Source organism: Rhodovastum atsumiense (genome assembly GCF_937425535.1).
Classification (GTDB): Bacteria; Pseudomonadota; Alphaproteobacteria; order Acetobacterales; family Acetobacteraceae; genus Rhodovastum; species Rhodovastum atsumiense.
The window spans coordinates 3,209,975-3,669,343 of sequence record NZ_OW485601.1 but is presented as its reverse complement, the minus strand read 5'-3'; the positions used below and the strand labels follow the sequence as shown (position 1 = coordinate 3,669,343).

At 69.0% G+C, this 459,369-nt stretch carries 403 protein-coding genes, 2 tRNA genes, 2 pseudogenes and 2 riboswitches (2 of these 409 only partly in view); of the genes and pseudogenes, 236 read left to right on the top strand and 171 right to left on the bottom strand.

The genetic code is table 11. The features are described from left to right. Both NBY65_RS16665 and NBY65_RS16660 read left to right on the top strand, forming a co-directional pair. A protein-coding gene (locus NBY65_RS16665) for a sulfite exporter TauE/SafE family protein (protein WP_150044363.1) crosses the window boundary here: on the top strand, positions 1-444 show its 3' portion. Its footprint begins 330 nt before the window's first position; the window shows 444 of its 774 coding nt (coding positions 331-774); its start codon lies beyond the left edge, outside the window; it ends in the stop codon at positions 442-444. An 80-nt stretch (positions 445-524) separates the two neighbouring features. After that, a complete protein-coding gene (locus NBY65_RS16660) occupies positions 525-1,571 on the top strand; it encodes a LacI family DNA-binding transcriptional regulator (RefSeq protein ID WP_150044365.1) in 1,047 nt (348 codons plus the stop codon). 40 nt (positions 1,572-1,611) lie between these two features. On the opposite strand, the gene NBY65_RS16655 is transcribed toward NBY65_RS16660, so the two are convergent. Further along, positions 1,612-2,184 (bottom strand): hypothetical protein, encoded by a 573-nt coding sequence (locus NBY65_RS16655; RefSeq protein ID WP_150044366.1) that lies wholly within the window; start codon positions 2,182-2,184, stop codon positions 1,612-1,614. 285 nt (positions 2,185-2,469) lie between these two features. On the opposite strand from NBY65_RS16655, the gene NBY65_RS16650 reads away from it, so the two are divergent. The 11 genes from NBY65_RS16650 (at position 2,470) to NBY65_RS16600 (ending at position 13,316) form a co-directional block, all read left to right on the top strand. Further along, positions 2,470-4,602, top strand: a complete 2,133-nt coding sequence (locus tag NBY65_RS16650) for a TonB-dependent siderophore receptor (protein WP_150044368.1) — start codon at positions 2,470-2,472, stop codon at positions 4,600-4,602. Then, the gene (locus NBY65_RS16645; RefSeq protein ID WP_150044370.1) at positions 4,602-4,871 is read left to right on the top strand and encodes a DUF3649 domain-containing protein; all 270 of its coding nucleotides are present in this window, start codon (positions 4,602-4,604) and stop codon (positions 4,869-4,871) included. The genes NBY65_RS16650 and NBY65_RS16645 overlap by 1 nt, the downstream gene beginning before the upstream one ends. Further along, a complete protein-coding gene (locus tag NBY65_RS16640) occupies positions 4,868-6,388 on the top strand; it encodes a PepSY-associated TM helix domain-containing protein (protein ID WP_150044372.1) in 1,521 nt (506 codons plus the stop codon). The genes NBY65_RS16645 and NBY65_RS16640 overlap by 4 nt, the downstream gene beginning before the upstream one ends. After that, a complete protein-coding gene (locus NBY65_RS16635; RefSeq protein WP_150044374.1) occupies positions 6,388-6,714 on the top strand; it encodes a DUF3325 family protein in 327 nt (108 codons plus the stop codon). The genes NBY65_RS16640 and NBY65_RS16635 overlap by 1 nt, the downstream gene beginning before the upstream one ends. Before the next feature lie 89 nt (positions 6,715-6,803). Then, the gene (locus NBY65_RS16630) at positions 6,804-7,832 is read left to right on the top strand and encodes a LacI family DNA-binding transcriptional regulator (protein ID WP_150044376.1); all 1,029 of its coding nucleotides are present in this window, start codon (positions 6,804-6,806) and stop codon (positions 7,830-7,832) included. A 5-nt stretch (positions 7,833-7,837) separates the two neighbouring features. Continuing rightward, positions 7,838-8,842, top strand: a complete 1,005-nt coding sequence (locus NBY65_RS16625) for an ABC transporter substrate-binding protein (RefSeq protein WP_150044378.1) — start codon at positions 7,838-7,840, stop codon at positions 8,840-8,842. A gap of 149 nt (positions 8,843-8,991) precedes the next feature. Beyond that, entirely contained in the window at positions 8,992-9,777 is a 786-nt protein-coding gene (locus NBY65_RS16620; RefSeq protein WP_239002872.1) for an ABC transporter permease, read from the top strand. Continuing rightward, positions 9,774-10,565, top strand: coding sequence for an ABC transporter permease (locus NBY65_RS16615; RefSeq protein WP_150042073.1), 792 nt, complete (start codon positions 9,774-9,776; stop codon positions 10,563-10,565). The genes NBY65_RS16620 and NBY65_RS16615 overlap by 4 nt, the downstream gene beginning before the upstream one ends. Before the next feature lie 26 nt (positions 10,566-10,591). Continuing rightward, on the top strand, positions 10,592-11,623 hold the full coding sequence (locus NBY65_RS16610; protein WP_150042075.1) for an ABC transporter ATP-binding protein: 1,032 nt from the start codon (positions 10,592-10,594) through the stop codon (positions 11,621-11,623). Continuing rightward, positions 11,620-12,444, top strand: a complete 825-nt coding sequence (locus NBY65_RS16605; protein WP_239002865.1) for a phosphodiesterase — start codon at positions 11,620-11,622, stop codon at positions 12,442-12,444. Before NBY65_RS16610 ends, NBY65_RS16605 begins: the two co-directional genes overlap by 4 nt. Beyond that, a complete protein-coding gene (locus tag NBY65_RS16600; protein ID WP_150042077.1) occupies positions 12,444-13,316 on the top strand; it encodes an alpha/beta hydrolase family esterase in 873 nt (290 codons plus the stop codon). Before NBY65_RS16605 ends, NBY65_RS16600 begins: the two co-directional genes overlap by 1 nt. Here NBY65_RS16600 and NBY65_RS16595 read toward each other — a convergent pair. Then, complete coding sequence (locus NBY65_RS16595; RefSeq protein WP_162530643.1) at positions 13,313-13,969, bottom strand: DsbA family protein; 657 nt, start codon at positions 13,967-13,969, stop codon at positions 13,313-13,315. The two genes, NBY65_RS16600 and NBY65_RS16595, sit on opposite strands and share 4 nt — an antisense overlap. Positions 13,970-14,096: 127 nt before the next feature. Here NBY65_RS16595 and NBY65_RS16590 point away from each other — a divergent pair, with 127 nt between their 5' ends. Further along, positions 14,097-15,497 (top strand): ELWxxDGT repeat protein, encoded by a 1,401-nt coding sequence (locus NBY65_RS16590; RefSeq protein WP_162530644.1) that lies wholly within the window; start codon positions 14,097-14,099, stop codon positions 15,495-15,497. 289 nt (positions 15,498-15,786) lie between these two features. Further along, positions 15,787-16,488 (top strand): hypothetical protein, encoded by a 702-nt coding sequence (locus NBY65_RS16585; protein ID WP_150042082.1) that lies wholly within the window; start codon positions 15,787-15,789, stop codon positions 16,486-16,488. A gap of 10 nt (positions 16,489-16,498) precedes the next feature. On the opposite strand, the gene NBY65_RS16580 is transcribed toward NBY65_RS16585, so the two are convergent. Beyond that, positions 16,499-17,305: a methyltransferase domain-containing protein gene (locus tag NBY65_RS16580; protein WP_150042084.1), complete on the bottom strand. Its 807-nt coding sequence runs from the start codon at positions 17,303-17,305 to the stop codon at positions 16,499-16,501. Between the two features lie 170 nt (positions 17,306-17,475). Then, positions 17,476-18,291, bottom strand: a complete 816-nt coding sequence (locus tag NBY65_RS16575) for an AraC family transcriptional regulator (RefSeq protein ID WP_150042086.1) — start codon at positions 18,289-18,291, stop codon at positions 17,476-17,478. Between the two features lie 86 nt (positions 18,292-18,377). Then, positions 18,378-18,628, top strand: a riboswitch (cobalamin riboswitch). Positions 18,629-18,761: 133 nt separating this feature from the next. On the opposite strand from NBY65_RS16575, the gene metE reads away from it, so the two are divergent. After that, entirely contained in the window at positions 18,762-21,032 is a 2,271-nt protein-coding gene (gene metE, locus NBY65_RS16570; protein ID WP_150042088.1) for a 5-methyltetrahydropteroyltriglutamate--homocysteine S-methyltransferase, read from the top strand. Positions 21,033-21,078: 46 nt separating this feature from the next. Here metE and NBY65_RS16565 read toward each other — a convergent pair whose 3' ends face one another. Both NBY65_RS16565 and NBY65_RS16560 read right to left on the bottom strand, forming a co-directional pair. Further along, entirely contained in the window at positions 21,079-22,149 is a 1,071-nt protein-coding gene (locus NBY65_RS16565) for a ribonucleotide-diphosphate reductase subunit beta (RefSeq protein WP_250265686.1), read from the bottom strand. Further along, on the bottom strand, positions 22,146-24,554 hold the full coding sequence (locus NBY65_RS16560; RefSeq protein WP_239002866.1) for a ribonucleoside-diphosphate reductase subunit alpha: 2,409 nt from the start codon (positions 24,552-24,554) through the stop codon (positions 22,146-22,148). The genes NBY65_RS16565 and NBY65_RS16560 overlap by 4 nt, the downstream gene beginning before the upstream one ends. Before the next feature lie 107 nt (positions 24,555-24,661). Further along, positions 24,662-24,859: riboswitch (cobalamin riboswitch) on the bottom strand. A gap of 130 nt (positions 24,860-24,989) precedes the next feature. Between NBY65_RS16560 and NBY65_RS16555 the strand changes: the two genes are divergently transcribed. Beyond that, positions 24,990-25,898, top strand: a complete 909-nt coding sequence (locus tag NBY65_RS16555) for a hypothetical protein (RefSeq protein WP_150042092.1) — start codon at positions 24,990-24,992, stop codon at positions 25,896-25,898. Between the two features lie 2 nt (positions 25,899-25,900). On the opposite strand, the gene cybH is transcribed toward NBY65_RS16555, so the two are convergent. The 3 genes from cybH to NBY65_RS16540 form a co-directional block, all read right to left on the bottom strand. Then, entirely contained in the window at positions 25,901-26,638 is a 738-nt protein-coding gene (gene cybH, locus NBY65_RS16550; protein WP_150042093.1) for a Ni/Fe-hydrogenase, b-type cytochrome subunit, read from the bottom strand. Between the two features lie 40 nt (positions 26,639-26,678). Further along, the gene (locus NBY65_RS16545; protein WP_150042095.1) at positions 26,679-27,749 is read right to left on the bottom strand and encodes a hydrogenase small subunit; all 1,071 of its coding nucleotides are present in this window, start codon (positions 27,747-27,749) and stop codon (positions 26,679-26,681) included. 479 nt (positions 27,750-28,228) lie between these two features. Next, positions 28,229-29,203: a quinone oxidoreductase family protein gene (locus tag NBY65_RS16540; RefSeq protein WP_150042097.1), complete on the bottom strand. Its 975-nt coding sequence runs from the start codon at positions 29,201-29,203 to the stop codon at positions 28,229-28,231. A 99-nt stretch (positions 29,204-29,302) separates the two neighbouring features. Between NBY65_RS16540 and NBY65_RS16535 the strand changes: the two genes are divergently transcribed. Next, positions 29,303-30,178, top strand: a complete 876-nt coding sequence (locus NBY65_RS16535; protein WP_150042099.1) for a LysR family transcriptional regulator — start codon at positions 29,303-29,305, stop codon at positions 30,176-30,178. Positions 30,179-30,182: 4 nt separating this feature from the next. On the opposite strand, the gene NBY65_RS16530 is transcribed toward NBY65_RS16535, so the two are convergent. Further along, positions 30,183-33,080 (bottom strand): ATP-binding protein, encoded by a 2,898-nt coding sequence (locus tag NBY65_RS16530; RefSeq protein ID WP_150042100.1) that lies wholly within the window; start codon positions 33,078-33,080, stop codon positions 30,183-30,185. Positions 33,081-33,111: 31 nt separating this feature from the next. Continuing rightward, a complete protein-coding gene (locus NBY65_RS16525; RefSeq protein ID WP_150042102.1) occupies positions 33,112-34,329 on the bottom strand; it encodes an EAL domain-containing response regulator in 1,218 nt (405 codons plus the stop codon). Between the two features lie 238 nt (positions 34,330-34,567). Here NBY65_RS16525 and NBY65_RS16520 point away from each other — a divergent pair. After that, a protein-coding gene (locus NBY65_RS16520; RefSeq protein ID WP_150042104.1) for an IS630 family transposase occupies positions 34,568-35,631 on the top strand; the annotation gives its coding sequence in 2 pieces (ribosomal slippage) (positions 34,568-35,060 and positions 35,060-35,631; 1,065 coding nt in all). Positions 35,632-35,647: 16 nt separating this feature from the next. Here the strand turns inward: NBY65_RS16520 and NBY65_RS16515 are convergent. The 3 genes from NBY65_RS16515 to NBY65_RS16505 are packed head-to-tail and all read right to left on the bottom strand — an operon-like array spanning position 35,648 to position 37,913. After that, a complete protein-coding gene (locus NBY65_RS16515) occupies positions 35,648-36,058 on the bottom strand; it encodes a DUF2000 domain-containing protein (protein ID WP_150042105.1) in 411 nt (136 codons plus the stop codon). Positions 36,059-36,096: 38 nt separating this feature from the next. Next, positions 36,097-36,945, bottom strand: coding sequence for an AraC family transcriptional regulator (locus NBY65_RS16510; protein ID WP_150042107.1), 849 nt, complete (start codon positions 36,943-36,945; stop codon positions 36,097-36,099). Beyond that, positions 36,942-37,913: a nitrilase-related carbon-nitrogen hydrolase gene (locus tag NBY65_RS16505; protein WP_150042109.1), complete on the bottom strand. Its 972-nt coding sequence runs from the start codon at positions 37,911-37,913 to the stop codon at positions 36,942-36,944. Before NBY65_RS16505 ends, NBY65_RS16510 begins: the two co-directional genes overlap by 4 nt. Positions 37,914-38,433: 520 nt before the next feature. Here NBY65_RS16505 and NBY65_RS16500 point away from each other — a divergent pair. Further along, positions 38,434-38,802, top strand: coding sequence for a carboxymuconolactone decarboxylase family protein (locus NBY65_RS16500; RefSeq protein WP_150042111.1), 369 nt, complete (start codon positions 38,434-38,436; stop codon positions 38,800-38,802). Between the two features lie 159 nt (positions 38,803-38,961). On the opposite strand, the gene NBY65_RS16495 is transcribed toward NBY65_RS16500, so the two are convergent. Further along, on the bottom strand, positions 38,962-39,885 hold the full coding sequence (locus NBY65_RS16495; protein WP_150042112.1) for a LysR family transcriptional regulator: 924 nt from the start codon (positions 39,883-39,885) through the stop codon (positions 38,962-38,964). Between the two features lie 95 nt (positions 39,886-39,980). On the opposite strand from NBY65_RS16495, the gene NBY65_RS16490 reads away from it, so the two are divergent. The 5 genes from NBY65_RS16490 (at position 39,981) to NBY65_RS16470 (ending at position 44,119) form a co-directional block, all read left to right on the top strand. Then, the gene (locus NBY65_RS16490) at positions 39,981-40,793 is read left to right on the top strand and encodes an NAD(P)H-dependent oxidoreductase (protein WP_150042113.1); all 813 of its coding nucleotides are present in this window, start codon (positions 39,981-39,983) and stop codon (positions 40,791-40,793) included. Between the two features lie 90 nt (positions 40,794-40,883). Next, entirely contained in the window at positions 40,884-41,303 is a 420-nt protein-coding gene (locus tag NBY65_RS16485; protein WP_150042114.1) for a YciI family protein, read from the top strand. Between the two features lie 51 nt (positions 41,304-41,354). Then, a complete protein-coding gene (locus tag NBY65_RS16480; protein WP_203330554.1) occupies positions 41,355-42,107 on the top strand; it encodes a methylenetetrahydrofolate reductase in 753 nt (250 codons plus the stop codon). 240 nt (positions 42,108-42,347) lie between these two features. Next, positions 42,348-42,629 (top strand): hypothetical protein, encoded by a 282-nt coding sequence (locus tag NBY65_RS16475; protein ID WP_150042116.1) that lies wholly within the window; start codon positions 42,348-42,350, stop codon positions 42,627-42,629. A 323-nt stretch (positions 42,630-42,952) separates the two neighbouring features. Continuing rightward, positions 42,953-44,119 carry an acyl-CoA desaturase gene (locus NBY65_RS16470; protein ID WP_150042117.1) on the top strand — a complete coding sequence of 389 codons (1,167 nt, stop codon included), beginning with the start codon at positions 42,953-42,955 and terminating at the stop codon, positions 44,117-44,119. 99 nt (positions 44,120-44,218) lie between these two features. Here the strand turns inward: NBY65_RS16470 and NBY65_RS16465 are convergent, their stop codons facing one another. The 8 genes and pseudogenes from NBY65_RS16465 to NBY65_RS16430 form a co-directional block, all read right to left on the bottom strand. Continuing rightward, positions 44,219-45,103 carry a DMT family transporter gene (locus NBY65_RS16465; protein WP_150042118.1) on the bottom strand — a complete coding sequence of 295 codons (885 nt, stop codon included), beginning with the start codon at positions 45,101-45,103 and terminating at the stop codon, positions 44,219-44,221. Between the two features lie 118 nt (positions 45,104-45,221). Beyond that, positions 45,222-45,755, bottom strand: a complete 534-nt coding sequence (locus tag NBY65_RS16460; protein ID WP_150042119.1) for an isochorismatase family protein — start codon at positions 45,753-45,755, stop codon at positions 45,222-45,224. A 63-nt stretch (positions 45,756-45,818) separates the two neighbouring features. Next, on the bottom strand, positions 45,819-46,715 hold the full coding sequence (locus tag NBY65_RS16455; RefSeq protein WP_162530645.1) for a YihY/virulence factor BrkB family protein: 897 nt from the start codon (positions 46,713-46,715) through the stop codon (positions 45,819-45,821). Between the two features lie 87 nt (positions 46,716-46,802). After that, entirely contained in the window at positions 46,803-47,003 is a 201-nt protein-coding gene (locus NBY65_RS16450) for a hypothetical protein (RefSeq protein ID WP_150042121.1), read from the bottom strand. A 64-nt stretch (positions 47,004-47,067) separates the two neighbouring features. Beyond that, complete coding sequence (locus tag NBY65_RS16445; RefSeq protein ID WP_162530646.1) at positions 47,068-47,961, bottom strand: methyltransferase domain-containing protein; 894 nt, start codon at positions 47,959-47,961, stop codon at positions 47,068-47,070. Positions 47,962-48,824: 863 nt separating this feature from the next. Next, positions 48,825-49,931: an acyltransferase family protein gene (locus tag NBY65_RS16440; protein ID WP_203330552.1), complete on the bottom strand. Its 1,107-nt coding sequence runs from the start codon at positions 49,929-49,931 to the stop codon at positions 48,825-48,827. 317 nt (positions 49,932-50,248) lie between these two features. Next, complete coding sequence (locus NBY65_RS16435; protein WP_162530647.1) at positions 50,249-52,054, bottom strand: O-antigen ligase family protein; 1,806 nt, start codon at positions 52,052-52,054, stop codon at positions 50,249-50,251. A 143-nt stretch (positions 52,055-52,197) separates the two neighbouring features. Next, a pseudogene (locus NBY65_RS16430) lies at positions 52,198-52,527 on the bottom strand (transposase); the annotation flags it as partial. A 963-nt stretch (positions 52,528-53,490) separates the two neighbouring features. On the opposite strand from NBY65_RS16430, the gene NBY65_RS16420 reads away from it, so the two are divergent. Then, the gene (locus NBY65_RS16420) at positions 53,491-53,577 is read left to right on the top strand and encodes a hypothetical protein (RefSeq protein WP_203330555.1); all 87 of its coding nucleotides are present in this window, start codon (positions 53,491-53,493) and stop codon (positions 53,575-53,577) included. 437 nt (positions 53,578-54,014) lie between these two features. Here the strand turns inward: NBY65_RS16420 and modC are convergent, their stop codons facing one another. The 4 genes from modC to NBY65_RS16400 are packed head-to-tail and all read right to left on the bottom strand — an operon-like array spanning position 54,015 to position 57,371. Next, on the bottom strand, positions 54,015-55,106 hold the full coding sequence (gene modC / locus NBY65_RS16415; protein WP_150042125.1) for a molybdenum ABC transporter ATP-binding protein: 1,092 nt from the start codon (positions 55,104-55,106) through the stop codon (positions 54,015-54,017). Then, complete coding sequence (gene modB, locus NBY65_RS16410) at positions 55,103-55,771, bottom strand: molybdate ABC transporter permease subunit (RefSeq protein ID WP_150042126.1); 669 nt, start codon at positions 55,769-55,771, stop codon at positions 55,103-55,105. The genes modC and modB overlap by 4 nt, the downstream gene beginning before the upstream one ends. A gap of 30 nt (positions 55,772-55,801) precedes the next feature. Then, the gene (gene modA / locus NBY65_RS16405) at positions 55,802-56,542 is read right to left on the bottom strand and encodes a molybdate ABC transporter substrate-binding protein (protein ID WP_150042127.1); all 741 of its coding nucleotides are present in this window, start codon (positions 56,540-56,542) and stop codon (positions 55,802-55,804) included. A 16-nt stretch (positions 56,543-56,558) separates the two neighbouring features. Beyond that, complete coding sequence (locus NBY65_RS16400) at positions 56,559-57,371, bottom strand: TOBE domain-containing protein (protein WP_150042128.1); 813 nt, start codon at positions 57,369-57,371, stop codon at positions 56,559-56,561. A gap of 363 nt (positions 57,372-57,734) precedes the next feature. On the opposite strand from NBY65_RS16400, the gene NBY65_RS16395 reads away from it, so the two are divergent. From NBY65_RS16395 to NBY65_RS16385, 3 genes are all read left to right on the top strand, one after another. After that, positions 57,735-59,726 (top strand): methyl-accepting chemotaxis protein, encoded by a 1,992-nt coding sequence (locus NBY65_RS16395; protein ID WP_162530648.1) that lies wholly within the window; start codon positions 57,735-57,737, stop codon positions 59,724-59,726. Between the two features lie 108 nt (positions 59,727-59,834). Next, complete coding sequence (locus tag NBY65_RS16390; RefSeq protein WP_239002867.1) at positions 59,835-61,874, top strand: protein-disulfide reductase DsbD family protein; 2,040 nt, start codon at positions 59,835-59,837, stop codon at positions 61,872-61,874. Between the two features lie 11 nt (positions 61,875-61,885). Next, a complete protein-coding gene (locus NBY65_RS16385; RefSeq protein ID WP_239002868.1) occupies positions 61,886-62,509 on the top strand; it encodes a redoxin domain-containing protein in 624 nt (207 codons plus the stop codon). Positions 62,510-62,703: 194 nt separating this feature from the next. Here NBY65_RS16385 and NBY65_RS16380 read toward each other — a convergent pair whose 3' ends face one another. The 3 genes from NBY65_RS16380 to NBY65_RS16370 form a co-directional block, all read right to left on the bottom strand. Then, a complete protein-coding gene (locus NBY65_RS16380) occupies positions 62,704-63,429 on the bottom strand; it encodes a class I SAM-dependent methyltransferase (RefSeq protein WP_150042131.1) in 726 nt (241 codons plus the stop codon). Positions 63,430-63,780: 351 nt separating this feature from the next. Continuing rightward, positions 63,781-64,188 (bottom strand): B12-binding domain-containing radical SAM protein, encoded by a 408-nt coding sequence (locus NBY65_RS16375; RefSeq protein ID WP_250265685.1) that lies wholly within the window; start codon positions 64,186-64,188, stop codon positions 63,781-63,783. Beyond that, positions 64,121-64,510, bottom strand: coding sequence for a cobalamin-dependent protein (locus NBY65_RS16370; RefSeq protein ID WP_239002870.1), 390 nt, complete (start codon positions 64,508-64,510; stop codon positions 64,121-64,123). Before NBY65_RS16370 ends, NBY65_RS16375 begins: the two co-directional genes overlap by 68 nt. Here NBY65_RS16370 and NBY65_RS16365 point away from each other — a divergent pair. Further along, the gene (locus NBY65_RS16365; RefSeq protein WP_239002871.1) at positions 64,509-65,456 is read left to right on the top strand and encodes a MarR family winged helix-turn-helix transcriptional regulator; all 948 of its coding nucleotides are present in this window, start codon (positions 64,509-64,511) and stop codon (positions 65,454-65,456) included. The two genes, NBY65_RS16370 and NBY65_RS16365, sit on opposite strands and share 2 nt — an antisense overlap. Positions 65,457-65,474: 18 nt before the next feature. Here the strand turns inward: NBY65_RS16365 and NBY65_RS16360 are convergent, their stop codons facing one another. After that, complete coding sequence (locus tag NBY65_RS16360; protein WP_150042133.1) at positions 65,475-65,879, bottom strand: VOC family protein; 405 nt, start codon at positions 65,877-65,879, stop codon at positions 65,475-65,477. 18 nt (positions 65,880-65,897) lie between these two features. Then, positions 65,898-66,257, bottom strand: a complete 360-nt coding sequence (locus NBY65_RS16355) for a winged helix-turn-helix transcriptional regulator (protein ID WP_150042134.1) — start codon at positions 66,255-66,257, stop codon at positions 65,898-65,900. Positions 66,258-66,344: 87 nt separating this feature from the next. Here NBY65_RS16355 and NBY65_RS16350 point away from each other — a divergent pair, with 87 nt between their 5' ends. The 4 genes from NBY65_RS16350 (at position 66,345) to NBY65_RS16335 (ending at position 72,957) form a co-directional block, all read left to right on the top strand. Then, the gene (locus tag NBY65_RS16350; protein ID WP_338110423.1) at positions 66,345-67,208 is read left to right on the top strand and encodes an SDR family oxidoreductase; all 864 of its coding nucleotides are present in this window, start codon (positions 66,345-66,347) and stop codon (positions 67,206-67,208) included. Between the two features lie 384 nt (positions 67,209-67,592). Continuing rightward, on the top strand, positions 67,593-70,682 hold the full coding sequence (locus NBY65_RS16345) for a PAS domain-containing protein (RefSeq protein ID WP_150042135.1): 3,090 nt from the start codon (positions 67,593-67,595) through the stop codon (positions 70,680-70,682). Between the two features lie 172 nt (positions 70,683-70,854). Continuing rightward, a complete protein-coding gene (locus NBY65_RS16340) occupies positions 70,855-72,189 on the top strand; it encodes an NAD(P)/FAD-dependent oxidoreductase (protein WP_150042136.1) in 1,335 nt (444 codons plus the stop codon). A gap of 126 nt (positions 72,190-72,315) precedes the next feature. Continuing rightward, positions 72,316-72,957 (top strand): glutathione S-transferase family protein, encoded by a 642-nt coding sequence (locus tag NBY65_RS16335; RefSeq protein WP_150042137.1) that lies wholly within the window; start codon positions 72,316-72,318, stop codon positions 72,955-72,957. Positions 72,958-73,050: 93 nt separating this feature from the next. Here NBY65_RS16335 and NBY65_RS16330 read toward each other — a convergent pair whose 3' ends face one another. Continuing rightward, positions 73,051-73,308, bottom strand: a complete 258-nt coding sequence (locus NBY65_RS16330; RefSeq protein ID WP_150042138.1) for an acyl carrier protein — start codon at positions 73,306-73,308, stop codon at positions 73,051-73,053. Positions 73,309-73,460: 152 nt separating this feature from the next. Here NBY65_RS16330 and NBY65_RS16325 point away from each other — a divergent pair, with 152 nt between their 5' ends. Continuing rightward, the gene (locus NBY65_RS16325; RefSeq protein WP_150042139.1) at positions 73,461-74,540 is read left to right on the top strand and encodes a YheC/YheD family protein; all 1,080 of its coding nucleotides are present in this window, start codon (positions 73,461-73,463) and stop codon (positions 74,538-74,540) included. Further along, on the top strand, positions 74,540-76,633 hold the full coding sequence (locus tag NBY65_RS16320) for a tetratricopeptide repeat protein (RefSeq protein ID WP_150042140.1): 2,094 nt from the start codon (positions 74,540-74,542) through the stop codon (positions 76,631-76,633). Before NBY65_RS16325 ends, NBY65_RS16320 begins: the two co-directional genes overlap by 1 nt. A 9-nt stretch (positions 76,634-76,642) precedes the next feature. Here NBY65_RS16320 and NBY65_RS16315 read toward each other — a convergent pair whose 3' ends face one another. Further along, on the bottom strand, positions 76,643-77,425 hold the full coding sequence (locus tag NBY65_RS16315; protein ID WP_203330553.1) for an SDR family NAD(P)-dependent oxidoreductase: 783 nt from the start codon (positions 77,423-77,425) through the stop codon (positions 76,643-76,645). Positions 77,426-77,487: 62 nt separating this feature from the next. Here NBY65_RS16315 and NBY65_RS16310 point away from each other — a divergent pair, with 62 nt between their 5' ends. Continuing rightward, entirely contained in the window at positions 77,488-77,784 is a 297-nt protein-coding gene (locus tag NBY65_RS16310; RefSeq protein WP_150042141.1) for a hypothetical protein, read from the top strand. Between the two features lie 194 nt (positions 77,785-77,978). Here the strand turns inward: NBY65_RS16310 and NBY65_RS16305 are convergent, their stop codons facing one another. Then, a complete protein-coding gene (locus NBY65_RS16305; protein WP_150042142.1) occupies positions 77,979-78,803 on the bottom strand; it encodes an SDR family NAD(P)-dependent oxidoreductase in 825 nt (274 codons plus the stop codon). Positions 78,804-78,909: 106 nt separating this feature from the next. On the opposite strand from NBY65_RS16305, the gene NBY65_RS16300 reads away from it, so the two are divergent. The 11 genes from NBY65_RS16300 (at position 78,910) to NBY65_RS16250 (ending at position 95,205) form a co-directional block, all read left to right on the top strand. Then, a complete protein-coding gene (locus tag NBY65_RS16300) occupies positions 78,910-79,839 on the top strand; it encodes a LysR family transcriptional regulator (protein ID WP_150042143.1) in 930 nt (309 codons plus the stop codon). Positions 79,840-80,421: 582 nt separating this feature from the next. Beyond that, a complete protein-coding gene (gene kaiC, locus NBY65_RS16295; RefSeq protein ID WP_150042144.1) occupies positions 80,422-82,131 on the top strand; it encodes a circadian clock protein KaiC in 1,710 nt (569 codons plus the stop codon). Continuing rightward, a complete protein-coding gene (locus tag NBY65_RS16290; RefSeq protein ID WP_250265684.1) occupies positions 82,128-82,487 on the top strand; it encodes a circadian clock KaiB family protein in 360 nt (119 codons plus the stop codon). The genes kaiC (NBY65_RS16295) and NBY65_RS16290 overlap by 4 nt, the downstream gene beginning before the upstream one ends. 1 nt (position 82,488) lies before the next feature. Continuing rightward, positions 82,489-82,809: a circadian clock KaiB family protein gene (locus NBY65_RS16285; RefSeq protein WP_150042146.1), complete on the top strand. Its 321-nt coding sequence runs from the start codon at positions 82,489-82,491 to the stop codon at positions 82,807-82,809. Next, the gene (locus NBY65_RS16280) at positions 82,809-84,548 is read left to right on the top strand and encodes a hybrid sensor histidine kinase/response regulator (protein WP_150042147.1); all 1,740 of its coding nucleotides are present in this window, start codon (positions 82,809-82,811) and stop codon (positions 84,546-84,548) included. Before NBY65_RS16285 ends, NBY65_RS16280 begins: the two co-directional genes overlap by 1 nt. Positions 84,549-84,980: 432 nt before the next feature. Beyond that, positions 84,981-87,146, top strand: coding sequence for a hybrid sensor histidine kinase/response regulator (locus tag NBY65_RS16275; protein ID WP_150042148.1), 2,166 nt, complete (start codon positions 84,981-84,983; stop codon positions 87,144-87,146). A 147-nt stretch (positions 87,147-87,293) separates the two neighbouring features. Beyond that, positions 87,294-88,994 carry a methyl-accepting chemotaxis protein gene (locus NBY65_RS16270; RefSeq protein ID WP_150042149.1) on the top strand — a complete coding sequence of 567 codons (1,701 nt, stop codon included), beginning with the start codon at positions 87,294-87,296 and terminating at the stop codon, positions 88,992-88,994. Between the two features lie 141 nt (positions 88,995-89,135). Then, positions 89,136-91,223: a hypothetical protein gene (locus tag NBY65_RS16265; protein ID WP_150042150.1), complete on the top strand. Its 2,088-nt coding sequence runs from the start codon at positions 89,136-89,138 to the stop codon at positions 91,221-91,223. Positions 91,224-91,446: 223 nt separating this feature from the next. Then, entirely contained in the window at positions 91,447-93,393 is a 1,947-nt protein-coding gene (locus tag NBY65_RS16260) for a hypothetical protein (protein ID WP_150042151.1), read from the top strand. Then, positions 93,390-94,343: an OmpA/MotB family protein gene (locus NBY65_RS16255; RefSeq protein ID WP_150042152.1), complete on the top strand. Its 954-nt coding sequence runs from the start codon at positions 93,390-93,392 to the stop codon at positions 94,341-94,343. Before NBY65_RS16260 ends, NBY65_RS16255 begins: the two co-directional genes overlap by 4 nt. Continuing rightward, positions 94,324-95,205 carry a hypothetical protein gene (locus NBY65_RS16250; RefSeq protein ID WP_150042153.1) on the top strand — a complete coding sequence of 294 codons (882 nt, stop codon included), beginning with the start codon at positions 94,324-94,326 and terminating at the stop codon, positions 95,203-95,205. Before NBY65_RS16255 ends, NBY65_RS16250 begins: the two co-directional genes overlap by 20 nt. A 4-nt stretch (positions 95,206-95,209) precedes the next feature. Here the strand turns inward: NBY65_RS16250 and NBY65_RS16245 are convergent, their stop codons facing one another. Both NBY65_RS16245 and NBY65_RS16240 read right to left on the bottom strand, forming a co-directional pair. Then, a complete protein-coding gene (locus tag NBY65_RS16245; RefSeq protein WP_150042154.1) occupies positions 95,210-96,832 on the bottom strand; it encodes an ABC-F family ATP-binding cassette domain-containing protein in 1,623 nt (540 codons plus the stop codon). 117 nt (positions 96,833-96,949) lie between these two features. Next, positions 96,950-97,810 (bottom strand): polysaccharide deacetylase family protein, encoded by an 861-nt coding sequence (locus NBY65_RS16240; protein ID WP_150042155.1) that lies wholly within the window; start codon positions 97,808-97,810, stop codon positions 96,950-96,952. Between the two features lie 471 nt (positions 97,811-98,281). On the opposite strand from NBY65_RS16240, the gene NBY65_RS16235 reads away from it, so the two are divergent. Next, positions 98,282-101,161 (top strand): PAS domain-containing hybrid sensor histidine kinase/response regulator, encoded by a 2,880-nt coding sequence (locus NBY65_RS16235; protein WP_150042156.1) that lies wholly within the window; start codon positions 98,282-98,284, stop codon positions 101,159-101,161. A 69-nt stretch (positions 101,162-101,230) separates the two neighbouring features. Further along, positions 101,231-101,914 carry a nucleotide-binding protein gene (locus tag NBY65_RS16230; RefSeq protein WP_162530649.1) on the top strand — a complete coding sequence of 228 codons (684 nt, stop codon included), beginning with the start codon at positions 101,231-101,233 and terminating at the stop codon, positions 101,912-101,914. Positions 101,915-101,922: 8 nt separating this feature from the next. On the opposite strand, the pseudogene NBY65_RS16225 reads toward NBY65_RS16230, so the two are convergent. Then, positions 101,923-102,189 (bottom strand): annotated as a pseudogene (locus NBY65_RS16225) (EAL domain-containing protein); the annotation flags it as partial. A 105-nt stretch (positions 102,190-102,294) separates the two neighbouring features. Between NBY65_RS16225 and NBY65_RS16220 the strand changes: the two are divergent. Continuing rightward, positions 102,295-103,278 carry an IS1595 family transposase gene (locus NBY65_RS16220; protein WP_250265683.1) on the top strand — a complete coding sequence of 328 codons (984 nt, stop codon included), beginning with the start codon at positions 102,295-102,297 and terminating at the stop codon, positions 103,276-103,278. Here the strand turns inward: NBY65_RS16220 and NBY65_RS16215 are convergent. The 3 genes from NBY65_RS16215 to NBY65_RS16205 all read right to left on the bottom strand — a co-directional run bounded on the left by NBY65_RS16215 (position 103,251) and on the right by NBY65_RS16205 (position 109,359). Further along, positions 103,251-103,700 (bottom strand): hypothetical protein, encoded by a 450-nt coding sequence (locus NBY65_RS16215; protein WP_150045886.1) that lies wholly within the window; start codon positions 103,698-103,700, stop codon positions 103,251-103,253. The two genes, NBY65_RS16220 and NBY65_RS16215, sit on opposite strands and share 28 nt — an antisense overlap. Beyond that, positions 103,666-106,173 carry a bifunctional diguanylate cyclase/phosphodiesterase gene (locus NBY65_RS16210; RefSeq protein WP_250265682.1) on the bottom strand — a complete coding sequence of 836 codons (2,508 nt, stop codon included), beginning with the start codon at positions 106,171-106,173 and terminating at the stop codon, positions 103,666-103,668. Before NBY65_RS16210 ends, NBY65_RS16215 begins: the two co-directional genes overlap by 35 nt. Positions 106,174-106,587: 414 nt before the next feature. After that, on the bottom strand, positions 106,588-109,359 hold the full coding sequence (locus NBY65_RS16205) for a bifunctional diguanylate cyclase/phosphodiesterase (RefSeq protein WP_162530419.1): 2,772 nt from the start codon (positions 109,357-109,359) through the stop codon (positions 106,588-106,590). Positions 109,360-109,947: 588 nt separating this feature from the next. On the opposite strand from NBY65_RS16205, the gene NBY65_RS16200 reads away from it, so the two are divergent. Then, positions 109,948-110,190, top strand: coding sequence for a hypothetical protein (locus tag NBY65_RS16200; protein WP_150039313.1), 243 nt, complete (start codon positions 109,948-109,950; stop codon positions 110,188-110,190). A gap of 83 nt (positions 110,191-110,273) precedes the next feature. On the opposite strand, the gene NBY65_RS16195 is transcribed toward NBY65_RS16200, so the two are convergent. The 5 genes from NBY65_RS16195 to NBY65_RS33820 form a co-directional block, all read right to left on the bottom strand. Beyond that, a complete protein-coding gene (locus tag NBY65_RS16195; RefSeq protein WP_239002669.1) occupies positions 110,274-111,095 on the bottom strand; it encodes a GntR family transcriptional regulator in 822 nt (273 codons plus the stop codon). 356 nt (positions 111,096-111,451) lie between these two features. Continuing rightward, positions 111,452-112,579, bottom strand: coding sequence for an iron-containing alcohol dehydrogenase family protein (locus tag NBY65_RS16190; RefSeq protein ID WP_162530418.1), 1,128 nt, complete (start codon positions 112,577-112,579; stop codon positions 111,452-111,454). Positions 112,580-112,673: 94 nt separating this feature from the next. Further along, positions 112,674-113,063, bottom strand: a complete 390-nt coding sequence (locus NBY65_RS16185; protein WP_150039310.1) for an AraC family ligand binding domain-containing protein — start codon at positions 113,061-113,063, stop codon at positions 112,674-112,676. Positions 113,064-113,164: 101 nt separating this feature from the next. After that, on the bottom strand, positions 113,165-114,808 hold the full coding sequence (locus NBY65_RS16180) for an L-lactate permease (protein ID WP_239002668.1): 1,644 nt from the start codon (positions 114,806-114,808) through the stop codon (positions 113,165-113,167). Between the two features lie 413 nt (positions 114,809-115,221). Continuing rightward, on the bottom strand, positions 115,222-117,792 hold the full coding sequence (locus tag NBY65_RS33820; protein WP_150039309.1) for a putative bifunctional diguanylate cyclase/phosphodiesterase: 2,571 nt from the start codon (positions 117,790-117,792) through the stop codon (positions 115,222-115,224). A 649-nt stretch (positions 117,793-118,441) separates the two neighbouring features. On the opposite strand from NBY65_RS33820, the gene NBY65_RS16165 reads away from it, so the two are divergent. The 16 genes from NBY65_RS16165 to kaiC (NBY65_RS16090) all read left to right on the top strand — a co-directional run bounded on the left by NBY65_RS16165 (position 118,442) and on the right by kaiC (NBY65_RS16090) (position 137,706). Next, on the top strand, positions 118,442-119,251 hold the full coding sequence (locus NBY65_RS16165) for a calcium-binding protein (RefSeq protein WP_162530417.1): 810 nt from the start codon (positions 118,442-118,444) through the stop codon (positions 119,249-119,251). A 291-nt stretch (positions 119,252-119,542) separates the two neighbouring features. Further along, on the top strand, positions 119,543-120,697 hold the full coding sequence (locus tag NBY65_RS16160) for a methyl-accepting chemotaxis protein (protein WP_150039307.1): 1,155 nt from the start codon (positions 119,543-119,545) through the stop codon (positions 120,695-120,697). 1 nt (position 120,698) lies between these two features. Continuing rightward, positions 120,699-122,252 (top strand): two-component system sensor histidine kinase NtrB, encoded by a 1,554-nt coding sequence (locus tag NBY65_RS16155; RefSeq protein ID WP_150039306.1) that lies wholly within the window; start codon positions 120,699-120,701, stop codon positions 122,250-122,252. Then, a complete protein-coding gene (locus NBY65_RS16150; protein ID WP_150039305.1) occupies positions 122,230-122,619 on the top strand; it encodes a response regulator in 390 nt (129 codons plus the stop codon). The genes NBY65_RS16155 and NBY65_RS16150 overlap by 23 nt, the downstream gene beginning before the upstream one ends. Next, complete coding sequence (locus NBY65_RS16145; protein WP_203330377.1) at positions 122,616-123,500, top strand: STAS domain-containing protein; 885 nt, start codon at positions 122,616-122,618, stop codon at positions 123,498-123,500. Before NBY65_RS16150 ends, NBY65_RS16145 begins: the two co-directional genes overlap by 4 nt. 4 nt (positions 123,501-123,504) lie before the next feature. Continuing rightward, positions 123,505-123,870 carry an STAS domain-containing protein gene (locus NBY65_RS16140; protein WP_150039304.1) on the top strand — a complete coding sequence of 122 codons (366 nt, stop codon included), beginning with the start codon at positions 123,505-123,507 and terminating at the stop codon, positions 123,868-123,870. Between the two features lie 2 nt (positions 123,871-123,872). Further along, the gene (locus NBY65_RS16135) at positions 123,873-124,277 is read left to right on the top strand and encodes an anti-sigma regulatory factor (protein ID WP_150039320.1); all 405 of its coding nucleotides are present in this window, start codon (positions 123,873-123,875) and stop codon (positions 124,275-124,277) included. Beyond that, a complete protein-coding gene (locus NBY65_RS16130; RefSeq protein ID WP_150039303.1) occupies positions 124,277-125,266 on the top strand; it encodes an ATP-binding protein in 990 nt (329 codons plus the stop codon). The genes NBY65_RS16135 and NBY65_RS16130 overlap by 1 nt, the downstream gene beginning before the upstream one ends. 315 nt (positions 125,267-125,581) lie before the next feature. Further along, a complete protein-coding gene (locus tag NBY65_RS16125; RefSeq protein WP_150039302.1) occupies positions 125,582-128,560 on the top strand; it encodes a PAS domain-containing hybrid sensor histidine kinase/response regulator in 2,979 nt (992 codons plus the stop codon). Positions 128,561-128,971: 411 nt separating this feature from the next. After that, the gene (locus NBY65_RS16120; protein ID WP_150039301.1) at positions 128,972-129,682 is read left to right on the top strand and encodes a cobalamin B12-binding domain-containing protein; all 711 of its coding nucleotides are present in this window, start codon (positions 128,972-128,974) and stop codon (positions 129,680-129,682) included. Next, entirely contained in the window at positions 129,679-130,899 is a 1,221-nt protein-coding gene (locus tag NBY65_RS16115) for a sensor histidine kinase (RefSeq protein ID WP_150039300.1), read from the top strand. Before NBY65_RS16120 ends, NBY65_RS16115 begins: the two co-directional genes overlap by 4 nt. Positions 130,900-131,140: 241 nt before the next feature. Then, entirely contained in the window at positions 131,141-134,047 is a 2,907-nt protein-coding gene (locus NBY65_RS16110; protein ID WP_150039299.1) for a hybrid sensor histidine kinase/response regulator, read from the top strand. Positions 134,048-134,259: 212 nt separating this feature from the next. After that, on the top strand, positions 134,260-134,907 hold the full coding sequence (locus tag NBY65_RS16105; RefSeq protein WP_150039298.1) for a hypothetical protein: 648 nt from the start codon (positions 134,260-134,262) through the stop codon (positions 134,905-134,907). A 28-nt stretch (positions 134,908-134,935) separates the two neighbouring features. After that, positions 134,936-135,859 (top strand): response regulator transcription factor, encoded by a 924-nt coding sequence (locus tag NBY65_RS16100; RefSeq protein ID WP_162530416.1) that lies wholly within the window; start codon positions 134,936-134,938, stop codon positions 135,857-135,859. Further along, positions 135,856-136,143, top strand: a complete 288-nt coding sequence (kaiB, locus tag NBY65_RS16095; RefSeq protein WP_150039296.1) for a circadian clock protein KaiB — start codon at positions 135,856-135,858, stop codon at positions 136,141-136,143. Before NBY65_RS16100 ends, kaiB begins: the two co-directional genes overlap by 4 nt. A 66-nt stretch (positions 136,144-136,209) precedes the next feature. Beyond that, positions 136,210-137,706 (top strand): circadian clock protein KaiC, encoded by a 1,497-nt coding sequence (gene kaiC / locus NBY65_RS16090; RefSeq protein WP_150039295.1) that lies wholly within the window; start codon positions 136,210-136,212, stop codon positions 137,704-137,706. Positions 137,707-137,727: 21 nt separating this feature from the next. Here kaiC (NBY65_RS16090) and NBY65_RS16085 read toward each other — a convergent pair whose 3' ends face one another. Continuing rightward, entirely contained in the window at positions 137,728-137,955 is a 228-nt protein-coding gene (locus NBY65_RS16085) for a hypothetical protein (protein ID WP_150039294.1), read from the bottom strand. Between the two features lie 207 nt (positions 137,956-138,162). Here NBY65_RS16085 and NBY65_RS16080 point away from each other — a divergent pair, with 207 nt between their 5' ends. The 3 genes from NBY65_RS16080 (at position 138,163) to NBY65_RS16070 (ending at position 140,628) form a co-directional block, all read left to right on the top strand. Continuing rightward, entirely contained in the window at positions 138,163-138,363 is a 201-nt protein-coding gene (locus NBY65_RS16080) for a hypothetical protein (RefSeq protein WP_150039293.1), read from the top strand. Positions 138,364-138,590: 227 nt separating this feature from the next. After that, positions 138,591-139,163, top strand: a complete 573-nt coding sequence (locus NBY65_RS16075) for a hypothetical protein (protein ID WP_150039292.1) — start codon at positions 138,591-138,593, stop codon at positions 139,161-139,163. A 148-nt stretch (positions 139,164-139,311) separates the two neighbouring features. Continuing rightward, entirely contained in the window at positions 139,312-140,628 is a 1,317-nt protein-coding gene (locus NBY65_RS16070; protein WP_150039291.1) for an Nramp family divalent metal transporter, read from the top strand. Positions 140,629-140,793: 165 nt separating this feature from the next. Here NBY65_RS16070 and NBY65_RS16065 read toward each other — a convergent pair whose 3' ends face one another. The 3 genes from NBY65_RS16065 to NBY65_RS16055 form a co-directional block, all read right to left on the bottom strand. Further along, the gene (locus NBY65_RS16065; protein ID WP_150039290.1) at positions 140,794-141,060 is read right to left on the bottom strand and encodes a hypothetical protein; all 267 of its coding nucleotides are present in this window, start codon (positions 141,058-141,060) and stop codon (positions 140,794-140,796) included. A 109-nt stretch (positions 141,061-141,169) separates the two neighbouring features. Beyond that, positions 141,170-142,243, bottom strand: a complete 1,074-nt coding sequence (locus tag NBY65_RS16060) for a glycosyltransferase family 2 protein (RefSeq protein WP_150039289.1) — start codon at positions 142,241-142,243, stop codon at positions 141,170-141,172. 80 nt (positions 142,244-142,323) lie between these two features. Next, on the bottom strand, positions 142,324-143,637 hold the full coding sequence (locus tag NBY65_RS16055; RefSeq protein WP_150039288.1) for a hypothetical protein: 1,314 nt from the start codon (positions 143,635-143,637) through the stop codon (positions 142,324-142,326). A 490-nt stretch (positions 143,638-144,127) separates the two neighbouring features. On the opposite strand from NBY65_RS16055, the gene NBY65_RS33815 reads away from it, so the two are divergent. Together NBY65_RS33815 and NBY65_RS16040 are read left to right on the top strand one after the other, a co-directional pair. Continuing rightward, the gene (locus NBY65_RS33815; protein ID WP_150039287.1) at positions 144,128-146,086 is read left to right on the top strand and encodes a methyl-accepting chemotaxis protein; all 1,959 of its coding nucleotides are present in this window, start codon (positions 144,128-144,130) and stop codon (positions 146,084-146,086) included. A 323-nt stretch (positions 146,087-146,409) separates the two neighbouring features. After that, positions 146,410-148,119, top strand: a complete 1,710-nt coding sequence (locus tag NBY65_RS16040) for a TadE/TadG family type IV pilus assembly protein (protein ID WP_150039286.1) — start codon at positions 146,410-146,412, stop codon at positions 148,117-148,119. Positions 148,120-148,141: 22 nt separating this feature from the next. Here NBY65_RS16040 and NBY65_RS16035 read toward each other — a convergent pair whose 3' ends face one another. After that, the gene (locus NBY65_RS16035) at positions 148,142-150,676 is read right to left on the bottom strand and encodes an ATP-binding protein (protein ID WP_150039285.1); all 2,535 of its coding nucleotides are present in this window, start codon (positions 150,674-150,676) and stop codon (positions 148,142-148,144) included. Between the two features lie 145 nt (positions 150,677-150,821). On the opposite strand from NBY65_RS16035, the gene NBY65_RS16030 reads away from it, so the two are divergent. From NBY65_RS16030 to NBY65_RS15970, 13 genes are all read left to right on the top strand, one after another. Next, positions 150,822-151,037, top strand: a complete 216-nt coding sequence (locus tag NBY65_RS16030; RefSeq protein ID WP_150039284.1) for a hypothetical protein — start codon at positions 150,822-150,824, stop codon at positions 151,035-151,037. Between the two features lie 663 nt (positions 151,038-151,700). After that, entirely contained in the window at positions 151,701-151,892 is a 192-nt protein-coding gene (locus NBY65_RS16025; RefSeq protein ID WP_150039283.1) for a Flp family type IVb pilin, read from the top strand. Between the two features lie 100 nt (positions 151,893-151,992). Beyond that, positions 151,993-152,502, top strand: a complete 510-nt coding sequence (locus NBY65_RS16020) for an A24 family peptidase (protein WP_162530415.1) — start codon at positions 151,993-151,995, stop codon at positions 152,500-152,502. A 6-nt stretch (positions 152,503-152,508) separates the two neighbouring features. Continuing rightward, positions 152,509-153,378: a Flp pilus assembly protein CpaB gene (cpaB, locus tag NBY65_RS16015; protein ID WP_150039281.1), complete on the top strand. Its 870-nt coding sequence runs from the start codon at positions 152,509-152,511 to the stop codon at positions 153,376-153,378. Continuing rightward, positions 153,378-154,835 carry a type II and III secretion system protein family protein gene (locus NBY65_RS16010; RefSeq protein WP_150039280.1) on the top strand — a complete coding sequence of 486 codons (1,458 nt, stop codon included), beginning with the start codon at positions 153,378-153,380 and terminating at the stop codon, positions 154,833-154,835. Before cpaB ends, NBY65_RS16010 begins: the two co-directional genes overlap by 1 nt. A gap of 17 nt (positions 154,836-154,852) precedes the next feature. Continuing rightward, positions 154,853-155,191: a hypothetical protein gene (locus tag NBY65_RS16005; protein WP_150039279.1), complete on the top strand. Its 339-nt coding sequence runs from the start codon at positions 154,853-154,855 to the stop codon at positions 155,189-155,191. After that, complete coding sequence (locus NBY65_RS16000; protein ID WP_150039278.1) at positions 155,191-156,414, top strand: AAA family ATPase; 1,224 nt, start codon at positions 155,191-155,193, stop codon at positions 156,412-156,414. Before NBY65_RS16005 ends, NBY65_RS16000 begins: the two co-directional genes overlap by 1 nt. Then, on the top strand, positions 156,411-157,808 hold the full coding sequence (locus NBY65_RS15995; protein ID WP_150039277.1) for a CpaF family protein: 1,398 nt from the start codon (positions 156,411-156,413) through the stop codon (positions 157,806-157,808). Before NBY65_RS16000 ends, NBY65_RS15995 begins: the two co-directional genes overlap by 4 nt. Further along, positions 157,805-158,767, top strand: coding sequence for a type II secretion system F family protein (locus NBY65_RS15990; protein ID WP_150039276.1), 963 nt, complete (start codon positions 157,805-157,807; stop codon positions 158,765-158,767). Before NBY65_RS15995 ends, NBY65_RS15990 begins: the two co-directional genes overlap by 4 nt. After that, on the top strand, positions 158,764-159,702 hold the full coding sequence (locus NBY65_RS15985; protein WP_150039275.1) for a type II secretion system F family protein: 939 nt from the start codon (positions 158,764-158,766) through the stop codon (positions 159,700-159,702). Before NBY65_RS15990 ends, NBY65_RS15985 begins: the two co-directional genes overlap by 4 nt. Further along, entirely contained in the window at positions 159,699-160,163 is a 465-nt protein-coding gene (locus NBY65_RS15980) for a TadE/TadG family type IV pilus assembly protein (RefSeq protein ID WP_150039274.1), read from the top strand. Before NBY65_RS15985 ends, NBY65_RS15980 begins: the two co-directional genes overlap by 4 nt. 8 nt (positions 160,164-160,171) lie before the next feature. Continuing rightward, positions 160,172-160,924 carry a TadE family protein gene (locus NBY65_RS15975; protein WP_150039273.1) on the top strand — a complete coding sequence of 251 codons (753 nt, stop codon included), beginning with the start codon at positions 160,172-160,174 and terminating at the stop codon, positions 160,922-160,924. After that, entirely contained in the window at positions 160,921-161,610 is a 690-nt protein-coding gene (locus NBY65_RS15970; RefSeq protein ID WP_150039272.1) for a transglycosylase SLT domain-containing protein, read from the top strand. The genes NBY65_RS15975 and NBY65_RS15970 overlap by 4 nt, the downstream gene beginning before the upstream one ends. A gap of 23 nt (positions 161,611-161,633) precedes the next feature. Here NBY65_RS15970 and NBY65_RS15965 read toward each other — a convergent pair whose 3' ends face one another. Next, positions 161,634-162,131, bottom strand: a complete 498-nt coding sequence (locus tag NBY65_RS15965) for a tetratricopeptide repeat protein (protein WP_162530414.1) — start codon at positions 162,129-162,131, stop codon at positions 161,634-161,636. A gap of 277 nt (positions 162,132-162,408) precedes the next feature. On the opposite strand from NBY65_RS15965, the gene NBY65_RS15960 reads away from it, so the two are divergent. From NBY65_RS15960 to NBY65_RS15945, 4 genes are all read left to right on the top strand, one after another. Then, positions 162,409-163,329 carry an alpha/beta fold hydrolase gene (locus tag NBY65_RS15960; protein ID WP_150039270.1) on the top strand — a complete coding sequence of 307 codons (921 nt, stop codon included), beginning with the start codon at positions 162,409-162,411 and terminating at the stop codon, positions 163,327-163,329. A 452-nt stretch (positions 163,330-163,781) separates the two neighbouring features. Further along, on the top strand, positions 163,782-164,753 hold the full coding sequence (locus NBY65_RS15955; RefSeq protein WP_150039269.1) for a hypothetical protein: 972 nt from the start codon (positions 163,782-163,784) through the stop codon (positions 164,751-164,753). A 210-nt stretch (positions 164,754-164,963) separates the two neighbouring features. Then, complete coding sequence (locus NBY65_RS15950) at positions 164,964-165,113, top strand: DUF3096 domain-containing protein (protein WP_150039268.1); 150 nt, start codon at positions 164,964-164,966, stop codon at positions 165,111-165,113. A gap of 72 nt (positions 165,114-165,185) precedes the next feature. After that, a complete protein-coding gene (locus NBY65_RS15945) occupies positions 165,186-165,374 on the top strand; it encodes a DUF3309 family protein (RefSeq protein ID WP_150039267.1) in 189 nt (62 codons plus the stop codon). A gap of 205 nt (positions 165,375-165,579) precedes the next feature. On the opposite strand, the gene NBY65_RS15940 is transcribed toward NBY65_RS15945, so the two are convergent. The 3 genes from NBY65_RS15940 to NBY65_RS15930 form a co-directional block, all read right to left on the bottom strand. Continuing rightward, on the bottom strand, positions 165,580-169,656 hold the full coding sequence (locus NBY65_RS15940) for an autotransporter outer membrane beta-barrel domain-containing protein (RefSeq protein ID WP_150039266.1): 4,077 nt from the start codon (positions 169,654-169,656) through the stop codon (positions 165,580-165,582). A gap of 963 nt (positions 169,657-170,619) precedes the next feature. Next, the gene (locus NBY65_RS15935; protein ID WP_162530413.1) at positions 170,620-172,845 is read right to left on the bottom strand and encodes a glycoside hydrolase family protein; all 2,226 of its coding nucleotides are present in this window, start codon (positions 172,843-172,845) and stop codon (positions 170,620-170,622) included. 380 nt (positions 172,846-173,225) lie between these two features. After that, positions 173,226-174,722 carry a family 16 glycosylhydrolase gene (locus NBY65_RS15930; RefSeq protein ID WP_162530412.1) on the bottom strand — a complete coding sequence of 499 codons (1,497 nt, stop codon included), beginning with the start codon at positions 174,720-174,722 and terminating at the stop codon, positions 173,226-173,228. A 590-nt stretch (positions 174,723-175,312) separates the two neighbouring features. Between NBY65_RS15930 and NBY65_RS15925 the strand changes: the two genes are divergently transcribed. Both NBY65_RS15925 and NBY65_RS15920 read left to right on the top strand, forming a co-directional pair. Continuing rightward, positions 175,313-176,827, top strand: coding sequence for a lipopolysaccharide biosynthesis protein (locus tag NBY65_RS15925; RefSeq protein ID WP_150039264.1), 1,515 nt, complete (start codon positions 175,313-175,315; stop codon positions 176,825-176,827). A 56-nt stretch (positions 176,828-176,883) separates the two neighbouring features. Further along, positions 176,884-177,780, top strand: a complete 897-nt coding sequence (locus NBY65_RS15920) for a hypothetical protein (protein WP_150039263.1) — start codon at positions 176,884-176,886, stop codon at positions 177,778-177,780. 27 nt (positions 177,781-177,807) lie between these two features. On the opposite strand, the gene NBY65_RS15915 is transcribed toward NBY65_RS15920, so the two are convergent. The 4 genes from NBY65_RS15915 to NBY65_RS15900 form a co-directional block, all read right to left on the bottom strand. Further along, positions 177,808-179,235, bottom strand: coding sequence for a family 16 glycosylhydrolase (locus NBY65_RS15915; RefSeq protein WP_150039262.1), 1,428 nt, complete (start codon positions 179,233-179,235; stop codon positions 177,808-177,810). Positions 179,236-179,597: 362 nt separating this feature from the next. Beyond that, positions 179,598-181,001 carry a carbohydrate-binding domain-containing protein gene (locus NBY65_RS15910; RefSeq protein ID WP_162530411.1) on the bottom strand — a complete coding sequence of 468 codons (1,404 nt, stop codon included), beginning with the start codon at positions 180,999-181,001 and terminating at the stop codon, positions 179,598-179,600. 793 nt (positions 181,002-181,794) lie between these two features. Then, positions 181,795-182,163: a copper resistance CopC family protein gene (locus tag NBY65_RS15905; RefSeq protein WP_250265681.1), complete on the bottom strand. Its 369-nt coding sequence runs from the start codon at positions 182,161-182,163 to the stop codon at positions 181,795-181,797. Positions 182,164-182,195: 32 nt separating this feature from the next. After that, positions 182,196-182,684, bottom strand: a complete 489-nt coding sequence (locus NBY65_RS15900; RefSeq protein WP_150039259.1) for a hypothetical protein — start codon at positions 182,682-182,684, stop codon at positions 182,196-182,198. Between the two features lie 272 nt (positions 182,685-182,956). On the opposite strand from NBY65_RS15900, the gene NBY65_RS15895 reads away from it, so the two are divergent. Continuing rightward, positions 182,957-184,207 (top strand): Rossmann-like domain-containing protein, encoded by a 1,251-nt coding sequence (locus tag NBY65_RS15895; protein WP_150039258.1) that lies wholly within the window; start codon positions 182,957-182,959, stop codon positions 184,205-184,207. A gap of 30 nt (positions 184,208-184,237) precedes the next feature. On the opposite strand, the gene NBY65_RS15890 is transcribed toward NBY65_RS15895, so the two are convergent. After that, entirely contained in the window at positions 184,238-184,888 is a 651-nt protein-coding gene (locus tag NBY65_RS15890; protein ID WP_150039257.1) for a TetR family transcriptional regulator, read from the bottom strand. A 91-nt stretch (positions 184,889-184,979) separates the two neighbouring features. On the opposite strand from NBY65_RS15890, the gene NBY65_RS15885 reads away from it, so the two are divergent. Continuing rightward, a complete protein-coding gene (locus NBY65_RS15885) occupies positions 184,980-185,645 on the top strand; it encodes an O-methyltransferase (RefSeq protein ID WP_150039256.1) in 666 nt (221 codons plus the stop codon). A gap of 24 nt (positions 185,646-185,669) precedes the next feature. On the opposite strand, the gene NBY65_RS15880 is transcribed toward NBY65_RS15885, so the two are convergent. Together NBY65_RS15880 and NBY65_RS15875 are read right to left on the bottom strand one after the other, a co-directional pair. Continuing rightward, positions 185,670-187,961, bottom strand: a complete 2,292-nt coding sequence (locus NBY65_RS15880; RefSeq protein WP_150039255.1) for a putative bifunctional diguanylate cyclase/phosphodiesterase — start codon at positions 187,959-187,961, stop codon at positions 185,670-185,672. Positions 187,962-188,201: 240 nt separating this feature from the next. Next, positions 188,202-188,966 (bottom strand): class I SAM-dependent methyltransferase, encoded by a 765-nt coding sequence (locus tag NBY65_RS15875; protein WP_150039254.1) that lies wholly within the window; start codon positions 188,964-188,966, stop codon positions 188,202-188,204. A 90-nt stretch (positions 188,967-189,056) separates the two neighbouring features. Here NBY65_RS15875 and NBY65_RS15870 point away from each other — a divergent pair, with 90 nt between their 5' ends. Beyond that, positions 189,057-189,845, top strand: coding sequence for a helix-turn-helix transcriptional regulator (locus NBY65_RS15870; protein WP_150039253.1), 789 nt, complete (start codon positions 189,057-189,059; stop codon positions 189,843-189,845). Here NBY65_RS15870 and NBY65_RS15865 read toward each other — a convergent pair whose 3' ends face one another. Then, complete coding sequence (locus NBY65_RS15865; RefSeq protein WP_150039252.1) at positions 189,846-190,754, bottom strand: calcium-binding protein; 909 nt, start codon at positions 190,752-190,754, stop codon at positions 189,846-189,848. It lies immediately after the preceding gene. A 164-nt stretch (positions 190,755-190,918) separates the two neighbouring features. Here NBY65_RS15865 and NBY65_RS15860 point away from each other — a divergent pair, with 164 nt between their 5' ends. Continuing rightward, complete coding sequence (locus tag NBY65_RS15860) at positions 190,919-191,254, top strand: protease inhibitor I42 family protein (RefSeq protein WP_150039251.1); 336 nt, start codon at positions 190,919-190,921, stop codon at positions 191,252-191,254. A 121-nt stretch (positions 191,255-191,375) separates the two neighbouring features. On the opposite strand, the gene NBY65_RS15855 is transcribed toward NBY65_RS15860, so the two are convergent. After that, a complete protein-coding gene (locus tag NBY65_RS15855; protein WP_150039250.1) occupies positions 191,376-193,466 on the bottom strand; it encodes an FAD-dependent oxidoreductase in 2,091 nt (696 codons plus the stop codon). Positions 193,467-193,605: 139 nt separating this feature from the next. Beyond that, on the bottom strand, positions 193,606-195,417 hold the full coding sequence (locus NBY65_RS15850; RefSeq protein ID WP_162530409.1) for a putative bifunctional diguanylate cyclase/phosphodiesterase: 1,812 nt from the start codon (positions 195,415-195,417) through the stop codon (positions 193,606-193,608). 493 nt (positions 195,418-195,910) lie between these two features. Here NBY65_RS15850 and NBY65_RS15845 point away from each other — a divergent pair, with 493 nt between their 5' ends. Further along, positions 195,911-197,890 (top strand): methyl-accepting chemotaxis protein, encoded by a 1,980-nt coding sequence (locus tag NBY65_RS15845; protein WP_162530408.1) that lies wholly within the window; start codon positions 195,911-195,913, stop codon positions 197,888-197,890. A 17-nt stretch (positions 197,891-197,907) separates the two neighbouring features. Here the strand turns inward: NBY65_RS15845 and NBY65_RS15840 are convergent, their stop codons facing one another. The 7 genes from NBY65_RS15840 to NBY65_RS15810 form a co-directional block, all read right to left on the bottom strand. Next, positions 197,908-198,102 carry a hypothetical protein gene (locus NBY65_RS15840; RefSeq protein ID WP_150039248.1) on the bottom strand — a complete coding sequence of 65 codons (195 nt, stop codon included), beginning with the start codon at positions 198,100-198,102 and terminating at the stop codon, positions 197,908-197,910. A gap of 34 nt (positions 198,103-198,136) precedes the next feature. Further along, complete coding sequence (locus tag NBY65_RS15835; protein WP_150039247.1) at positions 198,137-198,691, bottom strand: rhodanese family protein; 555 nt, start codon at positions 198,689-198,691, stop codon at positions 198,137-198,139. 29 nt (positions 198,692-198,720) lie between these two features. After that, positions 198,721-199,023, bottom strand: a complete 303-nt coding sequence (locus NBY65_RS15830) for an ArsR/SmtB family transcription factor (protein WP_150039246.1) — start codon at positions 199,021-199,023, stop codon at positions 198,721-198,723. A gap of 642 nt (positions 199,024-199,665) precedes the next feature. Next, entirely contained in the window at positions 199,666-201,351 is a 1,686-nt protein-coding gene (locus tag NBY65_RS15825; RefSeq protein ID WP_239002670.1) for a Na+/H+ antiporter, read from the bottom strand. A gap of 223 nt (positions 201,352-201,574) precedes the next feature. After that, complete coding sequence (locus NBY65_RS15820; RefSeq protein WP_150039244.1) at positions 201,575-202,711, bottom strand: L-talarate/galactarate dehydratase; 1,137 nt, start codon at positions 202,709-202,711, stop codon at positions 201,575-201,577. A 33-nt stretch (positions 202,712-202,744) separates the two neighbouring features. Next, positions 202,745-204,070 (bottom strand): MFS transporter, encoded by a 1,326-nt coding sequence (locus NBY65_RS15815; RefSeq protein ID WP_150039243.1) that lies wholly within the window; start codon positions 204,068-204,070, stop codon positions 202,745-202,747. Between the two features lie 226 nt (positions 204,071-204,296). After that, on the bottom strand, positions 204,297-204,482 hold the full coding sequence (locus NBY65_RS15810) for a hypothetical protein (protein ID WP_150039242.1): 186 nt from the start codon (positions 204,480-204,482) through the stop codon (positions 204,297-204,299). Between NBY65_RS15810 and NBY65_RS15805 the strand changes: the two genes are divergently transcribed. Beyond that, positions 204,481-205,533, top strand: coding sequence for a LacI family DNA-binding transcriptional regulator (locus tag NBY65_RS15805; RefSeq protein ID WP_150039241.1), 1,053 nt, complete (start codon positions 204,481-204,483; stop codon positions 205,531-205,533). The genes NBY65_RS15810 and NBY65_RS15805 overlap by 2 nt on opposite strands. 42 nt (positions 205,534-205,575) lie before the next feature. On the opposite strand, the gene NBY65_RS15800 is transcribed toward NBY65_RS15805, so the two are convergent. Genes NBY65_RS15800 through NBY65_RS15785 form a run of 4 tightly spaced genes read right to left on the bottom strand, consistent with a single transcriptional unit; the run spans position 205,576 to position 208,067 of the window. After that, a complete protein-coding gene (locus tag NBY65_RS15800; protein ID WP_150039240.1) occupies positions 205,576-206,424 on the bottom strand; it encodes a MipA/OmpV family protein in 849 nt (282 codons plus the stop codon). Positions 206,425-206,453: 29 nt separating this feature from the next. Then, positions 206,454-206,984, bottom strand: coding sequence for a periplasmic heavy metal sensor (locus NBY65_RS15795; RefSeq protein WP_162530407.1), 531 nt, complete (start codon positions 206,982-206,984; stop codon positions 206,454-206,456). A gap of 10 nt (positions 206,985-206,994) precedes the next feature. Then, on the bottom strand, positions 206,995-207,492 hold the full coding sequence (locus tag NBY65_RS15790; protein WP_162530406.1) for a hypothetical protein: 498 nt from the start codon (positions 207,490-207,492) through the stop codon (positions 206,995-206,997). 14 nt (positions 207,493-207,506) lie between these two features. Next, positions 207,507-208,067, bottom strand: a complete 561-nt coding sequence (locus NBY65_RS15785) for a sigma-70 family RNA polymerase sigma factor (protein ID WP_239002667.1) — start codon at positions 208,065-208,067, stop codon at positions 207,507-207,509. A gap of 239 nt (positions 208,068-208,306) precedes the next feature. Between NBY65_RS15785 and NBY65_RS15780 the strand changes: the two genes are divergently transcribed. Then, complete coding sequence (locus tag NBY65_RS15780) at positions 208,307-208,612, top strand: cysteine rich repeat-containing protein (protein WP_162530405.1); 306 nt, start codon at positions 208,307-208,309, stop codon at positions 208,610-208,612. An 18-nt stretch (positions 208,613-208,630) separates the two neighbouring features. Here the strand turns inward: NBY65_RS15780 and NBY65_RS15775 are convergent, their stop codons facing one another. From NBY65_RS15775 to NBY65_RS33810, 6 genes are all read right to left on the bottom strand, one after another. Further along, a complete protein-coding gene (locus tag NBY65_RS15775; protein ID WP_150039236.1) occupies positions 208,631-208,930 on the bottom strand; it encodes a hypothetical protein in 300 nt (99 codons plus the stop codon). 261 nt (positions 208,931-209,191) lie between these two features. Further along, on the bottom strand, positions 209,192-210,985 hold the full coding sequence (locus tag NBY65_RS15770; protein ID WP_150039235.1) for a hybrid sensor histidine kinase/response regulator: 1,794 nt from the start codon (positions 210,983-210,985) through the stop codon (positions 209,192-209,194). Between the two features lie 202 nt (positions 210,986-211,187). Next, entirely contained in the window at positions 211,188-211,778 is a 591-nt protein-coding gene (locus NBY65_RS15765) for a hypothetical protein (RefSeq protein ID WP_162530404.1), read from the bottom strand. A gap of 143 nt (positions 211,779-211,921) precedes the next feature. Further along, positions 211,922-212,098, bottom strand: a complete 177-nt coding sequence (locus NBY65_RS15760) for a hypothetical protein (RefSeq protein WP_162530403.1) — start codon at positions 212,096-212,098, stop codon at positions 211,922-211,924. Between the two features lie 219 nt (positions 212,099-212,317). Beyond that, positions 212,318-212,503, bottom strand: coding sequence for a CsbD family protein (locus NBY65_RS15755; RefSeq protein WP_150039234.1), 186 nt, complete (start codon positions 212,501-212,503; stop codon positions 212,318-212,320). A 141-nt stretch (positions 212,504-212,644) separates the two neighbouring features. After that, positions 212,645-212,776, bottom strand: coding sequence for a hypothetical protein (locus tag NBY65_RS33810; RefSeq protein ID WP_275266218.1), 132 nt, complete (start codon positions 212,774-212,776; stop codon positions 212,645-212,647). A gap of 312 nt (positions 212,777-213,088) precedes the next feature. Between NBY65_RS33810 and NBY65_RS15750 the strand changes: the two genes are divergently transcribed. The 3 genes from NBY65_RS15750 to NBY65_RS15745 all read left to right on the top strand — a co-directional run bounded on the left by NBY65_RS15750 (position 213,089) and on the right by NBY65_RS15745 (position 215,605). Beyond that, positions 213,089-213,568: a CreA family protein gene (locus NBY65_RS15750; protein ID WP_150039233.1), complete on the top strand. Its 480-nt coding sequence runs from the start codon at positions 213,089-213,091 to the stop codon at positions 213,566-213,568. Next, positions 213,565-213,693 carry a hypothetical protein gene (locus NBY65_RS33805; RefSeq protein ID WP_275266217.1) on the top strand — a complete coding sequence of 43 codons (129 nt, stop codon included), beginning with the start codon at positions 213,565-213,567 and terminating at the stop codon, positions 213,691-213,693. Before NBY65_RS15750 ends, NBY65_RS33805 begins: the two co-directional genes overlap by 4 nt. A gap of 217 nt (positions 213,694-213,910) precedes the next feature. Beyond that, on the top strand, positions 213,911-215,605 hold the full coding sequence (locus NBY65_RS15745; protein ID WP_162530402.1) for a methyl-accepting chemotaxis protein: 1,695 nt from the start codon (positions 213,911-213,913) through the stop codon (positions 215,603-215,605). 35 nt (positions 215,606-215,640) lie between these two features. On the opposite strand, the gene NBY65_RS15740 is transcribed toward NBY65_RS15745, so the two are convergent. Next, positions 215,641-217,404, bottom strand: a complete 1,764-nt coding sequence (locus NBY65_RS15740) for a hybrid sensor histidine kinase/response regulator (RefSeq protein WP_150039231.1) — start codon at positions 217,402-217,404, stop codon at positions 215,641-215,643. A gap of 369 nt (positions 217,405-217,773) precedes the next feature. Here NBY65_RS15740 and NBY65_RS15735 point away from each other — a divergent pair, with 369 nt between their 5' ends. After that, positions 217,774-219,255: a DegQ family serine endoprotease gene (locus tag NBY65_RS15735; protein ID WP_150039230.1), complete on the top strand. Its 1,482-nt coding sequence runs from the start codon at positions 217,774-217,776 to the stop codon at positions 219,253-219,255. A 585-nt stretch (positions 219,256-219,840) separates the two neighbouring features. Beyond that, positions 219,841-223,089, top strand: a complete 3,249-nt coding sequence (locus tag NBY65_RS15730; RefSeq protein ID WP_150039229.1) for a bifunctional diguanylate cyclase/phosphodiesterase — start codon at positions 219,841-219,843, stop codon at positions 223,087-223,089. A gap of 198 nt (positions 223,090-223,287) precedes the next feature. Here NBY65_RS15730 and NBY65_RS15725 read toward each other — a convergent pair whose 3' ends face one another. From NBY65_RS15725 to NBY65_RS15715, 3 genes are all read right to left on the bottom strand, one after another. Further along, entirely contained in the window at positions 223,288-223,488 is a 201-nt protein-coding gene (locus NBY65_RS15725) for a hypothetical protein (RefSeq protein ID WP_150039228.1), read from the bottom strand. A 275-nt stretch (positions 223,489-223,763) separates the two neighbouring features. After that, positions 223,764-224,090: a hypothetical protein gene (locus NBY65_RS15720; protein ID WP_150039227.1), complete on the bottom strand. Its 327-nt coding sequence runs from the start codon at positions 224,088-224,090 to the stop codon at positions 223,764-223,766. A 126-nt stretch (positions 224,091-224,216) separates the two neighbouring features. Further along, positions 224,217-226,211, bottom strand: a complete 1,995-nt coding sequence (locus tag NBY65_RS15715) for a methyl-accepting chemotaxis protein (RefSeq protein WP_162530400.1) — start codon at positions 226,209-226,211, stop codon at positions 224,217-224,219. An 849-nt stretch (positions 226,212-227,060) separates the two neighbouring features. Here NBY65_RS15715 and NBY65_RS15710 point away from each other — a divergent pair. Next, positions 227,061-227,261 carry a hypothetical protein gene (locus tag NBY65_RS15710; protein ID WP_150039225.1) on the top strand — a complete coding sequence of 67 codons (201 nt, stop codon included), beginning with the start codon at positions 227,061-227,063 and terminating at the stop codon, positions 227,259-227,261. A gap of 222 nt (positions 227,262-227,483) precedes the next feature. Continuing rightward, a complete protein-coding gene (locus NBY65_RS15705; protein ID WP_150039224.1) occupies positions 227,484-227,999 on the top strand; it encodes a hypothetical protein in 516 nt (171 codons plus the stop codon). Between the two features lie 6 nt (positions 228,000-228,005). Here the strand turns inward: NBY65_RS15705 and NBY65_RS15700 are convergent, their stop codons facing one another. Both NBY65_RS15700 and NBY65_RS15695 read right to left on the bottom strand, forming a co-directional pair. Further along, positions 228,006-229,460, bottom strand: a complete 1,455-nt coding sequence (locus tag NBY65_RS15700) for a short-chain fatty acid transporter (RefSeq protein ID WP_150039223.1) — start codon at positions 229,458-229,460, stop codon at positions 228,006-228,008. A gap of 197 nt (positions 229,461-229,657) precedes the next feature. Continuing rightward, positions 229,658-229,873: a hypothetical protein gene (locus NBY65_RS15695; RefSeq protein WP_150039222.1), complete on the bottom strand. Its 216-nt coding sequence runs from the start codon at positions 229,871-229,873 to the stop codon at positions 229,658-229,660. A gap of 245 nt (positions 229,874-230,118) precedes the next feature. On the opposite strand from NBY65_RS15695, the gene NBY65_RS15690 reads away from it, so the two are divergent. Further along, the gene (locus NBY65_RS15690; protein ID WP_150039221.1) at positions 230,119-231,258 is read left to right on the top strand and encodes an LLM class flavin-dependent oxidoreductase; all 1,140 of its coding nucleotides are present in this window, start codon (positions 230,119-230,121) and stop codon (positions 231,256-231,258) included. Between the two features lie 57 nt (positions 231,259-231,315). Here the strand turns inward: NBY65_RS15690 and NBY65_RS15685 are convergent, their stop codons facing one another. Then, positions 231,316-232,743, bottom strand: coding sequence for an NAD(P)-binding domain-containing protein (locus NBY65_RS15685; protein ID WP_150039220.1), 1,428 nt, complete (start codon positions 232,741-232,743; stop codon positions 231,316-231,318). A gap of 117 nt (positions 232,744-232,860) precedes the next feature. On the opposite strand from NBY65_RS15685, the gene NBY65_RS15680 reads away from it, so the two are divergent. Beyond that, positions 232,861-234,456 (top strand): ABC transporter substrate-binding protein, encoded by a 1,596-nt coding sequence (locus NBY65_RS15680; protein ID WP_203330375.1) that lies wholly within the window; start codon positions 232,861-232,863, stop codon positions 234,454-234,456. Positions 234,457-234,463: 7 nt separating this feature from the next. Here NBY65_RS15680 and NBY65_RS15675 read toward each other — a convergent pair whose 3' ends face one another. Next, a complete protein-coding gene (locus NBY65_RS15675) occupies positions 234,464-235,606 on the bottom strand; it encodes an acyl-CoA dehydrogenase family protein (RefSeq protein ID WP_150039219.1) in 1,143 nt (380 codons plus the stop codon). Positions 235,607-235,768: 162 nt separating this feature from the next. Here NBY65_RS15675 and NBY65_RS15670 point away from each other — a divergent pair, with 162 nt between their 5' ends. Both NBY65_RS15670 and NBY65_RS15665 read left to right on the top strand, forming a co-directional pair. Then, positions 235,769-236,755, top strand: coding sequence for an ABC transporter permease (locus NBY65_RS15670; protein WP_150039218.1), 987 nt, complete (start codon positions 235,769-235,771; stop codon positions 236,753-236,755). Next, the gene (locus tag NBY65_RS15665; RefSeq protein ID WP_150039217.1) at positions 236,755-237,657 is read left to right on the top strand and encodes an ABC transporter permease; all 903 of its coding nucleotides are present in this window, start codon (positions 236,755-236,757) and stop codon (positions 237,655-237,657) included. The genes NBY65_RS15670 and NBY65_RS15665 overlap by 1 nt, the downstream gene beginning before the upstream one ends. Here NBY65_RS15665 and NBY65_RS15660 read toward each other — a convergent pair whose 3' ends face one another. The 3 genes from NBY65_RS15660 to NBY65_RS15650 form a co-directional block, all read right to left on the bottom strand. Then, positions 237,658-238,113, bottom strand: a complete 456-nt coding sequence (locus NBY65_RS15660) for an RrF2 family transcriptional regulator (RefSeq protein WP_150039216.1) — start codon at positions 238,111-238,113, stop codon at positions 237,658-237,660. It lies immediately after the preceding gene. A gap of 263 nt (positions 238,114-238,376) precedes the next feature. Beyond that, complete coding sequence (locus tag NBY65_RS15655; RefSeq protein ID WP_150039215.1) at positions 238,377-239,606, bottom strand: acyl-CoA dehydrogenase family protein; 1,230 nt, start codon at positions 239,604-239,606, stop codon at positions 238,377-238,379. 39 nt (positions 239,607-239,645) lie between these two features. After that, positions 239,646-240,989, bottom strand: coding sequence for an LLM class flavin-dependent oxidoreductase (locus tag NBY65_RS15650; protein WP_162530398.1), 1,344 nt, complete (start codon positions 240,987-240,989; stop codon positions 239,646-239,648). A 406-nt stretch (positions 240,990-241,395) separates the two neighbouring features. On the opposite strand from NBY65_RS15650, the gene NBY65_RS15645 reads away from it, so the two are divergent. Then, positions 241,396-242,454 carry a GNAT family N-acetyltransferase gene (locus NBY65_RS15645; protein ID WP_162530397.1) on the top strand — a complete coding sequence of 353 codons (1,059 nt, stop codon included), beginning with the start codon at positions 241,396-241,398 and terminating at the stop codon, positions 242,452-242,454. 3 nt (positions 242,455-242,457) lie between these two features. Here the strand turns inward: NBY65_RS15645 and cutA are convergent, their stop codons facing one another. Continuing rightward, the gene (gene cutA, locus NBY65_RS15640) at positions 242,458-242,790 is read right to left on the bottom strand and encodes a divalent-cation tolerance protein CutA (RefSeq protein WP_150039213.1); all 333 of its coding nucleotides are present in this window, start codon (positions 242,788-242,790) and stop codon (positions 242,458-242,460) included. Positions 242,791-242,823: 33 nt separating this feature from the next. Beyond that, positions 242,824-243,924 carry an ABC transporter substrate-binding protein gene (locus NBY65_RS15635; protein ID WP_162530396.1) on the bottom strand — a complete coding sequence of 367 codons (1,101 nt, stop codon included), beginning with the start codon at positions 243,922-243,924 and terminating at the stop codon, positions 242,824-242,826. 188 nt (positions 243,925-244,112) lie between these two features. On the opposite strand from NBY65_RS15635, the gene NBY65_RS15630 reads away from it, so the two are divergent. Further along, a complete protein-coding gene (locus tag NBY65_RS15630) occupies positions 244,113-245,036 on the top strand; it encodes a formylglycine-generating enzyme family protein (RefSeq protein ID WP_162530395.1) in 924 nt (307 codons plus the stop codon). Between the two features lie 21 nt (positions 245,037-245,057). On the opposite strand, the gene NBY65_RS15625 is transcribed toward NBY65_RS15630, so the two are convergent. Next, entirely contained in the window at positions 245,058-245,555 is a 498-nt protein-coding gene (locus NBY65_RS15625; RefSeq protein WP_150039210.1) for a response regulator, read from the bottom strand. 729 nt (positions 245,556-246,284) lie between these two features. On the opposite strand from NBY65_RS15625, the gene NBY65_RS15620 reads away from it, so the two are divergent. Next, positions 246,285-247,382, top strand: coding sequence for an ABC transporter substrate-binding protein (locus NBY65_RS15620; RefSeq protein WP_162530393.1), 1,098 nt, complete (start codon positions 246,285-246,287; stop codon positions 247,380-247,382). Positions 247,383-247,439: 57 nt separating this feature from the next. On the opposite strand, the gene NBY65_RS15615 is transcribed toward NBY65_RS15620, so the two are convergent. Continuing rightward, positions 247,440-248,492, bottom strand: a complete 1,053-nt coding sequence (locus tag NBY65_RS15615) for an aldo/keto reductase (RefSeq protein ID WP_150039316.1) — start codon at positions 248,490-248,492, stop codon at positions 247,440-247,442. A gap of 78 nt (positions 248,493-248,570) precedes the next feature. After that, positions 248,571-250,094, bottom strand: a complete 1,524-nt coding sequence (locus NBY65_RS15610) for a nitrogenase component 1 (protein WP_150039208.1) — start codon at positions 250,092-250,094, stop codon at positions 248,571-248,573. 662 nt (positions 250,095-250,756) lie between these two features. Here NBY65_RS15610 and NBY65_RS15605 point away from each other — a divergent pair. After that, a complete protein-coding gene (locus NBY65_RS15605; protein ID WP_150039207.1) occupies positions 250,757-251,608 on the top strand; it encodes an EAL domain-containing protein in 852 nt (283 codons plus the stop codon). Between the two features lie 159 nt (positions 251,609-251,767). On the opposite strand, the gene NBY65_RS15600 is transcribed toward NBY65_RS15605, so the two are convergent. Further along, positions 251,768-251,974: a helix-turn-helix domain-containing protein gene (locus NBY65_RS15600; RefSeq protein ID WP_150039206.1), complete on the bottom strand. Its 207-nt coding sequence runs from the start codon at positions 251,972-251,974 to the stop codon at positions 251,768-251,770. A gap of 257 nt (positions 251,975-252,231) precedes the next feature. On the opposite strand from NBY65_RS15600, the gene NBY65_RS15595 reads away from it, so the two are divergent. The 6 genes from NBY65_RS15595 to NBY65_RS15570 all read left to right on the top strand — a co-directional run bounded on the left by NBY65_RS15595 (position 252,232) and on the right by NBY65_RS15570 (position 255,251). After that, positions 252,232-252,882: a hypothetical protein gene (locus NBY65_RS15595; protein ID WP_150039205.1), complete on the top strand. Its 651-nt coding sequence runs from the start codon at positions 252,232-252,234 to the stop codon at positions 252,880-252,882. 471 nt (positions 252,883-253,353) lie between these two features. Beyond that, positions 253,354-253,578, top strand: a complete 225-nt coding sequence (locus NBY65_RS15590; RefSeq protein WP_150039204.1) for a hypothetical protein — start codon at positions 253,354-253,356, stop codon at positions 253,576-253,578. Further along, entirely contained in the window at positions 253,575-253,784 is a 210-nt protein-coding gene (locus NBY65_RS15585; protein WP_150039203.1) for a hypothetical protein, read from the top strand. The genes NBY65_RS15590 and NBY65_RS15585 overlap by 4 nt, the downstream gene beginning before the upstream one ends. Then, the gene (locus NBY65_RS15580; protein WP_150039202.1) at positions 253,781-254,029 is read left to right on the top strand and encodes a hypothetical protein; all 249 of its coding nucleotides are present in this window, start codon (positions 253,781-253,783) and stop codon (positions 254,027-254,029) included. The genes NBY65_RS15585 and NBY65_RS15580 overlap by 4 nt, the downstream gene beginning before the upstream one ends. A gap of 317 nt (positions 254,030-254,346) precedes the next feature. Next, a complete protein-coding gene (locus NBY65_RS15575) occupies positions 254,347-254,538 on the top strand; it encodes a hypothetical protein (RefSeq protein WP_150039201.1) in 192 nt (63 codons plus the stop codon). 227 nt (positions 254,539-254,765) lie between these two features. Beyond that, entirely contained in the window at positions 254,766-255,251 is a 486-nt protein-coding gene (locus NBY65_RS15570) for a helix-turn-helix transcriptional regulator (RefSeq protein WP_150039200.1), read from the top strand. 60 nt (positions 255,252-255,311) lie between these two features. Here NBY65_RS15570 and NBY65_RS15565 read toward each other — a convergent pair. From NBY65_RS15565 to NBY65_RS15555, 3 genes are all read right to left on the bottom strand, one after another. Beyond that, positions 255,312-255,388: transfer RNA gene (locus NBY65_RS15565), tRNA-Arg, on the bottom strand. 18 nt (positions 255,389-255,406) lie between these two features. Beyond that, positions 255,407-255,718 (bottom strand): ETC complex I subunit, encoded by a 312-nt coding sequence (locus tag NBY65_RS15560; RefSeq protein WP_150039199.1) that lies wholly within the window; start codon positions 255,716-255,718, stop codon positions 255,407-255,409. Further along, on the bottom strand, positions 255,715-256,743 hold the full coding sequence (locus NBY65_RS15555) for a LysR family transcriptional regulator (protein WP_150039198.1): 1,029 nt from the start codon (positions 256,741-256,743) through the stop codon (positions 255,715-255,717). Before NBY65_RS15555 ends, NBY65_RS15560 begins: the two co-directional genes overlap by 4 nt. A 144-nt stretch (positions 256,744-256,887) precedes the next feature. Here NBY65_RS15555 and NBY65_RS15550 point away from each other — a divergent pair, with 144 nt between their 5' ends. The 9 genes from NBY65_RS15550 (at position 256,888) to NBY65_RS15510 (ending at position 266,677) form a co-directional block, all read left to right on the top strand. Continuing rightward, positions 256,888-257,901: a fructose-1,6-bisphosphatase gene (locus NBY65_RS15550; RefSeq protein WP_150039197.1), complete on the top strand. Its 1,014-nt coding sequence runs from the start codon at positions 256,888-256,890 to the stop codon at positions 257,899-257,901. A gap of 8 nt (positions 257,902-257,909) precedes the next feature. Next, entirely contained in the window at positions 257,910-258,785 is an 876-nt protein-coding gene (locus NBY65_RS15545; RefSeq protein WP_150039196.1) for a phosphoribulokinase, read from the top strand. A gap of 21 nt (positions 258,786-258,806) precedes the next feature. After that, a complete protein-coding gene (gene tkt, locus NBY65_RS15540; RefSeq protein WP_150039195.1) occupies positions 258,807-260,798 on the top strand; it encodes a transketolase in 1,992 nt (663 codons plus the stop codon). 18 nt (positions 260,799-260,816) lie between these two features. Then, the gene (gene fba / locus NBY65_RS15535; RefSeq protein ID WP_150039194.1) at positions 260,817-261,896 is read left to right on the top strand and encodes a class II fructose-bisphosphate aldolase; all 1,080 of its coding nucleotides are present in this window, start codon (positions 260,817-260,819) and stop codon (positions 261,894-261,896) included. 25 nt (positions 261,897-261,921) lie between these two features. Further along, entirely contained in the window at positions 261,922-263,379 is a 1,458-nt protein-coding gene (locus NBY65_RS15530) for a form I ribulose bisphosphate carboxylase large subunit (protein ID WP_150039193.1), read from the top strand. 16 nt (positions 263,380-263,395) lie between these two features. After that, the gene (locus NBY65_RS15525) at positions 263,396-263,815 is read left to right on the top strand and encodes a ribulose bisphosphate carboxylase small subunit (protein ID WP_150039192.1); all 420 of its coding nucleotides are present in this window, start codon (positions 263,396-263,398) and stop codon (positions 263,813-263,815) included. Further along, entirely contained in the window at positions 263,815-264,723 is a 909-nt protein-coding gene (gene cbbX, locus NBY65_RS15520; RefSeq protein WP_150039191.1) for a CbbX protein, read from the top strand. The genes NBY65_RS15525 and cbbX overlap by 1 nt, the downstream gene beginning before the upstream one ends. Positions 264,724-264,725: 2 nt before the next feature. Continuing rightward, complete coding sequence (gene rpe, locus NBY65_RS15515; RefSeq protein ID WP_150039190.1) at positions 264,726-265,400, top strand: ribulose-phosphate 3-epimerase; 675 nt, start codon at positions 264,726-264,728, stop codon at positions 265,398-265,400. A gap of 92 nt (positions 265,401-265,492) precedes the next feature. Then, positions 265,493-266,677, top strand: coding sequence for an MFS transporter (locus NBY65_RS15510; RefSeq protein WP_239002665.1), 1,185 nt, complete (start codon positions 265,493-265,495; stop codon positions 266,675-266,677). Here the strand turns inward: NBY65_RS15510 and NBY65_RS15505 are convergent. Then, a complete protein-coding gene (locus NBY65_RS15505; protein ID WP_150039188.1) occupies positions 266,674-267,120 on the bottom strand; it encodes a cupin domain-containing protein in 447 nt (148 codons plus the stop codon). The genes NBY65_RS15510 and NBY65_RS15505 overlap by 4 nt on opposite strands. Positions 267,121-267,314: 194 nt before the next feature. Here NBY65_RS15505 and NBY65_RS15500 point away from each other — a divergent pair, with 194 nt between their 5' ends. Next, positions 267,315-267,527: a hypothetical protein gene (locus NBY65_RS15500; RefSeq protein WP_150039187.1), complete on the top strand. Its 213-nt coding sequence runs from the start codon at positions 267,315-267,317 to the stop codon at positions 267,525-267,527. A gap of 93 nt (positions 267,528-267,620) precedes the next feature. Here the strand turns inward: NBY65_RS15500 and petA are convergent, their stop codons facing one another. Both petA and NBY65_RS15490 read right to left on the bottom strand, forming a co-directional pair. Beyond that, the gene (gene petA / locus NBY65_RS15495; RefSeq protein WP_150039186.1) at positions 267,621-268,181 is read right to left on the bottom strand and encodes a ubiquinol-cytochrome c reductase iron-sulfur subunit; all 561 of its coding nucleotides are present in this window, start codon (positions 268,179-268,181) and stop codon (positions 267,621-267,623) included. Between the two features lie 143 nt (positions 268,182-268,324). Then, the gene (locus tag NBY65_RS15490) at positions 268,325-268,855 is read right to left on the bottom strand and encodes a Spy/CpxP family protein refolding chaperone (RefSeq protein ID WP_162530392.1); all 531 of its coding nucleotides are present in this window, start codon (positions 268,853-268,855) and stop codon (positions 268,325-268,327) included. Positions 268,856-269,520: 665 nt separating this feature from the next. Between NBY65_RS15490 and NBY65_RS15485 the strand changes: the two genes are divergently transcribed. Further along, on the top strand, positions 269,521-273,195 hold the full coding sequence (locus tag NBY65_RS15485) for a glycosyltransferase (RefSeq protein WP_150039184.1): 3,675 nt from the start codon (positions 269,521-269,523) through the stop codon (positions 273,193-273,195). 123 nt (positions 273,196-273,318) lie between these two features. Here the strand turns inward: NBY65_RS15485 and NBY65_RS15480 are convergent, their stop codons facing one another. Continuing rightward, positions 273,319-273,774: a hypothetical protein gene (locus NBY65_RS15480; RefSeq protein WP_150039183.1), complete on the bottom strand. Its 456-nt coding sequence runs from the start codon at positions 273,772-273,774 to the stop codon at positions 273,319-273,321. Between the two features lie 487 nt (positions 273,775-274,261). Between NBY65_RS15480 and NBY65_RS15475 the strand changes: the two genes are divergently transcribed. The 3 genes from NBY65_RS15475 to NBY65_RS15465 are packed head-to-tail and all read left to right on the top strand — an operon-like array spanning position 274,262 to position 280,159. Next, positions 274,262-276,502 (top strand): HAD family hydrolase, encoded by a 2,241-nt coding sequence (locus NBY65_RS15475; RefSeq protein WP_162530391.1) that lies wholly within the window; start codon positions 274,262-274,264, stop codon positions 276,500-276,502. Then, a complete protein-coding gene (locus NBY65_RS15470) occupies positions 276,499-277,713 on the top strand; it encodes a glycosyltransferase (RefSeq protein ID WP_162530390.1) in 1,215 nt (404 codons plus the stop codon). The genes NBY65_RS15475 and NBY65_RS15470 overlap by 4 nt, the downstream gene beginning before the upstream one ends. Positions 277,714-277,729: 16 nt before the next feature. Continuing rightward, on the top strand, positions 277,730-280,159 hold the full coding sequence (locus tag NBY65_RS15465; RefSeq protein ID WP_150039181.1) for an FkbM family methyltransferase: 2,430 nt from the start codon (positions 277,730-277,732) through the stop codon (positions 280,157-280,159). Positions 280,160-280,355: 196 nt separating this feature from the next. On the opposite strand, the gene NBY65_RS15460 is transcribed toward NBY65_RS15465, so the two are convergent. The 11 genes from NBY65_RS15460 to NBY65_RS15410 all read right to left on the bottom strand — a co-directional run bounded on the left by NBY65_RS15460 (position 280,356) and on the right by NBY65_RS15410 (position 294,823). After that, positions 280,356-282,110, bottom strand: coding sequence for a hypothetical protein (locus NBY65_RS15460; protein ID WP_150039180.1), 1,755 nt, complete (start codon positions 282,108-282,110; stop codon positions 280,356-280,358). Between the two features lie 38 nt (positions 282,111-282,148). After that, positions 282,149-283,237, bottom strand: coding sequence for a protein-glutamate methylesterase/protein-glutamine glutaminase (locus NBY65_RS15455; protein ID WP_150039179.1), 1,089 nt, complete (start codon positions 283,235-283,237; stop codon positions 282,149-282,151). Further along, positions 283,234-284,136 (bottom strand): CheR family methyltransferase, encoded by a 903-nt coding sequence (locus tag NBY65_RS15450; RefSeq protein ID WP_150039178.1) that lies wholly within the window; start codon positions 284,134-284,136, stop codon positions 283,234-283,236. Before NBY65_RS15450 ends, NBY65_RS15455 begins: the two co-directional genes overlap by 4 nt. A gap of 104 nt (positions 284,137-284,240) precedes the next feature. Beyond that, a complete protein-coding gene (locus tag NBY65_RS15445) occupies positions 284,241-286,358 on the bottom strand; it encodes a HAMP domain-containing methyl-accepting chemotaxis protein (RefSeq protein WP_150039177.1) in 2,118 nt (705 codons plus the stop codon). A 9-nt stretch (positions 286,359-286,367) separates the two neighbouring features. Further along, positions 286,368-286,880, bottom strand: a complete 513-nt coding sequence (locus NBY65_RS15440; RefSeq protein WP_150039176.1) for a chemotaxis protein CheW — start codon at positions 286,878-286,880, stop codon at positions 286,368-286,370. 13 nt (positions 286,881-286,893) lie between these two features. Next, positions 286,894-289,110, bottom strand: a complete 2,217-nt coding sequence (locus NBY65_RS15435) for a HAMP domain-containing methyl-accepting chemotaxis protein (RefSeq protein ID WP_150039175.1) — start codon at positions 289,108-289,110, stop codon at positions 286,894-286,896. Between the two features lie 118 nt (positions 289,111-289,228). Further along, the gene (locus NBY65_RS15430) at positions 289,229-291,547 is read right to left on the bottom strand and encodes a HAMP domain-containing methyl-accepting chemotaxis protein (protein ID WP_150039174.1); all 2,319 of its coding nucleotides are present in this window, start codon (positions 291,545-291,547) and stop codon (positions 289,229-289,231) included. A 72-nt stretch (positions 291,548-291,619) separates the two neighbouring features. After that, the gene (locus tag NBY65_RS15425; RefSeq protein ID WP_150039173.1) at positions 291,620-292,075 is read right to left on the bottom strand and encodes a chemotaxis protein CheW; all 456 of its coding nucleotides are present in this window, start codon (positions 292,073-292,075) and stop codon (positions 291,620-291,622) included. Beyond that, entirely contained in the window at positions 292,072-294,144 is a 2,073-nt protein-coding gene (locus NBY65_RS15420) for a chemotaxis protein CheA (RefSeq protein ID WP_150039172.1), read from the bottom strand. Before NBY65_RS15420 ends, NBY65_RS15425 begins: the two co-directional genes overlap by 4 nt. Continuing rightward, positions 294,141-294,509 carry a response regulator gene (locus NBY65_RS15415; RefSeq protein ID WP_150039171.1) on the bottom strand — a complete coding sequence of 123 codons (369 nt, stop codon included), beginning with the start codon at positions 294,507-294,509 and terminating at the stop codon, positions 294,141-294,143. The genes NBY65_RS15420 and NBY65_RS15415 overlap by 4 nt, the downstream gene beginning before the upstream one ends. Continuing rightward, positions 294,506-294,823, bottom strand: coding sequence for an STAS domain-containing protein (locus NBY65_RS15410; protein ID WP_162530388.1), 318 nt, complete (start codon positions 294,821-294,823; stop codon positions 294,506-294,508). Before NBY65_RS15410 ends, NBY65_RS15415 begins: the two co-directional genes overlap by 4 nt. Positions 294,824-295,161: 338 nt before the next feature. Here NBY65_RS15410 and NBY65_RS15405 point away from each other — a divergent pair, with 338 nt between their 5' ends. From NBY65_RS15405 to NBY65_RS15365, 9 genes are all read left to right on the top strand, one after another. Then, complete coding sequence (locus tag NBY65_RS15405) at positions 295,162-295,446, top strand: FeoA family protein (RefSeq protein WP_150039169.1); 285 nt, start codon at positions 295,162-295,164, stop codon at positions 295,444-295,446. A gap of 34 nt (positions 295,447-295,480) precedes the next feature. After that, complete coding sequence (gene feoB, locus NBY65_RS15400; RefSeq protein ID WP_150039168.1) at positions 295,481-297,370, top strand: ferrous iron transport protein B; 1,890 nt, start codon at positions 295,481-295,483, stop codon at positions 297,368-297,370. A 4-nt stretch (positions 297,371-297,374) separates the two neighbouring features. Then, a complete protein-coding gene (locus tag NBY65_RS15395; RefSeq protein WP_150039167.1) occupies positions 297,375-297,563 on the top strand; it encodes a hypothetical protein in 189 nt (62 codons plus the stop codon). Further along, positions 297,560-297,895: a cation transporter gene (locus tag NBY65_RS15390; RefSeq protein WP_150039166.1), complete on the top strand. Its 336-nt coding sequence runs from the start codon at positions 297,560-297,562 to the stop codon at positions 297,893-297,895. The genes NBY65_RS15395 and NBY65_RS15390 overlap by 4 nt, the downstream gene beginning before the upstream one ends. A gap of 29 nt (positions 297,896-297,924) precedes the next feature. Beyond that, positions 297,925-298,155 (top strand): hypothetical protein, encoded by a 231-nt coding sequence (locus tag NBY65_RS15385; protein ID WP_150039165.1) that lies wholly within the window; start codon positions 297,925-297,927, stop codon positions 298,153-298,155. 189 nt (positions 298,156-298,344) lie between these two features. Then, positions 298,345-298,839: a hypothetical protein gene (locus tag NBY65_RS15380; protein ID WP_150039164.1), complete on the top strand. Its 495-nt coding sequence runs from the start codon at positions 298,345-298,347 to the stop codon at positions 298,837-298,839. After that, a complete protein-coding gene (locus NBY65_RS15375; RefSeq protein WP_150039163.1) occupies positions 298,836-300,959 on the top strand; it encodes a heavy metal translocating P-type ATPase in 2,124 nt (707 codons plus the stop codon). Before NBY65_RS15380 ends, NBY65_RS15375 begins: the two co-directional genes overlap by 4 nt. Beyond that, a complete protein-coding gene (locus NBY65_RS15370; RefSeq protein WP_239002663.1) occupies positions 300,956-301,234 on the top strand; it encodes a hypothetical protein in 279 nt (92 codons plus the stop codon). Before NBY65_RS15375 ends, NBY65_RS15370 begins: the two co-directional genes overlap by 4 nt. Before the next feature lie 136 nt (positions 301,235-301,370). Further along, the gene (locus NBY65_RS15365; RefSeq protein ID WP_150039162.1) at positions 301,371-301,601 is read left to right on the top strand and encodes a hypothetical protein; all 231 of its coding nucleotides are present in this window, start codon (positions 301,371-301,373) and stop codon (positions 301,599-301,601) included. A 95-nt stretch (positions 301,602-301,696) separates the two neighbouring features. Here the strand turns inward: NBY65_RS15365 and NBY65_RS15360 are convergent, their stop codons facing one another. From NBY65_RS15360 to NBY65_RS15350, 3 genes are all read right to left on the bottom strand, one after another. Further along, a complete protein-coding gene (locus NBY65_RS15360) occupies positions 301,697-301,927 on the bottom strand; it encodes a hypothetical protein (RefSeq protein ID WP_150039161.1) in 231 nt (76 codons plus the stop codon). Positions 301,928-302,029: 102 nt separating this feature from the next. After that, positions 302,030-302,815 (bottom strand): SGNH/GDSL hydrolase family protein, encoded by a 786-nt coding sequence (locus NBY65_RS15355; RefSeq protein ID WP_150039160.1) that lies wholly within the window; start codon positions 302,813-302,815, stop codon positions 302,030-302,032. After that, entirely contained in the window at positions 302,812-304,065 is a 1,254-nt protein-coding gene (locus tag NBY65_RS15350; RefSeq protein ID WP_162530387.1) for an OpgC family protein, read from the bottom strand. Before NBY65_RS15350 ends, NBY65_RS15355 begins: the two co-directional genes overlap by 4 nt. Before the next feature lie 240 nt (positions 304,066-304,305). Between NBY65_RS15350 and NBY65_RS15345 the strand changes: the two genes are divergently transcribed. Beyond that, positions 304,306-305,184, top strand: a complete 879-nt coding sequence (locus NBY65_RS15345; RefSeq protein WP_162530386.1) for an alpha/beta hydrolase — start codon at positions 304,306-304,308, stop codon at positions 305,182-305,184. A gap of 478 nt (positions 305,185-305,662) precedes the next feature. Beyond that, complete coding sequence (locus NBY65_RS15340; protein ID WP_250265680.1) at positions 305,663-306,475, top strand: IS5 family transposase; 813 nt, start codon at positions 305,663-305,665, stop codon at positions 306,473-306,475. Positions 306,476-306,491: 16 nt separating this feature from the next. Here the strand turns inward: NBY65_RS15340 and NBY65_RS15335 are convergent, their stop codons facing one another. Both NBY65_RS15335 and NBY65_RS15330 read right to left on the bottom strand, forming a co-directional pair. Next, complete coding sequence (locus NBY65_RS15335) at positions 306,492-314,057, bottom strand: Ig-like domain-containing protein (protein ID WP_250265679.1); 7,566 nt, start codon at positions 314,055-314,057, stop codon at positions 306,492-306,494. Between the two features lie 164 nt (positions 314,058-314,221). Then, positions 314,222-315,460: an autotransporter strand-loop-strand O-heptosyltransferase gene (locus tag NBY65_RS15330; protein ID WP_239003030.1), complete on the bottom strand. Its 1,239-nt coding sequence runs from the start codon at positions 315,458-315,460 to the stop codon at positions 314,222-314,224. Positions 315,461-315,889: 429 nt separating this feature from the next. On the opposite strand from NBY65_RS15330, the gene NBY65_RS15325 reads away from it, so the two are divergent. After that, on the top strand, positions 315,890-316,267 hold the full coding sequence (locus tag NBY65_RS15325) for a hypothetical protein (RefSeq protein WP_150043688.1): 378 nt from the start codon (positions 315,890-315,892) through the stop codon (positions 316,265-316,267). Between the two features lie 20 nt (positions 316,268-316,287). Here NBY65_RS15325 and NBY65_RS15320 read toward each other — a convergent pair whose 3' ends face one another. The 3 genes from NBY65_RS15320 to NBY65_RS15310 all read right to left on the bottom strand — a co-directional run bounded on the left by NBY65_RS15320 (position 316,288) and on the right by NBY65_RS15310 (position 321,538). Continuing rightward, entirely contained in the window at positions 316,288-318,834 is a 2,547-nt protein-coding gene (locus NBY65_RS15320) for a spermine/spermidine synthase domain-containing protein (protein ID WP_162530783.1), read from the bottom strand. Positions 318,835-318,883: 49 nt separating this feature from the next. After that, a complete protein-coding gene (locus NBY65_RS15315; protein ID WP_150043692.1) occupies positions 318,884-319,243 on the bottom strand; it encodes a hypothetical protein in 360 nt (119 codons plus the stop codon). 102 nt (positions 319,244-319,345) lie between these two features. Further along, positions 319,346-321,538 carry a CehA/McbA family metallohydrolase domain-containing protein gene (locus tag NBY65_RS15310; RefSeq protein ID WP_150043694.1) on the bottom strand — a complete coding sequence of 731 codons (2,193 nt, stop codon included), beginning with the start codon at positions 321,536-321,538 and terminating at the stop codon, positions 319,346-319,348. Between the two features lie 152 nt (positions 321,539-321,690). Between NBY65_RS15310 and NBY65_RS15305 the strand changes: the two genes are divergently transcribed. The 21 genes from NBY65_RS15305 (at position 321,691) to NBY65_RS15205 (ending at position 340,935) form a co-directional block, all read left to right on the top strand. After that, a complete protein-coding gene (locus tag NBY65_RS15305; RefSeq protein ID WP_203330648.1) occupies positions 321,691-322,455 on the top strand; it encodes a peptidyl-prolyl cis-trans isomerase in 765 nt (254 codons plus the stop codon). Continuing rightward, entirely contained in the window at positions 322,452-323,435 is a 984-nt protein-coding gene (locus NBY65_RS15300) for a HupE/UreJ family protein (RefSeq protein WP_150043696.1), read from the top strand. Before NBY65_RS15305 ends, NBY65_RS15300 begins: the two co-directional genes overlap by 4 nt. A gap of 21 nt (positions 323,436-323,456) precedes the next feature. Beyond that, positions 323,457-324,065 carry a HupE/UreJ family protein gene (locus tag NBY65_RS15295; protein ID WP_150043698.1) on the top strand — a complete coding sequence of 203 codons (609 nt, stop codon included), beginning with the start codon at positions 323,457-323,459 and terminating at the stop codon, positions 324,063-324,065. Continuing rightward, positions 324,062-324,676 (top strand): HupE/UreJ family protein, encoded by a 615-nt coding sequence (locus NBY65_RS15290; protein WP_150043700.1) that lies wholly within the window; start codon positions 324,062-324,064, stop codon positions 324,674-324,676. The genes NBY65_RS15295 and NBY65_RS15290 overlap by 4 nt, the downstream gene beginning before the upstream one ends. Beyond that, positions 324,677-326,371: a GspE/PulE family protein gene (locus NBY65_RS15285; RefSeq protein ID WP_150043702.1), complete on the top strand. Its 1,695-nt coding sequence runs from the start codon at positions 324,677-324,679 to the stop codon at positions 326,369-326,371. Continuing rightward, positions 326,371-327,582, top strand: coding sequence for a type II secretion system F family protein (locus NBY65_RS15280; RefSeq protein WP_150043764.1), 1,212 nt, complete (start codon positions 326,371-326,373; stop codon positions 327,580-327,582). The genes NBY65_RS15285 and NBY65_RS15280 overlap by 1 nt, the downstream gene beginning before the upstream one ends. A gap of 1 nt (position 327,583) precedes the next feature. Further along, a complete protein-coding gene (locus tag NBY65_RS15275; RefSeq protein WP_150043704.1) occupies positions 327,584-328,000 on the top strand; it encodes a GspH/FimT family pseudopilin in 417 nt (138 codons plus the stop codon). Beyond that, on the top strand, positions 327,990-328,499 hold the full coding sequence (locus tag NBY65_RS15270) for a prepilin-type N-terminal cleavage/methylation domain-containing protein (RefSeq protein ID WP_150043706.1): 510 nt from the start codon (positions 327,990-327,992) through the stop codon (positions 328,497-328,499). Before NBY65_RS15275 ends, NBY65_RS15270 begins: the two co-directional genes overlap by 11 nt. Beyond that, positions 328,499-329,170 carry a prepilin-type N-terminal cleavage/methylation domain-containing protein gene (locus tag NBY65_RS15265; RefSeq protein ID WP_150043708.1) on the top strand — a complete coding sequence of 224 codons (672 nt, stop codon included), beginning with the start codon at positions 328,499-328,501 and terminating at the stop codon, positions 329,168-329,170. The genes NBY65_RS15270 and NBY65_RS15265 overlap by 1 nt, the downstream gene beginning before the upstream one ends. Next, a complete protein-coding gene (locus tag NBY65_RS15260) occupies positions 329,160-330,215 on the top strand; it encodes a PilN domain-containing protein (protein ID WP_250265678.1) in 1,056 nt (351 codons plus the stop codon). Before NBY65_RS15265 ends, NBY65_RS15260 begins: the two co-directional genes overlap by 11 nt. Next, a complete protein-coding gene (gene gspM / locus NBY65_RS15255) occupies positions 330,212-330,814 on the top strand; it encodes a type II secretion system protein GspM (RefSeq protein WP_162530787.1) in 603 nt (200 codons plus the stop codon). Before NBY65_RS15260 ends, gspM begins: the two co-directional genes overlap by 4 nt. Next, positions 330,811-331,278 carry a hypothetical protein gene (locus NBY65_RS15250; RefSeq protein ID WP_150043712.1) on the top strand — a complete coding sequence of 156 codons (468 nt, stop codon included), beginning with the start codon at positions 330,811-330,813 and terminating at the stop codon, positions 331,276-331,278. Before gspM ends, NBY65_RS15250 begins: the two co-directional genes overlap by 4 nt. Continuing rightward, complete coding sequence (gspD, locus tag NBY65_RS15245) at positions 331,278-333,545, top strand: type II secretion system secretin GspD (RefSeq protein ID WP_150043714.1); 2,268 nt, start codon at positions 331,278-331,280, stop codon at positions 333,543-333,545. The genes NBY65_RS15250 and gspD overlap by 1 nt, the downstream gene beginning before the upstream one ends. A 3-nt stretch (positions 333,546-333,548) precedes the next feature. Next, positions 333,549-334,367, top strand: a complete 819-nt coding sequence (locus NBY65_RS15240) for a type II secretion system minor pseudopilin (RefSeq protein ID WP_150043716.1) — start codon at positions 333,549-333,551, stop codon at positions 334,365-334,367. A 7-nt stretch (positions 334,368-334,374) separates the two neighbouring features. Further along, positions 334,375-335,133 (top strand): prepilin peptidase, encoded by a 759-nt coding sequence (locus tag NBY65_RS15235; RefSeq protein WP_162530788.1) that lies wholly within the window; start codon positions 334,375-334,377, stop codon positions 335,131-335,133. 21 nt (positions 335,134-335,154) lie between these two features. Continuing rightward, complete coding sequence (locus NBY65_RS15230) at positions 335,155-335,574, top strand: lytic transglycosylase domain-containing protein (protein WP_150043720.1); 420 nt, start codon at positions 335,155-335,157, stop codon at positions 335,572-335,574. A gap of 59 nt (positions 335,575-335,633) precedes the next feature. Continuing rightward, complete coding sequence (gene gspG, locus NBY65_RS15225) at positions 335,634-336,074, top strand: type II secretion system major pseudopilin GspG (RefSeq protein WP_150043722.1); 441 nt, start codon at positions 335,634-335,636, stop codon at positions 336,072-336,074. A gap of 133 nt (positions 336,075-336,207) precedes the next feature. Further along, positions 336,208-337,740, top strand: a complete 1,533-nt coding sequence (locus tag NBY65_RS15220; RefSeq protein WP_203330649.1) for an ABC transporter substrate-binding protein — start codon at positions 336,208-336,210, stop codon at positions 337,738-337,740. After that, positions 337,737-338,765: an ABC transporter permease gene (locus NBY65_RS15215; protein WP_203330650.1), complete on the top strand. Its 1,029-nt coding sequence runs from the start codon at positions 337,737-337,739 to the stop codon at positions 338,763-338,765. Before NBY65_RS15220 ends, NBY65_RS15215 begins: the two co-directional genes overlap by 4 nt. Continuing rightward, positions 338,762-339,541 (top strand): ABC transporter permease, encoded by a 780-nt coding sequence (locus tag NBY65_RS15210; protein WP_150043724.1) that lies wholly within the window; start codon positions 338,762-338,764, stop codon positions 339,539-339,541. The genes NBY65_RS15215 and NBY65_RS15210 overlap by 4 nt, the downstream gene beginning before the upstream one ends. Then, positions 339,538-340,935 (top strand): ABC transporter ATP-binding protein, encoded by a 1,398-nt coding sequence (locus tag NBY65_RS15205; RefSeq protein WP_150043725.1) that lies wholly within the window; start codon positions 339,538-339,540, stop codon positions 340,933-340,935. The genes NBY65_RS15210 and NBY65_RS15205 overlap by 4 nt, the downstream gene beginning before the upstream one ends. Before the next feature lie 3 nt (positions 340,936-340,938). Here the strand turns inward: NBY65_RS15205 and NBY65_RS15200 are convergent, their stop codons facing one another. Then, a complete protein-coding gene (locus NBY65_RS15200) occupies positions 340,939-341,535 on the bottom strand; it encodes a TetR/AcrR family transcriptional regulator (protein ID WP_150043727.1) in 597 nt (198 codons plus the stop codon). Positions 341,536-341,714: 179 nt separating this feature from the next. Between NBY65_RS15200 and NBY65_RS15195 the strand changes: the two genes are divergently transcribed. Together NBY65_RS15195 and NBY65_RS15190 are read left to right on the top strand one after the other, a co-directional pair. Next, complete coding sequence (locus NBY65_RS15195) at positions 341,715-342,821, top strand: HlyD family secretion protein (RefSeq protein ID WP_239003020.1); 1,107 nt, start codon at positions 341,715-341,717, stop codon at positions 342,819-342,821. Next, complete coding sequence (locus tag NBY65_RS15190) at positions 342,818-344,377, top strand: DHA2 family efflux MFS transporter permease subunit (RefSeq protein ID WP_150043731.1); 1,560 nt, start codon at positions 342,818-342,820, stop codon at positions 344,375-344,377. Before NBY65_RS15195 ends, NBY65_RS15190 begins: the two co-directional genes overlap by 4 nt. 23 nt (positions 344,378-344,400) lie before the next feature. Here the strand turns inward: NBY65_RS15190 and NBY65_RS15185 are convergent, their stop codons facing one another. Next, positions 344,401-345,048, bottom strand: a complete 648-nt coding sequence (locus NBY65_RS15185; RefSeq protein WP_150043733.1) for a TetR/AcrR family transcriptional regulator — start codon at positions 345,046-345,048, stop codon at positions 344,401-344,403. 80 nt (positions 345,049-345,128) lie between these two features. On the opposite strand from NBY65_RS15185, the gene NBY65_RS15180 reads away from it, so the two are divergent. Continuing rightward, positions 345,129-346,100 carry an alpha/beta fold hydrolase gene (locus NBY65_RS15180; RefSeq protein ID WP_150043735.1) on the top strand — a complete coding sequence of 324 codons (972 nt, stop codon included), beginning with the start codon at positions 345,129-345,131 and terminating at the stop codon, positions 346,098-346,100. 37 nt (positions 346,101-346,137) lie between these two features. Here NBY65_RS15180 and NBY65_RS15175 read toward each other — a convergent pair whose 3' ends face one another. The 3 genes from NBY65_RS15175 to exbB are packed head-to-tail and all read right to left on the bottom strand — an operon-like array spanning position 346,138 to position 348,062. Next, positions 346,138-346,914: an energy transducer TonB gene (locus NBY65_RS15175; RefSeq protein WP_150043737.1), complete on the bottom strand. Its 777-nt coding sequence runs from the start codon at positions 346,912-346,914 to the stop codon at positions 346,138-346,140. Then, complete coding sequence (gene exbD, locus NBY65_RS15170; RefSeq protein ID WP_150043739.1) at positions 346,911-347,333, bottom strand: TonB system transport protein ExbD; 423 nt, start codon at positions 347,331-347,333, stop codon at positions 346,911-346,913. Before exbD ends, NBY65_RS15175 begins: the two co-directional genes overlap by 4 nt. A gap of 3 nt (positions 347,334-347,336) precedes the next feature. Next, a complete protein-coding gene (gene exbB, locus NBY65_RS15165; protein WP_275266333.1) occupies positions 347,337-348,062 on the bottom strand; it encodes a tonB-system energizer ExbB in 726 nt (241 codons plus the stop codon). Between the two features lie 197 nt (positions 348,063-348,259). Between exbB and NBY65_RS15160 the strand changes: the two genes are divergently transcribed. The 12 genes from NBY65_RS15160 (at position 348,260) to NBY65_RS15105 (ending at position 358,538) form a co-directional block, all read left to right on the top strand. Further along, the gene (locus NBY65_RS15160) at positions 348,260-350,449 is read left to right on the top strand and encodes a TonB-dependent siderophore receptor (RefSeq protein ID WP_203330651.1); all 2,190 of its coding nucleotides are present in this window, start codon (positions 348,260-348,262) and stop codon (positions 350,447-350,449) included. 19 nt (positions 350,450-350,468) lie between these two features. Continuing rightward, the gene (locus NBY65_RS15155; protein WP_150043743.1) at positions 350,469-351,650 is read left to right on the top strand and encodes a PepSY-associated TM helix domain-containing protein; all 1,182 of its coding nucleotides are present in this window, start codon (positions 350,469-350,471) and stop codon (positions 351,648-351,650) included. A gap of 125 nt (positions 351,651-351,775) precedes the next feature. Next, a complete protein-coding gene (locus NBY65_RS15150) occupies positions 351,776-352,819 on the top strand; it encodes a methyltransferase domain-containing protein (RefSeq protein ID WP_150043745.1) in 1,044 nt (347 codons plus the stop codon). Beyond that, entirely contained in the window at positions 352,810-352,962 is a 153-nt protein-coding gene (locus tag NBY65_RS15145) for a hypothetical protein (protein WP_203330652.1), read from the top strand. The genes NBY65_RS15150 and NBY65_RS15145 overlap by 10 nt, the downstream gene beginning before the upstream one ends. Then, a complete protein-coding gene (locus NBY65_RS15140) occupies positions 352,959-353,288 on the top strand; it encodes an aquaporin (protein WP_203330653.1) in 330 nt (109 codons plus the stop codon). Before NBY65_RS15145 ends, NBY65_RS15140 begins: the two co-directional genes overlap by 4 nt. Positions 353,289-353,447: 159 nt before the next feature. Beyond that, on the top strand, positions 353,448-353,726 hold the full coding sequence (locus NBY65_RS15135; RefSeq protein WP_150043747.1) for a hypothetical protein: 279 nt from the start codon (positions 353,448-353,450) through the stop codon (positions 353,724-353,726). A gap of 293 nt (positions 353,727-354,019) precedes the next feature. Beyond that, positions 354,020-354,667: an SH3 domain-containing protein gene (locus NBY65_RS15130; RefSeq protein ID WP_150043749.1), complete on the top strand. Its 648-nt coding sequence runs from the start codon at positions 354,020-354,022 to the stop codon at positions 354,665-354,667. 170 nt (positions 354,668-354,837) lie between these two features. Further along, positions 354,838-354,969: a periplasmic nitrate reductase, NapE protein gene (locus tag NBY65_RS15125; RefSeq protein ID WP_239003022.1), complete on the top strand. Its 132-nt coding sequence runs from the start codon at positions 354,838-354,840 to the stop codon at positions 354,967-354,969. A 10-nt stretch (positions 354,970-354,979) separates the two neighbouring features. Further along, on the top strand, positions 354,980-355,285 hold the full coding sequence (locus tag NBY65_RS15120) for a 4Fe-4S binding protein (RefSeq protein WP_150043753.1): 306 nt from the start codon (positions 354,980-354,982) through the stop codon (positions 355,283-355,285). Further along, a complete protein-coding gene (locus NBY65_RS15115) occupies positions 355,275-355,556 on the top strand; it encodes a chaperone NapD (RefSeq protein WP_162530789.1) in 282 nt (93 codons plus the stop codon). Before NBY65_RS15120 ends, NBY65_RS15115 begins: the two co-directional genes overlap by 11 nt. Next, on the top strand, positions 355,537-358,065 hold the full coding sequence (gene napA, locus NBY65_RS15110) for a periplasmic nitrate reductase subunit alpha (protein WP_150043757.1): 2,529 nt from the start codon (positions 355,537-355,539) through the stop codon (positions 358,063-358,065). Before NBY65_RS15115 ends, napA begins: the two co-directional genes overlap by 20 nt. Continuing rightward, entirely contained in the window at positions 358,065-358,538 is a 474-nt protein-coding gene (locus NBY65_RS15105) for a nitrate reductase cytochrome c-type subunit (protein WP_150043758.1), read from the top strand. Before napA ends, NBY65_RS15105 begins: the two co-directional genes overlap by 1 nt. A gap of 200 nt (positions 358,539-358,738) precedes the next feature. Here the strand turns inward: NBY65_RS15105 and NBY65_RS15100 are convergent, their stop codons facing one another. Next, the gene (locus NBY65_RS15100) at positions 358,739-359,404 is read right to left on the bottom strand and encodes a hypothetical protein (protein ID WP_150045835.1); all 666 of its coding nucleotides are present in this window, start codon (positions 359,402-359,404) and stop codon (positions 358,739-358,741) included. Between the two features lie 154 nt (positions 359,405-359,558). Here NBY65_RS15100 and NBY65_RS15095 point away from each other — a divergent pair, with 154 nt between their 5' ends. The 8 genes from NBY65_RS15095 to NBY65_RS15060 are packed head-to-tail and all read left to right on the top strand — an operon-like array spanning position 359,559 to position 367,224. Continuing rightward, the gene (locus NBY65_RS15095; RefSeq protein ID WP_150045834.1) at positions 359,559-360,962 is read left to right on the top strand and encodes an IS701 family transposase; all 1,404 of its coding nucleotides are present in this window, start codon (positions 359,559-359,561) and stop codon (positions 360,960-360,962) included. Further along, on the top strand, positions 360,962-361,492 hold the full coding sequence (locus tag NBY65_RS15090) for a NapC/NirT family cytochrome c (RefSeq protein ID WP_150041709.1): 531 nt from the start codon (positions 360,962-360,964) through the stop codon (positions 361,490-361,492). Before NBY65_RS15095 ends, NBY65_RS15090 begins: the two co-directional genes overlap by 1 nt. Positions 361,493-361,496: 4 nt before the next feature. Further along, positions 361,497-362,027: a DUF4142 domain-containing protein gene (locus tag NBY65_RS15085; RefSeq protein ID WP_162530620.1), complete on the top strand. Its 531-nt coding sequence runs from the start codon at positions 361,497-361,499 to the stop codon at positions 362,025-362,027. Positions 362,028-362,068: 41 nt separating this feature from the next. Next, positions 362,069-362,521: a c-type cytochrome gene (locus NBY65_RS15080; RefSeq protein WP_150041707.1), complete on the top strand. Its 453-nt coding sequence runs from the start codon at positions 362,069-362,071 to the stop codon at positions 362,519-362,521. 13 nt (positions 362,522-362,534) lie between these two features. Continuing rightward, positions 362,535-363,887, top strand: a complete 1,353-nt coding sequence (locus tag NBY65_RS15075) for a cbb3-type cytochrome c oxidase subunit I (RefSeq protein WP_150041706.1) — start codon at positions 362,535-362,537, stop codon at positions 363,885-363,887. Beyond that, positions 363,884-364,675, top strand: coding sequence for a CbbQ/NirQ/NorQ/GpvN family protein (locus NBY65_RS15070; RefSeq protein WP_150041705.1), 792 nt, complete (start codon positions 363,884-363,886; stop codon positions 364,673-364,675). Before NBY65_RS15075 ends, NBY65_RS15070 begins: the two co-directional genes overlap by 4 nt. A 3-nt stretch (positions 364,676-364,678) precedes the next feature. Further along, on the top strand, positions 364,679-366,607 hold the full coding sequence (locus NBY65_RS15065; RefSeq protein WP_150041704.1) for a nitric oxide reductase activation protein NorD: 1,929 nt from the start codon (positions 364,679-364,681) through the stop codon (positions 366,605-366,607). Positions 366,608-366,633: 26 nt separating this feature from the next. Continuing rightward, positions 366,634-367,224, top strand: a complete 591-nt coding sequence (locus tag NBY65_RS15060; protein WP_150041703.1) for a DUF4142 domain-containing protein — start codon at positions 366,634-366,636, stop codon at positions 367,222-367,224. Positions 367,225-367,262: 38 nt separating this feature from the next. Here the strand turns inward: NBY65_RS15060 and NBY65_RS15055 are convergent, their stop codons facing one another. After that, complete coding sequence (locus NBY65_RS15055; RefSeq protein ID WP_150041702.1) at positions 367,263-367,565, bottom strand: hypothetical protein; 303 nt, start codon at positions 367,563-367,565, stop codon at positions 367,263-367,265. A 244-nt stretch (positions 367,566-367,809) separates the two neighbouring features. Between NBY65_RS15055 and bluB the strand changes: the two genes are divergently transcribed. Further along, positions 367,810-368,580, top strand: a complete 771-nt coding sequence (gene bluB / locus NBY65_RS15050) for a 5,6-dimethylbenzimidazole synthase (protein WP_150041701.1) — start codon at positions 367,810-367,812, stop codon at positions 368,578-368,580. A gap of 21 nt (positions 368,581-368,601) precedes the next feature. Here bluB and NBY65_RS15045 read toward each other — a convergent pair whose 3' ends face one another. Continuing rightward, a complete protein-coding gene (locus tag NBY65_RS15045; RefSeq protein WP_150041700.1) occupies positions 368,602-370,404 on the bottom strand; it encodes a GMC oxidoreductase in 1,803 nt (600 codons plus the stop codon). 660 nt (positions 370,405-371,064) lie between these two features. Between NBY65_RS15045 and NBY65_RS15040 the strand changes: the two genes are divergently transcribed. Continuing rightward, positions 371,065-371,544: a hypothetical protein gene (locus tag NBY65_RS15040; RefSeq protein ID WP_150041699.1), complete on the top strand. Its 480-nt coding sequence runs from the start codon at positions 371,065-371,067 to the stop codon at positions 371,542-371,544. A gap of 67 nt (positions 371,545-371,611) precedes the next feature. Beyond that, on the top strand, positions 371,612-372,001 hold the full coding sequence (locus NBY65_RS15035) for a hypothetical protein (RefSeq protein WP_150041698.1): 390 nt from the start codon (positions 371,612-371,614) through the stop codon (positions 371,999-372,001). A gap of 18 nt (positions 372,002-372,019) precedes the next feature. Here the strand turns inward: NBY65_RS15035 and NBY65_RS15030 are convergent, their stop codons facing one another. The 7 genes from NBY65_RS15030 to NBY65_RS15000 form a co-directional block, all read right to left on the bottom strand. Next, positions 372,020-372,463, bottom strand: coding sequence for a PTS sugar transporter subunit IIA (locus NBY65_RS15030; RefSeq protein WP_203330527.1), 444 nt, complete (start codon positions 372,461-372,463; stop codon positions 372,020-372,022). Then, entirely contained in the window at positions 372,460-373,152 is a 693-nt protein-coding gene (locus tag NBY65_RS15025; RefSeq protein WP_150041697.1) for a response regulator, read from the bottom strand. Before NBY65_RS15025 ends, NBY65_RS15030 begins: the two co-directional genes overlap by 4 nt. Next, positions 373,149-375,821: a sensor histidine kinase gene (locus NBY65_RS15020; RefSeq protein WP_150041696.1), complete on the bottom strand. Its 2,673-nt coding sequence runs from the start codon at positions 375,819-375,821 to the stop codon at positions 373,149-373,151. Before NBY65_RS15020 ends, NBY65_RS15025 begins: the two co-directional genes overlap by 4 nt. 88 nt (positions 375,822-375,909) lie before the next feature. Then, positions 375,910-376,503, bottom strand: a complete 594-nt coding sequence (locus tag NBY65_RS15015) for a K(+)-transporting ATPase subunit C (protein ID WP_150041695.1) — start codon at positions 376,501-376,503, stop codon at positions 375,910-375,912. Positions 376,504-376,514: 11 nt separating this feature from the next. After that, positions 376,515-378,632: a potassium-transporting ATPase subunit KdpB gene (gene kdpB / locus NBY65_RS15010; protein ID WP_150041694.1), complete on the bottom strand. Its 2,118-nt coding sequence runs from the start codon at positions 378,630-378,632 to the stop codon at positions 376,515-376,517. Between the two features lie 19 nt (positions 378,633-378,651). Continuing rightward, positions 378,652-380,361, bottom strand: a complete 1,710-nt coding sequence (gene kdpA, locus NBY65_RS15005) for a potassium-transporting ATPase subunit KdpA (protein WP_150041693.1) — start codon at positions 380,359-380,361, stop codon at positions 378,652-378,654. A 7-nt stretch (positions 380,362-380,368) separates the two neighbouring features. Beyond that, the gene (locus tag NBY65_RS15000) at positions 380,369-380,458 is read right to left on the bottom strand and encodes a K(+)-transporting ATPase subunit F (RefSeq protein ID WP_150041692.1); all 90 of its coding nucleotides are present in this window, start codon (positions 380,456-380,458) and stop codon (positions 380,369-380,371) included. Between the two features lie 343 nt (positions 380,459-380,801). Here NBY65_RS15000 and NBY65_RS14995 point away from each other — a divergent pair, with 343 nt between their 5' ends. Further along, on the top strand, positions 380,802-382,331 hold the full coding sequence (locus NBY65_RS14995) for a CYTH and CHAD domain-containing protein (RefSeq protein ID WP_150041691.1): 1,530 nt from the start codon (positions 380,802-380,804) through the stop codon (positions 382,329-382,331). Between the two features lie 56 nt (positions 382,332-382,387). On the opposite strand, the gene NBY65_RS14990 is transcribed toward NBY65_RS14995, so the two are convergent. From NBY65_RS14990 to NBY65_RS14940, 11 genes are all read right to left on the bottom strand, one after another. Beyond that, positions 382,388-383,026: a hypothetical protein gene (locus NBY65_RS14990; protein ID WP_150041690.1), complete on the bottom strand. Its 639-nt coding sequence runs from the start codon at positions 383,024-383,026 to the stop codon at positions 382,388-382,390. A gap of 230 nt (positions 383,027-383,256) precedes the next feature. Next, entirely contained in the window at positions 383,257-384,696 is a 1,440-nt protein-coding gene (locus NBY65_RS14985; protein WP_150041689.1) for a diguanylate cyclase, read from the bottom strand. 263 nt (positions 384,697-384,959) lie between these two features. Beyond that, complete coding sequence (locus NBY65_RS14980; protein WP_150041688.1) at positions 384,960-385,628, bottom strand: amino acid ABC transporter permease; 669 nt, start codon at positions 385,626-385,628, stop codon at positions 384,960-384,962. 21 nt (positions 385,629-385,649) lie between these two features. Then, a complete protein-coding gene (locus tag NBY65_RS14975; protein WP_150041687.1) occupies positions 385,650-386,495 on the bottom strand; it encodes a transporter substrate-binding domain-containing protein in 846 nt (281 codons plus the stop codon). Positions 386,496-386,508: 13 nt separating this feature from the next. Beyond that, entirely contained in the window at positions 386,509-387,210 is a 702-nt protein-coding gene (locus NBY65_RS14970; RefSeq protein WP_250265677.1) for an ABC transporter ATP-binding protein, read from the bottom strand. Then, positions 387,194-387,925: an ABC transporter ATP-binding protein gene (locus tag NBY65_RS14965; RefSeq protein ID WP_150041685.1), complete on the bottom strand. Its 732-nt coding sequence runs from the start codon at positions 387,923-387,925 to the stop codon at positions 387,194-387,196. The genes NBY65_RS14970 and NBY65_RS14965 overlap by 17 nt, the downstream gene beginning before the upstream one ends. Continuing rightward, entirely contained in the window at positions 387,909-388,898 is a 990-nt protein-coding gene (locus NBY65_RS14960; protein ID WP_150041684.1) for a branched-chain amino acid ABC transporter permease, read from the bottom strand. Before NBY65_RS14960 ends, NBY65_RS14965 begins: the two co-directional genes overlap by 17 nt. Next, entirely contained in the window at positions 388,898-389,773 is an 876-nt protein-coding gene (locus NBY65_RS14955) for a branched-chain amino acid ABC transporter permease (protein ID WP_203330526.1), read from the bottom strand. Before NBY65_RS14955 ends, NBY65_RS14960 begins: the two co-directional genes overlap by 1 nt. A 6-nt stretch (positions 389,774-389,779) precedes the next feature. Beyond that, the gene (locus NBY65_RS14950) at positions 389,780-391,030 is read right to left on the bottom strand and encodes an ABC transporter substrate-binding protein (protein WP_150041683.1); all 1,251 of its coding nucleotides are present in this window, start codon (positions 391,028-391,030) and stop codon (positions 389,780-389,782) included. Between the two features lie 188 nt (positions 391,031-391,218). Next, positions 391,219-391,294 (bottom strand) — tRNA-His (locus tag NBY65_RS14945). Positions 391,295-391,315: 21 nt separating this feature from the next. After that, positions 391,316-392,524, bottom strand: coding sequence for an aminotransferase (locus NBY65_RS14940; RefSeq protein ID WP_150041682.1), 1,209 nt, complete (start codon positions 392,522-392,524; stop codon positions 391,316-391,318). Between the two features lie 364 nt (positions 392,525-392,888). On the opposite strand from NBY65_RS14940, the gene NBY65_RS14935 reads away from it, so the two are divergent. The 3 genes from NBY65_RS14935 to NBY65_RS14925 all read left to right on the top strand — a co-directional run bounded on the left by NBY65_RS14935 (position 392,889) and on the right by NBY65_RS14925 (position 395,833). Beyond that, entirely contained in the window at positions 392,889-393,227 is a 339-nt protein-coding gene (locus tag NBY65_RS14935; RefSeq protein WP_150041681.1) for a P-II family nitrogen regulator, read from the top strand. A 192-nt stretch (positions 393,228-393,419) separates the two neighbouring features. After that, a complete protein-coding gene (gene glnA / locus NBY65_RS14930; protein WP_150041680.1) occupies positions 393,420-394,847 on the top strand; it encodes a type I glutamate--ammonia ligase in 1,428 nt (475 codons plus the stop codon). A gap of 284 nt (positions 394,848-395,131) precedes the next feature. Further along, complete coding sequence (locus NBY65_RS14925; protein WP_150041679.1) at positions 395,132-395,833, top strand: outer membrane protein; 702 nt, start codon at positions 395,132-395,134, stop codon at positions 395,831-395,833. 22 nt (positions 395,834-395,855) lie between these two features. Here NBY65_RS14925 and NBY65_RS14920 read toward each other — a convergent pair whose 3' ends face one another. Together NBY65_RS14920 and NBY65_RS14915 are read right to left on the bottom strand one after the other, a co-directional pair. Beyond that, a complete protein-coding gene (locus tag NBY65_RS14920) occupies positions 395,856-396,251 on the bottom strand; it encodes a response regulator (RefSeq protein ID WP_150041678.1) in 396 nt (131 codons plus the stop codon). A 13-nt stretch (positions 396,252-396,264) separates the two neighbouring features. Further along, positions 396,265-399,564 carry an ATP-binding protein gene (locus tag NBY65_RS14915; RefSeq protein ID WP_162530619.1) on the bottom strand — a complete coding sequence of 1,100 codons (3,300 nt, stop codon included), beginning with the start codon at positions 399,562-399,564 and terminating at the stop codon, positions 396,265-396,267. Positions 399,565-400,025: 461 nt separating this feature from the next. On the opposite strand from NBY65_RS14915, the gene NBY65_RS14910 reads away from it, so the two are divergent. Beyond that, complete coding sequence (locus NBY65_RS14910; protein WP_150041677.1) at positions 400,026-400,571, top strand: cytochrome b; 546 nt, start codon at positions 400,026-400,028, stop codon at positions 400,569-400,571. On the opposite strand, the gene NBY65_RS14905 is transcribed toward NBY65_RS14910, so the two are convergent. Next, positions 400,568-400,894 carry an ArsR/SmtB family transcription factor gene (locus NBY65_RS14905; protein WP_203330525.1) on the bottom strand — a complete coding sequence of 109 codons (327 nt, stop codon included), beginning with the start codon at positions 400,892-400,894 and terminating at the stop codon, positions 400,568-400,570. The genes NBY65_RS14910 and NBY65_RS14905 overlap by 4 nt on opposite strands. 256 nt (positions 400,895-401,150) lie before the next feature. Between NBY65_RS14905 and NBY65_RS14900 the strand changes: the two genes are divergently transcribed. Next, on the top strand, positions 401,151-401,513 hold the full coding sequence (locus NBY65_RS14900; protein WP_150041676.1) for a carboxymuconolactone decarboxylase family protein: 363 nt from the start codon (positions 401,151-401,153) through the stop codon (positions 401,511-401,513). Between the two features lie 19 nt (positions 401,514-401,532). Next, entirely contained in the window at positions 401,533-401,715 is a 183-nt protein-coding gene (locus tag NBY65_RS14895) for a YgaP family membrane protein (protein WP_150041675.1), read from the top strand. A 158-nt stretch (positions 401,716-401,873) separates the two neighbouring features. On the opposite strand, the gene NBY65_RS14890 is transcribed toward NBY65_RS14895, so the two are convergent. From NBY65_RS14890 to NBY65_RS14875, 4 genes are all read right to left on the bottom strand, one after another. After that, a complete protein-coding gene (locus tag NBY65_RS14890; RefSeq protein WP_150041674.1) occupies positions 401,874-402,620 on the bottom strand; it encodes an ABC transporter ATP-binding protein in 747 nt (248 codons plus the stop codon). Then, a complete protein-coding gene (locus NBY65_RS14885) occupies positions 402,617-403,705 on the bottom strand; it encodes a FecCD family ABC transporter permease (protein WP_239002843.1) in 1,089 nt (362 codons plus the stop codon). Before NBY65_RS14885 ends, NBY65_RS14890 begins: the two co-directional genes overlap by 4 nt. Beyond that, positions 403,702-404,841, bottom strand: coding sequence for an ABC transporter substrate-binding protein (locus tag NBY65_RS14880; protein ID WP_150041673.1), 1,140 nt, complete (start codon positions 404,839-404,841; stop codon positions 403,702-403,704). Before NBY65_RS14880 ends, NBY65_RS14885 begins: the two co-directional genes overlap by 4 nt. Positions 404,842-404,910: 69 nt before the next feature. Continuing rightward, positions 404,911-405,291: a hypothetical protein gene (locus tag NBY65_RS14875; RefSeq protein WP_162530618.1), complete on the bottom strand. Its 381-nt coding sequence runs from the start codon at positions 405,289-405,291 to the stop codon at positions 404,911-404,913. Between the two features lie 102 nt (positions 405,292-405,393). Between NBY65_RS14875 and NBY65_RS14870 the strand changes: the two genes are divergently transcribed. Further along, positions 405,394-406,029, top strand: coding sequence for a DUF4328 domain-containing protein (locus NBY65_RS14870; protein WP_162530617.1), 636 nt, complete (start codon positions 405,394-405,396; stop codon positions 406,027-406,029). A gap of 38 nt (positions 406,030-406,067) precedes the next feature. Here NBY65_RS14870 and NBY65_RS14865 read toward each other — a convergent pair whose 3' ends face one another. Together NBY65_RS14865 and NBY65_RS14860 are read right to left on the bottom strand one after the other, a co-directional pair. Further along, positions 406,068-406,313 carry a hypothetical protein gene (locus NBY65_RS14865; RefSeq protein WP_150041671.1) on the bottom strand — a complete coding sequence of 82 codons (246 nt, stop codon included), beginning with the start codon at positions 406,311-406,313 and terminating at the stop codon, positions 406,068-406,070. Positions 406,314-406,552: 239 nt separating this feature from the next. Next, positions 406,553-407,497, bottom strand: a complete 945-nt coding sequence (locus tag NBY65_RS14860) for a calcium-binding protein (protein WP_150041670.1) — start codon at positions 407,495-407,497, stop codon at positions 406,553-406,555. A 402-nt stretch (positions 407,498-407,899) separates the two neighbouring features. Here NBY65_RS14860 and NBY65_RS14855 point away from each other — a divergent pair, with 402 nt between their 5' ends. Then, positions 407,900-409,930 (top strand): methyl-accepting chemotaxis protein, encoded by a 2,031-nt coding sequence (locus NBY65_RS14855; RefSeq protein ID WP_150041669.1) that lies wholly within the window; start codon positions 407,900-407,902, stop codon positions 409,928-409,930. Between the two features lie 73 nt (positions 409,931-410,003). Here the strand turns inward: NBY65_RS14855 and menD are convergent, their stop codons facing one another. Next, complete coding sequence (menD, locus tag NBY65_RS14850; RefSeq protein WP_150041668.1) at positions 410,004-411,743, bottom strand: 2-succinyl-5-enolpyruvyl-6-hydroxy-3-cyclohexene-1-carboxylic-acid synthase; 1,740 nt, start codon at positions 411,741-411,743, stop codon at positions 410,004-410,006. A 490-nt stretch (positions 411,744-412,233) separates the two neighbouring features. Between menD and NBY65_RS14845 the strand changes: the two genes are divergently transcribed. Next, the gene (locus NBY65_RS14845) at positions 412,234-413,118 is read left to right on the top strand and encodes a hypothetical protein (protein WP_150041667.1); all 885 of its coding nucleotides are present in this window, start codon (positions 412,234-412,236) and stop codon (positions 413,116-413,118) included. Between the two features lie 16 nt (positions 413,119-413,134). Here the strand turns inward: NBY65_RS14845 and NBY65_RS14840 are convergent, their stop codons facing one another. Continuing rightward, on the bottom strand, positions 413,135-413,767 hold the full coding sequence (locus tag NBY65_RS14840) for an SOUL family heme-binding protein (protein WP_239002842.1): 633 nt from the start codon (positions 413,765-413,767) through the stop codon (positions 413,135-413,137). A 152-nt stretch (positions 413,768-413,919) separates the two neighbouring features. Here NBY65_RS14840 and NBY65_RS14835 point away from each other — a divergent pair, with 152 nt between their 5' ends. The 3 genes from NBY65_RS14835 to NBY65_RS14825 all read left to right on the top strand — a co-directional run bounded on the left by NBY65_RS14835 (position 413,920) and on the right by NBY65_RS14825 (position 418,235). Next, the gene (locus NBY65_RS14835; RefSeq protein ID WP_150041666.1) at positions 413,920-414,633 is read left to right on the top strand and encodes an SDR family oxidoreductase; all 714 of its coding nucleotides are present in this window, start codon (positions 413,920-413,922) and stop codon (positions 414,631-414,633) included. Between the two features lie 380 nt (positions 414,634-415,013). Beyond that, entirely contained in the window at positions 415,014-417,305 is a 2,292-nt protein-coding gene (locus tag NBY65_RS14830) for a glycosyltransferase family 2 protein (protein WP_150041665.1), read from the top strand. A 6-nt stretch (positions 417,306-417,311) separates the two neighbouring features. Next, the gene (locus NBY65_RS14825) at positions 417,312-418,235 is read left to right on the top strand and encodes a glycosyltransferase family protein (RefSeq protein ID WP_150041664.1); all 924 of its coding nucleotides are present in this window, start codon (positions 417,312-417,314) and stop codon (positions 418,233-418,235) included. A gap of 40 nt (positions 418,236-418,275) precedes the next feature. Here the strand turns inward: NBY65_RS14825 and NBY65_RS14820 are convergent, their stop codons facing one another. Continuing rightward, positions 418,276-418,827 (bottom strand): lecithin retinol acyltransferase family protein, encoded by a 552-nt coding sequence (locus NBY65_RS14820; RefSeq protein ID WP_150041663.1) that lies wholly within the window; start codon positions 418,825-418,827, stop codon positions 418,276-418,278. A 209-nt stretch (positions 418,828-419,036) separates the two neighbouring features. On the opposite strand from NBY65_RS14820, the gene NBY65_RS14815 reads away from it, so the two are divergent. Then, on the top strand, positions 419,037-419,762 hold the full coding sequence (locus NBY65_RS14815; RefSeq protein ID WP_162530615.1) for a DUF2066 domain-containing protein: 726 nt from the start codon (positions 419,037-419,039) through the stop codon (positions 419,760-419,762). Between the two features lie 3 nt (positions 419,763-419,765). Here the strand turns inward: NBY65_RS14815 and NBY65_RS14810 are convergent, their stop codons facing one another. Beyond that, complete coding sequence (locus tag NBY65_RS14810; RefSeq protein ID WP_150041661.1) at positions 419,766-420,437, bottom strand: HAD family hydrolase; 672 nt, start codon at positions 420,435-420,437, stop codon at positions 419,766-419,768. Between the two features lie 305 nt (positions 420,438-420,742). On the opposite strand from NBY65_RS14810, the gene NBY65_RS14805 reads away from it, so the two are divergent. From NBY65_RS14805 to NBY65_RS14780, 6 genes are read left to right on the top strand one after another with little or no spacing between them, the layout of a single operon-like run. Continuing rightward, positions 420,743-422,590, top strand: a complete 1,848-nt coding sequence (locus NBY65_RS14805) for an ABC transporter ATP-binding protein (RefSeq protein ID WP_150041660.1) — start codon at positions 420,743-420,745, stop codon at positions 422,588-422,590. A gap of 16 nt (positions 422,591-422,606) precedes the next feature. Then, the gene (locus NBY65_RS14800) at positions 422,607-424,181 is read left to right on the top strand and encodes a glutathione ABC transporter substrate-binding protein (RefSeq protein ID WP_150041659.1); all 1,575 of its coding nucleotides are present in this window, start codon (positions 422,607-422,609) and stop codon (positions 424,179-424,181) included. Positions 424,182-424,185: 4 nt separating this feature from the next. Then, a complete protein-coding gene (gene gsiC / locus NBY65_RS14795; RefSeq protein ID WP_150041658.1) occupies positions 424,186-425,106 on the top strand; it encodes a glutathione ABC transporter permease GsiC in 921 nt (306 codons plus the stop codon). Next, positions 425,103-425,981 carry an ABC transporter permease subunit gene (locus tag NBY65_RS14790; protein WP_150041657.1) on the top strand — a complete coding sequence of 293 codons (879 nt, stop codon included), beginning with the start codon at positions 425,103-425,105 and terminating at the stop codon, positions 425,979-425,981. The genes gsiC and NBY65_RS14790 overlap by 4 nt, the downstream gene beginning before the upstream one ends. 22 nt (positions 425,982-426,003) lie before the next feature. Then, a complete protein-coding gene (locus tag NBY65_RS14785; RefSeq protein ID WP_150041656.1) occupies positions 426,004-426,822 on the top strand; it encodes a M55 family metallopeptidase in 819 nt (272 codons plus the stop codon). A gap of 28 nt (positions 426,823-426,850) precedes the next feature. Next, the gene (locus NBY65_RS14780) at positions 426,851-427,789 is read left to right on the top strand and encodes an isoaspartyl peptidase/L-asparaginase family protein (RefSeq protein ID WP_150041655.1); all 939 of its coding nucleotides are present in this window, start codon (positions 426,851-426,853) and stop codon (positions 427,787-427,789) included. 252 nt (positions 427,790-428,041) lie between these two features. Here NBY65_RS14780 and NBY65_RS14775 read toward each other — a convergent pair whose 3' ends face one another. Then, positions 428,042-429,745, bottom strand: coding sequence for an AMP-binding protein (locus NBY65_RS14775; RefSeq protein ID WP_150041654.1), 1,704 nt, complete (start codon positions 429,743-429,745; stop codon positions 428,042-428,044). Positions 429,746-429,865: 120 nt separating this feature from the next. After that, positions 429,866-432,682, bottom strand: a complete 2,817-nt coding sequence (locus NBY65_RS14770) for an ATP-binding protein (RefSeq protein ID WP_150041653.1) — start codon at positions 432,680-432,682, stop codon at positions 429,866-429,868. Between the two features lie 358 nt (positions 432,683-433,040). Here NBY65_RS14770 and NBY65_RS14765 point away from each other — a divergent pair, with 358 nt between their 5' ends. The 4 genes from NBY65_RS14765 to NBY65_RS14750 all read left to right on the top strand — a co-directional run bounded on the left by NBY65_RS14765 (position 433,041) and on the right by NBY65_RS14750 (position 435,997). Then, positions 433,041-433,793 (top strand): response regulator transcription factor, encoded by a 753-nt coding sequence (locus tag NBY65_RS14765; RefSeq protein WP_162530614.1) that lies wholly within the window; start codon positions 433,041-433,043, stop codon positions 433,791-433,793. 255 nt (positions 433,794-434,048) lie between these two features. After that, entirely contained in the window at positions 434,049-435,023 is a 975-nt protein-coding gene (locus NBY65_RS14760) for a M14 family metallopeptidase (protein WP_150041651.1), read from the top strand. 104 nt (positions 435,024-435,127) lie between these two features. Beyond that, entirely contained in the window at positions 435,128-435,355 is a 228-nt protein-coding gene (gene rpmE / locus NBY65_RS14755; protein WP_150041714.1) for a 50S ribosomal protein L31, read from the top strand. 171 nt (positions 435,356-435,526) lie between these two features. Beyond that, the gene (locus NBY65_RS14750; protein ID WP_150041650.1) at positions 435,527-435,997 is read left to right on the top strand and encodes an Hsp20 family protein; all 471 of its coding nucleotides are present in this window, start codon (positions 435,527-435,529) and stop codon (positions 435,995-435,997) included. Between the two features lie 80 nt (positions 435,998-436,077). Here NBY65_RS14750 and NBY65_RS14745 read toward each other — a convergent pair whose 3' ends face one another. Then, the gene (locus NBY65_RS14745; protein ID WP_150041649.1) at positions 436,078-436,278 is read right to left on the bottom strand and encodes a DUF1192 domain-containing protein; all 201 of its coding nucleotides are present in this window, start codon (positions 436,276-436,278) and stop codon (positions 436,078-436,080) included. 195 nt (positions 436,279-436,473) lie between these two features. Between NBY65_RS14745 and NBY65_RS14740 the strand changes: the two genes are divergently transcribed. Then, positions 436,474-437,037 (top strand): DUF1013 domain-containing protein, encoded by a 564-nt coding sequence (locus NBY65_RS14740; RefSeq protein ID WP_150041713.1) that lies wholly within the window; start codon positions 436,474-436,476, stop codon positions 437,035-437,037. Between the two features lie 174 nt (positions 437,038-437,211). On the opposite strand, the gene NBY65_RS14735 is transcribed toward NBY65_RS14740, so the two are convergent. Continuing rightward, complete coding sequence (locus NBY65_RS14735) at positions 437,212-437,382, bottom strand: YdcH family protein (protein WP_150041648.1); 171 nt, start codon at positions 437,380-437,382, stop codon at positions 437,212-437,214. Between the two features lie 204 nt (positions 437,383-437,586). Here NBY65_RS14735 and NBY65_RS14730 point away from each other — a divergent pair, with 204 nt between their 5' ends. The 3 genes from NBY65_RS14730 to NBY65_RS14720 all read left to right on the top strand — a co-directional run bounded on the left by NBY65_RS14730 (position 437,587) and on the right by NBY65_RS14720 (position 439,554). Continuing rightward, positions 437,587-437,790, top strand: coding sequence for a YdcH family protein (locus tag NBY65_RS14730; protein ID WP_150041712.1), 204 nt, complete (start codon positions 437,587-437,589; stop codon positions 437,788-437,790). A gap of 136 nt (positions 437,791-437,926) precedes the next feature. Next, on the top strand, positions 437,927-438,397 hold the full coding sequence (gene purE, locus NBY65_RS14725) for a 5-(carboxyamino)imidazole ribonucleotide mutase (RefSeq protein WP_150041711.1): 471 nt from the start codon (positions 437,927-437,929) through the stop codon (positions 438,395-438,397). Continuing rightward, positions 438,394-439,554 (top strand): 5-(carboxyamino)imidazole ribonucleotide synthase, encoded by a 1,161-nt coding sequence (locus tag NBY65_RS14720; RefSeq protein WP_150041647.1) that lies wholly within the window; start codon positions 438,394-438,396, stop codon positions 439,552-439,554. Before purE ends, NBY65_RS14720 begins: the two co-directional genes overlap by 4 nt. A gap of 112 nt (positions 439,555-439,666) precedes the next feature. Here the strand turns inward: NBY65_RS14720 and NBY65_RS14715 are convergent, their stop codons facing one another. Further along, on the bottom strand, positions 439,667-440,242 hold the full coding sequence (locus tag NBY65_RS14715; protein ID WP_150041646.1) for a nucleoside 2-deoxyribosyltransferase: 576 nt from the start codon (positions 440,240-440,242) through the stop codon (positions 439,667-439,669). A gap of 149 nt (positions 440,243-440,391) precedes the next feature. Here NBY65_RS14715 and NBY65_RS14710 point away from each other — a divergent pair, with 149 nt between their 5' ends. From NBY65_RS14710 to NBY65_RS14680, 7 genes are all read left to right on the top strand, one after another. Then, positions 440,392-441,606: an NADP-dependent isocitrate dehydrogenase gene (locus tag NBY65_RS14710; protein ID WP_150041645.1), complete on the top strand. Its 1,215-nt coding sequence runs from the start codon at positions 440,392-440,394 to the stop codon at positions 441,604-441,606. Positions 441,607-441,827: 221 nt separating this feature from the next. Next, positions 441,828-443,282, top strand: a complete 1,455-nt coding sequence (gene rfaE1, locus NBY65_RS14705) for a D-glycero-beta-D-manno-heptose-7-phosphate kinase (RefSeq protein WP_275266334.1) — start codon at positions 441,828-441,830, stop codon at positions 443,280-443,282. A 146-nt stretch (positions 443,283-443,428) separates the two neighbouring features. Next, positions 443,429-445,603: a TonB-dependent receptor gene (locus tag NBY65_RS14700; RefSeq protein ID WP_150044047.1), complete on the top strand. Its 2,175-nt coding sequence runs from the start codon at positions 443,429-443,431 to the stop codon at positions 445,601-445,603. A 15-nt stretch (positions 445,604-445,618) separates the two neighbouring features. Continuing rightward, entirely contained in the window at positions 445,619-446,662 is a 1,044-nt protein-coding gene (locus NBY65_RS14695) for an ABC transporter substrate-binding protein (protein ID WP_150044045.1), read from the top strand. Then, a complete protein-coding gene (locus NBY65_RS14690; protein ID WP_162530809.1) occupies positions 446,659-447,672 on the top strand; it encodes an ABC transporter substrate-binding protein in 1,014 nt (337 codons plus the stop codon). Before NBY65_RS14695 ends, NBY65_RS14690 begins: the two co-directional genes overlap by 4 nt. Beyond that, positions 447,669-448,367, top strand: a complete 699-nt coding sequence (locus NBY65_RS14685; protein ID WP_150044042.1) for a GTP-binding protein — start codon at positions 447,669-447,671, stop codon at positions 448,365-448,367. The genes NBY65_RS14690 and NBY65_RS14685 overlap by 4 nt, the downstream gene beginning before the upstream one ends. Beyond that, a complete protein-coding gene (locus NBY65_RS14680) occupies positions 448,364-449,335 on the top strand; it encodes an ATP-binding cassette domain-containing protein (RefSeq protein WP_150044040.1) in 972 nt (323 codons plus the stop codon). The genes NBY65_RS14685 and NBY65_RS14680 overlap by 4 nt, the downstream gene beginning before the upstream one ends. Positions 449,336-449,375: 40 nt before the next feature. Here NBY65_RS14680 and rfaD read toward each other — a convergent pair whose 3' ends face one another. Then, positions 449,376-450,350, bottom strand: coding sequence for an ADP-glyceromanno-heptose 6-epimerase (gene rfaD, locus NBY65_RS14675; protein ID WP_150044038.1), 975 nt, complete (start codon positions 450,348-450,350; stop codon positions 449,376-449,378). 137 nt (positions 450,351-450,487) lie between these two features. Here rfaD and NBY65_RS14670 point away from each other — a divergent pair, with 137 nt between their 5' ends. From NBY65_RS14670 to NBY65_RS14635, 8 genes are all read left to right on the top strand, one after another. Continuing rightward, complete coding sequence (locus NBY65_RS14670; protein WP_150044036.1) at positions 450,488-451,795, top strand: NAD(P)/FAD-dependent oxidoreductase; 1,308 nt, start codon at positions 450,488-450,490, stop codon at positions 451,793-451,795. Between the two features lie 17 nt (positions 451,796-451,812). Next, on the top strand, positions 451,813-452,316 hold the full coding sequence (locus tag NBY65_RS14665) for an L-2-amino-thiazoline-4-carboxylic acid hydrolase (RefSeq protein WP_239003059.1): 504 nt from the start codon (positions 451,813-451,815) through the stop codon (positions 452,314-452,316). 92 nt (positions 452,317-452,408) lie between these two features. Continuing rightward, the gene (locus tag NBY65_RS14660; protein WP_150044034.1) at positions 452,409-453,521 is read left to right on the top strand and encodes an ABC transporter substrate-binding protein; all 1,113 of its coding nucleotides are present in this window, start codon (positions 452,409-452,411) and stop codon (positions 453,519-453,521) included. Positions 453,522-453,524: 3 nt separating this feature from the next. Beyond that, positions 453,525-454,433 (top strand): branched-chain amino acid ABC transporter permease, encoded by a 909-nt coding sequence (locus NBY65_RS14655; protein WP_150044032.1) that lies wholly within the window; start codon positions 453,525-453,527, stop codon positions 454,431-454,433. Next, positions 454,420-455,445, top strand: coding sequence for a branched-chain amino acid ABC transporter permease (locus NBY65_RS14650; RefSeq protein WP_203330665.1), 1,026 nt, complete (start codon positions 454,420-454,422; stop codon positions 455,443-455,445). Before NBY65_RS14655 ends, NBY65_RS14650 begins: the two co-directional genes overlap by 14 nt. Beyond that, a complete protein-coding gene (locus tag NBY65_RS14645; RefSeq protein ID WP_150044030.1) occupies positions 455,442-456,197 on the top strand; it encodes an ABC transporter ATP-binding protein in 756 nt (251 codons plus the stop codon). The genes NBY65_RS14650 and NBY65_RS14645 overlap by 4 nt, the downstream gene beginning before the upstream one ends. Further along, positions 456,194-456,898: an ABC transporter ATP-binding protein gene (locus NBY65_RS14640; RefSeq protein WP_150044028.1), complete on the top strand. Its 705-nt coding sequence runs from the start codon at positions 456,194-456,196 to the stop codon at positions 456,896-456,898. Before NBY65_RS14645 ends, NBY65_RS14640 begins: the two co-directional genes overlap by 4 nt. A gap of 333 nt (positions 456,899-457,231) precedes the next feature. After that, the gene (locus tag NBY65_RS14635; protein ID WP_150044026.1) at positions 457,232-458,977 is read left to right on the top strand and encodes a DEAD/DEAH box helicase; all 1,746 of its coding nucleotides are present in this window, start codon (positions 457,232-457,234) and stop codon (positions 458,975-458,977) included. A gap of 13 nt (positions 458,978-458,990) precedes the next feature. On the opposite strand, the gene NBY65_RS14630 is transcribed toward NBY65_RS14635, so the two are convergent. Continuing rightward, positions 458,991-459,369: the end of an ABC transporter substrate-binding protein gene (locus tag NBY65_RS14630; protein WP_150044024.1), read on the bottom strand. Its footprint extends 662 nt past the window's final position; 379 of the gene's 1,041 nt are visible here — the last part of the coding sequence; its start codon lies beyond the right edge, outside the window; its stop codon occupies positions 458,991-458,993.

Below are 459,369 nucleotides of genomic sequence, written 5' to 3'. Positions count from 1 at the left end.
ATGAAGGGCGGGCTCGGTGCCTTCCTGGTGATCTATGCGCTGTACGGCCTGCTGGCGCCGAAGCTGCCGAAATTCGACCGCGCCTGGCTGCCCTACCCGATGGGCTTCCTCGCCGGCGGGCTCGGCGCCGCCTTCTCCACCAACGGGCCGCCGGTGGTGATCTACGGCGTGCTGCGCGACCTGGCTCCCTCGGCCTTCCGCGGCACGCTGAACGCCTTCTTCGCCGCCAACAACGTCGCCATCGTCTTCGGCATGGTGACCGGCGGCATCATGACCACGAACGTCCTCAAGATCGTCATCCTGGCGGTGCCGGTCATGGTGGTGGGCTGGCTGGTGGGCAACTTCATCCACAAGCGCATCCCCAAGGAACGGTTCCAGAAGCTGGTCTACGCATTGCTGGTGCTTTCGGGCATCATGCTGCTGAAGGGCGCGCTGGGGCTCTGAGCGGCGGCAGGCGGGATCACGCGATCCCGCCCCCCTGCCACCCCGGCCTCCCGGCCAGGACGACCACCACGGGGCGAGAGATGGACGAGAGGAGCAACGGGACGCGGCGGCGCCGCAAGATGCAGCGGGTGACGATGACGGAAGTCGCCGCCAGCGCCGGCGTCTCTCCCTCCACCGTGTCGCTTTATCTGCGCAAGCCGACGCTGGTCTCGCCCAGCGTCGGCGAGACCATCGGGCGGGCGATCGAACGGCTCGGCTACGTGCCGAACCTGGTCGCGGGCGGACTGGCCGCCGCCGGCTCGCGCGTGGTCAGCGTGATCGTTCCCTCGGTGCGCAACGCCTTCTTCGCCGATACCGTGGCGGCGTTGCAGGAAACGCTGGCCCCCTCGGGGCTGCAGGTCATGCTCGGCCACACCGATTACGGCTTCGACCGCGAGGAGACGCTGGTTCGCACCGCCCTGTCCTGGGCCCCGGCAGCCATCGTCATCGTCGGGCTGGAGCATGGGCGCGGCACCCGCGGCCTGCTGATGGGCGCCGCCGCGCCGGTGTTCGAGATCTGGGAATGCGGCCAGCACCCGATCGACACCGCCGTCGGTTTCCAGCACCGCGAGGTAGGCCGCGCCGCCGCCACCCACCTGCTCGCGCGCGGGCGGCGCCATCTGGCCTTCCTTGGTGCCCGGATGGCCGACGACTACCGCGCCCAGTACCGCGCCGACGGCTTCGCGCGCCGGGTGACGGAGCAGGGAGCGCCGGCCCCGCTGGTGCTCGATGCCCCGGACGGCGCCAGCGTGGCGCTCGGCGCCCGGCTGCTGGGCCAGGCCCTGGCAGAGCGGCGGCGGATCGACGGCATCGCCTGCTCCAACGACCTGATCGCGCTCGGCGCCCTGTTCGAATGCCAGCGCCGCGGCATCGCCGTGCCGCAGGCGATCGGCATCGTCGGCTTCGGCGCCCTGGAGTTCACCGGCTCCTGCGTGCCGCCGCTGACGACGATCGACCCGTTCGGCAGCCGCATCGGCACCATGGTCGGGCAACGCATCCTCGCCCGGCTGCAGGAACGCTCCCCCTCCCCACCGCAGCCCGAAACGATCGATACCGGCTTCGAGCTGGTGGTGCGCGACAGCACCTGATCCGATACCGGCCGCATGCGTGAACGGCGGCGGCGCCCCCTCAGCGACGCCTGGCGGTATCCAGGCAGGGTTTGACGGCGGCCAGCAGGCGCTGCGCGTCCTCTGGCGAGATCCGCGCCTCGGCAGTCAGTCTCGGGCCGTTCGGCTTCGTGCTGGCCTGGTCCCACACCAGCGACGAGGGTACCAAACCCAACGAGGCGACCACATCGGCCAGCGCCTTCAGCTTCGGCGCATCGTTGCGCAGTGCGCCGTTCACGGCGAGGTGGAACATCCGCTCATCCCACCATCCGGAAGGCATGAACGCCGCCTCCCGGCCCGCCAAACTCCGCAGCGTGACCGATTTCGTCGTCGGCGCGGACGGTCCTTCGAAGTCGTCGAGCGGGAAAACCCGGCCGAGCGCAGCGGCGTCCGCAAGCTGGAGCTCCACCGAGAGCACCCCCGTGGACATCGCACCGCCGTTCTGCGTGCAACTGAACAGGACGCGGGCCGGGCGCGAGACCGCGCCAGCCCGGACCTGCGCGTCGACGGAGAGCCCCGCGGCGGAGGCCGGGGTGGAGGCGGCCGCGGCAACCGCGAGGACAGCGGCCGCGAGCGGAAGTCGGATGCGGTTCATGGGCTTTCTCCCCGAGGGCGGCTTCGGCGAAGGCACCGCGAGGCCATCCTACATCGTTGCCAAATCGCTGAGAACCGCGCCGTGGGTGTGGGGGATCTTCGCGCCACTTCGCCGAAGCGGCGTTTCCCTGGTTTCGTTGCAAATATCCCGAAGCATCCGGCCGGCCCCATGGGGTCGCGCAGCAATCCGGTGCGAATGCACGACGAATCGCGATGACGCGACTCCGGTATTGCAAATGATTCCTACTTGCATTAGCCGCTGCGGCGAACGCACGGAGGACCCCACATGCGCCTGGCGGCCCAGAGACGCCGTTTGGTTTCAGGACTGGCCGGCTGCGCCGCCGCGCTCGTCGCCCCACCCGCCTTTGCCGATCCGCTGGTCTTCGACCCCGTCAGTGTCGAGGGCACGCGCGAGACCGGCCGCGGCCCGGTCAGCGGCTACCAGGCCAACGTCGCCGCGACCGGCACCAAGACGGACACGCCGCTGCTGGAAACGCCACAGGCCATCAGCGTGATCACGCGCGACCGCATGGACGCGCAGAATGTCCGCAGCGTCACCGACGCGCTGCGCTACTCGGCCGGTGTCGGCGCCGACAATTACGGTGCCGACGTGCGTGGCTTCTACGGCTCGATCCGTGGCTTCACCCCCGACACCTATCTCGATGGCATGCGCCTGCCGCTGACGGTGACGGCGCAGAGCTACCAGCTCGAACCCTGGGGTCTGGAACGCATCGACGTGATCCGCGGCGCCAGCTCGGCGCTGTACGGCTCGGGCAATCTCGGTGGCCTCATCAACGGCGTCAGCAAGGTGCCGCGGCTGGATCAGGTCAACCAGGTGCAGATCCAGGGCGGGTCCTTCGATCGCATCCAGGGCGCCATCGATGTCGGCGGCAAGGTCAACGAAAGCGGCACGCTGCTGTGGCGGCTGAACGCGCTGGCCCGCGATTCCGGCACCGGCTACGACAACATCAAGAACAACCGCATCTTCGTTGCCCCCTCGCTGAGCTGGCAGCCGGACGCCGATACCACGGTGACGCTGCTGGCCAGCTACCAGCAGGACGACGGCGGCTCCTCCGCGCAGTTCCTGCCCGCCTCCGGCACCGTGCTGTACAACCCGGCCGTGCGGATCCCGCGCGACTTCCTCAACGGCGACAAGAATTACGACGTCTATTCCAAGCGGCAGATCGGCCTCGGCTATCTCGTCGAGCACCGCATGAGCGATGCCTGGACGCTGCGCCAGTCGATGCGCTTCACCCATATCGACCTCAATTACCGCAGCATCTACGGCGCCGGCCTGGCCAGCGGCAGTTCTGTGATGCTGAACCGCGTGGCGGCGCGCCAGCAGCCCACCATCAACACGGTGACGCTGGACACCCAGTCGGAAACGAAATTCGTCACCGGGCCGCTCGGGCACGACCTGCTGCTGGGCATCGACTACCGCCGCAACGTCCTGGTGACGCGCACCTCCAACGCCACCGGGCCGCAGCTTAATCTGCTGAACCCCGTCTACCTGCCGGTGACCTGGCCCTCGCTCGGGGCGAGCAGCGCCGTCGGCTCCACCCAGGTGCTGAGCCAGGTCGGGATCTACGCCCAGGACCAGCTCAGCCTGGGCAACTGGCGGCTGATCCTTACCGGGCGGCAGGACTTCGCCCAGAACGACACGCTGAACACCAAGACCGGCGTGCGCACCATCATCGACGACCAGGACTTCACCGGCCGCGTCGCGCTGCTCTACGCGGCGCCGTTCGGGGTCTCGCCCTATGTTTCCTACGCCACCTCGTTCCTGCCGCTGAGCGGCACGAATTTCTACGGCCAGACCTACAAGCCGCAGACCGGCGATCAGGTGGAGGTCGGGGTGAAATACCAGCCGCCCGGCACCAGCCTGCTGCTGACCGCGGCGCTGTACGACCTGCGCCAGCGCAACGTGCAGACGGTCGATCCGGCCAACGCGCTGAACACGGTGCAGACCGGCGAGATCCGCTCGCGCGGCATCGAGCTGGAAGCGGTGGGCGAGGTGCTGCCGCGGCTGAACGCCATCGCCTCCTTCACCTACCAGGAACCCGAAGTCACCAAAACCAATGTCGCCGCCCAGCTCAACAAGCGCCCGGCGGCGGTGCCGGAGCACATGGCCTCGCTCTGGCTGGACCGCAGCTTCGCGATCACCGAGGACATCAGCCTCGGCCTGGGCGGCGGCGTGCGCTACACCGGCAACACCGCGGGCGATGCCACCAACAGCTTCACCGTCCCCAGCTTCGTGCTGTTCGACATGCAGGTGCGGCTCGACCGCGGCAACTGGCGCCTGCAGGTGAACGGCACCAACCTTGCCGACAAGACCTATGTCGCGGCCTGCAGCGGCATCACCTCCTGCTCCTACGGAGTGGGACGCGCCGTGTTCGCAAGCCTCGGCTACCGGTGGTGATGACACTGCCACGCCGGGCGGAGATCCTGTCGCGCTGCGTGGCGGCGATCCTCGGCGGCTATGCGCTGGCCGCCACCCTCGCCGCCGCCTGCGCCGCCTTCCTGCCGCTGCCACGGGCCGAGGCGACGCTGGCGGGCATGCTGGCGAGCTTCGCCGTGCATGCCGGCGCGGTGATCTGGGTGTTCGCCGCCGCGTCTTCCTGGCAGGGCTGGGCGGGGCTGCTCGGCCTGACCGCGCCGCTGCTGCTGTTGCTGCTGGTCCTGCGATGAGGAACGGCTTCCGCCAGAGCATGGCCTGGCTGCATTCCTGGGGCGGCCTGTTCGCCGGCTGGATCCTGTTCGCCGTCTTCCTCACCGGCACCGTCAGCTATTACCGGCAGGAGATCTCCGCCTGGATGCGGCCGGAACTGCACCAGGGCGTGCCGCGCGCGGAGGCGGCGGAGCGGGCGGTCGAGTACCTGCAGCGCGTGGCCCCGCAGGCGCGCACATGGCTGATCGAACTGCCGGACGCCCGCACCCGGGCGCTGCGCGCGGGCTGGAGCCTGCGCGACGGCCCCGGCGGCTTCACCCTGGTCACGCTGGATGCCGCCGGGGACACGGTGCCGGTGCGCGAAACCCCGGGCGGCGACCTGTTCTACTACTTCCATTTCGACCTGCTGGTGGTGCCGTTCCGGCTGGGGCGCTGGCTGGTCAGCCTGTGCGCCCTGTTCATGCTGGTGGCGATCATCAGCGGCGTGATCGTGCATCGCCGCATCTTCGCCGATTTCTTCACCCTGCGCGCCAGCAAGGCCGGCCCGCGCGCCTGGCTGGACGGGCATAACCTCTCGGGCGTGCTGGCGCTGCCCTACCACCTGATGATCACCTATACCGGACTGGTCACCTTCGCGCTGATGCTGATGCCCTGGGGCGCCGATCTCGCCTATGGCGGCAACCGCGCCGCGTTCCAGGCCGAGATGTTCGGACAGATGCTTCCCGGCCCGAAGACCGGGCAGGATGCCACGTTGGCGGCGTTGCCGCCGCTGCTGGAACAGGCGGGCCGGCACTGGGGCGGCGGGCTGCCCGGCCGGATCACCGTGTTCAATCCCAACGACGCGGCCTCCCGCGTGCTGGTGGCGCGCGGCGACACCGACCGCATCGCCACCACGCGGCAGGCGATGCTGTTCGACGGCCATACCGGGGCGCTGCTCGCCGCCCGCGATGCCGAGGGCGCGGTGGAACGGGTCTGGGGCACGATGTACGGGCTGCATCTCGGCCGCTTCGCCTCGCCATCGTTGCGGGCGCTGTTCTTCCTCTCCGGGCTGGCCGGCACCGCCATGGTGGCGACCGGGCTGGTGCTGTGGACGGCCAAGCGCCGCGGCCGCGCGCCGGACCGGCTGGCGCGGGTGGCGGAGGTCCTGAACATCGCCAGCATCGCCGGGCTGCCGGTGGCCATGCTGGCGCTGCTCTGGGCCAACCGGCTGCTGCCGGTCGGGCTGCCGCAGCGGGCGCTCTGGGAATTCCGCAGCTTCTTCGGGGCCTGGGTGCTCTGCCTGCTGCTCGCCGCGCTGCTGCCGCGCCGCCTGGGCTGGCGCAGCCTGTTCGCCGCCGCCGGGCTGCTCGCCGCCGGGCTGCCGGTGCTGAACGCGCTGACCACCGACGCGCATCTCGCCGTGACGCTGCGGCAGGGCGACTGGGCGCTGGCCGGGATCGACCTGACGGTGCTCGCCTGTGCGCCGGCCTTCGCCGCGCTGGCCTGGGCCGCCGGACGCCGCAGGCCGGCTCCCGCCGTCGCCGCGAGGGCCGGCTGATGGTGATGCTGGCCCTGGCCTTGGCCCATGCCGGCTTCATCGGGCTGGCGCTGGCGATGGACCGTCATGCCGCCCGGATCCCGCTCATTCCGCCCATGCCGGGATCGGCGCGGTGGCCGTTGCGGCTGACGGGGCTGGCGCTGCTGTTGGCATCGGGCTGGCTCAGCCTGCTGGGCTGGGGAACCGGCCCCGGCAGCGCCGGCTGGTTCGGCCTGTTGACCCTGGCCGGGCTGCTGCTGGCGCTCGGACTGGCGCTGTGGCCGCGGCAGGTCGCGGTCATCGCCCTGCTGCTGCTCACGCTCGGCCTGATGCTGGTGGACGATTGAAGATCGGCGCGGGGAATGCCCCCGCAATGATCATGTAAACGTTTTCGCACTGTCCCGGAACTGTAACACTCCGCCTGTAGACGGGGCGCATGGATCGCCCGCCGCCCCGTCCCACCCTGCACGACGTCGCCGCCCGCGCCGGCGTCTCGATCGCGACGGTCTCGCGCGTGCTCAACGGCAGCAGCCCGACCCGCCCGGAAACCGAGGCGCGGGTGCGCGCGGCGATCCGTGGGCTCGGCTTCCGCCCCAACCGCACCGGACGGGAACTGCGGGTCGGCCAGAGCCACACCGTCGGCGTGCTGCTGCCCAGCCTCTCCAACCCGATCTTCGCCGACAGCGTCAGCGGCATCCAGGACGCCGCCCGCGCCGAAGGCTGGTCGGTGCTGATCGCCTCCAGCCGCTACGACGCCGGGCGCGAGCACGAGGCGGTGGAGGGCCTGCTCTCCCACCGCGTCGGCGGGCTGATCCTGACCGTGGCCGAGGCCGATGCCAGCCCCACCCTGGACGCGCTGGACGCCGAGGGGCTGCGCTACGTCCTGCTCTACAACCAGCCCACCCGGCCCGACCGCGCCTTCGTCAGCATCGACAACGTCGCCGCCGGCCGTGACGCCGCGCGGGCGCTGGTCGCACAGGGCCATCGCCGCCTTGGCATGGTGGCCGGACGCTTCGACGCCTCCGACCGGTCCCGGCTGCGCCATGCCGGCTTCGCCGCCGCGCTGGCCGAAGCCGGACTGCCCCCGGGGCAGGTGCTGGAAATCGGCTTCGACGACAGCGCGGCCACCGACGCGCTGCGTGCCGCGCTCGCCCGCCCCGACCGGCCCACCGGCCTGTTCTGTTCCACCGACCTGCTGGCGCTGCGCAGCATCGCCGTGCTGCGCGATCTCGGGCTGCGGGTCCCGTGCGACGTCTCGGTGATCGGCCTGGACGGCATCGCGGTCGGCGCGCTGACCGCGCCGAGCCTCGCCAGCATCGCCCAGCCCGCCCACGAGATGGGCCGGCGCGCCTTCCACCACCTGCTGCGCTGCGTCGGCGCCGACGCCCCGGCGGAGCACATCCTGCTGCCGCATCGCCTGCGGCCCGGGTCCTCGCTCGGTGCCGCGCCCCCTTCCCAGGAGTGACCCCCATGCTGAGACGAACCCTGCTGGCGCTCGCCGCCACGGCCGCGCTGGCCAGCGGCCCGGCCTACGCCGAGGAAACCGCGATCTGCTACAACTGCCCACCGGAATGGGCGGACTGGGCCGGGCAACTGAAGGCTTTCAAGCAGGCCACCGGCATCACCGTGCCCTTCGACAACAAGAACAGCGGCCAGGCGGTCGCGGCGGCGCTGGCCGAGCGCGCCAGGCCGGTCGCCGACGTGCTGTATCTCGGCGGGCAGGTCGGCATCCAGGCCAAGGAAGCCGGGCTCACCCAGCCCTTCAAGCCGGTTGGCTTCGACGCCATCCCGGCCGGGCTCAAGGATCCGGACGGGTCCTGGTTCGCCATCCACAGCGGCACGCTCGGCTTCTTCGTCAACACGGCGGCGCTGGGCGGCAAGCCGGCCCCGCAATCCTGGGCCGACCTGCTGAAGCCGGATTACCGGGGCATGGTCGGATACCTCGACCCCTCATCCGCCGCCGTCGGCTTCGTCGGCGCCACCGCGGTGAATCTCGCGCTGGGCGGCAGCTATGCCGACTACACGCCGGCCATCGAATACTTCAGGAAGCTGGCGAAGAACGATCCGATCGTGCCGAAGCAGACGTCCTACGCGCGGGTGCTGTCGGGCGAGATCCCCATCCTGCTCGACTACGACTTCAACGCCTACCGCGCCAAATACACCGACAAGGCGCCGGTGGCCTTCATCATCCCGCGCGAAGGCAGCGTCACCTTTCCCTACGTGATGGCGCTGGTGGCGAACGCGCCGCACGCGGCCAACGGCAAGAAGCTGCTGGACTTCGTGCTGTCCGACAAGGGACAGGCGCTGTGGGCCGCGGCCTACCTGCGGCCGGTGCGGGCATCGGCGTTGTCGCCGGAACTGGCGGCCCGGTTCCTGCCGGCCAGCGACTATGCGCGGGCAAGGCCGCTGGATCTGGCGGCGTTGACGGCGGCGCAGAAGGGGTTCTCCGAACGCTACCTGCGCGAGGTGCGCTGATGCCGGGGCGCTGCCCCGGACCCTGCCAGGAGGCTTCGCCTCCTGGACCTCCACCAAGGGCTTCGCCCTTGGAACCCGCCGCGCAGCGCACCTGGGGTGCAGGGGCCTTGTGGCCCCTGCCGGGTCCAGGGCAGAGCCCTGGCCTTCTCTTGCTTCTGCTGCTTCCTGCCCTGCTGATCTTCGCAGCGTTCTTCATCTGGCCGATGCTCTGCCTGGTCGCTGCCAGCGGAGAAGGCGTGGCCGGCTACTGGCAGGCGCTGACGGATGCGCGGCACCTGGCAAGTCTCGGCGCGACGGTGCTGCTCTCCGCCGTCGTGACCGTGGTGACGCTGGCCATCGGCGGGATCTGCGGATTTTTCCTGGCGCGCAACCGCTTCCCGTTCCGGTCGCTGCTGGTGTCCCTGCTGACGCTGCCGCTGGCGTTTCCCGGCGTGGTGGTCGGCTTCATGGTGATCATGCTGGCCGGGCGGCAAGGCCTGATCGGCCAGCTCAGCACGGCGCTCGGCGGCGGGAGGGTGGTGTTCGCCTATTCGATGGCCGGGCTGTTCCTCGGCTATGTGTATTTCTCCATCCCGCGCGTGGTGCTGACGGTGATGGCGGCGGCCGAGGTGCTGGATGCGCAGCTGGAAGAAGCCGCGCGCAGCCTGGGCGCCGCGCCGGCGCAGGTGGTCCGTGACGTGGTGCTGCCGGGATTGCGCCCGGCGCTGATCTCCGCCGGCGCGATCACCTTCGCCACCGCCATGGGGGCCTTCGGCACCGCCTTCGCGCTGGCCACCCGCATCGATGTGCTGCCCATGGTGATCTATACTGAATTCACGCTGAACAGCGATCTCGCCGCCGCGGCGGCACTGAGCCTGTTGCTGGGGCTGGTGACCTGGGGGGTGCTGGCGCTCGCGCGCAGTGCCGGCGGCCCAAGCGTGGCGGCCGGCGGATGAGCACGCCCCGTTTTCCCCGTAGCACCGGGTTCTGGCTGCAACTCGTGCTGACGCTGCTGGTGTCGGCCTTCCTGATCGCGCCGATGCTGGTCTCGGTGCTGGCCGGGCTGACGCGCAACGCCTTCCAGGGGCTCGGCAGCGGGCTGACGCTGCGCTGGGTGGCGCAGGTGCTGGACAGCTACCTGCCGGCGATCCTGCTGTCGGTGCAACTGGCGCTGCTGTGCCTGGCGGTAACGCTGCTGGTGGGCGTGCCGGCCGCCTATGCGCTGGCGCGCCTGAAGGGCCGCGCCGCGCGGCTGATCGAGGAAGCGCTGGTACTGCCGGTGGCGGTGCCGGGGCTCGCCACCGGGCTGGCGCTGGTGATCGCCTATAACGGCTGGGGCGGCTTCCGGCAGAGCATCTGGTTCATCCTGGCCGGGCATGTGCTGTTCACCCTGCCCTTCATGCTGCGCCCGGTGCTCGCGGTGATGGCCGCGTCCGATCTGCGCACGCTGGAGGAAGGCGCGGCCAGCCTGGGCGCCGGCTTCTTCCGCCGCTTCTTCGACGTGGTGCTGCCGAATTGCCGCCCCGGCATCCTCGCCGGGTCGCTGGCGGTGGTAACGCTGTCGATGGGCGAGTTCAACCTGACCTGGCTGCTGCACACGCCGACCACACAGACGCTGCCGGTGGGTCTGGCGGATGCGTACGCCTCGCTGCGTCTGGAGGTCGGCAGCGCCTATACGCTGGTGTTCTTCGTGCTGATCGTGCCCCTGCTGGTGGCGCTGCAACGGCCGGGGCTGCGGTCTTGATCCCCTTATTTGTTCAGTGAAATCGGATGACGGTTCCCATTCACCTCTCTGGCTGCGCCAAGAGCTTCGCCGCGCACCGCGTGCTCGATCCGGTCGACCTGGAGATCCGGGCCGGCGAAACGCTGGTGTTGCTCGGCCCCTCCGGCTGCGGCAAGACCACGTTGCTGCGCCTGATCGCCGGGCTGGAGCATCCCGATCCGGGCGGGCGCGTGGTGTTCGGCAAGCGCGACGTGACGGCATTGCCGGTGGAACGCCGCAACGTCGGCATGGTGTTCCAGAGCTACGCCCTGTTCCCGAACATGACGGTGGCCGGCAATGTCGGCTATGGCCTGAAGATCCGGAAGCTGCCCGCGCGCGAGCGGGAAGCCCGGGTCTGGGAGATGCTGACGCTGATGCGCATCGGCGAGCTGGCCAACCGCCCGGTGAGCGCGCTGTCGGGCGGGCAGCGGCAGCGCGTGGCGCTGGCGCGGGCGATCGCGGTGGCGCCGGACGTGCTGCTGCTGGACGAGCCGCTGACCGCGCTCGATGCCAAGCTGCGCGATGCGCTGCGCGTGGAGATCGACACGCTGCTGCGCTCGCTCGGCATTACCACGGTCTATGTCACGCATGACCAGGCCGAGGCGATGGCGCTGGCCGACCGGCTGGTGGTGATGGACCGGGGCCGCATCGCCCAGGTGGGCACGCCGCGCGAAATCTGGTTCCATCCCGCCGACCGGTTCGTCGCCGGGTTCATCGGCGCCACCACGGCGCTGGCGGGCCAGGTGGCGCAGGGACGGCTGTCGGTCGCGGGGTTGGACCTGCCCTGGGAGGGGCCGGACGGTGCGGTGCAGGTGATGCTGCGCCCGCATGCGACGCGGCTGACCAGCGGCCCGGATGGCGTGGTCGCGACGGTGCGGGCGGCGCAGTTCCTGGGCGACCGCACCCGGCTGACACTGGCCTTGTCCGATGCCACGCTGCTCTCGGTCGACGCGGACGCCACGCAGGCCGCCGCGCCGGGCGGCCGCGTGCGGCTGACCTTCGATCCCGCTGCCCTGATTGTCCTGCCCGGAGGCGAATGACGATGATCCTCGTGCAACTGACCGATCTGCACATCAAGCCGCCGGGGCGCCGCGCCTATCGGGAGGTGGATACCGCCGCCTGCCTCGACGCGGTGATCGACGACCTGCAGGCGCTGCCGTTCCGTCCGGACGTGGTGCTGCTGACCGGCGACCTGACCGATGCGGGGCTGGAAGAGGAATACGCGCTGCTGCGGCAGAAGCTGGCGCGGATCGACCTGCCGCTGTTCCTGATGCCCGGCAACCACGACCTGCGCGCCAACCTGCGCGCGGCCTTCCCGGAGCATGCGTATCTCGGCGTGGGGGACGGGCCGGTCCACTACACGGTGGAAACTTTTCCGTTGCGGCTGATCGCGCTGGACAGCGTGGTGCCCGGCGAGGGCGGCGGCGCACTGGGGGCGGAGCAACTCGCCTGGCTCGACGCGAGGCTGTCGGAGCAGCCACAGCGGCCGACGCTGGTGGCGCTGCATCATGCGCCCTTCGTCACCGGCATCGGGCACATGGACGAGATCGGGCTTGCCGATGCCGCCGCGCTGGCGGAGGTGATCGGCCGGCATCCGCAGGTGGAGCGCGTGGTGGCGGGGCACCTGCACCGGCCGATCCAGGCGCGCTGGGCCGGCACGCTGGCCTCCACCGCGCCATCGACGGCGCATCAGGTGACGCTGGACCTGCGCGCCGAGGCGCCCTCGACGTTCTTCCTGGAGCCGCCGGGCTATCAGTTGCACTGGTTCACCCCGGCGACCGGCGTGATCAGCCACACCGCGACGGTGGGGCGCTGGCCGGGTCCCTTCCCCTTCTTCGACGGCGACACGCTGATCGACTGATGCGCGCCGGTGCCGTCCTTCTGGCGCTGCTGGCGCTGGCCGGCTGCGCCACGGGGGGCGGCCGGGTCGGCGTGGTTTCCGGTGGCACGACGCGGTCCTACATGCTGGTAGCCCCGCCCGCCGCGGATGATGCGCCACGTCCGCTGGTGATCGCGCTGCATGGCTGGCTCGGCTCGCCGGAGCAGATGGCGCGGATGTCCGGCCTGTCCGCCGCCGCCGCGCGGTACGGCTTCGTCGTGGCCTATCCGCGGGGCGAATGGCATGCCTGGGCGATGGAGCCGGCCAGCCGCCGCGGTGCCGCCGACGCTGCCTTCCTGGCGCAGGTGGTGGCGGAGGTCTCCGCCGTGGTGCCGATCGCGCCATCGCGCATCTATGCCGTCGGCTTTTCCAGTGGCGGCTTCATGGCGCAGGCGCTTGCCTGTTCCGGGCGGGTGCGGCTGGCTGGGCTGGCCGTGGTGGCTTCCGGGCTTCCCGTGCCGGCCGCGACGGGATGCGTCCCGGGTACGGGGGTGCCGTTCCTGCTGATCCAGGGCAGCGCCGACCCGATCGTGCCGATGCGCGGCATCGACACGCAGGACAGGCGCATCCTGCCGACATGGGACACGCTGGGCTTCTGGGCGGCGCGGAACCAATGCCAGGGCCTCGACCACGCGGCAGGCGCGGGCATTCGGCGCACGATCGGCCGAGCCTGCCGGGACGGCGACACCGAAGCCTGGATCATCGACGGCGCCGGGCATGGCTGGCCCGGCAGCAGCTTCGCCTATCCGGCATTCCTGGCCGGCCCCAGGGCCACCACACCCGATGCGACATCGATCCTGCTCGACTTCCTGCTGCGGCAGAGGGCCGGGCCAAACCCCGTCCGGGTTCGTTAACTTTCCGCAGCGTCACGTGCGTGCCGTTGCACCGCCTCGATGACCCAATCGACGCGGTCCTTGCCGAAGAAGCGCTCGCCCGCCACCAGCACGGTCGGCACGCCGGGACAGGCATGGGCGTCGAAGTCGCGCAGCGCCGCGCTGGCTTCCTCCCCCGCGGTGTCCTCCGCCGCCGCGGCCAGCAGGGCGTCGCCGTCCAGCCCGGCCTGACATGCGGCCCGGCGAATGGTCTCGGGCTCGTTCACGTCGAGCCCCTCCACCCAGGCCGCCGCGAACAGCGCCGCGTCGATCGCCTCGCGCCGGTCCGGTGGCGTGGCGTAATAGGCGCGGGCCGGCAATTCCTCGCGCTGGAACGGGAATCGCAGCCAGCGCGCCGCACGTTCGGCGAACAGCTCCGGCGGCGGATAGTGGAACGGGATGGCGTGGCGATCCGCCCAGCGGCGGCAGTCCTCGCGGTTGTAGGAGCCGGCATTGCGGTTCTCCCGGCCGCCGAGCATCTCCGCAACCAGCACGCCCCGACTGCGCGGAACGAAAATCGGGTGACGCACGAGCACGGCGCCCGTCACCCCCGCCAGGGCGCGCCGTAGCAGCACCGTGCCGAGATAGGCATTGGGCGAGTGATAGATGGTGTAGCTGTGCACGGCGATCATCATGGCGGACAGCTTATGCCGTTCCGGCCCGCCTGTCCCGCGACACGACCGGCGCGCGCGCATGTGAATGGCATACCAACGCACTCGCTCGACGCATCGGCTATGCAGGGGCACCAGCGGAGGACAAGCCATGAGCGACCGCGCACCTCGACACGATTCGAACGTGCTGGGACTGGGAAAGGGACGGAAGCTGCTCTTTTACGCCTACGACACGGTTCATGGTGAGGAGCCGTGGGTTTCCGACGGCACCAGCGCCGGCACGCATCTTCTGCAGGATGCCAACATCCCCAACCCGCCCCGGCTGCAGGCCCCCAGAGGGTTTTTCCCGTTCGACGGGCATGCGCTCTTCCTGGCGGAAGACGGCCTGCATGGCATCGAGCCCTGGATCACCGACGGCACCAGCGCCGGGACGCACCTGCTCAAGGATATCTGGCCCGGCCCGCGCATTCCCCTTTACATGGGGGATGGACCGGGCGGCAGCAGCCCCGGGGCATTTTTCGCTCTCCGGGACGGGCGCGTGTTGTTCAATGCCGATGACGGCACGCACGGCCGCGAGCTCTGGGTGACCGATGGCACCGGGCGAGGCACCACCCTGCTGAAGGACCTCAACCCGGGGGCCGGAAGCGGCACGCCCTCCGGCTTCGTCGCAATTGGCCACGGGAAGGTGCTGTTCGGCGCCAAGGACGGCACGCATGGCCGCGAGCTGTGGGTCACCGACGGCACCGGCCGCGGCACGCGACTTCTCAAGGACATCAACGGAGGAGCTGCTGCAAGCGATCCGGACGGATTCTTCCGGCTGGACCGTGACCACGTGCTGTTCGCCGCGACGGACGGCACGCACGGGCGCGAACTATGGGGTTCGGACGGCACCGCGCACGGCACCCATCTGGTACGTGACATCAATCCGAGCAACCCTGGATCTTCCAGTCCCGAGGGCTTCTGTTTCCTCGGCTGCGGCAAGGCAGTCTTCCGCGCGGATGACGGCCGGCATGGCGCCGAACTCTGGATCACCGACGGCACTGCGGCAGGAACCCGCCTGCTGAAGGACATCAACCCCGGAGGGGCCGGCAGCACTCCCTCGGGCCTCGTGCAACTGGGGCAAGGGCGCGTGCTGTTCACCGCCGATGACGGCGTGCATGGCCGCGAATTCTGGCTCACCGATGGAACGGCAACCGGCACCAGATTGCTGAAGGATACGCAACCCGGCCCCGGCGGCGTCTACAACTCCGCCATCACGGCTCTCGGGACGGGCCGCGCGCTGTTCGTGGCCAATAATGGCGAGCATCCCAGCGTTCCCTGGGTCACCGATGGCACGACCGCGGGCACGCATGCCCTGGGCGACGTCATCATCGATTTCGGCACGTTCTTGCCGGTCGGGCACGGGCGGGCGTTGTTCACCGGCTACGAGGCGGCCACCGGAGTGCAGCCATGGATCACCGACGGCACCCAGGCGGGAACGCATATGGCGAACGACCTCATCCCGCTTTCCGGTCAGGCCAGCGGCGCCAACACCTTCGCATGGCTTTCATGATGCATGCACCATCGATGATGGCAGGATTGATTTCAATATTCATCCTTCAACCAAAGAGCTTTTTGCATATAATTCTAATATAATGATGATACGGAATCACCAGTTTATCAAATGCTGAAAATACAACCGCCTGGACGCACTACTTCGTGACCAACTTTCAATGGCAGCATTTCCATGCATCCTGTAATGTACTTCCCATGGATCAGCCCAGTGACGGCCAGCGCGGCTCCGGATTCCCGTAGCGGCCCGGAGGCTTGCGCGCTCCGTTCCATGGAAGGAGACGGCAGCCATGCGTGCCAGACTGCTCCCCGGCTTCGCCGTTCTCGTCCTGGCGGCGGGCAGTGCCCTGCCCGGACAGGCCGCCGAGCAATGCCTGCAGGCCGCCGAGAAGACCGCGTTCGAGGTGCGGGCGTTGCAGAGCCAGTTGATGGTTGCTGCCCTCACCTGCGGGCAGCAGGACGACTACAATGCCTTCGTCCAGCGCTCCCAGCCGGTGCTGATGGGCGCCTACCAGCAGATCGCGGCGCATTTCGAGCGCCTCTATGGCGGGGCCGGCGAAGAGCAGCGCGATGCGTATCTCTCCGAACTGGCCAATGTCCAGTCGCAGGACATGGCGCGGCGCGGCAACCTGTTCTGCCGCAGCATGACGGGCTTTTTCCAGCAGGCGCTGATGCTGCGCAGCCCTGAGGAGATGGCACGCTTCGTCAACATGCAGCACGTGGCCAACCCCTACGCGTTGCCGGGCTGTGGCAGCACCGGCTACGCAACGCGCAACAGCGGCTACGGGCGTGACCGCGAGGTCGCCGTCGCGTCGGGCAGCACGGCCGCCTATGCCTGGGCCGCCCCGGCCACGGATGCTGCCCCCGCCGGGCGGGATGCGGACACCTATCGCCTGGAGGCCCGGCTCAGCGAAGTCACCCGCGCCAACGAGCAGTTGCAGCGCCGCATCGACGCCCTGGAAAGCGCGTTGTACGGGCGGCAGTCACGATAACTGCCGCGCGTCACGTCCTGCGGCCCACCGCCTTGAAGAACGTATAGCAGAACACGCCATCGGTGGCGGTGGTGCGGTGCAACGCCCGGATGCCCGCGTCGAAGGTCGGCGCGTCGGTGAGTCCCGCCATGATCGCTGCCGTCTTCACACCTGCGATCATGGCGATGAAGGTCCGCCGGATGAAGCCCTCCACCAGGGCCGGCCGACTGGCATCCACGTAGACCAGACGCGGGGAAACCGAGACATCCCGCAGGTCGGCTTCGCGCAGCAATGGGTACAGCCGCCGGCCGATGCAGGCATCGCCGCCGGTCGCGCGCTGCAGGTCCATCAGGCAGCGGATCGCCGCCCGCGCCGCGTCATCGTCAGGATGGAACAGGGCGGATTCGTGATCGCCCTCGATCACCGTGAGGCTGCCGCCCGGCCGCAGCACGCGCCGCAACTCCGCGAGCGCCAGGTCCGGCCGGGGCAGGTGCTCGAGGACGAAGCAGACGAAGGCGTGGTCGAAGCTGGCCTCGGCGAAGGGCAGCGCGCACAGGTCGGCCCGGTGGAAGCGCACCCCGTCCAGCCCGGCCGCGAGGGCGCGCGCTTCGGCTTCGCGCAGGGATGACGCCGCGATGTCGACGCAGGTGATGCGTGCGTCCGGGCTGCGGCGCGCGAGGGCCACGGTCTGCGCGCCGACCCCGCACCCGGCTTCCAGCACCTCGCTGCCGGCGGGAAAGCAGGTATCGCCGTGCAGCAGGTCTTCCAGCGTGCCGGCCTGATCCCGCAGGCGGGTGCTTTCGGACGCGTCGTAGCGATGGACGTAGGTATCGTGCATGGCCGGTTCCTTGCCGCTGTCGCGTCCAGGCTGGCGCCGCGAGGCAATGGCGTCTTGAACAGGATTGCAGGTGGGGGTGTAGGGCGGACGCAGGTCCGCCAACGCAAGCCAGCCACCTCGCGGAGCGTTGCGATGGCGGATTGCGCTGCGCTTATCCGCCCTACGCGTGCTTACCGCATCACGGCGGCCCGATAGCGTGCCGGAGTCACGCCGAACTGGCGCACGAAGGCGCGGGTCATATGGCTCTGGTCGGCAAAGCCGGCAGCGGCAGCGGCCTCCGCGGGGGCCAACCCGGTCTTCAGCAACTGCCGCGCCAGCCCGACGCGACGCTGCAGCAGATAGGCGTAGGGTGTGATGCCAACGTCCCGCACGAAGCCGCGCAGCAACTGGAAGCGGCTCACGCCGGCAAGCGCGGCCAGCTCCGCCAGCGATGCCGGCTGGTCCGGTGCAGCATCCAGCCGGCGCAGGGCCAGGCGGATGCAGGGCGGCGGCTCGCGGCGTGGCGGACGGCGCGCACCGTGCCGCCGCAGCAGCAGCGCCAGGGTCCGCAGCATTTCTTCCTCGACGGCGAGGCGATCCGGCGCCGGCGCGGTGATCGCCGCGAACAGGCGCGCGAACCGCCCGGCCAGTCGCGTGTCGCGCAGCACCGGCCGAGTGATCTCGACGGGATGGAGGATTTCGTCGTGCAGGGCGCGGGCGAGCACCGGCGGATCGAAGTACAGCATCCGCCAGTGCCGCCCCCGTGCGTCCATTGGCACGCCGTCGTGCATCTCGCCGGGATTGACGGTGATGATGTCGCCGGGACCGGCCTCGACCGGGCCGATGCCGCTCCAGGAGCGCTGCGCGCCGGTGCTCAGCACGCCGAGGCCGAACTGGTCATGGGCGTGGCGCGGGAAGGCCCGGTCGGACGCCAGCGTCACCGCCTCGACGCCCGGGTACGCCGAACCGTGAGGCTGCACATGATGCGTGCCACGCTCGCGGGGCATAAGCTGCGTCCTCGGCTGCGGTCCGCTTCTACGGCCGCCGGGGCCGGGGCGGCAAGCGCCTGACTTGCCCATCCTTCCCGTCGGGGATATCAGGGAGATGCGATGGTCCCGCGCGAGCGGGTGAAAAGGGAACGCCGTGCGCCCCGGCCGGACCGTTGGTCCGGGGGCAAGTCGGCGGCTGCCCCCGCAACTGTCAGCGGCGTAGCGCTGGCCCGTCCGCCCCGGCAGCGGGGCGGGTCACTGAGCCCGGAAGGGCTCGGGAAGACGGGGCCGGTGGCACCGGGGAATGCCCCCGACCGTCGCGAGCCAGGAGACCTGCCATCGCGGCACCAACCATGCCGCCGGGCGGGGTGCACCGGAGGCAGGAGAAGACCATTGTCCACCGCCTCCGGCGCCGCGTGGCGCCAGACCCGCGCGCCTGCGTGCCATCTCCCCGTGTCCCCGGCCAGCTTCCCGGCATGGAGGCAGGCATGACCATCGCGAGCAATCTCGGCTTCCCCCGGATCGGCCACCGCCGCGAGCTGAAGGCCGCGCTGGAACGCCACTGGGCAGGCGAACTGGACGCGCCCGGCCTCGCCGCGATCGGCCGCGACCTGCGCGCACGCCACTGGAAGCTGCAGGGCGGCCACGGCATCAGCCATGTGCCTTCCGGCGAATTCTCCTTCTACGACCATGTGCTCGACACCGCCTGCATGCTGGGCGCGATCCCGCCCGGCTATGGCTGGTCGGACGGGCCGGTGTCGCCGGCCACGTATTTCGCGCTCGCCCGCGGCGCGCAGGGCCTGCCGGCGCTGGAAATGACCAAGTGGTTCGACACCAACTACCACTACCTGGTGCCGCGCCTGCACGGCGGGCAGCGCTTCGCCCTGACCGAAAACCGGCCGCTCGCGCAGTTCCGCGAGGCGGCGTCCTTGCCGTTGCGCACGCGCCCGGTGCTGCTCGGGCCGGTGAGCTTCCTGATGCTCGGCAAGACCACCGACGGCAGCGATCCGCTCGACCTGCTGGACGGGGTGCTGCCGGTCTATGCGCGGATCCTGCGCGAACTGGCCGAGGCGAACGTCGCCTGGGTGCAGATCGACGAACCGGTGCTGGCGCTCGACCTGCCGCAGCGGGCGAAGGCCGCGCTCGGACATGCCTACGCCGTGCTGCACCAGGGGCCGGCGCCGGAAATCCTGCTCGCCAGCTATTTCGGCCCGCTCGGCGACACCCTCGCCACCGCCGCGGCGCTGCCGGTCGCGGCGCTGCATCTCGACCTCGTGCGCGGCGCGACGGATCTCGACGCGGCGCTCGCGGCCCTGCCGGCCGAACGCTGGCTCTCGCTCGGCGTGGTGGACGGGCGCAACGTGTGGCGCAACGACCTGCGCGCCACGCTCGGCCTGCTGCGACGGGTCGCGGACCGGCGCGGCACGAGGCGGCTGATGGTGGCGCCTTCCTGCAGCCTGCTGCACGTGCCGCTCGACCTGCGCCAGGAAACCCGCCTCGATCCCGAGGTGAAGGGCTGGCTTGCCTTCGCCGAACAGAAGCTCGACGAAGTCGCCGCGCTGGCGCGTGGCCTCGACGAAGGCGACGCGGCGATCGCGGCGCAGCTCGCGGCCAGCGATGCCGCTGTCCGTGCCCGCCGCGCCAGCACGGCCGCCCATCGGGCGGAGGTGCGGGAGCGGCTCGCCGCGGCGGTGCCGGAGATGGAGACGCGCGCCAGCCCCTTCCCGCAGCGCCAGGCGGCGCAACGCCACCGGCTCGGCCTGCCGCCCTTCCCGACGACCACCATCGGCTCCTTCCCGCAGACGGCGGAGGTGCGGCGGGCGCGAGCCGCGCTCGGCCGCGGCGAACTCACCGCCGATGCCTATGAGCGGCGGGTGGAAGGCTGGATCGCCGAGGCGGTGCGCTGGCAGGAGGACACCGGCCTCGACGTGCTGGTGCATGGCGAGTTCGAGCGCAACGACATGGTGAAGTACTTCGCCGAGCAGCTCGACGGCTATGCCTTCACGCAGCATGGCTGGGTGCAGTCCTATGGCAGCCGCTGCGTGGCCCCGCCGATCCTGTGGGGGGATGTGTCGCGGCCGCGCCCGATGACGCTGCGCTGGTCGGCCTACGCGCAGTCGCTGACGCGGCGGCCGATGAAGGGCATGCTCACCGGGCCGGTGACGATGCTGCAATGGTCCTTCGTCCGCGACGACCTGCCGCGCGAGACGGTGTGCCGGCAGATCGCGCTGGCGCTGCGCGACGAGGTGCTCGACCTGGAGACGGCCGGCATCCCGGTCATCCAGATCGACGAGCCGGCGTTCCGCGAGGGCCTGCCGTTGCGCCGCGCAGAGCGGGCGGCGTATCTGCGCTGGGCGATCGCCTGCTTCCGCCTGGCTGCCGGCGGCGTGCGCGACGAGACGCAGATCCACACCCACATGTGCTACAGCGAGTTCAACGACATCATCGACGCCATCGCGGCGATGGATGCCGACGTGATCTCGATCGAGACCACGCGCAGCGACATGGAGCTGCTGCGCGTGTTCGCCGATTTCGCCTACCCGAACGAGATCGGGCCGGGGGTGTGGGACATCCACAGCCCCCGGGTGCCGTCGCCCGAGGAGATGGCGACGCTGCTCCAGCACGCCACGGCGGCGATTCCGCCTGACCGGCTGTGGGTCAATCCCGATTGCGGGCTGAAGACGCGCGGCTGGACGGAAGTGCGGGCGGCGCTGGCCAACCTGGTCGCGGCGGCCCGGACGCTGCGCGCGGCGACATAGGCGCGGGGCGCGCTGGCCGGAAACGGCCAGCGCGTCCTTGCCCGCATCAATCCCAGGCGAGCGCGCCGCCGTTCTGGTATTCGGTCACGCGGGTCTCGAAGAAGTTCTTCTCCTTCATCAGGTCCATGGTCTCGCTCATCCAGGGGAAGGGATTGGCGGCCTCGGCGAAGACCGGGGCAAGGCCGAGCTGGGCGCAGCGGCGATTGGCGATGAAATGCATGTACTGGGCGCATAGCTCCGCATTGAGCCCGAGCAGGCCATGGGGCATGGTGTCCCGCCCATAGGCCGCCTCCAGCGCCGCCGCCTCCGCCAGCATGCCCCGCACCTCGTCCTGGAACGCCCTGGTCCAGAGATGCGGGTTCTCGTGCCGGATCTGGTTGATGACGTCGATGCCGAAATTGAGATGGATGCTCTCGTCGCGCAGGATGTACTGGTACTGCCCGGCGATGCCCACCATCCTGTTGCGCCGGCCGAGCGAGAGGATCTGCGCGAAGCCGGTGTAGAACCACATGCCCTCGAACACCACGTAGAAGGCCACGAGATCGCGCAGGAAATCCTGGTCGGCCGCCGGCGTCCCGGTCCGGAAGGCGGGATCGGACAGGGCGCGGGTGTGCCGCAGCGCCCAGGCCGCCTTGTCGGTGATCGAGGGCACTTCCCGGTACATGTTGAACAGCTCGCCGCCGTCGAGGCCGAGGCTCTCGACGATGTACTGGAAGCAATGGGTGTGCACCGCTTCCTCGAAGGCCTGGCGCAGCAGGTATTGCCGGCATTCCGGATTGGCAAGCTGGCGGTAGACGGCGAGCACGATGTTGTTCGCCACCAGGCTCTCCGAGGCGGCGAAGAACCCCAGGTTCCGCCGCACCATGCGCCGTTCTTCCGCGGTCAGGCCGTCACGCGACTTCCACAGGGCGATGTCGGCCTGCATGGAGACCTCGGTCGGCATCCAGTGGTTGTTGCAGGCGGCGAGGTATTTCTCCCAGGCCCATCGATACTTCATGGGCAGGAGCTGGTTGACGTCGGCGCGGGCGTTGAGCAGGCGCTTCTCGTCCACCCGCACCCGGCCGCCGGAGCGGTCGATCTCGCCAAGCCCGGTGGCATCGTGGGCGGGCGCGTTCATTGGCATACCTCGCAGGCCGCATCGGCGATGCTGCAGGCGGGCACGGCGTTGAGCCGGCCATCGGTGCCGGCCAGCGTCGATTTCTCCACCTGCGTGGCGGCACGGGCGCGCAGGTAGTAGGTGGTCTTGAGCCCCATCCGCCAGGCGAGCCGGTACAGCGCGTCGAGCTGCCGGCCGGATGGCCGCGCCATGTAGAGGTTCAGCGATTGCGCCTGGTCGATCCATTTCTGCCGCCGCGCCGCGGCGCGGACCAGCCAGTCCGGCGCGATCTCGAAGGCGGTGGCATAGAGCGCCCGCAGATCCTCCGGGATGCGGTCGATCGCCCCCACCATGCCGTCATGCCGCTTGAGGTCGGCGATCATCGCCGCGTCCCACAGCCCGCGCGCCTTGAGGTCGCGGACGAGACGGGCGTTCACCACGGTGAAGTCGCCGGACATGTTGGCCTTCACATGAAGCTGGCTGAAGGCGGGCTCGATCGAGGGCGAGACGCCGACGATATTGGCGATGGTGGCGGTGGGGGCGATGGCCAGGACGTTGGAATGACGCATGCCCACGGCCTGCACCCGCGCGCGCAGCGCATCCCAGTCCAGGGTCGTGCCGTGGTCGAGCCGCACGTCGCCGTCACGCGCCGCCGCCAGCAGATGCAGGCTGTCGATGGGCAGGATGCCGCGCGACCACAGCGAGCCTTCGAACGAGGCGTAGCGTCCGCGCTCGGCGGCCAGCTCCACCGAGGCGTCGATGGCGAAATAGCTGATGGCTTCCATGGAGGTGTCGGCGAAGTCCACCGCCGCCTCGGAGGCGGTGGGCAGGCGCAGCGTCTCCAGCGCGTCCTGGAAGCCCATCAGGCCGAGGCCGACCGGGCGATGGCGCAGATTGGACCGGCGTGCCTCGGGGATGGAATAAAGGTTGATGTCGATGACGTTGTCCAGCATGCGCATGGCGGTCCGCACCGTGCGGGCGAGCCGGTCGCGGTCGAGCCCGTCGGCGGTGACGTGGGCGGCGAGGTTGACGGAGCCGAGATTGCACACCGCCACCTCGCCGGCACTCGTGTTGAGGGTGATCTCGGTGCACAGATTGGAGGAATGCACGACGCCCGCATGCTGCTGCGGCGATCGCAGGTTGCAGGCATCCTTGAAGGTGATCCAGGGATGGCCGGTCTCGTACAGCATGGTCAGCATGCGCCGCCACAGATCCACCGCCTTCACGGTCCGGAACACCCTGATCCCGCCGCGCGCCGCCTTCGCCTCGTACGTCTCGTAGGCGATCCTGAAGTCGTGGCCGCAGAGATCGTGCAGGTCCGGCACCTCGTCGGGGGAGAACAGCGTCCAGTCGGCCCCGGCCTCCACCCGCTGCATGAACAGGTCGGGGATCCAGTTGGCCGTGTTCATGTCGTGGGTACGGCGGCGGTCGTCGCCGGTGTTCTTGCGCAGGTCGAGGAATTCCTCGATGTCGATGTGCCAGGTCTCCAGGTAGGCGCAGACCGCGCCCTTGCGCTTGCCGCCCTGGTTCACCGCGATGGCGGTGTCGTTCGCCACCTTCAGGAACGGCACCACCCCCTGGCTCTGGCCGTTGGTGCCCCGGATATGCGCGCCCAGCCCGCGCACCTGGGTCCAGTCATTGCCGAGCCCGCCGGAATACTTCGCGAGCAGCGCGTTGTCGCGGATCGCCTTGAAGATGCCGTCGAGGTCGTCCGCCACCGTGGTGAGGAAGCAGGAGGAAAGCTGCGGCCGCCGCGTGCCGGCATTGAAGAGGGTCGGGGTCGAGACCATGAAATCGAAGGAGGACAGCAGCTCGTAGAAGGCGATGGCCCGTGCGTCCCGGTCCTCCTCCCGCAGCGCGAGCCCCATGGCGACGCGCATGAAGAAGGCCTGTGGCAATTCGATGCGGGTGCCGCGGACATGCAGGACATAGCGGTCGTACAGCGTCTGCAGGCCCAGGTAATCGAAATTCAGGTCCCGTTCCGGCCGCAGCGCCGCGCCCAGGCGACCAAGATCGAAGCGCCCGAGTTCGGGATCGAGCAACCCGGCGGCGATGCCGGCCTGCACAAAGGCCGGGAAATACGTGGGATAGCGGGCCGCCATCTCGTCCTGGCCGGGCCGGTCCGGCCGGCCGGACAGGAAACTCAGCGCCTCGCACCGCAGCCGGTCGGCGAGCAGCCGCGCCGCCACCTGGGCATAGGCCGGCTCGGTCTCGACGAGCGTGCGGGCGGCGAGGATCGGCGCCAGCGCCGCTTCGTCCGGCGTGATCCCGTCATGCAGGTCGCGCCATGTCCCGGCCAGCACGGCCTCGGCGGAGACACCCTCAAGCCCGGCGCAGGCATCCCGCACCAGGGCGACGAGCCGGGCGGCATCGGCGGGCGGCAGGCGCGGTGGCGCCGATCGGTCGTGCTGGGTGGAGACGAACATGCGGCGTGAACCCCTTGTGATCTGGGGGCAGGGACCGGGCGGCCGCATGGGACGGCGACGCCGCGCAGGCGTGCCGGGGATGCGGTCCACCGGGGCACCCCGCCCGAGGACGTACGGCTGTCGCGGCAGGTCTCCTGGCTCGCGGGTCCCGGCTTCGGCCCGTCTTCCCAAGGCCGTGCGGCCCCAGTGACATGGATGGGCGGAAGCTCGCCGCTGACAGTTGCGGGGGCAGCGCCGGCCTCGCACCGGCTTCCCTCTTAGCCCTCGATCTTGCGATGCGAGGGACCGTGACACCTATATATAGGGGAATGCCGGCGATTCGTGTCAATATATAGGGCTGCCCGCGCGTCACGGCGGCGCCGCGCGCCGGCGGGGCGAGCCATCCCGCCGGCCCGGGCGTATGACTCCGTCACCGATGTCCAGGGAGCCACGCCGATGCTGCGTGCACGTCTGTCAGGTCTTGCCGGCCGGATGCGGCCGCGGCTGCTGGTGATGATCCCGCTGCTGGCGCTGCTGCTGGCGGCGGCGTCGGGCGGGATTGACCGCACCGTCGACCGGTTCGTGACCCCGCTCGCACCCGAGCAGGCGCGGCAGATCCTGCAACGCACCCAGCTCGCGGCGGGACTGGCCTACGTGACCGTGCGCGCGCTCGGGCGGGTGGTGGGGGTGGCGTCCTCGACCACGGTCAACGCCAATGTCGGGGCACTGGTCAATGGCGGCGCCAGCATCGAGATCGGCAACATCCTGCGCCCCTTCGAGCAATTGCTCGACAGCTTCGCCGACGTGCTGATGGCCAGCCTGGTCTGCGTCACCATCCAGCTGGTGCTGGTGGACGTGCTGGACAGCTTCGCCCTGCCCTGGGTGCTGTCGATCGGGCTCGGCGTGCTGGCGGCCGCCATCCTGACCGGCGCGACGCGGGGGAGCGGGCTGCGGCGACTCGCGCAGGTGCTGATCGCCAGCGCGTTGCTCGGCAAGCTGCTGTTGCCGGTCAGCCTGCAGGCGACCGAGGCGCTGTCGCAGCGGTTCCTGCGTGACCGCGCCGCCCAGGCCGAGCTGACCCTGAACGCCACCCAGGCCGAGCTGACCGCGGCGATGCCGCGCCTCGCCGAGGGGGCGGCCCGACCATGGTACGACCCGCGCCGCCTCACCGACGGGCTGGGCGCGCTCTCGCCGGACCGCCTGGCCGACTCCTTCAGCCGCCTTGCCGCCAGCGTCGAACATGCGGTGGAGGCGAGCCTGACCTGGATGGCGGTGTTCGTTCTGCAGACCGTGGTGTTTCCGCTCACGGTCGCGGGGGCTTCGGTGTGGCTGGTCCGCGCGGCGCTGCGGCGGCGCAGGCCATAGGTTCAATCGTTGCGGTCGTCGCGGAACTGGCGCTCCCCCGAGATCATGGTGGCGATCATCGTCTGGCGGGACATGATTTCCTCGCGCACCGACGCATAGACATGGATGATCGTGAAAATCACGATCATCCACAGACCCAGATGATGCAGCGTGTGCACGTCCTGGCTCGGCAGAACGTCAAGCAGCGTCCCGAAGACGACGTATTCCCAGCTGTCGCGCCCGGTGCCCTCGGAATACAGCGCGAACCCGGTCACGATCATGCCGATCGTGCCGAGCGTCATCGCGAAGAACATCGTGATCTGCGCCAGCGGATTGTGGCCGAGGTATTTCTTCGGCTCGTCCACGAGAAACAGATACCACTTCGCCTCCCACACCACGCCGCGCCACCACGCGCGCTCCCAGACCGGGAGATGGAAGATCTGCCGTGAATGGCGGTTGCCGACGAAGCCCCAGTAGATCCGAAATAGGAATGAAATCGCCAGCACGTAGCCGGACACGAAATGGGTGAAGCGGATATAGCCGAACAGGAAGTTGGCGCTGGCCTCGCCCGGCAGCGTGGGCGGCGGCGAGGCGATCAGGTAGCCGGTCGCGACCAGCACCATCATCGCCAGGGCATGCACCCAGTGCCAGGCCCGCACCGCCGCCTCGTAGACGTAGATGGTCGAGCGTCCGTTCGAACGATCCGTCGGGTCAAGGTCGACCACCCCGCGGAAGCGGGTGGTGCGCGAAAACTCGTCCATGGTTCCCCCCTTGGATGATGCGCCGCGTCGGAAGGCACCGTCAGCGCCCCGCGAACACCCGTTTCACCGTGGTGGCGCCGGCATGGGCGGCCACCGCCGCGGCGACCGCGCCGGCGGCGACGCCGCCGATGCGGTCGGCATTTGCCTCGATGCCGAACTGACGAAGCGGCGACAGGCGTTCGTAGAAGGGGCCGTTGTCCCAGAACGCGTCCTCCGCGCAGCCGATGCAGCCGTGGCCGGACTGGATGGGAAACGACACGCCGCCATTCCAGCGCACCGTGGAGCACGCGTTGTACGTGGTCGGCCCGCGGCAGCCCATCCTGTACAGGCAGTAGCCCTTGCGGGCGAAATCATCGTCCCAGTCCTGCACGAACTGGCCGGCGTCGAAATGCGGGCGGCGATAGCATTTGTCGTGGATGCGCTGCGAGTAGAACATCTTCGGCCGTCCCCGGCCGTCCAGTTCGGGCAGGCGGCCGAAGGTGGCCACGTAGCTGAGCACGCCGGTCATCACCTCGGCGATCGGCGGGCAGCCCGGCACCTTGATGACCGGCCTGTCGCGGATGATCCGGTCGACCGGCGTCGCCTGCGTCGGATTGGGCCGGGCGGCCTGCACGCAGCCCCACGAGGCACAGGACCCCCAGGCGATCACCGCCATCGCCTCCTGCGCCATCCATCGCAGCCGTTCGACGAAGGGCCGGCCGCCATCGATGCAGAACATGCCGTCCTCGGCGAGCGGCGCATTGCCCTCGACGGCGAGCAGGTAGCGCCCCCTGTAGGTGTCACGGATGCCTTCGAGGATCTCTTCGGCCTGATGGCCGGCGGCGGCCATGAGAGTGTCGTCATAGTCGAGCGAGATCATCGACAGCACCACGTCCTTTGCCAGCGGGTGCGCCGAGCGGATGAAGCTCTCTGAACAACACGTGCATTCCAGGCCGTGCATCCAGATGACCGGGATGCGCGGCGTGGTCTGCAGCGCGGCGGCGATGCGCGGCGCGGCGACCGGCGCGAGTCCCAATGCGGATGCGGTCAGCGTGCAGAAGCGGATGAAGCTGCGACGCGTGATCCCCTGCCGGCGCATCGCGTCGTAGAACGTTTCCGTTCCCTGGGGCATGAGCTGGGTTCCTGGCAGTGGATCATCCACGACCGCCGGGGCGCGGCACGCGCATCCCCGGCGGAGCGCGGCCGCCCGGCGACCACGCCCTGTCCGCGTGGACAGGGGATGCGTGTTTCATCCCTGGGCCTCCCACATTGAGTCTTGTCGTTGTCGGCGATCGGCGCGTCATGCCGCTTCCAGGTTACGCGCGCATCGGGAGAGATATCGTGGCACTGGCATGCAATGCGTCACCTGTTCGGTCACTGCATGACATGGCGGCGTCCACAGTATGCGATGACGGCAGCGAAACGTGAAAGCAAAATCGTATCATGCAGTATGAGACAAGGATGTTCGGGCACTGGCATCAACAACGACGCGACCAGTGACCGCCATCGGGCGGTGCCTGCGCGAGGCCGGCCCGTCATGGCAATGGCTGTATACCGCGGCGCAACATGCCAGGCAGGCCGTGGAACTCCTCGAAATCCACCACGCACGGCTCATGGAATCAGCAGGATGCTCCCGGTGGTGCGTCCGGCCTCCAGAGCGGCCTGTGCCTCCGCCGCCGCCGCAAGTGGGAATTCCGCGCCGACCCTTACGCAGAGCCCGGCCGCGATCACGTCGAACACCGCCGCGGCCGCCAGCGGATAGGCGTCCGCTTCGTTGGCATAGGCCATGACGCTGGGGCGGCTGAACGAGATCGACCGGCGCGGCCCTAGGTCCTCCACCGCGACCGGCGGAATCGGGCCGGCCACCTGGCCGAGGCTCGCCACCACGCCGAACGGCCGCACGCAGCCCAGGGTCCGGCGCAGCATCGTCCCGCCGATACCGTCATAGGCGACATCGACCCCGACGCCGCCGGCCAGTTGCTTCACCGCCGCCTCGAGCCCCGGATCGCCGTGCAGCAGCACGTGATCCGCGCCGGCCTGCCGCGCCACCTCGATTTTCGCCTCCGACCCGACGGTGGCGATCACCACCGCGCCCAGGCGTTTCGCCCAGCCGCTCAGCATCTGCCCGAGCCCGCCCGCCCCGGCATGCACCAGCACGATCGTGCCCGGCCGCACCGGGAAGACGCGATGCAGCAGCATGTGCGCGGTCAGGCCGCGCGCCATGGCGGCGGCGGCGGTGCGCGTGTCGATGCCGTCCGGCAGCCGCACCACGCGGGCGGCGGGCAGCAGGCGCTCGGAGGCATAGCCGCCGACCGGCGCGCCGACATAGGCAACGCGGTCACCGGGGACGACGGAGGTGACGCCCTCCCCGACCGCCTCCACCACTCCGGCGCCCTCGACGCCCGGCACGGCGGGCAGGTGCGGCAACGGGTAGAGCCCGATGCGGTGGTAGATATCGATGAAGTTCACGCCGATGGCGTCCTGCCGCAGCCGCACCTCGCCCGCCCCGGGCGGGCCGATCTCCCGCTCGGCCAACCGGAGTTGTTCGACGCCGCCCGGCGCGATCAGATGGATCTCCTGGGCCATGGTCCTGTCTCCGCTTCCGTGTTGCCACGGCAGATGACGCCTGGACGGAGGGTGGGAAAATCCCGGATTGTTCCACAGGCCTTGTGAGAAATTGCACCGATGTTCGACTGGGAGGACCTGCGCCACTTCGTCGCCCTGGCGGAGGCCGGCACGCTCTCCGGCGCAGCGCGGGCGCTGCGCGTGGACCACGCCACCGTCGGCCGGCGGGTGGCGGCGCTGGAACAGGCGCTCGGCAGCGTGCTGGTGGAGCGGCAGGCGCGGCGCTGCGTGCTGACCGAGGCGGGACAGCGGATCGCCGGGCTGGCCATGACGATGCAGGCCCAGGCGCATGCGCTGGACCGCGCCGCCCGCGCCCTGCACACGCCGCTGGCCGGCACGGTGACAGTCAGCGCCCCGCCGGTCTTCGCCAGCCACGTCCTGGCGCCACGGCTGGGGGAACTGCGGCGGCTCTATCCGGACCTGCACCTGTCCTTGCTGGGCGACCCCGCGACCGCCTCGCTCGGCCGGCAGGAAGCGGACATCGCCATCCGGCTGAGCCGCCCGCGCGAGGCGCGCAACGTGGCGCGGCGGCTGGGCTGCATGGCGTTCGGGCTCTACGCCGCGCCGGGCTACCTGCAGGACCGGCCCCCGGCCGCCTGGGACTTCATCGCCTACGACGGTTCGCTGGAGCACGTGCCGCAGCAGGCCTGGCTGCGGCAGGTCGCCGCTGACCGGCCGGTGGTGTTCCGCAGCAACGACCTCGCCAGCCAGATCGCGGCGGCCCGCGCCGGCGTCGGCATCGCCGCCCTGCCCTGCTTCCTGGCCGACGAGGATGCGGGGCTGGCGAAGCTGCCGGTGCGGCTGCCCGCCTGCGCCCGCGACATCTGGCTGGTGGTGCATGCCGACCTGCGCCGCATGCCGGCGGTGCGGGCGGTGATGGAATTCCTGGCGCGGCAGGTCGCGGCGGCCGGGCTGGGCCGGCCCGACGCCCCCTGACGCCTCATCCGGCCGCCACGATCCCCGCGTCGCCGCACGCCATGCGCCCCGGCACCGGCGCCAACGCGGTGACGGCCTGCTCGGCCAGCGCCCCGATCTCGGCAACGCGCCCGAGCGCGTCGGGGTGATCGCTCGTCTTCAACGCCCGTTCCAGTTCCCGCGCCGTCGCTTCCAGGGCCCGCAACCCGAGCGTGCCGGCGCTGCCGGCCAGGGCATGCGCCTCCCGCGCCAGCGCCTCCGTCGTCCCCGCCTCGGCCAGGTCCCGCAGCCGCGCGAGCCGGTCCGGCACGTCGGCGAGGAAGACCGTGACGACCTCGGCCACCGTGTCCTCGCCCAGCGTGGCCGCGAGCGCGTCCAGCACCGCCACATCGATCGCCCCGGTGGCCGCCGGCGCCGGCGCGGCGGGCGGGTCCGTGCCGGCGGCGATGGCGGCCCCGCAGACACGGTCGAGCTCACGCGCCAGCCGCTCGCGCGTGATCGGCTTGGGCGCGAAGCCGTCCATCCCGGCGGCCCGGCAATTCGCCTCGTCCTCGCGGAACGCATTCGCGGTCAGGCCGATCACCGGGATCCGTCCCGCCGGCCCCTCCAGCGCGCGGATGGCCCGCGTGGCGGTCAGCCCGTCCATGACCGGCATCATCACGTCCATGAACACCAGGTCGACGCCGCCACGCCGCACCGCCGCGACCGCCGCCGCCCCATCCTCCACCGCCTCCACCCGATGGCCCAGCTTTTCCAGCAGGCCGGTGGCGATCATCCGGTTGACCGGATTGTCCTCGGCCAGCAGCACGCGCAGACAGCCGGGCGAACGGAGCGCCGCCGGCGGCCCGGCGGCCGCACCAGCCGTCGCCACGATGACATGGAAACGGAATTCCGATCCCTCGCCATCGCGGCTGAACACGACGATGTCGCCGCCCATGGCCTGCACCAGCCGGCGGGAAATCGCCAGCCCCAGCCCGGTGCCGCCGAAGCGGCGCGTGATCGAGCCGTCGGCCTGCGCGAATTCCTGGAACAGATTCTCCTGCGCCTCGGCGGGAATGCCGATCCCGGTGTCGCGCACCCGCCAGTCGAGCCGCCATCCGGTCGCGGCGGGGGCCGCGTCCAGCCGCACCGTGATCCCGCCCGCGCCGGTGAACTTCACCGCGTTGCCCACCAGGTTCAGCAGCACCTGGCGCAGCCGGTGCGCATCGCCGCACACCTGGGCGGGCACCGCCGCGTCCGCCTCCACGCGCAGCCACAGCCCCTTCTCCGCGGCCAGCGGCGCCATCATCATCTGCATGGCCGCCAGCACCCCGGCCGGCGCGAACGGCGCCGTCTCCAGTTCGATCGCATTCTGGTCGATCTTGGAAAAATCGAGGATGTCGCTGACCAGGCCCAGCAGATGCCGCCCGCAATGGCGGACGGTCTGCACGCAGTGCTGCTGGCGCGGGGTCAGCTCGGTGTCCTGCAGCAACTCGGCCGCGCCCAGGATGCCGTTCAGCGGCGTGCGGATCTCGTGGCTCATCACCGCGAGGAACCGCGTGCGCGCCTCTATCCCCGCCTCCGCCGCCGTGCGCGCCGCCCGCAGCGCGTCCTGGGCCTGCTCCCAGGCGGTCACGTCGCTGAAGCTGCGCACCGCCGCGCCGTCGGGCAGCAGCTTCGTGCGCACTTCCAGCACCGTGCCGGTGGGCCGGGTGCGCTTGTAGAGCGCCGGCCCATCGGTGAAGCTGGCCATTCGCCCGAGCGTGGCCGCCGCTTCCGGCGGCTCGACCTTGGTGGTGTATTCCCCGGCCGCGCGCTGCCGGTCCATCATCTCCTCGACCGGCATGCCCGGCTGGATCTCCGGCGGCAGGCCGAGCAATTCCACCAGCCGACGGTTCATCACCGCGATCCGCCCGTCCGGATTGACCATCAGCAGCCCCTGGCTGATGTTTTCCATCGCCAGGTTCAGAACGCGCTGCGCTTCCTCCCGCCGCCGCCGATGCCGCGCCGCCACGGCCGCGATCGCCAGCACCACCAGCGTCACCACGGCGCAGACCGGCAGCATGCGCCACAGGTCGGCCCGGTACTCGGCCAGCACATCCATCTCGTCCAGCCCGACCGAGACCAGCAGCGGCAGGCCGGGCAGCCGGCGGAAGCTTTCGATCCGCCGCACGCCGTCCTGCGGGTCGGTCCAGGTGAAATGGCCCGCCTCGCGCGCCACCGCTTCCTGCACCGCCGGGCTGGCGCTCGGCTGGCCGGTGATCACGCCCTCGGCCCCGGCGGCGATGCGCGCCCGGATCACGCCGTCCAGGCCGATCAGCGACATGGTGCCGCGCACGCCGATGTCCTCCGCCGAGACGAAGCGCACCAGCGCCGCGGGCTCGGCCGAGACCACCACGATGCCGTTGAAGGATCCCTCCGGCCCGCGCAGCATCCGCACGAACTGAATGGTCCACAGCTTCGAGAGCCGCCCGAACACGGGCGGGCTGACATGCAGCACGTCTTCCGGCCGGTCGGCGAAGCGGCGGAAATGCGGACGGTCCGAAAGATCGACGCGCTGCGTCGTCTTCTGCAGGTTGCTCAGCCGCACCATCCCGTCGCGAGCGACCAGGGTGATCTGCACCGGCACGCGCTGGACCGGATCGACCGCGGCCAGCCAGCCCGCCAGATCCGGCTCGGGGCCGCCACGTTCGTCCAGCGCGCGGATCAGCAGCGCCGTCTGGTCCAGTTCGCGGACCGTGCGCAGCAGCGCCTCGGCATAGGCGTGCGCCCGGCTGGCGCTGTCCATCTCCGCCCCGCGCAGGGTGTCGGCGCGTTCCTCGACCAGGTGCACCGCCGCGACGCCCCAGACCAGCGCGATCGCCGCCGCCGCCCACAGCCATTGCAGGCCGATCCACGCCGCGAGGCGCCGCGGCGCGGCCAGGACGCGGCCTATGCCCGACATGACGGCCCCCATGTTCCCAAGGAAAGCGGGATCATCCTCTGGCCTCGTCCACCCAGGTACAATCCTTCAGCCGCATCTCGATATCCGCGCCACTAAGCGGTGCCGCGAACAGGAAGCCCTGCCCGACCACGCATCCCAGATGCTGCATCAGCGCGGCGATGTCGGCGGTCTCGATGCCCTCGGCGACCAGTTGCAGATCCAGCTCACGCGCGATCGAGACGATGGCGCGGATCATCTTCGGTGCTTCCGGATCGGTCAGGCTGGTGCGCACGAAGGACTGGTCGATCTTCAGTTCGCTGAACGGCAGCCGCATCAGTGACAGCAGCGAGGAATGCCCGGTGCCGAAATCGTCGATCGACAGCTTCACCCCGCGGATGCGCAGCCGCGTCAGGATATCGGCCGCCATCACGAAGTCGCCCATCATCGCGCCCTCGGTGACTTCCAGCACCAGCGACGCGGCCGGCACCCCGGCTTCGGCCAGCGCCTCGGACACCTGCTCGGGCAGGGACAGGCCGGTCAGGCTCAGCGGCGAGAGATTCACCGCGAGCGTCATGTCCGGGCAGGCGGCCCGCCAGCGCCGGAAGCTGCCAAGCGCCTGCCGCAGCACGCACCAGGTGAGCCGGTCGATCAGCCCGGCCCGCTCGGCCAGGGGAATGAACAGGTTCGGCGGCACAACGCCGAATTCCGGGCTGCGCCAGCGCGCCAGCGCCTCCACGCCGATCATCCGCCGCCCGGTCAGGCTCACCTTCGGCTGGAACAGGCAATGCACCTCGCCCTGCTCGATCGCCTGCGCGAGCCGGCCCGGATCGATGGCCCCCGTTCCCGTCACCTGCCGCCGGCCGGATGTCTCCGGAACGCGGCGCAGCAAGGCGACCAACTGCTCCACCCACAGCGGCTTGCCGAGCGTGCCCGCGACCCGCAGGCCCAGCGCCGAGGCGAGGCGCGCGGCCGCCTGGCGCACCCGCTCGTCGAACCCGGAGACGAACACCACCATCGGATCGGTGCCGCTCTCGCGCAAGTGGCGCAGCAACTCGATGCCGTCGTTCTCGCGCAGGCCGAGATCGAGCACCACGACATCGTAGGCAGTCCTGCCCAGCCGCGCGACCGCCTCTTCCAGGGTGGTCGCATCATCGGCGAGGAAGCCCATGCGGCTGGCCGCGCGCCCGACGAGCAGACGTTGCACCGCTTCGTCGTCCACCACCAGCAATCGCCGCGCCGCAATCATGGCTTCGGTCGTATTCACGCTCACCCCGGTTTCATAACCTCATCAGGCTACAATAGCTCCATTTTATAATACAATCGAAATCATGCTGAAAAATAACGCATGTAACAGCAAATATTATGTATCCAAACTAATTTCGCATCAGGATTTCATGCCGCCCCGGGGCGCACCCGCGCCTCATACCAAATCCTGGTGAATCCGACTCATGGGGGATTCCCTGAGACGGGGCTATGTGATTCAAGCTGGCGAGCAACGGAGCTTCGCCATGGGTCAGCCGCTTCCTCTCCGCCCTGATTACGATGCGGCCTCACTGCGGGGGCTGGCGCGGCGCTCGAAGGAAGCGGGGCAGTCACGGCGGCTGCTGGCGCTGGCGGCTATTTACGACGGCGCATCCCGGACGGAGGCAGCGCGGGTCGGCGGCGTGACCTTGCAGATCGTGCGGGACTGGGTGCTGCGGTTCAACGCGGAGGGGCCGGAGGGATTGATCGACCGCAAGGCGCCGGGCCAGCCGCCGCGCCTGACTGAAACGCACCGGACGGCACTGGCGGCGGCGATCGCGGCCGGACCGAAGCCTGCGGTCCACGGCGTGGTGCGCTGGCGGTTGGTCGATCTCGGCCAATGGCTGTGGGAGGAGTTCCGCGTCCCGGTGTCGAAACAGACGCTGAGCCGGGAGTTGCGTGCCATGGGCTATCGCAAGCTGTCGGCCCGACCTCGGCACCATGCGCAGGCGGCGGGGGCGGTTGAGGATTTTAAAAAACATTCCCGCCCCAGCTGGAGGCGATCGCGGCCGGGAAAAGCATCCCGCTCGACCGGATAGAGATCTGGTTTGCCGACGAAGCCCGCGTCGGCCAGAAGAACAAGATCACCCGTCGCTGGGCCCGGCGCGGCAGTCGCCCCTCGGCACCGCAGGACCAGCGCACCGCCTCCACCTACATCTTCGGCGCCATCTGCCCGAAGGAGGGAAAGGGAGCGGCGCTGGTGCTGCCTCATTGCAACATCGCGGCGATGAACCTGCATCTTGCCGAAATCGCCACCGCGGTGGCGCCGGGGGCGCACGCCGCGCTGCTGCTCGACCAGGCCGGGTGGCACACCTCGGAGCGTCTCGTGGTGCCGCCCAACATCACCCTGGTGCCGCTGCCGCCGAAATGCCCCGAACTCAACCCCACCGAAAACGTCTGGCAGTTCATGCGCGACAACTGGTTGTCGAACCTCGTGTTTCGCTCCTATGACGCCATTGTCGGTCAGTGCTGCGACGCCTGGAACAAGCTCATCGCCCAGCCTTGGCGCATCATGTCCATCGGCCTGCGCGACTGGGCTCATGGGTTCTGATCAGTGGGATTTGGTATCAGGGATGCAGCGAAGCCCCCTTCGCGGCCTTGTCCACCTCCTTGCGCGGCCCGCGCAGGGCGAGCCCGACGAGGTCCGGCGCGTCGGCGGGTTCCTCGCGGAAGACGGCCCGGTTCGCGGCGTCGTGGCCGGTGGCGAACATCGCCCGGACATAGACGGCGCGGGTCAGGTCGCGCGCGATCGCCTGCCGGAAGGCCCGCTGCAGGACCTCCGGCCCGGCGGCGAAGATCAGGATCGGCTGGCCGAGCAGCGGCGCGTGCCTTCGACCGGCCGCGTCCTCGTAGGGCGCGCCCATCGCCTCCGGCGCGGCGGCGGCGATGCCGGTGGCCAGGAAGGCGGTGACGTTCAGCTTCTGCCAGACCGCGAGATCCTCGCGCACCAGGATCGCCACCTTCGTCTCGAACACCATGCCGCCCCCGCTTCATGCCGCGCTTCGGAACCGCCATCTCAGGCGATCGCGCGGCGCCTGTCTGGAACATCCGTGCAGAGGGCGCGGTAGGCGGCGGGGGTCACGCCATAGGCCCGGCGAAAGCGGCGGCCGAGATGGCTCTGGTCGGCGAAGCCGCACGCGGCGGCGACGTCGGCCGGCGCCAGGCCGCAGGACAGCAAATGCCGCGCCCGCAGCAGCCGGATCTGCACCAGATAGGCGTGCGGCGAGGTGCCATAGGCGGCGCGAAAGGCGCGGGCGAGCTGGAAGCGATCCGCCGCCCCCGCCGCCCGCGCCAGGGCGTCGGCGCCCGGATCCCCGGCAAGGTCGTCATGCAACCGCTCCCGCGCCCGCCGCGCCACCCGGTCGTCGCGACCGGGCGGCAGGCGACGCGGCTTGCGGCCGAGATGCGGGCGCAGGCGGTCCAGCACGCCGTCCAGCGCCGCATCGCGCGCGAGGCGTTCGCCCGAGCGCGACAGGACCCGGCAGGCAGCGCGGATGGCCTGGCCGAGCGGCGGATCGTCGCAGAGGCTGGCGATGAAGCCCGGCTCGCCGCCGGGAGCGTCCGCGAGCCCGGCGGCGAGCCAGGGCCTCGGCAGGTAGAGCATGCGGTAGACGAAGCCCCCGGCCGCGCCCGCCTGCCCGTCATGCGCCTCCTGCGGCTCGATCAGGATGACGCAGCCCGGCGTGCTGCGCCGGCGGGCGCCGCGGCAGAGGAAGTCCTGCACGCCCTGGTCCGTGACGCCGACCAGCCAGTCGTCATGGCGGTGCAGGTCATAGGCATGGGCGGAGAAGCGGGCGTGGATGGCCTCCACGCCGCTGGCGTCATGCACCAGTTGCACGCGGTCGGGCAGGAACAGACGCTTCATGCCTCCGGTGCGCTCTCCGTCTCGTCCGCCGCCCCGGTCCGCGTGGCGAAGCTGACCGCGGCGCGAGGGGTTTCGTCGACGCTCAGGCGGAACACCTCCGGCCGGGCGTAATGCCCGACGACATCGAGGTCGTACTTGCCGCGGATGGCGTCGTCGGGGTCGATATCGGCGGTGATGATGGCCTCGCGGCCGTACACCGGCCCGGCCAGCACCTCCCCGAGCGGGCCGACGATCACGCTGCCGCCGCGGATCAGCTCGGTCTTCGGGTCGTTGCCCTGGATGGCGTCATAGGCGTCCGGCGCGTCGCCGCGGGTCATGAACTGGCAGGCGCTGAGCACGAAGCAGCGCCCCTCATAGGCGATGTGGCGCATCGAGGCCTGCCAGATGTCGCGCTCGTCCACCGTCGGCGCGCACCACAGGCTGATGCCCTTGGCATACATCGCCTGGCGCAGCGCCGGCATGTAGTTCTCCCAGCAGATCGCCGCCCCGATCCGGCCGAGCGGCGTCTCCAGCACGGGGATGGTGGAGCCGTCGCCCTGCCCCCAGATCAGCCGCTCACTGGCGGTGGGCATCAGCTTGCGGTGCCGGCCGAGCAGCGCCCCGTCCGGGCCGAAGAACAGCGCGGTGCAATAGAGCGTGCCGCCCTCGCGCTCGATCACGCCGGTGACGAGATGCGCCCGCATCCGCGCGGCGAAGCCGCCGATGGTGGTGCATTCCGGGCCGGGCACCTCGATCGCCGCCTTCCAGTAGCGCAGGTAGTCCTCCCGCCCGGCGGCCGAGCGGGTGCCGACGCGCGCGCCGAAATCCAGACCCTTCGGATAGCCGCCGACATAGGCTTCGGGGAACACCGCGAGTTCCACCCCCTGCCCGGCGGCGGCGAGACAATGCGCCTCCATCCGCGCGAGCGTGCGCGGCGTGTCGAACAGGGTGGTTCCGGCCTGGATCACGGCGACACGGTGCTGGCTCATAGGCTTGCTCTCCCAAGGCGTGTTCACGACCGGTCCGTGCCTGGCCACCACGTGGCAGGTCCGGCGGCCTCGCCCATGGTGATGCCAGCGCAATCGCCGCCGCAATCAGGAATGAGGATCCGGGGATGGCCCGGACGGGTGGGCCTCGCGCATCCGCGAGGGGGTTCTGCAAAGGCCGCACACAGCGGGCGGCTTCTCCTGCCCTGTCCCCCAGGATCGGTGCCAGGGAATTCCCCTGGCGTAAGGCTCAGAGGCCGAGATGGGCGAGCGTGGCGAGAATTTCCTGTATCGCAAGATTCACCTGTCTCTCTTTTTATTTCTTAGTCAGGAAATAAATATTGATATCAAAACAATATGCCAAAGACTCAGAATATATTTTTTTGTTTCGGAAAATTATAGACCCTGAACGGGCACACCCGTTTCCGCCGGTTCATCGTGCCCATGCCATCGACCTCGCGCCACGGGTCGAACCGTGCTATCCTGCGTTGCCCCGGCGGATCGAATTCCGGGAGAGCAGGCCATGAACAAGCTTGAAGACCTCAGGACACGCCGCGAGGCGGCGCACCGGCGGTTGCTGGCCCTGAAGTCGCGGACCTACCGGTCCTTTCTCGACATGGAGCGCGCCACCTACGCCGACGGCGCGCTGACGAAGAAACACAAGGAACTCGTCGCCATCGGTATTTCCGTGGTGATCGACTGCGAGTCCTGCATGCAGTGGCACATCGAGCAGGCCGCCACCGCGGGGGCGAGCTTCCAGGAGGTGCTGGAAGCGGTGGAAGTCGGGATCGAAATGGGCGGCGGACCCGCCACCGTCTCCGCACGGTTTGCGCTGGAGGTGATGGATTCCATCTTCACCGGCCAGCCGCCGGCAACCACGCCCGACAATTGAGCCGCGGCGGGGCCTTGCCCCGCACCCCACCAGGAGGCTTCGCCTCCTGGACCTCCACCAAGGGCAAAGCCCTTGGATCCCATTCCTTGCCGCGCAGCGCACCCAGGGTGCAGGGGCCTCCTGGCCCCTGCCGGGTCCAGGGCAGCGCCCTGGCCTTCCTTACCGCCCCGCCTCGATCCCCGGAATCTCGCCGACCCGCGCCAGCAGGAACTCCACCAGCAGCCGCACCCGGGCGATGCCGGCACGTTCCGGAACGATCAGCAGGCTCAGCGGCACCATCGGCAGCGTGTAATCGGGCAGGATCGCCTCCAGCCGCCCGGCCGCCAGCAGGTCATCCACCAGCCAGCGATGCGCCGGCGCGATGCCACGCCCGGCGAGCAGGGCCTCGCGCACCGCCAGCCCGTGATCGACGCGGAAACGTCCCCCGAACGGCACCGCGTGCAGCGTCTCGTCCGGCCCCTGCAGCACCAGCGTCTCACTGCCGGCCACGTTGCACATGCGGATGCCTTCGTGGCCCGCCAGGTCCTGCGGCCCGGCCGGGCGCCCTCGCGCCGCCAGGTAGCCGGGCGCGGCCACCAGCAGCCGCCGGCTCCGCCCCAGCGCCCGCAGCTTCAGGGAGCTGTCGCCGAGCGGCCCCAGCCGCAGCGCCACATCCACCCCCTCGCGTACCAGGTCGATGCGCTCGTCGGTCAGGCTGAACTCGACATCGATCTCCGGGAAGCGGTCCTGGAAGGCGAAGATCAGCCGGCCGACATGCAACACCCCGATCGCCGCCGAACAGGAGATCCGCACCGCCCCCGCCGGCGCGCCGCGCCGGCCGCGCACCTCGTCGCCAGCCTGTTCGACCAGGCGCAGGATCTGCACGGCACGGACGTAATAGCGGCCGCCTTCCTCGGTCAGCGTCACCCGCCGCGTGGTCCGGCTGAGCAGGGCGACGCCGACCGTCGCCTCCAGCTCGTGCAGGTGCCGCGTGATCGTCGACTGGCCCGTCCCCAGCTCGCGCGCCACCGCCGACAGGTTCCCCCGCTCGGCCACGCGCACGAAGGTGCGCAGGCGCTCCAGCGTGACATCGGATTTATCCATTTTCCGGCAGGATCCTATCCATTCCCTGCATATGGCGGGTCATTGCGGCCTTGGCTACCACCGGGGGCGAAGCGTCACCAGCGGATCCCCCAGCCATGAACATCCTGCATGTCTTCGCCCACCCCGAACCGCGCTCGCTCAACGGCGCGCTGCGCGACGTCGCCCTCGCGGAACTCGCGGCCCAGGGCCATGCGGTGCGGGTCTCCGACCTGCATGCCGCCGGCTGGAAAGCCGTGGTCGACCGCGCCGACTTCCCCCTGGCGTCGGAGGACGAGCGGTTCCGGCCGGTCGGGGCCTCCCGCCAGGGCTTCGCCGCCGGCGCGCTGACCGCGGACGTGCTGGCCGAGCAGGAAAAGCTGCTCTGGGCCGATGTGCTGATCCTGCAATTCCCGCTCTGGTGGTTCACCATGCCGGCGATCCTGAAGGGCTGGGTCGACCGGGTCTTCGCCTACGGCTTCGCCTATGGCGTGGGCGAGCACAGCGACCGGCGCTGGGGCGACCGCTATGGCGAGGGCACCTTCGCCGGCCGGCGCGCCATGCTGATGGTGACCACCGGCGGCTGGGCCCCGCATTACAGCCCCCGCGGGATCAACGGGCCGATCGACGACCTGCTGTTCCCGATCCATCACGGCATCCTCTGGTATCCGGGCTACGCCGTCCTGCCGCCCTTCGTGGTGCATGACGCGGATCGCCTCGACGCGGAGGGGTTCGCGCGCGCGACGGCGGAGCTGCGCGCGCGGATGCGCGGGCTCGCGACCACCCCGCCCTTGCCCTTCCGCCGGCAGAACGGCGGCGACTACACGATCCCGGACCTGCAGCTGCGGCCCGGGCTGGGCGATACGGGGGCCGGCGGCTTCGCCCTGCACAGCGACGCCGGCGCCCCGCCGCCGCCGGACACGCATAAATGATCCCCAGGCGGATTGGCCCCGCATCGCCGCGTTCATCCTTTTCTCCGACAGGGGCCGCTGCCGGCCCCGATCGGTGGAGGAGAGCGACCGATGCGCGTGATCGTTCTGGTGAAGGCGACCGCCGAGAGCGAGGCGGGGGCCCCGCCCTCGCCCGGGTTGCTGGCGGCCATGGCCCGGTTCAACGAGGAACTGGTCGAGGCCGGCGTGCTGCTGGCGGGTGATGGCCTGCATCCCTCGGCCCGGGGCAGGCGGGTGATCCTCGACGGGGCGGAGCGCCGCGTCGTCGATGGCCCCTTCCCCCCGCGGGAGCTGATCGCCGGCTTCTGGCTATGGCAGGTCCGGGACATGGACGAGGCGGTGGCGTGGGTGAAGCACTGCCCCAACCCCATGTCCGGCCCCTGCGAGATCGAAATCCGCCCGTTGTTCGAACCAGCCGATTTCGACGCGGCCCTCGCCCCGGAGGTGGTGGCGCTGCCGCTCGGGGCCGGGGGGCGGCAACCGGCCGGCTGAACCGGCCGGCATCAGGCGGGGCATTGCCGCCGGGCCGGCCGGGCAGCAATGCTGCGGGCCATGAGAATTTCGGTTGAACTGGTTCCCCGCAGCGAGGCCGCGTTGCTGGCCGACGCGGCCACCGTCCGGGACGCCCTGCCGCAGGCAAGCGCCCTCAACATCCCCGACCTGCTGCGCTTCCCGCTGCGCAGCTGGGAGGCCTGCGCGCTCACGCACGGCGTCATGCCGGCGTCGATCCCGCATATCCGGGCCATCGACATCCCCCCGGGCGAGGACCTGCCCATGGCAGAGGCGATCCTCGCGGCCGGGTTGACCGAAATCCTGGTCATCAAGGGCGATCCCCCGCATGACATGAGCCGGCGGACCTGGCCGAACAGCAGCGAGGACATCATCCGCCGCTGCAAGCGCCGCCATCCCGGCCTGCGCGTCTACGCCGCCTTCGATCCGTACCGGCAGGGGTTCCGCGACGAGCTGGACGCGGTCGCCCGCAAGCGCGATGCCGGGGCGGACGGGTTCTTCACCCAGCCCTTGTTCGACCTGCGGCTGCTGGAGATCTGCGCGGAGATGCTGCGCGGGCAATGCGTGTTCTGGGGCATCGCCCCGGTGCTCGGGGAGCGCTCGCGCGCCTATTGGGAAACCACCAACCGGGTGATCTTCCCGGCCGACTTCGCCGCGACCCTGGAGTGGAACCGCGACTTCGCCCGCCGCGCGCTGGCGACGATCGACGAGCTGGGCGGCAACGCCTACCTGATGCCGGTGCGGGTCAATCTCGATGCCTATCTGCGCGGGCTGCTGCCAGGGTAGCGATATGGGTCGTTGAGCCTCGTGTGGATGTCCATCCGATGCGGGCATCCTTGTCCGCGGCCTTCCAGGCAGCGATGGGTGGAAACTGGATCTCCCCGGAGGCGCTATTAGCAGCCAGCAACCGAAAGCCTCCCAATGCCGCATCCGAGAGCCACGCGTCACGATGCCCCCTTGCAACGGCTGCTCGCCAGTCTGCCCGACCCGGCGCACCGCGCCTATGATCGCCTGACCGAGCCCCGGATGATCTGGCTGCGCGTCCCACTTGCGCTGCTGCTGATCGTGGGTGGCTTCCTGAGCTTTCTTCCGATCCTGGGCTTTTGGATGATGCCGCTGGGCCTGCTGCTTCTGGCAGAGGACGTGCCGTTCCTGCGCCGGCCGACAATGAAGGCACTGGCCATGGTGCAGCGCTGGTGGGACCGGTATTCCCAGCGGCGGAAGGCTGCCGCCGGCGGGGCGGTCAAACCGGCGGTCACCGGCAAGCCGGATGATGCGCAGGATGCCGGCAGCCGCCTGCGGCCATGAGGCTTCGAGGCGCCTCGCGCTGCCGGCGATGCCTGCCGGCATGACATTCACGAGACCCGTCGCGTGCGGCGTTTGCGTTCGCGCGTCGCATCCCCACTTCAGTAGCTGACCTGGCGTGGCAGGGCGCCTTTTGCGCCATGATGCCGTCAGGGTCCTTGCAGCTCCGGCGCGTTGCCTTCGGGGCCAACCACATGGCGTGCCTTGCCGATCGCTCAGTGCCGGATCAGGCCCCCGGCCGGCAAGCAGGCGAACGATCCGGCCCGGGGGCGACACCGCCGCGGGCTGACGTTGCGGCACCATGCCCCTTCCAGGAAGGAATATCCATGAACCGCCGTACCGGCGACCCGTCGGACGACATCGCCTACCCCTCCGCCATTGCCTTCCTGCTGGTGCATCTTGCCTGCCTCGCCGCTTTCTGGACCGGCGTGACCGGCGTGGCGCTGCTGCTCGGCGGCGCGCTGTACCTGCTGCGGATGTTCGCGATCACCGCGGGGTATCATCGCTACTTTTCGCACCGCGCCTTCCGCACGAGCCGCGCCTTCCAGTTCGTGCTGGCGTTCCTGGCGCAGACCTCGGCCCAGAAGGGGCCTCTCTGGTGGGCGGCCCACCATCGCCGGCACCACCAATATTCCGACACCGAGCTCGACGTGCACTCGCCGGCGCAGCGTGGCTTCTTCTACGCGCATGTCGGCTGGATCTTCGTGCCCCGCAACAACCCCACCGATCATGCCGCCGTCCAGGACCTGGGGAAGTTCAAGGAACTGCTCTGGCTCGACCGGCATCCCTACCTGCCCGCCGCGCTGCTCGCGGCAACGACGTGGCTGATCGCGGGCTGGCCAGGGCTGGTGGTCGGGTTTTGCTGGAGCACGGTGGCGGTCTGGCATGCGACCTTCAGCATCAACTCGCTCGCCCACGTGTTCGGCCGTCGGCGCTATGTCACCGGCGACGATTCCCGCAACAACTGGTGGCTTGCGCTGCTGACCCTGGGCGAGGGCTGGCACAACAACCACCATGCCTGCCAGGTATCCGCCCGGCAGGGTTTCCGCTGGTGGGAATACGATCCGACCTATTATGCACTGCGGGTCCTGTCGTGGCTGCGCATCGTCTGGGACCTGCGTGCACCGCCACAGGCCCTCATGCTTGGCGAGCAGAAGCTTGGGCGGCACGTCATCGACAAGGTGGCCGGCCAGCTTGCCGCCTCGTTCCCTGTCAACCAGATCGCGTCCCAGGCATTGGAAACGTTGGCACGCGCGCCCGGCTGGACCGAGGCGAAGCTGCGGCTCGCTTCCGCCGGCATGCGGGCGGAACTCTTCTGGAACAACATCGACCTGCCCGATATTCCCACGCTCGAGGAGGTTCGCCGCTTCGCCCGCGAACGCCTCTCCCAGACACCGTCGCTCGACGAGATCGCCGTGCGCGCCCGCGAACGGCTGCTGGAACTTGTGTATTCGCGCCTGCGTGAAGCCGTCACGGTGCCGGCGGCCGGATAGGCTTGATTCCTTCGAGCAATGCGGCGGAGGCAAAGTGCAACCGGCCAGGCAAGCTGCCTCGCCCGCCGCCTGAAAAAGCCGATCCAAGAGTAAAACCGGTCAGACTCGCCGTGGTCGGGCAACGTAGATGCCGGCCATGATCAGCAAGCCGCCCATCCCCTGCACCAGCGAAATCGGCTCGCCAAGCAGGAGGAAGGCAAACAGGGCGGCGGCGACTGCCTCCAGAAAGATGACAAGCGAGGAGAAGGTCGCTGGCAGTCGTCCGAGCGCGACTGCCAGCAGGCCCTGCCCGCCGACATGGCTGAGCCAGGATATGACGAGCAGCGCCCCCAGGCCGAACAGGCTGGAGGGCAACAGGTGCCGTTCGGTCATGGCGGCGACGAACAGAACCGCCGCCGTGATCACCGAGGATTCGAATGTGACTCGCGCAGCGCCCGCGTCGCGTCGCGCGGCCTGGACGGCAAGAAAATACAGCCCGAAGAATATGCCCGTCACCACGCCGAACGCATCGCCGATCGCCCCTTCCGGGCGGAAGCGCAGGCTCTGCGCCAGCAACCCCGCCCCGCCCGCCAGACACAGCGCGAGGCCGATCAGCGTCTCCCTGCCAACTCTTGCACGGAAGAATATCCACCCGAAGACGACGACCCAGATCGGCGCCGTGGTGGCAAAGAATGTCGCATTGGCAACATTGGTGTGCAGGATGGAGGAGTGCCAGAACAGCAGGTCGCCCGCGAAAGCAAGGCCGGCCAGCACGACCGGCAAGGTGAAGCGGCGCTGGTTCGACGTTCCACGTTCCGCAATCCGCATCCACACATAAAGCGCCGGCAATGCGAGGGTGACGCGCCAGAATGCGCTCGTAAATGGTCCGACGTCGGCCCAGCGGACGAAAACGGGCGAGATTGCCATTGCCAAGGCGCCGACGACGAGCGCGACAAAAGGGGCTGCCGCGCCGCGACCGACAGCAAGCGACGCAGTCTTCGACATTTCCAGGCTCCAGAGAAATTGCTTTTTCTACGCACCCTGCCCTGGACCAGCCCGTTTTCAACGGCTGACGCTGGGCCAGATGCCGGTGCCCACATCCGCGAAGGATCGGGAGCCTGCGCTACTTGATCAGCGCCACCACCGGCCGGAAGCGCGGATGCGCGGCGCTGCGCAGCCATTCGAACGCCACCATCTCGGTGGTCACGATCTCCGCGCCGTGCGCCGCCATGCGCCGCAGCGCCGCTGCCTTGTTCGCCGGGGCGCGCGAGCCGATCGCGTCCTCCACCACGAACACTCCGCGCCCGGCGGCGCGCAGCCCCAGCACGGTCTGCAGCACGCAGACATGCGCCTCGCAGCCCGTCACCACCACGTCATGCGCCGGCGGCAGGGCGGCGAGGAAATCGGGCGCGTCACAGGCATCGAAGCTCAGCTTGGCGATGGGCGTGGCCCGATCGGTCGCCAGCTCCGCGACCGTGCCGCCCAGTTTCTCCGGGTTCTGCTCGGTGACCAGCACCGGCACGTCCAGCAGCGCCGCCGCATCGAGCAGGCGCTTCGCGTTGGCGATCGCCTCCGCGCCAAGATGGATGGCCGCCATCAACCGTGGCTGGAAATCGATGACCAGCAGCGTCGCGGCCCCGGCCCGCATGATCGGCATGAACGCTCTCCCGGTTCGTCCCTGAAGCGACGTCGCGTCTCGTTGCGCCGTCGCGCCATCCCCTCATATCCCCGGGCCGGCGCCGCCGCCACTCCCCTGCCGGCGCTCCAGCGCCGCGTTCAGTTCGGCGCCGAGCAGCGTCACCCAGGCGGAGACGTAGAACCACAGCATCAACCCGATGGTGGCGCCAAGCGGGCCATAGCGCGTCTCCAGCCCGGCCAGCCGGACCACCCAGGCGCTGAAGGCGGTGGAGGCGCCGAGCCAGGTGGTGGTCGCCAGCACGGTGCCGGGCCAGACCACCCGCCGCTCCCCGCGCCGCCGCGGCGGACCGAAGCGATACAGCACCGCGAAGGACACCGCCACGAAGGCCAGCAGCATCGCCACCGAGATCCGGTGCAGTGGCACCCCGATGCTGTGCGACAGCCCGGTTTCCTCCAGCCAGCCCGGCAGCAGCACCAGCAGGGCCAGTCCGGCCGCCCCGACCACCACCGCCACCAGCGTGATCAGCAGCCCGAGCCAATGCGGCCGCAGCCCCGGATCGGCCTCGCCGTCATAGGCCAGGGTCAGCGCCCCGAGCATGGCGCGCGTGCCGTTGGTCGCCGCCCAGGTCGTCACCAGCGCGCCCAGGCCCAGCATGTGATGCTGCGCCCACAGCAATGCGCGCGCCTCGTGCAGCACCAGCGACGCCGCCCCGGTGGGGAGGAAGTCGTGCAGCACGATCAGCAGCGGCAGCACCTGTGTCGGCCGGAACACCAGCCCCGCCAGCGCGAACAGCAGCGTCAGCGCCGGGAACAGCGAAAGCATGCCGAAGAAGGCGCAGCCTGCCGCCGCCAGCGAGCTGCGATGCGTGCGCAACCGCCGCAGCGCCTCGCCAAGCGCCGCGGTGCCCGCACGCAGGGTGCCGGGGAGCGGCCGTCGCAGCCGCGCGAAATCAACGAGCTTGCTCAGGGGGATGCGCACTCCGCAGCCGGACATCCGTGGGCGGAGTTTTCGGTTCTGTTGCAAACCCCGGAGACGGGTTGAGCATTCCCGCGCAAGAAGCCGGGTTCAGGCGGTGATCTGGAACAGCCCGGCGATGCAGGCAGCCTGGGCCTTCATGTCCCGGCTACCGATTCCGCAAACCTGTCCCTTTCTCACCATCGCCATTGCTTCGTGGCCAGCCAAGGTCCGTCGTGCCGTGCGGAAGCTCGCCATCATCGCCGTCTCCGCCCCTTCATCCTGGGCGATCACCTCGCGGCCGGATTCCACCAGAAAGATTGCAACAGAACCAGATCATCCAGGCCTTGTCAATCAAAACCGAGTGGCACACATGTCAAATTGGCTTCTGTGCAATCCAGTCGATTGCCCCAGCAACACGAGCCGAATCCGTAATGGTTTCCGTGGACCAGCGCGGCCGCTGTCGGGCCAGATTCCTAAGCTTATTGGCATTTCGGTAAAGCATATGGACACCATCTCCAACAAATGTAATGAATTTTGTTGCTTTATTGCCCATTGCAAGGACGGCACGGAATCCGGTGTAATCGCGCCCAGGCCAGATATTCCGCGACTCGAACCCTGCTTGCGTAAGATTTTCCCATACGCCGAGAGGTGTCATATGGAAATAACTGTTGTCGTGCCAGGGTTCGAGAAATGAAACGTTTCCGAGATAGTAGCCTCCTGGATTGAGCACGCGCACGACCTCCTGTGCGACCAAATATGGGCAGGCGAGGTGTTCCGTGACGGCCGAGGAATATACTAAATCAAATACTCCATCTCGAAACGGCAAGAAATGAGCATCACACAAAACGTCCGGACCACCATGAATTTTGAGGGAGTCCTGCACTCGCGACGTAGAAATATCTGTCCCGATATATTCGTATCCCTTATCTCTGATCCATTGCCGCATCTGGCCGCCTCCGCAGCCAATTTCGAGAATACGAGCCCCTGAAGGAAGTTGATCAATGATATCGATATGAGCTAAATCAAGATGGTAAGGTGATTCCGCTCCAGCGGCACCGCATCGAGATGGATACTTGAATACCTTCAAAAAATGATCGCCGGATACCGACCGGTTTGGCGTAAACTGAAAGCTAACTGTCCGATTGGCCTTTTGCGGAAATAATGAAATTGGCGTTGCCTGCTCGAACGAAATTCCGCAGGAATGGCACCTCAAAATAGATGTAAGCGGCGAGCGGCAATCGGGACATGCGAGCAGATTGAGCAACATGGATTCCATCATAGTGTCCAAGGGTTTAGTAGAATTCAGCGAAAGCGGGTTGTTGCTGCCAGGAAGATTGTCTCTGGTGAGTATGCTGGTGAGAGGCCTGCCGCCGAGGGCGGCGTGGGGCTGCGGCTGTTGTCATCGCAGAGAGGTGGGCATGGCGGCGGTGCGATCGGGTGATTTCACCCCGACCACCGACCAGCCGCTCGCACGGCGTTGCACCATCAGCATTCCACTGCGGCATTTGCGTGCATCCTCATGGATGCCCGTTCGGGACGCCAGCAGGACGGTTTGAGATCTGCCAACCACAGCCTCTCAACTCATCCCTGAACGGGCATGTTGTGGACGGTCTCCCGGCCGCAAGGCGAAAAAGCGTTCCGACGAATGGTCCAAATCACCTCGACGCACTCGCAGCGCTTGGTCCCCGTGAATTTGTCCGGTTCCCGGTCTGACCAGTTTGTCATCACGTCTCATCACCTTGCCTGGCGCCTTGCCGGACACGTTCCCGCCAAACTGCCGGAGTTTGCCACCACTCCGGGTGGAAGGCCGTCCACCACATCACCCCATAAAGCTGAGCCGCCTGAAGAACAATCAAGGAGTAATCCGATAGGCCAGAGTATTGAACGCATAAGTTCATCTACACTTGCATATCTTCCAGGGGTCTGTTGCAAGCTTTCTGGTGGAATCCAGCCGCGAGATGATCGCCCGGGATGAAGGGCGGAGACGGCGATGATGGCGAGCTTCCGCACGGCACGACGGACCTTGGCTGGCGATGAAGCAATGGCGATGGCGAGAAAGGGACAGGTTCGCGGATATCGGTAGCCGGGACATGAAAGCCCGGGCGGCCTGCATTGCCGGGCTGTTCCAGATCACCGCCTGAACCTGGCTTCTTGCGCGGGGATGCTCAACCCGTCTCCCGGGTTTGCAACAGAACCATAATCAGTTGCCCCCGGCTTTCGGGGGCGAGGCTCCATGTTCTCGGAAATTCGCTTTCCCAATCTGATACACGATCTTTCAAACCAGAAAGTCGAAAGATGCGCGAGCCCCCAGACCACCGCCACCAGCAGCGGCCGCTTTGCATAACGGACGAATGTATCGCCGGCCCCCAGCCAGGTGGCACTCAATGCACCATGAAATATATAAACTGCATATGAAATGGCGGCTATATATGAACTGATTTTATTATCAAGTATTTTGTATCGCGTTGCATGTGGACTGCACAGTGTTGAACTAATGGTGACAGCGGCCAAGTATGGCCTTAGATACTGGAAATCACCGGAAACAGGATGGCTTGAAAGCAGCAAAAGGGGAAAGGCGCATAGTGGATTTATATGCCCCAGAAGCCGCTTGATGCGTGATCCGAACGTCCCGGAAAATGCCAGCGCAACACATCCACCAGCCAGAATCTCGTCAATTCTGAACCAGGTCACGATATCAACATGGTGTCCCGTAGCAATTCGCAGACCGGTCACCACCAGGCAGAAAACAGGAATTGCATACAACGAACGTCGGCCCAGCGCCCCGATGAGCAATGCCATCCCCACATAAAACTGCATTTCGACGCACAGGCTCCACAGATGCGCGCCACCTTCGAGGAGATGTTGGGGGGGCAAATTCGCAAAGAACAACACGTTCGCAAGCCACGTCGTCAGTGGGGGCCAATGCGCGATGAGCAGCAGGACCATTACAGACCATGCAAGTGGAACAACCCGAAAAAAGCGACGCAAAAGAAAAACGCGAACTTCCATTCCTTGAAGCAGGAACCGAGTAATCAGAAAGCCAGACAGGATAAAAAACAGCGCCATTCCGGCCGTGGCGGTCATCAGATTGAGATCCCACCCACGCGGACCAAGCGGGAAGAGATGCCCTGCCACGACCATCAGAATGCTGACCGCCCGCCAGCCATCAAGCGTCGGGTAACGCTTCTCCCGATGTCCATCAGCAACTTCACTATCTGCGCGGATAGCCTGCCCCACTTTCGCCTACCCCTTACTCTGTTTTACTTAACAATGACCGAGCCGAGAGAAGGCAAATGATCGTTTTAAATCCGTCTCAAGCGTCGGCAGGTTCTCTGAAGAACGCTGCCAGCCAACGACGCGCGGGGGCGCATTCGTTCCACGCTCAGTTCGCGTGACATCGAAAGGAGCCGTAGCGCCGACTGCCCTCGTGGTCCGGTCGGAGGCCCGAGTGAAGCCCAGGAAGGTCGGGCGTCTGATGGCGGACACCGATCGGGCGCTGCAGAGGCGCCGGATGTATCCCCACACGTTTCATCGCGGGGACCAGGGGAGCCGAATCATTGTGAATCCGGCCAGTTGGCCGAGGCCGGATGGCGCGCCGCACCAGCAATGCGCGGTTGGCTCAGTCGTGCCTGATGGCGACGGCGCGCAGGAACCGCAACCTGTGCGCCTTCGCCAAAGACCCTGACGTAGCCCACGCAGAGGCCCACTGCCAGAAAATATATCCTTGGTATTATGAAAATATTGCTAACGGTTCCGATTGTAATTAAAATAGCAATGATGGCGGCGCAGAGTCCTCTTCCCAGCCGCTCGACCTGCGGGTCGTCGGCATTTCGGAATGTCCGCAGCACGCCATAGATGGATGTGGCAAAAACACCAACGAAAATTATCAGTCCTATAGCCCCATAAGGAAGAGCGACCTGAAGGTATGTATTGACCATATCTATAATCCCCTCTCCCTGCCTCATCTGCTGCAGCAGAGGGTCGTCAAGATATTTGAAATTTCCCATGAACGGGCTCTGCATGAATACTTCGAGAGAAACATCTAAAAGCTTTTCTCTGTAATCAATATTGCCAGTTTCGACGTTTCCGAGAAAAGGCAGGTAGGATATCACTGTTTCCGACCACGGGGTCAGCAGGAAGATGCCAACGACGAGACCACCCCAACCGACGAACTGGACAATCCTTTTGCCACCTCCTTTGCCGAGGAACAGCATTGCAATCACCCCCACGCCAGCACCCATCCAGGGGCCTCTCGAAAGACTCGCGGCCATCCCGGCACAAAGAACGACATAAGCGAGGGCCCGTATGCCAACTGACCGGATCGAGGGAGCGATGACGGTGAACATGCACAGCGAAAAAGCGAGTACATACCCCAGCACAATGGCATGCCCCAGAGACCCTTTTGCCCTAAGAACAGACCCCGCCTCACCTGTTCTGACCAAATATACACTGGTTTCTATCGGAATATCCCAGGGGATAATCAAGGAATTGTAGAGAAGCCATGACATTCTATTTTCAAAAATAGCGATACATGCGACGATTATCGCAGCAACTGAGATCGCGCCAGCGACCTGTTGGAACTGCCGTAGAGAAGCAATCGCGCGACTGGCAACATAATATGGAAGCCAGTAGTCAAGTAACATATATACGGCTGCACGCAGGTCGCCCGTCACCGTATCGTTGACAATTTGCACCCCCATCATCCAAAGCAGAAATGCCATCATGAGGTAATCGGTAACACTCAGAGCGGATGGCTTTCGATCTGGATTGGATGAATGCTCGGATTTGAGGGGGTCTTCGCGATAGGGCAGTCCATGACGTGCGATCCGTGGAGGGTGTTGAGCGGCCATGGATTGGACCCGGCCCACACCGAGGCCGGTGCGCGAGGGGCGGCGCAATCTCGCCGATGCAGCCGAAGGCACAAGCTGCATCGGTGCGCGCGAGTCCTTGTTTCCTTCGGCAGTCAAGGGAGACGGCGCGCCCGCGCGTCTGACGATGCACGGCAAGAGCACCACGAGAGACAACAATCTGTAATGGTCGAGAGCAATGACATGCTCGACCACCCCAAATCCCGGAACATATTTTATGAATGGCGGAACCGCGAATAATAAAAAACAATATATTACAAATATTTTTTCGCTTCGTTGTGACATTAACGCAAGACCAGCGCCAACAACGATCGCATAAATCCAAAAATTACCCGAAACAAAAGCAACAAAAGTAGTGGAAAGCCACATCAGGCACAAATTTATATATTGTCTATTTTCAAAAATTTGCTCGCATAATTGGAATTTAGCAATATAAAATACACCGATAGCAAAGAATAGAATAACCACGAGTGCTCTGTAATGTTCCGGCATCATCAACTCCGTCTGCGCCGGTGTGGCAATGCCCGATCACGTCGGGCGGGTGGAAGATTGAAATTGGCCGTACGCCGGTTCGTAAGCTGCGCCCATGCGCGAGCGGAGCTATGCTGGAATCCGGGTGACGGCTTGATCAGGCGGCGGGCGGCCATCATCACCAGTTTGCAAACCATGAGATGGGCAGTTTCCTGCGAGAGAGCGCCCTTGGTCCGCACCGTGCGCAGGCGAACGGTGGCGAACACGCTTTCAATCGGAGTGGACGTGCGCAGGTCATCCCAGTGCTCAGCCGGAAAGTCGTAGAAGGTCAGCTGCGCATCAGGGGCCTTGAGCAGGCAAGCGACGGCCTTCGCGCATTTTGCCGCATCGTTCTTGGCAAACGCATCCACGGCGTCCTCGGCTGTGGCGCGGTCGGGGGCCTGCCAGATTTCACGCAGGTCATGCTTCACCACGAGCCGAACCGATTTGGGCAGCACCGCTGTCAGCGGGTCATCCGCATCATCGGGCTGACGGAGGGCAACAAATCTGGCATCGATCGTCATGGCGTATCGCTTCTTCGGGAGGTTCTGGCAGGCTCGTCACCCGCCCCGATACGCCGCCTTACTCAGGCCGTTGTCACCCGGTTTCCCCCACAGCTCTGCGCGAGCGCGCAGATGACGCAGCCATCCTGATGAGCCAATTCTTTTATGCAGGCGTGTTTCAACGGTCTGCTGCTGCCCAGTTGCGCCGCAGGGAAGGTTTTGAAGGCGAGGCAGGCGCTGAAGATCCGCGCCAATGTGCATACGATAGATCTCACGCGACGCATGACACATCAGGATGCAGCGTGGCCGGTCGGACCGAATAGAAAGCTGTTGCGCGGTCCCATGATCCGCCATGGCGCTACGTGCCTGGTGGGACTGATCGCTGCAAGCCAATTGGGGCAGCGGCACTTCACGTAACCCCCGTTATCGGGCGCCCCAAGGATCTGGGGCGGTCGTAAAAAAGATTCCAAGGCGCCGTCATGATCCGGCCAACGAGCATTCGGCCCAACCCCATCATTCCGGGATGTTGCGCCTAAGCGTCGCATTACCTTTTCATGTCGCTGCGGAAAACGCAAAAAGCATAGGGCGTAACCCTATCGGGTTATCCCATTTCTGAAGCTTGCAGTTGGCGTTTCTCCTTCGGGTTCTGTTGCAAGCTTTCCGGTGGAATCCGTCCGCGAAATGATCGCCCAGGATGAAGGGCGGAGACGGCGATGATGGCGAGCTTCAAGGGACGGCCCTTCACGGCCGAGGTGATCCTCCGGGCGGTGCGCTGGTACCTGATGTTCCCGATCAGCGACCGCGACCTCGAACCGATGCTGGCGGATCGTGGCGTGAAGGTCGACCACACCACCACCATCGTCTGCTGGATCCAGGCTACGCGGCCGGGTTGGAGAAGTTGCCAGCCTCTACGTCGTGGATGCCTCGTTCATGCCGACGAACGGAGGTGTCAATCCAGGCCTCACGATCGCGGCGAATGCGCTGCGGGTGGTGGCGATCTGAAACAGCCCGGCGATGAAGGCAGCCTGGGCCTTCATGTCCCGGCTACGGGTTCCGTGAACCTGTCCCTTTCTCACCGTCGCCATTGCTTCGTAGCCCGCCCAGGTCCCTGGTGCCGTGCGGAAGATACAGGTAGGTGCAGTGGTGTCGTCGACCTCCACGCCGTGATCCGCCAGCGTCGGTTCGAGGTCGCGGTCGCTGATCGGGAACATCAGGACCAGCGCACCACCCGGAGGATCACCTCGGCCGTGAAGGGCCGTCCCTTGAAGCGCGCCATCATCGCCGCCTCCGCCCCTTCATCCTGGACGATCATCTCGCGGCCGGATTCCACCAGAAAGCTTGCAACAGAACCTGTCTTATCTGCCCTGGCCCCGGCGGGCTCCCCCGCCCCCCGCCGGGGCCAGGACATCGCCCGGGCCTTCCCTGGCCGGGCAAGCCGTCTACATCAGCGCCACGCCCTTCACCCGCGCGTACACCAGTTCCCCCGGCGCAAGGCCCAGCAGGTCCCAGGATTTCCGGGTCACGCGGGCCAGCACGCGATCCCCCTCCCCGGCCTCGCCCAGGGCCATCACGGCCATGATCTGCGCATGGTTCAGCTTCTCGGCGGCGACGATGCGCGCCGGCAAAACGTTCAGGATGGTGCTGCCGTCGTCGGGGTGCCGCGCCAGGCTGACATCGGAGGCGGTGATACGGATGCGCTGCGTCGTCCCCGCTTCGCCGAAGACCCCCGGCACCTGCAGCCGCCCGCCCGGCAGCGCCAGCATCGTCAGGTCGTACTCGGCGTCGAAGCCTTCGACCTGGGCCTTCAGCGTCACCCCCGCCTCCGGCAACCGCGCCACCGGCAGCTTCGGATCCGCCTGCAGCTCGGCCAGTTTCCCGGAGGCCTCGACGCGGCCGGCACGCAGCAGCACCAAGTGGTCGGCCAGCCGCTCCACCTCGGTGATGTCGTGGCTGACCAGCAGCACCGGCACCGACAAGGTATCGTGCAGCCGTTCCAGGTAGGGCAGGATCTCTTCCTTGCTGAAACGGTCAAGCGCGGCCAGGGGCTCGTCCATCAGCAGCAGGCGTGGCTGCGACAGCAACGCCCGGCCGACCGCGACACGCTGCCGCTCTCCGCCCGAGAGATGCCGCGGCGAGCGATCGAGCATCCGCCCGAGCCCCAGCAGTTCCACCACCTCGTCCAGGCGGATCGTTTCCGTCACGCCACGGCCGACGGTGCGGCGATGGCCGTACAGCAGGTTGGCCCGCACCGACAGATGCGGGAACAGGCTGGCTTCCTGGAACACGTAGCCGATCGGGCGCCGGTGCGGCGGGCGGAATTGCCGCTCGTCCTGCCAGACCTCGCCGGCCAGCGCGAACCGCCCGTCCAGCCGCTGCAGCCCGGCCACGCAGCGCAGCACGCTGGTCTTGCCGCACCCCGAGGGGCCGAACAGCGCGGTGATGCCATGCGCCGGCGCGGTGAACGCCACGTCCAGCGCGAACCGGCCAAGCATGCCGTGGAAATGCACCTGCATCGGCACGGTGGAGGTCATCGCTGCGCCGCCCCGATGCGGCGTTCCAGCAGCATCATCGCCAGGATCACGGTGAAGGAGAAGGCCAGCAGCCCGCCGGCCAGCAGGTGCGCCTCGTGCCATTGCAGCGTCTCGACATAGTCGTAGATCGCCACCGAGATCACCTTGGTGCGGCCGGGAATGTTGCCGCCGATCATCAGCACCACGCCGAACTCGCCCATGGTGTGGGCGAAGCTCAGCACCGCGCCGCTGAGGAAGCCACGTCGCGCCAGCGGCACCACCACGGTGAAGAAGGTGTCCAGCGGCGAGGCCCGCAGCGTCGCCGCCGCCTCCATCGGCCGGTCGCCGAGCGCCTCGAAGGCGGTGCGCAGCGGCTGCACCATGAAGGGCAGCGAATACAGCACTGAGCCGAACACCAGCGCCTCGAAGGTGAAGGCGAGCGTATTGGCGCCCCACAGCCGCGCCAGCGCCCCGCCCGGCCCGTCCGGGCCGAGCATGAGCAGCAAGTAGAAGCCCAGCACCGTCGGCGGCAGCACCAATGGCAGCGCCACTACACTGGCCACGGCCTCCTTCCAGGCCGCGCCGGAGCGGGCGAGCCACCAGGCGACCGGCGTGCCGACGACCAGCAGGATCGCCGTGGTCAGCGTCGCCAGTTCGATCGTCAGCAGCACCGGTTGCCAGAGCATCGCCGTGGTGCCTTCCGCGTCTGCGTGGACTTACTTCGCGGTACCGTAGCCGTAGCGGTCGATCACCTTGGCGGCTTCCGGCCCCTTGAGGAAGGCGAGAAAGGCGCGCGCCGCCTCGTTGGTGGCGCCCTTCTTCAGCAGCACCGCGTCCTGGCGGATCGGGTCGTGCAGGTTTTCCGGCACCACCCAGCGCGAGCCCTGGTCGCGGGCGATGACCTGCGAGAGCGCGACAAAGCCCAACGCGGCATTGCCGGTCTCGACGAACTGGAAGGTCTGGGAGATGTTGTTGCCCTGCACGATCTTCGGCTGCAGCGCGTCATAGACGCCCAGCTTCTGCATCGTCTGCACCGCGGCGAGGCCGTACGGCGCGAGCTTCGGGCTGGCGATGGACAGCTTGTCGAAGGCGCCGGCCTTCAGCGTCTCCTGCCCCTTCACCACGCCGGCGTCGCGGCTCCAGAGCACCAGCTTGCCGATCGCGTAGGTGAAGCGGGACTCGGGAACGGCGAAGCCTTCCTCCACCGCCTTCTTCGGCGTCTCGTCGTCGGCGGCGAGGAAGACGGTGAACGGTGCGTCCTGACGGATCTGCGTGTAGAACTGGCCGGTCGAGCCGAAGCTCAGCACCGCCTTGTGGCCGGTCTTCGCCTCGAACGCCTTGGCGATCTCCTTGGCGGGCTCGGTGAAGTTGGCGGCGACGGCGACATTGGTCTCGGCCGCCCGCGCCTGGGCGAAGGCGGCCAGCAGCAGGGCCGCGACGAGAAGGGCACGCTTCATTCCGGATTTTCCTTGGTCAGTCGACAACAAGAATGACGTGGCCGGCATCGAACAGGGCGGAGACGGGCTCGCCCGCGCGCAGCCCGAGCGCATCGGCGCTATGGCGGGTGATCACTGCGGTCAGCGTCTTGCCGCCGCCGATATCGACCTCGATCTCGGTGTTGACGCCGCCGTCCACGCGTTCCAGCACGGTGCCGTCCAGGCGGTTGCGCACCGACAGCCGCGTCGCTTCTTCCAGCCGCGCCAGCAGCACGAAGGACGACTTCACCATCGCGATCACGCTGCGCCCGGGCATCAGCCGCAGCTCATCCACGCTGTGGCGGGTGATGACGGCGGTGATGCGGCTGGAATCGGTGACCTGCAGCTCCACCTCGGCGTTCACCGGGGCACGCTGGATGCCCACCACCTTGCAGTGGAAGGCGTTGCGGGCGCTGGTCTTCATGGCGAAACTCCAGAGCGGCGGATCTTCCAGCGCCCCGGTGCCCTCGCGCGCGAGGCCGGCGGAGATTTCCGACAGGCGTTCCTCCAGGCGGTGGAACGCCGCGATCAGGCGGTGGCCCTCTTCGGTCAGCACCGCCCCGCCGCCGCCGCGCCCGCCGGATTGTGCCTGCAGCGCCGGACGCGGTAATAGGTTATTGACCGCGTTGAGCCCATCCCATACGGCTTTGTAACTATAACCCAACGCCTTCGCCGCCGCGGTGATGCTGCCATGCGCGGCGACGGCTTCCAGCATGGCGATGCGCTCGCGCCCAACCGGGAGCTGGCCTTCGCCGCGCAGATACAGGATCGCCTCGGCCCGCGGGGGCGAGGAAGAATCAGAGGCCGTCATATAGTCATCCTATATGACGCTTCGCGGCCCTGGCAACGCCGTGATCTTCCGGAATGAATCACCCGCGGACGGCGCCCTGCCGCCATGTGCAAGAAACGAGACAGGCAATGTCGGCCCGGCCTGAAACAGGCGGGCTTGCTACATTCATGCCAGGCGGTAGCGAAAAATCAGGCCATGCAGCCAAATAAAAATTTCATGGCAAACCAATTTAAAATACATCAGGCACCGGAATTTAATTAATTACCTTATCGCACATGACTTCAATGGAAGAACTTCCAGTTGCATAATGTGATGCACTTTCCATATGAACTACAAAGCGCCCCTTCTTCATTCGCTGCCCAGGCTCGGTTCCGGAAGTCCAGAATGTCGTCACTGTTTGTCAACCTGAGGATTGTCTCGCGGCTGATGATTGGCTTCGGGGTACTGATTGTCTTCGTCGCCGGCACGAGCGGCGTTGCCATCAGATCCTCTTCCCAAAGCCACTTTCTGGTCGGTGAAGTGGAACGCTTCAACGAGCAGGTGATCCTGAACCAGAACGCGCGGATCGCGATGCTGGAAGGCCGGCTGGCGGTCTGGAAGGGGCTTGCCACCAACGACCCGGACGACTGGATCGCCGCCGAGAAGAATTTCAGGCAGGCACAGGACAAATACCGGGCGCTCGCGGACTCGACCAGGGATCCGGGGCGCCGCTCCGACGTACAGGCGCTGAATGCGCAGGTCGCCCGATACGTCGATGAATTGCGCCTGCTGCGAAATATCGGCGGGCGGAACGAGATGCTGGAAACGCCGGGCGGCCAGAAGGACATCGAGGCGGCCAACGCGATCGGCAGAACCATCACCGAATTGTCCGACCCGCTCTCCGAACGCTATCATAAGGCGGCGGAGCAGGCCGAGATCCAGGCTGCCGACACGCTCGACTCCGCCATGACCATCGCCCTGGTGATCGGCGTCGCCGCCGTTGTCATTGGCATCGCGCTCGCGATCTTCGTGGCGCGTGGCATCACCCGTCCGATCACCGGCCTGACCGCGGCCATGAAGGCGCTCGCGGGGAAGGATCTGACCACCCGCATCCCCGCCACCGGCCAGCGCGACGAAGTGGGCGAGATGGCGCGCGCCGTGCAGGTGTTCAAGGAAAGCATGATCCGCACCGCCGAACTGGTCGCCGCCCAGGAAGCGGAACGTGGCACCAAGGAACGCCGGCAGGCGGCGATCGACCGCCACACCCAGGAATTCGGCACCGCGATCTCGGGCGTGATGGCGGCATTGGCCGGCTCGGGCGAGAACATGCGCAAGGCTGCCGTGAAAATGACCGAGGCCAGCCGCAGCGTGAACGAAGAGGCCTGCAGTACCGCCGAAGGGGCCCGGCAAACCGCGCAGCAACTGACCTCCGTGGCCGCCGCGATCGAGGAACTGACCAGCAGCGTCGCCGAGATCTCGCGCCAAGTCACCAGCGCGTCCCAGGTGGCGCGCGAGGCGGTGAAGCGGGCGGATGCCAGCCAGGCGACGATGCGCGGGCTGTCGGAGGCCACGACCCGGATCGGCGACGTGGTGCGGCTGATCAGCGACATCGCCGGACAGACCAACCTGCTGGCGCTGAACGCGACGATCGAGGCGGCGCGTGCCGGCGAGGCCGGGCGCGGCTTCGCCGTGGTCGCCGGCGAGGTGAAGAAGCTCGCGGCCCAGACCTCCCGCGCCACGGCCGAGATCGGCAGCCAGATCGAGGCCGTCAGCAACGCCGCCGGCAACTCGGTGACGGCGATGACGGACATCACCCAGGTGATCGGCCGGCTGGACGAGATCTCGTCGCATATCGCCGCCGCGGTGGAAGAGCAGAGCGCCACGACGCGCGAGATCGCCGGCAACCTGCAGATCGTCTCGGCCGCGGGGGTCCAGGCATCGGCGGCGATGCAGACGATGGTGGAGGTGTCGCAGGAGGCCGGGGCGATCAGCCGGCAGGTGCTGGACGCCGCCGGGGAGATCGGCACCGAAGCCGCCCGGCTGGGCACCGAGGTCGACCAGTTCCTGGCCGCGGTGCGCGACGACACCGGCGAGCGCCGGCGCTATGAGCGCATCCCCGGCAACGGCGCCACGGGCACACTGATGGTGAACGGACGCTCCGCCGCGCTGCCGGTGATCGACATCTCACGCGGCGGCGTCGCCTTGCAGTGCGACTGGCAGTTCCCGGCCGGCACCGAGGCCAGCGTCACCTTCCCCGCCGCGGGCGGGCCGGTCGGCGGGCGCGTGGTGCGGGGCGACGGCAGGAAACTTGCCTTGGTGTTCCGTCCGGACAACGAGACGCAGGCACGGATCGACCAGATCCTGGCCGCGATCGGCCGGACGCGGCAGGCCGCCTGAAGCGCCGCCCCGGGCGGGCCCGGGGCACCCGCCTTCCTGACGCATCGGTAAGTTGGCGCCGTGCAGCCGTCCCGTGCACGGTGGCCCGGTCGCGCGGGAGATCCTGTGGTGCATCGCTCCGTCTGGCTGGCACTTGTCCTGTTGCTGCTGCCCGTCGTGGCCCGGGCCGTCGAAAGCGCGCCGGCCACGAGCCCGCATGCGATCGTCACGCTGTCTGCGGAAACCGACAGCTATCGCCCGGGCGAGCCGTTCCGCCTCGGCCTGCGCTTCCGCCTCGCGCCGGGCTGGCATGTCTACTGGCGCAACCCGGGCGATGCCGGCAGCCCGCCGGAGATCGCCTGGACCCTGCCGCAGGGCGCCACCGCCGGAGAGATCGCCTGGCCCGCGCCGGGGCGTGAAACCTTCGGTCAGGTCACCAGCTACGTCTACAGCCAGGAGGTGGTGCTGCCGGTCCGCATCACCCCGCCCCCCGGCGACGCGCCGCTGGAGATCGCCGCCGCAGCGAACTGGCTGGTGTGCGAGAAGATCTGCGTGCCGGAGGAAGGGCAGTTCCGCCTGACCCTGCCGCCCGGCCCGGCCGAACCGACGCCCGAGGCGGCCCTGTTCGCCGCCGCCGACCGCCGCCTGCCGCAGCCCAGCCCCTTCCCGGCCAGCCTCGCGCCGGACGGGCAGTTGCACGTCTCCGGCCAGGGCCTCTCGGCGACCACCGTGCAGGATGCCTGGTTCTTCCCCGATGCCTGGGGCGGCATCGACCAGAATGCGCCGCAGACGCTGCAGATCGGGACCGAGGGGCTGACCCTGCGCCTGATGCCGGGCCCGCAATTCGGCCCAGACCGGCCGCTCAGCGGCGTGCTGGCGCTGCGGGATCCGCAGGGCAACGAAAGCTTCCTGACCCTGAGCGCCACCCCCCTGGCCGCCTCTCCCCCCGGCGTGGGCGCCGTCGAGGCGCTGCTGCTGGCATTGGCGGGCGGGCTGGTGCTCAATCTGATGCCCTGCGTCTTCCCCGTGCTGGCGATGAAGGCGCTGGCGATCGCCCGGCTCTCCGGCCATGCCCGCCGCACGGTGCGCGCGCAGGCGCTCGGCTATACGGCCGGGGCGGTGCTCGCCTTCCTCGCTTTGGGCGCCGCACTGCTCGGGCTGCGCGCGGCCGGCACGGCGATCGGCTGGGGATTCCAGTTCCAGTCGCCGCTGTTCGTGGCGGTGCTGGCCTGGCTGCTGTTCGCGATGGGGCTCAATCTCTCCGGCGTCTACGCCATCGGCGGCCGCTTCGCCGGCGCCGGCCAGGATCTTGCCGGACGCGGCGACCTGCTCGGCAGCGTCGCCACCGGCGCCCTCGCCGTGGTGGTCGCGACCCCCTGCACCGCGCCGTTCATGGGCAGCGCCATGGCTGCGGCCACGGTGGCACCGGCCCCGCTCGCCCTCGGCGTTTTCGCGGCCCTGGGGCTGGGCCTCGCGCTGCCATACGCGCTGCTCGCCGCGGTGCCGCGCCTCGCCGGCCTGCTGCCCCGGCCGGGCGCCTGGATGGAGGTGCTGCGCCAGGCACTCGCCTTCCCGCTCTACGGCGCCGCCATCTGGTTGCTCTGGGTGGCGAGCCGGCAGAGCGGGCCGGACGGCGTGGTGCTGGTGGCGGGCGGCATGGGGCTGCTCGGCCTCGCCGCCTGGGCGCTCGGGCTGGCGCAGCGCACCGCCGGCCGGGGCCGGCGCGCCGCCCAGGGAATCGCGCTGGCCGCCGCCCTCGCCGCCTGCGCCCTGCTGCCGTCCCTGACCGCCAGCGCCGGCCCCGCCCCGGGCTCCGCCGACGGCAGCGAGCCCTTCTCCCCGGCCAGGCTTGCCGAATTGCGGGCGGCGGGGCGGCCGGTCTTCGTCGACATGACCGCCGCGTGGTGCGTGACCTGCCTGGTGAACGAAAAAGTCGCGCTGGCGCCACGCGAGGTCCGCGACGCCTTCGCCGCGCACGACGTCGCCTATCTCAAGGGCGACTGGACGCGCCAGGATCCGGAGATCACCGCCTTCCTGCGCGCTGCCGGCCGCGACGGCGTGCCGCTCTATGTCTATTATCCGCCGCGGGGCGAGCCGGTCGTGCTGCCGCAGATCCTCACGCCGGCGCTCGTGCTCGCCCAGGTGCAGTCGCAGTCATCGCAAAACTGACGGAGGCTTCCATGATGCTGACCCGCCGGTCCGGCCTCGCTTTTCTCCCCGCACTGGCCCTGCCATTGCTGGCCCGGCCCGCGCTTGCGGCACCACGGATCGGCGCGGCCGCACCGGATTTCACCGCAACCGACAGCAACGGGCGAACCGTGAGCCTCGCCGCGCTGCGCGGGAAAGTGGTCGTGCTGGAATGGACCAATGACGGCTGCCCCTTCGTCGCGAAATGGTACCGCGCCGGCGCCATGCAGCAATTGCAACGGGACGCCACCGCGCGCGGGGCAGTGTGGCTGTCGGTGATCTCCTCCGCCCCCGGCGAACAAGGCTATGCCGACGGCACCCGCGCCAACGACCTCACCCGCAGCCGCAACGCCGCGCCCACCCACGTGCTGCTCGATCCCACCGGCACGCTCGGACATCTCTACGGCGCCGAAACCACGCCGCACGTCTTCGTCATCACCCCGACCGGCACGCTTGCCTACATGGGCGGCGCCGATAGCATCGCATCCACACGGGTCGAGGATCTGACCCGCGCCGAGCCCTACGCCCGCGAGGCCATCACGGCCGTACTGGACAACCGGCCGGTGGCGCGGACGGTGACGCGGCCTTATGGCTGCACGGTGAAATACGCGAGCTGAGGCAGGAAGAAAGGCAAGGGCTCCGCCCTTGACCCGGCAGGGGCCACAAGGCCCCTGCACCCCGCGACGCGCTGCGCGGCACAGAAAATCGGGTTCCAAGGGCGCAGCCCTTGGTGGAGGTCCAGGAGGCGAAGCCTCCTGGTGGGATCGGGCCGCGAAGCGGACCGATGGGCAACGCCCCGTCAACCTTGCCGTCAGGCTAACGGCTTTTCCCATTCCATGATGTGGAAGTAAGGCACCCGCCGATAACGCTCGGCATGTTGCGGATCACCACCATGCGGCTCGGGCTCGGCGAAGTACCGCAACAGCATTCCGGCTTCCAGCAACAGCCCCATATAGGTGCCGAGCGGACGATGCCAGTTGCGGATGCTGATGCCGCGCCAGCTCAGCCAGACGGCACGCTCCTGCAGGTAATGATCGATGCAGAAACGGGCTTCATCATTGCCGTCACGGATCCAGCCACCCGGCATGCCGGCGGTGTTGAAGCTGGTGAGATTGGCGATCAGCAACGTGCCGCCCGGCCGCAGCACCGCGACCATCCGCCTCAGCGCCGTGGCGAGATCGGGAATGTCGATCAACGTCAGGTAGCTGACGACAAGATCAAATTCCCCATCCGCCACGTCGAGCGTCTCCGCCCGGCCGAGCCGGTAATCGCCCCCGGCATCGAGCTGCCGGGCCCGCCACAACAGCGGCTCGGTCGGATCGATGCCGACGGTACGCAGACCCTCGCTTTGCATCATGCGGCAGAAACGGCCTTCGCCGCAGCCGACATCCAGCGCGGTGACGAAGCCACGGCCGCGGATCCGTGCGAGCATCGGCGCATCGAGCACGTAGCGGCGGCCGTAATCCCCGCCGGGGCTTTGCTCCTCGATCCAGGCCGCGGCGGATTCGTTCCATCCATCGGAGGCATCTTGTCTCATGCAGCGGGGCTCCTGCACAGGTTACCGTCCCATCGTGCCCCGAACGCGACGGACGCGTCCACTCCGCTTCAGCGCGTCGGTCCGGCCGGAACATTCTCCTGCATCTGCTGGTCGCCCCCGCCACACAACCGGATTTCGGCCGCCGCGGCCTTGCCGCGACGCGTCGAAGTCGAAATGCACCTTCTTCCTCGATTGCGGCCCCCAGTAGCTGACGCGGCCGAGATCGTAGAACTTGCCGCCTGGCGCGGTCGCGGATCCAGAGATAGTCCAGCAGCGACTTGCGCAGGTAGAAACGACGGTAGTTGTGCATCACCCGATCGGGCAGCTCGGCGCGATCCATCGCGTCCGGCTTCATGGGTAGGTCTGTTCCAGCGTCTCGGGGGTTTCGTTCTCCAGCCCGACGATGAACTGCGCCTCGGCGACGATGCCGTTCTTGCGCAGCAGCCCGGTCGCCTTCCTGTTCTGCGCGATGGTGGTTTCCTTGTTGAACAGGTCGAGCTTGAGCTGCGCCGCCGCCTCGGTGCCGAGCGAGACATGGATCAACCCGGCGCGGCGGTAGAACGGCAGCAGCGCCTCATCGCGCAGGATGTCGGTGACGCGGGTATTGATCCCCCACAACACGGGCAGGTTGCGCTTTTCCATCTCCTCGCAGAATTCGATGAACTTCTTACGGTGGATGGTAGGCTCCTCGTCAGTAAGGATGAAGAACCCGACGCCGTGATCGCGCACCACCGCATCGATCCAGGGGGCCTCGGTCAAGACCTGCTGGTACATGAAGGTGCCAGTGGATGCCGCCGAGCACCGCCACGCAGTCCGGATCAAGCTCCTTGGCAAGCCTGAGCACCCCCTCGGCCTTGTAGATCACCGGCGTGATCGCGGTGGCGCCGACGATGTCGGGCTTCAGCGCGATCAGTCGGGCCCGCACCTGCTCGTCGCTGAGATGGTTGGTCATGGCGTCGATGAACACGACGTCGGTGTAGCCGGCGTTCTTCAGGTAGCCGGTCAGGTACGCCGCCCAGGCCTGCTTTACAGCGGCGCCGCCAGTTGGTTGTATGTTGCAACTGATTCGTGAGGCCACCATGGCGACGGACGTTTCCCCGGCTGTGATCGACCCGATCCGGGCGGCCTCGCGCCGGCTGGTGCGCGAGCTGGGCTTCATGCGCGGCACGCTGGCCGGCACGGAGCTGCCACCCTCGGCGGTGCATGCGCTGCTGGAGATCGAGGCGCGCGCGACGATGACGGCCGGTGATCTCGCGCAAAGCCTGGCGCTGGAGAAATCCAGCGTCAGCCGCATGCTGCGCAAGCTGGTCCTCGCGGGCCTTGTCCGCGAGGCGCCCGGCGTGCCGGACGGGCGGACCAAGGCGCTGACCCTGACCCACAAGGGCCAGGCCGTGGCGGCGGGGATCCATGACTTCGCCCGCCGGCAGGTGGCGACGGCGCTGCGGCGGCTGTCCGTCCCGCAGCAACGCAGCGTGCTGGATGGGCTGCGGCTCTATGCGGACGCGCTCGGGGACGGCAACGGCACCTGCGACATGCCGCCGGTCCGGATCGAGACGGGATATTCCCCGGGCGCGCTGGCGCGCTGCGTGGAGCTGCATGCCCTGACCTACGCGCGGATCGCCGGGTTCGGCCGCGCCTTCGAGGCGACGGTGGCCGGTGGGCTGGCGGCATTCGCCGGGCGGCTGGACCGGCCCTGCAACCAGCTATGGCGGGCGATGCAGGCCGGGCGGGTGCTCGGCACCATCGCCATCGACGGTGAGGACCTGGGACCCGGCATCGCGCATCTGCGCTGGTTCATTGTCGAGGACGGGATCCGCGGCGGCGGGCTCGGCCGCCGGCTGCTGGCCGAAGCGCTGGCATTCTGCGACCAGCAGGATTTTCCCGAGACACAGCTGTGGACGTTCCGCGGCCTGGACGCGGCCCGGCATCTCTACGAAAGCCACGGCTTCGTGCTGGCCGAGGAGCGTCCGGGCCGGCAATGGGGCGAGGAGGTGCTGGAACAGCGCTTCGTGCGCCAGCGGGCCTGAACTGCCCCCGGCGCCGTCTCAGGCCGACGGGTGTTGCCAGCTCTTGTAGACGAATTCGAGACTGTAGCCGTCCGGGTCGAGCACGTTGGCGGCATAGTAGCGGGGATCGTAATGCAGCCGCGGCCCCGGCGAGCCGTTGTCGGTCGCGCCGGCGGCGATCGCCGCGGCGTAGGCGGCATCGACCTCGGCGCGGGATCCGGCAACGAAGCCGACATGCGCGGCCCGGCCGTCGGCCTGTCCCTGGCGCAGCCAGAAGACCATGCGGCCCTTGCAGCCGAAGCCCTTGAGATCCGGGTGCCCCGGCGGGCCGTTGCGGCCATCGTAGTCGAGGCGGTCGGTGATCCCGAGAGGTGTCAGCGCCTGCCGGTAGAAGGCGACCGACCGGTCGATGTCGCTGACCGAGAGGAAGACGTGATCGAGCATGCCGGATTCCGTTTCGGCTCAGGTGGCGGGGTGTTCGCGCGCTTCCGCCCATTTGAGCAGCGCATCCAGGGCCGGGCACAGGGCCTGGCCCCAGTCGGTCAGGCAATACTCGACCTTCGGCGGCACCTGGTGATGGACGATGCGGCGCACGATGCCGTCGGCTTCCATCTGCCGCAACTGCTGGATCAGCATCTTCTGCGACACCGCCGGAATCGCTTTCTCCAGTTCGGAGAATCGCAGCACCTTGCCGCCGAACAGCCGGAACAAGATCACCAGCTTCCAGCGTCCTTCCAGGAATTTCAGCGCCTGTTCGACACGATCCGCCGCCGAGGGCTTACTTTCAGGTAAGTATCCAACTTTTTCGTGCGTTCTTGTCATTTCACCAGCCTATTTCCACTCTCCGTGGCATCGCAACCGGAGAGCGCCGCCCGCGCGGGCCGCCTTCTTCCAAACATCGGAAACATCATGTCGCTCCCGCTTCCAGCCCCCGCGGCAGACCATCCGCCGCGTGACCGGGTGATGCCGGTCCTTGGCCCCTTCCGCTGCGATCCGCAGGAATTCGCCGGACGGCGCGCGCTCGTCACCGGCGGCACCCAGGGCATCGGCGCGGCGATCCGGCGCCGCCTGCAGGCCGGCGGCGCGCGTGTGGCAACAGCCGCCCGCAGCCCGGTGCCGGACTGGCAGGGCGAAGCGCCGGAGCTGTTCATCCAGGCCGATCTCAGCACGGCCGAGGGCGCGGCCGCCGTCGCCGCCGCGGTGCGGGAACGGCTCGGCGGCCTGGACCTGCTGGTGCACGTGGTCGGCGGCTCCGCGGCGCCGGCCGGCGGCTTTGCCCGGCTCGACGACGAGATCTGGGGGCAGGAGCTGGCGCGGAACCTGTTTCCCGCCCTGCGCCTCGACCGCGCCTTCGTGCCGGGCATGATCGCGCAGGGAGCGGGCGTGGTGCTGCATGTCTCCTCCATCCAGCGCAGCCTGCCTTTGCACGACGCCACGCTGGCCTACGCCGCCGCCAAGGCGGCGCTGACGACGTACAGCAAGGGGCTGGCTCAGGAGGTCGGGCGGCACGGCGTGCGGGTCAACGCGATCGCGCCCGGCTTCATCGAGACGGCGGCGGCGGCGCGGCTGATCGGGCGGCTGGCGGGACAACAGGGCGTGACCGAAGACGCGGCACGGCAAGGATTGATGCAATCGCTTGGAGGCATTCCGATCGGCCGCCCCGGCACGCCGGAGGAGGTCGCGGAACTCGCCGCCTTCCTGGCGTCGGATCGGGCGGCCTCGATCCACGGCGCCGAATTCCGCATCGACGGCGGCACCGTGCCGACGGTCTGACGAGGCCGGCAGCGGTTTAGAAACCCATGCGGACACATAATCCCGTCTGAATTGAATACCTTACCTGGATACCACCACGCAAACGAGGTCACGCGCCTATGATGTTGTGATCAATAGATCTTGCGACGGTCTTCCCCCGGGGCGGCGCTCGTTTTTGACGGAGCTGTCACGCTCGCCGCCCCGGCGCGCACGGATGCTCCCCAGGTCGCTGGTGACGCCCGGAGTACCCAGGAGATGCCCGTCGCGCCGTCCGATCCGTCAGAGCAAGCCATCTGCCCTCCCGCCGCCTGCACGCCCTGGTGGCGGCCCGGGTCCGGTGCCGTCCGGCGCCCGGGCCGGGGGAGATGGGCTGTCCGGCTGCGCCGGCTTGCCCGGACCGGTATCGTGCTGCCCGGGGCCGCCGCGCTGCTGCTGGGCCTCGGCACGCTGCTCGCCCTGCGCCTGCAGCTCCACGCGGGCAGCGAGGCGCTGGCGACGATCGGCGAGGCCGGGGACCCGGCCCTGGCGCAGGTGCTCCGCGACGCGACACGGGCCCATGGCCAGGCAACGCAGCTGGCGGGCCTGGCGGGGCTGGGCAGCCTTGGCCTGATGCTGCTGGCCCTGCTGGCGACGGATCGGTCGGCACGGGCGCATCGCCGGGCCATGGCGGCCCTGGCCGGCAACGAGAGCCGCCTGCGGCTGGCGACCGAGGCCGCGGAGCTCGGCACCTGGGAGCTGGATCTCATCGCCGGGCACGGCACCCGCTCGCCCGCCTCGGTGGCACTGCTCGGCGGCGCCCCGGCGCGGTTCACCGCGGCGGGCTGGGCCGAAGCCATCGATCCGCGCGACCGCCCGGACGCCGCCGCGACCTGGGCGCGCGCCCTCGCCGACGGCCTGCCCTTCGAGATGACGTTCCGTCCCGCCGCCCATGCCGCCGGCACGGAGGAACGCTGGCTGGTCGCCCGCGGCCGGATCGTGCAAGACGCCGCCGGGCAGCCGGTCCGGGCCGCGGGCATCCTGCTCGACGCAACGGCGCGCGGGCGGGCCGAGGCGGCGTTGCGCGACAGCGAGGCGACGCTGACCGCCGTGCTGGAATCGCTGCCGATCGGCGTCAACATCGCCGACGCGCGCGGACGGATCATCCGCAACAACGCCGCCGAGCGCGAGCTGTGGGGCTCTCCGCCGGAAACGCCGGGCTGGGAACATTACGCGGAGTGGGTGGGCTTCTGGCCGGAGACGGGCGCGCGCATCCAGGCGCATGAATGGGCGATGGCGCGGGCGCTGCTGCACGGCGAGGTGGTGCGCGGCGAACTGGTGGAATGCCGGCGCTTCGGCACCGGGGAGCCCCGCATCTTCCTCAACAACGCCGCGCCGATCCGCGACGCGGCGGGCGCCATCGTCGGCGCGGTGACCGCCGAGTTCGATATCACCGACCGCCGCCGTGCCGCGGCGGCGCTGGCCGCGAGCGAGGCGCAGCTGCGCACCATCGTCGAGACGGTGCCGGTCGGGCTGGTGATGGCCGAGTTCCCCTCCGGCCGCATCGTCGGCGGCAACGCCTATGTCGAGACGCTGCTGCGCCATCCGGTGCGGCGCTCCCCCGACATCGACGGCTATGACGAGTGGGTCGCCTTCCACGCCGATGGCAGCCGGGTGGACGGGCACGAATACCCGCTCGCCCGCATGGCGCTGCACGGCGAGGAAAATCCGTCGATCGAGGTGCAGTACCAGCGCGGCGACGGCACCCGCGCCTGGACGCGCATCATGGGCCGGCCGGTGCGCGACGAGACCGGCCGGATCACCGGCGGCGTGGTGGCGCTGGTGGACGTGGACGGGGAACGGCGCGCCCGCGAAGCGTTGACCGAGAGCGAGGCGCAGCTGCGCCTGGCGCTGGAGGCGGGGCGCATGGGGCTGTGGACCTGGGACCTCGCCGAGGACCGCCTGCAATGGGACGCGCGGCAATTCGAGCTGTTCGGGATCGACCCGAAGGACGGCGAGCCCACCGGCACGGCGGCGCTGGCGCGGGTGCATCCCGAAGACCGGCCTGGGCTACGGGCGGCGATCGAGGCCACCCTCGCGCCCGGAGCCACGGTGTCGAACCACGAATTCCGCATCGTCCTGCCGGGCGGCGGGGTGCGCTGGCTGGCCTCGCACTGGCACGTCACCGCCGCCCCGGATGGACGCGGCGTCCGCCTGGTCGGGCTCAATTTCGATGTCACCGAGCGGCGCGAGGCGGCGGAGGTGCTGGCGCGCGAGGCGGCGCAACTGGAACAGCTCGCCGAGCAGCGCGCACAGGCGCTGGCCGAGAGCGAGCTGCGCCTGGCCGAGGCGGCGCGGATGGAGGCGCTGGGGCGGCTGGCCGGCGGCATCGCGCACGACTTCAACAACGTCCTGCAGGCGGTGCAGGGACGGTTGCTGCTGGCGGAGCGGCGGCTCGGCCGCGACATCGACGCGGTCCGCCAGCATCTCGACCGCGCGGTCGAGGCGACGGCGCGCGGCACCGCGGTGACCGGACGCCTGCTCGCCTTCGCCCGCCGCGACGTGCTGCGCGCCGAGGCGATCGCGCCGGCGCCGCTGCTGGAGGGCCTGGCCGAGATGCTCCGCCCGACCCTGGGCGCCGACATCACGCTGCGCGTCGAGGCGGAGCCGGCGCTGCCGACGCTGCTGGCCGATCGCGGGCAACTGGAGGCGGTGCTGGTCAACCTGGCCAACAATGCCCGTGACGCCATGGCGAACGGCGGCACGCTGGTGCTGCGCGCCGAGGCGCTGCCTGCCCCCGGCCCGGACGCCCCGCCGGAGCTGGCGCCGGAGGCCTATCTGCGGCTTGCGGTCGCGGACGATGGCGAAGGCATGCCGCCGGACGTGCTGGCGCGGGTGGCCGAACCGTTCTTCACCACCAAGCCGAAAGGCAAGGGCACCGGGTTGGGCCTGGCCATGGCGCGTGGCTTCGCCGGGCAGTCCGGCGGGGCGCTGGTGATCGCCAGCGCCCCCGGGGTGGGCACCACCGTGTCACTGTGGCTGCCGCAATTCGCGGTGGCAGGCATGGCCGTCCCCCCGACCAGCGCGCCGGCGGAGGCCGGCGGCGCCACGGCGGAGACCCAGGCGACCGTGCTGGTGGTGGAGGACAACGCGGATATCCGCGAGATCCTGATGGCGGAACTGACCGAGCGGGGCTTCGTGGTGACGGAGACCGAGCACGCGGCCGCCGCGCTCGCGTTGCTTGACGGGGGGCTGCGGCCGGATGCGGTGGTGACCGACCTGACCATGCCGGGCGAGCTGGACGGGCTGGGGCTGGTGGAAGAGGCGCGCAGCCGCCTGCCGCGCCTGCCGGCGGTGCTGGTCACCGGACACGCGGGATCGGCGGCATCGCAACGGCTGGCGGCGGCCGAGCGCGGTGGCCCTTTCGCCATGGTGCGCAAGCCCGCTTCCCCCACCGTGCTGGCCGAGCGCCTGGATCGGGTGCTCGGCCAGGGCCGGCGCGGCCTGGTCGCGTCCTGACCCCTGCGCGCGCGGAATAAACCCCGCTTAATATTTCAATCATCGTAACAATATTTCTTTATCAATCTCGCGCAGGCGAGAAAACACCCTCAGAATTATTCGACTTATAGTTGTTTCTGGTGTATCTGCTTACGCGTAATGAGCCATCGGCGGGACAGGAGTTTTTAAGCGCATGACCGATTCCAGGTCTTCGGCCAGCGCGCCGCATCGCATCGTCGTCGTCGGGGGTGGCGCGGCCGGGCTCGAACTTGTCACGCGCCTCGGCGACACGCTCGGCCGCGACGGTCGTGCCGAGATCACGCTGGTCGATCGCTCGCGCACCCATCTCTGGAAGCCGCTGCTCCACTCGGTGGCCGCGGGCAGCCTGCGCCGGTCCCAGCATGAACTGAACTACCTCGCGCAGGCGCACTGGCACCGCTTCATCTATCGCTATGGCTGCGTGGCCGGCATCGACCGTGGCGCAAAGCTGCTGCAACTCGGCGCCATGCACGATGACGAGGGCCGCGAGATCACGCCGGCCACCGTGATTCCCTATGACACGCTGGTCATGGCGATCGGCAGCGTCACCAACGATTTCGGCATTCCCGGGGCGCGGCAATACGCCGTGCCGCTGGAAAGTCCCGAGCAGGCGACGCGTTTCAACCGCCGCCTGGTCAATGCCTGCCTGCGTGCCCACGCGCAGACGGACGCGATCTGGCCGGGGCAGTTGCACGTCGCCATCATCGGCGCCGGCGCCACCGGGACGGAACTCGCGGCCGAGCTGCACCGCACCGTGCGCGCGGTCATCGGCTATGGCCTCCATCGCATCAACCCGGCCCGCGACCTGCACATCGTCCTGATCGAAGCCGCCGACAGGATCCTGCCGGCACTCCCCGAGCGGATTTCCAGGGCGACCTCGGTCCTGCTCGCCGCGCTCGGCATCGAGGTGCGCACCAGCGCGCGGGTCGCCGAGGTGCGCGAGGACGGCGTGGCGCTGGCCACCGGCGAGTTCATCCCCTCCGAGCTGGTGGTCTGGTCGGCCGGGGTGAAGGCCCCCGAAGTGCTGGCCGATTTCGGCGGGCTCGAAGCCAATCGGCTGAATCAGTTGCTGGTGCTGCCGACTTTGCAGACCACGCGCGATCCCGACATCTTCGCGATCGGCGATTGCGCGTCGGTCGCGCGCGGCGAAGGCCGGGGCACGGTGCCGCCGCGCGCCCAGGCGGCCCACCAGATGGCCGCGCACATGCACCCGCAGATCCTGCGTCGCCTCGCCGGCCAGCCCTTGCGCCCGTTCCGCTACCATGACTATGGCTCGCTGGTCGCCCTCGGGCCGTACCGGACACTTGGCACGCTGATGAGCCGCGTGATCGGCCGCAGCCTGTTCGTCGAAGGCGTGTTCGCGCGGCTCATGCACATGTCGCTCTACAAACGCCACGAGGCCGCCCTGCACGGCAGTGCCGCGGTGTTCTGGCGGGCGGTGGTGTCGGCGATCCTGCAGAAGCTGACGCCTGGCGTGAAACTTCATTAGGCGCCCCCGGCAAGATCACCACCCCGCGCGAGGCATTCGGGCAATTCCGCTGGACAGGCCGGCCGGCGCATCGACGCCACCGCCGGGACGTGCGATGCTGACCTGTATAAACAGCGAAATGTTACAATGTCAGAGCATTATCAAAGCCAGGGTTCCACCGGTCTGATCCTCTACGGCATTCCCAAAAGCCGCACCTATCGCTGCATCTGGGCGGCGGAAGAAGCCGGCCTGCCTTACACGGTCGAGCCTGTGAGCTACGGCGCTGAGAGCAAGACGCCCGCCTTCCGCGCCATCAACCCGAACGGCAAGATTCCGGCCATGCGCGACGGCGCGCTGGTGCTGTTTGAATCGCTCGCCATCACCCTGCACATCGCCCGCCGCGCCGGGCCGCCCTTGATGCCCGAAGGCGACGACGCCGCACGGGTGCTGCAATGGACGCTCTGGGTGGCGACGGAAGTCGAGCACCATATCATCCGCTGGGCCGCCAACACCTTCTATCGCCCGCCAGCCGAGCGCGTGCCGGAGGAAGCCGCCGCCGCATCCGCCACGGTGCTCACGGCCCTGTCGGTGCTGGAAGGCCATCTCGCCGGGCGCGACTGGGTGGTCGGGGACGGCTTCTCGATCGCCGACCTGAACATCGCCAGTGTGCTCTATCCCTCCTACGCGCAGGGCTTCGGGCTGGGCAGCCTGTCGGTGACGGAAGCCTGGCTGCGGCGCTGCCTCGCGCGCCCCGCCGCGGTGCGGACCCTCGCCCTCCGCGAGGGCTGATCGCCGCGCCGCATCACGCGCGCCGCATCACGAAAGCAGATGCCGTGCGGGTCCGGATCCGTCGTCATGGCACCGACCCGCCGGCAGAAGCGTTCACTGCCCGCGTTCACCCCTGAACCGGAAAGACCTCAGCATGTCGAGAAGGCTGCCGAGACTCTGTCCATGACCGAGGAAGACTTCCGGATCGATCTCGATGGCGTGGGCTTTCTCGATGGCAAGGGACAGTTCCACGGCATCGAAGGAATCGAGGTCGAAGGCCGCCATCGGCATGTCGAGGTCGAGCGCTTCCACCGGCTCGCCGCAGAGCGTCGCCAGGTGCAGCAGCACCAGTCGGTCGATATCCGGTTGCATGTGGTCAGCCCCCGCTGCCTTTCAGCATCATCCCCCAGGCCGCCGGTGCCGGCGGCAGCCCTCGTTGCGAAGGCATTGGCATACTGATAACAAAGCAGAATGGCAGCTTCAATCACCAGCTCCGGGGGACACATCCGATCCGGGCCCGACGCGTGATCCCGGCGATCGGCTTTCTCGCCTACGGCCCGCCCGCCCAGGATCTCATGCCGGCCGGGCGCCTGCGCGCGCTGCTCGCCGAGGCGGCGCTGCAATCGGCGCAGCTTCGTTTTTTCGCTGCCACCGACTGCGATTCGCCGGGCCGGCGCATCAACGCCGCGATTTGGACCGCCGCCGGCTTCATCCGCGCGACCTGCCCCGTGCCGGATGTCGTCGTCGTGCTGAACAGGCCGCGCCGCCCGCGGGACCAGGGCATCGCCGGGTGGCTGGCGCGGCACTGCGGGATCATCGACGATCGCGGCCCCGACAAGCTTGAACTCGCCACCCTGCTCTCAGCCGGGTCCCTGGCGCGCCACGTCATCCCCTTCGCGCCGCTGCCGGCGGCGGACATGCGAGCGACGCTCGCGACCTGGATGGCACGCCGCGAGCCCTGCGTGGTCAAGCCGGCGAACGGCCAGCGCGGCAACAGCGTGTTCTTCCCGCAGCCGGGCAGCAATGGCGAGTGGACCCTGCACAAGGACAACGAGGCGCTGCGCCTGCCCGCGGCGGTGGACCTGATCCGCCGCCGCATCGCCGGACGCATCGCGCGGCGCCCCTTCCTGGTGCAACGCTACGTCACCTCCCGCGCCGCGGACGGGCGGGCCGCCGATCTGCGCGCGCATGTGCAACGCGGGGCCAATGGCGCCTGGGGCCTCACCCGCCTCTACGTGCGTCTTGGCGAGGCCGGGTTCCTGGTCAGCAACATCAGCCGTGGCGGCTACCAGGGCCAGGCGGAGCCGTTCCTGCGGCAGCGGCGCGTCCGTCCGGCGGCGGCGTTGCTGGCCGAGGCGGAAACCCTGGCGCTCGGCGTCGCCGAAGCGATCGAACGCCACCAGGGCGCGCCGCTTTCCGAACTCGGCGTCGACCTCGCCATCGACGAGGCCGACGCGCTATGGCTGATCGAGGCCAATGTGCATCCGCAGAGCAGCCTGCACGAGCATGACCGCGCCGTGCGGACCATCGCCTATGCGCGCCATCTCGCCGCGACGCCGGCCCGGCCCATGGCGGACACGGGCTGCCCCGTGATGGCGGGCTGATGCCGGCGCAGCAGGCCCGGGCGGCCGAACAACGCCAGGACTGGCTCCAGGCGTTGCACCACTGGACGGCGGCGCGCGAGTACGATCCGGCGGACCCGCAGCCCTGGCGTGGGGCGGCGATGGCGCTGCGCATGCTCGGCCGGCACGACGCGGCCGCGCACCTGCTCGAGCAGGGCCTCAGCCGGTTTCCCGACGAGGCCGGGCTGTGGCTGGAACGGGCCTGGCTCACCCAGGCCGGCGGCGACCGGGACAGGGCGGGACAGCTCTGGCAGGAGATCCGGCAGCGCTTCCCCGACCTGCCCGAAGGTCATGTCGGCAGCGCCACCGTGCTGCGCGTGCAGGGACAGGCGGACGCGGCGGAGCAGGTGCTCGCGGCGGCCGCCGGGCGTTTCCCCGGGGTTGCCGCCATCGCGATCGAAGCCGCCCGGGTGGCGCAGGCACGCACCGACTGGTCCCTGGCCGCCACCCGCTGGGCCGCGGTGCGGGCGGCATGGCCGGGGATCGGCGAAGCCTACCTGCAGGAAGCGCTGGCCCTGCAACAACTCGCCCGACCGCACGAGGCCGAACAGATCCTCGCCGTCGGCCGCCTGCATGCCGGCGGTGATTGCCGCCTTGCCGTCGCCCAGGCCCGGCTGCTGCTCGACCTGCATCGCTGGGAAGAGGCGCTGGGGATCGCCGCGGTGATCCGCCGGCACTGGCCGGAGCTGCCCGACGGCCACACCATCGCCGCCGCGGCGCTTGCCGGCTGCAACCGGATCGACGCGGCGGATGCCCTGCTGCGCCAGGGCGCCGCCCACCTGCCGGAGCAACCCGTCATCGCCCTGGCGCTGGCGCAGTTGCCGGTCGCCGACGTGCTGCACGACCGCAAAGACTGGCACGAGGCGGCATCCCGCCTGCGGGAGGTCACGCGCCGCTTCCCCCGCTTCCTGCCCGCGCGCCAGGCCCTGATCGGGGCGCTGCACCGGAGCGCCCGCCTCGACGAGGCGGAGGCAGCCGCCGCGCGGGCCATGGCGGCGTTTCCCGACGACACCGCCCTCGCCGCCCGCTGGGCCACACTGGCGCAGGAGCGCGGTGACAGCGGCGAGGCCATTCGCCGCTTCCAGGCGGCGCTGGCGCGTTTCCCCTCCGCGCTGGCCCTGGTCATCGGCCTGGCCGATGCGCTGTCGTGCCACGGGCGCCACGCCGAGGCCGAGACCGTGCTCGCCACCGCCCCGGCCGCCGACGGGCTTTCCGCGCGCCACGCGCTGACCTGGGCGATGCTGGCCACGCGGCGCGCCGACTGGACGGAAGCGGCCGCGCGCTGGGCCGCGGCCAGACGGCGCTTTCCGCAGGATTCGTGCATCACCGCCGGGCTGTTCCAGGCCCGGCTGGCCGCCGCCGAGGTCGGCACCACCCTGCCCGACCCGCCGGCGGAGGCCCGGCCCGCACGCGCCGCCGGCCCCGACACTGCCTCGCCGCAGGAGGTGCTGGCCCGGTTCGAAAGCCTCGGCGGCACGCCCTATGGCTGCGAGTTCGGGCTGGTGCAGCGCGCCGTGGGGCTAGAGCCGCTCGGCCTGCTGCGCTGGAGCGGATGCGCGCCGGAGCACCTCGCCGCCGCCCTGGAAGCGCGCTTCGAGGGCATCGGCGAGCCGGAGCAGACCGAGCTGATCCACCCTGCCTCGGACCATGAGGAATACCAGTTGCGGGACCGCCGCTTCGGGCTGCGCACGCACACCTTCATCACCCCCGCCGAGATCGAGGCCGGGCGGATGCTGGCCCGCGCCTGCCTGCGCCAGCAATTCCTGCGCCGCCGCCTGCTGCAGCAACTCGACGAGGGCAACCGGATCTTCGTCTACCGGCACGCCCGGCGCGCGCTGACCGCGGAGGAATTGCAGCGCCTGCACCGCGCCATCCGCGCCCATGGGGCGGGGACGCTGCTGGTCGTGCGCGCGGGCGGCGGGGAGCAGGTGGAGCAGCTTGCGCCGGGGCTGCTGGCCGGCACCATCAGCCGCTTCGCGATCTCCGCCGCCGGCGCGCATCTCGGGCCGGCGACCCCGCACTGGCTGGCGCTGTGCCGCAAGGCGCTGCGGAGGCTCCCCGGCGACGCGGCCTGATCCCTCGCCTCAGCCGATGCGCCAGCCGCCATTGATCGGGATGACCGCGCCGGTGACGAAGCCCGCCGCCTCCGAGGCGAGCCATAGCACCGCCGCGGCGATATCGTCCGGCGCGCCCGCCCGGCCCAGCGGCGTCTGCGCGAGGATGGCGGCGATGCGCTCCTCCGGCCAGGCACCGGTGAAGCCGGTCGCCGCGACGAAGCCCGGGGCGATGACATTGGCGGTGATGCCGCGTGGCGCCAGCTCGCGCGCCAGCGCATAGGTCAGCCCGTGCAGGCCGGATTTCGCCGCGGCATAGGCGAGCGAGCCGGGCCGGCTGCCGCCGGTCTGCGCCGCGATCGAACTGATGCTGATGATCCGCCCGCCCGGCGCGGCCAGCAGCGGTGCCACCGCATGCGCCATCAGGAAACTGCCGGTGAGATTGCCCGCGATCACCGCGTCCCACGCCGCATCCGCCTCCCCGGCCGGCGTGGCGAGACTGACGCCACGGACGAAACCGGCCGCATTGACCAGCAGGTCCACGCGGTCGAGCCCGTCCAGGGCGGCCTCCACCTCCGCGCGCCGCCCGACATCGGCCCGGCGCCAGGATGCCGCCGCGCCGAGCGACGCCGCTGCCTCGATCAATCGCGCCTCGGTCCGCCCGATCAGCACCACCCGGTAGCCGGCCCCGACCAGCGCCCGGGCGATGCCGAGCCCGATGCCGCTGGAACCGCCGGTGACGATGGCCTGCTTCCACTCGCCCGCCATTGCGAACACCTCCCGCACCACACCGCCGCGCGGAGTTGACGTCACGCCACCGCGCAGACTGCCACTGCATCCTCTATCATGACGGCGCCCCGGACCAGGAGGTGCAGATGACGAGACGCCGGATCCGGCCGACCGCACTGGCCGCGATCGTCATGGCGCTGGGCTGCCTCGGCGGGATGGCAGCCCAGGCCCAGACACCGCTGACCGCCTCGGCGACACCCGGGACGCTGACCGTTCGGCCCGGCGAACCCGCAGGCGCACCGATCTTCCACCTGTTCGGCCTGCCGGTGCGCGTGACGGCACCGGTTGAGCCGGCCTATGTCGGGTCCGCCTACCGCACCTTCGCCGGCCAGGCGGCCCGCAGCGGTGAGGCCTTGCTGGCGCAAGGCATCGAGGAAAGGTGAAGGCAAGGGCTTCGCCCTTGACCCACGTCGTGCGCAGGCACGCCTTCGCGTGACGGGCCACAAGGCCCTTGGATCCCATTCGCGCTGCGCGGCGGGTTCCAAGGGCTTTGCCCTTGGTGGAGGTCCAGGAGGCGAAGCCTCGTCGTGCGCAGCGCGCTTTCGCGCGACGTGGGGTTTGGGGCAACGCCCCAAGATCAGGCCGGGTAGTCCGTCCCGAGGGTCACCTCCCGCCACGCCTCGATCTCCGCCGCCATCGTCTCCTGCTTCACGCGGAAGCGACGCAGCGCGTCGCTGCCCAGCAGCAGGTGCAGCGGCGGATCCTCGGCCCGCGCCAGGGCCAGGATCGCCTGCGCCGCCTGATCCGGATCACCGGCCTGGCGCCCGGCCATCGCCGTGAAATGCGCGTCGCTGCGCCCGACGCTGTCGGCATAGGCCGCGTCCGCCGCGCTGTGCCGGATCGAGTGCGCCGAGAGGAAATCGGTGCGGAACGCCCCCGGCGCCACCGCCGTCACCTTGATGCCGAGCGGCCCCACTTCCAGCGCGAGGCTCGCCGACAGCCCCTCCAGCGCGTATTTCGCCGCGGCGTACAGCCCGGAGCCGACGCCCGGCGCCCGTCCCGCGATCGAGGTGATGTTGATGATATGCCCCGAGCCCTGCGCCCGCAGCCGCGGCAGGGCGGCGCGGATGATGCGGAACGGGGCGAAGACATCGACCTCGAACAGTCGCGCCAGTTCCGCGTCGGTGGCCGGCTCGATGGCGCCAAGCAGGCCGTAGCCGGCGTTGTTGACGATGACGTCGATCCGCCCGCCCGCCAGCGCGAAGGCGCGCTCCACCGCCGCCGGCACCGCCGGCGCGTCCAGCATGTCGAGGGTGAGGACCTGCAGCCGCTCCGCGCCGGTTGTTATCTCGGGCCGGCCCGCGCGGACCGTGCCGATCACGCTGTCGCCCTGCGCCAGCACCGCCCGCGCCAAAGCGAGCCCCAGCCCGCGCGAGATCCCGGTGATGAACCATGTCGTCATGTGCGGTCTCCTTTCGTGCCGGAGATGCGCCTGTTACCCCTGCTTCATTAGGGCGGCATTTCTCACAGGGCTTGTAAGCCAGACTGAAAAGTGCTGAGGGCGCGGCATGGACCCGTTATTGCCCGCGAGCGACTACAACCAGTTGCGCGCCTTCGTGGCGGTGGCCGAGCTGCGCAGCTTCAGCCGCGCGGCGGAGTTGCTCGGCGTTTCTCCGTCCGCGCTGAGCCAGACCGTGCGCGGCTTCGAGGAACGGGTGGGGGTGCAGTTGCTGCACCGGACCACGCGCAACGTCGCGCTGACGCAAGCGGGGGAGACGCTGCTGCGGCGGGTACGGCCGGCGGTGTCGGAGCTCGGCGAGGCGATCGGGCAACTGCGCCACAGCCGCGAGCGTCCGGCCGGGACGGTGCGCGTGCACGCCTTCCGCTCGGCGGCCGAGCGGTACATCCTGCCGATCCTGCCCGGCTTCACTGCCGCCTGCCCGGATGTGGTGCTCGACATCACCCTCGACGACACCGTGGTCGACGTGGTGGCCGGCGGCTTCGACGCCGCCATCCGCATCGGCGAGGTGATCGAGCGCGACATGATCGCGGTGCGGCTCGGCCCGGAGCTGCGCCATGTCGCGGTTGCCACCCCCGGCTATCTTGCGGCGCACGGATGTCCCGCGCATCCGCGCGAGCTGGTGCAGCACCGCTGCATCCGCTGGCGCTGGCCCGGCCATGCGGCCCCCTATGCCTGGGAATTCCATGAGGACGGCACCTGGTTCGAAGTCGCCGTGGACGGCCCGCTGATCGTCAACGACAAGGACCTCGCGTTGCGGGCGACGCGGCAGGGCATCGGCATCGGCTTCCCGGTCGAGGAGACGGTGCGCGCCGACATCGCCGCCGGCCGGCTGGTGCCGTTGCTGGAACGCTGGTCCGCCCCCTTCCCCGGCCTGTTCCTCTGCTATCCGCGGCAGCGCCAGATGGCGCCGGCGTTGCGGGCCTTCATCGATGCGGTGCGGCGCCCCGAGGCGCTGCCCGGGCCTTCGCCCGTCTGATCGACACGCCGCAAGGGGCGCAGCCGGACGTAGGCATGCCCTGGCCAGGACAGCGGGCAGAACATTGCCGGCCCGCAGGCACAGGGGCCAATTGCGCCCCTACCCAATCTGTTATTTGGTTATTATAAAAATATCCAAATTCGTACCTAATATCTTTGGCACCCACTGAGCCGCACATTGGCAATTAATAAATTGATTTGTAAATATTTAGGCCATCAAGTAATCTTCTTAAAGAACTAATCTAGCTTTTAATTTATTAACATATCATCAACCTGTTGCCTGCACTCCCCATGGCGTCCAGGTTTTATAATGCACACCCCTTGATATTTTAGATTGGCACAACAGGATGGAAACAGCGATCACCACAGGACTGGCTTCGCGCCTTCTTGTCACGCTCCGCCCGCAGGCCTGTCAGAGCGGACGGACCATGACCACCAGGCCGGCCCGGATCCTGCGCGCGGGCAGCCGCGGCCTCAGCGACAGGGCGGTCCCTTCCGGCAACCGGCCCGGACCAGCCACCGGGGCCAGGCGCGGGTGGGGGAAGCCGTGACGATGGTCATGACCGAGGCAGGGACCGGTCCCATGAACGAGCGTAACCTGGAACAATTCATCCCGGCCGTCACGAAGGCCGGCCTTGCCAAGACGCCGACCGGCATCAGGGGCTTCGATGAACTCACCTTCGGCGGCCTGCCGACGGGCCGGCCGTCGCTGGTATGCGGACGCGCGGGATCGGGCAAGACCCTGTTCGCCATGACCTTCCTGGTCAACGGCGTGACCATGTTCAACGAACCCGGCGTGTTCATGAGCTTCGAGGAAACCAGCGCGGACCTCGCCAAGAACGTGACCTCGCTCGGCGTCGATATCCCCGCCCTCATCAGCAGCGGCAAGCTGGTCATGGATCACGTTGTGCTGGAGCGCAGCGAGATCGAGGAAAACGGCGATTACGACCTGGAAGGCCTGTTCGTCCGGCTTGGCTACGCCATCCGCTCCGTCGACGCGCGCCGGGTGGTCCTGGACACGATCGAGACGCTGTTCGCCGGGCTGGGAAACACCGCCATCCTGCGATCGGAACTGCGGCGCCTGTTCGCCTGGCTGAAGGAGCAGGGCGTCACCGCGGTGATCACCGCCGAGCAGGGAAAGGGCGAGCTGACCCGCCACGGGCTCGAGGAATATGTCTCGGACTGCGTCATCCTGCTCGACAACCGGGTCAGCAACCAGGTCACCACCCGCCGCCTGCGCGTCGTGAAATACCGCGGCTCGGCGCACGGCGCGGACGAGTATCCGTTCCTGATCGACGCCAACGGCATCCAGGTGCTGCCGGTCACCTCGGCGATGCTGGATCACCCGGCATCGGAGCAGAAGGTGCCAAGTGGGGTGGCGGGCCTGGACGCGATGCTCGGCGGAGGCTTCTTCCGCGGCTCGAGCGTGCTGGTGTCCGGCGCGGCCGGAACCGGCAAGACCAGCCTGGCGGCCCACTTCGTCGATGCGGCGTGTCGCCGCGGCGAGCACTGCATCTATTTCGCCTACGAGGAAGCGCCCCGGCAGATCCTGCGCAACATGCGCGCGATCGGTATCGACCTCGTCCCATGGCTGGAGAACGGCCTGCTGCTCCTGGAAGCGGCGCGCCCCACCCTGTACGGCCTGGAGATGCACCTCGTGCGCATCCAGTGCGATATCGAGCGCATCCGGCCGGATGTGGTGGTGCTCGACCCGACCTCCAGCCTGCGCGGCGACCCGGCCGACCTGCACGCGATGCTGCTGCGGCTGATCGACATGCTGAAGGCGCAAGGAATCACGACCCTGATGACCAACCTGGTGACCGACGAGACCGAGGCGAACAACACCAGGCAGTGCATCTCCTCGTTGATCGACACCTGGCTGTCGCTGAGCAACATTCCCAACAACGGCGAACGCAACCGCGCCCTCTATGTGCTGAAGGCGCGGGGCATGAAGAACTCCAACCAGATCCGCGAGTTCCTGCTGACCGACCAGGGCATCCATCTGGTGGCCCCCTATCTCGGCCCGGCCGGCGTGCTGACCGGATCGGCCCGGCTGGCGCAGGAGGCGGTGGAGCGGAACGCGGCACGTCAGCATGACCAGGAGCTGGACCGCCGGCGCCGCGGAATCGCCCGACGCCGCACCGCCCTCGAACGCCAGATCGCCGATCTGCAACTGGAAATTGAAGAATTAAAAGAAAATCTTGTCCGCATGGATAAACAGGAAGTCACACGCGGGCAGGACCTGGCGACCGACCGGGTGGCGATGGCCAACCAGCGAGGGGACAGACCATGAGCGACACCGGACCGCATCGCCCTCCGGCGCCTGGGACTGACAACGCTCAAACGGCCGGGATGGCTGGCGATGACGACACGATCACCATCCTGCGGCTCTATGTCGCCGGCCAGACCAGGCGCTCGGTCATGGCGCTGGCCAACCTGAAGGCGGTGTGCGAGCAGCATCTGGGCAGCCACTATCGCATCGAGGTGATCGACCTGCTGGAGCACCCCCAACTCGCCGCCGGCGACCAGATCGTCGCCGTGCCGACACTGGTGCGTCGCCTGCCGCCGCCGATCAAGCAACTGATCGGCAACCTTGCCAACACCGAACGCCTTCTCGTCGGCCTGGACCTGCGTCCGGGGACGATGTGAGATGGCAAGCGCCATCCCACCCGATCCGGCCTCGTCACGCTATGTCCTGCGCCTCTATGTGAGCGGGCGGGCCGCACGCTCGGCCCGCGCCATCGTCAACATACGGCACATCTGCGAGACCCACCTGAAGAACCAGTACGAGCTGGAGGTCATCGACATCTACCAGGACCCGCAGGGACTCAGGGAAAATCAGGTCGTGGCGGTGCCGACGCTGATCAGGCTGTTGCCCGAGCCGCTGCGCCGGATGATCGGCGACCTTTCGGACAGCGATCGCGTGCTGGCCGGGCTGGAGATCATCCCGAATCCGGAATCACCCGATTGATGGACCGGACAGGAGAGTTCATGGCGGAGCGCGGCAACGGTGCCACCGGCGATCCCCCCGACGCCGTCGCCACCCTGCAGCGGCGGCTCGACGAGGTCGAGGCGGAGCTTGGCAAGGCGCGGGAAACCATCGCGGCAATCCGCTCGGGCGACGTGGACGCCATCATCGTCGAGGCGACGGGCGCCCCCAGGATCTACACGCTGGAGACCGAGGACCGCCCCTATCGCCAGCTGATCGAGCAGATCGGCGAGGGCACGGTGACGCTGACGCAAGAAGGCATCGTTCTCTATGCCAACACCCGCATGGCCGCGCTGCTGCGGCTGCCGCTGGAGAAGGTCATCGGCAGCAACCTGCATGCCATGATCGCCACCGATGACCAGGACAGGCTCGCGCAACTGCTGCAACAGGACGGCGGGCGCGTGGAACTGCGATTGCAGCCGGCCGAGGGAAGCACCGTTCCCGTCCACCTCTCCCTCACCGGGTTCAGTGACGGCGGCACGCACATGCTGTGCGGGATCCTGACCGACCTGACGGAGCAAAAGCGCACCGAAGCCGCCCTGCGCGAGGCCGATGCGCGCCTCCTCAACGAGATCGTCGAGCGCGAACGCGCCGAGGCGCTGTTCCACCAGGCCCAGAAGGTCCAGGCGCTCGGGCAACTGGCCGCCGGCATCGCGCATGACTTCAACAACATCCTGCAGGCCGTCTCCGGGGCCGCGACCCTGATCGAGTCGAATCCGGACAATCACAACCGGACCCTCCGCTTCGCCCGCATGGCCCTCGACGCCGCCACGCGGGGCAGTTCGATCACCCAGCGCCTGTTGTCCTTCGCCCGCCGCGGCGAATTGCACGCCGAAGCGATCGCCACCGCCGAGCTGCTCCACAGCATGCGCGAAATCCTCGGGCACACGCTTGGCAGCCATATCCTGGTCCGCACCAGGGTGTCGCCCGACGTGCCCCCCCTGCTGGCGGACCGTGGCCAGCTCGAGACGGCGCTGGTCAACCTTGGCACCAATGCCCGCGACGCCATGGAGACCGGCGGCACGCTGACCCTCTCGGCGGCGGTGGAACAGGTCAGCGAGGGCAGCGCCCATCCCAACGGGCTTGCACCGGGGGCCTATGTGCGGATCAGCGTCACCGACACGGGCACCGGCATGGACGCGGCCACGCTCTCGCACGTGGCCGAGCCGTTCTTCACCACCAAGCCGGTCGACCGGGGCACTGGCCTGGGGCTGCCCATGGTGAAGGGATTCGCCGAGCAATCCGGCGGCGGCATGGCGATCACCAGCACGCCCGGCACCGGGACCACGGTGACCCTGTGGCTCCGCCAGGCCGACCGCGGGCCATCCGATGCCGCCCCCCCGCAGCCGGTCGCGTCCCGGACCCGGATCCTGCTGGTGGACGACGACGATCTGGTCCGCGAAACCCTGGCCGCGCAGCTCGAGGATTTGGGCTTCATGACCCTGGTCGCGGGCAACGGCATGGAGGCACTGGCGCTGCTGCGGGGAGAGAAGGCCGTGGACGCGATGGTCTGCGACCTGTCGATGCCGGACATGAACGGTGTCGCGACCATCCAGCAGGCACGCGCGCTGCGGCCCACCCTGCCCTGCTTCCTGCTGACCGGCTATCCCGGCGAACGCGCCACGCTTGCCGCCGCGGACAATTTCACCCTCGTTCGCAAGCCCGTGCCGATCCAGGCACTGGCCGCGCAGGTCGCGGCCGCCACCGCGCCGCGGCATTAGAGCGGACAGACGGCGGGCGGCATTTCCTTTCCTGGCGTACCGTCACGCCACCAGAGCACCTTCAGGTTGCTGCCAGTCGCTGGCACGCTCCGGATCTCTGGTGTCGCGGGCCCCTTTTCCAATCACCTCCATCGCCTTTCCCCGGCGCGATGATCATGACTTCGTTTCTTACCGGAATGTGAAGCTCATCGGAGCCGCGTGCCGCTTGCCGCACCCCGGGGCAAACGAAAGTACTTGCGCATCCGGCCAGTCACACGGCGCGTGCTGGGACCGTCCGGCAAACGTGACACGTTCCCGCCATGGGTCAAAGGGGCGTTTCAGTTCGGTAGCAGCCTCTCCCGTCGTGTCCTGACCGACCATTCCGGCGGGATTTCACGTATCGGCAGGCATCGGCCACGCACACGTCGCGCGCACCGGGATGATGCAGATCGTATGCCGATGAAAAGCCATGTCTCCCTGTATCGGTGGTTCCGGGACATCCCGATCGCCCGCAAGCTCTATTTCACCGTGGGCATCATGGCCCTGCTGATCGGCATCGAGCTGTTCGTGCTGCTGTTCTCGCTGAGCACGCTGTCGTCCCTGCGCGCCTATGTCGGCGGCGAGGGCCTGTGGTCCAAGGCGCAGAAGGATGCCGTCTTCCACCTGCACAAATACGGCACCTCGCGCACCGAGGAGGATTACCGGCTGTTCGAGCGGTTCATGCGGGTGCCACTGGGCGATGCCGCGGCCCGCCAGGAACTGCTCTCGTCCAGGCCGGACATGGCGGCGGCGCGGGCGGGCTTCCTGGAGGGGCGGAACCATCCCGACGACATCGACGGGATGATCGACCTGTTCACCAGGTTCAGCAACGTGTCCTACATCGAGCAGGCGATCCGGGTCTGGGGGGACGCCCAGAGCATCGCCCTGCAACTGCCGCCGCTGGCGCGGGAGCTGCACCAGGAGATCAATTCCGTCCACCCGTCCCAGGACCGGATCAACGCCACCCTCGCCGCCATCTACGACATCAATCGGAACCTCACGCAGTTCGAGGACGCGTTCTCCTTCACCCTCGGCGAAGGTTCCCTCTGGCTGGAGCGGCTGCTGCGCCGCCTGCTGCTGCTGACCGCGCTGACCGTCGAGGCCACCGGCCTGTTGCTGGCCGTCTCCGTCAGCCGCGGCATCCAGCGGGGCCTCGGCGACATCCTCACCGCCGCGCGGCAAGTCTCCGCCGGCGAGCTGAACGCCCGCGCCACCGTGCGCTCCCACGACGAGATCGGCACGCTGGCCCGCTCGTTCAACGCCATGGCGCAGCACCTGCAGGCGCGCGTGAAGGATCTCGCCCGGCTGAACCAGGAGCTGGAACGCGAGGTCGGCGACCGGCAGCGCGCCGAGGCGGAACTGCAGGAGGCCTTCGCGCAGCTCGAGACCACGATCGGGGAGCTGAAGCGCCAGATCGCCGAGCGCCTGCGCACCGAGGAGATGCTGCGCCAGTCGGAAAAGATGAAGGCGCTGGGCCAGCTTTCCGGTGGCATCGCGCACGACTTCAACAACCTGCTCGGCGTCATCGTCGGCTGCGCGGAAATGCTGGCGGACACGATGCAGGACCAGCCCGAACAGGAGGGGCTGGCGCGGGAGATCATCGGCACCGCGCTGCGCGGATCGGTGCTGACGCGCCGCCTGCTCGCGGTGTCGCGCAACCAGCCGCTGCGGCCGCAGCGCGTCGACCTGGGCGCCCTGCTGCAGGACCATGTGGAGCTGTTGCGCCGGACGCTCGGCGAGGCGATCCGCATCGAGGCGCGCCAGGCAGGCGATCTGTGGTTCACCAGTGCCGATCCCTCGCAGATCGGCGACGCCCTGCTCAACCTCGCGCTCAATGCCCGCGACGCGATGCCGCAGGGCGGCCGGCTGGGCATCGAGGTCGTCAACGCGCATCTGGACGCCAGGCGGGCGGCGGCCTTCGAAGTCACCGAAGGCGACTACGTGATGCTGGCGCTGGCCGATACCGGCACCGGCATGCCGAAGGAGGTGATGCGGCGCGCCATCGAGCCGTTCTTCACCACCAAGCCGCCCTCGGCCGGGTCCGGGCTCGGCCTCAGCATGGTCTACGGCTTCGCCAAGCAGTCGGGCGGGCATCTCGACCTCGACAGCGTCGTCGGCGCCGGCACCACGGTCCGGCTGTACTTGCCGCGCGCCCCGGAAGAGGCGGTGGCGCAGGCCGCGGCGCCCCCCGTGGCGGCCCCCGATCCCCGCGGCAGCGAGACCATCCTGCTGGTCGACGACAACCAGACCCTGATGGAGGTGGTGCGCCGCCAGCTCGCCGCCCTGGGCTACCGCGTGCTCACCGCGGCGAGCGGGCCGGCGGCGCTGGCCATCCTGCGCGCCGGCGAGGCGGTCGACCTGTTGTTCACCGACATCGTCCTGCCCGATGGCATGAGCGGCACCAGGCTGGCACGCACGGCACGGCGGCTGCGGCCCGGGTTGAAGATCCTGTTCACCACCGGCCATGCCTCGGGCCTGCCACGGCAGGAGCGGCAGAACCTGCTGCGCAAGCCCTATGACCGGCGCGACCTGGCCCGGGCGGTGCGGGCCGCCCTGGACGAGGTGACGCTCACCCGGTGAGCCGCTCAAACAAAGTCACATATTTCATGACAAAAGATAAAGTTGAAGTCATGTCATGCAAATTAATCAACGGGATATTTTGGCCACGACCGCAGGGATGATGAGCCGCGGTTATCAGTTAACATATGGCATACATCGGACGGATTTATGTTCAATATTGTTCGGAATCGCCGCATCAGAACCAAGTTTCTCCTGCTGATTGGCCTTTTCCTGCTGATCCTCACGGTCTGCCTGGTGGGCGCGGCCCAGAAAACCTATGATCGCATGATCATGGACCGGGTCGGCAAGCTGCGCGCCCTGGTCTCGGTCACGCTCGGCATGGCCGGGCAGCTGGAAGCCGAGGTCTCGGCCGGGCGGCTCAGCCGCGACGCGGCGCTGGAGCAGTTCCGCAAGCAAATTTATACGCTCCGCTACGATGGCGACGACTATCTGTTCGCCTATACGACGGAGGGCGTGATCGTGGCCCTCGGCAACGACCCGCGCGTGCAGGGCCAGAACCGCTGGGCCCTGCGCGACGTCAACGGCACGCCCCTGATCCAGAACCTGGCCGCCGCCGCCGCGCAGCCGGGCGGCGGCGTCACGGAATACTGGTTCCCCCGCAAGCCCGGCGCCCCCCCCGCCGCGAAGCTCGGCTTCGCCCAGGGCTTCGCGCCCTGGGGCATCTTCGTCGGCAGCGGCGTCTACATCGACGACCTCAGCGCCGCCTTCCACGCCTATCTCTGGAGCGTCGCGACCGTGATCCTGGGGGCCCTGGTGATTGCCGGCGGCGTCGCCTGGTGGCTCGGCGCCGATGTCGCCGGCTCGATGCGGGCGCTGCGCGACCGGCTGGCGGCACTGGCCGCCGGCGATCACGCCAGCGCGGTCGCCATGACCGGGCGCGGCGACGAAGTGGGGGAGATGGCGCGCGCGCTCGGCGTGGTGCGCGAGACCCTGGCCGCGGCCGACCACCTCCGCGCGGAGCAGGCCACGCTCAAGGCGACCGCCGAGCGCGAGCGCGCCGCCACCCTCACCCGGCTCGCCGACGCCCTGCAGCAATCGGTCGGCACGGTCGTCGACGACGTGTCCCGCCAGGCGGTCAGCCTGCACGGCGCCGCCGGGGACCTTACCGGCGCGGCCGGCGCCGCGCGCACCCAGGCCGAGACGGTGGGCAGCGGCGCCGGCCAGGCCGCGTCCTCGGTGCAGACCGTGGCCGCCGCCACCGAGCAGCTTTCCGCCTCGATCCAGGAAATCGCCCGCCGCGTCACCGAGGCCGCCGGTTCGGCCCGCGGCGCCTCCTCCCAGGTGACGGCCACCTCCGCCCTGATGCACGAGCTGGCCGGCGCGGCGGGGCAGATCGGCGAGGTGGTCGGCCTGATCACCACCATCGCCGGCCAGACCAACCTGCTGGCGCTGAACGCCACCATCGAGGCCGCCCGCGCCGGCGAAGCCGGCCGCGGCTTCGCCGTGGTGGCCGGCGAGGTGAAGACCCTCGCCGCCCAGACCACCCGTGCCACCGAGCAGATCCGCGCCGAGATCGAGCGCATCCAGGCCGCGACCGGACGGGCGGTGACGGCGGTCGAGGCGATCTCCGCCACCGTGCGGCAGGTGGACGGCATCTCCTCCTCGATCGCCGCGGCAGTCGAGCAGCAGGGGGCGGCGACCCGCGAGATCGCCGGCAACATCACCAGCGCCGCCAGCGCCACCGACATCGTCTCGACCGGCGCCGGGCAGTTGCGCGAGGTGTCCGGGAAGGTCGAGCAGGCCTCGTCCTCGGTGCTCGACACCTCGAACCAGCTCTCGGAGTCGGCGCGGAACCTGCGCGAGGAAGTCGCGCGCTTCCTCGGCGAGGTGCGCCGGCAGGCCACCTGAGGCCGCCCGTGAGACCGCCTTTGGGGGATCGCAGGCGCCCAGGGTCACAATCCCGCCATGGAATTTTCAGTTAAAGAAAATACCAAAAATGATTCTTAATATGGATTTCATCGCAAACATAGATGATGCGGTGAAATCACCATGCCGACCCCAGTCACGAAACAACAATTTCAGTTTGTCTATTCATACAGGACCAGCGGCGACAGCTATTTCGGGTCGGTGATCGACGACGGCAGCCAAGGGTTGCGGACTGGCCGGACCATCGCCGGCAAGGATGGCACCTACACCATCGGGGCCAGCACGCCCGCCGATGCCGGCGCCGCCGTCGGCACGGTGCAGGTAACATCCTATTTCAGAGCCGCCGCCGCCAGGACCTTGGAGACCATTGGCGGGCAGAGCGGGCAAAGCCCATCGGGCACCGCCGGACTCGGGTCTGAACGGGACCGCCCCCTGTTCCTGCCGGATGTCAGCTTCGGCCCATCCACGCCGCTGTCGGCCCACTCACGGGTCTATGGCTTCATTTTCACCTACCCGGACGGCAATTCCTATGAGGGAGAGGTCGGCGATGACGGGCGCTACGGCTACCAGCCAGGCAAGGTCATCCCCACCGGCCAGGGCAGCTACCTGATCACGGATGTCGTCGCCTTTGACCGGATCGCCCCCGGCCAGGTGCGCGTGCACAGCTACAGCGACGCCCGTACGGGGACAACCTACACCCTGCCCCAGACCGGCGGCACGACGGCGAATGCCGCAGGACTGGGCAGCGAACGCGCCCGGTTGCCGCAATCCGCCGGTGGCGGTGCCCTGGGCCTCGGAGGCAGGCTGGAGCCGCACCTGCCCCTCACCAATTCCTCCGGCGCCATCTATGTCTGGACCGGCGGCACCCATGGGGCCTTCAACGACCCGGCCAATTGGCAGGACATCCGCACCCATGGGATGGCGAGGCAGGCACCGGGCGCCAACGACATCGCCTGGTTCGCCGGCGGCACGGCCGAGGTCACGGGTGCCGTCAACCGCGCCTCGCTGCTCGTGGACAAGGGCGCACGGGTGACGCTGCGCGGCACCCCCCAGGACAGCCACGTCGTGGGCAGAATGGCCGTCATCGACGGCGGCCGCCTGACCATCCGCGGAGCGAAACTGGGCAGGGGCGGCGACATAGTGATCGGCCCCGGCAGCGTGCTGGACATCTCCCGACGCACCGCCCTGCCGCCCCGGGGGAACGACGATACCGCGGGGCGCTTCGAGAGCCTGACCCTGCAGGGACCGGCCGGCAGCCGGCCTGGCGGACGGCTGGACCTGGGCGAGCCCGACCTGGCCTTGAACTCGATCTGGGGGCCGGTCAACCGCAATGCGGGCAGCGGCAACAGCTTCGATGCCGCCGCCGGGATCAGCGGCAGCGGCGACTTCCTGCCGCCCTTCACGGACCAGCCGGAACCCATCGTGACCCCCCTGACCGGCCCCCTGCCCTGGCCGGATGTCATGACCACGATCGATTTCGGCACCGTCCATGTCGGGGAGACGGTGCTCAAGGGCTTCGGGATCGAGAACGGGTCCGGCAACGCCGGCCCCGAACTGTACGGGGCGGTCCAGAGCGCGGCACATGGCGGTTCCGTCACCGACCCGCGGCTGAGCGGCGCCGGGACCATCGCGCAGGACTTCACCATCAACGGACGCGGCGGCCTCGCGCGCTACCCGATCATCCTGCATGCCACCACCGCAGGCCCGCTGCGGGGACAGGCGGTCCACATCGCCTACGGGGCCGGCGTGAAAATCGACGGTGGACGCTACTTCGACGGCGGCCAGACGCTGCCGATCACCGGCAAGGTGCTGAACCATGCCGCCCCCGCCTTCATCGCGCAGTCCGGTCCGGGCCGGCTGAGCCACAGCGGGAACGCCTGGACGCTCGATCTTGGCACGCTGCATGTGGGCGATACCGACAAGCTGGTCTCGCTGGCAGTGGCCAATGCCGCGGCCGGGCCGTCGGACCTGCTGTCGGGCAATTTCTCGGTGGCGGAAAATCCTGGCATCCGGGTGAACGGGGCCAATTCCTTCGCCGGCCTCGAGGCGGAAGAGTTGCGGGGAGGCCTCAGGATCATGGCCAGCGCCGCGGCGCCGCCGGGCGCGCACAGCGCCACCCTGGTGCTGCATCCGACGGGCAGCAACGCCAGCGGATATGCGGCGGCGCTGCCCGACCAGACCCTGACGGTTCGCGACGTCGTGGTGGCGTAGTCCGCCAGGGATACCGGCACCATCCGCAGGAATTCGCCTTTAAATTGATAAACCGGCCAGTAAATTACTTCTGCATCGAGAATCACTTTAGTATCGCGAGTCACCTCGCCATTTGCTACGAACAACACGGAGGTAAATTCCACGTGTTGTCGTAAATAGTAAACCATACCCAAAAGGATCTTCTGGGATCTGCTGGGCATGAACAGCCATATCGGAGATGACGTTGATCCATTGGATTGCGGAATTACTGACAGACATCATTGGCTGGTTCGACAGCAAGGACAAGGCGACCGTCATCGTCCTGGGAATGATCCTGCTGTGCGGTGCCGCCGGCGGCTGGATCCTGTGGCGGCACCTTGTGTTCCGAAAAGCGGTCGAGTCCGCCGGGCGGGTGGTGCGGCTGGCCCTGGTAGCGGCGGGCGACAGTGACCTCAAGCGCCTGAACGTCATCTCCCGCGATCTCGCCGAAAACGCCACGGTCAGTCCAGCCTGGCGCCAGTACCGCGCGGCACTGCGGCCGAACCCGCTCGACGACGGCACCTTCGTCAATTCCATCGACCCGCGGGCCTGGTTCGTCCCCGAGCGGCTGGGCGGACACGGCTACGAAAAATGGATCACCACCTGGGCCACCGTGTTCCTGTGCCTGGGGCTGCTGTTCACCTTCGTCGGGCTCTCGGCCGCGTTGATGAAGGTGGGAAACGTCGACGACGCGGTCATGCTGCGGGCCGGCATCAACCAGATCCTGAGCGTCTCCTCCGCCAAGTTCATCACCTCCATCTTCGGCATCCTGCTGTTCGTCGGCTGGACGTTCTTCGGCCGGTGGGTGGCGGCGGACCAGCATGCGGCGGTCACCGACTTCGCCGCCGACGTCCAGGAGCTGACCACCCTGGTGACGCCGGAGGTCCTGCTGATGGACCAGCTGCTCGCATCCCATGCGCAGGGCACGCGCATGCAGACCCTGGCCGACGACGTCGCGACCGCCTTCGAGGCCCGGCTGAACGCCGTGGTCGGCGGCCGGCTCGACGCCCTGCCGGCGCGGCTCGACGCGGCCCTGGTGCCGGTGGTCGACGCGATCGAGGCCATGAGCGGCGGGATGTGGACCTCCGGCGACGGCGCGCTCGCCCGCATGGCCGAGCGGCTGGAACAGGCGGCCGAGGCCATCCGCGCCACCCAGGCCGGCTTCGGCCAGAGCGGCGAGGCGTTCGGCCAGGGCCTCGCCCAGGCCACGGCCGCCATGACCGGGACCGCCACCCGCATGGCCGAGACCATCGATGACCGGCTGGCGGGGCTGCTGGACCGGATCGGCGAGGTCACGGAGGCCCTGGACAGGAGCGGCCGGACCATCGCCGCGATGCAGGGCGGGCTCGAGGCGACCACCACGACGGCGCTGCGGCAGGCGCGCGAGCAGTCCGAGGCCGCCCTGCGGCCGCTGTTCGAAAGCCTGCAGCTCCTGGCCGGGCAGATCCGCGACCACGCGAGCAAGGGCAGCGACCAGTTGGTGCATGGCAGCCGGGCCGCGGCCGGGCAACTGGCCACCGCGGCCCAGGCCATGGGCGAGGTCCTGGCCAGCTCCACGCGCGAAGCAAGCGGCAGCCTGCAGAAGGCGGCGGGCAGCATGGCCGGGCGCATGGAAGCCGCGGCGACCCAGTTCCAGCAGCTCGAACGGATGCTGGCCGGCCATGTCGGCCAGTTGCAGAAGACCGGGGAAACCATCAACACGGCGGGGACCACCTTCGCCGCCGCCGCCACCCAGGTGCAGAAGGCCACCGAGCCGGTGCGGTCGATCATGGCCAATGTCGAGGCCTCCGCCCGCCAGGTCGCCGAGGGGCTGAAAAGCGCCGGGCAGGTGCATGACGGCATCCGCGCCACGGCGGAGATCATGGGCGAGACCTCGCGCACGGCCGGGCACGCCTTCGACTCCTACCGCGGCCGCTTCGAGGCCACCGACCAGGCGCTGGAGCGGACCTTCGAGAAGCTCGTGAGCGGCATCCGCGAGATCAGCACCGAGGGCAACAGGATGGTGGCGGAGGTGCAGGGACAGCTTGCCACCGCGGTCGGCCAGTTGCGCTGTGGCATCGAGGAAACCACCGAAGTGGCCGGCAACGTGCAGGCCGCGGCGGATCGGTTCGAAGCGGCGCTGGCCCGGCGCGCCGGAGCCTTCGCCCGATGATGTTCGCAACCCTCCCCCGCCGCGCCGACGACGACGAGAAGAAGGACATCTTCGCGCCGGTGGCCGACCTGATGGTCGGCGTCGTCTTCATCTTCATCATCCTGATGCTGGCCCTGGCGCTCAACCTGCAGAACGAGGACACGGTCCCGAGGTCGGAATACGAGCAGAATCTCGCCCGGCTGCATGCGCTGGAGGCCGAGAACGCCAGCCTGACCGCCAGGGTCGAGGGGCTCGCGCAGGACAATGCGCGCCTGGCCACCTTCGCGCAGTTCGTGCGCGACAACAACGTGACGAAGCTGCTCTCGCAGCTTGCCAGTGCCGACCGGACGCGGACCGGGCTGCTCGACCGGATCCGTGACAGGCTGCAGGCCGGGGGTGTCGACGTGACGGTCAACTCGGCGCTCGGGACCCTGATGCTGCCCGCGCGCCGGCTGTTCGATGTCGGGCGCGCCGATCCGACGCCGGAGGGCCGCCGGACGATCATGCAGCTCGGCGCCGCCATGGCCGAGGTGCTGCCCTGCTACACGACCGCCGCGCCGCAGGAAAACCACCGCTGCGGATCAGCGGGCGAGGCAAGCCAGTTGAACGCCGTCTATATCGAGGGCCACACCGACATCACGCCCTTCACGGCGGGGGGCGGGCACTTCACCGACAACTGGGACCTCTCGGCGGGCCGCGCCATCGAGGCGTTCAAGCTGGTCGGCGCGCAGTACGACACCCTGCGCGCGCTGCGCAACCAGGAGGGCGATGCCTTGCTGGGTGTCAGCGGCTATGCCGATACCCGCCCGGCCGTGCGGGACGCGCCGGACCGGCGCCTGCCGGACGTGGCCGAGCTGGACCGGCGCATCGAGGTCCGGGTGATCATGACCACCAACGCGGACCTCGTGGGATCCATCCTTGGCGCGCTGAACACCCGTCTGAAGGCCCTCGATGACCTTATCCCCCGCTGACGGCGGCAAGGCGGCAAGGCGGCTTGCCGCGGATGCCTTCACCCAGGTCGCAACGGCGTTGTCGCGTGGGGCGGAGGGGGTGGCGATGCTGCCCTGTGCCCTGCTGCGCCATGTCCCCATCGCGCTACTGCATCACCGGATCGGCCGCCACGACGCGGCGGTGGTCGAGGCCTGGCTCGCGCGCCTGCCGGAGGCCGGCGCCTCGGCGCCGGAGCGGCTCTGGGCGCACTACCTGTTCAGCCTGGAGGCCGACGACCCGGCAAGCCAGGCGGTCGCCCACTGGCTGTCACGGCACCGGGACAGGCTGCCGGCGCGCCTGCAGGAGTTCAGCCGCACCTACGCCGTGCTGGATCCGGGCCGCGCGCCGGTCCGCATGGCGGCCGCGCTGCTGGAAGGGGACCGCTTCATCCGCGACCTGGAAGGCCTCGGCTTCACCCTGGGGCGGCTGCAGGGTTCGGCGCTGATGGTCTCGATCCTCGGGGGCATCGGCGCGCTGCTGCGCAACGGCGCCCCTGCCTCCCACCCGGTCAGGGCGGTGCACGCCGTGCTGGCCCCGCATCCCCGGGATGCGTTCCACCGGGCGCAGGTCGGCGAGGAGCTGCGCCGGCACGCCCTGGCGGCCTTCATCGAAGGCTTCGTGGCCTGGCAGCGGCGGGCGGATCCGGGCGACATCAGCCCGGTCCAGGTCGCCGACCTGCTGGTGACGGTCAACCGGGACCCGCGCATCTCCCCCGGCCGCTGGCAGGGCGTCGTCCCGGAGGCGACCATCGACCTGCTGGAACGATGGCCGCGGAAATTCAGCCCTCCCCGGCTGGCGGAACTCGGCGGGCGCCACGAAGCTGGCATGGCGGGGAGGAATTGACCGCTCAGGCGTGCAGACCGGGGGCCTCCTGCCCGGTCCGCGCCACGTACTCGGTGTAGCCGCCGTCGTACTGATGGATGCCCTCGGGCGTCAGCTCCAGCACCCGGTTGGACAGCGCGGCCAGGAAATGCCGGTCATGCGAGACGAACAGCATGGTGCCCTCGTACTGCGCGAGCGCCCCGATCAGCATTTCCTTCGTGGCGATGTCGAGATGGTTGGTCGGTTCGTCCAGCACCAGGAAATTCGGCGGATCGTACAGCATCAGCGCCATCACCAGCCGCGCCTTCTCGCCGCCCGAGAGCACGCGGCAGCGCTTTTCGATCTCGTCACCGGAAAAGCCGAAGGCGCCCGCCAGGGTGCGTAACGAGCCCTGGCCGGCATGCGGAAAGGCGGCGTCCAGCGTCTCGAACACGGTGCTGTCGCCATCCAGCAGGTCCATGGCGTGCTGGGCGAAATAGCCCATCTTCACACTGCCCCCGAGGGTAACGGTGCCGGTGTCCGGCTCGGTCGCTCCGGCCACCAGCTTCAGCAGCGTCGATTTCCCGGCGCCGTTGACGCCAAGCACGCAGCAGCGTTCCCGCCGCCGCACCAGCAGGTCCAGCCCCTGGTAGATCACCCGGTTGCCATAGCGCTTGTGCACGCCGCGCAGCCGGGCCACGTCCTCGCCGGAACGCGGCGCGGGGGGAAAGTCGAAGGCCACCGACTGGCGCCGCATCGGCGGCTCGACCCGGTCGATCTTTTCCAGCTTCTTCACCCGGCTCTGCACCTGCGCGGCGTGCGAGGCGCGCGCCTTGAAGCGTTCGATGAAGTTGATCTCCTTCGCCAGCATCGCCTGCTGCCGCTCGAACTGGGCCTGCTGGTGCTTCTCGTTCAGCGCCCGCTGCTGGTCGTAGAAATCGTAGTCGCCGGAAAAGACGGTCAGGCTGCCGCCGTCGATCTCGATCACCTTGTTGATGACCCGGTTCATGAACGCGCGGTCGTGCGAGGTCATGAGCAGGGCGCCGTCAAAGCCGGCCAGGAATTGCTCGAGCCAGATCAGGCTTTCCAGGTCGAGGTGGTTGCTCGGCTCGTCCAGCAGCATGACGTCGGGACGCATCAGCAGGATGCGGCCGAGCGCCACGCGCATCTTCCAGCCGCCGGACAGCCGGCCGACATCGCCGTCCATCATCTCCTGGCTGAACCCCAGCCCGTCCAGCACCTCGCGGGCCTTGCCTTCCAGCGCATAGCCGCCGAGTTCCTCGAAGCGGGCCTGCACCTCGCCGAAGCGTTCCAGGATGGCATCGAGCCGGTCGGCCTGGTCCGGGTCGGCCAGCGCCGCTTCCAGTTCCGCCAGCTCGGCGGCCACCTCGCTGACCGCGCCGGCGCCGTCCATGACTTCGGCGACCGCGCTGCGGCCGGCCATCTCGCCCACGTCCTGGCTGAAGAAGCCGATGCTGACGCCGCGATCGACCAGGATCTTGCCCTCGTCCGGCTCCTCCTGCCCGGTGATCATGCGGAACAGCGTGGTCTTGCCCGCGCCGTTGGGGCCGACCAGGCCAATCTTCTCGCCCTTCTGCAGGGCCGCCGAGGCTTCGACGAAGACCAGTCGCTTGCCGTTCTGCTTGCTGATGTTGTCCAGGCGAATCATGGGTCCTCGGCGGCCGGGGGAATTGAGGCGCGCTTATACCAACTCGCCGGGATCGTGAACCGCTCCGGGCCGATCCGCCGCCCTCGCCCTCGATGGGGTCGGTTCCAGGGAGACGCCTTACTGACGCCGCTCCGGCAGGTGCAGCCGCGCGATGATCGCCTCGGTGGTGGAAGTCCAGCCGGGCGGCGCCTCCACCACCGGCGTCGGCCCGGCCCCGGGCACCATGTGCACGACCCCGTAGCCCCGCGCCTTGAGCGCGCGCAGGAAGGCCGGGAGCATCTGCGCGGTCGCAGCCTTGCTGTCGTGGAACAGGATGATCCCCTTGCGGGCCTTCTCCAGCCGCGACATCACCAGGGCCAGCTCGGCCTCCGGCGTCATCACCCGCCAGTCGGAGGCCCACAGGTCCGAGCCGAACACGGTCATCCCGCGCGCGCCGAGGAAGGCCCGCAGCGCCGGCGTGTCGGCGAAGCCGGGAAAGCGGAAGAACGGCGTGTGCGGCACGGCGGCGGCGGTGCCGTAGCCCGCGCGCTCGTCCGCGGCGATGCCGCGGGTGATGTCGGCCTCCGCCGCGGCCTCGGTCATCCCGCGCAGCGTCGCGTCCGGATGGCTGTAGGAATGATGGCCGATGCCGTGGCCCTCGGCGACCTCGCGCCGGACCAGGTCGGGCAGCGCCTCGGCGTTGCGGCCGATCAGGAAGAAGGTCGCCCGCACGCATTCCCGCGCCAGCGCGTCGAGCACCTGCGGCGTCGTCGCCGCCGGCCCGTCGTCGAAGGTCAGCACCACCTCGTGGTCGTGCAGGTCGAGCGTGCGCGGGTAGCTCTGCAACCCGAGCGCCAGCCGCTCCCCGCCCCCGATGGCGATGACGCGCGCGACCCCGAGGGCATCGGGGCCGCAGCCGGCGCGGGGCGCGGCGAGGCAGGGCCCGGCCAGCAGCACCAGCAGGGCGCCGAGGACGGGGCGGATGAGAAATGGATGCATGACCGTTCGCAGCCTTGGCCGGGCGGAATGCGCCGCCGCGGCCCTGGTAACCGCGTCGCGCCGGCGCCGCAACTCCCGTGACCGGCCGGGACGAGATCGGTGGAAACCGCGAGGTCGCGCCAGCGCATCGCTGCCGAGCGGCAGGCGCAACGGCGGATCATCGGCCGCGACCAGCCTGAGCATCGCCTGGAGGAGGCGGGCGGGATCGCCCGGCCGGGCATGGTTCAGACCGGCCGCCCGGCACTTATCCGGGCCGCTTCTCGTCGTGCAGAAATAACAAGGCTCATATTGCCCGCCGTCATTCCATCAGGCGGCGATCGCTCACGGGATTTTGACTGTTATGATTATTCCCCTCGCGCGACGGTAGCAATTACGGTAATAATTCTTGCCTTTCCTGCAATGAACAAGCTCCCGACGCTCACGAGGTGTTGATCGGCACAGCCAACAGATTCGGATACGAAATGAAATACGATGCAACCCAGCAACCTCGACATGGCCGATCTGGTGGAACAACCATCCTTCCCCAGGGGCCCGGCGGAGGCGGCGGCAGACCAGGCCGGCGAAACCACCCGCCCTGCGGCGGGGTCCCCGGCGCCGTCGGCGACGACGCTCCCCCATCCCCGCTGCATCCATGACCCCGCCGGGATCGGCATCTGGGAATTCGACCTCGTCAACCGGACCATCACCTGGTCCCCCGGACAGTATCGCCTGCACGGCCTCGATCCCGCCTCCGCCGTGCCGAGCTTCGAGCAATGGCTTGCCTGCATCGAGCCGGAAGACCGGCCGCTGATCCTGGCCGCCGAGGCCACCCTGCAGGAAAGCGGCGCGAGCCCGCCTCTGGAATTCCGCATCCGGCGCGCCGATGACGGCGCCTGCCGCCGGCTCGCCAGCCTGAGCCACCTGGTCACCGACCCGGCCGGGCGGCCGTTGCGCATCATCGGCATCAACCTCGACATCACCGACCGGCACCGCACGACGGAAACGCTGCACCAGACCGAGGCATTGCTGCGCGCCATCGGCCATTGCTCGCCCGACCTGATCTATGCCAAGGACATCGCCGGCCGCTACCTGTTCGCCAACCCCGCCGCGCTGGCCGTGTACGACCTGCCCGCGGACGCGGTGCTGGGACGGACCGACCTGGAATGGCACCACGCCCCCGACCAGGCCGCGGCGCTGATGGCCAACGACCGGCGCATCATCGAGACCGGCCGGGCCGAGGTGATCGAGGAGCTGTTCAACACCCCCGGCCAGCCGGTCCGCATCTACCGCTCGGCCAAGGCGCCGCTGCGCATGGAAGACGGGCGGGTGGCCGGCACCGTCGGCGTGTCGAGCGACATCACCCAGGTCAAGGCCACCGAGGCAGCACTGCGGGGCAGCGAGGAACGCTTCCGCATGCTGTTCGAGCAGGCCGCGGTCGGCATCGCCGAGGTCGGCCTCGACGGGCGCTGGATCGGCGCCAATGACCGCCTCTGCGGCATGCTCGGCTACCGCCGCGACGAACTCCTTGCCAAAACGGTGGCGGAGACGACGCATCCGGACGACCTCGCGGCGGATCTCGCCGGCCGCCGCCGCCTGCTCGCCGGCGAGCTGGCCTCGGTCATCTGGGAGAAGCGCTATCTCTGCAAGGACGGCAGCATCCTGTGGACCAACCTGGCGACCTCGCTGATGCGCGACCAGGCCGGGACGCCGCAGCACTTCATCGGCGTGGTCCAGGACATCTCCGCGCGCAAGCGCATCGAGGCCGGGCTGCGCGAGGGCGAGGAACGCTTCCGCCGGCTGTTCGACACCGCGCCGCTGCCCAGCTACGTGGTGGACCCGGCGACCTTCGCCATCATCGACTGCAACGAGGCCGCGGCCCGGATGCTCGGCCACGACCGCGCCGTGCTGCGGCACATGCACATCGCCGACATCGACGCGCTGATGGACGAAGTGACCATGCACGTGAGCCGCGACGCCGCGCTGCGGGGATTGCCCTACCAGTTCGAGACCCGGCACCGCACGCGCGCGGGCGAGCTGCGCGACGTGCTGGTGGCGCTGGTCCCCTTCGACCTCGCCGGCCGGCGGCTGAGCCACTGCACCGTGATCGACATCACCGAGCGCAAGCGCGCCGAGGCCGAGCTGCGCGCGCTGACCACCGATCTCGCGGCGCGGGTGCGCGCGGAGGTGGCAGCGCGCGAGGCCGCCCAGGCACGCGCCGCCCATGCCGAGCGGCTGCAGGCGCTCGGCCGGCTCGCCGGCGGCATCGCGCATGACTTCAACAACATCCTGCAGGCGGTGCAGGCCGGCACCGGGCTGATCGAGCACCGCGCCGGCGACCCGGCCAGCGTGCGGCGCTTCGCCCGCACCCTGCTGAACGCGGCGCAGCGCGGCGCCGCCATCACCCGCCGCCTGCTCGCCTTCGCCCGCCGCGACGAGCTGCAGGCCGAGCCGATCGATCCGGCCGCCCTGCTCAGCGGGCTGCGCGACGTGCTCGCGCACACGCTCGGCAGCTCCGTGACGGTGGGCGTCGCCATCAACCACGCGCTGCCGGCGCTGCTGGCCGACAAGGGCCAGTTGGAAACCGTGCTGGTCAACCTCGCCACCAATGCGCGCGACGCCATGCCCGAGGGCGGCACCCTCACCCTCGCCGCCGCGACCGAGACGGTCGGGCCGGAGGCGACGCACCCGGCCGGCCTCGGCGCCGGCACTTATGTGCGCTTCGCCGTCATCGACACCGGCAGCGGCATGGAGGGGACGACGCTGGCGCGCGCCTGCGAGCCCTTCTTCACCACCAAGCCGCCGGAGCAAGGCACCGGGCTCGGCCTGTCGATGGCGCAGGGCTTCGCCGGGCAATCGGGCGGCGCTCTGGCGATCGACAGCACCCCCGGACAGGGCACCACCGTCATGCTCTGGCTGCCGGCGGCCGAACGCGAGCCGGCCTGGCCCGAGGCCGAGCCCGGCCCCGCCCCCCGGGAGCGGCCGGAACGCCGCGTGCTGATCGTCGACGACGAGGACATGCTGCGCGAGACCCTGGCGGCCGGGCTCGAGGATGCCGGCTTCGGGGTGATGACCGCGCCGGGCGGCGCCGCGGCGCTGCGCCTGCTCGACACCGGGGCGAAGGTGGACGTGCTGATCTCCGACCTCTCGATGCCCGGGATGGGTGGGCTGGCGCTGATCGAGGAAGCCCGGCGGCGCCGCCCCGGCCTGCCCGCCCTGCTGTTCACCGGCTACGCCGACGAGGCCACGCACCGCGCCCTCACCGCAGGCCCGGCCGGCGCCTTCGTCCTGCTCGGCAAGCCGGCGACCATCGCCCAGATCACCGGCCGCGTCGAGGCGCTGCTCGCGGCGGGGGCGCAGGTGGCCACCGGCTGACGTACCGGGGCAACAGACGGGCCGGCATTGCTCTATATAACCCGTCAGGGCCACGGCGGAGTGAGCGCCTTGAAAACATTGACGGTCATCAGCCAAAAGGGCGGGGTCGGCAAATCCACCCTGACCGCCAACCTGGCCGGCTGCGCGGCCCGGCACGGCCTGGGCGTGGTCCTGATCGACCTCGACCCGCAGGGCAGCGTGCATGGCTGGAACGAGAGCCGGGCCGGCGGGCAGCGATTCTCCTCGGTCAGGACCACCGGTGCCGGCCTGCCCGCCGCCCTGGCGCTGGCCGAGCGGGCCGGCATCGGGCTGGCACTGATCGACACCGCCCCCCGCTCGGACGCGGAAACCCTGGTGGCGGCGCGGCGCTCCGACCTCGCGCTGATCGTGACCCAGCCGCAGCGCTTCGACCTGGAGGCGGCCGCCACCACCATCAACCTGATGCTGGCGGCGAAAGTGGCGTTCGCGGTGGTGCTCAACCTGGTGCCGCAGGGCTTCCGCCTCGCCGAGCGGGCGCGCGCCCTGCTGCAGCAGCAGGACGGCATCATCGTCCTGCCGCACATGATCCGCCGCCGCGCCACCATCTCGAACGCCCTGACCGACGGGCGCACCGCCCAGGAGGCCGAGCCGGACGGCCCCGCCGCCGCCGAGATCGAGGCGGTGTTCGCCGCCCTCGCCCGGCGGCTCGACCTGCCCCTGCGAGCGGGCGCGCCGGTCGCGGCCGCCGCCGCGTCGCCCGAACCGGGACACTGACCGGCGGATCAGGCAGGCTGGGGGCTTTCTTCCAGCCGGCGCCACAGCGCGGGCAGCTCCGCCGCCGGCACCGGCGGGCTGAACAGGTAGCCCTGCAGATGCGTGCAGCCGGTGGCACGCAGCTCCTCCAACTGCTCCGGCGTCTCCACCCCCTCGGCGGTGGCGGTGATGCCGAGCGTCCGGCACAGCCCGGTCACCGCCCGGATGATAGCGATCGCATCCTCGCGCAGGCTGACATCGGCGATGAAGGACTTGTCGATCTTGACCCGGTCGAAGGGAAATTTCCGGCATTATGGAGCTGCCGCCACGAGCGAAATCAGCCTTGTACTCCTGCCGGGCTTCTGGCAGGAAAGGGTTGGGATCATTGCAGGTGGCTGGCCATGGCGCAACATTTCCTGCTTTCCGCGGCGGCACGCTCGCTCAGTACGGCGAAGGTCATGCGCATGTCGGATAGCGGCGTGGTGAACGTGTTCGTGCGCCTCCGCTGGCCTGAAACCGACGGCAAGCCGGTCTGCCCTGGCTGCGGCTGCATGATCTGCTACGCCTGCCCGAGATCACCGGACCGGCCGCGCTGGCGTTGCAAAGCGTGCCGCGGCGATTTCTCCATTACTTCGGGGACGCTGTTTGCGCACCACAAGCTGCCGTTGCGCACCTATCTGCTGGCCGTCGTCGCGTTCTGCAACGAGGTCAAGGGCCACAGCATGCTCGCGCTCTCCCGTGAGCTCGATGTCCAGTACAAGACGGCATTCGTCCTGGCGCACAAAATGCGCGAGGCAATGGCGTCCAGCACGAAGGCGTTGCGCATCGGCGGTGCAGGACGTGAGGTCGAGCTCGACGGCGCCTATTTCGGCGGCCATGTCCGGCCAGCCAATCTAGCGGCGAACCGGGTCGACCGGCGACTCGCCGAGAACCAGTCGGGCAAGCGCCAGGTCGTCGTGGTGATGCGCGAACGCCGCGGCCCCACGCTGGTGCAGGTGGTGCCGGCCGAGGAAGCTGTGCTGCCGATCATTTCCCAGCGGATCGCCCAAGCCACCGAGCTGCATGCCGACGAGAGCCCGGCCTGGAACAGGCTGCATGCCCACTTTCCGATGCGGCGTGTCAACCACCAGGAGGGCTATAGCATCGGGGGCGCCTGCACCAACGGCGCGGAGTCCTATTTTTCCCGTCTGCGCCGCAGCGAGCTGGGGCACCACCACCACATCGCCGGGCCGTATCTCCTCCGCTATGCCCAGGAAGCCGCCTGGCGGGAAGACGCGCGGCGCGTCAGCAACGGCGAGCAGGTGCATGGGGTGGTCCGCCTGGCTTTGCGGGGCCGGCCATCGATCGACTTCTGCGGCTATTGGCAGCGTTCCCGGGCGGCCTGACGTACCCGCCATCTGACCACGCCGGCGGTCTCGACCCGCTCGATCGTGTCCTTGGCGCGGTTGAGCGATGCCAGAACGGTCTTCTGGATCAAGGCGTGCTGGCAATCGTCGCTGAGCGAAATGCTCTTCAGCTCCGTCATCCGCTCGACCACCTCGCGCGTCGTCATCGGCTGCGGCGCATCGCGCAGCACGTCGTAGATCAGCCGAAGGCATTCACCAGGGCGGAACCAGGCATTGCATCGCCGCCGCTGTCGAGGGCCGATCTCCTCGGGCCGGGTTTCCGGATCGAACAGCCGCATGGTGACATCGAGATGCATCAGGGCAGCGCGGTGCTCGCCCAGCTCCCGCTCCAGGCCTTTCACCAGCCCCGCCAACTCGGAGCGCTTGTCACGCAATACACGGATGACATGCTGCTCGGCCACCGCCACTCTCCTTCCGCATACCAGTGGGACGAGAGTAGATAGCCGATCTCAGAACGCGAACCGGCCAGCGGTGGCTTGTGCTACATGATACCGGAAATTTCCGCAGGTAGCTCAGCGAGGAATAGCCGGTGCCGAAATCATCGAGCGCGATGCCGATGCCCAGGCCCTTGAGCTCGTCGAGCAGCCCGAGCGTCGCCACGGCATCCTCGATCAGCACCGTCTCGGTGATCTCGAGTTCCAGCCGGTGCGCGGGCAGCCCCGAGGCGGCGAGCGCGTTGCGCACCTGCTGCACGAGGTCGCCGCTGACGAACTGCACGGAAGACAGGTTGACCGCGACCTTGATGTGCTCCGGCCAGCGCATGGCCTCGGCACAGGCCTGGCCCAGCGCCCAGGCGCCAAGGCGCCGGATCAGGCCGGTCTCCTCGGCAAAGGGGATGAAATCGGCAGGCGGGATCAGGCCGCGCCGCGGATGCCGCCAGCGCAGCAGCGCCTCGAAATCGTGGATGCGCGGGGCCAGCACGTCCATGACCGGCTGGTAGAACAGCTCGAACTGCCCTGCTTCCAGGGCATGGCGCAAATCCAGCTCCAGCGCCCGGCGGTGCTGCATGGCGGCATCCATGCCCGGCTCGAACAGCCGGAACCCCGATCCTCCCCGGGCCTTGGCGTGGTCCATCGCGAGATCGGCCTGCTTGAGCACCGTATCGGCATCCTCGTCCGCACACGACAGCACGGTGATGCCGATGCTGACCCCGACCAGCGCCTGGTGGCCGTCGAGGTCGAACGGCTCGTCCAGCAGCGCGACCAGCCGCCCGGCCAGGGCGATGGCCCCGTCCGGCTGCACCGGCCCGGCCTGGATGATGGCGAATTCGTCGCCGCCGAGCCGTGCGAGGATGTCGTGCTCGCGCATCTCCCGGTGCAGCCGCGCGGTCGCCGCCCGCAGCAGCGCGTCGCCGGCCGGATGGCCGAGCGTGTCGTTGACCAGCTTGAAGCCGTCGAGCCCGAGGCAGAGCAGGGCCAGGCTGCCGCCGCGGCCGGCCTGCCCCAGCGCTTCCTGCAGCAGGCGGTGGAACAGCACGCGGTTGGGCAGGCCGGTCAGGCTGTCATGCTGCGCCAGGTGCAGGATCCGCGCCTCGGCGCGGCGACGCTCGGTGATGTCCTCGCAGGTGGCCAGCCAGCCGCCCTTCTCCAGCGGCGTCAGGCGGACCACGATGCTGGTCCCGTCCAGCAGGTCACGTTCATAGGCAACCGGCTGGCGCGTGGCGACATACGCCAGGATCTGCGCCTTCTCCTGCGCGCCGGTCGCAACGGAGATCTTGCCTTGCGCCGCCGCCATGTCGACCAGGTCGGTGATGTGCAGGCCGACGCTGTCGCCGGGCGGAGCGCCGAGGGACATCCACATCTGGTCGTTGGCCATCACCACCCGGTTGTCGGCGTCGAAGATGCACAGCGCCTGCGACATGCTGCGCAGCGCCGCCCCCAGCCGGGCATCGGCCTCGGCCTGCCGCCAGGCCGCCTGCGCCTCGGCCTCGCTGCGCTGCCGCCGCAGGTGCCGCGTCGCCAGCAGGCCGGTGCCGAGCATCAGGACTTCCAGCAGCAGCACCGCCACCCCCAGCGTGGCCGCCTGACGGCGCCATTCCAGCAGGGCGGCGGCGACGGTCACGGTGGTTCCCACCACCAGCGGATAGTCCTGTACCAGGTGGAAGGCGACCAGCCGGTCCTGCCCGTCCAGCGGGCTGATGCCACGTCCCTGCCAACTGTGCCGCCCGGCGATCCGCATCGCCCCGAACCGGCCGGTGCAATAGGACTCCACGGGCCCGGGGGGATCGATGGGCGGAAAACGCGCCAGGGAACTGCCATCGTCACGCATCAGCAGGATGGTGCTGTCCGGATCGAAGGACAGGGCCGCGTACAGCCGCTCGAAATAGGCCAGCTCCACCACCCCGAAGATCAGGCCGAGCAGGTGCCCGTCCGGCCCGGCCATCTTGCGGGCGAGGCAGAGGCTCGGCGCATGGTCATTGCAATCGGCCGCCACCGGCTCGGCGAAAAAACGCGCGGGCTCCACCGCCGCCATGAAATCCTGGAAATCGCCCACCCCGGCGACGGCGCCCGCGGGGACCGGCCAGGCACGCGTCAGGTTGAGCAACTGCCCGTCGCTGTCAAAGGCGACGAGGGCGCTGATCTGCGGCAGGCCACGGATGCGGCTCTGCAGGTCATGATGCGCGGCCTCGCCGGTCATGGCCTGGCGGAATTGCCCGGGGGTTTCCACGCCGGTGGTGCGCAGCCGCTCGATCAGGCCCGTCTGCACCAGCTCGACCCCCTGGAACGCCCGCTCCGCCTGGTCGGCCAGCACCAGGGCCAGGCGCTGCAACTCCTGGCTGCGCAATTGCAGCGTGCGCTGGCGCAGATGCATCACCAGCGCCCCGGTGCCGACGGCGATCACCAGGCCGAACCCCATGGCCATGACCAGCGGCATGCGCGCCGGGTCGCGGCGGGCAATTTTCCGCCGCGACCCGGCAACATTTGGCCTGCGCCACCGCAACGTCGCGGCGAACGCGGCAAAACGTCTGCAGACCCCCGCCAGGTAACGGAATGCGTGCTGCGACACCACACCCCATCTCGTTGTTGCGTGCCAAGCGATGGCGCGCCTCGGTCGGATCGCCCCATTCACGCGAGGTTACCACAGGACGTTTCACCTCTGATATATGCCACAGAGGCATTGCGCTACCATGGGGATGCAGAGGTCAGCGGCACCGCCGCCCCCAGCACGCACGCAGGCGGTCATGCCGGCGATGTCCTTGTGCCGACACAATTCTGTCTTCGTGCCTCACCGCCGTTGACGGCCAGCGGGATTTTCAATCGAATTCGCAACAAATGGACGCGGGCGCGATCAGGCGATGTTGCGTGCCTGTTCCAGCTTCCGGCACAGGCCGGGCAGCTCCACCGCCGGAACCGGGCGGCTGAACAGGTAGCCTTGCACGTTGGTGCAGCCGCTGGCCTGCAGTTCCTGCAACTGCCGCGGTGTCTCCACCCCTTCGGCGGTGGTGGCCATGCCGAGGGTCCGGCACAGGCTGGTCACCGCCTGGATGATGGCGACCGCCTCGCTGCCCGGCCCCACGTCGTCGACGAAGGATTTGTCGATCTTCACCCGGTCGAAGGGAAATTTCCGCAGGTAGCTGAGCGAGGAATAGCCGGTGCCGAAATCATCCAGCGCGATGCTGATGCCCAGCCCCTTCAACTGTTCCAGCAGCGCGAGCGTCGCCACCGTGTCATGGAGCAGCACGGTCTCGGTGATCTCGAGCTCGAGACGATGCGGCGGCAGGCCCGAGGCGGCGAGCGCCTCGCGGACATGGCCCACCAGGTCGCCCTTGACGAACTGCACCGAGGAGAGGTTGACGGCCACCCGGATATGGCCGGGCCACTGCATCGCATCGATGCAGGCCTGCCGCAGCACCCAGGCCCCGAGCGGGCTGATCAGGCCGATCTCCTCGGCCAGCGGAACGAAATGCACGGGCGACACCAGGCCACGGCCCGGGTGCCGCCAGCGGAGCAGCGCCTCGAAGCTGTGGATCTGCGCGACCCGCGCCTCCATGATCGGCTGGTAGAACAGCTCGAACTGTTGCTCCGCCAGGGCCTGCCGCAGGTCCATCTCCAGGGTGCGGCGGTATTGCATGGCGGCATCCATCGCCGGCTCGAACAGGCGGAAGGTGCCGCGTCCGTCGCCCTTGGCGCGATAGAGCGCGAGGTCGGCATTCTTCAGCGCCGTATCGGCATCCTCGCCGTCGCGCGGCAACAGGGCGATGCCGATGCTGGTGCCGACCACCGCGTGCTGGCCGTCGAGGTCGAAGGGCTCGGCCAGCAGCGCGATCAGCCGTTCCGCCAGCGCCACGGCCGCCTCCGGCTGGGCCGCGCCGGTCTGGATGATGGCGAACTCGTCGCCGCCGAGCCGCGCCAGCGTGTCGGTCTCGCGGATTTCCCGGCGCATCCGCCCGGTGACCTCGCGCAGCAGCATGTCGCCGGCCGGATGGCCGAGCGTGTCGTTGACCGTCTTGAAGCCATCGAGGTCGAGGCACAGCACGGCGAAGCTCTCGCCGCGGCGGGCGCGCGCCAGGGCCTCCTGCAAGCGGCTCTGGAACAGCACGCGGTTGGGCAGGCCGGTCAGCGCGTCGTGATGCGCCATGTGGGTGATCTGCGCCTCGGCGCGGCGGCGCTCGGTGATGTCCTCGTAGGTGACCAGCCAGCCCCCGTCCTCCAGCGGCGAGAGGCAGACCGCGATGCTGCGCCCGTCCAACTGGTCACGCACATAGGACACCGGCCTGCGGGCGGCGACGCTGGCCCGGGTCTGCGCCTTGACCTGCTCGCCCATGGGGGGGCTGATCCGGCCCTGGGCCACCGCGGCATCGACCAGGTCGTCGAAATGCATGCCGATGCCCCCGCCGGGCAGCTCGCCGAAGACCATGCGCAGCCGTTCATTGGTGACCACCACCCGGCTGTCGGCGTCGAACATGCCCAGGCCCTGGGACATGCTGCGCAGCGCCGCCCCCAGCCGGGCATCGGCCTCGGCCCGCTGCCGGGCCGCCTGCTCCCTGGCCAGGACCCGTTCGCTCTGCAGATGGTGCGCCATCAGCAGGCCGATGCCGAGCACCACCCCTTCCAGCAGCAGCGTGGCCACGAGCAGGTAGCCCGCCTGCTTGCGCCATTCCGCCAGCGCGCCGCGGACCGTCACGGTGGTGCCCACCGCCAGCGGGTAGCGTTGCAGCAAATGATAGGCAGCCAATCTTTCCCGGCCATCCACCGGGCTGATGACGCGGATCAGGCGGCTGCGCTGCCCCGTGGCCCGCATCGCCCGGAACAGATCGGCCGAGGCATATTGCGGGCCGAGGCCGGCATCGACCGGCGGGAAGCGGGCCAGCAACCGGCCGTCGTCGCGGCGCATCAGGATGGTGCTGTCAGGGCCGAAGGCGAGCGTCGCGTACAGCCGCTCGAAATAGGCGAGTTCCACCGCGCCCAGGATCAGGCCGAGGAACTGCCCCTCCGGCCCGGTCACCTTGCGCGCAACGTAGAGCGTCAGGGTGCCGCTGCCACGATTGGACACCGGTTCGCCGAAGAACGTCATGAGCGAGGGATCGGCCGCAAGCACCTTGAAATAGTCGCGGTCCGAAATGTTGACCTTCGGGATCGGCCAGTGGCGGCTGAAGTTGATCAGGTTGCCGTCGATGTCGATCGCGGTGACGGCGTCGATCTGCGGCAGGCCGCGGATGCGGTACTGCAGGTCGTGATGCACCGCCTCCCCGGTCATGGCCTCGCGGAATTGCCTGGGGGTTGCCACCCCGGCCGTCCGCAGCCGCTCGACCAGGCCCGACTGCATCAGCTCGACCGACTGGAAGGCGCGCTCCGCCTGGTCGGCGAGCACCAGGGACAGGCGCTGCAGCTCCTGGCTGCTGGTCTCGAAGGCACGATGGCGCAGGTGGGCCACCAGCAATCCGGCGCCAAGGGCGATGATCAGGCCGAAGCCGACGGCAACCAGCAACGGCGCGCGCAGTACATGGCGGCCCGTGGCCCTGGTGCCGGCATCGCCCTCATGCTGCTCCGCCGCCGCCCCGAACCGCGGCGGCGCGCCCCGGACAGAGGCCGCCAGAGCCGAAGATGAACTCTCTGCCATCGCACCCCGTTTCAGCGACCGAAGGGAATGATCGATCATTTCCCGACAGTGAGATCCGTTGCGCGGGCATCTACCACATGAAATACTACTTCTGATACAGGTATTCGTCGAAAATATTAACTATTGGTTGCGAATTCGGACGCACCACACCTGAATGGACCTTCCTGCGCGCCATCAGGCGCAGGCCGCCCGGTGCCGTCGGGCAACTCACGTTAACGAGACGATTCCGACCCAATATTGTTAAAAGTATTTATCGAAATTAAGGCGAAAATCTAATATTACCCCATGCAATGATCGCCATCGTCACGTTGCTTTGGTGAATAGCACCTTGGATTGATTGATATCAAATGGCTTTCTGCCATTTGAATCTCGAATTGTGCCAATATGTGCCGGCATGTGCCCCGCAATGGTACCATTTGGGCCGGTAGTTCCGAGCGCTCCACTTTGCAATATTCCGCTTGCCCGGCAGCTCCGGGTGACGGCGCCGAACCAGTTCGGAGCTGTGGCATGCGCAGCATGCCACGGGATCCGGGCGGAGCGACGGACCCGCCGACTGCCCCTCGTGGCACTCAGGAAAGGAAACCACCGATGCAGCAAGAGTTGATTGAACTCCACGACAGCGACCTCGACCTCGTGGCAGCCGCCGGCGGCGAATGTGGCGGCGGTGGCGGCGGCGGCGCCTGGGGGTGGGGTTGGGGTTGGTTCCGCCCGTGGCATCGTCACCATCATCGGCCGACTCCGCCGTCGCCCAGCCCGAGCCCCTCTCCCGCACCCAGCACCAATACCGCGACCATCACCATCACGAACAACGTCAACGTCAGCCAAAGCTGACGCGGCGCCATCGCTACTCCAGGGGGATTGCCGGTGCCGGTGCCGGTGCCGGCAATCCCCCTGGCCGCGCCGGACGTCAGCTCTCAGGCCGGAGTGGCCGCCCTACGCCTGCCCGTTCCCCTGCCTGCGCCGACTGCCGCGCGCGCGGCCGGCCCGACCGCGGATGGATCGCCGATGAAATAACCACGGTCGAAATCCGGCGCCAGCACCAGCCCCGCGAGCAGGTTGTTCAGATGCGCATCCAGCGCCGCCACCGCTTGAAGCGGGTCATGCGCGCGGATGGCATTGACGATCGCCGTGTGCTCCTTCAGCAGCCGCGCCATGCGGCCGGGCTGGGGCAGGCTCAGATGGCAATAGCGGTCCACCTGCACCTTCACCTGCTGCACCAGCTTCCAGGTGGTGGGATAGCCCGCCGCCGCGGCGATGGCGGCATGGAACGCCTCGTCGGCAGCGTAGAACCCGACCGGGTCATCGGCCGCCGCATGCTCGCGCTGGCGCGCCAGACTGGCCTGCAGGCCGGCGACCTGGCTCTCGGTCGCGTGCTCGGCGGCCGCCCGCACCGTCAGTTCCTCGAGCGCCCGGCGGATCACGATCGCCTCGGGCAGCGTCGCGAGCGGGATGCGGGCAACGAAGGTGCCCGATTGCGGCAGCACCTCCACCAGGTTCTCCCCGGCCAGGCGCAGGATGGCCTCGCGGATCGGGGTGCGGCTGACGCCCAGCGCCGCCTCGATCTCGCGGTCGTTGATCGGCTCGCCCGGCTTGCGGGCCATCGACATGATCTCACCGCGCAGCACGCGATAGACCTCGGTAGCGGCGGTGCGGCCACGGATCGGCTCCGCCCCCTCCGCCCCGGCCGCCAGCGCCGACCGCGGACCACGCCGCTTCGGCGGAGGCGCCTCGCTCACGCTGCCAGTTCTCACGCGCACCACACCCGTCAAGCCCCCTGAAGCCGGCATGTCACCACCTCTGGGACAATCGCGATTCCAACAGTGGCGATAGGTGGCGCATCGGACCTGAAATCACGCGTAAACTAGGAATAAGGGACCCGAAGTCAAGCGCGCGTCCGGATCGCCGGGGCGCTGCCCCGGACCCTGCGTCGTGCGAATGCGCGCCTGCGCGCGACGAGGCTTTGCCTCCTGGACCTCCACCAAGGGCGTTGCCCTTGGAACCCGATCCTTTGCCGCGCAGCGCTTATGGGGTGCAGGGGCCTTGTGGCCCCTGCCGGGTCGAGGGCAGAGCCCTCGCCTTCCTTTCCGCGGCGTTACAGGATCCCCCGGCAGATCGTCACGATCTCCGCCGCCTCGACCGGCCGGGGATTGGCCGGGGTCGAACGCCCGATGCCGCGGGCGGCAATGGCCGGCAGCATGGCCTCCGTGACCCCCACGGCGCCGAGCCGTGTCGGCGCCCCGAGCCGCTGCATCAGCGCTTCCAACGCATCGGCAAAGGCTTCCGCCCGGCTGAACCCCAGCACCCCGAGCAGGTCGGCAAAGGCACTGTCGAGCACGGGGGCGTTGAAGCGCAGGAAGGCCGGCAGGAACAGGGCGCAGGCGAAGCCGTGCCGCACGCCGTGGTCGAGGGTGATCGGGTAGGACAGCGGATGGATCGCGGTATTGCCCACCATCGCCATCTGCACGCCGCCGATGCAGCTTGCCGAGGCCATGGCGGCGACGGCGTCGTGATCCTTGTCCTGGCAGGCGCGCTCGAGGTTGCGCCAGATGGTGACGATGGCGCGGAAGGCCAGGGCGCGGGAGATGTCGGTGGCGCGGGTCGACCAGAAGCCCTCGATCACCTGGGTCAGTGCGTCGAGCCCGGTGGAGGCCGCGACCGGCTGCGGCATGGTCAGCGTCAGTTCCGGATCGACGATGGCGAGGTCGGGGAAGTTTTCCGGGCAGGCGATGGCGGGCTTGGACTGCTTCTCGGGGTTGGTGATGACGGAGAACGGCGTCACTTCACTGCCCGTGCCCGAGGTGGTCGGCACCGCGACGGTGAACAATCCCTTCGCCGTGATCTTGCGCACGCCGTCGAGATAGTCGCGCACCGACCCTTCGTTCTTCTGCAGCAACGCGACCACCTTGGCCGCGTCCAGCACGCTGCCGCCGCCGATCGCCAGCACCGCCTGCGCCCCCGATTGGGCGCAGAGCCGGGCCGCGGTGTCGACAGTGGCGATCGAGGGGTTTTCCTCGGTCTCGGCGAACAGCGTCACGGCGGCCGGGGCGAGCCGGGCCGCCAGTGCCTCGGCGCCGCCCTGGTGCTTCAGGTAGCTCCTGCCCGCCATGACGAAGACGCGCGTGGCGCCCTGCGCCCTGAGCGCCTCGGCTGCCTCGGCGGCACGCCCCCAGCCGAAGCGGACACGGGTTGGCAGGTGGAAATCCCAGTTCGATGCAGGCACTTTGCTTATCCCTCGGCAACGTCGTCAGCAGGAAACCGGGGCCGCCGCATGCCTGCGCCGGCCCCGGCCCGTCTTCAGCAGGACGGCGGCACGGTCATTGCGGACCGACGATCGGCAGTCCGTGCTTGGCCATCAACTGCAGGTAATCCTCGCGCGGCGGCACGAAGATGTCGATGCCGCGGAAGCCCGTGGTGGTGCGCCCGCCATGCATGACATTGGAGGGATGCACGCAGACGTCGCCGGCCTGCATCAGGAACGTATCGTCGCCGCAGACATGTTCCTCGGTGCCTTCCAGGATGATCAGGATCTGCACCGCCTCGTGCTTGTGCATCGGGAAGACGCAGCCGGCGGGGTTGGTGATGAAGCTGAGCAGCGCCGGGCCGGCGGCGACGAAGCGGGTGCTGGATTCCTTGGTCAGCGGCACCAGCGGGATGTCCTCGATGGTGTAGCAGTACTTGGACTTGTTGGTGGCCATGTAAGCCATGACGGGGCCCCTTTCGTGGGTCGGTGAGGAAGCGGGAATGGTGGGGGTGGAAGGTTCGGGCCGGCCCGTTGCAAAGGTGGCCCGCCTTCTTCTTGTTGTTGTTACGGGAGCATCCAGGACAGCACCGGGGTGGCCTGGAGCCAGACCAGCAGGCAGAGCGCCAGCGTCAGCACCACGCTCCAGAACAGGCTGGCGCGGAAGATGTCGCCCTCGCGGCCGATGATGCCGACCGCCGCCGCGCCGATGGCGAGGCTCTGCGGCGAGATCATCTTGCCGAGCACGCCGCCCGCGCTGTTGGCCGCGGCGAGCAGGGCGGGCGACAGCCCGGTCTCCTTCGCCGCCGCCACCTGCATGGCGCCGAACAGCGCGTTGGAGGAATTGTCCGATCCGGTGATGGCGACGCCGATCCAGCCGATCGCGCCGGAGAGGAAGGCGAAGGCGTGGCCGGTATTGGCGAGCCAGCGGCCGAGCGTGATGGTCTGGCCGGAGAGGTTCATCACGAAGGCGACCGCGAGCACGAAGAACACCGTCGGCACCATCCAGCGCATCTGCCACAGCGTCTCGCGATAGGCGCGCCAGGTCTCGCCGGCGGAAAGCCCGAGGAAGGGAGCGGTGAGCAGGCCAGCGAGCAGCAGCAGCGGCGCGGTGCCGGAGAGCAGCGGCAGGGCGAGCATGGTGCCCACCGGCTTGCCGGCGCCGTTGAGGATATGCAGATCAGGCCAGGGGAATTTCACCAGGCCCACGCTCAGCAGCCGGTCGACCGCGCCGATCTGGGCGAGGGTGAAGATGACGATGATGGCGACATAGGGCAGGAAGGCGAGCAGCCGGTCGCCGGTGCTGTCGGCGCGGGCGAGCTCGGCGTCGCTGGCCACCGCCGCCCCCACCGGCTGCGCGCGGCGGAGAGGGATCTGCGCTTCCACCGTCTCATCGGGCTGCCAGACCTGCAGGAAGCCGACCAGCATGCCGGCGCCGACCAGGGCGGCGAGCACGTCGGAGAGCTGGACGGAGATGTAGTTGGAGCAGACGAACTGGGCGATCCCGAAGGACAGGCCGCTGACCAGGGCGGCCGGCCAGACCTGGCGGATGCCGCGCCGGCCGTCGACGATCCACACCAGCACCAGCGGCACGAACACGGAGATCACCGGGGTCTGCCGGCCGACGATGGCGCCGAGCAGCTCGAAGGGCTCGCCGGTGACGGCGGCCAGCGTGGTGATGGGCACCGCCAGCGCGCCGAAGGCGACCGGGGCGGTGTCGGCGGCGAGCGCGCAGACCGCGGCCTTGAGCGGATCCATGCCGAGCGCCACCAGCATCACCGCGGCGATGGCGATCGGCGTGCCGGCGCCGGCCAGCGCTTCCAGCAGGGCGCCGAAGCAGAAGGCGATGATGATCGCCTGCACCCGCAGGTCGTTCGAGAGCACGCCGAAGGTCCGGCGCAGCACCTCGAACTTTCCTGATCGCACCATCATGTTCTGGATCCAGATCGCGTTGATCACGATCAGGATGATGGGCAGGATGGAGAAGGCGGCGCCGTAGGCGGCGGTGTTGAGGGTGACGTCGAGCGGCATGCCGTAGGCCAGGACGGCGACCGCGCCCGCGACCAGCAGCGAGCACAGCCCGGCCACATGGGGCGACCAGCGCAGGCCGCCGAGCAACACGAACATCGTCACCAGAGGCAAGGCCGCGAACGCCGAGCTGAGCCCGAGCGATCCCGCAATCGGGGCGTAGACCTGTTGATACATGTTCATTCCTGCCAGTTTCCGGCCGGGGCCGGGGAACGGCACGGACGGATGCGGCGATGGGGGAGCGCGCGGCCGGCGAAGCCCGGAAGCACGCGACGGCATGGCGCGCGGTCCACGCCACCCCCGGTCGGGGAAGCCAGCAGGACATCACACGCAACACCCATCCGCGCGACCCTTCCGCCGTCGGCAGACCACCCGATCGGCGGCCTGCCCTGTCCAACGCAGGATCGCTTCTACACTAATATATTAATGCGTCAATGCCAGCGCGACGGAACGGGCACGGCCATGCCGCGGTCGGCGTGCGCCTCGATAATTTTCAATAAATTAAGATTTCAACAGGGGCTTTGATGATTCCTTTGCCCGGACACCCGGGCCGGAACAGCCCCGCCGCACGCTCTCAGGCGATGCGGCAGCCGCGCTCAGGCGGCCGGCAGCGCCGCCGCATCGGTGTCGGCAAGGTACGCCTTGCTGAAGGCCTCCGGCGCCAGCGGCCGGCCATAGAGATAGCCCTGCACTTCCTCGCAGCCCACGGCCCGCAGCAGCTTCGCCTGCGCCGCGGTCTCGACGCCCTCGGCATTGACCCCGATGCGCAGCGAATGGCTCATGCCGATGACGGCATTGACGATGGCGGCGGCTTCCGGGTCGCTGCCGAGGCCACGCACGAAGGATCGGTCGATCTTGATCCGGTCGAAGGGGAAGCGACGCAGATAGCCGAGGCTCGAATAACCGGTCCCGAAATCATCCATGGCGATCGAGACCCCGCGCCCGCGCAGCCGCGTCAGCGTGGCGAAGGTCACCTCGGTGTCGACCAGCAGCAGACTCTCGGTGACCTCGAGCTCCAGTCGCCGCGGCGCGAGCCCGGTCTCCGCCAGGATGGCCTCCACCACCTCCAGGAAGCCCGCCTGGCGGAACTGGGTGGGCGAGACGTTCACCGACATGCGCGCCAGCCCCGGCCAGGCCACCGCCTGCGCACAGGCGGTGCGCAGCACCCATTCGCCGATCTGGCAGATCTGCCCCGTCTGCTCCGCGATCGGGATGAACTCGTCGGGCCGCACCTCGCCGCGTGTCGGGTGCTGCCAGCGGATCAACGCCTCGGCGCCGACCAGGGCCCCGGAGCACAGGTCGATCTGCGGCTGGTAGGCAAGGTGGAACTGCCCCTCGGACAGCGCCGTGCGCAGGTCCGCCTCCAGCGTCTTGCGTTGGCGCAGCCGGCGGTTCATGTCCGCCTCGAAGAAATGGAAGGCGCCGCGCCCGGATTCCTTGCTCTGGTAAAGCGCGACATCCGCTTCCTGCAGCAACACCGCCGCATCGGCGGGCGCATCCTGGCCGGAGCGGACCGAGATGCCGAGGCTGGCCCCGGCCACCACCGCCTGCCCCCCCAGGTCGAACGGCTCGGCCATGGCCGCGAGGATGCGGCGGGCCAGGATCTCGCCGTGCGCGGGCTGGCGCGAATCGCATTGCACGATCGCGAACTCGTCGCCGCCGAGCCGCGCCAGCCGGTCGGTTTCGCGGATGCAGCCGGCCAGCCGCGCCGCCACCTGCACGAGCAGCGCATCGCCCGCGGCATGACCGAGCGTGTCGTTGACCTCCTTGAAATGGTCGATGTCGAGGCAATGCACCGCGACCGCCTCGCCGCCGCGCCGGACCCGGGCCAGGGCCTGCTCCAGATGCTCGCGGAACAAGGCCCGGTTGGGCAGGCCGGTCAGGCTGTCATGGGTCGCCAGGTGCGCCACCCGCTCCAGCACCGCCGCCGCCATGCTGTCGAGCTCGTCGAGCCCCCGCCCCTCCGTCCCGACGCCGGGCTGCAGCCGCCCCGCGGCCAGGCCCCGCACCGCCTCGTCCAGGCGGGAAAGCGGTTGCAGCATCCGGCGGGCGAAGTCCATCCCGAGCATCACCGCAAGCAGGCTGCCGCCGAGTACGGTCACGGCCAGGCCGATCAGCGCATGCCGCGCGTCGCGGTCCGTCCGGGCGCGCGCCTCGGCTTCCAGCGCCTCGGCCGCGGTCGAGATGCGCGCCAGCGCCGCGCCGTAGCGGGTGGTGGCCGCCGAGAGCGGCGGCTGCGCCTGCAACCGGGCGAGGCGCAGGGCCAGCGTCTCGCGCCAGCGCGCGAGCACGCCGTCCCCGTCCAGCAGCGCCCCCCTGAGCGTCGCCATCTGGGTGGTGATGGCGGCCACCCGTGCCGGATCGTCTTCCGGGCGCAACTGCGCGGCCAGATGCTGCACCAGCACGTCCATGGTCCACAGCGCCCGCCGGATCTCCGCCTCGACCGCATCCAGCCCGTCGGGGAAGCGGAAGCCGAGGAACCGCTCGGCGCGCCCGCTCAGCCCGGCCAGTTCGCGCAGCAGCCGGTCGGCCGCCCGCTCGACCGGAAATGTTCCGGCAAGGGTGACGGACATCAGCGTCCCCAGTCCATCCACCGTCGCCGTCCCGCTGCGCACGCCGCGCCGGGCCTGCGCCTCGGCCTCCATGATGGCGATCTCGGCCGAGGTGGCGATCTGCACCAGGCTCTGCTCCAGTGCATGCCCGGCGTCGCGGAACTGCTGCAGGCGCTGGCGCGCCGCCTGCTCCGCGACCCGGCCGGCCCGGTTCGCCTCGAGCATCTGCCGCATCAGCCGCACCACCTCCTGCTGCGTGGCGGCGGGTTCCTCGGTCTGCAGGGTGATGCCGGCCCGCGCGGCCAGCCGGCGCAGCGCCGCCAGCTTCTCCTCGCCGTGCTGTTCCAGCCCGGGCAGGTCGATGCCGTACTGGTCCACGAGCGGCGTGTCGCGGCCGCGATCGGCGAGGGTCGCCAGCAGGGTGACGTTGAGCCGCTGCGCGGTCAGTTGCAGCTCCATGGCCTCGATGCGCAGCGGCGTGATCGTTTCGGTGAGCGTGGCGATGCTCGCCTGGCCGCGCAGGACCAGCACCGCCGACACCATGCCGCACAACGCGACGAAGGCGGCGACGGAGAGAAAGCCGAGGGTCAGGCGGGTGCGCAGGCGCAGCGGCATCGCCGGCAGCGGCGCGAACCGGCGGCGCGCCGGGTTCCTGCCGATCCACCCCCCGATCCGCCCCCACCTCACCGCCAGGCGCCGGATGACGGCCGCCAGGGCAGGAACAATTCCAGAGGACGTCCCAGGCAAATGCACACCCACAATCCACGGTCGAAACCAACCCGATGAATCTAGCGGCATTCCATCGGCGGGGCATCATAAAACAAATTTCCGTTGCGTATGATTCAATAAGAATCAAACAAATATCGATCTCATTTCGTGAACAATATTATTCCGAATAACAACCGATCCCGGGCGAGGCATCGGCCGGCGCCGCCGGCCTGGCGCACCCGCGCACACATCCGGTCAAACACAATGATTTGTAACAAAATGTTAAAATATATATCAAGCATCTCCAGAGCAGATATTCATTTGACACTATCCAACCCCATTGGCGGGACGAATCACATAAATATACAACCAAGTAAATTTCACGATTATTCGTACATGATCTCTCAAGCACTCAACTTGACTTCATATTGTTTGCATCCATGATTTGCGCGGCTTCACTTAAAACCTGAAGCAACACGGGCCTGGCCTGGGCCGACCCCGCCGCTGTCGTCCCGACCCGCCGGGCCCGCCAATGTCCACAGGAGAGGGAAAGCCCATGTCCGGAAGCATCACCATCGTGAACGGCAACGACCGGCCCAACGTCATCGCCGCCCGCCCGGGCGAGCGGTTGTTCGCCAACGGGTTCGGCGGCAACGACACCATCACCGGCGGACGGTTCAATGACACCCTGAACGGCGGCAACGGCAACGATTCCCTGGCCGGACAGGCCGGGAACGACCTGCTCGACGGCGGCAACGGCAATGACAGCGTCGACACCGGGGCCGGAAACGACGTGGTCCAGGGCGGCAACGGCGACGACACCATCGGCGGCATGGCCGGCCGTGACACCATCTTCGCCGGCGACGGCAACGACCGGGTGGTCTGGAACGACCCGACCGGGGACCTGGTTGAAGGCGGCAACGGCGCCGATTTCCTGCGCGGCGGCGACACCGCGGCGGACACGATCAGGGGCGGCAACGGCAACGACACGATCCAGGCCGTCGCCAACGCGCAAGGCCGCGACCACGCCGCGGACATCCTCGAGGGCGGCAACGGCAATGACAGCATCGTGGGCGGCAATGCCGCCGACACCATCACCGGCGGACGCGGCAACGATACCCTGACCGGCTCCGGCGGCGCCGACCGCTTCGTCTTCCGCCGCGGCGACGGCGTCGACATCATCACCGATTTCAATCCCCGCCAGGACGTGATCGTGATCAGCGGCTTCGGCGGTGGCTTCGCACCGACCAGCCGGCTGAGCCAGGCAGGCGGCAACGCCGTGGTCGATCTCGGCGGCGGCGACCGCATCCTGCTGGCCGGACAGCCGGAAACCGGGATCGGCGCCTCCGCCTTCACCACCACCTGACCACCGCCCGCCTTCCGCGCGCCCGGCATGCGGCACGGGTGCGCGGAAGGCGGGGACCTGTTCCGCCACGGGCCGCACCGAATGCATTTTCATAACGTTTTCAGAACGTAAAACACACGCATGTGTCCGCGGCGCCTCCCTCTTCGCGGCATGTGATGCGTTATCGTGGAACCCGACTGACAGGCCGGCGGTGCTTGCCGGTTGCGATGGGGCGCGAGCCGCATCGACTGGGGCCGCCAGCCCTGCCGCGCCACCGAAGGTCGCGGCGCGCCGGGACCGGAAGAGGCGGTCATGATCTGGCAACGAATGACGGCAATCCGCCGCGCGATGGCACTGGCCGCCGCCGGCTGCGCCGCACAGGGGGGCGCGCTCGTTGCCTTTCCCACGCTGGCCCGCCCCTTGGGCGCCGTCGTGCTGGCCACCGGCATGCTGATCCTGGCACTGTGGTGGCACGAGGCACGGACGCGCACGGCAGACCCCTGCCGCCCCGCCCCGCCCGCCCCCTCCGGCGCATTGCCGCCCGCGCTGCGGCCCGACCCAATGCCTGCCCCCCTGGCCGCCCCCTCGCCCGGCACGGAGCGCGACTTCGCCACGGCGCTCGGCCTGCTCGGCTCGGTCATCACCGAGGAAGTGGAGACCTCGATCGGCTCGGTGCTCGCGGAGAACCGGCAGATGTGCGAGATGGCCGGCGAGATGGCGCGGGCCTCGACGGCCGCGAACGCGCAGTTCGAGCAGTCGATCAGCCGCGCCACCGAGGCCGAGTCCGATATCGGGCAGCTCGAGACCCGCACCGAGGACCTCGCCGGATCGATCGACAGCATGGGCACCGAGGTGCGCCGCTCGATCGACATCATCCGCCGCGCCACCGACCAGGCCGCGGTAACGCGCCATTCGGTGGAGACCATGGCCGGGCTGTCGCGCAACATGGCGGAGGTCCTGCACATGATCAGGGACATCGCCCGGCAGACCCACCTGCTGGCGCTGAACGCCACCATCGAGGCGGCGCGGGCCGGCGAGGCCGGCCGCGGCTTCGCCGTGGTCGCGACCGAGGTCAGGCATCTCGCCGACCAGACCGCGGAGGCGACCACGGTGATCGACGGCAAGCTCGGGGAGCTGAGCGGCACGGTCACGGCCAGCATCGCCTCGCTGCAGACCCTGATCGAGACCATGGCCTCGGTGGCGGGCTCGAGCGAGGCGATCGGCGCGGGCCTCACGCGCCAGGACGCGCTGACCAGCCAGGTCAGGGCCAGCCTGCAGACCATGCACGGCGCGGTGTTCCAACTGAGCCGCGAGGTGCGCGAAGCGGCCCAGATCGCCGCCAACAGCGGCATGCTGTCGGACATGGTGCTGCAGACCGCCACTTCGGTCGACGGGCTGATGAGCGGCCTGCGCGACCGGCTGCAGGCGGTGGGCAGCGGCATGGTGCCGAGCGGGACGGAACCCTGAGATGGCCGGCCCGACGCTGACGACGGCGCTCGCGCCGGCAAGCTGGCGGCGGCTGACCCGTTCGCTCAAGCGGGCCCGCATCGCCTATTTCGAGTACCGGCCCGGCCGGGGGCGCGGCCCGGCGGCCAATGGCGGCACGCTGCGCTGGTCGGGCGCGCGCTTCGGCATCGACGGGCTCGGCGCCGGGGCGGACCTGCCGGCGCTGCTCGCGGCGGTGGTGCCGGCCGACCGACAGACGCTGCTGCACGTGCTGGCGCTGGACCGCCCCGGCAGCGCGCGCAGCGGCGAGTTCCGCATCGAGCGGCCCGGTGGCGGGCTGGTCGACCTGTTCTGCGATGCCTATGCCGAGCCCCTCCGCGCCGCCGACCCCGATCTGCAGGCGGAGCTGGTGTTCGGCATCGTGCAGGATGTCACCGTCCAGCATCGTTTCGAGAACGAGCTGTCGGCGGTGGTGCGGCGCAACCAGATGCTGCTCGCCGTCATCGACGCCTGCCCGATCGGGGTGATCGCACACGAGGTGACGCCCTCCGCCATGCCGCTGGTCTACGCCAACCGGCGCTTCACCGAGCTGACCGGCCACGAACTCGCCGACGTGGTGGGGCGGGACCTGTCCTTCCTGCAGGGCCCGGGGACCGAGCCGGAGGCCGTGGCGGCGATCGCGCACGCGATCGGCCAGGGCGAGACCATCGAGACCCGCCTCACCGGACAGCGCCCGGACGGCACGCCGTTCATGACCCGGCTGATGCTGGTGCCGGTGCACGAGGCCGGGCGGCTCTGCGGCTTCATCGGCCTGCTGCACGACCTGACGCAGGAAGCGCAGCGCCAGGAGGCCGAGCGGCACCGGCAGAAGATGGAGGCGCTGGGCCGCATGACCGGCGGCGTCGCGCACGAGATCAACAACCTGCTGCAGCCGGTGGCCCTGCTCGGGCAGGACCTGCTGGACCGCCGGCTGGTCGAGGGCACCGGCGCGGGGCACCTGGAGATCATGCTGGATTGCTGCCTGAAGGCACGCCAGATCATCGGCGACATGCTCGCCTTCTCCCGCCCGGCGCGCCAGCGGGCGCGGGCGTGGAAGGCGGCGGCGCTGCTGGAGGAAAGCCTGCGCCTGGTGCGCCAGGCGCTGCCGCAGGATGTCACCGTCACGGTGCAGGCCACGGGCGAGCCGGCGGACATCTCGGTGGAACGCACCGCCTTCACCCAGATGCTGCTCAACCTCGCCGGCAACGCCGCCGCCGCGATGGAGGGGCGCGGCGAGATCACCATCGTGCTGGACGACGTCACCTGGCCCGACGGACGGCGCTGGACGCGGCTGCGCCTGTCCGACAGCGGCTGCGGCATGGACCCGGCCACGCTGGAACGGGCCTTCGAGCCGTTCTTCACCACCAAGCCGGTCGGCCAGGGCACCGGGCTCGGCCTGCCGGTCGTCTACGGCCTGGTCAGCGAGATGGGCGGCAGCATCACGCTCGACAGCGCACCGGGCCAGGGCACCACCGCGACGGTGCTGCTGCCCGCCGATAAAGGAGAACCCACGGATGGCGTCGATACTGGTGGTTGAGGACGTTCCCTCCGTCCTGATCAGCCTGCGCATCGTGCTGGAGGGCGGCGGCCACCAGGTGACCGCGGTGGCCAACGGCGAACGGGGCCTGGCGCTGCTGCGGGGCGGCCCCGGCTTCGATCTCGTCATCACCGACATCTGGATGCCGGGCACCAGCGGCACCACGGTGATCCGCGAGGGCCGCGCCGCCGCGCCGCGGACACGCTTCCTCGCCATCACCGGCGGCGACCCCAACAAGCCGGCCGACCTGGCGCGGCTGGAGCAGGCGGATTTCGGCGCCGATGCCGTGCTGCTCAAACCTTTCGAGAAGCAGGACCTGCTGGAGATGGTGGCGCGGCTGTCCGGCCACGCGGGAGGCGCCCCATGACCACCCCTGTCCACCGGATCGTGGCGATGGCTGCCCAGGACGGCCACGCCGCCGGCGCTTCCTCCGCCACACCGCCGGGACACAGCGTGCGCGATGTGGTCGAGCTGCACCGCGCCGAGCTGCAGGCGAACTGGCTCGACCAGTTGCGGCGGGAAGCCGCCGCCGCGCGCATCCCGGCGCGGATGGTCGAGGAGCTGTCCGGCCGGCTGCTCGAGGAAGTGGCCACCGCCCTCGCCGCCCCCCCTAGCACCGCCCTGCCCGCCTCGCTGCGCGACCTGCTGGCCGCGATCAGCGCCACCTTCGCCGAGCGCGGCACCACCCCGGCGCAGACCGCCACCTTCGTCTTCAGCCTCAAGCACGTGCTGGGCGAGCTGGCGCCGGAGGACGCCGCCGGCATGCTGGTGGCGCACCGGCTGATCGACGCGATGGGGCTGTTCAGCATGGATGCCTTCATCGCCCGCCGCGAGCAGATCATCCTGGCACAGAGCCGCGAGCTGCTGGAGCTGTCGGTACCGGTGGTGCCACTGTGGGAGGGCATCCTGTCGCTGCCGGTCATCGGCACGCTGGATTCCGGCCGCGCCCAGGCGATCACCGAGAAGCTGCTGACCGAGATCGCCCGCACCAGCTCGCGCTTCGCCGTGATCGACATCAGTGGCGTGCCCGATGTCGACACGCAGACGGCGCAGCACCTGGCCAAGACAGTGGCGGCAGCGCGGCTGATGGGGGCGGAATGCGTGATCACCGGCATCCGCCCGACGATCGCCCAGGTGATGGTGACGCTGGGCATCGACCTGTCGGCGGTCGAGACCCGCTTCTCGCTGGCCGAGGGATTGCGCCACTGCTTCGGCCGGCTCGGCCTCACGGTGCAGCGGCAGCGGTAACGTCATGGCCCCCCCTTCGATCGTGTCCATCGAGCGCTTCCTGCTGGTGACCTTCCACCAGGAGCTGGACGATGCCGACACCGAGGCGCTGCAGGTCGAGGTCGGCACGCGGGTGGTGGCGCATGCCGCGCGCGGGGTGGTGCTCGACCTCTCGGGGCTCTCCGTGATCGACAGCTACACCGGCCGCGTCATCGCCGGGCTGGTGCAGGCGACCGGCCTGCTCGGCGCCCCGGCCATCGTGGTCAACATGCGCCCCGAGGTCGCGATCACGCTGGTGGAGCTGGGCATGGCGCTGCCGGGCGTGCCGACGGCGCGCAACGTGGACCTCGCCCTGGCCCTGTTGCGCGAGCGTTCCGGACGCACGTCTTGACCATGCCCTTCGCCGCCGAGCCCGTCCCCATCCTCGCCGCCAGCGACCTCGTGGAGGTGCGGCGGCGGGTAATCGCGGCGGCGCGGGCGCTCGATCTCGGGCTGCTGGAACAGACCAAGCTGGTCACCGCCGCGAGCGAGCTGACACGCAACATGCTGCAATACGCCAAATGCGGGCGGATGCTGCTGGAAGCGGTCGACGAACCGGCGCGGCGCGGGGTGCGGCTGGTGTTCGAGGACGAAGGGCCCGGCATTGCCGATCTCGAGCGGGCCATGCAGGACGGCTATTCCACCGGCAAGGGCATGGGGCTCGGGCTGCCGGGCACGCGGCGGCTCGCGCATGAATTCACCATCGAGACCGCGCCGGGCCATGGCACCCGGGTGATCATCGTCATGTGGAAGCGCTGATGCTGCCCGCGCATTGCCATTTGCCGATCGCGGTGGCGCAGGCGGGTGACCTGGCGGTGGCGCGCGCGACGGCGGCGGAACTGGCCGCCGACATCCCGCTCGGCGCCGAGGGCCGCCACCGCTTCGACCTGATCGTCGCCGAGCTGGGCAGCAACCTGGTTCGCCACGCCGCGCAGGGCGGCATGCTGCTGTTCCGCCGCCTCGATGACCCGGCCGGGGTGGAATGCCTCTGCCTCGACCGCGGCCCCGGCATCGCCGATCCCGCGACGGCGCTGCGCGACGGCGAAAGCGGCGATCACGGCCTCGGGCTCGGGCTCGGCGCGGTGCGGCGGCTGAGCGATGGCTTCGCGCTGCACTCCACCCCGGATACGGGCACCGCGATCCTGGCGCGGGTGCAACCGGCGCCGCGGCGGCCGGCGGACTTCGCCGCCGGCGCCGTCATGGTGCCGATGGCGGGGCAGGCGGATTGCGGCGATGGCTGGCTGGTCACGGCCAACGGGATGGCGGCGGTGATCGACGGGCTCGGGCATGGCGAACCGGCCTCCCTCGCCGCCCGGGCCGCCGAGGCGGCCATCGCCGGGGGCCACGACAATCCCGCTGCGGCACTGGGCGCGATGCATCTCGCCCTGCGCGGCACCCGCGGCGCCGTGGCGGCGGCGGCGCTGCTGACAGAAGGGCAGATCCGCTTCGCCGGCATCGGCAATATCGGCGCCGTGCTGATCCGTGCCGGGGTGCCGACCCATCTCACCAGCGCCTGGGGCGTGCTGGGCTACAATGCCCGCCGCGCCCCGGTGCAGGTGGCGCCGTGGTCGCCCGGCGACGTGCTCTTGCTGCACAGCGACGGGCTCGGGCACGTGGCCGAGGCGTTCACCGGCGGCCGGCTGCACGGGCTCGATCCCGCCCTGGCCGCCGCGATCATCCTGCGCGACGCGGCCAGTCGCCTCGATGACCGCACGGTGCTGGTGCTGGCCCACGCAGCCGGGCCATGACAGCCGCAGAAGGCACCGCACCTTGCAGGCCAGGCAGAGATCCCCGAGCGGGCCGGGCGTCCAGACAAAACCAATGCTCTCGACAGCATCGTACATAACATTACCAATTTCCGTACAAATGAACTTACTGTTTGAAACTTCTATTTCACAATAAATATGGCAGATACCCTCGACTCGAACTTATGCTCTCCTATATAAAACCAGAATCATCCACATTTAATTCAGTTTATGATGATATTTTTTGGCGCAATTTGCCAATAAATATGAAATCACCGCCGCAATTTTTGTGATATTCCATTTCGGGAGGGGATCGCCGTGCCTGATCGCCAGAAGCCCCGTGACACAGTGTTGCCGGCGCCGTCCCGTGCGACCGGCCTGCTGCGTCATTCCCAGGCCCGTCGGGCGGTGGCTCCGATCCTTGCCGCGACCTGCCTGGTGGCTGTGGCCGCGGCCGGCACGCCGGCCTGGGTGATGCCGGCCGCAGCCGGCGCCGTCGCGCTGGCCGGCATCGCCGTTGCCCGTTCCCTCGCCCTGGCCGCGGCCACGCGCGAGGCAGGGGTGGCGGCGGAGCGCCAGTGCCTGCTCGACATGATGGACATGGCCGCGATCCTGGTGCGCGACACCGACGGCACCATCCGCTTCTGGTCGGAAGGCTGCCGCCGCCTGTACGGCTGGACCGCCGGGCAGGCGATCGGCCAGTCCTCCCACACCCTGCTGCAGACGATCTTTTCGGCGCCGCTGGCGGATATCGAAACCGCCCTGCTGCGCGACGGCACATGGGCCGGCGACCTGCGCCAGCGCACGCAGGCCGGCACGGAGGTGATCGTGTCGGCCCGCAAGGTGCTGCGTCACTGCACCGGCGGCCGCGTCGCGGTGATGGAGAACCTGACTGACGTGACCGGATTGCGCCAGGCGGAAGCGGACCTGAAAAGAAGCGAAGCGCAGTTGCATTCGATCGTCGACAGCGCGGCGGAAGGCATCATCGTCGCCGGAACCGACGGCCACATCGCCTCGGTCAACCCCGCGGCACTGTGCATGTTCGGATACGACCGGGCCGAGGAGCTGATCGGCCGCGACATCGGCGCCCTGATGCCCACGGCGGACGCGGCGAACCATCGCCGTCGCCTCGCCGAGTACCAGGGCTCCGGCCCGCGTGTCGTCAGCACGCCCGGTCGCGAGCTGGCGGCCATCCGCCGCGACGGCTCGGCATTCCCGATCGACCTGTCGGTCAGCACCTTCACCAACGGGCGCCGCTACGTCACCGGCATCATCCGTGACGCCACCGCCCGCAAGCAGGCCGAGACGGAGCTGCGCAACGCCGAGGCGCGGCTGCGGCTGGTGCAGCAGGTCGGCGGCATCGCCTATACCGACCGGACGCTTCCCGACGACGCGGCGATGGTGTCCGATGATTACGCGCATCTCTACGGCCTGCCGCCCGACCGGACACACATCACCATCGATGCCTGGCGCGAGCTGGTGCACCCCGCCGACCGCGACGCGGCTTTCGCCAGGATCGACGACGTCATGCGGCAGGGCGGCCCGCTCGCCCTGGAGTTCCGCATCCGCCGGCCGGACGGCACGGTGCACTGGATCGCCATGCGCCTGGAAGTGTTCCTCGGGGCGGACGGACGGCCGCAACGGGTCATCAGCGCGCACCAGGACATCACCGAGATCATGCAGTCCCGCGAGGCCGAGGCCAGCCGGGCCGCCGAGCTGGAGCGCCGCGTCGCCGAGCGCACGGCGGCGCTGGGCGCGGCGGAGGCGCGGTTCCGCGGCATCTTCGACTCGCAGTTCCAGTACATCGGCCTGCTCGCCCCCGACGGGACGACCCTGGAGGTCAACCACACCGCCCTGCAGGCAACCGGCCGGACCCGCGAGCAGATCCTCGGCCGCCCCTTCGCCGAAACCGAATGGTGGCCCGCGGACGAGCGCGAGCGCCTGCGGACGGACATCGCCGAGGCGGCGCAGGGCCTGCTGATCCGCCGCGAGGTCCGCAACCACGTCGCCGGCGGACGCGACATCTGGATCGACTTCTCGCTCACGCCCGTGCAGGCGCCGGGGACGCAGGACGTGACCTGGATCATCGCCGAGGGCCGCGACCTGACCGAGAAGCGCGCACTGGCCGACCGGCTCGCCCAGGCGCAGAAGGTGCAGGCGCTCGGCCAGCTCGCCAGCGGCATCGCCCACGACTTCAACAACATCCTGCAGGCCGTGACCGGCGCGGCCACGCTGATCGAACGCCGGCCGGACCAGCCGGACAAGACGCGCCACCTCGCCCGCACCGCAATCGAGGCGGCCGGGCGCGGCGCCTCGATCACCCAGCGCCTGCTGTCCTTCGCGCGCCAGAGCGAGCCGCGGACCGAGGTGCTGGCCACCGCCGGGGTGCTCGAGAACATCCGCGAGGTGCTCGCCCACACGCTCGGCAGCACGATCCAGGTCCGCGACATCGTGGCCACGGACACACCCCCCGTGCTGGCCGACCGGGGGCAACTGGAAACAGCGCTGGTCAATCTCGGCACCAACGCGCGCGATGCCATGCCCGAGGGCGGCACGCTCACGCTCGCGGCCGTCGCCGAGCAGGTGGGCGGGGACGGGCCGCACCCTTCCGGGCTGGCAGCGGGCGAGTATGTGCGCCTCGATGTCTCCGACACCGGCACGGGCATGGACAGGGCGATCCTGGCACAGGCGAGCGAGCCGTTCTTCACCACCAAGCCCCCCGGCCAGGGCACGGGGCTGGGGCTGCCGATGGTGAGGGCATTCGCCGAACAATCCGGCGGGGCCATGGCCATTGCCAGCCTCCCCGAGGCGGGCACCACGGTGACGCTGTGGCTGCCGCGGGCGAGCACCGTCGTCCCGACGCCGGAAGACAGCGAGGACGGCCACATGCTGACCGGGGCGCCGGCCCGCCTGCTGCTGGTCGACGACGACGACCTGGTCCGCGAGATGCTGGCGGCCCAGCTCGAGGATCTTGGATTCGCCACGCTGGTGGCCGGCAGCGGCGCCGAGGCGGTCGCCCTGCTCGAGGCCGGCGAGGAGGTGGATGCGATGGTGAGCGACCTGTCGATGCCGGCCATGAACGGCGTGACGCTGATCCGGCAGGCGCATGCGCTGCGCCCCCAACTGCCCTGCTTCCTGCTGACCGGCTATGTCGGCGAACGTGCCGCGCTTGGTGCTGCGGACAGCTTCACCCTGGTGCGCAAGCCGGTCCGGGTGCAGACGCTCGCCGCGCGCATCGAGGCCGGGCTGGAAGCGGCCAGGATATCCAGGACACCCGGTCCGGGCGACGGCGCCTGAGGTCGGCCGACGCGGGCAATCTCACGATCATGTGCGGCAGATATAATTGAGAATACCAGCCGGCTCATCTAGGAAATTCCTAAATACAGATAATGTTTTCAATGTCATCTCGCATCTTTATCTTCTTCTCTCACAACAGATGGAGATCAGGGAAGTCAACGACCCGTCTCTCACGGCCCCTCTGGCACGACGGAACGAGCTGCGCGGGCGGAACGTGTTCGCGGCGTTTCCCGACAATCGTCAGCGCGGAGTCCGTCGCATATGACCGCTCGCGGCTGGTCGGGAAACCCGGCGCCCCCATGCCGGGTCGCCTGATCCGGATCGGCGTGCCGGCATCGCTCTGAGCGGGCGGGCACCGCCCCTGGTGCCGGGACGGCGCCAAAGGCTGCCGAGCACAGGCTGGAGATCTGGATGGAACAGGCAAGGATGGACCGGCTGAAGGACGACGGCGCGGCGGAGCCGTCGCTGGCGTCGCTGGCGTCGCTGTATCTGGGAGCGCTGCTGCGCGGCGACCGCCAGTTCGCCAGCCGCCTGGTGCTGCAGGCGGTGGACGCGGGCACGTCGGTACGTGATGTCTATCTGCACGTGTTCCAGCCCGCGCAATACGAGGTCGGCCGGCTCTGGCAGCTCAATCAGGTCAGCGTCGCCGAGGAACACTATGCCACCGCGGCCACGCAGTTGATCATGTCGCAGCTTTATCCGCAGGTGTTCGCGGCCGGGCGGATCGGCCGCACGGTGGTGACGGCCTGCGTGCGCGGCGACCTGCACGAGCTGGGCGTGCGCATGGTCGCCGATTTCTTCGAGATGGAAGGCTGGGATTCCTATTACACAGGGGCCAGCACGCCGGTGCGCGACGTGGTGCGCACGGTGAAGGAGCGCCACGCCGACCTGCTGGCGGTCTCGGCCACCATCACCCAGAACGTGCCGGAAGTCGAGCGCCTGATCGACCTGGTGCGCGCCGAACCGGCCTGCGCGGGGGTGAAGATCCTGGTCGGCGGCTTCCCCTTCAATCGCAATCCGGAGCTGTGGCGCCGCGTGGGCGCGGACGGCAGCGGCAGCGATGCCGAGGCGGCAGTGGCCACCGGCCGCGCCCTGGTGAGTGGCGCGCCGCCGCCGTCATGAGCGCCCCCCCCGAAGCGGGAATCGCCCTTCTTTGCCGCGACGACGCCACCGTGCTGCGGGTGCTGCGCGACGAGCTCGGCCTGGCGGCCCGCGTGCCCGCGGGGGCCGGGCTGGAGCGGCTGGTCGACGCCGATGCGCGGGAAAAGCTCGCCGCCTTCCTCGCCACGGTGCGGACGCAGAGCGCGTCGTTCGACTGGGAGATCACCGTGCCGATGGCAGCGGGGCTGCAGCCGCTGCACTTCGCCGGCGCGCGCACCGGCGACGAGCTGCTGGTGGTCGCCGCGCGCACACGCAGCGCGATGCTGCGCCTCAATGAAGAGCTGCTGCGCATCAACAACGAACAATCCAACATCCTGCGGGCCGTCGCCAAGGAACTGGCCATGGTCTCCGCCCGCAACAGCGACCGCGACGACGCCATGTTCGAAGAGCTGACGCGGGTCAACAACGAGCTGGCCAACCTGCAGCGCGAGATGGCACGCAAGAACGCCGAGCTGTCGCAGTTGAACGAAGAGAAGAACCGGCTGCTGGGCATCGCCGCACACGATCTGCGCAGCCCGCTCGGGATCATCCAGAGCTACGCCGAGTTCCTCGAAAGCGAGGCGTCGGAGGCGCTGGACGCCGGGCAGCGGGAGCTGGTGAGCACGATCCGCACGGCCAGCCGGTTCATGCTGCGGCTGATCGACGACCTGCTCGACGTCTCGCGCATCGAGTCCGGGCGGCTGGAGCTCGACCTGCAGCCGGTCGAGCTGGTGGCGCTGGTGCGGCACAATGTCAGGCTGAACCAGGTGCTGGCGGCGCGCAAGCGGATCGGGCTGCGCTTCGCCACGACGCTGCGCGCGCTGCCGATGGTGGCGGACGCGGCCAAGCTGGAACAGGTGCTCAACAACCTGCTCGGCAATGCCATCAGCTTCTCGCCCGCGGACACGACGGTGGAGGTGGGGCTGGAGGCCACGCCGGACCACGTGACCATCGCCGTCGCCGACCAGGGCCCCGGCATCCCGCCAGCGGAACTGGCAAAGCTGTTCCAGCCGTTCGGCCGGACCAGCGTGCGCCCGACCGGCGGGGAGAAGAGCACGGGGCTCGGCCTGGCGATCGTGCGGCGGATCGTGGAGGGCCATGGCGGCACGGTGCGCGTGGACAGCGAGGTCGGCCGAGGCTCCTGCTTCATGGTCAGTCTGCCGGCCGGGACGGAGGCGCATGCATCAATGCATTTATAGAATAAATAAAAATATCGTTAAAACTTCAGACACACTTTATAGTGTGTCCTAAAAATATAACTTCTCATGAATGAAATCAATTTTCGCTTGGTCTTCTTCGTATTTCCTCATAATTTGAGCCAATATCACCACCGCTTGAAAAGTTCGGACATTTCGGGAGGCCACACCAGTGCCGCGGGATATCGATTCCGCTTCTCCACCCGCCGGCGCGAGGACACCGGATGTCGCCGCTCATTCGCCCATGCCGCATCGCCGGCACGGCACGGCCTGTCTTCTTCAGGGCCTGGCCGCGATCGCGCTCTCCGGCCTCGCCCTCCTCGCCTCCCTCGCGCCGAGTTCCGCCGGCATGGCGGCCTGGATCGATCCCGCGTGGGCGGGATGGCACGGACACGCCCTTGCCGGCGTCCTCATCGGCCTGTCGATCGCCTTCACCCTCGGCGCGTTGCTGTGCGGCCTGGGCTTCGCCCGGGCCTCCCGCCACGATGGCGCGGCGGCGCCGGCACCGACCGGCCCGGAGGAAGACCATCGGTCCGAAGCGCGGCTGCGCGACCTGCTCGTCGGGCTGGACCAGGTCGCGATCATCGGGCGTGACCTTCAGGGCGTCACCCGCTTCTGGTCCAGGGGCTGCGAAAGACTCTACGGCTGGAGCGAGGCGGAGGCCATCGGCCGGTCGGCGCACGAATTGCTGCGCACGGCCTTCCCGGTACCGCGCTCGGAGATCGACGCGACACTGCTCGCGGCGGGCGAATGGACCGGCCATCTGCACCAGCGCAGCCGGCAGGGCGAGGAGATCAGCGTGTTCGCCCGCGCGACGCTGCGCAGCGATGGCGTCATCATCGAGACCATGACCGACGTGACCGGGCTGCGCCGGACGGAGACGGAACTGCGCCGCGGCCAGGCCCGGCTGCAGGCGGTGCTCGACACCGCCGCGGAAAGCATCGTCGTCGTCCAGGCCGACGGGCGGATCCTGTCGGTCAACCACGCGGCGCTGCTGATGTTCGGCTACAACAGCCCGCAGGAACTGATCGGCCGCGACCTCGGTGTGCTGATGCCCCAGGCGGTGGCGGCGTGGCAGGATGTCTGCGCGGCGCGCCGCACCGGCGCGCCCGGCCACGAGCTGGTGGCCCTGCGCCGCAACGGGCCGGAATTCCCGGTGGACCTGTCGGTGAGCGCGTTCGAGGCCAACAGCCAGCGCTTTCTCTGCGGCATCATCCGCGACGCCACCGCCCGCAGGCAGGCCGAGGCCGCGCTGTGCGACACCGTGGCCCGGCTGCGGCTGGTGCAGCAGGTCGGCGGCATCGCCTATACCGACTGGACACTGCGCGAGCCGGCGGCGCTGATCTCCGACGGCTATCCCAACCTCTACGGCCTGCGCCCCGGCAAGACCCACATGCCGCTGGCGGAATGGTGCGCCCTTATCCATCCCGATGACCGCGACTGGCTGCTCGCCGCCATGGGCGAGGTCCGCCAGCGCGGCACCCCGCTCGCCGCGCAGTTCCGCATCTGCCGCCCGGGCGGAGCGGTGCGCTGGATCGACCTGCGGGCGGAGGCCTTCCTCGACCAGGACGGCCAGCCGGTCCGCATGATCACGGCGCAACGCGACATCACCGAGATCGTCACCGCGCACGAGGCGGAGGCCGCGGCGGAAGCCCGCTTCCGCGCCATCTTCGACTCGCAGTTCCAGTTCATCACCCTGCTTGCCCCCGACGGCACGGTGCTGGAAGTGAACCACACCATGCTCGAGGCAGGCGGCTTCGCCCGCGACGCGGTGGTCGGCCACGACCTCGGCGAGGCCGGCTGGTGGCCGCAGGCCGAACGCGAGCGCCTGCGGGGCGACATCGCCGAGGCGGCACGAGGCACGCTGGTCCGCCACGACGCCGAAATCCTCGGCACCGACGGGCGCAGCATCTGGATCGACTTCTCGCTCAAGCCGGTGCGTGATCCCGCCACGCAGGCGGTGCAGTGGATCATCGCCGAGGGCCGCGACATCACCGAGCAGCGCAACCTGTCCGACCAGTTGGCGCAGGCGCAGAAGGTGCAGGCGCTCGGCCAGCTCGCCGGCGGCATCGCGCACGACTTCAACAACATCCTTCAGGCCGTCTCCGGGGCGGCGACGCTGATCGCGCGACGGCCGGAGGATCTGGAAAAGACCCGGCGCCTCGCGCGTACGGCGATCGACGCCGCCGCCCGCGGTGCCTCGATCACCCAGCGCCTGCTCGCCTTCGCCCATCGCGGCGAACTGCGCACCGAGATGCTGCCCACGGCCGAGTTGCTCACCTGCGTGCGCGAGGTGCTCGCCCATACGCTCGGCAGCGCGATCACGGTGCGCGACACCGCCGCCGCCGTCCCTCCCCTGATCGCCGACCGCGGCCAGCTGGAGACGGCGCTGGTCAATCTCGGCACCAACGCGCGCGACGCCATGCCCGAGGGCGGCACGCTCACCCTTGCGGCCGCGGCTGAACAGGTCCCCGAGGGAGGCGACCATCCGGCCGGGCTCGCCCCCGGCGCCTATGTGCGGCTCTCCGTCACCGATACCGGCACCGGCATGGAGGCGGCGACGCTGGCGCGGGCGACCGACCCGTTCTTCACCACCAAGCCGCCCGGCCAGGGCACCGGCCTCGGCCTGGCGATGGTCAAGGGCTTCGTCGAGCAGTCGGGCGGCGCCATGGCGATCGACAGCGCGCCCGGCGCGGGGACCACGGTCACGCTGTGGCTGCGCCAGGCCAGCGAGGACATCCCCTGTGCCGCGACCGAAGACAACGAGCCGATACCGTCCCACGATGCCTCGGCCCGCCTGCTCCTCGTCGACGACGACGACCTGGTCCGCGAGACGCTGGCGGCCCAGCTTGAGGATCTCGGCTTCGACACGCTGCTGGCCGCGAGCGGCGCGGAGGCAATCTCCCTGCTCGAGGCCGGCGAGGCCGTGGACGCGATGGTGAGCGACCTGTCGATGCCCGACATGAACGGGGTCACGACCATCCAGCGGGCACGGGCCCTGCGCCCGCGCCTGCCCTGTTTCCTGCTGACCGGCTACATGGGCGAGCGTGCCGCGCTGCCGGACGGGGACAGCTTCACCCTGGTCCGCAAGCCGGTCTCGGCCAGGGCGCTGGCCGGGCGGATCGAGGCCGGGCTGGAGGCACGGCAATGACCCCGGCGGCACGCTGCCGAGATGAGAAAAGATTGGTAAATTAAAAATAATAAATACCAAGACACAAATAAATATCAGCTAAAATCGAATTAATTAAATCAAATTCTGGCGCTATATTTACATTTCTGCTGAAACCCGTATTCCCGCGAGCCGCAGCGGCGGATAGACTATAGAGATGGTCAGGTGCCCCCGAACTTCGCCCGAGGCCCCGAATGTTTTCCGCCACCATGCTCAATGCCGAAGCAGGTTCCCATGCCGTGGTGTCGGACCCGCGGGAACTGGCGGCGTCACAGCACGCCGTCGATGGCTGCTGGCTGCGCTTCCCATACCTGGCCGCGCGCTTCGGCGAGCGTGGCCTGCGCTTCAGCCACAGCGACAGCGCCTGGCTGGCCACCTTGATCCGGCTCGACCAGGCGCGCGTGCACGAACAGGTCGCGTGGCTGCGCGACGTGCTGGCGACGCGCGGGATCCCCTCGGTCATCCTGCAGGCGCACCTGGACATCCTCGCCGACGAGCTCGATGCGGCGGTGCCGACGGAGCGCGACCTGCACGCCCGGCTGCGTCAGGCCGCCGCGGCGCTGCAGGAGGCGCGGCAGCGACGCATCCCGCCGGCGCGGGAGGCAGCGATGGAGGAACAGTTCGCGCGCGAGGCCGACCCGGCCTGGCGCGCGCGGCTGCCGGACACGCCGTCGCTGCTGGTGGCGGCGATGGCCGACGAATGCGACGGCCGCATCGGGGCGGTGGCCAGTCTGGAGGGCTGGCTGACCGATCCGGCGCGCTTTCCACCCGGCTGGACCGCCGCGGTGGCGGCGGCGCTGACGCAGGCGCGCGCGGCGATGGTGCAACCCGGCCCGGCATGAGCCGGGCCGGCGTGGCAGGACGATGAAAGTGGGCGATCCCGCGGCTCCGGCCGATCGGGCACAATCGGTGCGCATCCTCGCCGTCGACGACGATGCCGCCATCACCGCCGCCACGGTGCGGCTGTTGTCGCGTCACGGCTGCACGGTCGATGTGGCCCATGACGGGGAGACCGCATTGCAACTGGCACGGCAGCATCCGCCGGACCTGGTGTTGCTCGACGTGATGCTGCCGGATATCGACGGGACGGAAGTGTGTCGCCGGCTGAAGGCCGATCCCGCCACCGAGGCAAGTTTCGTCGTGCTGTGCTCGGCGCTGCGCACCGACGCCGGCGCGGTGGTGCAGGGACTCAGCTGCGGCGCCGACGGCTATCTCACCCGGCCGCTTGAGAACCGCGAGATGCTGGCCCGGGTGGAAGCCTATCTGCGGCACAAGTCCACCATCGACGCGTTGCGCGACAGCGAGCGCCAACGGCGCGAGCAGTTCGAGCGCGAGCGCCAGGCAAGCTACGAGGCGGAGATCCGGGCACTCGGTGCACAGGCGGTCGAGGGATTGCCGGTCAGCGCGTGGCTGTACGGGGCCGAACTGTTGCGCGAAGCCGCGCCCTCGGTCTTCGCCGAGTTGCAGGCGGCCTATGCGGACCTGATCAACGACACGTTCGAACAACAGGTGTTCCGTGAAGACAACGACGCGGCAAAGAACCTGCGCGCACTGGCCGAGCGGCTGTTCCAAGTGCGCGCCAGCGCCCGTGACGTCACCGAACTGCACTACCACGCCCTGTGCGCACGCACCATCGGCGAACCTTCGGCCCGGGCACGGGCGCTGATGGAGTGCGGACGGCTCACCTTGCTCGAACTGATGGGCCGCGTGCTGAACGCCTATCGCAGCCGTTATCCCGAGATCCGCGGCGGCACCGAGGCTGTTTCACCTGCCAGTAGGCGAGCATCGTCATGAAAGAGTATCAACTCCGGCTATTCGTCACGGGCAGCACGCCGCGCAGCGAGCGCGCCATCGCCAACCTGCGGCGGATCTGTGAACAGGAGTTGCATGACCGCTACGAGGTCGAAGTGATCGACGTGCTGGAGCATCCCCAGTTGGCCGAGCAGGAAAAGATCCTGGCCACGCCGACGCTGATCAAGCTGCTCCCCCCACCCCTGCGCCGCATCGTCGGCGACCTGTCCGATGAGGAAAAGGCTTTGCTGGGGCTGGAACTCTGGCCTCTCCCTGGCAGCGGTTGATGGCTGCGCCAGATATCCGGAAAGATGCGGCATGTCACTTGGCACCGGCAGCACGGTCAGCAAAACATGATCATCAAGGTCCCCAGCCATATTCCAGGCTTCGACCACATCGCCGATGGCGGCCTGCCGCTGGGGCGCACGACGATGGTGTCGGGCACCGCCGGAAGCGCCAAGACGATCCTGGCGGCGCAGTTCCTGGCCGAGGGCATCCGCAAGGCCCACGAACCCGGCGTCTTCGTCACCTTCGAGGAGACCGCCGAGGACCTGCGGCGCAACATGCTCGGCTTCGGCTGGGATATCGCCGCGTGGGAAGAAGCGGGGCTCTGGGCTTTCGTCGATGCTTCGCCTGAACCCACGTGGGAGCCGGTGGTGGCGGGCGACTATGATCTCGGTGCCCTGCTCGCCCGCATCGAGCACGCGACGCAGCGCGTCCGGGCGCAGCGACTGGCGATGGATTCGCTCGGCGCCGCCCTCACCCGCTTCGGCGAGGCCAGCATGCTGCGCCGCGAGATGCTGCGCATCATCACCGCGTTCAAGCGGCTCGGCCTGACGACGTTGCTCACAACCGAGCGTCGCAACGAGTACGGCCGGATCGCCCGCTGCGGGGTCGAGGAGTTCGTCGCCGACAACGTGATCATCCTGCGCAACGTGCTGGAGGGAGAGAAACGGCGGCGGACGCTGGAGATCCTGAAATTCCGCGGCACGCCCCACCATAAGGGCGAATATCCGCTCACGATCATCAATGGGGAAGGCATCGTGGTGATCCCGCTCTCGGCGATCGAGCTGAAGCAGCGTTCCTCGGACGTACGGATCACCTCGGGCAACGCCGATATGGACGCGATGTGCGGCGGCGGCTTCTTCCGCGATTCCATCCTCCTGGTCTCGGGCGCGACCGGCACAGGCAAGACGCTGATGGCGACCGAGTTCATGGCTGGAGGCATCGGTCTTGGGGAACGCTGCCTGCTGTTTGCCTTCGAGGAAAGCCGCGAACAGTTGTTCCGCAATGCCCGCGGCTGGGGCATTGATTTCGAGGGCATGGAACGCGAAGGCCGGCTCAGGGTGATTTGCGCCTATCCCGAGAACGAAGCCCTGGAGGACCACCTGCTTCGCATGAAGCGGACCATCGAGGAATTCGGCCCGCAGCGCGTGGCGGTGGACAGCTTCTCGGCACTGGAGCGCGTCTCCGGGCCACGCGGCTTTCGCGAATTCGTAATCGGGCTGACCTCCTTCATCAAGCAGCAGGAGATCGCCGGCCTGTTCACCGCCGCCACCTCGCACCTGATGGGCGGGGAATCGGTGACCCAGTCCCATATCTCCACCATCACCGACCTGATCATCCTGCTGCGCTACGTCGAGATCTACGGGGAGATGCGGCGTGGCCTGACCGTGCTGAAGATGCGCGGCTCGCGCCACGACAAGGACATCCGTGAATTCACCATCGACGGCAACGGCATGCATATCGGCAAGGCGTTCCGGGAAGTGACCGGTATCCTGACCGGCAGTCCCCGCCATGCCAGCAGCGGCGAGATCGAGATCATCCGCAACCTGTTCGGCCGCGAATAGCCCCTCCGCGGGGCGGGGAGCTCAGTGGCCGCGCCGGGCCGTGCCCTGGGACGCGGGGGCCAGGTACAGGCCGTCGAAATGCCGGCGCCAGAAGGCGACCTCCTGCTCGGCTTCCTCGCGGCTTTGCCGCCAGCCGCGCACCTGCCGGTTCAGCCAGGCGCACTGCACGCTGTAGTGCCAACCGCAGGGCTCGCCGGGCTCAAGCGCCACGAGAAGGTCATCGGTCACCTGGGACGGGGCATGTGTCATCGCGGTGAAACGCTAAATTAGGTATTTCACCCTAGTCCAGTCACATCTGAGGGCTTCACCCGACATCGGCGCCCCCATCTCACCGTTAATTGATCTCCACTGGGGCGATATAAATTTATAGTTGAGTTTAGCTCCACCCACCAAGGCCCTGAAATGTCTGATGTAAGCCGCCTGATCGAACAAATCCGCCGTTGCGAGCGGCTAACGATGGCCACAGGGGATCCCATCACCTTGCGGTCCCTGGCTGCTTACAAGGCCGAGCTGGAAGCGGACCTCGCCCTGCACCAGGGCGCGCGGCCGGACAATGCGGCCCGCCGAGACACCGGCCCCGCCGCGCCCCCGGCCCTCCCGCGCCACAAGGCGAACGCCCTGCCCCAGCACGGCCTGCGCGAACCGGTCGACGCCTGATCGCGGCCGCGGCGGCCGGAGGAAGGCTGCCCGGCCTGCCCCCGCCCCGTCCCCGCCACACGTTTTCGTTGAACTTCCGCCGCATCATTCGGGTTCTGAATTTTGATTCGCTGATTGTCGCCCGATCCCCCGACAGCATTGCGCCGGCGGCCCCAACTGGTTGCTGCTGGAACGGATGTCCGGCAATATGAATGCGCCGTGCGCCCGCCCTGTCAGGAGATTGTTCCATGACGACCCTTCCCGGCGACCAGAACGTTCCCGTTGCGATCGACATCAACATCCTGGCGCGAAGGACCCGCGAGCACCATCCCCGCTCGGGCGACGTCATCAACGCGGCGTCCGCCACCATCGACATCAGCGTGTCCTCCGGCGTGACGGTGCTGGCCCACAGCCTGCCGGTGCTGGCCTGCCAGGACATCGTCGTGCTGCGTGATGCCGCCCGGGTGTTCATCGCCGGCTGGCTGCACGAGCTGCGCCAGGGCATCGCCAATGGCGCCGCAGCCGTCACCTGCACCGAGATCAAGGCAGATCTCCAGGCCAGCGACGCGGTGGTGATCGTGCACATCGCCACCGCCGCCTATCGCCACGACGTCACGGTCGCGTTGCCGGCCACCACGCCGGACGAGGCCGAGGCCAGGGCGCTGATCCAGCTCGACCAGAAGCTGGCCGAGGCGGCCCGCGTGGTCGAGGCCGATGCGAAGGCACTGGCCAGCGGGCTGGCCGCGCGGCTCGGCGGCCGCGGCATTCCGGACTGGCTGCTGCAGGCCACCGCGGCGCTCGGCCTGCCGCAGGCGGCCTGAGCCGGCGCCCGGAGCGGGCGCGCACCACCGGCGATCCGGTCATCCCGGCCGATCGGCATGACCGGATCCGAAGGTTCTCTGTCTGGACCGCGCGGCGGTTGGCAGCCTATTGAGGCTGGCACCGATCCGTGCAGGCGTGACAGACGACATGTTCTCCCTTCCGAAGACCGCAACCGGCCCCTTCTGCCCATCGGAGGTGCGCGGATCGGTCCCGGTCGACGCGGCCGCGCCGCTCTGGCGGAAGGTCCTGCGCTTCTCCGGCCCCGGTCTGCTGGTGTCGGTGGGCTACATGGACCCCGGCAACTGGGCCACCGGGATCGAGGGCGGTTCCCGCTTCGGCTACGACCTGTTGTTCGTGGTGCTGCTGTCGAGCCTGGCCGCGATCGTCCTGCAATGCCTGAGCGCGCGCCTGGGCATCGCCACCGGGCGCGACCTCGCCCGCCTTTCCAACGAGCAATACGGCCCCTTCGCCCGCCGCGCCCTCTGGCTGCTGGCCGAGCTGTCCATCATCGCCTGCGACCTGGCGGAGGTGCTCGGCAGCGCGCTCGCCTTCCACCTGCTGCTCGGCGTGCCGATCCTGGCCGGGGTCGGGCTGACCGCGCTGGACACGCTGATCGTGCTGGGCCTGCAGGGCCGGAAGTTCCGCAGCCTGGAGGCCATCGTGCTGGGCCTCATCCTCACCATCGGGGTCTGCTTCCTGGTGGAGCTGGTGCTGCTGCGGCCGGACCTCTCGGCGGTGGCCGGCGGCTTCGTGCCGTCGCTGCGCACGCTCGGCGACCTCGATGCCATCGGCATCGCCGTCGGCGTCATCGGCGCGACGGTGATGCCCCACAACCTCTATTTGCATTCGGCGATCGTGCAGACCCGCGTGGTGGCCGAGGACGAGCGGAGCATCCGCCAGGCGATCCGGCTGTCCAACATCGACACCATCGCCTCGCTGCTGCTGGCGCTGGCGATCAACGCCGCGATCATGATCCTCGCCGCCAGCGCCTTCCACGCCAACGGCCAGCAGGTCGGCGGCATCGAGGACGCCTACCATCTGCTCGACCCGATCGTCGGCACCTCGCTCGCGGGGGTGCTGTTCGCCGTGGCCCTGCTCGCCTCCGGGCAAAGCTCCACCTTCACCGGCACCATTGCCGGCCAGATCCTGATGGAGGGGTTCCTCGACCTGAAGATTCCCTGCTGGCAGCGCCGGCTGATCACCCGCGGCCTGGCCCTGGTGCCGGCCTTCGCCGGGCTGTGGTGGCTGGGCGATGGCGGGGTCGGGTTCCTGCTGGTGGCAAGCCAGGTCGCGCTGAGCCTGCAACTGCCCTTCGCCGTCTACCCGCTGGTGCGTTTCTCCGCCGACCGCCGGCTGATGGGGGACGCGGTCACGCCGCGCTGGATGCAGCGCCTGGCCTGGCTGATCTTCGCGGCCGTGGTCGCCGCGAATGCCTGGCTGGTGGTCCAGGCGGTGCGGGGATAACGCCGCCCCCGGCCGGAGACGCGGCCCCCAAACCGTCCCAGGAAAATTCGCAGCACTGGCGCGGAAAGTTGCGGATTGCCACCTTCTATCCCAAAGCCATCCACGGAGATGTCCACACTTCTATCCACGGTTTTGTGGACATTCCTTTAAAGGAATGATCTGCTGTCATGCCTCCTGCAGCCCGGTGCGGCTGCCGGAGTAGAACAGGTCCAGCGACGCCGCCACGGCGGCATCGAGGTGATCCTCGGCGCTGACCAGCAAGGTGGCACGGATTGTCAGTCCGCCCCCGGAACTGACCGGTGCCACGCTGCGGCGGCAGACCGCGAAACGCTTGCCGAACCGTTCCTTGAGTTCATTCGCAGCCGCCTCCACCGCGGCGTGGTCGGGACCACGCAGACTGATGCTGACGCCCTGGGGGATGTCACTGGCCAACGGCATTCTCCGGAATTGGTCAGCCCATCATGCGCAAAGCCCGTGGCGAAGCCAGGGCCGCACCCTGTGGATAACCGAGGTACACGGGGGTAACATCCGGATTGGTGAGTCAATGAATGGGGTCAAGGGGCCGCATGGCCCGTCGTGCGGAGCACGCCTGCGCATGATGCGGGTCCAGGGCGGCGCCCTGGTGGGGTGCGGGGCAACGCCCCGCCGATGGAGCGGGCACCGGCGGGATGGCCAGGTAATGGAAGCGCCGGTTTTCCTTGCGCCCCCGCGCCACCGAATCCAGGATCAGGCCGCAGGTGAGCGAGAGGAACGACAGCAGCACCAGCCCCGTCGCCAGCACCGCGGTGGGCAGCCGGGGCACCAGGCCGGTGTGGATGAAATCCACCACCACCGGCATGCCGAGCCCGATGCCGCCAACCAGCAGCGCGGCCCCGCTGGCGGCAAAGAATTCCAGCGGCCGTTCCTCCTTCAGCAAGATGATGATGGTGTGCAGGATCCGCCATCCGTCCGGCCAGGTGCGCAGCTTGGAGATGCTGCCGGCCGGGCGTTCCCGGTAGGGCGTCGGCATTTCGTCGATCGGCATCAGCAACTGCAGCGCATGCACGCTGAACTCGGTCTCGGTCTCGAAGCCGGTGGCGATGGCGGGGAAGGATTTCACGAAGCGGCGGCTGAACACCCGGTAGCCGGAGAGCATGTCGCTGATGCGGGGACCGAAGAGATGGCCGACCAGTGCGGTCAGGACCCGGTTGCCCAGGCGGTGGCCGCGGCGATAGGCCCCCGGCGTGTCGTCCACGCGCACCCCCGTCACCATGTCGAGCTGGTGTTCCAGCAGCATCCACACCATGGCGGGTGCGGCGGTGGCGGCATAGGTGTCGTCGCCGTCGACCAGGACATAGACATCCGCCTCCACGTTGGCGAAGGCCCGGCGGACGACGTTGCCCTTGCCCTGCAGGGCCTCCCGCGCCACCACCGCCCCCGCCTCCCGTGCCAGCCGCGCGCTCTGGTCGGAGGAGTTGTTGTCGTAGACATGCACCGTGGCCCCCGGCAGGGCGGCACGGAAATCGGTGACCACCTTGGCGATGGTCCGGGCCTCGTTGAGACAGGGAATGATCACCGCCACCTGCGGGCCCGGCCCGGTCCGGGCATCCTGCGGCGGACCTTCCTGATCGCGCATCTCCTTCCTCCCCTGGTTCCGGATGCGGACGGCACGCTGAGCGTCGTGACTTCAATCCGCTGGCGGTTCGGGCCGTGGCATCAGGACGGGCCCACCCGGGTTGGCGCCTCGGATGCGGCCTGCAGGAACAAAGGGGCAAGGCCGGTGCCGGAGCGGCGCCACAGCAGGGCCAGGCCGAGCATGGGGGCGAACAAAGTGAGCCATGCCATGCGGCTTTCGTACCGGTCATGCGGGGCGGAGAGCGCCCCGGTGACGGCGGCGTTGACCAGCACGCCGACCAGCACGGCCAGGCACAGCCCGGCCGCCGGATGGCCGCGCCGCGCCGCGAGGATCCCGCCCAGCAGCGTGGCGGCGATCCCGAGCAGGGCGGCGGCCTGGTGCAACACCCCCAGCGCCTCGGGCACCACGAGCCGCCCCTGCGTCTGCTGGGAATTCAGGTAGGCCGTGCGCTCGAAGCGGGGGAAGTTGCGCAGCACCACCGGCGTGACCGTCGCGGGCCATGGTTCGAGCCCGTCGCCGGTGCGGAAGCTGGCCAGTTGCCGCACGGTGTTGCCGGCGGCAGCGGCGATGACCGCCCCCGGCTCGGCGCGCAGGCTGCGCAGGATGATCGCGTCGGCCTCCGCCGAAACCGCGACCGCCCCGCCGGCGCGCGCGAGCGGGCTGTCGGCGGCCCAGAGGAAATCGTCGGACAGCAGCGGCATCGGCCGGTCGAGCGTCGCACAGAGCCGCCAGCCGGCATCGGGGCAGTCGCGCTGCAGGGTGCGCAGGCCCGGCCCGTCATAGATCACCCGCGCCAGCAGGAAGACATTGCCGTAGGGGGAGAGCGACAGCCTGCCATGCCCCGCGAGGTTCATCGCCAGCAGCGCCGCCACCGCGAGCGCGGGCACCAAGCCGATGCGCAGGCGCTCGCCCGGCCCGAGCGGCCCCGTCGCGCCGAGGCGCCGCCGCAGCGGCAGCAGCACGCCCAACAGGGCGAGGCAGAGGGGCAGGTTCGACTGGTGCACGGCAACGACGAAGGCCCCGAACAGCGTCACCCACCATCGCCCCGCCGGGCCCAGGCGCTCCGGCACCAGCACCAGCATGGCCAGCAGCAGCGGCAGCAGGCCGGTGAAGACGTCCGGCATGATCTGGGCGGCACACCAGGGCAGGCCGGTGGCGATGGCCAGCACCAGCAGGATGGCCAGGAAGCCACGGCCGTCGTGGGCACCGCCGATGGTCCGCCGCGCCAGATCCAGCGTCGAGACGACAAGGACGCCCTGGACGAAAATCGAAATCCACGTTGTCAGCGTCCAGTGCGACGCAAGCAGGAACATGCTGTAGAAGACAGGCCGATCCCAGCCGAGATGATACTCGAGCATCTGGGAAATATAGGTTCCGGTATCGGAAAACACCAACGGGTAGCCGTTCCAAAGCGCCGGCCATAAAAGAAATATTGAAAGAAATACAGTCAGCGATCCCCGCTTGTGATCCAGCCCTGCCAACGCCGCGGATTCCGGATGACGCCCATTGGCCATGGCACGTTATCGAAATTCCATTTGTGAAAAATTCCTTAAGGACAATGAATAATACTCGGCAAATTTGTCGGTTCAACATCAACAGATTGAGAGCAACCCGGCATGACGACAGCTTGAATAAGCCGGTTTATGCGACCACCCCGCATCACCACTTGCATAATACTGTCACGATATTGTTCCAAATCGCAAAAATAGTTGCGATTTTGATATCATACAATCCACGATCACACTGGATAAACCATACCTGTATCGTGACAATATTTAATTTCGAATTTTCACTTTATTTGAAGTCGAAAGTAAATTTCCGTTTACAGTTTTATGTAATTATGCCAAATAATAATTAAATCCATTCGATCGAAGACACAGGACCATGGCGCTCCATCGCCTCAGGCTTCCGGTGAAACTGGCCCTGCTGGTGGGCCTCGCGATCACGGCGGCCATTGCCATCGCCGCCATGAGCGCCGCCACGCTGTACCAACGTATGTATGACGGCCGCGTCGACAAGCTGCGGGCGACGGTGCATGCCACCGTCGCCATCGCCCGCGCCCTCGACGCCCGGGTGGCGGCACAGGAACTCACCCGCGCGCAGGCCTACGAGCTGCTGCACCGCGACATCCGCGCCATCCGCTTCGACGACGGGGAAGGCTATATCTCGATCATCGAGGACCGCACCGGCAATGTCGTCATGCACGGCGTCAACCCGGCACTGGAAGGCAAGCCAACCTCGGCGAAGGTGATCATCGAGGCAGTGCGCTCCACCGAGGAAGGCGTGGCCGACTACATGTTCCCCCGCCCAGGCCAGACCACCCCAATCCGCAAGGTGGTGGCGATCGCCAGGTTCCCGGCCTGGGACATGATCATCTCCGCCGGCGCCTACACCGATGACCTGGACGCCGATTTCCGGGCGGCACTGCTCGGCATGGGGGCGGTCGGCGGCACCATCCTGCTGCTGGCCCTGCTCGCCGCCTGGCTGGTCAGCCGCGACATCACCCGATCCCTGCTCGGGCTGAAGCAGGCGATGCGCCGGCTGGCCGGCAACGACCTCGCCGTCACCGTCCCCGGCACCGAACGCCGCGACGAGGTCGGCGAAATGGCCGCCGCCCTGCTGGTCTTCCAGCAGGGCCTGCAACGCGCCGAACGCCTCGCCGCCGAGCAGGACCAGCAACGCCAGGCCGCCACCGCCGAAAAAACCGCCGCCCTCACCCGCATGGCCGACACCATTGAGGCCGAAACCTCCACCGCGCTCACTGAAATCGGCCGCCGCGTCACCGTCATGACCGACACCGCCGGCGAGATGCAGGCCTCCGCCGCCCGCACCGGCGCCGCCGCCGACAGCGCCGCCGCCTCCGCCAGCGAAACCCTCAGCATCACCCAGACCGTCGCCGCCGCCGCCGAACAGCTCTCCGCCTCGATCCACGAAATCAGCCAGCAGGTAGCCCAGTCCACCTCCGTGGTGGCCCGCGCCGTCAAGGCCGGCGACACCACCCGCGGCACCATGGAAACCCTCAACGGCACCGTCGAACGCATCGGCGCCATCGCCGGCCTCATCACCGACATCGCCGGCAAGACCAACCTGCTGGCCCTGAACGCCACCATCGAAGCCGCCCGCGCCGGCGAGGCAGGGCGGGGCTTCGCCGTGGTGGCCAGCGAAGTCAAGCAACTGGCCCTGCAGACCGCCCGCGCCACCGGCGAGATCACCGGCCAGATCACCGCCGTCCGCACCGCCAGCGACGCCGCCATGGCCGCCGTGCGCAGCATCGAACAGACCATCCGCGAGGTCGAGGGCATCGCCGGCTCGATCGCCGCCGCCGTCGAGCAACAGGGCGCCGCCACCACCGAGATCGCCCGCAACGTCACCAACGCCGCCAGCGCCACCAACGCCATGTCCAGCCGCGCCGCCGAGGTCTCCGCCGAAGCCACCCAAACCGACCGCAGCGCCAGCGCCGTGCAGGAGAACGCCGGCGCGCTGGCAGCGGCGATGCAGGACCTCCGCCACTCCGTCATCCGCGCGGTGCGCACCGCCACCGCCGAAGTCGACCGCCGCCACACCCCGCGCCAGCCAACCAACATGCCGGCCCGCCTCAGCCTGCCCGGGGAAACGGCACAGACGGTCCGCCTCGCCGATCTTTCGCTCGGCGGCGCCCGCCTGCTGCATCCCGCCCGCATCACCCCCGGCACACGCGCCAGCTTCCAGATGGATGCACTCGGCGCCCCCCTGCCCGCCATCGTCCTCGCCGCCGACGGCACCACCGTCCGGCTGCGCTTCGAACCCGACGCCACTGCCCTCGCAGCGCTGCAGCGCATGCTGGCATCCCCCCAGGCCGCCTGACGACACAGAAAGTAAGGAAGCAAGGCCAGGGCTCCGCCCTGGACCTGCCAAGGGCCACAAGGCCCTTGGATCCCATTCCCGCTGCGCGGCACAACGTGACGATCACGCCGCTCACGGTGAGGTGTCCGCCTGACCGGCAGCGCGGGGGCATCGTCCGAACTCTTCCTGAAACCCAGCCATTTTGCTGCATCCTGGCCGCCGGCATGATCTCGGCGACTGCCAGCGCATCCGTTACTGAACAGCAATTGAATTGAAGCTGCAGCATTCGCGGTGCGTAGCTCTGCCCGGCGGATCCGATAGCGCGGGCGGAGTGAAAGACACGGATGATGGACAGATTTGCAACGATCGGACGCCTTGGCCGGGACAGGAAAGGAGCCGTTGCCATCATCTTCGGCCTGGCCGTCGTCACGATCCTGCTGTTCGTCGCCCTCGCCATCAGCTTTTCCGGCGTCATCTACGCCAGGGCACGGCTCGACACGGCAGCCGACGCCGCGGTCCTGACCACGGTGATGTCCGCCAAGGAAACCTACGAGAAGAACCCGTTCGTCAGCGACTTCCCGACCGCCAGGCAGGACGGCACGAACCGGTTCCTGGCACAGTCGGGCAGCATTCCCTATGTCAGCAACATCGTGCCACAGGTCAGCGTCTCGCAAACCGACGGCAAATTCACCGCCACGGTCACCTACAGCGCCGACTACACCCTGCCACTCGGCGGCATCCTGGGCATCCCGAAGCAATGGTCGATCGGCAATACGGTCGGCTCCGGCCTCGACCTTTCCGATGCCTACCTGAACGTGATGATCCTGCTCGACAACACCGGCTCCATGGAAATCGGCGCCTCTCCCGACGACATCAAGACGCTGATGCAGGCCACCGCCTGCTCCCTTGCCAATGCCTGGTACCCGACCCGCAGCGATTCGGGCAGCGTGTCCAGCATCTCGCAGAACGGCACCACGTACTGGCAGAACGCCAAGAATGCCGGCAAGGTCAGGTATCTCGATGCCCATGACTACAGCGAATACGCCTGCCGCACCTCGGCGAACACCTACAACCCGTCGAACGCCGGCGGGCTGAACTGCCCGATCACCAATCCTCTGACCACGCCCTCGAGCCTGTTCGCGACCGGCGGCAATCTCGGCCCCGCCTGCCCCAACCTGCCCCTGGAAACCGTCACGACCTGCACCAAGCAGTGGAACGATGGAACGTGCAGGACGTTGGAAACCAAGCAGATACGGCCCAGGGCGGGGGCCCCCTGCGCCTTTGCCTGCCATTTCGACGAAGGCAGCAACGCTTCAAGCAAGGCGCAGGACCATCTCGGCATCGCGCGTGCCAACAACGTCACGCTGCGCTTCGACCTGGTCAAGTCGGCGGTCAGGAGCCTGCTGCAGACCATGCACGACAACGAACTGCCCGTGCATAACCTGCGTGTCAACATCTCCGCCTTTGCCAACGACGTGCTGAAACCGCATGTCTACCCGGCGGATCCCGACAACAAGGCCTTCACCTTCGGCTATGACTGGAGCGCCGCGATGCAGGCCGTCGGCGCGCCCCCCACCGCGGTGGGCCAGCCCGAGACCGGCATCCAGCCCTATATCGGCCCGAACGGCGGCGACACCGACTTCACCACGACCCTGAACACGCTCGCCACGGCCCTGCCGTCCTGCACGACGACAACCCCGTGCAACGGCGCCTCCGCGGCAACGCCGAACCGCGTGCTGTTCCTGATCACCGATGGGCTGCACGATCCCGCCAGCCGCGCCATGGGCGGCATCAGTGTCAGCGCCTGCCAGAAACTCAAGGACAAGGGCTACACGATCTTCGTGCTCTATACGCCCTACTACGCGCTGATGAACCCCTACTACCTCGACAACGACATGAAGTTCGTCGAAACCGGCGTGGTTTCCGGCAACCTGCAAAGCTGCGCCTCGTCGAAGAGCCACTACATCGTCGCTTCCGACTCCATCGGCATCACCGCCGCCCTGCAGACCTTCTTCCGCCAGGCCCAGGCGACGCCGGCCCGCATGACGCGATAGCGCCCCGGCGGCGGGCGGCCCTTCAGGCCGGAGGGCTGCCGCGCCGTGCCAGCACCGCCTCGATCCGCCCGACCAGTTGCGGGATCTTGACCGGCTTGCGCAGCAGCGAAAAGCTGCCGCTCAGGGCGCCATTCATGGCCAGTTCGACGTCGTTATCGACATAGCCGGTCAGCAGGATCGCCGGCAGGCCGGGCCGGCGGGCCCGGGTTTCCTCGATCAGCGTGAGACCGCTCATGCCGGGCATGAACAGGTCGGACACCAACAGGTCAACCGCCTCGCCCGCGTCCAGCAGCGCCAGGGCCGCGGCACCGCCCTCGGTTGCCAGCACCTCGAAACCGGCCGAGCGCAGGCCGAAGGTCAGCGCCTTCACCACCGCGACCTCGTCATCCACCAGCAGCACGCGCCCGCTGCCGCCATCCAGCGACGCCGCCTGGCCCTCGTGCGGCACACGCGCCGGCGTGGCTTCCCGCTCCGCCGCCGGCAGCCAGAGCGTCACCGTGGTGCCCTGCCCCGGCGCGCTCTCGATCGCCAGCGCGCCGCCCGATTGCTCGGCGAAGCCACGGGCCATGGCCAGGCCAAGGCCGGTGCCGCGCTCGACCGGCTTGGTGGTGAAGAAGGGCTCGCAGGCCTGCGCCAGCGTCGCGCTGTCCATGCCGCTGCCGGTGTCGCTGACGGTGAGCCGCACATAGGCCCCTGCTTCCAGCTTGACGGGGCGGATGGCGCCTTCCGTCACCGTCTCCATCGCCGCGCCGAGCGTCAGCATGCCACCGTCCGGCATCGCATCCCGGGCATTCACGGCCAGGTTGATCAGCACGGTCTCCAACTGGTTGCGGTCGGCCAACAGCGCGGGCAGGCCCGCCGGCACCGCGATGTGGATGGTCAGGGACCCGGCGAGCGTGTGCGCCAGGATGTCGCGCAGCCCGTCGAGCAGGGTGGCGGGATCGATCCATTCGCTGGAAAGCTGGCCGCGCCGGGCGAAGGTGAGCAGGCGGCGGACGATGGCGACGCCGCGCTCGGACGAGGTGGCGATGAGGCCCGCGCATTCCCGCACCATGGTGGTGTCGGTGGTGTGGCGCTCGATCAGCATGGTGCTGGTCTGCACCGCCTGCAGGATATTGTTGAAGTCATGCGCGATGCCACCGGCGAGCCGGCCGAGCGCCTGCATCTTCTGCGCCTCGGCGAGCTGGTGTTCGAGGTCGCGGTGATCGGTAATGTCGCGCATGCTGCACAGCACGCGGGTGACCCGCCCGTCGCCGCCGTCGCACAGCGGCACCATGAAGGTGTCGGTGACGCGCGTGCCGATCACCGTCGCCCAGGTTTCCTCGTAGCGCAGCAGGCCCTCGGCGACGCAGCGCCGTAGCGCCGCCTCGATGCGCCCGCCCGCCTTGGGGCCGAGGATCTGCGGGGCCGTCTTGCCACGGACGGCGGCGGCGCTGAAGCCCATGATCTTCTCGGCATGGGGGTTGATGTTGCGGCAGAGGAAACGCCCGTCGGGGATCACCTCGACCTCGACCAGGCTGTCCTCGGCGTGCTCGAAGAAGGCGCGGTAGCCGGCCTCGCTGGCGGTGAGCTCGGTCAGCCGGCGCTGCACCGGATCCTCGGCCGCGTCGCGTCCCCAGCGCGGGCGGATCCAGCCGGGCAGCACGGGACGCGACGACCGCCCGCCGCCCAGCACCAGCCCCCCGAGCGCGACCCCGGCGCCGGCAAGCAGCATCAGCGCCATGCCGAGGCGGTTGGTTCCGTCGAGCACGGCAAGGACCCCGCTCCGCTCCAGCGCGATCTCCACCAGCACTCCCTGCGGATCGGCCCCGGGCGGCGAATAGGCCGCCAGCACCGGGCGGCCGTCCGGATTGCGGGTGGTGGCCAGCCGGACGTCCTTGCCTTCGAGCAGGAAACGCTCTCCGGCGGGAAGCGCGGTGCCGCCGGGGCGGGCGCCCTGGGGGTGGCGCGCCAGGATCGTGCCATTGCGGTCGGCGATCAGCGTGGCCGCGCGCGGCGGCAAGGGCAGTTTTTCCAGTTGCTGACGCAACCATTCGGGATCGAGCGCCAGTTCCATGACACCGGTGACGGTGCCGTTGCGATCCCGCAGCCCCATGGCCGCGTGCAGGCCCGCCCCGCCGGAGACCCGGTCGGTCATGCCTTCGCCAACGACGAAGCCGCCGGTCTGCAGGGCATGGCGCACATGGGAACGCCCGGACAGGTCACGGCCGGGTTCGTCCACGGGGGCGGCGCAGCGCACGCGCCCGTCCAGGCCCATGACGGCAACATGGGTGTAGCGCGGGGCCTGGCGCAGCAGGTTCGCCAGCGCGCGCTGGCACGGGCCGGAAGCCGCTTCCTGCACGGCCGCCGTGCCGCCGAGCACTGCGAGGACCTGCTCCATGCCATCGAGGATGCGCTGTTGCTCGAAGCTGGCCAGTTGCAGCAGATGCAGCGCCTCGTCCCGGGTCAGTTGCCGGCGGACCTGCTGCATCTGGATTTCGGTGAAGACATGGAACAAGATCAGCGGCAGCGCGGCGACGGCGGCAACCAGCAGCAGGCGCACCCAGGGGCCGTTCATCGCAGTCGCGTCCGTTCGATTATTCCGCCACCGGCGTACCGGCCTTCCATACAGAGCGGGCATTGCAGGCGCAATGAGCGGCCGTTCCGCCTCCGGCAGCCGGCATCTGGACTACGTAGAACAACGTAGTTAATCTGGTGTTGTCATGTCCGAAAACCGCTTCTCCTGCTCGAGCGTCTTCGTCGAACCCGACCCCTATGGCGGATGGCGCTACCACGTGCACTGTCCCGTAGTGGGAAAGCAGTTCCATGGCTGGCGACCGAGCCAGCAAGAAGCCGTGGCCGAGGCCGATTTCTGGTACGGGCGGATCGGCTGTCCGCTGAGCGACTGCACGCACGCCGTCGCCGTGTCGCCCGGCTGATCCCCCCCCACCGCCGCCGCATGGCTGCCTGTCGATGGCGGCAGCGGCGGACACGTCCTGATGGCAAGTTGCAAGGATGCAACCCGTGGTTTGAGCACGGGGCATGCGAGGCCGGGCCTGGCCCTGTCCGATCCACCGACAAGCGAGGCACGGTCGCGCCCCGTGTCGGCGCCGCCTTCCGCGCCGTTGCGGCCGGTGCATCGTGCGGCCATCAATTCAGCTCAGGATCACGGAATGGACGAGGGCATTTATTGTATTTAATTCCGAATTCTTAAATAAAGCTTTAATATTATTAAAAGCGTTTGTGCAGAATTTCATGAAAATTACATTTTGTTACATTTTTGAATAATTCATTTCACCGGCATGGCGCCGCAGAAATGGTGGAAAGCATTTGCCACTCACGCCCTTGTTATAAAATCAAAATACAAGGGCAACGCATGCGATCGCGCACAATATCAATCGTAAGGGGATTTTCTCGAAGATGTGTTCGTTTTGCGGTTAAGGGTTTCTTGACCGAAGCGTAACGAGACATCATTAATTTCGACATCGACAGGGCTACCCGCAACCAGCAAAAGGCACTTTTGTATTTTCATTTTGAAAATATAACTGCGTCGTTTCTTGGTAGATCCAATGTCGATCCACTCTTTGCAGGAGATACACCCAATGTCGAACGCCCTTATCGCGAAGCTGCGCAACTTCCGCATCGACCGTCGCGGCGTCACCGCCCTCGAATACGGCCTGATCGCCTCGCTGATCGCAGTTGCCATTATTACCGCCGTAACATTGCTCGGCACCGATTTGGCTGCGATGTTCACCAAGATTGCCGGCATTATCAAAACAAACACCCCGCAATAAATAGCTCACCACCACAACAGCATGATGGAACGCATAGTTTTGCAATTAATAATCTTATGCATTCCATCATGCCTGAATTGCGTGGACCGGTTCATTGAACGTGCAAGAAACGTTTTTTCTCGGCGTCACGTGCACCAGCGTCGGCCTGCTGCTTGCCGCCGCCCTGCACGATACCGCTACCCGGACCATTCCGAACTGGATCCCAGCGGCCCTGGCCATTGCCGGCCTGCTCCTGCGTGCGCAGGATGGTAACTTGGCCATGAACCTCGGCATCGCTGTCTTGCTCCTGGCCCTGTTCGGCTGCCTCTGGCTGCGCGGCTATGTCGGCGGCGGCGACATGAAGCTCATTCCTGCCGCTGCCCTGGCGTTGCCGCCGCACGACATCCCCACCTTCCTGCTGTCCATGGCACTGGCCGGCGGTGTGGTGGCACTGGTCTATCTGGCGCTCTCAGCGGTGGTGCGACGGCCACCTCCCGGTCGGCGCCACGGCCTGCCCTCCCGCCTGCTTAAGGCCGAAGCGTGGCGGATCTATCAACGCGGCGCCATCCCGTACGGCGTCGCCATCGCCGCGGGCAGCCTGCCACTCCTTGTTCACACCTTATCGGGGTAGACCGCCATGCTCTTGCGCATTCTCGCCGGCTTGCTGGCGGCCCTCGGGCTCGGCGGCGCCGGCCTGCTGTTCTTCACCGGGCAGAAGCCGCCGCCCGCTCCGCCGGCCACCGTCGCCGCGCCCGCCTCACCGGCGCCGCCGGCCTCGGCGCGCATCCTCACCGCCGCCCGCCCGTTGCACGCCGGCAGCCTGCTGGCGCCGGACGACATCGGCGCCACCGACATCGTCGTCGGCCAGGAACCGGCGGGCAGCTTCACCGACAGCGTCGCCAGCAGGGCCGTGCTGCGCGGCGCCATGGTGCGCCGCAGCTTCGCCGCCGGCGAGCCGGTCATCGCCGGCGACGTGCTGAACCCCGGCGACCGCGGCTTCCTCGCCGCGGTGCTCGGCGCCGGCATGCGTGCGGTCACCGTGGGTGTCGACATGGTCAGCGGCACCGCCGGCCTGATCTGGCCGGGCGACCGCGTCGACCTGGTGCTGACCCAGGCGCTGGACGACAAGGACCAGCCGCTCGACCGCCGCGTCGCTGGTGAGACCGTGCTGACCAATGTACGGGTGATCGCCGTCGACCAGCAACTGGTCCAGGGCGCAACCGCCGCCGCGGCCAATGCCAACGCCAGCACCCGCACCGTCACGCTGGAAGCCGCGCCCTTCGACGCCGAGCGCATCGCTGTCGCCACCCGGCTGGGCAAGCTCTCGCTGGTGGTGCGCTCCGCCGCCGACGACGCGCCGGCTGACAACCTCGCCGCCACTTCGTCGCATCCGATCGCCTGGAGCGGGGACGTCTCCCCGGCGCTACGCGACCGTGGGCCGGGGCGCGCCGGCGGGACCATCCGCGTGCACCACGGCACCAAGGAAACCGAGGAGGTGAAGTTCTGATGCGCCCCCCGCGCTACGCCCTGCTCGCCACCGTGCTGCTGGCCTGCACGCCGGGCATTCACCCCGCCTCGGCCCAGGCCCCCGCCGCCCATGCCGCCGCCGCCAGCACCGTCGCCATCGAGGTCGGCGGCGGCCGCGTGCTGCGCACCGGCGGCGCCATCGCCAACCTGTTCGCCTCCGACCCGAAGGTCGCCGAGGTCCGGCCAGCCAGCAACAACAGCATCTTCATCTTCGGCGTCGGCGTCGGCCGCACCACCATCGCCGCCCTCGACGCCGGCGGCAACGTGCTGGGCCAGTACGACGTCGTTGTCGGCCCCTCCTCCTACGGCGCCAGTGCCGCCGGCGGCGCGGCACGCACCGCCATGCCCGGCAACCAGCTACGCTTCGCCCCCACCCCGGACGGCATCACCGTCAGCGGCGCCGCCGCCACCCCGGCCCAGGCCGAGCAGGCCGCCGCCATCGCCCGCCGCTATGTCGGCGAGAAGCAAACCGTCGACAACCGCACCAGCGTCACGTCCTCGGTGCAGGTGATGCTGCGCGTGCGCATCGCCGAAATCTCGCGCAGCATCACACGCCAGCTCGGCTTCAACTGGACCTATCTCTCTAACGGCATCACCGGCAGCCGCTATTTCGCCGCGGCGGCCAGCGTCGTCGGCGGTCTCAGCCAGACCAGCAACGCGCCGAACGGCATCGGCATCGGCTACAACGACGGCACCACTTCGCTCGATACCATCCTCGACCTGCTCGCCCAGGACCAGCTCATCACCATGCTGGCCGAGCCCAACCTGACGGCGCGCAGCGGCGAAAGCGCGAGCTTCCTCGCTGGCGGCGAATTTCCGATCCCGGTTTCCAGCCAGAACAACAGCATCTCCGTGCAGTTCAAGCAGTACGGCGTGTCACTGGCCTTCGTGCCCACGGTGCTCTCGGACGGCCGCATCAGCCTGCACGTGCGTCCGGAGGTCAGCGAGCTGACCGATGTCGGCGCGGTGTCGCTGCCGATCGGCGTCAGCCTGCTCGGCTCCTCCACTGTCACCATCCCGGCACTGACCGTGCGCCGCGCCGACACCACGGTGGAGCTGGGCTCGGGCGAGAGCTTCGCCGTCGCCGGGCTGCTCAGCAACAACACCAACATGAACGGTCGTGGCCTGCCTTATCTGGGCGAGATCCCGGTAGTCGGCGCGCTGTTCAAGTCCGACCTGTTCAAGCGTGGCCAGTCGGAACTGGTGATCGTAGTGACGCCGTACCTGGTCTCGCCGGTGGGATCGCCCGACCGGATCCGCGTTCCCACCGACGGCTTCGTACCCGCCGGCGATGTCGATCGCCTGCTGCTGATGCGCCAGCGCGCCAGCGGCACCGGCCCCGCCACCGTGATCCCGCCCAGCCTCGCCGCGATGGGTCCGGCCGCGCGCCTGCGCAGCGGCGCCATGCCCGCCGGCACCGGCTTCATCCTGCACTGAGGGAAGGACCAGACGCCATGCCGTATCTCCGTCCCCGCTGGTTCGGATCCGCCGCCGGCCTCGCTTTGCTGCTCGGCTGCACCGGCTGCGCCGGGCTCGACGACCCGTTCCGTCGCGCCGGCACCTGGCAGGCCGAATACGTCAACGACACCAACCTCGCCGCCATGGCCACCAACCCCGCGCATCTGCAGCAGGGCGTCGGCGATCCCGCGAGCCCCGGCGAACTCTCGGCGGCGGCGGTGCACCGGCTGCTGACCGACCGGGTCAAGAAGCTGCCCGTCACGGATATCAGCCCCGTCGCCGCCGGCGCGGGCCAGTCGCAAGGCAGCAGCTCCGCCGGCACGGGGGCGCGCTGATGCCGGACGACCTGCTGGCCCGGATGGCCCCCGATCCCGAAGAAACCCTCAGCACGGCACGGCAGCCCTTGCTTGCCTACGCCACCGACCGCGCCACGCTCGCGGTACTCAGCGATGCGCTGGCATCGGCGCTCGGCGCCGGGGCGGAGTTCCGCCTGGGCGACATGGCCGAGGCGCGGGCCGGGCTGCAACGCCTGCATGCCCCGCTCGCCGCGCTGATCGTCGACGTCTCCGGCGCGGCCGATCCGTTCGCGGCGCTGGAGGAACTGGCCACCTATGTCGATCCCGCCGTGCGCGTCTGCGTCATCGGTGATGTCGCCGACATGGATTTCTACCGTCAGGTTACCCGCCGCCTGGGCGCGAGCGAATATCTGTGCAAGCCGCTCAGTCGCGACCAGGTGGCGCGCGGCTTCCTGCCGGCGATCACCGGCGGCGGCGACGTGCCGGCCCGCAGTGGCCGCGTCGTCACCGTCACCGGGGTGCGCGGCGGCGCCGGCGCCAGCACCATCGCGGTGAACCTCGCGGTGCAGTTGTCCGAGCGCGCGCGCCACCACGTGCTGCTGTTCGACGCCGACCTGCATGCCGGCACCACGGGGCTGATGCTCTCGGCGCCCGATGGCGGCGGCCTGCGCGCGGCGCTGGAACATCCCGACCGCGTCGACAACATCTTCGCCGAACGCTCGGCGCCGGCGCTGGGCGACCGGCTGCGCCTGCTGGCCGCCGAGGAGGCGTTGGATTCACCGGTCAGCATTCCGCCCGGTTCGGCGCGGCACCTGACCACGCTGCTGTGCAACCGCTACAACCTCGTCGTCATCGACCTGCCGGGCCGCACCGACCCGCTCACCCAGGAACTGCGCGGCACCGCGCATCTGCGGGTGCTGGTGATGGACCCGACGCTCGCGGCGCTGCGCGACATGCTGCGCCACCTCGCTTTGCCGGCGGCGCCGCTGCAGGCCAGCCGCCCGGTGGTGGTGCTCAACCGCGCCGGCATGCCCGGCGCGTTGACGCGGCGGCAGGTGGAGGACGGGCTCGGCATCGCCATCGACGTGGCCATTCCCTGGCTGCCCCGCCAACTGCACGGCGCGGCCACGCTGGGCGAGCCGATGGCGCGCCGGCGCGGCCCCTTCCAGGCTGCGGTAGCAACGCTCGCCGACCAGATCGTGCCGCGGCCGCGGCTGCCGGCGCGCTCCTGGTTCGGCCTGCGCCGGGGAGGGCGCGCATGAGCGGCACGGCGGCCCGCTTCGGCCGGGCAGCGTTCGGCCGCCGCGGCGCCGATCCACTCCCACCCGCCGCCATGGCCGCGCCCGCCGCCGCCCCGCCCGATCCCGCGCCCGCCGCGCCGCTCACCGGGCCGGCGGCGGCAGCGGCAGGCCTGCGCGCCGCCTGCCTCGCGCGGCTCGACCCGGCGGCCTTTGCCGACAGCACGCCGGAGCGCCTGCAGGCCGACGTGGAGCGCCTGGTCGCCGAGATCGCCGACGAGAACCGCATCCAGCTCAACGGGCGCGAACAGCGCCTGCTGGCCATCGAGCTGGTCGACGACATGGTCGGGCTCGGCCCGCTGGAGCCGCTGCTCGACGACGAGAGCATCACCGACATCATGGTCAACGGTCCCGACCGCGTCTTCGTCGAACGCGGCGGCAAGCTGGTGCTGTCGGCGGCGCGGTTCCGCGACACCTCGCATGTCAACAACGTGGCGCAGCGCATCGCCTCGGCGGTGGGGCGGCGCGTCGATGAAAGCAGCCCGATGGTGGATGCGCGCCTGGCCGACGGGTCGCGCGTCAACATCATCTTCCCCCCGCTCGCGCTGAACGGCGCCTGCATCTCGATCCGCAAGTTCTCGCGCCGGCGCATCACCTTCGACACGCTGGTGGCGAAGGGCTCGGTGACGGCGCAGATGGCGCGGATCCTCAAGATCGGAGCGGCGGCACGGCTCAACGTGATCATCTCCGGCGGCACCGGCGCGGGCAAGACCACGCTGATGAACGCCATGTCGCAGATGATCGACCCGGGCGAGCGCATCATCACCGTCGAGGACGCCGCCGAGCTGCAATTGCAGCAGCCGCACGTGGTCCGGCTGGAAACCCGCCCGCCCAACCTGGAAGGCCGCGGCGAGGTGACCCAGCGCGACCTCGTGCGCAACGCGCTGCGCATGCGTCCCGACCGGCTGATCGTGGGCGAGGTGCGCGGCGCCGAGGCCTTCGACATGCTGCAGGCGATGAACACCGGCCATGACGGCAGCATGTCCACCATCCACGCCAACACCACGCGCGACGCGGTGATGCGCATCGAGAACATGGTGCAGATGGGCCAGGCCAACCTGCCGCTGCGGGCGATCCGCACGCAGATCGTCAGCGCCGTCGACCTGATCCTGCAGCTCGAGCGCATGCGCGACGGCAGCCGCCGCGTCACCCAGGTCACCGAGGTGATCGGCCTGGAAGGCGACGTGGTGGTGATGAACGACATCTTCCAGTTCGAGTACGACGGCGAGAACCCCGACGGCTCGCTGCGCGGCCACTACAAGGTTTCGCGCGCCCGCCCCGGCTTCGCCGCCCGGCTGCAGTATTTCAACCTCGACCGCGCCTGGGCGGCGGCGCTCGACGAGGTGCCGGCGCCATGACGCCCCCGCTCTCCTCGGCCGTACTGCTGGCGGGATCGGCCGTGGCCCTGCTCGCCAGCGCCGTCTGCCTGGTACGCGCCGACCGCCGCGAGCGGATGCGCAAGCGCCGGCTGGCCGAGGTGGCGCAGGCCTGGCGGCCGACCGCCGCGGCGCGGACGCCGCTGCTTGCCACGCCGGGCCGCCGCCCCGCCACCTCGGGCGCCGCCGCGCGGGCGCTGGCGCTGCTGCAGATCGACACCGGCCGTCCCGATCTCTATCCGACGCGCTGGTGGATCGTGGCGACGGTGGTGGTGGCGGTCGCCGTGCTGGCCTGCGGCGCCGGTGCCTTCCTGCTCGGCCCGGCCTGCTGGCTGGCGCTGCCGCTGGCCTGGGCCGGGCTGACCCGGCTGGTCTTCGGCGGCTATCGCCGCCGCCGCTCCGCCCTGCTCTATGCCCAGTTGCCCGACGCGCTGGCGATGATCGTCCGCTCGGTGCGCGCCGGCATCCCGGTGCCGGAAGCCCTGCGCGTGGTCGGCGAGGAAGGCCAGTTCCCGACCTCCAGCGAGTTCCGCCGGCTCGCCGACGAAATCCGGCTCGGCAGCGCGCTGGCCGAGGCGCTGGTGCGGCTGGCACAGCGCAGCCAACTGGTGGAGTACCGCTTCTTCGCCGTGGCGCTGGCGCTGCAGAGCCAGTCCGGCGGCAACCTGGCGGAGACGCTGGAGAACCTCGCCGACGTGGTGCGCAAGCGCGTCGCCCTGCGCCAGCGCGCGATCGCGCTGTCCTCGGAAGCGCGGCTGACCATGTGGGTGCTCGCCGCCCTGCCCTTCATCACCGCCGGCGCGCTGCTGATGGTGGCGCATGACTACTTCCTGGTGCTGTTCGTTACCACGACCGGGAAGTTCATCCTGGCGACCGGCATCTGCTTCCTTGCCCTTGGGGTGGGATCGATGCAGTTCATCATCCGTCGGTCGCTGTCATGACCGGGCACCCGGACTGGACCACCGCCGGGGCATTGCTGGTGCTGGCTGGCCTCGCTGGCCTGCTGGCGCTGCTGCCCTTGGCACGGCGCAACGCCCGCATTGCCGCACGCCTGCGCGCGCTGCACGGGTGCCCCGGCCCCGCCGCCACCGCGCGCGAGGGCAGGGCGGGCTGGATGCGCCTGTTCGGCGGCGTCGGCGATGCCGTGATCGGCAGCGGCCTGCTCTCGCGCAAGACCATGGCCGAACTGGAGCAGACGGTGAGTGCCACCGGGCATCGCTCCGGGCCGGTGCTGTCGATCTTCATCGGCGCCAAGTTCTGCCTGTTCCTGGGCCTGCCGCTGGCGCTGTGGCTGCTGCTGCGCGCGAGCGGCACCACCCTGCCGCTGCCCCTGGCGCTGCCTCTGGCGATGGCGGCGCTGGTGGGGCTGCTGCTGCCCGACTACGTGGTGCGCAGCATGCGCCGGCGCTACCTGCAGCAGGTCGAGGCCGGGCTGCCGGCCGCGCTCGACCTGCTGATCATCTGCGCCGAGGCCGGTCTCGCGCTGGAAACCGGGTTGGAGCGCGTCGCCGAGGAGGCGCGCGAGGGCTCGCCGGCCACCGCCAACGAATTCCGCCTCACCGTCAGCGAGATGCGCATCCTGGCCGACCGGCGCCAGGCCCTGGTTAACATAGGCACGCGCACCGGTCTTGAATCGATGACGCGGCTGGGCGGCACGCTGGCGCAGAGCATGAAATACGGCACGCCGCTGACCCAGGCGCTGCGCGTGCTCGCCGCGGAGATGCGCCAGACCATGCTGACCCGCTTCGAGGCACGCGCGGCCCGCATCCCGGTGCTGCTGACCGTGCCGATGATCCTGTTCATCCTGCCCTGCATCTTCGTCGTCGTGGCCGGCCCGGCGGCGGTGAAGGTGATGCACATGGACCGCCCCCGATGAGCGTGGCACGGCAGCGGCGCGGGGCGCGGGCGGGGGCGACGGCGCTGGAATTCGCCCTGGTCGCCCCGGCCTTCCTGGCGCTGCTGCTGGGAATCATGGAGCTTGGCTTCCTGCTCTATGCCCAGACGGCGCTCGACTACGCGGCCAGGCAGGCGGCCCGGCAGATGCAGACCGGACGCACCGCGCGCAGCGCGGTCGGTGCCGGCACTTTCAACACGCTGGTGTTCTGTCCCTATCTCACGCCTTTCCTGGACTGTTCCGGGGTGGTCGTGGTGCTGCGGCCGGTGTCCAACTACCGCACGGCGATGCAGACATCCGTCTCATTCACCGCCAGTTCGGTCAATGCCGGCCAGACCGGCGGCCTGATGCTGCTGCAGGCCAGCTACACCCCCGCCTTGCCGCTCTGGCCGCTGAACGTCACCCGCCTGGTCGGGACGGCCGCCTATCTCAACGAGTTCTAGGAGCCCCCATGCGCGTCCCCGCCGGCGGCGAGACCAGACCGATCCCCCGCCCGTCCCGGCCCCACCGGGATGCGCTGCGATGCCGGCAGGGGTTGGCGGCGCTGGAGTTCGCCTTCCTCGCGCCGGTTCTCCTGCTTTTCCTGGCCGGACTGCATGACCTGACCACCGCCTTCATCGCCTGGCAGCGCCTCACCGCAACGGCGCAGGCCACCGCCCAGATCGCCACCCTCATGGCCGCGACGGCGTCCTCGCCGAACACCCTGACCGTGAACCAGGCCAGTGCCGCCGCCTCGGTGATCTACGCCTACCTGCCGGACACGGTGACGGCGGCGACCTCGCGCTTCGGGGTCACGCTCAGCTCGGTGGTGATGACGCCGACGGTCAGCACCTGCACCACCGCCTGCACCTACACCGCGCATGTCGCCTGGAGCGGCGTCTTCGCCGGCGCGGCCACCACCGCCCGCCCCTGCGACGGCAAGACCGCGGCGATTTCCGTCGCCGCCGATTCGGCGGAACCGACGGCAAGCACGCTGCCGGCCGATGCCTACAGCGCCGCGCCGCTGCTGGTCGTCGACGTCGCCTACACGTTCACGCCGCTGTTCACCTCCGTCATCACCGGATCCTTCCAGATGCGCCGCGCCGCCTATTTCGCGCCGCGCACCGGCGAAAGCAGCGACTGGATCAGGTATTTCTACGCCGGATCCCCCGACGCCACCGCCCACTGCACCGGCTATGGCTGGGCCACGGGCAGCGCCACATGAGCCCACGCGCCCTGGCCCGCAAGGCGATGCGACCGGGCCTGCCCGGCCTCGCGCTGCTCGCGGCGATGCAGGGGACGGCGGCGGCCGGCCCCGGCGATGCCTGCCGCGAACAGGCCGCGCTGGCCGAGCGCGTCCACGGCATCCCGTCCGGATTGCTGCTGGCGATCGGCAAGCGCGAAAGCGGCCGCTTCGACCCCGAGGCCGGCGGCGTGCTGCCCTGGCCCTGGGCGGTGAACCGCGAGGGCGAGGATCGCTATTTCACCTCGCCGGAAGAGGCCATCGCCTATGTCGCCGCGTCCCAGGGGGCGGGCAGCCGGTCGATCGATGTCGGCTGTTTCCAGATCAACCTGAAATACCATCCGCAGGCCTTCGGCTCACTGGCCGAAGCGTTCGATCCGGCGGCGAATGCCGTCTACGCGGCGCGGTTCCTGACCCAGTTGCACGGCCAGACGGGAAGCTGGGAGACCGCGGTGGCGCAGTACCACTCGGCCGATCCCTGGCGCGGCGTGCCCTACCAGCAGGCGGTGTTCGCCACCTGGCAGGGCACCGCGACGGCGATGCCGGCGGCGCTGCGCCCCGTGGTGGCGACGGGTCTGCGGCCGGCCATGGTGGTGCGGGGCATCCGCGTCTGGACCCCTGGCAGCGCCCCGGCCGGCAACGGGCTGCCAAGGGTCATCACCCCGTAGGCCGCCCCCCCGTAAGACCGGGGCTATTGCGCCAGCAGGGCCAGGGACGCCCTGACCGGCGCCGGCCCCTGGGCGGAGCGGTCGAGTCCCTCCAGCATCGCCTGGGCCTGCGTCGTCTCGCCCGCCAGCGTCAGCACCAGCGCGAGATTGGCGCGGGCCGGCACATCCTGCGGCCGCTCCGCCACCGCCTGGCGCAACACCGTGGCGGCCTCGGCGAGCTTGCCTTGCTGGGCCAGCGCCACGCCCTTGCCGTTCAACGCCTCCACGCTGGCGGGATGGCGGGCCAGGATCTGCGCATAGACCGCGGTGGCCTGTTCGGCCTGCCCGGCCGCGACCAGCGCCGCCGCCTCGGCCAGGGTCGGCGGCTCGTTCGCCGCGGCCAGCACGCGTTGCAGCCGCGCCCGGGACGCATCGTCCCGGCCGGCTTCCGCCCCCCCCTTCACCGCACATCCGCACACGAGCACCAGGGCCGCGACCGCGGCCGACCTTGCCAGGCACCCGCCGGCACACCGAAAAATCATGCAGAGCCCGCCTTGAAACTGGATCATTGCCACGAAGGAATATCGACTTACGGTAGAAGCAGCCACACGTTTCGGCATTGCAAACAATCGCGAGCACCGGGCCGCAGGAACACACAGTGCTGGGTCCACCCGGCGACGCTGGGCAGGGCCGTACGGCCACGGTATGGTGCTGGAACGAACGCGCCCGCCCGCCGGACAGCCGCGTCGTTTCAACGTGCGAAACCGCGCATGGGCTGACCGGTGTCCTCGCGCCGGTATTTCATGGCAGGAGACTGACATGCACACCAGCAAGGACCGGGCGGCCGAGCGCCCCCCTTTCATCGCCCCGCCGCCGTCGTCCCGCATCCGGCTGCGGCGCGGGCGGATCGAATGCGTCGTCACCGGCGAAGGCCCGGCGCTGCTGGCGCTGCATGGCGGCATGGGCGGGCATGACCAGTCCTGGCTGCTGGCACGCTCACTGCTCACCGACCCGATGGCCTGCCGGATCGTCGCGCTGTCCCGCCCCGGCTATCCCGGCACCTCGCAGCGCCTCGGCCACACCCCGGCGCAGCAGGCCGATACCTGCGCCGACCTGCTGGACGCCCTGGGCATCGGCTCGGTGGTGGTGGCCGCCGTCTCCGCGGGCGGCCCCTGCGCGCTGCAATTCGCCCTGCGCCACCCCGAGCGGTGCCGCGGGCTGATCCTGGTCTCCGCCTGCAGCACCCGACTGCCGCTCTCGGCCGCGATCGAGCGGCGGCTGCGCCTGTTGCGGCGGCTGGCCTGGGTGCCGGGGCTGCCGACGCTGATGCGCCGCCGGGCGGAGAAACACGCCGAGGAAACGGCGCGCCGGTCGATCCTCGACCCGGTGCAGCGGGCGCACACGCTCAATCACCCGGTGGCCGGCCCGCTGCTGCGCAGCCTGCAGGCCAGCGTCCACGACCGGCTGCGCCAGCGCCTGCCCGGCACGATGAACGACACCGCCCAACTGGCCGCCCTCGAGCCCCTCCCGCTGAACCTGGTCACGGCGCCGACGCTGGTGGTGCACGGCACCGCCGACCAGATCGTCCCCTTCTCCCATGGCCAGGCCGTCGCCACCGCGGTCCCCGCCGCCGAGCTGATGGCGATCGAGGGCGGCGAACATGTCGCCCTGTTCACGCATCTCGACGAGGTGCGGACCAAGGTCAGGCGCTTCCTCGCGACCCACTGGCCGCCCGCCTGACCGCGCGGCCGGCCGCCCCATCCCCGGACGCAGCCCCCCCCTGAATGCAGGTTTTGTAAACACAAGGTTGTGCATGGCCTTGTGACTTGCGCTCATTAAGTCATTCCGACCATGCGGCGAACCATGACAGCACGCGATCTGTCCAGGACTGGATCATAAAAGCACCACTATTATTCCACACCATTCACAATGACGGCCCAACCCGCCAGTCATTCCGGGGCCGGTATGCTTTGGCAACAGGTGGATCCACGGCCACCAGAAGCGGAATGGCGTTAATAGAAGTGAATTTCCTGTGTGCTGAACATAGCATTCGGAAAAGGGATTTCACTGTCGTGTGCGATATCTGCCGCACGCCGACTTGATGTCCACCCCGCTGGAAACACCAACCGTTGTATGCCCTATATAACATCTACTCAGTAACATTCCGTCTCTGGCATTGCTGCGGGACGAGTATGCAGAAGCATCACAACGTTCAACCCGAAGACCGTCCCATTACCCTGCCATGGGAAATCCAGCCCCTCGCCTATGGCACCACCCGCCCGTCGCCCTGGTCGCCGGTGGAAGTCGCCGGCCTGGACGGAGCCAGGTTGCGCGCGCTCCGCGAGAGCCCGTTCGCCAGGAACCTGCTTGGTGGCGATCGCTTCGCGCGATTCTGGTTCTGCGACATGCGGCGGCTGTCGCTGTTCCTGATCCTGATGCGGGAATCGCCCTGGCTGCGGGGCGAGTGGGGCTGTTTCGCCATGGCGACCCTGGCGTCCCGGTCGAAGATGTCGATCGCCCGGATCTACCAGGTTCTGTGCCTGGGCAAGGGCACCGGCGACTTCCTGTGCCACCGGGATTCCCGGGATGGCCGCATGATCCTGCTGGAGCCATCCCCGGCGGCGCAGCAGGCGTTCGAGGCCCTGATCGCACAGTTCTTCTCGGCGCTCAGCCTCTTTCTCCACCGGATCGACCCGCTGCCCCGCCTCACGCCCGAGGAACGGCGGGAAGCCTATGTGGACAGCATCGATACGCTGCATGCCCTGCTCGGCCGTGCGGCGCTCGATGACCGGCAGATGGGCAGCACGTCCTTCCTGGTGGCGATGCTTGATCTGTGGCTGCACAGCCCGGTCCCGGCGCCGGACTTCGTGCGACGCGAGGCGAGCCGGCTGCGGGTGACGCAGGCGACGATGCGCAACGTGCTGCATCGCGCGGAACGGGCCGGCCTGATCGAGCGGAGCCTGCGCATGCTGCGCCTGACCCCGGCCGCCGAGCAGCAGACCGCCGCCGTGGTGGCATCCATCATGTCCGAGCTCTCGGCCCTGCACGCACGCACCGAGGCGCGGCTGCGGCACGCCAGCCCGGCCGATGACGCCACGGCAACCGGGCCGGCGCGCCGCAGCGCCGCCAACCGGCTCGACGAACCGGTGGCGTCGGTGGCGTGACGCCAGCTGCCCGATCCGCCGGGCCGGTGGATCGGGCAGCTGGCGCCGGCAGCGGATCCCCCTGACGGCCTGCATCCGACCGAAGTTGCGACTCCCCCACGCGCGTCAAATCGTGCCGTCACCGATCACAGCAACGCTGGCGCGGTGAACCGGCGCCCCTGGCGATGTTACAGGTCATGCACTGGCCACCAAGGGGAGACAGCCAATCCGATGACGCTTGATGTACTCGTGCTGCAGCCGATCGTGGCACTCCTGGCAGGCATCCTGATCCTGCTCATGCCCCGCCTGCTGAGTTTCATCGTCGCCATCTACCTGATCGTGGTGGGGGTCGTCGGGTTATGGCCGCATCTGCTGCGCTGACCTCCCCCGCCGCTACGGCTGCCACCGCCTGCGTCCTGGTTCCACGCAATACCCATCATAAACAGGTGCCCCATGACCACGATCCTGATCATCCTCCTCCTGGTCCTGCTGCTGGGAGGCGGTGGAGGCTATTACGGCTACAGGAGCTATGGCGGGCGCGGGCTTGGCGGCGTCCTCGGGCTGGTGCTGCTGGTCCTGGTCATCCTCTGGCTCGTCGGCGGGCTCGGCGGCGTCGGATACAGCCGCCTGCCGGGTCCCTGAAGCACCATCCGGCGCTGCCCCATCAGCGTCAGGAAAGGCAAGGGCTTCGCCCTTGACCCACCAAGGGCCACAAGGCCCTTGGATCCCATTCTCGCTGCGCGGCACAGAGTCATGGGTTCCAAGGGCAAAGCCCTTGGCGGAGGTCCAGGAGGCGGAGCCTCCTGGTCGGGTGCGGGGTGAAACCCCGCCAACGCCCCCCCGCAGCCTACCAGGTGACGCGCAGGCCGCCGGTGATGTTCTGCGACGTGGCGTTCTGCGCGAAGCCGGCGCGATAGCTGGCATAGATGCCGACAGCCTGGGTGATCTGCATGTCCATCCCGGCGCCGATGCGTGCGGTGTCCCGCCCCACCGAAGTGGTGGCGTAGCTGAACGGCGCCGTGCTCGCCAGCGTCAGCGCGGCGGTGCCGCGCGGGATGGCGGTGCCGTATTCGTGCTGCCAGCCCACCAGCCCCTGCACGCGCAGCGGCATCGTCGGCGTGACGGCGAAGCTGGTGCCGAAGCGCACCCCGACCAGGCTCTGCAGGCTGGTCAGCGACTGCCCGTCGATCCGCTCGGCCAGGGGCGCGGTGCCACGCTCCTGCAATGCCCCGCCGCTGAGGCTGAGCGCGGAGAAGCCAACCGTCGGTTCGATGCGCCAGGCATCGGCGGTCAGCGCCAGCCCGGCATCGACCTGCACGCCGCCGCCATCCACGTCGCGGCTGCCGCGCACGCCCTGGCCCCAGGCGCTCAGGTTGCGCGTCGCATCCTGGTCGGCATGCATGTAGGCGGCCTGCCCGTCGACGAAGAACAGCCCGGAGCGGTGGCCGCCATAGACCGACAGGTTCACCGCGTCCCCGTCGATCGAGGCGCCGTTGCTGCGCGTGCTGGCATGGCTGCCGCCGGCGGCGAAGCCGATCACCGTGTCCGGCGCCACCGCGTAATCCACGCCCGCCACCATGCCACCCACCGAGCTGTGCGCGCTCGGCGCGCCGCTGCCGGAGATGTCGGTGAAGCGACCGAGGCCGGTGGCCCAGAAAGTCAGGCCGGACCGGGTCTGCGCCGTGTTGGCGCCGGCGCTGTCGCCGGCACGGCGCGCGGCGAGCTGATCCCCGACGGTGGCGGCCACGTCATACCAGGTGTCGCGGGCCGTCAGCATCCCGTAGCCGTAGATCGTGGGCGAGAGCTGTTCGAACGCCGGGGCGATGGCCGGGCCGGACAAGGTGTAGAGCGGATAGAACAGCCGCGCGGCATCGGCATCCATGCGCACGCCCGCCGCCGGACGAAGGGCGTCGAGGGCGCTGCCGACCGCCTGCTGGTTCCCCGTCTCCGGCAGCCCGGCCAGGGACAGGTTGCCGTAGCTCGCCGGCGTGACCACCAGGGTCAGCGTGGTCGGTGCATACAGCGCATCGAAGCGCGTCCCGGCCGGCAGCCCGTCCGTGGCGCCGTTCGCCGGCGCCATCCCGCCATAGCTGCCCTGCACGCCGCCCGCCGCCGTGATCACCTGGAACTGCTGGCCCAGCACCGGGACGAAGCTGTTGCTGGCTGATCCGGTGATGCCGCGCAGCACCGGCTGCAGCGTGCCGCCGACGGTGACGCTGTCGGTGGAGACGATGCGGCTGTAATTACCCGCGCCGTTGCTGGTGCCGGTGCCGTCGATGTCGAAAGTGGTGACGGACCCCGCCGTCAGCGTGAGCGGAGCGGTGAAGCTCATCGTGCCGGGACTGTTGCCGGGCGCGAGCACGCCGTTCACCGTGGTCGGCGTCCTGATCAGGCCGGTGCCCCGCAGCGTGCCATCCACGATGAGCGAGGCCGCGGCGATCGTGCCGTTGTTGAAGAACAGCGAACCGGCATCGATCGTCATGTCCATGGTGCCGCTGACGACGCCGTTGAGGACCTCGGTGCCGGCGGCGAGCACCAGCGCGCCGCCGCCGGCGATCGTGCCGGTGAAGTGATCGGCGGCACCGGTCAGGGTCAGTTTCTGTGCCCCGAGATTGACGGTTCCGGTGCCGGCGAGGGTGCGGATGGTGGCACCGTTGCTGGTGGCGGAGATGTCAAAGACACCGTTGTCGAGCACGCCTTCGGAGGCGGCGATGCTGCCGCTGCCCGTCAGCGCCAGCGTCGCGCCGGGATTGATGGTGGTCAGGCCGGTATAGGTGCTGGTGCCGGTCAGCGTCTCGGTGCCGCCGGTGACGGTCACGCCGCCGCTGCCGCCAATGCTGCCGCTGAACGTGCCACCGGCATCGCTCAGCGTCAGCGTCTGCGCCCCGAGCGTGACAGTGCCGCCGCCCGCAAGGCTGCGAATGGTGGCGCCGCGGGTCGTGGCCGAAATATCGAAAATGCCGTTGTCGATCACCCCCGAGGAAGCAGCGATGCTGCCCAGGCCCGACAGCGCCAGCGTCGCCCCGGTGCCGATGCCGGTCTGGCCGGTATAGGTGCTGGTGCCGGTCAGCGTCTCGGTGCCGCCGGTGACGCTCATGCCGCTGCTGCCGTCGATGCTGCCGCTGAACGTGCCGGCGGCATTGCTCAGCGTCAGCGTCTGCGCCCCGAGATCGATGCCGCCACTGCCCGAGAGGCTGCGGATGCTGGTGCCGTTGTCGGTGGCGGAGATGTCGAAGCGGCCGTTGGCGACCACCTCCGAAGAGGCGGCGATGCTGCCGATCCCCGACAGCGCCAGTGTCGCACCGGCGCCGATGCCGGTCTGGCCGGTATAGGTGTTGGTGCCGGTGAGTATTTCGGTGCCACCCGCGACCGTCAGCCCGCCACTGCCGTCGATGGCCCCCACGAACGTGCCGCCGGCGTCGCTCAACGTCAGCGTCTGCACCCCGAGAGCGACAGCGCCACCGCCCGAGAGGCTGCGGATGCTGGCGCCGTTGCTGGTGGCGGAAATGTCGAACGTGCCGTTGTCGACCACCTCCGAGGACGCGGCGATGCTGCCGCCCCCGGACAGGGCCAGTGTCGCACCGCTGCCGATGCCGGTCTGGCCGCTATAGGTGTTGGTGCCGGTGAGTGTCGCGGTGCCGCCCGCGACACTCAGCCCGCCACTGCCGTCGATGCCGCCATCGAACGTGCCGCTGGCATTGCTCAGCGTCAGCGTCTGCGCCCCGAGGGCAACGCTGCCGTTGCCCGAAAGCGTGCGGATGCTGGCGCCGTCGCTGGTGGCGGAGATGTCGAACGTGCCGTTGGCGGCCACCTCCGAGGACGCGGCGATGCTGCCGCTTCCCGACAGCGCCAGCGTCGCCCCGGCATCGATGGCGGTGCGGCCGGTATAGGTGTTGGTGCCGCTGAGTGTCTCGGTGCCGCCCGCGACCGTCAGCCCGCCGCGACCGCCGATGCCGCCGCTGAACGTGCCGCTGGCGTCGCTCAGCGTCAGCGTCCGCCGGCCCAGGGAGACCGTGCCGCTGCCCGAGAGGCTGCTGATGCTGGCCCCATGCCGGGTGCGGGAGATGTCGAAGTTGCCGTTGTCAACCACGCCCGAGGAAGCGGCGATGCTGCCATGGCCCGCCAGGGCCAGCCTCGCGCCGGACTCGATGGTGGTCAGGCCGGTATAGCTGTTGGTGCCGGTGAGCGTCTCGGTGCCGCCCGCGACCGTCAGCCCGCCACTGCCGCCGATGTCGCCACCGAACCTGCCCCAGGCATTGCTCAGCGTCAGCGTCTGCGTCCCGAGGGCGACAGCGCCGTTGCCCGAAAGACTGCGGATGCTGGCGCCGTTGTCGGTGGCGGAAATGTCGAAGCGGCCGTTGGCGACCACCCGCGAGGATGCGGCGATGCTGCCGCTCCCCGACAGCGCCAGCGTCGCGCCGTTATCGATCGTGGTTCGGCCGGTGTAGGTGTTGGTGCTGCTGAGCGTCTCGGTGCCGCCCGCGACCGTCAGCCCGCCGTGACCGCTGATGCTGCCGTCGAACGTGCCGCTGGCGTCGCTCAGCGTCAGCCTCTGCCAGCCGAGATCGACACTGCCATTGCCCGAAAGACTGCGGATGCTGGTGCCCATGAGGGTCAGGGAGATGTCGAGTGTGCCGTTATCGACCACATCCGAGGACGAGGCGATGCTGCCAAGGCCCAGCAGGATCAGCGTCGCGCCACTATCGATCGTGGTTCGGCCGGTATAGGTGTTGATGCCGGCAAGAGTGGTGCTGCCACCGTCCTGGCTGTTGGCGAAGGTGATGTTGCCGGGGGTTCCGTTCCTCGCGTCCGAGAATACGCCGGTGAATAACGTATTTTTCCCGTACTGATCTATCGTGTTGGTGCTGGAACCATCAAGGGTAAAATTCTGTAAATATATGCCAAGATTCAGGTTAGTCCGCAACGTGCCACCTTTGAACGATGGCGTATCGAGCAGAAACAGCGAACTGGCTTTATAATAAGGCTTTGATGTATCGATATCTGTGTGAAAGAGATTCAAGGAGAGGCTTTGCGCCCCGGGCCTGTCACCGGCGGCATAAGCCGAGGAGATGGTCGCAACGAGGGCGGCGCTGGCGGCAACCGCACTATAGGCGAGCTTTAACGGCACTGGCGTCGTCCTTCGTGAAAAAGAAAAGCTGCTTGTTGCCCTTTGGGGGCTTGGCCGGAGCCTCGGCCGGCATGGCGCCGCCGATGCAGCGGCTTGCAACCAGGATCATAGCCGGCACATGCCGGCGAAAAATCCGTGATCCCGGCCCGAGGAATTGCGGTGGCGCCTGGCTGGACGAGCATCGACGGCAGGAGTTGGCACGGCCAGGTGATGGACTCAGGCCATGGCCGGGATGAACACCACCGTCGCGCCGTTACGCGCGCTCAGATGGTCGGGGTCAACCGACACCGCGAAGGCAAGCGCCAAGGCCGGGATATCCATGCCGCGGACTGCCGATATGGGCCTGTCGAAATGGGTGGTGGCGATAACCGGGCAAGACACGCCGGTTCGCGCTTCTGGTCATGAACCATCGCTGCCAAGGCGGCAAAGCTGCGCCTTGAATCGGCGCCAACCTGCTTTTGAACGAAGCACAGCCCGTTGTCGCACTGCCCGAACCACATTGCGCCAAGGCGTTTGTCGATCTCCCGGGATATTTCATTTTGTTACGCTATCGCCACATGATCAGGACTGAGTCATCATCACATCGACATCGCAACAAGACTGTCGCGTTCCCGCGCATATGTAAATACGCTTTTGCACTTTCATGACAGCGGGGTGATCCGCATCCCCGCGGCGGCAGGCAGCGCGGCGGAGCGGAGACCTCCGCCGCACGCGCCCCGGGGTATGTCTTTGTTTGGTCAGCCCTTCAGGCTGCCGGTATCAGGCGAACAGCGCACCAAGGTTGGTGGTGTGCACGCCGACCAGGCCGAGATGGGTGCCATCAGTGAGATGCACCGAAGTGCCCGCCGCCGCATCGGCGATCCAGGCGACCGCGCTGGTGCCGGAGCCGTAGCCGACCAGGCCGAGCTTATCGGTGCCGAGCTTGAAGTCGTAGACGACGATGGTGTCGATCGAGCTGTCCTTGATCATGTTGAACACGTCCTTGCCGCCGCCGGCGGTGACGGTCACCGTGCCGGCAAGGTTCACCGTCGCACCGCCATTGCCGAGAGTGGCGATGGTGCTGCCGCCGGCGAGGTTCAGCGTGGCCGAACCGGTGCCACCGCCGATGAAGCGCAGCGCACCTGCCTTGTTGCCGTTGACCACGACATTGCCGGCGTTGACCTGGATCACGTCGGTGCCGGCGCCGCAATTGATGGTGTCGGTGCCGTTCACGGTGACGGTGGCGCTGCCGGTGATGTTCACCGTGTCGGTGAAGCCCGGCTGCGTCGTCACCGCCTGGCCGTCCCAGACGGTGACGGTGTTCCGGGTGCTGCTCATTACCTGCGCGGCGGTGGCGGTGGTCAGCCCGGCGATGATGACATGCGTGCCGTCGTTGAGCCACATGTCCACGCCGTAGCTGGTGTTGGCGAAGCTGTGCAGCCCCTGCGGCGCGGTGATCTGGTCGGTGCCCGGCTTGAAGCCCTTGATCGTCACCGTCGCCGCGGCGCTGTTGGCGAAGACGAAGGTATCGGCACCGCTGGCCCCCGCGGTCACCGTGGCGCTGGTGCCGGTCAGGCGCACCGTGCAAGCCCCGTTCGGCACCGTCACCGTCTGGCCGGTGGTGACCGTCACCGTGGTGGCGCTGCCGGAGCCGCCGGACGAACCGGAACCGTCCGAGCCACCGGACCCGCCGGACCCGCCGGACCCGCCGGACCCGCCGGACCCGCCGGAAGATCCGCCTCCGACCTCGATGATCAGCGGATGGTCGGTGATCGCGAGCGTCACCTCGCTGACATTGCTCAGCGTGCGGACGGCGGAGCTGCCGATGGTCGGGTCGTAGATCGCGACCGAGCCATAGATGCCGCCCAGCTTCACGGTGACGTTCTGCGCCGGCGCCGTGCGGGCCACGCCATTGGTGTAGATGCTGGCATCGGCCCAGACCGCCAGTTCGAACGCGCCAGAGCTCTTCTGCATCAGCAGGGAGTTGCCGTTGGTGCCGAGCCCGCTGATCGTGTAGTTCAGCGTCCCGGGCGTGAAGGTGCTGGCGGTGGCGCCGGTATCGCCGAGCACCGCCATCATGTTGTGCAGGTAGGTGGCCGCCAGCTTCGGCGTGCCATCGGCGTTGAACAGGCCCCAGTGGTCCTCGAAGCCGATGCCTTGGCTCGCGTAGTTCATGTTCTCGTCGAACAGCTCGTAGAGCACGGTCAGCGAGGAACCGGCGAGATACGCGTCCAGCACCAGGTTCAGCGTGTAGACGCCGTTGGCGTATTGCGATCCCCAGTAATTGCTGCTGCCATCGTTGAGATCGTTGAAGCCGGTCTCGGTGATGGCGAAAGGCAGGCTCGCGGTGTAGCCGGTCTCGGACGCGATCACGCCCCCGATCTCGGTGGCCGGTGCGTTGCCGTTGTGCTGGTAGAAATGGACATTGCCGTACTCGGCGATGTCGGTGATGGCGAGCCCGAGTTGCCGTGCCGCGGTGACGGCGGCACTGTTGGCGTTGCCGTCATCGGGAATGGCGAGGCTGAACAGCGCGACGTCGGTGCCCCTGGCGAAGCTGGTGTAGAGATCCTGCTGCCATTTGATGGCCGCCTGCCAGCCCGAGTAGGTCTTGCCGTCGAGCGCCTTGTAGGTCGTGCCGTTGCGGATCAGGCCCCAGCCGGCGTTGTCGACCTCGAGCGGGCCTTCGATCATGCGCACATAGCCGGCCTGCACCAGCGGCTTCAGCGCGGTGATCGTGTCGGCGGCGACATTGCTGCCGCCTGAATTATAGGCCGTGTAGATATCGAGCTGATAGCCGAGCGCGCCCAGGCTGGCCAGGCCGTCGTCGATGGCCCAGGTCTCGTCACGCACCGTGGCAACACCGGTGCCGATGCCATTGGGGTTGAGATACGCGAGGGCGGCTTCGACAGTGGCAAGATTGGCGTAGGGCGTCTGCGACGGCCGTTCGAGGTGGATCTGCACCCCCACCGAGTTCGTGAAGGACGCCGCGCGGACTGCTGTAGACACGGGTCTCGATCCCTTGCGGTTGAATTTTCCGCGCAGGGATCGCCTTCACAAACCCGTGATGTCAAGTCATTTGCAGAGTCGTTCCAGATTCTAATCTGGAATGAAACGTAAACAAATCGGCATTTCCTGGCATAACTCGTTGAATCCGCAAGACAGATTCTCGATCAAAAAAACGTTCTACAAAGCTTTGACACTTCATACGAAGAGATCGACATGCCTCCATCGCGGCGTGAACCAGATGTACTGATGTACTTCTTTGATTATCAACTTATCGGTTTATGTCCTGGGCATGCCTTGCCTGCCGTGGGCGGCACCGGTCGCCACGGGCCGCGCCCGCATGACGCCGGTCCGCCCGCGAAGGCAAACACGGGTCGCCGGGCTCAGGTGAAGGCCATGTCCGCCAGGGTGACGCTCGTGGAGTACGGCAGGAAGACGCTTCCGCCCTGGGTGCCGAACGTCACGAGTTGCCCCCAGGGCAGGGTGCCATCCCCCAGGCTCTGGCTGATGCCGACCGAGCCACTGTCCACGCCGCTGAAGACCAGCTTGTCGGTGCCGGCCTGGAAATTGGCGATGGTGGTCTGTCCCGGCGCATTGCTCACATCGAACGTGTCCGCACCGCTGCCTGCCGGCACGGTCGAGGCCGCGGGCGTGACGGCCGGGGCCGGATCGATCGGCGTTGCCGCGGGCGTGACGGTCGGGGCCGGATCGGCCGGCGTTGCCGCTGGCGTGACGGCCGACGCCGGATCGGCCGGCGTTGCCGCTGGCGTGACGGCCGACGCCGGATCGGCCGGCGTTGCCGCTGGCGTGACGGCTGGCGCCGGATCGGCCGGCGCCAGCACCGCGGCCGGGGTTGGGGTTGGGGTCGGGGTCGGGGTCGGGGTTGAAGCCGGCGGCACCGTCGTGGTCACGGCGGCGGCAGGCGGGTCCGTAAACGTGAAGTCCCCGGCTGCAGCCGGGGCAAGGGTCAGCGCGGCTCCTGGCACGTTCTCGCCGTTGTAGGTCGCCTGCTCCACATACAGGGTGCGCGGCGTTCCAGGTGGACCGGCGTGGGAATCGGCGAGAAAGGCAATCTCCACCGTATGCAGGCCGGCAGCCCAGTCGCCGTGCAGGGTAATGGTATCGGCATCGCCCGCCTGCTCCAGGGCCTGGGCCGTGAGCGTGCCGCCCACCTGCATGCCGTCCACCTTCACGGTGTACTGCGCATCCGCCTGATAGACGCTCTCGGCAACCTTGAGGACCAGCGTGTCGGCGCCGCTGCCGAGCTGCAGCGAAGCCGGCTGGTTGGTGGTGGAGAGGGACGCGGTCCCGTCCGGCGGGGCGAACGGAGCGCCGGTCCACTGTTCCAGGCTGACATAGTCGACCTTGAAGTCGAGATGCTTGATGCTGCTGTAGTTCAGCGGCACGCCGTACCACAGTTCCTTGTCGGAACTGACGTTTCCCATGATGCCGAGGCTCAGCGGCTCGGCCGGGCTGTGGCCCTCCTGGGTGGCGGTCAGCTTGCCATCGACATAGAGCCTGACGGAGTCGGGCATCCAGTCCACGGTGTAGGTGTGCCACTGGCTGTAGTCGACGTCATAGAGCTGGCTCTTGAAGTCGTGCTTGCCGTTCGGGTCCGTCCAATGGACGGTGAACAGGCCGCTCTTCATCGGCGTTTCCAGCAGATTGATCTCGGGTGGCCAGTGGGTGACGTCGGTCGGCCACAGCAGCAGCGTGGGCCCGGCCCCGTACACCTTTTCGCTCACCTTGGCGCGGATCGTGGCCCTGCCATAGAGGATGTGGCCGCCGATATTGTCGGGTCCCCCCGCCCAGGGGGCGCTGGAGATGCCGGCGGTGTACCAGGTCCCGTCCTGGGCCTTGTCGAAATTGATGGTCAGCACCCCATCGCCGACCCAGATCTCACCGGCATTGTATCGGAATGCACCGTTGCGGAACAGTTCCCCGCCACCATAAATAATTGGCCAGTTTGGCCATTGGAGCCATGTGCCACTGAAATCGTCAAAGAAGACCTGCTTAAAGCCAGAATTGGCATTGTGTGACGGGCCACTGGTTCCCGCACCAGTTGATATCGGCATCAGCGCAGTCCTTACATCCCATGGACCACCAGAATGCGACCGAATCCTTTATCATGCTGTTCGCAAATACGTGCCCGCCCCCGCAAGCCCCCCTGCCACCGCCGCACCGGCCGGGAAATGATCACGCAATCACCTGGCGGATCTCACACACCATGTTGTGTGAACGGTACAGGCTGGCAACCGGACGTGGATGTCATACTCGTCGCCACGGCATGGCGGGGGATTTCATCGCAAGGCGGAAAAACGCAGATGGCGAAATGAGATACACATTTGAGGGACCGCGCCACGGACGCGCAACGCGATGGAACACGGAGAGGATAGGATACCGGCCTTGCGGCGGACCCGGCCGGCGGCGCCGGAAGGCGTGATCCGGTCGACATGCGCATGAGGGACGCGTGCAAAACGTCAGAGAGAAGCTAGGGAAAGGCGCAATCTGGCTCGGCGCCTCCAGGGTCCTGATCAATGCGGTGTCGATCCTGGGGTCGATCCTGCTGGCGCGGCTGCTGGTCCCCGAGGATTTCGGCCTCGTCGCCATTGCCAACACGTTGTTCGTTCTGCTGATCAGCGCCACCGAACTGCCGCTTGGCCTGGCCCTTATCCAGCACAAGGATCCCCAGCCCGGGCATTATCATTCCGCCTGGACACTCGGCCTCGCGCGCGGCGGGCTGATCGCCCTGATCTGCGTCGCCGTCGCCTGGCCGGTCGCCGGCATCTACGGCGACGCGCGCCTGATCCACGTCATGCTGGCGCTTGGCCTCGTCGCCCTGCTGAACGGCGCCACCAACCCCAGGATGGTGGTGTTCACCCGACAGTTGGTGTTCTGGCAGGAATTCGCCGTCAGCGTCGCCTCGAAACTGGCCTCCTTCTCGGTTTCGCTGGGCCTCGCCTGGGCCTGGCAGAGCTACTGGGCCCTGATCGGCGGCATCCTCGCCTCGCAACTGGCCGGTCTCATCCTCTCCTACGTCCTGGTGCCGTTCCGGCCGCGCCTCTGCGTCAGCCATGTCAGGGAACTGTGGTCCTTCTCTGCGTGGGTGTCGCTCTCGCGGCTGATGAACACGCTCAACTGGAAGTTCGACCACCTGCTGGTCGGCGGCTGGCTCGGCCAGCGTGCGCTCGGACTCTACAGCGTCGCGGACAACCTGGCCGCGACACCGACCAATGAAATGATCCGCCCGATCACCTTGACGCTGTTCCCGGGCTTCGTGCAGGTGGCCGGCGACCCGGCGCGGCTGCGCGCCGCCTACCGCTCGGCGCAGTCGCTGGTCTGCGCCGTCGCCATGCCGACCGGCATCGGCTTCGCCCTGATCGCCGAGCCCTTCGTGCGGATCGGCATGGGGGAGAAATGGCTGCCGATCGTGCCCATCATCCAGGTCCTCTCCACCTCCTTCGCCTGCTATTCCCTGGCCAGCACCACCGCCGAGCCACTCGCCATGGCGATGAGCGCCACCAAGCAGTTGTTCCAGCGCGACCTGGTCATCTTCCTCACGCGCATCCCGCTGATCGTCATCGGCATGGCCACGCTGGGGCTGGCCGGTGTCCTCGTCGCCCGGCTGACCAGCGGCTGCATCAGCATGGCGCTGAACCTGCACCTGGTGCGGAGCCTGATCGGAACACCGATCCGCGAGCAACTGCGCGCGAATATCCGCACGGTCGCCAGCGCCGCCCTCATGGCCATCGCCGTGCTTCAGTATAATCGCATGGTCGCGGCCCTGTCCGGCCACGGCCTGCTGATCGAGCTGCTGGCGCCCATCGCCTGCGGCGCGGCGGTGTATCTCGGCATCCATGCCGGGCTGTGGATGCTGGCCGGACGACCGGACGGGCCGGAGACCGAGGTCGCGCGGCTGGCCGGGGCCGTGCTGCGGCGCCTGCGACCGGAACGCCTCACCATCGCCGCCCGGCCTGCCGACTGACCCGGCAGGAAGGGTGATTGCGCCAGGCAGTGTCGTTACGAAAGGAGCGACAGGGAATGGAGCGGAACCAGACGGCGACAAGACAGGAGGAAATCCAGACGCCAGCCGCCCCTGCTTTGCCCCGCATCCTCACCGCGCCTCTGCCGCGGGTGGCCGGGCGACCACGATGGTGCGTGTTCACCAGCGCCGGCGACTACAACAATGTCGCAGCCTGGATGGAGGCCGGCCAGATGGGACGGCGCTGGGATCTCGTCACCGCCTTCTACGGCGAGGACGACAGCGCCTACGCCTGGCTCGCCTCCCGCTCCACCCTCTGCGTCCGCAGCAAGGGCAGCAAGTTCCAGAACCTGAAGAAGCTGCACAGCGCCGATCCGGAACTGCTGCGCCGCTACGACTTCGTCCTGGTCGCCGACGACGACCTGATCTGGCAGTCGAGCCAGGACATCGACCGCCTGTTCGAGATCGCGTCGCAGCAGGATTTCTGGGTCTGCCAGCCGGCCTTCAGCCCGGCGGGCAGGGTCTCGCACAAGATCACCGCCTGGACCGGCCAGCGCAACAGCATCCGCCACGTGAACTTCATCGAGGTCACCTGCCCGGTGTTCCGCAGCGACAAGCTCGCCGCGTTCCTCGACATCTATGACGGCAAGCTGCTCGGCTGGGGCATCGACTGGTGGTTCTGCACGGTCCTCGACATCACCACCCACCGCAAGGCCGCCATCATCGACAAGGTGGTGGTGACCAACCCGCACGACCACCAGCGCCGCGGCAAGGGGCGGGAAATCCTGAAGCTGCAAAGCGACGAGGAACGCTGCCGCCACTGGCAGGAGGTCATGCGCCAACACGACATCGCCCAGTACGAGCACCGGGTCTTCGCCCGGATCATCGACGAGAACCCGCGCTGGAACAGAAGACTGGATCGCCTGCGCCGGGCCTTGCGCGGCGCCCCCCTGTGACGGGGCGTCGCGCAGGGAAGACCGGAATCAGGTGAAGCGCATGTCTGCCGTCGTCACGCCCCATGACCAGCGCAGGAAGACACTCTCGCCGTGGGTGCCGAAGGTGACGCGTTGCCCCCATGCGTTGTCGGCGCCGCCATGGCCGTCGGAGATCCTGACGGAAGCGGCATCGACGCCGCTGAAGACCAGCTTGTCGATGCCGATCTGGAAGTCCTTGATCAGGCCGCTGCCGGCCACGTCGCTGCAGCGGAAGATGTCCAGGCCGTCCGTGCCCTGGGCGATCTCGCCCGCCCCCATGGTGAGCGGCGACCAATCGGTGAAACCGAGGCTCTGCGTGCCGGTGCGGCGGAAGGCGAGGGTCGAATCCGGGATGCGCACGCCGTCGTAGCTGGCCGCGTCGAGATAGAGATTACGGTCGAGCGTGCCGATGCCGCCCCAGGCATCCTCCAGGAAGGCCATTTCCACCCTGTGGCTGCCGAGGCCCCAGTCGCCTTTCAGGATGATGGTGTCGGACTGCCCGTAGCTGTGCAGGGCCTTCGCGGCGAAGGTTCCGCCCACCTGCTGCCCGTCCACCTTGATGGTGTATTGCGCGTCGCCCTGGAAGGCATCCTCGGAAATCTTGAACACGAGCATGTGCGGGCCGCTGCCGATCGTCATCGCCACCGGCGGTGGCGGCGGCGGGATCGGATCGCCGGGAGGCGTGAGCGTGCCGCCGATCCACTGCGCCATGCTGACATAGCCCACCTCGATGCCAAAGTGCTTCACGCCGCTGGCGTTCGGCGAACCGCCATACCAGAGCTCGCTGGCGGCACCGACATGCCCCTGCAGGCCGACGCTCATGGCCTGCGACGGGACGTGATTCGTCTCCGTGCAGATCAGCGTGTCGTCGATGTAGAGCCTGACCCCATCAGGGGTCCAGTCGGTCGTGTAGGTGTGCCATTGCGTCAGGTCGAGGTCGAAGAGCTGGCTGCGGTATTTGTCCTCGCCGCTCGGCCCGGCCCAGTGCACGGTGAACATCCCCTTGCCGTTCGGTGTTTCCAGGATGTCGACCTCGGGCGGCCAGACATTCGGCGTCGTCGGCCACAGCAGGAACACCGCGCCGGCCCCTTTCAGTTCCCATCCCAGCTTGGCGCGGATCTCCACCCGTCCATAGGTGATGCCGGTGCCGGTGCCCGCCGCCGCACCGGCCCAGGGCGCGGTCGAGAGTCCTCCGACATTCCAGATTCCGTCGCCACCCTTGTCGCCGCTGATCGTCAGCACGCCGTTGCCGACCGAAAGCTTGCCCGGGTCGAAACGGAACGCCCCGTTCGACGACAGGCCGTCGCCGCCATACAGGGTCGGCCAGTTCGCCCGGTCGAGCGACGTGCCATCGAACCCGTCGAAAAAGACCTGCCTCAGTCCGGGAGCATTGTCGGTGGAGGGAACGATGTTCCCCGTCGTAGCCGATGTTGTCATGACAGCCCACAAACTGTGTTGAGCGTTGAGGTTATCTCCCCACTAGCAAATCAACCATTAGTTGAGCAAGACGAATCGGAAGCGATCTGGTGGAAATTCATCCAGACAAGCACACATTTGTATGGCTTATCGATGTATTGTCATTTCAATCTGGTGGCGCATTATTTTGTTATTTTGATCACGTTACATTAATGAATGCCACACCCTGCCAATCACTATTGATCGGATTTCGCCTCGCCCTGCCCCGGCTGGAACACCGGGGCAGGGCCGGTTCACGCGTGCCCAAAAAGCAAAGCCCGAATTCCGGGTGGGAATTCGGGTGCGCCAGGATCGGTCGATGGCGGGCGGGCCGCCCGCCGGGATCAGGTGAAGGTCATGTCGGCACTGTCGAGCCCCCAGGCATAGCGCAGGAACACGCTCTCGCCATGGGTGCCGAAGCTCACCCGCTGCCCCCAGGCATGATCGGTGCCGTCGTGATCCGCCGCGATCCTCACCGAGGACCGGTTGACCCCGCTGAACACCAGCTTGTCCCGGCCCACCTCGAAATCCTCGATGATCCGCCTGCCGGCGACATCGGTCAGCCGGAACAGGTCCACGCCGGAGCTGCCCCTGAGTACGGCCTGCGTCGCCGCGGGGGCGGTGATGACCGAACCATCGGTGAATTCGAAGGCCCTGCTTCCGGTTTTGCCGAAGGTCAGCGCCGCGCCCGGGATCGCCCTGCCGTTATAGCTGGCGCCTTCCAGGTAGAGATTGCGATCCGCCCCGGAGAACCCGCCCCAGGCGTCGTTGAGAAAGGTCATCTCCACCCTGTGCGAGCCCGCCGCCCAGTCGCCGCGCAGGGTGATCGTGTCGGTCTGCCTGGCCGCATGCGATGCCCGGGCGGTCAGCGTACCGCCGATCTGCCGGCCGTCCACCTTCACGGTGTACTGTGCATCGCCCTGGAAAGCCTGCCCGGACACTTTCAGCACCAGGGCATCGCCGCCACTGCCGGCGTTGACGGTCTGCGCCCCAGAAGTGGATCCTCCCCCCGACGGCGCGGCGGCGGCGCTGCCGGGCGGCGCCAACGCACCGCCGGTCCACTGCGCCATGCTGATGTAGTCGACCTTGAAGTCGACATGGCGCACCCCGCTGGCGTTGGGCGAACCGCCATACCAGACCTCGCTTTTCGAAGCGACGTTGCCGTTGACGCCGACGCTCATCGCCTCTTTCGGGCTGTGCCCGGTCTGGGTGGCGACCAGCCTGCCGTCAACGTAAAGCTTGACCGCGTCGGGCGTCCAATCCGCCGTATAGGTGTGCCACTGGCTGTAATCGATCTTGTAGATCTGGCTGCGGAACTGGTCCTCGCCGTTCGGGCCTGGCCAGTGCACCGTGAACAGCCCGTCCTTCCTGGGCGTCTCCAGCAGGTTGACCTCGGGCGGCCAGTGATTGAGGTTGGTCGGCCAGAGCAGCAGCACCGGCCCTGCACCGTTCAGTTCCATGCTCGCCTTGGCACGGATCTCCACCCTGCCACAGGTGATGCCGGTGCCGGTCCCCGCCGGCGCCCCCACCCACGGGGCACTGGAGATCCCCCCCGTCACCCAGGTGCCGTTCGCCTGCTTGTCCGAACTGACGGTCAGCACACCGTTGCCGACCGAAAGCGCACTTTGATCAAAGCGGAAAGCGCCGTTCTGGTAGAGGCGCGGACTCTCGTAGACGGTGGCCCACTTGCTCCGGTCGAGCGAGGTTCCGTCGAAGCCATCGAAAAATACCTGCCGAAGACCGGGCACCCCATCGGTCGAAGGCCTGGCCGTTCCCGTCGTCATTGATTTTGACATGGAATATCTCAACTTTGATCAACCAAAAGATGGTTGAATCTATAAATCTCAACCTCAGATTGATCAACTAAATTTGATGGATGCATCTGGCATTTGCTTTCTTCCACGAATGATTTGAAAAGCATAACGCCAAAGATATGATTTTTAAGCCAACTCATTACTTACATTGATTTCGAGTTATATAAGGATTTATCGTATAAATAATTCATTTAGCCATAACGCTTGCAATGCAATTTCAATAATCCTGCATGACTTCATGCCGGATTGCTCGCCATTCCGCGGCCAGTTTTCTCCGCGCGACCGAGGCTGTGTTCTTCCGACCTTCACACCGGCCAATCCCACCGATTCCGGAAATTCATCAGTTCTGCGGCAATGCGCATCAATCAAAATAAATAAATCTTTGTATTTGAATGGGTATATTCCCATCATATGACGGAATTCATCGACAATGACCAGTAAGGATTTGCCCTATGAGGGCCGGATGCAGTGGTGCATGATTTGCCAAGAATGATTGGATCTGGACCATATCCCCGGCCATCGAAGGATATGTTCATGCAAGTATTACCCATCGACCACAGCCAGATCGACCGCCACCTTGTCGGCGACTTGCGGCGCCCCATGCCGCGATCCGCAAAGCCGAAATCGCCGGGCTTCCGCCAGCCCCCGACAAAACTGGAATCAATACTTCAATATATTCGGGACCATCATTCCAACCATCCAGGAACGGACACGCGCCCCGGCCGGATCACTGCCCGACGGTGAAGGGAATGAGCCCGCTCGACACCTCGCCGTCGGGACGGGACTTTGCGATCCAGCGCAATTGATACTGCCCCGGCGGCAAGGCGGGCGCCGAGGCAGCGAGCACGTCCGGCTCGCTGTCCAGCACGGGGACCAGCGAGAGCACGACAGCGCTGCCGTCGATGATCTCCAGGCGCGAGGCGGCGTGGTCGACCAAACCATCGAAGCGCACGACGTACTGGACGTTGTCGCCCGCGACGACGGCTTCCGCCGCGGGCGAGGACTCGCGCAGTTGCAGGATGCGCGCCTCGGCCACGCCCGGCGTCACGCACAGCAGCAGCATCAGCCGCAGGACGCCCAGGATCACCGTCACCATCCCCTCCCCATCCCGGCCGCCCCCGGCGGCGATCATCCCCGCACCACCCCAAGATCGATCGCCACCCCCGGCGGCGTCGCGCCGATGCCCCCCGGCGGCAGCACCGGCTGCGCCGGCGCCGGCTGCAGGCTCGGCCCGAGGCTGGCATCCTTGAACACCTGCAGCACCGCCTGGGCCCGCGCCTCCGCCAGCCCCCCCGGGGTCGGCGGCGCGGCGGTGACGTCGATGCGCATGAGGGCCGGGTCAAGCAGTGCCTGGATGACGCTGGTGAGGATATTGCGCCCGCTTTCGCTCAGCGTGCCGCCCCCGTTTTCGTAGAAGGACGGCTCGACCAGCGTGACCCGCGTCCCATCGGGCAAGGGCTGCAGCGCCACCCGCCCGGCCGCGATGTCGGGCGCGAGCTGCACCTGCAGCCGGCTGGCAAGGTCCTGCCGGTTCTGGGCGAATTGCGACGCGCAGGCCGCGAGCAGAAGCGCCGGGCCGAGCAGCAGGACCAGGCGTGCGGCGGAAAATGGCATCATCCGGCGACTCTCCCGCTCTGCCCCCTGCCGGGGTGCGACCGGGCCCAGTCCTAGTCCCCAATCCGCGCCGCCCGGGAACGAAATTTTCGGGAGCGGCCCGAGTACCCCTGTTCGCGAACGTACGAAGAGCGGGTCGTTCGCACATCGACGTGCATTTCGCCTGCGCCGCACCGGCGCGATCGCACCGCGGGCGCGGCCACCGGGTCTGGCCCATCCCTTGCAAACCCGTGGCCTGGCAAACCCGTGACGGGATGCCTGCCGACGGAGACCGCATGTTGGACGTGCCGCAGCCGATGCCCAGCCCCCTCTCGCGCCGCCACGAGCCCCGGCACGCCGCGCCGGCCCCGGCCCCCTGGGTGCGCCCCTGGGTGCGGCCGGGCGTGGTGGTGCACGATCCGGCCGAGGCGGTCGACACGCTGCTGGCCGGCTTCGCCAGCGAAATCCGGGCCCGTGGCTTCATCGTGGCCGGCACCGTGCAGCACAACCACCGTGGCTGCGCCAGCAAGGGCCAGGGCTGCGCGCCGGAGATCACCTGGCTCGACCTGGCCAGCGGCGACACCGTCCGGGTCGATCGCGGCCATGCCGTCGCCTGCCTGCGCGAAACCATGCGCAAGCCCACCGACCTGCTGGTGATCAGCCATTTCTCCGCCTGCCTCGACGCCACCGACACGCTGCATGCCCGGCTGAGCGCCGACGCCATGCACAGCCTGCCACTGCTGACCTCCATCGCCGGGCAGTGCATCCACAAATGGCACAGCTACGCGCGGCAGGACGGGGCGATGCTGCCGCCGCGGCCAGCGGCGCTGTGGGCCTGGTGGGGACCGGAACACCTCTACCGCGACCTCGCCCTCGGGGTCGCCGCGCAGGAGGTGCGCCGCATCGTCTGCGGCCCACGCTGGATCATGGTGGAAGGTCCCGACGGCGTCGGGCTGGCCGGGCTGCCGCGGCATCCACGCGACCTGCTGCCCCGCCTGCCGCGGCTCGCCCGCCAGAGCCTGCGCGACCTCGCCGCCCTGTCGGCGTCGTGGGATCCGCTCGACATGGCGCTGGCGGTGGCGGCCATCAACGCCCACTGCAACCGCCGCGACCTGCAGGCGGCGTCCGGCAACGGCGTGCGACGGTTCCGCAATGTCGGCGGACAGGTGGTGGTGGTCGGCGCCTTCCCCGGCGTCGACGGCATCCTGCCCAATTGCGCCCTGGTGGAAGCGGACCCGCGGCCGGGCGTGTTCCCGCCGGCGGCGCTGGACACGCTGCTGCCGGGCTGCGGCGCGGCGGTGCTGAACGCCTCGGTCCTGGCCAACCGCAGCCTGCCGCGCCTGCTGCGCCAGGCCCGCCACCGGCCGGTGGCGCTGGTCGGGCCGGCCACGCCGCTCACGCCGCGGCTGCACGCCTACGGGCTCGACCTGCTGGCCGGGCTGGTGGTCGAGGATGCCGACGGGCTGGCGACAGCGATCCGCGCCGGCGCGGCCGCGCGCGAGTTCGGGCGGTTCGGACGCTTCGTGCACCTTGCCGCCGGCGCCTGACCGGACAGCCGGTCCGGCAGCGGCCACGCGCTACGCCATGGATCCCCGATGCCGGCCGTCGAGGCGCTCGAGATAGGCGCAGAACATGTCGCTCATCGCCTCGGCATGGCTCGCGATCTCATCGGGGGTCCGGGGCGTCCCGGAGAACTGCCTGCCGACCGCGCTGAGCGTCGCCTTGATCAGCCCGGCCGTCGAGGCCACGGTGGCATCCGGGGCCCCGGGCAATGCCTCGCGCAGAAAGGTCCGGATGATGTGCTCACCCGATGCCTTCGCCGCCCGCGCCTCGGGCGCATCGCGATAGAGCGGGGCGGCGTCTTCGAGCGCCTCGCGCATGGCGGCCTCCTCGCATTCAGATCGGATGAAGGCGTGAACAAGCCGGCGCAGCCGCTCAGGCGGCGGCCGGCTGGTGTCCTCGAGGATGGCGCGCAGCATGTCGGTGTTCTGTCGCCACTCGTCGTGCTGCAGCCGGAACAGGATCGCCGCCTTGTTCGGGAAGTACTGGTAGAGCGAGCCAACGCTCACCCCGGCCTTCTCGGCGACCCGTGCGGTGGTGAAGCGGCCCGCGCCCTCCTGCGCCAGAACGCGAACCGCAGCCTCCAGGATGGTCGCGACCAGCTCGGCCGAGCGGGCCTGCCGGGGCTGCTTGCGGACGGAAATCGCGGGTTTTCGACGGTCGGTCATCGGTGGGCGGCAATGCGAATAGGGGAATGCGACGAATTGGTCGTATTCTTGGCTCCGTTCAAGAAATTGTCCATCGGGACAGGAGATTTTCATGACTACCCTGACCACCGAACCGCTCGCGTCCCTGCTCGACCGCCTGCTCATCGAGGCCGATCGCACGTCATCGCTGGCAAGCCCGGCCGTGGCCGCGCTCTCCGCCGAGGAACGGGCGCGGATGATGCGCAGCAGGACCGGGTACCGCGACTTCTACGGGCACCTGAAGGACGTGCCGCTTGCCGTGTCGCGGGAAACCGGCATGCTGCTCTACATGCTGGCGCGGGGCTGTGCGGCGCGCCGCATCGTCGAGTTCGGCACCTCGTTCGGCATCTCGACGCTGTTCCTCGCCGCGGCCCTGCGCGACAATGGCGGCGGCCACCTGATCACCAGCGAATTCGAGCCCTCCAAGATCGCCCGGGCGCGGGACCACCTGACGCAAGGCGGGCTCATCGACCTTGTCGAGATCCGCGAAGGGGACGCGCTGCAGACGCTGGCCGCCGGCCTGCCCGATCGCATCGACCTGGTGCTGCTGGACGGCGCCAAGGCGCTCTATCCCGACATCCTGGACCTGGTGGAACGCCATCTCCGGCCGGGCGCCTTCATCGTCGCCGACAACGCCGACCACAGCCCCGAGTACCTGGCCCGCGTCCGCGCGCCGGGCGGGGGCTACCTGTCGATCCCCTTCGACGCGGAGGTCGAACTGTCCATGCGGCTCGGCTGAAACATGTCCTCGTGACCGGCGGCATCAGGGGCGGGCCGGCAGCGCCTGCTGCGCCGCCCCGTCGATCCGGTGCAGCATCGCGGGCAGCTCCGCGTTCGGGCGCGGGGCGCTGAAGAGATAGCCCTGCACCTCGTCGCAGCCGAGCCGGCACAGCCGGTCCAACTGGTCCTGCGTTTCCACGCCTTCGGCGATGGTGCGCAGGTCGAGGCTGCGGGCGAGGGTGACGATGGCCTGCACGATCGAGGTGGCGGCGTGCGAGCCGTCGAGGCCGCTCACGAAGGACCGGTCGATCTTGAGCTTGTCGAGCGGGAAACGGCGCAGGTAGCTCAGCGAGGAATAACCGGTGCCGAAATCATCCAGCGCCACCCGCACGCCCATCTTCCTGATCCGGTGCAGCGTCGCGAAGATCGCCGCGTCATCGTTCAGGATCACGGCCTCGGTGATTTCCAGGTCCAGCCGGCAGGCCGGCAGCCCCGACTCCCGCAAGGCGGCCTCGACCACGCCCACCAGGGCATCGCCCTCGAACTGGGCGGACGAGACGTTGACGGCGACCCGCACGCCCTCGGGCCAGAGCGCGGCATCGGCGCAGGCCGTGCGCAGCACCCAGGCGCCCACCAGGCCGATCAGACCGATCTCCTCCAGCACGGAGATGAAGCTGCCGGGCGGCACCAGGCCGCGCCCGTGGGGACGCCAGCGCAGCAGCGCCTCGCAGCAGACGACGCGCGCGCCGGCCAGGTCGACGATGGGCTGGTAATGCACCTCGAACTCGCCGCGGGCGAGGGCGCCCCGCAGATCCGCCTCCAGGCTCTGTCGCAGCCGCAGCCGCTGCTCCATCTCCGGATCGAAGCGGCGGAGGCAGCCGCGCCCGCTTTCTTTCGCCCGGTAGAGCGCCATGTCGGCCTGGCGCATCAGCGTGTCCGGGCTGCTGGCGTCGGCGGGGGCGAAGGCGGCGCCGATGCTCACGCCCACCGCGGCCGGCTTGCCGTCGATGGGACAGGGGCTGCCGACCGCCGCGATCAACCGCTGCGCGACCGGCTCCACCTCGGCGAGGCCTTGCGCGCGCGGCAGCAGGATGGCGAATTCGTCGCCGCCAAGCCGCGCCACGGTGTCGACCTCGCGCAGGCAGGCGCGGATGCGTTCGGCGACCATGCAGAGCAGCCGGTCGCCGGTGGCATGGCCGCGCGTGTCGTTGACCGTCTTGAACCCGTCGAGGTCGAGGCACAGCAGGGCGAAGGGCTCGCCGCGCCCGAGCCGCGCCACCGCCTGCTCCATGCGCTCGGCGAACAGGGCGCGGTTGGGCAGGCCGGTGAGGCTGTCATGGCGCGCCATGTAGGCGATGCGCGCCTCGTCGCGGCAGCGCTCGGTGATGTCCTCGCAGGTGATGACCCAGCCGCCATCGGCGAGGCTTTCGCGCGAGACCGCGACCGCGCGGCCGCTATGCGTGGCCAGCCGCCCCTCGACCCAGCCCGGCCCGGCCGCGCCGGCCCGCTCCTGGGCGTGCACGGCACAGCGGGCGTTCACCTCGGCTTCCGTCATGCCCAGGACCAGGCTGCCCGGTGGCAGGGCGAAGATCTCGTGCAGGCGGCGGTTGACCACCTGCAGCCGGCCTTCGGCGTCATACAGCGCGAGCCCCTGCTTCATGTTGTCGAGCGCGACGCCGAAGCGGGTGGCCAGCTCGTCCTTGGCGCGCTCGGCGGACATCAGGGCGAGGATGTGCCGGAAGTGCCGCCGGACGATGAAGCCCAGGGCGATGCCGTAGAGCAGCACCAGCGCGGTGACGCCCCAGTATTGCGGGCCGGCCGCGGTCGCGGCGATGGCGACCGGCGACAGCCAGGCCGCGAGCTGCAGCAGGGCGAAGCGCGGCGTCCCGGCATTGCGCGAGGCGGTGCCGCCGGCGGTGCCGAAGGCCATCACTGTCACCAGCAGCCGCATCACCTCGTCGTTGGTGTACAGGATGCAGAAACAGGCGAACACGCCGCTGTTCACGGCCCACAGGGTGCCGACGGCGAAATAGCCGCGGGTGGCCGCCAGGATGTCGCGCGGGACACCGGCGGCATAGCGCGACCGCATGCGCCGCAGCACGAGCAGCCGGGCCACGATCGCGGCGAGGTCGGCACCGAGGCACCACACCGGCCAGGACGCATCGATCCTGGCCACGCCAATGGCGCAGAGCATCACCGTCGCGAGCTGCGTCAGGATCAGGGAGGCAGCATGGTCCACGAGCGGTGCGGCGAGCTGCGCCCGCACCGCCTCCGGAAGCGATTCCTCCGGCACCGAGGTCCAGAATGCCAGCGAAAACAGATGTGGGGCCGGCATCTTCCTGGCCAGGACACTAAAGCACTTTCCCCAGCGATTAAGCCATTTTTCCGTACACTCGCAAGGAGATATCGCCATATGGCAGAAACATCCGAAACGACCTGATGTTTCTGCGCCATGCCTCCCAAAGACAAGGGAACAATATCGCCTTGGTATCTGGCGGTTTTGGGCAAATGTTATCGATGTCATTCAACCAGGTGACGCTGCCGGTGCCGTGGAGAAGCGCCCCGGGCGCGAACATCACCCCGCCCGCACCACCAGCGTTGCCGCCTCGATGTCGAAACTGCCATCCGCCCCGATAGCGAAATGCGCCCGCACCGCGACGGGTGCGCCATCCTGCAGCGACCGGATCGCCTGCGCGTGCAGCGGCGGCGTGCGGGTGCGCGCGACCCAGACCGGGAATTCCATCCGCAGCCGCCGCAAGGTCACGCCCTCGACGGCAAAGCCCGCGCGCGCCAGCGCCGCCACCCATTCCACCAGGCTGTAGTCGCGCACATGCGACACGTCGCGCAACAGCTCGACCGTCTGCAGATGCGTATCGAGCGTGCGGTCGGCGGAGGCGACGACATCGACGAAGATGGCACGGCCGCCCGGCTTCAGCACCCGCCGCGCCTCGCGCAGCCCGGCTTCCATGTCCTGCCAGTGATGCGTGGTGAACCGGCACAGCACCACATCGAAGCACGCCTCCGCGAAGGGCAGGCGCTCGGCCGCCGCCTGCTGCACCGAGATGTTGCCGAGGCCCCGCCCCGCCGCCGTCGCGGCGACCGCCTCCAGCATGGTCGCGGTCACGTCGCAGGCAACCACATGGGCGACATGCGGCGCCACGCGATAGCTGACATGGCCGCCGCCACAGCCGAGGTCGAGCACCCGCGCCGCCCCCTGCCCGCGCAGCGCCGCCTCGATCTGGTCGAGATCCTCGCCGCCGCTGTGCACGGCACTGGTGACATAGTCCTGCGCCCGCGGCGCGTATTGCGCGGCGACGTAATTCTGTCCGGATGTGCTCACGGCCCGCCCTCCTGAAGAAGCCTCCCATTCTTCCGCCGCCGGTGGCCCCGGTATAAGTGGGGCAGTTATCCTGGTATATCTTGTTCCCCCATGTTGCTGCCGGCCGACCAGCGGCGCCTGCTCGGCGCCTTCCTCCGCCGCCACCGCGAGGCCCTGGCCCCCGCGGCGGCCGGGCTGCCGGCGACGCCCCGCCGCCGCACCCCGGGGTTGCGGCGGGAGGAAGTGGCGCAGCTCTGCGGCATCAGCACCACCTGGTACAGCTGGGTCGAGCAGGGGCGTGACATCGCCCTCTCCGCCGGCGCCCTGGCACGGCTGGCGGAGGCGCTGCGGCTGAGCGCGGCGGAACGGGCCTACCTGTTCGAGCTGGCACGCCGACGCGACCCCGCGCCACCCGCCGCCGGACCGCCCCCGGACGCCGCCCCGCCCGAGCTGCTGGAGGCGCTGCGGATAATGGCGGCGCCGTGCTACCTGCTCGACCGGCACTGGCGCGCCCGCGGCTGCAACGACGGGGCGGCCCGGCTCTTCGCCCCCTGGCTCGACAGCGGCGAGCCCTGCCTGCTGCGCTGGGTCTTCCTCGATCCCGCCGCGCGCGCCTTCATCTGCGACTGGCCGGACCGGGCCCGCCGGCTGCTCGCGGAGTTCCGCGCCGACACCGCCCACCACCCCGACGATCCCGGGCTGCGGCAGCTCGTCGAGGACTTGCGGCGGGCGAGCCCCGCCTTCGCCGGGTTCTGGAACGACCATGCCGTGCTGGCCCGCGAGGGCGGCGCGCGCAGCTTCAACCACCCGCAGGACGGCGTGCTGCGCTACGAACAGGTCACCTTCATCCCGGCCGCCCTGCCCGACCACAAGCTGGTCGTGCTGCTGCCCGGCCGGTGATCAGGCAAAGGTCGTGCCGAAATCGGCGACGGTCAGGTGCAGGCTGTCCATCAGCTCGATTTCCGCCAGCGGTCGCGCCGGAACCTCCGGCCGGACATCCGCCCCCGGGTATCCGTAGATGGACGCGACCTGGATCAAGGTGTGCCCGTTGGGCAGGATGTCGTAGCGGAGTTGCAGGGCGAAACTGGCCGTGAACGGTCGGGTGCCGAGGAAGCGGGGGGCCTGCTGTCCGGGCGGAAGGGAATGATTCCTGTAGCCCGACAGGTCCAGGACATCCCGTCCCTGCTGAAAATCGGTGACGAGGTCGCGCTGGCCCGGCCCCACCCCGGTATCGACACTGCCAAAGAGGCCGCGGGTGAAGACGAAACGGTCGTTGCCGGCCCCGCCGGTGAGGATATCGGCGCCGTAACCGCCCCGGAGCGTGTCGTTGCCTTCCCCGCCGAGGATGACGTCGCGCCCGCCCCCGCCATCGATGCTGTCATCCCCGGCCTCGCCCTGCAGCACGTCGTCGCCGTCGAGCGCATCGAAGGCCTCGAACGCGCTCGGGCTGCCCCCGAAGCTGCCGACTCCCCTGATGACGTCGTTGCCCGCCCCGCCCAGGACGGTATCCGCGCCGAAACCGGCGGTGATGGTGTCCGCGCCGGCTTCCCCCAGAATCAGGTTCCGGCCGGGAAGCGGGCTGTCGGATACCATGTCGTCGGGGAAGCGCGGCGTCGGTCCGTTCATGGCATCGCCGACCAGGCTGTCGGCGCCGTCGCCGCCGAGGATGACGTCGTTGCCGCCATTGACGGTGAGGATGTCGCGACCGTCGCCGAAGACGGTGTCATTGCTGCGATAGGCCAGGATAAGGTCATCGCCTGGGCTGCCGTCCAGACGGTCCGCCGCCGACGTCCCGCGCACCACCCGCATGACGCTTCCTTCCGCGTATTATTTATATCATGATTGCCGCATTACTTCGATCCGGCCACAAGTGCAAATGACACCACCGTGGCGGCGGTCGTCGGACAAGATCTTTACATTGATCAATCACTGCGCCAGCATGCCGGTGGATTGGCCGGTTTGGAGAGTTCGGCATGACCGACTATGTCGTCACCGAAGCGATGCTTGCGTCCGGGCTGGCCCGGGCCGCCCTTGCCATCGGCGACCACCTCGTGGTCCGGCTCGCGGAGAACCCCAGCACGGGCTACTCCTGGCATGTCGACCAGTCCGGCATCCTGACGCTGGTCGGAAGCGATTACCTGCCGCAGGCCATCCCGCAGCGGGGCTGGGTCGGCTCGGGCGGCGAGCACAGCTTCCGCTTCCATGCACAGACGGCGGGCGCCTCCGAACTGCGGCTGTCCTATTCGCGGCCGTGGGAACATGACCAGGCGCCGGCGCAAACCGCCGTCATCGCCGTAGAGGCGCGGTAGGACGCATCGCGGGGCGCTGCCCCGCCCCCGCCAGGAGGCCTTGCCTCCTGGACCTCCACCAAGGGCAAAGCCCTTGGAACCCGCCGCGCAGCACACCCGGGGTGCAGGGGCCCCCTGGCCTTCAGCAAGCCTTCCGCCGCGCCGCCTGGGCACGGGCGCAATCAGGGCACACCCGATGCAATCCCCCACCGCCGTGCAACCGCGCCCCGACACGGCCGAACTGTGCCGCGGTGACGTAGTATTTTCCGCAGGACTCGCAGGTGAGCATCGGCTGGCGGCACACCACGGTGCCGGTGATCACGGTAGCCCGGCTGCCGCCCTCGTCCTCGATGCGGATGGCCCCGGTGGGACAGGCGGCGGCGCAGGCGCCGCAGCCGATGCAACTGCGCGAGGGATGGGTGAAGTCGTCGAACACCAGCCGCCCGCCCGCCGCTTCCTCCATGTGCAGCGCCTCGGTGCCCAGTTCGCTGCACACCAGCTCGCACAGGCCGCAGCCGATGCAGGCGTCGCAACGCAGGCAGCGGCTGGCCTCGCGCCGCGCATCCGCCTCGGTCAGCCCGAGTTCGATCGGCGAGTAGTTGCCGCGCCGTTCATGCGCCACGCGCTGCGGCATCGCCGGACGCAGCCGGACGCTGCGCTGCACCGCGTCGGTCGCCACCATCGGCACGATCGGGCGGGGCGCCGGGGCTGCCGCCGGCCGCCCCATGACGAAGGCATCGATCGAGGCCGCCGCGGTCTTGCCGGCGCGCACCGCCGCCACCACGGTGCTCGCGCCATGCGCCACGTCGCCGCCGGCATAGATCCCCGGCTCGGCGGTGGCGGCGGTCACCGGATCGGCGACGATGTAGCCGGAGCGGATCTCCACCCGCGTCCCGTCCAGGCAGGACAGCGCCGCTTCCTGCCCCACCCCGGCCAGCACGTGATCGACCTCCAGCGTCAGCGTCTCGCCGCCCTCGCGCCGTTCCGCCTCGGTGGCATTGGGCGAACGGCGGAACACCACCCGCCGGTCCGGCAGCACCTGCTCCGGCACCCACAGGTCGCGGATCTCCACGCCTTCGGCCAGCGCCAGCGCCAGCTCGTGCGGCGCGGCCGGCATCTCGGCACGGCGCCGCCGGTAGACCATGGTCACCTGCCGCGCGCCCTGGCGCAGCGCCGTCATCGCCGCATCCACCGCGGTGTTGCCGCCACCGATCACCAGCACGCGCGGGCCGACCCGCGGATCCTCCCCCCGCGCCACGCTGGCCAGGAAATCCGTGGCGCCGCGCACGAAGGGCAGGTCCTCGCCGGGGATGCCGGTGCGCCGCGACAATTGCAGGCCGAGCGCCAGGTAGACCGCATCGAAGCCCTGCGCGCGCAGGTCCGCCGCGGTGCGGATGGCATGGCCGGTACGGATGGTCACACCGGCGCGCCGGATGTGCTCGATCTCGGCGTCCAGGATCGCCGGCGGCAGCCGGTAGGCCGGGATGCCGTAGCGCATCATGCCGCCGGCCTGCTCGCGCGCCTCGAAGATCTCCACTTGGTGGCCCTTGACCGCGAGGTAATAGGCGACGGTCAGACCGGCCGGGCCGGACCCGACCACCGCGATGCGCCGCCCGGTCGGGGCGGGCCGCGCCGGCGGCACCGGGCGGCGGCTTTGCTCCGCCACCAGCGCCTTCAGCGGGCGGATGAACAACGCCGACCCGGTGGCGCCGCGCAGGCAGGCATCCTCGCAGGGGGCCGGGCAGACCAGGCCGCAGGAATGCGGCAGCGGGTTGTCCTCGGCGATCACCTGCAGCGAGTCGTCGTATTCGCGCCGGGCGATATGGGCGAGGAAGCCAGGGATATCGATATCAGCCGGGCACGCGGTGCGGCAGGGCGCGGCGCGGGAGCGCAGGCAGGTACCGTCCGGACAGTCGCCCTTCAGCGCATGCGCGACCCACGCCTCCCGCGAGGTCGCGAGCGAGGCGGCCAGCATCTCCGCCGCCTTGGCGTCATGCGCACCGAGCTCCCGGGCGAGGTGGTCGAGGCTGTCGAGATGCGCGGCGGAGCCCCGCCCCAGGGTGATCTCGGCGATCAGCCGGGCTGCCCGCGCCAACGCCTGCCGCTGTGCCCGGGGCGCCGCCTCCGCCTCCCGCCAGCGGCGGCGCATGGCCTCGCGCATCGCCTCGACGACGCAATCGCCCGCCGGCGCGCTGCGGCCCGGCTTGTCGAGACAGGCGATGCCCTGGTCCATGGTGCCTCCAGATGCTGTGTGTCGGAACGGTCCACCAACAGATCTGTCGGCGCCGGCGCCACATTGGCATTCCACGACGCGACTGTCATGCACCCGGAATAATTTATTCCTGTAAAAGATTGTTCTTTTGCAATAACGTTCAGCGCGGCACGGTGCCGCCGGCCCGCAGCAATTGCCCGAACGCCTCGGCCGGCATCGGCCGGCCGAACAGGTAGCCCTGCACCTCGGTGCAGCCCTCGGCGCGCAGCAGCGCCACCTGTGCGGCGGTTTCCACCCCCTCGGCATTCGCCGTCAGGCCGAGCGCCTCGCTCAGCCCGACCACGGCGCGCACGATGGCGGCGGCGTTGGCGTCCCCGTCGAGGGTCTCGACGAAGCTGCGGTCGATCTTGAGCTTGTCGAAGCGGAATTTCTGCAGGTAGCCCAGGCTCGAATGGCCGGTGCCGAAATCATCCATGGCGATGCGCACGCCCAGGGCCCGGATGCGGTTCAGCCCGGCGAGGGTCGCGTCGGTATTGTGCAGCAGCACGCCCTCGGTGATCTCCAGTTCCAGCCGCGAGGGCGCGAGACCGGAGGCCCGCAGGGCGGCTTCCAGCGTGGCGTGGAAGCCGGGCTGGCGGAACTGCACCGGCGAGACGTTGACGGCGACGCCGATCGGATCCGGCCAGGTGGCGGCGACGCGGCAGGCTTCCTGCAGCACCCAGGCGCCGATCGGGCCGACCATGCCGATCTCCTCGGCGAGGGCGATGAAATGGGTGGGCGGGATCGGCCCGTATCCGGGACGGTTCCAGCGCAGCAGCGCCTCGGCCCCGATCACCGCGCCGGTGCGCACGTCCACCTGCGGCTGGTAGTGCAGGAACAGCTCGCCATTGGCCATGGCGGAGCGCAGGTCGAGTTCCATGGCCCGCCGCTCCATCAGCCGCGCGTTCATCTCCGGGGCGAAGAAGCAGAAGCCGCCGCGGCCGGCCTCCTTGGCCTGGTACAGCGCCACGTCCGCGTTCTTCAGCATCTGCCCGGGCTCGCTTTCGCCGCCGCCGAAGGCGATGCCGATGCTTACCCCCACGCTCGCCTGCTGGCCGTTCAGGTTGATCGGATCCTCGAGCGCGGCGATCAACCGGTGCGACAGCCTCTGCGCGTCGTCGGGCTGGCGCGCCCGCGGCTGGATCACCGCGAACTCGTCGCCGCCGAGCCGGGCCAGGGTGTCGCTCTCGCGCAGGCAGGCGCGCAGCCGTGCCGTCACGGTGCGCAGCAACTGGTCGCCGGCGGCGTGGCCCAGGGTGTCGTTCACTTCCTTGAAGCGATCGAGATCCAGGCACAGCACCGCGACCTTGCCGCCCTCGCGCCGGGCCAGGGCCAGGGCCTGTTCCAGCCGGTCGGCGAACAGGCCCCGATTGGGCAGGCCGGTCAGCAGGTCATGCGCCGCAAGATAGCTCGCGCGCGCCAGGGCCTGGTTGAGCAGACGCAACGGAATGACGCGCAGCACGATGAACAGCAGCGTGCCCGCCAGCGCCGAGCCCGCGCCGAGCAGCAGCGTCTCCAGCAAAGGGGTGCGGAACGAGCGGGAAACCTCGGCCTCGCCCAGCCATGTCCGCCCGTCCATGATCCGCGCGCGGCGTGAGAGCACCGGCCAGGCCAGGTCCTCCGACGGCACCGATTCCAGGACCAGCCGCCCGGTACGGTCGTAGACGCGCCGGCGCTCCTGCGCCGGTTCCGCCTCGTCCTCGTCGGCGGGGATCGCGGCGGAGACGCGCGCCCCGTCGAAATGCCAGAACGCGGGGTTCTGATGCGCCAGGATCGCCACCTCCGCCGCGTGCAACCGCGCGCTCGTGCGCAGCGCGCCATGCAGGTCGGAATAGTTTGCGAAAAACGCAGAAATAGGCGGTGCCAGGGCGAAGGCCGTTGCCGCCAGCCCGGCCAGGATCGTGACGGTGCGCGTAACGGTGCGATCGGCCAAGGGCGGCGCCGATCCCGCGAACGAACGCACCAGGGCAAGGCATCTCACCGCCATGCGAAGCGCATGCAAGAGACGGGCGGAGGTCACGAAGATCTTCCGGAGAGCGATTTGTTCTACAGAGGGCAGAAGGGATGTTTCTATGCGAAATGCCAGAGCGCAAGCCAGGAGAATCGAAACATTCGCCGGCGTTTCTTCCCCCTGCCCGGGCCGGCAGCGTATGCCGCGCCGCCTCGTGGCCCCGGCGAGGAACGCCGGCCGGAACCGTCCCCCGAGCGTCACACCAGCGGGCCAAACACGTCATTCAGAGGAAATTATGCTTTCATGTTTGCCTCTCATTGGCTATGCGAAATGTGGATAATTTAATGCCAATACCCTCGTCCGCCTCTGCCTGGCGACGGCGGCGCCTTGGCGGCCTTCCTGAATCAACACCCTGCGAACCGCGCTACCTCTTCCCGCAAGCCTTCCTCGCCGCCTCGTCCTGAAAGCTCCCCTCATGGCCCTCGCCCTCGGCATTCGTCCGCGCATCTTCGGCGGCTTCGCCATCCCACTGGCTCTGCTCGTGTTCTCCGCGGTGCTCGCCGGCGGCGGCATCCAGACGATCCGGCAGGCCATCGTCACCGCGCAGGAATCGGCGCGGCAGACCCAGATGGCCACCGACCTCAGTGCCGCCGCCACGCTGATGCGTACCGGGGCGTTCCGATTCCTGGTCAGCGAGGCCGAGACCGACCGGCGCGCCGCCGAGCAGACCATCGCCGAGGTGAAGCAACGCCTCGCCGCCCTCAGCGGCATGCCCGGCAGCGAGGCGCTCGCCGGACAGCTCGCGAGCTATGAGGCCACCATCACCCGCCTGATGACACATTCGCAGGCACGCCAGATCGCCAATGGCATCGTGACACGGGAAGGGGCGGTGGTCGGCAGCCTGGTGCACACCTTGCTCGGGGATCTCGCCGCCCGCGGGGCCAGGGAGGCGGAAGCGGTCGTGCAGATCGACGAGGCCATCACCGCCGTGTTGACCTTCCAGGCACGTCACTTCGCCACGCGCGACCAGGGCCAGGGCCAGATCGTCACCGCCGAGGCGGCGCGGGCGCTGCAGGAGCTTGACGCGGTGCTGCCCGCCCTCGGCAGGGCGCCGGAGGCCGAGCTGGCAGCCGCGCTGCGTCCGCGGCTGCAGGCTCTGGGCGAGGCGGCGCTGGCCGGGATGGCGGAAAGCCGCGCGCTCGACACCGCCTACGCCGAGGCAGGACGGGCCGGACAGACACTCACCAAGGCCATCACCGCCCTGAGCACCGGGGCCGTGCACGACGGCGAGACCGCGCTCGACCACGCCACCGTCGCGGCCGGGGATGTCTTCGCCGTGGTGACCCGGACCACGACGCTGGCCGCGCTGGTCGGCTGCGGGCTTGCCATCCTGATCGCGCTCTCCATCACCCGCCCGGTGGCCGGGCTGGTCCAGGCCCTGGGCCGGATCGCCGCGGGCGATCTCGCCGGCGCCGTCGCCGGCACGGACCGGGGCGACGAACTCGGGGCGATGGCCCGCTCGACCGAGATCTGCCGCCAGGGCCTGGCGGAGAGCGCACGCCTGCGCGCCACCGAGGAACGGACCCGGGCGGATGCCGCGACCGCACAGAAGGCCGCCCTGCACGGCCTGGCCGATGCGTTCGAGGGCGAAGTCGGCGGCATCGTCGCGGCGGTGGCGCAGGCGGCTTCCGGCATGGAGGAAACCGCGCGGGCCCTGTCGGCAACGGCGGAGGCGGCGTTCCGCCAGACCGCGACGATGCGCGACACCGCCGGGCACGCCAGCGGCAAGGTCGGCGCCGTCGCCGCCGCCGCCGAGGAACTCAGCGCCTCGGTTGGCGAGATCTCCCGCCGCATCACCGAGACCGCCACCGCCAGCACGCGCGCGGCCGAGGCGGCACGGCAGGCGGACGGGACGGTCGCCGGTCTCGCCCAGGCGGCCGAGCGGATCGGCGACGTGGTGACACTGATCCAGAACATCGCCAGCCAGACCAACCTGCTGGCCCTGAACGCCACCATCGAGGCCGCCCGTGCCGGCGAGGCCGGCCGCGGCTTCGCCGTGGTGGCCGGCGAGGTCAAGAATCTGGCCGGCCAGACCGCGCGGGCAACCGCCGACATCGCCGGGCAGGTCACCCGGATCCAGGGCGCCACCGGCGAAGCGGTGGCAGCGCTGCGCGCCATCACCGACACCATCGCCGAGGTAAACCGACTCTCCGCCGCGGTGGCCGTCGCGGTCGGGCAGCAGGGCAGCACCACGCGCGAGATCGCCACCCATGTCACCGCCGCCGCCGCCGACACCGCCGGGGTCTCTGGCCAGGCGGCGGGGCTGTCGGATGCCTCACGGCGGGTGGATGACGCGGCGAACGACGTGCTGGCCGGCGCCTCCGGCCTTTCGGACCGGTCCGGGCAGTTGCGCCATCAGGTCGAGACGTTCCTCGCCCGCGTCAGGGCCGCCTGAACGGCCACCGGCGGCTTCTACCAGGCTGGCGGGCGATAGCCGTGATAAGGCCCGTACTCGGGTGGGGGTGGCGGGGGCGGCTGGTAATAGCCCGGGCCATGCCCCCAGCCATGCCGCGGCGGAGGCGGCGGGGGCGGCAGCACGCAACCGGCCAGAACCGCAGCAAGCCCCAGCACGGCCAACGCCATGGCCGCGCGACGGGGTGATGACATGACGCGAATCCCTCTCAGTCGATCCCGCCCCGGATCATGACAGGGGCGGCACGTCGTGGCGACGTCCGTCGGGAACCTGCCGGTTCCACGGCATGCGCCGCAGCAGCACCGCCATGCCACAGGTGCCGCTGACCCCGGCGAAGACCAGGCCGGCGCCCACGAAGGCCGACACCCCATAAAGCCAGGGCGAGACCAGCGCCCCCAGCACCACCCCCAGCACCACCAGCGTGCCCGCCGCGATCTGCACCTGCCGCATCAGCTCCAGCGGCTGGCGCCGGTCGGCGGCCACCGGCAGGCCGGCCCGCTTCCAGGCGTCGATCCCACCCGCGACCACATAGGCCGGGCCGGCCCCCGCCCTGGCGGCGAGGCGGGCGGCATGGGCCTGGGTGCGGGCACCGCTGCGGCAATGGAACACCACCGCCCGTCCCGGCGGCAGCACCGGCTCCGCCGCCCCGAGGCGCGACAGCGGCAGGTTGAGCGCACCGGGAATGCGCTCACGCGCATGCTCGTCCGGCTCGCGCACATCGACCAGCACGGCGCCCTCGCGCAGTTTGCCGGCGGCTTCTTCCGGCGTGATGGATGTCAGCATGGCTTCCCCTTTTCCCAGTGATGCGCGGATCAACCTTCCGGCGGGCAATAAAGGTCACGCAGCACCGTAAGCACTTGCGCCGCCTTGCGATCGGCCAGCCGGTAGAACACCGTCTGTGCCTCCTTGCGGGTGGCCACCAGCCCATCGGCCCGCAACCTGGCCAGGTGCTGCGACAGCGCGGATTGCGAGAGGCCGACCACATCGGCCAGGGCCCCCACCGTCATCTCTCCCGCGCCGACCAGATGGCACAGCACCAGCAGGCGCCGCTCATTGGCCAACAGCCGCAGCAGGCGTGCCGCCTCGGCCGCTTTCGCTTCCAGTCCCGCCGCCATTGCCCTGCCGTCGCGTACCCGCTCCGTTTATCATATTTTCCTAAATTAGAAAATTCTTATGTAAATTGCAAGCCGGAACCGGAAGAGCACGGCAAATTCTCATTCGGAGCCCTTGCGGAACTATGTGGTCGATCCAACGTTTCCGGCGGGTGTCGTCCATGACTACCACGGACACTTTCCTCTTCCGCGACTGGAGGACGGGCCGGGCCGGTGCCCGGCCCCTTTTTCCCTGACCTCCGGGTCAGTCGGACCGGGTGGTCACGACCAGGTTGCCGCGGGCCATGCGCGTCGCGATGGTTCGGGCAGGAGCCGCCCCGCCTCGGCCAGCCGCGCCCGCTCGGCGAGGCGCCGCTGGACCTGGTGGTCGAACGCCTCGCCAATCGAGGGGCCCGGGCAAGCAGAAGGGGGCCTGAAGCCCCCTTCCCCACCAGCATTTATCCAGTATTTCGGCGGATATTAAGCCTTTTAGCGTTCAGCAGACCGGTCTCTCCAGGCAATCAAGCCAACCGCCGCGAGCGTTCCAAGCATCAGCATGAAAATAGGATCAAAAAACACGACTTGTTCCCCTAGGTTTGTTTTCTGAATCAACGCCAGATTCGTAGCAATGTTTCCAAAAATTCTCCAGATTAACGGAAATATATTTTAGGATAATTCGGATTTTACTACATTGTTACCATTAATGCCCTTGCCACCCACGGACCCGCCCGCCCCTTCCTCCAGCAGGTCGAGTTCCTGCACGAGCCTGCGGGCGGTTTCCGTGCCGATGCGGCGCCGCTGCGCCAACCGGAAGATTTCCGCCCGTTCCGCCTGGATGGCCGCGACGAACAAGGTCCGCTCGATCCGTTCGGCCTCGCGGGACGGGAGCAGATCCGCGCCCTCCGCCGCGGGATCGCCGGTGCGGGAACGGTAGAGCTCCATGATCCGGCCGATGGCCGCGCGCCAGGTCTCCGCCCCGGCATGGCCGGGGGCCAGGGCGGCCTGGGCGCGTTCGATCGCCCGCAGCCCCGCGCGCGCCGCCGCCAGCCGGGCCATGTCCTCCTCGGCCGCGTGCGACAGTTCCTGCGGCATCCGCACGCCGCGCAGCAGCGGCGGCAACCCGATGCTGGCGATGACCAGCGACAGCACGATCACCGCCATGGCCAGGAAAATGGCAAGGTCGCGTTCGGGAAAGGCGGTGCCGTCCGGCAAGGCCACCGGCAGCGTCATGACGCCGGCGAGGGTGACGACGCCGCGCACCCCGGCCAGCGACGCCGCGGCCAGCAGGCGGGTGGGCGGCCGGTGCGCCACCACGCCGCGCCGCCGCGCCCGCCAGAGCACGAGGCGCAGCGACACCCAGACCCAGGCGAAGCGCAGGGCGACGATGCCGGCGGTGATGGCCAGCACGTCGAACGCCAGCCGCCACGGGCCGTCATGCCCGGTCAGCCACGCCGTCTCTGCGGCACGGCCCAGGATGACGGGCAATTGCTCGCCCAGCAGGACGAAGATGACGCCATTGGCGGCGAACTGGATCGTGTCCCACACCGCGTTCATCCGGGTGCGTGCGGCGGCGGAGGCAAGGCCTTCGGCATCGATGAAGCTGACCATCACGCCGGAGGCCACCGCGGCGAGGATGCCGGACCCGTGCAGGGATTCGGCGAGGATGTAGGAGCCGAACGGCCCGAGCAGGCTGACCAGGATCAGCGTTTCGATCTCCTCGCCGCTCCGGCGGTTCACCCAGGCCAGACCCTGCGTCACCAGCCAGGTGAAGGCGGCCCCCGCCGCCAGCCCCGACGTGGCGACCCACAGGAAGCTCAGCGTTGCATCCAGCAGCGAGAACCCGCCCGACAGGGCGGCGGCCACGGCGAAGCGGAAGCAGATCAGGCCGGACGCATCGTTGAGCAGCGCCTCGCCTTCCAGGACGTGCATCAGCCGCTTCGGCAGCTTCGTGCGCGCGGTGATGGCGGCCACCGCGATCGGATCGGTGGGCGAGAGGATCGCCGCCAGCGCGAAAGCCACCGCCAGCGGCATGGCCGGGACCAGGGCGTGGACCAGGGCGCCGATCCCGGCCACGCTGAAGACGACGAGGCCAAGCGCCAGCCCCAGCACGGGCCGCCAGTCGCGCAGCATGTCTTCCTTGGGGATACGCCAGCCATCGAGGAACAGCAGCGGCGGCAGGAACAGCAGGAAGAAAACCTCGGGCTGCAGCTCGACGCGCAGCCCGCCCGCGGCGCCGATCGCGGCCCCCAGCGCGATCTGGACCAGCGGGCGCGGCAAGGGCAGCGGCACCAGCCGGACAATGAGACCCCCGGCCACCGCCGCCAGCAGCAGCGCCAGGGTTTCCGTGACCACTTCCAACGAGGCGTCCCCATGAAATCGATGCGGAGATAATATCGCCGCGTTGGGGCGTTGCCCCAAGCCCCACCAGGAGGCTTTGCCTCCTGGACCTCCACCAAGGGCCAGAGGCCCTTGGATCCCATTCTTTGCCGCGCAGCGCGAATGGGCTTGGGCCGCGAAGCGGACCAAGGGGGCCTTGTGGCCCCTACCGGGTCGAGGGCGGAGCCCTCGCCTTTCCTTACGCCCGAGCCCCGAACTCCGCGCTCTCGCGCGTCCAGGCAAGGGCCTGTTCGCTCATGCTGACGCCCAGTCCCGGCCGGGTCGGCACCAGCATGCGCCCGTCGCGCAGTTCCAGCCTTTCGTTGAACAGCGGTTCCAGCCATTCGAAATGTTCCACCCACGGCTCGCGCTGCATGGCGGCGGCGAGGTGGATGTGCAGTTCCATGGAGAAGTGGGGCGCGATGCGCATGCCCGCGAACTCGGCCAGGGTCGCCACCTTCAGGTAGGGCGTGATGCCGCCGACGCGCGGGGCATCAGGCATCAGGAAGTCGGCGCCGTCCTGGCGGATGAATTCCCAGTGCTCGTGCACGCTGGTCAGCATCTCGCCGGTGGCGATCGGCGTGTCGAGCGAGGCGGCGAGCGCCGCGTGCCCCGCGGCGTCGTAGCAGTCGAGCGGTTCCTCGATCCAGGTCAGGTTGAACTGTTCGAAGATGCGGCCCATGCGCTGCGCGGTCGGGCGGTCCCATTGCTGGTTGGCGTCCACCATCAGCGGGAAGCTGTCGCCGAGATGGGCGCGCAGTCTGGTCAGGCGCTCGATGTCGGCGGCGCAGTCGGGCTGGCCGACTTTCAGCTTGATGCCGCCGATGCCGCGGGCGCGCGAGGCGGTGGCGTTTTCCATCACCTGCTCGATCGGCGTGTGCAGGAAGCCGCCCGAGGTGTTGTAGCAGCGCACGGAATCCCGCTGCGCGCCGAGCAGCTTGGCCAGGGGCAATCCGGCGCGTCGTGCCTTGAGGTCCCACAACGCCACGTCGAAGGCGCCGATCGCCTGGGCGGCGATGCCGCTGCGCCCGACCGAGGCACCGGCCCAGCTGAGCTTATCCCAGGCCTTGGCGATGTCGTTCGGGTCCTCGCCGAGCAGGGCCGGGGCGATTTCCTTCGCGTGCGCGAACTGGCCGGGGCCGCCGGCCCGCTTGGAATAGCTGAAGCCGAGGCCGCGCTGTCCGGCGGTGGTTTCGATCTCGCAGAACAGGATGGCGATCTCGGTCATCGGCTTCTGCCGGCCGGTGAGCACCTTGGCGTCGCTGATCGGGGTCTTGAGCGGCAGGTAGGTGGAATGCAGCCTGATCCAGGCCACGGTTTCCTGGGTGGATGACATGGGGTTCTGTCCTTTGGTCCGAAAAAGAAACGATCAGGCGGCTTTTTCACCAAGTTCCAGCCGGTGCAGCGGGCCAACCACGACGAGGTAGGACAGCGCGCCGACCAGGGCGAGCGCGCCCACGTAGCCGAGGGCGAGGTCGAAGGAGCCCATTTCCTTGACGATGATGCCGATGACGATCGGCGTGACGATGCTGGCGAGATTGCCGCAGAGATTGAAGATGCCGCCGCTGATGCCCATGATCGACTTCGGCGAGACGTCGCCAACGATGCACCAGCCGAGATTGCCGACGCCCTTGGCGAAGAAGGCGATGCTCATCACCAGCACGACCACGACGGTTGATTCCACGTAGTTGGCCAGCACGATGCTGCTGGAGAACAGCAGGCCGGTGATGATCGGCAGCTTGCGCGCGAGCGTCAGGCTGCAGCCGCGGCGCAGCATCCAGTCCGACCAGGTGCCACCGGCCATGCCGCCGATGAAGCCCGCGATCGCCGGGATCGAGGCCACCAGCCCCACTTTCAGGATCGACATGCCCTTGGCTTCCATCAGGTAGGTCGGGAACCAGGTCAGGAAGAACCAGGTGATGGTGGTCAGGCAGAACTGGCCGATATAGATGCCGATCAGCATGCGGTGGGTAACCAGCGCCCGCACCTCCGCCCAGCGCACGCCCTCGCGCGCGGCGGCCATGTCCGGCAGCCCGCCGCCGGCCTGGATGTAGTCCAGCTCGGCCTGGTTGACGCCCGGGTGCTGGCGCGGCTCGCGCACATAGGCCAGCCAGAACAGGCCAAGCACCACGCCGGCGGCGCCGGTCCAGAAGAAGATCACGTGCCAGCTGAAGGCGTGCAGCGTCCAGGTCATCAGCGGGGTGAAGGCAGCGAGCGCGAAATACTGCGCCGACTGGAACACCGCGGTCGCGAACCCGCGCTCGTGGTTGGGGAACCACATCACCGTCAGGCGGCTGTTGGCCGGGAAGGCCGGTGATTCGGCGATCCCCATCAGGAAGCGCAACGCGAACAGCAGCACGAAGGCGCCGGTCACGTGGCCGACGAAGCCCTGCAGGAAGGTGAAGACCGACCAGAGCAGCAGGCCCACGCCATAGACCAGCGGGGCGCCGTAGCGGTCGAGCACCCAGCCGCCGGGGATCTGCATGGCGGTGTAGGCCCAGCCGAAGGCCGAGAACGCCAGCCCCATGGTGATGGCGTCGAAGCCCAGCTCGGCCCGCATCGCCGGGGCCGCGATCGAGAGCGTGGCCCGGTCGACGTAGTTGAAGGTGGTGACGATGAAGATCAGTCCCAGGATAACGTAGCGCGCGTGCGTCTTCCGCATGACACCGCTGACCGCGGCCATGTGGCCTTGCATGTACCGTGTCCTCGCTTTGTTGGGGGCGATTCGTGTCGGCGGCATCGCGAGGCGCTGACACGCATCGTCCTGGCGGGCGTCGTGGCCCGGCCGGTTCGTTTTACATTGATCAGAAAATCAGAATACGATCAGTCGTGCCAAAGCATCGCAAAAATCAAATTGCGATAGTCTGAGCAGCAGATACCGGATTCTGTCAGGAATTTTTCCTACCGAGTGCCAGCAAATTTTATCCTTTCAGGCATCGACCTTGAGTCAATGCTGTTGAAAGTGCCTCAATGAATGAATGGTAGCGCTTCCATGAATCGGTTGCAACAGCATCCGCATTCATCCCGACCGGAATTTCGCGCAGCACGTGGGCAGGCGGCCCGCCCCGGTTGCCCGAACCGGTGCCGCCGCCGAGTATGCCGGCCATGCCCGATCCGAGCACTCCCTCCCCGCCCCGTGCCGTCCCCCCTCGCCGCCCGGCCCGTGGCGGCGGGGCCGCGACGCTCGCCGATGTCGCCCGCGTCGCCGGGGTCGCACCGGTCACCGTCTCGCGCGCGATCAACACCCCCGATGCCCTGCTGCCGGAAACGCTGGCGCTGGTCCGCCAGGCGATCGACAAGGTGGGCTACGTCCCCAACCTGCTCGCCGGCGGCCTGGCTTCCAGCCACAGCCGGCTGGTGGCGGCGATCGTGCCCAGCATCGGCACATCGATGTTCGCCGAAGCGGTCGAGGCCCTGTCGGACCGGCTGAGCGAGGCCGGCTACGAAGTGCTGCTGGGCATTTCCGGCTTCGGGCAATCGCGGGAGGACGAACTGCTCAACGCGGTGCTCAGCCGCCGCCCGGACGCGCTGTTCCTGATCGGCACGGAGCACAGCGCCTCGGCACGGCGGCGCCTGCAGGGCAGCGGCATCCCGGTGGTCGAGGCCTGGGAACTGACGGAGAAGCCGCTCGACCTCGTCGTCGGTTTCTCACACACAGCCACCGGGCGGGCGGCGGCGAAATACCTGCTCGGCAAGGGCTACCGGCGCTTCGCCATCATCGCCGCCTCCGACCGGCGCGCGATGCTGCGGCGCGACGGGTTCCTCGCCGAACTCGCCGGGCAGGGCGTGGGCGAGGTCTTCCAACAGCCGACGGCGGCGCCGGGCACGGTGCGCGGCGGGCGTGCCGCCTTCGCCGCGATCACCGAAGCCGGCCCCTTGCCGGAAGCGGTGTTCTGCACCGTCGATCCGCTGGCCCATGGCGCCATGCTGGAGGCGCAGCAGCGTGGCCTTGTGGTCCCGCGCGATGTCGCGGTCATGGGGTTCGGCGATTTCGCCGACAGCGCCTGGCTGCAGCCGGCGCTGACCACGATCCATTTCGACCGCCGCCGCATCGGTGGCATCGCCGCCGAGGTCATCCTCGCCGAGTTGAACGGCAAGCGCCGGGCCGACCGCGTCATCGATATCGGCTTCGAGGTCGCCGCCCGGGAGAGCGCCTGAGCCCCCCGGGCGGCTTATCGGCCCGCTGTGGCCCGGCCTGCGCTAGAAGCGATAGCCAAGGCCGACCCCGCCCATGACCTGCGTCTTGCGCTCGACGATCGGGCTGTCGGCGGCGTCCGACACCAGTTGCTTCACCGCGACGAAAACATGCGTGGCGATGTGGCGCGACCAGTTCCAGGTCAGGTTGGCGTGCAGGCCGACATCCTGCAGGCCACCGCCCGGTGTGTAGACGGGAAGGCCCGAATTCGCGGATTGCCGGTCGGAGACGCCGAACCAGGTCCGCTCGTACTTGCCATTGGCGAGATGCATGTCGAGCCCGAGCGTGAGCACCGCCTGCGGGGTAATCCGCGTCCGGTAATCCGCCCGCACGCTGCCGAGCAATCCGTTGCCGGTATGGGTGACCGCCTGCCGCAGCTCGGCCGCGACCTCGAACGGGTCGAAGCGGTAGGCGAGGAAGGCACCGGCGGCGAGGCTCGGCTGGATGTCGCCCAGCCCGTTGAGGCGGGCATCATCGCCCTGGTCACGTCCCGCGAAATAGCTCAGCAGCGGACCAGCGCGAAAGCCGTTGTAGTTGACGAGATTGATGCCGAGCCCCTCCGGCGTGAGGAACACGGTGTCACGATAGCGTACCGACAGCATCGGCACCGGGGACGCCTCGTAGCGCTTCGCGCCGGGATAGACCGGCCGGGCGGCGACGCCGAGGCCGAGATTGACGTTCCAGCTCGTGACGGTTTGCTGCGGCGATGCAGCCGGGGCCGACGGGGAGGCAGGATCCGATTGCGCGTGCAACGGCGGTGACACCATCGCCAGCATCACACCGATCGCACCGGCAGCAGCCAGGGACCGGGCCGGGAAGGTCCCGGTCCGGGCAGTCTCGGGGCAGGAAGTCACGTCGTCGTCGTCCTTTCGAAAGCGGCAGGTTAGTCGGGTATCGATCCGGCCTCGGACGGCCCGGAACCGTCGCGCAGCGGCTGCACCAGCCGTTGCATCTCACTGATCGCGTTCCAGCGCTGGCGCGCGGCGATCAGGCGGCGTCGCCCCTCCGGCGAGACCTGCGCCATGGCATCAACCAGGGTGTCGCCGAACCGGTCGAAGAAGTGGTTCCAGGCGCGACGCCAGATGACGACGCCCTCGCGGACCGCGGCAGGGTCGTAACGATCCGCGATGACCAGATGTTCGAGGTTCTGGCGTGCCTCCAGCATCTGCCGGGCCGCTCCGGCAAACTCCGGTGCGTCGCGACGGATGACGGCACGGAAGGCCGCCGCGTCCTGGGCGGAGAACAGCGCCTCCACCTTCGCCAGCGCGCCGGTCAGCGAGGGATGGGGCCGGCTGGCGAGGCCGCTGCGCGCCATCTGTCCCACGATGACCGCCACCAGGAACAGGTTGAGCAGCAACGAGGCGGGCAGCAGGAAGCGCCGCCAGCGCGGCGCGGGATGCCGTGGCAGGGTCATCCGCGCCGCCCTACCAGGCCAGGGCCTGGAACGGCGCGGCCTGCAGCAGCCCGGCCAGGCCGCCCGGCCCGGGCGGGGCGGTCTGCAGCCACCCGACCCAGAAGCCGAGCAGCAGCACCGCGCCACCGCCGAACGCCATGCCCGCCCAGCGCAGGGACGCCGGCATCGCCCCGGCGCCGCCGGCGGGCACCGGCCACGCCAGGACAGGCGACCATGCCCATGCGCCATGCCGCCGGCGTGCCGGCGGTGCCGCGATCCGCGCGGCCACCACCGCCCGCAACCGGGCCAGGGCCGCGTCCTCCTCGGCGGGGCTCCATCCCATCGCCGCTTCGGCCTGCCCGGCCTCGAGCAGCAGCGCGTCGAGCCGGCGCGCCTCCCGCAGCACCTGCCGTGCCTCCGCCGAGTCCGCCAGCAGCGCGGCAGCCCCGGCGCGCCATTCCTCCGGCCAGCGCGGCAAGTCGGCGCCGTAGCTCTGCGCCAGCGCCCTGAACCGTTCCAGTGACAGCATCTGTCGCGTCCCTCTCATTCATCGGCGGGCAGCAACCGCGCGCGCAGGAAGGCCCGCGCCCGGGCCAGCAGCCGCTCGACCGCCTTGGCGGACAGGCCCAGCGCACGGCCGGCTTCCGCGCCGGAGAGTCCCTCGTCATAGACCAGCGTCATCGCCGCGCGCTGGCGCACCGGCAGGGCCTGCAATGCGCCCACCAGCGCGGCGGCACGCTCCCGCGCCTGCAGCGTCGCCTCGGCGCCTTCGGCCGGGTCGGCCTGGTCGAAGTCGTCCGGCAACGGATCGAGTTGCAGGCGGCGGCGCTGGTCGATGCAGCGGTTCACCACGATCCGGTACAGCCAGGAGGTGAAGCTCGCCCGGCGCGGATCGAAATCGCCTGCCCGGCTCCAGGCCCGCAGCATGGCGTCCTGCACGACATCCTCGGCCAGCGCCGGGTCCGGGATCAGCCGCAGCGCCACCCGCAGGGCGAAGCGCCCGTGGCGCGCGACGATCTCGTCGAAGGCCCGCCGGTCACCCCCCGCCGACCAGGCGAGTAACTCCGCCTCGGAGGCCTCGGCATAGGCGGGAAGCCCGGTCACGGCTGCCCGTCCGGGGATGGCGGGACACGGCGCGACCATCGGCCACACCGCCTCCAGGCAACTCCTGCACGCAAACCCCGATCCCATTCACCCCGTCCATGCCACGCCTTCGCCTCCGGTGATACGCGGCACGCACGGGAATCCCCCCGCCCGATCAGGCGCGGGGGATGCACCGCCCCGCCGGCGTATCAGACGCGGAACAGGGCGAGGCCAGGCTCGCCCGCGACAGGGAGAATGGCATGATGATGCGATATCGCCGGGCGAACGGAATCGCCCGCCCCGGCCTGCGGGTCGCCGCGCTGGTTCTGCTCGGGCTCTGCGGGGGCCTGGGGACGGCGCGGGCACAGCAGCCATCCCCTCAGCCGGGGCAGGCCGTGCGCCAGGCCTGCACCGCCGATTACCAGATCTTCTGCGCCGGCGTGCAACCCGGCCGCGGCCGCGCCCTGGCCTGCCTGCAGCAACATGCGACGACCCTGTCCGAAGGATGCCAGCAGGCGTTGCAGGCGGCCAAGGCAGCGCGGCAGGCGCAGGGATCGCGGTCCTGACAGCTTGCGGCGGCGTTGCTACAGGAAGCGGATGACCTGCCAGAACCGCCATGTCACCGTCACGGTCACCACCCTCGCGGCCGGAGAGGAAGACGCATGCGGGGGCGTCGGGTGAGGCACGGCTTTGGGATGGTCCGGCTTCACGGTGTTGCAACCGGCTGACACCTTGTCGAGCTCGGCATCGCTGAGTCGGCAAAGCCCGTACCCTTCGTCCTGCATCCGATCACCCGTTCTGTTATCGATCCAGTTTCCGGAAACGCCATCTTCCCCGGCTGCCTGGCCGTTAATGTGGCCACGCGGATGCGGACCAGGCGTCATGTCGGCGGCGCGCCATCCCACGATCCACATACGCAGGTAAGCACATCGCCTGTCACGCGCCCAGGCGGTACTTGTTATCGTGTAAAATCGATTGAAATAAAATACAAAATATAATTAAATAATTTCTGAAAATACGCCACTTTCTTGCGGGATTAATACATCACATCTGGCACACGATGCTCGAAGCGATGATCGCACAGGCGCGATATATTTCTGCCGGGAAACATGACGCGGCCATCCCCGCATCCACGGCAAGGCGCGTCAGCCGCCGGCAGCCGCCCTGACCTGGGGCTCCGGCCGCACCATTGTCACCGCCGGCAGCCAGAAGGTCACCGTGGTGCCGCGGCCCGGCTCGCTGCGCACGCGCAAGGCCCCGCCCGCGGCTTCGGCGAAGCCACGCACCCCGGACAGCCCCAGCCCGGTGCCCTTGCCGCGCGGCTTGGTGGTGAAGAACGGCTCGCCGGCGCGGGCCAGCACCTCCGGCGGCATGCCCTCGCCCTCGTCGATGACAGAGACCCGGGCATAGAGCCCGGGCCCCAGCCCCGCCGGATGGCGCAGGGTCATGCGCTCGGCCACCACCCGCACCGTCACCTCGCCGCCCTTGGGCATGGCGTCACGGGCATTGGCGGCCAGGTTCATCAGCGCCGCCTCCAGCTCGGCGCGCTCGCTGCGCACCAGGGCGGGCAGCCCGTCCCGCTCGATCTCGCAGCGCAGCCGGCAGCCATGGCCGAGCACGCGCGAGAGCAGGTCACAGACGCCGCCGACCACCTCTGCCGGGTCGGCCGTCGCCTCCCCCGCGCGGGCGCTGGCGTCATTGCGGGCGAAGTCGAGCATGCGGCGGGTCAACACCTGGCCTCGCGCCGACGCCTTGCCGATGACACGCGCCAGCGACAGCACGTTCTCGTCCTGCGCCCGGCTCTCGATCAGGCTGGCCGCGGTCCCGGCGGCCTGGACGATATTGGCGAAATCATGCGCGACCCCGGCGGCGAGCTGGCCCAGCACTTCCATGCGCTGGACCTGCCGGGCAGAGGCCTCCGCCATTTCCCGGCGCGCCTGCTCGGCGGCCAGGCGCCGCGTCTGTCGCATTGCCAGCAGCACGACGCCGGCCAGGGTCGCCGCCACCAGGGCGCAGATCGCGCCGACCACCAGCAGGTGCTGCGTCCACGGCCCCAGCACCGCCGCGACCGGCACGCTGTAGGCGATGATCAGCGGGAAACGGCCAACCTTGGCGAAGGCAAGGATGCGCTCGCGGCCATCGATCGGAGAAATTCCCCGGAATCCCCCTTCATCGGCATTATCCACCAACTGCCGCATGATCCCGCTGCCCGCGCGGGTCAACCGCGGCAGTTGGACGGCCTCGTCCGCGGGGAAGCGGGCCAGCACCTCGCCATCCGCACGCATCAGGGCGACCGCCGCCCCATCCTTGCCCTGCGCCGCCGCCCAGAAATCGCTGAAATACCCGACCGCGACGCCGACATGGACAGTGCCGTCGAAGCCGCCGTCGGCGGCGTTGCGGCGATGGCTGACGGCGAAACCAAGCCTGTGCGAATTGATGCCGACAAAGGCGCGACTGATGAAGGTGCCCTGGTCGGCCTCCCGCTGGGCCGCCCAGTATTCGCGATGCCCAACATAGTTGTAGCCGGCCGGGCCCACCGGCCCGCTGGCCGCCCATTGCCGCCCCTCGGCATCCGTGATCCCCAGGGCCGAGACCTGCGGCAACCCGGCATGCATCGCCCGCATCTCCGCCGAGAGCCGCGGCGCCTGGGCGCGGATCTCCTCCCAGCCCATGCCCTGGATGCGGCGCTCGAGTTGCTGGACCAGCAGTTCGTGCGTCTCGATCGCCTTGAGCACATGCTCGCGCAGCACGGCAACCATCCGCCGCGTGTCCTCGGCGGCATCGGCAAGCAGCCGTGCATGGTCGAACCAGGCGGCGGCGAGGAACAGCCCCGCCGGCACGACAAGGACAGCCACCAGGGCCCGCTTCAGCCAGCGCAGGGCGCTGGCCGCCACCGCGCCTTGCGTATCCTCTTGCCCCTGCATGTCCGGCATCGCCATGGTGCAGGTCCTCTACACCATCGGCCGGGACAGTTCACCACGGTAGCGGAAAATTTCCGGCGCCGTTATTTCAAAGCGACATCTTCAGCACAGACGAAGCCGGCAACGGGCGATGGAAGATCCGGCCTCTTCCCCCACCCGCGCCGCCCGTGGCACGACGCGTCGTCCTCGGGCCACGGACCGGCGTTGCGGCGCTGCCCGGTCAGATCTCGGCGTATGCGCGCCGTCCCGCCCACCAGCTCACCCCGCCCATGGCGACGATCACCACGGTGGCGGCGATCAGCAGCAGCACCAGTTGCTCGAACCAGCCGACCCCCGGGGCAGTCAGGAACAGCACGACGCCCACCGCGCAGATCCGCCAGGCCCGCGCCTGCACCCCGGCCACGAAGGTGCCGAGCGCCAGCAGGGTCATCGTCTGGATCGTGCTGATGCTGAAGGTCAACACACCCTGCAGGCCATTGCTGTACATGATGAAAATGGCGGCCACCAGGGCCAGCCAGATCAGCGCCTGCGAATAGACCAGGCGCACCCGGTCCTCCGGCGCCTCCACCTGCCGCCAGCCGGCCAGCACGCAGATGAGGCCGAACACCGGCGTCAGGGTCAGCCAGTAGCCGACCGGGGTGCGCAAAATGACCCCGAGCACCGTCAGCAGCAGCATGGCGATGTAGGGCGAATCCTGCCAGAGCCAGCGGCGGAGCGCGAAACGGGAAGAGGTGGTGTCGGCCAGGGCATCATCGGCATCCCGCGCAGCGGGAAGCGCGTCACCAGCGGTCGCGCCTTGCGTCGGTGTCATGGTCAGGCCCTTTCACATGTTGATCCCGGTTGCGGTCGGACCATGGGGATGGAGGCAACCGGCGTGGAATTGCCGTGGTCGCACGCGTGGAGGGACGGGTCAGGTCCCGTCCCTCCGGCGAGGCTGTCCCGCGTGATCCGGCATCACGGTCGGGTGGTGGCATCCTTTGCCTCGCCCGCCCCGGGTCCGCGCGGCCCGCCCGGGCCGCGCGCACGGACTTCGTCATAGCGCGGCAGATAGCGATAGCTGCGATCGAAGGGCCATTGTCCCAGGCGCCAGACCACCGCCCCCACGCCGAGAAGCACGATCATCGACAGCATGTTCTTCCTCCTTCCTGGCATGCGCCGGCCCATGGCCCGGTCCGTCCGGGACCTGGCAGGTACAGGCGCTGCACGTATCTGAATCGATCGAATGCAACGAACCCGTGCGGCATCCGGGATGGATTTGCCCGGCACGGCCTCGTTTCATGGCAGCGTCACCCGCCGGCCACCGGCATGCAGGCCAGCGCGAGGCTTGCATGCCGCAGCGAAGCGGCGGCGTCAGGACCTGCGGGCGGCCTCGCGCACCGCGTCCCGGGCTCCGCCCACCGCGTTCTGCGCCTTGCCCTCGGCCTTGTCGGCCTTGCCTTCGGCCTGGGTCTTGAGATCGCCGGTGACCTTGCCGAGCGCTTCCTTCACCGCGCCCCTGGCTTCCTTGAAGGTCCCCTTGATGCGATCCTTATCCATCTCACACCTCCCTGGGTCGTTCGCAGGCAGAACGTACGGGGAAAACCCCGGTTGCCCGACCGCGTCCGTCCTGAACGCGTTTTTAGGCTTCTGCCACTTCGGTGATCCGGCACCGGAGCCGGGCGAACACGCCCCGGGCGATCAGCGCAATCCGGGTGGCGGCGTCGCGATCTTGCCAAACAGCCACGTCAGGATCGCATAGGCGCTGATGACCATGATGGCCCCCATGATGGCGCCGGCGACCTGAGGCCCCCATAATCGCACCAGGGTCACGATGATCCACCCCACCGGATCCTGAAAGAAAGGCGGCTTGCCTGGCAATGGCGTCGGTCCCGATTGTTGCTGGCCTGGAGATCCGATTTCACAACACCCCGGGCATGGAGACGATCCCCGAACGCCTCGCTCACCCGGAAGTCATTTTGCAGCGTAACGATTCCGGCCCGCGGGAAACCGCCGCCCCCATGGCGGAGTGGCGTGACAAGAGCGTGGGCGACACGAACTCCCGCCATGCCATCGCGATACCATCGGCGCCCCGGATGACAGGCGGCGGCCGCCGCCCGCGAACCAGACAGGACCAGCATCGTCATGAGCAGAGCAAACCGGCTGGCCGGCCCCCTCCTTCTCGCCTGTGGCATCCTTGCCGGCGGCGCGGCCCGCGCCGAGGAAGTCGGCTGCGTCTCGACGACGTTCCGCGGCCTTGGACTGCTGAACGACAAGATCTGCGTCGAGAGTTTCCGCGACCCCAAGGTCGAAGGCGTCGTCTGCCACATCAGCCGCGCCCAGACCGGCGGCATCAAGGGCGCGGTGGGCGTTGCCGAGGATCCCTCGAACGCCGCCGTGGCCTGCCGGCAGATCGGCCCGATCAACATCTCCGACCGGATCGAGGACGGCGAGGACGTGTTCCGCGAAAGCCGCTCGCTGCTGTTCAAGAAACTGCAGGTGGTGCGCTTCTACGACAAGCCGAACAATACGTTGGTGTATCTGAGCTACTCGGACAGGGTGGTCGAGGGCTCGCCGCAGAACACCATCTCCACCGTCCCGGTCATGCCATGGCCAGGGAAATGACCCGTCACCGCGGACCGTCCCCCACACCCGAGGCCCCCACGACCAAGGAACATCCCGGCATCGAGGCGGCGCTGCGCGGCCTTGGCTGCACCACACGGGACGACATCACCTTCGAGGACGGCTGAGGCATCCTCCGCGACGGCGGAGCTTCGACCCGCCGTCGCGCCAAAGAAGGCCAAATATTTTCGGACCAAATACTTTCGGAATTGAATGCATATATTGTAAGTTGCGGATCGCCCTCACCTTCGTCTATGCACGGGGGAATATCGGAGTTAACTGCGCTTTGGTATGCAGTTTATTTTCTCCCCCGCGTGCAATCCCCAAGGGCGGCGCCACAACCCGATGACCCAGTTCCTCGACAATCTCAGCATCCGCGCGAAAGTCATCGTGGCTTTCGCGATCGTCCTCGCCTGCACCGTCGGCCTCGGCCTGTTCGCGGTGCAGCGGCTGGATGCGGTCAACGACGCGGCGGCCAAGATGCGCGACGACCAGCTTCCCAGCATCCAGGCGCTCGCCCGGCTGCAGTATCTGGTGACCCGCTTCCGCGCGTTCGAAGCGACTTATCTCCTCGCGCCCGAAGGCCCGGCCCAGGCCGAGGACGGCAGGATCCTGCGGGATCTGCGCGGGCAGATCGACCAGGCGCTGGCCGTCTACCGCCCCCTGATGAACCCGGGCCGCGAGCAGCAGACGGGGGAGATGTTCACCCAGGCGCTGACGGCGTATCGCGCCCTGCACGAGCGCCTGCGGGACCTGGTCCAGGCCGGGGACCTGCCGGGGGCCATTGCCTTCCTGCGCGGGGAGATGCGCGAGCAGTTCAACAACAACCTGCTGACACGGCTCGACGCCCTGATCGAGCTCAACGCCGAGCAGGCCCGTCTCAGCGCGCAGCGCGGCGCGGAACTGGGGGGGGCGGCGCGAACCTGGATCTTCGTCGTGCTCGGGCTGATGAGCGCGCTGTGCGTGCTCAACGGCTGGCTGATGGTGAACGGCATCTCCGCCCCGATCCGCTCGATGACCGCGGCGATGCGCGGGCTCGCCGGGCACGACCTGGCGACCGCGATCACCGGCACCGGGCGCGGCGACGAGATCGGGGCGATGGCGGGCGCGCTGCAGGTGTTCAAGGACAACATGATCACCGCCGACCGCCTCGCCGCCGAACAGGCCGAGGCACGCGCGGTGCGGGAACGGCGCGCGGCACGGGTCGAGACGCTGGTGCAGGATTTCGAGCGGCAGGTGGCCGAACTGGTGCAGCACCTCTCCAGCTCGGCTACCGAGATGACCGCGACCGCGGGGCAGATGACCCGCACCGCCGACCTGACCAGCACCCAGGCGAACACCGTCGCCACCGCCGCCCAGGACGCCTCTTCCAGCGTGCAGACCGTCGCCTCGGCGACCGAGGAACTCTCCGCCTCGATCGGCGAGATCACGCGGCAGGTCGGGCAATCCACCACCGTGGCACGGCAGGCGGTGGAAGAAGCGCAGCGCACCGACACCACCGTGCGCGCGCTGGCCGAATCGGCGCAGAAGATCGGCGATGTGGTCGGGCTGATTACCACCATCGCCGGCCAGACCAATTTGCTGGCGCTGAACGCGACCATCGAGGCGGCGCGGGCGGGCGACGCCGGCAAGGGCTTCGCCGTGGTGGCGACCGAAGTGAAAAGCCTGGCGGCGCAGACGGCGCGGGCAACGGACGAGATCGGCGCGCAGATCGCGCGCATCCAGGCGGCAACGCAGGACGCGGTCAGCGCGATCGGCGGAATCGTGCGCACCATCGACCAGGTCAACAGCATCACCGGCACGATCGCCATCGCGGTGAAGGAACAGGGCACGGCCACCGCCGAGATCGCCCGCAGCGTCCAGCACGCCGCCAGCGGCACCGGCGAAGTCACCCGCAACATCGGCGGCGTCAGCCGCGCCGCCGGGGAAACCGGCGAGGCGTCGCAGCAGGTGCGCGAGGTGGCCGATGGCCTGTCAAGGAACGCCGAACGGCTCGCCGGTCAGGTCGGCAGCTTCATCACCGGCGTCAGGGCCGCCTGAAACACCATCGGCCGCACTGGCGACAGCCCGAAGGATCAGGCCGCCGCGGACCCGATCGGCACCGCCACCACCGCCGGCAGCCACAACACCGTGAGGCGCGCCCGGCCCGGCCCGGCCTCGACCCACAGCGCGCCCCCCGCGCGTTCGGCAAACCCCCGCACCCCATCGAGCGGGGGCCCGGTCCGCCCCGCGCGCCCGACATCGGCGGCGCCACCACACGCCGCCCCTGCGCCCCCCGGCAGCAGGCCAGGGGCAATGCCCATGACCTCCACCCGGGCATAGAGGCCCGGGGCCAACCCGCCCGCCTGCGACACGCGTTCCGGCGTCACCCGGACCACCACCTCGCCCTGCCCGTGCAGGGCATCGCGGGCATCGCCGACCAGCCGGATCACCGCTGCCTCCAGCCCCGCGCGCCCGCCCCGCACCAACCTGGGCAATCCGCCGGCCTCGATCTCGCAGCGCAGCCGGCAGGCGGGGCCGAAGCCACGCGAGAGCATGGCGCAGATGTCGCCGACGGCCTCGGCCGGGGCTACCGCCGCCACCCGCTCGCCCCCGTCCTCGCCCGGATTGACGAAGGCGCACAGCCGCGATGTCAGGGTCCGCCCGCCAGCGACCGTGACGTCGAGCATGTTGGCCAGGAAAGACATGTGCTCGCTGCCCGCCTCCCGACGCAGCAGGCTGGCCACGCCGTCGACGACCTGGACCATGTTGGCGAAGTCGCGGGCAACCTCCGCGGCCAGATCGCCCAGCAATTCCATCCGTTGCGCCTGCCAGGCCGCGATCTCGGCCGTGGCGCGGCGCGACTGCTCGTCGATCAGTCGCCGTGCCTGCCGCATGGCGGAGAGCACCGTGCAGACAAGGGCGGCGGCCGCCAGCAGGCAGACCGTCCCGAGCCATAGCAGGTGCTCTCCCCACTCCGCCTGGATCACGGCAACCGGGATGCCGTAGGTGACCGTCACCGGATACCGGCCGACCCGGGCGAAGGCGGTGATGCGCTCGACGCCGTCGATCGTCGAGCGGGACCGGATGACGCCGCTCTCGGCCCCGGCCTGCAGGTGCTGCATCAGCAGGCTGGCCGGCGGCGCCAGCCGTGGCAGCGAGGCGCTGACGCTGGGCGAGCGCGCCAGCACCTCGCCGTCGTCGCGCACCAGCAGCACGGCGGCACCGCTCTTGCCGCGCGTGGCTTCCGTCCAGAAATCGGTGAAGTACCCCACCGTGACGGCGACCACGGCAACGCCGTCGAAGCCGCCATCGGCGGTACCGCGACGACGGCTGATGCCGAAATTGAACCGCTGCGTCTGCCTGCCGACATAGGCCCGGCTGATGAAGGTGCCGCGATCGGCATCACGCTGCGCCATCCAGAATTCCCGGTGCGCGACGGAGTAGATATCCTCCGCCCCCCCGACCGGCACGCTCGCCACCCAGGCCCGCCCCTCGCCATCGGCAAGCGAAAGCGCCGAGACCTGCGGCAATCCGGCCTGCATGCCCACCAGTTCCGCCGACAGCGCGGCGGAACGGGCGCGGATCTCTTCCCAGCCCAACGTCCCGGTCAGGCGCTCGACCTGGCGCAGCAGCAATTCATGGGTCTCGATCGCCTTCAGCGTGTGTTCGCGCAGCACGGCGGCGATGCGCCGCCCGTCATCGGTCGCATCCTCGATCAGGCGGTCGAGGTCGAACCAGGCCGCGCCGGCGAACAGCAGCAACGGGACGACCACCGAGGCGACCAGGGCACACCACAGCCGCCGCAATGTCGGCCCACCGTCTTCCCGTTTTCCTCCCGGTTTCTCCGACTTGCGCATGCCGGTGGCCCTTGTCGTTATGCGGGACGAGGAATTTTCATATTCACCCGGCCAGATTAAGACCGGACTTCCCTGGCGTTACTGACCGGCATGCCACAGGGTCCGATAAATTTCCATGACAAATCATCGCACCGACCCCGACATGGTCGATCAGGTTCTTATTGATGACTGAAGCGGCGTTATCGAATTCGCATCGATGGATCGCCGTTTCATGTCGCAATCCCATCTTCCCGGCTGCCATTGCGCTTAAAGGTAATTCATACCCGGGCAACGGTCCGGTGCACCCCACCGCGCCATGATAGCGATGCAGGCGGATCGCTCCACGACCCGCCACCATCACGCCGTCATCATCGCGGGGACGCCATTATCATGCCATCGCCCACGCCTGGCCCGATTCTCCCTCGCCTGCGCACCGGCCTCGCCGCTGCCCTGCTCGCCGGCACCATCCTCGGCGGCAGCCTTGTCGCCACCGTCGCCGGCGCCGCCGATCCCGCCACCGCCCAGATCGCGCCGGCGGCGCCGGCGCGCACCCTGCCCGACTTCACCGAGCTGGTGACACGGGTGAAGCCCGCCGTCGTCTCCATCACCACCGAGCTGCGCCCGCAGGAAACGGCGGAAGCCGACGGGACTCCCTTCCCGTTCGGCCATCTCCGCCCGGAACGCCCGCGCACTGTCGAGGCCCGTGGCTCCGGCTTCATCATCGATGCCGAAGGCACCGTGGTCACCAACAACCACGTCGTGGCGCAGGCCCGCTCGGTCAGCGTCACCCTCGACGATGGCACCGAACTGCCGGCGAAGGTGCTCGGGCGTGACCCGCGCACCGATCTCGCGGTGCTGAAGATCGATGCCGGCCACAACCTGCCCTATATCGAGCTGGGCGATTCAGCGAAGGTGCAGCCCGGGCAATGGGTGATCGCCATGGGCAACCCCTTCGGCCTCGGCGGCAGCGTCACTGCCGGCATCGTCTCGGCAAGCGGCCGCGACATCGGCGCCGGGCCCTATGACGACTTCATCCAGGTCGACGCGCCGATCAACCAGGGCAATTCGGGCGGGCCACTGTTTACCCAGGACGGAAGAGTGGTCGGGGTCAATACCGCCATCCTCTCCCCCTCGGGCGGCAGCATCGGCATCGGCTTCGCCATCCCCTCCGACATGGTGCGCAAGGTCGTGGCCGAGCTGAAGGCGCATGGCGAGGTCACGCGCGGCTATCTCGGCGTGGAATCGCAGCCGGTGACACCGGAAATGGCCACGGCCCTGCACCTGCCCGACGCGACGAAGCGCGGCGGCGCGCTGGTGTCGGGGGTGGAGCCGGACTCGCCCGCGGCCAAGGCCGGGCTGCAGCCGGGCGACGTGGTGCAGGCCGTCGACGGCCGGTCGGTCGCCACGCCGCGCGACCTTGCCATCGACATCGCCGCCCTCCCGCCGGGCAGCACGACCAGGCTTGACATCATCCGCGACGGCACTCCGCAGAGCCTCAGCGCCACCCTTGCCACGCTGCACGACCACAACCAGCCTGCCCCGGACGCCGGCAAGCCGGAACGGCAGGGGCTCGGCGTGGCCCTGGCCCCGCTCACGCCGCAACTGCGCGGCCAACTGGAACTGCCGACACGCACCCAGGGGGCGGTAGTGGTCGAGGTGCAGCCGGACTCGCCCGCCGCCCAGGCCGGCCTGCGCGAGGGCGACGTGCTGCTTGGCGTCGGCGGCCATCAGATCAGGTCTCCGGAAGACGCCGCCGCGGCGATCCGCTCGGCCACGACAGGGCAGGAGCAGAAGGTGGCATTGCGCATCCTGCGCGACGGCCACACCGCCTTCGTCGCGGTCAACCTGGCCCGCACATCCGGCAAGGGCTGAGGATACGCCGTGTCGCGGGGCGTTGCCCCGCACCCGACCAGGGGGCTTTGCCCCCTGGACCTCCACCAAGGGCTTCGCCCTTGGAACCCATTGCCGGGTTCGGGGCCCCGGGCCTGGCCATGCATACCGCAGACGGGCACGGAGAAAACGTTGCCCGTTGTGCGTGAATGTCAGCAGCCAGATCAGGTCGGACAGCATTTTGATCCGCCCGATCATCAATAACACGCCTGAGCCAATCGCAATGAAAGCCCCGTAAAGCGGCCATATCCCGAGCGCCCTGCGGACATGGAAATGCCGGCGCGCGTGGCGGTGCGGTGCCCATGCGTTCGCGCGCATGACGCCAGGGACAGGGCACCAGGCCCCCTTTCCTTGCAGGAAAGGGTGGTTAATTATTTCTATTTTGCATCATATATTTCAAATAATTCTCCGTATCTTTTTCATGGCTTCCCGGAAGATTTGACCAATCACCATGTGTGGAAGCGCACACTCTTGTGTCTTTGGTTGTTTTTGTTGTGATGCAATGCTATCAGAACTGGCAGATCATTTGTCACCAGCAGAGGCAAGGCGCTTCTTGCAATCCTATACATGCATTTGTTGCTAAAGGACGGCATTGCCCTCGCCCGGAGGCGCCTGGATCATGCGCGCATCGCATGCCGGGAGAAGCTGGCTGCGACCTTGCACCCGGATCAGGGCGCATCGGTCCGGTTGGCAGGTGGGCGGCCGGGGTTCTGGCGCGGCTTCGCCGGCGCCGGGCTGGGCCTTGCTCTCACCCTCGGTGCGGCGGGCTACCTCGCACAACATCGGGAAGCCGACCTGCAGGAGGCCGAGCGCGAGCTGCGGAACCTGTCCCTGGTGCTGGCCAACTGGGTCGAGGACAGTTTCCGTGCGGTCGCCCTGCTGCAGGCCGGGGTCGTGCAATGGGTCGGTTCCGAATCCATCGACACGACAGGGCAGTTGCGCGAACGTTTCGCCTCCCGCGAGGTGCACGATGCCCTGCATGCGCGGACCATGGCCCTGCCACGGGTGCAACGCCTGTTCCTCGCGGACGCCAATGGGCAGGTGATCGTCACCTCCACCCCCGGCGCATGGCCGACGCCAGAGGTCAGCGTGGCCGGAAAGGATTATTTCGAGCTGCTGCGCACGGATCCCGGCCGCGACAGCGTACTCAGCAGCGCCCTGCGCAGCCAGATGAACGGGCACTGGAACATCTTCTTCGCCCGCCGACTCACCGCCCCGGACGGACGCTTCCTCGGCATCATCGGCGCCTCCATCGACCTTGCCTATTTCGAGGATTTCTTCGCCCGGCTGAACCTGGGCACGTACAGCTCGATCGCGCTCAATCACAGCGACGGCGCGCTGCTGGTGCGCCATCCACGCAATGAGTCGTTCATCGGCGTCACCACCCCCCTCAGCGCCACGTTCCGGCAGGTCACCGCCGCGGACGGAAGCGGCACGCTGCGGGCCCGCAGCCCGGTGGACGAGACGGACCGGATCATGGGCCTGCGGGTACTCAAGGCTTATCCGCTGGTGATGATCGCGACCCGCGCGACCAGCGAGGTCCTGGCCCCCTGGCGGCAGGAAGTGCGGCGCATCGGCCTGGGCGTGCTGCTGACCGACGCGCTGATCCTCGGCGGCATCCTGCTCATCAACCGCAAGGACCGGCAGCGCCGGGCCCTGCAGGCCGCGCGGACCGAGGCCGAGGCGAAGCTCGCCCGCTCGGAAGAACGCGAGCGGGCCGCCCGGACGCTGGCCGAGCGCGACGCGGCGCTCAGCGCCGTGTTCGAGAACGGCATGGCGGGGGTGGCGGAAGTGGAAGGGTTCGCCGGGCCCTTCGTGCGGGTCAATCACCGGTATTGCGAGATGACCGGGCGGACGGAAACGGACCTGCTCGGCGGCCTCACCCCGATCGATGTCATGCATCCGGAGGACTGGCCCCGCACCGCCGCGCTCTGGCAGGAAGCGGCCGGCAGCGGCGGCAAATGGGAAACCGAGCTGCGCCACCTGCGCCCGGACGGCACGGAGATCTGGACACGGCTGAGCATCGCCGTCTCCGCCCGCGACGCGCAGGGCGGGCCGCTGCGCCATCTCGCCATCGTGCAGGACATCACCGAAAGCCGGGCGGCGGCGGAGCGGCTGCGCGCCAGCGAGGCGCTGCTGCGCCTGGGCATGGAGATCGGCCATATCGGCAGTTTCAGCCGCGACCTGCTGAGCGGCGAGATCCAGTGCGGGCCGGAGACCCGGGTCCTGTTCGGCCTGCCACCGGACGAGGCCCCGCTCTCCATGGAGGACTTGCTGGTCCGGATCCTGCCCGAGGACCAGGCGCGGGTGCGCCGGCAGATCGGCGAGGCCGTCGCCCGGTGCCAGCCCGAGATCGATCTGCAATACCGCTTCCACCACCGGCCCGACGACATGGTGCGCCACGCCGAGATCCGCGCCCGCTACGAGTACGATGCCGCGGGACGCCCGCTGCGCTCGGTCGGCGTCGTCATCGACGTCACCGAGCGGCGCGCCACGGAAGCCCGGATCGCGCATCTCGCGCGCCACGACGCCCTCACCGGCCTGCCCAACCGGCTGCTGTTCCGCGAGCGGCTGGACGAGGCGCTGGCGCGGGCGCAGCGGGGCGGCGGCTTCGGCGTGCTGTGCCTTGACCTCGACCGCTTCAAGGACGTGAACGACAGCCTCGGCCACCCGGCGGGCGATGCGCTGCTGCGCGAGGTCGCGCGGCGGCTGCAGGCAGAGCTGCGCGAGACCGACACGCTGGCGCGGCTCGACGGCGACGAGTTCGCCATCATCCAGGCCGATGTGCACCAACCGCAGGACGTGACCGCGCTGGCCCGCCGGGTGATCGAGATGGTCGGCCTGCCCTGCGAGCTCGACGGCCACCAGCTCGTCATCGGCAGCAGCGTCGGCATCGCGCTCGCCCCCGCGGACGGCACCGACGCCGACGCGCTGCTCAAGGGCGCGGACATGGCGCTGTATCGCGCCAAGGCGGAAGGGCGCGGCTGCTGGCGCTTCTTCGAGCCCGGCATGGATGCGCGCATGCAAACCCGGCGCACGCTCGAAACCGACCTGCGCCGGGCGATGGTCGCGCGCGAGTTCGAGCTGTTCTACCAGCCGATCGTCGAAATCCCCTCGCGCCGGGTCAGCGGGCTGGAGGCGCTGCTGCGCTGGCGCCATCCCGAGCGCGGCCTGGTGCCGCCCGACGCGTTCATTCCGCTGGCCGAGGAAATCGGCCTGATCGTCGCGATCGGCGAATGGGCGCTGGCGCGCGCCTGTGCCGAGGCCACGACCTGGGCCGGCGCCCCCAAGGTGGCGGTGAACCTGTCCTCGGTGCAGTTCGCCAGCCGCGGCCTGGTCGATGCCGTCGCCGCCGCGCTGGAACGCTCCGGACTCGACCCGGCGCGGCTGGAGCTGGAAATCACCGAGACGGTGATGCTGCAGGAAACCGAGGCGACGCTGGCCACGCTGCGCCAGTTGAAGGCGCTGGGCGTGCGCATCGCCATGGACGATTTCGGCACCGGCTATTCCAGCCTGAGCTACCTGCAGCGCTTCCCCTTCGACAAGGTCAAGATCGACCGCTGCTTCACCCGCGATCTGGAAGGGTCGCGCCAGAGCAAGGCCATCGTGCGCGCCGTGGCCGGGATGTGCGCGGGGCTGGACATGACCACCACCGCCGAGGGCGTGGAAACCGAGGCGCAGTTTCAGGTGCTGTCACGCGAGGGCTGCGGCGAGGCGCAGGGCTACCTGTTCAGCAGGCCACTCCCGGCCGGAGAGATCCCCGCCCTGATGGAGCAGCTCGCGCAGGCCGCGCGCTTTTCCACCGCGGCGGAGTGAGGGCGGGTCCGCTTCGCAGGCAACCGCCCCCTTCGCCCCCTTCGTCAAGGGTGTTGCCCTGGACCCCGGCGAGGGGCAGCACCAGACCCTCGTGGAATCCAGGGCAGAGCCGTTCCCGGCGGGCTCAGGGCAAGGGGCAGCACCAGACCCTTGCGGAGCCCTGGGCGAAACCGTTCCCGGCTTTCTCCGAGCCGAAAATCAGTGATGGTGGCCAGGATAGACCCGAGGGACGGGGAAATGGTGGTGATGATGGTGGTGGTGGTGGTGGTGAGGCGGCGGGAACGGATGCCAGTTCGCCCCGCCGTCGTGGCCACCCGAAATCATGTCCACTTCGACGTCGCTGAGCTCAACCGGCCGATCCACCCTCGATAATTCATCGATTTTTTCATGCTTCTGCATGATTGTTTTCCCATTTTCTCTTGATAATTATTTTCGCTGGACTACAGAATCCTACAGAGATCTGCCATCCGATTCTGAAGTGCGTTCGTTTGTTCTTTTGCACTCCACGTAAATACCAAACCATGAATCATAATGTTGGTCTATGATACATTATGTTACATCCCCCCTCGGTACCATGAGGCATATGCCGCTCCAGACCCCGTGGCGGGGGCATGGTACCGAAAGGCACCGTGCCCCCCGCCATGGGCCCTGGCCTTGCGGCGTGCCCCGGGGCGTCAGCGCCCCTGGTCGAGGCGGTCGACCGTCAGGGTGAGGCAGGGACGCTCCTTGGTGGCAACGCCGAGCCGGGTCAGCCGCGCCCGGATCTCTTCCTGGTTGGATCCGGTGACCTCGATCTTCTGCTGATCCGAAATCGAAACGACGCCATAGCCCGAATCGTAGGCCCGGTTTCCCTCGCCGGGTTGCAGGGTGCAGGTGGCCTTCAGCACCGGCCTTTCCGTCATGGCCGGGCCGGAGGCGGTATCGGTGCTGCCGCAGGCGGCCAGCCCCAGGGCAAGCGAGACAGCCAGCGGGATGGCCGGCAGAAGGGCGGATTGGCGCATGGTCGACTCTCCATGGAAGACAATTTGTCCCCGGGCCTTACCACCTGAAGGCGAGGCCCAGGCGGCCTGATCACGCCGGCGTGGTTTGCGCCGGCGGCAGACGCGCCCGCCCGGACCGGGCCGGCCTCACGCCGCCCGCGCCCCTCCCACGGCGCCGATGGCCTGACGCAGCGCCGCCGAGCTGGCTTCGGTGTGCTCGAAGCCCAGATGGACCGCGCCGTCGTCGCAGGAGAGCACCATGAACGGCAAAGGCTGGGCGACCATGCCGAAGGACAGGCTGCCGCGGCTGCCTTTGGCCAGGGGGACGTCGCTGACGATACGCGCGCCCCCATGGGAGATATCGGCGACCCGCACCGGCCGGGCACCGCCCCCCGCCACCGTCACCTGGCCGGGCAGGTTGACCGAATGACGCAGGTCCTGGCGGCGGTCGACTTCCGAGGTCGAGGTGCGCACCACCCGCACGACCGTCCGGCGCAGCTCGGCCATGGCCACCGACAGCCCCGCCGCGCCCTGCTGCACGCTGCCGGCGTTCTGGTCGGTGCGTTCGGCCTCGGCCGACACCTCCGCCGCCCGGCCCGACATGGCGCGCGCGGCGTCGGCGGCGTTGCTGACATTGCGGGCGATCTCCGCCGTCGCCGCCCCCTGTTCCTCCACCGCCGCCGCGATCGATCCGGCGATGCCCTCGACCTCGCGGATGGTCTGCTCGATGCTCTGCACCGCGGCGACCGAGGCGCCGGTGGCGGTGCGGATCTCGCCGAGCGAATGGGTGATCTCGCTGGTGGACCGCGCGGTCTGCAGCGCCAGTTGCTTGACCTCGCTGGCCACCACGGCGAAGCCCTTGCCGGCTTCCCCGGCACGCGCGGCCTCGATGGTGGCGTTCAGCGCCAGCAGGTTGGTCTTGGCGGCGATGTCGGTGATCAGGCCGGCGACCGCGCCGATGCGCTCCACCTTCTCGTTCAGCACGTCCATCGCGCCGCGGGTCTCCTCGCCGGCCTGCACGGCGCGCCGGACCACGAGGGTGGACTGGGACACCTGCTTGCTGATCTCCTGGATCGAGGCGGACAGTTCCTCGGCGGCGGCGGCAACGGTCTGGGTGACCGCGAGCGTCTCGCCCGCGGAGGCCGCGGCGCCTTCGGCCGAGGCGCCGGTGCGGGTCGCGGAGTCGTGCATCTTGCCGGCCGTGTCGGTCATCGCCGCGACCCGCTCGCCGATCTGGGCGAGGGCGTTGGCAGTCTCGGTCTCGATCGCGTCGGCCATGCCGGTCAGCGCGGCCATCTTCTCGGCGGCGGCGCGGCGGCGTTCCTCCTCGGCCTCGGCCGAGAGCTGCTCGGCACGCTGCATCTGCCGCTGGAACACCAGCACGGCGGCGGCCATCTCGCCCACTTCGTCGCGGCGCCCTTCCCCCGGGACGACGACCCGCAGATCCCCGTCCGCGAGCCGCCCCATCGCGGCCTTGATGCCGCCGAGCGAGCCCGAGATGTCGCGGTTGACGAACCAGGCGATCACGCCGGTGACCAGCAGGATCAGGACGGCGACCTGCCCGAGCTGCCAGAGCGCGGCGCGGAAGGCGGCATCCAGGTCATCGGTGTAGTCGCCGGCGAGCAGGAGCAGGTTCCAGGGCGCGAAGCGCACACCCAGCGCGATCTTGTCGGACGGCTGCGTCTGGCCGGGCTTGGGGAAGGCGTAATGGATCAGCGCCTGGTCGGAGCCGCGCAATCCCTCGCGCAGCAGATCCTGGGTGGTGCGGCCCAGTCCGGGCAGGATCGTGGCAGGCTTGCCTTCCCGCCCGGGATCGGCGCCATGCATCAGGACCATGCCACTGTCGGCGTCGGTGACGGAGATATAGCCCTCGCCGCCGTCATAGCGCAGCCCGTGCACCACCTGGCGCAACTGCGCCTTCGCCTGTTCGCGGGTGAGTTCCCCTGCCACCACGCGGGCTTCGAGCGAGCGGGCGATGCTGATCGTCCCCTCCACCACGGCCCGCAGCTTGCCGACGCGGCCATCCATCATGCGCTGGTGCAGGGTCGACGCGCTCATCGCCATCATGGCGACCATCGCCATGGCCGAAAGCCCCAGCAACAAAGCCAGCTTCGCAGGCAGTCGGAGACGATGCAGGAACATGGAAGTGCTTCCCGGGTGCATGGCGATTTGCACGCGCAGGTAGCATATTTGTGGCGATAAATTCAATCAAAACACACAGACGCGGTATATATTCAAAATAATCTGAAATAATAATGTGACACACTGAAATCATGTTGCCGCCGCACGCCCCGCGCGGTGGCGGAATTTTTCCAAAGATGATCGAAGTCCGACTGAGAATTCATGATAATTCTTGGGCAGACACGGGCGCCGGATCGGGCTGGAATACCGCCATCCCGATCCTCGTCACGGAACCGCTCATGGATCGGGCCGGCCGGCGCGGGCCCCTTCTGCATCTCCCTACCGCGCCGGCCATTTGCGTCGCCGCTGCGTCCCCCACAGCCGCCTTCCTGCCGGTCGCCAGCCTCCGCCCTGAACCGGGCGATGGCGACCGGCAGACCGGCCCCGCGCGCCAAACAGCCCCCCCCACCAGGACCAGCGACAGCGGAAGGACGTGATCATTCACGCCCGACGGCCAGTTCATCCGCATGCCGGCGATGACGGCGGATAATCACGGATTCTTGACATGCCCCGGAGACCCGTCCCCCAGGGCAGGTCCTCTCGCCGGGCTTTCCTTGAAAAGGGGCAAGTTTTGCCGGTGATCACACATCATCCGGTGCCCCGGGCGGCACGGGCTCAACCGCCACGCAGACAGCCTCACCCCGCCGCCGCGGCGGATGGCCCCATGCTCTCCGCGATGTGTGCGCGCCAACTTCGGCGCGACGAGAATTTAAGTGGAAATTTCAGCATTCCCGGACACACCCGCACAGTATGAAATGTGTCATTCATTGCCGACGCGACCCGGAATGCTGTCTTGCCGAGGCAGATCGTTTGCGCGACCTCGCCGCCGGCGCCGGGGATCCCTGGATCCGCGCCAACCTTCAGGAACTCGCCATCGAATACGAAGCGATGGCGCTGGAGCAACCGGATCGTCACGGCCGGCCGGGTGCGATGAGCCGGTCCGCGCTGATGCCCCCGCAACGACACGGCGCCGAGCGCCAGGCCACGGCGGGAGAACCAGGCTCCGCCTGAACGGGCGCCCCGGAGGTTCGCCGTTTCAAAACCATCCGCTTCCCCACAGGCGGAACCGCCATCCGGCCCGCCCGCACCGTCCCATCTGATCCTTCGGGACGTTCGCATCCCCCGTTGCCGACCATCGGCGCGCAAAGGACCGGTGAAGGGAAAACGCGTCAAAAACGCTATTGCGACTCATTCTCAATTGCGCCAGCATGTCGCGGATCGCTGGAGCCCGCCATGAGCATGGTCATCCCCCTTCCCGCCCCCGCCTATCCCGCCACCACGGATGGGCTCAATGCGGCCGAGAGCGCCTTCCTGCTCGCGCTCCGCTGGTGGGTCGCGGATTATCGTCACCGCGTGGATCCGATGCCCCGCCTGCGCGAGGTGATGCACTGCGCCGGCCCCCGTGACGCGGCGATCTGCGTGGACCAGTTGATGACGCTGATTGCCCACACCGCCCGCGCGCCGGTGGGAATCCAGTGCCCGCAGTGTCGGCACCTGACCCATGACGAAAAGCTGCTGCTGCACGCGGCAAGCCTGGTGCAGGCGGGCGATGGCGGACTGGCGGGGCGCCTGCTGCGCATCGACCTGCTGCCCGCGGCGGCCGCCACATTCGCGCTGGGCGTGCTGGCCGAGCTCGCGGAGCTGTTCAGCGATGCCGGCCTGGGCTTCCGCCGGCGGCGGATGCCCGACGACATGCCCACGCCATGCGAGGCCAGCACCTCCCCGGCCTGGAGCCGGGCCCTGCACTGACCAGGATCAGGGCATCAGCGGCGGCACATAGGCCAGCGTGCCGGCGAAATACCACAGCATGAACAGCACCAGTGGCGCGTGCACCAGAAGCTGCAGGAAGGTGAAGCCGACGATGTCGCGCGCCTGCAGCGCCAGCACGCCGAGCAGCGGCAGCATCCAGAACGGGTTGATCAGGTTCGGCAGTGCCTCGGCCGCGTTGTAGACCTGCACCGCCCAGCCGAGATGCACCTTCAGCTCGGCCGCCGCCTGCATCACGTAGGGCGCCTCGATCAGCCACTTGCCGCCGCCGGAAGGAATGAAAAAACCGAGCACGGCCGAATAGAGTCCCATCAGCACCGGGTAGCTGTCCACGCTGGCGAGGCTGACGAACAGGCCGGAGATGCGGTCGGCGACGCTGAGGCCGCCGGCGCCTTTGGCCGTGGTCATGATCACCGCGATCGCGCCGTAGAGCGGGAACTGGATCAGCACGCCGGTGGTCGCCGGCACCGCCCGCGCCACCGCATCCAGGAAGCGCCGCGGCCGCCAGTGCAGCAGCAGCCCCAGCATCAGGAAGATCAGGTTGTAGCTGTTCAGCCCGGAAATCGCGACCAGCGGATTCTTGCTGGTGAATTCCTGCACCATCCAGCCCACGGCCAGCGCCACGATCAGCAGTGTCAGCAGCGGGCTGTATTCGAGCCATTCCCCGGGGCGGCGGCGCGGCGGCAGGGCCGTCTCCGCCGCCGCGACCTCGATCCCCAGGTCACGCGCGGTCATGGCATGGGCGGGGGCCGGGGCGGACGCCCAGGCGACCGCGATCGAGACCACCAGCAGCACCGCCGCCATCACCAGCGACTGCCACAGGAAGATCGTCTCGGTGAAGGGCAGCACGCCGGTGATCGCCAGCAGCGGCTTCGGCAGGCTGGCGGGATTGGCCTGCAACTGCGCCGCCGAGGAACTGAGGCCGAGCGCCCAGGTCGCGCCGAGGCCGAGATAGGCAGCCGCCCCGGCGGCACGGTAATCCATCGGCAGGTCGGCCCGCCGCGCCAGCGCGCGCACCAGCAGGCCGCTGAAGATCAGGCTCAGCCCCCAGTTCAGCAACGAGGACAGCATGCTGACGGCGGCGACGAAGGCCACGGCGCCGCGTCCGTTGCGCGGCCAGGCGGCGAGCCGGTCGATCAGCCGCGCCGCCGGCGGCGAGGTCGCCACCACGTAGCCGGTGACGGCGACAAAGACCATCTGCATGGTGAAGGGGATCAGGCTCCAGAACCCGTCGCCGAAGGTCCGGCTGACTGTGGCGGGACTGGCGCCGTTCAGCAGCGCGGCCGCGGCGACGACGACCAGCGCCACGGCGGCGAACACATAGGCATCCGGGAACCAGGTCTCGGCCCAGCGGGTGAAGCGCAGGGCGATGCGCGCCAGGATGCCGTCCTGCGCCGCAGCGGATCCGGAGCAGGGGCGTGCCGCCAGCTCGTCCTGGCTCATCCGGGCCATTCTCCTCTCGGGGTGTTGCCGGCCCTCCTTCTAGCCCGTCCGGTTGCGGTTCCGCACCGATACCGGAACGAAAACGGGTAAGAACTCCTTGAAGCCGCCGGCAGTGAAACCTTTCGGTTGATCCACGGCTGCGAACACCATCCGAAACGGATCATTCCGCCTGCATGGCGATGGCGGCACGCCTCGATTCAGTGCGTGACCGCGCCGACCACGGCGCCCCCCGCGCCGCCGAGCAGGCCGCCCAGCAACAGGCTGCTGCCGCCGGTCGCCGCGGCGATGCCCACGCCCGCCGCGGCCCCGATGGCACCACCGCTCAGCGCCCGCTGCTGGGTCCTGGACAATCCCGAACATCCCGCCAGGCCAAGAATCGCCACACCCACCATCAGCACACGTAACGCCGGCATGATCACTCCTGTCTTCGCAACGACGCGACTCCCCGCGGCGGCTGCCGCAACGAGCCCGTCCGGCAGCACATGACCCGGCAAATGCGGCGGAACAAAGCCATCAGGGCGATCACCTGGCGGCGCGATGCAACGGCGGATGGCGCGGCGTCGCCCCGCCCGATGGGAGCCCGGCAGCAATCTATTTAATCCATATACTATTAGAAATCGACGTGGCAGGCTGCCCTCGCCCTCATCCGGAGACCGTCATGTCCCAGCGTGGACCGCTCGATTTCCCCGACAGCCCGCTCTCCCGCGCGATCCGGCAGCCGCTCATGCTCGGGCTGTTCCTCAGCCTGCAGGACATCCATGTCTCGACGCTGCCGAACAGCTCGTCCTGGACCTATGACTACAACGCGGCGATCGTGCAGAAGGCCGATGCGCTGGGCTTCGACATCGCCTTCAGCCGCACCCAGTGGCTGCCCAAGGGCGGCTATGATGGCGAGGCGTCGCTCGACAGCTTCGTCGCCCTCGGCGCCATGGCGCCGGCCACGCGCAACATCCTGCTGATCTCGACGCTGCACGTGCTGTACGGGCCGTGGCATCCGCTGCACATCGCCAAGCTCGGCGCCACCTTCGACCACATCGCCAAGGGCCGCTGGGGCATCAACATCGTCACCGGCCACCGCGCTGTCGAGCACGAGATGTTCGGTTGGACGCGGATCGAGCACGACCGGCGCTACGAGATGGCGGCCGAGCTGTTCGAGGTGCTGCAGCGGCTGTGGACCGACACCGAGAACTATTCCCACGACTCCAGGCTGTCATCGTGGAAGCTCAAGGACGGCTACATCACGCCCAAGCCGCTGTATGGGCGGCCGATCCTGGTGACGGCGACCGGATCGGAGGCGGGCATCGAGTTCGCCGCCGCGCATTCGGACCTGGTGTTCATCACCTCGCCGGGCGGGGCGCATATCGACAGCGCGCTGGAAACGCTGCCCGCGCATGTCGCGCGCATCAAGGACCGGGCGCGGGCGCGCGGGCGCGAGGTGAAAACCATCATCAACCCGATCGTCATCAGCCGCGAGACCGAGGCGGAGACGCGGGCCTATCTCGATGCCATCGTCGCGCACAAGATCCCACCGAACAGTACTTCCTTCGGCCATCGCGGCTACGACAGCGACGCCGTGGCCTGGAAGGGACGCGACGATCCGCGCCACAAGCAGGGCTACGGGCTGGGCGGCAACATCGAGGTGATCGGCACGCCGGAACAGGTGGTGGCGCAGTTCGCGGCGCTGAAGCGCGCCGGAATCGATGGCGTGCAGTTGAACTTCTACGATTTCGCCCCCGACTTCGACCGCTTCGCCGCCACCACCCTGCCGTTGCTGCGCGAGGCCGGGCTGCGGCTGTGACGGCCGGGGACGGCGGGTGGGGCGCCCCGCCGTCCCCCTCGCGTCACGCGCCCACCGTCATTCCGCGGCGATGCGCGCCGGCGTCCGGACCGCGCCGGCATAGAGCGTCTCGTCGAAATCCGGCGTCACCTCGGCCTCGATGCGCCGTTCATGCTGGGCGAGGTCGGCAAGGAACAGGTCGCGGCCGATCCGCGCCACCACCGCCGGGATGTCGCGGCGGAAACTCGGCACGTCGCCGATGGGCAGGCCGTGGGAGAGAAAGCCCGAAGGATTGAAGGCATGGATGTCGCGCAGGAACGGCGCCGCGCCCGGCTGCTTCTCCTGATAGGCCAGCGCCGGATCCAGATAGGGATAGCGGCCCAGCGCCGCGTCGGCTTCCTCCGGCGGGGGCGTGTAGCGGTCGCGCCAGAGCAGGATGTCGCCGGCAAAATCGCGCAGCTCCGGCCGCACCGCCGGATCGACGAAATAGCCGGTGCCGGCGATGACGAAATCGAAGCGGTGCGTGGTGCCACCGACATAGGCTTCCACCGTCTCCCCCACCACCGCCGTACCGTCCCAGGCAGCGCCGAGATGCAGGTGGAAATTGGCGAAGCGCGTGACCCGCGCGATGGCGTCCGCCGGCGCCGTGCTGCCCGCCTCGCGGAAGCGCCGCGCCTGGCGCCAGCGCAGGGCATCCGGCAGCGCCGGGTAATGGTCGTAGGCGCCGGGATAGAGGCGCGGCTTGATCACCGGCAGCGCGGCAAGCCGGGCCCGCCGCGAGAACAAATGCACCGAGGCCGCCCCCGCCTCCAGCGCCACCGCCGCGGCGTCGAAGGCCGAGGCGGCGGCGCCGACCACGGCGACAGTGCGGCCGGCCAGGGCAGCGAAATCGATGCGCCCGGAGGTGTGCGCGAGATGCGTCGCCGGCAGTTGCGCGAATTCCGACGGGACATAGGCGCCGCCGGCGCCGAGGAAGCCGGTGGCCAGCACCACCTTGCGCGCGGTCTCGACGCGCGGCGTGCCAGCCACGGTCAGATGCAGGCGAAAATGGTCCGATGCCGGCTCGATGCGTTCCAGCCGCGTCGCGGTGCGGAGGGTGATGCCCAGCGTGCGCCGGTACCAGGCCAGGTACTCCACCCAGTCGGTGCGGGCGATGCGGTCGATCGCCGCCCAGGCCTCCTGGCCATGGCGGGCCTCGTACCAGGCCTGCACGCCAAGCCCGACATGGCCGAGTTCCGGCCCCGGCAGCGACTTGGGCGTGCGCAGGCGCTGCATGCGCGCGGTGCTGCGCCAGATCCCCGCCTCCGCCTCGTCCGCCGCCGTGTCGATCACCGCCACCTTGCCGATGCCGGCGCGGCGGAGCGCGAAGGCGAAGGTGCTGCCGGCATGGCCGCCGCCGACCACGACCACGTTGTGGTCGATGCCGGGCCGGTCCGGCACCCAGTTCTCGGGATCGGGCCCGATCAGGCGCAGGGTTTCGCGGGCGAGGAAATCAGGATCGCTCATGGGGGATGCCTCCGTCCGGCTGCGCCACAAAGGAGAGCCAAACCTTATAGTCTATTGACTAAATCGACTAATACCGTATCGTCCCCGCCGGGGCTGTCAAGCAGGAAGGAAGCGCGCATGCACCACCGGATGTATCGCCGGCGCCCGCTGCTCGGCACCGCCGCACTGGGGCTCGGGACCGCGTTGCTGCCGGTGGCGGGCGCACGGGCGGCGCCGGTGCGCGGCGGCACGCTGCGCTTCCTGGTCGAGCAGGACCCGACCACGCTGGTGACCATCGCCCATACCGCCGGGCCGTCGACGCGGATCTCGCCCAAGATCACCGAAGGGCTGCTCACCTACGACCTGAACTTCACGCCGCGGCCGGCGCTGGCGACGCAATGGGCGGTGACGCCGGACGGGCTGAGCTACACGTTCTGGCTGCGCCGCGGCGTCAAATGGCATGACGGCGAAGATTTCACCGCCGCCGACGTGGCGCATTCCTTCGAGCTGCTGCGGCAATACCACCCGCGCGGACGCGGCACCTTCGCCAGCCTCGCCGCGGTGGAAACGCCCGATCCGCTGACGGTGATCCTGCGCCTGTCCAAGCCCGCGCCCTATTTGCTGAATGCGCTCGACGCCTCCGAATCCCCGATCGTGCCACGGCATGTCTACGAGGACACCGACCCGCTGACCAACCGCAACGCCAGCGCGCCGATCGGCACCGGGCCCTTCGTGTTCCGCGAATGGGTCAAGGGCAGCCACGTGATCCTGGAACGCAATCCCCGCTACTGGGACGCGCCGAAGCCCTATCTCGACCGCATCGTGGTGCGCTTCATCGCCGACCAGGCGGCGCGCTCGGCGGCGTTCGAGACCGGCGAACTGGATCTGGGCGGCGGCCCGCCGGTGCCGCGATCGGATCTCGCGCGGCTGCTGGCCTTGCCGCAGATCGGCTCGGAGCGGCGCGGCGGCGAATACAACGGCGGCATGACCCAGCTTTACTTCAACTACGAAACCCCGGTGCTACGGGACCGGCGCGTGCGCGAGGCGATCGCGCATGCGATCGACACCAGCCGGCTGCTGGAGGTGGTGTTCTTCGGCTATGGCGAAGTCGCGCCCTCGGCGGTCAGTCCCCGGCTGGTGAATTTCGTCGATCCGTCGATCCGGCCGCACACCTTCGACCCGGGCCGCGCCGGACGGCTGCTCGACGAAGCCGGCTTCCCGCGCCGGGGCGGCGGCAGCAGGCTCACGCTGCGGCTCTATGCCAATCCGTTCAACGGCCAGGCGAGCGGCGATTTCGTCAAGCAGGCGCTGCAACGCATCGGTATCGCCGTCGATTTCCAGTTCTTCGATTTCCCCACCTACATCCAGAAGGCCTATACCGGCCGCGCCTTCGATCTGACGCTGGAATCGCTGTCCAACACCTTCGACCCGACGCCGGGCATCCAGCGCGTGTTCTGGTCGAAGAACTTCCGCATCGGCCTGCCGTTTTCCAATGTCTCGCACTACGACAACCCGGAAATCGACCGGCTGCTGGAAGCGGCGGCGGTGGAGCCCGACCCGCTGCGGCGGCGGGCGATCTGGTTCGAATTCCAGCGGCGGATCCACGAGGATGTCGCCGCCATCCACCTGATCGCGCCGGACGACATCACCGTGTTCAACCGGCGGGTCCACGACCAGACCACCGGCGTCACCGGCATGAACGGCAATTTCGCCGATCTCTGGCTGGAGTCCTGATCCGCTTTCAGGTGTCCAGCCGGGCCAGCGCCGTCTTCGCCGCGTTGGCGCGCACCAGCACGGGATTGGGCGCGTGGGTGCGCCCGCACAGCAGGTTGCGGTGATGCCGCTCGAAGGGGAATTGCCGGGATACCCCGGCATTGCCGGCGATCACCAGCGCCCGTTCGGCGGCGCGCAGGGCGTTCTCCAGCACGACCAGCCGCAGCATCGCCGCCACCGCCCCTGGGGTGCCGCCGGCATCGGCCTCGGCGGCGAGGGAATCGAGCAGGCGCTCGCTGCTTTCCACCAGCACCTCGATGGCGCCGAGCTCGTCCTGGATGCGCGGCAGCGTGGCCAGGGATGCACCAAGCCCACCGGGGGACTGGCGCGCGGCAAAGGCAAGGATGTCGTCGCGCAGCGCCCGCGCCACGCCGTGATAGACCGCGCCGATCAGCGCCATGAACCAGACCATCTGCGCCTCGTCCCGCCGTGGCCCGAGCGAAGCCGGGGCAAGATCGAGCGTGTCCTCGTACGGCACCGGCACATCCTCGAACACGACGTCGTGGCTGCCGGTGGCGCGCATGCCCGCGCTGTCCCAGGTCCGCAGGATGCGGATGCCGGGGGCGCGATGCGGGATCGCGAAGGAGCCATGGCGCGGCACCGGCTCGTCGGTCACCGCCGAGACGATGAACCAGTGCAACCCCTCGCAGCCGGTGGCGAAGCGCTTGCGGCCGCTGACGCGCCACCCCTCCCCATCCCGCCGCGCCGTGGTGTGCGGCAGCGTGCCGTAGGAGGGCGAGCCGGCCTCCGGCTCCACCTGCAGCGCATTCACCAGCGCCGGGCCGCGCAGGCTCTCCGTGACCAGACGGTCGGCCAGATGGGCGGGCCAGCGCCGCCCGGCGCGGATGGTGGCGTGCTGCGCCAGGTGCATCGCCAGGATCAGCGCCGTGGACGGTTCGCCCCGCGCGATTTCGGAAACGACGCGGCGCGCCGTGACCAGCCCGGCCCCACCGCCGCCGTGTTCCGCCGCAACCACCAGATTGGTCAGCCCGGCGGCATGCAGCGCGGCGACGTTGTCGCGTGGGAAGGCCCCGGAGGCGTCGAGTTCCGCCGCCGTCGTCGCGAAACGGCGCGACAACTGCTGCGCCGTTTCCAGCGCCGTGTCGCTCACGCCGCCCGGCCTCGCGTGACCATCCTGTCGTGACGCCTGGATCGGGAAAGCCAGCCTGCCATGGACGCCGCCCTGTTTGCCGGGAAGGGCTTTAGTTGACTAATTTTATAGAGTTTGTCAACCTTCGCGGCGATGATCCCCCGGACAGCGGAAAGGCAGGGCATGACCGGTTCCCCGCGCGTGCTGAAGGCGTTGTGCCGCACCGCGTGGCAGGCGATCCCGACCGTGGCGGGCATCGTCCTGCTGGATTTCTTCCTGCTGCGGCTGGCGCCGGGCGACGTCGCCGACGTGCTGGCCGGCGAGGCCGGCGCGGCGACGGCGGAGACGATGACGGCGCTGCGGGCCCGGTTCGGCCTCGACCTGCCGGCGCTCGGGCAGTTCCTGAACTACCTCGATGCCCTCGCGCATTTCAGCCTCGGCCAGTCACCGCGCTACAACATGCCGGTGGCGGCGCTGATCGGGCAGCGCATGCCCAACACACTGCTGCTGATGGGGGTCGCCCTGGCGCTCGCCCTGGTGCTGGGCGTCGCCGTGGGGGCGCTGATGGCGCGCTTCGCCGGGGGCTGGATCGACCGCGTGCTCTCGGTCGGCGCGTTGCTGTTCTACTCCACGCCGGGGTTCTGGATCGGACTGATGCTGATCGTGCTGTTCTCGGTCCACCTCGGCTGGCTGCCAAGCGGCGGGGCGGAGACGATCGGCGCCGGGCTCGGTGGCCTCGCCGCCCTGCTCGACCGCGCCCGCCACATGGTGCTGCCGGCGCTTTCGCTCGCGCTGTTCTACGTCGCCATCTACGCGCGCCTGACCCGCGGGGTGATGCTGGAGGTGCAGTCACAGGATTTCGTGCGCACCGCCCGCGCCAAGGGGCTGTCGCGGCTGGCCGTCACCTTCCGCCACGCCTTGCCCAACGCGCTGCTGCCGGTGGCCACCATGGCGGGGATCCATCTCGGCGGGCTGATGGGCGGGGCGGTGGTGGTGGAGACGGTCTATAGCTGGCCGGGGCTGGGACGGCTCGCCTTCGAGGCGGTGATGGGACGCGACTTCACCCTGCTGCTGGGCATCCTGCTGCTGTCCTCGCTGCTGGTGGTGGCGGTCAACGCCCTGAGCGACGTGGTGCAGGCCTGGCTTGATCCGCGCCTGGAACTGCGCTGATGAGCGGGATCGAGCTGGACCTGCCCGCCCCGGCCACGATCGCCGTACGGCATCCCCCGCGCGGCGACCGTGGCCGCGCCCTGCGGCGCACCGCCGCCAACCCGGCCGCCCTGACCGGGCTGCTGATCCTGCTGCTGGTGACGCTGGCGGCACTGACGGCCCCCCTGACCTTTCCCGGCGACCCGCTCGACATGGTGGCACGGCCGCTGCTGTGGCCGGGGCAGGATGCGCGCTTCCCGCTGGGGACGGACGCGCTCGGCCGCGACGTGCTGGCCGGGCTGGTGCACGGCGCGCGGGTCAGCCTGCTGGTAGGGGCCGCGGCGACGCTGGTCAGCCTGCTGCTGGGCACCACGGTCGGCGCGCTCGCCGGCTATTTCGGCGGGCGCACCGACGACGTGCTGGTGCGGCTGGTCGAGATCTTCCAGACCGTGCCCGGCTTCATCCTGCTGATCGTGGTCGTCGCCATCGCCGGGCCCTCGGTGCCGGCGATCACCGGCGCCATCGGCCTGGTCGCCTGGCCGGCGATCGCGCGGCTGGTGCGCGGCGAGTTCCGCAGCCTGCGCGAGGCCGAGTTCGTGCTGGCGGCACGCGCCCTGGGCTTCGGCCATGCCCACATCATCCTGCGCGAGATCCTGCCCAACGCCCTGCCACCGGTGATCGTCATGGCCTCGGTCGGCGTCGCCACCGCGATCCTGATGGAAAGCGCGCTGTCCTTCATGGGGCTGGGCGATCCCAACGTGATCAGCTGGGGCTCGATGATCGGCGCCGGCCGCGAGCTGCTGCGCAGCGCGTGGTACCTCAGCGCCGTCCCGGGCCTCGCCATCGTGGTCACGGTGCTGGCGCTGAACCTGATCGGCGATGGGCTGAACGAGGCGCTCAACCCGCGCCTCGCCGCGTCCTGATCAGATCTCGTAGGCCCAGGCGTCGCGGCGCCGCGGCACCGGGGTCTGCGCCACCAGGGCGGAGAGGCTGGTGCGGTCGAGGATGGCGGACACCGCGTCATTGACCTCCGACATCACCATCCGCACCGGACAGACCGCCATGGTCGCACAGTCCTCGCAGGAAACGGCGGTCTCGGCATTGGCACAGGCCAGCGGCACCAACGGGCCGTCGAGCGCCCGGATCACCTCGCCGACCTTGATCTCCCGCGCACTGCGCGCCAGCGCATAGCCGCCACCCGGCCCCTTGCGCGACCGCACCAGACCGGCATTGCGCAACTCCAGCAGGATGGCGTCGAGGAACTTCTTGGGGATGTTGTTGCGCGCGGCAATGTCGGCGATCAGCGCCGTCTCGCCCGGCGGCAGGCCGGCAAGATACACCACCGCCTTCACGCCATACTTGGCCTTGTTCGTCAGCATGCCCGCGCATCCCCGCCGCAACGACCCCGGCCCGCGGCAGAGCGCGCGGGCTATCGTAGTCTATTTGGTTTATTTTCTATAGGAAATCCAGGGTCTTCAGCGTTGGGGCGTTGCCCCAAACCCCACCAGAGGGCTTTGCCCTCTGGACTCCCACCAAGGGCCGAGGGCCCTTGGATCCCATTCTTTGCCGCGCAGCGCGAATTGGGGTGCAGGGGTCCCCTGCCCCCTGCCGGGTCCAGGGCAGAGCCCTGGCCTTCCTTCTTTCAGAAAAAACTGTTCGCCGGCAAGGGCGTGCCGTTGATGACGTGGTTGCCGACCCATACCGCCTTGTAGGTCGCCGGGTTATGCGAGGAGATGGTGCGGGCGTTGCGCCAGTGGCGGTCGAGATCCGGGCCGCGCCGGGTCGCCGAAGCCCCGCCCACGTCGAACAGCAGCGAGCCGGAGCGGATGGCGAGGTCGTCGACCACGATCTTGGCCTGGGCCGCCAGCAAAGCCGCCTCGTGGGCCGCCGCCGCCGCGTCCGGGCCATGCCGCCGGGCATCCAGCCGGTCCAGGGCGTCGGCCGCCGCCAGCACGGCCGCGCCGGCGACGAAGGCGTTGCTGGCGATCACGCCGACCGTCTGCTGCAGCACCGGGTCGTCCGCCGGGCGCTCGCTCGGGGCGTAGTAGAAATTGCGGTCGCGCCGCCGCACCAGCGCCGCGGCGTCGCGCAGGGTGGCGCGGAGGATGCCGGCGTTGACCGCGGTCAGGAAGAGTTGCGCGGCGGTGTTGGAATAGGGCGCGCGGGCGAAGCCGTCCGCCTCGTCCGGGATCACCTCGTGCGGCTCCACCCGCACGTCCTGGAACAGCGTGGTGCCGGAGCCGGTGACGCGCTGCCCGAACCCGTCCCAATCGTCCACCGCCTCCACACCGGGACGGCTGATCGGCAGGATCGCCGAGGCCAGTGCGCCGTCCGGCAGCCGGGCGCGCACCTGCACGTAATCCGCATACAGCGTGCCGGTGCTGTAGAACTTGGTGCCGTTGAGGCGGAACCCGTCGCCATCCGGCGTGAGCAGCGTGTTCTCGACGGCGTTGCCGACGGTTTTGGTCTGCGTCTCGCCGGAGGCGATGCCGAAGATCGCGCCCTCGGCCACCGCCTGCCGCCACGTTTCCTGCACCGGGCCGAGGCGCGGGCCGAGCAGGTAGCGTTCGACGAAGATAAAGTGGCTGCGCAGGGAATGCGCGACATTGGCATCGGCGTCGGCCAGCCGGATGATCACATCATAGAGCTGGCGGTTGCTTGCCCCCAGGCCACCATCCGCGCGCGGCAGCCGCAGCGCGCCGAGGCGGGCGGCGCGGATCTGCGCGAGCGGTTCGAAGGGATGGATCCGCTCGCGCTCGCGTTCGACGGCACCGAGGGCGATGCCGTCCAGCAGCGCCTGGAAGCCCGCGCTGTCCGGATCGAGCGGCGCCGGCGCGGCCGGCGAAATGACGGCAGCAGTCGCTATGGTCATCAACATCCCTTCCTTGTTGCGCAGCCCGCCAAGGGCGGCCTAGGTCGCCGCGCGCGGCCGTGGAAAGAAGCGGTTGCCGGGGCGGCGAAGTCCCAGGTGGTCGCGCAGCGTCTTCCCCTCGTAGGCCGTGCGGAACAGGCCCCGGCGCTGCAGTTCAGGCACCACCGTGTCGACGAAGGCGTCGAGGCCCTCCGGTACGGTGTGGAACATGATGTTGAAGCCGTCGCAGGCCTCGGCGGCGAGCCAGGCCTCCATCTCGTCGGCGATGCGGCGCGGCGTGCCGACGAAGGCGAGGCCGCCATAACTGCCGGCGCGTTCGGCGAGTTGCCGCACCGTGAGGTTCTCGCGCCGTGCCAGGGCCAGCACGCGGTCGCGGCTGCTCTTGCTCGCGTTGGTCTCGGGAATATCGGGTAGCGGCGCGTCGAGATCGAAGCCAGAGGCATCGTGGCCGAGCGCGATCGAAAGCGAGGCAAGGCCGCTGTCGGGATGCACCAGGCTGTCGAGCAGCGCCTTCTTCTCGCGCGCCTCGGCGTCCGTCCCGCCCACCACCACCAGCGCGCCGGGCAGGATCTTCAGCTCATCGCGGGGGCGGCCGAGACGGTCGAGCCGGGCTTTGACATCGGCGTAGAAGGCGCGGGCATCCTCGATGCGGCCGCCGGCGGCGAACACGACCTCCGCGGTCTCCGCCGCCAGTTGCCGCCCGGCCTCCGACGCCCCGGCCTGCACGATGACCGGCCAGCCCTGCACCGGCCGGGCGATGTTCAGCGGGCCGCGCACCGAGAAATGCGGCCCCTTGTGGTCGAGCACGTGCAGCCGCGCCGGATCGAAAAAGAGGCCGCTTTCAGCATCACGCAGGAAGGCATCGTCGGCCCAACTGTCCCACAGCCCGGTGACCACGTCGAGGAACTCGCGCGCGCGGCGATAGCGCGCACCGTGCTCGACATGCTCCTCCAGACCGAAATTCAGCGCCGCGTCGGGATTGGCGGTGGTGACCACGTTCCAGCCGGCCCGCCCGCGGCTGAGGTGATCGAGGGAGGCGAAACGGCGGGCGATGTGGTAGGGCGCCTCGAAGGTGGTCGAGGCGGTGGCGACCAGCCCAATCCGCTCGGTGACCGCCGAAAGGGCGGCCAGCAGCGTCAGCGGCTCGAAGGACGTCACCGTCGCGCTGCGGCGCAGCGCCGCCACCGGCATGTTCAGCACGGCGAGATGATCCGCCATGAAGAACGCGTCGAAGCAGCCGCGTTCGAGGGTCTGCGCGAAACGTCGCAGATGCGCGAAGTTGAAGTTCGCATCGGCATAGGCGCCCGGATAGCGCCACCATCCGGTATGGATGCCGACAGGGCGCATGAACGCCCCCAGATGCAGCCGGCGGCCGGCAGGCACGATCGGATCTCCCCCTGTGTTTCCGGCGCATCCGCGTGATCCGACGGGATGCGCCACAGCCTCGTCCGGCCATGCGGACACAGGCACCCTGAAACATTAACGTCGGCGACGCCGGGCGCGCAATTGGAAAACACGACAACAAATGGTGTTTACATGTATTGTATGAAATTGAATCGTACATTATACTGCTCCTCCGGATCCAACGGACGTGTTCCGCCATGCATGCCTGGCCAACGCGTCACAGACCCGTTCGGTATTCGGTACCCTTGCCGCCCAGCAAGCCCGGGCCATGCCCGGCGGAGATCGGAACGATGGAGACCGGCACGGCATTCCGGCCCTGCACCATGATGGGAAACCTCTCGCGCCGGATCCACCAGGATCGAGGCGGCCGGGGATGGTGGCCGACATGACGCGCCGGATCGCAGCGAGCGCAGGCTCGCCGGCCGATCCGCCTTTGGCCGTCACCGCACTGACGGATCCGACCCAGTTGCCGGACCTGGTGCCAGACTGGTGGGGACTCTGGCACATCGCGGAAAATCCGTTGCCCTTCACCTCGCCCGGATGGCTGGTGGCGTGGTGGCGCCATCTCGGTGGCGGCCCGCTCTGCGTGCTGACGGTGCGCGACCGCAGCAGGCTGATCGCGGTGCTGCCCATGTTCGGCCACGAGGGACCGGAGGGCGCGCGGCTGCTGCCGCTGGGCATCAGCGTCTCCGACATGTTCGACCTGCTGGTCGCCCCCGGCCGCACGGAAGAGGCGGTGACGGCACTGGCCGCTGCGCTCGCGGGATTCCGCTGCTACCGCTGCGAGTTCCACGAAGTGCCGGCGAGCAGCGCGCTTTGCTCGCTCGCCCGTCGCACCACGGTGCAGAGTACGGCGCCGGTGCTGGACGTTCCACGATTCGCCTCGCTTTCGGCCCGCGCCGGCCCGCAGCGGCGGCTGCGCCGCGCGCAGGGCATCGCCGCGATGGCGGACCTGGTGCTCGACCGCCCCGGCAGCGAGGCCATGGAGAGCCTGTTCATCCTGCACGGGCTGCAATGGCACGCGCGCGGCGAGGAGGGCGTTCTTGCCGCACGCAACCTGCAGAATTTCCACATCGAGGCCGCGCGGGAACTGGAGCGGGCGGGCGCGCTGCGCCTGCACCGGATCCGCCATCACGACCGCACCATTGCCATGCTCTACGGCTTCCATGTGAGGGGCCGCACCTATGCCTATCTCAGCGGCACCGATCCGGATTATGCACGGCTTTCCCTGGGCACGGTGCTGATCGGCGCCGCCATCGAGGCCGCACATGCGGAAGGCGCCCGCGAATTCGACTTCCTGCGCGGCCCGGAGCCCTACAAATATGCCTGGGGCGCCGTTGACCGCCCGCTGCTGCGCCTCGATCTCGGCCTTCCGGCCAGGACGAGGGCGCCGCACCGGCCCCCGGCCGAGCGGGCCCGCTCCCGCCGCGCCGTGCCCGCGTGACCGTCAGGATCGGGGCAGGTCACTCTCCGGCGTGACCGGGACCTCGGCGTCGAGCCAGGCCCGGAACGGCGCATTGACCGATTCCGGGGCGAGTTCGGCGATGCAATTGGTGAAGCTGACGACTTCGGCGACGGCCTGTTCGATCGCCGCGCGCCGGCCGGGCTGTGTCTTGACCAGCAGCACCGTCTCCGCTTCCTCGACGATGCGACCTTCCCAGCGATAGGCGCAGGTGATGGGAAACCAGTTGCAGCAGACAGCAACCTTGCGTTCGAGCAGGAGACGGGCGATGCGGCCCGCTTCCTCCGCCGTGTTGAGGGTCACGTAGAAGATGCGCATCCGCCCCCCCAGGTCGCAGCCGGGCGCCCGGCGTCAGCTCGTCGACAGGATGTCGAGGGTGATGCGGTTGGTGAATTTCACCACGTCGGTGCTGGGCTTGAGAATGCCGGTCTCCTTCAGCCCTTGCGCGAAATAGAGCACGTGCTTGCGGAAGGCCTCGCCGGTCGGGCAACCGCGCACCTCGTCGTATGGGTAGCTCGCGATCATCTCGCCGATCTCCTCCGGCTTGACCTGGCGCGGGGAGTAGTGCTGCGCCGCGTCGACGGCAAGGCTGTTGTTGCGGTCGACCATTTTTGAAGCTTCGACCATGGCGCGCGTCAGCGCGACGGCGGCCGGGCGGTTCTCGCGCAGCAGCTTGCCGCTGACCGCCAGCACGCAGCAGGTGTACTGGCCAAGCTCGCCGGTGCCGTTCGAGGCAAGCTCGAACAGCCGGCCATTGCTGCGCTTGATCGCGTAATAGGCCGTGGGATGGCCGTCGGCGAAGGCTTCGATCTCCTTCTTCTGCACGGCAAGGGGGAAGACGTCGGCGGGAAACTGCCGCCAGGTGATCGAATCCGGCGGCACCCCGTTCTTCCTCAGGTGGATTTCGTACAGCAGCTTCATCGGGCTGCTGAGGTCGCTCATGCCGATGCGCTTGCCGGCCAGGTCCTGCAGCTTCTCGATCCCGGCATCGCGCGAGCCGATCAGGATCGAGCAGCCACCATGCACGCCGGCGGTCAGCTTCACGTCGAACCCAGCTTCCAGCGGCTTGAGGAAACGCAACAGGAAATTCGAGGTGGCATCGGCCTTGCCCAGGGCCAGAGCCTCCAGGATGGCCGAGGTGTCCGACCCGACATTGAGCGTGGTGACGTCCAGCCCATGCTTTTCGTAGATGCCCTGCCGCTGCGCCAAGCCGATGACCACGTTGCACAGCGAAGAGGGGGTCCAGATGATGGTCAGCTTGTTGCGCCCCTGCAGGATTGCCGGGGCCCCCAGCTCCGCGGCGGCGCTGGCCGGCGACGGGCGCAGCCCGAACGGCGCCGTCACGGCGGCCACCATGCCCAGGCGCAGCAGGCCGCGGCGCCGGACCGTCCCATGCCCACCGGCCGAACCGACGCGGGGCAGGCTGCCGATCTGATGCGGATACGACGTCATGATGCCGCTCTCGTTCGTCTCGGTGAATGGAATGTGGTGAGCCGCGGAGCACGGACTTGTTCGGCGGCTCGGGAAAGGATTATACGGCATTGTATCGGAGTCAATGAAATTGTACGGTCATCAATGGTTATAATGCCAGCACCCGACTCCCCTTCTGTCCCTGGGCAACCAGGATGATTCCGGGCCGGATGGGGCTCGGACTGGCCCTGCTGCTGGCGGCGACGGCGCCGGCCCGGGCGGACTGGCGCGAGACCTTGCGGGGATGGTTGCCGGGCCTGGGTCAGGCCGACCGGCCCCGGCCAGCCCCCGCCCCGGTCGCCGCGCCCCTGGAGGTGATCCGCGACTGCGCCGACTGCCCGGACATGGTGTTGATCCAAGCGGGCAGTTTCGAGATGGGCGTGCCCCGGGACGAAGACCGGCGCGAAGGCACCCGCGACGCCGATGCGCGCCCGGTGCATCCGGTGCGGATCACCCAGGCGTTCTATCTCGGCAAATATCACGTCACGCGCGGGCAGTACGCCGCCTTCGCGCACGCCACCGGGCGCCCGGTGAAGCCGCCCGTCTTCCCCCAGGCCGATGACCATCCCGCGGTCAACATCGCCTGGGCGGACGCGGTCGCCTACGCCGCCTGGCTGAGCCAGCGGACCGGCCGGGCCTACCGGCTGCCGAGCGAGGCGGAATGGGAATATGCCGCCCGCGCGGGTACCGTCACCGCACGCTACTGGGGCGACAGCCCGGAAGGCCAATGCCTGTTCGCCAATGGCTGGGACCAGTCGGCGCAATCCGGGGTGAGCCGGGCCGGCACGCCATCCTGCGAGGACGGGTACGAATTCACCGCGCCGGTGGGCCGGTTCCGGCCGAACGCCTTCGGGCTGCACGACATGCTCGGCAACGCCACCCAGTGGGTGCAGGATTGCTGGCACACCAGCTACGAACAGGCGCCGGCGGACGGCACGGCGGACCAGTCGGGCGCCTGCACGTCACGGGTGTTGCGGGGCGGATCGTGGATCCATTACCCCTGGTGGCTGCGCGCCGGCTATCGCGCCGGCGTGGCCGCCGATCTGCGGTTGGATTACTTCGGCTTCCGCCTCGCCCGCAGTGCCGCACCCTGAACCGGCGCGCCGGCCGGCGTCTCAGCCGATACAGCGTGCCGCCGCCTGGTTACCGGCCAGCGCGCGGGGCTGATGGGCCAGAGGGGCGCCGGCATTGCGCAGCACGTCGCCGGCCAGGACCAGTGCCGTCCGCAGGCTCGACATGGTGAACGGCTTGTAGACCAGCGCGATCGGGAACGTTCCCTGGAAGGAGCCACCCCCGTCCCCGGCAAGCAGGCTGCCGCTGACAAAGATCGACCGCACCTGGAACCGGCTGAGCAGGGCCCGGGCGACATCAAGGCCGCTGTCGCCGTCGGCGAGGCGGATATCGACCAGGGCGACATCCGGGCAGTCCCGGGCCGCCGCCTCCAACGCTTCCCGCGCATTGGTGGCGCGGGCGATAACCTGATGCCCCATTTCGCCCAGAAGTTCTTCTTCGGTGGTCGATACCAGCAGATCGTCCTCCACGAGCAGAATACGCAGAGAAAATGGATCGTTCCGTTCGGCTCCGGGCTCGCCACCAGCAATGGAAGGTCTCATGGCTTAGCCTCACATTTCAGGTGTTAGCGTAATCGGTTAACCCAACCATGGGCAAGCATGGTCGACCGCAACACCAATTCTTTATGACCACCCCAGAAACGGAACAGATCCGTGGCGCCATAGATACATTTTTGTTGTCGTTGGTAAGTTTATTGCAAAGATTTCCTGCCGTTTCATTTTCCGTCTCCCCCGTTTATGGCCGTTCCATTGCAGCAGCGATTGGACGGCGTGGATATGTTTGGACGGACCTTCGAACAAGATGAGCGTCTCCGCCCATCCGGCCGAGGAAAGTGAACCACGAATATGTGGGCAGAGAGCCTGGATTGCACACCACAAAATCGTATTCACGCGTCGACACACCAGTAAGCGGAAAGATGGGGACGGTACGGTTGCCCGCCCCCCCTTCAGGCTGCCCGCCTCATGCTGCCCGCCAGGGTTCGTCTCGAAGCAGAACCGAATGGCGGTCGACCCGGCCACGACATTGGGTCCCAGCCTTGCTGCCGAGGCTGCGCGCCCGCCATGCCACCAGAAGGAGATAAAGCCAATCCCAAATATCACTTCCCGACTACATTATAAGATAATTATACGTGGAATAAACTTGACTACGATTAAATAAAGTATAATAGTTATCACCCGTCGCCCTGAGGCATTGCGTCGTGTCAGCCTGCCGCGGCGCTTGTCCTGCCATCGTCTTGCCCGCGCTTGCGCATGCACAAGGACCGGATCGCGATGGATTCAAACGCCAACGGCGTGGTCGCCGGTAGCCCTGCCCCTGAACGGCCGCCTGCCGCATCGGGGCCGCGTCGGCGCAATCTGTTGAAGCTCGGGGCCGTTGTCGGCACCGCAGGAATGGTCGGCGCATTGCCGCGGTTGCTTCGCGCCGCCGATCTGGCCGCGCCGGCGTTGATCCAGACCCGCACCAAAATCACCATCATCTGGTCGCCGTCCGCACTGTGCCTCGTGGTGATCGGACTGGCGAAGCGGCAAGGCATCTTCGACAAGTACGGGCTGGATGTGGACATCCTCGATGTTGGATACGACACCACAACGGTCGTCCAGGCCGTCGCACTCGGCAAGGCGGACGCCACATCCAATTTCGTGCTGAGCATGCTCAAGCCGCTCGAAGGCGGCTTCGACATGAAGCTGACCGCGGGGACACATGGCGGCTGCTCGATCCTGGTGGCCTCGCGTGCGGCCGGCATCGCCACGCTGCAGGATTTGCGCGGCAAGCGGATCGGCATGAAAGACCTGACCAGCCCGATGAAGATGCTTTACGACATCCATCTCGGTCGCAACGGCTTGCCGCCCGACTCGTACACCTGGCGGCAGTATCCGCCTGACGTCTTCACCATTGCCGTCCAGAAAGGCGAGATCGATGCCTTTGCCGACGGCTATCCCAACGCCTATTTCGCGATCAAACGCAGCAACGGGACATTGTTCGAACTGGCCGCCAACGGCACGGGCGAACTGGGGAAACGCACGTGCTGTGCGCTGGGGATCAGCGGCCGGTTGATCCGTGACAACCGCCCGGCGGCAGCAGCACTCACCCGCGCCATGGTCGAAGCCTCGCTCGCCGTTGATCACAACAACTTCCTGGCTGTCGAGGCCGCACAATTCTTTTCACCCCGTCAGGTCAAGCCGGAAGAACTGGGGGAAATGATCGCGGCCTATCCCTACGACGAGGAACGCGGCTGCCCGACCGGTGAAGCGTTGCGCCGTCAAATCCTCTGGTACGCGCAGGGGCTGAAGGAAACCGGCGTCCTCAGGTCGGGCACGGATCCGGATCAGTTCACCAATCGGATCGTCCTGGATCTGCTCACCAGTTGAGGGGAAGGCCGTCCAGGGAGGGGCGGATTCCCCCCTCCCCCCGCGCAGGCCGCCGGATCAAGGTGCCGGATTGCTGTGGACCTGATGGATCGCATCGATCACCGCTTCCACCTCCGGCGTGATGATCGTCCGGTCCAGCACGCCGAGGTTCTCGGCCAATTGTGCCGGCGTGGTGGCGCCGATGATCACCGAGGTCACGAATTTTCGGGTCAGCACGAAGGCCAGCGCAAGCTGCGCCGGCGGCACGCCGATGTCGTCGGCCAGCCGCAGGTAGCGCTCGATCGCCTCGCTCACTCCGGGTTTCTGGTAGCGCTGGGTCCGTCCGAAGAGGGTGGCGCGGGCACCGGGCGGCAGGCTGCCGTTGCGGTACTTGCCGGTCAGGTAGCCCTGGGCAAGCGGCGAATAGGCCAGCAGCCCGACCTGCTCGCGCAGGGCGATCTCGGCCAGCCCGATCTCGAAAGTCCGATTGAGCAGGTGATAGGCGTTCTGGATGCTCACCACCCGCGGCCCATGCCCGGCCGCGGCGGCGGCGAGAAACCGCGTGGTGCCCCAGGCGGTTTCGTTGGACAGGCCGACATGGCGCACCTTGCCGGCGGCCACCAGATCCTGCAGCGCGGCGAGGGTTTCCTCGATCGGGTTTTCCGGCCCCGGCGGCAGATCACGAAACACCGTGGAACTTTCTGCAAACAGCGGCAAGGCCCGGTCGGGCCAGTGCAACTGATAGAGATCGATGTAGTCGGTCTGCAGCCGCCGCAGCGACCCTTCCACCGCATGATGGATATTCGCGCGGTTCAGCTCCGGATGGGCGCCGCCGGGCCGCAGGTAGGTGCTGGTGCTGCGCCCGGAAACCTTGGTGGCGATCACCACCTTGTCGCGTCCGCCGCGGCTTTTCAGCCAGGTGCCGATGATCCGCTCGGTGGAGCCCTGGGTCTCGGCACGCGGCGGAATCGAATAGCTCTCGGCGGTGTCGAGAAAGTTGAGGCCACGCTCACGGGCGACGTCGAGTTGCGCATGCCCCTCCTGCTCCGTGTTCTGCTGGCCCCAGGTCATCGTGCCGAGGCAAAGCGCCGACACCCGGAGATCGGTGCGCCCAAGCGGTCGGTATTCCACCATGATCCGTGATATCCTGTCAGACAAACGCAACTTCGAAAATGCCCCGCCGGCCCTGGCGGGCGGCGGGGCAGCGGCTTACTCCGTGGCGGCGCGGGCGAGCGCGAACGGATCTTTCTCGGCCAGCCAGGATTCCCGATAGGGCAACGAGCTGTGGGCCTTCAGGTCTTCATGGAATTTCCGGTGCTGCAGGGCGGTCAGGATCTCGTATCCAAGATTGACGATCCCCTGATAGCCGAGGGCGAAGCTGGAATCTCCGAGCTGCAGCGATGGCATGCCGAGCCGGGAGGCCAGTGGCGACAGCCCGCCATGGCGGATGACGACGAAATCCGGGTTCACCCGCTGCAGCAGGTTGTAGAACTGATAATGCTGCCGGACGCCGACGGTGAAGGTGTCGACATCGCCGGTGGCATCGACCAGGTGGCCGAGCGTGTCGCGCTCCGGCGAGCCGCTGTCGTAGGTGGGGTCGTGGTGGAACACCAGCGTGCCGGGCACCTCGATGCCGAGTTCGCGCAGCACCACCACGACGCCATGCGCAAAGGAAGCCCCCATCGCGACATAGCCGCGCAGGCCGGCAAGCTGGCGGCGCAGGTCCTCGATGATCGGCGTGACCCGGGCCTTTTCGCGGGCGATGTAGGCTTCGACCGCGGCCTCGCGGTCGGTCACCTTGCCGAGGGCGCGCAGCCAGGCATCGGTGCCGGAAAAGCCGTAGGGCTGCGGTGCCTTGACCTCGGGCACGCCGAATTCCTGTTCCAGCGCCGCGGTGATGTAGCTCGCGAGGGTGTAGCAGAAAGTCACCGAGGCGGCGGCTTCGGACATCTGCTGCAGTTGCTCCACCGTGGCCTGGTTGACCACGAGATTGGCCCGCAGCCCGAGTTCGGCCAGCATCGGCGTGTAGACGTCGCTGCCGGGAAGGATAACGACGTTGACAAGGTCCTTCTGCTTGCGTTCCGGGTTGCGGCGGACGAGCTTGCGCAGGATGCCGTGCTGGATGGCATCGAAGCCGGTGCTCCAGTGCTTCGACTTGAAGCCTTCGCAGAACACCGGGATCACCGGGATGCCGATCTCCTCCTCGACCTCGCGGGCGGCGGTCTCGACGTCATCGCCGATGATGCCGGTGGCGCAGGAGGTGGCGATGAATACGGCCTTGGGCTGGTGCCGGCGATAGGCTTCGCGGATGGCAGCCTGCAACTTGTCGACGCCGCCATAGACCATGTCGCGTTCGGTCAGGTTGGTCGACACCGCGGTATTGTTGCGCACCGGCCGGCCGAGGCGGTTGAGCGCGTTGCGGAAATTGGCGTTGTTGCTGGCCATGTTCGCAGCACACCCGATCGGGGAATGCTGGACCAGCACGGCATCGAGGATAGAGCTGCCGAGTGCCTGCACCACCTGCTCGCTGCAACTGCCGCCCTGGGTGAAGGGGCTCTGCAACTCGCAGATGCGGGCCCCTTTGCTGCCCGGACCGCATTTGCTGCCGCAGCCGCCGCGCGAGAATTCCGACTGCTCGGCCAGCAGCGACGCGCTGCCTTCATCCCACCCTATGATGGTGCCGAGCCGCTGCTCGCGGTTCTCGACCACTGCCGTCCTGAGATTGATCGCCATGCCGTTCCCCGTCCCTGATGGCCGGCTTGAAAATACGATTGGCCGATGGTGATTTAGTTATAATACATACGACGTACGTTATCAATCAGATGCTGGTGGGCGGACAACGTCCGGCCATGGAAGGCGGTCAGACGGGGGGCGATGATGGTGGATGGTGCTGTGCCGCGCAGCGCGAATGGGATCCAAGGGCCTTATGGCCCTTGGCGGGTCAAGGGCGGAGCCCTTGCCTTAAAATACTTTCCTTAATATTCGCTAATTTACTGAAATCTGGCGTGCCCCACTGGATTCGAACCAGCGACCCACAGCTTAAAATAATTGAGAATTCCGTTTATTTTCAGCGCTTATTGTTAAGTTTCAGCCGCATGGCGTTGAGTATCGCAGGCATGCGATGATAGATATTCGACGAGATGCAGCCCCATTTTCTCAAGGGGCAAAGCCGCCCAGAGGAGCGCGCGCCGGTGCAGATCTGCATCAATTGTGGTGCGGGATATTAGACGCGATAAGCCAAATCACGTGTCATTAGGTAGGCTGCGTCACGGCTACTCCCGGCCGTCAGCCGCAACCGAATACGATCGCTCTCCACCGAAAAGGCTTCGAGGTAGCCCCTTGCGCGTGTTATGCAGGCCACCATTCTCTATCTATGGTTGTCCACAAGAGCGGTCATGACGGACGAACGATGGGGCTGTGGGCGGTGCCACAACGAGGGGCCGTTGTTCCCCTTCACAATGGCTTTCCAGCCCATCGTCGATCTTGCAGAGATGCGCATCGATGGGCACGAGGCTCTGGTGCGCGGCCCCTTCGGCGAGAGCGCGGAATCGATTCTGGCGCAGGTCGACGACGGGAGCCTTTATGCCTTCGACCAAGCCTGCCGCGTCAAGGCAATCGAGATGGCCGCCCGGCTGGGTCTTGATGGCCGGCTCAATATCAACTTCCTGCCCAATGCCGTCTACGAGCCGCGCGCCTGCATCCGCCGCACTCTCGCCGCCGCCGCCGCGAACGGCTTCTTGCTCGAACGCCTGACTTTCGAGTTTACGGAAAACGAGAGCATCACAGATACCGCGCACACGCGCGCCATTATCGAAGAATACCACCGCCACCACTTCAAGGTCGCGCTCGACGATTTCGGAACCGGGTATTCCGGCCTTGCCCGCCTCGTTGAGTTGAAGCCAGACATCATCAAGCTCGACCGTCAGATCATCGTGGATTGCGACCAGGACCGCACGCGGTTCGCCATCGTCGCCAGCCTCGTCACGCTTACCAGCGAACTCGGGATCAAGCTCGTCGTCGAAGGCGTCGAGCGGATTGGCGAGGTCGAGGCACTGCGGCAGGCGGGCGTGCGTTACATGCAGGGCTTTTTCTTCGCGCGCCCGGCCTTTGAGGCCGTCGTCGTGTCCGAGGCGATCTCATGGCCCGCGCGCTCGCCGCTGGCACCCGCGTCGAGACTGCTGTCTGGACCGCCGCCCGAGGGGGGCATCGTGCCGATCCGGACCAACGCTTCGGTTGACTGTTCCTGAAAATTCTTGCCCCGCGCCCCGGCGGCAAATGCCGTAGGAATGCGCCCAGCCTGAACCGCTCCATGAAACCGCGGGGGCCAGGCACGCCGGCGCGGCGCGCAGAATGCGGGCCTGCGCCGGCCCCTCTCCCCTGCCCTATAATATGGGCAGCCTCTCGCGCTACCTGGCGCTGTTCCGCACCGGCGGCGGGTTGCTCGCGTCCAGCACCGCGGCCCGCTCCAGCCACAGCGCGATCGACTCGGGAATATCGGCGCCTCCACTGATCCAGCGGCGGACGACGCGCGGGTCAACTCGCAGGCGTTGCTGCAGGTGGTCTTTGGACCAACCCAATTGGCACAGGATCTCGCGCAGTCTCTCGGCCGTCACGTCCGGTCCCTCCCCGTTCGGACCGGATCTATCACGCCCGGCGCTGGCGCGCGCATGACAGGGCGTTGCGGTCGCGCGTCACGCGGGCGACTGCCTGCGGACTCGGATACAGATGAGAGGGCTGAAACGACAAAGGCGAGGTCCCGTTCAGATTTTTGTGGGGAAGGTGGGAGCATCCCTCCCGCTCGGGTTAGCGTCTGCCACATCGCGAATGCGGTGCCGCTGAACAAAAGACATCAGAACGGGGGATAGCGTGAATGGGTGCAACGACGCACAGGCCAATGCGCTTGGGCGATGAACAGTTTGGCTCGCCCGAAACGTTTGATCTGCAGCAGGTGATCGCCCAGATCACGGGCACCGTTACGGCCGAGAGATTGGCGCAACTTCTGCCCGATATGGAAAACCGGCAAAGAATGCTGGGCGGCACAGTCTGGGGGACACTGCTGTGGCCGAAGGCCCTGGGGCGTCCAACGACGCCAAGGCTGGCGGCCGGATTCGCCTTTCGGCACTGGACGCACCCAGTCTACAAAGACATTGCTGGGCACCTGGAAATTGTCGGAACCGAACCGCAATTGCCGCCGGTCCCCTGGGATGGGACGGACGACCAGGGCTGGTATCGGGTTAACTTCGCCACCAGAGCCGTGCCGGACCAACTGAACGCCATCACTATCTGCATCAGAACTGGCGTGTTGTGGCAGGATCGCGCCGATACGCTCGGTTCCGGAGCGGTCGCGGTGACGCCGGCAGAGGCCCGTTTCGTGCACCGCGGCGTGGCTGTCGTCTTGCCTCCGTTCCGGCTCAAACTCGCACCCGCCTGGGGCCAAATGACGAAATGCCAGACCTTGGCGGACGATCTGGAAGCCGAAATGCACAGTGGCGTCGAACAGCCGCATTCGAGCGCTTCATGAACATGACGCCGAGGTGCAGAGATCATCCGGCGCTGTGGGGGCTGGTGGGTGGCGCCTTCATGTGTGGTTCGGCGTGGGAAAAGGGCTCTTCCGCATTCCCGGTGCAGGCTTTGCCTTATGCTGTCATGCAGAGATGAGCCGGGCACGCAGAAGATCGGTCGTTTCAGGAGCTTCACCTTGGTGATCTGCCCTTCGGTTTGACCGTTCGACCATGGTTCGGTGATCGCAGCTGCGACCGCGCCACGGTCTGCGGGGCAAACGCCGCGAGCAAACTTCCCCTGGCCTCCGTGAGCCAGCCTTCAAACGCCGTCGCATTGCCGGGCAGTTCGGGCTCACGCTTGGCGACGACCCGACGCAGAGCGATCTCGACCGCGCCCGTGACTGGCTGATCCGAGCGAAGGAAAAGGGCGTGCTGGCCGACGCGCTGGCGGCAGCGCGCGATGCTGCCAAGGCGGAGGGAGGCGCTCAGCCATGCCTGACCAGCAAACGACCGACCCGCGTGAAGCCATGCGGCTTGTGCTGGTGATGGCCCCGTCCTTCCAGGGCGGGCACAGCAAGACCGGCGGCGAGGTTTCCGACTTTCTCGGCATCCCGTTCCCGCTCTGTATGGGCAACCTGGAGAAAGCAGCGCGGGCGTGCGGCTTCGATCCTGCAGAGCTTTGGCCCTGGCTCGCCAAGGTGCGAGGTGCAGCATGACCGGCGAGCAGCAAACAACCCGCCCGGCCTACAGCATCTCGCACAGTGGTCATCTGTTCATCGCGCACTGTGCGGGGGTGTTCTGCGGCGCTGGGCTCACCGAGGACGAGGCCATTACCGACGCCGAAGCGCGCCGCATTCAACGACGCGGAGATGACGACTTTGATGCATGGATGCTGCCGGCTGACATGGAGGCGCGAGGATGACTGACCAGCAAACGGCAGCTTGGCTGGCCGGCACCAGGGCGATGCAGGAGGCGATCGCTGCGTGGCACGCCGAGCAGTCGCGATGGTTCGGCACCCCGCGCCCGAACATATGCATGACCGCCGAGGACCGCGCCAAATTCGCATGGGCGTCGGCAAGCCATGCGGCACATGCCACACATATCCGCCGGATGCCGCTGCCGGCGCCGCCCGCCCAGACCCCGGCGGAGGGAAGCGGCGATGCCTGACGCCCTCCGCCGCGAGACTGCCTCAACTCGGCCGGAACGGCGTCGACTTACGGTGGCGATCCGCAGTCGTCGCTGGATGGCTCAGGTTGTGGTGCCTGTTCGCCATCTGGCCGCGAACACTTTCCGCCACGGTCCGAAGGCTGCCGAGCAATCCAGAACCGCGCCCGCCCATAGGTCTCTGCAAGTTACTTGCAGTCAAACCTCCTTTTTCTGCGGCAAGATTCAATATATCTGTAAACATTACACACCTTCCATATTTAAATTTATAACACATGAAGAGATAAAAAAGACGAATATATGCAATGAGAATTTCAACAATGCTTGACTTTATGCTGACAAACCCGTCGCAGAACGGGATCGAGGCCACGGCCGGTGACAGCGGCCGGTGCCTGACCTGCCGCCATTTCAGCGCGCCCGACCACGGTTGCCTCCGGAACGGCACCGTCACCGACGCCGCCGGCCGGGAACCGCCGATGATGTATGTCTACCCCGCGATGCGGGCACAGTGACCACAAGATCCACCGCCTCGGACGGCGGCCCGACCCGCTCGCCGAGTTGGTGCGGGAACTCGCCCGTGAAGCAGCGAAGCCCGTCACCGCGAGGGGGGGATGGGGCGCCATGCTCCGCCGGGACCGAGAACTGATGCGGCCCGCTGCGGAGACACTGTCTCGATGGGGACGCCGTCCCAACCATGCCCCCGACCAGGGAAACCTGTGCGACCTTCTGGAGGATCGGGATGCCGCCTGAGGGACGTTCTGGCCTGCCGCTGCCGCCGGCTCGCTATCTGACCCAAGAACAGGCGGCGGCCTACGTTGGTGTTTCTGTCCGCACTTTTGCCGCCGAAGTCGCCAATGGCAGATGGCCACCACCGTTGCGCCGCGGCGCACGCGGAGGCGCCTTGACGTGGGACCGCGCACGCGCTCGAGCAGACTGGCATCTGGCGCGGGAACTGCTGGCTGCCAAACTGCCAAAGCCCGAGATCCGCGAGCGCTTGCTGAAAGGGCTGCAACGGCGCGACCTTCGGCGCACAGCGATGGTGCGAATGGCAGAGGCCGACGCCACCACAGCGCAGATCGCCGTCGTGAGCAGCCACACCATCGACCAGACATCCCGCATTCTCGACACCTACATCCCCCGCCGCGGCGAGGTGGCAGCCGGTGCGATCGATGCATGGGAGCGTGGCGGGGAGAAGGTTGTCAGCATCCCGGCACGGGCGAGATGAATGCCCCGACCACGATACTCAACACTCTGGCCGGCGCGGCCTAATAAGTCATTGGAAAGTTGGCGCGCCCTACTGGATTCGAACCAGTGACCCACAGCTTAGAAGGCTGTTGCTCTATCCAACTGAGCTAAGGGCGCTTAGCCTGATTTTATACTTCAGTGTGTCCAGTTCTCACGCCGACCAAAGCGGAAGTTGTCGGCGTAGGCCTTGGGGCGGACGTGCCGGGTTTTCGGCAGTTCCACTTCATAGTCGATGCCGTTCTTTTCGGCATAGGCCACCGCGTCCTCGCGCGTCTCGAAGCGCAGCTTCACCTGGGTCTGGGTATCAGCGCTGCCGATCCAGCCCATCAGCGGGTCCGCCTTGCGGGGCTCGGCCGGTTCGAACTCCAGGACCCAATCCTGGGTTCCTGCCGTGCCCGACTGCATGGCGTTCTTGGGCTGCTGGAAGATCCGGGCACGGTTCGTCATGGCATGGCAACTCCCCTCGCGGCCGGCGCGAGCCGCGGTGCTTCCCTGCTAGCGGCCGCGTCCGGCGGCGTCAATGATCCGGCGGGGCCGAGCCGCACCTCCGGCAGGAAGGCGGCGCCGTGCGCGGCCAGGTGGTCCCACAGCGCCTGCGCCGGCGGCAGCAGGCGCTTCTCGCGGCTGCGCACCACGTACCATTGCCGCAGCACCGGCAGGCCGGGCAGGTCCAGTGCCACCAGCCGGCCATCAGCCAGTTCCGCCGCGACCGTGTGCGCCGAGAGCAGTGCGACCCCCATGCCCGCCATCACCGCCTGCTTGATGGTTTCATTGCTGCCCATTTCCATGCCCATGCCGGGATCGAGCCCGGCCCCGGCCAGCAGGGTGCGCAGCAATTCGCGGGTGCCGGAACCGGCCTCGCGCAGCAGGATGGTCTCCCCCGCCAGCGCCGAGAGGGAAATGCGGCCGGCGCCGGCCAAGGGGTGGTCGGGGGGCGCGATCAGCACGTGCGGGTGCGGGCCGATCACCGCGCGCACCACCGGGAAGTCCTCTGGCGTGCGGCCCATCACGGCGATGTCGATCTCCAGGTCGCGCAGCGCCCCGATGATGTCGCTGCGGTTGCCGACCAGCAGGCGGATATCCACCCCAGGCTGGCTGCGCATGAAGGCCGCCAGCGCCCGGGGCACGAAATACTTGGCGGTGCTGATCGCCCCCACCACCACGCGCCCGCCCTGCATGCCGCGCAATGCGTCAATCGCCCCCATGCAATCGGCCAGCGCCGCCTCGATCCGCCCCAGCGCGCCCAGCACTTCCTGCCCGGCCGCGGTGGCACGCATGCCGCCGGCGGTGCGCTCGGCCAGCGGCACGCCGAGCCCCTCCTCCAGCTGCCGGAGCTGCTGGCTGACGGCGGGGGAGGTCACCGCCAGCACGTCCGCCGCCCCCGCCACCGTGCCGGTGCGGATCACCGCGGCGAAGGCGCGCAACTGCTTGAGCGTGACCCCCCGGAGCGCGGGATGAAGATTTTCTTTCATTGAATGCAAGAATAAACGAATTCTCTTTCCGCTCAAATCCGGCAAGATGGCGCCGACCGTTCCGCAGAGGTTGCCCCGCCGAGGGCGGCATGGTCCCAGGGGCCACGATTCCGTGTGCCCTGACCAGGGGAGCGGAAAGCCACAATGACCACACTGGCCGAGTGCCTGAGCGGCTGGGCGGAAGGCCTGGCCGCACGCCGGCAGGTCGCCACCACGCTGGCGGCGCTGACCGAGGGCGCCGTGAGGGTCGCCGCCATGCTTGCCGATGGACCGGAGCAGGACGGCGAAGGCGAGGAGATCGCCAGCCAGGCCGCCGGCCGTGCCGGAAAGATCATGCTCGCCGCCCTGTCCGGGACGCCGGTCGCCTGGGCCGCGCTGGAAGGGGTCGATACCCCGGTCGCACTGCAGCCGGGCGCGCCGCTCGCGGTTGCGCTGGAACCGCTCGACGGCGCGCTGAACGCCGGCACCGCGGCGCCGGTCGGCACCATCTTCTCGATCCTGCCCACCCCCTCGGTGTCCGGCAGCGATGGCACGCTGGCTTTCCTGCAGCGGGGCGAGCGGCAGCTCGCGGCCGGGGTGGTGCTGTATGGCCCGCACACCACCCTGGCGCTGACGGTCCGCGAGGGCACGCATCTGTTCGTGCTCGACCGCGCGAGCGGCACCTTCCGCCTGCGCCGGCGCGACATGCGCATCCCGGAGGGCCGCCGCACCTACGCGGTCAACGCCGCCAATTACCGCTACTGGACCGAGGGGGTGCGCACCTACGTCGACGACTGCATCGCCGGCGAGGACGGCCCGCGCGGGGCGGACTTCAAGATGCGCTGGATGGGCTGCGTCGCCGCCGAGGTGATCCGCATCCTGCAGCGCGGCGGCATCTATCTCTATCCCGCCGATTCCCGCCCCGACCACACCAGCGGGCGGCTGCGCCTGGCGTTCCACGCCCAGCCGCTGGCGCTGCTGGTGGAGCAGGCCGGCGGTGCCGCCAGCGACGGCGTCGAGCCGCTCCTGCAGACCGCCCCGCGCCGCCTGCAGGAACGCACGCCGCTGATCTTCGGCGCCCGCGACAAGGTGGCGCGGATCGCCGACTACGAGACGATGAAACTGCCGCTCGGGGAACGTTCCCCACTGTTCGGCAAGCGCGGTCTTTTCCGGGTCTGAGGCACAGAATGTCCATCCGCCATCCCATCATCTCGATCACCGGCTCCTCCGGGGCCGGTACCACCACGGTCAAGCACACCTTCGAGCAGATCTTCCGCCGCGAGGGCATCACCGCCGCCTTCATCGAGGGCGACGCCTATCACCGCTACGACCGCGAGGGCATGCGCCGCGTCATCGCCGAGGCGGGCGCGGCCGGCAACAACCATCTCAGCCATTTCGGCCCGGAGACGAACCTGCTGGCCGAGCTGGAGGAAACCTTCGAGACCTATGGCCGCACCGGCACCGGCCGCACCCGCCACTACGTGCACGACCAGCGCGAGGCCGAGCTGTACGGCTCCCCGCCCGGCACCTTCACCGACTGGAAGCAGCTTCCCTCCGACACCGACGTGCTGTTCTACGAAGGGCTGCACGGCGCGGTGGTGACCGACACGGTCAACGTCGCCAAACACGCCGACCTCAAGATCGGCGTGGTGCCGGTCATCAACCTGGAGTGGATCCAGAAGATCCACCGCGACCGTGCCACGCGCGGCTATTCGGTGGAGGCGGTGGTCGACACCATCCTCCGCCGCATGCCCGACTACGTGAACTACATCTGCCCGCAGTTCGGCATCAGCGACGTGAACTTCCAGCGGGTGCCGACGGTGGACACCTCCAACCCCTTCATGGCGCGCTGGATTCCCACCCCCGACGAGTCGATGGTGGTGATCCGCTTCGCCAACCCGCGCGGCATCGATTTCTCCTATCTCGTATCGATGATCCGTGACAGCTTCATGTCGCGCGCCAATTCCATCGTCATCCCGGGCAACAAGCTCGACCTGGCGATGCAGCTCATTCTCACGCCGATGATCCTCAAGCTGATCGAGCGCCGGCGGCGCGCGGCGTAAGCAGCACGGAGACCCCCCGACATGACCGACGTGACCACCCGCGACATGGCGAATGCCGTGCGCGCCCTGGCGATGGATGCGGTGGAGCGCGCCAAGTCCGGCCATCCCGGCATGCCCATGGGCATGGCCGACGTGGCGACGGTGTTGTGGACGCAGTTCCTGCGCTTCGACCCGCAGCAGCCGGACTGGCCGGACCGTGACCGCTTCGTGCTCTCGGCCGGACACGGCTCCATGCTGCTCTATGCGCTGCTGCACCTGACCGGCTTCCCCGGTATCGATATCGAGGAGCTGAAGCGCTTCCGCCAGCTCGGCGCGAAGACCGCCGGCCATCCCGAATACGGCCACGCGCCCGGCATCGAAACCACCACCGGCCCGCTCGGCCAGGGCATCTCCACCGCAGTCGGCATGGCGCTGGCCGAGCGCATGCTGGCGGAGCGCCACGGCAGCGACCTGGTCGACCACTGGACCTACGTGATCGCCGGCGATGGCTGCCTGATGGAAGGCATCTCGCACGAGGCGGCCTCGCTCGCGGGGCATCTCGGGCTGGGGCGGCTGGTCGTGCTGTGGGACGACAACGGCATCTCCATCGACGGCCCGACCAGCCTGACCATCTCCGAGGACACGCCGAAGCGCTTCGCCGCCTATGGCTGGCACGTGCAGTCGGTGGACGGGCACGACCCCGCCGCCGTCGCCGCGGCGATCACCGCGGCCAAGGCGGATACGCGGCCCTCGCTGATCGCCTGCCGCACCACCATCGGCTACGGCGCGCCGACCAAGGCCGGCAAGGAGAGCAGCCACGGCGCCCCGCTGGGTGAGGCCGAGATCCTCGGCGCCCGCGACCGGCTGAACTGGCCGTTCCCGCCTTTCGTCATTCCCCCCGCGATCCAGCAGGCCTGGGCGGCGACGGGCGCGCGCGGACAGGCCGAGCGGCTGGCCTGGGAACAGCGCCTGGAGACGGCGGCGCCGCAGCGGCGCGCGGCCTTCGAGCAGGCGCAGCGCGGCACCCTGACCGAAGCCGCCACCGAGGCGCTCGCCGCGTTCCGCCGCAAGCTGGTGGAAACGAAGCCGTCGCTCGCCACCCGCAAGTCCAGCGAGGAAACGCTGAAGGTACTCGCCGGGGTGGTGCCGGAGCTGGTGGGCGGCTCGGCCGACCTGACCCATTCCAACCTGACCGTGGTGCACGGCCAGAAGCCGGTGGGGCCGGGCAGCTACGGCGGCAGCTACATCCACTGGGGCGTGCGCGAGCACGCGATGGCGGCGGGGATGAACGGCATCGCCCTGCATGGCGGGCTGATCCCCTATGGCGGCACCTTCCTGGTGTTCTCCGACTACGCCCGCGGCGGCATCCGCCTCTCGGCGCTGATGGGCGCGCGCGTGGTCTATGTCATGACGCATGACAGCATCGGCCTCGGGGAAGACGGGCCGACCCACCAGCCGATCGAGCACCTGATCTCGCTGCGCGCCATCCCCAACCTGCTGGTGTTCCGCCCGGCCGACGCGGTGGAGACGGCGGAAGCCTGGGAAGTGGCGCTGACCGAGGCGCACGCGCCCTCGCTGCTGGCGCTGTCACGGCAGAACCTGCCGACGCTGCGCACCGACGTCAGCGAGAACCTGACCGCCCGTGGCGGCTATGTGCTGGCCGAGGCGAGCGGGCCGCGCGCGATCACCATCCTGGCCACCGGATCGGAAGTGGTGCTGGCCATCGAGGCCCGGACCCGGCTGGAAGCCGAAGGCGTCCCCACCGCCGTCGTCTCCCTGCCGTGCTGGGAACTGTTCGAACGCCAGGACGCCGCCTGGCGCGCCGGGGTGCTCGGCACCGCCCCGCGCCTGGCGATCGAGGCGGCATCGACGCTCGGCTGGACGCGTTATGTCGCGAGCGAGGACGACGTCGTCGGCATGCGCGGCTTCGGCGCCTCGGCTCCGGCCCCGGCGCTCTACAAGGAATTCGGCATCACCGCCGACCGCCTGGTGGAGCTGGCCCGCGCGAAGCTGGCCCGCCCGGACGCCGCCTGAGAAAAGGGAGAACCCGATATGGCAATGATCAGCATGCGGCAGTTGCTGGACCATGCAGCGGAGCATGGCTACGGCGTGCCGGCCTTCAACATCAACAACATGGAACAGCTGCTCGGGATCATGGCGGCGGCAAGGCGCACCGACTCGCCGGTGATCATCCAGGCCAGCCGCGGCGCCCGCGCCTATGCCAACGACCTGATGCTGCGTCGGATGATGGAAGCAGCCACCGAGATCCATCCCGACATCCCGGTCTGCCTGCACCAGGACCACGGCGAGCAGCCGGCGACCTGTTTCTCGGCGATCCAGATGGGCTTCACCAGCGTCATGATGGACGGTTCGCTGGAAGCCGACGGCAAGACCCCCGCCAGCTACCAGTACAACGTCGAGGTCACCCGCAAGGTCACCGAGCTGGCGCATGCCGTCGGCGTCTCGGTGGAAGGCGAGCTGGGCTGCCTCGGCTCGCTGGAAAGCGGCCACGGCGAGCAGGAGGACGGGCACGGCGCCACCGGCAAGCTCTCCCGCGAGCAGCTGCTGACCGATCCCGCCCAGGCGGCCGATTTCGTCGCCGCGACCCAGGTCGATGCGCTGGCGGTGGCCATCGGCACCTCGCACGGCGCCTACAAGTTCAAGAGCAAGCCGACCGGTGAAGTGCTGGCGATGGACGTGGTGCGCGCCATCCACGAGCGCCTGCCCAACACCCACCTGGTCATGCACGGCTCCTCCTCGGTGCCGGAGGACCTGCAGGCCGAGTTCAACAAGTGGGGCGGCGAGATGCCGCAGACCTGGGGCGTGCCGGTCGAGGAGATCCAGCGCGGCATCAAGATCGGCGTGCGCAAGATCAACATCGACACCGATTGCCGCATCGCCATGACCGCGCAACTGCGCCGCATCGCCACCGAGAAGCGCGGCGAGTTCGACCCGCGCAACTTCCTCAAGCCCGCCATGGCGGAGCTGGAGAAGCTGTGCGCCCGCCGCTTCGAGGAATTCGGCACCGCCGGACAGGCCCCGAAGATCAGGCCGATCCCGCTCGCCGAGATGGCCCGCCGCTATCGCAGCGGCGCCCTTGCCGCCACCACCGCAGGCCCCCGCACCGCCTGATCAACCCGCCAGAAGGACACGTCACATGGCAGCAACGACCGAGAAGCGCAGCGCCGCCGACCGCTACAAGGCGGGGGTGATGCAGTACAAGGACATGGGCTACTTCGACCTCGACTACGAGCCGAAGGAAACCGACATCCTTGCCTGCTTCCGCATCACCCCGCAGGACGGGGTCGATCCGGAGGAAGCCGCGGCCGCCGTGGCCGGTGAAAGCTCCACCGCCACCTGGACGGTGGTGTGGACCGACCGCCTGACCGCCTGCGAGAAGTATCGCGCGCGTTGCTACCGGGTCGATCCGGTGCCGGGCAACCCCAGCCAGTGGTTCGCCTACATCGCCTACGACCTCGACCTGTTCGAAGCTGGCTCGATCGTCAACGTCTCTGCCTCCATCATCGGCAACGTCTTCGGCTTCAAGCCGCTGAAGGCGTTGCGCCTGGAGGACATGCGGATCCCGACCGCCTACGTGAAGACCTTCCAGGGCCCGGCCACCGGCATCGTCGTGGAGCGCGAGCGGCTGGACAAGTTCGGCCGCCCGCTGCTCGGCGCCACCATCAAGCCGAAGCTCGGCCTGTCGGGGCGCAACTACGGCCGCGTGGTCTACGAGGCGCTGAAGGGCGGACTTGATTTCACCAAGGACGACGAGAACATCAACAGCCAGCCCTTCATGCACTGGCGCGACCGCTTCCTGTACTGCATGGAGGCGGTCAAGCGCGCCGAGGCCGCGAGCGGCGAGGTCAAGGGCACCTACCTCAACATCTCCGCCGCCACCATGGAGGACATGTACGAGCGCGCCGAATTCGCCAAGGATCTCGGCAGCGTCATCGTCATGATCGACCTGGTGATCGGCTATTCGGCCATCCAGTCGATGGCGAAGTGGTGCCGGCGCAACGACATGATCCTGCACCTGCACCGCGCCGGGCATTCCACCTACACCCGGCAGAAGTCGCACGGCGTCAGCTTCCGCGTCATCGCCAAGTGGATGCGCCTCGCCGGCGTCGACCACATCCATGCCGGCACCGTGGTGGGCAAGCTGGAAGGCGACCCGGCCACCACCAAGGGCTACTACGACATCCTGCGCGAGGACTTCGTGCCGCAGCGCCTGGAACATGGCGTGTTCTTCGACCAGCCCTGGGCCTCGCTCGCCAAGACCATGCCGGTCGCCTCGGGCGGCATCCATGCCGGGCAGATGCACCAGTTGCTCGACCTGCTCGGCGAGGATTGCGTGCTGCAGTTCGGCGGCGGCACGATCGGCCACCCGATGGGCATCGCCGCCGGCGCCACCGCCAACCGCGTCGCCCTGGAAGCGATGATCCTGGCCCGCAACGAAGGCCGCGACATCCTGAACGAAGGCCCGCAGATCCTGGAGCGCGCCGCGCGCCACTGCCAGCCGCTCGCCCAGGCGCTGGAGGTCTGGAAGGACGTGACCTTCAACTACGCCTCCACCGACACGCCGGACTTCGTCCCCACCGCGACCCCCGCCTGACCCGGAGCCCCGCGCCATGCGTCTGACCCAAGGTACCTTCAGCTACCTGCCCGACCTGACCGACGAGCAGATCCGCGCCCAGATCGCCTACGCCCAGCGCAACGGCTGGGCGGTGAACATCGAATACACCGACGACGCGCATCCCCGGAACACCTACTGGGAGATGTGGGGCCTGCCGATGTTCGACCTCAAGGACCCCGCCGGGGTGCTGCACGAGATCGCGGAATGCCGGAAGGTCTTCGGCAATTCCTACATCCGCGTCTCGGCCTTCGACGCCACCCACGGCTGGGAATCGATCCGCCTGTCCTTCATCGTCAACCGCCCGGCCGAGGAACCCGGCTTCTTCCTTGACCGCAACGAGGTGAACGGCCGCAGCGTCAACTACACCGTCCGTCCCTACGCCGCCGCGGCGAAGCCGGCGGGCGAGCGCTACTGATGGGCGACGCGCCGCAAACCGTGGACCTCGGCCGCGCCTTCGCCGAATCAGGCGTGGGCGAGGTGCTGGCCCAGCTCGACGCCGAGCTGGTCGGGCTGGCACCGGTCAAGGCCCGTATCCGCGAGATCGCGGCGCTGCTGCTGGTGGACAAGCTGCGCCGGGAGCTGGGACTCTCGGCGCAGCCGCCGACCCTGCACATGTCCTTCACCGGCAACCCGGGCACGGGCAAGACGACGGTCGCGCTGCGCATGGCCGACATCCTGCACCGGCTGGGCTATGTGCGGTCGGGCCACCTGGTGGCGGTGACCCGCGACGACCTGGTGGGCCAGTACATCGGCCACACCGCCCCCAAGACCAAGGAGATCCTGAAGAAGGCGATGGGCGGCGTGCTGTTCATCGACGAAGCCTACTACCTGTACCGGCCGGAGAACGAGCGCGACTACGGCCAGGAAGCCATCGAGATCCTGCTGCAGATCATGGAAAACCGCCGCGACGACCTGGTGGTGATCCTCGCCGGCTACGCCGACCGCATGGACCGCTTCTTCTCCTCCAACCCCGGCTTCCGCTCGCGCATCGCCCACCACATCGACTTCCCCGACTACGCGCCCGCCGAGCTGATGCAGATCGGCCAGAAGATGCTCGCATCCCAGGGTTACCGTCTGAGCCCGGAGGCGGAAGCAGCCTTCACGCGTTATATCGACGCCCGCATGCAACAGCCCCACTTCGCCAACGCCCGCTCGATCCGCAACGCCCTCGACCGCGCCCGGCTGCGTCAGGCGGTGCGGCTGTTCGACCGCCGCGACCGGGCGCTCTCGGTCGAGGACCTGATGACGATCGAGGCGGGCGAGATCCTGGCGAGCCGCGTCCTCGCCGCCCCTGCCACGGGGCAACGCCCCACGGAGACGTAACAATGAGCGGCGTCCTGATCGCCCCCTCCATCCTCTCCGCCGACTTCGCCCGCCTTGGCGAGGAAGTGCGCGCCGTGGACGAGGCGGGCGCCGACTGGATCCACCTCGACGTGATGGACGGGCACTACGTGCCCAACATCACCTTTGGTCCGGAAATCGTGCGGGCCATCCGCAAGAGCACCGGCAAATGCTTCGACGCCCACCTGATGATCTCCCCGGTGGACGCCTACCTCGAAGCCTTCGCCAAGGCCGGATCGGACCGCATCACCGTCCACGTCGAAGCCACCACCCATCTCGACCGCACCCTGCAGGCGATCCGCGCCCTTGGGGTGAAGGCGGGCGTGGCACTCAATCCGGCAACGCCGGAATCCACCCTGGCCTACGTGCTCGACGCCGTCGACCTCGTGCTGGTGATGTCGGTCAACCCCGGCTTCGGGGGACAGAAATTCATCCCGTCCTGCGTCGATAAGATCCGGCGCATCCGCCAGATGATCGGCGATCGCGACATCCATATCGAAGTGGACGGAGGCGTCACGCCGGAAACCGCGCCACTGGTCGTCGGCGCGGGGGCGGATGCGCTGGTCGCGGGGTCGGCCGTGTTTGGGCGACCGCCCTACGCCAACGCTATCAAGGCGATCCGGGACGCGGCGACACCGGCCATCAATCAGGCGGCCTGAGAAGACTCCCGGGGCGCTGCCCCGGCCCCGGCAGGAGGCTTCGCCTCCTGCACCTCCACCAAGGGCAAAGCCCTTGGATCCCAGAGATATCCTTGAATACGCCCCTCCCGACCTGGCTGACCCTGCTGCTCGCCTCCGCCTGCGGGCTCATCGTCGCCAATATCTACTACGCCCAGCCCCTGATCGGACCCATCAGCCTCTCCCTCGGGCTCTCGCCCCAGGCCGCCGGACTGATCGTGACCATGACCCAGATCGGCTACGGCACCGGATTGCTGCTGATCGTGCCCCTCGCCGACCGGATCGAAAACCGCACCCTGGTGGTCTGCATCCTCGGGCTCGCCATTCTCGCCCTGCTGGGCGCCGGACTCTCCACCAGGCCGACACTCTTCCTTGCCACAGCCCTGCTGATCGGCCTCGGCTCGGTGGCCGTCCAGGTGCTGGTGCCCTACGCCGCCCACCTCGCCCCGGAAGCCACCCGCGGCCGCGTCGTCGGCAACGTCATGAGCGGGCTGATGCTGGGCATCATGCTCGCCCGCCCCGCCGCCAGCTTCGTCACCCACGCTTTGTCCTGGCACGCCGTCTTCATCATCTCGGCCATGGTGATGGCCGGACTGGCCACGGTGCTGCGATTCGCCCTGCCTCGCCGCCACCCCGGCAGCGGCCCGAGCTACGCCACCCTGCTGCTGTCGATGGGACGGCTGGCCCGCCATACCCCCATCCTGCAACGCCGCGCCTTCTACCACGCCTGCCTGTTCGGCACCTTCAGCCTGTTCTGGACCACGGTGCCGCTGCTGCTGGCCGGCCCGTTCCAGCTCTCGCAGAACGGCATCGCCCTGTTCGCCCTGGCCGGCGTGGCCGGCGCCATCTCCGCCCCGATCGCCGGCCGCGCCGCTGACCGCGGCTGGAGCCGCCCCGCCACCGGCGCCGCCATGCTGGGCACCGCCGCCGCCCTGCTGCTCTGCCTGACCGCCGACTCCGGCTCACCCATCGCCCTGGCCATCCTGGTGCTGGCGGCGATCCTGCTCGACTTCGCCGTAACCGCGAACCTCGTGCTCGGCCAACGCGCCATCTACAGCCTCGGTGCCGCCGTCCGCGGCCGGCTCAATGGCCTCTACATGGCCACCTTCTTCGCCGGCGGCGCCTTCGGCTCGGCCCTCGGCGGCTGGACCTACGCCCGGGGCGGCTGGCCACTGACGATCTGGGCCGGACTCGCCCTGCCCGCCCTGGCCCTGGCCGGCTTCCTCACTGAACTGCGCCCCCGCAGGCCACGGGCTTAGGCCGGCACCGGCCGCATCGCGTCCACGTTCGCCTCCAGCTCCGGCAACAACACGACGCTTTCCTGCTCGTTGGGGTCGGTGCGCGCGATCACCGCCACGCATTCCTCGGTCAGGCTGGGGTTGTACGGCAGATGCGGAACATTCGCCGGGATATAAAAGAAATCACCCGCGCGTACCACCGCATGATGTTCCAGCCGTTCGCCGTGCCACACATGCGAGACCCCTTCCAGGGCGTAGATCGCGGTTTCATGGGCCTCGTGCTTGTGCGCCCTGGCCCGCCCGCCCGGTGGGATCCGGACGATCTGCAGGTGGATGCCCCGGGCACCAACCGATCCCGCCGAGATTCCGACGGTGTAGGTCAGCCCCTGCTTCCCGATGAAACCCTCTCCGGCCCGGACAACCCGGCATTGCGGCGCCAGCGGAGGCGGCGTGGTGGCGGACATGCTCGTTCTCCTCGGACATTCCGTGCAAGGCCCCCGCAACCGGCGTGCCCCCCGATGGGGCACACCGATTGAGCCGCACCGGTCATGCCGGCAGAGGTAACGTCTGCTCCGAAGCGTGACATCCGTGACACGCCGATCCTGTCTGCGGGATATGATCGATGTCCCCGGAGGGGGATGTGGAAGGAGCGGAGGCCATGACGCGAACACGGGAACTTTATGAAAGTTCCAGCGGCGATCGCTGGCTTCTTGTCAGTGATCCCGACACGGAGCGGGTGTTCGTCCGGCACGAGCCCAACGTGGCCTCGGGCGGGCGGAGGAGCGAGATCGGGATCGGGGAGTTCCTGACCCGTGGCGGACACGGCCCCGAGCATCAGGCGCTGCTGCACCTGATCGCAACCCTGGTATGACCCGTGGCGGCGGGGTTTCCCGCCGCGCAGCGAGACTGGGGTGCAGGGGCCGTGTGGCCCCTGCCGGGTCCAGGGCAGCGCCCTGGCCTTGCCTTACCCGATCTGGATCTTGGTATCGCTGAGGAAGTCGTACGGCGGGATCGGCAGGTTGGCGGGTGCCGGCCCTTTGCGGATGCGTCCGGCGGTGTCGTACTGGCTGCCGTGGCAGGCGCAGAACCAGCCGCCGAAGTCGCCGCGTGGTTCGCTCGACTTGCTGCCGCCCGGCACGCAGCCGAGATGGGTGCAGACGGCGCTGGTCACCAGCCATTGCTCGTGGCCGTCCTTGACCCGGTCGGAGTCGGGGGCCGGGTCGCGCATGTCCGCGACAGGGGCTTCCTGGGCCATTTTGATCTCGGTTTCGGTGCGGTGGCGGACGAACACCGGCTTGCCCTGCCACATCACCACGATGCCCTGGCCCGGCTCGATCGGGGTCAGGTCGACCTCGGTCTGCGACAGCGCCAGCACATCGGCCGAGGGATTCATGCTGCCGACCAGCGGCCACACCACCGCCCCGGCCCCGATCGCGGCCGAGCTGGCCGCCATCAGCGACAGGAAGTCGCGCCGGGTTGGCTGGATTTCGGCATCAGGCCCCTGGCCGAGGGGAATCGCGGTCATGTCCGCTCCTTATTGCTGACCCGTGAAAACATGTGGGGGTGGCCGGCCCGGGTGGGCCGGGCCGGCGGCACCATCTCCAAACGAGATATATCTTATTCCGTTAGATATATCGCGCCAGGGATCATTGCAATGGTGATCTTGTGTTACGGCTTTTGCGGTGCGGGAGGCTGCATGCGTCCGCCACCCGGGCCGGGTCCGGGCGGGGTGATCAGGCCGGGCAGACGGGTGGCCGCCTTCGCCTGCTGTTCCGGCGTGAGGGAGGGCATCAGCGTATGCGCCGCTTCCTGCACCCTGCGATGCGCTTCCGTGTGGGATTCGAACATCTGGTTCATCATGGCCTGGCGATCTTCCCAACTCGCCGAGGGCATCGCCTGGAATACGTTGGCACGCATGCCCTGCATCTGGCCGGCCATGCTCTGCACCGTATCGGCATACTCGTTCCAGGCCGGTTCCTGGGCTGGGGTAATGCCCAGCTCGGTCTTGAGCCCTGCCAGGTAGCTGGCCGGGTCGTTCAGGCCGCGCCCGAAACCGGGGCCACCCCCCCGCCCCATGCCGCCGCCCATTCCGGGGCCGCCCCCCATTCCCGGCCCCATCGGCTGGGCCCACGCAATGGCCGTGCCCGCCAGCAACATGGGAATGGTGCCGAGGACAAGACGCCTGCTCATGCCGCGCATGAGATCCTCCTTCGCCTGAGCGTTGTTGTCGTTGCGGGATCCGGCTTGCCGTCGTTCCCGGCCGGCCGACGGCCCCGCGCGGGACGCAGGACCCGAGGGCATGGCAGATACCTTATCGCATAAGATATATCTAATTTCAAGATATATCTAATTTGGTCAGCAATGAGACTGCCCTGTGCGTCCCGCATACCCGGGCTCGCCTTGCGACCACGGCGATGACAGCGACAGGCCGCGGCACGCAAACCGGCCGGCCGGCCGGCGGGAGTGGTGGAACCAGCAGCACATCGGACCGGCAGCATCGCTGCGTCGCCCCGACCGGCCTGGCCGCAGAATTAATTTTCATGCGACAACGTTATTCGCCACCGACCCGATGGTACCATTTTGTTTGCAGCACGAATAAGTTTTGACTGCACCGGTTTTCATCTGATTTTGCCATCGTTCTGACCTGTGACTTGGCAAGGATCGGCAAAGCCTCCCAGGTATAGTTACGGGATTGCAGCAAACTATCGGCACAAGAGCGTTCGTGAAGGGTTGTTAGATTGATTTGATAATGGCAATGAATGCCAGGCCTTGGACAGAAGTGCCGGATTCAGGTCCGGCGACCTGTCCGATCCCGGCAGGCGCCACGGGGTGCCTGCGTTGAATGCAGGAGCGGATCAGCCGGAATGAAGACCAGTCAGGACCACGGTGCGGTTCGGGCGGGCACGGGACACGACGCCGTCACGAGCGCCAGGACACCACGCCGCCTGCTGCTGTTGGACCCCGCCCGCCAACATGCCAGGGACGAAGAGCAAAATGACGCCCTGGCACTGATCCGCGATTTCGTCGCCGCGGGCTGGCAGATCGAGTGGGTTATCGATCGCGCCGATCCCCTGCCCGCCCTGCCTGGCCAGCCCGGCGTCACCATCCACCGCCTGCTCGCAGCCAACCGGATCAGGCCGGAGCTGCGGCTGATCCGTCGGGACGCCACCGCCTGCGACTCGCCGCCGGCCGACGCGGCGGCCGCCGACAGCACGCAGGAAACCTTGGTCTCCCGCCTGGATGCCTGGGCGCGCCAAACCTGGAAGACCAGCACCGGAATCCCGGCACGCCTGCTGGCGCTGGGGGTCTGGGTGCTGATCCGGCTGCAGTACCGCATCCGGCGGCTGTTCGCGACGGCGACCTACCATCTGCGGCACCGGGCCAGGCAATTCGCCGCGTGCCTGCTGGACCGCCCCGCCCGGCTGGTCCGGCGCCTGCTCGGCGCGGTCGCGGTCCGGGCGCGGCAACGCCTGCACGCGCTGGTCCACCTGCCCGTCCTGGCGCCTGTCGCCCCGGTGCTGCGCCACCTGTACCGCACCCTGACCGGCCCGGCCGAGACGACGGACAGCACGCCGGCCGGCGCGACGCCCGGCCCGGGGAATGCCACGGCGCTGGTCCGTGACGCGGCCGACCGGGCCCGACTGGTCGCCCTGCTCAGGGGCATGGGGCCGGATGACCTCGTCCTCATGCCCGCCGCCGAGCCGATCCATCTCGAACTGCTGCTGCAATTGCTGCCGCATCTCGACCTGGACACGCCGCTGCGCGCGACGTTGCACCTGCTGCTGACCCCCCACCCCCGTCTCGACATCGGCCCCGGCGAGCTGGATGCCGCCACGCTGGGCCGGCGGCTTGCCACCGGCTGTCCGTTCCGCAGGCTGATCCTGCATGCCGCGACCGAAGCCGAAGCCGCGCGGCTGCAGGAGGCATTGCGGCTGCCGGTCTTCGCCCTTCCCGCCGGGACGGCTCCGGCGACGGGCGCCCCCCCGACGCGGGTGGAGGCGAGACTGCGGGCCTTCACCAGCCCGTCCGGCACCTCGGTCTGCATCGACGCGTTCGGGCCGGTCGCGCTGGTGGTCAGCGCGCTCTGGGGCCGGGTCGGCAGCTCCGCCATCTTCGACGCGCAGCTCCGCCACCTGATCGACCATGGCTATCTGGTGGTGCGCCTGCTGGTGGAGCACTGGCCGCACCGCGAGCCGCAGCGCAGCCGGCGCATCTCGGCCTTCCTCTCCGAGAATTTCGAGAACGTGCGGCCGCATCTGCACATCGTTGCCGAGCGCGACGACCGCGCCGCCTCGATCGCGCGCATGGTCCGCTCCGCCGCGTTCCGGGCGGCCTCGGTGGTGACGCGGGTACAACTGCTGCTGCGCGACCCGGTGACGACCGAGCCGGAGGCGCTCGCCTGGGCAGGCCGTCGTGCCGCGGTCGCGCTGGTGAACCATCTGCCGCAGTTACTGCTGACCGAAACGCTGACGCGCGCGCCGGTCGTCCTGGCAACGCATGACATCTATTCGGACCTGATCCGTTCCCACGGCGTGCCCGAGTTCGTGCCGCACGGCGCCATCGACGATGCCGCCTGCCGGCGCGAGGAACGGGAGTGCTGGCACCGCGTCGCCGTCTGCGCCAACATCTCGACCGAGGAACATGCCCTGATCCGGCGCGACGCGCGCCACGCCGTGCTGGTCCGTCCCTATGCCGCGCCGCGCCTGCCCTCCGACCGCTCCTGGCCGGAGATCGTGGCGGCAAACCGGCTGCCGGATGCATGCCGCGAGGTCTCCGGCTGCGACATCCTGGTCTGGGGCGGCTGGCACCAGGTCAATGTCGATGGCGTGCACTGGTTCCTCGACCAGGTGCGGCCGCTGCATCCGGCCCTGGCGAATGCCCGCATCATCATCGCTGGCCGGGTGGTGCAGGGCCTCGACCGCGCGCGGCTGCCGGAGCGCAACGTGATCTGCGCCGGCTTCGTCGATCGGCTCGAGGATGTCTTCGCGCGTTCCCGCGTGCTGGTGATTCCCGACCAGGCGGGGACCGGCCTCTCCATCAAGGCGATGGAGGCCCTCGCCGCCGGCGCCTGCTTCGCCAGCACCGCCTGCGGCCTGCGCGGGCTCGAGCTGGGCGACAGCGAGTACCGCCCGGCCACGGATGCGGCCGGCCTGGCCGGAGACATCGCCGCCCTGCTCGGCTCGGCCGAGGCGCGACGCCGGCGCACCGCGACCGCGCGACGCCTGTACGCACTGAACTACTCGGCCGAGGCACATGCCCGGGCGATGAACGAGGCCCTGGCCTGGGCGATGGCGCCGGATGGCGCGGCCGCAGCCGTCGCCGCGGCGATCGCCGCCCCCGCAGCGGACGCCACGCTGCCCGGGATGATCACCGCCAGGACCGACGAGGTCTCGCGGCAGGCGCCGCCCCTGGTTGCGCCCGGGCCCCGGAACGATGCGCCGCGCGCGCAGGAGGAAAGCTTGCCCGATCCGATCCCGTCCACCGCGCAGCCGCGGCTGAGCGTCGTCGTCTGCACCTATAACCGCTACGACGTGCTGCCGGACGCGCTCGACTCGCTGCTGCGCCAGCAATGCCCCGCCGGGTTCCTCGAGATCGTGGTGGTGGACAATTCCGCCGACCAGGCCGCGGCCGGACAATTCGGCGAACGCTACGCCGGGGAGCCGGGGCTGCGCTACCTGCTCGAGCCGGTGCCGGGCCTGTCCAACGCGCGCAACCGCGGCCTTGAGGAAGCACGGGCCGATCTCGTCGCCTTCATCGACGACGACGCCATCGCCGCGCCGGACTGGGCCGTGCAGATGGTGCGCGCCTTCGACAGCATCGGCAGCGACATCGCCGTGATCGGCGGACGGGTGCGGCCGCGCTGGGTCACGCCCCGGCCGGCCTGGCTGCCCGATACGCTGCTCGGCTACCTGTCGATCGTCGACTGGGGCGGCAGGCTGCGCGAGCTGGGCGAGCGGGAATGGCTTGCCGGCTGCAACCTTGCGTTCCGGCGCGGGCCGGTGATGTCGGTCGGCGGCTTCAACCGCCAGCTCGGCCGCACCGGCGAGGGCCTGTCGCTGATGTCGAACGAGGAAACCGCCGTGATCGATCGGCTGCGGGCGGCCGGCCATCGCGCCGCCTATGCCCCGGAGGCGGCGGTCGAGCATGTCATCGATCCGGCGCGGCTGAGTCAGGTGTGGTTCCGCCGGCGCGCGGCCTGGCAGGCGGTTTCCGATTTCGTCAAAGACCAGAAGCAGGCGTCTGCCTATGCGCCGATGGCGATGACGTATCTGCGCGCCCGCGCGCGGCTGCCAGGTCCGGCCGGCCGGCTGGGCATCTATGCGCGCACCGAGGATCCTGACCAGTTCAACCAGGATGTCGGCGCCACCTACGACCTGATCATGGCAACGCTGAGCGGCGGCATCGAGGATGATCCGGCCGAACGCACCCACTGGCTGGAAGCGGCGCGGCTGACGCTGTGGGGCCGCACACGCGCCTTCCTGCTGCGGCATTCGCAGTTGCATTCCGTCGCCCGGACGATCCGGCGCGCGCTTTCCTGAGCGGATGTCAGGAAATTCGCACGCCCCCCGCCCAGGCGAGGCGGCAGGAGCGGTCGGATCACGACCGCTCCCTCCCCTTCGGCAGACCGGCACGCCGTGCCGCGCGCGGTCTGCCGGCGTGGGTCAGACGATCGTCTGGTTGAGCAGGCTGCCGCCGAAGGTCGAGGGCCCGGGCGCACCGATGGTGAGATCGGCGGAAGGCGCGACCGTGCCGGTGCTCGTCAGGGTGCCCCCGGTGATGGTGTAGGCCCCGGTGGATCCGTCGTAACCGGTCACGCCCAGCATCAGGTAGATGCCGCCCGTCCCCACGGTGAAATCGAGGAGCGAATTGTAGCCGGGGCCGCTGTCGTCATCGAAGGCGATGTTCTGTCCGGCCGAGTTGAACAGCGCCGCCGTCGGATCGAGGCCGGAAGTACCGTTGACACTGATCTGGTAATGGCCGGGTTGCGAGATGAACACCGGGTAGCGGTCGATTTCATAGGGCGCGCTGATGGTTCCCTGGGCCACGGCCGCCAGGGCGGATGACGGCGACGCGGTGATCGGGCCGGCCGGGAACTGGGTGGATGTTGTATCTGGCATTTGTCTCTCCCGCTGCGGAGCATGGCTTCGGTGTTTGCGAGGCTTCGTCTTTTCCGATGGTCAGCCGGACAGCGATGCTGTGGCTCGCGAACAGATAAGCTCCTGACGACGGGACGGCGCAGTGAGCGAGCTAACACCTCGCGGCCGGACGAAGCGCCGCCGATCGTGTGCACGGAGCCGCCGCCTTCATGGTCAAGATTAGAATGTCTGGACGGTCGCCACAGTCGTTGTCGTCGCCCCAGGTCAGGCGATTGACATCAATCGTGCAAAACGCTTAAAAACCGTTCTGAAACCATAACATGATCGGGATTGTGCTGCCAAGGTCACGGGTCTTCGTTAGTGATACGCGGCAACCGCTGAAAGCCATTGTGGCATCGAGTCCAGGTTGGAGTGAGGCGCGTGATACAAACGAGTGCGCGCGTGGAACGTCTCTTGCCTCGACCAAGCAAACCGGCGTCACCGAATCCTGTTCTGGTTGCTGGTGCCCATGGATATGGGCATCGCAAGCTTCTCCATCTATTGGACGATTTCAGCGAAAGCCGCGCTGTCGGACCATCCCCGTGCAATGCTCGACGTCATGCCGATCCCGACACGCCAGGACACGATCCCGCCGCCGCTCCCTGAGCCGCAGCAGAGCCAACAAAGAAGCACACTTATGCATGTCGATCTGATGGAACCTGACGGCTGTCTTCTCGCGGAGCTTCCCAGGCTCGGATTCGATGTCCTTTCCGTGGACGTCTTCGACACCGCGATTACACGGTGCCTGGAAACGCCTGTTGACGTCTTTGCTCTGACGGAACAGCGGCTGGTCGGTGCTATCGGTGCGGTGGCCCATGGATTCGGCTGGTTGCGCGAGCGCGCCGAGGAAGAAGCCCGTGCCCTCGCCCGCGCCGCGGGGCGCGAGGAGGTGTCGCTTGCCGACATCCACGCATGCCTGTGGCCCCTCCGACCCGAGCTGCGTCCGCATGGCGCGGCGATCTGGCACGAGGAGATCGCCGCCGAAACCTCAGTCCTGCGCCCCGTTCCGGAGATCGCCGAACTCGTGGCCCGGGTACGGGCGAAGGGAAGGCGTGTTGTCTTCGTATCGGACATGTATCTGCCCGGGGCCGAGATCGACCGCCTGCTCCGTGCCTGCGGCTTTGACCCGTCAGAGGGCCTGCTGGTTTCCTCGGAGACGGGGCGCACGAAGGCGACGGGTTCACAATGGGCCGTGCTGCGGAAGCTGGTCGGCGAAAGCGCACGCATCTTGCACATCGGCGACGATCAGTGGAGCGACGTCGCCTCGCCACGCAAGCACGGGATTGGCGGGTGGTTGTTCTCCGCCGCACGGTCCGACCGTCGGCTGGGAGGACCACTGACGCCTGCCATCCTGCCTTACTCGCGCCTCGCGCGGGCGGCACGGCTCGCAGACCCAGCCACCGGTACCGGCGCGTGCCCCGTCACGGCGGATGCAGAGAGGGATCCGGCCGACTTCATGCGCCGACTCGGCGAGACCTGGGGGGCTGTCGTCGTCGGATCCTTCATCCGATGGCTGGAAGAAAAGGCCCGGCAGCACCGACTGACCCATCTTTTCTTCTGCGCCCGCGACGGGTGGCTGCCCTACCACGCGTGGAAGGCAGCAGGATGCGACACCCGCACCGGAGTCGAAACCGGCTATCTGTATGTCTCGCGACGTGCGCTCAATCTTGCGGAGGCAGCGCTGGATGAGGAGCGCGGCAAGCTGTCGGCGCGGTCACTGGAGCGGCTTGCGGCAGGCGAGTTGCCGGTCAGAACTTTGCTGTCACGCTCGAACCTGCTGCAATGCGAGCGTCTGCGTGCCGATGCAGCACAAGAATTCGGTGGACTCGATACTTTACTAAAATGGCCTGAAGGAACATGGCGTTTCCGTGACTTGTTGACCCGGCACCAGACCGATGTGCTTCGGGCGTTACAGCCTTTCCACGAAGCGGCGGCGGGCTATCTCCACCAGACACTGCCATCCACGGGCAGGGTCGGCATCGTGGATATCGGCTGGCATGGCACACTGCAGTCCTCGATCGTCCGGCAGCTTGGTCCCCGGACGGAGCGCCCTGCCTTGTTCGGCTTCTATTACGGCCTTTGGCCAAGGGCGCATGCACGCCGCCCCTTCACCGGCTGGATGGAAGGCTGCTTCACCAACGATTTCTGGCCACCTGAAGAACGGCGCGGCTTGCACAGCGCGGTCGCCATCCTGGAGAATCTTCATGTGGCACCGCATGGATCCACGATCGGGTACCGACTGGCCGACTGCCAATGGACACCGATCCTTCAAGACTCTCCCATCGAGAGGGCACAGCACGCTGCCATGATTGCTCCCTTCCAGGAGTCGAGTGTCGCAGCTGTCAGCAGATTGTTTGCGGACATGGACAGCAGCACGGCGATCCTGCAGCAGCTGGACTGGAAAGCCGGACTTGCCGCCATCGAACGGCTTTCGCTCAGCCCGACCCTCGAAGAACGCACCGTGCTGGGAAAGATCGTGCACGCGGTCGAATTCGAGCATTCGAAGTTCCGGCCACTCATTCCCGACCCCGCTGAAGGCGAAGCGCCCCCCTGGCCATGGAGGACGGATTGGCCCGGGGGGACCGCGTTGGCCTGGCAGGATGCCGCCAAGGAACAAGCCGCAAACCAGGAGTGGCGGGAAGTTGTGCTGGCCAAGGTGCACAGTTTCCGCGACGGGCTCGACCCACGCTCGGCGAGAATGTTTCCATGAATAAGATTTCTTCCATAGGCGCCGCCCCGACGCTGCCACGCCTGTTCCCAAGCACGGTACCGCTCGGTAAGCCCGTACCAGAGTTGGCCGGCAGTGTCGCCGTGATCATGCGGACGAAGGACCGCCCCCTGCTGCTCCACCGGGCGCTTGCCAGCGTGCTGTGCCAGACATCGCCGAACTGGCATCTTTATTTGGTGAACGACGGTGGGAACCGCGAGCAACTGGAAGACTTACTCGTCGACTACGATTCCGCCTTCGGGAACCGGCTCACCGTGGTGCACCATGCGACAAGCCAAGGCATGGAGAACGCCTCCAATGCCGGCCTATCGCTGGGACGCGAGGAATTCGTGGCCGTACACGACGATGACGACAGCTGGCACCCGGAGTTCCTGGAGGCAACCACGGCCTTCCTCTCTGCCCCCGCGAACGAGCACTGCGTCGGCGTGGTGACCGGATGCACGCAGGTTACCGAGCGGCTGGACGACGACGATATCGAGGAAATCGACCGGACGGTGAGGAGGAGCAACAGGACGCTGGTCGACCTACCCGCCCTTCTGGTGGAGAACAGGTTCCCGCCGATCTGCCTGCTGTTCCGCCGCGCGGCCGTGGAGCGGATCGGCCCGTTCAACGGTGCCCTGCCGGTACTGGGCGACTGGGAATTCAACATCCGGCTGCTGCTACTGGGCGAGATCGACTTCCTAGACCGCAACCTCGCCAATTACCATCTGCGCGTACGCGGCAGCGGAGCGGCATACGGAAACACCGTCGTCGACGGGCAGGCACAGCAACAACGTCAAAATATCCTGTTGCGCAACAGCATCCTGCGTAATGCAATCGCCGAGCAGCCGGCCACACTCGGGACGGTACAGGCGGTGCTGTTCGCGCAAAGCCAGGCAATGCAGGATGGTGTGCCGAAAGCCCCCCCGACGGAAATCACGGGGCGGCTGGACACGCTTAACGGATGGCTGGAGGCGATCAACGGGAAGCAAGAAGAGATCAAGTGGGAACAGCAGGCCATCAGGGGGGAACTGGCGGCAATTGGGGGAAAGCTGAAAACCATCCAGGAGCGCATGGAAGTCATCGAGGCAGGGGTCCGGGACATCGGCATCGTTGCCTCCTGGCTCCGCAAGCTGCTCCGGCCCATGCATTGGGCCTGGCTCAGGCTGCTTCCGCTGCGCCGACTGATCGCACGCATCCGTGGGCGCCGCTGATGCCGGAACCCCGCTAATGGCGCAGATCCTCAACCCCCATATCTATGAAGTCATTGCAGGCAATCGGCTGAAGGTTCCGGATATTCCGGTTTACGCGACCGAGAGTTACGGACAATGTGCTGAGGACCTGATCGTCTGCGCGCTCCTGGTCGCGCTGGCGGCACGCGAGGGCCTGGACCTCGGCCATGAGCGCTATCTAGAGATCGGCGCGAACCACCCGGTTTCCTGCAGCACCACCTACCTGCTGCATCGCCGCCTGAACATGTGCGGCGTGCTGGTGGAAGCCAATCCACGGCTTCTTGATGAGTTGCGCCGCTTCCGCCCCCAGGATCTGGTGCTGCACCTTGCCATCACGCCTCAGGGCGGCGGCGACGCCACCATTCATATCGCGGAAGAGGACGAGTTGACCTCGCTCGACCGACGTTTCGTGGAGGATTGGCCGGGTTGGAAGGTTGCGCTGCGCGAGAGCCTTTCTGTTCCGGCGCTGTCGTTGCCGGAGTTGCTCGAGCGTGAGTTCGCCGGACGTGCCCCTCTCTTCCTCTCGATCGATATCGAAGGGATGGATTTGGACGTGCTGCGCACGCTCGACTGGACGCGCTGGCGCCCGGCTATCGTGCAGACCGAGCCCTCCGAGCATTATCATCCCGGGAATGCGGACGCTCTCACCGCCCTGCTGGAGGGTGCGGGCTACATCGTGGTGGCGCGGACTCCCGTCAACCTGATCGCCCTGGATGCGGCACGATCCGGCAGGTTGGATGACAACAGTGCAAGCATGATCACCGATCTACGCACCGCCCTGCAGGCGGAAACCGCCGCGACCGTTAGAATCAGGCAAGATCTCGCCGCCGCTGAACGCGCACGCGATGCCGCAGTCGCGGAGTTATCTGCGCTACAAAGCAAGACGGCGAGTCTCGAGCACAAGTTGGCGGAGACTCAGGATGCGCTCGTGGTGGCGCACGCGGACCTGCATGCGTGCGAAGCGCAGATCGCGCGAGTTGCCGCAGCAGCCGTCGTGGCGCGGCAACAAGCGGAACAGCGAGGCCGGGAAGCAGCCGCCAGCGGCCACGAGGCGTTGTTCCTGTGCGATAAATACCGCAGCATGCTCAAGCAGGCGACACCGGAACGACACGACACCTCCGAAAACACCGGATATACCGCCAGAGTGCAGGAACTTGAGTCCAGCTTACATGAACTGGAGGCGGCCCTGTGGCAGGCCGAAGCCGCCGCACGGGACAGCGAGGCACGCTATCAGGCGATCAATCGCAGCACCTTCTGGCGAGTAACCCGGCCGGCGCGCAGCTTCTGCAACCGCTTCCCCGCAAGTGCGCGGCAGGTACGCGCCGTTCTCGCCCCTTCGGCACGCTTTGCCCGCCGCCTTCTGCTAAGGCTCCGGTCTCACGACATGGAGCCGCAACCAGCTCACCTTTCAACGATCGACGCACGGGCTTCAACCGGTAATCAGACAATCCCCAGGACAGAGGAACCGGGTGAACGCACAGAACATGACCGCTTTGCCGACAACGAGAACTTCCAGGCCCGCATCCTTGATGACTATGCATCGACCGCGAGCGAGCGCCTGAAATCCTTCCCGGCGATGCTGACCTTTGGCGACCGGGCGCTCTACTTCCATGCCGCCAGGAACTTCGGCTTCCGCGGCAGCATCGTCGATGGCGGCTGCTTTGTCGGCGGCACGACACTGAGCCTCGTCGAAGGACTGCGGCACAACCCGGCGGTTCGCGACGGACACGCCGATACGCAGGGCCTGATCCGCGTCTACGACATGTTCCAGATCGACGATGACTATATCCTACGTCATCTGCAAGAAAACTACCCGAACCGGCATTTCCAGCCGCAGACCAGCTTCCTGCCGGTGTTTGAGGAAAATCTACAGCACGAAAAGGACATGCTGCAGGTTCGCCCTGGGGACGTCACCCGGACAGGTTATCCGGACAGCCAGCCGATCGAATTGTTCGGAGTGGATTTCTGCAAGGCCCTGGTGGTCACCGATTACACAGTCCGGAACTTCTTCCCACGCCTTCTGCCCGGGGCGCTCGTGATCCAGCAGGATTTCGTGCACGAGTTCCATCCACACATCCATCTTTCCATGCTGCGGCTGGCCGACCACTTCGAAACCTATGTCGAGCTCAAATGGGGAGGCAGTGTCGCCTTCACCTGCACGAAGCCCGTCACGCAGCAGACGGTGCGAGAGCGCTTTGGCGCCGACTCGTCATGGTATTCCGATGTTGCCACCAACGTTCCGCTGCTGCGGAGCATGATCGAAAGCTGCCATTACGACGAAAACCGCATGATCTTTCTCCATACGCTGGCCATCTATTATCTCAACCAGGGCCGCAAGGAGAACGCGCGCGCCGTGTTCCATGAAGCATGTGAGCGCTTCCCGCAGTTCGAACCAAACGAGATCACCCGTCAGTTGGTTGGATGCTGATGCATTCCTGAATCAACCATAATTCCTCCGGCAGGTCCGCCTGGACCTGCCGGTTACGCTCGCACCCCTGCCCGCGTCGGCATGGTATTGCCGTGGCAAGGTGCGACCGACCTGGGGGGACGGTCGAGGTTTCCATCCAGGCGATGCCATGTAGGGCGAGGCGGCATGCCCACTCCGGGCCACGCATAAACCGCGATCAGAACAGCAGGTCGTCGATCTCGGCCGCGGCGGTTGCACCTCCGGCGGCGGCCATGGCCGGCGCGGTCTGGCCGGACAGCGGATCATGGATCTCCCGTTCGCTCGCCATGCTGTAGCGGTCGCGGATCACCCCGAGCAGACGCTCGCTCGCCGCCGCGGCCTTGGCGGGAAGCACGGCCGGCACCGCGCCGACACGCCCCAACTGCTCGGCCGCCGCCTCCATGGCCCGGCGGAATTCCGTATGGATGTCGATGCCACCCGTCGTCTCCTGCAGCAGGGCGGTCAGGCGGCCTCCGTCTTCCCGCAGCATTCCCAGCGCCGCCCCAAGTTCCGAACACACCCCTTCCAGGATTCGCAACGCCTCCCCCATGCGCTGGTCGAGCTCCGCCAGCGTGGTCGCGTTCTGCGCCGTCGCCACCTGCCCCACCGCCGCCGCTTCACCCTGCACGCTGCGGATGCCGGTGATCACGTCCTGCGCCTGCCGCACCGTCTCCCCCGCGGCACCGTTCAGTTCCTCGGCGATGACTTTCAGCGCCTGCCCGTCCGTGCCAAGCCGCCCGCAGATCAGCACCGTGTTGAGGCCAGCGAGGCGCATGTCGGTTTCGATCAGCTCGACCGCACCGGCCTGGCCAAGCAATTCCTTCAGCACGCCGGCGGCTTCCGTGGCCACGGCATCGAATTCCGCCCGGCTGCTGCCGCAAAGCCGCATCAACTGTTCGGCATGGGTGATCTCGGTCCCAAGCTGCTGCAGGAACGCATCCTCCCCGGCGTCGCCACTGGCATAGAGACCGGTGCTGGAACGGACCAGATCCACGACATCGACGGCAAGCCGCTCCAGCGCACCGATCACGCGCCGCAGCTCCGCGTCGAAATCATCGACCGTGCTACGCAACTGCGCCTGCTGCAGGCGGCAGATCGAGGCCGCCACCATGCCCTGCTCCTCCGGGGTGAGCCCGGCCTGCCAGTTCGCCGCCGCCGTCCCTTCCCCGCCGGCAGGATCCACCAGGAAGCCGATCGCTTCGACGAGATGGTCGACGCGCTGGCGGGTGCGGTCGCCGATCTGCAGGGCCATCACCGCGGTTCCGACCTGCTCGCCGATACGCCGCGAGCGCACGGTGATGTCGCCCGCGGCCGTGGCCATGTTGGCGCGCCGCGTGTCCACCGCCGTGACCGCAGTCCCCAGCCGCTCCGCCACCTGATGCAGCCGCTGCAGGTTCTCCCGCTCGAAGCGCGTGTGCCCTTCATGGGCCTGGCGCACCAGAGTGGTCAGACGGCGGTGGCCGGTGGCGAAGTTCTCCACGGTCTGGCGCGTGGTGCCGGCCAGCTCGCTGACCTCGCCGGTGAAGACCGACAGCTCGACCTGCTGGTTGTGGATATAGGCCGCGGCGATGCGGGCATTCACCACCAGCACCTCGATCACCTTGACCGTGGTGCGCATGCGGGTGATCCGCCCGCTCATGTCCTCGAGCGAAGCGGCCAGTTGCTCGAGATGCCGGCGCTCGGCCGGGATCTGCCCGGCCATCGCGGCAATATGCGCGGCGGTGCGGGTCAGGTCCGCCATCGCCTCCGCCACGTCCGGCCGGTCGAACCCGAGGCGCACCGCTTCGAAGGCGGCAGTCAGCCGTCCGAGCACCTCCACCGCCGTGCAAAGCTGCGAACCGATCCGGCCGACCCGCTCCTCCAGCATCTCTCCCGGCGCCCGCAGCAGGTCCATCAGCGCTCGCAGGTCGTCCTGCAACCCCGTCTCGATCATGTCAGCGGTCACCCCGATCGCGAATCAGCACCGGCCGCTCACCAGTGGCGCACGCGCTGGATCTCTCCGGCGAGCCCCCCGAGCGGCATCACCTTGGTCGCCGCGCCCAGCTCGATCGCCTTCTTCGGCATCCCGAACACGATGCAGCTCTCTTCGTCCTGCGCGATCGTGAGCGCGCCTTCGTTCTTCATCTCCAGCAGCCCGCTGGCGCCGTCATCGCCCATGCCGGTCATGATGATGCCGATCGCATTCTTGCCGGCGCAATGCGCGGCCGAGCGGAACAGCACGTTGACCGAAGGCCGGTGACGGGAAACCAGCGGCCCATCCTTCACTTCCACGTAGTAGCGGGCACCGCTGCGCCGCAGCAGCATGTGGCGGTTGCCCGGCGCGATCAGCACGCGCCCGGGCAGCACCGTATCGCCATCCGTCGCTTCCTTCACTTCCACCTCGCACAGGCTGTCGAGCCGGCGGGCAAAGGTCGCGGTGAAGCGCTCGGGCATGTGCTGCACGACCACCACGCCGGGGGCGGAGGCGGGCAACGCCTCCAGCACCTCGCGCAACGATTCCGTCCCGCCCGTGGAGGCACCGATACACACCACCCGCTCGGTGGTGCGGGCCATCGCGCCGGCCGCGCCGGGCGGGGGCAGCATGACATCGGCATTGAGCTTCGGGCGCGCCGCCGCGGCAGGCGAATGCACCGGGCGCTGGCGCAGGCGCGCCTGGGCCGCCGCCCGCACCGCGTCGCAGACCATGGCGCGGGATTCCAGCAGGAACTGACGCGTGCCGACGCGCGGCTTGGTGATCACGTCCACCGCCCCGGCCGCCAGCGCGTCCGCACCGGTCTCCGAGCCCTCCTCCGTCAGCGAGGAGCAGACGACCACCGGGATCGGGCGCTGCGCCATGATCTTGCGCAGGAAGGTCAGCCCGTCCATCCGCGGCATCTCGATGTCGAGGATGATCACGTCGGGAACCTCGTGCTGGATGCGCGAGGCGGCGACGAAGGGATCGGACGCCGTGGCCATCACCTCGATGCCCGGCTCGCCGGTCAGCAGCTCGGTGATCGTCTGCCGGACCGCCGCCGAATCGTCCACGATCAGCACGCGGATGGCACCCTTGTCGCTGGTCATGCCGCTTCGCTCCGTTCTGCAGGCTCGTACAGGAAGATCGTCGGGGAAACCTGATGCAGGCATGCGTGGTAGCTGCCGACGGCCGCCTCGGAATGGCCGAGGATCAGGTAGCCGCCCGGCCGCAGATGCTCGCACAGCCGCCCGATAACCGCCTGCTGCGTCGGTCTGTCGAAGTAGATCAGCACATTCCGGCAGAAGATGATGTCCTGGTCTCGATCCACGGCGTAGCTGGCATCCATCAGGTTGAGCCGCTGGTAGCGCACGATCCGCCGCAGCTCCGGCACGATCCGCACCGTCCGGCGCTCGGGATCGCGGGCGTGCATGACATAGCGCCGCAGCATGGGCGGCGGCACCGGCTCCATCATGTCCTCGGGATAGATCGCCAGCGCCGCCTGCCGCAGCGCGTCGGTCGAAATATCGGTGCCCAGGATGGAGAATTGCAGGGCGTTGTGCATCCGCAGGCGCAGCTCGGACATCACCATGGCGATCGTGTACGGCTCGGCACCGGTCGAACTGGCCGAGCTCCAGATCTTCAGCATCTTTCCCGGCCGCCGGGCCAGCAGATGCGGAACCGCCTCGTTCTGCAGGAAGGTGAAGTGATCCGGTTCGCGGAAGAAGTCGGTCTTGTTCGTGGTCATGGCATCGATGAGATGCACGAATTCATCATCGGGCATGCCGGCATGGACGAAGGTATCGAAATACGCATTGATGCTGGCAAGCCCGTGCGCGCGCACGCGCCGCCGCAGCCGCCCCTCGACCATGGTTTTCTTGGCAGGCGGCAGGCGGATGCCGGCGTGATCTTCCACCAGCGTGGCAAGCTGGCGAAACTGCTGGTCGCTCAGCAGATCCTCGGCCGGAAGGGGGGCAAGAGCGTGCGGGCGAAGGGACGAACGGCGCATTCCGTGGATCCGGGCTTTCGATAATGCCTTGCGAACGAAGCGGGATGGGGGCCCGGCCGGCCAGGGGCGACGGCCGGGCCAGCGCCCCCGGGCGCGGATCGCGCTCAGCGCCGGTGGAACTCCTCATCCAGGCTGTCTTCCTCGGCCCCCGTCATGGCAAGCGCGAAGCCCGGCCCTGGCTTGGCGACCTTGCCCTCGCCGGGGCGGACCCGGGCGACCGGCGCCGCGCCTTTCCCCGTCCCCTGCGCGCGGGTCACCTGCACCGCCGCCTGGGTCCGGCGGACGATGGCCGAACGCCGCGTCTGGGGTGCGTAGGACGGCGCCGCCGCTCCCCCCTTCGATTGCAGCCGGAAGAAGGCGATGGCACCACGCAACTGTTCAGCCTGGGTGGCGAGGGTCTCCGAGGTGGCGGAGATCTCCTCCGACGCCGCGGCGTTCTGCTGGATCACCTTGTCGAGCTGCTGCAGCGCCTGGTTGATCTGCTCGGCACCGACATCCTGTTCGCGGCAGGCGGCGGTGATCTCTTCCACCAGGTCGGCGGTGCGCCGGATGTCCGGTACCAGTCGCACCAGCATCGTCCCCGCATCGTTGGCCGCCTTCACCGTCTCGCTGGACAGCGTGCCGATCTCGATTGCGGCGCCCTGGCTGCGCTCGGCCAGTTTCCGCACCTCGGAGGCAACCACGGCGAAGCCCTTGCCATGCTCGCCCGCGCGCGCCGCCTCCACCGCCGCGTTCAGCGCCAGCAGGTCGGTCTGCCGCGCGATCTCCTGCACGATGGTGATCTTCTGTGCGATGGTCTGCATCGCCTCCACCGCCCGTTGCACCGCCTCGCCGCTCGCCTGTGCATCCTTCGCCGATTGCGTGGCGATCTTCTGCGTCTGCCCGGCGTTCTCGGCGTTCTGCTTGATGTTGGCGGCCATCTGCTCCATCGAGGACGACGCCTCCTCGGCCGAGGACGCCTGTTCGGTGGAGCCCTGCGCCAGTTGCTCGGCCGAGGAGGACAGTTCCTGGCTGCCGGCCGAGACGCTGGCGGCGGCCGTGTTCACCTCGCCGAGCACGTCGCGCAGGCGCGTCGTCATCTCGTCCAGATGGCCGAGCACCTCGCCGATCTCGTCGCTGGAGCTGGAGGTGACGTTGCGGGTCAGGTCGCCCTCGGCCACGGCCTTGGTCAGATCGCGCGCCTGCCCCAGGCTCCGCCCGATGCCACGGCTGATCAGCCATGCCGCGACCAGGGCCAGCACCAGGCTGGCTGCCAAGACGGCAATCAACTGCATCCGTGCCATTTCATACTGCTGGCCGGCATCAGCCTGCGTCTCCGCCAGGCGGGTGCGCGCCGTGGCGAAGTAGTCACTGATGATGCCCTCGAGTTCGCCGATCAGCCGCGCGCTGTCGCCGCGCGAGAGCGCCGTGGCCTGGGCATTGCCGGCCTCGCGCCGCGTCGCGATCGCCCGGTCAGCCAGCTTCACCAGGGCATCGTACCGCGTCACCACCAACGCCGCGGCAGGAAGATCGCCGAGAGCACCGGCGCTGCGCACCAGCGCCTGGGCCTCACGCTGCAGGGTGGTGGACCGGGCGACCACGTCGCGGCTCTCCTGCTCGATGGCCTGCACGGTGTCGGCCAGGCCGACTTGCTGCACATCACCCCAGTACCCGGCCACGCTCGCCTGGAAGCGCGTGGTGGCAAGCAGGGCCTGGGCCCGCGCCTCTCCCGCCGGCAGCCGGTTGATCGCGGTGCCGAGTTCCTCCAGGGCGGTGTTCAGCCCCTCCAGCACCGGCTGCCCCTCGCGCATGATGATATCGCGGGTCCGCCCGTAGGAGCGCAGCCGTGCCAGCGAATAGATCTTCTCCTGCACCTGCACGTAGCGATCATAGGTCCCCTGGAATTTCTCCAGCGCGCGCCGTCCGCCCTCGGAGGTGCTGGCATAGATCTCCTGCTCGGCGCGCAGCATGGCGGCATTGGCGCCACGCAGCTTCTCCATGGCCTGGTCGATCTCCTCCTCGGAAGCCGCGAGCAGGATGTCGCGCTGATTGCGGACGGAATCCTTGAGCGCCGCGCGCACGTCGACCGCCAGCATCATTCGTCGCATCGTGCCGTTGGCAATGAGGTCGATGGCGTCGTTCAGCGTGCCCAGCTTCAGATAGGCGACGGTGCCCGCCAGCAGCGACATGGCAATGATGAGGCCAAAGGCGAGGGCGAGCTTGAGCTTGATCGTAAGGCGCATGGCGTTCTGCTACTTTTCTGACAGGTTCTCTTGCAGGCTGTTCCGGAGGTCCGTGGGGATGGCGGCAGTGGTGAAGGTGAGATCAGCGGCCTCGATCAGCTTCGTCACGTCGAGGATGATGACGAATCCGCCCCGCCGCCGGCCCACGCCAGCAACGCAGGCAGAGCGCCAGTGCGGCCCGACATCCGGCACCGCCTCGACCTCACCGCGGTCGAGGTCCGTGACCTCGAAGACACGATCGGCAACCAGGCCGATCTGCAGGATGGCGGTCCCGCAGCTCAGCCGCAGCACCAGGATGCGCGTGCTCGCCGTCGCCGCCGCCGGCGGCAGGCCGAGGCGGCAGCGCAGGTCAATGACCGGAATGCTGCGCCCGCGCACGTCGATCAGCCCGAGCAGGCTGGCCGGCGTATGCGGCAGGCGCGAGACCTCACGCATGTCCAGGATTTCCTCGACACAGGCGACAGGGATGCCGAAGGTGTCCCGCTCGATGCCGAGGGTGACGTATTGGACGTTGCTGCTCATGGCATGATCCCGCTCAGGTCCGGCCGGAGGAGCGATGGCGCCGGAACTCGCCGTCGAGCGCATCCTCGTCATCCGCCATGCCGAGGGTGAAGCCGTTCTCGGCCGCCGGCGCCGCACTCACCTTGGCCCTGGCCTTGCCGGTTGCCGAAGCGGTGGACGTACGGGCGCGCGAGGGCGCAGGGGGGGATGCCGCATGGCGTGCGCGGGCGGGCGCCGGCGCGGAAGGGCGCGCCATTTCATTGTTGGTGCGGAAGAAGGAAATGGTGGTCTGCAGTTGCTCGGCCTGGGTGGCCAGCGTCTCGGAAGTAGCCGAAATCTCCTCCGACGCGGCGGCGTTCTGCTGGATCACCTTGTCGAGCTGTTGCAGCGCCTGGTTGATCTGCTCGGCGCCGACATCCTGTTCGCGGCAGGCAGCGGTGATCTCTTCCACCAGCTCGGCGGTCCGCCGGATGTCCGGCACCAGCCGTGCCAGCATCGCCCCCGCCTCGGTCGCCGCCTTCACCGTCTCGCCGGACAGCGTGCCGATCTCGACCGCGGCGCTCTGGCTGCGCTCGGCCAGCTTGCGCACCTCGGAGGCAACCACGGCGAAGCCCTTGCCGTGCTCGCCCGCGCGCGCCGCCTCCACCGCCGCGTTCAGCGCCAGCAGGTCGGTCTGTCGCGCGATCTCCTGCACGATGGTGATCTTCTGCGCGATGGTCTGCATCGCCTCCACCGCCCGGTGCACCGCCTCGCCGCTCGTCTGCGCATCCTTCGCCGACTGCGTGGCGATCTTCTGCGTCTGCCCGGCATTCTCGGCATTCTGCTTGATGTTGGCGGCCATCTGCTCCATCGAGGAGGATGCTTCCTCGGCCGAGGAAGCCTGTTCGGTGGAGCCCTGCGCCAACTGCTCGGCACCGGAAGACAGTTCCTGGCTGCCGCTGGTGACGTTGCGGGCGGCATCGTTCGCCTCCGTCACCACCGCGCGCAGTCGCGCCAGCATGGTCTCGAGCGCGATGCCAAGTGCGTCCTTCTCCGACAGGCGCTTCGCCTCGACGGTGAGATTGCCGGCGGCGATCGCCTCGGCCAGCTTCGCCGTGGACTGCAGGTTCGCGGTCATGCGGTTGAGGGCATCGACGAGATCGCGGATCTCGTCATGCGTGGTGACGCTCACCTGCTGCGACAGGTCGCCGGTCGCCACCGCGTCGGCAAGGCCGGTGGCACGGGAAAGGCCGCGGCTGATGCCAATGCAGATCCACAACGCAGCCCCCAGTGCCAGCGCGGTGCTGACGCCCAGCACCGCCAGCAGCACCGCGCGCGCCCGTTCGTACTGCATAGACGACTCGGCGATCGCAGTGGCCGTGGTCTGCTGGATATAATCGACATAGCTGGTCACTGCCTTGTCGAGATCCTTCTCCGCCTGCACTCCTTCTCCCAGCAGCAGGGCAGATGCCTGGATATTGCCTCCTTCGGCGGCGATCGCGGCGACCCGTGTCCCCACGCTCTGCCATTGACCGAATGGCTCGGCCAAGACATCCGTCACGCCGATATCGGACAGGGTTTTGGAAAGGGCTGCCTTGCGCTGGCGCAGTGCCTCGGTGGTATCGGCGAGAGCACGACTCCGACGCTCAAGCCCTTGCATGGAGCCGGAAAGGATCAGGGCGCGAAGATCGCTCCAGTAGCTTTCAGCGTCGCCGCGCAGCTGCGCGGTCGCCAGCATCGCCTGGCCACGCAGATCGCCTGTTGGTGCCTTCTCGATTGCCCGCAACTGTGCAATGAATGCCTGACGCACCGCCTCGTGGGTCTTCTGGCCGTCATTGAGCAGCATTGCATTGGCGCGATCATTGGAATTCATCCGCGCGAATTTGTAGGCTGCCCCGAGTATGTCCGCATATCGGGCAAGCGGACCATCGGTTGCCTCCAGTCGCCGCCGACCATCGGGGCTTGCCGTGGACAGGATCTCATCCTTGGTCTGCCGCAGCTGCCCGAGTCCCTGGCGTGCCAACTCGCCGAGGCGTTCGGTCTCTTCCTGGCTGGTCGCGAGAATCATGGCCCTGAGGTCCCGCGACGACCTGGCCAGTTGAATCTGCATCTGGTAGGCGAGCGCCCGCCGCGCCTGCCTGCCATTGACGATGCTGTCGAGCGTCGCATTGAGCTCGGCAAGGCTCGAGTAAGCGACAGCACCGGCGATGATCGACATCGCGATCATGAGACCGAAGGAAAGGATCAGCTTGAGCTTGATGGTGAACCGCATCGGTCCTGTTCTTTGTCTGGCGGTGGCGTTCGGGCGATCGTGGCGAAGCCTTTCCCCGCCGCCCCCGTGGTCTTAGGCGATGGGCCGGTCCATGTCGGGACGGCCGCTCATGGCAGTTTCAGCCATGAGAAGAAGATGTGTAGCGCCGGAAGTCTCCGTCGAGCCTGTCCTCGTCCTCGGCCATGCCAAGGGTGAACCCGGCCTTCCTGGAGTTGGCGCCATGCTTCTTCCCCGCCCGGGGCGTCGGCACGGGGGGAGCGGGCCGCCGTCCCCGCGAGGGAACTGCCGCTGCCGCCGCCGCATGGTCGGCATGGGCGTGCGTGGTTTCCGCGTCGGTGCGGAAGAAGGCGATCGTGCCCTGCAACTGCTCGGCCTGGGCCGCCAGAGTCTCGGATGTGGCGGAAATCTCTTCCGACGCGGCGGCGTTCTGCTGGATCACCTTGTCGAGCTGCTGCAGCGCCTGGTTGATCTGCGTGGCGCCGACATCCTGTTCGTGACAGGCGGCGGTGATTTCCTCCACCAGGTCGGCGGTGCGCCGGATGTCAGGCACCAGCCGCGCCAGCATCGCCCCGGCGTCGGTCGCCGCCTTCACCGTGTCGGTGGAAAGCGTGCCGATCTCGACCGCGGCGGCCTGACTGCGCTCGGCCAGCTTGCGCACCTCGGAAGCGACCACGGCGAAGCCCTTGCCATGCTCACCCGCGCGTGCCGCTTCGACCGCCGCGTTCAGCGCCAGCAGGTCGGTCTGGCGCGCGATCTCCTGCACGATGGTGATCTTCTGCGCGATGGTCTGCATCGCCTCCACCGCCCGCTGCACCGCCTCGCCGCTCGCCTGCGCGTCCTTGGCCGACTGCACCGCAATCTTCTCGGTCTGCCCGGCATTCTCGGCGTTCTGCTTGATGTTCGCTGCCATCTGCTCCATCGAGGACGACGCCTCCTCGGCCGAGGCCGCCTGCTCGGTGGAACCCTGCGCCAACTGCTCGGCCGAGGATGACAGTTCCTGGCTGCCGGAGGCGACGCCCTGCGCCGTCTCGTTGGCATCGGCGACGATCGCCTGCAGGCGGTTCAGCATGGTCTCGAGCGCGGTGCCCAGGACATCGCGATCGGACAGGCGGCTCGCCTGCACCGTCAGGTCGCCCTCCGCGATCGCCTCGGCCAGTGTCGCGGTGTGGCGCAGATTGGCGATCATGCGGTTCAGCGCGATGCCGAGCGCATCCTTCTCCGAAAGCAGCTTCGCCTCGACGGCAAGATCGCCTTCCGCGATCGCCTCAGCCAGCTTCGCGGTGGCTTGCAGGTTGCCGGTCATGCGGTTCAACGCAGTGACCAGATCCTGGATCTCGTCATTGCCGCTGACGCTCACCTGCCGTGACAGGTCCCCTTGCGCCACCGCATTGGCGAGGCCGGTAGCCCGGGAAAGCCCGCGGCTGATGCCGATGCAGATCCACAGTGCCGCGCCCATTGCCAGCGCGGTGCAGAACCCGAGCACGGTGAGCAGCACCATCCGTGCGTGTTCGTATTCGTCCGCTGCCCGGACGGTCGCCGCGCCCATCAGCTCCCGGGCGAAGTTGACATAACCCATGACGATCTTGTTGAGCTCGACTTCCGCCCGTGTCAGGTCGCCGGATTGCAGGGTGTTGGCCTGGATGGTGCCGCCCTCGGCGGCGATCGTCGCCGCGCGCATGACCAGGCCGTACCATGGACCGAAGGCCGCGTTGACCATGTCGGGGATGCCGATGCCGCCGAGTTGCTGGCCGAGTGCGACTATCTGTCGGCGCAGCGCCTCGCTGGTCTCCACAAGGGCACGGTTGCGCCGTTCGAGTTCGGGCATGGAGGAGGCCAGCACCATGGCTCGCAGATCGCTGCGGAAGCTCTCGATGTCGCCCCGCAGCCGCATGAGCGCGAGCATCGCCTGGCTGCGCGGCTCTCCGGTGGGCAGCCTGCCGAGCGCCTGCATCTGGCCATCGATCGCCCGGTGCAGGGCATCGTAGTCCTTCACGCCGTCACCGATCAGCAGGGCATTGGCGCGCTCATTGGAATTGAGCCGCGCGAAGCTGATCACCTTCTCCTGCAGCTCGCCGTAGCGGGCAATGGCGGCATCGATCCCGTCCAGCCGCCGCCGGCCTTCCGGGGTGACGGTGGCGAAGATCTGCTCCTTGATCTGGCGCACCCGGTCGAAGCCCTGCCGCACCGCCTCGCCGAGACGCTCGGTTTCTTCCTGGGAGGGCGCGAGGATCATGGACTTGAGATCACGCGAGGCCAGCAGCAACTGGGTCTGCATGTCGCGCGCCAGTGACCGCCGTTCACCGAAGCCGTTCACCACCGTTTCGAAGGAGGAGTTCAGATTCGTGAGGCTGGAATAGGCGAAGCCTCCGGCGATGATCGACATGACGATCACGAGTCCGAAGGCGAGGATCAGCTTGAACTTGATGGTGAGCCGCATCGGGCGTGTTCCGGATCTGTCGTGGCAGTCTGCGGGTCGCGGCGCAGCGCGCTGCCACCCCTTCGGGAAGGCTCAGGTGAACAGGCGGTCCATGTCGGGGACGATGACGAAGCCGTCGCGGTGCTTGCCGATGAAGCGGATGAATTCCGGCCGCCAGTGCATGCCGACCGGCGGCGGCTTTTCCAGCGAGGCTGCCGAGATCTCGGTTACCTCGTGCACCTTGTCGGCCAGCATGCCGACGATGGTGGGATCGCCGCCAAGATCGATCTCGATGACGACGATGCGGGTGTCGACGGTGGAGCGGATCGCCTCCATGCCGAAGCGCAGCCGCAGATCGACCAGCGGCACCACCTTGCCGCGCACGTTCACCACGCCGCCGACGAAGCCGCGGGCGCCGGGCACCTCGGTGACCGGCACCGGGTCGAGGATCTCGCGCACGATCGCGGCCTCGACGGCGAAGATCTCGTCGCCCAGGCCCAGCATGAGCACCTGCAGCGGCGTGGTGGGCTCGGGGGATGCCATGGTCATGCCGCCTCCATCTGCGCGGCGCGCAACCGCTCCTCGCGCTGCTGGCCGGTTTCGACCAGATGCGGGATGTCCAGGATCAGCGCGACGGTGCCGTCGCCCAGGATGGTCGCGCCGGAGAAATGCCCGATGCCGGCATGCAGCTTCGAGAGCGACTTGATGACGGTCTGGTGGCTGCCGACGATCTGGTCGACCAGCAGCCCGACGCGCAGGTCACCCGCCGACACCACCACCACCTTCTGGAACGGGTCGGGCGGCGTCTGCACCGCGAAGATGTCGCGCAGGCGCAGGAACGGCACCAGCTCGCCGCGGATGTTGAGGAAACTGCGGCCGCGGGAACGGGTTTCATCGGCCGAGGGCAGCTCGACGCATTCCTCCACCGCCGAGAGCGGCAAGGCGTAGGTGCCGCGCCCGACCCGCACCAGCAGTCCCTCGATGATCGCCAGCGTCAGCGGCAGGCGCAGCGTGACCTCGGTGCCCTGCCCCGGCCGGCTGACCAGGTCGATCGCGCCGCGCAGGGCCTCGATCGTCTGCTTCACCACGTCCATGCCCACGCCCCGCCCGGAGACGGCCGAGATCTCCTTCGCGGTGGAGAAGCCGGGATGGAAGATGAACTGGAACAGTTCGGAATCGGGCGGATTTTCGGTGGTGAGCAGTCCCTGCTCACGACATTTCGCAAGGATCCGTTCGCGATCCAGCCCGCGCCCGTCATCGGCGAGCGAGACCAGCACCTCGGCCCCGGCATGGCGCGCGGTCAGCCGCACCTGCCCCCCGGCCGGCTTGCCCGCGGCGATGCGGGCCGGCGGCGCTTCCAGGCCGTGGTCGATGGCGTTGCGGATCAGGTGGACCAGCGGGTCGGCGAGCCGCTCGATCATGGTCTTGTCGAGCTCGGTCTCCTCGCCGGACGTGACCAGCTCCACCTGCTTGCCCAGGTCACGCGAGAGGTCGTGCACGACCCGGCGGAAGCGGCCAAACAACGAACCGATCGGCACCATGCGGATGCCCATCGTGGTGTCGCGCAGGCCGCTGGCGAGGCGCTCGATCTCCTCGGCGACGGATTTGAGGTTGGCGTCCCCGAGCACGCCGGCAAGCTGGGACAGCCGGGCCTGGGTGATCACCAGTTCGCCGACGCGGTCCATCAGCTCGTCCAGTCGTTCGGCCGGGACGCGCAGGCTGGTGGAGCCGGGCTTGGCGGCCTCGCGGGCCGGCGCGGCCTCGCGCGGGGCGGGGGATGCGGGCGTGGCTCGGGCGGGGGCCGGCGCGGCGGGCGGCGGCGCCGTGGCCGCCGGGACCCCGGCGGGCGCAACCTCGACGGGCGGGGCGGCGGATGGCGGCGCGACGGTGTCGGGCTCGACCCGTTCGATGCTCAGCGTCATGTCGTCGATGACGAAGATGAACACGTCGTCGATTGCCGAGCGCGGGTGGGTGGTGGTGAGCACCACCTCCCAGTGCAGATAGCAGGCCTCCGCATCCAGGTCGTCGAGGGGCGGCACCTCGTCGATCAGGGCGGTGACGACGCACTCGCCCAGCGTGCGCAGCTCGTCCAGCAGCAGCAGCGGGTTGGTGCCATTGGTGAGAGCGTTTCGTGGCAACCTTATGTGCAGGCGCCAGGTCGTGCCCGCCGGCGGCGCGGCCGGCACGGGGGGCGGGCTGGCCGGGGCGGCCTCACCTCCCGCCGGGACAATGGCAGGCGCGCCCCCCGGCGCGACAATGGCCTGCAGGTCCCGCAGGATGGCTTCGCCGGCCGCCGCGTCGGCCTGCTCGGGGGCCTGGATCAGGGTGCGGATGTGATCCTTGGCCAGCAGGGCAACGGCGATCAGCTCGTGGCTGGTCTGCGCCTTCCCTTTTCGCAAGCGATCGAACGCGGTTTCGAAATCATGGGTGAAGACCGCCACCGGCTCGAAGCCGAACATGGCCCCCGAGCCCTTGATGGTGTGCAGCGCCCGGAAGGCGGAATCGAGCGGCTCGTGATTGGTCGGATCCTGTTCGAGGTCGAGCAACGCCTGCTCGAGTTGTTCCAGGAGCTCGGCGGCTTCCTGGCGGAAGGTCTCGGACGGATCCGGCGCATTCATGGGCCCAGTACCTTTCTGATGACCGCCACCAGCTGCTCCTGCTGGAACGGCTTGACGATCCAGCCGGTGGCGCCGGCTTCCTTGGCCTGCTGCTTGATCCCGGCATCGGATTCGGTGGTCAGGAAGACGATGGGCAGGCCGCGCCCCACCGGCAGCTTGCGGGCCTCGCGGATGAAGGTCAGGCCGTCCATCACCGGCATGTTGAGGTCGGTCACCACCATCTGCACACCGGAGGCCTGAAGTTTCGCAAGACCTTCGGCACCATTCGCGGCTTCGATGACCTGGTACCCGGCCGAGGAAAGCGTCAGTCGCACCATCTGGCGCATGCTGGCGGAATCGTCGACGGCAAGAATTGTCTTTGTCACGGGGCGCTCTTTCCGATCGATGCCTTGTCGAACGACAAAACATCACTGCTGAAACTGCCGGGCAGACCGGCACGTTCCATAAGGTTTCGAACAATCAACTGAAAACGACCCGAAATTGTAAGCAATCGATCCTGTTGCTTTGCAAGAATGTGGGTCGCTATCAATATCTGGACAAAACTTATATCGGTTTCGCTATCAGCCGCACAATCGATTTCTATCGCACGATGCTGACCCAGAGCTTCGAGGATTCGCCCACGAATCGGATCCGCCGTCCCGATCGTCAATGGCCCGTCCAGGCAGATCACAGCCGGCATGGGTGCCCCAGCGTCAGACACGTCTCTTCGTCCCCTGGCTCTGACCATCGACGCGCGATGCGACGAAATCGGGTGTTTCCGTGATCGCACCCCCGGCAGTCGGCCCAGAGCGTGACCATCTTTCGCGCGGACATGTAGCACGCACAGGTTGTATGGAAAAGGAGTTTCGCACGCCAAATGGCCCACCGATCGCACACGCCATTACCGCACCTACGGGACGGGGCGCGCGATCTGTCCGGGTGGTTGGAGTTGAAAATAAGATCTATTCGCATTATGGCAGGCAGCAACATTCCGCTGCCGCGGACAAGCCCGCCGACCGGACAGGAGTCGCAGACACCATGCCCAGCTCTCCCGCGCCCCGCGTGCCCACCAGCCTCGCCGACCTGCGCAAGGGCCAGCGCGCCAGCGTGACCGCGCTCGACGAGACCGGTGTCGCCACCCCCTTCGCCGCCGGCCAGTTGGAGCGGCGGCTGATCGAGATGGGCCTGGTGGAGGGCGCGCAGCTCGAGGTGATGCACGAAGGCTTCCCGGGCCACGACCCCATCGCCGTGCGGGTGGACGAGCACGTGCTGGCGCTGCGCCGCAACGAGGCCCGCGCGGTGCGCATCGCCCCGCTCGCCTGACCGCCCCGCCCCCTTTCAGCAGGATCGATCCGCCATGTCCGCCACCACCGCGCTGGTCGGCGCGCCACGCATTGCCCTCGTCGGCAATCCCAATTGCGGCAAGACCGCGCTGTTCAACGCCCTTACCGGCAGCCGCCAGAAAGTGGCGAACTATCCCGGCGTGACCGTGGAGCGGAAGGTCGGGCAACTGGTCAGCCCCGGCGGCCGCCGCGTGCAGGTGGTGGACCTGCCCGGCACCTATTCGCTCACCGCCCACAGCCCCGACCAGGCGGTCACCCGCGACGTCGTGCTCGGCCGCTTCACCCATGAAGCCCCGCCCGACGTGGTGGTGTTCGTCGCCGATGCCACCAATCTGCGGCTCAATCTCAGCCTCGCGCTGGAACTGAAGCGGCTCGGCCGGCCGCTGATCGTGGCGCTGAACATGATGGACATGGCAGAGCGGCGTGGCTGCCGCATCGACACGGCGGCGCTCTCGGCCGCGCTCGGGGTGCCGGTGGTGCCGACGGTGGCAATCCGCCGCGACGGCATCGCCGACCTGCTGGCGCAGATCGACACGCTGGCGCCGGCGCTGCGCCAGCAGGCCGGCGGCTGCGACTGGGTCGAGCCCGGGCCGGTCGAGCTGCGCGGCTTCCGCCGCGAAATCGACCGCATCCTGGCAGACGCCCTGCGCGAGCCGGGCCGCCCGCCGGAGCTGACGCGGCGGGTGGACCGGGTGCTGCTGCACCCGCTGGCCGGCATGCTGGCGCTGCTGACGGTGCTGTTCCTGGTGTTCCAGGCGGTGTTCGCCTGGGCGGCGGCGCCGATGGACCTGATCGACGCCGGCATGAGCGGGCTGCAGGCCCATGTCGGCGCGGCCATGGCGGACGGCCCGCTGAAAAGCCTGATCGTGGACGGCGTGATCGCGGGCGTGGGCAGCGTGGTGATCTTCCTGCCGCAGATCCTGATCCTGTTCCTGTTCATCCAGATCCTGGAAGCCTCCGGCTACATGGCGCGCGCCGCCTTCCTGCTGGACCGGCTGATGGGCGGGGTCGGGTTGCACGGCCGCGCCTTCATCCCGCTGCTCTCCAGCTTCGCCTGCGCCATCCCCGGCATCATGGCCGCGCGCACCATCGAGAACCGCGCCGACCGGCTGGCCACCATCATGATCGCGCCACTGATGACCTGCTCGGCGCGGCTGCCGGTCTACACCCTGCTGATCGCCGCCTTCATCCCCGCCGAAACCGTGCTGGGCGGCTTCGTCGGCCTGCAGGGGCTGGTGATGTTCGCGCTGTACGCGGCCGGCATCCTGGCGGCGCTGGCGGTGGCCTTCGTGCTCAAGCGCACCACCCTGCGCGGCGCGCGCGAGCCGCTGCTGATGGAACTGCCCGCCTATCGCTGGCCCAACCCACGCGACGTGCTGCTCGGCCTGCTTGAACGCGCCCGGATCTTCCTGGTGCGCGCCGGCACGATCATCTTCGCCATCATGGTGCTGCTGTGGTTCCTGGCCTCCTATCCGGTGCCACCGGACGGCGCCACCGGCCCGGCCATCGACTACAGCTTCGCCGGGCAGATCGGCAAGGCACTGGCACCGCTGCTCGCCCCGATCGGCTTCACCTGGCAGATCGCCATCGCCCTGGTGCCCGGCATGGCGGCACGGGAAGTGGCGGTGGCGGCGCTCGGCACCGTCTACGCGCTCAGCGAGACCGGCGACGCCCTGGAAGCATCGCTGGCCAGCACCCTCGCCGCCGACTGGAGCCTGCCCACCGCGCTCGCCCTGCTCGCCTGGTTCGTGTTCGCCCCGCAATGCATCTCCACGCTGGGGGTGGTGCGGCGCGAGACCAATTCCTGGCTGTGGCCGCTGGCGATGTTCACCTACCTGCTGGCACTGGCGTACGCGGCGTCCTTCGTCACCTTCCGCGTCGCCACCGCGCTGCTGGGGGGCTGAGCCGATGTGGCAGGAACTCGTCGTCCTGGTGCTGGTGAGCGCGGCAGTCGGCTGGATCCTCTGGTCGATGCTGCTGCCACGCGCGGTGACCGACCGGCTGCGCCGGCTGGCCGGACGCCCGCCGGCCCAACGCGGCTGCGGCTGCTCCGGCTGCGGCGGAGATGGGGGCGGCAAGTCGGGGTGCTGTTCGTGAGCCTGCCGGCCGAAGACCTCGCGGCCCTGCTGGCGGCACGACGGTATATCACCATCGCCCACCACATCCCCGGCCGCATCCGGCTGCGCTTCGACCCGCTGCCGCTGAGCCGCGCCATGGGCGGACGCACCGAACGGCTGCGCCCCCTGCTCGGGCGCATCCGCGGCATCGCCGGCATCGACCTCAACCTGCCCGCCCGCAGCCTGGTCGTCGCCTACGACCCGGCCGTGCTGGCACCGGCCACCTGGGAACGCCTGCTCACCCTCGCAGCCGGCGAGGCCGCCGGGCTGCTCGACCGCCTGCAGGCGGCGGAACCCGGCACAGCCATCTGAGCGCCGGCACATCGAATCAAGGAGGCAACATGTCGCATCCCCCCTACCCCTATCCGTATCCCCCCGGCACGCCGGGATACGGGCCGCATTACGACGCCCCTCATCCGGCTTCGCCCTACCACGCCCTGCTGTCCCAGTTGCCCGCCCTCGGCGGCCGCGGCTTCTGGGTGGGGGCCGCGATCGGGGCGGCGGCGGTGATGCTGCTGCAGTCGCGCCCGGCGGCGCCGGCGCGGGACGACGGCACCGCCAGCCAGGGCTGATCCGGGGCGCTGCCCCGGACCCTGCCAGGAGGCTTTGCCTCCTGGACCTCCACCAAGGGCCACAGGCCCTTGGATCCCATTCTGTGCCGCGCAGCGCGAATTGGGGTGCAGGGGTCCCCTGACCCCTGCCGGGTCAAGGGCGGAGCCCTTGCCTTCCCCTGACGTGACGTGCCGAGGAGACCCATCACCGTGACCGATCCACATCCGCAGGCCACCGCACCAGGACCCGACGAGGCGCAGGGACAGCCTTGGCCCGGCGGCGCCTACCCGCCGCCGCCCCCGCCCTATGGCTGGTATGGCCCGCCCCCCGGCCAGTGGCATGCGCCGCATGGCCATCCCGCCGGTTACCCCCACTGGCATCCTGGCACCGCCCCGGGCTGGTATCCGCCGCCGGGCTACGGCCCCGCGCCGGCCGTCGATCCCAGCCGGGCCGGTGGCCCCGCCACTCCCTGGCACCATGGCCAGCACCATGACCTGCTCACCGGCATGCTGGTCGGTGCCGCCGCGGCTGCGTTGCTGAGCAACGAGGCGGTGCAGCGCACCCTGATCCGCAGCCTGGTCTCGGCCTGGGCCGGCGTGCAGGGCGGGCTCGAGGAGGTGAAGGAGCGTTTCCGCGACGCGGAGGCGGAGCTGCGCCAGACGGCCGGCATGCCCCCCACCGACGGCACGCCGCCGCAGCGATGACCCACCCCGTGCCATGCCGCATCCTCCATGAAACCCCGCTGCGGCTGCGTCTGCGCCCCGGCGGCCTCGACCTCGCCCGGGTCGAGGCCGGGGCGCTGGCGTCGCGGATCGAGGCCGTCCCCGGCGTCGACGGCGTGCGCGTCAATGCGCGCGCCGGCTGCGTCGTGGTCGAGCATGACGGACGGCGTGGCACGCGGGAGCGGGTGCTGCGGACCCTGGCGGGGCTGCGCGCCGCCGACCTGCCGCCACCGGACGGCACCGAGGCGGCGGAGGCCTCGCCCGGCCCGCTGGTCTTCACCGGCGCCGCCGCGCTGGCCTCGCTGCTGCTGCCGCCGCCGCTGCGACTGGCGCTGACGCTGGCCAGCATCGCCCCGACCCTGGCGCGGGGGGCGCGCGTGCTGGCCCGGCGCGGCGTGAAGGTGGAAGTGCTGGACGCGCTGTCGATCGGCCTTGCCGCGGCGCGGCAGGATTATTTCACCGCCTGCGCCACCCAGTTCCTGCTGGAACTGTCTGAATACATCGAGGCCTCGACCCGGCGCCGCTCCGATGCGCTGATCCGCCGCCTGTTGCGCCCCAACCCGGACACCGCGATGGTCGAGCGCGACGGCGAGGTGATAACGCTCGCTTTCGCCCTGCTGGTCGAAGGCGACCGCGTGCATGTCCAGGCCGGCGAGATGATCCCGGTGGACGGGCGCGTGCTGGCCGGCGGCGCCACCGTCAACCAGTCCTCGGTCACCGGCGAGAGCCTGCCCATTCCGAAGGAGGCCGACGACCCGGTGCTGTCGGGCACGGTGGTCGAGGAAGGCCGGCTGGTCATCCTCGCCGAGCGGGTCGGCGAGGCCACCACCACCGCGCGCATCAGCCGCTTCATCCAGGAAGCGCTGAACAGGCGCGGCGACATCCAGCGCGTGGCCGAGGACCTGGCCGACCGACGCGTCTGGATCAGCCTCGGCTCCGGGGCGCTGGTGTTCGCGCTGACGCGGGATACGCGACGGCTCGCCTCGATGTTCCTGGTCGATTATTCCTGTGCGCTCAAGCTGGGCGCGGCGGTCGCGGTGAAGTCGGCGCTGTACCAAAGCGCCCGGCGCGGCATCCTGCTGAAGGGCGGCCCGGCGCTGGAGGCGCTGGCCGGCATCGACACCGTGGTGTTCGACAAGACCGGCACGCTGACGCATGGGCGGCTGGTGGTGACCGACGTGCTGGTGTTCGACCCGGAGTCCTGGCCGCGCGAGCGCTTCCTCGCCACCATCGCCTCGGTCGCCGAGCATTCCACCCATCCCGTCGCCGCCGCCGTGGTCGGGCTCGCCCGCGCCGAGGGCATGCACCACATCGGCCACGAAGAGGTCGATTTCGTCATCGGCCATGGCCTGACCACGCGGGTCGAGGCCGGCACGCTGCATATCGGCAGCCGCCATTACCTGGTCGACCACGAGCGCGTGGCCTTCGCCCAGTACACCCCGTTGCTCGACGGCTACGAGGCCGAGGGCAAGACGGTGCTGCATGTCGCGCTCGATGGCCGGCCGCTTGGCGTCATCGCCCTGCGCGACCGCCGCCGCGCCGAGGCGGCGGAGACGCTGGCGGCGCTGCGCCGGCTCGGGGTGCGGCGGCTGGTGATGGTCACCGGCGACCGGCGCGAGAGCGCGCATCACATCGCCGACGGGCTCGGCCTGGACGAGATCATCTGCGAGGCCGACCCGGAGCAGAAGGCCGCGGTGCTGCAGGAGTTGAAGCAGCATGGCCACAAGGTGGCCTATGTCGGGGATGGCGTGAACGACGGCCCAGCGCTGATGACGGCGCATCTCGGCATCGCCATGCCACGCGCGAGCGACATCGCCCGCGCCACCGCCGACATGGTGCTGCTGGAAGACCGGCTGGAAGCGCTGGTCGAGGCGATGGGCGTCGCCCGCGCCACCATGGCGACGATCCGCCGCAACTTCGCCGCCGCGGTCGGGGTGAACACCGCGATCATGGGGGGGGCGTCGCTCGGCGTGCTGCCGCCGGTGCTGTCCTCGCTGCTGCACAACGGCACCACCATCGCCCTGCTCGCCGATGCGATGGCCGGCGACGGGCAGCGCGCCCCCGGCACTCTTCCCAGGATCACCAAGGAACCGATCGCATGAGCACGACGCAGACCACGCTCCCCGCCGTCCCGGCTGCCGCGGAGCGGGAGGTGGATACCAGTCTCGAACGCCTGCGCCGCCACCGCAACGACGCCAAGAATGCCATGGTGGTTTCCATGGGGGCGCTGGTGCTGACCGGCTATCTCATGGATCATGGGGGGCGGAATTACCGCCACGCCGCCCGCGTGGCACATCTTGCCGCCGGGGTGGCGCTGCTCGGGACGGCCTACTGGCACCACACGCTTTATCTGCCCGGTGCCGCCGGCCGCCGCTGACCGTGGCGCATGAAAAACCATGTGAGCAAGCGCACTATTAACGCCTGTCCCGCCAGAAAACCTCCGCGTTCACGTGCTTATAACAGCGAAAACATCGACTTCCGGTAATCGCCGGCGCTCGTTTCCGGAGGCTCCCATGCCCAGCCCATTGCAACTGAGCACTGAACTGGAACGCGCCCTGGCCTGCATCGACCGGACCTCGAACGACGTCGCCCTGCCGGGCAAGACCCGCTGGCAATTGCTGTTGTGCCGGGACGCCATCGTCAACGTCCTGCGCAAGGTGGACGAACTGCCGACCACGTTCCGCCCCGGGGAGCCGCCGCGCCGCCGCGGCAACGGTGCCCCCCACCCGGCCGGGCTCGGCTGAAGCCGCGCGCGGCGACCGGCGCATCAGCCGGTCGCCGGAGCACGCCTCGAGCGCAACCGCAGGGCGGATCAGCGCGGCGCCATCCGCGCAGGTCTTCAATCGAGGGTGGCAATCTTCCCACCGGCCCGACGGATCAGTTCATCAATATCCTTTACATGATGGCCAGCATCGATAATGCCCTGATTCGCCAGGGTTATGATCGAACGAGACTCGCCTGTGTTTTCGTAAGATACGATACTGTCTATATTGATGCGATATGGCTTCTGTTCATTCCTGCGCTTTGGCGAATTCTCGTCGTACTGAAATACCAGGATGAAGTTTCCCATTTCACCTGCCCTCCATCAAAGACAGCCCATTCCGCCCCGGCGCGGCGTGGTCATCCCGGGCTTGGGATCCTGCCATGAAACCGGCAGGAAGGCATGCACCGGCTACGGCGTGTCCTCGTGGGTCAACGCCGGCAGGATCGCCTCGGCCAGGGCCGCGGCAAGGCAATCGAACACCTGCCGCGCCACCTGCACCCGCCGCCCGGGCTCCGTGACATCCAGGTCGAGCAGGCCGGAATTGCTCCAGGACCGCATCAATTCGTAGCGGTCCAGCACCGGCACGTCATTCGATGCGCCGCTGCGACGCACCGCCTCGCGATAGGGGGCCAGGTCGACGATGCGGGAGATGCTCGGGGCGAATTGCGGATCGACCAGGATCAGGTCGGCGCCGGTGGCCCGGATGAGGGCGATCCCGGCGCTGATGTCATCGGCGAGGTCCAGCGGATCGGTGCCGAGACCGGCCTCCACCGTGCCGGCATTCCAGATCACCAGCCGCGCCCCGGTGCCGGCGAGGTCGGCATCCAGGCTCCGCACCACCGCCGCCGCCGTCCGGTGCGGCGCCGCACGCGTCACCACGCTGACGTCCACCCCGGGCAGGGCCTGCCGCAGCCGCGCCTGCAACCGGGCCGGATAGCTGTACTCGGGGCCCTGCGCGGCCTTGCCCAGCGTCGAACCGTCGCCAAGCGCAAGGACCACCAGCCGATGGTCCCGCCGTACCGCCGCACGCGCCGCCGGCAGGACGATGCCAGAGAGCCCGATTTCGTCCGGAACGGGGCAGGCGGTGGACGCGGCGGAGGCCGGATCGGCGGGCACGGCCGGCAACGGCGTGGCCGGCAGCAGCAAGGCCGGAAGCACCATAGCCCGTGCCAGCCACAGGCCGGGCCCGCTCATGCCGCCCCCCCTGCCGGTGGCGGCCGGGGCCGCACCGGCAGGCGGCCGCCGCCGGAATACCAGGAGAGCAGCAGGCCGAAGCCGATCAGCGCCACGATCCCCGCCAGGTTCACCAGGATCTGCAGCCCCAGCCGGCCGCCGAACATGGTCAGCACCATGTTGCCGAGCACCGAGAGCAGGATGCTCAGGCAGAACACATAGAGCGATTGCTGCCCGCACAGGACCAGCAGCCAACCCGGGCGTGAGATCATGAAACGGCTGTCGCGCGGCACCAGCATGGCGACCAGATAAGCCAGCGCCAGCATGCTGATCAATCGCAACGGTGGCAGCGGCGTCTTGTCCACCGCCCAGAGCGGCAGGACCAGGAATCCCGTGGGGGCGCCCAGGATCGCATGCAGCATCGTCGCCATCTGCACGACGCCGCCCACGACCAGGAATCCCGCGGCGGCCGGCAGCAGCCATCGCGGCCAGCGCACCGGCTCCTGGCCCAGCGCCCGCCGGAAGCCGAAGGTCGCGGCGATGACGAACAGGAACTGCCAGGCCAGCGGGTTGAAATACCATTCCCGGGCCTCCGGATAGCCCGGCAGGTTCACATCCCACACCTGCACCACCGCCCACAGCGCGGCCGAGGGCAGCAATGCCAGCAGCGGATGCGCGCGCAGCGCCACCAGCACCAGCGGAAAGGCCGCCAGCAGCGCGATGTACAGCGGCAGGATGTTCAGGAAGGAAGGCTGCAACTGCAGCAGCAGCACCCGCAGGATCGCCTCCTCCGGCTGGTCCAGATAGGCACCGATCCCCAGTTCCTCGGCGAACAGGGGATTGTTGAAATGCTGTAACGTGAAGGAAACCTGCGCATTGAACAGCATGAACATGCACAGATGCGCGACATAGAGCTGCCAGGTGCGCCGCCAGACATGCGCCCCGGCCATCAGCGCGCCCTCGCGCATCAGCGCCCGGCCATACACCAGGGCCGCGGTGTAGCCGGAGATGAAGATGAAGACCTCCGCCGCGTCGGACAGCGCGAAGGACCGCAGGGTGAAATAGCTTGGGATGTTGTCGGGGATGTGGTCCATGAAGATGAAGACCAGCGCCAGCCCGCGGAAGAAATCGAGCCGGTAGTCCCGCTCGCCGGAGCCGCGCCGGGACGCGCCGGCGGGCGCCGGGTCAGCCCGGCCGCCCCCTGACCTCCCCTGCCCTTCCCGGGCAGGACGGACCCGGCCGTCGCCGGGGGAACGGGCAAATCGTGTCATCCGGATCACGCTGTCCGACTGATCATGGCACATCGCATCGAAGGCTTGCGGCAGCGGGCCGCATCCGTCACGTTACAGAGGCTGTTGGCATCGCCGTATCGGACGGATGCCGCGTCATTCCGGCGGAACGATGTCGCATCTCCCGCCGGCCCCAACGGGAGGCCTTGGTTGAGGCAAGGGGCTGTCTGCGCCGCGCGTTCACGCCGTCCGATCATTCGCAATGGCCTTCGGCGCGGCGGCATGGCACTGCTCATCCTGCTGTCCCTGGTCGCCGCCGCACGCGCCGGCAGCGTCGTGACGGAACGGTTCACCTCGGCCACGCTCGGTCGGGAATGGGCATACAACGTCTATCTTCCGACCGGTTACGAAACCAGCCGCCTCTCTTATCCGGTACTCTATCTGCTGCATGGCGCCAACCAGGACGAGCAGGAATGGGTCACGCAGGGGCAGGTCGGCCGCATCGCCGATGCCATGATCGCCACGGGCAGGATTCCACCATGCCTGATCGTGATGCCATACGCACGGGGAAGCTGGTACCTCGACCGCGGGGAACGGGTCGAGACCGCCCTGGTTGAGGATCTGCTCACGCGCATCGCCGCCCGTTTCCGCACCATCGCCGCGCGCGAGGGACGCGCAATCGCGGGCGAGTCCATGGGCGGGTACGGCGCGCTGCGCTTCGTGCTGAAATATCCCGATCGCTTCGCCGCGGCGGCGCTGCTCAGCCCCGCCATCTATGTTCCCGAACCGCCCCTGCAGTCCGCCAGCCGCAAGGCGGCCGTGTTCCAGCGCGCGGGCGCCTTCGATCCGACGCTCTGGCAGAATTTCAACTATCCCTCCCTGATCACCACCTATGCCGCCCGCAACCTCTCGGTGCCGCTGTTCATCGCCGCGGGCGCCGAGGACGAGTTGCACATCGCCCGCCACGCCGCCACCCTGTTCAGGCTCTGGCGCGAGCATGACTGGCCGGCCAGCCTGCATATCCTGCCCGGGCATCATGATTTCGTGCTATGGCGGGAATTGCTGCCACAAGCGCTGGACTTCGTCTTCCAGCGGTTGAGCCGGCCGGTCCTGCCCGCCGGCGACGGACCTGTCCCGACGCAGCACATGGCGGGGCGCTGAACCGGCCGGACGCCCCCCGCCGGTGTCTGTCCGGGGAGGGTTTGAATTCCATGAACGGCCTGACATCTTGCGGGGCTTTGGGCGAAGGAAAGCCGGGCGCGGCGTGGCCGTAGCCGGCCGCGACATGCAAGCAACCTGACCAACCAGGAATTGGCCCTTGTGGTCCCTCTGATCCTGCCTGGCAGGCAGGACGGTGCCAAATATCCGATTGTCCTGTGAATTTGCGGGAATAGCGTCAACAGGCCGATGGACATCGTCGCCACCGGCTGCCGGTGGCGGGCGATCCCGAAGGACCTGCCGCCAGGCGGCACACCGCACGACTATCTCCGCCGGGCCCGGCGCCGGAGCACATCCACCGTGCCCTGACCCGGCGGGTCCGCCTCAGAGGCTGTCTCTGAACGGATGCGGAATGGGGGTTGGATGGCCGGGTTAGGTATGATTCCAACAGGTTGTCGAGACCGAGTTGGATGGACACCTGATGTGGACCCCGACCACCCGCGCCCAACATAGACGCGATGGCCTGCGCTTCGCCAGCGACACCACCGATGCCGAGTGGGCCGTGCTGAGGCCGCTATTGCCGCCCCCTTCACCACGGGGCCGCACACCGGAATGGCCGCTGCGCGACATTATAGATGCGGTCTTCTACGTGCTCCGCGGCGGCATTCCGTGGCGGATGCTGCCGCCTTGCTTCCCGCCGCACCAGACGGTCTATGGCTGGTTTGCCCGCTGGCGCGACCGGGGCGTGTTTGAGGTGATCAACCACCACCTCGTCATGGCCGACCGTGAGCGTGCCGGTCGCGAGGCCAGCCCTTCGGCGGCAGTGATTGACAGCCAGAGCGTCAAGACCACCGAGGCAGGTGGCCCGCGCGGCTACGACGCAGGCAAGAAGATCAACGGGCGCAAGCGCCACCTTCTGGTGGACACTGATGGACGCCCGCTGGTCGGCCAAGTAACCCCGGCCAGCGTGCAGGACCGCGACGGCGCACCGCCTGTGCTCAAGGCGTCGCGCGCCAGCTTCCCGTTCATCGAGCGTGTCTTTGCCGATGCCGCCTACGCCGCCGAGCGTGTGGCTGCCGCGACGTGCATCGCCATCGAGATCGTCCGCAAGCCCGCCGGTCAGGTCGGCTTCGCCGTTCACCCAAGGCGCTGGGTGGTTGAAAGGTGCTTCGCGTGGCTCGGCCGAAACCGCCGTCTCGCCCGAGACTTCGAGGCCACCATCGCCTCGGCTACCGCCTTCCTCTACGCCGCCTCCGTCATGCTCCTCACCCGGCGGCTCGCTCGTTCCGCATGAGTTCAGAGACAGACTCTCAGACCGCCTGCCAATGCGCGGGCAGGGTACCGAACGCCCTCGCCTCGACGGCAACGCCGCCTTGCAGGCGCCATTCCGCGACCACGCCGGAACCATGACTGAACAGGAGATCTGCGGTGCCGTCGGCATCGTAGTCACCGATGCCGGCAAAGCTCCAGCCTTCGGCATACTGGCCGATCGCACCCGCAGCGGTGACGATACCGCCCTGCACCTGCCAGAACGCCACGGTGCCGCTGCTGTGCGTGAACACCAGGTCGGCAGTACCGTCACCGGTGACGTCACCAGCCGCCACGAACTGCCACCCCTCGGCCATCAAGCCAAGGCTCGAGCCGGTGATGGCAACACCATCCTTCACCGCCCAGGCCGCGACGTTGCCATCTGCGTTGGTGAAGACCAGGTCGTCGGTGCCGTCGGCATCGAGATCCGTGGCCGCCGCCAGTTTCCAGTTCGCATCGGTATGGCCCACCGTGGTGACCGCACGGACGTGGCCATCCTGCATCTCCCAGGCGGTGATCTCGCCGGTGCCACTCTGCAGCAGGATGTCCTGCACGCCGTCGCCGTCGATATCGCCGATGGCGGCCACGCTGGTGCCGGTGCCCGGCATACCGAGCGCATGCGTCACGACGACCGCTCCGTCACGCATCTCCCACACCGACAGACTGCCGTCCGCCCGCTTGGCCAGGACATCGGCGGTGCCATCGCCATTGAAGTCACCGGTTGCCAGGAAGCCCCAACCATCCGCATTGCTGCCGATATAGGACGGCGTCGCCGCGAACGTGCCGTTCACCAGCGGCCACAGGGCGATGCCGCCATCGGCGTCGGTCGCCAGGACATCCGACCTGCCATCACCATCGACATCCTGCGGTACCGCGGATTGCAACACGACATCGAGTGTGGCCGAACCGGTGTTGCCAGCAGCGTCGGTTTCAGTCGCGGTCAGTCTGTAGCTGCCATTGGCAAGGACCGGCGTGAAGCTCCACCGCCCTTGTGCATCCGCAGTGGCAGTACCCAGCACGGTGTCACCGTTGCGGAGGGTGACAGTCGCGCCCGCTGTCGCCGTGCCGGTCAGGGCCCGGTTGCTGGTGACCCCATCCGTCGCCGAGCTGCCGGTATCATGCACCAACCCCAAAGTGACGGTCGGGGCTGTTGCATCCAGCGTGAAAGCCAGCGTGGCCGCACCGGTATTGCCACTGGCATCCGTTTCCGTGACGGTCAGGGCATAGCTGCCATCGGCCAGCACCGGCGTGAAACTCCATCGCCCCGCTGCATCGGCCGTGGTGCTGCCCAGCACGGTGCTGCCATTGCGCACGACGACAGTGCCTCCTGCCGTCGCGGTTCCGGTCAGGGTCGCGTTGTTGGTCAGTCCGTCCGTCGCGGAAGCACCGGTGTCGTTGGCCAGCGCCACCGTCACCACTGGCGGCGTGCTGTCCACCCATGTCACTGTCACCTTGAGGCTACCATCATAGTCACTGGCGAGCGCGAAGGTGAGATAGCCGGCATTCCCTGACGGATTCCACAGGGTGATGGTTTCGGCAACGCCGTTGGCCACGGCGCTGAGCACCTGCGTCTTGACATCGTAGCTGACGGTAACGTTTGCGGAATAGGCGAGATCGTCGAAATCAATGATCCCGCCGGAGTAGATGGAAGTTTCGCTGAGATTGGCCCCCGAGACGATCTCGAGCACGCCGCCACGGGCGATCGTGCTACCGATGGCAACACCGCCGCCGCCCACGCTCTCGACGCCCCCCAGGGCCACCGTGGTCCCGACCGCGCGTCCATCCGCCCAGACAGTGAGCGTGCCACCATCACGCACCGTGGTGCCGTTCAGCGTGCCGCCCCAGTAGGCCGCCGCCATGCCACCCTCGGTCACCGTGGCGCCCACCGCCGTGCCGGCATCCGAGACATCCAGCACGCCGCCGCTGCCCACCAGGGTGCCGCTCGCCGTGCCGCCCGCCTCCACGATCTGGCTGCCACCGCTCAGCGTGGTGCCGGTCGCCACGCCGCCCTCGACCCATTCGGTGCCACCGTCGCTGACGCTGGTGCCGCTGGTGCGGCCACCCGAAAGCACCCAGGCCTCACCACCGACCAACACACTGACGTCCGCGCTGCCGCCACTGGACACCACCAGCGACCCGCCTGCCGACACCGTGGTATCCGCTGCCGTGCCGTCCTGCTCCACCGTGACGCCACCACCAGAGGTCACCGCGGTGTTGCTGAGGCTGCCGCCATCACGCACCCAGGCCGCGCCGCCATCGTTCACCGTGCTGCCGCTGGCCACGCCCCCCGACGACACCACCAGCGTGCCGCCCAGGTTCACCGTGGTGTCGCTCAGCGTGCCATCCGAGAAAGCCGAGACGACACCGCCATTCGCCACCGTCGTGCCGCGCAGCGAGCCGCCCCAGTAAGCTGCCGCCACACCACCATCGGTCACCGCGGCGCCCACCGCCGTGCCAGCATCCGAGACATCCAGCACGCCGCCACTGCCCACCAGGGTGCCGCTCGCCGTGCCACCCGCCTCGACGATCTGGCTGCCGCCGCTCAGCGTGGTGCCGGTTGCCACGCCGCCCGCAACCCATTCGGTGCCGCCGTCGCTGACGCTGGTGCCGCTGGTGCGGCCACCCGAGAGCACCCAGGCCTCGCCCCCCACCAGCACGCTGCCGTCCGCACTGCCGCCACTGGACACCACCAGCGAGCCACTCGCCGACACTGTCGTGCCCAGCGCCGTGCCGTCCTGCTCCACCGTGACGCCGCCACCAGAGGTGACCGCGGTGTCGCTGAGGCTGCCGCCATCACGCACCCAGGCCGCGCCACCATCGTTCACCGTGCTGCCGCTGGCCACACCCCCCGACGACACCACCAGCGTGCCGCCCAGGTTCACCGTGGTGTCGCTCAGCGTGCCATCCGAGAAAGCCGAGACGACACCGCCATTCGCCACCGTCGTGCCGCGCAGCGAGCCGCCCCAGTAGGAAGCCGCCGTGCCACCCTCGGTCACCGCGGCGCCCACCGCCGTGCTGGCATCCGAGACATCCAGCACGCCGCCGCTACCCACCAGGGTGCCGCTCGCCGTGCCACCTGCCTCCACGATCTGGCTGCCGCCGCTCAGCGTGGTACCGGTCGCCACACCGCCCGCAACCCATTCGGTGCCGCCGTCGCTGACGCTGGTGCCGCTGGTGCGGCCACCCGAGAGCACCCAGGCCTCGCCCCCCACCAGCACGCTGCCGTCCGCGCTGCCGCCGGATACTACCAGCGAGCCACCGGCCGACACCGTCGTGCCCAGTGCCGTGCCGTCCTGCTCCACCGTGACGCCGCCACCAGAGGTCACCGCGGTGTCGCTGAGGCTGCCGCCATCACGCACCCAGGCCGCGCCACCATCGTTCACCGTGCTGCCGCTGGCCACACCCCCCGACGACACCACCAGCGTGCCGCCCAGGTTCACCGTGCTACCGTTCAGCGTGCCGTCCGAGAAAGCCGAGACGACACCGCTATTCGCCACCGTCGTGCCGCGCAGCGAGCCGCCCCAGTAGGAAGCCGCCGTGCCACCGTCGGTCACCGCGGCGCCCACCGCCGTGCCGGCATCCGAGACATCCAGCACGCCGCCGCTGCCCACCAGGGTGCCGCTCGCCGTGCCGCCTGCCTCCACGATCTGGCTGCCGCCGCTCAGCGTGGTGCCGATCGCCAGGCCACCCGCAACCCATTCGGTGCCGCCGTCGCTGACGTTGGTGCCGCTGGTGCGGCCACCCGAGAGCACCCAGGCCTCGCCCCCCACCAGCACGCTGCCGTCCGCGCTGCCGCCACTGGACACCACCAGCGAGCCACCGGCCGACACCGTCGTGCCCAGCGCCGTGCCGTCCTGCTCCACCATGACGCCGCCACCAGAGGTCACCACGGTGTCGCTGAGGCTGCCGCCATCACGCACCCAGGCCGCGCCGCCATCGTTCACCGTGCTGCCGCTGGCCACGCCCCCCGACGACACCACCAGCGTGCCGCCCAGGTTCACCGTGGTGTCGCTCAGCGTGCCGTCCGAGAAAGCCGAGACGACACCGCCATTCGCCACCGTCGTGCCGCGCAGCGAGCCGCCCCAGTAGGAAGCCGCCGTGCCACCGTCGGTCACCGCGGCGCCCACCGCCGTGCCGGCATCCGAGACATCCAGCACGCCGCCGCTGCCCACCAGGGTGCCGCTCGCCGTGCCGCCTGCCTCCACGATCTGGCTGCCGCCGCTCAGCGTGGTGCCGATCGCCAGGCCACCCGCAACCCATTCGGTGCCGCCGTCGCTGACGTTGGTGCCGCTGGTGCGGCCACCCGAGAGCACCCAGGCCTCGCCCCCCACCAGCACGCTGCCGTCCGCGCTGCCGCCACTGGACACCACCAGCGAGCCACCGGCCGACACCGTCGTGCCCAGCGCCGTGCCGTCCTGCTCCACCATGACGCCGCCACCAGAGGTCACCACGGTGTCGCTGAGGCTGCCGCCATCACGCACCCAGGCCGCGCCGCCATCGTTCACCGTGCTGCCGCTGGCCACGCCCCCCGACGACACCACCAGCGTGCCGCCCAGGTTCACCGTGGTGTCGCTCAGCGTGCCGTCCGAGAAAGCCGAGACGACACCGCCATTCGCCACCGTCGTGCCGCGCAGCGAGCCGCCCCAGTAGGAAGCCGCCGTGCCACCGTCGGTCACCGCGGCGCCCACCGCCGTGCCGGCATCCGAGACATCCAGCACGCCGCCGCTGCCCACCAGGGTGCCGCTCGCCGTGCCGCCTGCCTCCACGATCTGGCTGCCGCCGCTCAGCGTGGTGCCGATCGCCAGGCCACCCGCAACCCATTCGGTGCCGCCGTCGCTGACGTTGGTGCCGCTGGTGCGGCCACCCGAGAGCACCCAGGCCTCGCCCCCCACCAGCACGCTGCCGTCCGCGCTGCCGCCACTGGACACCACCAGCGAGCCACCGGCCGACACCGTCGTGCCCAGCGCCGTGCCGTCCTGCTCCACCATGACGCCGCCACCAGAGGTCACCACGGTGTCGCTGAGGCTGCCGCCATCACGCACCCAGGCCGCGCCGCCATCGTTCACCGTGCTGCCGCTGGCCACGCCCCCCGACGACACCACCAGCGTGCCGCCCAGGTTCACCGTGGTGTCGCTCAGCGTGCCGTCCGAGAAAGCCGAGACGACACCGCCATTCGCCACCGTCGTGCCGCGCAGCGAGCCGCCCCAGTAGGAAGCCGCCGTGCCACCGTCGGTCACCGCGGCGCCCACCGCCGTGCCGGCATCCGAGACATCCAGCACGCCGCCGCTGCCCACGAGGGTGCCGCTCGCCGTGCCGCCCGCCTCCACGATCTGGCTGCCGTCGCTCAGCGTGGTGCCGATCGCCACGCCGCCCGCAACCCATTCGGTGCCGCCGTCGCTGACGTTGGTGCCGCTGGTGCGGCCACCCGAGAGCACCCAGGCCTCGCCCCCCACCAGCACGCTGCCGTCCGCGCTGCCGCCACTGGACACCACCAGCGAGCCACCGGCCGACACCGTCGTGCCCAGCGCCGTGCCGTCCTGCTCCACCATGACGCCGCCACCAGAGGTCACCACGGTGTCGCTGAGGCTGCCGCCATCACGCACCCAGGCCGCACCGCCATCGTTTACCGTGCTGCCGCTGGCCACGCCCCCCGACGACACCACCAGCGTGCCGCCCAGGTTCACCGTGCTACCGTTCAGCGTGCCGTCCGAGAAAGCCGAGACGACACCGCCATTCGCCACCGTCGTGCCGTTCAGCGTGCCGCCCCAGTAGGAAGCCGCCGTGCCACCGTCGGTCACCGCGGCGCCCACCGCCGTGCCGGCATCCGAGACATCCAGCACGCCGCCGCTACCCACCAGGGTGCCGCTCGCCGTGCCACCCGCCTCCACGATCTGGCTGCCACCGCTCAGCGTGGTGCCGGTCGCCACACCGCCCGCAACCCATTCGGTGCCGCCGTCGCTGACGCTGGTGCCGTTGGTGCGGCCACCCGAGAGCACCCAGGCTTCGCCCCCCACCAGCACGCTGCCGTCCGCGCTGCCGCCACTGGACACCACCAGCGACCCGCCCGCCGACACCGTCGTATCGGAAACAGCAACCCCGTCCACGGACAACGTGCCGCTCACGGTGATCGCTCCGGTAACCGATGCACCACTCACAATCTCAAGAATCGCATCGGCGGCGATCGTCACCCCACTGACATAGCTCTGCGCCCCGATCAGGCTCCAGTCACCCCTTTCCACATTGAGCGACTCGAAACTGGTGACGTTTGCAAGGGTGCCCGTGCCCGAGCCGGAAAGGTTGATGACGTCATTGCCATCGCCGCCATCGATCGTACCGCCGACAGTGGAGCCGGTCCCGGCATTGAACGTGTCGTTGCCTTCCCCAAGCGAGACGGCTCCGGAAATGGTGCCGGTATTGGTCAGCACATCGTCGCCACCAGCCAGCGCAACACCACCGATGATCGAACCGGAGTTGGTCAGCGTGTCCCCGAAGGTGCCAACGATGGAGATCGCCTCCCCATTCCCTCCCTCGATAGTCCCGGCATTGGTGATGGTGGTTGCCCCATAGGCACCGCCCCCATTGCTGTCGTCCACGGTGATCGCACGCTGGGTGCTGACGATGAGTCCACCGCTCGCGTTGGTGATGGTGCCGCCACCGATGGTGATGGCTTCGGACAGGGTGCCTGAATCGGAGCTGACGCCCGCAGCTCGGATGGTCCCCGAATTGATCACCGTTGCCAGGTAATCCACGTCAATGCCGTCACCGTCACGGCTGCCGCTGGCGGTTCCCTCGATGAGGCCGCCTGGCGCGTTCTCGATCACCGCGACGCCCGAGGTGGTGTCGAGATTGATGCCGGACCCGAGCTGCCCCTGGATCGTCCCGGAATTGGTCACGGAAATGGCCGTCTTTGCGGTGATGCCATGCCGGGCGCCGATAATGCTGCCCGTTGCCTCGTTGGTCACCGTGCCGCTGCCGGTGTCCTGGAAGTCGATACCGTCGCTCGAGGTATTTCCATTCTCGGCCAGCGCAGTCACCGTGCCCGCGTTGATGATCCGGGTATTGGCACCAGGACGGATCGCATCGGCGTCAGCGGCGCTGATCACGCCGCCCTCCTGGTTGCGAATAACGATCGTCGTGCTGGTGCTGGTGATTGCCGTCAGATCGATGGCTTGGCCACTCGAGGCCGGGCTGGCCACGTTTTTTCCGGCCGCATCGATATCCGCGGAAACGATCGACCCGGAATTGTCGATCTCAATCGTACCTGATGTAAAATTATTTTTGACGCGAATGGCATCGTCACTGCTCGCCAGCCGCCCAGCACCTTCCACCACGACAGAGATCTGGCTTCCCGAAGCAAGAGTGCCGCTCGCGTCGATCCCACGGCCACCGGATGCCAGCACCTCGCCACCAATGTCCACCGTGGTGAGACCACTCCCTCCCTTCCACGCCACCGCCGCAGCACCGGACGTGGCAAGCGTGCCGCCATTTTCGACAATGAGGCCATCACCTCCGACAAGGCTAACCCCCTCGGTGCGGGTCTCATCCGACGAGATCGTGGTCGTTGTCATGGCGGGGCCTTCTGCATGGACTGGGTTCGGGTAGGCTCGCGTAGCGCGGAATGAATGAGTCGTTTATGAAAAATTGACGATTTCAGAATCGATTTTAGAAAGGAACAGTCGCGTGGATACCAAAGTGATCCGCTGAGCGGCTTGCCGCCGATGGCACTGCGTCATCAGGCGTCGCAGATGCGGCCCAAACCGGGAATCCGGCGAATGGCGTTCTTCACCTGGGTCGCCGTGATGAGCCGGGTGCATTCGAACTGGCGGCTCGTGCCGGCATGACGGGGACACCAGAGGAAATCGGAATGATCGAAGCGATGACGCGGATCGTTCCAGCAACTGTTGCAGCCGTGGTAGTTGATCACGCGATAGGGCGTCGTGAACTCGTTGTGCGGATGGGTGAAGCCGCTGATCATCACCACCTTGGTGCCGACCGCCCAGGCCAGCCAGGACAGGCCGCTCGACAGGCCAATGAAGAATGCGGCGTGGCGCAGCCATCGAACCCGCTCGGCCAGGGGCCGGTCACCGGTCTGGTCCTCAGCCCCGTGCGGGATATGATTCCAGATCAGGCCATGCCCGTGCACCGGCTGCCGGTCGATGCAGATCACGCGATAGCCATGCGCTTTCAGGAAGGCGATGACGTCCCGCCATCCACCCGGATTATTCCAGTACTTGCATTGCGTCGTGCTCTGCGTGGCGATGCAGACATAAGGCCCATCGATCGGTGGTCCCTCATCGGGCAGGCCGATTTGCGGCGGCTCCTCCTGTGGATCCACGCCGAGGATACCCGCCGCGGTGCGATGCAACCCCACCAGCCGAAAATCGGCGGGCTGCCAGACATGGTCGACATCATCGAAAAACAGGCCAATCGAATAGGTTGCGTAGAAACGCTCGGCCCGCACCTCCGCGTGCGTCACAAAGGCGATTCCTGGATAGGCATCCCGAAACAACGGGATCAGCGCTCCGGCCATGGCGATGGTCAGGCGGCAGCCGTGCAGGTGCTGGAACCTGACCGCGTAAGGCAACCAGCCAATCGTATCACCCAGTGTGCCGACCGGTAGCTGGACCAGAACGTCACGCTCCGCCGCGTCATAGTCGTGCTCAAGGACCGGTTCCCGGTCCTTCCAGATCTCAACACGAAACCGGACGAAGTGGCGCTTGGTGCTATTGACAAGCGCCTCCTTCGAATCCGCCTCAAACAGGATGTTGCCGGTTTCGCCGTCAGACAGACGCACACGCCACTGACCAGGTGGCAGAGCAATACGCGCACCAAAATTGAAATCGAAGCGAATGCCGCAGGGGCCGACCTGGGTGGGCTGCATCGCCGGTGACGGATAGGCTGGGGGTCGAGCTGTGGCAGCTTCTGCCGGCAGTGCCGCCGGTCGCGATGAATCGCAGACAGAGACAGGCATCTCCGCGGATGTAGCAACGTCTTCCGACATGCTTCCCATGCATGAATTTTTGCCAGTCGTTCGTGCTGACGGCGGTTGGTCCGGATAGCTCAGGCCATATTGATGGTCAAACGTCCGAGTCGTTGGTTTATGTTAAACTTTTGTGCCACTGCCATTTCATTTTTGATTTGCACTATCTTGTAAGTACGCCTTTACCCTCCTCAAGGGTGCCACGCATCCGCATCGCTGGCGGTACCCCCTTGAACAAGGGTAGCCTGCATCATCCTGACCTGCTGCGATCAATGATCAAAGGCTGAACCGATGTCCAAGTGCGCGAAGGATGCCGATCGGCCGGCCGGATGCCCTCAGACAAGGCCTGGAGAATCGCGGATCGTCTCCAGGCGGACTCTCTCATGGTGGCAAAATCGCAAAGCCCGGATCGGCTTCGTCATGGTGACGGCAACCGTCATCGCTGCCATCTCCTCGACCGGTTGCGCGAAGGCCCAGACCGCCCCGGCGGCAGCAGCGGGCGTGACACCACCGCCCCGGCTTGCAGGCATTCTGATCTGGCCCGGAGAACGTCGGGCCATCTTCGACGTCGATGGCGAGTCGGTCGTCCTGGGTCCCGGCGAGCGACTTGCCGGCTACACCATCGAGCAGATCACAGCGCAGGCGGTGACACTCGTCACTGCAAGGGACAGATGGATCCTGCGGCCGAATCACGGCGCGACGCCGCCCCCCCCGTCTTCACTGCTGCCGCCCGGGGCCGATCCGGCAAGAACCACGTTTGGCCTGGTGCTGAACCCCGAGGCGACCCCGCCCGACTGACAGCCGCCCCCTCCTCGCCCCTACCGCGACAGATCCTCCAGCAGCAGACGTGCTTCCGGCCGCCCCGGCCCCGCCGTCGCCAGTTCCACCAACAGCCGCGTTCCCGCACCACGGTCATGGTCCAGCAATTCGCGGCTCATGGCCAGGAGCGGCCGGTACGCCGGATCGAAATCGGGGCTGATCCGGACGATATCGAGCAATCCGGGTGCCGCCGCCTCCAGCAACGCCCGCCCCTGCAAGCCCGGGCCAAGCCCGCCCCCCAGCACCAGGAATCGGTCGCGCGCGCGCCAATAGGCGACAAGCCGCTGCCGCCGCGCCGCCTCGGCCGGGTCCGCGGTCACGGGATCGGTCAGCACGGACCGCAGCGAGGGTCGCACCTCCTGCAGCACGCTCAACAGCCGCTCGGCCGAAGGCGCCGCCAGCACCCGCACATTGCGCAGGGCATCGAACGTCACCACCGGATGGTCATCGGTGTTGAGGGGACCGCTGTCCGCGAAACCTGCAAGGGCATCGGCATCGCCCACGTACAGGCCCAGCACGTCGAACGCACGCTCCAGGCCCGCCGGCCGCAATGCCTGGGCGATCGCGGGATCCCCCAGCCGGTCGGCCAGCCGGACCGGATCCACCCGCTGCGCCCCTGCCCCGCCCACCAAGGCCAGCAAGGGTGTCGGCAGGCCGTAATGCGCGAGCCAGGCCCCGCCTTGCGGGTACACCGCGAGAAAGGTGCGGATGATCGTTCGCAGTGACGGCAGGTCGAGTTGATGGAGCGGCAGCCATTGCCAGAACACCCCGCCTTCGGCCAGGCGTGCCCGTACCGCCGCAAAGTGTTCGCGGGTATAGAGCGCCCCCGATCCGTCCAGGGCGGGATGGAACAGGTCCGCGACGATCACATCCCACCGTTGCGGGCTTGCGCGCACGAAGCGACGCGCATCCGCAAGCGTGATCGGCGCCCCGGTCCGCTCGCCAGGATCTGTGCGATCGACGAAATAGGCCAACAGGTCGCGCACTTCCGGCGCGAGCTCCACGCCCTCGGCCCCGACTCCGGGAAAGCGGGCGGCACCAGCCAGGGTGGCACCGGTACCGACCCCGAGGAAGAGCGCCCGGCGCGGCGCCGGGTGCAACACCAGCGGCACTTGCGCCTGTCGCCAGTCCGACATCCGCGAACTGGTTCCGCCCATGCGGAAATGCCCGTTGACTTCAAGATACCGCGTGCCGTCGCCGCCCTCCACCACACTCGCCGTCGTGGTCGGGCCTTCGCGCAAGGCCAGCAGCCGCGTCCCCTCCGGCAGTTGCACCGCCGCGGGGCGCGCCAGCAGCAGGCCCAGGGCGCCGATGACCGGCAGCGACGCGGCAGGCCAGACACGTCGGTTCGTGTCACCTGGCAGCAACAGCAGATACGCCAGCGCCAACAGCACCAGCGCGGGAACCGACCCGAGCGCGGGAATGAGCACCAGGGCAGCGACCGGCGGTCCCAGTGCAGCGCCGATCGCGTTCAGGCCCAGCGCGTGGCCGATGCTGCCCCGGCAGTCCCGCACTTCCTGCGCCAGGGCGGCGAACAAGGCGCCCATCGCCAGGGTCGGCGGGAAGAACAACACCAGCGCCACCACGATCTCGGTCAGCAGGCCAGACCTGCCGGCGAGCCCCCCGGTGATGCGCGGCAGCAGCGGTATCGCCGCGATGCTGCCCAGGCATCCCACCGCCACCGCCACCGGCAGCACAGCGCGCAGCGCCACCGCCACGCCACGGCGCTGCGCCGCCGCCCAGGCACTGCCACCGGCAGCCGTTCCCAGCAGATAGGCCGCGAGCAGGCAGGCGAAGGTAAAGACCGTGTCCTGCAGGAACTGGCTGGCCACCCGCACCATGACAGCCTCGATAGCCACGCCGCACAGACCAGTGGCCAGCAAGGCGGCCTGCAACCGCCGCGGAATCCACATGGCGCCGAACGCCTGGACCATCGCGGGGCCAAGGTACCTTCCCGCGCCCAGGGCCGCCACCAGGCAAAGCGCGTTCACCCCGGCCATGGCCAGCAGCGTGCCGGAATAGCCGAGCAACGGCGCCACGGCGAAGATGCTGCCGACCGCCCCCAGCACCGCCCCCGCGGTGTTGCTGCCGTAGAGCCCGGCCACCGCCCGCGTGTCCCGGGCGTGGCGGGACGCCGCGACCTCGAGCGCAGTCAGCGTGCCCCCCATCGCCATGGTAGCCGGCAGCAGCACCAGCAGCGGCACCAGGAACGCCACGCCCCAGAGGATCGCAGCCGCAGGGGCAGGCCCGAGCAGCGCGGGAAGCTCGCGGCCGATCGCGGGGACCAGCCAGACGCTGGCAACCGCCCAGAGGCCGATCACCGCTTCCAATGCCGCATAGATGAACAATGGACGACGGGATCGCCGGATCGCCCCGTCGAGCAGGACGCCCCCTGCCGCCAGCCCGCCGAAGAACGCAGCCACAACCCCGAGCACCGCCAGCATCTCCTGGCCGAGCACGGTGGCAAACATGCGTGTCCAGACCAGTTCGTAGCCAAGACCGGCAATGCCGGACGCAAAGGCCAGGGCGCGCAGAAGCATCGGCATTCGCTGCGTCATCGACGGAACTGCGGCGGGATTGCCCGGAGATCGGGGATCATTTTGACGTCTGCCTGTCGCTCATCGCCTCCTGTGCGGGCAGCACCGGTGGCGGGGCCTCGGACTCCGGCAGCCCGAGCCGTTCACCGGGCGCCAGTGTGAAAGGCTGGGTCTCGATGATGCGCTCCGCTTCCTCGAGATGCTCGCGGCATTCCTCTTCCCCCTCCATAGCCTCGATCCGGGCCTGCTGGAGATGATAGAGAGCGAAGCGTCGGGACAGTTCGTTGGTCATGGCTGTCGCCGTGACCTGTGCGTGGTCGACGTCCACGAGGCAATCGGCATGGGACAGCCGGACCGTGATGCCCAGCATAAGAGCCGTTGCGGCGATCGCCGCGGCGCTGCGGAGTGCGTCTGGCATGAAAATGGGTCGTCTCGTCATGAGTGGGAAGGCGGCCCCCACAAGGCGATGACCGGCAGGGCTCGCACCCTGCCGGCCACCGCAGGTGATTGCGGAGCCGGGTTACTTCGAAGCGGTTGCCAGGCTCTTCGCCAGATCCGCGGCCACCTCGACCGGCAGCTTGGGCTGCGTAGCCAGGCGGACGAAGATCGGGTTGGCATAGAACCACAGCGACGACCAGCCACGAACGTCGTTGTCCACAACCTTCTGACCGGAGCCGGAGGCCGAGGTCGGCAGGTGCGCCGGGCAGGCGGCATCGGCGCAGATGATCTCCTGCGTCGCCTTCTCGGCATTGGTGCCGCTGCGATTGTCGGCCATGGGGTTACCCTGGCTGTCGGTCGCGTTCGGCACGCCCTGCGGCAGGTTGGTGCCGCGGGCACGCAGGAAGAAGGCCTGCTGCACGTTCGGGATGGTGAAGGTGATCACCCGACGCGTGCCGACCGACTGCCAGTTGGTCTTGTCAAAGGTCTTGTAGAGTGCCGCCGCGGTGCTGATCGGGGTCGGCGCCTTCTGCGGATTCCACGACGTGGTGCCGGGGGCCGCGTTCACCGGCAGCGTGTACGCCGGATCGGTCGGCGCCACCAGCCCGGTGATGTTGCCCTTGATGAAGTCGACATGGTCAAGTACCGGCGCATTCAGCGGCTGCTGGATACCGACCTGGGCCAGGATCGGGTTGTTGAAGGTGTACGGGCTGTTGTTCTTGCCCGGCACCAGCACGCGCATCTCGACCTTGACGGTGTCGCCGGGGTTCACCACCAGCGTCTCGCCCATGGTCTTGCAGACGCTGCCGACGCAGGCACGGTAGGTGAAATCCGGCCCGATCAGGTCACCGAAGACGTTGAACGAATTGCCAGAACGCAGGCCATCGACCACCGACTGCGCGCGGAAGCTGCTGGTGTTGGGGATGTAGTTGCGTTCATACTCGCCCGGATAGAAATCCGCGGTGCTGTAGCGATCCGTCGGCCCGAAGATGCCGCGGCTATGGTAATCCGAGCTGCCGAAGTAGAACCAGTTGCGGCCCTCCGCCAGCATCGCATCCCACACGTTGCCGATCTGGGCGACGTAGATGCCGCGACCACCGAACGTGCCGTTGCCGACGGCGCCGGAGCCATAGGAGCCGCGGCTGCTTTCAGCCTGGTGCCCCGGGCCGTCGAAGCCGAAGGCGACCGTCGGGCCGGCGTTGTTCAAGTCACGGAAGTGCTCGATGTTGTAGCCGTTGGATCCGTTCGGATTGAACATTCCCTGACGCTCGACATGCGTCGGGCTCATGTACGCTCCCAGCGGATAGTTCGCCTGCATCCAGGCAACGCCTGCCACCGTCTTGCCGTGACCGGCCGTGCCGCTGTTCGTGGTGATCTTGCCCGGCCAGGCCTGCACGCCATTGACGGTGTCGCCCTGGGTGTCGCTGTCCGAGCGATCAAACAGGAATTCGTACTGCGCCATGGCGTTGGCATTGCCGGTTCCGCTGGCCGGGAACTGGCCGGCCAGGACCGCCGTATCGGCATGCTCGTGGCCCGGAACATTCTGCTCCAGGCCGTTGATGATCACTTTCCTGTAGTATTTGCTGCGCTCGATGATGATCGGGTAGTCGATCTCCTGGATCTGCTGCCAGCGCCACATGCCCTGGTGGCCGCTGCTGGTCGCCGCATCACCCTTGATCTTGTTGATCGTGATGCCGCGGATCGACTGGCCGATGCTCTGGTCAAGATAGTGCGTCTTGCCATCGCCGCTGGCACGCGGGCTGCCGGCCGGACCACCGCTGCCCGGCAGGTCGCCGATATCCGGGTCGTTGAACCGGCAGTCACGCACCGCCAGACCGCCATGGTTGGCATGGACGAACCAGTCGAGCCCCCAGGTGCCAACCGACTTGTCGAGCAGCCACTGCACCGAGACCGAGCCGTCCATGCAAGTGGTGTGGTTGTGGAAGTCGCCGGCCACATAAGGCACCTGCGTCGGGGTCTTGGTGGACACCCAGTCCTGCGCCGCCGCAGGGCCGCTGAAGCCTGCAGCTATGGATGCGGCGCCGCCAAGAAGAACGGCAAGTCTCGTAGGAAGCGGCATTGATCCCTCTTCGCGATAAAGGCGTTGACAAGGTCTGCTACCACGACGAATGGTTCCGATCGCTCTTGTGACATATTCGAAACCGTGAACTTTCAGTGACGGATAGCCATACCGGATGACAACGGACGGCTTCTCGCGCCATTGACCGGTGGCGCACAGGGTTTGCCCCGGGCGTGGATGCCTGGACCCGGCCATCCTTTGCAACCTCATCGCGGTATTCGGCCCTTATGTTGAACGACTCTGCTTCCCGCTCCGATCCGCCGCAGCCACCCGGCCCGGCAGCACACGCCGGAGGGCTTCGCAGAACCGCCGCCACTGCCTGGCACCAGCTTCGCCGCGAGCCGCTGGTGCATTTCACCCTGATCGCCGGCCTGATCTTCGGTGTGAATGCCTGGTTGCATCCCCCCTCTGAGAGCGACCGGGTGATTACGGTGACGGCCGACCTGCAGCGTCAGATCCGCGAGCAGTGGGACGAGGACCGCGAGCGCCATCCGACACCTGAACAGGTGCAGCAGATGGTTGACCTGTGGGTTGCCTCCGAGGTGCTTTATCGCGAAGGCAAGACCATGGGACTGGATCGGGGCGACGAAATGATTCGTACCCGCGTGGCCCACAAGCTGCAGATCATGATCTTCGGCGACGTCCGGGTGTCCAGCCCGACGGAGTCGCAGATCCGCGAATGGTATGCGCAGAACCGCTGGCGTTACGACACGCCGGAGAAAGTGAGTTTCTACCTCGCCCCGGCGGCGTCCGAGGCAGAGGCCAATCGCTTCCTTACGGAGATGGAAGCCGGCAAGGAACCAGAGGAGCTTCAGCAATCCGCCCGCGCCTTCATCGGCCGTCCCAGCCAAAGCATCGCCGTCAGTCTTGGCCAGCCTTTCCTGGACCGCCTGCTCGCCCTGCCGCACGGACAGTGGCACGCCATCCAGTCAAAGGAAGGCTGGCATGTCGCCCGGCTGGACGAGGTGGTACCGGCCGTGATCGTGCCAATCGAAAGCGTGCTGAGCCAGGCGATCGAGCAGTGGAAGACCGACGAAACACGCCGGCAGGCACTGGAAGCTCTGGCACGACTGCGCTCCAAGTACACGATCCGCTACGAGCCGGCGGCATGAGCTGCTTCCGCTCGTTGCGTGACCTGCGGCTGCTGCTTGCCGTCATTCTGGCGTTGCTTGCCCTGCCGGCCACGGCGCACGAAGCCTCGATGGGGGTCTATGAGCTGCGGGAACTGCAGCCGAACACGTACATGGGCAGTTGGGTCCAGACCCCGAACGACATGGCGACGCGGATGCGCCCCACCTTCCCGCCGCAATGCCACTTCAATGATCCGATTCTCGAATGCACGGCACCTGGCCTGGTCGGTCCGGTCACGCTCGACAATCTCGGCTTCAACATGTCCGCGGTGATGTTCCGCATCGTTCCCCGTGCAGGTCCGGAGCAGAGCTACACCCTGACCGCCGGCAATCCCTCGGTGACGGTGCTGGGCAACGAGGCGCCGGGACTGCATGTCTGGATCAACCTCGCGAGCACCTATATCAGCCTCGGCATCGACCACATCCTGCTCGGGATCGACCATCTGCTGTTCGTGCTCGGCCTGATGTGGCTCGTCCCGGGCGGCTGGCGCCTGGCGAAGACGATCACCGCCTTTACCGTTGGCCACAGTATCTCGCTCGCCGCCGCGACCTTCGGCCTGATCGGCGTGCCGGAGAAGCCGCTGAACGCGGTGATCGCACTCAGCATCGCCTTCGTCGGCGTGGAGATCGTCCGGCTGTACCGGGGCGAGCCGGGGCTGACCGTGCGCTGCCCCTGGGCGGTTTCACTTGGCTTCGGCATCGTCCATGGCATCGGCTTCGCCGGGGCGCTGATCACGCTGGGGATCCAGCGCAACCTGATGCCGGCTGCGCTGCTGGGCTTTAACATCGGCGTGGAAATTGGCCAGCTTGCCTTCGTCCTGCTGGTGCTGGGGCTGTTCTGGGCGCATCGCACCCTCACCGCTATCTTGCCGAGGCGGGCCGACGCGCTGCCCGGCTATGCGATCGGTGTCGTGGCGATGTTCTGGTTCATCGGCCGCATGGCCATCCTGGTGACGTCCTAGGCCTGAAGGAGATTCTTTCCAATGACCTCGATCCGTTCCGCCTCCCTCTGGCCTGCCGTCGTGGCGATGACGCTGCTGGCGTTTCCGGCTGCCGCCCACGAACAGATTGGTGTCGCCGGTGGACTGTCGAGCGGCCTGCTGCACCCCCTGACGGGGCTTGACCATCTGGTGGCCATGGTTGCCGTCGGCATCTGGGGCGCGCAGCTTGGCAATCCGGCGATCTGGGTGCTGCCCATCACTTTCCCGCTGGTCATGGCCGTGGGCGGTGTGCTGGGTGTGCTCGGCGTGCCGCTGCCGCTGACCGAAGTGGTGGTCGCCGCGTCAGGCATCGCGCTGGGCGGCGCCGTGGCGCTCAGCCTGCGTACGCCGTTGTGGCTTGCCGGCCTGGTTGTCGGTGCCTTCGCGATCTTCCACGGCCATGCGCACGGGATGGAGCTGCCGCATGCCGCCAATCCGTTCGCGTATGGACTCGGCTTCGTGGTCGCAACGGGCTGTCTGCACCTGTGCGGCATCCTGATCGGCGTGGCCCTGCGCTGGCCCTTCGGTGCGCGCCTCATCCGCGGCGTGGGCATGGCGATCGCCGTGGTCGGCTGCTTCTTCCTCTACAGCAGCCTGGTGGGTGAAGGGTGAAACATCCGCTGCTTCTGGGCGCAGCCGCGATCGCAGGACTGACGATCGCCGCCACCCCGGCACAGGCCCATATCGTCGCCACACGCCTGGGGGACTTCTACACTGGCGGCCTGCATCCGCTGACCGGCGTGGAAGACGTGGTGCAGTGGCTGGCCCTGGGGCTGGTGGCGGGGCAGCAGGATGTCCGGCGGGCGCGCTGGATGGTGCCGGTCTTCCCGCTGGCGCTGCTGGCCGGCATCATCGGTGCACGGCTGTTGCACCTGCCGGCCATGCCCGAGGCGATTGATGCCGCCACGATGCTGGTTCTGGGATGCCTGCTGGCGGTGGCGAAGCCGTTGAACCTGCCGGTGCTGCTGGGGCTCACGGCGATCGTGGGCCTGTTGCGCGGGGCGTCGAACGCCTCCGGCATCGGCCCTGACACCGATGCGGTGCTGTTCGTGTCGGGGCTGGTGCTGACCGGCTACGCCGTGGTCACGCTGATCGCCGCCGCCGCCACATCCCTGCTGCGCGGCGTCGCCGCGACCTGGCCAGCCGTTGCCGTGCGCGCCTGCGGCAGTTGGATTGCTGCGGTCGGCCTGATGCTGGGCGGCTACGCCCTGGCCGCGCACTAAGTGGCAGCCGCTGTCCAGGCCTCGACCGCCTCGGCCGATCTCGCCGCGCTGCTGCTGCGGCGCGGCTGCTGCGACGCCCGGGCGGTCGAGCGCGGCCGCCGTGTCGCCGCCGAGACCGGGCAGCGGCTCGATGTCGTGCTGCAGCAGCTCGGCCTGGTCGGCGAGCGCGACATGGCCGCCGCCTTCGCCGAATTGCTGCAGACCGGTGTGGTCCTGTCCTCCGATTATCCCGCGGCGCTGCCGCAGGAAGCCGTGGCAATCGCGCCGCGCTTCCTGCGCAGCGCCCGCGCCCTGCCGCTTGCGGTCGAGCACGGGCGACTGGTGGTGGCGCTGGCCGATCCGCTCGACACCTTCACCGCCGATGCGATCGCCGCCGCCGCCGGGCTGCCGGTCCGAATCGCCGTCGCCGTACCGATCGAGCTGGAAGCGGCCCTGGACCGCCTCTGTCCCGTCGAGACCGACACAGCGCCGGCCGAGGCCGAATCCACCCCGTTGGAAGACGACGCCGAGCGCCTGAAGGACCTGGCCAGCGAGGCGCCGGTGATCCGGCTGGTCAACCAGATCATCGCCCGCGCGGTGGAGACCCAGGCCTCCGACATCCACATCGAACCCTTCGAGGACGCCCTCCGCATTCGCTACCGCTACGACGGCGTGTTGCACGAGGCTGAAACCCATCCGCCGCGCCTGGCCGCGGCCATCATCTCGCGCATCAAGATCATGGCACGGCTCGACATCGCCGAGCGCCGCCTGCCGCAGGACGGCCGCATCCGCCTCGCGGTGCGCGGGCAGGACGTGGACTTCCGCATCTCCACGGTTGCCACGATGCATGGCGAAACCGTGGTGCTGCGCGTGCTCGACCGCAGCGCGGTCACGTTCGACTATGCCGGACTCGGCCTCGACGAGGCCGTGGTGGCGCGACTGTCGCAGGCGCTGCACCTGCCCAACGGCATCGTGCTGGTCACCGGCCCCACCGGCAGTGGCAAGACCACCACGCTCTATACCGGCCTGCTGTCGCTGAACTCGGTGGTGCGCAAGGTGGTGACCATCGAGGACCCGATCGAATACCAGTTGCGCGGCATCAACCAGATCCAGGTCAAACCCCAGATCGGCCTGACCTTCGCCAGCCTGCTGCGCTCGATCCTGCGCCAGGACCCGGACGTGATCATGGTGGGCGAGATCCGCGACCTGGAAACCGCCGAGATCGCGGTGCAGGCGGCGCTGACCGGCCATCTGGTGCTCTCCACCCTGCACACCAACTCCGCCGCGTCCAGCATCACCCGCCTGCGCGACATGGGGCTGGAGGATTACCTGATCACCGCGGTGCTGCGCGGCGTGCTGGCACAGCGTCTGCTGCGCCGCCTCTGCCCCGATTGCCGCCGGCCAGCCGAGGTACCGCCCGAGCTGGTGCAGCGCTTCAACCTTGCGGCCACAACGGACCGGCCGGTGCTGTGGCATGCCGTCGGCTGCCCCCGGTGCCGCGGCACCGGCTATCGCGGTCGTCTCGCCATCGCCGAATTCCTCGAGCCCAACGAGGAGATCGCGCACCTGGTGTTCACCCGTGCCGACCACGTCGCGATCGAGCGCGCTGCGGTGGCCGCCGGCATGACCACCATGTTCCAGGCCGGGCTGGCGGCGGCGCTGGCCGGCACCACCACGATCGAGGAAGTGGTTCGCAGCATCCGCGCCGAGGCGTGATGGGGACCTGGCGCTACACCGCGATCGACCGTGCCGGCCGCAGCATCACCGGAACGCTGGACGCCGCCGACGAGGCCGAGGTAGCACGGCTGCTGCGCCGCCAGGGCGCGGTGCCGGTGCAGCTTGCCACCGTCCGGGCACGCCGGACCTGGACGCTGGAATCCGGCGGCGCCGAAGTGCTGACCCGCAAGGAGCAGACGGCCTTCCTGCGGGAACTCGCGACCATGCTGGGCGCGGGCCAGGACCTCGACCGCGCGCTGAGCTTCCTGGTCGATACCGCCGCGGCCGCGCGCACCCGTCGCATCACCACGGCCTTGCGCGATGCGGTGCGTGGCGGTGCGGCCCTGGCGGCGGCGATGGCCCTGCAGCCCCGCAGCTTCCCGCGCCTGACGATCGGGCTGGTGCGCGCCGGCGAGGCCGGTGGCACGCTGGCGCCCACGCTGGAGCGGCTGGCAACGTTGATGGAACGCGAGCGCAGCCTGGCTGCCACGGTGCAATCCGCCCTGATCTATCCGGCACTGCTGCTGGTCGCCGCCATCGGCGCGATCGCCCTGTTGCTGACCCAGGTGCTGCCGCAATTCGTGCCGCTGTTCGAGCAGAACGGCGCGCAGTTGCCCGATTCCACCCGCTTCCTGATCGCAGCCGGCGATGCGGTCGCGGCGTACGGACCAGCGACGCTGCTCGGACTGGCCCTGCTGCTGGTGATCGCCTGCCAGTTGCTCCGCCGCCCCGCCCCCCGGCTTGCCTTCGACCGGCTGCGCCTGCACCTGCCGGTGCTCGGGACACTGGGACGCGAGGTGATGGCGGCGCGGCTGTGCCGCACCCTGGGCACGCTGTTGCAGAATGGCGTCGCACTGGTCCCGGCCCTGGCCATCGCCCGCGAGGTGCTGGGCAACGAAGCCGGCACGGCCGGGCTCGACCGCGCCACGCTGGCGGCCCGCGGCGGCGCGGGGCTGGCCGGCCCTCTCGAACAGGCCGGGCTGTTTCCGCCGCGCACCATCCATCTGCTGCGCCTGGGCGAGGAAACCGCGCAACTCGGCACCATGGCCCTGCGCGCCGCCGAGATCCATGAAGAGCAGGTACGGCTCGCGACCCAGCGCCTGGTCTCGCTGCTGACCCCGGCGATCACCATCGTCATGGGCGCGGTGATCGCCGGCATCGTGTCGTCGCTGCTGCTCGCCATGCTCAGCCTCAACGACCTGGCGCAATAACGTGCCACGCGTGGCCCCGGGCGGCTTCACGCTGCTGGAAACGATCGTCGTGGTGATCGTGCTCGGGCTGGTGCTGGCGATCCTGGCAGGCTTCGTGCCGCGCCGGCCGGCCCGGCTGGAACTGGCACACGCCACCGACATGGTCGCGAGGACGCTGCGGCTGGCACGGGCGCAGGCACTGGCCACGTCCCGGCCGGTGACGGTGCAGGCGACGGGAACCGCATTGCTGGTCGACGGCTCGCCACGCACGGTGCCGGGCGACCTGGCGGTCACCATCATCGGTCCCCCGGCGATCCGCTTTGCCGCCGATGGCAGCGCCTCGGTCGGCGCCGTGCGCGTCGTCGGGAAGGCACGCGCCATGCTGGTGACGGTGGAGTGGCTGACCGGGCGCGTGGGCGTCGTCGGCGATGGTCATTGAAAAGGAAGGCCAGGGCTCTGCCCTGGACCCGGCAGGGGCCACACGGCCCCTGCACCCCAATAGCGCTGCGCGGCGTAAAGCTCACGGCAAAGTCCCGAACGGGTTTACCCTGCTGGAAGTACTAATGGCCTTTGTTATCGCCGCCCTTGCCCTGGCGCTGCTTTATCGTGGCGGCATCGAGGGACTGGCGGGCACCCGCGCCGCCCTGCGCCGCGACGAGGCAGTGGCACGGGCGACCGCACGGCTGGAGGCGATGTGCCACGGGGCACGGCTTGCGCCCGGACTGCAGGAGGGCGACGACGGCGGCGGCTTCCGCTGGCGCACCCGGGTGCAGGTGACCGAGAGCGTCGCCATCGCGCCGGGCGGCGCCGAAGGGCAACGGCTGCGCCTGACGCTGTTCAGTGTCGGCGTCACCCTGTCCTGGCCGGGCGCCTTGCGCCCGCACGAAGTGTCCCTGGCCACGCGCTGCCTCGCGGCATTGCCGATGGAACCTGGCTGATGCGCGGCTTCACGCTGATGGAAGTGCTGGCAGCGCTGGTGGTGCTCGGGCTGGTGCTGGCCGGCCTGTCGCAGGGCATGCAGTTCGGCCTGCGCAGCTGGGAAATGCAGGCCCGCGACATCGGCTGGCGCAACGACATCGAAGCCGTCGATCGGAGTCTGCGGCTGCTGGTCCAACGCATCCGCCCGGTTGGCGAGGTGCCCGGCCATGCGTCCCTGGAAGGCGGCCCACAGGGCTGCGTCCTGGTCACCTCCTTGCCGCCGCATCCGGATGGCTTGCCCGGGCCGGTGGTGGCACGGCTGCAGGTCGATGCCGCACACCGGCTGGTGCTGCGCTGGGTGCCGGCGCCGCACGCCACATGGCTCGGCCAGCCGCCCCCCGCACGGGAAGCAGTCCTGCTGGAAGGGATCGAACGGGTGGAGTTCGCCTATTGGCAGGAACAGCCGGGCGGCGGCGGCACCTGGCTGCGGTCATGGGCAAGGGCCGAGGCGCCCTCCCTGGTACGCTTGCGCATCGTGTTTCCGCGCGGCGACGCACGCCGCTGGCCGGACATCGTGGCGGCACCTCGAATCGATCAGAGAACGTCACGGTTCCTTCTTTTTCCCGATCGAGACGACGTGATTATAGCAGCAGCCTTCATGGGTCCCCTCGACGCGCGACATGCTGGCTGAGTTCATTTCCTGGTGGGCGGGACAGCTCACCGATCTCGCACGTCACGGACTGCGGACGACGGCCGGCGCAACTGCCTGCCCCACCCTGGCGGATGCGCTGCTGGTGCAATGCCATCCCGACGCGGCGGACGGAAGCGGCGAGATCGAACTGGTGCAGCGCCGGCGCGGCCGCCTCATGCCCCTGGGTCGCTTTGGCACGCACCCGAAGGGGTTGGCGGAGGCGCGGCGCTGCCTGCAGGCACGCCGGCGGCCCGGCCCCCTGGTGCTCGCGCCGGCAGGGCAGACGGTGCTGTCGCGCGGAGTGACGCTGCCGCTCGCGGCCGAGCGCGGCCTGCGCACCGTGCTCCGCTTCGAGATGGACCGGCTGACGCCCTTCCGATTGGAAGACGTAGCATGGGACTGCCGGATGCTGCGGCGTGACACTGGCCGTGGGCTGCTGGACGTCGAACTGGCTTTGGTGCCGATCCAGTCCCAGGCCCCGCTGCTGGCGGCATTGCGAGCGGCGGGGCTGGCGCCGGTCGCGCTGGAGGCCCGGCAACCGGATGGGCGGATGCGCCGCATCCCGATGACCGAGGCCGACGAGGACCCCACCGCGCGGACCTGGCAACGGCTGGGCGCGGCGGCATGCGCGGCCCTGGCGCTCGCCGTGCTGCTGACGCCGCTGCTGCGGCAATCGCTCGCGCTCAACCAGGCCGAGGCGCAGATCACGGCGTTACGGCCGCGCATGGAGACAGTGGATGCGCTGCGCCGGCGCCTCTCCGGGGCCGACGCGCCGGGGGCCGCGGCTGCGGCGCGCGCGCAGGCCGGCGCCACCTTGCAGGCTTTGGCGACGCTGACCGACCTGCTGCCCGACGACACCTTCCTCACCGCGCTGTCGCTGCAACATGGCCGGTTGCGACTGGAAGGACAGTCCGCCGCCGCCGCCCGGCTGATCGGTGCGCTCGCCGACGAGCCCCGCATCCGCAATGCCGCCTTCGCCGCACCGCTGGTCCGCGGCGATGCCGGCAAGGACGCCTTCGCGATCGAAGCCGAATTCGCGCCGTGACCACGCCCCTGGTTCTTCCCACCGGCCCACGCGGCCGCGTGCTCTCGCTCGCGCTCGCGCTGCTGACATTGGTGTTGCTGTGGGCCGGCGCGGTGGCACCATTGTGCGACTGGTACGGCGACCGGCAGGAGACGTTGCGTCGCCAGCAGGCCATTGCCCGCCGCATGGCGGCGCTGGTCCAGGGCCTGCCGGCGCTGCAGGCTGCCGCCGAGGCCGCGCGCGCGGACGCCGTGGCCCGCCGGGAGAGCCTGCTGGACGGCACCACCGACGCCGTAGCCGCCGCGACCCTGCAGCAGCGCCTGGACGACATGGCGGGCCAGACCGGTCTGCGCATCGTCAGCGCCGAGGTGATGCCCCCGGAGACGGCGGGCCCGCATCGCGCCATCACGCTGCGGGTGACGATCACCGCCACCATGCCCGGCCTGGCGCAATTGCTGCAGGCCATCGCGCTCGCCGATACGCCGCTGCGGGTGGACAATCTGCAGATGCGCGGGCCGCCGCTGAGCACCCGCGACGCCGAGTGGCCGATCGATGTCACCTTCAGCGTCACCGGCTATCGCGCCGGCAGGCCGGCGGATCAGCCGGTGGCCACGCCATGATCCGCCCTGCCCTGCTGCCCGGCCTCGCCGCACTCCTGGCCGCGCTGCTGGCGCTCGAACTGGTCTCGGCCCCGCCCCAGGGGGAGGATGCCGCGCCGCCCGCCCTGCCGGCCATTCAGCCGCGCGAGCCGGCCCGCGCCGATGCCGCGGCAACCCTGGCCCCGCTGGCGCAAGCCATCGCCGCGCGCCCGTTGTTCACGCCCGGCCGGCAACCTGCCGCCGCCGCATCCGCCGACCGGTCCACGGCCGCCGGCGAAGCCCTTCCCCGGCTGGCCGGTGTCATCGTCACGCCTGACGGCGCCCGCGCGATCTTCGCCGGCGAACACGGCACGCTGACCGTGCCGCAGGGCGGCACCATCGGCCGCTTCGTGGTCCGGGTGATCACGCCGGGGCAGGTCATCCTCTCCGACGCCGGACAGCTCCTCGTGCTCCGCCCCCGCCACACCAGACGGACCTCGCCGTAATGGCTTATCGCCGTGCCTCGTCGCTTCTCGTCGTGTTCGTCCTGCTCGCGGGATGCACCGCGCCCGGGCAAACACCGTTGCAGCCCTTGCCCGATCCGGCCGGGAATACCGCAGCGACGCCACGGGTCGCAGGAAATGTCGGCACGCCGCCGGCAGCGCCCTCGCCCATGATCAGCTACGGCCGTGGGGAACCGGTCGCCGCCGCCGCAGCCGGCATCGCCGGCAGCGACGAATACGCGCTCGACTTCGCTGATGCCGACGTGCGCGACGCCGTGGCGCAGGTCCTCGGCGGCATGCTGAACCTGACCTACACGATCGACCCGGCGGTGCGCGGCACCGTCACGCTGCACACCGCCCGGCCGCTGACGCGCGCGCAATTGCTGCCGACGCTGCAGTCGCTGCTGGCCGGCGTCGGCGCCGCCGTGGTGCAGGCCGAGGGAGTGGCGCGCGTCGTGCCGCTGGCCACGGTGGGCGCGGGCGACAGCACGGTCGTGGCCCTGCGCTATGCCGTGGCCGAGGAACTGGTGAAGGTGCTGCAGCCGCTGGCCGGCACCACCGCCCGCCTCAGTGCCGAGCCGTCGCGCAACGCCGTGGTCATCGCCGCCCCGGCGGGGCAGGCCGAACCGCTGGTCGATCTGGTGCGCAGCTTCGATGTCGACGAACTCGCCGGCCAGTCCTACGCGGTGCTGCCGGTCTCGTCCGGCAATGCGCGCGACTTCGCCGATGCGCTGCGGGAATCCCTGCGCAGCCGGGCGGCGACGGCGCCGGTGCGCACAGTGCCGCTGCCGCGCTTCGACGCGGTGCTGGTGATCGCGCCGCAACCGCGTTACCTCGATACGGTGCGGCGGGTCTACACCCTGCTGGAACAGGAGCGCCGCCGCACGCTGCGGAGCTGGCACATCCACTACCTGCAGAACAGCCACGCCGACGATGTCGCCTACACGCTGCAGATGGCGTTCACGCCAGGTAATGTGACGGCCTTGCCGACGGCACAGACCGGCGTCGGGCAACGACGCATGGGCAGCGCATCCGGCACCTCGTCGGCCGGCAGCGGCGGCATCGGTGGCACCGCCAACGGCCTCGGCCGCGGCAGCACCGGTGGCATCGGTACTGGCAACGGCACGGGCGGCCTGTCGGCGCTCGGGACCAACGGCACGCCCGGCGGCACCGACAACCGGAGCGCCACTGCAACGGCGACCGCGACCACGGCCGCCAGCACCGTCAATCCGCTGCTCGGCGGGCTCGACCAGGGCACGGCTTCGGAGAATCCGGACGCCATGCGCATCCTCTCCAACCCGCAGAACAACGCCATCCTGGTCTACGCCACCTCGCAGGAAGAAGAGACGGTGCTGGCGATGCTGCGCAAGATCGACATCCTGCCGCTGCAGGTGCGCATCGATGCCACCATCGCCGAGGTGACGCTGAACGACCAGTTGAAATACGGCACGCAGTGGTTCTTCAAGTCGGGCGGCATCAACGGCGTGCTGAACCTGCCGACCAGCACCACCGCGGTTGGCAACCTCGCCGACACGGCGCTCAGCACCAGCTTCCCGGGCCTGGTGATCGGCGGCACGCAGAAGGGTGGCGGTCCCTTCGCGCTGTCGGCGCTGCAGGCCGTCACCACGGTGAAAGTGCTGTCCTCGCCGCAGATCGTGGTGGTGGACAACCAGCCGGCGCGGCTTCAGGTCGGCGCCATGGTACCCTACCTGACGGCGCAGTCGCAAAGCACGCTGACCAGCACGGCGACCTTGGTCAACTCGGTCAGCTACCAGGCCACCGGCGTCATCCTGGAGGTCACGCCACGGGTCAACAGCGGCGGGCTGGTGACGCTCGACATCGCCCAGGAGGTCAGCGATGTCGATACGACCACGCCCAGGGCCTCGGGCATCGACAGCCCGCAATTCCAGCAGCGCAGCGTCACCTCGCGCGTGGTGGTGCAGGACAACCAGACCATCGGCCTGGCCGGGCTGATCCGCGACACCACCGGCAGCGGCAACACCGGCATTCCCTGGCTCAAGGACGTCCCGCTGCTCGGGCTGCTGGCGGGCGAGCAGAACAACCAGCGCAACCGCACCGAGCTGCTGGTGCTGATCACGCCGCATGTCATCCACGACCAGCGCGACGCGCGCGCGCTGACCGAGGACATGCGCCAGGAACTGCGCAACGCCGCGGTCACGCCCGCCGAGTTGCAGGCGCTTCCCGCCTCCGGGTCGGACGATCCGGGCCGGAAGCTGCGCGACCGCGTGCGCCGGTGGATCGAGCGCTGAGCGATGCGCCGGAAGCGCCCGCCGCCGCGCGGCTTCGCCCTGCTGGTGGTGCTGTGGACGGTGGCATTGCTGGCCCTGCTGGGCACCCATGTCACCGCCACCGCCCGGCAGGCGGCGTCGCTGAGCCTGCGGCTGCGCGACGCCGCCGCGGCCGGGGCGGCCGCCGACGGGCTGGTGGCCGAGGCGATCTTCCGCCTGCTCGATCCCTCGCCGCGCCGCTGGGTCGCGGATGGCACGCGACGGATGGTCCGGCTGGAGGGTGGCGTTGCCGAGATAAGGCTGCAGGACCACGCCGGACGCGTGAATCCTGCCTATGCGACCCCGCAATTGCTGGCCGCCCTGCTCCGGCACGAAGGGGTGCGGGACCCACGGGCGACGGCACTGGGCACGGCGATCGTGGACTGGGCCGGGTCCGGGGATGCCGACGCATCGGGCAAGAGCAAGGCCGCGCGGTATCGCGCCGCCGGAAAGATGTACGGGCCACCGAACGATGCCTTCCTCACCCCGGACGAACTCGGGCTGGTGCTGGGCATGACGCCCGATGTGGTGGAACGGCTGGCGCCGCATCTGTCGGTCTGGACCGGAAGGCGGGTCGATCTCGGGCGCGCCGATCCGGTGGTGGCGCGGGCATTGCAGGACATCGGCGCGGGCAGCACCGGGCTGCTGCAGGAACCGCCGGACGGCTCTGCCCCGCCCCTGGTGGTGGAAATCCTCGCCCAGGCGCAATGGCGCGAGGCACGGGCGATGCGGCGCGTGGTGGTGCGCATCGACCCCGCCGACAAGGACGCGCCGCGTCCCTGGCGCATCCTGGCATGGGACTGAAGCGGTGATGGACGGAACCGGCATGCTGCCGCCGCTGCTGGCGGCCCCGGTGATGGGAAGCTGGCTCGGCGTGCTGATCCGCAGGCTGCCGCACGCCAGGCCGGTGGCGCTGGCCCGTTCGCGCTGCGAAAGCTGCGGCACCGCACTGGGCCCGCTCGATCTGGTGCCGCTCCTTGCCTGGCTGTGGCTGCGAGGACGCTGCCGGCATTGCCACGCGGCGATCGACCCTTTCCACCTCTGGATCGAGCTGGCAGCGACCGGCGTGGCCGCCTGGGCCGTGCTGGCGGCAGGTGACGACATGCTGCGGGCCTGGCTGGGCTGCGGGCTCGGCTGGACCTTGCTGGCGCTGGCATGGATCGACCTGGAATGGATGGTGCTGCCGGACGTGCTGACCCTGCCGCTGCTGCTGGGCGGCATCGCGGCAAGCTGGCTGGCTGCTCCGGACATGGTGGCCGACGCGGCGCTCGGGGCGGTGCTGGGATGGGCGATCTTCGCCGGCGTGGCGGGCGGCTATCGTCTGCTGCGGGGCCGCGCGGGCCTGGGGGGCGGCGACGCCAAACTGCTGGCTGCGGCCGGTGCCTGGCTCGGCTGGCCGGCCCTGCCGCAGGTCATGCTGCTGGCCGCGGTCATGGCACTCGGCGTGATCGGCAGCCTGCGGCTGGTGCAGGGGCAGGCAGGCGGATCGCGGGAAGCGCCGCTGGCCTTCGGCCCATGGCTGGCGCTGGCGATCTGGCTGACCTGGCTCTACGGCGATGTGTCCCCATGATGTCGCGGAGGTGATCGGATCATGCCCGTTCCGTTGCTGGCCTGCATGGTGGCGACCGCCACGTACTACAACCTGCCGCCGCGTGTGCTGCCGTCGATCCATCGCGTCGAGGGTGGCAGCATCGGCATGGCCAGCCGCAACACCGACGGTTCGGAAGACCTCGGCCTGATGCAGATCAACACGCGCTGGATCCAGCCGCTCGCCGAGGCAACCGGGCTGCCGGCACCGGTGGTCCGGCTGCGCCTGCTCCAGGATGGCTGCTTCAACATCGCCGCCGCCGGGGCGATCCTGCGCACCTATCTCAACGAGGCGCGCGGCGACCTGATGACCGCCATCGGCTATTACCATTCGCACACGCCGACGCGTCATTTCGCCTATCGCCAGCGCGTGCTGCAGGCCGCGACCGACCTGTTCGTCAAAACCGGCAAGCCACGCGACTGAGCAATGGCAGGCCCGGCCCGTACGGCCCCAACGCCCTCCCGCAGTTCAGGAAGATCATCATGCCTCCCTTGAGTCCTGCCCGTAACCGCACCGCCCGCGCCCACAACGAGGCCGGCTTCACCTTGCTCGAAATCCTCGTCGTCATCGCCATCCTCGGCCTGCTGATCGGGCTGGTGGCGCCGGCGGCGCTGCGCCAGCTTGGCAATGCCCGTGGCTCAGTCGCGAAGCAGTCGATCGAACGGATCGGCTCCGTGCTTGATCTCTACAGGCTCGATGTCGGCACCTATCCCACCACCGAGCAGGGGCTGAAGGCGCTGGTCGCGCGTCCCTCCGGCGCCGCCCTGTGGAATGGTCCGTACCTGAAGGGCGACGTGCCGGTCGATGCGTGGAACCACCCCTACACTTATCGCAGCCCGTCAACCCGGGCAGGCCACGACTATGATCTTTGCTCGGCGGGACCGGGAAATGGCGCCGCCGCCGATGCCATCTGCAACCCCTGAAAGATACATATCGTTACTGATCTTCAGTCCGGCGATATTGCACTCTCATGATGTTTCGCGGAAACGCTGAATATTTCGTTTCTGCATGGATAGCCGGCTTCTATACGGCCTCCACTCGTAGGAGGTCCCCCCTGTGCGTCGTGCGTTGATGCGTCCCCTGCTCGCTGCCATCACTCTTGTCGCGGTTCCCTTGGCCGCCCGCGCCGAGGAAGCCCCGTTGCGCGTCGTCGCCCCCTGGGACGTCGCCTCGCTGGAGCCATCGCGGGCGGGATATGTCTTCACGCGCATGCAGGTGGCGGAGACGTTGATCGGCGTCTCCCCGCAGGGCCTGCCGGAACCGGCGCTCGCCACCTCCTGGAGCGTCGCGCCGGATGGCCTGTCCTGGCTGCTGGTGCTGCGACGGGCGACGTTCCATGATGGCGCACCGGTAACGCCGGGCATCGTCGTGGCCAACCTGATGCGGGCGCGGGCGCAGCCCGGTCCCTTCGCCGCCGTGCCCTTCGTGGCCGCCGAACCGGACGGCGAGGACGCGGTGATCCTGCGCCTGTCCGAGCCCTTCGCGGCGCTGCCGGCCTTCCTGGCCCATTACAGCATGCAGATCCTCGCCCCCTCGGGTCTGGACGCCACGGGCGCCGTCCGCCGGGTGGTCGGCACCGGCCCGTATCGCGTGACCGAGCTCGGCCTGCCGCTGCGCGTCGAGGTGGCGCGCAACGAGGCGTGGACCGGTGGCCCGGCCCCGGCGATCGCGCGCGCCAGCTACCTGGGCACGCCACGCGCCGAGGCGCGGGCGCTGATGGCAGAGAGCGGTCAGGCCGACCTCGCCTTCACCCTCGACCCGCCCAGCATCACACGGCTGCGCAACAGCACGCGGGCGCGGGTGGTGGCGCTGCCGATCCCGCGGGTGGAAACCCTGAAGCTGAATGCCGGCTCGGCGTTCTTCGCCGATGCGCGGGTGCGCCGTGCCATCTCGCTCGGCATCGACCGCGCCGGCATTGCCCGGGCGATCCTCGGCAATCCCGACCTTGCGGCGACGCAGTTGTTTCCGCCGGCGCTGGCCGAGTGGCACCTGCCGGGGCTGCCGCCGCTGCGCCGTGATCCCGCCGCCGCCGCGCGGCTGCTGGCCGAGGCCGGCTGGAGCGCCGGCACCGATGGCGTGCTGGTGCGCGAGGGACGGCCGTTCCGGGTGACGCTGCGCACCTATTCGGACCGTCCGGAACTGCCGCTGGTCGCCGCCGCCATCCAGGACCAGTTGCGGATCCTGGGCATCGACGTGCGGATCGCCATCGTCAACAGCAGCGAGATTCCGGCCGGCCACAAGGACGGCACGCTGGAGATGGCGCTGATGGCGCGCAATTTCGGCCTGGTGCCGGATCCGCTGGGCACGCTGCTGCAGGATTTCGGCCCGGAAGGCGGCGACTGGGGTGCCATGGGCTGGTCGAGCCCGGCGCTGACGGCGACGCTGGCGCGGCTGCGCGGGACCCCGGTCGCGGCGGAGGAGCGCGCGCGGCTGCGCGGGCGCGTCGCCGCACTGGTGCAGGAAGCGCTGCCGGTGGTGCCGGTGGCCTGGTACGAGCACACGGTCGCGGTCAGCCGGTCGCTGGATGGGGTCGTCGTCGATCCCTTCGAAATTTCCTACAACATCGCGCGCATGCGGCGGGCCCGATGAGCCCCGACGCCAGCGGCGCCGGCCTCGGCTGGACCGAGGTCACGGCGCCGGAATCGCGCACCGCCCCGCGCGGCGGATTGTGGCGGGCGCTGCTGCGCATCCTCGCCCGCCGCGTGGTGCAGGCGGTGCTGGTGGCCTTGATCGTCGCCTCGCTGTGCTTCCTGCTGATGCGGCTGCTGCCCGGCGACCTTGCGTTCCGCATCGCCGCCGGCCGCTACGGCTACGACCTGGTCGATGCCGCCTCGGCCGCCTCGGTGCGGGCGGAGCTCGGCCTCGACCGGCCGGTGCTGCTGCAGTTCGCGCTCTGGATCGCCGACGTGTTCACCTTCGATCTCGGCAATTCGATGATCAGCGGCGGCCGGGTGGCGGTGGAAGTGTCGGTGCAGATGACCTACACCGTGCTGCTCGCCACCGCCGCGGTGCTGGTGGCGATGCTGCCAGGCCCCGGCTTCGGGCTGCTGTGCGGCTTGCGGCCGGGGGGGCTGGCGGATCGCGCCGGGCTCGCGCTTGCCGCGGTGCTGCGCGCGGTGCCAGGCTTCGTGGTCGGGCTGATGCTGATGGTGGTGTTCGCCGCCCGGCTCGGCTGGCTGCCGGCGGCGGGCTTCGCCGAACCCGCGACGCTGATCCTGCCGGCCGTCAGCCTCGGCCTCTGCCTCGCGGCGATCTCGGCGCGCATCGCCCGCGACGCCACCGTCGCCTGCATGGCCTCGCCCGCCGTCGCCTTCGCGCGGGAGAAGGGGCTCTCGCTGCCGCAGACCGTCTGGCAGCACGTCATCCGCAACGCGGCGGTGCCGGTGATCACCCATCTCGGCGTGCAGGCGGTGTTGCTGGTGGAAGGCGTGGTAGTGATCGAAACCCTGTTCTCCTGGCCAGGCGTCGGCCACGCCCTGGTGCATGGCGTGCTCGGCCGCGACATCCCGGTGGTGCAGGGCATGGCGCTGGCGCTCGGATTGCTGGTGGTGGGGCTCAACACGATGGTGGACATGCTGGTGCTGGCGATCGATCCGCGGCGGCGCGGCGCATGAGCGGGCCGCGCATCCTTGGACTGGCGCTGGTCGTCGCGGTGCTGGGCTTTGCCGCCCTGGGTCCGGTGCTGGTGACCGCCGACCCGGCGGCGCAGGACCTGTCGAACGTGCTGGCGCCGTGCTCGGCCGAATGGCTGCTCGGCACCGACCATCTCGGCCGGTCCGTGCTGGCGCGACTCGCACATGCGGCGCGGCTGTCGGTGCTGCTCGGCGCCGCCTCGGTCGCCACCGCGGCGCTGGCCGGGATCGGGCTCGGCCTGGTCGCGGCCTGGCGCGGCGGGTGGGTCGATACCGCGCTGAATGCCGCGGGCGACGCGGTGCTGGCGCTGCCGGGGCTGTTGCTGGTGGTGCTGATCACGCCGTTCGCGCCGGGGGCGATGTGGCCGCTGTTCCTCGGCCTGTCGCTGGCCATGTGGGTGGAATGGTTCCGCATCACCCGCGCCACCGCGGCGACGGAGCTGGCATCCCCCGCGGTGGAGGCGGCGCGGCTGCTGGGCTTCGGCCCCGGCCACATCCTGCGCCGGCACGTGCTGCCGCCGCTCTGGCCGCTGTTCGGCACGCTGGCCGCCTTCGGGCTCGCCCAGGCGGTGCTGGCGGTAGGCGCGCTGGGGTTCATCAGCGTCGGGCTGCGTCCGCCCGCCGCGGAATGGGGATTGATGATGACCGAGAGCCTCCCTTGGTACGCCGACCTGCCGGCGGCGATGGTGGCGCCGGCGATCTGCCTGAGCCTGCTGGTGCTCGGGCTGCAGCTTCTGGCCGGGCGGCGGGCGCGATGACCCGGGACCTGGTCGTCGAGGGGCTGGAGGTGCGCAGCGCCGACGCCGCCCTGGTGCGGGGCGTCGGCCTGCGGGCGCGGGCGGGCGTGCCGCTGTCGCTGATCGGCGAGACCGGCTCCGGCAAGACCCTGGTCGCCGAGGCGGTGATGGGCACGCTGGCGCCGGACCTGGCCGCGCGCGGTCGCATCGTCCTCGAAGGCGTGGCCTATGACGCTGCCGATCCGGGGCCGCGCCGCGGGCTCTGGGGCCGGGGGCTGGCGCTGCTGCCGCAGGAGCCGTGGCTGGCGCTCGATGCGTTGATGCGCGGCGTCTTCCAGGTCGAGGAGGTGCATCGCTTCGTCCGCGGCGCCGGGCGCGAGGCGGCGCTGCGGGCGGCGCTGGAGGATCTCGCCGGGCTGGGATTGCAGGCGGCGGCACGGAAATTCCCGTTCCAGCTTTCGGGCGGCATGGCGCAGCGCGTGGCGCTGGCGGCCACGCGAGCCACCGCCGCCCCGGTGCTGCTCGCCGACGAGCCGACCAAGGGCCTGGACGCGGCCCTGCGCGACACCGTCGGCGCGCTGCTGCGCGTCCAGGCCGAGACCGGCGGGGTGCTGCTGACCATCACCCACGACATCGCCCTGGTGCGGGCGCTCGGGGGCGAGGTGGCGGTGATGCTGGAGGGCGAGATCGTCGAGCACGGCCCGGTGGCTCAGGTGCTCGACGCCCCGCGCCATGCCTACACGCGGCGCCTGCTCGCCGCCGAGCCGGCCGCCTGGCCGGCCCGCCTTCCGGTCGCGACCGGGGCGCCGGTGCTGCAGGCGGATGGCATCGGCGTGACGCTGGGCGGGCGGCGCGTGCTGCACGACCTGTCGCTGCAGGTGCGGGAAGGGGAATGGATCTCCGTCACCGGCCCGAGCGGCTCGGGCAAGACCACGCTCGGCAACCTGCTGCTTGGCCTGCGCCGGGCCGATGCGGGGCGGGTGCGGCGGGCCGCGCACCTGCCGGCGATCCGCTTCCAGAAGGTCTACCAGGACCCGGTCGCCAGCTTCGCGCCGCGACGCAGCCTGCGGGCGGCGCTGCGCGACGTGGCGCGCCGCCATGGCCGGCCGGACAAGGCCTGGCAGGCGCTGCTGCCCGCCCTGCGCCTGTCGGAGGCGCTGCTCGACCGGCGCCCCGACCAGGTCTCGGGCGGGGAACTGCAGCGCTTCGCCCTGGCCCGTGCCCTGCTGGTGCAGCCGGCCTTCCTGTTCGCCGACGAGCCGACCTCACGGCTCGACCCGGTGAGCCAGCAGGAGACGATCGCGCTGATGCAGCGGGCCTGCGGGGAAAGCGGCTGCGCCGTGCTGCTGGTCACCCACGACCCGGCGCTGGCGGCGCGAACCGCCGACCGCTGCCTGGAGCTGCAGGCCGCCTGACTTCTACTTGACGGTGCAGCCCTGCAGCACCGTATCGGCGAGCCGGTCGACCCAGTCGTCGTCGACCGGCTCCTGCAGCAGATGGCGCAGGTGCAGTGACGCATACAGCGCGGACTGCACGACGGTGAGATCGAGGTCCGGCCGCAGTTCGCCATTTTCGACCGCACGTTCCAGGATCGCCATGGCTTCGCGCCGCCGTGGCCTGAGATAGTGCTCGGTGAAGGCGGCCAGCGTCTCGGGGTCGCTCTGTCCCTCGGCGACGATGCCGGCCATGATCCGGCCCGGCGCGCCGCGCAGCAGCCTGGCGCAGCGACGCAGATGCGCCTTGAGATCGGCCACGGCGGAGCGGGTCATCGGAAAGCTGATCTCGGCGGCGGTGGCGGCGAGGAACCCCTCCATCGCCAGCGCCCCCTTGCTCGGCCACCAGCGGTAGATGGTGGTGCGGGCGACCCCCGAGCGGGCGGCGACGCCCTCGATGGTGAACTGCCGCAGCCCGGCCTCGGCCAGCAATTCGTAGGCGGCGCGCAGCACGGCGCGGTGCGTGGCGTCGCAGCGCGGCCGCCCGGCCGTCCGGGCCTGGGATGATGGGGCGCTGCTCATGGCTGGTTCTTCTCCCGTGGTGAGGACCGAACACTACCCCATCGCCCATCCGGGATGCATTCCGCTACAGCATGTCTCTTATTAAGAGGACGCGGCTTAACCGGATCAGGTCTGGCGCGCTATATCCCCCATCATTCGCTACACAGTGTAGCGCAAATGAGGGGATAGGATACACGACGATGGCGGAATTCAGCGATTTTTCCCCCTCGGCCGACGCATCGCGCACCGCCGTCCGGCCTCGCCGCCAGCGCCTGCGCCAGGCGCTGCTGGGGGCCGCCGCCGTGCTTGGCATCGCCGCCGCGGCGCAGGTCGGCGTCCATTATTGGCAGGTCGGCCGCTTCCTGGTCTCCACCGACGACGCCTATGTGCAGGCCGACAGCACCATCGTCGCCCCGCGCATCTCCGGCTACGTCGCCGAGGTGCTGGTGACCGACAACCAGCGGGTGAAGGCCGGCCAGGTGCTGGCCCGCATCGACGACCGCGATTTCCGCACCGCGCTGCGCCAGGCCGAGGCCAACCGCGAGACCGCCGAGACCGAGATCGCCAGCATCGATGCGCAGCTGAGATTGCAGCAATCCGCCATCACCCAGGCCGCCAGCCAGGTCGCCTCGGCCGAGGCGGCGCTGACCTTCGCCCGGCAGGACCAGGCCCGCTACGCGGCGCTGGCGCGCAACGGCGCCGGCAGCCTGCAGCAGGCACAGCAGACCGCGTCGTTGCTGTTGCAGCGCGGGGCCGCCCTCGCCCAGGCGCAGGCCGGGCTGACCGCCGCGCAGCAGCAGGTGGAGGTGCTGAAGGCCGCCCGCGCCAAGGCCGCCGCCCAGCGCGACCACGCCATTGCCGTGCAGCAACAGGCCGGGCTCAACCTGGGCTACACCACCATCACCGCGCCGATCGACGGCGTGGTCGGGGCGCGCACGCTGCGCGTCGGCCAGTTCGTGCAGGCCGGCACCCAGCTCATGGCGCTGGTGCCGCTCGACGGCGTCTATGTGGTCGCCAACTTCAAGGAAACCCAGATCACCGACGTCCGGCGCGGCCAGAAGGTGCGCATCAGCGTCGACACCTTCCCGGACATGGCCGTCACCGGCCGCGTCGACAGCGTGGCCCCCGCCACCGGCCTGCAGTTCGCGCTGCTGCCCCCCGACAACGCCACCGGCAACTTCACCAAGATCGTCCAGCGCATCCCGGTGAAGATCGTGCTCGATCCGCAGGCAGGCAGCCAGGCCGTGCTGCGCCCGGGCATGTCGGTCGAGCCGACCGTCGACACCAGGCCGGATACGGCGTCATGACCGCCGCCCCGGCACGGGCCGACGCCCGCACCTGGATCACCGTCGGCGCCGCCATCATCGGCGCCTTCATGGCGGTGCTGAACATCCAGATCACCAACGCCTCGCTGCCCGACATCCAGGGCGCGATCGGCGCCGGGCTCGATGACGGCGGCTGGATCTCCACCGCCTACCTGGTGGCCGAGATCGTGGTCATCCCGCTCACCGGCTTCCTGAGCAGCGTGTTCTCGCTGCGCCGCTACCTGCTGGCCAACACCGTGCTGTTCCTGGTGCTGTCGGTGGCCTGCGCCTTCGCCCAGGACCTGTCGCAGATGATCGTGCTGCGGGCGCTGCAGGGGTTCTTCGGCGGCACGCTGATCCCGCTGGCCTTCACGCTGACGCTGACCAGCCTGCCGGCGGCGCAGCGCCCGATCGGGCTGGCGCTGTTCGCGCTGTCCGCCACCTTCGCCCCGGCGATCGGCCCGACCATCGGCGGCTGGCTGACCGAGACCTATGGCTGGCAATACATCTTCTACGTCAACATCGTCCCGGGCCTGTTCATGCTGGCCGGGCTGTGGCCGACCCTGCCGAAGGCGCCGATGCAGCTCGGCCTGCTGCGCCAGGGCGACTGGGCCGGCATCGCCACGCTGTCGATCGGCCTGGCCACGCTGCAGACGGTGCTGGAGGAAGGCAACAAGGACGACTGGTTCGGCTCGCCGTTCATCGTCCGGCTCAGCGTGGTGGCCGCGGTGTCGCTGGTCCTGTTCGTGTGGATCGAGCTGACCGCCGCGCGGCCGCTGCTGGACCTGCGGCTGCTGGCACGGCGCAATTTTGGGCTGGGCACGCTCAGCAGCGTCATCCTCGGCGTGGGGCTGTACGGCTCGGTGTTCCTGCTGCCGCTCTATCTGTCGCAGATGCAAGGCTACAATTCCGAGCAGGTCGGCGAGGTGCTGGCCTGGACCGGCCTGCCGCAGCTCGTGCTGATTCCGCTGGTCCCGCGCCTGATGCGGCGCATCGACGCGCGGCTGCTGGTGGCGGTCGGGATGGCGCTGTTCGCGGGCAGTTGCTTCCTCAACACCGGCCTGTCGCCCGACTATGCGGGGCCGCAGTTGCTGGTGCCCAACATCATCCGCGCCGTCGGGCAGGCGCTCGTGATGACGCCGCTCACGTCCCTGGCGACCGCCGGCATCGAGGCCTCGGCCGCGGCGTCCGCCTCGGCGATCTACAACATGGTGCGCAACCTGGGCGGCGCCATCGGCATCGCCGCGCTGCAGACGCTGCTGACCAAGCGCGAGCAGTTCCATTCCAGTGTGCTGAGCGCGCATGTCTCGCTGCTCGACCCGGCCACGCAGGACCGGCTGGCGGCGCTGCAGCAGCGCTTCCTGGCGACCGGCACCAGCGATCCCGCGACCGCCTGGCACGACGCGGTGGTGGCGGTGGGACGGGTCGTGCGGGCGCAGTCGTATTTCCTCGCCTATGCCGATGCGTTCTTCGTCATGGGCGCGGTGCTGCTGCTGGCGATGCTGGCGGCCCTGCTGATGCGCAAATCGGCCGGCGGAGCGGCGGCGGGAGCGCATTGAAGGAGGGTTCCCCTCCCCTCTCGTCAGGCCGGACGCGCCGATGCCCCGGTCGCTGCCGTGGGCGGCGGTGATGGCGGAAACCGTGCCGCAACCCCCGACACGACATCCTCGATGATCTCCTGCAACTCCGCCGGCGTCGCACCATCCCGTGCCTGGATCGAGATGCCTTGCATGACGGCGACCAAATGCCGGGCCAGGGGCCGCACTGCGTCCGCACCGGCACATGGCCGGAGCATTCGCGCAATTCTCTCGCGCATGGCATCGCGCCGGGCGGCGACATCGCGGGCGAGTATGGCATGTTCGGGATGGCAGGCGATCATGCCGCTGGAGATCATGCAGCCGGGCTCGCGATCGGGATGGGTGACGGCCCTGACAGCGGCCTCGAGCAACCGGCGCACCGCGTCCGCCGGTGTCGTCGCGGCGTCGATGGCCGCGACGTCGAGCGAACCGAACAGAGCCTCGTAACGGGCCAGCGCGTCCTGGTAGAGCCCGGCCTTGCTGCCGAAGGCCGCATAAAGGCTCGGCGGCGCAATGCCGATGGCCTTGGTCAGGTCGCCGACCGATACGCCTTCATAGCCGTGCCGCCAGAACAGCCGCATGGCGATCTCGATCGCCCTCTCCCGATCAAAGCTCCACGGCCGCCCGCCGCGTGATTTGGCGTCCTGTTCCATACCAATCACTAAACAACGACTTGACGGAGGCCGTCAACCAGGTTGAATAGCGTTCGATAAACAACATCAGGGGCGCCCCCATGGATCCTTCACGACGCAAGATCCTGGCCGGCTCGATCGGCTTCGCCGCTTTGGCCGCCGGGACCGGCACGGCCTTCATCACGCCCCGGGCCCGTGCCGCGGCCGTCACCGAAGCCACGCGCGGCACGCCGACGGCCACCGATCCCCGCGAGCCGTTCCTGGTGCAATCCTCCGACGGGACGATGCTGGCCGGCGATGCGCAGGGCGACCCGCTGGCGCCCGAAATCCTGTTCATCCACGGCCTGCGCCAGAGCCGGCTGAGCTGGCAGAAACAGGTCGCCGACCCGGTGCTCGCGGGCTTTCGCCTGGTCCGGTTCGATCTCCGCGGCCATGGGGATTCCGACAAGCCCGCCGCGCCGGATGCCTACTCGGATGCCGACCGCTGGGCGGACGACGTGGCCGCGGTGATTGCCGGTGCGAAGCTCCGTCAGCCGGTGCTCGTGGGCTGGTCGCTCGGCGGCTACGTGGCCGGGGCGTATCTGCGGAAACATGGCGGGGCACGGGTCGCGGGAATCAACCTCGTCGATGCGGTCACCAGGCTGTCACCGGATCTCCTGACACCGCTGGCGGCCACGTTCACCCGCCGGGCCACCTCGCAGGATCTGGCGGAGCGGACTGCCGCAACGGCCGAGTTTCTCGCCGCCTGCTTCCATCAGCCGCCGGCCGACGTCGAGCTGCTGCGCATGCTGGTCGTCAATGGCATGACGCCTCGCGCCGTCAACGAGGGGTTCGTCGCGACCGCCACGACCGACCTCGAGCCTGTCTTCAGGGACTATGCCGGTCCGGTCCTGCTGACACATGGGGCGCATGACCGGCTGGTCCGCCTCGCCATGTCGGAGCGGATCAAGGCGCTGCACCACGGCACTCGCCTGTCTCTCTTCGAACAAAGTGGCCACAGCCCGTTCTACGAGGAACCGGCAAGGTTCAACCACGAGCTCGCCGCGTTCGTAACCGCCGCCATCAAGGGCTGAGAATGCCCATGATGACACCCGATCACGGCCATGTGGCTCAGCGCAGGTCGAAGCGGATCGGCACCAGCATCTCGATGGCGGCCTGATCGGGCGGCGGCGGCAAGGGCTGGGCGCGCGCGATCAGCGCCAGCGCCTCGGCATCGAGGCTCGCATCGCCGGCGCTGCGCTGCAGCCGGACATCGCGCGCGGTTCCGTCCGGCAGCAGGGTCAGGCGGACCAGGGCGGTGCCCTGGCTGCGCCGCATCCTGGCGTCGGCCGGATAGCGCTTGAACCGGTCGAGCCGCGCGAGCAGCCGCGCCTGCCATGACTGCACCGCCGCCACCGGCACCGGCGGCGGCGCCGGTCGCGGTTCGCTGACCACCGGGGCCGGCGATGGCGCCGGCGCGGCGGGCTGCGGCGGCGCGGGGGTCGGTGACGGCGGTGCCACCGGCCGGGGACGTGGCCGGGGTGGCGAACGCGGGGGCGGAGGCGGCGGCGGCGCCGGCAAGGCCACCGCCGGCTGCGGCGGGGGTGGAGGCGGCGGCTCCGGAGGGGGCGGTTCGGGCGGGGGCGGCTCCGGCAGCGCCTCGGCCTGTGGCGGTTCGGGCTGCGGCTCCGGCGGCGCGGGGGGCGCGGCGGGCGGAGGCTCGTCCGGAACCGGCTCCGGGGCGGGGGCCAGCTCGATCATCAGCGGCGGCCGGTCCGGCTGCGGCGACGGCGGCGGCACCGCGCGCACCAGCAGGGCGGCGGCCCCGAGATGCGCGGCGAGGACGACGGCAAAGCTGCCGCCCCAGCGCAGCGCCGGCGGCGACTGCGTGAGCGTAGGCGCGGTCACGGTGTCCGCTCGATCCCGGTCAGCGCCACCTTCAGGTAGCCGGCCCCTCGCAGCGCGTCCAATGTCGCCATCAGGTCGCCGTAGCTCACGCCCTTGTCGGCGCGCAGGAAGATCCGCGCGCCGCGCTCGCCCCCGCTGGCGCCATCCAGGGCCGCGCCCAGCCCCTCGCGCGCCACCTGCTGCTCGCCCAGCACCAGCGACAGATCCCGCTGCAAGGTCAGGAACAGCGGCTTGTCCGGGCGTTCCTGCGGTGTCGCGGTGGAAGCCGGCAGGTCGACCGGCACGTCCACCGTCGCCAGCGGCGCGGCCACCATGAAGATGATCAGCAGCACCAGGATCACGTCGATGAACGGCGTGACGTTGATATCGTGGACTTCCGGCAGCTCGTCGTCATCGCCGGAGTCGAGACCGATGCTCATGGCCTATTCCGCCGCGCGCGACAGCAGTTCCGGCCGCGCCCGCGGCCGTGGCACCGCCAGCCCCCGGTCGAGGTCGCGCGCCGCATGCGCCAGCACCAGCGCCGAGAGGTCACCGAGCCCGGCCTTGTACCCCGCCAGCGCCCGCGCCAGCCCGTTGTAGATCAGCACCGCCGGGATCGCCGCCCCCAGGCCGAAGGCGGTCGCCAGCAGCGCCTCGGCGATCCCCGGCGCCACCACCGCGAGGTTGGTCGTCTGCGCCTGGGAGATGCCGACGAAGCTGTTCATGATTCCCCAGACCGTGCCGAACAGGCCGACGAAGGGCGCACAGGAGCCGATGCTGGCCAGCAGCCCGGTGCCACGCGCCAGCCGCCGCGCCAGGGCATGCTCGATGCGACGCAGCCGCAGGGCGATGCGGTCCTTGACGCCCTCCGCCGGCAGGCCGGAGGACAGCCGCATCTCATCCTCGGCCGCGGCGAGGAAGCCGGAGGCGGCGCCCGCGCCCTCCCCGGCGATGCCGTGCAGCCCGCCCGCCTGGCGCAGCACCCCCAGCCCGATCCGCAGGCGACGCCGCGCCGCCGCCAGTTCCACCACCTTGGCCAGCAGCACCGTCCAGCTCAGCACCGAGGCCAGCACCAGCAGCGCCATCACGCTCTGCACCACGAGGTCGGCGGACAGCACCATTTGCCAGGGGCTCAGGACGGGGGGCGGCAGGTCGGCGAGCGTGGTCATGCGGGGTTCCTTCGCGAATTCGGTCACGCCCACGCGGGCAAGCCGACACGGCGGCGGGCCGTGGTCATGAGATCGGTACCAGGGACAGAACTGTCCGGAGGTGAAAGCCTGCATCCTGTATTGCGAACTCTTCTCATTTGCAATACGTGAGGCACGCGAATGAGACTCATTCGCGTCTCGTGCCAGAAAGACCCTTCATGCCCCTCGCCCGACCGTTCCCGGCCCGGCCCCCGCGCGCCGGCCATGCCCTGTTGTTGCTGTCTGGGATCGTTATCACCGCCCCTCCCCAGGCCCAGGCCCAGCAGGCCACGTCCCCGTCCGAGCCGCGCGTCGCCACCGGCATCGTGCTGGAAACCCCGCCGGTCACGGTCGCGGGCGAGAATGAAACCGGTACCTCTGCCGTGCCGGGCTATGTCGCCCGCCGCAGCATCGCCGGCACCAAGACCGATTCGAGCCTGCTGGAAACCCCGCAATCGATCTCGGTGATCACCCGCCAGCAGATGGACGAGCAGCACGCCGAGACGCTGAACCAGGCGCTGCGCTACACCCCGGGCGTGGCCCCCGAGACCCGCGGCGGCATCGCCACCCGCTATGACATGCTCAAGGTGCGCGGCTTCGATGCCGAGTTATACTGGAACGGATTGAAGCTGCAGCAAAACAACTGGTACGCGCTGCCGCAGCTCGACCCCTACCTGCTCGAACGCATCGACGTGCTGCGCGGCCCCTCCTCGGTGCTGTACGGCCAGGCCTCGGCGGGCGGCGTGATCAGCCAGATCAGCAAGCTGCCCACCGTAACCCCGCTGCACGAGGTTGGCGTCGAGTTCGGCACGAACGAGCACGTGCTCGGCAAGTTCGACTTCTCCGGCCCGCTCGATGACGAGGGCAAATACCTCTATCGCATCACCGGCATCGGCCGGATGGAGGACGGGCAGATCAAGTCCACCCGCAACGAGCGGCTCGCCATCGCGCCGTCCTTCAGCATCCGCCCGGACGCGGACACCAACCTGACCTTCCTCGGCCTCTACCAGCACGACCCGCGCAGCAGTTCCTATGGCAGCGTGCCGGCCGAAGGCACGGTGAAGGCCACCCGCTACGGCCGCCTGCCGGCCGATTTCTATGACGGGGACCCGAACTTCGAGAAATTCGACCGCACCCAGGTCTCGCTCGGCTACCTGTTCGACAAGCGCTTCAACGACACCTGGTCGATGCACATGGCCGGGCGCTGGTTTCATATCGACCAGGACTACCGCAGCGTCTACAGCAACGGGCTGGACAGCGACGAACGCACGCTCGCTCGCGCCACCGCCGCCTCGCGCGACCGGCTCGACACCGCCGCCTTCGACAACAACGTGCAGGCACGGGTAAAAACCGGCCCGGTGGAGCACACGCTGCTCGCGGGCTTCGACTACCAGCACCTCGACAGCACCTACCAGACCGGCTTCGGTGCCGCCCCCTCGCTCGATGTCTGGGCGCCGGTCTACGGCCAGGCGATCACGCCGCCGGATCGCTACAAGGTCAATGTGCGCGGCAACCAGTACGGGCTCTACGTGCAGGACCAGGCGAAGCTGGGCGGCTTCGTGCTGACGCTCTCCGGCCGGGGGGATTGGGCGGACGCGATCACCATCAATTCCGGCACCGTTGCGCGGCAATTCGACCGTGCCTTCACCAGCCGCGCCGGGCTGAGCTACATCTTCGCCAACGGCATCGCCCCCTATGTGAGCTATTCGGAATCCTTCAAGCCGCAATACGGCACCGACGCCTATGGCAAGGCCTTCGTGCCGGAGCGCGGCCGGCAATACGAAGTCGGCGTCAAATACCAGCCGACCGGCACCAATGCGCTGTTCACGGCGGCGCTGTTCGATGTCACCCGCACCAACCTGACCACCAGCGACCCCAATCATCCGGGCCTCAGCGTGCAATCCGGCGAGGCGCGCTCGCGCGGCGTCGAGCTGGAAGCGAAGCTGGACCTGACCGAGCAACTGACCGTCACCGCCAGCTACACCTATCTCGACACGATCTCCACCAAGAGCAACGACGGCGATGCCGGCAAGCGCCTGCCCGCTGTTCCCGACCACACCGCCACCACCTGGGCCACCTACACCATCCCCGGCGGTCCGCTCGCCGGGCTGAAGATCGGCGGCGGCGTGCGCTATATCGGCGCCAGCGCCAGCAGCGACCACAGCTTCACCGTGCCCGACGTGACGCTGGTCGACGCGATGCTGCGCTACGACCTCGGCCATGCCGTGCCGCGGCTGCAGGGGGCGGAGCTGCACCTGAACATCCAGAACGCGCTCGACACGCGCTACGTCGCCTCCTGCTACTACGGCGCCTGGTGCGCCTATGGCTACCAGCGCACCGTCAGCGGCGGCCTGACCTATCGCTGGTAGCGTGACAGGAAGCGGACCCATGCGCGCGTGGCTGCTGTGGTTGCATCGCATCGCCGGACTGGCGATGGCGGCCTTCCTGGTGCTGGCCGGGCTGACCGGCAGCGTCATCGCCTTCCACGACGAACTGGATGGCTGGCTCAATCCCGACCTGACCACCGCCCCTGACGTCGCCGCCGCCAGCCCGCTGCCGCCGGGCGATCTGGTGGCCCGGGTCGAGGCCGACCCGCGGGTGCAATTGCGCTACCTGCAGTTCCGCCCTGATCCGGGCGGCACCGTGGTCGCCTTCGTCGATCCGCGCCCCGGCATCGATCCGGCGGCGGCGGCCACGCTCGACTACAACCAGGTCTTCATCGAGCCGGACACCGGCACGGTGCTGGGCCGGCGCGAGTGGGGCGGCTGCTGCCTCGGACAGCGGCAAATCGTGCCGTTCCTGTATTCGCTGCACTACACGCTCGCCGCCGGGCAGGTCGGGCAATGGCTGATGGGCGGCATCGCCATCCTCTGGGCGCTCGACTGCTTCGGCGGGCTGGTGCTGACCCTGCCGCGCTCCGGCCCGGGCTTCCTGGCCCGCTGGCGCGTCGCCTGGCAGATCAAGCGCGGCGCCAGCCTGCACCGCTTCATCGTCGACCTGCACCGCGCCGGCGGATTGTGGCTGTGGGTGACGCTGCTGACCCTCGCGGTCAGCGCCGTGGCGCTGTCGCTGCGCGAGGAGGTGTTCCACCCGGTGCTCTCGCGCCTGGTGCCCACCGGGCCGACGCTGCTGCAGACGGCCGCGGCCCGCACGCCGCCGCCACCGGACCGGCCGCGCCTGAGCTACGAGGCGGCAATCGCCCGGGCGGCAGCGATCGCCCGCGCCGCACACTGGCCCGGCGTGCCCGGTGGCATCTACGAAAACCGCGCCATCGGCGTGTACGGGATCTACTTCTTCCCGGCCGGCGGACATCACGCCGCCGGACTGGGCATGCCCGCGATTTATCTCGACGACAGCACCGGGGCGGTGCTGCGCCAGGACCTGCCGGGCGAAGGCCGCGCCGGCGACCTGGTGATGCAGGCCCAGTTCCCGCTGCACAGCGGCCAGATCGCCGGGCTGCCCGGACGGATCGTCATCGCCGCGACCGGCATCGGCGTGGCGGTGCTCTCGATCTCGGGCGTGGTGCTGTGGTGGCGCAAGCGACAGGCCCGACGCAGGCAGGCCGGCTGAGGGGACGCTGCGGGCCGGCCTGTCGGCTGGACGACACCCGTCTGTCGCGCATGCGACAGACGGGGCTGCTGCGGCGGGGCAGGCTGCGCCTGCGTTCCTGTCACCCTGCGTGGAAGTTTGCAGCCATGTCGCATCTTGATGCCGAATTGCAGGAGATCCGCGCCTATTACGGCCGGACGCTGACCGGCAAGCGGGACCTGCGGACCAATGCCTGCTGTTGCCGCGAGTCCGTGCCGACCCCGTACCAATCCATCCTGTCGATGATCGACGGCGAGATCCTCGACCGCTTCTATGGCTGCGGCTCGCCCATCCCGCCGGCACTGGAAGGCTGCACCGTGCTCGATCTGGGCTGCGGCAGCGGCCGCGACGCCTACCTGATCTCCGCCCTGGTCGGCCCCCGCGGCAAGGTAATCGGCGTCGACATGACCGAGGAGCAATTGCAGGTCGCCCGCCGCCACCAGCACGCGCAGGCGCTGCGCTTCGGCTACGCGTGGCCGAACACCGATTTCCGCCAGGGCTTCATCGAGGACCTGGCGGCGCTGGGCATCGCCGACAACTCGATCGACGTGGTCGTTTCCAATTGCGTGATCAATCTCTCGCCGGCCCAGCCCCGCGTCTTCACCGAGATCTTCCGGGTGCTGAAGCCGGGCGGCGAGCTGCTCTGCGCTGATGTCTTCGCCGACCGGCGGCTGCCGGCGCGGCTGCGCGAGGATCCCGAACTGCGCGCCGAATGCCTGGGCGGGGCGATGTATGTCGAGGATCTGCGCCGCCTGCTGCGCGACACCGGCTGGCCGGACTACCGCGTGGTGAGCCGCAGCCGGATCAGCATCGGCAATCCCACCCTGGAAAACCGCGTCGCCCCGGCGCGTTTCTGGTCGATCAAGCTGCGTGCCTTCAAGCTGCCCTCGCTCGAGGATATCTGCGAGGATTACGGGCAGGCCGTGACCTATCTCGGCACCATTCCGGACCATCCGCAGCGTTTCGCGCTCGACGACCATCATACCTTCCTCACCGGCCGGCCGATGCGGGTCTGCGGCAATACCGCCACCATGGTGGGGGAAACCCGGCTCGCCCGGCATTTCAACGTCGAGGGCGACCGCTCCTGCCATTTCGGCCGGTTCGACTGCGGCTGCGCCCCGGAGGGCGTGGAAAGCTGCGGGTGCTGCTGAGCGTCATGCGCAAGCTGCATCATTTTTCCGGCGAGCTGATCGGCACCTTTTTGCTGGTGCTGCTCGGCTGCGGGCCGGTGGCGGTCACCGTGCTGTTCTCCGCCCATGCCGGACTGTTCCAGGTGGCCATGGTCTGGGGGTGACGGTCGCCATCTACGCGACGCGCCACCTGTGCTGCGCCCATCTCAATCCGGCGGTCAGCATCGCCATGGTGCCGGGGCGGCGGATGCCGGCGTCCCTGCTGCCCACCTACCTTGCCGGCCAGTTCCTCGGCGCCTGCCTCGCGGCCCTGGCCTTCACCCATGCGGTCGAGCCGATATTGCAACAAACCATGCCGGTCTGCGCGATTGTGGGTCACACGGCGCGGCCGGGGGATCTCCCCATTGGCTTCGGGACCAGGTCGCGCCAGGCCCGGCTATCGCGCCCCTCGACGGAACCCACCGCGCCGGCCGCCAGCACGGGAAAGTAATCGCTATATTTCAACAGATTATCGGCCATTTTTTGGGTCAGACCCCAAACTACACCAGGATCTGATCACGCAAGGAATGCATCATGTCACACATTACGGAGGCGCGCCCCCGGTTGCGGGACAGGCGCGTTCCGCAGCATGCAAGATCGAAAGACCGAAATGACAGAGATTGCCGACCCGCAGACCGCCTTCGCCATTCTTCGCATGCGCCCCGTGGTGGCTCCTCCCGGTGGCGCCTCGGGGCGGGACAGATGGGTGGTCGATGTGAAGGTGCGCGACACGATCCACGAGGTGCGGGTCAGGCGACAGAGCGGAACGGTGTGCCTGCCGGAAGACCTGTCGGATGACCCCCTGGCCCGGCCGATCAAGGACGCCGTCTCCCGGCACGTCCTGAACGCATTGCTGGAACGAATCCGGGGGTCCGCCAACCACACCTGAGCCGGCTTCCGCTCCGGGGTGCAGGGCGGGGCTGCCGCTGCCTGCACCGCCTTGTTCGATGGGCCGGCCCGGACGACGATCAGGCAGACACAAACAAATCACGAACGTGCAGACAGGCCACAAACACGTGGCCCCGTCACATCACACGTCTTCGCGCAAAAGTTTTATCGGCGCCGCTGATTTTAGATCAATAAGCGTATAATTTCAGATTCTTATTATCTGCATGCTTACAGTATTGCACATGCCCATCAGGTTCTTTTGATGGCCTTCCATCATCAGTGCGAATGGATGGAATGTTGATCACTCGGCAATCAAGCTTCTCGGGCGCGCCCCCCCGCCCCGCCACGCCCCCTGCCGGGCCGCCGCCATGGCGACAGCAGGCCCGGCGGCTTGCCGCCTATGGCGCCGCCGGCCTTGCCTGCGTCACCGCTGGGTTCCTCGGCGTGTGGGTCCTGGTCGGCCGTCCCTCCGCCCCACCGCGCCCGGCCGGCCCATCCCCGCAGGCGCCCGTCCTGGCATCCCGACAGGGTGGCGCCGCCATGCCCGCGTCGGAAGAGCGGATCGACGCATTGCGCGGTCAGGTGCAGGTGGAGACTGCGCTGCTCGCGGCCTTGCACGACCAGGCGGACCAGGCGCGGCAGGAACTCGCGGGGCTGCGGCAGCAGCTCGATGACGCCCGCACCGAACTGACCGTGGTGGAACGGCAGCGCGATACGCGGCATGCCGCCCGCGCCCTCGCGCCGGCCGACGGCGAGCATGTCGTGGTGCGGGAAGTTTCCAACGTCCGCGCGAACCCGAACAATGCCGCGCCAGTGCTGCAGACCGCCCCCAGGGGCACGCTCCTGAAAGTCCATGCACGCACCCGCGACGGCTGGGTGCAGGTGGGTGACGAGGTCGCCTGGGGCTGGGTCTGGTCGGGGCTGCTCGACCCCGCCCCCTGAGCGGCCTGCCGACGCCCCGCATGTCCGGCGCAAAAGAGGCATGGGGTACTCGTCGCAACAATCGAAATACATGACGGGAACCGCACCCGGCGTTCATGTCTTATGGCGCTGGAGAAGCGCAAGATATGAACCCAAACGGAAGCAGTGCACGTAGTGCAAGGCCGTCGTTATTGCATGAGCTTCTGGTTTTCCTGCTGCTCGCGGTGGTGATCTGGCCGTTCATCGCCGTCGGCGTGGTGGCCGGCTGGGGCTTCGTGGTGTGGATGTACTACCTGTTCACCGGCCCGCCGGGGCCTGTGTGAACCGCATGCGATGACCGGCACGCCCCCACTTGGACTGCGGCGGCGCAGGTTGCTCTTCGGCACCGACACGCCTGCCGCGCCAGTAGCTCTCGCCCTCCTTGGCGACGCCTGCCTGGCGCTGCGCGGAATTGCCTGCATGAGTTGCCGGGACGCGTGCCCGGCCGGCGCCATCCGTTTCACCCTCGCCCGCGGCGGCGCCCGCCCGCATGTCGTGGCTGCTTCCTGCACCGGCTGCGGTGACTGCGTCCGCGTCTGCCCCGCCGATGCCCTGCGCGTCTCCGCTCCCCCCGTCCCGGAGTCCCCCGATGCAGGATGACGTCCACATCTCTGGCCTTGTGGTGCACAGCCGTCCGCTGCAGGCGCAGGCGATCGCCGATACGCTGCAGGCCATGCCGGGCGTGGTGCTGCATGGCGGCACCGACACGGGCAAGCTCGTCGTCACCCTCGAAACCGGCACCGAGGACGAGATCGTCGCGCGGCTGAACGCGATCCAGATGCTCGACGGCGTGCTCGCCGCCAGCCTCGTCTTCCACCATTTCGAACCAGCCTTACCGAAGGGACCATCCCATGGATGTCTCGCGCCGTGACCTGATCCGCGCCCAGGCGGCCGCCGCGGCCGCCGCCGTGGCTGGCGTGCCGCTTTCCGCCGGCGCGCAGAACGTCGCCACCGGCGAGGAGCTGCACCTGAAATGGTCGAAGGCCCCCTGCCGCTTCTGCGGCACCGGCTGCGGCGTCATGGTCGCGGTCAAGGACGGACGGGTGGTGGCGACGCATGGCGACATGCAGGCCGAGGTGAATCGCGGCCTCAACTGCGTAAAGGGTTACTTCCTCTCCAAGATCATGTACGGCGCCGACCGCCTGACCCGCCCGCTGATGCGGATGCGCGGCGGACAGTTCGCCAAGGATGGCGAGCTGCAGCCGGTGTCCTGGGACATGGCCTTCGACATCATGGCGGCGCACTGGAAGCGGGTGCTGCGGGAAAAGGGACCGGACGCGGTCGGCATGTTCGGCTCCGGCCAGTGGACCCTGTGGGAAGGCTATGCCGCGTCGAAGCTGATGCGTGCCGGGTTCCGCTCCAACAACCTCGATCCCAATGCCCGGCACTGCATGGCTTCGGCCGCGGTCGCCTTCATCCGCGCCTTCGGCATGGACGAGCCGATGGGCTGCTACGACGATTTCGAGCAGGCCGATGCCTTCGTGCTCTGGGGCTCGAACATGGCGGAGATGCATCCGATCCTGTGGACCCGCATCACCGACCGCCGGCTCAGCGCGGAGCATGTACGCATCCACACGCTCTCGACCTACGAGCACCGGACCACGGACCTGTCGGACGCGACGGTGATCTTCCACCCCGGCACCGACCTCGCCATCCTCAACTACATCGCCAACCATATCATCCAATCGGGCGCGGTGAATCGCGACTTCGTGCAACGCCACGTCAATTTCCGGCTGGCCAACACCGATATCGGTTACGGGCTGCGCCCCGACAACGTGCTGGAGCAGCGCGCCCAGCACGCCAACGACGCCCAGGTTTCGCAGCCCGCCGATTTCGAGGCCTACACAAAGCAGGTCGCCGAGTACACGCTGGACCGCGCGCACGAAATCTCCGGCGTGCCGAAGACCCAGCTTGAGGCGCTGGCACGGCTCTACGCCGATCCGAAGGCCAAGGTCATGTCGCTCTGGACCATGGGCTTCAACCAGCATGTGCGCGGCGTCTGGGCCAATCACATGGTCTACAACCTGCACCTGCTGACCGGGAAGATCTCCGAGCCGGGCAACGGCCCGTTCTCGCTGACCGGCCAGCCTTCGGCCTGCGGCACCGCGCGGGAGGTCGGCACCTTCTCCCACCGACTGCCCGCCGACATGCAGGTGACCAACCCCGAGCACCGGCGGCACAGTGAGGAATTGTGGAAGCTGCCCGCCGGGCTGCTGCCGGACAAGGTGGGGTACCACGCCGTGCAGCAGGACCGCATGCTGAAGGACGGCCGGCTCAACGCCTACTGGATCCAGTGCAACAACAACCTGCAGACCGCGCCCAACACCAACAACGAGACCTATCCGGGCTACCGCAACCCGGCGAACCTGGTGGTCTGCTCGGACGCCTATCCGACCGTCACCGCGATGGCCTCCGACATCGTGCTGCCGACGGCGATGTGGGTGGAGAAGGAAGGTGCCTACGGCAATGCCGAGAGGCGCACGCATTTCTGGCACCAACTGGTGGAGGCACCGGGCGAGGCGCGCTCCGATCTCTGGCAATTGATGGAATTCTCGAAGCGCTTCACCACCGAGGAGGTGTGGCCGCAGGACCTGCTCGCGCGTGCGCCGGACTATCGCGGCAAGACGCTGTACGAGGTGCTGTTCCGCAACGGCCAGGTGGACCGTTTCCCGCTGGCCGAGGCCGATCCCGGCTACGGCAACCACGAATCGGCGCATTTCGGCTTCTATGTCCAGAAGGGCCTGTTCGAGGAATACGCCGCCTTCGGCCGCGGGCACGGCCACGACCTTGCCCCCTTCGACACCTATCACCAGGTGCGCGGCCTGCGCTGGCCGGTGGTGGACGGCAAGGAAACCCGCTGGCGCTATCGCGAGGGATTCGACCCCTACGTGGAAAAGGGCAGCGGCCTGCAGTTCTACGGCAACCTCGACCGTCGCGCCAACATCATCGGCGCGCCGTACGAACCGCCCGCCGAATCCCCCGACCAGGAGTTCGACCTGTGGCTGGTGACGGGCCGGGTGCTGGAGCACTGGCATTCCGGGTCGATGACGCTGCGCGTGCCGGAGCTGTACCGGGCCTTCCCCGGCGCGGTGATGTTCATGCACCCCGAGGACGCGACGAAGCGGGGACTGCGGCGCGGGCAGGAGGTGCGCATCCAGTCCCGCCGCGGCGAGATCCGCAGCCGGCTGGAAACGCGCGGGCGCAACCGGGTACCGCCGGGCGTGGTGTTCGTGCCGTTCTTCGATGCCAGCCAACTGATCAACAAGGTCACACTGGACGCCACCGACCCGATCTCCAAGCAGACCGACTTCAAGAAATGCGCGGTGAGGGTCGTGGCGGCGACGGTGGCGGAAACCACGCCGGGCGGAGGCCGCGGCTGATGCGCAGGCCCTTCCTGCCGGTCGCGCTGGCGCTCGGCGGCGTCCTTCTCTCTCCTGGGCTGTACGCCCAGGACGCGCCGCGGCTGCGCGGCCCCGAGCCCTTCACCCGCGAGACGCCGGTGCCGCCGATGCAGCGCGCCGTCACCAACGATGTCCGCGTGCGCCGCAACTACCCCGACCAGCCGCCGCTGATCCCGCACGCCATCGAGGGCTACGCGCTCGACCTCAACGCCAACAAATGCATGTCCTGCCATGCCCGCCGCTTCACCGAGCAGAGCCAGGCACCGATGATCTCGGTGACCCATTACCAGGACCGCGAGGGCAACACGCTCGGCGGGCTGGCGCCGCGGCGCTATGCCTGCCTCTCCTGTCACGTGCCGCAGACCGAAGCCCGGCCACTGGTGGAAAGCCGCTTCCGCGACATGGACCAGCTGACCGAGCCCGAGCGCCGCGGCGGCGCGGACCGGCGCTGATGTCCGGCCTGGACGAGGCCCAGGGCGGGCCGGGCAGGTTCGGGCGGATGTGGCACCGCATCCGCGATCTCGGCGTGGTGCGCACCGCCCTCGCCCCGGCGCAACGGCTCAGCCTGGCATTCCTGACACTCGGGGGGTTCATCATCTGGACTTTGGCGCTTTTGGTGTGTGGTGGTGGGGCCGCCCGCATGGATTTGGGCCTATTTGCGTTTGAAGCGGACGCGATCCATCGCCCCCGTGGCGACGGCGGCGCGATAGACGCCGATCGCGAAACGCGGGTCCCCAGCAAGGGTGTCCCCCTGGAGGCGCGTCAACGCAGGTGCCCTGGTGAACACCTCTTCCATTAGTTCCGTACGTGTCATCAGGTCCGGGAGGAGCGGCACGATGATACGGGCGGTCATCGCGAAGCTCTCGGGCTGCAGGAGACGCGCAGCCATCTCCATTCCCAGTGGCGCGTTCTTCTCCATGGCCTCGTCGATCAGCCAGGTCTCCTTGTCCCGCAGCAGATCGCGCAGGATCAGGCCTGTGACCGGGTGTCGCCGCTCGATGCGCCAGAGCGAGAAACATGCCCGGCGCATCGCCGCGAGCACGATCGCCTCGTCGGAGTCGGACGTGAACCGTGCGACCCGGGCATAGCGGTCGAGCGGATGTGAACGGCCCAGCCTGGGCAAGTAGATGGCCAGATCCTCCGGCAGCGTCAGCTCGTTGTCGTTTTCGAGCACCACCGCCTTGCCTTCAGTCAGGTCGAGCCGCCTGGCCCAGTCCAGCAGCACGTCGTGGGCGATGATGTCCAGGACGGCTGCGTGCTGTTCCTTGCTGATCTGACGCAGGCGGCGGTAGCGAGCGAGGACCCCGGAGCGGATCATCGGTGGCGACCCTGGCGCTGACGCCGGGCTGGCAGGGGGCTGTCGCGAGGGCAGACGAGAGAGCCAGCGGCGCAGCGGCCCTGCTGACGATCCGACCATTTCCCATCCTCCCTCCCGAGGAGAGGCACAGTACGGCCTCACGGGGGAGAGCGTCATGGCGAAGATCGACGCGTCCGGCAACGTCCGGGTTATGGAGATGTGGCTGCTGCCGTTCGCGGCGATGTTCACGCAGCCGTCGTGGCTGAACGCGGGGGCGCTGGCGACGGGAGCGCTGCTGTGCCTGAACCGGCGGACGGTGTGCGCGGCCCTGCGGGCGGTGGATGGCGCCGCCGACAAGGGGTTCAGCCGCTTCCACCGCTTCCTCTCGCGGGCGGACTGGTCGGGCCTGCAAGGTGCCAGGATCCTGCTTGGTCTGCTGCAGACGGCGTTCGTGCCGGAGGGCGAGCCACTGGTGATCGCCGTGGACGATTCGGTCGAACGTCGGCGCGGCGCCATGATCCGCGACAAAGGCATCTACCGCGATGCCGTGCGGTCGAGCCGCGGCTTCTTCGTCAAGGTTGCGGGCCTGCGGTGGCTGTCACTGCAGGTGGTGGCCAGGCCCGGCTTCGCCAGGCGTACCTGGGGGTTGCCGTTCCTGACGGTTCTGAGCCGCTCGGAACGGGCCGATGTCAGGCGGCAGCGCCGACACCAGACGCTGCCGGAGAAGGCGACCTGGGCCATGCGGCTGGTCGCCCGCTGGTGCCCGGGCCGACGGCTGGTGATGGTAGGCGACGGCGCCTACGCCAGCCTGGACCTCTTCTGGACACTGCGCGACTGCGCGGTGTGCGTGGCGCGCTGCCGCATGGACGCACGCTTCTTCAACCCGCCGCCGCCACGCCGGAAAGGCCAGAAAGGCAGGTCGCGCGTCGTCGGCACCCGGCAACTGACGCCGCGCACGCGGGCGGTGCGGAAGGCCACGAAGTGGGAGCGCATGACCGTGCCGGGGTGGCGGACGAAGGATGGGAAGGCGGAGCGGGAGGTCGATGTCGCGACCGGCACGGCGCTGTGGAGCGCGCACGGCAAGACCATGCCGGTGCGCTGGGTCCTGACCAGGGACCCGGCTGGACGCGCCGAGACGCGCGCCTTCGTCTGCTCCGATCCGGAGCAGTCAGCGTTGCAGATCCTGACATGGTACGCGATGCGCTGGGCGGTCGAGCCTACTTTCCAAGAGGCCCGGCGCCACCTCGGGTTCGAGACCCAGCGCCAGTGGTCGGATCGGGCGATCCACCGAAGCACGCCGTTGCTGCTCAGCCTGTTCTCGCTGGTGACGCTGTGGGCCGCCGACATGGCCGCGCGGACCGGCCAACTCGCGGTGCTCGGCGCTGCCTGGTACAGAAAGCCGGACCCAACGTTCGCGGATTGCCTCGCCGCCGTTAGACGCGTGCTGTGGGCAGAGGAGGCAGTGAACCCCATCCTGTGGCGGGACGATTATCCGACTTGGCGGGCGCGCGCACGAACCGCGGAAAATCCAAGACCCCTGCAGCAGCGCTTGGCCGAGCTGATGTCCTATGCGGCTTGATGTCCCTCGAAAGGGCCAAAGTCGAGATCATGGGAACCGTGTTCTGGGGCGGGTTCAACACGGCGCTGGAAGCGGCGAACCAGCCCGGCTTCTGCGTCGGCTGCCACGAGATGCGCGACAACGTCTACCAGGAACTGCAGGGCACCATCCACTTCACCAACCGCTCCGGCGTGCGCGCCGGCTGCCCGGACTGCCACGTGCCGCATGACTGGACCCGCAAGATCGCGCGCAAGATGCAGGCATCCAAGGAAGTGTGGGGGCATCTGTTCGGCTCGATCGACACGCGCGAGAAGTTCCTCGACCTGCGCCGTTCCCTCGCCGAGCATGAATGGCAGCGCATGAAGGCGAACGATTCGCTCGAATGCCGCAACTGCCATGCCGCCGGCTCGATGGACCTGTCGCGGCAGAACCCGCGCGCCGCCGCCGCGCATGAGCGCTTCCTGTTCAGCGGCCAGAAGACCTGCATCGATTGCCACAAGGGCATCGCCCACCGGCTGCCGGACATGGCCGGCGTGCCGGGCTGGCAGTAGCGCCATGCCCGCCTCCCTGCAGCGTCGCCCCCTGCTGGCCGCGGCGCTGGCCCTGTCCGCCGCCGCCCCCGGCATTGCCATGCCGGCGGAGGTGCCGCCCCGGCCGCTCGATCCCGGCCGCTTCCTTGTCTTCGCCTGCAGCTCCGCGCACTTCCAGCAGCGGGCCGCGACGCTCGCGGCCACGCGCGACGTGCGGCCGGAGGTGAAGCAGTTCGCGCAGGGCATGGCCGATTTCCGCCGGCCGCAGCTTGAGCAATTGCGCGCGCTGGCGCAGCAGCGCGGCGTGCGCATCGGCAGCGAGGAAGAATTCGAGCACAAGGTTGTGCTCGAGAATCTGGAACCGCTCGATTACCTGGCGCTGACCCGGCGCTATACGGAGGTGCAGATCCAGGCGCTGGAACAGGAGATCCGGGGCTACGAGGAAGCGGCAAAAGGCCCGGACGAGGGCCTGAAGACGCTGGCGGCCGGAACCTTGCCCCAGTTGCATCCGCGCCTGGACGCGGCCCGCCGGCTGCAGGAGGCGGTGAAGCCGTAGCGGCCCGAGGAACGGGACGACAAGGGGGAGGAGCAGCGCGCATGCCGGAGCGTCTGACGCGGGCGGCGACCCGCAACATCTTCTATGGCGGTTCGGCCTTCTTCCTGGTCGTCTTCCTCGCCCTGACCCTGCAGACGCATTTCTACATGACCGCCCACAGCGCCCCCGCGACGCAGATTTCCGAAGGCGTGGCGCGGGGCAAGCGCGTGTGGGAGCGCAACGCCTGCATCGACTGTCACACGCTGCTCGGCGAAGGCGCCTACTTCGCCCCGGAGCTTGGCAATGTCTGGAAGCGCTGGGGCGGCGATGCCGATCCCGAGGTCGCGCGCGCGGCGCTGGCCGCCTGGATGGCGTCCCAACCCAGCGGCGTGCCCGGCCGGCGGCAGATGCCGCAGTTCCACCTGACCGAGCAGGAGGTGCGCGACCTCGCCGACTTCCTGGAATTCGTCAGCAAAATCGACACCCAGGGCTGGCCGCCGAACACGGCGGGCTGAGAAGGGGACCGCCATGAAATACGCGAGCCAACGCGTTGCCCAGGTTTATTTCCTCGGCGCGCTCGGCCTGTTCGCGGTGCAGATCCTGTTCGGCCTGCTCGCCGCCACCGTCTACGTCATCCCGCATTTCCTCGCCGGCATCCTGCCCTTCAACATCCTGCGCATGATCCACACCAACGCGTTGATCGTGTGGCTGCTGATGGGCTTCTTCGGCGCCGCCTACTACCTGGTGCCGGAAGAGGCGGAGCGCGAGATCGCGAGCCCCCTGCTGGCCTATGTCCAGTTCGGCCTGCTGCTGTTCGGCGCGCTTGCCGCGGTGACCGGCTACCTGTTCGGCATCCACGAGGGGCGCGAGTTCCTCGAACAGCCGCTCTGGATCAAATGGGCCATCGTCGTGGTGGCCCTGATCTTCCTCGCCAATGTCTCGCTGACGGTGCTGGGCGGGCGGCGCACCGCGATCACCAGCGTGCTGCTGCTCGGCATGTGGGGCATCGCGGTGTTCTGGCTGTTCGCCATCTGGGACCCGGTCAACATCGCCGTCGACAAGCTCTACTGGTGGTACGTCGTGCATCTCTGGGTCGAGGGCGTGTGGGAGCTGGTGATGGCGGCGGTGCTCGCCTTCCTGGTGATCAAGCTGACCGGCGCCGACCGCGAGGTGGTGGAGAAATGGCTGTACGCCATCGTCGGGCTGTCGCTGTTCTCCGGCCTGCTCGGCACCGGGCACCACTATTACTGGATCGGCGCGCCGGGCTACTGGCAATGGGTGGGCAGCGTGTTCTCCACCTTCGAGATCGCGCCCTTCTTCGCCATGGTGGTGTTCTGCTTCAGCATGGTCTGGCGCGGCCGGCGCGACCATCCCAACCGGGCGGCGCTGTTGTGGTCGCTCGGCTGCACGGTGGGGGCGTTCTTCGGCGCCGGCGTCTGGGGCTTCATGCACACGCTGTCCTTCATCAACTACTACAGCCACGGCACCCAGATCACGGCGGCGCACGCGCACCTCGCCTTCTTCGGCGCCTATGTCATGCTCAACCTCGCCATCATCAGCTACGCCATGCCGTACCTGCGCGGCGTGCGGCCCTACAACCAGGTGCTCAACATGTGGAGCTTCTGGATCATGACCTCGGCGATGGCGTTCATGACCTTCACCCTCACCTTCGGCGGCGTGGTGCAGGTGCATCTGCAGCGGGTCATGGGCATGCAATACATGGAAGTGCAGGAACAGATCGTGCTGTTCTACTGGATGCGCCTCGGCGCGGGGCTGGTGGTCGCCGTCGCCGTGGCGCTCTATCTCTATGCCGTGCTCGGGCCGGTGCGCGAGGATGTGCCCGCGAGCCAGCCCGGCGCCGCGCCGCTGCCCGCCGAATGAGCGAGACGATCGTCTCCCTGCCGTACTACGCCCCCACCGGCGGGGAATGCGCACTGTTCGAGCTGGCCTTCCGCAATCGCCTGCCGCTGCTGCTCAAGGGCCCGACCGGCTGCGGCAAGACACGCTTCGTCGCGCACATGGCCGCACGGCTCGGGCGGCCGCTCTACACCGTCGCCTGCCATGACGACCTGACCGCCGCCGACCTCACCGGGCGCTGGCTGCTGCGCGGCGGCGACACGGTCTGGAGCGACGGGCCGCTGACCCGGGCGGTGCGCGAAGGCGCCATCTGCTACCTCGACGAAGTGGTGGAAGCGCGCCGGGACGTCACCGTGGTGCTGCACCCGTTGACCGACGACCGCCGCATCCTGCCGCTGGAGCGCACCGGCGAGGTGCTGCACGCTCCGCCCGGCTTCATGCTCGTGGTTTCCTACAATCCTGGTTACCAGTCGGTGCTGAAATCGCTGAAGCCGAGCACGCGTCAGCGTTTCCTGGCGCTGGAGTTCGGCTTCCCGCCGCCGGAGGCCGAGGCCGCCATCGTCGCCACCGAGAGCGGCCTGCCGCGCGAGCGCTGCGTGCCACTGGTGCGGCTGGCGCAGGCGCTGCGGGAGTTGAAGGGCCAGGACCTGGAAGAAGGCGTCTCCACCCGCCTGCTGGTCTACGCGGCCAGCCTGATCGCCGCCGGCATGCAGCCCGCGCTCGCCATCCGCGCCGCGATGATCGAACCGCTGACCGATGAGCCCGACGTGCGGCAGGCGCTGCTGCGCGTCGTCGACATCACCCTCGGCTGACCCATGCCCTGGTTCCTCGAACCGGAGGAGACGATCGGCCATGCCTGGCACCGCCTCGTCGGCGATGCCGCCAGTTGGACGGTGCATCCGGACGCGACGGTCTCGCTCGATGCCATGCGGGGGCGGCTCGGTGTGCTGTTCCGCGCGCTTGGCGGGGCCGGGACGGTCCGCATCGCCCCCGTCGCCGCCATCGCCTCGCGCCACCGCACCGGGCTGCGCGCCCGCCTCGGCCTGGGCGGGGTGGAGCGGCTCGAGCAGCCATGCTTCGACGGAGCCACGCTGATGCTGCCGCCGGTGCTCGCCGTGCTGGAGCGGCGCGCGGACAACGAGGCGCTGTATGAATGGCTCGCGGCGTGGTTCGCCCTGGCGGAAGCGACGCCGCCCGCCCTGCCGGCCGATCCGCTGCAGGCCGACGTGGCGCGGCTGCGCCGGGCGCGCACACACACCGCCCGGCTGCTGGCGCAGTGGCCGGGGCTGCGTCCGCTGCATGCGCGGCTGGCGGCGTCGTTGCGCGCGCTGCGGCACCGCCCGAAGCTGGCCGGCGACGAGGCGGCGATGGAAGCGGCGGTGCGCATCGGTCTCGGCGAGGCCGCGCCAGACCCGCTGCCGCCGCGCCTGCACGCCATGCTGGACCCGACCCGGCCGGTCGCGGGTTTCCGGGCCGGGCGGCGCTACCGGCCCTTCCTGCCGGTGCCGCTCTGGGGCGAGGTGGTGGCGCCGGAGACGGGACCGACAGCGCCGGAGGACAGCGCCGATGCGCACGGGGCCGCCGGCGGCACGGTGGCGCGGCGACAGCGGGCGCGGCGGCGCGACGCCGGGCAGACCCGCCGTCGTGATCCGCTGGTGCTGAACCGGTTCGAGACCATCCTGGGACTGGCCGAGATGATGAATCTCGCCCGCCCGGTCGAGGATGACGATGCCGCGGCGGCGCGGCAGGCGGCGGAGGATCTCGACGAACTGGCGCTTATTCCGCAGGCGCGCCGTGCGGCGACGCGGCTGCGCATGGATCCTCATCTGCCGCAGGCGGAGGTCGCGGCCGAACCGTTGCTCGCCGCGACGCTGACCTATCCGGAATGGGATCACCGGCGCGGCGCGTATCATCCCGACCATTGCCGCGTGATCGTCGAACCGGCCGCGACCGAGGCCGGGGACTGGCATCCCGACGCGGCGGCGCGGCGGCGCATCCGCCGGGTGCGCCGCCAGTTCGAGGCGCTGCGGCCGCGCCGACGGATGCTGCAGGCCCAACCGGACGGTGAGGAGCTTGATCTCCCGGCGTTGGTGCGGGCGGTCGCGGACTGCCGTGCCAGCGGTGCCGGCAGCGAGCGGGTGTTCCGCGCGGCCCGCACCGACCAGCGCGACCTGGCCGTGCTGGTGCTGGTCGATGGATCGCTCTCGACCGAAAGTTGGGTCGGGACGGGCCGGGTGCTCGATGTGGAAAAGGAGGCGCTGCTTGCCCTCACCGCCGGGCTGGCGGCCTGCGGCGATGCACATGAAGTGCTGGTCTTCACCTCCCGTCGCCGCCACGCGGTGTGGGTGCGCCGCGTGAAGGCGTTCGACGAGCCTCCCGGTGCGGCGGTGGCGCGACGTATCCTGGCGCTGCGGCCCGGCCATTATACCCGCATGGGGGCGGCGATCCGGCATGCCGCGCGTGGCCTCGCCGACCGGCCCGAGACCCATCGCCTGTTGTTGCTGCTGAGTGACGGCAAGCCGAACGATGCCGACCATTACGAAGGTCGCTACGCGGTGGAGGACACGCGCCGGGCGATCCGCGAGGCCCGCCGTGCCGGTATCCGGGTGTTCGGCATCACCATCGACCAGGAGGCGCGCGATTATGTCCCCGCGCTGTTTGGCCAGGGTGCCTACACGATCATCGCCGATGCCGCGCGCCTGACCGCGGCGTTGCCGCGCCTCTACCGGCAGGTCACGGCGTAAGCGCCCGCCACCGAGGAGAAGATCCAATGACCGACCGCCGCTCGCTGCTGCTTGTCGCCGGCACGGCCCCTGCCCTGTTCGCCGCGCGCAGCGCGGTCGCGCAGGCCAGTCTCCGGCCCGATCCCACGCCGCGCCTGCCGCCGCAGCCCGGCCAGGGCCTGCCGGCCGAGGACGTTCGCTTCCTCCGCCGTGCCGCCCGGTTGAGCGAGGCGCAGCAAGAGGCGGGCCGGCTCGCCGCCGCGGCGGCCGCGACCCCGGAGATCCGGCAACTGGCCGAGGCCGTCGCCGGGGAGCACGCCACGCTGCTGCGTGAACTGATCGCTTATGCGGCAAAGCACGGCGTCGATCTGCAGGCATCCGAGGATACCTCGCTGGCCGGGCTGCGGACGGCACGCGGCGAGGAGATGGACCGGCGTTTTCTGGCCCGGCAGCTCGGGCTTTATGCGCCGCTGGCCGAGATGTACCAGGCCGAGGCATCGAACACCCCGGACAAGGAGCTGGGGCGGCTGGCCATCGCCGCGCTGGCGGCGCTGCGGATGCGGTTCGAAACGGCACGCCAGCTCGGCACCGGCTACGGCCTGTCGGTTGAAACCGTCGAGGCCCCGCCGCAATACTGACCGCCTCCGTGCCGCCTGGGCAAGATCTCTCGGCGGCCCTACCCGCCGGTGCGGATCATCGCGGCCCGGTCGTCCCTGAGCCGCCGCGCCGCGACCTGCCCGCTGCGCTTCTCCGCCAGGCGCGACCAGGCGCGACGCAGCAGCCCTGCCGGCTCCGCCGCGTCGTTCTGGTTCGCGGCCGCCGCGACATGTCCATCACGCGCCGCAGCTTCGTTGGCTGCGGCAAGTTTCAACAGCAGGGCGCGGGTTTGCGGATCGGCAGCGTCATCCGCGGCATGGCGCAACCGTGCCGCCTCGATGGCGTCGGGGGTCGACTCCGCGCAGGTCCGTTCCAGTGTCATGCGGGATTGGTGGCGCGGCTGATTTCAGGCGTCAATTTCCAGCACGGCGCGATCACGCAGGCTTTATTGCCAATGCTCACCGTATGACCAGAGACGCGGAAATAACGCCGCGGCACAACGCGTCATCGGCTTTTCCGGGAATGATCCGGCCGGTTCTCGCCCCCGGATAGCCAGCGCGGTGGCCGCCGTCCTACAAGGGACTGGCCGGGCCCGCGAGCGGCCACCGGCAGCAGGAGACCGGACGATGACGACAGCGGACGCCGCGTTGACCGAAGCCGCCCCCCTCCCCGCGCCGGAACGCGCCGGGATCTACCGTGCCATCCTCACCCGGCGCGACGTGCGCAGCCAGTTCCGTCCCGATCCGGTGCCGGACGCGGTGCTGAGCCGCGTGCTCACCGCCGCCCACCACGCGCCTTCGGTGGGCTTCATGCAGCCATGGGATTTCCTGGTGCTGCGCGACCCGGAAGTACGCCGGCGCGTGCATGACCTTTTCCTCAAGGCCAATGAGGAAGCGGCGGCGATGTTCCCGCCGGAACGGCAGGCGCTGTACCGTTCGCTCAAGCTGGAAGGGATCATGCAGGCGCCGGTCAATCTCTGCATCACCTGCGATCCCGACCGCGCCGGGCCGGTGGTCATCGGCCGCACTCATATCCGGGAGATGGACAGCTACAGCGCGGTCTGTGCGGTGCAGAACCTGTGGCTGGCGGCCCGCGCCGAAGGGTTGGGGGTGGGCTGGGTGAGCATCCTCGACCAGGACGCGCTGCGCCGGACGCTGGGCATTCCCGCCCCCGTCGTGCCGATCGCCTATCTCTGCCTGGGCTGGGTGGAGGGCTACCATCCCCGGCCCGAGCTGGAACTGGTCGGCTGGCGCCAGCGGCTGCCGATCGAACAGGTGGTGCGCTTCGATGGCTGGCAGGACGAAGGCCGTCGCCAGGACCCCTTGCTGCGGCAATTGCACGATGATGCGCAGGCCGTCGCGGAGAACCGCTTCCTGGACGAACGCCTCGATCCGTAGCGCACCCCATTCCGTTCGCGATCACTCCACCGGGAGCGGCCTGCGCCGCGGGCGCAGGTCGCGCGCCGGCTTCGTGGCCGCGAGATCCGCCTTGATCTGATCGGCCAGCCGGATCGCCAGCGCCACGATCATCAGCGTCGGGTTGGCATGCCCGCTGGTCGGAAACACCGAGGCCCCGGCCACATAAAGGCCGGGAACGCCATGCACCCGGCAGCGGGAATCGACGACCCCGGACCTGGGATCGTCGGCCATCCGCGTGGTGCCGCTGGTATGGCCCATGTCGATCAGGACGGCATCCTGCGGACGATCCCGCGCCACCCACGGCACCAGCTCCGGCACCGGCAGCCCTACCCTGGCGAATTCCGCCGCCAGGATCCGGCCAAGCCGGGCCAGCGACCGGGCGGCATCGGGATCGATCCGCCATTGCACGCGCGCGAGCGGCACGCCCAGACGGTCGCGTTGGCCGGACAGGGTGATCCGGCTGTCCGGATCCGGCTTCTGCTCGGTGATGGCATCGAGGCCGACGCCGGTCAGCTTGTGCGGCAGGCCGCGGGCGCGGAACTCGCGTACGACGAAGTTGGGACTCCGGCTGGCCATGAGCGCGATCGCAAGATCCTTCACGGCATCAGGCAGGATGTGCCCCTGGAACAGCCGCAGCCCCAGCCCCTTGGCCAGCAGCCCCGGGCTGCGCGCGACCGCGAGCAGATCGGCGACGGGTGCCGTGCTGGTGGCGCGCAGCAGCCGCTTCAGCGCCTCCCACGGATCGTCGGGCGCGCGTTCCTCCATCATGTAGGCGGCGCAATGCAGCAATCCTTCGCGCTCCTGCACCTCGCGGCTGAGCGTCAGGCCGTGCATGTACATGTGGATCTGTGACCGCCGCCGCAGGCCGTAGAAGCCGAAGCGATCGACGATGGCGGCGGAGCCCGCGACCTCGAAACGCCCCAGCCTTGCGCTCGGATGATCCATCAGGAATCGTCCGACAAGGCCGTGCTCGTTGCCCAGGCCGTTCGGACAGGTGCGGTTCGATGCCAGCAGCAGGCGCGGATTCTCGATCCCGCTCGCCGCCAGGACGACGCAGCGCGCGCGGACCATGGCGCATCCCGCATCGACCGAGGCCACGTCCAGCACGAAGCAGGGCGCATCAGCGCCGGGTGGGTGGATGCAGGTGACCGTGGCATTGAGCAGAATCCGGAGATTGTCCGCCTGCAGCCTCAGCACTTCGGGACCAACACGCATGAGATCCAGCCGGTCCTGGCGCGAGCGCGCGAACTGCCAGAAGCAGGACTCGACCAGCCGCGCATCGAGGGGCGGGGATGGCGGCGTGAGGCGCAGCAACTCCCACAGCCCCGCGTCATAGCAATTCGGCCCAAGATTGAGCATGTCCGCGGCACGATCGAGGAACGGCGCCACTGCCGCCACGCCGAAGGGCCAGCCGGAGAAAGGCACCCAGGACCGCGGCTGGAAATCGAAGGCGTCGAGGGCAGCCGACTTGCCGGCCCAGGCATGTGTGGCTCCCCCGAGTACCCGACACCTCACCCCGTATCCCTGTGTTTCCTGCGACCAGGATGACGAATTGGCGCCGTGGAAGGCCATGCGCGCGCGGATACTGGCCTCCCCCATGGGTTCACCGACATTGTCCACCCGGTTGAGGTCCTCGTGGGGCGCGTCTTCCTGCAGCAGGCCGCTTTCGAGCACCAGGACCTGTGTCGACGTTGCCGCGAATTCGCGGGCGATCGCCAGGCCCGCCGGCCCGCCACCGATGATCGCCAGGTCGGTGTCGAGCACGATCCCCTGGCCGATCGAATTGAGGTCTTCGACCTGCATGCGGTCTCCCGAATTGTGATGAGGGCGCAGACGGATATGCCCGCCCCGGACACGTCAACGCAGCTCGATCGATGCTCAAGTTGTATTTGAAATAATACCACCAATGTAGTCAATAACGGCGGCGCATCACTAATTCGACAAAACCAATGGCGATTATTATCCTGTTAAATTCTCGCCCATTTCCTGAATTTTCTGATGAAATTACGAAATTTATCTCTCCCATAAGGCTCATATTGATACATTTCTGTATTAGTTTACTTATAGAATATTCATTAAAGCCTCCACGAACACGATCTCCCGGACGATATAGTTTAACGGGATAGTTCATCGACACCGCGTGATCACGGGCCGGGTCGCTGACGAACGCCCGGCCCCCATCGGCGCGGGGAAGGATTCGAGCCCTCCACCGCGCCACGCACTCGGGGGCGCCCCGGGTCTTTGCACAGAAAGCCTATGCTTTTCCTATGCCGTTGCCCTGCCCCCTGAATGGATTTCCTATGCAACACAGCTCAATTCTTCCTTGGCTTTTGCCAAACGAGGAAGCGAATGGGCGCAGTTCCGATGATCCTGGCCGAAGTCGCAACAGCCACACTGTTCCTGATGGTCGCATGGCCGGCGGACCGGGGCCTTGCCCGTCGTCATGCGCGGCGGAGGTGAGCGATGGCAACACATCAGGCCCGCCTGCTGGCAAGGCGCGCCGCGCCGCCGCCTTCGCTGCCGCGCAGCGATGTCGATGACCTGGTGGATGCCGCGGAACCGCTGGCCGATGTCCGCGCGGTGGTGATCGGCGCCGGGAGCGTTGACGTGCTGTGCGCCCTGCTCCGCCGCGGCTGTGCTGCCGCAACCATGCTACGCCCGGACTTGCGTGCCCCCACCGAAGTGGCGGAGTTGGTGGTGCTGTCCGCCAGCGACAGCGCCCCGGGGATCGGCGGCCTGCTGCGGCTCGCGCGGCGGCGGCTGCAGCCGGACGGACGCATCGTGCTGCGCGAACGTCGGGTCACGCGGACCAGGGACCTGACCAGCCTGCTGGCAGCGCAGGGCTTCACCTCGGTGCGATGCCGGGTGCTGCACTCGGGGGCGGTGCTGAGCACCACCCTGCCCGCAGTCCCGGTCGCGCCGGCCCCATCGGCCGGGGGCTGATCCATGACCGGATCCGGCGGTCTGGCGGGATCGGTCACGCGCACCGGAGCGGAGATGATTGCCCGGAATGCCCCTCGGACAAACCGACTGCAACATCCGCCTGGCGCTGCTGCTGCTCAGCACGGCGACGGCACACCAGTTGGCGCTGCGCCATCTGGACGCGGCGATACCGGAGGCAGCGGCGGCAACGCTGCTGCACGCCCGCAGGCTGCGCAGCCTCGCCGCCGCCAGTCCGGGGGACCGGCACTGCCGCGCGGCGCTGCAGGTGGCGGGCGACGCGCTGTGGTCGGCATGGCGCGCCACCGAACACCTCGAAGGCCATGCCGATGACCGCCTGGCCAATGCGCGCGACGACCTCGAGCGGGCAGCCCGGCTGGTGCTGTGCGGCCTGACCGGCGATGAGCGGGCGGCCGGGATCGGCATGACGGCACGAGCCGCGGCGGCACGCCAGGACTGACCCTCCGCCGCGGCGTCGCTACCCGCCCACGAAGATATCCCGCAACGCCGCGGCGTCCGGTGCCTTGCGCAAGGCCGCCGCGGCGGCCGGGTCGCGCAGCCGGCGCGACACCGCGGCCAGGGCCTGGAGATGGCCGTTGTCCTCCGGCGGGCTCAGCAACAGCACCAGCAGGTCCACCGGGCGCCCGTCCACCGCATCGTAGTCGAGCGGTCGATCCAGCCGGACGAGGAAGCCGACCGGTCCCGGCACGCCCTCCAGCCGGGCATGGGGCAGCGCGATCCCGGCGCCGACCCCGGTCGATCCCAGCGCCTCCCGCGCCGCCAGGGCGGCCGCAACCACCGGGGCGGACAGGCCGAACACGGCCTCCGCGCGCCGGCCCAGCTCGGCCAGCAGCGCCGGCTTGTCGGCGGCGCGCAACCGGTCGAGGACATGGTGGGGGGGTATCATCTCCGCCAGGATCACGCCGCCGTCTCCTGCACCACCAACCGGTAGCCAACTCCCGTCTCGGTGACAACGTGGCGCGGGCGCTCCGGGTCGGCCTCGATCTTCTGACGCAGCTGGCGGACATAGACACGCAATTGCTGCACGTCGCCGCCCGCCTTCCACAGTCGCGTCAGAATGAACTGATGGGTCAGCACCCGTCCGGCATGGATAACAAGCAGCGCCAAAATGTCCCACTCCCGCGGCGAGAGCCGCACCTCGGCGTCTCCCACCGTCACGCGCCGCCGCACCAGGTCGACCGCGAGCGTGCCGCTGCGAAAGACCGGCGGCGCGCCTTCCTGCTGCAGGCGGTGACGCAGCGCCGCGCGCAGCCGCGCCGTCAGCTCCTCCATGCCGAACGGCTTGGTCACGTAGTCGTCGGCGCCAAGATCGAGCGCCGCCACCTTGGCATCCTCCCGCTCGCGCGAGGACAGCACCACGATCGGCACCGCGCTGCCGCGCCGCAGCTCGCGGATCACCTCCAGCCCGTCGCGGTCGGGCAGGCCAAGATCGAGGATCACCACGTCGGGCGGGGCCTCCGCCACGCGCGCCAGCGCCGCGGCGGCGGTGGCGGCCTCGTCCACCCGCCAGCCCTGGGCGCCGAGGCTGGTGCGCAACAGGCGGCGGATCGGCGGCTCGTCATCCACCACCAGCACCGAGGGCGCGGTCATGGCGCCCCCGGCAAGGTCAGCGTGAACACCGCACCGGTCCGGTCGGCCCGGTTGGCCGCGGTGATGTGCCCGCCCATCGCCTCGATGAAGCCACGGCAGATCGCGAGCCCGAGCCCGGTGCCGGCGCGCTGGTGGTCGGTGCTGCGCACCCGGTGGAACTTGTCGAACACGCGTACCAGCTCCTCCTCGGGAATGCCGGGTCCCTCGTCGATCACCTGCACCCGCAGCAGGTCGGATCCCCCCGGCGCGGCCTCCCGCCAGCCGCGCACCTGCACCGTGCTGCCCGCCGGCGCGTATTTTGCGGCATTGTCGAGCAGATTGAACAGCACCTGCTCGAACAGCACGGCATCGAGCCGCACCGTCGGCAGATCCTGCGCGAGATCGAGCGTGACATTGTGCCCGGCCAGCAACCGTCCGGTGCGGGCGAGCGCGGTGCCGATCACCTCGCCTGGATCAGTGGATTCCAGCCGCAGCGCCAAGGCCCCGGATTCCAGCCGGGTCATGTCCAGCAGGTTGCCGACGAAGCGGTTCAGGCGCTCCGCCTCCTCGCGGATGGTGGCGAGCAGTTCGCGCTGCGCCGCCTCGTCCAGCAGCGCGTGATAGCTCTCCAGGCTGCTGGCCGATCCCAGGATAGCGGCAAGCGGCGTGCGCAGATCATGCGACAGCGAGGTCAGCAGCGCCGAGCGCAGCCGCTCGGTCTCCGCCTCCAGCCGCGAGCGGTCCACGTCGGCGGCGAGGTTCACCCGCTCGATGGCGATCGCCGCCTGGTCGGTCAGCGCATCCAGCAACCGGCGCTGCTCCGGATCCAGCAACGGGGCGGTGCCGGCATCCTCGCGGCCGATGCCGACCACGCCGACCGGGCCGCTGCCGGTGCGCAGCGGCAGGAACAGCCGGCGCGCCCCCGGCAGCGTGTCGGCCCCCCGCCCGGCCGGGCGGTTGTTGCGCCAGCACCAGACCGCGGCGGCGAAGTCGGCCTCGTCCAGCATGTCCTCCGGCGGATAGCCCGCCCGCACGGCGATGCTCTCCCCTTCCGGCAGCAGCAGCACCACGTTCACCCGCAGCATCGCGGCGATCTGGTAGGCGGTCGCCCAGAGCAGGTCGTCCATGCCAACCACGCCGGCCAGCTTGCGGCTGAACTGGTACAGCTGGTCGGTGGTGCGTGCCCGCTGCCGCGCCGCCAGCGCCTGCGCCCGCACCCCCGCGGCCAGGTTGCCCGCGATCAGCGCGGCGGCCAGGAAGAACACCAGCGTGACCACGTTTTCCGGGTCGGCGATGGTGAAGGTGTAGAGCGGCGGCAGGAAGAAGAAATTATAGGCCAGCACGCTGACGAGGCAGGTGAACAGCGCCGGCCACAGCCCGAACCACGCCGCGCTGACCAGCACCGCCGTCAGGAACACCAGCGAGATGTTGCTGACCGCGAGCACATGCCGCAGCCCGACCCCCAGCAGCGTCGCCAGCACCACGATGCCGCAGGCGGCGAGATAGGGACGCGGATTGACCGCCTCACGCGCCGGCGTCTCCGGCGGTGACGGGGCGTGCCCGGCCCCGCCCACCACATGCACCGGGATCTCACCCGCGGCCGCGATCAACGCTTCAGCCACCGGGCGGCGCAGGCGCCACCAGCGCCGTCGCACCGGCTTTCCCACCACGATATGCGAGAAATTCTGCGCCCGCGCATAGGCGACGATCTCGGCGGGCACGTCCTGGCCGGGAATGGTCGCGGTCTCCGCCCCCAGCCGCTCGGCCAGGCGCAACGACTCGGCAATGGCATCGCGCTCGGCCTCGGAGCGCTGCAGATGCCGCGCCGTCTCGACATGCAGCGCCGTCCACGGCGCGTGCAGCCGCTCGGCGAGCCGGCGGCCATAGCGCACCAGCGCCGCCCCGGTCCCGGCGCGGGTGACACAGACCAGGATGCGGTCACCCGCGGGCCAGGGCCCGGCGATCGCGTGCGCCTGCATGTGATCGCGCAGCCGCGCATCCACGCTCTGCGCCGTGCGCCGCAACGCCAGTTCGCGCAGCGCGGTCAGGTTGCCGGGCGAAAAGTAATGCGCCAGCGCATGCACGGCAGTGCGGCCGGTATAGACCTTCCCCTCGCGCAGGCGCTGGATCAGGTCGGCCGGCGTGGTGTCCACCACCTCGATCTCGTCGGCCAGATCGAGCACCGCATCCGGCACCGTCTCGCGCACGCGGATGCGGGTGATGCGCGCGACGATGTCGTTCAGGCTCTCCAGATGCTGGACGTTCAGCGTGGTCCAGACGTCGATGCCCGCCGCGAGCAATTCCTCGACGTCCATGCTGCGCTTCGGGTGGCGGCTGCCCGGGGCGTTGCTGTGGGCGAACTCGTCCACCAGCGCCAGCGCCGGACGACGCGCGAGCAAGGCATCGAGATCCATTTCTTCCAGCAGGCGGCCCTTGTACTCCTCCTGGCGGCGGGGCAACACCTCCAGGCCATCGAGCAGGGCAGCGGTTTCCGCCCGGCCATGCGTCTCCACCACGCCAACCACCACGTCCGCCCCCTCGCGGCGGCGCGCCTGGGCAGCGGACAACATCTCATAGGTCTTGCCGACACCTGGGGCGGCGCCCAGAAAAATCTTCAGGCGTCCGCGACCGGAATCGCGGACCGCCTGCTTCAGCAGGGCATCGGGGGAGGGACGCAACGGCTCCGGCATCAGGCAATTCCGGGGCGCTGCCCCGGGCCCCGCCAGGAGGCTTTGCCTCCTGGACCTCCACCAAGGGCCAGAGGCCCTTGGATCCCGGTCATTGTAACGCGTCCAGCGCCAGATTGAGCGCCAGCACGTTGACCCGCCGCTCCCCCAGCACACCGAACATGCGCTCGCTGGCCGCCCCCGCGATCAGCCCCCGCACCCGATCTTCCGGCAGGCCGCGGGCTTTCGCCACCCTTGCCACCTGGAAAGCCGCCGCCGCGGGCGAGATATCGGGATCAAGCCCGCTGGCCGAGGTGGTGACCAGGTCAGCGGGAACCGGCATGTCCCCTTCCCGCACCGCCGCCACGTCGTCGCGGACCCGCTCGACCAGCGCCTTCGCGGTGGGCGCAAGGTTGGAACCGCCCGAATTGGCCGCGTTGTAGGGCAGCGGCACGGTCCTGGTCGGGTCGTTCGGGTCCGTCGTGGTGGTCGCCGACGGGCGGCCATGGAAGTAACGATCCTCCTTGAACGCCTGGCCGATCAGCGCCGAGCCGAGCACCCGCCCGTCACGCTCGATCAGGCTGCCATTGGCCTGATGCGGAAACACCGCCTGGGCGATGCCGGTGACGGCGAGCGGATAGGCAATCCCGGTGATGACGGTCAGGGCCAGCATCAGCACGATCGCGGGACGGAATTGGCTGAACATGACGACTCTCCTTACGCGAGGCCGATGGCGCTGACGAGCATGTCGATCAGCTTGATGCCGAGGAACGGCGCCACCAGCCCGCCGAGCCCATAGACCAGCAGGTTGCGCCGCAGCAGCGCCGCCGCGCCGACCGCGCGATAGCGCACCCCCTGCAGCGACAGCGGGATCAGCGCCACGATGATCAGCGCATTGAAGATGATGGCCGAGAGGATGGCGCTCTCCGGTGTCGCCAGCTTCATGACGTTGAACGCCTGCAGCTGCGGGTAGAAGGCGACGAACATCGCCGGGATGATGGCGAAATACTTGGCCACGTCGTTGGCGATGCTGAAGGTGGTCAACGCCCCGCGCGTCATCAGCAACTGCTTGCCGATCTCGACGATCTCGATCAGCTTGGTCGGGTCGCTGTCGAGATCGACCATGTTGCCGGCCTCGCGCGCGGCCATGGTGCCGGTGTTCATCGCCACCCCGACATCGGCCTGCGCCAGCGCCGGCGCGTCATTGGTGCCGTCGCCGCACATCGCCACCAGCTTGCCCTGCGCCTGTTCCTTGCGGATCAGCCCGAGCTTTGCCTCCGGCGTCGCCTGGGCGAGGAAATCATCCACCCCGGCCTCGGCGGCGATGGCGGCGGCGGTCAGCGGATTATCGCCGGTGATCATCACCGTGCGGATGCCCATCCGCCGCAGCTCGGCGAAGCGTTCGCGGATACCGCCCTTGACGATGTCCTTGAGGTGGATGACGCCGAGCAGCCGCCGGCCCTCCGCCACCGCGAGCGGCGTGCCGCCGGCATTGCTGATCCGCTCGGCGATGGCGCGCAGCTCGCGCAGGCTTGCCTCCGGCACCGGCAGCGCATCCGCAGCGGGCGCCGTGACATGGGCGATGACGGCATCCACCGCACCCTTGCGGATGCTGCGCCCGTCGACATCGACGCCGCTCATGCGCGTCTGCGCCGAGAACGGCACGAAGGTCGCGTGCAGCGGCGCCATGTCGCGCCCGCGCAGGCCATGCGTCTCCTTGGCGAGCACGACGATGGAACGCCCCTCGGGGGTTTCGTCCGACAGCGAGGCGAGCTGCGCGGCATCGGCCAGTTCGCGCGCATCCACGCCGGAGAGTGGCACGAAGGCACTGGCCTGGCGGTTGCCGAGCGTGATCGTGCCGGTCTTGTCGAGCAGCAGCGTATCCACATCGCCCGCGGCCTCCACCGCGCGCCCCGACATCGCCAGCACGTTGAAGCGCACCAGCCGATCCATGCCGGCGATGCCGATCGCCGAGAGCAGCGCGCCGATCGTGGTCGGGATCAGCGTGACGAACAGCGCCACCAGCACCAGCACGGGGATCTCGCCCCCGGCATAGGCGGCGAAGGAAGGAATGGTGGCGACCGCGAGCACGAAGATCAGGGTCATGCCGGCGAGCAGGATGTTCAGCGCGATCTCGTTCGGCGTCTTCTGCCGCGCGGCGCCTTCCACGAGCGCGATCATGCGGTCGAGGAAGGTGCTGCCGGGGGCGGCGGTGATGCGCACGCGGATCCAGTCGGACAGCACCTGGGTGCCGCCGGTAACGGCCGAGCGGTCGCCGCCGCTCTCGCGGATGACGGGCGCGGATTCGCCGGTGATGGCGGCTTCGTTGACGCTGGCCACGCCTTCGATGACCTCGCCGTCGCTCGGGATGATGTCCCCGGCCTCGACCAGCACGATGTCACCCTGGCGCAGCTCCGGGGCCGGGACCGGCTGCCACAGCCCGGTGGCGGCGTACTGGCCGCTGCTGCCGGGCAGCAGCCGCTTCGCCTGCGTCTCGGTGCGGGCGCGCCGCAGCGTCGCCGCCTGCGCCTTGCCGCGGCCTTCGGCCACCGCCTCGGCGAAGGTCGCGAACAGCACGGTGAACCAGAGCCACAGATTGACCTGCAGCGCGAAGCCGAGCCCCGGCCGTCCCGCGACGGCGTCACGCAGCAGCAGCAGCGTGGTCAGCGTCGCCACCACCGCGACGACGAACATCACCGGGTTGCGCCAGAGCAGCCGCGGATCGAGCTTGCGGAACGCCTGCCCGATCGCCGGCACCAGGATCGCCGGATCAAGCAGCGTGGCGGCGCCGCGGTCACGCCGCAGCGGCGGCTTCGCGGCATCGATATCGGTCATGATATCCATGGCGGGGGCCTCAGAACTGGCTGCCGCTGGCGAGCGCGACGTGCTCGACCAGCGGACCGAGGGCAAGGGCGGGGAAGAAGGTCAGCCCGCCGACGATCAGGATGACACCAACGACAAGGCCGACGAACAGCGGGCCATGCGTGGGGAAGGTGCCGGCGGATGGCGGCAGCGTCTTCTTGGCGGCGAGCGAACCGGCGATGGCCAGCGCCGGAATGATGACGAAGAAGCGCCCGATCAGCATGCCGAAGGCAAGCGTGACGTTCCACCACGGCGTGTTGGCCGAAAGCCCGGCGAAGGCGCTGCCGTTGTTGGCGGCGGCGGAGGTATAGGCATAGAGCGCCTCGGTGAAGCCGTGCGGGCCGGGGGCGGAGATCGCGGCCGCGGCCCCGGGCAGCACCACGGCGAAGGCAGTGAATCCGAGGATCGCCAGTGGCAGGGAGAGGATGGCGAGCATGGTCATCTTGACCTCCTTCGCCTCGATCTTCTTGCCGAGATATTCCGGCGTGCGGCCGACCATCAGCCCGGCGACGAACACGGCGACGATGGCGAACAGCAGGAAGCCATACAGGCCGGAGCCGACGCCACCGAAGATGATCTCGCCCAGCATCATGTTGACCAGCGGCACCGCGCCGCCGAGCGGCAGGAAGCTCTCGTGCATGGCGTTGACCGCGCCGCAGGAGGCATCGGTGGTAACGGTGGCGAACAGCGCCGAGAGCGCGGTGCCGAAGCGCACCTCCTTGCCTTCCATGTTGCCCATCGCCGGATCGACGCCGAGCGCGGTCAGCAGCGGATTGCCCTGCGCCTCCGACCAGTAGGCGACCGCCACGCCGGCGGCGAACAGCACGAACATGGCGGCGAACACCGCCCAGCCCTGGCGCCGGTCGCCGACCATGCGCCCGAACATGGAGGTCAGGCCAGCGCCGATCGTGAAGATGGCGAGCATCTGGATCAGATTGGTCAGCGCCGTCGGGTTCTCGAAGGGATGCGCGGAATTGGCGTTGAAGAAACCGCCGCCATTGGTGCCGAGCATCTTGATCGCTTCCTGCGAGGCGACCGGGCCGAGCGCGATGACCTGCTTCGCCCCTTCCAGCGTGGTGGCGCCCACCGCGCCGCCGAGCGTCTGCGGCACGCCCTGCCAGACGAACACCAGCGCGATCACCAGCGAGAGCGGCAGCAGCACGTACAACGTGATGCGCACCAGGTCGGCCCAGAAATTGCCGATGGTGGCGGCGGAGCGGCGGGCGAAGCCACGCACCACGGCAACCGCGATGGCGATGCCCGCGGCGGCCGAGACGAAGTTCTGCACGGTGAGCCCGGCCATCTGCGAAAAGTAGGACATCGTCGTCTCGCCGCCGTAGCTCTGCCAGTTGGTGTTGGTCAGGAAGCTGACGGCGGTGTTGAAGGCGAGATCCGGGGCCACGGCAGACTGCCCATCCGGATTGAACGGCAGCAGGTCCTGCAGGCGCAGCAGCGCATAAAGCAGGACGAGGCCCGCGACCTTGAAGGCCAGCATGGCGGCGGCATAGGCCAGCCAGCCCTGCTCGCGCGCCGGGTCGATGCCGGCAAGGGCATAGAGCCCGCGTTCCAACGGCCCCAGCACCGGCGAGAGCAGGGTGCGGCGCCCCTCGACGACAGCGGTGAGGTACGCCCCGACAGGCGCGGTCAACGCAATCACCAGCGCGCCGAACAGCGCGATCTGAACCCATCCGTTGAGGGTCATGGCGCGCTCAGAACCGCTCGGGACGCAGCAGCGCCCATACCAGGTAGACGAACAGGCCGGTCGCGACGAGCGCGGCCAACACATGGTCGAGTGTCATGACGCGGTCTTCCTACAGATCGTTGCAGGCCAGGGCGTAGCCAAAGCAAAGCACCAGGAAGGCGACGCCTGCGACCATGAACAGCAGGTCAGGCATGGGATTCCCCCGAATGGTGAACCCCGCCAAGCTCGGCAGGACCGCATAGGAATTCGAGAGGGAGCCCGTGCGACGGGCATATGAATCTCATAGGATTCGCCCACGCGTAGCGTTCATAAAACTGAAAGCAAACAGCTTTCCGGCGCGTCTCCCTGGCATCCGCCACGACAAAAGCGCCTCGGCCGAGGTTTCGTTCCTACAAGGGATTGGCTAAGCATCGTTCACGGACACGGAGCGTTGGCCTGCCATGAACGACGAGCAACAGTCCCAACCGATCGAGCTGGAGATCAAGTTCAGCGTCCCCACGGGGGCGGAGACGGAGCTCGCGAATCATCCCGCCCTGCGCGCCGATGGCACCACGCCGCCGCAGACGCGCAGCGAGGTCACCACCTATTTCGACACGCCGGATTGCCGGCTGCGAGCGGGCGCCGCCTCGCTGCGCGTGCGTCGCCGCGGCGAGCAGCGCGTGCAGACCCTGAAGCTGCCCAGCGCCACCGCGACGGCGTTCGGCCGGGCCGAATGGGAATGGCCGGTGCACGGGGAAGTCCCCGACCTGCGCTGCCTCGCCGAAACGCCGCTTGGCACGAAACTGAGCCATCGCGACGAACTCGGGGCGGTCTTCACCAGCGAGATCCAGCGGACCACCTACATCGTCCGGATCGACGATGCCACCATCGAAGCCGCGCTGGATCTCGGGGTCATCCGGGCGGGCGAGGCCACCGAGGAGGTGCGCGAACTGGAGCTCGAACTCAAGGATGGGTCGGCCGCGTCGCTCTATCGCCTCGCCACGGCGTTGCAAAGCAGCCTGCAACTGACGCTGGGGGCGGAAAGCAAGGCGGATCGCGGCTGGCGCCTGCGCACCGGCCGGACGCGTGGCCCGGTGAAGCAGCCGGACATCCGGCTGGAACCCGACGTCACCGCCGCCGTCGCCTTCCGCCACATCGTCGCCACCTCCCTGGCCAATCTGCTGGCCAACCAGCCCGCGGCGCTGATCGGCGAGATCGAGGGGATCCATCACATGCGCGTGGCGATCCGTCGCCTGCGCGCCGTGCTGGCCCTGTTCCGCCCGCATCTCGAGCCGCATGCCGAGGCCCGTTTCACCGCGGAACTGCGGCGCATCGGCAGGGTCCTCGGCGAGGCGCGGGACTGGGACGTGTTCTGCGCGGAAACCCTGGTGGCGGCCGGGGAAGACGGGGTGCCCGCCTCCTTGCTCGACCTGCTGCGCGGCCCGGCCGAAGCCCGGCGGGACGAGGCCCATCGCGAGGTGGTGGCGGAGCTGAACGGCCCGGCCTTCACCTCGCTCGTGCTCGGCCTGGCCGCCTGGGCCGAGGACGCGGCGACGCTCGCCGCCCCGCCCTCACGGGAAGCGATGCAGTTGCTGATGGCCGATCTCGCCCCCCTGCTGGAAGCGCGGCTCGCGCGCAAGGCGCTGCGGCGTGGCCGGCACATCCGCGGACGCACCGCGGAGGAGCTGCACGCCCTGCGCAAATCGCTCAAGAAGCTCCGCTACGGCATCGAGTTCATGGCGCCGCTGCACCGGCGCAAGCAGGTGAAGGCGTATCTGCGCGGCTGCAAGGCGCTGCAGGAACAGCTCGGCGCCCTCAACGACGGCACCATGGCGGTGCGGATGGGCGAGGAACTGGGCGAGGATCGTGTTGCCGCGCTCGCCCCCGCGATCGCTGCCCTGGCGAACTGGGCGCAGGCGCGCCGCGCGCGGGCACTGAAGCATCTGCCTGATGGCTGGAATGCCTTCAAGACTGTGCAACTGCCGACATAGCCCGCATGCCGCATCCGGCTTCACCCTGGCGAGGGTGAAGCCGGGATCGGCAAAGCTCAGCCGAACAGCCGCTCGTAGGCGGTCTGCGCCATCCGGAAATCCGGCAGGTCGCCCTCGTCCATCACCGGCGCGGCGCTGCCCCCGGCGACGCCGGTTTCTCCGTGCATGCGCGAGAGCTGCAGATCATTCAGCACGTCCGCTCCGCTCAGCCTGCCGAGCCGCAGAATGCCGTCGCTGTCGGAACTGACCCCGTACGCCGCGAGCTGGGCCACCGACCAGGGCGCTGCAAGGTCGTTCGACTCAGCCGCCGTCTCCATGGACCGGTTCGCCGGCTCGTCCGTGGCGGGGGCGCCGGTGGGATCCAGCGCGGCCACGATGGTCTGGCCGACTCCGTCGAGATCGATGCCGGCGGCCTTTTCCGCCGCCACGGTGGCAAGATTGATGGCAGCCCCGATCGGCCCGCCGAGCAGGCCGCTGACGACGATCGACCCCACCCGCCGCATCGCCTCCGGGATCTGGTCCCCGGTCAGGGCACGGTAGATCGTGCCGGCCACGGGAACGTACTGCAGCGGGTTGAGCGCCGACAGCACGTCGCGGAAGGACAGCCCCCCTTCTTCGACGGCGGGCCGCCTGGCCTGTTGTTGCGGGAATGGCATGGGCGCGGCTCCGGCCGGCGTGATCACCAGATCGCTCATGCCATCCACCGTGGCGACAGCTTGGTCTGCAACTCATCCCCCGCTTCGCGAACGGCTGACCGCGGACATGAACCGATCCAGCGCCATGCCGGTCGATCCGCGCACCTGCGAAGTCCAGGCGCTGAATCGCCAATTAACGGGCAAGATGTCAACGAAAAACGCAACCTATTGGTGTATTTTTATTTGCTTATATTATCTGCTCCCGAAATATCCACGGCGGGCAACCATCATCAATTCTGGCCATGCTGCGCCGACATGAACACAGGCGCGCCGGCAGCGGCGCAGGCACGGTCGCGCCCTCCATTCTTGGCCCGGTACAGGGCCATGTCGGCACGGTGCAACAAGGCATCCCGGGTATCGCTCCCCTGCAGGGTCGAAACACCGGCGCTGACCGTGTGCCGCCATCCCGTCTCGAAGGCATGGCCCCGGACCGCGGCGCAGAGATGGTCCGCCATGGCCAGTGCCTCGGCGGCGCCGGTTCCGGGGCACAGGACCAGGAACTCCTCGCCGCCCCAGCGTCCCACCGTATCGGTCTTCCGGATGGTCGCCTTGATGATCTTCGTGAAGGCAACCAGAACCCGGTCGCCCATCAGGTGTCCGAACCGGTCGTTGACCGCCTTGAAATGGTCGAGGTCGAGCATGATGACCGAAAGGGCACGTCCCTGTCGCGCACATCGCCCGATTTCCTCGCCGAGCAGGGCGTCCAGCGCGGCCCGGTTGCACAGCTCCGTCAGGCGATCCGTCCGGGACATGAGCCGCAGCCGGGCATTGGCCTGGCGCAGCCGCATCGCCCAGGCCAGGCCGCCCGACAGGATCGCCAGGAAGGCCAGCACGATGTTGCGGATCAGCCCGTAGTCGATGCCGGTATGCACGTTGATCGCCACATGCCGGTTGGCGATCTGGTTGCGCTCCTGCGGCGTGATGGTCGCGATCCCCCGGTTCAGGATATCGCGCAAGCCGGCGCGATCCTTGCGCACGCCCACCCGCAGCCGGTTTTCGTAGCCCGGCACCTGCCCCGAGATCTTCAGGTTGAACCAGCCCTCCTTCTTGATGGTGTAGACCGCGATCGTCAGCGACCGCATGGTCATGTCGGCCTTGCGGCCCGACACCATGGCGAAGGCATCGGCCTCGCTTTCGGTGGTGATGACGCTCAGATTCGGGAAGTCCCGCCGGACGCCCTCCTCGATGGAAGTTCCTTTCGGCAGCACGATGGTTTCGTGGGACAGGGCGGCCAGGTCATCGACGTAGAGATGCTCTTCGCGGGTGATGATGACATTCGTGTCGATGAAGATCGGTTCGGTGAAGACCAGCCATTCGTCACGCTTCGGCGTCCGGTTGAGGAAACTGAGCAGGTCGCAGTCGCCGCGCCTGGACGCGGCGATGCTGTCCTCCCAGTCCCGGGTCGGCACGAGCTGCAGCCTCAGGCCGGCGCGGTCGGCGGCAAGCCTCAGCAGGTCGGCGGCGATCCCTTCATGGATGCCAGCCTGGTTGATGATCTCATACGGCGCCCAGTCCGGATCGACACAGAAACGAACCGGTCCGATTCCCCCCGCCCCCGCCCGGCCATGTCCGGTAGCGGCGCTGCCAGGCCATCCCGGCAGCAGGGACAGTGTCACCAGAAGCGCCGACAGGTACTTCCTGGCAGGGGATGGTGGCGGGGTCGGGGCCATCCGGATGTCCGTGTGGGGGATGACGTTGCACACGTTCTGGCCAGGACACGGGGCAAGCGCTCGCCGGACACCATGGCGAACCGGACCCGGGCCATGTGCCGTTCACGCGCAGACATGGTCGACTCATTCTCCCTTCGGTTCAAGGCCGAAAGGAAGCATATCAATACACTTGCAAAACAATGCAGGCCCGGACAAGGCCCCTCACACCAGCCCTCCCCGGCCGCGACGGCGGCGACCGCCGCGACCGGAAGCGGGCCGGTCCTTTACCTCGGCCCCCGGCCCAGCCTTCCCTCGTAGTACTGCGCCAGCAAGGTGGCCGGGAACAGCAAAATGAAATAAACCACCGCCACCATCGTGTACGTCTCCAGCGGACGATAGGTATCGGCGGTGATCAGTTGCCCCTGGTACAGCAGGTCGGGCACGGCGATGACCGAGACCAGCGAGGTGTTCTTCAACTGGATGATCGACTGGTTCATGAAGGGCGGTACCATCCGCCGGATCGCCTGCGGCAGCACCACCAGCCGCATCAACTGCCACCGCCCCAGCCCGAGCGCCCGCGCCGCGTCCCACTGCCCCTGCTCGATCGAGACGATGCCGCCCCGGAAGATCTCGGCGTAGAAGGCCGCAGTGTAGCAGGACAGCACCGCCACCGCGGCCACCACCGCGGGGATCTGCACCCCCAGCAGCACCGGCAGCGCGTAGTAGAACCACACGATCTGCACCAGCAGCGGGGTGCAGCGGAACGCCTCGATGAAGGCGATCAACGGCCAGTTGACCAGCCGCGAGCGCGACAGCCGCGCCATGCCGATCAGCAGCCCCAGCACCAGCCCGAGCAGGATGGTGCCGAAGGTATAGGCCAGCGTCACCTCGATCCCGGTGACGAACAGCGCCTGATAGCGCCAGAGGAAGCCGAAGCTCCACTCGTACTGCATCGGCTCGCTCCGGCCGGGCGGTCAGAAGGACAGCTCGGGCGGGATGTCCTCGGGCCGGGCGCCGGACTTGAGGATGCCCTGGATCATCCATTCGCGGATCTGCCCGGTGCCGCGGTTCATGTCGATCCAGGCATCCACCACCTCGCGGAAGCGGGTGTCCGGCTCGCGCTGCACGCCCAGGCTGCTCGGCAGCGCGATCAGCGGCGTGGTCAGCAGGCGGAAGCTGCCCAGGCCGGGATTCTTGGCCAGCGCCGCCAGCGCCAGCATCGCCGCCAGCACGTTCACGTCCGCCCGCCCCGATTGCAGCGCCAGCAGCGCCTCGTCGCGGTTGCGATAGGCGGTGATCTGGGCCTTCGGCGCGAAGCGGCGCGCCGCCACCTCGTTGGTCGAGCCGAGGTCGCAGGAAATGCGCACATCCGGGCGGTTGATGTCGGCCCAGCTGGAGGGCAGGAACCCCTTCTTGGCCAGCACGCCATAGGGATGCACGATCACCGGCCGGGTGAAGCCGATCGACAGCGCCCGTTGCGGCGTCGGCGCCAGCGCGAAGGCAAGGTCCACCTTGTTGGCCTGCAGGTCGAGCACCGAGTTGCCGTAGGTGCTTTCCACGTATTCAAGCTTCGCGTTCCACACGGAAGCGATGCTCTTCGCCATCTCGATCGCCGAGCCGGTCCACTCGCCGGTGGCGAGATCCCGGAAGAAATAGGGCATCTCCCCGGGCAGCACGGCGATGCGCAGCACTTTTGTGCGGGTGACCCGCTCGAAGGTGCTCTCGGGCGCGTCGGCCCGGGCGCGGCCGATGAAGAAGCCGCTCACCGCAACCGCGGCAGCGGCGGTCGCGAGCCCACGACGTGACAACCGGTTGGTCATCGTTTTCCTGTCCTTACAATCCCAGGTAGGCCCGCCGCACCGCCGCATCGGCGGCGATGTCACGCGCCGGCCCCGCCATCACCACGCGCCCGGTTTGCAGCACATAGGCGCGATCGGCAATCTCCAGCGCCTCGGCGAGGCGTTGTTCCACGAGCAGGACGGTCATGCCGAGCGCGCGGATGCGCCCGACCGCGGCCAGGATGTCGTCGACCAGCCTGGGCATGATGCCCTGGCTCGGCTCGTCCAGCATCAGCAGCCGCGGCTGCGTCATCAGCGCGCGGCCGATCGCCAGCATCTGCTGCTCGCCCCCCGACAGCGTCTCCGCCCGCTGGCGCAGCCGCTCCTGCAGCCGGGGAAACAAGGAGAACACCAGTTCAAGCGGCCGGAACCGATCGGGATCGCCCCGTTTCGCATAGGCGCCGAGCCGCAGATTGTCCTCCACCGACAGGCGGGGGAACAGCCGCCGCCCCTCCGGCACCAGGCCGATGCCAAGTCGCGCCACCTCGTGCGCGCGCAACTTCCGCAGGTCCTGCCCCTCGAAGGCGATCTCGCCGCTGGTCGCGACCTGCCCGGCGATCGCCTTCAGCAGCGTCGACTTGCCGGCGCCGTTGGCGCCGACCACCGCCACCACCTCGCCCTTCGCCACGTCCAGCTCGACGCCCTGCAGCGCCTTCAGCCCCCGGTAGCTCGCCGAGACGTCACGCAGCCGGAGCATATTTCTCTCCCAGATAGGCGCGGATGACCTCGGGGTTGCGCACGATCTCGGCGGGCGAGCCGATGGTCAGCACCCGCCCGAGATTGAGCACCACCGCGCGGGAGACCAGCGGCAGCACCACCTCCATCACGTGTTCCACCATGATGATGGTGACGCCGCGCGCCTGCACGTCGCGCACCAGCTGCACCCCGGCCTGCGCCTCGGTCGGCGTCAGCCCGGTCAGCATCTCGTCCAGCAGCAGCAGGCGCGGCCCGGTAGCGAGCGCGCGCGCCACTTCCAGCCGCCGTTTCTCCGGCGGCGAGAGCGACCAGGCGGGCCGGTCGATGCGCCCGGTCAGGCCGCAGAAATCGATCGTCTCCTCGGCCAGCGCCATCGCCGCGCGGGTGCGGCGGGCGCGGGCGAAGGCGCCGACCATGACGTTTTCCAGCACCGTCATCGAATCGAAGCTGCGCACCACCTGGAAGGTGCGGGCGATGCCCCGCGCCGCGCAGGCCACCGGGCCGAGCCCGGAGACGCGCACGCCCTCCAGCCGGATCTCGCCACGATCGGGCGTGACCTCGCCGCTGATCGAATTGAACAGCGAAGTCTTGCCCGCGCCGTTCGGCCCGATCAGGCCGAGAATCTCGCCTTGCCCGACATCGAAGCTGATATCGACATTGGCGGCGACGCCGCCGAAGGACTTGCTGAGTTCGCGGACCTCAAGCAGCGCGGGCATCGTCGCCTCCCCCTCGCCTGCCGAGCAGGCTGACCAGGCCCTGCGGCCGCGCCAGCGCCACCAGCACGATCAGCGCGCCGTACAGCATCAGGTCGACGCCCCGGCCGGAGCCGCCGAGATAGGATCGCGACAGCTCGCTCAGCGGGATCAGCAGCGCCGCCCCCAGCAGCGGCCCCCACAGCGTGCCCACCCCACCGAGCACCGCCGGCAGCGGGATCAGGATCGAAAGCGTGCCGGCCATGACGCTGTCCGGATCGATATAGCCGACGTACTGGGCATAGATCGCCCCGCCCATGCCGGTGAAGAACCCGCTGATCGCCGCCGCCGCCATCTTGGAGGGGAAGATGCGCACCCCGAGCGAGCGCGCCGCGGTCACGTCGTCCTTCACCGCGCGCCAGGAAAACCCCCAGCGCGAGCCCTCGATCACCCAGGCGGCGATCCAGGTCAGCGCCAGGAAGCCAAGCGCCACGTAATGGTACGGCAGCTTCGCGGTGCGGAACTGCAAAGCGAGCCAGGATTCGCCCTGGAACGGCACGTAGACCCCGGTTGCCCCGCCGACGAAGTCCCAGTTCAGGAACAGCAGCCAGCCGATCTCGCCCACCACCACGGTGGCGATGGCGTAATAATGGCCGGAGAGCCGGAAGCAGGGCCAGCCGACCAGCAGCGCGCCCAGCCCGCCGACCGCCCCGCCCACGACCATGCCGAACACCGGCGGCACGCCGAGTCGCACGAACAGCAGCGTCGAGGCATAGGCGCCGAGGCCGAAATACAGCGCATGCCCCAGGCTGATCTGGCCGCAATACCCGCCCAGGATGTTCCAGGCCTGCGCCAGCCCGGCGAACAGCAGGGTGATGATGATCAGGTTCCGCGTGTACACGTCGCCGATCGGCAGCGGCAGCACCGCCAGGGCCGCCAGCACGATGACGCCGCCGAGCAGCTCGGCGCGGCGGCGCCGCAGGATGGCATTGTCCATCAGATCCGCCCCAACAGGCCGCGCGGGCGGACCGTCAGTACCACAAGGTAGATCGCGAACATGCCCACCTGCTTGAGCGACGGCTCCAGCAGCAGCGCGGTCAGCGCCTCCACCTGCCCGATCAGCAGCCCCGCCACCAGCGCACCGGCGAGGCTGCCGAAGCCGCCGAGCGCCACCGTCACATAGGCGATCAGCGCGAAATTGGCGCCGACATTGGGCGAGACGTAATAGAACGTCGCCAGCATCACCCCGGCGATGCCCACCGCCGCCGCCCCCAGCCCCCAGCCGAGGGCGAAGATGCGGTCACGGTCGATGCCGATCAGCGCCACCGCCTCGCGGTCTTCCCGCGTCGCTTCCAGCGCGCGGCCGAACTCGGTGCGGTTGATCAGCAGCAGCGCGCCGAAGGCGGCGAGGCACACGAGGCTCGCCGCCACCTGCGGCAAGGGCAGGAACACCTCGCCCACCGCCAGCGTGCGGCCCGCCACCACCCCGGAAGTGATGGAATGGAACTCGCCGCCGAAGGCGAACTGGGCCAGGCCGCGCAGGAAGATCGCCAGCCCGAAGGTGACGAAGATCTGCACCATGCCGCGATTGAACTGCACCGACAGGGCGCGGGCGATCAGCCCCCGGTACAGCGTCATCCCCACCCCGAACAGCAGCAGCGCCACGACGGGCAGCAGCAGCAGCGGATCGACGCCCGACAACTCCCACAACACGAAGGCCGCGTACATGGCCAGCATCAGCAGCTCGCCATGCGCGAAGTTCACCACGTCCATCAGGCCGAAGATCAGGCTCAGCCCGGCGGCGACCAGGGCATAGATCAGCCCCATCAGCAGGCCGCCGATCGCGGCCTGCAGCAGAATGTTGGGATCCACCGTGCCCTAGCCGCCCACGTTCCACTGCGCCTCGACCGAGGCGATGTCGAACGGATAGACGGTGCGGTAGACGCCGCTGGTGATCTGCTGGATCACCGGGGTTGCCTCCACGTTCTGGCCGGATTCGTCGAACCGCACCCCCTTCCAGGGCACGATGAGCTGCACGCCCGGCACCGCCGTCTCGGTCAGCGCCTTGCGGATCGCCGCCGGATTGGCCGCGCCGGCACGGTTGATGGCGTCCGCGAGCACCTGCAGCGACGTCACCTGCCGCGCGGTGTTGTCGTTGAGGTCCTTGCCGCTGCGGGCACGATAAGCTGCGTTCACTGCGGGAATCGCCGGCCGGGCCTTGACGGCGTCGCCCGCGTAGGAAGACCGGCTGAACACGCCTTCCGCCAGCGCGCCCGAGGCCTTGATGAAATCGGGCTCCTGGAAGCCGGCAGCCTGGGCCATGATGGCACGCGGGTGGTAGCCGATCTCGTTCATCGCCCGCAACATCAGGATGGCATCGTTGGTGTAGCTGGTCGGCATCACCACGTCCGCGCCCGCCGCCTTCAGCCGCTGCGCCTCGGTCGACAGCGAGGGCGAATTGGCGCGGTACTTGACCTCGGCGGCCACCCGGATGCCGGCTTCCTGCGCCAGCTTGCGCTGCACGTTGCTGGAATCGACGCCGAAGATCGAATCCTCGTAGATCAATGCGACCGATTTCACCGGCCGGCCGGTCTTCTTGCCGATATCACGGAAGAAGTCGAACATCGCCTCGGTGAACATCTCGTCGTGGGGCGAGGTGCGGAAATACCATTTCAGGCCGCGCCGGTGCAGGCTCGGCGAGGAATTGTCCATCGAGATGTAGGGCACTTCATAGCGCTCGGCGACCTGGCTGATGGTCGCCGCGGTGGCCGAGGTGTAGCTGCCGATCAGCACCGGCACCTTTTCCTGGGTGATCAGGCGCTCGGCCTCGGCGCGTGCCTTCTGCGGGTCGTTCTGGTGGTCGGCCATGACCACGCGGATCTTCGCCCCGCCCAGCGCCGGCAGCCCGCCGCCATTGCCCATCAGCATCGGAATCGGCGGGTGCGTCCCGTTGATCAGCTCGGCGGTGGCCTCCAGCGCGGCCTTGGCGTCATTGCCGATCGGGGCGGCATTGCCGCTCATCGGGTAGATTGCGCCAATCACGACCTCCTCGGCCGCAGCGGCGCGTCGCGACGCAGCACCGGCCAGCGCGAGGGCACCAGCCGACATCAGCAGTTTCCTGCGTTCCATGGTCTTTCTCCCCAACGGCGATCCCAGCCCCGCGGAAAGCAATGCACGTGCCACGTTGACTGGCAAGGGAGCCTGTAGGGCGGATCAGCGAAGCGCCATGCGCCATTGCAACCATCTGCAAGGTCGCCGGCTTGCGTTGGCGGACTACGTCCGCCCTACATCACATGACGAAAGGGGAAAGACCGGGATGGGGCGAGCGATGGGACTCGAACCCACGGCATCCAAGACCACAACCTGGCGCTCTACCAACTGAGCTACGCCCGCCATACCCGGTGGAGGCGGGGTCTACGCCGAACGTGCCCGCTCCGTCAACGTGCCATTCGTCATGGCCGTGCTGCCGGCGAAATGCCGGGACAGGCGGTCCAGCGCGGCCTGCAGCACCTCCGGGCGCTTGCAGAAGGCGAAGCGGGCGTAGTGGCCGGGGGCGTTGCCTTCGTAGAAGGCGCTGACCGGGATGGCGGTGACGCCGGCCTGTTCGGTGATGTGCCGGCAGAACGCCACGTCGTCGCCATTATAGCCGAGCGGGGTGAAATCCACGGTCACGAAGTAGCTGCCCCGCACCGGCAGCACCCCGAAGCCGATCCGCGCCAGCCCCTCGGCCAGCAGGTCGCGCTTGGCGGCAAGCCCGGCGGCGAGGTCGTGGAAATAGGCGTCCTCCTTGCCCAGGCCGAGCGCGACCGCCCGCTGCAGGTTGGGGGGCGTGGTGAAGGTCAGGTTCTGGTGGGCCTTGGCCGCCACCCCCGCGAGCGCCCGGCAGGCGGTGATGTAGCCCACCTTCCAGCCGGTCAGGGAGAAGGTCTTGCCGGCGCTGCCCACCCGCAGGCAGCGCTCGCGCATGCCCGGCAGGCTCATCAGCGGGATGTGGCGCCAGCCATCATAGGTCAGGTGCTCGTAGACCTCGTCGCAGACGGCATAGGCGTCGTGGCGCTGCAGCAGCTCGGCGATGAAGGCCAGTTCGGCGGCGGTGAACACCTTCCCGGTCGGGTTCATCGGGGTGTTCAGCAGGATCGCCTTGGTCTTCGGGCCGAAGGCGGCGGCCAGTTCGGCGCGCGGTAGATCCCAGGATGGGGGCTGCAGCCGCACCAGCCGCGGGACGGCGCCGAGCAGCCGTACCACCGGCAGGTAGGTGTCGTACAGCGGCTCGATCAGCACCACCTCGTCACCCGGGTCGAGCAGGGCCATCAGGCAGGCGGTGATCGCCTCGGTGGCGCCGGAGGTCACCACCACCTCACTGGCCGGATCGACCGGGATGCCCCAGAATCGGGCGTTGGCGGCGGCGACTGCCTCGCGCAGCTCCGGCAGGCCGGTCATCGGCGGGTACTGGTTGCGCCCGTCCAGCAGCGCTTCGGCGGCGGCACGGACCACGTCCTCCGGCCCGTCGGTGTCGGGGAAGCCCTGGCCGAGATTGATCGCCTGGTGCTGCACGGCGAGCGCCGACATGACGGTGAAAATTGTCGTTCCGGTAGCGGAAAGCAGGGCGTTCGGCGACTTCACCGCATTTTTCCTCGCCGGCCGGCGGAACGGGACGCGTCCGGCCGGAAGGAGCGGCGCCCGGGAATGGGACGGGAAGAGTATGCGCAGCCTTGCCCCCGGCTTCAACGCCTGCGCCGCAATGCGCGCCCGCCTGCCCCGAAATCAGGCAGCCACGCCCAAGAGGCGGGCGGTGCGCCTGCCCAAGACGGTGGCAAAGCCGGCGCCACGGCACCGTTGCCGGGTGGCACGCTTCGTGCAAACCTGCGCGACCGCTCTCCTCTGGTCAGGACGGGCGGCAGCGAAGGCTCTTGACTCGGCGCCGCCGCCGCAGCCACGGGGTGGTCGATCCAGTAGGAGGGGGCCCGGTCCGCCGGGCCAGTTGTGCATGAAGAAGATCGAGGCGGTCATCAAGCCGTTCAAGCTGGACGAGGTGAAGGAGGCGCTGCACGAGGTCGGCCTGCAAGGCATCACGGTCGTCGAGGCCAAGGGTTTCGGCCGGCAGAAGGGCCACACCGAGTTGTATCGGGGGGCGGAATACGTGGTGGATTTCCTGCCCAAGGTGAAGGTCGAGGTGGTCTGCGAGGACGACGTCGTGGAACGCGCGGTGGAGGCGATCACCAACGCCGCCCGCACCGGTCGCATCGGCGACGGCAAGATCTTCGTCAGCTCCATCGAGGAAGTGGTGCGCATCCGCACCGGCGAGCGCGGCGAGGACGCCATCTGACATGGATCGCCGCCGCAGGACGATGGCCGCGTGCCACTCTCCCCGGCGAACGATCCGGCCACCGACGGCACTACGGAAACTGAGAAACCGGCTTTCGGCCCCTTCGCGAAGCACGTAAAGGGGCCGCTGACGGGGGCCGCGTGGGGCGGCCTCCCTGCGCCGTCCAACGGCGCGTGGACGAGGGACTGAGGAATGGTGAAGAACACTGGCGAAGACGGCGTCGCCAAGGTACTGGAGCTGATCAAGGAGCACTCGGTCGAATACGTCGACCTGCGCTTCACCGATCCCCGCGGCAAGTGGCAGCACACCGCCCAGCACGTCTCGACGATGGACGAGGATGCCTTCCGCGACGGCATCATGTTCGACGGCTCCTCGATCGCCGGCTGGAAGGCGATCAACGAATCCGACATGATCCTGATGCCGGACGCCGCGAGCGCGGTGCTGGACCCGTTCGCCGCCAAGCCGTCGCTGATCATCTTCTGCGACATCATCGAACCCTCGACCGGCCAGCCCTATAACCGCGACCCGCGCAGCACCGCCAAGAAGGCCGAGCAGTACGTTGCCTCCTCGGGCATCGGCGACGCCGTCTTCTTCGGCCCGGAAGCCGAATTCTTCGTCTTCGACAGCGTCAAGTTCGGCACCGGCCCGAACTACGGCATCTACCAGCTCGACAGCCAGGAAGGCCCGCAGGCCAGCCTGAAGGACTACCCCGAAGGCAACATGGGCCATCGCCCGGTCGTCAAGGGCGGCTACTTCCCGGTTCCGCCGGTCGATTCGGAAAGCGACCTGCGCGCCGAGATGCTCTCGACCATGGGCGAGATGGGCCTGACCATCGAGAAGCACCACCACGAGGTCGCGCAGTCCCAGCACGAGCTGGGCATGAAGTTCGGCCCGATGGTGCAGATGGCCGACCAGCTCCAGATCTACAAGTACGTCATCCACAACGTCGCGCACAGCTACGGCAAGACCGCGACCTTCATGCCGAAGCCGATCTATGGCGACAACGGCTCGGGCATGCACTGCCACCAGTCGATCTGGAAGGCCGGCAAGCCCCTGTTCGCGGGCAACGGCTACGCCGACCTGTCGGAGACGGCGCTGTACTACATCGGCGGCATCATCAAGCACGCCAAGGCCATCAACGCCTTCACCAACCCGAGCACCAACAGCTACAAGCGCCTGATCCCGGGCTTCGAGGCGCCGGTGCTGCTGGCCTACTCGGCCCGTAACCGCTCGGCCTCCTGCCGCATCCCGTATGCGACCAACCCGAAGGCCAAGCGCGTCGAAGTGCGCTTCCCCGACGCCGCCGCCAATCCGTACCTCGCCTTCGCGGCGATGCTGATGGCCGGCCTCGACGGCATCCGCAACAAGATCCATCCGGGCGACCCGATGGACAAGGACCTGTACGACCTGCCGCCGGAAGAGCTGAAGGACATCCCGACGGTGTGCGGCAGCCTGCGCGAGGCGATCGGCGCGCTGGAAGCCGACCACGAGTTCCTGCTCGCCGGCGACGTGTTCTCGGTCGACCAGATCCAGAGCTACATCGAGCTGAAGTGGGCCGAGGTGTACAAGTTCGAGCACACCCCGCACCCGGTCGAGTTCGAGATGTACTACTCGGTCTGAGCGGACACTCCGCCCGACCATCGGCCCGCGGACCCAGGTCCGCGGGCACCGTGCCTGCCGCACCCGCCCGCGTCCCCGACGCGGGCGGGTTGCTGTCTGCAGGCAGCCGGGCGGACGCGGGCAGAACCACCCCGCCGCAACACAATCAGAGTCATTGCGGTTATTTTCTTGCGCCCGCCAGGCAATTGCCGGATTTCTACCATTGACTTATTTTGATAATATACAATTCAATCGCAGACATTTTCCGTCACATTGAAACGCGATCCTGCGGAATTGGAGTGTCCATGCGCCGGACCGGAGTCCTCCTTGCCCTCACCGCCGCCACGCTGTCTGCCGAGGCTTCCGGGCAAACCAGGCCAGGCAGTTTCATCAGCATGCAGATCGGCCCCAACCTCGTCACCTACCGCACCATCCAGGGGGTGCAGCTTCCCTCCGCCACCGGTTCGGGACGCGGCACCAACCTGGGATTCGAACCGGGCATCGCCGGCACGGTGGCGGCAGGCCAGGCGTTCGGCGACGGTCTGCGCGCGGAGCTGGAAGCCAGCGTCCGCAGCGACGGCTTCGCCGGCTCGCCGCGCGCGACGGGCACCGAGCTGAAACTCGGGGTGATGGCGAATCTCTATTATGATTTCGACGTGAGCCGCCTCGGGCTGTCCGGCATGGTGCCGTATCTCGGCGGCGGCATCGGCTGGATGCGCACGCGTTGGAACGATGTGCGGCTGTCGGGGCAGGGGCTGCTGCTGGAGATGAACGACAGCGTCGATTCCCTGGCCTTGCAGGGAATGACCGGCGCGGCCTTCCCGATCACGGACAGCCTCAGCCTGACCACGGAGTACCGCTTCACCGCCCTGCCCATGGACCAGAAATTCGCGACCCGCCTCACCAGCATGGCCGGCACCGCGACCCCGATGATGAAGATCACGGGGGAAAACAACCACGCGGTCCTGCTGGGGATGCGCTACAGCTTCGGCAACCTGCTGCGCTGATGCGGCACCGGGGGACGGCGGATCAGGCGCCGTCGAGCGTCATCCTGCGGCCGGTCAGGGTCCCCAGCAGCGCGGCCAGTGCCTCGCCGCCGAAGGGTTTCTGCACCCAGGGCCGGTCATGGAACCGCGCCTCGATACTGTCCCGGCCATAGCCGGTAACGAAGGCGAAGGGCACGCCCAGCTCCGCCAGCGCATCGGCCACCGGATAGCCGCGCTCGCCATAGCCGAGATTGACATCGAGCACCGCCGCGTCGATCCGCTCCGCCGCCACCAGGCGCAACGCCGCCGCCACCGTCGCCACCGGCCCGACCACGTCGCAACCGAGGCCGATCAGGATGTCCTCGGCGAGCATGGCGATCAGCGTCTCGTCCTCAAGCAACAGCACCCGCAACCGCCCTGGCGCGGCGGACTCCCCCATTACGGCTTCTCCATCATGCGGCCTGCCCGGCAAGATCGAGCGGAAACGCGATCATGCATCGCAGCCCGGTGGAATCGAAGCGCAACTGTGCTTCTCCGTGTAACTCCTTGGCCAGCCCCCCCTCGATCAGCCGCGCCCCGAAGCCGCGCCGCACCGGCAGGCGCGGCACGGGCCCACCCGTCTCCGCCCACAGCAGGCGCAGTTGGCGCTCCCCCTCCGCATCCGGCACGATCGTCCACGACACCTCCACCTGCCCGGTCTCGTTGGAGAGGGCACCGTGCGTGGCAGCGTTGGCGGCCAGCTCGTGGAAGGCCATGCCGAGCGCCTGCACCGCCTTCGGCCCCAGCCGCACATGCGGCCCGCGACAGGCCACGCGCGCGGCGCCGGCGCGGCCGCACCAGGGCGCCAGCTTGCCCTGCAACAGGTCGCGCAGCGTCGCCCCCTCCCAGCAGGTGCGGGTCAGCAGGTCATGCGTCTGCGCGAGGCTCATCAACCGGCTGATGAAGCTCTCCCCGGGGGGGACGGCCGGATCCCGGCTGCGCAGGGTCTGCGTCGCGATCGACTGCACCGCCGCCAGCGTGTTCTTCACCCGGTGGTTCAGCTCGTCGATCAGCAGGCGCTGGCGGGCCTCCGCCCGCTTGCGCTCGGTGACGTCGCGGATGAACCCCACCATGTGCCGGCCGCGCCGCAACGGGTCCCGCACGAAATTGCCGTGCACCTCCGCGTCCAGCCAAACGCCGTCGCGGTGGCGCAGCCGGCATTCGTGACGGAACGGCTCGCCGGTCACGGCGGCATGCGCCACCGTTGCCCGCAGCGCCGCGCGGTCCTCGGGATGGATCAGCTCGCGCAATTGCGGCTTCTCCCCCAGCTCCTGGGCGCGCCAGCCCAGGATGCGCTCCAGCTCGTCGCCGAACACCGCCGTCTCGGTCTCGGCGTCCCAGTCGAACAGGACATGGCCGGAGGCACGCACCGCCGCCTCGTAGCGACCGCGCCAGGCGCGCAGCTCCGCCGAGGCCTCCCGCCGGATCCGCGCGAGTTCCAGATTGGCGCGCACGCGGGCCAGCAGTTCGCGCGCCGAGAACGGCTTGGCCAAGTAGTCGTCCGCCCCCGCCTCCAGCCCGTCGATGCGCGCCTCTTCCCCGGCGCGGGCCGAGAGCATGATCACCGGCAGGTCGCGCGTGCGCGGCCGCGCACGCAGCGCCCGCAAAAGGCCGAAGCCGTCGAGGCGCGGCATCATGACGTCGGTCAGCACAAGATCGGGCGGATCCGCCTCCGCCACCGCCAGCGCCGCCGCGCCGTCGGGCACCGCCGCCACCTCGTAGCGCCCTTCCAGCAGCCGGCGCAGGTAGTCGCGCACATCGGCGTTGTCGTCGGCCAGCAGCACGCGCGGGCGCGGGCCGCGCACTTCTTCTTCCTCCGGCGGCCCGGCCTCGGGCAGCACCACCCAGCCAGGCCCGTTGCGCGCCGGCAGGGCCTCCCCCGCCGCCGCCGGCAGCCAGCGCAGCGCCTCCTCGACGAAGGCGTCCGCCTGCATCGCCGTGGAGACCTGGCTGCGCCGCGCGCCGATCCGCTCGGCCGGCAGGTGCGCCGTGCCGGCCGGGATGGTCACCCGGAAGGTGCTGCCGCGTCCGGGCGTGCTCTCCACGGTGATGCCGCCGCCATGCAGCCGCACCAGTTCCTGCACCAGCGCGAGCCCGATGCCGCTGCCCTCCATGGTCCGCCCGGCCGCGCCCTCGACGCGGTGGAAGCGCTCGAACAGCCGCGGCAGCTCGGCCTCGGGAATGCCGATGCCGCTGTCGCGCACCGCCAGCTCCGCCCCCTGCCCGTCCCAGCGCAGCGACACGGCGATGCCGCCGGCAAGGGTGAACTTGAACGCGTTGGAGAGCAGGTTGAGGACGATCTTCTCCCACATGTCGCGGTCGACGAAGACCGGCTCGGGCAGGCGCGGGCAATCCACCTCCAGCCCCAGCCCGGCGCGCTCGCAGGCCGAGCGGAAATTGGCGGCGAGCGAGGCGGTCAGCGTGCCCAGCTCGACCGGCTCGTAGCTCGCCTGCACGCGGCCGGCCTCGACGCGCGAGAAATCGAGCAGGGTGTTGACCAGCCGCAGCAGGCGCAGGCCGTTGCGGTGGGCCAGCTCCAGCAGGGGCCGCGCCGATCCGGCCGCATCGGTGGCCAGCACTTCCTCGATCGGGCCGAGCATCAGCGTCAGCGGCGTGCGGAACTCGTGGCTGACATTGGAGAAGAACGTGGTCTTGGCCCGGTCCAGCTCGGCCAGCGCCTCGGCGCGGCGGCGTTCTTCCGCATAGGCGCGCGCATCGGCGAGCCCGGCGGCGACCTGCCCGGCCAGCAGCTCGATGAAGCCGCGATACTCCTCGTCCAGCGGACGGTACGGGTTGAGTGCCGCGACCAGGAAGCCGGCGCAGCGGGACTGGCCCTGCTGGGCGATCGGCAGCACCAGCGCACGCGCCGGCGGCTTGCGCCACGGCCCGCCCGGCAGGTCGCGGAACCGGGCGCTGAGGTCATCGACCTCCACGCCTCTGCCCCGTGCCAGCACCTCGGCCAGCTCCCACGGCCCGCCGCCCCCGTCCGCGAGCGCGATCGTGGCCGGCGCGGCCGGATGGTCGCGGCCGATGCCGCTGCAGCAAGCGAGCGTCGCCGCCTTGCCATCCGGGGCGAGCGTGTAGACCAGGCTGAACGGCAGGTCCGGGTTGCGCTCGCCGAGGCATTCCGCCAGCACCCCAAAGAACGCCTCCGGCGAGCGCATGCCGAGCGCGCGCGCGCCGAGTTCGCGCAGCAGCGCCAGGCGGCGTTCGCCGATGACGCGCCGCGTGTCCTCGGTGACCACGCAGAGCATGCCGCCCACGCCGCCCGCCCCATCCGGCAAGGGGCTGTAGGAGAAGGTGTGGAAGGTCTCCTCGGGAAAGCCCGAGCGCTCCAGGATCAGCCGCAGGCCCTCGTCATAGGTAGCCTCGCCGGTGCGCAGCACATGGTCGATGCGCGGGCCGATGGTGTCCCAGATCTCCGCCCAGACCTCGCGCGCCGGCGAGCCGAGCGCCCAGGGATGCTTCACCCCGAGCGTGGGACGATAGGCGTCGTTGTAGAAGAAGGTCAGCTCCTTCCCCCAGCCCATCCACATGGCGTAGCGGGAGCCGAGCATGATCTCCACGGTGGTGCGCAACGTCGCCGGCCAGCGCGCGATCGCGCCCGGCGTGGTGGCCTGCCACCCCTTGGCCCGGATCAGGCTCCCCATCTCGCCGCCGGAAAAGCTGAACGGATCGGGCGACCCGGGGGGCGCGGGCCCGGTCAACCGCATCGTTCGCCCGTGGGCCGCTCATTGGGGCTGGACGATGTTGCGGAGAAAGGAAGGCGATGCCGTGTGCGCACGATGATCTGCTGCCGGCTCCCGGTCAGGTCTCAGTCTGCAATATGGCAACATGCATGGGCGGGGCACCAGACACTGGCAGAATGCCGTTGCCCACAGCAGGGCGAATCCAACCCCACACCCGACTGTGACCCATCGGCGGGGCCTGCTTCGCCGCCAGGTTGGGGCTGGTAGACCCGCCAGGACAGGCGGGCCGGACGGAACGATGATCAGGCATGGAGGTCGCCCCCAACAGGATCCGCTGTCAACGCGGCCGGACGCCTCCGGTGGCAGGCGCCGGGCCGAGATGAACTGAAGCTGAACAATTCGCTCAGGCCCGGTTCAGCCAGGAACGGCCAGGGTGCGCCACGCGGTGGAACGATCCGCCCAGAGAGCTAAAAGGAGAGTCCTTCATGTCAGTTCCGCCTCCCGTCGCGACGGAGCGCTACGGCGTCGTCACCCGCGCCCTGCACTGGGGCACCGTCATCCTGGTGATCGCCGCCTGGGGCCTGGGGATCGTGCTGGAGGACATCCCACGCGAGCTGCGCGCCACCCCGGTCAGCATCCACTTCACCCTGGGCGTCACCATCCTGACCCTGGCCGCCCTGCGCGTGCTGTGGCGGCTGGCGGCGCGCGACCACCTGCCCGGCGAGCCCGGCCTGATGGGCCGCGTCCGCGATGCGATGCATCTGAGCCTGATCAGCATCCTCGTCGCCATGCCGGTGACCGGCCTGATGATGCCCTGGTCGCGCGGGCGCGACGTGGCGCTACTCGGCGGCGTCTCCATCCCCGCCCCCTTCACCGTGCCCGGCGGCGGGCTCTGGCACGGGACGCACGAGGTGCTGGCGTATCTGCTGGCGACCCTGGTGGCGGGGCATTTCGCGGCGGCGCTGTACCACCACCTGGTCATGCGCGACGGGGTGCTGCGCCGCATGCTGCCGGCGCGGCAGGCCGCTTAGCAGCCGGGCTTGCCGGCGCAGAACATGTCGTAGAGCACCTGCAGGATGGTGCGCACGCGGTCGGAAGCGATCCGGTAGTAGATCGTGGTCGCCTCCCGCCGCGTCGCCACCAGCCCTTCCTCGCGCAGCGTGCCGAGATGCCGCGACAGGTTCGACTGCGTCAGCCCCAGCCGGCGACTGAGATCCCCGGCAGACACCTCGCCCTCGATCAGCGTGCACAGCACCATCAGCCGGTGGCGGTTGGCGATCGAGCGCAGGAATGCCTCGGCGGCAGCGGCATGGGCCTCCATCTCGGCAACGGGCGCGGCGGGCACGTGGTTCATGGCAGCGGACTTCCTCGGGAGCATGCCCCCTGCCGGTACAGGCCGGGTCACGCGGCACGTCGGACTGGAACAGCGACAACGCCGGTTGGGCGACGATAAAACTTGAACATATTGTGAAATAGCTCGGCCGGCAAGATGAAAATGCCGTCCGGATAGTTACTTGAAAATTTCCTCAAATTTGATTAAACGAGGTCCAGGCCACTCCCGCCGGCGGCATGCCGCCGGCATCACCTCCTGCCTGGAAGGACGACCGACGATGCACGAGAACTGGCCCGAACTGGCGGCCGGGCTGTCGGCCCCGCTGCGCGAACTGCGCACCGGCGCCGCCGACGTGATGAAGGGCTTCTCCGCCCTCTCCCGCGCCGCGCTGGAAGCCAAGGCCCTCGACACGAAGACCAAGGAGCTGATCGCGCTTGGCATCGCCGTGGCAACCCGCTGCGACGCCTGTGTCGCCTTCCACGCCGAGGCGGCGGTGCGCCAGGGCGCGACCCGCGAGGAAGTGCTCGAAACCATGGGCATGGCCATCTACATGGGCGCAGGTCCCTCGGTGATGTACGCCGCCCAGGCCCTGGAAGCCTTCGACCAGTTCAAGGCTCGCGCCGCCGGCACGTCCGCCTGATCACACCGGAGATCCCACGATGAACCAGAATATCGGCACCACCGACCGCGTGATCCGCATCGTCGCCGGCCTCGCCCTGCTGGCCTTCGCGGCCCTGGGTACCGGCGACCTGCGCTGGCTCGGCCTGATCGGCATCGTGCCACTGGGCACCGCCCTGGTCCGGTGGTGCCCGCTCTACACGATGATCGGGCTGCGTACCTGACACCGCCGGGGCGCTGCCCCGGACCCGCCAGGAGGCTTCGCCTCCTGGACCTCCACCAAGGGCTTTGCCCTTGGAACCCATTCTTTGCCGCGCAGCGCTTATGGGATCCAAGGGCCTTGTGGCCCTTGGCAGGTCCAGGGCAGCGCCCTGGCCTTCCCTTAAGCCCTGAGCGGCAACACCACCGGGTGCCCATCCGACCCATGGTCGACGGCCACCCGCACGTTGAAAGCCTCCCCCAGCACGGCCGGCCGCGCGATGTCAGCGGGCCGCCCCGTCCCCACCAGCCGCCCGGCCTGCATCACCGCCACCCGGTCGGCGAAGCGCAGGGCGGCGTTGATGTCGTGCAGCACGACCAGGCTGGTGAGCCCGCGCCGGCGCGTGGCATCGCGCAGCAGTTGCAGCACCTGCAGCTGGTGGGCGATGTCGAGTGCGCTGGTCGGCTCGTCGAGCAGCAGCACCGCCGGGTCGCCTGCCAGCACCTGGGCCAGCAGCACGAGTTGGCGTTGCCCGCCCGAGAGCTGGCCGATGCGCCGCGTGGCGAAGGCGCCCGCGCCGACTTCCTCCAGCGCCGCCGCCGCACCGGCGAGGTCCGCGGGCGAGGGCCGCAGCGCCAGCGTGCGCAGCCGGCCCAGCAGCACGACCTCGAACCCGGTCAGTACCGGCCGGGCCGCGTTGTCCTGCGGCAGGTAGCCGATGCGCGTCACCGGGGGGCGCGTCGCCTCATCCCAGCGCAGCTCGCCCTGGCAGGGCAGCAGCCCGGCGAAGGCGCGCAGCAGCGTCGACTTGCCCGAGCCGTTGGCACCGAGGATGGCGAGCACCTCGCCGGGGGCCGCCTCCAGGTCAACCCCGTCCACCGCCCGCCTGGTGCCGTAGCGCACCGACAGGCCGCTTGCCCGCAGCCTCATGCCCGTCGCTCCCGCGCCAGCACCAGCCAGGCGAAGAACGGCACGCCGATCAGCGCGGTGACGATGCCGATCGGGAACACCGTGCCGGGCAGGATCAGCTTGCTGGCCACCGACGCCGCCGAGAGCAGCAGCGCCCCGAAAGCAGCCGAGGCCGGCAGCATGTGGCGCTGGTCCTCGCCCACCAGCATGCGGGCGACATGCGGCGCCACCAGCCCGATGAAGCCGATGGTGCCGACGAAGGCCACCGCCGCGCCGGTGAGCAGCGACACCGCGGTGAAGGCGCGCAGCCGCAGCCCGTCCACCCCCACCCCGAGTGCCCGCGCCCGCTCGTCGCCGAATTGCAGCGCGGTCAGCCGCCAGGCGTCGCGCAGCAGCAGCGGCAGCACCAAAGCGAGCACCAGCGTCACCACCCCGACCTTGCCCAGGCTGGCCCGCTGCAGGCTGCCGAACAGCCAGAACACGATCTGCTGCAGCGCCTCGGGCGAGGCGAGGAACTGCAGCAGCGACAGCAGCGCCTGGAACAGGAACAGGCAGGCGATGCCGGCCAGCACCAGCAGCTCCGGCGTCGCCCCGCGCAGCCGGCCGACGCCCCCCACCATGGCGCAGGCCAGAGCGGCGAAACCGAAGGCGGCGAGCGGAATGGCCCAGGCTTCGGGCAGTGGCAGCGCCGCCCCGGCCAGGATCGCCAGCGCCGCCCCGAACCCCGCCCCGGCCGAGATGCCCAGCGTGTAGCTGCTGGCCAGCGGATTGTTCAGGATGGTCTGCATCACCGCCCCGGACAGGCCGAGCGCGGCGCCGACCACCATCGCCATCAACGCCACCGGCAGGCGCAGCGTGTGGACGATGGCGTTGACCAGGGGATCGTCGCCCTGCCCGGCCAGCGCCGCCAGCACCGCCGGCAGCTTCAGCATGGCCGGCCCGGTGGCGAGGTCGAGGGCGAAGCTGATCCCAAGCCCGGCCAGCGCAACCAGCGTCACCGCCGCCCGCCTGGCATTGGCGGCCCGCCATGCCGCGATCGCGGGGCCGGTTGCGGCCGGCAGGGGCTCCATCGCCCAGGCCGGCCGGATGGCACAGCGCGGGTTCATGCCCCCACCGGCGCCAGTCGCGCCATCCAGGTGCCCTCGAAGCGGACGGGCAGGTATTGCGCGTGGTAGCGGCGCAGCTCCTCCACCGGGTCGATATCGGTGAACCGGTCTGGGAAGATCGCCTTGGCGATGTACTGCATCGCCGTGTAGTCGTACAGCGCCCGGCACAACCCGTGCTCGATGGCATGCAGCTCCCCGGTGCGGATCGCCGTCAGCTCCGCCCAGCCCTGGCGACGCGCGTAGGGGGCGAGGCGGGCGCGGGTGGTGGCGATGTCGGCATCGAACCCGGTGGGCACCGCGTTGGGGCGCCCGACCCAGGAGGAGCCCCCGATGAAGATCGCCTCCGGATCGGCGGTCAGCACGTATTCCGGATTGAGCGGCCCCCAGGCCTTGGGAATGCGTCCGGCGGCGATGTTGTCCGCGCCCACCATGTCGAAGATGCGGCCCCACATTCCCTGCCAGTAGGTGTTGCCGACCACGCCGGCCCCACCCTGGCTGAGTTCCAGGTAGACCCGCGGACGGTGCGGGGCGCCGGCAATGCGGCGGCCGATGTCGGCGACCCGGTCGAGATACATCGCGGCAAGGGCACGGCCACGCTCCTCGCTGCCGGCAACGATGCCGAGCGCGATGGTGCTGGCGGCGTGCCGCGCCGGTTCCTGCGCGTTGTAGTCGATGACCATGACCGGGATGCCGAGCGCCTCCAGTTGCGCCACCTGCTCCCCGAGCACCCCGTACGACCATGCGGGGAGGATCACCAGGTCGGGCCGCAGCGACAGCACGCGTTCCAGGCTGAAGCTGTTGTCGTCGGTGTTGCCGACATCGGCGAGCGTATCGAGCCGGGGGATCACCGCCCGGTAGCGACTGAAGCTGGCGGGGCGCCAGCCGGCCCAGAGCGCCCGCCCGAAGCCGACGACGCGGTCCCAGCCGGCGGGGCCGGCGATGGCGGTGAATTCCTCGTAGTTGAAGCCGAGCACGATGCGCCCGGCAGGAGCGGACAGGCGCACCTGCCGCCCGATCGCGTCGGTGATCGGCGGCAGGGCGGCACGGGCGCGTCCGGGCAGGGCGGCGGCCAGCGGCAGGATAAGCGGCAAGGCAAGGGTGGCGCGGCGCGGCAGGCGCGCGACGGGAGCAGGCATGGGATGACCCCTCGGGGCTTGAGTCCGATCTGAACGAACAGGAACGCGTGGCCGGTGGCCGCGCGTGGTTCAGAGGGAAACGGGAGGGCCGCGCGGCGGCGGCACCGGCAGCCGCGGCGCCGGGGGCGCCTGCGCCGGGGGCGGCAGGCCGGCGAGCCGGAACCAGCACGGCAGGCGCACCGGCAGCATCGTGGCCACCACCGGCAGCGCCGGCGGTGCGGTCAGGCCCAGGCAGGACGGGCAGAGGGCGCAGTCATGCGCGGGCGGGGGCTGCGCCGGCGCGGCGGGCGCCCCATCCGCCGCCGGCACATGGCAGATCGCGGCCGGGTCGCTGAACGGATCCCCCGCCCAGGCCGGCGGCGGACGCGGCAGGCTGCCGGCAAGACCCTGGACGAGGCAGAGCAGGATGGCCAGCACCGCCACCGCCCAGACGGGCCGGCGCGCAGGCACCCCACGGCCGGATGCCGGCGGGGCCGGAAAACCGCTTGCCCTTGTTACGATCACGACGGAGCATGCGTGCCCCACGGAAAAGCCAGGGACTGCCGACGCGCGATGCCTCGCCACAGTCATGACCGGTTCCACGATCTCGGCGGCCTGACGAAATGGACGGGCCGCCTGCTCCAGCTCGCCATCGCCGTCTGCACCGTGGCGGTGGTCTGGAACGTGACCACGACCATCCAGTTGCTGCGCCTCGGCCCGGCCGCCGAGGAAGATGCCGCCAGCCTGACGCCGCTGCGCCTCGGCACCGGGCTGGCGACGGGCATCCTGCTGCTGGCCTGGACCTGGTCGGCCAACCGCAACGCCCATGGCCTCGGCGCGGCGGGGCTGCGCTTCACCCCGGGCTGGTCGGCCGGGTGGTATGTCGTGCCGCTCGCCAATCTGTGGAAACCGCTGCAAGTGCTGCGGGAAATCTGGCAGGCCAGCAGCGATCCGCGCCACTGGAAAGGCGAAGCGGTGCCGACCGCGATCACCTGGTGGTGGCGGCTGGTGCTGAGCGCCGCCGCGCTTGCGGCCTTGGCCACGCTCGGGCCGGCCCCGGAGGACGTCGCCGGCCTGGTCAGCAGCCATCTGCTGATCATCCTCACCGACATCGCCACGATCGTCGCCGCGGGATTGCTGCGGGTGATCATCACCGATATCGGCCGCATGCAGGCCTCGCACGCCGAACGGCAGGGACTGATCGCCTGACGCCGGGCGGCGACGGCAGCCGCCGTCCCGGCCACCGGTCAGGCAGGCTCCTTCTCCCGTGCCGCCTCCTGCAGCCTGGCCTGCGGCCGCGGCAGCAGGCAATCCGGCAGCGCGCGCGGGGCGGCCAGGACCGGCTCGGGCGCGGGCGGAGTGACCGGGGCGGGAGGCGGCGGCCCGCGACGGTCGGGATCATCGCGCGTGGCGCCCATCGGGCGCAGGCACAGCCAGATCGGCACGCCGAACGTGATCGCGAACTCCAGTGCGACGATCGTGCCCGGGCTCATGCAATTCCCCCTGATGCTGTTGCGCATTCTGGCATCAGCATCGCCGAGCGGCGGAGTGGGCGCAAGCATTCCGGCAAGGCGCCGATGCCACGACACGCCGGGGAGCTTCCCGCGCGTACCAGCCGGCCGAAGGATTGACCCATTCGGGTGCGGGCGGCCGGCTGGCATGTCTCTGGTGCCGCGCGCGGCCGCCCCACCATCCCCGCGCGCAGACCTGTCAGCCCTGCGGGCTGCCGGCATCAGAGCACGACGTCGGCAACAGCCAGGCGATCGAGGCCGACCAGCACGATAGTCTGGTCCGCAATGCCATCGGGCCGGGTGGTCCCGAAGCCGGCGTCGAGCTGGACATAGACGTCGCCCTCACGCACGTCGTAGCGCATTTCCGGGCGCCCGCTGCCGCTGAAAGGGGCGGTGCCGAGGAACGTGAAGACGTGAGTGGTGGGGACCATCACGACCGCGCCGGGCGGGTCGACATAGGAAGTGAAATAGGCAGCATTGAGCCGCTCGAGGTCGAGCACGTCCTGCCCGGGGGTGAAATCCATCACCACGTCGGTCATGCCATCGAGCAGGTAGTCCGGACCGCCATTGCCGCTCCAGCCGAACAGGAAGGTGTCGGACCCGCTGTCGCCCCAGAGCGTGTCGGAGCCGGTGCCGCCATCGAGCGTGTCCCGGCCCGGACCGCCATGCAGCCGGTCATCGTCGGTGCCGCCCTCGATGAAATCGTCCCCGGCGTCGCCCCAGAGCACGTCACGGTCCTCGACCCCCTGGAAGCGGAACTCGGTCGGCCCGCCGGTGATGCGGTCATTACCCGTGCCGCCGCGAATGGTGTCGTCGCCGAAGAACCCGTCCAGAGTATCCTGGCCGTCATCGCCCGCCATGACGTCGTTGCCGCCGTCGCCCCAGATGGAATCGTTGCCCCTGCCCCCGGATCCGGTGTCGTTGCCGGCCCCCTCGGCGACCGGCCATTGCGGCCCGTCAAGATAGAGGGAGTCGTTGCCATCACCGCCCACCACCTGGTCGGTGCCGCTGCCCGCGGCGATGGTGTCGTTGCCCCCTGCCCCGTCGAGCAGGTCGTCGCCGGCCAGGCCGTAGAGGCGGTCATCGCCGCCAAGGCCCAGGATCCGGTCGGCCGTGTTGCTGCCGGTGAGGGTGTCGCCCCGAGGCGTGCCGATGATGAACGCCATGCCGTCTTCCCCCGTGCAGTTTCCGGTCAAAAAGCCCGGCCAAGTGCAAATCCCACTGCATTAAATACTAGCACGGCTTCAGTATAATCCGCGACTTCACTTACCCATGATCCACCCGCGGGTCACGTCGCGACGCTCCGTTCCGCCCGTCGCGGCGCAACCCCCCCCGCCGCTCATTCGGGATTAACCGGCCCGTGCTGTGGTCGCGCCGTCCGGATGCCCCCGTAACGGCCAAGCAAACGCATGAACATCCTGCGTCGCCAACCGGCACGGAACCAGCAGGCCGGCAGGAAAACGGGCGTCGCTTCGATACAGGAACATTCCCCAATGCCCTGAAGCGCGCCATCTGAATACGGGAGATTGCGTATGTCCATCCGAACATTGGGGCTGGCATTTGCAGCGATGCTATCCGGCATCGTCGTGCTGATGGCCGGCCTGCAACTACGGGATCGCTGGGATTCCTACGACCGGGCCCGCCTGACCTATGCCGCCGAGGCGACGCTGGCCGCCGCCTTCGGGGCCAGCGGCAACCTGACCATCGAGCGCGGGCCGGTGAACCGCGCCCTGCTCGGCGCCGCCCCGGCGGGCGCTGACATGCTGCGGGAATACACCGCCAACCGGGATGCCTCGGATGCGGAGCTCTCGCGGCTGGAGCTCCTCACCCGCGACCTGCCGGAGCTGCACGGCCAGGTGCAGGCGGTCCGCACCCGCATCCAGGCGGCGCGGGCCAGCGCCGAAAGCCAGTGGGCCCAGCCGAAGCCGGCGCGCCCCGCCACCATCGCCACCACCATCATGGATGAATACGGCGTCGCGATCGCCGGGCTGAACCGGCTGATCCAGGAACGCCTGAACGAGACGATGCGGCTCAGCCCGGAAGCCGGCAGCCTGCTCGACATCGCCGAGAAGGGCTGGGAAATCCGGCAGGCGGCGAGCATCACCTCGCTGCTGCTGTCGGACCTGCTCTCCGCCGGGCGCGCGGCCACGCAGGACGAACGCGACCGCATCAACCACACCACCGGCCGCATCGACCAGCTCTGGGCCGAGATCCTCGACCGCAGCGACGACCCGGCCATCCCGGCCACGACCCGCAACGGGATCGGGTTCGCGCGCGACCGTTACTTCGGCGCCAATAGCGGGCTGCGCAACGAGCTGGTCGCCGCCGCCTTCGCCGGCACGCCCTATCCGGTCGGCGTCGATGCCTGGCGCAAATCCGCGGTCGAGGCCAATGCCTCGCTGATGCGCATCCGCGACGCCGCCCTCGTCGACGGCCAGGCGGCGGTGGAGGAGATCCGCGCCACCGGCCTGCAGGGGACGATCGTGACGGCCGCGGCCATCCTGGTGGTGCTGGGGCTGACCGCGCTCGCCATGGTCCTGTTCATGCGGCGCGTGCTGACCCCGATCGTCCGCCTCTCCACCGTGATGTCCGAGCTCGCGGCCGGCGCGGACCGCGACATCCCCTATGGCGACCGCGGCGACGAGGTGGGCCGGATGGCCGGGGCGCTGTCCGTCTTCAAGGAACACACCCAGCGCGTGGCGCGGCTGACCGAGGAACAGAAGCAGGCGGAAGCGCGCGAACTCGCCGAGCGCCGCGCCATGCTGCTGCGCATGGCCGACGACCTGGAAACCGACATCAGGCAGGTGGTCGGCGCGGTGGGCACCGCCGCCGGGCGCATGCAGGACACCGCCCACGCCATGGCCGGGATGGCGGGCCAGACCAGCACCGAGGCTTCGGCCATGGCCTCCGCCTCGTCGGACACCACCGCCAACGTGCAGTCGGTCGCCGCCGCCACCGAGGAGATGTCCAACTCCATCCAGGAGATCAACCGGCAGATCGCCGCCTCGACGCAGGTGGCCGCGGAAGCGGTCGAGCAGGCGAACGGCGCGGTCAGCCAGGTGCACGGCCTGACCTCGGCGGCCGGCAAGATCGGCGAGGTGGTCGCGCTGATCAGCGACATCGCCAGCAAGACCAACGTGCTCGCGCTCAACGCCACCATCGAGGCGGCCCGCGCGGGGCAGGCCGGCAAGGGATTCAGCGTGGTCGCGGCGGAAGTGAAGACGCTGGCCACCCAGACCGGCAACGCCACCGCCGAGATCGTCTCGCAGATCAACCTGATGCAGCGGGCGACGCAGGACACCGCCAGCGTCATCGGCAACGTCGCCGGCACGATCGAGCGGATGAATCAGATCGCCACCACGATCGCCGCCGCGATGACCGAGCAGGGCATGGCGACGCAGGAAATCGCCGGTAACACCCAGCGCGCCGCCGAAAGCACCACCGAAATCGGCCGGATCATCGCCCGGGTCGATAAGGCGGCGCAGCAGAGTTCGGAGGCATCTTCCCAGGTCGCCGCCATGGCCGGCGAGGTGCGCACCCAGACCGGCGCGCTCGGCAGCAAGGTGGACGGGTTTCTCACCCGCCTGCGGACGGCCTGACCGGTTGCGGCGGGGAATGGACGGGACCGGCCGGAGCACGGCCGCCCGTCCACCTCCTCAGCGACACCGGCCGTCAGGCCGGCGCGAGTGCCTCCAGTTCGGCCCCTTCCCCGTCCTGCGCCACCAGGGCGGTGAACATCCGGTGCCGGGCCACGCTGGCGGCACGATCGACCACCGCCTCGATCAGATGCGGCCCCGGCGTCGCGCGGGTCCGGCGCAGCGCGGTGGCAAAGGCGGTCTCTTCGGTGGCGACATGGTGCGTCCATCCGAACGCCGCGGCGAGGGCGGCGATGTCGAGCCCGGGGGCGGCCAGGAAATCGGCGAATTCGGCAATCCCGGCCACTGCCTGGTACTCGAAGATGGCGCCACCGCCGTTGTTGACGACGACCAGCGTGACATCGCGCCCCCTGGCCAGTTGCAGCGCGCCGACATCGTGGCTGAACGCCAGGTCGCCGATGATCCCGACCGTCCGGCCGCACGACGCCTCGGCGAGGCCGGCGAGGAAGGCGACGCCGCCATCGATGCCGTTGCTGCCCCGGTTCGCGATCAGCCGGATCCAGTCGGGCGCGGTGCCGGAAAACGCATCGAAATCGCGAATGGGGGTGCTGTTGCCGACCAGCAGCGTGTCACCGTCGCCGAGGCTCGCCAGCAGGCGGCGGATGATATGTGCCTCCCAGAACGGGCCGGGCCGGTCGCACAGCCCGTGCAGGATGCGGGCGGCGCGGCGGTCTTCCGCCTGGAAGGTCGCGAGCCATGACACGGGCGCCGGCCGTGCCGCCTTGCGCAACTGGCGGCAGACGAGCGCCGGGGTGGCGCGCAGGATCCGCGTCGTCCTGGCCTGCGCCAGCGGATCCGGCCAGAGCTCGGTTTCCTCGACGATGATGTGCTCGCGCGCGCCGCTGCCATCGAGCCAGGACAGCACCGTCTCCGAGGTCGGTGTGCCGCCGAAGCGCAGGATCCACGCCGGCGCGGCATCCCCCGGCGGGCAGCGGCGCAGCACCGCGTCGGCATGCGTGATCAGGGCGCTGCGGTCATGGCCGCCGAAGCGCAGGCCGGAGCAGGAATCGGCCAGCACCGGGCAGTTGAGGTGCGCCGCCAGCTCGCTGATCGCCGCGGCGGTCTCGTGGCCGAGTTCGCGCGGGCCGCAGACGATCACCCCGGGGCCGGCGGAGATGATCCGCGCCAGGGACCGCGCGTCGTCCGGCTGCGGCATCCGCACCGGCATCTGCACCCAGGGCGGGGCCGGCAGCTCCGGGCCCTGCCGGCCCGCCGGCACCAGCGGCGGGCGGAAGCTCAGGTTCAGGTGCACCGGCCCCGGCGTCGGCCAGAGCGACGCCTCGACCAGCTTGCCGACCAGCGAGGGCAGCAGCGCGATGGTCTCGTCGGGCAGCCGCAGGTCGTGCGAGGCGCGCACATGCGAGGCATAGATCCGGTCCTGGTCCATCGCCTGCGCCACCGCCCGGAACTGGCTTTCGGGCGGCTTGTCGCAGGTCAGCACGATCAGCGGGACCATCCCGAGATTCGCCTCGATGATCGCCGGATAGAACTGCCCGACCGCGGAGCCGGAAGTGCAGACCAGGATCACCGGCGCCCGCGCCCCGCGCGCAAGGCCGAGCGCCTTGAACGCCGCGCTGCGCTCGTCCACGACGACCGAGCAGCGCAGCGCCTGGTTGCGCCGGCAGGCCAGCGCGACCGGCACCATCTGGGCCCCCGGCGACATCACCGCATGACGCACCCCGGCCGAGACGAGGGCGTCGACAATGGCACAGGCCCAGAGGAAATTGGACTCCGCGTGCCGGCGCAGATCGGGCATATTTCAGGTCTCCAGCCAGGATCATGGCAACCGCTTGACGCCGGTGCCCGTCCCGGCACGGGGATGCAGACGGCACGGCGACACGGGGCGGACCGGGTCACGCGGGAAAAGCCACGAGCCCCCCCCTTTCGAAAACCGTCCGCCGTTCCGCTCGCGCGCCCCCTCACCGATCCGGTCCTGCGGGCCCCGCCGCACGCCTTCAGCAGGTGAAGGCCGCCCCGCCATAAGACGCCGCGCACATTAACAGCCCGTTGAGGAAACCCCGCCGGCCGGCGTGACGGCCGCCCATGTCACCGCGGCCGTTATTGGTCCCGCCGCAGAACTTCCGTGCATATTTCTGTGATGAAGGTCAAATCAATCCCGACGTATATCCAATAATGTTATGTTGCTGGCGTTCTTGTTCGAATCGTTTTGGAAATCCAGGAGTCATGCTGCAATGGCTTACATATTTACTGACATTGCGATTCCGGGGGCCAGCAGCACTTTGCCAATGGGGCTGAACGACAGCGGCCAGATCGTCGGCTCGTACGTCGACAGGTCCGGACACAAGCACGGATTCCTCAGGACCGGGCGCAACGTCACCACCATCGACGCACCGGGCGCTACCGCCACCAGTGCCTCCGGCATCAACAACCAGGGCCAGATCGTCGGCAGCTATCTGGACCGGCTGGGACACGAGCACGGGTTCCTCGACAACAACGGCCGCTTCACCACGCTCGATGCCCCCGGCGCGGCCGCCACCCTGCCGGAGGACATCAACGATTCCGGCCAGATCGTGGGCAGCACCCGGACGGCGGGCGCGCACCTGATCCAGGCCAACGTCTTCCGCTACGGCCAGGGCCGCTTCACCACCATCCGCGTGCCCGGCTATCCGGATGGCCCGGCCGCCCCCATCGGCGGCACCTACCTGCACGCCAGCGGCATCGACAATGCCGGCGAGATCACCATCAGCGCCCACAACGCCCCCGGCTCGTTCAGCGGCGATGCCTTCCTCGCGCATCCCGGCGGCCGCTTCACCGACATCGTCCCGCCGGGCACCGACCTGCCGCCGACCGTGGAAGGCATCAACAACCGCGGCCAGGTCGTCGGCAATCTCTGGGTGACGGTGCCGCAGCCCAATGGCGAGGGCATCGGCCATAACCGCGTCTACCTGCTCGATCACGGCCGCTTCACCTCGCTGGAGGCGTCCGCCACGGCGAACACCTATGCGCAGGATCTCAACAACGCCGGGCTGGTGGTGGGAACCTACGAGGACGCCTCCGGCACCGAGCACGGCTTCCTCGCCACCCCCGCGCCGGCCCGCGTGAGCACGACGACGGTGCAGGGGGCCACCGCGCCGGGCTTCATCCGCCCCGCAACACCCGTGCCGGCCTGACGCGGAAACCGCCGCCTCAGCGTGGCAGCACCGGGACCACCACCTCGTTGCGCCGAAGGAACGGGATCGTCCAGGGCGGATCGTAGAACCAGACGACCGGCTTGCCCTCCGCCCGCCACGTCGTCGCCTCCAGCCGCCGCAGCAGCTCCGATTGCCGCCCGGCGATCGTCCCGGCGTCGCGCCAGCCGGTGAAGCGCAGCACCGCCACCGTCTGCTCGGGCACCTGCACCAGCAGCACCGCCGGGTCATCCGGCACCGGCAGCGTCTCCATGGTCCATTTCGCCGGCATGAAGAAGCGGATCACCCAGGCCCCGTCCGGGCGGCGGTCCTGCGCCACCGGCGCGGTCATGGCGATCGCCTCGCCGTGCCCCTGCGCCACCGGCGCCGTCATCTCGATCTTCACCTGCCGGCGATTGGCCCCGAAGATGTAGCGGGCCAGCCGGCGGAACCCGGTGTTGCGGGCCGCCATCTCGTCCTGCGCCACCACCGTCTCGGCGGCGATGCGCGGGCCGTAGCGGCGGATCTCCACCCCGTTGGCCAGCGCGAGCACGGTATAGCGCGGCTCCTCGGTGCCCTGGCGCACCCCGAGCACCGAGCAGCCGGCCAGCAACACCCCCGACGCCATCGCCGCCAGGCGCATCTGCGACATTGTCCCCTCCTCTCCTGCATCCCGCTTGACTGCGCAGATGGGACCGGGGTTGCGTCACAGAAAGAGAGATCATCACACGTGAAAGCAGCGCCGTCCCGGCGCATCGGCGGCGCGCCGGCGGCGTTGGCACGGCAGGCAGAAGGGAGACGCTCATGCCGGAGGATCGGACGGCCCTGGTCACCGGGGCGGCACGCGGCATCGGGGCGGCGGTCGCCGCCCGGCTCGCGCGCGAGGGCTGGCGCGTGGTGCTGGTCGACCGCGACCCCGCCGGCGCCGACCTCGCCGCCCGGCTCGGCGCCCGCTTCGAGCAGGCCGACATGGCCGACGAGGACGAGGTCATCCGCACCGTCGCTTCGGTGCGCACGCAGGAAGGCCGGTTGGACGCGCTGGTCAGCAATGCCGGCTTCGGCATCACCCGCAGCCTGTCCGAGCTGACGCTGACCGAGTGGAACACGGTGCTCGCCACCAACCTCACCGCCACCTTCCTGCTCGCCCGTGCCGCCGAGGACCTGCTGCGGGCGGCGCGCGGCGCCATCGTCACCATCGCCTCGACCCGCGCGCACATGTCCGAGCCGGACACCTTCCCCTACACCGCCTCGAAGGGCGGGCTGGTGGCGCTGACCCATGCGCTGGCGGTCAGCCTCGGGCCGGAGGTACGGGCCAATTGCATCAGCCCGGGCTGGATCCACACCCATGGCGGGACGTTGCGCCCCGCCGATCATGCGCAGCACCCGGCCGGGCGGGTCGGCACGCCCGAGGACATCGCCGCCCTGGTCGCCTTCCTGGTCGGCCCGGAGAGCGGCTTCGTCACCGGCGCCGAGTTCGTGGTCGACGGCGGCATGACCCGCCGGATGATCTATGTCTGAGTCTGACCGCAGGTAACACCGGCAGCCCGAAGGGCTGACCGGCCTGCGCGCGGCCCGGGTGAATACGGCCGCGCGCGAAAACAAGGAGATACCATCCCGGAACCATCGTGGCCCTGCCGGCCGCGGGGCATGGCATAGCTCATTTCGGTTGACGTGGGAATTCTTCCCACATATCTGGGGCGCATCCTCTCCGTTGTTTCGAGGCTGCCCCTGATGGCCGTTTTCCCCGCTCCGCGTGTCATGGTTCTGGTTTCCCCGGGCGAGGATTGCGCGCCGTTCCAGGCGCATGACATGGCCTCTCCCATGCCGATTGAAATCAGCATCGGCACCCCTTTGGGTCGACCGTTTCTTTATTGAAGCGAAGCGGAAGGCCGTTCGCCATGAAATCTAAAATACATGGATATATATTTCAGTTTTTAAATCGATTTCTGCCAATTGTAAAAAAATTTGCCGTATCTTTTCGAACCGCGCATTTGATTGCCAGATTCATTATTCGTCTGGCGCTGCGGTTGCCCTGGTTCGGTCCGCGCTTCAATCGTGCACTTCAGCGGATCACCGCCCCTGAGGGCAGCTATGCCGATTGGATCGCCCTCAACGAGCCACGGGGAGAAGCCGACCACGTGGCGATCAGGATGCATATCGCGCGTTTCCGGTTCAAGCCTCTGATCTCCGTGATCATGCCGGCATACAACACCCGGGAGGCGTTGCTTCGCGAGGCCATCACGTCGGTGACCGGCCAGTTGTACGAGAACTGGGAACTCTGCATCGCCGACGATGCGTCCACGACCCCCATGACATGGAAGGTGCTGCAGGAATTCGCTGCGGGCGACAGGCGCATCAAGATCGTGCGCCGGGCGGGGAACGGACATATTTGCCACGCCAGCAATTCCGCCCTGGCTCTTGCGACCGGCGAATTCGTTGCGCTGATGGATCACGACGATCGCCTCCCCCCTCATGCGCTTTATGAGGTGGTGGCCGAGATCAATGCGCACCCGAACGCAGATCTGATCTTCTCGGATGAAGACAAGTTCAACGACTTAGGGGTTCGCTCAAATCCTTATTTCAAGCCCGGGTGGGATCCCGAGCTGCTCCTGAGCCAGAATATCGTGAGCCATCTCGGGGTTTACCGTCGCTCGATCCTCAACAAGATCGGTGGGTTCCGTCCGGGCTTCGAGGGCAGTCAGGATTACGATCTGACCCTGCGGTTCTCCGAGCACACCTCAGCCGACCGGATCCGCCACATCCCCACAGTGCTTTATCACTGGCGCCAGGGCGGCCAGGCCCGTTCCTTCTCCGAAAGCCAGTTGCGCCAATGCGCGGAAGCGGCCCGGCGCGCGGTTCTGGAGCACCTGGAACGAACCGGCGTGAAGGGCGCATCCGTGACGATGCGTGACGACATGCCAGGCTGGGTCAAGGTCGAACGCCCCGTTCCGGCCAGACACCCACGGGTTTCGGTCATCATCCCGACGCGCGATCGATCGGACCTCCTCTCGGTTTGTGTGGACGGCCTGCTCCACAGGACCGACTACGAAAACCTTGAAGTCATTATCGTCAACAATGGAAGCGTCGAGCAAAAGACCTTCACACTTTTTCAGAATTTGGCGCGCGACAGGCGGGTAAGATTACTGAATATCGACGGTCCATTCAATTACTCCCTGCTCAATAACCGCGCGGCCGAAATCTCGACCGGTGAGATCATCCTTCTCCTGAACAACGATGTTGAGGTGATCGACCCCGGCTGGCTGAAGGCCATGGTCGCACAGGCGATCCGGCCGGAGGTCGGGGCCGTCGGCGCACGCCTGCTGTACGGTGACGGTCGCGTGCAACATGGCGGCGTGGTGGTCGGCGCCGGGCATGGCCCTTCCGGCGAAGGAGGCGTTGCCAATCACATCCTGCTTGGATCAGAGCGCAACGATCCCGGCTATTTCGGCATATTGTTGCTGGCCCACGAGGCATCCGCCGTCACCGGGGCGTGCCTCGCACTTCGCAGGTCCGTGTTTGAAGAAATTGGCGGCCTCGACGAGCGAGCGCTCACCGTTGCCTTCAATGATGTCGATCTGTGCCTGAAAATCCGCCAGCGCGGATACAAGATCATCTGGACCCCGCTTGCCGAACTCTACCACCATGAATCCGCAAGCCGCGGGCTGGATACGGATCCGGACAAGCGGGCGCGTTTCGAAGGCGAAATCGCCACGATGCTGTCCCGCTGGGGCAGCACACTGGCGAATGATCCTTATTACAATCCCAACCTCAGCCTCGTGCGGGCGGACTACCAGCTTGCCCGGCACGCGCGTCGTCAGGTCCCATGGCGGCAGGCACAGCCCATGACGGGTGATCATGAGGTCTTCGTGCTGCGGACGTCGTCCGGGCAGGACCTGGGACATGTGATTTCGGTCTGCGAGCGGATCGCCGAAAGGGCTCCCCATCCGCCCATCCTGCTGGATGCCAGCGGAGATCGGGGATTGCTGGCCACCTTCGCTGCGATGGGGGATCCATGCCGTCTTTTGACGGCGACCAATCCCAGCCTGCATGAAGCGGCTGCGCTTGTCCTGCAGGTGAGCAGAAAAGCGGAAATTTACGCATTTCCAGACGATATTGCGCAATTTTCCCGCATCATTGCCGAGATCGACCCGGCCAGCGAGCGAATCCAGCCCGTGCGGATCACGGGTTAGGGCCTGGTGATGCTCACGGCCAACGGCTTGCCCAGCGACATTGGCATCGTCGCCTATGACCCGGTTCCGGAATTGCTCATCGATCTGGTTGGACGAATGTCCAGGGAAGCGGGGAAGGTCTGGATCTTTCAGAATTCCACGCTCGACCCGGCGCTGAAGCAACGATTATGTGCCGCCGCCGCGGGCGGCATCACGTTCCTGAACGACGGCACCAATGCCGGACTCGGCCTCGCCTACAACACCATGGCGGCCGCGTCCCGGCAGGCAGGGGCGGACCTGCTCCTGATCTTCGATCAGGATTCCTCGCCGCAGGCCGGCATGTTGACGCACCTGCGCCAGGGCATGATGGATCTGATCCGGCTCGGGAAAAAGCCGGCGCTGATCGGGCCGCTGCCGGTGTCGGCGGAGGACGGCACATTCAAGCCCCCTCACCCGTTCCATCTTGCCGGGGGCAGCGTCAACGGAACGCTGCACCCGGCCGAATTCGCGATCTCGTCCGGTTCCCTGATCAACCTTGATGCCTTCGAGCAACTCGGAGGTTTCCGCACCGACTTCTTCATCGATGCGGTCGATATCGAGTGGTGCTTCCGGGCCTGGCGCCAGGGATATTCATGCTGGATCGACAGCACGGCCATCATGCCGCATCGGCTGGGCCAGGGGATCATCCGCATCCCGGTCCTGGGCATGCTGCTGGCCCGGCAACCCCCCGCCCGCCTGTACACGTACGTGCGCAACCAGGTTGCCATGATGCGCGAAGGGCTTGCCCCCCTGCGGTGGAGATTGCGGCTGTTGCCGTATCTGTTCGTCCAGGGCGTGGCCTATTGGGTTGCCTACCGAGGCAAACGCGTGCGTGTGCTGCGTGCCTTCTGGTGGGGCGCCTCCGACGGATGGTCCAACCGCCTGGGGCCGGGACGTCGCTCCAGGATCTGATGGACCGCAGCTTCCCGGCGGGGCGCGCGCTGGCGCGTCGTCACGCCTTCGCTTTCCCGGCTCTGGCATGTCCCTTGGCCCCGGCGGAGCGCGGCGGTTTTTCCAGCCACCTTGCCAGCCCGTAGATCCCATAGGCGGCGGCCACGGCGACCACCGCGGGGCCGGCGATACTCGCCGCCAGCCCACCGATGGCCCCACCGCCCGCGGCGCGGACGGCAGCGCCGGCCAGCATACCGATCACGGCCTGGGAGCTGATCGTTATCTGCGCGCTATGAGGCTTCCCGGTGATGCACCAGAGCACGAAGTGCTCGCAGTTGTTGGTGAACAGGCAGTAATTGTCCTCGCCGATGCGCGAGCGGGCGCGCCGCACGCTCTCCGCCCGCGAGAAGGCGCGGCCCTTGTGGGGCCGGATGGCAAAGCCGTGTCCGGCCGTGAATTGCGCCAGCGGGATTTCCTCGACCGGGCCCTGTACGCCCGCGCGCGCGCTGCCGGCGTAATGGATGACGCGCCCCTTGCCGGAGCAGAGGCCATGATGGGTATAGACGCCCCGCCTCGAAACGAGATGATCGCCAGGACGAGGAGAATCCGCCATGCCCGCCGCTTCCAGGGGGCGATGGCATGGTCCCTTCCTGCCGTTCCGAGCCCCGCACCGCCACCACGGCGCGCGGAATTTCTCTCGGCGCCAGAACGATGTGTATCGTCCTGCAATTGAAAATCACATGCATTGTTTTCGCATTGGTGCATCGCCCTCTCGGGAGAGGCGGACCTGCCTTCGGCGGTCCCGCGTGCTACGCTCGCGCCATGAAAGGCCGCTTCCTGCTTGCCGCACTGCTGCTGGCCGCCCCCGCCGCCCGGGCGGACGACCTGTTCGAGGGCCATGCCATCGTCTCCGGCACCGGCCCGGCCAGCCGCGCCGAGGCGCTGCCCCGGGCCCTGCGCGAGGTGATGGTGAAGGTCTCGGGCGAACCCGCCCTGGCCGAGGATTCCCGCCTTGAGGGCATCGACGCCGCCGCCCTGGTCGAGGACGACGTGTTCCTCGACCGCCTGACCGACATGCCACACCACGACGAGCAGGGCACGCGCGACCGCCCGTGGGACTACATCGCCCATTTCGACCCCGCCGGCATCCGCGCCGCGCTGGACCGGCTGGGCGTGCCGGCCTGGACCGCCTTGCGCCCCCGCCTGCTCGCCCGCATCAGCGTGCGCGACCAGGACGGCGGCACCTATCCGCTCTCCAACGACGCCGATGACGGCGAGCGCCAGCGCCAGGCATTGCTGGCCGCCGCGCGCCGCTACGGCCTGCGCGTCGCCCTGCCGCCGCGCGCCACTCCCGACGCCGCCTTCCCCGGCACCGTGCCCCTGACCGGCCACCTCACCTGGAGCGAGGCGGAGCTGGGCTGGGTCGGCGAATGGCACCTGGACTGGCAGGGGCGCGCCCATGACTGGCGCATCACCGGGGTGTCCTTCGATGCGGCGTTCCGCGACGCGCTCGCCGGCGCCCTGGCGGTGCTGGCCGGGCGGCGCTGAGGATCAGGCCGCCCCGTCTTCCGGCGGGAACAGTAACGGCAGTTCGTGCAGGCTGCCGTGCACGGCGACGCAGGCCCGGCGCATCTCTGCGTCCGGCATCACCAGGTCAGGCACCATCACCGTCATCATCCCCGCCGCCAGCGCCGCGGTGACGCCCGCCACCGAATCCTCGACCGCGAGGCAATCCGCAGGCGCCACGCCCAGCAGCGCCGCCGCCTTCAGGAACAGGTCGGGATGCGGCTTGCTGCGGACGACGTCGTCGCGCGTCACCACCGCAGTGAAATGCGCCAGGATCTCCAGGCGCCGCAGGTGCCCGAGCGCGGAGGCGCGCATCGACGAGGTGGCCAGCGCGATCGGCAGGCCGAGCCCGGCCACGAACCGCAGCGCCTCGGCCGCCCCCGGCCGCAACGGGATGCCGTCGCCGGCCAGGGTGTCGCGCCGGGCGACGTAATGGCGGTGGAACGCCGCGAAGGGAAAGTCCTCGCCATAGCGCGCGCGGATGCGCAGGGTGATCTCGGGTCCCGGCAGACCGGTGATCGCGTGTAGGAACGCCTCGTCTACCGTGCGCCCGAGCGCCTCCATCGCCTGCACCAGGGCAGCCCGGTAGATGCTCTCGCTATCAATCAGGGTGCCGTCCATGTCGAACACGACGGCGGCGATGCGGCGGGGGGTCACGGGGCAAGCTGCTCGCTGGCTGTGGGGGCGGACAACACCGGGAAACTACCGAGAGCGGCCGCAGGACGGCAAATGCCGGATGTGGCGGCGGCGGAACACATGGCGCCTGCGCGGCGAAAAACCGCCATGCGCCCGTTTCCGGATCGTTCCTGTTTGGGCACAACCGACACAGACCTGCAAACCGAACGGGACAAGCGCGTCATGTTTCCATTGGTTATTCGCGCGAGATCGGCTTTGTATGCGCCCGGGTTGCCTGGAAGCGGCGACCGTTCCGTTGTCGTGCTTTCTGGACCTTTCCCACCCCTATGCTCCTTTCGCCTTCCCCCAGCCCTGCCCCGTTGCTGGACATCTCCGGCCTGACCGTCGTTTTCGATACCGATCGGGGGCGGGTCACGGCGGTCCGCGACCTCGACCTGTGGGTCGGCGACGGCGAAACCCTCGCGGTGGTGGGGGAATCGGGCTCGGGCAAATCGGTCACCTCGCTCGCCATCACCCGGCTGATCGACTACACGAGCGGCCGGATCGCCGGCGGTTCGATCCGCTGGCGCGGCCGCGACGGCGTGGTGCGCGACCTCGCGGCGGAGACGCCGGAGGGCATGCGCCGCCTGCGCGGGTCGGACATCGCCATGGTGTTCCAGCACCCGATGACCTCGCTCAACCCGGTGCTGCGCATCGGCGAGCAGATCGCCGAATCGGTCATGCTGCACCAGGGGCTCGACCGCACCGCCGCCTGGGCCGAGGCGCGGCGGCTGCTGGAACAGGTGCGCATCCCCGCCGCCGTGCAACGGTTGCGGCAATACCCGTTCCAGCTTTCCGGCGGGATGCGACAGCGGGTGATGATCGCCGTCGCCCTCTCCTGCCGGCCGCGCCTGCTGATCGCCGACGAGCCGACCACGGCGCTCGACGTCACGGTGCAGGCGCAGGTGCTGCGGCTGATGCGCTCGCTGCAGCGCGATCTCGACATGGCGATGATCTTCATCACCCACGACATGGGCGTGGTGGCCGAGGTCGCCGACCGGGTCGCGGTGATGCGCCGCGGCGAGAAGGTGGAGGAAGGCGACGCGGTGGCGATCTTCGAGGCGCCGCGCCATCCCTACACGCAGCGCCTGCTCGCCGCCGTGCCGCGGCTGGGCAGCCTCGCCGCGCATCCCTTGCCGCTGGCCTTCCCGAGCCCCGAGGAAGACGCGCCCACACCGCAGGACACCGTCGCCGCCGGGGCCGCGCCGGTGCTGGAAGTGCGCGACCTGACCACGCGCTTCGACGTGCGCGGCGGCCTGCTCGGGCGCGCGGTCGGGCGCATCCATGCGGTCGAGAAGGTATCGCTCTCGCTGCGCGCCGGCGAGACGCTGGCTGTTGTCGGCGAATCCGGCTGCGGCAAGTCCACCACCGGCCTCAGCATCCTGCGGCTCGAACAGCCCGTCGGCGGGCACATCCTGTTCGAGGGCCGGGACGTGACGCAACTGACCCCGGCCAGCGAGGCGGCACTGCGGCGCGGCGTACAATATGTCTTCCAGGATCCCTTCGCCTCGCTCGATCCGCGCCTGACCATCGGCGTCTCGGTGGCCGAGCCGATCCTCACCCACGGCCTCGCCAGCGGCATTGCCGTGGAGGCGCGGGTGCGGGAATTGCTGCACCAGGTCGGGCTGCCGGCCGCCTACGTGTACCGCTACCCGCACGAACTCTCCGGCGGCGAGTGCCAGCGCGTCTGCATCGCCCGGGCCCTGGCCAGCGAGCCCCGGGTCATCATCGCCGACGAGGCGGTGGCCGCGCTCGACGTGTCGATCCGCGCGCAGGTGGTGAACCTGCTGATGGACCTGCAGGCGCGCCGCGGCCTCGCCTACCTGTTCATCTCGCACGACATGGCGGTGGTGGAGCGCGTCGCCCACCGCGTGGCGGTGATGTATCTCGGCCAGGTCGTCGAGATCGGCCCGCGCCAGGCGGTGCTGTCGAACCCGCGCCACCCCTACACGCAGCGCCTGCTCGCCGCCGTGCCGGCCGCCGACCCGCGGCGCCGGGGTCGTGAAACCGGTATCGACGACAGTGAGGTCCCCTCGCCGATGCGTCCGCTGGACGACCCGCCCGAGACCGCGCCGCTGGTGGCGGTGGGAGAGGACCATTTCGTGGCGCGCCACCGCGTCGGTGGCATGTACTAACGGAGGAATCCCGGCCATGTCTTCCCATCCGGACGTATCACGCCGTGCCTTGCTCGGAACGGTGCTGGGCCTCGCCGCCGTGCCCGCCATGGACGGGCTGCTCGCCTCCCCCGCACGCGCCGCCGCCCCGGCCGGGGATCTCGTGGTCGGCGTGCCGGACAACCTGACCGGGCTCGATCCGGCCGACATCAACGACACGCTGTCGCAATCGGCCTGCCGGCTGGTCTACGAGGGGCTGTACGGCTTCGACAAGGACATGAAGCTCGTCCCCATGCTGGCGGAGAGCTACGTCGCCAACGACACCGCCACCGAATTCACCTTCAAGCTGCAGAAGGGCGTGGTCTTCCACGACGGCACGCCCTTCGACGCCGCCGCGGTGAAGGCGAATTTCGACCGCCTGACCGACCCGAACGTCAAGCTGAAGCGGTCGAGCATGTTCTCGATGGTCGAGCGCACCGAGGTGATCGACCCGGCCACGGTCAAGGTGGTGCTGAAGAGCCCGTTCGGCGCCTTCGTGCCGACCATCGCCCATGCCGCGGCGATGATGGTCAGCCCCAAGGCGGTCGCGCAGTACGGCAAGGAGATCGGCCGCAATCCGGTCGGCACCGGGCCGTTCACCTTCGTCAGTTGGAACGCCGACACGCTGAAGGTCGTGGCCAACCCGCATTACCGCAAGCCGGGCCTGCCGAAGGTGAAGTCGGTGACCTTCCGCAGCGTGCCGGAGAACGGCTCGCGCATCGCCATGCTGCAGACCGGCGAGGCCCACTTCATCTATCCGATGCCGCCGGAGATGGTGAAGGTGGTGCAGAACAACAAGGCGGTCACCATCATCAACGAGCCCTCGATCGTCGTGCGCTACGTCACGCTGAACGTGACGAAGAAGCCGTTCAACGACGTGCGGGTGCGCCAGGCGCTGAACTACGCCATCGACCGGCAGGCCTTCAACCGCGTGGTCTTCAACGGCTTCGCCCAGCCGCTGGATTCGGCGATCCCGCCGGGCCTGGGCTTCTACGTGAAGCAGACGCCCTATACCCACGACGTGGCCAAGGCGAAGAAGCTGCTGGCCGAGGCCGGCTACCCGAACGGCTTCGAAACCGAGATCTGGGGCGCCAACAACAGCCTGTCCATGCGCATGATGCAGGTGGTGCAGCAGCAGCTTGCCGCCGTGGGCATCAAGGTGACGATCAGCGGCATGGAAGTGCCGATGCTCTACGCCCGGCTCTACGGCGCCAAGACTCCGGCGGAAAGCGAGATGCAGATGCAGATGGGCGGCTGGTCGTCCTCGACCGGCGACGCCGACTGGGGCCTGCGTCCGCTGCTGGCCGGCAGCGCCTTCCCGCCGGCGCTGTTCAACACCGGCTATTACGACAGCCCGGAGGTGAACCGCGCCATCGACGCGGCGCTGACCACCGCCGACCCGGCGAAGCGCGCCGCCGCCTATGCCGACGCGCAGAAGCACATCTGGGAGGACGCGCCCTGGGTCTTCCTGGTGGTCGAGCCGACGCTCGCCGCCCAGTCGAAGAAGCTCTCCGGCTTCTACCAGATGCCGGACCGCGGGCTGCTGCCCGAGGCCGCCGAACTGACCAACTGAGCCGATGCCGAGCTACCTTCTGCGCCGCCTGATCAGCACCCTGCCGGTGCTGGTCGTGGTGTCCATCTTCGTGTTCGGCTTCGTCCACCTGCTGCCCGGCGACCCGGCGCGGCTGGTGGCGGGGCCGGACGCCGCGCTGCAGGACGTCGAGGCGGTGCGGCAGGAGCTCGGCCTCGACCGGCCGCTGGTCGAACAGTACGGCCGCTACGTGTGGCAGACGCTGCAGGGCAACCTCGGCGTCTCCGCGCGCACGAAGCGGCCGGTGGCCATGGAAATCGGCGAGCGCTTCCTGCCGACCTTGCTGCTGACCCTCGCGGCGATGGCCTGGGCGGTCGTCGTCGGCATGGGCATCGGCGTGATCTCGGGCGTCAAGCGCGGCAAGTTGCTCGACCGGGTGGGGATGGTGCTGGCGGTGTCCGGCATCTCCTTCCCCGCCTTCTGGCTCGGCCTGCTGCTGATCGACCTGTTCTCGGTGCATCTCGGCCTGCTGCCGACCGGCGGCTACGGCACCTGGCAGCATTTCGTGCTGCCCTCCTTCACCCTTGGCGTCGCGGTGGCGGCGGTGCTGGCGCGCTTCACCCGCTCGGCCTTCGTCGAGGTGGCATCGGAGGACTATGTCCGCACCGCCCGGTCCAAGGGCGTGCCGGAACGGCGCGTGGTGCTGCGGCACACGCTGCGCAACGCGCTGATCCCGGTCATCACCATGACCGGCCTGCAATTCGGCTTCCTGCTCGGCGGCTCGGTGGTGGTGGAAACGGTGTTTTCCTGGCCCGGCCTCGGCCGCCTGCTGGTCGACAGCGTCGCCTATCGCGACTACCCGGTCATCCAGGCGGAGATCATGCTGTTCTCCGCTGAATTCATCCTCATCAACCTGGTCGTCGACATGCTGTACGGCCTGGTGAATCCCGAGATCCGGCCGCGATGACCTCTTCCAGCGACCCCACCGCCGCCGCGTCCCGCATCACCTCGCCGCGGGCCGAGTTCTGGCGGCGCTTCCGGCGCAAGCGCGTGGCCATGGCGGCCGGGCTCGCCATCGTGCTGCTGGCGCTGATCGCCGCCGCCGCGCCCTGGATCGCGCCCTTCGACCCATCCCTGCCCGACTACGAGAACGTGCTGGCCGGCCCCTCGGCGGAGCATCTGCTCGGCACCGACGCCTATGGGCGCGACATCCTCAGCCGCATCATCTGGGGCGGGCGCATCTCGCTCGCGGTGGGCATCTCGGCGGTGACCTTCAGCGGCGTGGTCGGGCTGCTGCTCGGACTGCTGAGCGGCTGGTGCGGGCGCTGGGTGGACAGCCTGGTGATGCGCTTCTGCGACGTGCTGCTGGCCTTCCCCGGCCTGCTGCTGGCGATCGGCGTGGTCGCCATCCTGGGGCCGGGCGTCTCCAACGTGGTCTGGGCCACCGGCATCTTCGGCGTGCCGGTGTTCGCCCGCCTCGTCCGCGGCGAGACGCTGGCGCTGAAGAACGCGCTCTATGTGCGGGCGGCGCGCAGCATCGGCGTGCGCGCGCCGACCCTGATCCTGCGCCACATCCTGCCGGGCACGCTGCCGGCGGTGATCATCACGGCGTCCTTGCGCATCGGCATCGCCATCCTGACGGCGGCGAGCCTGTCCTTCCTCGGCCTCGGCGCGCAGCCACCCAGTCCGGAATGGGGGGCGATGCTGGCGGACGGGCGCAGCTATCTCGGGGTGGCCGACCACCTGACGCTGTTCCCGGGGCTTGCGATCTTCGTCACCGTGCTGGCCTTCAACCTGCTCGGCGACGGGCTGCGCGACGCACTGAACCAAAAGCTGACATGATTCGGGCGCAGCGATCTTCCGCATGAAGATCTACATCTCCGCCGACATCGAGGGCATTGCCGGCGTGGTTGCGCCGCAGCACGGACAGCCCGGCAATCCCGAATACGAACGCGCCCGGCGCCTGATGACCGAGGAAGTGAACGCCGCCATCGACGGTGCCTTCGCCGGCGGCGCGGCGGAAGTGCTGGTCAATGACGGGCACGGGCCGATGCTGAACCTGCTGCCCGAACTGATCGATCCGCGCGCCGAGCTGATCCTGGGCAAGCCCAAGCCGGCGAACATGTTCGCGGGCCTCGGCGCGGAGCATGCCGGGGTGATGTGCGTGGGCTTCCACGCCGGCGCGGGGGAATTCGGGGTGCTGGCGCACACCACCAACGGCGCCGCCTTCCGCGCCGTGCGGCTGAACGGCACCGCCTGTTCCGAGGCGACGCTGTACGGCGCCTATGCCGGCGCGCTCGGCGTGCCGGTGATCCTGATCTCGGGGGACGACGCCACCGCAACAAGCTGCGGCGCCCTGTTCCCGGTCGCGCAGCGCGTCGTCGTCAAGCAGGCGCTGGGGCAGCGCGCCGCGCGCGCCGTCGCGCCGGCGCGCGCGCGGGAAATGCTGCGCGATGCCGCCGCGACAGCGGTGCGCGACGCCGCCCGCATCGCCCCTTTCCGCATCGCCGGGCCGTACCGGCTGGAACTCGATCTCGCCACGCCCGCGCTCGCCGACCTGGCCGCCATCATCCCGGTGGCGGAACGCCCCGGCCCGATCACGGTCGCCTTCGCGGCGGAGACCATGGCGCAGGTGCTCGGCTGGCTGAACACCGTCTCCGCCCTCGCCGCCTTCCTGCGTTGATACGCTTCCTGCGTTGAGGAGCCTCGTCTTGGACCAGAATTTCGTGCTCGCCATCCACGGTGGCGCCGGCACCATGAGCCCGGAAACCATGACCCCGGAACGCGAGGCCGCCTATCACGGCGGGCTGCGCGCGGCGCTGCTGGCCGGGTACCGGGTGCTGGAGCAGGGTGGCCGGGCGCTCGACGCCGTCACCGCCGCGGTGATGGCGCTGGAGGACGACATCCTGTTCAACGCCGGCCGCGGCGCGGTCTACACCACCGACGGCGTGCAGGAGATGGATGCCGCGGTGATGGACGGGCGCAACCGCGCGGCGGGCGCCGTCGCCGGCATCTGCGGCCCACGCAACCCGGTGCTGGCGGCGCGCGCGGTGATGGAGCAATCCGAGCACGTGCTGCTGATCGGCGACGGGGCGATGCGCTTCTGCCGCGAGCACGGCGTCGCATTCGTCGATCCCGCCTATTTCGCCTGCGAACGCCGGCAGGAAGCGCTGCGCGCCGAGCTGGCGCGCCGTGCGGCCGGCGGCCGCGACACCCGCGATGACGCGGCCAAGCACGGCACGGTCGGCGCTGTCGCCCGCGACAGGCACGGCGACATCGCCGCGGCGACCTCGACCGGCGGCATGACCGCGAAACTGCCCGGCCGCGTCGGCGACAGCCCGGTGATCGGCGCCGGCACCTGGGCGGACAACGCCAGCTGCGCGGTTTCGGCCACCGGCCATGGCGAGTTCTTCATCCGCTACGGCGCGGCGCACGAGATCGCCGCGCGCATGCGCCTCGCCGGGCACTCGCTGGCCCAGGCGGCCGGCGACGTGGTGGCGGAACTGGCCGGGGTCGGCGGATCGGGCGGGCTGATCGCGGTGGACGCCGCCGGCAACGTGGTGCTGCCCTTCAATTCGCGCGGCATGTACCGCGGCGTGGTGCGGGCAGACGGGCGGCCGGTCACCGGGATCTACGGCGGGGAGCCGTAAGGCCAGGGCTTCGCCCTGGACCGACCAAGGGCCACAAGGCCCTTGGATCCCATAAGCGCTGCGCGGCACAGCAAGTACCTGTAGGGCGGATAAGCGAAGCGCCATCCGCCAACGCAAGCCAGCCACCTTGAGGAGCGTTGTAATGGCGGATGGCGCTTCGCTTATCCGCCCTACGTCAATTTGCCGCGCAGCGCGAATGGGGTGCAGGGGCCTTGTGGCCCCTGCCGGGTCGAGGGCAGAGCCCTCGCCTTCCTACTCTGCAGCCCTGCTGCCGATGATTTCCTTCTCCATCGCCGCCCGCATCAGGAATTTCTGCATCTTCCCGGTCACCGTCATCGGGAAATCCTCCACGAAGCGCACGTAGCGCGGCACCTTGTAGTGGGCGATCTGATCGCGGCAGAAGGCGCGGACGTCTTCTTCCGTCATCGTCTCGTCCTCGCGCAGGCGGACCCAGGCGCAGATTTCCTCCCCGTACTTCGCATCGGGCACGCCGAACACCTGCACGTCGGAAATCTTCGGGTGGCGGTAGAGGAATTCCTCGATCTCGCGCGGGTAGACGTTCTCGCCGCCGCGGATGATCATGTCCTTGATGCGCCCAACGATGGCGCAGTAGCCCTCGGCGTCGATGGTGGCGAGGTCGCCAGTGTGCATCCAGCCGGCCTTGTCCACCGCCTGCGCGGTGCGTTCGGCATCGTCCCAGTAGCCCAGCATCACCGAATACCCGCGCGTGCACAGCTCGCCCGGCGTGCCCGCCGGCACCACGCGTCCCTCGGCGTCCACCACTTTCACTTCCAGATGCGGCTGCACCCGCCCCACCGAGGCGACGCGGCGTTCGATCGGGTCGTCCGGCGTGGTCTGGAAGCTGACCGGGCTGGTCTCGGTCATGCCGTAGGCGATGGTGATCTCGCTCAGGTGCATCGCCTCGATGCAGCGGCGCATCACCTCGATCGGGCAGGGTGCGCCGGCCATGATGCCGGTGCGCAGGCTGGAGAGGTCGAACTCGGCGAAGCGCGGATGGTCAAGCTGGGCGATGAACATCGTCGGCACGCCGTACAGCGCGGTGCAACGTTCCTCGGCGACGGTCTGCAGCGTGGCCAGCGGGTCGAAGCCCTCGCCAGGGAATACCATAGTACTGCCGTGAGTCAGGCAGCCGAGCACGCCCATCACCATGCCGAAGCAATGATAGAGCGGCACCGGGATGCACAACCGGTCCTGCTCGGTCAGGCGCATCGCCTCGCCGACGAACAGGCCGTTGTTGAGGATGTTGTGGTGGGTCAGCGTGGCGCCCTTGGGCGAACCGGTCGTCCCGGAGGTGAACTGGATGTTCACCGGGTCGTCGAACTGCAGTTGCCGGCCGAGTTCAGCCAGCCGCGCGCGTTCCGGCGCGCCGCCGAGGCCGGGCACGTCCTCGAAGGCCAGCGCCGCCGGAATGGTGCGCGCGCCGATCTGGATCACCAGCTCCAGCGAGGGCAGCCGCGCCGATTTCAGCGCGCCGGGGGCAGCGTGCGCCAGCTCGGGGGCCAGCGACATCAGCATACCGGCGTAGTCACTGGACTTGAAGGCCGTGGCGGTGACCAGGGCGCGGCAACTTACTTTATTGAGCGCGTATTCCAGTTCGCTGGTGCGGTAGGCTGGATTGATGTTGACCAGGATCAATCCGGCGCGGGCGGAGGCGAACTGGGTGATGATCCATTCGGCGTTGTTGGGCGACCAGATGCCGATGCGCTCGCCCGGCCGCAGCCCCAGCGCCACCAGCCCGGCGGCGAAGGCATCCACCCGTTCAGCCAGTTCCCGCCAGGTCCAGCGGATGCCCTGCTGGCGCACGATCAGCCCGGGACGATCGCCATGGAGCGCCACTGTATGGTCGAGCCGGGCGCCGATGGTCTCTCCCAGCAGCGGCACGGAGGAGGTGCCGCTGACGTAGCTCAGGCTTTGCCTGTCGGCTGTTGTCTTCATGTCCGTTTTCTCCCCGTTTGCTTTCGTTCCATAGCAGCTTCGCATCCGGGGCGGGAGACAGTCGGCGATCATCGCTGCATCAGCCCGGGGCGGCGCCAGGATGAGGGGGGAAGGAAACGGTCAGGCGCGTTCGAGCGGCGGCGCCGTCTCCGGGGCAAGCTGGGCGCGGATGCGCGCCGCCAGCTCGCTGCGCCGGAACGGCTTGCCCAGCAGGTCGACGCCCGGCGGCAGCCGTCCGTTTTCCATCAGCACGTTGCCAGCATAGCCGGAGATGAACAGCACCTTCAGGCCGGGCACCAGACGCTGCGCCCGCTCGGCGACATCGCGCCCGGTCATGCCGCCGGGCAGGATGACGTCGGTCAGCAGCAGGTCGGGCCCCAGCCCGTCGACGAGCCGGCGGATCGCGGTGGCGCCATCGGGGGCCGCCACCACGGTGTAGCCCAGGCCGCGCAGCATGGTTTCGGTGTGGGCGCGCACCAGGTCATTGTCCTCCACCAGCAGGATGGTCTCGTCGCCCCCGGCCACGCCCGGGCGCACCTCGGCCTCGCCGGCGCCGTCCTCGGGCAGGGCGCGCGGCAGATACAGGCGCACCATGGTACCCTGACCCGGTTCGCTGTCGATCAGCACATGTCCCCCGGACTGGCGGGTGAAGCCGTAGACCATGGACAGGCCGAGACCGGTGCCCTTGCCAGGAGCCTTGGTGGTGAAGAACGGGTCGAAGGCGCGCGCCATCACCTCCTTGCCCATGCCGATGCCGGTATCGGCGACCGAGATCATGACGTGGTCGCCGGTCCGCTCCACCCCCGCCACCGCGGCGTAGACCCGGTCGATGGTGACGTTGGCCGCCTCGATAATCAGCGTGCCGCCCCCGGGCATGGCGTCCTTGGCGTTGATGGTGAGGTTGAGGATGGCGCTTTCCAGCTCGGCCGGATCGACCCGGGTGAGCCACAGATCGGCGGGCCAGTGCATGCGCAGCGTCACCTGTTCGCTCAGCGTGCGGTCGAGCAATGGCTGCAGGCTCTGCAGCAGATCCGCGGTGGCAACCACCTGCGGCGCCAGCGCCTGGCGGCGGGAGAAGGCAAGCAGGCGGTGCATCAGCCGGCTCGCGCTTTCGCCCGCGCGCAGCCCGGCCTCGGCGAGGGTGATGTCGAGGCCACGCTCCTCCTCGGGCTCGGGCACGCCGCGCTCGCGGTCCTCGGCGCGCAGGGCCAGCAGCTCGAGATTGCCGAGGATGACGGTCAGCAGGTTGTTGACGTCGTGGGCGATGCCGTTGGTCAACTGGCCGATCGCCTCCAGCTTCTGCGCCTGGCGCAGCTTCTCCTCGGTTTCGCGCTGGGCGGTGACATCGCGGAAATACAATGTCAGCCCGCCGGCGAAGGGAAAGGCGCGCAGTTCGAACCAGGCATTCAGCGGCGGGTAGGCGCTGGTGAACACCGCATCCTGGCCGGTCGCCGCGGCCGTCTGCAGCCGCTCGGCCATCTCCGATCCGGTAAGGCCGGGGAACAGCTCCCACAGGCACGCCCCCAGCATCTCCTCGCACGGGCGCTGCAGGTAGCGGGCGGCGGCGGCGTTGACGTAGCGAAACACCCAGCCGGGATCGAGCACCACCATGCCGTCACTGATGGTGGAAAGGATCATTTCCAGTTCGGATTTCGAACGCATCGTGTCGGCAAGCAGCGTGGCGCCCTCCAGCGCCGAGGCGACGGCGCGGGCGAACTGCTCGAGCAGCAGCTCGTCCTCGGCGGTGAAGCCCTCGCCCGCGCCGCGCGTCAGCACCAGCCGACCGAGACGTTCCCCCCCGGTGCTGAGCAGCTCGACGCCGCGCTGCCGGGACGCAGGCTCGGGCGGCAACACGGGCCCGCGGCAAAGCTGCACCTCCACGCACTCGCAGGACAGCAGCGAGCGTCCGGCCGACTCGGCGCGGGCGGCGATCTCGGTGAGGTCGCGCAGCCGCGACAGGCGCTCGGAAATGGTGGCGAGCTGTGCCAGTTGGCGCATGTGGCGCAGGTTCTGGCGCTGCAACAGCACGATGCGATGGCGCAATCGCAGCCCGGCGAACAGCAGCAGGGCGAACACGCCGGCCAGCACCGCGGCGGTGGTGGTGGCCCGCCGCCACCAGCCGGCCAGCACGTCGTCGACCCCGCGCAACACGGCAAGCTCGAGCCGGCCAGGCAGCAGCGGACGAAACGCCAGCAGGCGGCGGCCGGAACCGCCCAGGACGACCGGCCCCGACACGGGCGCGTCCCTCAGCAGCGCCGCGATCGCGGGCAGGCTGGCGGTGGCGGCCGGGCCGGCGACGATGGCTCTTTGCCGATCTGCATCAAGCAGCACCAGCTCCCCCTCGCCGTCGATGCCGGCCTGCTGCGCCAGCGTCGCCAGCCACTCGCCCCCCAGCGCCAACGCGACCGCGCCGGTGACGGTGCCGTCCGGGGCGGTCAGGCGCTGCGCCAGCCACAGCACGCCGCCGGCCATGCCCAGCCAGGGAAGCGGTGCCTGGTGCTGCAGCCAGGGCAACATTTCGCGCCGCAACAAAGCCGGATCCGTCGCCTCGATCTCGCCCGTGGCGGCACGCAGCTCGCCTTGCGGCGACAGCACCACCGCCCCGCGCGCACCGATGGTGCGCGACACCATCCGGCGCAGCGATGCGGCGATGTCCTCGCCCGGCGCACCGACGCCGGCGGCGACATCGTCGAGCTGGCGTTGCGCCGCGTCGGTGACCAGGCGCGCGGCGGCGGCGGTGGCGTCGGCGACCCGGGCGAGCTCCTGCGCCGCGGCCTCGAGGGCACGGCGACGGTCGTCGAGCACGGCGGCAAGGGCGGCACCGAGCAACAACACCAGGGCCAACCCGCCGACCAGGGTGACCTCACGCGCACGGCGCCGGATCCGCCGTGGTGCCTGCAGGAAGCGGAAGAGCCGCAGGGGAATGCGATCGAGCATGAGTGCCTTCTGTCGACGGCAATACTGATAATTTCTCGCACTGTCCTGCCCTTGACGCCAAAATGCCGGACAATGCCAAAAAATGAGATGATCTCCGTGCCTCGCACGCAACAGGACGTTACGACAGAGCCGGAGCAGTTGCATCTCTCGCTTGCACATGCTCCTTCATGGAATCAATCTGCGACATCACGAGTACATGTAAGCGTGTCTCCTCACTTGAAAAACAGCCGATGGTATTTGTTAATCATTTTCCCGGCTCGCGTTCATCAGGGACACGAAGCAGCGGATGGACGGGACCGGGTGATCCTTCGGCAAGACCCGCACGTTCCCAGGCAAGATGCATGACCATCGGACCAGCATGACAGCAGAGCCTTCCCCGCCGCTGCTGATGCCCCGCGTCCTGCTGATCGAGGACAATGCGGCGGTGGCCGAAACCATTCGCCGTTTCCTCGAACGCTCGGGGATGCGCACGGCCTGGGCGCCCACCGGCGCGCGCGGCATGGAGCTGAAGAAGAGCTTCTCGCCCGATGTCGTGCTGGTCGACCTCGAACTGCCGGACACCAACGGCGTCTCGCTGATCGGCTGGCTGTCGCAGGAGCAGGACTGCGGGATCATCGTCGTGTCCGGCCGCGCCGAGGAAACCGAACGCGTGGTCGGGCTCGAGCTCGGCGCCGACGACTACATCGCCAAGCCGGTGCAGATGCGCGAGATGGTGGCGCGCATCCGCGCGGTGCACCGGCGCACGCATGGGCGCGGACCGGCCCGCGCCGCCCGCCCGTCCTCGGTTCACCAGGTCGGCCCGTTCCGTATCGACCTGCAGCGGCGCTCGGTGACCGATGCCGAGGACCGGCCGGTGGTGCTGACCGGTGCCGAGTTCGCCGCGCTGCAGACGCTGGTCGAGGCGATCGGCGAGCCGGTCTCGCGCGAGCGGCTGTCCGAGGCGGCGCTGCGCCGCCCGTGGCGGCCGGAGGACCGCAGCATCGACCAATTGATCTTCAGCCTGCGGCGCAAGCTCGCCGACGATGACCGGGGCCAGCGGCTGATCCAGTCGGTGCGCGGCGCCGGCTACGTCCTGGTCAGCGATCCCGGCCCCGCCTGCGCCGACGGCTGATCCTCCCGCCGGGGCGGCGCCGCACGCGCGGCCGATGATGCGGCCCGGGCGATCTTCAACCTTCCCCCGACGCAGCGCCGACATGCCCCCGATGACCGGGCAGGCGCGCGGTTGCCGGCGCCGCCGGCGCGTATAGACTGCCGCCATGGGAGAACAGAAATCTGGGCCTGCGGCGACTGATGCCGGCGCGGGACGGGGGACAGGGACCAATCCGTGGCATGGCGAATCCGGCCCGGCCAGGGAATGAAGGCACCGATGGAAACCCTCACCCCGACTCCGATGCCCCTGCCGCATTTCGACGTGCGCCTGCGCGCCCCCGACCTCTCCCCCTGGGAGGCCGGGAATACCGGGGTGCCCGGCTTCGTCAGCCACGCGGCCGAGGCGCCGGGCCCGCATGTGATGGTCCTGGCGCTGACACACGGCAACGAGATTGCCGGGGCGATCGTGCTGGACCGGTTGCTGCGCGCGGCGCTGCGGCCGGCGCGCGGACGGCTGACCTGCGGCTTCGTCAACCTCGCCGCCTTCCACCGCTTCATCCCCGAGCAGCCGACCGGCAGCCGCTTCATCGACGAGGACCTCAACCGCCTGTGGGACGAGGACCTGCTGGAGAGCGGCCGGCGCTCGGCGGAGCTGGACCGGGCGCGCGAGATTCGCCCGATGATCGATGCCGCCGACATCCTGCTCGACCTGCATTCGATGCTATGGCCGTCCGACCCGCTGATCCTGAGCGGCCCGACGGCGAGGGGGCGGGCACTGGCCCGCGACATCGGCACGCCCGCGCTGGTGGTGGCCGACGAAGGCCACGTCACCGGGCGGCGCATCATCGACTATGCCCGCTTCACCGCCCCCGCCGCCGAGGCCACCGCGGTGCTGGTGGAAGCGGGCCAGCACTGGGAGCCCGACACCGTCACGGCGATGGAAGCCTCGGTCGCCGGCCTGCTGCGCCATGCCGGCCTGGTGGATGCGCACCCGGCCCTGCCCCCGGCCGGCCCCGTGCCACCGCAGCGCATGGCAGAGGTGACGATGACGGTGACCGCCGCAACCGCGGGCTTCGCCTTCGTGCAGCCCTGGCGCGGCGGCCAGGTGATCGAGCGCGGCAACACCCTGATCGCGCTGGACGGCACCCGGGAGATCCGCACCCCGCACGACGACTGCATGCTGGTGATGCCGAGCCTGCGGGCAAGCCGCGGCCATACCGCGGTGCGGCTGGCGCGCTTCCTCGACGCCTGAGCGGCGTGGGCACCCCCTGCTTGCGCCTGCTTCCCCCGGCTTGTATAGGCCGCGGCTTCGCCGCGCCGGTCGGGATCGGCGCGGCCACCCAGGAGCGAGCAGCGATGAAGGCGGGCATCCACCCGGACTACCACGAGATCACCGTCATCATGACGGACGGCACGCAGTTCAAGACCCGGTCCTGCTACGGCAAGCCCGGCGAGTCGCTGCGGCTGGACATCGACCCGAAGTCGCACCCGGCCTGGACCGGCGTGCAGCGGATCATCGACACCGGGGGACAGGTGGCGAAGTTCAACAAGAAGTTCGCCGGCCTCGGCCTCAAGAAGAAGTAGCCGCTGCACCTCCTGCCACGGATCCGGCGCCGCCCCCCCTTGAACCGGGGGGCGGCGTTTTCCATATCGGGGGTGTCCGGAATGCCCAGGAGGGGTTCCGGAGCCTTCCGACAGGGCCGGCCCCGCAGGGGCGGCCCGGAAACTGGACCTTGCTCTTGCAGGAGGTTGACAATGAACGCTTTTGATTTCGCCCCGCTGTTCCGTACCGCGATCGGCTTCGACCGCCTGGTGCGCCTGATGGACACGGCGCAGACCGCAGCGGCCGACACGTCCTATCCCCCGTACAACGTGGAAAAGACCGGCGAGGACAGCTACCGCATCACCATGGCGGTGGCCGGCTTCGGCAGCGATGACATCGAACTCGTGGTCAAGGACAACACCCTGACCGTCTCCGGCCGCATCGGCAACGGCGAGGGCCAGAAGGTCGAGGTGCTGTACCGCGGCATCGCCGGCCGCGCCTTCGAGCGTCGCTTCGTGCTGGCCGACCACATCGTCGTCGACGGGGCGGACCTGGACAACGGCCTGCTGCACGTGAACCTGCGGCGGGTGGTGCCGGAAGCGCTGAAGCCGCGCCGCATCCCCGTAAATGGCTCGGCTCCCCGCCTGACCGGCGAGCCGCAGACGGTCACGCAGGCCGCCTGACACGGTTGAACCAGCCCGTGGAACCGGAGGGGGGCGCATCGCGCCCCCCTTTCTTGTGACCCTTTCCCTGGCGCCTGTGATCAGCCCGGCTTGCGGAAAAAGGCGGCGGCCGCGTCGCGATGGGAGGATTTGCGGGTGATCTCCGCCTCGACGCGGGCGATCTCGCCCTGCAGCTCCCCGATATAGGCACGCAGCTCCGCCACCCCGAGCAGATCGAGGGGCAGCGGCGCCAGACGGCGCTGCGAGGGCCGCGGCAGGTCGTCATCCTCGGCGATCACCATTTTTTCTCCTTCCCTTTCAGGCGTACAGCCCGGCGTCCGGCTTGACCGGCCGGTCATGCGAGGGCCATATGCCGCACATTCCTCTCGTTCCGGCAGGCCCGAATTCCGGCGGCGCAGCAGCCGCAGGCCCCGCGCACGAGCCCACGCCAGAACGCCACGAGACCGCCAAGGTAGCACGTCATGACCCTTCCCCTGATGCCCAAGGCGACGGCCGTCTGGCTGATCGAGAAGACGGCCCTGACCTTCACGCAGATCGCCGATTTCTGCGGCATGCACCCGCTCGAGGTGCAGGCGATCGCGGATGGCGAGGTGGCGCAGGGCATCGTCGGCTACGATCCGATCGCCCATGGCCAGCTCACCGCGGCCGAGATCAAGCGCTGCGAAGGCTCGCCGGAGGCGCGGCTGAAGCTCGCCACCAGCGCCATCCCGATGCCCAAGAAGAACAAGGGCGCGCGCTACACCCCGGTCGCCAAGCGCAACGACCGCCCGGACGGCATCGCCTTCCTGCTGCGCAACTATCCGCAGCTCTCGGATGCGCAGATCGCCAAGCTGATGGGCACCACCAAGGACACCATCCAGAAGGTGCGTGACAAGACGCACTGGAATTCCCCCAACATCAAGCCGCGCGACCCGGTGATCCTGGGCCTGTGCAGCCAGACCGACCTGCACCTGATGGTGCAGCAGGCGAACGAACGCCTGACCCGCGAAGGCCAGGCCGTGCCGGTGCCGCCGCCGCCCGAGGCGGACGAGGCAGCCTGACGCGCCACGGCGAGGGCGCGTGACGGCGGAGCGGACCATGGTGTCAGGGGATGTGAGCCAAGGGCCTGAACGGCCCCTGGCGGAATATCTGGGGGGAGCAACGACCCCCCGGGTTGGCTTCTCCGGCAGGGCCAGGGGGCAACGCCCCCGTGGCCGGTTGCTGGCGCTGCTGCCTCAGTTCGGCGGGCGCAGTCGCTCCATCTCCTCCTTTACCCGCAGCTTCTCGATCTTGAGCCGTACCAAGGTGTCCGCATCAGGTTTCGGACGGGCGTCCTCGTCGGTAATCCGAGCCTCGAGGCTTGCGTGACGCTGCTTCAGGCTCTCGATGCGGGACTGCAGGCTCATGTGGCCTCCTCTTCGGGGGATGTGCCGTCACTACTGGCACGCGGACCGGGGCCGTCCCTTTAGCAAGCGGACCACTCTTTCCCGGCTGGCCGCGTGCCATCAAATCGTAACCCACTCCCGGCGGATTTTGCCAGGGCCTCGGCATGAAAGATGCGCAATCCTGGACGCGTATGCGGACGCCACACGATATGGTAACAGATGGCCATGCTGACCGACCGTGACTCCCTGCTGCGCAAGCTGCACGAACTGCGAAGCGAGCATCGCGATCTTGACACCGTCATCTCGCGGCTGTCCGAGCACGGGGCGATGGATCAGTTGCAATTGCAACGGCTGAAGAAGCGCAAGCTGCTGCTCAAGGACGAGATCTCCTGGCTGGAATCACGCCTGATTCCCGACAGCATCGCCTGATCCGCCGGCAGTGTCTTCCCCAGCCGTGCCCCCCCAGACCGTGGCCCCCAGGGCCGTGGAGCCCGAAGACGTGGAATCGCAGGACGTGGTCCCCTCCAACCAGGACAGCGGGGCCGCGCCGCTGGTCGGCCTCATCATGGGCAGCCAGTCCGACTGGGCGACGCTGCGTCATGCCGCCGAGATGCTGACGCGCCTTGGCGTGCCGCACGAGACGCGCATCGTCTCCGCCCACCGCACCCCCGACCGGCTGCAGGCCTATGCCACCGGCGCCCGCGCGCGCGGGCTGAAGGTGATCATCGCCGGCGCCGGCGGCGCGGCGCACCTGCCCGGCATGTGCGCCGCCTGGACGGCGCTGCCTGTCCTCGGTGTACCGGTGGAGAGCCATGCGCTGAAGGGGATGGATTCATTGCTCTCGATCGTGCAGATGCCAGCCGGCATACCGGTCGGCACGCTGGCGATCGGGCGAGCCGGGGCCGTCAACGCTGCCCTGCTCGCCGCAGCGATCCTGGCCACCGCCGACCCGGCCCTCGCCCGTCGCCTGGATGCGCTGCGGGCGGAACAGACGGAGGCCGTCGCCATGGAACCAACGGACCCGGCGGACGCATGAGCACCGCGCTCCCGCCGAATTCCACCATCGGCATCGTCGGCGGCGGCCAGCTTGGCCGCATGTCGGCACTCGCGGCCGCGCGGCTCGGCTATCGCTGCCACGTGCTGACGCCAGAGGCGAACAGCCCGGCGGGACAGGTGGCCTCCGGCGTCACCCTCGGCGAGTACGAGGACCCGGTGGCGCTGCGCGCCTTCGCCGCCGCGGCCGACGTGATCACCTTCGAGTTCGAGAACGTCAGCGCCGAGGGACTCGACCTTCTGGCGGCGCTGAAACCGGTCCGACCGGCCCCGGCGGTGCTGCGCATCAGCCAGTACCGGCTGGCGGAGAAAAGCTTCCTCAACAGCATCGGCGTGCAGACCACCCCCTGGGCGGCGGTGGACAGCCTGCAGGAACTGCGGGAGGCGGTCGCGCGCATCGGCCTGCCGGCGGTGCTGAAGACCGCCCGGCTGGGCTATGACGGCAAGGGTCAGGCGCTGCTGCGCACGCCGGACGACCTCGCCCCCGCCTTCGCCGCGCTCTCGCCCCGGCCGCTGATCCTGGAAGGCTTCGTCGACTTCTCGGCCGAGATCAGCGTGGTGGTGGCGCGTGCCTCCGACGGCAGCATGGCGGCCTTCGACACGGTGGAAAACAGCCACCGCGACCACATCCTCGACACCACCCTCGCCCCCGCCCGCGTCCCGGAGCGAATCGCCCAGGCGGCGCAGGCGACGGCACGGCGGGTGGCCGACGGGCTCGACCTGATAGGGCTGCTCGCGGTGGAGATGTTCGTCACCGCCGACGGCCGGGTGCTGGTCAACGAGATCGCGCCGCGGCCGCACAATTCCGGGCACTGGACCATCGACGCCTGCCCGACCAGCCAGTTCGAGATGCATATCCGCGCCGTCGCCGGCCTGCCGCTGCCGCCGGCGGTGCGGCATTCGGACGCGGTGATGAAGAACCTGATCGGTCCCGGCGACATGGCGCTCTGGACCGAGATCGTCGCCACCCCCGGGCTGATCCCGCACCACTACGGCAAGGTGGAAGCCCGCCCAGGCCGGAAGATGGGGCATGTGACGCGACTGTTCCCCAAGGGCGGCCTGCCCGGCGCCTTCGGCATCGCCGCCGCCCTCGGGCCGCTGGCCCCCCGGACGACGGCGACCGAGGAACCCGGCATCTGATCCACCGCCAGTGATGGCGTGATGCAGTGATGTAGGGCGGACGCAGTCCGCCAACGCCAGCCGGCCAGCTTGCGGAGGCTTGCGATGGCGGACTGCGTCCGCCCTACGCCTGCTATCCCCGCTGCCCCAGCGCGGTCGCCAGGGCGGCCACGCAGGCTTCGAAGGCGGACAGGTCCGACCAGCGCCCCTGCGCGGGCGGATCGGCCACGAACAGCGCCCCGCCCGAGGCCAGCACCGCCCCGTCGATCATCAGGTTGTCGCGCAGGGCGAAATCCTCGAGCAGCATATCCTCCCCGTCGCGCCAGCCTGCCTCGGTGCAGCGGGCGAAACCGTTGAGAAAGGCCTGGGTGCGATCGGCGAACAGGCGCGGGTCGTTCGACCAGCCGAAGACCGGGCGGCCGAGCGCGCGCATGAACCCGACCTCGAACACCGTGCCGGCATCGGCGCTCGGGCCGCGGAAGGGCGTGAGATTGGCGATCAGGGCAACGCAGGAGCGGATATGCGCCTCGTTGCGCAGGGCAATCCGCCGCGCCTCGGCCAGGGCGGCCCAGTCGGACGGTTCGTCGGCCAGGGCATCGAGCGGCGAGACACCGGTCAGCCCATGCCGCCGGCACACTGCCTTGAGGGCGGCGGCGCGGTCGAGCGGGTCGGGCATGAAGACATCAGGTCCGGCGAGATAGACGCGCATGGGGTCGAGCCTGCCCGGGAACGGCCTCTGGGGGAAGCGCCGGCTGCCACCGCGCCGGGCCTTGTGCGGGCGCGGACGGGGTGGCAGAAGCGCGCGTTGCGCCAAAGACGGGGCTGCACTGGGCAGCCGGGCAAATTCAAGAGGGCGGAATGGCGAAAATCAAGGTGAAGACCCCGGTCGTCGAACTCGACGGGGACGAAATGACCAGGATCATCTGGGGCTTCATCAAGGACAAGCTAATTCTCCCTTATCTTGATATCGATCTTAAGTATTACGATTTAGGTATTGAGCACCGCGACCAGACCGACGACCAGGTCACCGTCGATGCCGCCAACGCCATCAAGCAATATGGCGTCGGCGTGAAATGCGCCACCATCACCCCCGACGAGGCCCGCGTCGCCGAGTTCGGGCTCAAGAAGATGTGGCGCAGCCCGAACGGCACCATCCGCAACATCCTCGACGGCACCATCTTCCGCGAGCCGATCATCTGCAGCAACGTGCCGCGGCTGGTGCCGCACTGGACCCAGCCGATCGTCATCGGCCGCCATGCCTACGGCGACATCTACCGCGCCACCGAGACCAAGATCCCCGGCCCCGGCCGGGTGAGCCTCACCTACCAGCCCGCCGACGGCGGCCCACCGCAGGTACTGGAGGTGCACGACTTCAAGGGGCCGGGCGTGATCCTGGGGATGCACAACACCCGCGCCTCGATCGAGGGTTTCGCCCGCGCCAGCTTCAACTATGGCCTGCTGCGCAACTACCCGGTCTACCTTTCCACCAAGAACACCATCCTCAAGGCCTATGACGGCATGTTCAAGGATGTGTTCCAGGAGATCTACGACCGCGAGTTCCGCGAGAAGTTCGAGGCCGCCGGCCTGACCTACGAGCACCGCCTGATCGACGACATGGTCGCCTCCTCGCTCAAATGGAGCGGCGGTTATGTGTGGGCCTGCAAGAATTACGACGGCGACGTGCAGAGCGACACCGTGGCCCAGGGCTTCGGCTCGCTCGGCCTGATGACCTCGGTGCTGATGAGCCCGGACGGCCAGACCGTCGAAAGCGAGGCGGCGCACGGCACCGTCACCCGCCACTACCGCGAGCACCAGAAGGGCCGCGAGACCAGCACCAACCCGATCGCCTCGATCTTCGCCTGGACCCGCGGCCTGGCCTATCGGGGACAGTTCGATGGCACCCCGGACGTGACCGCCTTCGCCGATACGCTCGAACGCGTCTGCGTCGAAACGGTGGAAAGCGGATTCATGACCAAGGACCTCGCGATCCTGATCAGTCGCGACCAGCCCTGGCTGAATACCCAGGACTTCCTTGGCAAGATCGACGAGAATCTGAAGAAGGCGATGGCCTGAAGGAAGACGAGGGCTCTGCCCTCGACCCGGCAGGGGCCACAAGGCCCCTGCACCCCAAAAGCGCTGCGCGGCACAGAAAATCGGGTTCCAAGGGCGAAGCCCTTGGTGGAGGTCCAGGAGGCGAAGCCTCCTGGTAGGGCGCGGGGCAACGCCCCGCCACACTTGCGTGAGGCTGCGCCTCGTACCATAGGATTTGCGCAGCAGCAGTGCCGGAGGCCGTCGTGAGACTCGATTTCGCAGCATGCCGCATCGCCGTCGTCGGCGACGTGATGCTGGATGTCCACATCGATGGCCACGCCACCCGCATTTCCCCCGAAGCCCCGGTCGCGGTGATGCGTCCGGCCTCGGAGCGGCGCGCCGCCGGCGGCGCGGCCAATGTCGCCGCCAATCTTGCCGCCCTCGGCGGCTGCGTGCGCCTGGTCGGCATCGTCGGTGCCGATGCCGAAGCGCACATGGTATGCGACCTGCTTGCCGGGCTCGGGGTGGTCGATACTTCGGGGTTGGTGACCGATCCCTCGCGCCCCACCATCACCAAGACCCGCGTCGCCTCCGGCCACCACCAGTTCGTCCGCATCGACCGCGAGGACAACCGCCCGCTCGATACCGCGCCGCGCGAGGCACTGATCGCCGCGGTGCAGGCGGCGGCGCGCTGGGCGCAGGTCATGGTGATCTCCGATTACGGCAAGGGCGTCTGCGCCGATGCGGTGCTGCATGCCGCCATCGCCGCGGCGCGCGCCGCCGGCTGCCCGGTGCTGGTCGATCCCAAGCGGCGCGACGTTGCCGTCTATGCCGGCGCCGACCTGATCACCCCCAATCGCCGCGAGCTCACCGAGGCGACCGGCCTGCCCTGCGACACCGACGCCGAGGCCGAGCGTGCCGCCGCCGCCATGATCGCGATCACCAATGCCGCCGTGCTGCTGACACGCTCGGAACTCGGCATGTCCTATTTCGCCCCGGGCACGCCGCCGATCCACCTGCCCACCGCTGCGCGCGAGGTGTTCGACGTCTCCGGTGCCGGCGACACCGTGGTGGCCACGCTCGCCCTCGGCATCGCCGCCGGCCTGCCCATGGCCGAGGCCATGCGCCTGGCCAACGAGACCGCCGGCATCGTCGTCGGCAAGATCGGCACCGCCGTGGTCACGCGCGCCGAGCTGCAGGCGGCGCTCGACCGTGCCGCGCATCCGCGCCGCATGCCCCCGCCCGGGGTCGTCGCCCTGGCCGACGCGATCCGCCAGCGCGAGGCATGGCGGCGGCAGGGGCTGGTGGTCGGCTTCACCAATGGCTGCTTCGACCTGTTGCATCCCGGCCATATCTCGCTGCTCGAACAGGCCGCCGCCGCCTGCGACCGGCTGATCGTGGCACTCAACAGCGATGCCTCGGTGCACCGGCTGAAGGGGCCGTCGCGACCGCTGCAGACCGAGGCGGCCCGCGCCCGCGTGATCGGCGCGCTGCGCCCGGTGGACCTCGTGCTGCTGTTCGAGCAGGACACGCCGCTTGCCGTCATCGAGGCGCTGCAGCCGGACGTGCTGGTGAAAGGTGCAGACTACACCATCGACACCGTCGTCGGCGCGGATGTGGTGCAGGCGGCTGGCGGGCGCGTCATCCTGGCGACGCTTGAAGAAGGGCAATCGACGACGCGCCTGGTGCAGCGGATGGCGGGGGAGCCGACGGGCTGATCCAGGGGCGCTTGAATCACCGCCGCCGGATGATTAACGTTCCGACGACACACTGACAGCGCGCGCCGATCCGCCGCGCCGGTCCGATCACGGCCTGAGCCGTTCCTGAAGCACTCGTCCGCACTCGCGTGCGGAGCGGTGGGAACATGATGGCCGTTTCTTCATTCTCAACTCGGATCACATCCCCTGGTGCGGCGCTGGCTGCCTGGCTGCTGGGCAGTGGCAGCGCTCTGGCCCAGGGCGCCGACGCGCCGGGCCAAGAAACCTGGGTGGATCCGGTCGTGGTCTCGGCGCCGCCGCGGGAAGCGAGCGGCGGCGCCGGGGACGGCTATCGCCGGGCCCGCGTCGATCTCGGCCCGCTGGGCAACCGGCCGAAACTGGAAACGCCTTATTCGATCCAGGACATCTCCAGCCCGATGATGGAAGCGGTGGGCGCACGCACGCTCAGCGAGGCCATCCGCTATTTCCCCTCCGCCCAGATCGAGGCACGCGGCGGGCTGGATGTCGGACGGCCGCAGAGCCGTGGCTTCCAGGGCGACATCGTCCAGAACACCCGCATGGACGGGCTGAACGTGTTCGGCGTCACCGCCTATCCGATGGAACAACTGGAGGCAGTGGAACTGCTGCAGGGGCTGTCGGGGGCGCTCTATGGGCCGGCCGCCCCGGCCGGCACCTTCAACTACATCCTCAAGCGGCCAACCGAGGAGCCGTTGCGCAAGCTGTCCCTGGGCTTCGACAGCGCCGGCATCGGCACCGTGCACACCGATGTCGGCGGGCAGGTCGCCCGGTTCGGCTACCGCCTGAACGGCCTGATCGCCGATGGCACCGGCTATGTCGGCGGCAGTCACCTTCGCCGCGAGATGGTCAGCGGCAATTTCGACCTGCACGTCTCCGATGCCACCACGCTGGAGCTGAACGCCAGCCATTACCTGCAGATCGCCAACGGCTATCCCGGATCGTTCTCCTACAGCCAGACCACGCCCCTGCCCGCCGCACTCGATCCTACGAAGGTCGGCTATGGCCAGAGCTTCGCCGGCCAGCAGCTGGAGACCAACATCGTCAGCACCCGCCTGCGCCACAGCTTCTCCGACGACTGGTCGGTGACCGGGGGGGGGCTGCACCAGGAAGCGACCCGCATCCTGTATGGCGTCACCAACACGCTCGCGAGCAACGCCAGGACCTACACATCTTCCATCAGCACCAACATGTCCGGCACCACCACGGTGGACAGCATGCTGCTCTACCTGAACGGGCGGGTGCGCGGGCTCGGGCTCACGCATGACCTGATGCTGGGCAGCAACGGCTTCCAGCAGACCCAGTTCACGCCACGCTATACCCGCAGCTACACCCTGGGCAGCGCCAGCCTGTACGCCCCCACCGTGTTCAACCCGCCGGCCTGGCTGGATGTGGGACCGAAATACCGCTCCGGCCAGAACCGCCAGTTCAGCCTGATCGCCGGCGACACCATCACCTTCACCGAGCGCTGGTCGGTGCTGGCCGCGTTCAGCCAGGACTGGCTGCAAGGGGCGAGCTGGGACACCAGCGGAACGAAGACCTCGGGCTATCACCAGAACGGAATCAGCCCCACCGCCAGCCTGATGTTCCGGCCGCTGCCGGACATGATGCTGTACTTCACCTATGCCGACAGCCTGCAGAAAGGCGACACCGCGCCCACCTCCGGCGTCGCCAATGCCGGCGAGATCCTGCCGCCCTATCGCAGCGAGCAGTTCGAACTGGGCTGGAAGGCCCGCATGGCCGCGGTGGACCTGGCGGCGGCGTTGTTCCGCATGACCCGCCCCTTCGCCTATACCGGCAGCGACAACGTGTTCCGCGAACAGGGCACCCAGGTCAATTACGGGCTGGAGCTTTCGGCCAAGGGCAACCCGGTCGAGGACCTGACGGTGTTCGGCGGCGTCACCCTGCTCGACCCGGAACTGACCGACACCGTGAGCCCCGCGACCAGCGGCAAGCTGGTGGTCGGCGTGCCGCGCATCCAGGCCAATCTCTACACCGAATACCGGGTGCCGGCGCTGCCGGGGCTCGCGCTGGAGATGAACCTCCACCACACCGGCCGGCGCGCCGCCAACGACACCAACACCACCTGGGCGGACGCCTACACCACGCTCGATCTCGGCGCCCGCTACGCGACCGATCTCTGGGGCCGGGACGTGACCTGGCGACTCGGGGTGAAGAACCTGTTCGACGAGCGCTACTGGGTGTCGGTGTTCCCGAGCAGCATCAACGGCACCAATGCCGGCAATGCCAGTGCCTTCCTCGGCGCGCCGCGCACCGTCTGGGCGGCGCTGCAGGTCCGGTTCTGAGGAGGAGGGGGAAAGATGATGATCCTGCGCCGGATCGCCCGCGCCACCCTGTTCGCGGCCGCGCTGCTGCTGGCCGCGTCCCCCGCCCGGGCGCGCGAGGTGGTGGACATGAGCGGACGGACGATCACGCTGCCGGCCGACATCCACCGCGTGTACGGGGCGTTCTCCTCCGCCGTGGCGATCATGGCGGCGATCGCCCCCGACCTGCTGGCGGGCAGCTATTTCGACACCACGCCGGACCTCGCCCGCTTCCTGCCGCCCGGCTTCGCCGCGCTGCCGCGGCTGTCGGTCAGCGGCATCCAGACCACGAACCCTGAACAGTTGATGGCGGCCGGCATCGACCTCGGCGTGGTGCTGGACGGCACCGGGCTGTCGGAGCAGGTGCGCGCCACCATGGCCCGGCTCGGCAGGCCGGCGGTGGCGGTGGCGGCCGAGCGGCTGGAGCAGTACCCGGCGACCTTCCGCTTCCTCGGCGCGGTGCTGCAAAGGCCAGAACGCGGCGAGGCACTGGCACGCTATCTGGAAGAAACCGGCGCCCGCGTCGCCGCCGCGCTGCGCGACCTGCCGGACGGGCAGCGGCCGCGTGTCTACTACGCCGAATCCCCCGACGGGCTGCAGAGCCAGTGCGACGGCTCCGCCCGGGCCGAGGTGATCGGGCTGGCCGGCGGGCGCAACGTGCTGCACTGCGCGGCCGCCAACAGCTTCGCCGCCACCGCCACGATGACCGCGGAGACGGTGCTGCTGCTGGACCCGGACGTCATCCTGGTGCGCTTCCCCCGCACCGCCACGATGTTCCTGACGGAACCACGCTGGCAGACGCTCGCGGCGGTGCGCAGCCGGCGCGTGCTGGTGGTGCCGTCGCTGCCGTTCAACTGGATGGACCGGCCGCCCTCCTACATGCGGATCATGGGGGTGCAATGGCTGGCGGGCCGGTTGCACCCGGATCGGTACAGGATCGATCTGCCAGCGGAAACGCGGGCGTTCTTCCGTCTGTTCTTCGGCGTCGCCCTGACCGATGCCGACCTGCACCTGCTGTTCGCCGGCACCGCCGCGCCATGAGCGGCGACGAACCGGCCTTCCCGGAGGAGGAAGGCGGGCCGCGGCGGCGCCTGGACTATTTCGGCCATGTGTTCCCGCCGCTGCGCCGGATGGTGCGCCAGCATTTGCATGAAGGCTTCGAACGGGAGCGGCGCCGCAGCGGCCTGACCGCCGCCTGGTACGTGCCGGCCAGCCTGGACAGCCCGGACTGCGCCTGGGTGCACGAGACCGAGGATGCGGACTGGTTGCCCGGCCTGCTCTCCGATGCCGGGCTCGGCCGCTTCACGCGGCCCGGCTTCACCACGCGCTGGCAGCAGGCCGGGCTCTACCAGCCGCGACCGCAGCCGGCGCTGCGTCCCGATCTCGCCGCGGCGGGGCTCGCCGATCCGCTCGGGGTTTGCGAGGTGTACGGCGCCGGTCCCTGGGTAATCCTGGCCGACCGCGCCCGTCTGCGCGGGCGCCCGGTGCCGCAAGGCTGGGAGGACCTGCTCTCGCCGCAGTACCGCGGCGACATCGTTGCCAACGGCAGCGACGGGCGGCTCGCGGGCGTGCTGCTGTTCAACCTGTTCGTCGATTTCGGCCTGGACGGGCTGCAGGCGCTGGGCGCGAACATGTGGGGATTCCGCGGCGGTGCGCAGATGGCGCGCAACCTGGGTTCCGGCGATCCGGAGGGCGCCGCGCTGGCGATCCTTCCGTATTTCTGGGCGCTCAACAACATCCATCGCGACCGCGTGGCCCTGGTCTGGCCGCGCGAGGGGGCCTACGCGGTGCCGTTGCTGCTGCTGCGCCGGCACGACGCCCCGCCGGCGGCGCGGCTTGCGCATGCGTTGCTGACCGGCCGGGACTGGGCCGGCCGGATGGAAAGCGCGGGCTGCGCCAGCAACCGTGACGACAGCGGCGGCGCCCCCCTGCCCGGCCCCTTGCGCTGGCTGGGCTGGTCGCACGCCCGCGGCCTCGATTTTCCCGGATTGCACCCGCTCTGCGACGCCGCGCTGGCGCGGGGCGCCCTTGGCATGGATCTGAAACGATGAAGCTGGTGACGGTCGCCGGCCCGCCTTCGTCGGGCAAGACCTCGGTCATCCTGCGGGCGCTGCGGCATCTGCGCGCGGCGGGGCTGCGGACCGGGGTGGTGAAGTTCGATTGCCTGACCAGCCTGGATGCGGCGGCCTATGAGGCCGAGGGCATCCCGGTGCTGACCGGGATTTCCGGCAACACCTGCCCGGACCATTATTTTGTCACCAATGTCGAGGCCTGCGCCGCCTGGGGCGCGCGCCAGGGACTCGACCTGCTGGTGAGCGAGACGGCGGGATTGTGCAACCGCTGCGCGCCGCATCTGCGCGGCTTCCTGGCGATGTGCGTGCTGGACAACCTCTCGGGCATCGACACCCCGCGCAAGGTCGGGCCGATGCTGCGCACCGCCGACCTGGTGGTGGTGACGAAGGGCGACATCGTCAGCCAGGCCGAGCGCGACGTCTTCGCCTTCCGCATCCGCCAGGTGAACGCGCGCGCCGAGATCCTGTTCGCCAACGGCATCACCGGCCAGGGATGCCGGGAAGTCGCCATGCTGTGGCGGGACGCGCCGGAGGAAGCGGCGCTGACCGGCGGGCGCCTGCGTTTCTCCGTGCCCGCCGCGGTCTGTTCCTACTGCTTCGGCCAGACCCGCATCGGCGCGGAGTTCCAGCACGGCGTGATCCGCCGGATGCGCATCGAGGAGCAGGAACCATGACCGGCGCCGCGACCATGACGGTGGACACGGACTTCCTGCGCCGGCACGGCCTGCCCGTGCCGGCGGCCGCGTGTTCGCTGCAGGACTACTGGCAATCGCTCCCCTGGGAGGTCAGGGACGGAGGCGGCTGGACCCTGGCGGCCCTGCAGGAGCAGTTGCGCGCCTTCCTGGCCGCGCGCCCTGCCGGCGGCGGCATCACGCTGGAATGCCTGGAGGTGACGCAAGGCTGCGACAAGGACGGACAGCCGGAAGCGGTCCCGCTCTGCCTGCGGCCGGGCGAGGTGGTGGCCATCGTCGGCCCGACCGGCTCGGGCAAAAGCCGTCTGCTGGCCGACATCGAATGCCTCGCCCAGGGCGACACGCCGAGTCGCCGGGTGGTGCGGGTCAACGGCGCGACCCCTGCCCCGCGCATGCGCGTCTCGGCCGAGGCGCGGCTGGTGGCGCAGATCTCCCAGAACATGAATTTCGTGCTGGACCTGCACGTCGAGGACTTCCTGTCCCTGCACGCCGAAAGCTGTGGCGTCGCTGATCCACGGGCGGCGGCGCGGACCGTGCTGGACGCCGCCATCGCCATGGCCGGCGAGCCGTTCACCGCCGCCACGCCGCTGACGCAGCTGAGCGGCGGCCAGTCCCGCGCGCTGATGATCGCCGATGCCGCCCTGCTGAGCGCGAAGCCGGTGGTGCTGATCGACGAGATCGAGAATGCCGGGGTGGATCGCCGGCAGGCGCTGCGCCTGTTCACCAGCCGGGGCAAGATCGTGCTGCTGTCGACCCATGATCCGCTGCTGGCGCTGTCGGGCGCGCGGCGCGTGATCATCCGCAACGGCGGCATCGCCGCGGTGGTCGCGACCTCGCCCGAAGAGCAGGCGCTGCAGGCCGAGTTGCAGGCGCATGACCACCGCCTCGCGAGGCTGCGTGATGCGGTGCGACGCGGCGAGACGCTGCTGCCCGCCTGGCAGCAAACCTGAATCCGGTGCGCCGCCGCGGCCATCGCGGCGGCGCCCGCAATCAGACGTAGGGATCCGGCATCGCCAGATACTCGGTGATATAGCGGTTGATGCCGTCTTCAAGCGAGGTGAAGGGCTTCGTGTAGCCGGCCGCGCGCAGGCGATCCATGCGCGCCTCGGTGAAGGACTGGTACTGGCCGCGCAGATTGGCCGGCATGTCGATGAACTCGATGTCTTCCTTCGCCCCACCCGCGCGGCAGACCGCGTGGGCGAGGTCGCGATAGCTGCGCGCCTGGCCGGTGCCGACATTGAACAGCCCGCTCACGCCCGGCGTGTCCTGCAGCCAGAGCAGCACGTCCACGACATCGCCGACCCAGATGAAGTCGCGCTTCTGCTCGCCATCCGCGACATCGGGCCGGTCGCTGCGGAACAGCCGCGGCGCCTGGCCGCGCCGCACCTCGTCGTATTTCACCTTCACCACCGAGACCTGCGATCCCTTGTGGTACTCGTTCGGCCCGTAGACGTTGAAGAATTTCAGGCCCACCCATTGCGGCGGCCGCTTGCGCCGCCCGGCCACGGCGCGCGCCACGCTCAGGTCGAAGGCGTGCTTGGACCAGCCGTAAAGATTGAGCGGACGCAAATTGCCAAGATCGTCCAGCCCATCCTCGAAGCCCTGTGCGCCGGCCCCGTAGGTCGCCGCCGAGGAGGCGTAGATCATCCGCACCCCGAGCGAGGAACACCATTTCCACAGCTCCTGCGACAGGCCGACATTGGTGTGCCAGACCAGGTCGCCATCGGTCGCCGTGGTGGCGCTGATCGCGCCGAGATGGAACACCATCTCGATCGGCGGCTGCAGGGCGAGGAAATTCTGCAGCTCTTCCGGCGCGACAATCGCGGTCGGCGGATGGTGCGCGAGGTTGTGCCACTTGCCGTCGCTGCGCAGGCGATCGACCACGATCGTCTCGTGGCCCCGCGCAGCCAGCGCTGCATGCAGATTCGAACCGATGAAGCCGGCGCCGCCAGTGATCAGGATCATGCCTGCCGGAGTAGGACAATCCCCCCGCCGCCCGCAAGCATGATGAGATGACGGCGGCGGGGTCGCGCGCATCTGGCCGCTTTTCCTCGGCGCCGTCCTGGCGCAGTGTTGCGAGGCAGCACAGAGTACACCCGGATATGCCCCAGACCGATCCCGTTCCCTGGCCGCCCTCGCTCTGGGCGGCGGTCACCCCGTCCGCGCCCGACCTGCCGGTGCTCGAGGGCGAGCAACGCGCCGACGTCGTCGTGATCGGCGCCGGCTTCACCGGCCTGTCCACCGCCCTGCACCTAGCCGAGGCCGGCACCGACGTGCTGGTGGTCGAGGCCATGGCACCCGGCTGGGGCGCCTCCGGCCGCAACAACGGCCAGGTGATCCCCACCCTCACCCGGATGAACCCGGACGACCTGGTGGCGCGCTACGGCGGCGCCGGGGAACGTTTCGCCGCCATGCTCGGCGGCTCGGCCGACCTGCTGTTCGAGACGGTGCGCCGCTGCGACATCGCCGCCGAGGCCGAGCAGACCGGCTGGGTGCAGCCCGCGCACTCGCCCGGGCGGATGCGCATCGCGGAAACGCGCGTGCGCCAGTGGGAGCGCTGGGGCGCGCCGGTCGAGCTGCTCGATCGCATGCAGATGCGCAACATGATGGGCAGCGGCTACTGGCACGGCGGCTTCTGGAACCGCAGCGGCGGGCACATCAACCCGCTGGCGCTGGCGCGCGGCCTCGCCGCCGCGGTGCTCGGCCGGGGCGGGCGCATCTGCGTCCGCTCGCCGGTGCTCGGCTTCGATCGCGTCGAGGGCAACTGGATCGTCCGCGGCGCCCGCGGCACGGTGCGGGCGCGCGCGCTGGTGCTGGCAAGCAACGCCTATACCGGCGAGCTCGCCCCCGCCCTGGCGCCCGCGGTGGCGCGCGAGGTGGTGCCGGTGCATTCCTGGCAGATGGCGACCGCGCCGGTCGATCCGGTGCTGCGCCGCACCGTGATCCCCGGCCGGCAGGCGATGTCGGACACGCATGGCGACCTGTATTTCGCCCGCTGGGACGCGCGCGACCGGCTGGTGACCGGCGGCGCGCTGATCCTGCCGGTGAACGCCGTGGAACGGCTGCAGGCGCGCATCGCCACCCGGCTCGCCCGCATCTGGCCGCAGCTCGGCACGGTGCGCTTCGATTATGTCTGGAACGGCTATATCGGCATGACGCCCGATTACGCCCCGCGCTTCCACGAACTCGGCCCCGATGCCTGGGGCTGGACCGGCTGCAACGGCCGCGCGGTGTCGCTGGCCATCGCCATCGGCCGCGAATTCGCCCGCCTCGCCGGCGGCACCGGCACCGAACAGGTGGCGCTGCCCTTCGGCCCGCCCACGCCGCTGCCGCTGCACGGGCTGCTGCGTCGCGTCGCGCCGCTGAAGCTGCTGGAATATCGCTGGCGCGATGCCAGGGAGATCGCCTGATGCCCAAGGAACCGACGATGCCCACCCAAACCACCATGGCCGCCACCGAGGTGCACGCCCTGCTGCGCCGTGCCTTCGCCATGCGCGCCGCCTTCTATGCCCGCATGTTCGAGGTGCTGCGCGCCGAACTCGGCCGCGAGCGCGCCATGACGCTGATGAAGGAAGCCACGCGGCAGATGGGCGAGAAGGCCGGGGCCGGCCTCGCCGGGCACGGCCCCGCCGACCTCGCCGGGCTGAGCCGCGACTTCCTCGGCGGCATCATCGAGGGCGAGACGCTGTTCTCCCCGGAGCTGCGCCGCTGCGACGAGGCCGAGCTGACCATTCATTTCCACCGTTGCCCGCTGAAGGAAGCGTGGCAGGCCGAAGGCTGCGGCGATGCCGACCTGAAGGACCTGTGCGAGATCGCCGGCGCCATCGACCAGGGCATGTTCACCGCGGCGGGCTTCACCTTCGCCGGCGAGACCTGGCAGCCCGGCCGCGAAGGCTGCTGCACCCTGCGCGTGCTGCCGGGCAAGGACTGAGCGGCCCGGCCCTTGCATCCCCCGCGGGCAACCGACATCTACCATGACCGGGGCCCGGGGGGCCTTCCACGATGCCATCCAGGAATGATCCGATGCTCGACCGTCGCAGCCTGTTGCTCGCCACCGGCGCCCTGCTCGCCGGCCCCGCCCGTGCCGCCGACAAACCGGTGCTGCGGCTGGGCTACCAGTTGCCGCTGACCGGCGGCACCGCCCAGTACGGCCAGGATTTCCGCAACGCCGCCGAGATCGCGCTGGACCGCTTCAACCGCGCCGACAAACCGTTCCGGGTGGAAATCGTCTACGAGGATTCACGTTCGGATTCGCGCGAAGGTGTCGCGATCGCGCGCAAGTTTGTCGATGACCGCACAATTCTGGCGGTGCTCGGCGACTTCACCTCGGGCGTGTCGATGGCATCCGGGCAGGTCTACGCTCAGGCCGGCATGGCGCAGCTCTCGCAGACTGCCTCGCACCCGGACTACACGAAGATCTCGAAGTGGCAGTTCCGCAACATCACCACCCAGGCGCAGGAAGGGCCGTACAACGCCGAGTGGCTGCTTGCGGAGGGCCACCGCCGCGTCGCGGTGATCTCCGAGCAGACCGACTGGGGCCAGTCGGTGGTGAGCGGCTTCGTCGACGGGCTGAAGCCACGTGGCGGCGAAGTGGTGTTTTCCGAATACTTCAATCGTGGCCTGCAGGATTTCCGTCCGATCATCACCAAGATCGCACGCAGCAAGCCGGATGTCGTCTACACCGGCTTCTTCTATGAAGATGCGGCACAGTTCCTGAAGCAGATGAAGCAGCTTGGCATCGGCATCCCGGTGCACTCCACCTCCGCCGCCTATAACCAGCAATTGCTGGCGCTGGCCGGCGCCGATGCCGAGGGGCTGCGCCTGACCGCGACCTTCCTGCCCAATTCGCCGGAACCGCAGGTGCAGGAATTCGTCGCCGCCTGGAAGGCCCGCACCGGCCAGGCCGAGCCCGGCCAGTTCCCCGCGCAGGCCTATGATGCCGTCGGCATCATGCTCGCCGCCCTGGAGCGCGCCTGGCCCAATCCAACGCGCGAGAAGGTTCGCGACGCGCTGGCGCAGACGAAGAACTATCCGGGCGTCACCGGCGAGACCACCTTCGGCCCCGACCGCGAGCCGGCGAAGAAGCTGACCAAGGCGATGGTGAAGAACGGTGCCTTCGTCGCGGTGGCCGGCTGAGCGGTGGAATACTATCTCCAGCAGCTGGCGATCGGCGTCTCGCTCGGCCTGACCTATGCGCTGATGGCGATCGGCTTCACGCTGATCTTCGGCGTGCTGAACGTGGTGAACTTCGCCCATGGCGAGATCTACACGATCGGCGCCTATGTCGGGCTGATGGTGATCGCGGGCTTCGCGCCGCCGCTGGTGGCGGTGCTGCTGGCCGCGATCGCCGCCGGCGCGGTCGCCGGCATCCTGCTGGAACGTGCCGGGTTCAAGCCGTTCCGAAGATTTTCCGACGAGGCCAGTCTGAAATCACGGGCGATGCGCGAGGCGACGCTGATGTCCTCGCTGGCCTTGTCGATCATCGTGCGCGAGGGGCTGGAGCTTGTGTACGGCTCGCAGTTCCAGCAGATCCCGCTGGAGCGGCTGCTGAACACGCCGATCGCGCTCGGGCCGGTGACCGTCGCCTCGGGCGACCTGATCATCCTGGGCGTGGCGGTGGTGATGCTGGCCGGGCTGCAGGTGGTGCTGAAGCATACCCGCATCGGGCTTTCCATCCGCGCGGTCTCGAACAACCCGCTTGGCGCCAAGTATGTCGGCATCGACACCGACCGCACCATCGTCTGGACCTTCGCTGTCGGCTCGATGATGGGGGCCGCGGCGGGGCTGCTGGTCGGGCTCTATTACGGGGCGATCTATCCGGCGATGGGCTTCACGCCCGGCATCAAGGCCTTCGTGGCGATGGTGATGGGCGGCCTGTCCTCGATCCCCGGGGCGGTCGCCTGCGCGCTGATCCTGGGCCTGTGCGAGAGCATGGCGACCACGGTGGTGCCCTCGGTCTGGGCCGACATGGTCGCCTATGGCTTCCTGATCCTGACGCTGGTGTTCTTCCCGCGCGGGCTGTTCGGCGGAGTGCGTGAACGTGTCTAGCCTGTCCTTCAGCGACACGGCCCGCGCCCGCCTGCTGACGGCGCTGCTGCTGCTGGTGGTGTTCGCCGCCATCCCCGGCGCACTGCAATTCCTCGATCGCGGCTATTTCTGGCAGGTCGCCAACACCGCGCTGATCTTCGCGCTGCTCGCCGCCTCGATGCACCTGGTGACGGGCGTGGCGGGGCTGCTGCAACTGGGCCATGCCGCGTTCTACGGCGTGGGCGCCTATACCGCCGCCCTGCTCGCCTCGCGCGCCGGCGCGCCGATGGCGCTGACCCTGCCCGCCGCCGGGCTGGTCACCGCGATCGTCGCTCTGCTGGTAGCCCTGCCGACGATGCGGCTGGTGTCGATCTACTTCGCCGTGGCGACGCTGGGCATCGGGCAGATGCTGTACCTGCTGATGCTCAACTGGGTCGATCTGACGCGCGGGCCGCTCGGGGTGATGCTGTTCGGCGAGCAGTCGCTGCTGGGCATCGACCTCGCCTCGCCGCTGCGCCGCTACCTGCTGGTGGCGGCCATCACCGCCGCCTCGATCTGGGTGATCGCCCGACTCTCGCACTCCTATTACGGCAACGCGCTGCGGGCGCTGCGCGAGGACGACCAGTGCGCTGATGCCATGGGCATCGACACGATCCGCCTGAAGATCGAAAGCTTCGCCATCTCCGGTTTCTTCGCCGGCCTCGCCGGGGCGCTGTGGGCCCATACCGCGGGCTATATCTCCCCGCCCGATTTCGGCTTCACCCAGTCCATCCTGGTCCTGGCCATGGTGGTGGTGGGGGGTCTGGGCTCGCTGCCCGGCGCGGTGGTCGGCGCGCTGATCCTGATCCTGTTGCCCGAGCTGCTGCGCCCGCTCGGCGACATCCGCAACCTGCTGGTGGGCTTCGTGCTGTTCGGGGTGATCCTGTTCCTGCCGAAGGGACTGATCGGCGAGGTCTCGGCGCTTGACATCGCCCGGCGGCAATTCGCCGGTGCATGGCGGCGCGGTGCTGGCGGGGGGCTCGGCTGGCGATGACCGCATTGCTGGAGATCCGCGCGGTCAGCCGTCGTTTCGGCGGGCTGGTCGCGGTCGATGACGTCAGCACCAGCGTCGCCGAGGGCGAGCTGGTCGGCCTGATCGGCCCCAACGGCGCGGGCAAGACCACACTGTTCAACCTGATCTGCGGCTTCACCCCGCTGTCTTCCGGCGAGGTCCGGTTCGCGGGCACGCGCATCGACGGGCTGCCGCCCTGGCGCATCGCCCGCGCCGGCATCGGCCGCACCTTCCAGAACCTGCGCGTCTTCCCGAACATGACGGTGTTCGACAATGTCAGCATCGGCGCGATCGGCGTGCTCGGCACCAGCGCCCCGGCAGCACTGTTCGGCGGCCGGGCGCGCGCCCGTGCCGTCTCCGAACGCGCCTGGGCGGCGCTGGAGGCGGTCGGGCTCGCCGACCAGGCCGGGGCACTGGCGGCCAATCTCTCCTACGGGCAGCGCAAATACCTGGAAATCGCCCGCGCGCTGGCGATGCATCCGCGGCTGCTGATCCTCGACGAACCCGCCGCCGGGCTGAACGACAACGAGACCCGCTCGCTCGCCGACTTCATCCGCCGCCTGCACGCCGAAGGCACCACCGTCATGCTGGTCGAGCACGACATGACGCTGGTGATGTCGATCTGCCAGCGCGTCGTCGTGCTTGCCTCCGGCCGCAAGATCGCCGACGCGCCGCCCGCCGCGGTGAAATCCGACGCCGCCGTGCTGGAAGCCTATCTGGGGACCGAGGCATGAGCGCGCTGCTGGAAATCGAGGACCTGCACGTCGCCATGGGCTCGCAGCAGATCCTGCGCGGCATCGACCTCACCCTCGCGGAAGGCGAGATGCTGGCCGTGCTCGGCGCCAACGGCGTGGGCAAGACCACGCTGATGCGCACGCTCTCCGGCATCTACCGCGCCCGGTCCGGACGGGTGGTGCTGGCCGGGCGCGACATCACCAACGCGCCGGCCCACCGCATCGTCGCCGCCGGGCTCGCCCAGTCGCCGGAAGGGCGGCAGATCTTCTCCGCCATGACGGTGCGCGAGAACCTGATCCTGGGCGGCGGCCGCGCCGGGCTGGCCGAACTCGACGCGGTGTTGCCGCTGTTCCCCCGTCTGGGCGAACGCATGGCCCAGCTCGCCGGCTCGCTCTCCGGGGGCGAGCAGCAGATGCTCTGCATCGCCCGGGCGCTGATGGCCCGCCCGCGCGTGCTGCTGCTCGACGAGCCCTCGCTCGGCCTCGCGCCGAAGCTGGTGCGCAACATCTTCGAGCTGCTCGCCCGCATCCGCGCCCAGGGCGTGTCGATCCTGGTGGTGGAACAGAACGCCCGCGCCGCGCTGAAGGTCGCCGATCGCGCCGCGGTGATGGAAGGCGGGCGGATCGCCCTGGCCGGGGCAGCCGCGGCGCTGGCCGAGGATCCGCGCATTGTTGCCGCCTATCTGGGGGGGCACGTCTAAAGGAAAAAGACAAGGCCAGGGCGCTGCCCTGGACCTGCCAAGGGCCACAAGGCCCTTGGATCCCATTCGCGCTGCGCGGCACAGAGTATTGGGTTCCAAGGGCGAAGCCCTTGGTGGAGGTCCAGGAGGCGAAGCCTCCTGGTGGGGCGCGGGGCAACGCCCCGCCAACACAGCGCAGCCCTGCCCCGGCGTTCCCCCGCTTGGGTCGCGCGCCAACCCGGCCTATATCTGCCGCCGCCCAACCATCCCCCCTGCCTGTCCCGTTTCCAGCCTGCCGATCCGGCGCGGTCGGAGGTCGTGGCGGCCAGCGCCCCCTCTCCGGATCCTTTGCCCATGCCGTTCCCCGCCACTCATCCCGCCCTCGCCCGAGCCCTTGACGCGCGCGGCTACGCCGACCCGACCCCGGTGCAGGAAGCCGTGCTGCGCCCGGAAACCGAGGGGCGCGACCTGCTGGTCTCCGCCCAGACCGGTTCGGGCAAGACCGTCGCCTATGGGCTGGCCGCCGCCGGCACGCTGCTCGGCGAGGCGGAACAGATGGGCCGGGCCGGCGCCCCGCTCGCCCTGGTGGTCGCACCCACGCGGGAGCTGGCCATGCAGGTGCACCGCGAGCTGTCCTGGCTCTATGCGGAAACCGGCGCGCGCATCGTCTCCTGCATCGGCGGCATGGAGCCGCGGCGGGAGACACGGGCGCTGGAGGCGGGCTGCCACATCGTCGTCGGCACCCCCGGCCGGCTGTGCGACCACCTGCAGCGGGGCGGGCTCGATCTCTCCGCGCTCCGCGTGCTGGTGCTGGACGAGGCCGACGAAATGCTCGACCTGGGCTTCCGCGAGGAGCTGGAACGGCTGCTCGGCGCCAGCCCCGAGGAGCGGCGGACCCTGCTGTTCTCCGCCACCATCGCCCCCGACATCGCCGCGCTGGCGCGCAGCTTCCAGCGGGATGCGCTGCGCATCGACACGCTGGTGCGCAACCAGCCGCATGCCGACATCGAGTACCGCGCCGTCCGCGTCGCCCCCTACGAGGTCGGGCATGCCGTGGTCAACGTGCTGCGCTATTTCGAGGCGCCGGGCGCGCTGGTGTTCTGCGCCACCCGCGAGGCGGTGCGCCACCTGCACGGCAGCCTGGTCGAGCGCGGCTTCACCGCGGTCGCGCTGTCCGGCGAGCTGACCCAGAACGAGCGCAGCCGCGCCCTGCAATCCCTGCGCGATGGCCATGCGCGGGTCTGTGTTGCCACCGACGTGGCGGCGCGCGGGCTCGACCTGCCGGATCTGGGCCTGGTGATCCATGCCGACCTGCCGGTGGACAAGGCGGTGCTGCTGCACCGCAGCGGCCGCACCGGGCGGGCCGGGCGCAAGGGCGTCTGCGTGCTGGTGGTGCCGGCCAACCGGGTGCGCCGGGCCGAACAACTGCTCTCCCTGGCCGGGGTCACAGCGAACTGGTCCGCCGCCCCCACCGCCGAGGCGATCCGCGCCTGCGACGGCGAGCGGCTGCTGCGCGATCCGATCCTGGCCGAGGAGCCCACCCCCGAGGACGCGGACCTGGTGCGCCAGCTCGCCGAGGGCCGCTCGCCCGAGGAACTGGCGGCGGCGCTGCTGCGGGTCTGGCGCGCCCACCTGCCCGCCCCGGAGGAACTGGCCGACGCCAGCGGCCCGGTGCGCCGGCAGCCGCGCGCCGTGGGCACGGAGCGGCCGTCGCGCCGCCCGCGCGAGGCAGGGGACGAAAGCGCGACGGCACCGTCCGGGCGCACCCGCGCGCCCCGCGAGGACGGGCCGAAGGTGTGGTTCAGCGTGAATCTGGGCCGGCGCGCCAAGGCCGACCCGAAATGGCTGGTGCCGCTGATCTGCCGGCTCGGCGGCGTGAACAAGCGCGACATCGGCGCGATCCGCGTGTTCGACGAGGAAACCAAGTTCGAGATCGCCGAGGCCACCGCCGCCGCCTTCACCGCCACCTGGCCGAGTGGCGGCGAGGACGACGTGCGGCTGTCGCCGACCGGGGCGCCGTCCTTCGCCCCGCGCCGGGAGGGCGGGCCCCGCCGCCCGGAGCGCGCCTCGTTCGGCCGCCGGAAGCCGCAGCGCGACTGATCCGCCGGCCCGATCAGCCCAGCAGGTCGACCGTGTAGCGCCGGGCGAAGCGCACGGGATCGGTGCTGGGCTTGAGGATGCCGACCTCCAGCAGGTCCTTGGCGTAGGATTCGACATGCTGGCGGAAGGCGTCCCCGGTGGGGCAGCCGCGTTCCCGGTCGTACGGATAGCTGGCGATCATCTCGCCGATTTCCTCGGGCTTGACCTGGCGCGGCGAATGGCGCTGCGCGGATTCCACGGCGATATCGTTGCGGGCATCGACCAGCACCGCCGCCTCGACCATCGCCCGGGTCAGCGCGGTGGCGACCGGCCTGTCGTTGCGCAGCAGCCTGCCGCCGACCGCCAGCACGCAGCAGGTCCGCTTGCCCATCTCCCCGGTGCCGCTGGACGCA

Coding starts and splice junctions, on each gene's coding strand:
- NBY65_RS15605 (WP_150039207.1), top strand. CDS start 250,757: ATGACGGACGAACGATGGGGCTGTGGGCGGTGCCACAACGAGGGGCCG.
- NBY65_RS16105 (WP_150039298.1), top strand. CDS start 134,260: ATGTTTTCCGCCACCATGCTCAATGCCGAAGCAGGTTCCCATGCCGTG.
- NBY65_RS16610 (WP_150042075.1), top strand. CDS start 10,592: ATGACGGTTCCCATTCACCTCTCTGGCTGCGCCAAGAGCTTCGCCGCG.
- NBY65_RS16140 (WP_150039304.1), top strand. CDS start 123,505: ATGGCCCCCCCTTCGATCGTGTCCATCGAGCGCTTCCTGCTGGTGACC.
- kaiC (WP_150042144.1), top strand. CDS start 80,422: ATGAACGAGCGTAACCTGGAACAATTCATCCCGGCCGTCACGAAGGCC.
- NBY65_RS14935 (WP_150041681.1), top strand. CDS start 392,889: ATGAAGAAGATCGAGGCGGTCATCAAGCCGTTCAAGCTGGACGAGGTG.
- NBY65_RS16300 (WP_150042143.1), top strand. CDS start 78,910: ATGGACCCGTTATTGCCCGCGAGCGACTACAACCAGTTGCGCGCCTTC.
- NBY65_RS14885 (WP_239002843.1), bottom strand. CDS start 403,705: ATGAACCCGCGCTGTGCCATCCGGCCGGCCTGGGCGATGGAGCCCCTG.
- NBY65_RS15230 (WP_150043720.1), top strand. CDS start 335,155: ATGCCCGTTCCGTTGCTGGCCTGCATGGTGGCGACCGCCACGTACTAC.
- NBY65_RS16165 (WP_162530417.1), top strand. CDS start 118,442: ATGTCCGGAAGCATCACCATCGTGAACGGCAACGACCGGCCCAACGTC.
- NBY65_RS15360 (WP_150039161.1), bottom strand. CDS start 301,927: ATGGGAAACTTCATCCTGGTATTTCAGTACGACGAGAATTCGCCAAAG.
- NBY65_RS15965 (WP_162530414.1), bottom strand. CDS start 162,131: ATGATTTTTCGGTGTGCCGGCGGGTGCCTGGCAAGGTCGGCCGCGGTC.
- NBY65_RS15440 (WP_150039176.1), bottom strand. CDS start 286,880: ATGAGCAGCAACGTCCAATACGTCACCCTCGGCATCGAGCGGGACACC.
- NBY65_RS15900 (WP_150039259.1), bottom strand. CDS start 182,684: ATGATGCCATTTTCCGCCGCACGCCTGGTCCTGCTGCTCGGCCCGGCG.
- NBY65_RS15840 (WP_150039248.1), bottom strand. CDS start 198,102: ATGTCATCACCCCGTCGCGCGGCCATGGCGTTGGCCGTGCTGGGGCTT.
- NBY65_RS16010 (WP_150039280.1), top strand. CDS start 153,378: ATGCGCCCCCCGCGCTACGCCCTGCTCGCCACCGTGCTGCTGGCCTGC.
- gsiC (WP_150041658.1), top strand. CDS start 424,186: ATGCCGAGCTACCTTCTGCGCCGCCTGATCAGCACCCTGCCGGTGCTG.
- NBY65_RS15645 (WP_162530397.1), top strand. CDS start 241,396: ATGACGCGCCGGATCGCAGCGAGCGCAGGCTCGCCGGCCGATCCGCCT.
- NBY65_RS15755 (WP_150039234.1), bottom strand. CDS start 212,503: ATGGATAAGGATCGCATCAAGGGGACCTTCAAGGAAGCCAGGGGCGCG.
- NBY65_RS15090 (WP_150041709.1), top strand. CDS start 360,962: ATGTCCCTCGAAAGGGCCAAAGTCGAGATCATGGGAACCGTGTTCTGG.
- NBY65_RS14700 (WP_150044047.1), top strand. CDS start 443,429: ATGATGGCCGTTTCTTCATTCTCAACTCGGATCACATCCCCTGGTGCG.
- NBY65_RS15750 (WP_150039233.1), top strand. CDS start 213,089: ATGAGCAGAGCAAACCGGCTGGCCGGCCCCCTCCTTCTCGCCTGTGGC.
- NBY65_RS16245 (WP_150042154.1), bottom strand. CDS start 96,832: ATGATTCGCCTGGACAACATCAGCAAGCAGAACGGCAAGCGACTGGTC.
- NBY65_RS15665 (WP_150039217.1), top strand. CDS start 236,755: ATGAGCGGGATCGAGCTGGACCTGCCCGCCCCGGCCACGATCGCCGTA.
- napA (WP_150043757.1), top strand. CDS start 355,537: ATGGATGTCTCGCGCCGTGACCTGATCCGCGCCCAGGCGGCCGCCGCG.
- NBY65_RS16645 (WP_150044370.1), top strand. CDS start 4,602: ATGACACTGCCACGCCGGGCGGAGATCCTGTCGCGCTGCGTGGCGGCG.
- NBY65_RS16400 (WP_150042128.1), bottom strand. CDS start 57,371: ATGACGGCCTCTGATTCTTCCTCGCCCCCGCGGGCCGAGGCGATCCTG.
- NBY65_RS14640 (WP_150044028.1), top strand. CDS start 456,194: ATGAGCGCGCTGCTGGAAATCGAGGACCTGCACGTCGCCATGGGCTCG.
- NBY65_RS15250 (WP_150043712.1), top strand. CDS start 330,811: ATGATCCGCCCTGCCCTGCTGCCCGGCCTCGCCGCACTCCTGGCCGCG.
- NBY65_RS16595 (WP_162530643.1), bottom strand. CDS start 13,969: ATGATGATCGCCGTGCACAGCTACACCATCTATCACTCGCCCAATGCC.
- NBY65_RS15095 (WP_150045834.1), top strand. CDS start 359,559: ATGGCGAAGATCGACGCGTCCGGCAACGTCCGGGTTATGGAGATGTGG.
- NBY65_RS15450 (WP_150039178.1), bottom strand. CDS start 284,136: ATGCGCCGTTCGTCCCTTCGCCCGCACGCTCTTGCCCCCCTTCCGGCC.
- NBY65_RS14745 (WP_150041649.1), bottom strand. CDS start 436,278: ATGGTGATCGCCGAGGATGACGACCTGCCGCGGCCCTCGCAGCGCCGT.
- NBY65_RS15340 (WP_250265680.1), top strand. CDS start 305,663: ATGTGGACCCCGACCACCCGCGCCCAACATAGACGCGATGGCCTGCGC.
- NBY65_RS16585 (WP_150042082.1), top strand. CDS start 15,787: ATGCGTGCCAGACTGCTCCCCGGCTTCGCCGTTCTCGTCCTGGCGGCG.
- NBY65_RS16160 (WP_150039307.1), top strand. CDS start 119,543: ATGATCTGGCAACGAATGACGGCAATCCGCCGCGCGATGGCACTGGCC.
- NBY65_RS14715 (WP_150041646.1), bottom strand. CDS start 440,242: ATGCGCGTCTATCTCGCCGGACCTGATGTCTTCATGCCCGACCCGCTC.
- NBY65_RS15445 (WP_150039177.1), bottom strand. CDS start 286,358: ATGCGCCTTACGATCAAGCTCAAGCTCGCCCTCGCCTTTGGCCTCATC.
- NBY65_RS15160 (WP_203330651.1), top strand. CDS start 348,260: ATGCCCCTCGCCCGACCGTTCCCGGCCCGGCCCCCGCGCGCCGGCCAT.
- NBY65_RS15460 (WP_150039180.1), bottom strand. CDS start 282,110: ATGATCGAGACGGGGTTGCAGGACGACCTGCGAGCGCTGATGGACCTG.
- exbB (WP_275266333.1), bottom strand. CDS start 348,062: ATGACCACGCTCGCCGACCTGCCGCCCCCCGTCCTGAGCCCCTGGCAA.
- NBY65_RS14960 (WP_150041684.1), bottom strand. CDS start 388,898: ATGGACAATGCCATCCTGCGGCGCCGCCGCGCCGAGCTGCTCGGCGGC.
- NBY65_RS15855 (WP_150039250.1), bottom strand. CDS start 193,466: ATGGACCAGGGCATCGCCTGTCTCGACAAGCCGGGCCGCAGCGCGCCG.
- NBY65_RS16650 (WP_150044368.1), top strand. CDS start 2,470: ATGCGCCTGGCGGCCCAGAGACGCCGTTTGGTTTCAGGACTGGCCGGC.
- NBY65_RS15405 (WP_150039169.1), top strand. CDS start 295,162: ATGCCCAGCTCTCCCGCGCCCCGCGTGCCCACCAGCCTCGCCGACCTG.
- NBY65_RS16210 (WP_250265682.1), bottom strand. CDS start 106,173: ATGCCGCTGGTCATGGCCATGGGGTTCGGCCTGGTGATCGCCGTCGGC.
- cpaB (WP_150039281.1), top strand. CDS start 152,509: ATGCTCTTGCGCATTCTCGCCGGCTTGCTGGCGGCCCTCGGGCTCGGC.
- NBY65_RS16035 (WP_150039285.1), bottom strand. CDS start 150,676: ATGAACGGCCCCTGGGTGCGCCTGCTGCTGGTTGCCGCCGTCGCCGCG.
- NBY65_RS15885 (WP_150039256.1), top strand. CDS start 184,980: ATGACTACCCTGACCACCGAACCGCTCGCGTCCCTGCTCGACCGCCTG.
- NBY65_RS14690 (WP_162530809.1), top strand. CDS start 446,659: ATGAGCGGCGACGAACCGGCCTTCCCGGAGGAGGAAGGCGGGCCGCGG.
- NBY65_RS16335 (WP_150042137.1), top strand. CDS start 72,316: ATGTCAGAGCATTATCAAAGCCAGGGTTCCACCGGTCTGATCCTCTAC.
- NBY65_RS15970 (WP_150039272.1), top strand. CDS start 160,921: ATGAGCCCACGCGCCCTGGCCCGCAAGGCGATGCGACCGGGCCTGCCC.
- NBY65_RS15590 (WP_150039204.1), top strand. CDS start 253,354: ATGCCTGACCAGCAAACGACCGACCCGCGTGAAGCCATGCGGCTTGTG.
- NBY65_RS16510 (WP_150042107.1), bottom strand. CDS start 36,945: ATGAAGCGTCTGTTCCTGCCCGACCGCGTGCAACTGGTGCATGACGCC.
- NBY65_RS16250 (WP_150042153.1), top strand. CDS start 94,324: ATGACCTTATCCCCCGCTGACGGCGGCAAGGCGGCAAGGCGGCTTGCC.
- NBY65_RS15620 (WP_162530393.1), top strand. CDS start 246,285: ATGGATTCAAACGCCAACGGCGTGGTCGCCGGTAGCCCTGCCCCTGAA.
- NBY65_RS15905 (WP_250265681.1), bottom strand. CDS start 182,163: ATGGTGACGGTGATCCTGGGCGTCCTGCGGCTGATGCTGCTGCTGTGC.
- NBY65_RS15555 (WP_150039198.1), bottom strand. CDS start 256,743: ATGAAAGAAAATCTTCATCCCGCGCTCCGGGGGGTCACGCTCAAGCAG.
- NBY65_RS15670 (WP_150039218.1), top strand. CDS start 235,769: ATGACCGGTTCCCCGCGCGTGCTGAAGGCGTTGTGCCGCACCGCGTGG.
- petA (WP_150039186.1), bottom strand. CDS start 268,181: ATGACCGCGATTCCCCTCGGCCAGGGGCCTGATGCCGAAATCCAGCCA.
- NBY65_RS16660 (WP_150044365.1), top strand. CDS start 525: ATGGACGAGAGGAGCAACGGGACGCGGCGGCGCCGCAAGATGCAGCGG.
- NBY65_RS15485 (WP_150039184.1), top strand. CDS start 269,521: ATGAAGACCAGTCAGGACCACGGTGCGGTTCGGGCGGGCACGGGACAC.
- NBY65_RS14670 (WP_150044036.1), top strand. CDS start 450,488: ATGCCCCAGACCGATCCCGTTCCCTGGCCGCCCTCGCTCTGGGCGGCG.
- modC (WP_150042125.1), bottom strand. CDS start 55,106: ATGACCTCCACCGTGCCGATGCAGGTGCATTTCCACGGCATGCTTGGC.
- NBY65_RS16615 (WP_150042073.1), top strand. CDS start 9,774: ATGAGCACGCCCCGTTTTCCCCGTAGCACCGGGTTCTGGCTGCAACTC.
- cybH (WP_150042093.1), bottom strand. CDS start 26,638: ATGGACGAGTTTTCGCGCACCACCCGCTTCCGCGGGGTGGTCGACCTT.
- NBY65_RS16290 (WP_250265684.1), top strand. CDS start 82,128: ATGAGCGACACCGGACCGCATCGCCCTCCGGCGCCTGGGACTGACAAC.
- NBY65_RS16385 (WP_239002868.1), top strand. CDS start 61,886: ATGATGCTGACCCGCCGGTCCGGCCTCGCTTTTCTCCCCGCACTGGCC.
- NBY65_RS15025 (WP_150041697.1), bottom strand. CDS start 373,152: ATGACCGCGCCCTCGGTGCTGGTGGTGGATGACGAGCCGCCGATCCGC.
- NBY65_RS16060 (WP_150039289.1), bottom strand. CDS start 142,243: ATGCGCGATCAGGAAGGTCCGCCGCAGGATGCCCGGACCGGGCCGGGC.
- tkt (WP_150039195.1), top strand. CDS start 258,807: ATGACCGACGTGACCACCCGCGACATGGCGAATGCCGTGCGCGCCCTG.
- NBY65_RS15205 (WP_150043725.1), top strand. CDS start 339,538: ATGACCCGGGACCTGGTCGTCGAGGGGCTGGAGGTGCGCAGCGCCGAC.
- NBY65_RS15570 (WP_150039200.1), top strand. CDS start 254,766: ATGCCGCCTGAGGGACGTTCTGGCCTGCCGCTGCCGCCGGCTCGCTAT.
- NBY65_RS14965 (WP_150041685.1), bottom strand. CDS start 387,925: ATGCCCGCGCTGCTTGAGGTCCGCGAACTCAGCAAGTCCTTCGGCGGC.
- NBY65_RS15080 (WP_150041707.1), top strand. CDS start 362,069: ATGCCGGAGCGTCTGACGCGGGCGGCGACCCGCAACATCTTCTATGGC.
- NBY65_RS15505 (WP_150039188.1), bottom strand. CDS start 267,120: ATGTCCGCCACCACGCCGCCTCCGCTGGCGCCGCAATGCCGGGTTGTC.
- NBY65_RS16120 (WP_150039301.1), top strand. CDS start 128,972: ATGGAACAGGCAAGGATGGACCGGCTGAAGGACGACGGCGCGGCGGAG.
- menD (WP_150041668.1), bottom strand. CDS start 411,743: ATGCCCGATCTGCGCCGGCACGCGGAGTCCAATTTCCTCTGGGCCTGT.
- NBY65_RS15735 (WP_150039230.1), top strand. CDS start 217,774: ATGCCATCGCCCACGCCTGGCCCGATTCTCCCTCGCCTGCGCACCGGC.
- NBY65_RS16150 (WP_150039305.1), top strand. CDS start 122,230: ATGGCGTCGATACTGGTGGTTGAGGACGTTCCCTCCGTCCTGATCAGC.
- NBY65_RS16470 (WP_150042117.1), top strand. CDS start 42,953: ATGAACCGCCGTACCGGCGACCCGTCGGACGACATCGCCTACCCCTCC.
- NBY65_RS15425 (WP_150039173.1), bottom strand. CDS start 292,075: ATGACCATGGCATCCCCCGAGCCCACCACGCCGCTGCAGGTGCTCATG.
- NBY65_RS15410 (WP_162530388.1), bottom strand. CDS start 294,823: ATGCCGGCTGTGATCTGCCTGGACGGGCCATTGACGATCGGGACGGCG.
- NBY65_RS15040 (WP_150041699.1), top strand. CDS start 371,065: ATGGCAACACATCAGGCCCGCCTGCTGGCAAGGCGCGCCGCGCCGCCG.
- NBY65_RS15655 (WP_150039215.1), bottom strand. CDS start 239,606: ATGACCATAGCGACTGCTGCCGTCATTTCGCCGGCCGCGCCGGCGCCG.
- NBY65_RS14905 (WP_203330525.1), bottom strand. CDS start 400,894: ATGAACCACGTGCCCGCCGCGCCCGTTGCCGAGATGGAGGCCCATGCC.
- NBY65_RS16320 (WP_150042140.1), top strand. CDS start 74,540: ATGCCGGCGCAGCAGGCCCGGGCGGCCGAACAACGCCAGGACTGGCTC.
- NBY65_RS15985 (WP_150039275.1), top strand. CDS start 158,764: ATGACCGGGCACCCGGACTGGACCACCGCCGGGGCATTGCTGGTGCTG.
- NBY65_RS15270 (WP_150043706.1), top strand. CDS start 327,990: ATGGTCATTGAAAAGGAAGGCCAGGGCTCTGCCCTGGACCCGGCAGGG.
- NBY65_RS15995 (WP_150039277.1), top strand. CDS start 156,411: ATGAGCGGCACGGCGGCCCGCTTCGGCCGGGCAGCGTTCGGCCGCCGC.
- NBY65_RS15100 (WP_150045835.1), bottom strand. CDS start 359,404: ATGATCCGCTCCGGGGTCCTCGCTCGCTACCGCCGCCTGCGTCAGATC.
- NBY65_RS15180 (WP_150043735.1), top strand. CDS start 345,129: ATGGATCCTTCACGACGCAAGATCCTGGCCGGCTCGATCGGCTTCGCC.
- NBY65_RS16340 (WP_150042136.1), top strand. CDS start 70,855: ATGACCGATTCCAGGTCTTCGGCCAGCGCGCCGCATCGCATCGTCGTC.
- NBY65_RS14980 (WP_150041688.1), bottom strand. CDS start 385,628: ATGCAGTACGAGTGGAGCTTCGGCTTCCTCTGGCGCTATCAGGCGCTG.
- NBY65_RS16155 (WP_150039306.1), top strand. CDS start 120,699: ATGGCCGGCCCGACGCTGACGACGGCGCTCGCGCCGGCAAGCTGGCGG.
- NBY65_RS15625 (WP_150039210.1), bottom strand. CDS start 245,555: ATGAGACCTTCCATTGCTGGTGGCGAGCCCGGAGCCGAACGGAACGAT.
- NBY65_RS15185 (WP_150043733.1), bottom strand. CDS start 345,048: ATGGAACAGGACGCCAAATCACGCGGCGGGCGGCCGTGGAGCTTTGAT.
- NBY65_RS14765 (WP_162530614.1), top strand. CDS start 433,041: ATGACAGCAGAGCCTTCCCCGCCGCTGCTGATGCCCCGCGTCCTGCTG.
- NBY65_RS15660 (WP_150039216.1), bottom strand. CDS start 238,113: ATGCTGACGAACAAGGCCAAGTATGGCGTGAAGGCGGTGGTGTATCTT.
- NBY65_RS15335 (WP_250265679.1), bottom strand. CDS start 314,057: ATGACAACGACCACGATCTCGTCGGATGAGACCCGCACCGAGGGGGTT.
- NBY65_RS16000 (WP_150039278.1), top strand. CDS start 155,191: ATGCCGGACGACCTGCTGGCCCGGATGGCCCCCGATCCCGAAGAAACC.
- NBY65_RS16185 (WP_150039310.1), bottom strand. CDS start 113,063: ATGGCTTACATGGCCACCAACAAGTCCAAGTACTGCTACACCATCGAG.
- NBY65_RS16145 (WP_203330377.1), top strand. CDS start 122,616: ATGACCACCCCTGTCCACCGGATCGTGGCGATGGCTGCCCAGGACGGC.
- NBY65_RS15610 (WP_150039208.1), bottom strand. CDS start 250,094: ATGGCGATCAATCTCAGGACGGCAGTGGTCGAGAACCGCGAGCAGCGG.
- NBY65_RS16545 (WP_150042095.1), bottom strand. CDS start 27,749: ATGCCCCAGGGAACGGAAACGTTCTACGACGCGATGCGCCGGCAGGGG.
- NBY65_RS15215 (WP_203330650.1), top strand. CDS start 337,737: ATGAGCCCCGACGCCAGCGGCGCCGGCCTCGGCTGGACCGAGGTCACG.
- NBY65_RS16560 (WP_239002866.1), bottom strand. CDS start 24,554: ATGTTCGTCTCCACCCAGCACGACCGATCGGCGCCACCGCGCCTGCCG.
- NBY65_RS14750 (WP_150041650.1), top strand. CDS start 435,527: ATGAACGCTTTTGATTTCGCCCCGCTGTTCCGTACCGCGATCGGCTTC.
- purE (WP_150041711.1), top strand. CDS start 437,927: ATGGGCAGCCAGTCCGACTGGGCGACGCTGCGTCATGCCGCCGAGATG.
- NBY65_RS15315 (WP_150043692.1), bottom strand. CDS start 319,243: ATGCCAGACGCACTCCGCAGCGCCGCGGCGATCGCCGCAACGGCTCTT.
- NBY65_RS14925 (WP_150041679.1), top strand. CDS start 395,132: ATGCGCCGGACCGGAGTCCTCCTTGCCCTCACCGCCGCCACGCTGTCT.
- NBY65_RS14665 (WP_239003059.1), top strand. CDS start 451,813: ATGCCCACCCAAACCACCATGGCCGCCACCGAGGTGCACGCCCTGCTG.
- rfaD (WP_150044038.1), bottom strand. CDS start 450,350: ATGATCCTGATCACTGGCGGCGCCGGCTTCATCGGTTCGAATCTGCAT.
- NBY65_RS15295 (WP_150043698.1), top strand. CDS start 323,457: ATGACCTCGATCCGTTCCGCCTCCCTCTGGCCTGCCGTCGTGGCGATG.
- NBY65_RS16635 (WP_150044374.1), top strand. CDS start 6,388: ATGGTGATGCTGGCCCTGGCCTTGGCCCATGCCGGCTTCATCGGGCTG.
- NBY65_RS16310 (WP_150042141.1), top strand. CDS start 77,488: ATGACGAGACGCCGGATCCGGCCGACCGCACTGGCCGCGATCGTCATG.
- NBY65_RS15845 (WP_162530408.1), top strand. CDS start 195,911: ATGGCCCTCGCCCTCGGCATTCGTCCGCGCATCTTCGGCGGCTTCGCC.
- NBY65_RS16030 (WP_150039284.1), top strand. CDS start 150,822: ATGTCCGAAAACCGCTTCTCCTGCTCGAGCGTCTTCGTCGAACCCGAC.
- cutA (WP_150039213.1), bottom strand. CDS start 242,790: ATGCGCATCTTCTACGTGACCCTCAACACGGCGGAGGAAGCGGGCCGC.
- NBY65_RS15915 (WP_150039262.1), bottom strand. CDS start 179,235: ATGACAACATCGGCTACGACGGGGAACATCGTTCCCTCCACCGACAAT.
- NBY65_RS14900 (WP_150041676.1), top strand. CDS start 401,151: ATGCACGAGAACTGGCCCGAACTGGCGGCCGGGCTGTCGGCCCCGCTG.
- NBY65_RS15065 (WP_150041704.1), top strand. CDS start 364,679: ATGCCCTGGTTCCTCGAACCGGAGGAGACGATCGGCCATGCCTGGCAC.
- NBY65_RS15530 (WP_150039193.1), top strand. CDS start 261,922: ATGGCAGCAACGACCGAGAAGCGCAGCGCCGCCGACCGCTACAAGGCG.
- NBY65_RS15745 (WP_162530402.1), top strand. CDS start 213,911: ATGACCCAGTTCCTCGACAATCTCAGCATCCGCGCGAAAGTCATCGTG.
- NBY65_RS14995 (WP_150041691.1), top strand. CDS start 380,802: ATGAACGACGAGCAACAGTCCCAACCGATCGAGCTGGAGATCAAGTTC.
- NBY65_RS16110 (WP_150039299.1), top strand. CDS start 131,141: ATGCCGCATCGCCGGCACGGCACGGCCTGTCTTCTTCAGGGCCTGGCC.
- NBY65_RS15035 (WP_150041698.1), top strand. CDS start 371,612: ATGCCCCTCGGACAAACCGACTGCAACATCCGCCTGGCGCTGCTGCTG.
- NBY65_RS15045 (WP_150041700.1), bottom strand. CDS start 370,404: ATGCAGGTCGAAGACCTCAATTCGATCGGCCAGGGGATCGTGCTCGAC.
- NBY65_RS15870 (WP_150039253.1), top strand. CDS start 189,057: ATGTTGCTGCCGGCCGACCAGCGGCGCCTGCTCGGCGCCTTCCTCCGC.
- NBY65_RS14685 (WP_150044042.1), top strand. CDS start 447,669: ATGAAGCTGGTGACGGTCGCCGGCCCGCCTTCGTCGGGCAAGACCTCG.
- NBY65_RS16070 (WP_150039291.1), top strand. CDS start 139,312: ATGTTCTCCCTTCCGAAGACCGCAACCGGCCCCTTCTGCCCATCGGAG.
- NBY65_RS15310 (WP_150043694.1), bottom strand. CDS start 321,538: ATGGCCGGGTCCAGGCATCCACGCCCGGGGCAAACCCTGTGCGCCACC.
- NBY65_RS15950 (WP_150039268.1), top strand. CDS start 164,964: ATGACGCTTGATGTACTCGTGCTGCAGCCGATCGTGGCACTCCTGGCA.
- NBY65_RS16365 (WP_239002871.1), top strand. CDS start 64,509: ATGGCGACGGACGTTTCCCCGGCTGTGATCGACCCGATCCGGGCGGCC.
- NBY65_RS16130 (WP_150039303.1), top strand. CDS start 124,277: ATGCTGCCCGCGCATTGCCATTTGCCGATCGCGGTGGCGCAGGCGGGT.
- NBY65_RS15300 (WP_150043696.1), top strand. CDS start 322,452: ATGAGCTGCTTCCGCTCGTTGCGTGACCTGCGGCTGCTGCTTGCCGTC.
- NBY65_RS15525 (WP_150039192.1), top strand. CDS start 263,396: ATGCGTCTGACCCAAGGTACCTTCAGCTACCTGCCCGACCTGACCGAC.
- NBY65_RS14880 (WP_150041673.1), bottom strand. CDS start 404,841: ATGCCTGCTCCCGTCGCGCGCCTGCCGCGCCGCGCCACCCTTGCCTTG.
- NBY65_RS15055 (WP_150041702.1), bottom strand. CDS start 367,565: ATGACACTGGAACGGACCTGCGCGGAGTCGACCCCCGACGCCATCGAG.
- NBY65_RS15365 (WP_150039162.1), top strand. CDS start 301,371: ATGCCCAGCCCATTGCAACTGAGCACTGAACTGGAACGCGCCCTGGCC.
- NBY65_RS16240 (WP_150042155.1), bottom strand. CDS start 97,810: ATGCATCCATTTCTCATCCGCCCCGTCCTCGGCGCCCTGCTGGTGCTG.
- NBY65_RS15235 (WP_162530788.1), top strand. CDS start 334,375: ATGGACGGAACCGGCATGCTGCCGCCGCTGCTGGCGGCCCCGGTGATG.
- NBY65_RS16005 (WP_150039279.1), top strand. CDS start 154,853: ATGCCGTATCTCCGTCCCCGCTGGTTCGGATCCGCCGCCGGCCTCGCT.
- rpe (WP_150039190.1), top strand. CDS start 264,726: ATGAGCGGCGTCCTGATCGCCCCCTCCATCCTCTCCGCCGACTTCGCC.
- NBY65_RS16395 (WP_162530648.1), top strand. CDS start 57,735: ATGTCGTCACTGTTTGTCAACCTGAGGATTGTCTCGCGGCTGATGATT.
- NBY65_RS14860 (WP_150041670.1), bottom strand. CDS start 407,497: ATGGCGTTCATCATCGGCACGCCTCGGGGCGACACCCTCACCGGCAGC.
- NBY65_RS16485 (WP_150042114.1), top strand. CDS start 40,884: ATGCGCGTGATCGTTCTGGTGAAGGCGACCGCCGAGAGCGAGGCGGGG.
- NBY65_RS16255 (WP_150042152.1), top strand. CDS start 93,390: ATGATGTTCGCAACCCTCCCCCGCCGCGCCGACGACGACGAGAAGAAG.
- NBY65_RS15695 (WP_150039222.1), bottom strand. CDS start 229,873: ATGCCGGCGTTACGTGTGCTGATGGTGGGTGTGGCGATTCTTGGCCTG.
- NBY65_RS16080 (WP_150039293.1), top strand. CDS start 138,163: ATGGCCACAGGGGATCCCATCACCTTGCGGTCCCTGGCTGCTTACAAG.
- NBY65_RS15715 (WP_162530400.1), bottom strand. CDS start 226,211: ATGTTCCTGCATCGTCTCCGACTGCCTGCGAAGCTGGCTTTGTTGCTG.
- NBY65_RS16355 (WP_150042134.1), bottom strand. CDS start 66,257: ATGACAAGAACGCACGAAAAAGTTGGATACTTACCTGAAAGTAAGCCC.
- NBY65_RS15560 (WP_150039199.1), bottom strand. CDS start 255,718: ATGACGAACCGTGCCCGGATCTTCCAGCAGCCCAAGAACGCCATGCAG.
- NBY65_RS15700 (WP_150039223.1), bottom strand. CDS start 229,460: ATGAGCCAGGACGAGCTGGCGGCACGCCCCTGCTCCGGATCCGCTGCG.
- NBY65_RS14660 (WP_150044034.1), top strand. CDS start 452,409: ATGCTCGACCGTCGCAGCCTGTTGCTCGCCACCGGCGCCCTGCTCGCC.
- NBY65_RS16040 (WP_150039286.1), top strand. CDS start 146,410: ATGATGGACAGATTTGCAACGATCGGACGCCTTGGCCGGGACAGGAAA.
- NBY65_RS14920 (WP_150041678.1), bottom strand. CDS start 396,251: ATGGGGGAGTCCGCCGCGCCAGGGCGGTTGCGGGTGCTGTTGCTTGAG.
- NBY65_RS16555 (WP_150042092.1), top strand. CDS start 24,990: ATGCTGCGTGCACGTCTGTCAGGTCTTGCCGGCCGGATGCGGCCGCGG.
- NBY65_RS16605 (WP_239002865.1), top strand. CDS start 11,620: ATGACGATGATCCTCGTGCAACTGACCGATCTGCACATCAAGCCGCCG.
- NBY65_RS14770 (WP_150041653.1), bottom strand. CDS start 432,682: ATGCTCGATCGCATTCCCCTGCGGCTCTTCCGCTTCCTGCAGGCACCA.
- NBY65_RS15550 (WP_150039197.1), top strand. CDS start 256,888: ATGACCACACTGGCCGAGTGCCTGAGCGGCTGGGCGGAAGGCCTGGCC.
- NBY65_RS16580 (WP_150042084.1), bottom strand. CDS start 17,305: ATGCACGATACCTACGTCCATCGCTACGACGCGTCCGAAAGCACCCGC.
- NBY65_RS14820 (WP_150041663.1), bottom strand. CDS start 418,827: ATGGCGGATTCTCCTCGTCCTGGCGATCATCTCGTTTCGAGGCGGGGC.
- NBY65_RS14805 (WP_150041660.1), top strand. CDS start 420,743: ATGCTCCTTTCGCCTTCCCCCAGCCCTGCCCCGTTGCTGGACATCTCC.
- NBY65_RS15635 (WP_162530396.1), bottom strand. CDS start 243,924: ATGACGTCGTATCCGCATCAGATCGGCAGCCTGCCCCGCGTCGGTTCG.
- NBY65_RS14730 (WP_150041712.1), top strand. CDS start 437,587: ATGCTGACCGACCGTGACTCCCTGCTGCGCAAGCTGCACGAACTGCGA.
- NBY65_RS14910 (WP_150041677.1), top strand. CDS start 400,026: ATGTCAGTTCCGCCTCCCGTCGCGACGGAGCGCTACGGCGTCGTCACC.
- NBY65_RS15000 (WP_150041692.1), bottom strand. CDS start 380,458: ATGACACTCGACCATGTGTTGGCCGCGCTCGTCGCGACCGGCCTGTTC.
- NBY65_RS15465 (WP_150039181.1), top strand. CDS start 277,730: ATGGCGCAGATCCTCAACCCCCATATCTATGAAGTCATTGCAGGCAAT.
- NBY65_RS16600 (WP_150042077.1), top strand. CDS start 12,444: ATGCGCGCCGGTGCCGTCCTTCTGGCGCTGCTGGCGCTGGCCGGCTGC.
- NBY65_RS16630 (WP_150044376.1), top strand. CDS start 6,804: ATGGATCGCCCGCCGCCCCGTCCCACCCTGCACGACGTCGCCGCCCGC.
- NBY65_RS16540 (WP_150042097.1), bottom strand. CDS start 29,203: ATGGCCCAGGAGATCCATCTGATCGCGCCGGGCGGCGTCGAACAACTC.
- NBY65_RS15435 (WP_150039175.1), bottom strand. CDS start 289,110: ATGCGGTTCACCATCAAGCTCAAGCTGATCCTTTCCTTCGGTCTCATG.
- NBY65_RS15070 (WP_150041705.1), top strand. CDS start 363,884: ATGAGCGAGACGATCGTCTCCCTGCCGTACTACGCCCCCACCGGCGGG.
- NBY65_RS16205 (WP_162530419.1), bottom strand. CDS start 109,359: ATGGCAGAGAGTTCATCTTCGGCTCTGGCGGCCTCTGTCCGGGGCGCG.
- NBY65_RS16490 (WP_150042113.1), top strand. CDS start 39,981: ATGAACATCCTGCATGTCTTCGCCCACCCCGAACCGCGCTCGCTCAAC.
- NBY65_RS15890 (WP_150039257.1), bottom strand. CDS start 184,888: ATGACCGACCGTCGAAAACCCGCGATTTCCGTCCGCAAGCAGCCCCGG.
- NBY65_RS15725 (WP_150039228.1), bottom strand. CDS start 223,488: ATGCAGAAGCATGAAAAAATCGATGAATTATCGAGGGTGGATCGGCCG.
- NBY65_RS15470 (WP_162530390.1), top strand. CDS start 276,499: ATGAATAAGATTTCTTCCATAGGCGCCGCCCCGACGCTGCCACGCCTG.
- NBY65_RS14830 (WP_150041665.1), top strand. CDS start 415,014: ATGAAATCTAAAATACATGGATATATATTTCAGTTTTTAAATCGATTT.
- gspG (WP_150043722.1), top strand. CDS start 335,634: ATGCCTCCCTTGAGTCCTGCCCGTAACCGCACCGCCCGCGCCCACAAC.
- NBY65_RS15685 (WP_150039220.1), bottom strand. CDS start 232,743: ATGAGCGATCCTGATTTCCTCGCCCGCGAAACCCTGCGCCTGATCGGG.
- NBY65_RS16135 (WP_150039320.1), top strand. CDS start 123,873: ATGCCCTTCGCCGCCGAGCCCGTCCCCATCCTCGCCGCCAGCGACCTC.
- NBY65_RS15760 (WP_162530403.1), bottom strand. CDS start 212,098: ATGCTGTCGATGATCGTGCTTCTCGGCGTGGGGGCGGTGGTCTGGCGC.
- NBY65_RS16270 (WP_150042149.1), top strand. CDS start 87,294: ATGTTCAATATTGTTCGGAATCGCCGCATCAGAACCAAGTTTCTCCTG.
- NBY65_RS15705 (WP_150039224.1), top strand. CDS start 227,484: ATGAGCATGGTCATCCCCCTTCCCGCCCCCGCCTATCCCGCCACCACG.
- NBY65_RS15820 (WP_150039244.1), bottom strand. CDS start 202,711: ATGTCATCCACCCAGGAAACCGTGGCCTGGATCAGGCTGCATTCCACC.
- NBY65_RS14865 (WP_150041671.1), bottom strand. CDS start 406,313: ATGAGCCCGGGCACGATCGTCGCACTGGAGTTCGCGATCACGTTCGGC.
- NBY65_RS16530 (WP_150042100.1), bottom strand. CDS start 33,080: ATGTCGGGCATAGGCCGCGTCCTGGCCGCGCCGCGGCGCCTCGCGGCG.
- NBY65_RS16370 (WP_239002870.1), bottom strand. CDS start 64,510: ATGGTGGCCTCACGAATCAGTTGCAACATACAACCAACTGGCGGCGCC.
- NBY65_RS14855 (WP_150041669.1), top strand. CDS start 407,900: ATGCTATCCGGCATCGTCGTGCTGATGGCCGGCCTGCAACTACGGGAT.
- NBY65_RS15780 (WP_162530405.1), top strand. CDS start 208,307: ATGATGATGCGATATCGCCGGGCGAACGGAATCGCCCGCCCCGGCCTG.
- NBY65_RS16285 (WP_150042146.1), top strand. CDS start 82,489: ATGGCAAGCGCCATCCCACCCGATCCGGCCTCGTCACGCTATGTCCTG.
- kdpB (WP_150041694.1), bottom strand. CDS start 378,632: ATGACCGATATCGATGCCGCGAAGCCGCCGCTGCGGCGTGACCGCGGC.
- NBY65_RS15795 (WP_162530407.1), bottom strand. CDS start 206,984: ATGACCCTGCCACGGCATCCCGCGCCGCGCTGGCGGCGCTTCCTGCTG.
- cbbX (WP_150039191.1), top strand. CDS start 263,815: ATGGGCGACGCGCCGCAAACCGTGGACCTCGGCCGCGCCTTCGCCGAA.
- NBY65_RS15545 (WP_150039196.1), top strand. CDS start 257,910: ATGTCCATCCGCCATCCCATCATCTCGATCACCGGCTCCTCCGGGGCC.
- NBY65_RS14845 (WP_150041667.1), top strand. CDS start 412,234: ATGGGGCTGAACGACAGCGGCCAGATCGTCGGCTCGTACGTCGACAGG.
- NBY65_RS14790 (WP_150041657.1), top strand. CDS start 425,103: ATGACCTCTTCCAGCGACCCCACCGCCGCCGCGTCCCGCATCACCTCG.
- NBY65_RS16460 (WP_150042119.1), bottom strand. CDS start 45,755: ATGCCGATCATGCGGGCCGGGGCCGCGACGCTGCTGGTCATCGATTTC.
- NBY65_RS15580 (WP_150039202.1), top strand. CDS start 253,781: ATGACTGACCAGCAAACGGCAGCTTGGCTGGCCGGCACCAGGGCGATG.
- NBY65_RS15320 (WP_162530783.1), bottom strand. CDS start 318,834: ATGCCGATGCTTCTGCGCGCCCTGGCCTTTGCGTCCGGCATTGCCGGT.
- NBY65_RS16330 (WP_150042138.1), bottom strand. CDS start 73,308: ATGCAACCGGATATCGACCGACTGGTGCTGCTGCACCTGGCGACGCTC.
- NBY65_RS15920 (WP_150039263.1), top strand. CDS start 176,884: ATGGAGCGGAACCAGACGGCGACAAGACAGGAGGAAATCCAGACGCCA.
- NBY65_RS15955 (WP_150039269.1), top strand. CDS start 163,782: ATGCAGAAGCATCACAACGTTCAACCCGAAGACCGTCCCATTACCCTG.
- NBY65_RS16445 (WP_162530646.1), bottom strand. CDS start 47,961: ATGTTGCTCAATCTGCTCGCATGTCCCGATTGCCGCTCGCCGCTTACA.
- NBY65_RS14760 (WP_150041651.1), top strand. CDS start 434,049: ATGGAAACCCTCACCCCGACTCCGATGCCCCTGCCGCATTTCGACGTG.
- NBY65_RS16495 (WP_150042112.1), bottom strand. CDS start 39,885: ATGGATAAATCCGATGTCACGCTGGAGCGCCTGCGCACCTTCGTGCGC.
- NBY65_RS15325 (WP_150043688.1), top strand. CDS start 315,890: ATGGTGACGGCAACCGTCATCGCTGCCATCTCCTCGACCGGTTGCGCG.
- NBY65_RS14800 (WP_150041659.1), top strand. CDS start 422,607: ATGTCTTCCCATCCGGACGTATCACGCCGTGCCTTGCTCGGAACGGTG.
- fba (WP_150039194.1), top strand. CDS start 260,817: ATGGCAATGATCAGCATGCGGCAGTTGCTGGACCATGCAGCGGAGCAT.
- modB (WP_150042126.1), bottom strand. CDS start 55,771: ATGCTCTGGCAACCGGTGCTGCTGACGATCGAACTGGCGACGCTGACC.
- NBY65_RS14740 (WP_150041713.1), top strand. CDS start 436,474: ATGCCCAAGGCGACGGCCGTCTGGCTGATCGAGAAGACGGCCCTGACC.
- NBY65_RS16075 (WP_150039292.1), top strand. CDS start 138,591: ATGACGACCCTTCCCGGCGACCAGAACGTTCCCGTTGCGATCGACATC.
- NBY65_RS15430 (WP_150039174.1), bottom strand. CDS start 291,547: ATGCGGCTCACCATCAAGTTCAAGCTGATCCTCGCCTTCGGACTCGTG.
- NBY65_RS15575 (WP_150039201.1), top strand. CDS start 254,347: ATGCTTGACTTTATGCTGACAAACCCGTCGCAGAACGGGATCGAGGCC.
- NBY65_RS15015 (WP_150041695.1), bottom strand. CDS start 376,503: ATGTTCAGCCAATTCCGTCCCGCGATCGTGCTGATGCTGGCCCTGACC.
- NBY65_RS15805 (WP_150039241.1), top strand. CDS start 204,481: ATGCCCGATCCGAGCACTCCCTCCCCGCCCCGTGCCGTCCCCCCTCGC.
- NBY65_RS16360 (WP_150042133.1), bottom strand. CDS start 65,879: ATGCTCGATCACGTCTTCCTCTCGGTCAGCGACATCGACCGGTCGGTC.
- NBY65_RS15150 (WP_150043745.1), top strand. CDS start 351,776: ATGTCGCATCTTGATGCCGAATTGCAGGAGATCCGCGCCTATTACGGC.
- NBY65_RS15730 (WP_150039229.1), top strand. CDS start 219,841: ATGCATTTGTTGCTAAAGGACGGCATTGCCCTCGCCCGGAGGCGCCTG.
- exbD (WP_150043739.1), bottom strand. CDS start 347,333: ATGAGCATCGGTCTCGACTCCGGCGATGACGACGAGCTGCCGGAAGTC.
- NBY65_RS16350 (WP_338110423.1), top strand. CDS start 66,345: ATGTCGCTCCCGCTTCCAGCCCCCGCGGCAGACCATCCGCCGCGTGAC.
- NBY65_RS14635 (WP_150044026.1), top strand. CDS start 457,232: ATGCCGTTCCCCGCCACTCATCCCGCCCTCGCCCGAGCCCTTGACGCG.
- NBY65_RS14735 (WP_150041648.1), bottom strand. CDS start 437,382: ATGAGCCTGCAGTCCCGCATCGAGAGCCTGAAGCAGCGTCACGCAAGC.
- NBY65_RS16115 (WP_150039300.1), top strand. CDS start 129,679: ATGAGCGCCCCCCCCGAAGCGGGAATCGCCCTTCTTTGCCGCGACGAC.
- NBY65_RS15020 (WP_150041696.1), bottom strand. CDS start 375,821: ATGCCGGAGCCGTTGCGTCCCTCCCCCGATGCCCTGCTGAAGCAGGCG.
- NBY65_RS15790 (WP_162530406.1), bottom strand. CDS start 207,492: ATGCTGTCACTGGAACGGTTCAGGGCGCTGGCGCAGAGCTACGGCGCC.
- kaiC (WP_150039295.1), top strand. CDS start 136,210: ATGATCATCAAGGTCCCCAGCCATATTCCAGGCTTCGACCACATCGCC.
- NBY65_RS15835 (WP_150039247.1), bottom strand. CDS start 198,691: ATGCTGACATCCATCACGCCGGAAGAAGCCGCCGGCAAACTGCGCGAG.
- NBY65_RS14915 (WP_162530619.1), bottom strand. CDS start 399,564: ATGCGGTTGACCGGGCCCGCGCCCCCCGGGTCGCCCGATCCGTTCAGC.
- NBY65_RS16275 (WP_150042148.1), top strand. CDS start 84,981: ATGCCGATGAAAAGCCATGTCTCCCTGTATCGGTGGTTCCGGGACATC.
- kaiB (WP_150039296.1), top strand. CDS start 135,856: ATGAAAGAGTATCAACTCCGGCTATTCGTCACGGGCAGCACGCCGCGC.
- rpmE (WP_150041714.1), top strand. CDS start 435,128: ATGAAGGCGGGCATCCACCCGGACTACCACGAGATCACCGTCATCATG.
- NBY65_RS33820 (WP_150039309.1), bottom strand. CDS start 117,792: ATGCCGCTGCGCCTGCGCACCCGCCTGACCCTCGGCTTTCTCTCCGTC.
- NBY65_RS15690 (WP_150039221.1), top strand. CDS start 230,119: ATGTCCCAGCGTGGACCGCTCGATTTCCCCGACAGCCCGCTCTCCCGC.
- NBY65_RS14835 (WP_150041666.1), top strand. CDS start 413,920: ATGCCGGAGGATCGGACGGCCCTGGTCACCGGGGCGGCACGCGGCATC.
- NBY65_RS15395 (WP_150039167.1), top strand. CDS start 297,375: ATGTGGCAGGAACTCGTCGTCCTGGTGCTGGTGAGCGCGGCAGTCGGC.
- NBY65_RS14870 (WP_162530617.1), top strand. CDS start 405,394: ATGCCTCGCCACAGTCATGACCGGTTCCACGATCTCGGCGGCCTGACG.
- NBY65_RS15260 (WP_250265678.1), top strand. CDS start 329,160: ATGCTGGCTGAGTTCATTTCCTGGTGGGCGGGACAGCTCACCGATCTC.
- gspD (WP_150043714.1), top strand. CDS start 331,278: ATGGCTTATCGCCGTGCCTCGTCGCTTCTCGTCGTGTTCGTCCTGCTC.
- NBY65_RS16305 (WP_150042142.1), bottom strand. CDS start 78,803: ATGACGACATGGTTCATCACCGGGATCTCGCGCGGGCTGGGGCTCGCT.
- NBY65_RS15765 (WP_162530404.1), bottom strand. CDS start 211,778: ATGACACCGACGCAAGGCGCGACCGCTGGTGACGCGCTTCCCGCTGCG.
- NBY65_RS14785 (WP_150041656.1), top strand. CDS start 426,004: ATGAAGATCTACATCTCCGCCGACATCGAGGGCATTGCCGGCGTGGTT.
- NBY65_RS15770 (WP_150039235.1), bottom strand. CDS start 210,985: ATGGCGATGCCGGACATGCAGGGGCAAGAGGATACGCAAGGCGCGGTG.
- NBY65_RS15490 (WP_162530392.1), bottom strand. CDS start 268,855: ATGCGCGGCATGAGCAGGCGTCTTGTCCTCGGCACCATTCCCATGTTG.
- NBY65_RS15880 (WP_150039255.1), bottom strand. CDS start 187,961: ATGCCGGCCCCACATCTGTTTTCGCTGGCATTCTGGACCTCGGTGCCG.
- NBY65_RS14645 (WP_150044030.1), top strand. CDS start 455,442: ATGACCGCATTGCTGGAGATCCGCGCGGTCAGCCGTCGTTTCGGCGGG.
- NBY65_RS16220 (WP_250265683.1), top strand. CDS start 102,295: ATGGCGCAACATTTCCTGCTTTCCGCGGCGGCACGCTCGCTCAGTACG.
- NBY65_RS14815 (WP_162530615.1), top strand. CDS start 419,037: ATGAAAGGCCGCTTCCTGCTTGCCGCACTGCTGCTGGCCGCCCCCGCC.
- NBY65_RS15960 (WP_150039270.1), top strand. CDS start 162,409: ATGCACACCAGCAAGGACCGGGCGGCCGAGCGCCCCCCTTTCATCGCC.
- NBY65_RS14710 (WP_150041645.1), top strand. CDS start 440,392: ATGGCGAAAATCAAGGTGAAGACCCCGGTCGTCGAACTCGACGGGGAC.
- modA (WP_150042127.1), bottom strand. CDS start 56,542: ATGAAGCGTGCCCTTCTCGTCGCGGCCCTGCTGCTGGCCGCCTTCGCC.
- NBY65_RS15630 (WP_162530395.1), top strand. CDS start 244,113: ATGGGGCTCGGACTGGCCCTGCTGCTGGCGGCGACGGCGCCGGCCCGG.
- NBY65_RS15945 (WP_150039267.1), top strand. CDS start 165,186: ATGACCACGATCCTGATCATCCTCCTCCTGGTCCTGCTGCTGGGAGGC.
- NBY65_RS15155 (WP_150043743.1), top strand. CDS start 350,469: ATGCGCGCGTGGCTGCTGTGGTTGCATCGCATCGCCGGACTGGCGATG.
- NBY65_RS15585 (WP_150039203.1), top strand. CDS start 253,575: ATGACCGGCGAGCAGCAAACAACCCGCCCGGCCTACAGCATCTCGCAC.
- bluB (WP_150041701.1), top strand. CDS start 367,810: ATGACGACAGCGGACGCCGCGTTGACCGAAGCCGCCCCCCTCCCCGCG.
- NBY65_RS14950 (WP_150041683.1), bottom strand. CDS start 391,030: ATGGAACGCAGGAAACTGCTGATGTCGGCTGGTGCCCTCGCGCTGGCC.
- NBY65_RS16515 (WP_150042105.1), bottom strand. CDS start 36,058: ATGGTGTTCGAGACGAAGGTGGCGATCCTGGTGCGCGAGGATCTCGCG.
- NBY65_RS15980 (WP_150039274.1), top strand. CDS start 159,699: ATGAGCGTGGCACGGCAGCGGCGCGGGGCGCGGGCGGGGGCGACGGCG.
- glnA (WP_150041680.1), top strand. CDS start 393,420: ATGGTGAAGAACACTGGCGAAGACGGCGTCGCCAAGGTACTGGAGCTG.
- NBY65_RS16475 (WP_150042116.1), top strand. CDS start 42,348: ATGATCTGGCTGCGCGTCCCACTTGCGCTGCTGCTGATCGTGGGTGGC.
- NBY65_RS15105 (WP_150043758.1), top strand. CDS start 358,065: ATGCGCAGGCCCTTCCTGCCGGTCGCGCTGGCGCTCGGCGGCGTCCTT.
- NBY65_RS14890 (WP_150041674.1), bottom strand. CDS start 402,620: ATGAGGCTGCGGGCAAGCGGCCTGTCGGTGCGCTACGGCACCAGGCGG.
- NBY65_RS15130 (WP_150043749.1), top strand. CDS start 354,020: ATGTTGATCACTCGGCAATCAAGCTTCTCGGGCGCGCCCCCCCGCCCC.
- NBY65_RS14895 (WP_150041675.1), top strand. CDS start 401,533: ATGAACCAGAATATCGGCACCACCGACCGCGTGATCCGCATCGTCGCC.
- NBY65_RS33815 (WP_150039287.1), top strand. CDS start 144,128: ATGGCGCTCCATCGCCTCAGGCTTCCGGTGAAACTGGCCCTGCTGGTG.
- NBY65_RS14775 (WP_150041654.1), bottom strand. CDS start 429,745: ATGAAGACAACAGCCGACAGGCAAAGCCTGAGCTACGTCAGCGGCACC.
- NBY65_RS16280 (WP_150042147.1), top strand. CDS start 82,809: ATGGACCGGACAGGAGAGTTCATGGCGGAGCGCGGCAACGGTGCCACC.
- metE (WP_150042088.1), top strand. CDS start 18,762: ATGACCATCGCGAGCAATCTCGGCTTCCCCCGGATCGGCCACCGCCGC.
- NBY65_RS16085 (WP_150039294.1), bottom strand. CDS start 137,955: ATGACACATGCCCCGTCCCAGGTGACCGATGACCTTCTCGTGGCGCTT.
- NBY65_RS16200 (WP_150039313.1), top strand. CDS start 109,948: ATGCAGCAAGAGTTGATTGAACTCCACGACAGCGACCTCGACCTCGTG.
- NBY65_RS15195 (WP_239003020.1), top strand. CDS start 341,715: ATGGCGGAATTCAGCGATTTTTCCCCCTCGGCCGACGCATCGCGCACC.
- NBY65_RS16500 (WP_150042111.1), top strand. CDS start 38,434: ATGAACAAGCTTGAAGACCTCAGGACACGCCGCGAGGCGGCGCACCGG.
- NBY65_RS16655 (WP_150044366.1), bottom strand. CDS start 2,184: ATGAACCGCATCCGACTTCCGCTCGCGGCCGCTGTCCTCGCGGTTGCC.
- NBY65_RS16590 (WP_162530644.1), top strand. CDS start 14,097: ATGAGCGACCGCGCACCTCGACACGATTCGAACGTGCTGGGACTGGGA.
- NBY65_RS14695 (WP_150044045.1), top strand. CDS start 445,619: ATGATGATCCTGCGCCGGATCGCCCGCGCCACCCTGTTCGCGGCCGCG.
- NBY65_RS16535 (WP_150042099.1), top strand. CDS start 29,303: ATGTTCGACTGGGAGGACCTGCGCCACTTCGTCGCCCTGGCGGAGGCC.
- NBY65_RS15680 (WP_203330375.1), top strand. CDS start 232,861: ATGCACCACCGGATGTATCGCCGGCGCCCGCTGCTCGGCACCGCCGCA.
- NBY65_RS15595 (WP_150039205.1), top strand. CDS start 252,232: ATGGGTGCAACGACGCACAGGCCAATGCGCTTGGGCGATGAACAGTTT.
- NBY65_RS16235 (WP_150042156.1), top strand. CDS start 98,282: ATGCAACCCAGCAACCTCGACATGGCCGATCTGGTGGAACAACCATCC.
- NBY65_RS15370 (WP_239002663.1), top strand. CDS start 300,956: ATGAGCACGACGCAGACCACGCTCCCCGCCGTCCCGGCTGCCGCGGAG.
- NBY65_RS15385 (WP_150039165.1), top strand. CDS start 297,925: ATGTCGCATCCCCCCTACCCCTATCCGTATCCCCCCGGCACGCCGGGA.
- NBY65_RS15190 (WP_150043731.1), top strand. CDS start 342,818: ATGACCGCCGCCCCGGCACGGGCCGACGCCCGCACCTGGATCACCGTC.
- NBY65_RS15345 (WP_162530386.1), top strand. CDS start 304,306: ATGGCACTGCTCATCCTGCTGTCCCTGGTCGCCGCCGCACGCGCCGGC.
- NBY65_RS15420 (WP_150039172.1), bottom strand. CDS start 294,144: ATGAATGCGCCGGATCCGTCCGAGACCTTCCGCCAGGAAGCCGCCGAG.
- NBY65_RS15115 (WP_162530789.1), top strand. CDS start 355,275: ATGCAGGATGACGTCCACATCTCTGGCCTTGTGGTGCACAGCCGTCCG.
- NBY65_RS15060 (WP_150041703.1), top strand. CDS start 366,634: ATGACCGACCGCCGCTCGCTGCTGCTTGTCGCCGGCACGGCCCCTGCC.
- NBY65_RS15475 (WP_162530391.1), top strand. CDS start 274,262: ATGGATATGGGCATCGCAAGCTTCTCCATCTATTGGACGATTTCAGCG.
- NBY65_RS14970 (WP_250265677.1), bottom strand. CDS start 387,210: ATGCTCCGGCTGCGTGACGTCTCGGCGAGCTACCGGGGGCTGAAGGCG.
- NBY65_RS15740 (WP_150039231.1), bottom strand. CDS start 217,404: ATGCGCAAGTCGGAGAAACCGGGAGGAAAACGGGAAGACGGTGGGCCG.
- NBY65_RS15455 (WP_150039179.1), bottom strand. CDS start 283,237: ATGACCAGCGACAAGGGTGCCATCCGCGTGCTGATCGTGGACGATTCG.
- NBY65_RS16625 (WP_150044378.1), top strand. CDS start 7,838: ATGCTGAGACGAACCCTGCTGGCGCTCGCCGCCACGGCCGCGCTGGCC.
- NBY65_RS16435 (WP_162530647.1), bottom strand. CDS start 52,054: ATGCCGGAACATTACAGAGCACTCGTGGTTATTCTATTCTTTGCTATC.
- NBY65_RS16505 (WP_150042109.1), bottom strand. CDS start 37,913: ATGAGCCAGCACCGTGTCGCCGTGATCCAGGCCGGAACCACCCTGTTC.
- feoB (WP_150039168.1), top strand. CDS start 295,481: ATGTCCGCCACCACCGCGCTGGTCGGCGCGCCACGCATTGCCCTCGTC.
- NBY65_RS16640 (WP_150044372.1), top strand. CDS start 4,868: ATGAGGAACGGCTTCCGCCAGAGCATGGCCTGGCTGCATTCCTGGGGC.
- NBY65_RS16380 (WP_150042131.1), bottom strand. CDS start 63,429: ATGAGACAAGATGCCTCCGATGGATGGAACGAATCCGCCGCGGCCTGG.
- NBY65_RS16265 (WP_150042150.1), top strand. CDS start 89,136: ATGCCGACCCCAGTCACGAAACAACAATTTCAGTTTGTCTATTCATAC.
- NBY65_RS14720 (WP_150041647.1), top strand. CDS start 438,394: ATGAGCACCGCGCTCCCGCCGAATTCCACCATCGGCATCGTCGGCGGC.
- NBY65_RS15210 (WP_150043724.1), top strand. CDS start 338,762: ATGAGCGGGCCGCGCATCCTTGGACTGGCGCTGGTCGTCGCGGTGCTG.
- NBY65_RS16565 (WP_250265686.1), bottom strand. CDS start 22,149: ATGAACGCGCCCGCCCACGATGCCACCGGGCTTGGCGAGATCGACCGC.
- NBY65_RS14990 (WP_150041690.1), bottom strand. CDS start 383,026: ATGAGCGATCTGGTGATCACGCCGGCCGGAGCCGCGCCCATGCCATTC.
- NBY65_RS15355 (WP_150039160.1), bottom strand. CDS start 302,815: ATGAGCGGGCCCGGCCTGTGGCTGGCACGGGCTATGGTGCTTCCGGCC.
- NBY65_RS14680 (WP_150044040.1), top strand. CDS start 448,364: ATGACCGGCGCCGCGACCATGACGGTGGACACGGACTTCCTGCGCCGG.
- NBY65_RS16180 (WP_239002668.1), bottom strand. CDS start 114,808: ATGAACATGTATCAACAGGTCTACGCCCCGATTGCGGGATCGCTCGGG.
- NBY65_RS15810 (WP_150039242.1), bottom strand. CDS start 204,482: ATGGCCGGCATACTCGGCGGCGGCACCGGTTCGGGCAACCGGGGCGGG.
- NBY65_RS15775 (WP_150039236.1), bottom strand. CDS start 208,930: ATGACGCCTGGTCCGCATCCGCGTGGCCACATTAACGGCCAGGCAGCC.
- NBY65_RS15350 (WP_162530387.1), bottom strand. CDS start 304,065: ATGACACGATTTGCCCGTTCCCCCGGCGACGGCCGGGTCCGTCCTGCC.
- NBY65_RS15815 (WP_150039243.1), bottom strand. CDS start 204,070: ATGCAAGGCCACATGGCCGCGGTCAGCGGTGTCATGCGGAAGACGCAC.
- NBY65_RS15990 (WP_150039276.1), top strand. CDS start 157,805: ATGACGCCCCCGCTCTCCTCGGCCGTACTGCTGGCGGGATCGGCCGTG.
- NBY65_RS33805 (WP_275266217.1), top strand. CDS start 213,565: ATGACCCGTCACCGCGGACCGTCCCCCACACCCGAGGCCCCCACGACC.
- NBY65_RS15480 (WP_150039183.1), bottom strand. CDS start 273,774: ATGCCAGATACAACATCCACCCAGTTCCCGGCCGGCCCGATCACCGCG.
- NBY65_RS15135 (WP_150043747.1), top strand. CDS start 353,448: ATGACAGAGATTGCCGACCCGCAGACCGCCTTCGCCATTCTTCGCATG.
- NBY65_RS14985 (WP_150041689.1), bottom strand. CDS start 384,696: ATGGCCCCGACCCCGCCACCATCCCCTGCCAGGAAGTACCTGTCGGCG.
- NBY65_RS15865 (WP_150039252.1), bottom strand. CDS start 190,754: ATGCGGGTGGTGCGCGGGACGTCGGCGGCGGACCGTCTGGACGGCAGC.
- NBY65_RS14840 (WP_239002842.1), bottom strand. CDS start 413,767: ATGTCGCAGATGCGCCTGGCGGCGATGGCGTCGGGGGTGTTGCTGGCC.
- NBY65_RS16465 (WP_150042118.1), bottom strand. CDS start 45,103: ATGTCGAAGACTGCGTCGCTTGCTGTCGGTCGCGGCGCGGCAGCCCCT.
- NBY65_RS15265 (WP_150043708.1), top strand. CDS start 328,499: ATGCGCGGCTTCACGCTGATGGAAGTGCTGGCAGCGCTGGTGGTGCTC.
- NBY65_RS15075 (WP_150041706.1), top strand. CDS start 362,535: ATGAAATACGCGAGCCAACGCGTTGCCCAGGTTTATTTCCTCGGCGCG.
- NBY65_RS15860 (WP_150039251.1), top strand. CDS start 190,919: ATGACCGACTATGTCGTCACCGAAGCGATGCTTGCGTCCGGGCTGGCC.
- NBY65_RS15200 (WP_150043727.1), bottom strand. CDS start 341,535: ATGAGCAGCGCCCCATCATCCCAGGCCCGGACGGCCGGGCGGCCGCGC.
- NBY65_RS15500 (WP_150039187.1), top strand. CDS start 267,315: ATGACGCGAACACGGGAACTTTATGAAAGTTCCAGCGGCGATCGCTGG.
- NBY65_RS15720 (WP_150039227.1), bottom strand. CDS start 224,090: ATGCGCCAATCCGCCCTTCTGCCGGCCATCCCGCTGGCTGTCTCGCTT.
- NBY65_RS16575 (WP_150042086.1), bottom strand. CDS start 18,291: ATGCCCCGCGAGCGTGGCACGCATCATGTGCAGCCTCACGGTTCGGCG.
- NBY65_RS15085 (WP_162530620.1), top strand. CDS start 361,497: ATGCCCGCCTCCCTGCAGCGTCGCCCCCTGCTGGCCGCGGCGCTGGCC.
- NBY65_RS15975 (WP_150039273.1), top strand. CDS start 160,172: ATGCGCGTCCCCGCCGGCGGCGAGACCAGACCGATCCCCCGCCCGTCC.
- NBY65_RS15375 (WP_150039163.1), top strand. CDS start 298,836: ATGACCCACCCCGTGCCATGCCGCATCCTCCATGAAACCCCGCTGCGG.
- NBY65_RS15830 (WP_150039246.1), bottom strand. CDS start 199,023: ATGGCGGCGGGACTGGAAGCGAAAGCGGCCGAGGCGGCACGCCTGCTG.
- NBY65_RS15895 (WP_150039258.1), top strand. CDS start 182,957: ATGTTGGACGTGCCGCAGCCGATGCCCAGCCCCCTCTCGCGCCGCCAC.
- NBY65_RS15240 (WP_150043716.1), top strand. CDS start 333,549: ATGCGCCGGAAGCGCCCGCCGCCGCGCGGCTTCGCCCTGCTGGTGGTG.
- kdpA (WP_150041693.1), bottom strand. CDS start 380,361: ATGACCCTCAACGGATGGGTTCAGATCGCGCTGTTCGGCGCGCTGGTG.
- NBY65_RS14975 (WP_150041687.1), bottom strand. CDS start 386,495: ATGACCAACCGGTTGTCACGTCGTGGGCTCGCGACCGCCGCTGCCGCG.
- NBY65_RS15330 (WP_239003030.1), bottom strand. CDS start 315,460: ATGCCTGTCTCTGTCTGCGATTCATCGCGACCGGCGGCACTGCCGGCA.
- NBY65_RS15120 (WP_150043753.1), top strand. CDS start 354,980: ATGACCGGCACGCCCCCACTTGGACTGCGGCGGCGCAGGTTGCTCTTC.
- NBY65_RS16025 (WP_150039283.1), top strand. CDS start 151,701: ATGTCGAACGCCCTTATCGCGAAGCTGCGCAACTTCCGCATCGACCGT.
- NBY65_RS15280 (WP_150043764.1), top strand. CDS start 326,371: ATGGGGACCTGGCGCTACACCGCGATCGACCGTGCCGGCCGCAGCATC.